The organism is Paenibacillus lacisoli, assembly GCF_030580655.1.
GTDB classification, from domain to species: domain Bacteria; phylum Bacillota; class Bacilli; order Paenibacillales; family Paenibacillaceae; genus Paenibacillus; species Paenibacillus lacisoli.
Window position 1 is genome coordinate 288,357 of sequence record NZ_JAUQTB010000002.1, and the last position, 363,514, is coordinate 651,870.

At 49.9% G+C, this 363,514-nt stretch carries 362 protein-coding genes, 3 tRNA genes, 1 other RNA gene and 1 riboswitch (1 of these 367 running past the window's edge); of the genes, 92 read left to right on the forward strand and 274 right to left on the reverse strand.

The genetic code is table 11. The features are described 5' to 3' along the window. The 60 genes from infB to Q5741_RS05405 form a co-directional block, all read right to left on the reverse strand. A protein-coding gene (infB, locus tag Q5741_RS05110) for a translation initiation factor IF-2 (RefSeq protein ID WP_305022985.1) crosses the window boundary here: on the reverse strand, positions 1-473 show its start. It extends 2,194 nt beyond the left edge of the window; only the first 473 of its 2,667 coding nucleotides appear in the window; its start codon is at positions 471-473; the stop codon falls past the left edge of the window. After that, the gene (locus tag Q5741_RS05115; protein WP_305022986.1) at positions 466-795 is read right to left on the reverse strand and encodes a YlxQ family RNA-binding protein; all 330 of its coding nucleotides are present in this window, start codon (positions 793-795) and stop codon (positions 466-468) included. The genes infB and Q5741_RS05115 overlap by 8 nt, the downstream gene beginning before the upstream one ends. Continuing rightward, a complete protein-coding gene (rnpM, locus tag Q5741_RS05120; protein ID WP_305022987.1) occupies positions 782-1,090 on the reverse strand; it encodes an RNase P modulator RnpM in 309 nt (102 codons plus the stop codon). Before rnpM ends, Q5741_RS05115 begins: the two co-directional genes overlap by 14 nt. 24 nt (positions 1,091-1,114) lie before the next feature. Then, positions 1,115-2,212 (reverse strand): transcription termination factor NusA, encoded by a 1,098-nt coding sequence (gene nusA, locus Q5741_RS05125; protein ID WP_305022988.1) that lies wholly within the window; start codon positions 2,210-2,212, stop codon positions 1,115-1,117. 183 nt (positions 2,213-2,395) lie between these two features. Continuing rightward, positions 2,396-2,857 carry a ribosome maturation factor RimP gene (gene rimP / locus Q5741_RS05130; protein ID WP_305022989.1) on the reverse strand — a complete coding sequence of 154 codons (462 nt, stop codon included), beginning with the start codon at positions 2,855-2,857 and terminating at the stop codon, positions 2,396-2,398. 255 nt (positions 2,858-3,112) lie between these two features. Next, positions 3,113-7,435, reverse strand: a complete 4,323-nt coding sequence (locus Q5741_RS05135) for a PolC-type DNA polymerase III (RefSeq protein WP_305022990.1) — start codon at positions 7,433-7,435, stop codon at positions 3,113-3,115. A gap of 147 nt (positions 7,436-7,582) precedes the next feature. Further along, positions 7,583-9,031 carry a proline--tRNA ligase gene (proS, locus tag Q5741_RS05140; protein ID WP_305022991.1) on the reverse strand — a complete coding sequence of 483 codons (1,449 nt, stop codon included), beginning with the start codon at positions 9,029-9,031 and terminating at the stop codon, positions 7,583-7,585. A gap of 51 nt (positions 9,032-9,082) precedes the next feature. Continuing rightward, positions 9,083-10,354: an RIP metalloprotease RseP gene (rseP, locus tag Q5741_RS05145; protein ID WP_305022992.1), complete on the reverse strand. Its 1,272-nt coding sequence runs from the start codon at positions 10,352-10,354 to the stop codon at positions 9,083-9,085. 109 nt (positions 10,355-10,463) lie between these two features. Next, positions 10,464-11,603 (reverse strand): 1-deoxy-D-xylulose-5-phosphate reductoisomerase, encoded by a 1,140-nt coding sequence (locus tag Q5741_RS05150; RefSeq protein WP_305022993.1) that lies wholly within the window; start codon positions 11,601-11,603, stop codon positions 10,464-10,466. 50 nt (positions 11,604-11,653) lie between these two features. After that, a complete protein-coding gene (locus Q5741_RS05155) occupies positions 11,654-12,448 on the reverse strand; it encodes a phosphatidate cytidylyltransferase (protein ID WP_305022994.1) in 795 nt (264 codons plus the stop codon). A 16-nt stretch (positions 12,449-12,464) separates the two neighbouring features. After that, positions 12,465-13,232 (reverse strand): isoprenyl transferase, encoded by a 768-nt coding sequence (locus Q5741_RS05160; protein ID WP_305022995.1) that lies wholly within the window; start codon positions 13,230-13,232, stop codon positions 12,465-12,467. A 131-nt stretch (positions 13,233-13,363) separates the two neighbouring features. Beyond that, positions 13,364-13,918 (reverse strand): ribosome recycling factor, encoded by a 555-nt coding sequence (gene frr / locus Q5741_RS05165; RefSeq protein ID WP_305022996.1) that lies wholly within the window; start codon positions 13,916-13,918, stop codon positions 13,364-13,366. After that, positions 13,918-14,646, reverse strand: coding sequence for a UMP kinase (pyrH, locus tag Q5741_RS05170; RefSeq protein WP_305022997.1), 729 nt, complete (start codon positions 14,644-14,646; stop codon positions 13,918-13,920). The genes frr and pyrH overlap by 1 nt, the downstream gene beginning before the upstream one ends. 263 nt (positions 14,647-14,909) lie before the next feature. Beyond that, a complete protein-coding gene (gene tsf / locus Q5741_RS05175) occupies positions 14,910-15,560 on the reverse strand; it encodes a translation elongation factor Ts (RefSeq protein ID WP_305022998.1) in 651 nt (216 codons plus the stop codon). 194 nt (positions 15,561-15,754) lie between these two features. Beyond that, positions 15,755-16,453: a 30S ribosomal protein S2 gene (rpsB, locus tag Q5741_RS05180; RefSeq protein WP_305022999.1), complete on the reverse strand. Its 699-nt coding sequence runs from the start codon at positions 16,451-16,453 to the stop codon at positions 15,755-15,757. A gap of 248 nt (positions 16,454-16,701) precedes the next feature. Beyond that, entirely contained in the window at positions 16,702-17,313 is a 612-nt protein-coding gene (locus Q5741_RS05185; RefSeq protein ID WP_305023000.1) for an MltG/YceG/YrrL family protein, read from the reverse strand. Beyond that, a complete protein-coding gene (locus Q5741_RS05190) occupies positions 17,310-17,870 on the reverse strand; it encodes a DUF6115 domain-containing protein (RefSeq protein WP_305023001.1) in 561 nt (186 codons plus the stop codon). The genes Q5741_RS05185 and Q5741_RS05190 overlap by 4 nt, the downstream gene beginning before the upstream one ends. A 43-nt stretch (positions 17,871-17,913) precedes the next feature. Continuing rightward, the gene (locus Q5741_RS05195) at positions 17,914-18,228 is read right to left on the reverse strand and encodes a hypothetical protein (protein WP_305023002.1); all 315 of its coding nucleotides are present in this window, start codon (positions 18,226-18,228) and stop codon (positions 17,914-17,916) included. A gap of 51 nt (positions 18,229-18,279) precedes the next feature. Then, entirely contained in the window at positions 18,280-19,689 is a 1,410-nt protein-coding gene (locus Q5741_RS05200; protein ID WP_305023003.1) for a DUF342 domain-containing protein, read from the reverse strand. Between the two features lie 30 nt (positions 19,690-19,719). After that, positions 19,720-20,508 (reverse strand): FliA/WhiG family RNA polymerase sigma factor, encoded by a 789-nt coding sequence (locus Q5741_RS05205; protein WP_305023004.1) that lies wholly within the window; start codon positions 20,506-20,508, stop codon positions 19,720-19,722. Between the two features lie 5 nt (positions 20,509-20,513). After that, a complete protein-coding gene (locus Q5741_RS05210; protein WP_305023005.1) occupies positions 20,514-20,945 on the reverse strand; it encodes a hypothetical protein in 432 nt (143 codons plus the stop codon). Between the two features lie 2 nt (positions 20,946-20,947). Then, positions 20,948-21,445 (reverse strand): chemotaxis protein CheD, encoded by a 498-nt coding sequence (locus Q5741_RS05215; protein ID WP_305023006.1) that lies wholly within the window; start codon positions 21,443-21,445, stop codon positions 20,948-20,950. After that, positions 21,438-22,064: a chemotaxis protein CheC gene (locus Q5741_RS05220; protein WP_305023007.1), complete on the reverse strand. Its 627-nt coding sequence runs from the start codon at positions 22,062-22,064 to the stop codon at positions 21,438-21,440. The genes Q5741_RS05215 and Q5741_RS05220 overlap by 8 nt, the downstream gene beginning before the upstream one ends. A 4-nt stretch (positions 22,065-22,068) precedes the next feature. Further along, positions 22,069-22,530: a chemotaxis protein CheW gene (locus Q5741_RS05225; RefSeq protein ID WP_305023008.1), complete on the reverse strand. Its 462-nt coding sequence runs from the start codon at positions 22,528-22,530 to the stop codon at positions 22,069-22,071. Between the two features lie 42 nt (positions 22,531-22,572). Continuing rightward, a complete protein-coding gene (locus tag Q5741_RS05230; RefSeq protein ID WP_305023009.1) occupies positions 22,573-24,669 on the reverse strand; it encodes a chemotaxis protein CheA in 2,097 nt (698 codons plus the stop codon). Between the two features lie 33 nt (positions 24,670-24,702). Beyond that, entirely contained in the window at positions 24,703-26,205 is a 1,503-nt protein-coding gene (locus tag Q5741_RS05235; RefSeq protein ID WP_305023010.1) for a chemotaxis protein CheB, read from the reverse strand. 29 nt (positions 26,206-26,234) lie between these two features. Next, positions 26,235-27,122 (reverse strand): MinD/ParA family protein, encoded by an 888-nt coding sequence (locus Q5741_RS05240; RefSeq protein WP_305023011.1) that lies wholly within the window; start codon positions 27,120-27,122, stop codon positions 26,235-26,237. After that, positions 27,119-28,480 (reverse strand): flagellar biosynthesis protein FlhF, encoded by a 1,362-nt coding sequence (gene flhF, locus Q5741_RS05245; RefSeq protein WP_305023012.1) that lies wholly within the window; start codon positions 28,478-28,480, stop codon positions 27,119-27,121. Before flhF ends, Q5741_RS05240 begins: the two co-directional genes overlap by 4 nt. Continuing rightward, on the reverse strand, positions 28,477-30,510 hold the full coding sequence (flhA, locus tag Q5741_RS05250) for a flagellar biosynthesis protein FlhA (protein WP_305023013.1): 2,034 nt from the start codon (positions 30,508-30,510) through the stop codon (positions 28,477-28,479). The genes flhF and flhA overlap by 4 nt, the downstream gene beginning before the upstream one ends. A gap of 27 nt (positions 30,511-30,537) precedes the next feature. After that, positions 30,538-31,623 carry a flagellar biosynthesis protein FlhB gene (gene flhB / locus Q5741_RS05255; protein ID WP_305023014.1) on the reverse strand — a complete coding sequence of 362 codons (1,086 nt, stop codon included), beginning with the start codon at positions 31,621-31,623 and terminating at the stop codon, positions 30,538-30,540. 22 nt (positions 31,624-31,645) lie between these two features. Beyond that, complete coding sequence (gene fliR, locus Q5741_RS05260; RefSeq protein ID WP_305023015.1) at positions 31,646-32,431, reverse strand: flagellar biosynthetic protein FliR; 786 nt, start codon at positions 32,429-32,431, stop codon at positions 31,646-31,648. A gap of 6 nt (positions 32,432-32,437) precedes the next feature. Continuing rightward, a complete protein-coding gene (gene fliQ / locus Q5741_RS05265; RefSeq protein WP_305023016.1) occupies positions 32,438-32,707 on the reverse strand; it encodes a flagellar biosynthesis protein FliQ in 270 nt (89 codons plus the stop codon). Positions 32,708-32,732: 25 nt separating this feature from the next. Beyond that, positions 32,733-33,488, reverse strand: a complete 756-nt coding sequence (gene fliP / locus Q5741_RS05270) for a flagellar type III secretion system pore protein FliP (RefSeq protein WP_305023017.1) — start codon at positions 33,486-33,488, stop codon at positions 32,733-32,735. Then, positions 33,485-33,991: a flagellar biosynthetic protein FliO gene (locus Q5741_RS05275; protein ID WP_305023018.1), complete on the reverse strand. Its 507-nt coding sequence runs from the start codon at positions 33,989-33,991 to the stop codon at positions 33,485-33,487. Before Q5741_RS05275 ends, fliP begins: the two co-directional genes overlap by 4 nt. 44 nt (positions 33,992-34,035) lie before the next feature. Next, positions 34,036-34,401: a response regulator gene (locus Q5741_RS05280; RefSeq protein WP_305023019.1), complete on the reverse strand. Its 366-nt coding sequence runs from the start codon at positions 34,399-34,401 to the stop codon at positions 34,036-34,038. Positions 34,402-34,429: 28 nt separating this feature from the next. Beyond that, on the reverse strand, positions 34,430-35,698 hold the full coding sequence (gene fliY, locus Q5741_RS05285; RefSeq protein ID WP_305023020.1) for a flagellar motor switch phosphatase FliY: 1,269 nt from the start codon (positions 35,696-35,698) through the stop codon (positions 34,430-34,432). After that, complete coding sequence (gene fliM, locus Q5741_RS05290) at positions 35,688-36,686, reverse strand: flagellar motor switch protein FliM (RefSeq protein WP_305023336.1); 999 nt, start codon at positions 36,684-36,686, stop codon at positions 35,688-35,690. Before fliM ends, fliY begins: the two co-directional genes overlap by 11 nt. A 37-nt stretch (positions 36,687-36,723) precedes the next feature. Continuing rightward, the gene (locus Q5741_RS05295; RefSeq protein WP_305023021.1) at positions 36,724-37,185 is read right to left on the reverse strand and encodes a flagellar basal body-associated FliL family protein; all 462 of its coding nucleotides are present in this window, start codon (positions 37,183-37,185) and stop codon (positions 36,724-36,726) included. After that, positions 37,182-37,406: a flagellar FlbD family protein gene (locus tag Q5741_RS05300; RefSeq protein ID WP_305023022.1), complete on the reverse strand. Its 225-nt coding sequence runs from the start codon at positions 37,404-37,406 to the stop codon at positions 37,182-37,184. Before Q5741_RS05300 ends, Q5741_RS05295 begins: the two co-directional genes overlap by 4 nt. Positions 37,407-37,462: 56 nt before the next feature. Beyond that, positions 37,463-38,281, reverse strand: coding sequence for a flagellar basal body rod protein FlgG (gene flgG / locus Q5741_RS05305; protein ID WP_305023023.1), 819 nt, complete (start codon positions 38,279-38,281; stop codon positions 37,463-37,465). A 75-nt stretch (positions 38,282-38,356) separates the two neighbouring features. Then, a complete protein-coding gene (locus Q5741_RS05310; protein ID WP_305023024.1) occupies positions 38,357-38,737 on the reverse strand; it encodes a TIGR02530 family flagellar biosynthesis protein in 381 nt (126 codons plus the stop codon). Positions 38,738-38,779: 42 nt separating this feature from the next. After that, the gene (locus Q5741_RS05315) at positions 38,780-39,265 is read right to left on the reverse strand and encodes a flagellar hook capping FlgD N-terminal domain-containing protein (protein WP_305023025.1); all 486 of its coding nucleotides are present in this window, start codon (positions 39,263-39,265) and stop codon (positions 38,780-38,782) included. A gap of 19 nt (positions 39,266-39,284) precedes the next feature. Next, on the reverse strand, positions 39,285-40,790 hold the full coding sequence (locus tag Q5741_RS05320) for a flagellar hook-length control protein FliK (RefSeq protein WP_305023026.1): 1,506 nt from the start codon (positions 40,788-40,790) through the stop codon (positions 39,285-39,287). 20 nt (positions 40,791-40,810) lie between these two features. Then, positions 40,811-41,746 (reverse strand): magnesium transporter MgtE N-terminal domain-containing protein, encoded by a 936-nt coding sequence (locus Q5741_RS05325; protein ID WP_305023027.1) that lies wholly within the window; start codon positions 41,744-41,746, stop codon positions 40,811-40,813. A 51-nt stretch (positions 41,747-41,797) separates the two neighbouring features. Continuing rightward, positions 41,798-42,241 (reverse strand): flagellar export protein FliJ, encoded by a 444-nt coding sequence (gene fliJ, locus Q5741_RS05330; protein ID WP_305023028.1) that lies wholly within the window; start codon positions 42,239-42,241, stop codon positions 41,798-41,800. Positions 42,242-42,251: 10 nt separating this feature from the next. Beyond that, positions 42,252-43,571, reverse strand: a complete 1,320-nt coding sequence (gene fliI / locus Q5741_RS05335) for a flagellar protein export ATPase FliI (RefSeq protein WP_305023029.1) — start codon at positions 43,569-43,571, stop codon at positions 42,252-42,254. Continuing rightward, positions 43,558-44,400, reverse strand: a complete 843-nt coding sequence (locus Q5741_RS05340; RefSeq protein ID WP_305023030.1) for a FliH/SctL family protein — start codon at positions 44,398-44,400, stop codon at positions 43,558-43,560. The genes fliI and Q5741_RS05340 overlap by 14 nt, the downstream gene beginning before the upstream one ends. Then, positions 44,393-45,409, reverse strand: coding sequence for a flagellar motor switch protein FliG (fliG, locus tag Q5741_RS05345; RefSeq protein WP_305023031.1), 1,017 nt, complete (start codon positions 45,407-45,409; stop codon positions 44,393-44,395). Before fliG ends, Q5741_RS05340 begins: the two co-directional genes overlap by 8 nt. Positions 45,410-45,423: 14 nt before the next feature. Beyond that, positions 45,424-47,013, reverse strand: a complete 1,590-nt coding sequence (gene fliF / locus Q5741_RS05350; RefSeq protein WP_305023032.1) for a flagellar basal-body MS-ring/collar protein FliF — start codon at positions 47,011-47,013, stop codon at positions 45,424-45,426. 33 nt (positions 47,014-47,046) lie between these two features. Continuing rightward, positions 47,047-47,358 carry a flagellar hook-basal body complex protein FliE gene (gene fliE / locus Q5741_RS05355; RefSeq protein WP_305023033.1) on the reverse strand — a complete coding sequence of 104 codons (312 nt, stop codon included), beginning with the start codon at positions 47,356-47,358 and terminating at the stop codon, positions 47,047-47,049. Positions 47,359-47,413: 55 nt separating this feature from the next. Then, positions 47,414-47,866 (reverse strand): flagellar basal body rod protein FlgC, encoded by a 453-nt coding sequence (flgC, locus tag Q5741_RS05360; protein WP_305023034.1) that lies wholly within the window; start codon positions 47,864-47,866, stop codon positions 47,414-47,416. A 5-nt stretch (positions 47,867-47,871) separates the two neighbouring features. Then, on the reverse strand, positions 47,872-48,282 hold the full coding sequence (gene flgB / locus Q5741_RS05365) for a flagellar basal body rod protein FlgB (protein WP_305023035.1): 411 nt from the start codon (positions 48,280-48,282) through the stop codon (positions 47,872-47,874). A 601-nt stretch (positions 48,283-48,883) separates the two neighbouring features. Beyond that, positions 48,884-50,281 (reverse strand): ATP-dependent protease ATPase subunit HslU, encoded by a 1,398-nt coding sequence (hslU, locus tag Q5741_RS05370; RefSeq protein WP_305023036.1) that lies wholly within the window; start codon positions 50,279-50,281, stop codon positions 48,884-48,886. A 32-nt stretch (positions 50,282-50,313) separates the two neighbouring features. Further along, positions 50,314-50,856 carry an ATP-dependent protease subunit HslV gene (gene hslV, locus Q5741_RS05375; RefSeq protein ID WP_305023037.1) on the reverse strand — a complete coding sequence of 181 codons (543 nt, stop codon included), beginning with the start codon at positions 50,854-50,856 and terminating at the stop codon, positions 50,314-50,316. Positions 50,857-50,882: 26 nt separating this feature from the next. Continuing rightward, positions 50,883-52,226, reverse strand: a complete 1,344-nt coding sequence (trmFO, locus tag Q5741_RS05380) for an FADH(2)-oxidizing methylenetetrahydrofolate--tRNA-(uracil(54)-C(5))-methyltransferase TrmFO (protein ID WP_305023038.1) — start codon at positions 52,224-52,226, stop codon at positions 50,883-50,885. 18 nt (positions 52,227-52,244) lie between these two features. Beyond that, on the reverse strand, positions 52,245-54,356 hold the full coding sequence (gene topA, locus Q5741_RS05385; protein ID WP_305023039.1) for a type I DNA topoisomerase: 2,112 nt from the start codon (positions 54,354-54,356) through the stop codon (positions 52,245-52,247). An 83-nt stretch (positions 54,357-54,439) separates the two neighbouring features. Next, the gene (gene dprA, locus Q5741_RS05390) at positions 54,440-55,558 is read right to left on the reverse strand and encodes a DNA-processing protein DprA (protein WP_305023040.1); all 1,119 of its coding nucleotides are present in this window, start codon (positions 55,556-55,558) and stop codon (positions 54,440-54,442) included. Between the two features lie 202 nt (positions 55,559-55,760). Then, entirely contained in the window at positions 55,761-56,690 is a 930-nt protein-coding gene (gene sucD, locus Q5741_RS05395; RefSeq protein WP_305023041.1) for a succinate--CoA ligase subunit alpha, read from the reverse strand. Between the two features lie 46 nt (positions 56,691-56,736). Then, a complete protein-coding gene (gene sucC, locus Q5741_RS05400; protein WP_305023042.1) occupies positions 56,737-57,897 on the reverse strand; it encodes an ADP-forming succinate--CoA ligase subunit beta in 1,161 nt (386 codons plus the stop codon). A 239-nt stretch (positions 57,898-58,136) separates the two neighbouring features. Continuing rightward, a complete protein-coding gene (locus tag Q5741_RS05405) occupies positions 58,137-58,604 on the reverse strand; it encodes a MarR family winged helix-turn-helix transcriptional regulator (protein ID WP_305023043.1) in 468 nt (155 codons plus the stop codon). Positions 58,605-58,830: 226 nt separating this feature from the next. Here Q5741_RS05405 and Q5741_RS05410 point away from each other — a divergent pair, with 226 nt between their 5' ends. Continuing rightward, positions 58,831-59,259: an organic hydroperoxide resistance protein gene (locus Q5741_RS05410; protein ID WP_305023044.1), complete on the forward strand. Its 429-nt coding sequence runs from the start codon at positions 58,831-58,833 to the stop codon at positions 59,257-59,259. 212 nt (positions 59,260-59,471) lie between these two features. Further along, complete coding sequence (locus Q5741_RS05415; RefSeq protein WP_305023045.1) at positions 59,472-61,058, forward strand: YifB family Mg chelatase-like AAA ATPase; 1,587 nt, start codon at positions 59,472-59,474, stop codon at positions 61,056-61,058. 109 nt (positions 61,059-61,167) lie between these two features. On the opposite strand, the gene Q5741_RS05420 is transcribed toward Q5741_RS05415, so the two are convergent. From Q5741_RS05420 to rplS, 8 genes are all read right to left on the reverse strand, one after another. Further along, entirely contained in the window at positions 61,168-61,719 is a 552-nt protein-coding gene (locus Q5741_RS05420; protein ID WP_305023046.1) for a nitroreductase family protein, read from the reverse strand. Positions 61,720-62,052: 333 nt separating this feature from the next. Beyond that, entirely contained in the window at positions 62,053-62,427 is a 375-nt protein-coding gene (locus Q5741_RS05425) for a YraN family protein (protein WP_305023047.1), read from the reverse strand. Beyond that, positions 62,421-62,726, reverse strand: a complete 306-nt coding sequence (locus Q5741_RS05430) for an EscU/YscU/HrcU family type III secretion system export apparatus switch protein (protein WP_305023048.1) — start codon at positions 62,724-62,726, stop codon at positions 62,421-62,423. The genes Q5741_RS05425 and Q5741_RS05430 overlap by 7 nt, the downstream gene beginning before the upstream one ends. Continuing rightward, positions 62,723-64,762, reverse strand: a complete 2,040-nt coding sequence (locus Q5741_RS05435) for a DNA ligase (RefSeq protein ID WP_305023049.1) — start codon at positions 64,760-64,762, stop codon at positions 62,723-62,725. The genes Q5741_RS05430 and Q5741_RS05435 overlap by 4 nt, the downstream gene beginning before the upstream one ends. Positions 64,763-64,995: 233 nt before the next feature. Further along, on the reverse strand, positions 64,996-65,622 hold the full coding sequence (locus Q5741_RS05440; protein ID WP_305023050.1) for a ribonuclease HII: 627 nt from the start codon (positions 65,620-65,622) through the stop codon (positions 64,996-64,998). A 213-nt stretch (positions 65,623-65,835) separates the two neighbouring features. Then, complete coding sequence (ylqF, locus tag Q5741_RS05445) at positions 65,836-66,702, reverse strand: ribosome biogenesis GTPase YlqF (RefSeq protein ID WP_305023051.1); 867 nt, start codon at positions 66,700-66,702, stop codon at positions 65,836-65,838. A gap of 41 nt (positions 66,703-66,743) precedes the next feature. Continuing rightward, positions 66,744-67,418 (reverse strand): signal peptidase I, encoded by a 675-nt coding sequence (gene lepB / locus Q5741_RS05450; RefSeq protein ID WP_305023052.1) that lies wholly within the window; start codon positions 67,416-67,418, stop codon positions 66,744-66,746. Between the two features lie 194 nt (positions 67,419-67,612). Then, the gene (gene rplS / locus Q5741_RS05455) at positions 67,613-67,957 is read right to left on the reverse strand and encodes a 50S ribosomal protein L19 (protein ID WP_305023053.1); all 345 of its coding nucleotides are present in this window, start codon (positions 67,955-67,957) and stop codon (positions 67,613-67,615) included. A gap of 341 nt (positions 67,958-68,298) precedes the next feature. Here rplS and Q5741_RS05460 point away from each other — a divergent pair, with 341 nt between their 5' ends. After that, positions 68,299-68,505: a hypothetical protein gene (locus Q5741_RS05460; protein ID WP_305023054.1), complete on the forward strand. Its 207-nt coding sequence runs from the start codon at positions 68,299-68,301 to the stop codon at positions 68,503-68,505. Positions 68,506-68,584: 79 nt separating this feature from the next. Here Q5741_RS05460 and trmD read toward each other — a convergent pair whose 3' ends face one another. The 20 genes from trmD to Q5741_RS05560 all read right to left on the reverse strand — a co-directional run bounded on the left by trmD (position 68,585) and on the right by Q5741_RS05560 (position 86,007). Next, entirely contained in the window at positions 68,585-69,340 is a 756-nt protein-coding gene (trmD, locus tag Q5741_RS05465; protein ID WP_305023055.1) for a tRNA (guanosine(37)-N1)-methyltransferase TrmD, read from the reverse strand. A gap of 1 nt (position 69,341) precedes the next feature. Further along, a complete protein-coding gene (gene rimM, locus Q5741_RS05470) occupies positions 69,342-69,854 on the reverse strand; it encodes a ribosome maturation factor RimM (RefSeq protein WP_305023056.1) in 513 nt (170 codons plus the stop codon). Positions 69,855-70,060: 206 nt separating this feature from the next. Beyond that, positions 70,061-70,291: a KH domain-containing protein gene (locus tag Q5741_RS05475; RefSeq protein WP_305023057.1), complete on the reverse strand. Its 231-nt coding sequence runs from the start codon at positions 70,289-70,291 to the stop codon at positions 70,061-70,063. Positions 70,292-70,316: 25 nt separating this feature from the next. Then, positions 70,317-70,589, reverse strand: a complete 273-nt coding sequence (gene rpsP / locus Q5741_RS05480; protein WP_305023058.1) for a 30S ribosomal protein S16 — start codon at positions 70,587-70,589, stop codon at positions 70,317-70,319. Positions 70,590-70,635: 46 nt separating this feature from the next. Continuing rightward, complete coding sequence (gene ffh, locus Q5741_RS05485; RefSeq protein ID WP_305023059.1) at positions 70,636-72,012, reverse strand: signal recognition particle protein; 1,377 nt, start codon at positions 72,010-72,012, stop codon at positions 70,636-70,638. A gap of 40 nt (positions 72,013-72,052) precedes the next feature. Then, positions 72,053-72,406, reverse strand: coding sequence for a putative DNA-binding protein (locus Q5741_RS05490; protein WP_305023060.1), 354 nt, complete (start codon positions 72,404-72,406; stop codon positions 72,053-72,055). A gap of 120 nt (positions 72,407-72,526) precedes the next feature. Beyond that, a complete protein-coding gene (gene trhA / locus Q5741_RS05495; RefSeq protein ID WP_305023061.1) occupies positions 72,527-73,174 on the reverse strand; it encodes a PAQR family membrane homeostasis protein TrhA in 648 nt (215 codons plus the stop codon). A gap of 139 nt (positions 73,175-73,313) precedes the next feature. Then, complete coding sequence (gene ftsY / locus Q5741_RS05500) at positions 73,314-74,318, reverse strand: signal recognition particle-docking protein FtsY (protein WP_305023062.1); 1,005 nt, start codon at positions 74,316-74,318, stop codon at positions 73,314-73,316. Between the two features lie 27 nt (positions 74,319-74,345). Then, positions 74,346-77,915: a chromosome segregation protein SMC gene (gene smc / locus Q5741_RS05505; protein ID WP_305023063.1), complete on the reverse strand. Its 3,570-nt coding sequence runs from the start codon at positions 77,913-77,915 to the stop codon at positions 74,346-74,348. Continuing rightward, the gene (locus tag Q5741_RS05510) at positions 77,896-78,066 is read right to left on the reverse strand and encodes a hypothetical protein (protein WP_305023064.1); all 171 of its coding nucleotides are present in this window, start codon (positions 78,064-78,066) and stop codon (positions 77,896-77,898) included. The genes smc and Q5741_RS05510 overlap by 20 nt, the downstream gene beginning before the upstream one ends. Before the next feature lie 167 nt (positions 78,067-78,233). Further along, entirely contained in the window at positions 78,234-78,932 is a 699-nt protein-coding gene (rnc, locus tag Q5741_RS05515) for a ribonuclease III (RefSeq protein WP_305023065.1), read from the reverse strand. Positions 78,933-78,944: 12 nt separating this feature from the next. Then, complete coding sequence (gene fabF / locus Q5741_RS05520) at positions 78,945-80,183, reverse strand: beta-ketoacyl-ACP synthase II (RefSeq protein WP_305023066.1); 1,239 nt, start codon at positions 80,181-80,183, stop codon at positions 78,945-78,947. A gap of 97 nt (positions 80,184-80,280) precedes the next feature. Next, the gene (gene acpP / locus Q5741_RS05525) at positions 80,281-80,514 is read right to left on the reverse strand and encodes an acyl carrier protein (protein WP_305023067.1); all 234 of its coding nucleotides are present in this window, start codon (positions 80,512-80,514) and stop codon (positions 80,281-80,283) included. Between the two features lie 103 nt (positions 80,515-80,617). Continuing rightward, on the reverse strand, positions 80,618-81,367 hold the full coding sequence (gene fabG / locus Q5741_RS05530; RefSeq protein WP_305023068.1) for a 3-oxoacyl-[acyl-carrier-protein] reductase: 750 nt from the start codon (positions 81,365-81,367) through the stop codon (positions 80,618-80,620). 50 nt (positions 81,368-81,417) lie between these two features. After that, positions 81,418-82,353 (reverse strand): ACP S-malonyltransferase, encoded by a 936-nt coding sequence (gene fabD / locus Q5741_RS05535; protein ID WP_305023069.1) that lies wholly within the window; start codon positions 82,351-82,353, stop codon positions 81,418-81,420. 86 nt (positions 82,354-82,439) lie between these two features. Beyond that, positions 82,440-83,429, reverse strand: a complete 990-nt coding sequence (locus Q5741_RS05540) for a beta-ketoacyl-ACP synthase III (RefSeq protein WP_305023070.1) — start codon at positions 83,427-83,429, stop codon at positions 82,440-82,442. 8 nt (positions 83,430-83,437) lie between these two features. Beyond that, the gene (gene plsX / locus Q5741_RS05545; RefSeq protein WP_305023071.1) at positions 83,438-84,427 is read right to left on the reverse strand and encodes a phosphate acyltransferase PlsX; all 990 of its coding nucleotides are present in this window, start codon (positions 84,425-84,427) and stop codon (positions 83,438-83,440) included. Beyond that, entirely contained in the window at positions 84,411-85,007 is a 597-nt protein-coding gene (gene fapR, locus Q5741_RS05550) for a transcription factor FapR (RefSeq protein WP_305023337.1), read from the reverse strand. Before fapR ends, plsX begins: the two co-directional genes overlap by 17 nt. A 273-nt stretch (positions 85,008-85,280) precedes the next feature. Continuing rightward, complete coding sequence (gene rpmF, locus Q5741_RS05555) at positions 85,281-85,454, reverse strand: 50S ribosomal protein L32 (RefSeq protein WP_305023072.1); 174 nt, start codon at positions 85,452-85,454, stop codon at positions 85,281-85,283. A gap of 46 nt (positions 85,455-85,500) precedes the next feature. Then, positions 85,501-86,007 carry a YceD family protein gene (locus Q5741_RS05560; protein WP_305023073.1) on the reverse strand — a complete coding sequence of 169 codons (507 nt, stop codon included), beginning with the start codon at positions 86,005-86,007 and terminating at the stop codon, positions 85,501-85,503. Positions 86,008-86,339: 332 nt separating this feature from the next. Here Q5741_RS05560 and Q5741_RS05565 point away from each other — a divergent pair, with 332 nt between their 5' ends. Beyond that, positions 86,340-87,569: a nucleotidyltransferase gene (locus Q5741_RS05565; RefSeq protein ID WP_305023074.1), complete on the forward strand. Its 1,230-nt coding sequence runs from the start codon at positions 86,340-86,342 to the stop codon at positions 87,567-87,569. Here the strand turns inward: Q5741_RS05565 and Q5741_RS05570 are convergent. Continuing rightward, positions 87,559-88,593: a YlbL family protein gene (locus tag Q5741_RS05570; protein ID WP_305023075.1), complete on the reverse strand. Its 1,035-nt coding sequence runs from the start codon at positions 88,591-88,593 to the stop codon at positions 87,559-87,561. The two genes, Q5741_RS05565 and Q5741_RS05570, sit on opposite strands and share 11 nt — an antisense overlap. A 199-nt stretch (positions 88,594-88,792) precedes the next feature. Between Q5741_RS05570 and Q5741_RS05575 the strand changes: the two genes are divergently transcribed. Further along, the gene (locus Q5741_RS05575; protein WP_305023076.1) at positions 88,793-90,001 is read left to right on the forward strand and encodes a nucleoside recognition domain-containing protein; all 1,209 of its coding nucleotides are present in this window, start codon (positions 88,793-88,795) and stop codon (positions 89,999-90,001) included. On the opposite strand, the gene coaD is transcribed toward Q5741_RS05575, so the two are convergent. Next, the gene (gene coaD / locus Q5741_RS05580) at positions 89,979-90,494 is read right to left on the reverse strand and encodes a pantetheine-phosphate adenylyltransferase (protein WP_305023077.1); all 516 of its coding nucleotides are present in this window, start codon (positions 90,492-90,494) and stop codon (positions 89,979-89,981) included. The genes Q5741_RS05575 and coaD overlap by 23 nt on opposite strands. Further along, entirely contained in the window at positions 90,487-91,140 is a 654-nt protein-coding gene (rsmD, locus tag Q5741_RS05585) for a 16S rRNA (guanine(966)-N(2))-methyltransferase RsmD (protein WP_305023338.1), read from the reverse strand. Before rsmD ends, coaD begins: the two co-directional genes overlap by 8 nt. Positions 91,141-91,989: 849 nt before the next feature. On the opposite strand from rsmD, the gene Q5741_RS05590 reads away from it, so the two are divergent. Then, positions 91,990-92,640, forward strand: coding sequence for a Crp/Fnr family transcriptional regulator (locus Q5741_RS05590; protein WP_305023078.1), 651 nt, complete (start codon positions 91,990-91,992; stop codon positions 92,638-92,640). Positions 92,641-92,736: 96 nt separating this feature from the next. On the opposite strand, the gene Q5741_RS05595 is transcribed toward Q5741_RS05590, so the two are convergent. Both Q5741_RS05595 and Q5741_RS05600 read right to left on the reverse strand, forming a co-directional pair. Then, positions 92,737-92,940, reverse strand: coding sequence for a zinc ribbon domain-containing protein (locus Q5741_RS05595; protein ID WP_305023079.1), 204 nt, complete (start codon positions 92,938-92,940; stop codon positions 92,737-92,739). Between the two features lie 73 nt (positions 92,941-93,013). Continuing rightward, positions 93,014-93,910, reverse strand: coding sequence for a GNAT family N-acetyltransferase (locus Q5741_RS05600; RefSeq protein WP_305023080.1), 897 nt, complete (start codon positions 93,908-93,910; stop codon positions 93,014-93,016). Between the two features lie 346 nt (positions 93,911-94,256). Here Q5741_RS05600 and lepB (Q5741_RS05605) point away from each other — a divergent pair, with 346 nt between their 5' ends. Continuing rightward, positions 94,257-94,808 carry a signal peptidase I gene (gene lepB, locus Q5741_RS05605; RefSeq protein WP_305023081.1) on the forward strand — a complete coding sequence of 184 codons (552 nt, stop codon included), beginning with the start codon at positions 94,257-94,259 and terminating at the stop codon, positions 94,806-94,808. A 70-nt stretch (positions 94,809-94,878) separates the two neighbouring features. Here lepB (Q5741_RS05605) and Q5741_RS05610 read toward each other — a convergent pair whose 3' ends face one another. Further along, positions 94,879-95,553 (reverse strand): CPBP family intramembrane glutamic endopeptidase, encoded by a 675-nt coding sequence (locus Q5741_RS05610; RefSeq protein ID WP_305023082.1) that lies wholly within the window; start codon positions 95,551-95,553, stop codon positions 94,879-94,881. A 119-nt stretch (positions 95,554-95,672) separates the two neighbouring features. On the opposite strand from Q5741_RS05610, the gene Q5741_RS05615 reads away from it, so the two are divergent. Continuing rightward, positions 95,673-96,416 carry a MerR family transcriptional regulator gene (locus Q5741_RS05615; RefSeq protein WP_305023083.1) on the forward strand — a complete coding sequence of 248 codons (744 nt, stop codon included), beginning with the start codon at positions 95,673-95,675 and terminating at the stop codon, positions 96,414-96,416. Between the two features lie 46 nt (positions 96,417-96,462). Here Q5741_RS05615 and Q5741_RS05620 read toward each other — a convergent pair whose 3' ends face one another. The 6 genes from Q5741_RS05620 to Q5741_RS05645 all read right to left on the reverse strand — a co-directional run bounded on the left by Q5741_RS05620 (position 96,463) and on the right by Q5741_RS05645 (position 100,276). Further along, positions 96,463-96,810 carry a DsbA family protein gene (locus Q5741_RS05620; protein WP_305023084.1) on the reverse strand — a complete coding sequence of 116 codons (348 nt, stop codon included), beginning with the start codon at positions 96,808-96,810 and terminating at the stop codon, positions 96,463-96,465. Beyond that, positions 96,791-97,183 carry a thioredoxin domain-containing protein gene (locus Q5741_RS05625; protein WP_305023085.1) on the reverse strand — a complete coding sequence of 131 codons (393 nt, stop codon included), beginning with the start codon at positions 97,181-97,183 and terminating at the stop codon, positions 96,791-96,793. Before Q5741_RS05625 ends, Q5741_RS05620 begins: the two co-directional genes overlap by 20 nt. A 362-nt stretch (positions 97,184-97,545) precedes the next feature. Further along, complete coding sequence (locus Q5741_RS05630) at positions 97,546-97,938, reverse strand: hypothetical protein (protein ID WP_305023086.1); 393 nt, start codon at positions 97,936-97,938, stop codon at positions 97,546-97,548. A 252-nt stretch (positions 97,939-98,190) separates the two neighbouring features. Further along, positions 98,191-98,298 (reverse strand): YjcZ family sporulation protein, encoded by a 108-nt coding sequence (locus Q5741_RS05635; protein ID WP_305023087.1) that lies wholly within the window; start codon positions 98,296-98,298, stop codon positions 98,191-98,193. A gap of 94 nt (positions 98,299-98,392) precedes the next feature. After that, the gene (locus Q5741_RS05640) at positions 98,393-99,313 is read right to left on the reverse strand and encodes an SMP-30/gluconolactonase/LRE family protein (RefSeq protein WP_345784150.1); all 921 of its coding nucleotides are present in this window, start codon (positions 99,311-99,313) and stop codon (positions 98,393-98,395) included. Between the two features lie 90 nt (positions 99,314-99,403). Beyond that, entirely contained in the window at positions 99,404-100,276 is an 873-nt protein-coding gene (locus tag Q5741_RS05645) for a helix-turn-helix transcriptional regulator (protein ID WP_305023088.1), read from the reverse strand. Positions 100,277-100,364: 88 nt separating this feature from the next. Between Q5741_RS05645 and Q5741_RS05650 the strand changes: the two genes are divergently transcribed. From Q5741_RS05650 to Q5741_RS05665, 4 genes are all read left to right on the forward strand, one after another. After that, positions 100,365-102,398 carry a beta-galactosidase gene (locus Q5741_RS05650; RefSeq protein ID WP_305023089.1) on the forward strand — a complete coding sequence of 678 codons (2,034 nt, stop codon included), beginning with the start codon at positions 100,365-100,367 and terminating at the stop codon, positions 102,396-102,398. Positions 102,399-102,569: 171 nt separating this feature from the next. After that, a complete protein-coding gene (locus tag Q5741_RS05655) occupies positions 102,570-103,562 on the forward strand; it encodes a helix-turn-helix transcriptional regulator (protein ID WP_305023340.1) in 993 nt (330 codons plus the stop codon). A gap of 22 nt (positions 103,563-103,584) precedes the next feature. Next, a complete protein-coding gene (locus Q5741_RS05660) occupies positions 103,585-104,271 on the forward strand; it encodes an AlkZ-related protein (protein ID WP_305023090.1) in 687 nt (228 codons plus the stop codon). A 38-nt stretch (positions 104,272-104,309) separates the two neighbouring features. Next, the gene (locus Q5741_RS05665) at positions 104,310-105,197 is read left to right on the forward strand and encodes a prenyltransferase/squalene oxidase repeat-containing protein (protein WP_305023091.1); all 888 of its coding nucleotides are present in this window, start codon (positions 104,310-104,312) and stop codon (positions 105,195-105,197) included. 74 nt (positions 105,198-105,271) lie between these two features. Here Q5741_RS05665 and Q5741_RS05670 read toward each other — a convergent pair whose 3' ends face one another. Then, a complete protein-coding gene (locus tag Q5741_RS05670) occupies positions 105,272-106,945 on the reverse strand; it encodes a glycoside hydrolase family 13 protein (protein WP_305023092.1) in 1,674 nt (557 codons plus the stop codon). 166 nt (positions 106,946-107,111) lie between these two features. Here Q5741_RS05670 and Q5741_RS05675 point away from each other — a divergent pair, with 166 nt between their 5' ends. Together Q5741_RS05675 and Q5741_RS05680 are read left to right on the forward strand one after the other, a co-directional pair. After that, entirely contained in the window at positions 107,112-107,555 is a 444-nt protein-coding gene (locus tag Q5741_RS05675) for a hypothetical protein (protein ID WP_305023093.1), read from the forward strand. A gap of 96 nt (positions 107,556-107,651) precedes the next feature. Further along, entirely contained in the window at positions 107,652-108,329 is a 678-nt protein-coding gene (locus Q5741_RS05680) for a tetratricopeptide repeat protein (protein ID WP_305023094.1), read from the forward strand. 64 nt (positions 108,330-108,393) lie between these two features. On the opposite strand, the gene Q5741_RS05685 is transcribed toward Q5741_RS05680, so the two are convergent. The 18 genes from Q5741_RS05685 to rpiA all read right to left on the reverse strand — a co-directional run bounded on the left by Q5741_RS05685 (position 108,394) and on the right by rpiA (position 126,767). Next, positions 108,394-109,509: a phosphotransferase enzyme family protein gene (locus Q5741_RS05685; protein ID WP_305023095.1), complete on the reverse strand. Its 1,116-nt coding sequence runs from the start codon at positions 109,507-109,509 to the stop codon at positions 108,394-108,396. Between the two features lie 200 nt (positions 109,510-109,709). Next, on the reverse strand, positions 109,710-110,339 hold the full coding sequence (locus tag Q5741_RS05690; protein WP_305023096.1) for a GDSL-type esterase/lipase family protein: 630 nt from the start codon (positions 110,337-110,339) through the stop codon (positions 109,710-109,712). A gap of 212 nt (positions 110,340-110,551) precedes the next feature. Beyond that, on the reverse strand, positions 110,552-113,719 hold the full coding sequence (locus Q5741_RS05695; protein WP_305023097.1) for an MMPL family transporter: 3,168 nt from the start codon (positions 113,717-113,719) through the stop codon (positions 110,552-110,554). Next, positions 113,716-114,177, reverse strand: a complete 462-nt coding sequence (locus Q5741_RS05700; protein WP_305023098.1) for a MarR family winged helix-turn-helix transcriptional regulator — start codon at positions 114,175-114,177, stop codon at positions 113,716-113,718. The genes Q5741_RS05695 and Q5741_RS05700 overlap by 4 nt, the downstream gene beginning before the upstream one ends. A gap of 172 nt (positions 114,178-114,349) precedes the next feature. Continuing rightward, complete coding sequence (locus tag Q5741_RS05705) at positions 114,350-115,447, reverse strand: DUF1648 domain-containing protein (protein ID WP_305023099.1); 1,098 nt, start codon at positions 115,445-115,447, stop codon at positions 114,350-114,352. Further along, positions 115,444-115,845, reverse strand: coding sequence for a GntR family transcriptional regulator (locus Q5741_RS05710; RefSeq protein ID WP_305023100.1), 402 nt, complete (start codon positions 115,843-115,845; stop codon positions 115,444-115,446). The genes Q5741_RS05705 and Q5741_RS05710 overlap by 4 nt, the downstream gene beginning before the upstream one ends. Positions 115,846-116,019: 174 nt before the next feature. Next, on the reverse strand, positions 116,020-116,457 hold the full coding sequence (locus Q5741_RS05715; protein WP_305023101.1) for a GNAT family N-acetyltransferase: 438 nt from the start codon (positions 116,455-116,457) through the stop codon (positions 116,020-116,022). 45 nt (positions 116,458-116,502) lie between these two features. Then, the gene (locus Q5741_RS05720; protein ID WP_305023341.1) at positions 116,503-117,048 is read right to left on the reverse strand and encodes a nucleotidyltransferase family protein; all 546 of its coding nucleotides are present in this window, start codon (positions 117,046-117,048) and stop codon (positions 116,503-116,505) included. 107 nt (positions 117,049-117,155) lie between these two features. Then, positions 117,156-117,617, reverse strand: coding sequence for an NUDIX domain-containing protein (locus tag Q5741_RS05725; protein WP_305023102.1), 462 nt, complete (start codon positions 117,615-117,617; stop codon positions 117,156-117,158). Between the two features lie 45 nt (positions 117,618-117,662). Next, complete coding sequence (locus Q5741_RS05730) at positions 117,663-118,460, reverse strand: ABC transporter permease (protein ID WP_305023103.1); 798 nt, start codon at positions 118,458-118,460, stop codon at positions 117,663-117,665. A gap of 36 nt (positions 118,461-118,496) precedes the next feature. Beyond that, positions 118,497-119,297 carry an ABC transporter permease gene (locus Q5741_RS05735; RefSeq protein ID WP_305023104.1) on the reverse strand — a complete coding sequence of 267 codons (801 nt, stop codon included), beginning with the start codon at positions 119,295-119,297 and terminating at the stop codon, positions 118,497-118,499. A gap of 10 nt (positions 119,298-119,307) precedes the next feature. Beyond that, positions 119,308-120,342 carry an ABC transporter ATP-binding protein gene (locus Q5741_RS05740; protein WP_305023105.1) on the reverse strand — a complete coding sequence of 345 codons (1,035 nt, stop codon included), beginning with the start codon at positions 120,340-120,342 and terminating at the stop codon, positions 119,308-119,310. A 175-nt stretch (positions 120,343-120,517) separates the two neighbouring features. Continuing rightward, positions 120,518-121,786: an MDR family MFS transporter gene (locus tag Q5741_RS05745; RefSeq protein ID WP_305023106.1), complete on the reverse strand. Its 1,269-nt coding sequence runs from the start codon at positions 121,784-121,786 to the stop codon at positions 120,518-120,520. A 112-nt stretch (positions 121,787-121,898) separates the two neighbouring features. After that, a complete protein-coding gene (locus Q5741_RS05750; protein ID WP_305023107.1) occupies positions 121,899-123,629 on the reverse strand; it encodes an ATP-binding protein in 1,731 nt (576 codons plus the stop codon). Between the two features lie 23 nt (positions 123,630-123,652). After that, entirely contained in the window at positions 123,653-124,723 is a 1,071-nt protein-coding gene (locus tag Q5741_RS05755) for a cobalamin-dependent protein (protein WP_305023108.1), read from the reverse strand. 211 nt (positions 124,724-124,934) lie between these two features. Continuing rightward, positions 124,935-125,396 carry a MarR family winged helix-turn-helix transcriptional regulator gene (locus Q5741_RS05760; protein ID WP_305023109.1) on the reverse strand — a complete coding sequence of 154 codons (462 nt, stop codon included), beginning with the start codon at positions 125,394-125,396 and terminating at the stop codon, positions 124,935-124,937. A gap of 250 nt (positions 125,397-125,646) precedes the next feature. Continuing rightward, positions 125,647-126,051 carry a VanZ family protein gene (locus tag Q5741_RS05765; protein ID WP_305023110.1) on the reverse strand — a complete coding sequence of 135 codons (405 nt, stop codon included), beginning with the start codon at positions 126,049-126,051 and terminating at the stop codon, positions 125,647-125,649. 41 nt (positions 126,052-126,092) lie between these two features. Next, a complete protein-coding gene (rpiA, locus tag Q5741_RS05770) occupies positions 126,093-126,767 on the reverse strand; it encodes a ribose-5-phosphate isomerase RpiA (RefSeq protein ID WP_305023111.1) in 675 nt (224 codons plus the stop codon). A 103-nt stretch (positions 126,768-126,870) separates the two neighbouring features. Between rpiA and Q5741_RS05775 the strand changes: the two genes are divergently transcribed. Next, on the forward strand, positions 126,871-127,068 hold the full coding sequence (locus Q5741_RS05775; RefSeq protein WP_305023112.1) for a hypothetical protein: 198 nt from the start codon (positions 126,871-126,873) through the stop codon (positions 127,066-127,068). 49 nt (positions 127,069-127,117) lie between these two features. On the opposite strand, the gene Q5741_RS05780 is transcribed toward Q5741_RS05775, so the two are convergent. From Q5741_RS05780 to Q5741_RS05800, 5 genes are all read right to left on the reverse strand, one after another. Continuing rightward, the gene (locus Q5741_RS05780; RefSeq protein WP_305023113.1) at positions 127,118-127,576 is read right to left on the reverse strand and encodes a GNAT family N-acetyltransferase; all 459 of its coding nucleotides are present in this window, start codon (positions 127,574-127,576) and stop codon (positions 127,118-127,120) included. Positions 127,577-127,711: 135 nt separating this feature from the next. Beyond that, the gene (locus Q5741_RS05785) at positions 127,712-128,161 is read right to left on the reverse strand and encodes a hypothetical protein (protein WP_305023342.1); all 450 of its coding nucleotides are present in this window, start codon (positions 128,159-128,161) and stop codon (positions 127,712-127,714) included. Between the two features lie 118 nt (positions 128,162-128,279). Beyond that, a complete protein-coding gene (locus tag Q5741_RS05790; protein ID WP_305023114.1) occupies positions 128,280-128,843 on the reverse strand; it encodes an O-acetyl-ADP-ribose deacetylase in 564 nt (187 codons plus the stop codon). 46 nt (positions 128,844-128,889) lie between these two features. After that, on the reverse strand, positions 128,890-129,528 hold the full coding sequence (locus Q5741_RS05795; RefSeq protein WP_305023115.1) for a TraX family protein: 639 nt from the start codon (positions 129,526-129,528) through the stop codon (positions 128,890-128,892). A gap of 105 nt (positions 129,529-129,633) precedes the next feature. After that, positions 129,634-130,287 (reverse strand): helix-turn-helix transcriptional regulator, encoded by a 654-nt coding sequence (locus tag Q5741_RS05800; protein WP_305023116.1) that lies wholly within the window; start codon positions 130,285-130,287, stop codon positions 129,634-129,636. Positions 130,288-130,477: 190 nt separating this feature from the next. On the opposite strand from Q5741_RS05800, the gene fsa reads away from it, so the two are divergent. The 3 genes from fsa (at position 130,478) to Q5741_RS05815 (ending at position 132,910) form a co-directional block, all read left to right on the forward strand. After that, on the forward strand, positions 130,478-131,137 hold the full coding sequence (fsa, locus tag Q5741_RS05805; RefSeq protein ID WP_305023117.1) for a fructose-6-phosphate aldolase: 660 nt from the start codon (positions 130,478-130,480) through the stop codon (positions 131,135-131,137). Positions 131,138-131,251: 114 nt separating this feature from the next. Continuing rightward, positions 131,252-131,707 (forward strand): MarR family winged helix-turn-helix transcriptional regulator, encoded by a 456-nt coding sequence (locus Q5741_RS05810; RefSeq protein ID WP_305023118.1) that lies wholly within the window; start codon positions 131,252-131,254, stop codon positions 131,705-131,707. A 6-nt stretch (positions 131,708-131,713) separates the two neighbouring features. Continuing rightward, a complete protein-coding gene (locus Q5741_RS05815; protein ID WP_305023343.1) occupies positions 131,714-132,910 on the forward strand; it encodes an MFS transporter in 1,197 nt (398 codons plus the stop codon). Between the two features lie 91 nt (positions 132,911-133,001). Here Q5741_RS05815 and Q5741_RS05820 read toward each other — a convergent pair whose 3' ends face one another. From Q5741_RS05820 to Q5741_RS05835, 4 genes are all read right to left on the reverse strand, one after another. Beyond that, on the reverse strand, positions 133,002-134,324 hold the full coding sequence (locus Q5741_RS05820) for an MFS transporter (protein WP_305023119.1): 1,323 nt from the start codon (positions 134,322-134,324) through the stop codon (positions 133,002-133,004). Positions 134,325-134,442: 118 nt separating this feature from the next. Continuing rightward, positions 134,443-136,152: a methyl-accepting chemotaxis protein gene (locus tag Q5741_RS05825; protein ID WP_305023120.1), complete on the reverse strand. Its 1,710-nt coding sequence runs from the start codon at positions 136,150-136,152 to the stop codon at positions 134,443-134,445. A gap of 230 nt (positions 136,153-136,382) precedes the next feature. Continuing rightward, positions 136,383-138,701, reverse strand: a complete 2,319-nt coding sequence (gene yicI, locus Q5741_RS05830; RefSeq protein ID WP_305023121.1) for an alpha-xylosidase — start codon at positions 138,699-138,701, stop codon at positions 136,383-136,385. A 204-nt stretch (positions 138,702-138,905) separates the two neighbouring features. Continuing rightward, positions 138,906-139,643, reverse strand: coding sequence for an NADPH-dependent oxidoreductase (locus tag Q5741_RS05835; protein ID WP_305023122.1), 738 nt, complete (start codon positions 139,641-139,643; stop codon positions 138,906-138,908). A gap of 71 nt (positions 139,644-139,714) precedes the next feature. Here Q5741_RS05835 and Q5741_RS05840 point away from each other — a divergent pair, with 71 nt between their 5' ends. Further along, complete coding sequence (locus Q5741_RS05840; protein ID WP_305023123.1) at positions 139,715-140,629, forward strand: AraC family transcriptional regulator; 915 nt, start codon at positions 139,715-139,717, stop codon at positions 140,627-140,629. A 77-nt stretch (positions 140,630-140,706) separates the two neighbouring features. Here Q5741_RS05840 and helD read toward each other — a convergent pair whose 3' ends face one another. From helD to Q5741_RS05860, 4 genes are all read right to left on the reverse strand, one after another. Further along, entirely contained in the window at positions 140,707-143,067 is a 2,361-nt protein-coding gene (gene helD / locus Q5741_RS05845) for an RNA polymerase recycling motor HelD (RefSeq protein ID WP_305023124.1), read from the reverse strand. A gap of 275 nt (positions 143,068-143,342) precedes the next feature. Next, positions 143,343-144,074, reverse strand: coding sequence for an NADPH-dependent oxidoreductase (locus Q5741_RS05850; RefSeq protein ID WP_305023125.1), 732 nt, complete (start codon positions 144,072-144,074; stop codon positions 143,343-143,345). 155 nt (positions 144,075-144,229) lie between these two features. Further along, positions 144,230-145,288: an FUSC family protein gene (locus tag Q5741_RS05855; RefSeq protein WP_305023126.1), complete on the reverse strand. Its 1,059-nt coding sequence runs from the start codon at positions 145,286-145,288 to the stop codon at positions 144,230-144,232. A gap of 247 nt (positions 145,289-145,535) precedes the next feature. Continuing rightward, positions 145,536-146,963, reverse strand: coding sequence for an NAD-dependent malic enzyme (locus Q5741_RS05860; RefSeq protein ID WP_305023127.1), 1,428 nt, complete (start codon positions 146,961-146,963; stop codon positions 145,536-145,538). Positions 146,964-147,240: 277 nt separating this feature from the next. Between Q5741_RS05860 and Q5741_RS05865 the strand changes: the two genes are divergently transcribed. Next, a complete protein-coding gene (locus tag Q5741_RS05865; RefSeq protein ID WP_305023128.1) occupies positions 147,241-148,410 on the forward strand; it encodes a glycosyltransferase family 4 protein in 1,170 nt (389 codons plus the stop codon). Positions 148,411-148,615: 205 nt separating this feature from the next. Here the strand turns inward: Q5741_RS05865 and Q5741_RS05870 are convergent, their stop codons facing one another. From Q5741_RS05870 to Q5741_RS05880, 3 genes are read right to left on the reverse strand one after another with little or no spacing between them, the layout of a single operon-like run. Then, a complete protein-coding gene (locus Q5741_RS05870) occupies positions 148,616-148,819 on the reverse strand; it encodes a hypothetical protein (RefSeq protein WP_305023129.1) in 204 nt (67 codons plus the stop codon). 11 nt (positions 148,820-148,830) lie between these two features. After that, positions 148,831-149,043 (reverse strand): YwbE family protein, encoded by a 213-nt coding sequence (locus Q5741_RS05875; RefSeq protein ID WP_305023130.1) that lies wholly within the window; start codon positions 149,041-149,043, stop codon positions 148,831-148,833. 33 nt (positions 149,044-149,076) lie between these two features. Continuing rightward, entirely contained in the window at positions 149,077-149,538 is a 462-nt protein-coding gene (locus Q5741_RS05880) for a MarR family winged helix-turn-helix transcriptional regulator (protein ID WP_305023131.1), read from the reverse strand. A 292-nt stretch (positions 149,539-149,830) separates the two neighbouring features. Here Q5741_RS05880 and Q5741_RS05885 point away from each other — a divergent pair, with 292 nt between their 5' ends. The 5 genes from Q5741_RS05885 (at position 149,831) to Q5741_RS05905 (ending at position 156,577) form a co-directional block, all read left to right on the forward strand. Continuing rightward, the gene (locus Q5741_RS05885) at positions 149,831-150,466 is read left to right on the forward strand and encodes an HlyD family secretion protein (RefSeq protein WP_305023132.1); all 636 of its coding nucleotides are present in this window, start codon (positions 149,831-149,833) and stop codon (positions 150,464-150,466) included. Between the two features lie 45 nt (positions 150,467-150,511). Further along, complete coding sequence (locus tag Q5741_RS05890; protein WP_305023133.1) at positions 150,512-152,158, forward strand: DHA2 family efflux MFS transporter permease subunit; 1,647 nt, start codon at positions 150,512-150,514, stop codon at positions 152,156-152,158. A 12-nt stretch (positions 152,159-152,170) separates the two neighbouring features. Beyond that, the gene (locus tag Q5741_RS05895) at positions 152,171-152,695 is read left to right on the forward strand and encodes an NAD(P)H-dependent oxidoreductase (RefSeq protein WP_305023134.1); all 525 of its coding nucleotides are present in this window, start codon (positions 152,171-152,173) and stop codon (positions 152,693-152,695) included. Positions 152,696-152,717: 22 nt separating this feature from the next. Next, positions 152,718-153,203: a hypothetical protein gene (locus Q5741_RS05900; protein ID WP_305023135.1), complete on the forward strand. Its 486-nt coding sequence runs from the start codon at positions 152,718-152,720 to the stop codon at positions 153,201-153,203. Positions 153,204-153,391: 188 nt separating this feature from the next. Then, on the forward strand, positions 153,392-156,577 hold the full coding sequence (locus tag Q5741_RS05905; RefSeq protein ID WP_305023136.1) for a bifunctional cytochrome P450/NADPH--P450 reductase: 3,186 nt from the start codon (positions 153,392-153,394) through the stop codon (positions 156,575-156,577). A gap of 89 nt (positions 156,578-156,666) precedes the next feature. On the opposite strand, the gene Q5741_RS05910 is transcribed toward Q5741_RS05905, so the two are convergent. Then, entirely contained in the window at positions 156,667-159,222 is a 2,556-nt protein-coding gene (locus Q5741_RS05910; RefSeq protein WP_305023137.1) for a beta-mannosidase, read from the reverse strand. Between the two features lie 298 nt (positions 159,223-159,520). Then, positions 159,521-160,564: a LacI family DNA-binding transcriptional regulator gene (locus tag Q5741_RS05915; protein WP_305023138.1), complete on the reverse strand. Its 1,044-nt coding sequence runs from the start codon at positions 160,562-160,564 to the stop codon at positions 159,521-159,523. 329 nt (positions 160,565-160,893) lie between these two features. Between Q5741_RS05915 and Q5741_RS05920 the strand changes: the two genes are divergently transcribed. Next, positions 160,894-162,582 carry an ABC transporter substrate-binding protein gene (locus Q5741_RS05920; RefSeq protein ID WP_407074317.1) on the forward strand — a complete coding sequence of 563 codons (1,689 nt, stop codon included), beginning with the start codon at positions 160,894-160,896 and terminating at the stop codon, positions 162,580-162,582. 129 nt (positions 162,583-162,711) lie between these two features. Here the strand turns inward: Q5741_RS05920 and Q5741_RS05925 are convergent, their stop codons facing one another. Beyond that, complete coding sequence (locus Q5741_RS05925) at positions 162,712-163,074, reverse strand: hypothetical protein (RefSeq protein WP_305023139.1); 363 nt, start codon at positions 163,072-163,074, stop codon at positions 162,712-162,714. 182 nt (positions 163,075-163,256) lie between these two features. Here Q5741_RS05925 and Q5741_RS05930 point away from each other — a divergent pair, with 182 nt between their 5' ends. Both Q5741_RS05930 and Q5741_RS05935 read left to right on the forward strand, forming a co-directional pair. Continuing rightward, entirely contained in the window at positions 163,257-164,543 is a 1,287-nt protein-coding gene (locus Q5741_RS05930) for an MFS transporter (protein ID WP_305023140.1), read from the forward strand. 86 nt (positions 164,544-164,629) lie between these two features. After that, entirely contained in the window at positions 164,630-165,295 is a 666-nt protein-coding gene (locus Q5741_RS05935) for an S-layer homology domain-containing protein (RefSeq protein WP_305023141.1), read from the forward strand. 131 nt (positions 165,296-165,426) lie between these two features. On the opposite strand, the gene Q5741_RS05940 is transcribed toward Q5741_RS05935, so the two are convergent. Beyond that, complete coding sequence (locus Q5741_RS05940; RefSeq protein ID WP_305023142.1) at positions 165,427-167,988, reverse strand: PAS domain S-box protein; 2,562 nt, start codon at positions 167,986-167,988, stop codon at positions 165,427-165,429. 195 nt (positions 167,989-168,183) lie between these two features. Between Q5741_RS05940 and Q5741_RS05945 the strand changes: the two genes are divergently transcribed. From Q5741_RS05945 to Q5741_RS05955, 3 genes are read left to right on the forward strand one after another with little or no spacing between them, the layout of a single operon-like run. Further along, entirely contained in the window at positions 168,184-168,576 is a 393-nt protein-coding gene (locus Q5741_RS05945; RefSeq protein ID WP_305023143.1) for a hypothetical protein, read from the forward strand. A gap of 20 nt (positions 168,577-168,596) precedes the next feature. Further along, positions 168,597-169,541 carry an FAD:protein FMN transferase gene (locus Q5741_RS05950; RefSeq protein ID WP_305023144.1) on the forward strand — a complete coding sequence of 315 codons (945 nt, stop codon included), beginning with the start codon at positions 168,597-168,599 and terminating at the stop codon, positions 169,539-169,541. Further along, entirely contained in the window at positions 169,525-170,100 is a 576-nt protein-coding gene (locus Q5741_RS05955) for a ferric reductase-like transmembrane domain-containing protein (protein ID WP_305023145.1), read from the forward strand. Before Q5741_RS05950 ends, Q5741_RS05955 begins: the two co-directional genes overlap by 17 nt. Before the next feature lie 101 nt (positions 170,101-170,201). On the opposite strand, the gene Q5741_RS05960 is transcribed toward Q5741_RS05955, so the two are convergent. The 10 genes from Q5741_RS05960 to Q5741_RS06005 all read right to left on the reverse strand — a co-directional run bounded on the left by Q5741_RS05960 (position 170,202) and on the right by Q5741_RS06005 (position 179,617). Next, complete coding sequence (locus Q5741_RS05960; protein WP_305023146.1) at positions 170,202-171,308, reverse strand: Gfo/Idh/MocA family protein; 1,107 nt, start codon at positions 171,306-171,308, stop codon at positions 170,202-170,204. A gap of 18 nt (positions 171,309-171,326) precedes the next feature. After that, the gene (locus tag Q5741_RS05965; RefSeq protein WP_305023147.1) at positions 171,327-172,052 is read right to left on the reverse strand and encodes a ThuA domain-containing protein; all 726 of its coding nucleotides are present in this window, start codon (positions 172,050-172,052) and stop codon (positions 171,327-171,329) included. A 66-nt stretch (positions 172,053-172,118) separates the two neighbouring features. After that, entirely contained in the window at positions 172,119-173,279 is a 1,161-nt protein-coding gene (locus tag Q5741_RS05970) for a Gfo/Idh/MocA family protein (RefSeq protein ID WP_305023148.1), read from the reverse strand. A 119-nt stretch (positions 173,280-173,398) separates the two neighbouring features. Next, entirely contained in the window at positions 173,399-174,487 is a 1,089-nt protein-coding gene (locus Q5741_RS05975; RefSeq protein WP_305023149.1) for a LacI family DNA-binding transcriptional regulator, read from the reverse strand. A gap of 128 nt (positions 174,488-174,615) precedes the next feature. Then, positions 174,616-175,572, reverse strand: a complete 957-nt coding sequence (locus Q5741_RS05980; protein ID WP_305023150.1) for a diacylglycerol kinase catalytic domain-containing protein — start codon at positions 175,570-175,572, stop codon at positions 174,616-174,618. Beyond that, positions 175,569-176,612 (reverse strand): SPFH domain-containing protein, encoded by a 1,044-nt coding sequence (locus Q5741_RS05985; RefSeq protein ID WP_305023151.1) that lies wholly within the window; start codon positions 176,610-176,612, stop codon positions 175,569-175,571. Before Q5741_RS05985 ends, Q5741_RS05980 begins: the two co-directional genes overlap by 4 nt. Positions 176,613-176,768: 156 nt before the next feature. Then, a complete protein-coding gene (locus tag Q5741_RS05990) occupies positions 176,769-177,299 on the reverse strand; it encodes a hypothetical protein (protein ID WP_305023152.1) in 531 nt (176 codons plus the stop codon). Positions 177,300-177,317: 18 nt separating this feature from the next. Then, a complete protein-coding gene (locus tag Q5741_RS05995; RefSeq protein ID WP_305023153.1) occupies positions 177,318-178,112 on the reverse strand; it encodes an aminoglycoside adenylyltransferase domain-containing protein in 795 nt (264 codons plus the stop codon). A 130-nt stretch (positions 178,113-178,242) separates the two neighbouring features. Next, complete coding sequence (locus tag Q5741_RS06000; RefSeq protein ID WP_305023154.1) at positions 178,243-178,512, reverse strand: CD3324 family protein; 270 nt, start codon at positions 178,510-178,512, stop codon at positions 178,243-178,245. Positions 178,513-178,711: 199 nt separating this feature from the next. Continuing rightward, positions 178,712-179,617 (reverse strand): LysR family transcriptional regulator, encoded by a 906-nt coding sequence (locus Q5741_RS06005; protein ID WP_305023155.1) that lies wholly within the window; start codon positions 179,615-179,617, stop codon positions 178,712-178,714. 139 nt (positions 179,618-179,756) lie between these two features. Here Q5741_RS06005 and Q5741_RS06010 point away from each other — a divergent pair, with 139 nt between their 5' ends. From Q5741_RS06010 to Q5741_RS06020, 3 genes are all read left to right on the forward strand, one after another. After that, positions 179,757-180,497, forward strand: coding sequence for an SDR family NAD(P)-dependent oxidoreductase (locus Q5741_RS06010; RefSeq protein ID WP_305023156.1), 741 nt, complete (start codon positions 179,757-179,759; stop codon positions 180,495-180,497). Between the two features lie 143 nt (positions 180,498-180,640). Beyond that, positions 180,641-182,185: an MDR family MFS transporter gene (locus Q5741_RS06015; protein ID WP_305023157.1), complete on the forward strand. Its 1,545-nt coding sequence runs from the start codon at positions 180,641-180,643 to the stop codon at positions 182,183-182,185. A 301-nt stretch (positions 182,186-182,486) separates the two neighbouring features. Continuing rightward, a riboswitch (cyclic di-AMP (ydaO/yuaA leader) is annotated at positions 182,487-182,618 on the forward strand. 4 nt (positions 182,619-182,622) lie between these two features. After that, positions 182,623-183,090 carry a C40 family peptidase gene (locus Q5741_RS06020; protein ID WP_305023158.1) on the forward strand — a complete coding sequence of 156 codons (468 nt, stop codon included), beginning with the start codon at positions 182,623-182,625 and terminating at the stop codon, positions 183,088-183,090. 52 nt (positions 183,091-183,142) lie between these two features. On the opposite strand, the gene Q5741_RS06025 is transcribed toward Q5741_RS06020, so the two are convergent. Continuing rightward, positions 183,143-183,940: a Nif3-like dinuclear metal center hexameric protein gene (locus tag Q5741_RS06025; RefSeq protein ID WP_305023159.1), complete on the reverse strand. Its 798-nt coding sequence runs from the start codon at positions 183,938-183,940 to the stop codon at positions 183,143-183,145. A 362-nt stretch (positions 183,941-184,302) separates the two neighbouring features. On the opposite strand from Q5741_RS06025, the gene Q5741_RS06030 reads away from it, so the two are divergent. The 3 genes from Q5741_RS06030 to Q5741_RS06040 all read left to right on the forward strand — a co-directional run bounded on the left by Q5741_RS06030 (position 184,303) and on the right by Q5741_RS06040 (position 188,148). Then, positions 184,303-186,042 (forward strand): DEAD/DEAH box helicase, encoded by a 1,740-nt coding sequence (locus tag Q5741_RS06030; protein WP_305023160.1) that lies wholly within the window; start codon positions 184,303-184,305, stop codon positions 186,040-186,042. A 2-nt stretch (positions 186,043-186,044) separates the two neighbouring features. Continuing rightward, a complete protein-coding gene (locus Q5741_RS06035) occupies positions 186,045-187,046 on the forward strand; it encodes a YqhG family protein (RefSeq protein ID WP_305023161.1) in 1,002 nt (333 codons plus the stop codon). A gap of 115 nt (positions 187,047-187,161) precedes the next feature. After that, positions 187,162-188,148, forward strand: a complete 987-nt coding sequence (locus Q5741_RS06040; protein WP_305023162.1) for a hypothetical protein — start codon at positions 187,162-187,164, stop codon at positions 188,146-188,148. A gap of 52 nt (positions 188,149-188,200) precedes the next feature. On the opposite strand, the gene Q5741_RS06045 is transcribed toward Q5741_RS06040, so the two are convergent. Beyond that, the gene (locus tag Q5741_RS06045) at positions 188,201-188,389 is read right to left on the reverse strand and encodes a YqzE family protein (protein ID WP_305023163.1); all 189 of its coding nucleotides are present in this window, start codon (positions 188,387-188,389) and stop codon (positions 188,201-188,203) included. 188 nt (positions 188,390-188,577) lie between these two features. Here Q5741_RS06045 and Q5741_RS06050 point away from each other — a divergent pair, with 188 nt between their 5' ends. Further along, on the forward strand, positions 188,578-189,351 hold the full coding sequence (locus Q5741_RS06050; protein ID WP_305023164.1) for an N-acetylmuramoyl-L-alanine amidase family protein: 774 nt from the start codon (positions 188,578-188,580) through the stop codon (positions 189,349-189,351). Here Q5741_RS06050 and Q5741_RS06055 read toward each other — a convergent pair. Further along, positions 189,296-190,156 carry a divergent polysaccharide deacetylase family protein gene (locus Q5741_RS06055; RefSeq protein ID WP_305023165.1) on the reverse strand — a complete coding sequence of 287 codons (861 nt, stop codon included), beginning with the start codon at positions 190,154-190,156 and terminating at the stop codon, positions 189,296-189,298. The two genes, Q5741_RS06050 and Q5741_RS06055, sit on opposite strands and share 56 nt — an antisense overlap. A gap of 111 nt (positions 190,157-190,267) precedes the next feature. Continuing rightward, a tRNA-Leu gene (locus Q5741_RS06060) sits at positions 190,268-190,352 on the reverse strand. A gap of 232 nt (positions 190,353-190,584) precedes the next feature. Here Q5741_RS06060 and Q5741_RS06065 point away from each other — a divergent pair. Beyond that, on the forward strand, positions 190,585-191,109 hold the full coding sequence (locus tag Q5741_RS06065) for a hypothetical protein (protein ID WP_305023166.1): 525 nt from the start codon (positions 190,585-190,587) through the stop codon (positions 191,107-191,109). A 45-nt stretch (positions 191,110-191,154) separates the two neighbouring features. Here Q5741_RS06065 and Q5741_RS06070 read toward each other — a convergent pair whose 3' ends face one another. The 5 genes from Q5741_RS06070 to Q5741_RS06090 form a co-directional block, all read right to left on the reverse strand. Then, complete coding sequence (locus tag Q5741_RS06070; protein WP_305023167.1) at positions 191,155-191,484, reverse strand: carboxymuconolactone decarboxylase family protein; 330 nt, start codon at positions 191,482-191,484, stop codon at positions 191,155-191,157. A 92-nt stretch (positions 191,485-191,576) separates the two neighbouring features. Next, positions 191,577-191,819 (reverse strand): hypothetical protein, encoded by a 243-nt coding sequence (locus Q5741_RS06075; protein ID WP_305023345.1) that lies wholly within the window; start codon positions 191,817-191,819, stop codon positions 191,577-191,579. Positions 191,820-191,959: 140 nt separating this feature from the next. Then, positions 191,960-192,289 carry a hypothetical protein gene (locus Q5741_RS06080; RefSeq protein ID WP_305023168.1) on the reverse strand — a complete coding sequence of 110 codons (330 nt, stop codon included), beginning with the start codon at positions 192,287-192,289 and terminating at the stop codon, positions 191,960-191,962. 102 nt (positions 192,290-192,391) lie between these two features. Then, on the reverse strand, positions 192,392-192,964 hold the full coding sequence (locus Q5741_RS06085; protein ID WP_305023169.1) for a xanthine phosphoribosyltransferase: 573 nt from the start codon (positions 192,962-192,964) through the stop codon (positions 192,392-192,394). 90 nt (positions 192,965-193,054) lie between these two features. After that, the gene (locus tag Q5741_RS06090; RefSeq protein ID WP_305023170.1) at positions 193,055-193,657 is read right to left on the reverse strand and encodes a DedA family protein; all 603 of its coding nucleotides are present in this window, start codon (positions 193,655-193,657) and stop codon (positions 193,055-193,057) included. Positions 193,658-193,802: 145 nt separating this feature from the next. Here Q5741_RS06090 and Q5741_RS06095 point away from each other — a divergent pair, with 145 nt between their 5' ends. After that, the gene (locus Q5741_RS06095; RefSeq protein ID WP_305023171.1) at positions 193,803-194,840 is read left to right on the forward strand and encodes a YkvI family membrane protein; all 1,038 of its coding nucleotides are present in this window, start codon (positions 193,803-193,805) and stop codon (positions 194,838-194,840) included. Positions 194,841-194,941: 101 nt separating this feature from the next. On the opposite strand, the gene Q5741_RS06100 is transcribed toward Q5741_RS06095, so the two are convergent. Continuing rightward, a complete protein-coding gene (locus Q5741_RS06100) occupies positions 194,942-196,066 on the reverse strand; it encodes a glycosyltransferase family 4 protein (RefSeq protein WP_305023172.1) in 1,125 nt (374 codons plus the stop codon). A 213-nt stretch (positions 196,067-196,279) separates the two neighbouring features. Between Q5741_RS06100 and Q5741_RS06105 the strand changes: the two genes are divergently transcribed. Then, on the forward strand, positions 196,280-197,641 hold the full coding sequence (locus Q5741_RS06105; RefSeq protein ID WP_305023173.1) for an RsmB/NOP family class I SAM-dependent RNA methyltransferase: 1,362 nt from the start codon (positions 196,280-196,282) through the stop codon (positions 197,639-197,641). 6 nt (positions 197,642-197,647) lie between these two features. Here Q5741_RS06105 and Q5741_RS06110 read toward each other — a convergent pair whose 3' ends face one another. The 4 genes from Q5741_RS06110 to Q5741_RS06125 all read right to left on the reverse strand — a co-directional run bounded on the left by Q5741_RS06110 (position 197,648) and on the right by Q5741_RS06125 (position 202,043). Continuing rightward, the gene (locus Q5741_RS06110; RefSeq protein ID WP_305023174.1) at positions 197,648-198,688 is read right to left on the reverse strand and encodes a hypothetical protein; all 1,041 of its coding nucleotides are present in this window, start codon (positions 198,686-198,688) and stop codon (positions 197,648-197,650) included. A gap of 135 nt (positions 198,689-198,823) precedes the next feature. Further along, positions 198,824-199,627 carry a Cof-type HAD-IIB family hydrolase gene (locus Q5741_RS06115; protein WP_305023175.1) on the reverse strand — a complete coding sequence of 268 codons (804 nt, stop codon included), beginning with the start codon at positions 199,625-199,627 and terminating at the stop codon, positions 198,824-198,826. A gap of 50 nt (positions 199,628-199,677) precedes the next feature. Next, positions 199,678-200,421, reverse strand: a complete 744-nt coding sequence (locus Q5741_RS06120) for a pseudouridine synthase (RefSeq protein WP_305023176.1) — start codon at positions 200,419-200,421, stop codon at positions 199,678-199,680. After that, positions 200,418-202,043: an RsmB/NOP family class I SAM-dependent RNA methyltransferase gene (locus Q5741_RS06125; RefSeq protein WP_305023177.1), complete on the reverse strand. Its 1,626-nt coding sequence runs from the start codon at positions 202,041-202,043 to the stop codon at positions 200,418-200,420. The genes Q5741_RS06120 and Q5741_RS06125 overlap by 4 nt, the downstream gene beginning before the upstream one ends. A 211-nt stretch (positions 202,044-202,254) precedes the next feature. On the opposite strand from Q5741_RS06125, the gene Q5741_RS06130 reads away from it, so the two are divergent. Together Q5741_RS06130 and Q5741_RS06135 are read left to right on the forward strand one after the other, a co-directional pair. Next, positions 202,255-202,800 (forward strand): thioredoxin family protein, encoded by a 546-nt coding sequence (locus tag Q5741_RS06130; RefSeq protein ID WP_407074323.1) that lies wholly within the window; start codon positions 202,255-202,257, stop codon positions 202,798-202,800. After that, on the forward strand, positions 202,797-203,315 hold the full coding sequence (locus Q5741_RS06135) for a PCYCGC motif-containing (lipo)protein (RefSeq protein ID WP_305023178.1): 519 nt from the start codon (positions 202,797-202,799) through the stop codon (positions 203,313-203,315). Before Q5741_RS06130 ends, Q5741_RS06135 begins: the two co-directional genes overlap by 4 nt. A gap of 60 nt (positions 203,316-203,375) precedes the next feature. On the opposite strand, the gene Q5741_RS06140 is transcribed toward Q5741_RS06135, so the two are convergent. From Q5741_RS06140 to Q5741_RS06150, 3 genes are read right to left on the reverse strand one after another with little or no spacing between them, the layout of a single operon-like run. Continuing rightward, positions 203,376-203,876 carry a DUF309 domain-containing protein gene (locus Q5741_RS06140; protein ID WP_305023179.1) on the reverse strand — a complete coding sequence of 167 codons (501 nt, stop codon included), beginning with the start codon at positions 203,874-203,876 and terminating at the stop codon, positions 203,376-203,378. After that, positions 203,860-204,672 (reverse strand): GTP pyrophosphokinase, encoded by an 813-nt coding sequence (locus tag Q5741_RS06145; protein ID WP_305023180.1) that lies wholly within the window; start codon positions 204,670-204,672, stop codon positions 203,860-203,862. The genes Q5741_RS06140 and Q5741_RS06145 overlap by 17 nt, the downstream gene beginning before the upstream one ends. A 29-nt stretch (positions 204,673-204,701) precedes the next feature. Then, positions 204,702-205,799 (reverse strand): quinone-dependent dihydroorotate dehydrogenase, encoded by a 1,098-nt coding sequence (locus Q5741_RS06150; RefSeq protein WP_305023181.1) that lies wholly within the window; start codon positions 205,797-205,799, stop codon positions 204,702-204,704. Positions 205,800-206,020: 221 nt separating this feature from the next. On the opposite strand from Q5741_RS06150, the gene Q5741_RS06155 reads away from it, so the two are divergent. Next, on the forward strand, positions 206,021-206,158 hold the full coding sequence (locus Q5741_RS06155) for a hypothetical protein (RefSeq protein WP_305023182.1): 138 nt from the start codon (positions 206,021-206,023) through the stop codon (positions 206,156-206,158). Here Q5741_RS06155 and Q5741_RS06160 read toward each other — a convergent pair whose 3' ends face one another. The 3 genes from Q5741_RS06160 to Q5741_RS06170 form a co-directional block, all read right to left on the reverse strand. Continuing rightward, positions 206,159-207,562, reverse strand: coding sequence for a L,D-transpeptidase (locus Q5741_RS06160; RefSeq protein WP_305023183.1), 1,404 nt, complete (start codon positions 207,560-207,562; stop codon positions 206,159-206,161). Between the two features lie 118 nt (positions 207,563-207,680). Beyond that, positions 207,681-207,917, reverse strand: a complete 237-nt coding sequence (locus tag Q5741_RS06165; protein WP_305023184.1) for a ferredoxin — start codon at positions 207,915-207,917, stop codon at positions 207,681-207,683. Between the two features lie 136 nt (positions 207,918-208,053). Then, positions 208,054-209,334 (reverse strand): DNA polymerase IV, encoded by a 1,281-nt coding sequence (locus Q5741_RS06170; RefSeq protein ID WP_305023347.1) that lies wholly within the window; start codon positions 209,332-209,334, stop codon positions 208,054-208,056. 230 nt (positions 209,335-209,564) lie between these two features. On the opposite strand from Q5741_RS06170, the gene cimA reads away from it, so the two are divergent. Further along, entirely contained in the window at positions 209,565-211,184 is a 1,620-nt protein-coding gene (gene cimA, locus Q5741_RS06175; protein WP_305023185.1) for a citramalate synthase, read from the forward strand. 2 nt (positions 211,185-211,186) lie between these two features. On the opposite strand, the gene Q5741_RS06180 is transcribed toward cimA, so the two are convergent. Then, positions 211,187-211,819, reverse strand: coding sequence for a TlpA family protein disulfide reductase (locus Q5741_RS06180; RefSeq protein ID WP_305023186.1), 633 nt, complete (start codon positions 211,817-211,819; stop codon positions 211,187-211,189). Between the two features lie 140 nt (positions 211,820-211,959). Here Q5741_RS06180 and Q5741_RS06185 point away from each other — a divergent pair, with 140 nt between their 5' ends. Further along, positions 211,960-212,418 (forward strand): Mov34/MPN/PAD-1 family protein, encoded by a 459-nt coding sequence (locus tag Q5741_RS06185; protein ID WP_305023187.1) that lies wholly within the window; start codon positions 211,960-211,962, stop codon positions 212,416-212,418. On the opposite strand, the gene Q5741_RS06190 is transcribed toward Q5741_RS06185, so the two are convergent. The 3 genes from Q5741_RS06190 to Q5741_RS06200 are packed head-to-tail and all read right to left on the reverse strand — an operon-like array spanning position 212,407 to position 215,681. Continuing rightward, a complete protein-coding gene (locus Q5741_RS06190; protein WP_305023188.1) occupies positions 212,407-213,141 on the reverse strand; it encodes an exonuclease domain-containing protein in 735 nt (244 codons plus the stop codon). The genes Q5741_RS06185 and Q5741_RS06190 overlap by 12 nt on opposite strands. Next, positions 213,138-214,223, reverse strand: coding sequence for a DUF294 nucleotidyltransferase-like domain-containing protein (locus Q5741_RS06195; protein WP_305023189.1), 1,086 nt, complete (start codon positions 214,221-214,223; stop codon positions 213,138-213,140). The genes Q5741_RS06190 and Q5741_RS06195 overlap by 4 nt, the downstream gene beginning before the upstream one ends. A gap of 48 nt (positions 214,224-214,271) precedes the next feature. Continuing rightward, entirely contained in the window at positions 214,272-215,681 is a 1,410-nt protein-coding gene (locus Q5741_RS06200) for an ammonium transporter (RefSeq protein ID WP_305023190.1), read from the reverse strand. A 340-nt stretch (positions 215,682-216,021) separates the two neighbouring features. On the opposite strand from Q5741_RS06200, the gene Q5741_RS06205 reads away from it, so the two are divergent. Both Q5741_RS06205 and Q5741_RS06210 read left to right on the forward strand, forming a co-directional pair. After that, the gene (locus Q5741_RS06205; protein WP_305023348.1) at positions 216,022-216,450 is read left to right on the forward strand and encodes a MerR family transcriptional regulator; all 429 of its coding nucleotides are present in this window, start codon (positions 216,022-216,024) and stop codon (positions 216,448-216,450) included. A 39-nt stretch (positions 216,451-216,489) separates the two neighbouring features. Then, entirely contained in the window at positions 216,490-217,170 is a 681-nt protein-coding gene (locus Q5741_RS06210) for a zinc metallopeptidase (protein ID WP_305023191.1), read from the forward strand. A gap of 34 nt (positions 217,171-217,204) precedes the next feature. Here the strand turns inward: Q5741_RS06210 and Q5741_RS06215 are convergent, their stop codons facing one another. Continuing rightward, entirely contained in the window at positions 217,205-218,119 is a 915-nt protein-coding gene (locus tag Q5741_RS06215; RefSeq protein WP_305023349.1) for a LysR family transcriptional regulator, read from the reverse strand. Between the two features lie 50 nt (positions 218,120-218,169). Next, a complete protein-coding gene (locus Q5741_RS06220) occupies positions 218,170-218,808 on the reverse strand; it encodes a rhomboid family intramembrane serine protease (RefSeq protein WP_305023192.1) in 639 nt (212 codons plus the stop codon). 117 nt (positions 218,809-218,925) lie between these two features. Between Q5741_RS06220 and tpx the strand changes: the two genes are divergently transcribed. After that, positions 218,926-219,444, forward strand: a complete 519-nt coding sequence (gene tpx / locus Q5741_RS06225; RefSeq protein WP_305023193.1) for a thiol peroxidase — start codon at positions 218,926-218,928, stop codon at positions 219,442-219,444. Between the two features lie 59 nt (positions 219,445-219,503). Here the strand turns inward: tpx and Q5741_RS06230 are convergent, their stop codons facing one another. From Q5741_RS06230 to Q5741_RS06240, 3 genes are all read right to left on the reverse strand, one after another. Further along, positions 219,504-219,896: a DUF1499 domain-containing protein gene (locus Q5741_RS06230; protein WP_305023194.1), complete on the reverse strand. Its 393-nt coding sequence runs from the start codon at positions 219,894-219,896 to the stop codon at positions 219,504-219,506. Positions 219,897-220,054: 158 nt separating this feature from the next. Then, positions 220,055-220,245, reverse strand: a non-coding RNA gene (gene ssrS / locus Q5741_RS06235) — 6S RNA. Between the two features lie 51 nt (positions 220,246-220,296). Then, complete coding sequence (locus Q5741_RS06240) at positions 220,297-221,070, reverse strand: YesL family protein (protein ID WP_305023350.1); 774 nt, start codon at positions 221,068-221,070, stop codon at positions 220,297-220,299. 268 nt (positions 221,071-221,338) lie between these two features. Between Q5741_RS06240 and Q5741_RS06245 the strand changes: the two genes are divergently transcribed. Further along, on the forward strand, positions 221,339-221,443 hold the full coding sequence (locus tag Q5741_RS06245) for a sporulation protein YjcZ (RefSeq protein ID WP_305023195.1): 105 nt from the start codon (positions 221,339-221,341) through the stop codon (positions 221,441-221,443). Between the two features lie 67 nt (positions 221,444-221,510). Here the strand turns inward: Q5741_RS06245 and Q5741_RS06250 are convergent, their stop codons facing one another. Beyond that, complete coding sequence (locus Q5741_RS06250; protein WP_305023196.1) at positions 221,511-223,070, reverse strand: DEAD/DEAH box helicase; 1,560 nt, start codon at positions 223,068-223,070, stop codon at positions 221,511-221,513. A 337-nt stretch (positions 223,071-223,407) separates the two neighbouring features. Here Q5741_RS06250 and Q5741_RS06255 point away from each other — a divergent pair, with 337 nt between their 5' ends. The 4 genes from Q5741_RS06255 to Q5741_RS06270 all read left to right on the forward strand — a co-directional run bounded on the left by Q5741_RS06255 (position 223,408) and on the right by Q5741_RS06270 (position 227,643). After that, complete coding sequence (locus Q5741_RS06255) at positions 223,408-224,235, forward strand: YitT family protein (protein ID WP_407074318.1); 828 nt, start codon at positions 223,408-223,410, stop codon at positions 224,233-224,235. 150 nt (positions 224,236-224,385) lie between these two features. Beyond that, complete coding sequence (locus Q5741_RS06260; RefSeq protein ID WP_305023197.1) at positions 224,386-224,580, forward strand: hypothetical protein; 195 nt, start codon at positions 224,386-224,388, stop codon at positions 224,578-224,580. Positions 224,581-224,863: 283 nt separating this feature from the next. After that, positions 224,864-226,066 carry a putative glycoside hydrolase gene (locus tag Q5741_RS06265; RefSeq protein ID WP_305023198.1) on the forward strand — a complete coding sequence of 401 codons (1,203 nt, stop codon included), beginning with the start codon at positions 224,864-224,866 and terminating at the stop codon, positions 226,064-226,066. Positions 226,067-226,272: 206 nt separating this feature from the next. After that, a complete protein-coding gene (locus Q5741_RS06270) occupies positions 226,273-227,643 on the forward strand; it encodes an MATE family efflux transporter (RefSeq protein ID WP_305023199.1) in 1,371 nt (456 codons plus the stop codon). An 80-nt stretch (positions 227,644-227,723) separates the two neighbouring features. On the opposite strand, the gene pfkA is transcribed toward Q5741_RS06270, so the two are convergent. Further along, entirely contained in the window at positions 227,724-228,695 is a 972-nt protein-coding gene (gene pfkA / locus Q5741_RS06275) for a 6-phosphofructokinase (RefSeq protein WP_305023200.1), read from the reverse strand. Beyond that, positions 228,692-229,744: a tetraprenyl-beta-curcumene synthase family protein gene (locus Q5741_RS06280; RefSeq protein WP_305023352.1), complete on the reverse strand. Its 1,053-nt coding sequence runs from the start codon at positions 229,742-229,744 to the stop codon at positions 228,692-228,694. The genes pfkA and Q5741_RS06280 overlap by 4 nt, the downstream gene beginning before the upstream one ends. Before the next feature lie 289 nt (positions 229,745-230,033). Here Q5741_RS06280 and Q5741_RS06285 point away from each other — a divergent pair, with 289 nt between their 5' ends. Then, the gene (locus Q5741_RS06285; RefSeq protein WP_305023201.1) at positions 230,034-231,230 is read left to right on the forward strand and encodes an MFS transporter; all 1,197 of its coding nucleotides are present in this window, start codon (positions 230,034-230,036) and stop codon (positions 231,228-231,230) included. Positions 231,231-231,447: 217 nt separating this feature from the next. On the opposite strand, the gene Q5741_RS06290 is transcribed toward Q5741_RS06285, so the two are convergent. Beyond that, on the reverse strand, positions 231,448-231,645 hold the full coding sequence (locus Q5741_RS06290) for a cold-shock protein (RefSeq protein ID WP_305023202.1): 198 nt from the start codon (positions 231,643-231,645) through the stop codon (positions 231,448-231,450). Between the two features lie 165 nt (positions 231,646-231,810). Between Q5741_RS06290 and Q5741_RS06295 the strand changes: the two genes are divergently transcribed. The 5 genes from Q5741_RS06295 to Q5741_RS06315 all read left to right on the forward strand — a co-directional run bounded on the left by Q5741_RS06295 (position 231,811) and on the right by Q5741_RS06315 (position 235,809). Then, positions 231,811-232,044 carry a hypothetical protein gene (locus Q5741_RS06295; RefSeq protein WP_305023203.1) on the forward strand — a complete coding sequence of 78 codons (234 nt, stop codon included), beginning with the start codon at positions 231,811-231,813 and terminating at the stop codon, positions 232,042-232,044. Positions 232,045-232,052: 8 nt separating this feature from the next. Further along, a complete protein-coding gene (locus tag Q5741_RS06300) occupies positions 232,053-232,232 on the forward strand; it encodes a hypothetical protein (protein ID WP_305023204.1) in 180 nt (59 codons plus the stop codon). A gap of 202 nt (positions 232,233-232,434) precedes the next feature. Next, a complete protein-coding gene (gene pepF, locus Q5741_RS06305) occupies positions 232,435-234,225 on the forward strand; it encodes an oligoendopeptidase F (protein WP_305023205.1) in 1,791 nt (596 codons plus the stop codon). A gap of 118 nt (positions 234,226-234,343) precedes the next feature. Beyond that, the gene (locus tag Q5741_RS06310) at positions 234,344-234,751 is read left to right on the forward strand and encodes a LapA family protein (protein WP_305023206.1); all 408 of its coding nucleotides are present in this window, start codon (positions 234,344-234,346) and stop codon (positions 234,749-234,751) included. Positions 234,752-234,771: 20 nt separating this feature from the next. Continuing rightward, the gene (locus tag Q5741_RS06315; protein WP_305023207.1) at positions 234,772-235,809 is read left to right on the forward strand and encodes a M42 family metallopeptidase; all 1,038 of its coding nucleotides are present in this window, start codon (positions 234,772-234,774) and stop codon (positions 235,807-235,809) included. Between the two features lie 114 nt (positions 235,810-235,923). Here the strand turns inward: Q5741_RS06315 and Q5741_RS06320 are convergent, their stop codons facing one another. From Q5741_RS06320 to hemE, 8 genes are all read right to left on the reverse strand, one after another. After that, positions 235,924-237,852 (reverse strand): ABC-F family ATP-binding cassette domain-containing protein, encoded by a 1,929-nt coding sequence (locus Q5741_RS06320; protein ID WP_305023208.1) that lies wholly within the window; start codon positions 237,850-237,852, stop codon positions 235,924-235,926. A 20-nt stretch (positions 237,853-237,872) separates the two neighbouring features. Further along, entirely contained in the window at positions 237,873-238,484 is a 612-nt protein-coding gene (locus tag Q5741_RS06325; RefSeq protein ID WP_305023209.1) for a TetR/AcrR family transcriptional regulator, read from the reverse strand. Positions 238,485-238,510: 26 nt separating this feature from the next. Beyond that, complete coding sequence (locus Q5741_RS06330; RefSeq protein ID WP_305023353.1) at positions 238,511-239,317, reverse strand: DUF92 domain-containing protein; 807 nt, start codon at positions 239,315-239,317, stop codon at positions 238,511-238,513. 146 nt (positions 239,318-239,463) lie between these two features. Next, positions 239,464-240,087, reverse strand: coding sequence for a fumarylacetoacetate hydrolase family protein (locus Q5741_RS06335; RefSeq protein ID WP_305023210.1), 624 nt, complete (start codon positions 240,085-240,087; stop codon positions 239,464-239,466). A gap of 50 nt (positions 240,088-240,137) precedes the next feature. Next, a complete protein-coding gene (locus Q5741_RS06340; protein ID WP_305023211.1) occupies positions 240,138-240,890 on the reverse strand; it encodes a glycerophosphodiester phosphodiesterase in 753 nt (250 codons plus the stop codon). Positions 240,891-240,922: 32 nt separating this feature from the next. Then, positions 240,923-242,386, reverse strand: coding sequence for a CapA family protein (locus Q5741_RS06345; protein WP_305023212.1), 1,464 nt, complete (start codon positions 242,384-242,386; stop codon positions 240,923-240,925). A 180-nt stretch (positions 242,387-242,566) separates the two neighbouring features. Beyond that, positions 242,567-243,517, reverse strand: a complete 951-nt coding sequence (gene hemH / locus Q5741_RS06350) for a ferrochelatase (RefSeq protein WP_305023213.1) — start codon at positions 243,515-243,517, stop codon at positions 242,567-242,569. A gap of 29 nt (positions 243,518-243,546) precedes the next feature. Continuing rightward, the gene (gene hemE, locus Q5741_RS06355) at positions 243,547-244,602 is read right to left on the reverse strand and encodes a uroporphyrinogen decarboxylase (RefSeq protein ID WP_305023214.1); all 1,056 of its coding nucleotides are present in this window, start codon (positions 244,600-244,602) and stop codon (positions 243,547-243,549) included. Between the two features lie 243 nt (positions 244,603-244,845). On the opposite strand from hemE, the gene Q5741_RS06360 reads away from it, so the two are divergent. Continuing rightward, positions 244,846-246,057 (forward strand): MFS transporter, encoded by a 1,212-nt coding sequence (locus Q5741_RS06360; protein WP_305023215.1) that lies wholly within the window; start codon positions 244,846-244,848, stop codon positions 246,055-246,057. 161 nt (positions 246,058-246,218) lie between these two features. Here the strand turns inward: Q5741_RS06360 and Q5741_RS06365 are convergent, their stop codons facing one another. After that, entirely contained in the window at positions 246,219-246,851 is a 633-nt protein-coding gene (locus tag Q5741_RS06365) for an O-methyltransferase (protein WP_305023216.1), read from the reverse strand. Between the two features lie 352 nt (positions 246,852-247,203). Between Q5741_RS06365 and Q5741_RS06370 the strand changes: the two genes are divergently transcribed. Next, the gene (locus tag Q5741_RS06370) at positions 247,204-248,364 is read left to right on the forward strand and encodes a THUMP domain-containing class I SAM-dependent RNA methyltransferase (protein ID WP_305023354.1); all 1,161 of its coding nucleotides are present in this window, start codon (positions 247,204-247,206) and stop codon (positions 248,362-248,364) included. 126 nt (positions 248,365-248,490) lie between these two features. Here the strand turns inward: Q5741_RS06370 and Q5741_RS06375 are convergent, their stop codons facing one another. The 11 genes from Q5741_RS06375 to Q5741_RS06425 form a co-directional block, all read right to left on the reverse strand. Next, complete coding sequence (locus Q5741_RS06375) at positions 248,491-248,760, reverse strand: hypothetical protein (protein ID WP_305023217.1); 270 nt, start codon at positions 248,758-248,760, stop codon at positions 248,491-248,493. A gap of 101 nt (positions 248,761-248,861) precedes the next feature. Beyond that, on the reverse strand, positions 248,862-249,098 hold the full coding sequence (locus Q5741_RS06380; RefSeq protein WP_305023218.1) for a DUF1450 domain-containing protein: 237 nt from the start codon (positions 249,096-249,098) through the stop codon (positions 248,862-248,864). A gap of 26 nt (positions 249,099-249,124) precedes the next feature. Beyond that, entirely contained in the window at positions 249,125-249,427 is a 303-nt protein-coding gene (locus Q5741_RS06385; RefSeq protein ID WP_305023219.1) for an iron-sulfur cluster assembly accessory protein, read from the reverse strand. An 85-nt stretch (positions 249,428-249,512) separates the two neighbouring features. Beyond that, positions 249,513-249,770 carry a hypothetical protein gene (locus Q5741_RS06390; RefSeq protein ID WP_305023220.1) on the reverse strand — a complete coding sequence of 86 codons (258 nt, stop codon included), beginning with the start codon at positions 249,768-249,770 and terminating at the stop codon, positions 249,513-249,515. Between the two features lie 97 nt (positions 249,771-249,867). Next, positions 249,868-251,085 carry a M14 family metallopeptidase gene (locus Q5741_RS06395; protein ID WP_305023221.1) on the reverse strand — a complete coding sequence of 406 codons (1,218 nt, stop codon included), beginning with the start codon at positions 251,083-251,085 and terminating at the stop codon, positions 249,868-249,870. A gap of 164 nt (positions 251,086-251,249) precedes the next feature. Beyond that, positions 251,250-252,059, reverse strand: coding sequence for a glutamate racemase (gene racE / locus Q5741_RS06400; protein ID WP_305023222.1), 810 nt, complete (start codon positions 252,057-252,059; stop codon positions 251,250-251,252). A gap of 206 nt (positions 252,060-252,265) precedes the next feature. Then, a complete protein-coding gene (locus Q5741_RS06405; protein WP_305023223.1) occupies positions 252,266-252,613 on the reverse strand; it encodes a YtxH domain-containing protein in 348 nt (115 codons plus the stop codon). Between the two features lie 101 nt (positions 252,614-252,714). Next, the gene (locus tag Q5741_RS06410; protein WP_305023224.1) at positions 252,715-253,356 is read right to left on the reverse strand and encodes a helix-turn-helix transcriptional regulator; all 642 of its coding nucleotides are present in this window, start codon (positions 253,354-253,356) and stop codon (positions 252,715-252,717) included. Positions 253,357-253,383: 27 nt separating this feature from the next. Beyond that, entirely contained in the window at positions 253,384-254,313 is a 930-nt protein-coding gene (locus Q5741_RS06415; RefSeq protein ID WP_305023225.1) for a DUF4261 domain-containing protein, read from the reverse strand. A 39-nt stretch (positions 254,314-254,352) separates the two neighbouring features. Further along, positions 254,353-254,799 carry a DUF86 domain-containing protein gene (locus Q5741_RS06420; RefSeq protein WP_305023226.1) on the reverse strand — a complete coding sequence of 149 codons (447 nt, stop codon included), beginning with the start codon at positions 254,797-254,799 and terminating at the stop codon, positions 254,353-254,355. A gap of 22 nt (positions 254,800-254,821) precedes the next feature. After that, complete coding sequence (locus Q5741_RS06425; RefSeq protein WP_305023227.1) at positions 254,822-255,109, reverse strand: Dabb family protein; 288 nt, start codon at positions 255,107-255,109, stop codon at positions 254,822-254,824. A gap of 454 nt (positions 255,110-255,563) precedes the next feature. Between Q5741_RS06425 and Q5741_RS06430 the strand changes: the two genes are divergently transcribed. Further along, the gene (locus Q5741_RS06430; RefSeq protein ID WP_305023228.1) at positions 255,564-256,154 is read left to right on the forward strand and encodes an XRE family transcriptional regulator; all 591 of its coding nucleotides are present in this window, start codon (positions 255,564-255,566) and stop codon (positions 256,152-256,154) included. Between the two features lie 181 nt (positions 256,155-256,335). Next, positions 256,336-256,539, forward strand: a complete 204-nt coding sequence (locus tag Q5741_RS06435) for a hypothetical protein (protein ID WP_305023229.1) — start codon at positions 256,336-256,338, stop codon at positions 256,537-256,539. Between the two features lie 129 nt (positions 256,540-256,668). Here the strand turns inward: Q5741_RS06435 and Q5741_RS06440 are convergent. The 8 genes from Q5741_RS06440 to Q5741_RS06475 form a co-directional block, all read right to left on the reverse strand. Continuing rightward, positions 256,669-256,753, reverse strand: a tRNA-Leu gene (locus Q5741_RS06440). Between the two features lie 370 nt (positions 256,754-257,123). After that, on the reverse strand, positions 257,124-257,567 hold the full coding sequence (locus Q5741_RS06445) for a hypothetical protein (RefSeq protein ID WP_305023230.1): 444 nt from the start codon (positions 257,565-257,567) through the stop codon (positions 257,124-257,126). 230 nt (positions 257,568-257,797) lie between these two features. Beyond that, positions 257,798-258,937: a carboxynorspermidine decarboxylase gene (gene nspC / locus Q5741_RS06450; RefSeq protein ID WP_407074324.1), complete on the reverse strand. Its 1,140-nt coding sequence runs from the start codon at positions 258,935-258,937 to the stop codon at positions 257,798-257,800. A 17-nt stretch (positions 258,938-258,954) separates the two neighbouring features. Then, complete coding sequence (locus Q5741_RS06455) at positions 258,955-260,154, reverse strand: saccharopine dehydrogenase family protein (RefSeq protein WP_305023232.1); 1,200 nt, start codon at positions 260,152-260,154, stop codon at positions 258,955-258,957. Between the two features lie 621 nt (positions 260,155-260,775). Continuing rightward, a complete protein-coding gene (locus Q5741_RS06460; RefSeq protein ID WP_305023233.1) occupies positions 260,776-261,942 on the reverse strand; it encodes an alanyl-tRNA editing protein in 1,167 nt (388 codons plus the stop codon). Between the two features lie 166 nt (positions 261,943-262,108). Further along, positions 262,109-264,241 (reverse strand): hypothetical protein, encoded by a 2,133-nt coding sequence (locus Q5741_RS06465; RefSeq protein ID WP_305023234.1) that lies wholly within the window; start codon positions 264,239-264,241, stop codon positions 262,109-262,111. Between the two features lie 216 nt (positions 264,242-264,457). Next, a complete protein-coding gene (gene dhaK / locus Q5741_RS06470; protein ID WP_305023235.1) occupies positions 264,458-266,215 on the reverse strand; it encodes a dihydroxyacetone kinase subunit DhaK in 1,758 nt (585 codons plus the stop codon). A 5-nt stretch (positions 266,216-266,220) separates the two neighbouring features. Continuing rightward, the gene (locus Q5741_RS06475) at positions 266,221-267,360 is read right to left on the reverse strand and encodes a glycerol dehydrogenase (RefSeq protein WP_305023236.1); all 1,140 of its coding nucleotides are present in this window, start codon (positions 267,358-267,360) and stop codon (positions 266,221-266,223) included. Between the two features lie 214 nt (positions 267,361-267,574). Here Q5741_RS06475 and Q5741_RS06480 point away from each other — a divergent pair, with 214 nt between their 5' ends. Then, positions 267,575-268,606 carry a PocR ligand-binding domain-containing protein gene (locus tag Q5741_RS06480; RefSeq protein WP_305023237.1) on the forward strand — a complete coding sequence of 344 codons (1,032 nt, stop codon included), beginning with the start codon at positions 267,575-267,577 and terminating at the stop codon, positions 268,604-268,606. Between the two features lie 93 nt (positions 268,607-268,699). On the opposite strand, the gene Q5741_RS06485 is transcribed toward Q5741_RS06480, so the two are convergent. The 6 genes from Q5741_RS06485 to Q5741_RS06510 all read right to left on the reverse strand — a co-directional run bounded on the left by Q5741_RS06485 (position 268,700) and on the right by Q5741_RS06510 (position 278,165). Continuing rightward, positions 268,700-269,788, reverse strand: coding sequence for a Ger(x)C family spore germination protein (locus Q5741_RS06485; protein WP_305023238.1), 1,089 nt, complete (start codon positions 269,786-269,788; stop codon positions 268,700-268,702). Positions 269,789-269,814: 26 nt separating this feature from the next. Further along, a complete protein-coding gene (locus Q5741_RS06490) occupies positions 269,815-270,921 on the reverse strand; it encodes a GerAB/ArcD/ProY family transporter (protein ID WP_305023239.1) in 1,107 nt (368 codons plus the stop codon). Continuing rightward, on the reverse strand, positions 270,914-272,290 hold the full coding sequence (locus tag Q5741_RS06495; protein ID WP_305023240.1) for a spore germination protein: 1,377 nt from the start codon (positions 272,288-272,290) through the stop codon (positions 270,914-270,916). The genes Q5741_RS06490 and Q5741_RS06495 overlap by 8 nt, the downstream gene beginning before the upstream one ends. A 146-nt stretch (positions 272,291-272,436) precedes the next feature. After that, entirely contained in the window at positions 272,437-275,052 is a 2,616-nt protein-coding gene (locus Q5741_RS06500) for an S-layer homology domain-containing protein (RefSeq protein WP_305023241.1), read from the reverse strand. Between the two features lie 194 nt (positions 275,053-275,246). Continuing rightward, positions 275,247-276,689, reverse strand: coding sequence for an FAD/NAD(P)-binding protein (locus tag Q5741_RS06505; RefSeq protein ID WP_305023242.1), 1,443 nt, complete (start codon positions 276,687-276,689; stop codon positions 275,247-275,249). A 177-nt stretch (positions 276,690-276,866) separates the two neighbouring features. Next, positions 276,867-278,165, reverse strand: coding sequence for an MFS transporter (locus Q5741_RS06510; RefSeq protein ID WP_305023243.1), 1,299 nt, complete (start codon positions 278,163-278,165; stop codon positions 276,867-276,869). A gap of 285 nt (positions 278,166-278,450) precedes the next feature. On the opposite strand from Q5741_RS06510, the gene Q5741_RS06515 reads away from it, so the two are divergent. From Q5741_RS06515 to Q5741_RS06535, 5 genes are all read left to right on the forward strand, one after another. Then, the gene (locus tag Q5741_RS06515; RefSeq protein WP_305023244.1) at positions 278,451-278,885 is read left to right on the forward strand and encodes a MarR family winged helix-turn-helix transcriptional regulator; all 435 of its coding nucleotides are present in this window, start codon (positions 278,451-278,453) and stop codon (positions 278,883-278,885) included. A gap of 28 nt (positions 278,886-278,913) precedes the next feature. Beyond that, positions 278,914-279,552 carry a nitroreductase family protein gene (locus tag Q5741_RS06520; protein ID WP_305023245.1) on the forward strand — a complete coding sequence of 213 codons (639 nt, stop codon included), beginning with the start codon at positions 278,914-278,916 and terminating at the stop codon, positions 279,550-279,552. 59 nt (positions 279,553-279,611) lie between these two features. Continuing rightward, positions 279,612-279,908, forward strand: a complete 297-nt coding sequence (locus Q5741_RS06525) for a putative quinol monooxygenase (protein ID WP_305023246.1) — start codon at positions 279,612-279,614, stop codon at positions 279,906-279,908. 291 nt (positions 279,909-280,199) lie between these two features. Next, positions 280,200-281,084, forward strand: coding sequence for a class I SAM-dependent methyltransferase (locus Q5741_RS06530; RefSeq protein WP_305023247.1), 885 nt, complete (start codon positions 280,200-280,202; stop codon positions 281,082-281,084). Beyond that, positions 281,081-284,860 carry a hypothetical protein gene (locus tag Q5741_RS06535; protein ID WP_305023248.1) on the forward strand — a complete coding sequence of 1,260 codons (3,780 nt, stop codon included), beginning with the start codon at positions 281,081-281,083 and terminating at the stop codon, positions 284,858-284,860. Before Q5741_RS06530 ends, Q5741_RS06535 begins: the two co-directional genes overlap by 4 nt. A 109-nt stretch (positions 284,861-284,969) precedes the next feature. Here the strand turns inward: Q5741_RS06535 and Q5741_RS06540 are convergent, their stop codons facing one another. The 10 genes from Q5741_RS06540 to Q5741_RS06580 form a co-directional block, all read right to left on the reverse strand. Further along, positions 284,970-285,617 (reverse strand): hypothetical protein, encoded by a 648-nt coding sequence (locus tag Q5741_RS06540; RefSeq protein ID WP_305023249.1) that lies wholly within the window; start codon positions 285,615-285,617, stop codon positions 284,970-284,972. Positions 285,618-285,656: 39 nt separating this feature from the next. Beyond that, a complete protein-coding gene (locus tag Q5741_RS06545) occupies positions 285,657-286,631 on the reverse strand; it encodes a beta propeller repeat protein (RefSeq protein WP_305023250.1) in 975 nt (324 codons plus the stop codon). 414 nt (positions 286,632-287,045) lie between these two features. Further along, on the reverse strand, positions 287,046-287,900 hold the full coding sequence (locus Q5741_RS06550; protein WP_305023251.1) for a hypothetical protein: 855 nt from the start codon (positions 287,898-287,900) through the stop codon (positions 287,046-287,048). 133 nt (positions 287,901-288,033) lie between these two features. Continuing rightward, complete coding sequence (locus tag Q5741_RS06555) at positions 288,034-288,987, reverse strand: hypothetical protein (protein ID WP_305023252.1); 954 nt, start codon at positions 288,985-288,987, stop codon at positions 288,034-288,036. Positions 288,988-288,992: 5 nt separating this feature from the next. Then, on the reverse strand, positions 288,993-290,846 hold the full coding sequence (locus tag Q5741_RS06560; protein WP_305023253.1) for a DUF3732 domain-containing protein: 1,854 nt from the start codon (positions 290,844-290,846) through the stop codon (positions 288,993-288,995). Positions 290,847-290,869: 23 nt separating this feature from the next. Next, a complete protein-coding gene (locus Q5741_RS06565; RefSeq protein WP_113053394.1) occupies positions 290,870-291,328 on the reverse strand; it encodes a three component ABC system middle component in 459 nt (152 codons plus the stop codon). Further along, positions 291,325-292,596 (reverse strand): hypothetical protein, encoded by a 1,272-nt coding sequence (locus tag Q5741_RS06570; RefSeq protein ID WP_113053393.1) that lies wholly within the window; start codon positions 292,594-292,596, stop codon positions 291,325-291,327. The genes Q5741_RS06565 and Q5741_RS06570 overlap by 4 nt, the downstream gene beginning before the upstream one ends. A gap of 159 nt (positions 292,597-292,755) precedes the next feature. Further along, positions 292,756-292,917, reverse strand: a complete 162-nt coding sequence (locus Q5741_RS21660; protein ID WP_113053413.1) for an S-layer homology domain-containing protein — start codon at positions 292,915-292,917, stop codon at positions 292,756-292,758. Positions 292,918-293,261: 344 nt separating this feature from the next. After that, positions 293,262-294,491, reverse strand: coding sequence for a hypothetical protein (locus Q5741_RS06575; RefSeq protein ID WP_113053392.1), 1,230 nt, complete (start codon positions 294,489-294,491; stop codon positions 293,262-293,264). Positions 294,492-294,609: 118 nt separating this feature from the next. Next, on the reverse strand, positions 294,610-295,362 hold the full coding sequence (locus Q5741_RS06580) for a stalk domain-containing protein (RefSeq protein WP_181586573.1): 753 nt from the start codon (positions 295,360-295,362) through the stop codon (positions 294,610-294,612). 158 nt (positions 295,363-295,520) lie between these two features. Between Q5741_RS06580 and Q5741_RS06585 the strand changes: the two genes are divergently transcribed. Next, a complete protein-coding gene (locus Q5741_RS06585; protein WP_305023254.1) occupies positions 295,521-295,724 on the forward strand; it encodes a helix-turn-helix domain-containing protein in 204 nt (67 codons plus the stop codon). A gap of 76 nt (positions 295,725-295,800) precedes the next feature. On the opposite strand, the gene Q5741_RS06590 is transcribed toward Q5741_RS06585, so the two are convergent. The 3 genes from Q5741_RS06590 to Q5741_RS06600 all read right to left on the reverse strand — a co-directional run bounded on the left by Q5741_RS06590 (position 295,801) and on the right by Q5741_RS06600 (position 298,496). Next, entirely contained in the window at positions 295,801-297,366 is a 1,566-nt protein-coding gene (locus Q5741_RS06590; RefSeq protein ID WP_305023255.1) for an alpha/beta hydrolase, read from the reverse strand. A gap of 294 nt (positions 297,367-297,660) precedes the next feature. After that, positions 297,661-297,897 carry a hypothetical protein gene (locus Q5741_RS06595; protein ID WP_305023256.1) on the reverse strand — a complete coding sequence of 79 codons (237 nt, stop codon included), beginning with the start codon at positions 297,895-297,897 and terminating at the stop codon, positions 297,661-297,663. Between the two features lie 62 nt (positions 297,898-297,959). Further along, positions 297,960-298,496: a hypothetical protein gene (locus Q5741_RS06600; RefSeq protein ID WP_305023257.1), complete on the reverse strand. Its 537-nt coding sequence runs from the start codon at positions 298,494-298,496 to the stop codon at positions 297,960-297,962. A 234-nt stretch (positions 298,497-298,730) separates the two neighbouring features. On the opposite strand from Q5741_RS06600, the gene Q5741_RS06605 reads away from it, so the two are divergent. The 3 genes from Q5741_RS06605 to Q5741_RS06615 all read left to right on the forward strand — a co-directional run bounded on the left by Q5741_RS06605 (position 298,731) and on the right by Q5741_RS06615 (position 301,030). Then, positions 298,731-298,937 carry an MPN domain-containing protein gene (locus tag Q5741_RS06605; protein WP_305023258.1) on the forward strand — a complete coding sequence of 69 codons (207 nt, stop codon included), beginning with the start codon at positions 298,731-298,733 and terminating at the stop codon, positions 298,935-298,937. Further along, positions 298,934-299,203 (forward strand): JAB domain-containing protein, encoded by a 270-nt coding sequence (locus Q5741_RS06610; RefSeq protein WP_305023259.1) that lies wholly within the window; start codon positions 298,934-298,936, stop codon positions 299,201-299,203. The genes Q5741_RS06605 and Q5741_RS06610 overlap by 4 nt, the downstream gene beginning before the upstream one ends. Positions 299,204-300,193: 990 nt before the next feature. Then, entirely contained in the window at positions 300,194-301,030 is an 837-nt protein-coding gene (locus Q5741_RS06615) for a site-specific integrase (RefSeq protein WP_305023260.1), read from the forward strand. 214 nt (positions 301,031-301,244) lie between these two features. On the opposite strand, the gene Q5741_RS06620 is transcribed toward Q5741_RS06615, so the two are convergent. Next, positions 301,245-302,300 (reverse strand): hypothetical protein, encoded by a 1,056-nt coding sequence (locus tag Q5741_RS06620; RefSeq protein ID WP_305023261.1) that lies wholly within the window; start codon positions 302,298-302,300, stop codon positions 301,245-301,247. Positions 302,301-302,570: 270 nt separating this feature from the next. Between Q5741_RS06620 and Q5741_RS06625 the strand changes: the two genes are divergently transcribed. Both Q5741_RS06625 and Q5741_RS06630 read left to right on the forward strand, forming a co-directional pair. Continuing rightward, on the forward strand, positions 302,571-302,786 hold the full coding sequence (locus tag Q5741_RS06625) for a helix-turn-helix domain-containing protein (protein ID WP_305023262.1): 216 nt from the start codon (positions 302,571-302,573) through the stop codon (positions 302,784-302,786). A 145-nt stretch (positions 302,787-302,931) separates the two neighbouring features. Then, entirely contained in the window at positions 302,932-304,119 is a 1,188-nt protein-coding gene (locus tag Q5741_RS06630; RefSeq protein ID WP_305023263.1) for a tyrosine-type recombinase/integrase, read from the forward strand. 184 nt (positions 304,120-304,303) lie between these two features. Here Q5741_RS06630 and Q5741_RS06635 read toward each other — a convergent pair. Further along, positions 304,304-304,376 (reverse strand) — tRNA-Ala (locus Q5741_RS06635). A 105-nt stretch (positions 304,377-304,481) separates the two neighbouring features. Beyond that, positions 304,482-304,949, reverse strand: a complete 468-nt coding sequence (nrdR, locus tag Q5741_RS06640) for a transcriptional regulator NrdR (protein WP_305023264.1) — start codon at positions 304,947-304,949, stop codon at positions 304,482-304,484. 103 nt (positions 304,950-305,052) lie between these two features. On the opposite strand from nrdR, the gene Q5741_RS06645 reads away from it, so the two are divergent. Next, positions 305,053-305,277 carry an alpha/beta-type small acid-soluble spore protein gene (locus Q5741_RS06645; protein WP_305023265.1) on the forward strand — a complete coding sequence of 75 codons (225 nt, stop codon included), beginning with the start codon at positions 305,053-305,055 and terminating at the stop codon, positions 305,275-305,277. Positions 305,278-305,355: 78 nt separating this feature from the next. Here Q5741_RS06645 and Q5741_RS06650 read toward each other — a convergent pair whose 3' ends face one another. The 15 genes from Q5741_RS06650 to citZ form a co-directional block, all read right to left on the reverse strand. Further along, entirely contained in the window at positions 305,356-305,919 is a 564-nt protein-coding gene (locus Q5741_RS06650; protein ID WP_305023266.1) for a lytic transglycosylase domain-containing protein, read from the reverse strand. Continuing rightward, positions 305,916-306,512, reverse strand: coding sequence for a dephospho-CoA kinase (gene coaE / locus Q5741_RS06655; protein WP_305023267.1), 597 nt, complete (start codon positions 306,510-306,512; stop codon positions 305,916-305,918). The genes Q5741_RS06650 and coaE overlap by 4 nt, the downstream gene beginning before the upstream one ends. Before the next feature lie 10 nt (positions 306,513-306,522). Next, positions 306,523-307,242 carry an MntP/YtaF family protein gene (locus tag Q5741_RS06660; RefSeq protein WP_305023268.1) on the reverse strand — a complete coding sequence of 240 codons (720 nt, stop codon included), beginning with the start codon at positions 307,240-307,242 and terminating at the stop codon, positions 306,523-306,525. 104 nt (positions 307,243-307,346) lie between these two features. After that, positions 307,347-308,180: a DNA-formamidopyrimidine glycosylase gene (gene mutM / locus Q5741_RS06665; protein ID WP_305023269.1), complete on the reverse strand. Its 834-nt coding sequence runs from the start codon at positions 308,178-308,180 to the stop codon at positions 307,347-307,349. 35 nt (positions 308,181-308,215) lie between these two features. Then, positions 308,216-310,873, reverse strand: coding sequence for a DNA polymerase I (gene polA, locus Q5741_RS06670; protein WP_305023270.1), 2,658 nt, complete (start codon positions 310,871-310,873; stop codon positions 308,216-308,218). A gap of 155 nt (positions 310,874-311,028) precedes the next feature. Then, on the reverse strand, positions 311,029-311,688 hold the full coding sequence (phoU, locus tag Q5741_RS06675; RefSeq protein ID WP_305023271.1) for a phosphate signaling complex protein PhoU: 660 nt from the start codon (positions 311,686-311,688) through the stop codon (positions 311,029-311,031). Positions 311,689-311,713: 25 nt separating this feature from the next. After that, the gene (pstB, locus tag Q5741_RS06680; protein ID WP_305023272.1) at positions 311,714-312,472 is read right to left on the reverse strand and encodes a phosphate ABC transporter ATP-binding protein PstB; all 759 of its coding nucleotides are present in this window, start codon (positions 312,470-312,472) and stop codon (positions 311,714-311,716) included. 136 nt (positions 312,473-312,608) lie between these two features. Next, positions 312,609-313,853, reverse strand: a complete 1,245-nt coding sequence (locus Q5741_RS06685; protein ID WP_305023273.1) for a methyl-accepting chemotaxis protein — start codon at positions 313,851-313,853, stop codon at positions 312,609-312,611. Between the two features lie 131 nt (positions 313,854-313,984). After that, entirely contained in the window at positions 313,985-314,716 is a 732-nt protein-coding gene (locus tag Q5741_RS06690; protein WP_305023274.1) for a response regulator transcription factor, read from the reverse strand. Between the two features lie 112 nt (positions 314,717-314,828). Then, positions 314,829-316,631, reverse strand: coding sequence for a two-component system histidine kinase PnpS (gene pnpS / locus Q5741_RS06695; protein ID WP_305023275.1), 1,803 nt, complete (start codon positions 316,629-316,631; stop codon positions 314,829-314,831). Between the two features lie 206 nt (positions 316,632-316,837). Beyond that, positions 316,838-317,707 (reverse strand): SDR family oxidoreductase, encoded by an 870-nt coding sequence (locus Q5741_RS06700; protein ID WP_305023276.1) that lies wholly within the window; start codon positions 317,705-317,707, stop codon positions 316,838-316,840. 302 nt (positions 317,708-318,009) lie between these two features. Further along, complete coding sequence (locus Q5741_RS06705; protein WP_305023277.1) at positions 318,010-318,438, reverse strand: hypothetical protein; 429 nt, start codon at positions 318,436-318,438, stop codon at positions 318,010-318,012. A gap of 127 nt (positions 318,439-318,565) precedes the next feature. Beyond that, positions 318,566-319,507, reverse strand: coding sequence for a malate dehydrogenase (mdh, locus tag Q5741_RS06710; RefSeq protein WP_305023278.1), 942 nt, complete (start codon positions 319,505-319,507; stop codon positions 318,566-318,568). Between the two features lie 13 nt (positions 319,508-319,520). Next, positions 319,521-320,816, reverse strand: a complete 1,296-nt coding sequence (icd, locus tag Q5741_RS06715; protein WP_305023279.1) for an NADP-dependent isocitrate dehydrogenase — start codon at positions 320,814-320,816, stop codon at positions 319,521-319,523. Positions 320,817-320,935: 119 nt separating this feature from the next. Further along, a complete protein-coding gene (gene citZ / locus Q5741_RS06720; protein WP_305023280.1) occupies positions 320,936-322,048 on the reverse strand; it encodes a citrate synthase in 1,113 nt (370 codons plus the stop codon). Between the two features lie 563 nt (positions 322,049-322,611). Between citZ and ytvI the strand changes: the two genes are divergently transcribed. Further along, on the forward strand, positions 322,612-323,727 hold the full coding sequence (gene ytvI, locus Q5741_RS06725; RefSeq protein WP_305023281.1) for a sporulation integral membrane protein YtvI: 1,116 nt from the start codon (positions 322,612-322,614) through the stop codon (positions 323,725-323,727). 41 nt (positions 323,728-323,768) lie between these two features. On the opposite strand, the gene Q5741_RS06730 is transcribed toward ytvI, so the two are convergent. From Q5741_RS06730 to Q5741_RS06755, 6 genes are all read right to left on the reverse strand, one after another. Further along, entirely contained in the window at positions 323,769-324,164 is a 396-nt protein-coding gene (locus Q5741_RS06730) for an FxsA family protein (RefSeq protein WP_305023282.1), read from the reverse strand. A 5-nt stretch (positions 324,165-324,169) separates the two neighbouring features. After that, complete coding sequence (locus Q5741_RS06735) at positions 324,170-324,685, reverse strand: acyl-CoA thioesterase (RefSeq protein WP_305023283.1); 516 nt, start codon at positions 324,683-324,685, stop codon at positions 324,170-324,172. Between the two features lie 138 nt (positions 324,686-324,823). Then, the gene (pstB, locus tag Q5741_RS06740) at positions 324,824-325,579 is read right to left on the reverse strand and encodes a phosphate ABC transporter ATP-binding protein PstB (RefSeq protein WP_305023284.1); all 756 of its coding nucleotides are present in this window, start codon (positions 325,577-325,579) and stop codon (positions 324,824-324,826) included. Between the two features lie 19 nt (positions 325,580-325,598). Further along, on the reverse strand, positions 325,599-326,498 hold the full coding sequence (gene pstA, locus Q5741_RS06745) for a phosphate ABC transporter permease PstA (RefSeq protein ID WP_305023285.1): 900 nt from the start codon (positions 326,496-326,498) through the stop codon (positions 325,599-325,601). Further along, the gene (pstC, locus tag Q5741_RS06750) at positions 326,495-327,430 is read right to left on the reverse strand and encodes a phosphate ABC transporter permease subunit PstC (protein ID WP_305023286.1); all 936 of its coding nucleotides are present in this window, start codon (positions 327,428-327,430) and stop codon (positions 326,495-326,497) included. Before pstC ends, pstA begins: the two co-directional genes overlap by 4 nt. An 89-nt stretch (positions 327,431-327,519) precedes the next feature. Continuing rightward, on the reverse strand, positions 327,520-328,455 hold the full coding sequence (locus tag Q5741_RS06755) for a phosphate ABC transporter substrate-binding protein PstS family protein (RefSeq protein ID WP_305023287.1): 936 nt from the start codon (positions 328,453-328,455) through the stop codon (positions 327,520-327,522). A gap of 212 nt (positions 328,456-328,667) precedes the next feature. Between Q5741_RS06755 and Q5741_RS06760 the strand changes: the two genes are divergently transcribed. Beyond that, a complete protein-coding gene (locus Q5741_RS06760; protein ID WP_305023288.1) occupies positions 328,668-329,585 on the forward strand; it encodes a LysR family transcriptional regulator in 918 nt (305 codons plus the stop codon). 79 nt (positions 329,586-329,664) lie between these two features. On the opposite strand, the gene pyk is transcribed toward Q5741_RS06760, so the two are convergent. The 6 genes from pyk to Q5741_RS06790 all read right to left on the reverse strand — a co-directional run bounded on the left by pyk (position 329,665) and on the right by Q5741_RS06790 (position 338,051). Continuing rightward, the gene (gene pyk, locus Q5741_RS06765) at positions 329,665-331,095 is read right to left on the reverse strand and encodes a pyruvate kinase (protein ID WP_305023289.1); all 1,431 of its coding nucleotides are present in this window, start codon (positions 331,093-331,095) and stop codon (positions 329,665-329,667) included. Positions 331,096-331,335: 240 nt separating this feature from the next. Next, on the reverse strand, positions 331,336-332,322 hold the full coding sequence (locus tag Q5741_RS06770; protein ID WP_305023290.1) for an acetyl-CoA carboxylase carboxyltransferase subunit alpha: 987 nt from the start codon (positions 332,320-332,322) through the stop codon (positions 331,336-331,338). Then, positions 332,323-333,216 (reverse strand): acetyl-CoA carboxylase, carboxyltransferase subunit beta, encoded by an 894-nt coding sequence (gene accD, locus Q5741_RS06775; protein WP_305023291.1) that lies wholly within the window; start codon positions 333,214-333,216, stop codon positions 332,323-332,325. It lies immediately after the preceding gene. A 134-nt stretch (positions 333,217-333,350) separates the two neighbouring features. Then, the gene (locus tag Q5741_RS06780; RefSeq protein ID WP_305023292.1) at positions 333,351-333,539 is read right to left on the reverse strand and encodes a glutamate decarboxylase; all 189 of its coding nucleotides are present in this window, start codon (positions 333,537-333,539) and stop codon (positions 333,351-333,353) included. A 174-nt stretch (positions 333,540-333,713) separates the two neighbouring features. Next, positions 333,714-334,205, reverse strand: a complete 492-nt coding sequence (locus Q5741_RS06785; RefSeq protein ID WP_305023293.1) for a phosphatidylglycerophosphatase A family protein — start codon at positions 334,203-334,205, stop codon at positions 333,714-333,716. 162 nt (positions 334,206-334,367) lie between these two features. After that, entirely contained in the window at positions 334,368-338,051 is a 3,684-nt protein-coding gene (locus tag Q5741_RS06790; protein WP_305023294.1) for a DNA polymerase III subunit alpha, read from the reverse strand. A 134-nt stretch (positions 338,052-338,185) separates the two neighbouring features. Here Q5741_RS06790 and Q5741_RS06795 point away from each other — a divergent pair, with 134 nt between their 5' ends. Together Q5741_RS06795 and Q5741_RS06800 are read left to right on the forward strand one after the other, a co-directional pair. Further along, a complete protein-coding gene (locus Q5741_RS06795; protein ID WP_305023295.1) occupies positions 338,186-338,512 on the forward strand; it encodes a YtrH family sporulation protein in 327 nt (108 codons plus the stop codon). 9 nt (positions 338,513-338,521) lie between these two features. After that, positions 338,522-339,013, forward strand: a complete 492-nt coding sequence (locus Q5741_RS06800; protein WP_305023296.1) for a hypothetical protein — start codon at positions 338,522-338,524, stop codon at positions 339,011-339,013. Positions 339,014-339,124: 111 nt separating this feature from the next. On the opposite strand, the gene Q5741_RS06805 is transcribed toward Q5741_RS06800, so the two are convergent. From Q5741_RS06805 to Q5741_RS06815, 3 genes are all read right to left on the reverse strand, one after another. Then, the gene (locus tag Q5741_RS06805; protein ID WP_305023297.1) at positions 339,125-340,459 is read right to left on the reverse strand and encodes a DRTGG domain-containing protein; all 1,335 of its coding nucleotides are present in this window, start codon (positions 340,457-340,459) and stop codon (positions 339,125-339,127) included. 160 nt (positions 340,460-340,619) lie between these two features. Then, positions 340,620-340,931: a hypothetical protein gene (locus Q5741_RS06810; RefSeq protein ID WP_305023298.1), complete on the reverse strand. Its 312-nt coding sequence runs from the start codon at positions 340,929-340,931 to the stop codon at positions 340,620-340,622. A gap of 139 nt (positions 340,932-341,070) precedes the next feature. Further along, entirely contained in the window at positions 341,071-341,415 is a 345-nt protein-coding gene (locus tag Q5741_RS06815) for a YlbF family regulator (protein ID WP_305023299.1), read from the reverse strand. A gap of 221 nt (positions 341,416-341,636) precedes the next feature. Between Q5741_RS06815 and Q5741_RS06820 the strand changes: the two genes are divergently transcribed. From Q5741_RS06820 to Q5741_RS06845, 6 genes are all read left to right on the forward strand, one after another. Then, positions 341,637-343,004, forward strand: coding sequence for a YheC/YheD family endospore coat-associated protein (locus Q5741_RS06820; RefSeq protein WP_305023300.1), 1,368 nt, complete (start codon positions 341,637-341,639; stop codon positions 343,002-343,004). A 13-nt stretch (positions 343,005-343,017) separates the two neighbouring features. Then, positions 343,018-344,166 carry a YheC/YheD family endospore coat-associated protein gene (locus tag Q5741_RS06825; protein ID WP_305023301.1) on the forward strand — a complete coding sequence of 383 codons (1,149 nt, stop codon included), beginning with the start codon at positions 343,018-343,020 and terminating at the stop codon, positions 344,164-344,166. A gap of 109 nt (positions 344,167-344,275) precedes the next feature. Then, a complete protein-coding gene (locus tag Q5741_RS06830) occupies positions 344,276-345,652 on the forward strand; it encodes a YheC/YheD family endospore coat-associated protein (RefSeq protein ID WP_305023302.1) in 1,377 nt (458 codons plus the stop codon). Between the two features lie 29 nt (positions 345,653-345,681). Further along, positions 345,682-346,752 carry a YheC/YheD family endospore coat-associated protein gene (locus Q5741_RS06835; RefSeq protein WP_305023303.1) on the forward strand — a complete coding sequence of 357 codons (1,071 nt, stop codon included), beginning with the start codon at positions 345,682-345,684 and terminating at the stop codon, positions 346,750-346,752. Positions 346,753-346,772: 20 nt separating this feature from the next. Then, entirely contained in the window at positions 346,773-347,303 is a 531-nt protein-coding gene (locus tag Q5741_RS06840) for a GNAT family N-acetyltransferase (protein ID WP_305023304.1), read from the forward strand. Then, a complete protein-coding gene (locus Q5741_RS06845) occupies positions 347,285-348,574 on the forward strand; it encodes a YheC/YheD family endospore coat-associated protein (RefSeq protein ID WP_305023305.1) in 1,290 nt (429 codons plus the stop codon). The genes Q5741_RS06840 and Q5741_RS06845 overlap by 19 nt, the downstream gene beginning before the upstream one ends. Positions 348,575-348,627: 53 nt before the next feature. Here Q5741_RS06845 and Q5741_RS06850 read toward each other — a convergent pair whose 3' ends face one another. Both Q5741_RS06850 and Q5741_RS06855 read right to left on the reverse strand, forming a co-directional pair. Beyond that, positions 348,628-349,314, reverse strand: coding sequence for an HAD family hydrolase (locus Q5741_RS06850; protein ID WP_305023306.1), 687 nt, complete (start codon positions 349,312-349,314; stop codon positions 348,628-348,630). Positions 349,315-349,473: 159 nt separating this feature from the next. Then, complete coding sequence (locus tag Q5741_RS06855; protein ID WP_305023307.1) at positions 349,474-349,743, reverse strand: WGxxGxxG family protein; 270 nt, start codon at positions 349,741-349,743, stop codon at positions 349,474-349,476. Positions 349,744-349,959: 216 nt separating this feature from the next. Here Q5741_RS06855 and Q5741_RS06860 point away from each other — a divergent pair, with 216 nt between their 5' ends. Continuing rightward, complete coding sequence (locus Q5741_RS06860) at positions 349,960-351,078, forward strand: amidase domain-containing protein (protein WP_305023308.1); 1,119 nt, start codon at positions 349,960-349,962, stop codon at positions 351,076-351,078. Positions 351,079-351,168: 90 nt separating this feature from the next. After that, the gene (locus tag Q5741_RS06865; RefSeq protein ID WP_305023309.1) at positions 351,169-352,653 is read left to right on the forward strand and encodes an oligosaccharide flippase family protein; all 1,485 of its coding nucleotides are present in this window, start codon (positions 351,169-351,171) and stop codon (positions 352,651-352,653) included. Positions 352,654-352,741: 88 nt separating this feature from the next. On the opposite strand, the gene Q5741_RS06870 is transcribed toward Q5741_RS06865, so the two are convergent. The 6 genes from Q5741_RS06870 to Q5741_RS06895 form a co-directional block, all read right to left on the reverse strand. Further along, on the reverse strand, positions 352,742-353,632 hold the full coding sequence (locus Q5741_RS06870) for an NAD(P)-dependent oxidoreductase (RefSeq protein ID WP_305023310.1): 891 nt from the start codon (positions 353,630-353,632) through the stop codon (positions 352,742-352,744). Positions 353,633-354,063: 431 nt separating this feature from the next. Further along, positions 354,064-354,603, reverse strand: coding sequence for a GNAT family N-acetyltransferase (locus Q5741_RS06875; RefSeq protein WP_305023311.1), 540 nt, complete (start codon positions 354,601-354,603; stop codon positions 354,064-354,066). A gap of 106 nt (positions 354,604-354,709) precedes the next feature. Continuing rightward, entirely contained in the window at positions 354,710-355,627 is a 918-nt protein-coding gene (locus Q5741_RS06880; RefSeq protein ID WP_305023312.1) for an NAD(P)/FAD-dependent oxidoreductase, read from the reverse strand. 120 nt (positions 355,628-355,747) lie between these two features. After that, positions 355,748-356,161: an Rrf2 family transcriptional regulator gene (locus Q5741_RS06885; RefSeq protein ID WP_305023313.1), complete on the reverse strand. Its 414-nt coding sequence runs from the start codon at positions 356,159-356,161 to the stop codon at positions 355,748-355,750. 172 nt (positions 356,162-356,333) lie between these two features. Next, positions 356,334-356,987 (reverse strand): FusB/FusC family EF-G-binding protein, encoded by a 654-nt coding sequence (locus Q5741_RS06890; RefSeq protein ID WP_305023314.1) that lies wholly within the window; start codon positions 356,985-356,987, stop codon positions 356,334-356,336. 498 nt (positions 356,988-357,485) lie between these two features. Further along, the gene (locus Q5741_RS06895; RefSeq protein WP_305023315.1) at positions 357,486-358,088 is read right to left on the reverse strand and encodes a DUF1349 domain-containing protein; all 603 of its coding nucleotides are present in this window, start codon (positions 358,086-358,088) and stop codon (positions 357,486-357,488) included. A 269-nt stretch (positions 358,089-358,357) separates the two neighbouring features. On the opposite strand from Q5741_RS06895, the gene Q5741_RS06900 reads away from it, so the two are divergent. Continuing rightward, entirely contained in the window at positions 358,358-358,939 is a 582-nt protein-coding gene (locus Q5741_RS06900; RefSeq protein WP_305023316.1) for a DapH/DapD/GlmU-related protein, read from the forward strand. Between the two features lie 102 nt (positions 358,940-359,041). Here Q5741_RS06900 and Q5741_RS06905 read toward each other — a convergent pair whose 3' ends face one another. Then, a complete protein-coding gene (locus Q5741_RS06905) occupies positions 359,042-359,455 on the reverse strand; it encodes an Lrp/AsnC family transcriptional regulator (RefSeq protein ID WP_305023355.1) in 414 nt (137 codons plus the stop codon). A 159-nt stretch (positions 359,456-359,614) separates the two neighbouring features. Between Q5741_RS06905 and Q5741_RS06910 the strand changes: the two genes are divergently transcribed. Continuing rightward, positions 359,615-360,376, forward strand: coding sequence for an MBL fold metallo-hydrolase (locus Q5741_RS06910; protein ID WP_305023317.1), 762 nt, complete (start codon positions 359,615-359,617; stop codon positions 360,374-360,376). A gap of 109 nt (positions 360,377-360,485) precedes the next feature. Here Q5741_RS06910 and Q5741_RS06915 read toward each other — a convergent pair whose 3' ends face one another. Together Q5741_RS06915 and Q5741_RS06920 are read right to left on the reverse strand one after the other, a co-directional pair. Then, the gene (locus Q5741_RS06915; protein ID WP_345784151.1) at positions 360,486-360,869 is read right to left on the reverse strand and encodes a DUF1259 domain-containing protein; all 384 of its coding nucleotides are present in this window, start codon (positions 360,867-360,869) and stop codon (positions 360,486-360,488) included. 295 nt (positions 360,870-361,164) lie between these two features. Next, positions 361,165-362,058 carry an AraC family transcriptional regulator gene (locus Q5741_RS06920; protein ID WP_305023318.1) on the reverse strand — a complete coding sequence of 298 codons (894 nt, stop codon included), beginning with the start codon at positions 362,056-362,058 and terminating at the stop codon, positions 361,165-361,167. 160 nt (positions 362,059-362,218) lie between these two features. Here Q5741_RS06920 and Q5741_RS06925 point away from each other — a divergent pair, with 160 nt between their 5' ends. After that, positions 362,219-362,977, forward strand: a complete 759-nt coding sequence (locus Q5741_RS06925; RefSeq protein ID WP_305023319.1) for an SDR family oxidoreductase — start codon at positions 362,219-362,221, stop codon at positions 362,975-362,977. Between the two features lie 336 nt (positions 362,978-363,313). Here the strand turns inward: Q5741_RS06925 and Q5741_RS06930 are convergent. Further along, a partial coding sequence (locus Q5741_RS06930) for an IS3 family transposase (RefSeq protein ID WP_305023320.1) occupies positions 363,314-363,514 on the reverse strand: 201 nt, incomplete at its 5' end.

Below are 363,514 nucleotides of genomic sequence, written 5' to 3' on the forward strand. Positions count from 1 at the left end.
TGATCCTGTCCGCCCTGCGAACGAGTGTTGCCAGCGCTGCCATTACTGCTGCCGCCATTGTTATTGTTGTGATTTGGTCTATTATTCATACCTACCTGCTTTTCCTGTTGTTTTTTTGATTGTTCCGATCCAATTGTGCTCTCGTGATTTCCTTTTTCACTGGAATCACGGCCGCCCTCCCGCGGGTCGGCCCCCTCTTTGGTGCTCTCCTTCTGCACGGACGAGATACTCGCCGTCTGTGGTGCAGAAGCCGGAGCGGAACTGTCGCCGCCGCGTTTGGCAGCGGCATTGGACTTAATATCTTTAAAGAACTTCTCCACCTTAGCTACGGAGTCATTCTCCATTACACTCATATGATTGTTAACCGGTACATCCAGCCTTTTGAGAATCGTGATGATTTCCTTGCTACTCATGTTCAGTGATTTGGCGTATTCATAAACTCGCAGTTTGTCTTTGCTTTCTTGTTTACTCAATATACTCCACCTCCGACATTATCCCCACATGCTTCAAGATCAATTTCGCGAATCCCTGATCTGTAACGGCCAGCACCACCCTTTCCGGTTTGCCGACACTAGCGCCAAGCTCTTCACGGTTGAATCCTATAACGAGAGGGATTTTGTACGATCCGCATTTATCGCGGAATTTCTTCTGAGTATTCGCCGAAGCATCTTTTGCAATGATAACAAGCTGTGCTTCGGAGGACCGGACGGCTTTGAGAACAATCTCATCGCCGGATACCACTTTTCCTGCCCGCATGGCCAGACCGAGGCCGGACAATGCTTTATTGTTCGTCATCCGTACTCATTGCGGACTGGAATTCATCTTCCACGGATACAAAATCCCGTGCCAGCTGTTCATAGATCTCAGGTGCTATTGGATGCTTGAGCGCCCGGTCAAGCGCCTTTGTCTTTTGAGCCAGTTTAAAGCAGTTTACACTGCCGCACAAGTAAGCCCCGCGTCCGGACTTTTTGCCGGTTAAGTCGATCTGGACTTCACCCTCAGGTGTTCTTACAACCCGGATCAGCTGTTTTTTCGGCATCATTTCCTGACACGCCACACATTTGCGCAGCGGTACTTTTCTCTGTTTCATGACTTCAACCCCCAGTCATTCCTCTTAATCTACGGAGACGGAGTCCTGATGCATTTCGCCAGTAGAGGTTTTAGGTCTGCCAAACTCTTCCTCAGCCTGTGTCTCGCTCTTGATATCAATCTTCCAGCCAGTCAGCTTCGCTGCCAGACGAGCGTTCTGGCCCTTGATACCGATCGCAAGGGACAGCTGATAATCAGGCACGATAACACGAGCCATTTTCTCAGCCTCATGCACCTGGACTTCAAGAACTTTGGAAGGGCTGAGTGCATTTGCCACATATTCCTCGATGCTCTCGGAGAAGCGAACGATGTCAATCTTCTCGCCGCGCAGCTCGTTGACAATCGTCTGGACGCGAGTTCCCTTCGGCCCTACGCAGGACCCGACCGGATCTACTTCCGTATTGCGGGAGAAGACTGCAATTTTGGAACGGAAACCAGCTTCTCGGGCTACAGATCGAATTTCAACCACACCATCAAAAATCTCCGGAACTTCAAGCTCGAAAAGACGCTTCAACAAGCCGGGATGTGTACGGGACAGCATAATCTGTGGCCCTTTAGTTGTGTTCTCCACCTTGGTAATGTAAGCCTTAATGCGGTCCCCGTGACCGAACTTCTCATTCGGCATCAGTTCGCCGAGCGGCAGCACCGCCTCGATTTTGCCCAAATCAATGTAGATATTGCGAAGATCCTGACGCTGCACAGTACCTGTCACGATGTCTTCTTCTTTGTCTACAAATGCATTGTAAATCAGGCCGCGTTCCGCTTCACGGATACGCTGGGTTACCACCTGCTTCGCCGTCTGTGCTGCGATACGTCCGAAATCACGTGGTGTTACTTCAATCTCCGCAATATCCTCGAGCTGGAAGTGAGGGTTAATCTCACGTGCAGCCGGCAGGGAAATCTCAGTGCGCGGATCGAGGACTTCTTCCACAATCAATTTGCGGGCATAGACTTTAATTGCGCCTGTATTGCGGTTCATATCGACCCGTACGTTCTGCGCGGTGTTAAAATTTCGTTTGTAGCTGGAAATAAGTGCTGCTTCAATGGCTTCAAACAGAATATCCTTGCTGATACCCTTCTCTCTTTCCAGCTCATTCATCGCTTCAATAAAATCCATACTCATTGCTAATGCTCCCCCTTTCAAATCATGGCGTCTCATAGAGAAACGGCTAACGTTCCTTTTGTTAGAGAACAAAGGGCGCCGGCCGTTTCTTTCAGACGAATAGGTCAGTTAATGTCGGTAAATAGCATGCAAGACTTCTGACTCCTCTAGACGGCTCAGACAATGCTCCGGCGAATCATTTTCCTAGAAAATAATCGCAAGCCGCGCGCTTGCCACTTTGTCATACGGAACTTCAACCTTTTTTTTGCCTGCGGCAATGACCAGCGTGTCATTGTCAAAGGATTGCAATTCACCTTCGAATTCCTTCAGGCCCTGAATCGGTTCGTATGTAGTGACAAACACATTTTTGCCTACCGCCTTGGCAACGTCTTCAGCCTTCTTCAGCGGACGTTCGGCGCCAGGGGAAGATACCTCAAGGAAATAGGCGTCGGATACCGGATCGTTCTCATCCAGTCTCTGACTGAGGTATTCGCTGATCATACTGCAATCGTCAAGATCAATACCGCCTTCTTTGTCCACGAAGACACGCAGGAAGTAGTTGCTGCCTTCCTTGACATATTCGACATCGACCAACTCGAAGCCATGCTCATTCAGATAGGGCTGGACCATTTCTTCCACGATTGATTTGATCTTTGGTGTACTCAAAGATTATAACCTCCAACAATATCGTTTCCTGCAATTCCTGTTTGGCTGCGGGCTGTAGCCCTTCGGACTGCCGCTGCCAGCCAGCTTCTTGAACGCATTGAGCATTCAAAATGTATATACCAAAGAGTAAAGAGTGGGTTTCCCCACTCTTTAAACAACGGTTTTATCCCCATGATTACCATAAAAATTATAACATAATCCATTTCCAGTGACAAGTATGACCACTTGACTGCCGATGTCCTTCACAGACCCGAATCAGAACAACGACAGCTGGTTACTCTCAGGCAAACCGCGGAAGCAGCCGAGCTGGGACAACAGCTCAACTGCCGTTTTACTCGCTTTCGACTTTTGCTGGAAATCTTCAATAGACAAGAACTCTCCGTGTTCACGGGCAGCCGCAATATTGCGGGCAGCATTGTCGCCAATGCCCTGCAGGGCAGAGAATGGCGGAATCAGGGAATCGCCGTCGACGGTAAAGCGTGTCGCATCAGAACGATAGAGATCAATGCTCTTGAAGGAGAATCCGCGTGCAGTCATCTCCAGCGCCATCTCCAGGATTGGCAGCATGTTTTTCTCTTTTGGTGGAGCCTGGAATCCCATCTGCTCAATCTCTTCTATTTTGCGGTAAATGGCCTCGTAACCCTGACAGCACAGCTCAATATCAAAATCATCGCAGCGGACGGAAAAATAAGTCGCATAATACTCGATTGGATAATACAGCTTGAAGTAAGCGGTACGCACCGCCGAGATGACATAGGCAGCAGCATGGGCTTTCGGGAACATGTATTGAATCTTCAGACAGGAATCAATATACCACTGCGGCACTTTACACCGCTTCATCTCGTCGATCCAATCTTGAGACAGGCCTTTACCTTTACGAACACTCTCTGTAATTTTAAACGCCAGACTCGCATCCATGCCAGCCTTGTAGATCAGGAAGAGCATAATATCATCACGGCAGCCAATAACCGTCTTGATATTGCAGGTATTGTTCTTGATCAGTTCCTGGGCGTTACCAAGCCATACTCCAGTACCGTGCGACAGACCTGAAATTTGCAGCAAATCGGCAAATGAAGATGGCTGGGATTCTACCAGCATCTGGCGTACAAATTTGGTTCCCATCTCCGGCACCCCGTAGGTGGCTACTGGCGTACGGATCTGCTGCGGCGATACACCCAGTGCTTCCGTGGAGTTGAACATGCTCATCACTTTGGGATCATTCATCGGGATGGTCGTTGGATCGACACCTGTCAAATCCTGCAGCATCCGCATCATTGTCGGATCATCGTGCCCCAGAATATCGAGCTTCAGCAGGTTTGCATCAAAGGCGTGATAATCAAAGTGTGTCGTTTTCCACTCCGAACTGGTGTCATCCGCTGGATATTGAACAGGTGTGATATCTTCCACTTCAATGTAATCCGGTACGACGACAATACCGCCTGGATGCTGTCCTGTACTACGCTTAACGCCCGTGCAGCCGGCGGCCAGCCGGTTCAATTCGGCACCGCGCCATTTTTTCATATGATGCTCTTCGTATTTCTTTGCAAAACCAAACGCCGTCTTCTCCGCAACCGTACCAATGGTCCCGGCCCGGAATACGCTTTTCTCACCGAACAGCACCTTCGTATAGTTATGGGCATGCGGCTGGTATTCACCGGAGAAGTTCAAATCGATATCGGGAACCTTATCACCTTTGAAACCGAGGAAGGTCTCGAACGGAATATCCTGGCCTTCTCCCTTCAGCTTGCCCCCGCAATCCGGACACACTTTATCCGGAAGGTCAAATCCACTTGGAACACTGCCGTCCAGGAACCACTCGCTGTGCTTGCAGTCCGAATTAAGACAGATATAATGGGCAGGAAGCGGGTTTACCTCGGATATGCCGAGGAAGGTGGCGACGACCGATGAACCTACGGAACCCCGGGAGCCTACAAGGTAGCCATCTTGATTTGATTTCTTAACCAGACGTTCCGAGATCAAATAGTTGGCAGAGAAACCGTACTTAATAATAGGCTCAAGCTCTTTCTCCAGGCGGGCAACGACCACTTCAGGCAGCGGCTCTCCATAGATGGATTTGGCTGTCTCATAGCAGGTGTTACGGATTTCCTCATCTGCACCCTCGAGAATAGGGGTGAACAGCTTGTCCGGAAACAGCTCCAGCTCTTCAAAACGGTCAGCCAGCTCATTGGTATTCGTAATTACGACCTCTCTGGCCTTCTCCGCGCCGAGGAATTCGAACTCTTCCAGCATTTCATCTGTGGTACGCAGATGGGCATCCGGCTTGCGGATATCTTTGAGCGGACTGAAGCCTGTAATCCCGTGAATGGTAATATCCCGGTAGAGCTTATCTTTAGGCTCAAGGTAATGAACGTTCCCTGTTGCGATGACCGGCTTGCCGAGCTTCTCCCCGATCTCACATACTTTACGGACAGCCGTTTTGAGGGCATCCGGTGCTGCAACCAGCTGCTTTTCTACCAGATGCATATACATGGTCAGCGGCTGAATCTCCAGCACATCATAGAACTGGGCGACCTCCTCGGCTTCTTCCACCGATTTGTTCAATACAGCCTCAAAAAATTCGCCCTTCTCGCAGCCGGATACGATCAGCAGCCCCTCACGCATCTCAGCCAGCTTGGACTTGGGAATACAGGGAACACGTTTGAAATACTCGGTATGCGACAAGGAAACCAGCTTATACAGGTTTTTTTTGCCCACCGGGTTCAAAGCATAAATACAGCAGTGGAAAGGCCTCGTATTCGAAAGGTCTACACCAACATAATCATTCAGCCGGTCCAGCATGGTAATTCCTTTTAACTGTGCCGCATCATTCAGCAGTCCATTCAGGATGCCTCCGAGTGCAATCGTATCATCAATGGCACGGTGATGGCTTTCCAGTGAGACCTTGTATTTATCAGACAGCGTATTAAGACGGTGGTTCTTCATGCTCGGGAACAGCAGACGCGCAAGCTCCAGCGTATCCAGCACCGGATTGTCCATTTCCGGAAGACCCATGCCGCGCAGTGTCGCCTGAATAAAGCCAACGTCAAACCGCGCATTGTGGGCAACGAGAACCGCATCACCTGCAAACGCAATAAATTCTTTCATAACAGGTTCGACGTCCGGCGCATCCTTCACCATATCGTCGTTAATGTTGGTCAACTGCTGGATGTTATACGGAATACGTTCATGTGGATTAACAAAAGTTGCATAACGGTCGATTTCCTTGCCATCCTCCATTTTGACAGCCGCAATCTCAATAATCTTGTTCTGGGTTACTGATAGACCCGTAGTCTCGATATCGAACACCACATAAGTAGCTGTTCTCAGGTCAAGCGGCTTCGGCTGCAGGACGACAGCAACAGAGTCGTTAACGACATTCGCTTCGACACCGTAGATCATTTTGATCCCGTTCTTCTTGGCGGCTTTAGCTGCCTCAGGGTAACACTGGACACCACCATGATCGGTAACCGCGATTGCCTTGTGCCCCCATTTGGCCGCCTGCTTGATATATTGATCCACGGAAGCTACTGCATCCATGGTACTCATCGTAGTGTGCAGGTGGAATTCCACCCGTTTCTCTGCTGCGTTATCTTTACGCCCCGGTGGTGCCTGTACCTCCACCAGATCGGAAGGGATCATCGCCAGTTCAGGGATTTGCATAAAGCGGTCATATTCAACCCGCCCTCTGACCTTCACCCATTTGCCATTGGCGAGCAGGCTCATAATCTTGAGATCTTCCTTCGTCTTCGCAAACATTTTCATCTGCATCGAGTCCGTGAAGTCGGTCAGATAGTACGTAAAAAGCGTATTGCCATTACGCAGCTCTTTGCTCTCCAGGCCGAAAATTGCCCCCTGCATCGTAATCTTCTTCTCTTCATCCTGGATCTCCTGGATCGGTACCGGCGGTTCCTTGATGTCATAACCAATCTGCAGACGAACATCCCCTTGGTCTTCATCCACAGGGACCTGCTCAGCTACAATGCTCTCCATCATCTTCCGGATAACTTCGCGTTCCTCTTCCATCTTCTTCTGCTGGAACTGCTCGAGCGCTTCGTGATTGCTTGCGGCTGCGCCAACTTGAATTTTGACACGCAGGTCCAGCGCAAAATACTGCTGATAGAACCGGATGATAGCCTGGTCAATCTGTTTCTTGCGGGCAAGCTCCAGCGACATGGCATCGGTCATGTTCACGACGAGCAGATCCTGCTCGAGCTCATGCCCCGCGCGGGCCATCCAGCCGTTAACCGACGGGATCTCACGATGGGCCCATTCCAGGAACAATCCCCAATATTCTTCAACAATTTCAGCAGGAGTAACCCGGGACGAATAATGGATACCGAACGAGATCTTGGCGATATGGCTCATCTTGTCCCGCACATGAAGACAAAATGTACGATAAATTGGCGCAGGGACAAGTGTCTCCTTGGCAATGATAATCTTCCAGTCCTTGTTGCTGCGGCTGATCTCCACCTTCTCAATCCAGCCTTCTATAAAATGCGGATCGACCAACCCTGCCGGTACATCCGCCTGCTTCAGCAGCAGTTCGAACCGTTTCCTCTTTTCCACCTGTTCTGTCATGATTTCTCTTGTTCCCCCCTTGCAAAACATGAAAAGCTTCTGCGTCCAAAAATGCCTTCGATCGCGGGACGCACCGACATTTTTTTAACAGAAGCTTTCATCTATAACGATGAACCCGGAAGCCGGATTCCAGTGCAGCACTTCTTCTTAATAAGCTCTAGCAAATACAACGGTATGTTTGGCTTCCTGGCCGCAGCAGAGACAGGTCTTCTTCTCAACCTCCGGCTTGAATGGAATATTACGGCTTGTTGCACCCGTTACTTCCTTTACCTTGTCTTCACATTCATTGGAACCGCACCAGCCCGCAAGGGTAAACCCGCGTTTTTGGTCCATCAGTGTTTTCATTTCGTCCAGTGTATCGACATCATAGAAATGATCCTCCATGAACTGCTGCGCACGGCTGAACATCTCGTTGTGAACCTGATCCAGCATCTGCTGAACTTCTTCCACCAGGTTGTCCTGCTGAACGACCTTCTTCTCGCCTGTAATACGGGATACCAGCACACAAACGCCATTCTCCATATCACGAGGGCCAATTTCCAGGCGGACAGGAACCCCACGCATTTCATATTCATTAAATTTCCAGCCTGGGCGGACATCTGCACGATCATCCACCTTAACACGGATCCCGGCCTTCTTCAATTCAGCATACAATTCATCCGTACGTCCAACTACAGCATCACGTGTTTTGGGCGGCCCGATAGGGATCATAATTACCTGTGTCGGCGCTACCTTAGGCGGAAGTGCAAGACCGCGGTCATCACCATGCACCATGATCATCGCGCCAATCAAACGTGTGCTTGTTCCCCATGATGTCGTGTGAACATACTCCTGCACATTATCACGGTTCAAATACTTAATATCAAACGCTACCGCAAAATTGGTGCCCATATAGTGGGAGGTCCCTGCCTGCACGGCACGGCCGTCTTTCATCATTGCTTCAATCGAGAATGTATCGACCGCGCCCGCAAACTTCTCGGAAGGTGTCTTCTGACCTGTAATAACTGGTATTGCAAGAACGCCTTCAACGACTTCGCGGTAGACCTGAAGCATTTTCATCGTCTCTTCACGTGCTTCTGTCTCATTCTCATGAGCAGTATGACCTTCCTGCCACAGGAATTCACTCGTACGCAGGAACGGCAGCGTCCGCTTCTCCCAGCGAACAACGTTCGCCCACTGGTTGATCAGTACTGGAAGATCGCGGTAAGACTGAATCCATTTCGAGTACATATGACCGAAGATGGTCTCCGATGTAGGACGTACAGCCAGACGTTCCTCCAGCTTCTCACCGCCTGCTTCGGTTACCCAAGGCAGCTCAGGGTTGAATCCTTCAACGTGTTCCTTCTCTTTCTGGAAAAAGCTTTCTGGAATAAACATTGGGAAGTAAGCGTTACGATGTCCTGTTTCCTTGAAACGGGCATCCATCGCGCTCTGAATATGCTCCCAAATTTCAAATCCGTCCGGGCGGAACACGATGCAGCCGCGCACCGGTGAGTAGTCCATTAGATCCGCTTTCTTAATTACATCAATATACCAGCGGGAGAAGTCTTCTCCCTGCGGGGTGATCTCCGTCACAAATTGTTTTTCGTTCGACATAAAGCTAATTGTCCTCCCACTCAGACCGCTCTCGGGAGCGGCCCGGATCTATTATCCATTAATTAAACGCAGTATATCATTATACGTGACCGCAATCATCAGCAGGAAGAGCATGGCAAACCCGATAAAATGGACCATGCCCTCTCTGTTGGGATCAATCGGTTTGCCGCGCAGCGCTTCAACACCAAGGAACACTAGTCTGCTGCCATCCAGCGCAGGGATCGGAAGCAGGTTGAAAATACCAAGATACAGACTGAGAACAGCCGCCCAGCGGGTCAGTTGATCAATGCCCTGTTTGGCAATCTGGCCTGTCATCTCAAATGTGCGCACCGGACCACCCAGATCATCCATAGAGAACTTGTTGATCAGCTGTTTAAAGCCCATAAAGATATTCCCGGTCCACTCCACCATCGATTGGCCTGCAATCTTCACGGATTCGCCGACACCGACACTGCGTGTAGGCGTCACTGGCACAACACCGACTTTACCGCCGACCTGTCCCTCCATCGCTACAGGTGTAATGGTCAGATCAAACACCTGGTCTCCGCGGCGGACCTTCCACTTCATCGGCTTGTCTTTGGAGTCTGAGATCAGGGCAACCATCTTCTGGGGATCCGCGCCAATCTGCTGTCCATTAATCGTCTCAATAATATCGCCTTCCTGCAGGTTTGCTTTGTCCGCAGGCATTCCTTTTGTAATACTGCCAATCTCAAGGTACGTCGGATTCTCCACCGGCACACCTGCCATTAGAGCATGGGCGCCAAACAGTACAAACGCCAGAATAAAGTTCATCAGGGGACCTGCGAAAATCGCCAATGCCCGCTGCCCTACCGTCTTGCTTCCGTACTGACGGTTTCTGGGTGCAATCTGTATGCTCTTCGAACGGCTGACCGTTGAGGCCTGCGGATGAATACGGAACTGCTGCTCTTCACCGTCCACATCCAGACGCAGGGTTAAGGCCTCTTCCATATCGATATCAAGCACTTCACCGCGTATTACATTTTTGCGGTTGTCCAGTTGATCCAGATAGATGATTTTTACCTCGCCGTCATTCTCACGAACAGCAATGGTCTGTCCCTTCTGAATCTCGACCAGTTCAGGATCCTCACCAGCCATTCGGGCATATCCCCCGAATGGAAGCAGGCGAAGGGTAAACTGGGTTTCGTTGTGCTTATAAGAAAACAGCTTTGGGCCAAAACCGATTGCAAACTCACGCACCAGAATGCCGGCACGTTTGGCAAAATAGTAATGCCCCCACTCATGCACCGTTACAAGAACAAAAAACATGAGCACCGTTAAAAATACGATCTGAATCATTTCCAATGGCTTCTATCCCCCTAAGTGATCGCAGTTTGTCCTTCTAGATTATCATTATTCTCTGATCACACACAAGAGAATCACAATTGCTGCTGATCACCTGTACAGAACATGGTCAGAGGCGGGAAGCCAGCTCGCGCACCTCTCGGTCACACTGCTCAATTGTCCCCAGATCCGGAAGGGCAATACTGCTGTGACGTTCGATCACCTGCTCGATGATCCTGTCAATATGAAGGAAGGAAATTTCCCCCTGCAAAAAACGTGCGACTGCAACCTCATTGGCTGCATTAAACGCCGTCGTAGCCGTACCACCCATTTTACCACATTCAAATGCCAGTCTTAAACTAGGGTAACGATCATAATCCATTTCCTTAAAATGGAGCGAACCGATTTGTGCGAGCGAGAGCCGCTGTGCCGGGGAAGGCAGGCGGTCCGGATAGGTCAGCGCATATTGAATCGGCACCCGCATATCCGGATTCCCTAATTGGGCAACAATACTCGTATCTACAAATTCGACATAGGAATGGATAATGCTCTCCGGGTGAAGAAGCACATCAATCTGATCATATTCCAGATCGAACAGCCAACGCGCTTCAATGACTTCCAATCCTTTATTAACCATCGTAGCGGAATCAATTGTAATTTTGGCTCCCATGGACCAGTTCGGATGCTTTAAGGCATCTTCTACCGTAACATCTGACAACTGTTCGCGGGTCAGATTCCTGAAGGAACCGCCGGAAGCTGTCAATGTAATCCGGGATACATTTCGTTCAGGTTCACCGTTCATGCACTGCAGAATGGCTGAATGCTCGCTGTCGATCGGCAGCAGGCTGAGCCTTCTCTTTTTGGCAAGTGAAGTCACCAGGTGACCTGCGGTGACAAGCGTTTCTTTGTTCGCCAGGCCAATATGCTTGCCAGCTTCCAGCGCAGCCAGCGTAGAACGAAGTCCTACACTCCCCATTACAGCAGTAACCACTGTATCCGCATCGGTATTAGCTGCAACTTCAATCAGACCTTCACTGCCGTAATACAGCTGGGTGCCAGCCGGCAGGTCATTGGCAATACGGTCTGCCAGTTCTTTGGTCCCCACCGAAACTTTGCGGGGACGAAATTGACGGGCTTGTTCCACCAGCAAATCAACATTCGCCCCGGCGGACAGGCCTTCCACCTGAAACTGGTCCGGGTGCATCGCAACGACGTCCAGAGTCTGGGTGCCGATGGAACCTGTGGAGCCCAAGATTGAAATTTTCTTCATGATGCAACGCCTCTCTATCCTCTAGCTACTAATTTCCACGCATGATGAGCCTAATAGGGCAGCAGCATCAGCATATGTACAAACGGAAATACCGCAATCCAGCTGTCACAGCGATCCAGAATGCCGCCATGACCCGGTAGCAGATTACCAGAATCCTTAATCCCGTAAACTCGCTTGTAAGCCGACTGAACAAGATCTCCCAGCTGGCCGATCACCGCGCAAGCTATACCAATGAACAACGCACGGCCAAAAGTCAGTATACCGCCAGAGCTCAGCGCGAAAACAACCGCCACGACGATTGACAACACAACTCCGCCCAGTGCACCTTCAACCGTCTTGTTAGGACTAATCGACGGCCACAGCTTGATTTTCCCTATCATTTTACCGACAAAGTAGGCACCCGCATCACTGGCCCAGATGCAGCAGAACAAAAGGAACGTCCAAAAAATGCCGTGCGGGAGCAGCCTGGATTCCGCTATGTACGCAAAACCGATTCCCACGTAGAGGCTGCCCAAAAACATCATGGCCGCTGTACCTATAGGAATCTGATTTTTGGTTACTACCGTTACAACCATAAATACAAACATAAGCAGCCAAATTCCGCTCTGCAGCGGCAGCCACGGCTCTATTCCCAGCGAATCGTAAGGAAAAACAAACATAATGATGCCCAGATAGCCGACCAGTGAGGTTCCGCCGAATGGGTTAACTTTAGTCATACGTACAAACTCATAATACCCGATGAGAGCCATCGCGAGAATCAGCAGCTGATACCACAGGCCCCCCAGCAAACATAAACCCAAAAATAAAGCACCTGCTATGATTCCGGTAATTAATCGCTGCTTCAACGCTACCATCCTCCATCTATTTCAATCCGCCATACCGTCTGGTTCTGCGTTGGTACTCTGCCACAGCCTGCAGGAGATGATCCTTCGTGAACTCAGGCCAGAAGATGTCCGTAAACCAGAGCTCGCTGTAAGCAATCTGCCACAGCATAAAGTTACTGATACGCAGCTCACCACTCGTACGGATCAGCAGATCGGGATCCGGCATACCCGCAGACAGCAGGTTCTGATCAATGAGCTCGGGGGTAATCTCTTCAGCCTTCAACTCGCCGGCTTCGATCCTCGCTCCCAGCCGTTTCATGGCTTCGGTCATTTCCAGACGACTGCCGTAATTCAATGCAAAGTTAAGAACAAGACCCGTGTTATGCTTGGTCCGTTCTATCCCTTCTTCAAGCGCCTGCCGGGTGTGGGAAGGTAAAAGTTCACCATGGCCCATCATACGAATTTGTACATTTTTCTCGATCAGCTCATCAAGCTCAATGGACAGAAACTCCTGCGGCAAACGCATTAGAAAGTCTACTTCTTCCTTTGGACGAGTCCAGTTTTCAGTCGAAAATGCATACATCGTCAAATATTTGATCCCCAGATCGTCAGCCGCAATGGTCGCTCTTTTGACAGCCTTCATTCCGTTCTGATGACCCATAATGCGAGGCATGCCCAGGCGTTTGGCCCAGCGGCCGTTGCCGTCCATGATGATAGCCACATGTTCAGGGATATTATCCGGTGCTATGTCAGGTTCTGCCTGTTTGGCTTGCCCGCCCCACCACGATCGAACGCGTTTGATCATTACGTTTCCTCCAACATTCTCTGGAAAATACCTTTGATAAACAAGCATTTGCTCAGAAAGGCTAAATAATAAGATGGTGCAAATGCTGAAAAGAGACAAAACCCCACCGAAACGGAGGGGCCGCAAGTCTCTTACACTTCCATAATCTCTTTTTCTTTGGCAGCGAGCACTTTATCGACTTCCGCGATAAATTTGTCCGTTGTTTTCTGTACATCTTCCTGATGACGACGGGACTCGTCTTCAGAAATGTCCGTTTTTTCCATCTTCTTGATATCATCGTTAGCATCACGACGGATATTGCGGATGGCTACCTTGGCTTCTTCACCGAATTTCTTCGACTGCTTCACCAGATCACTTCTTCTCTCTTCAGTCAAAGGAGGAATGCTCAGACGAATTGCTGTTCCGTCATTAGCAGGTGTCAGCCCCAGATCCGATTTCATAATGGCACGTTCAATATCGTTCAGAGAGGATTTGTCCCATGGCTGAATCATCAGTGTACGGGAATCCGGTGTATTGATGTTCGCAAGCTGATTAATTGGTGTTGGTGCACCATAATATTCAACCTGTACACGATCCAGCAGCGACGGAGTCGCACGGCCGGCACGCAGTGTAGCCAGGTCACGTTTCAGAGCAAGGATTGCTTTCTCCATACGTTCTTCTGCATGTTTTTTTACCGTTTGTGGCATTAATCTACACTCCCTTTAACGATGGTCCCGATCTTTTCACCAAGCACAACACGTTTGATATTCCCTTGTTCCGTAATAGCAAAAACAATCAGAGGAATATTGTTATCCATACACAGCGAGGAAGCCGTTGAGTCCATAACACCCAAGTTCTTGTTCAGTACTTCAAGGTACGTCAGCTGCTCATATTTCTCAGCAGTATCGTCCTTGAAAGGATCCGCCGAATATACGCCGTCTACTTTGTTCTTGGCCATTAGGATGACTTCTGCTTCAATTTCCGCAGCCCGCAGCGCAGCCGTTGTGTCTGTGGAAAAGAACGGGTTCCCTGTTCCAGCAGCAAAAATAACAACCCGGCCTTTTTCAAGATGGCGAATCGCTCTGCGGCGGATGTACGGCTCAGCAATTTGCTGCATCGCAATGGAAGTCTGTACGCGTGTCGGCACTTCAATCTGCTCCAATGCGTCCTGCAAAGCGAGCGAATTCATGACGGTGGCAAGCATCCCCATATAATCGGCGGTTGCACGGTCGATTCCGTTGGCGCTGCCTGCGATCCCTCTCCAGATGTTTCCGCCGCCGCACACGATGGCCACTTCAACTCCGAGTTCCACAACTTCCTTCACTTGTTCGGCGATCGATGCAATTGTATCAGCATCAATGCCATATCCGTTTTGACCGGCCAGAGATTCACCGCTCACCTTTAAGACTACACGTTTAAATACAGGCTGTTTCAACTGTTCACCCTCCACTTTGACATGGCGATTTACGCCAGGTTAATAACTCACATCTTTTCTGCAGTTCAATTCCGATCATCTGCGGGATATAGAGGCAGTTATCTAATTCTCTTCATTGTGCAAGAAAAGCTCCTACCGGAGCCCCTTGTCCCAAACGCTGCGGCTGTGCGCAGTATCATGAAGTTTTGAGAAGAAAGGAACACCTGCGTGTTCCTTTCTGAATGACTGTCTATATAATAACATTCCTTATCCAGGAGAAGTTATTATTGTTTTACTTGAGACATAACTTCTTCATAGAAGTTGTCTTCTTTTTTCTCCATGCCTTCACCCAGCTCAAAGCGGGCAAAACGACGGATGGAGATGTTCTCGCCGATTGTGCTGATTTTTTCGTTAACCAGCGTAGCCACTGTTTTGTCCGGATCTTTTACGAAAGCTTGCTCAAGCAGGCAGAACTCTTCGTAATATTTACCGATACGGCCTTCAACCATTTTCTCAACGATTTTCTCAGGCTTGCCTTCGTTGAGGGCTTGAGCTTTCAGAATTTCCTTCTCTTTTTCCACGTCTTCAGCCGGAACTTCTTCACGACGAACATAACGTGGGCTCACTGCTGCGATGTGCATAGCGATATCGCGTGCAAATTCTTTAAACTGGTCTGTTTTTGCTACGAAGTCAGTTTCGCAGTTGATTTCAACCAGAACGCCGATACGTCCGCCAGCGTGGATATAAGATTCAACCACACCTTCAGTCGCGATACGGCCTGCTTTGTTTGCTGCTGCTGCAAGGCCTTTCTCACGAAGAATTTCGGATGCTTTTGTCAGATCGCCATTTGCCTCTTCCAGCGCTTTTTTGCAATCGAGCATACCGGCGCCAGTTTTTTCGCGAAGCTCTTTTACTGCTGCTGCATTAACTGCCATTATAAATTCCCTCCACAGGTTGGTTTATGTTATCCAGCACTTACATGAGCTGAATCCGAACGTCCTCCGGACTATGATGAACGGAGCACTCTCTTCAAACTTATGTAAAATGCTCATATCCTTAAAAAAAGGGCAGTGAGAGGTTATCCACCTACCAACCACCCTTTTCATTTAATTTCATCGGATCAACTGAATTAAGCTGTAGTTTCTTCGCCTTGGTGAGCTTCGATTACAGCATCAGCCATTTTACCAGTCAGCAATTTAACAGCGCGGATCGCGTCATCATTGCCTGGAATTACGTAGTCGATTTCGTCCGGATCACAGTTCGTATCAACGATACCAACAATTGGGATACCCAGTTTACGAGCTTCCGCTACTGCGATACGCTCTTTGCGAGGATCGATAACGAACAGGGCACTTGGAAGACCCTTCATGTTCTTGATACCGCCCAGGAATTTCTCAAGACGATCTTTCTCTTTACGGAGAAGGATAACTTCTTTTTTAGGAAGAACTGCGAAAGTGCCGTCCTCTTCCCAGGATTCCAGTTGTTTCAGACGGTCAATACGCTTTTGAATAGTTTGGAAGTTCGTCAGCGTACCACCCAACCAACGTTGGTTGATGTAAAATTGTCCAGCGCGCTCAGCTTCTTCTTTCACAGAATCTTGAGCTTGTTTTTTAGTACCAACGAAAAGAATTGTTCCATTCTCGCCAGCCAGACCTTTAACAAAGTTGTAAGCTTCTTCAACCTTCTTAACTGTCTTTTGCAGGTCGATAATGTAAATTCCGTTTCTTTCAGTGAAGATATAACGATCCATTTTTGGGTTCCAACGACGAGTCTGGTGACCGAAGTGTACCCCAGCTTCCAAAAGCTGCTTCATGGAGATTACTGCCATCTTCACGCACCTCCTAATATGGTTTTTTTGTGTGTCCTCCGCCGACATCATCTCCTATGAAGACTTCCAAAAAGAAGCACCCTTCACAAGATTAACCGACGTGTGTTTTTAACACCGTCAATTAATATACCATAAGACCCATTCGGTTGCAAGACAACTCCCTAACAAAGTTGGTATATGTCGAAGAAGAGTTTTCTGCGATGGGCACCGCCGGTCTTCACCAAAAAATGAAAGCCATCCTGCTCTCATCAGCTGGACGGCTTTATGGTAATTTTATTAATGATGGAGTCAAAGCTCTCGCCTTTGTTAAAGGTAAACGTACCCGACTGGATCTTGCGGTTGATCTTGAGTTCAGATGCACGGCTGCGGAAAGCAGCAGCATCACGAATCACACCTGCCTCCTTCAGTCCTTGAGCGACACTGTTCAGGTTGCTGCCTGAAGAAATTTTGTAATTGACCTGCGGCGTCTCCGGCTGGGTCGTAACCGGCTTGCTTGGATTCTGAGGCGCTGCCGTTTGGGCCTGGGTCGAGGATTTGGCCTCTGGAGTCTTGGGAGCTGCAGGTTCAGCAGGCTTCTCAGCAGCTGCAGGCGCCTTCGAAGACTGCACTGCGGCTTTCTTGTTGTCACTGATCACCTTTTCGCGCCACTGCTCCTCGGTCATGAGCTGCTCCGAGCTGTCTGTAACCTTCAGATTCAGCTGCTTGGCAGCAGCTTCAAGCTCTTCGCGGGTCAACTCTCCTGTACTGCTTGAGGCAGGCGTTGCCTCTTCCCCTTTGCCAATGATCGCAAGCTGAAGCAGCAGCGCGCCCAGAATCAGGCCAATACCGATACCCAATATAAATGTACGGTTCTTGATCACAACGCTTCCTCCTGTTTGGCCAACTGGAGAATCAGCTGAATCTCTCCGCGCTGCAGGCCAATTTGCTTGCCAATAGCATCCAGCGATTTGCCCTGTTCATACAGCTGGAACAATTCCGGATAACGCTCCCGCACCTTCGGAGACAAAGGTGGCTCTTCTTCTGCTTGTTGAGGTTCATCCGCGCGACCGCCAGACTCCATACCGTAAGCCAGCTCCAGCAGAGACTGCCGGGCAGCTGCATGGTCCTCACGGAGCTGACTCAGTACGCTATCCTGACCGGCAGCCTGCTGTTCCAGCTGAACCACACGCTGTCTCATCTCTGCCACCTGCTCCTGCAATGCCGCCTGCTTAGCCGCATGGTCCTGTTTCAAATCTGCGACAAGCGCGATGATCTCATCGTTGTCACGTTCTATTTCGGCCAAATATTGCTCCAGCGTAGCTTCCACATTTTTGACGATCTGTTCGCCTGCCGCCGGCTCTTTCGCCCGTTTAGGCAGCAGTAGTGCGTATACCACTGCCACCGCCCCAAGAAGAACGATAATCTGCCAAGGTTCCAATCCGCTGCTCTCCTTTGTATTCCAATAGAATAATTTCGCTGATTTACAATGTTAAATCAATATGATGCCCTTTGTATGGATGTTCTGCCGGATGAGCCGCTGCCGCTTCCTCTTCGTGCCGGGCAGCATGAGTTTCCGGATCATGCCTGTGCTGTTCGCCGTCTCCATCCCGGATGGTGGCCGAAGAGGAAGAATCCACTTCTGCACTTCGCTGGCGCTGTGCAAGACTTTCTTTATGGGTTTGCTGTCCGAGCAGTGCCTGTTCATGGGAAGGCCGCTGCATGTAGTCATTCTGATGCCTGCCTACTTCACTGACACGAGGTATCGCAATTTGAAGCTCAATATTTTTTAAGCTCATCGTTATTCCCTCCGTCTGCTGTCGGATCGGCTTTCACCGGACTGCTAATTTTTATACTCGAGGGGTCATGGTTATATCGCCTTCGAAATAATAAAAGGACATACGCGATACAGGGTCCTTAATAAATTTGGTGTATCTTCCGATAACTATTTTGGAGCCGCCGTAAATGATGCTCTCCACATTAACCCGGGCAAGACTGGTATCTTCCAGTGTGCTCTCAATCTCCAGGATGCGTTCGCGTGCATCGGCCTGTTCCTTCTGGTGAGATTTCTGGGTGGCTTTAAGCTTGACCCGCATCCCTACCTTGTCTGGAGACAGCTGCCCGGCAGCTGCCAGCTGATCGAGAATATGAAGCGCTTTAATTGTTTTATCCAGGTTTTCATTTAGAAGACGCATTTTGGCACGCAGTTCCGTAAGCTCGTTGCGCAGCTCAGGCAGCACACCCACTTCAATGGAAGTTGGTGTAGACATCGTATTACCAACTGTACGTGCGGTTACCTTCTGGCCTGCCTGAATGTTACCGCCAACGATCAGCCCCTTGGCACCGCTGCAGATCACGTCATGACCTGCGCGTATCTCGGAATGCATAATACTCTGGGAGACTATAACATCGGCACCTGCGCTGACATTGGCATCCTGAATGAAGGAACTCTTCACATTCTGCACCGCTTTGACATGTCCTTTATGGTAACCGATAATGCCGCCTGTAATCTCAATGGAGCCGCCGGCTTCGAGCTCAGCGCCTTCCACACCGCCAATGACACGAATATCGCCATGAGCCCGGATGCGGAAGCCGGTCAGCACGTTCCCCCTGACAATGACTGTTCCGACAAAATCGATATTGCCGACAGAATAGTCGATATCACCATTAATCTCATAGATGGGGAATACGTTAACCTTTTGTTTATCTGTGAACGTGACGATCCCGTCTATAGCCGCATACATGGCATTGCCTTCCGGGTTCACCACTACATTTTTGCCAATTTTAAAACGCGCTTCCTTCACGGGACGAGGCGGCACTTCCTCACCAGTCACTGAGATCCCCGGCAAGCCCGGTTCTGCAGGAATCAGCTCTGCCAGAATTTGTCCTGCTTTCACGTTATTCAGCTTTGTTACTTCTTTATAATCTACTGTGCCTTTACTATCTTCACGCGGACGAAGCTCTTTTTCACTTTCCTGTTCAAAAGCATAACGAATGCTTCCATTCTTTCCGTCAGTTGGACGGGTACCTGCTGCAATTAATAGTTTTTCGCCATAGAAAAAATCGGGTTTTTGCGCAAAGCGTTGAAGAGCTTCCGGCTTAAGGCCGTGAACAATCTGATTTTCCTTAAGGAATTGTTCCAAATCGAGTACCGTGCACTCAAATCCTTCCTCACTTTTGGAACACTCCAGATAAGCTTCCACCTTGCTCTCCGCATAGGAGATGCTCAAATGGTGCTCCAACGCAAACTGCTTCTCCAAGAAGTCCTTCCCCCTTTTCAATGTTCAGCTTTAATCCTTCTGCATCAGCAGGTTCCGCTGCTTGTCCAGCGTCCCTCTGAGTCTTAATATAGCCTTGGAATGAAGTTGAGATATTCTGGATGGGGAAAGTGACATCACCTCTGCTATTTCGCTTAATGACAAGTCCTCGTAATACAACAAGGAAATCACGATCCGTTCTTTCTCGGTCAGCTTCTCAATGCCTTGAACCAAGGCTTCTCTAAGGTAAAATTCATTGACTTTGTAATCCGGATTCTTGGCTTTCTCATCAACGAGCAGGGACAGCCTGGTTTCCTGTTCTTCTTCACGAATCGGATCTTCCAGAGATACAATCGACATCACCGATACTTCCTGCAGCATATTCTGAAAATCCCTCTCCGATATATCCAGATAGCTGCTGATTTCAGTATCGCTGACGGTTCGCATATACTTCTGCTCTAGGTACTGGTATGCATCTTCAATTCGTTTGGCCTTCTCCCTTACTGAACGCGGTACCCAGTCTCCCTGACGCAAACCGTCAAGAATCGCGCCGCGCACACGCCAAGAAGCATAGGTTTCGAACTGCAGTCCACGGCTGTAATCGAACTTCTCGATCGCATCAATCAGTCCCATGACGCCGTTGCTGGCCAAATCGTCCTTGGATACGTTTTTGGGAAGCCCGATCGCGAGCCTCCCGGCAACATAATCCACAATACTTAAGTAATTTTCAATCAGCTTTTTTTTCGCTTCCAGGTCCCCGTGTTCCTTCCATTGTTCCCAGAGCTCCGAGTAGTTTAGGTGCGATGCTTTTCGCTCGTTCAATGGCTTCACCCTCCTTGTTTGTCTGTCAGGTGACGAACGGCTTTCGCCAGTTCTTCAGGGTCTTTCGTCGAAACCAGTTTTGGCGGATTCAGCGGCGCAAAGCCGTTCTGATCCCCTTCCAGTACTTCAGGCTTCTGTTTTAACAATTCATTCAAGTCTTCGCTCTCATCCGGTGTTGTTAAATTCAGCTTCGTACCGACCTGTTCATCTCGGGAAGACGCATTCCCATCCATTGCGGCTGAGGCATCAGCCTCTTCATTCATTGTCATGGCAAGCACCCATCGAAGTGCAAAAGCGAGCACAAACCATATCGCAAAAGCGATTAAACCGCGGATCAGGCTTGTGGTCAAAAGGTTGCTTGCAGCAGACACCAGAAAGGTCAGTACAAAGCCGATCAGGCCGGACCAAAAGTTGATGCGTAAGCTTCCTTTTAACATACTTATAATTCCTTTACACCCATTTGTACGCTTCGAATACTCAAAACGCCGGTTTCACAGTCCAATTCAATCGTCCGTCCATGATTGCCGCCTGTATCTTCCCCGATGAGGGGAATGCGGAGTTCATCCAGCTGCAGCTTACAGGATTCAACATTACGGGGACCGATTCGCATGGTGTCCCCGCTTCCTGCAAAGGCAAACATCTGGGCTCCGCCGGCCATTTTGGCAACAAGTCTGGATTGGGATACACCCAGCCTCAGCAGCTTGTTCAGCAGCTCAGGCAGGGCCGTATCCGCATATTTAGCAATGTTGAGTTGTCCCTCACGGGCAATATCGGCAGTCGGCAGCATGACATGAGCCATGCCGGCCAGCTTCAGCTGAGGGTCATACAGTGTTACGCCAACACATGAACCCAATCCGATCGTGCGGATAACACCAGGGTTACCCGCTACGTTCAAATCGGCCATTCCTACTTTGATAATGCTTTTTTCCTCAATCATCCTGCAGCGGGACTCCCAGTGCCGTAAAAATTTTACCGAAAGATTCAGGGTCCGGAATAAGGAAGAATTGCCCCTCTACCTTATTCTCACCCTCCAGGAACGTGGTATCTATCAGGAGCGCGTCATCTCCCATCTGGCCGAACTGCAGCAGTCCGTAACTGAGGATCGCACCAGCCATATCCATGGCCAAAGCTGGCACGGTAGGATACATAGACAGCTTGGTGAAGTCGGCCAGCGAGGAAAGATAGGAGCCCGCAAGGATATTACCGATCTCTGAAAGAGCGGACTGCTCCATTTCATTAAACTGTTCCTCCTCCGCCGTCTCCATTCCGGCCAAGCGGGACAGCAGGCTCTTCGCTGCATTCGGCGTAACGATGAAGAACAGGTTACCTGGCGCTTCTCCTTCTACCCTGAAGAAGATAGCGATCACAATCCGCTCCGCTCCGCCGACACTTTCGGCGATTTCCTCAAACGGAAGCATCTGTACCTTGGGAACACCCATATCAATCGGCTTGTCCAGCAGTCTGGAGAGAGCTGTAGCTGCATTGCCAGCTCCAATATTCCCTACCTCTTTCAGAATATCAAGCTTGAACTCTTCGAGATGATTAAAGGCCCCCATCGCATTATTCCTCTACGCTTTCCAGCTGAACGACCTCGCTTTTATTGAGCACTTCAGACAGGTTCAGCATAATCAGAAGACGATCATCACTGATTTTGGCTACACCGCGCAGATATTTCGCACGAACACCACCCACCACTTCCGGCGGTGTATCAATGCTGCTGGAATTCAGATCGATAACATCATTGGCAGCGTCGACAATAAAGCCTACCTGCATGTCGTGAACTGCAACAATGATAATACGGGTCTGATCTGTGTACTCTGCTTCAGGAAGACCAAAACGTCCACGCAGATCAATAACCGGAATGACGATGCCGCGCATGTTGAATACACCTTTGATGAAAGAGTACGTCTTCGGAACGCGTGTGATCGGCACCATCCGTTCGATGGATTGGACTTTGTCCACCTCCACCCCATATTCCTCATTGCCCAGTTTAAAGACGATTACTTTTATTTCTTCTCCCATGTCGAAAAACCCTCCTTTTAATCGAAACAAAAAGAATGCTGCCTATTTAATGAACACGTTTGGATCAAGAATGAGCGCTACCTGTCCGTCACCAAGAATTGTCGCACCTGACACGCCCTGAATGGCTGGCAGATATTTGCCCAGGTTTTTGATAACAATTTCGCTTTGGCCCAGGAAGTCCTGCACTGCAATCGCGGCCAGACGGTCGCCTTTGCGGATTACGACAATTTCCGTCTCATCTTCCTCTTCCTCGTTGAAATCAGGCACTTCAAAGACCCGGCTCAAAGAGATCAGCGGAATATGGAATTCACGGAAAGGAACCATTTTACTGCTGTGAACAGTCTTGATCTGTTCTTTTCTGACGATGCCGGTTTCTACGATGGAGGACAGTGGAATCGCATATTTCTCCGATCCGACCTGAATCATCATGGCGGCAATAATGGACAGGGTCAGCGGCAGCTGTACCGAGAAGTTGGTGCCTTTGCCTGGCGTGGAGTAAATGGTGACGTTACCGCCAAGGGAAGTGATTTTGGATTTAACCACATCAAGACCCACACCGCGTCCGGAAATATCCGAAATCTTCTCCGCTGTACTGAAGCCCGGGGCAAAGAGCAGCTGATATGCCTGATCATCGGTCATAGCCGCAGCCTGATCTTCGGTCACAACACCTTTTTTAATGGCACTCTGCAGCACCTTATCCCGATAAATTCCGCGGCCGTCGTCTTCAATCTCAATAAAGACGTGGTTACCGCTGTGGAAGGCGCGCAGGTGCACAGTCCCTGTCTCCGGCTTGCCAGCTTCAATACGGTCTGCAACCGGTTCAACACCATGGTCAACAGAGTTGCGCAGCAGATGGACCAGCGGATCGCCAATCTCGTCAATGACGGTACGGTCGAGCTCGGTTTCAGCACCGGTAATGACCAGATCAAGCTTTTTATCAAGCGATTTGGCTAAGTCACGGATCATTCGAGGGAAACGGTTAAACACCGTATCTACAGGTACCATTCGCAGCTTCAAAACAATGTTTTGCAGATCGGAGCTGACACGGCTCATATGTTCTACGGTCTCTGTCAACGCTGTATTGCCAACCTCGCTGGCCAGCTGCTCGAGACGCACCCGGTCAATCAACAGCTCGCTGAACAGATTCATCAGAACGTCCAGGCGTTCAATATCAACACGGATTGTACGCGACGGCGTTGCACCGCCGGCTGCCGGTTTTGCTGGTGTTTTGGCTGCTGCAGGTGTTTTGGCTGCTTCAGGAGCAGCTGGGTTGGACGCTGCTGGAGCTGCTGGTTCGGCCTGTGGCTGTGCTTCCGGTTGAGCAGGAGCTTCAACTGCTGCTGCGCTCTGCTGAACCATTTGTTGAAGCGATTCCTGATCCAGTTGAACTACTTTGGCTTCAGCAATTTCGGAAATACCGAGGATGGCGGCCTGAAGTTCCACGGATTCCTTTTGAGAGATAAAGTAGAGAGAGAATGAACGCTCAAATTTGTCCTGCTCGATGTCCTGGGCCGATGGATAAGATTTAACAATCTCGCCGGAGCGCTCCAGCAAATCAAATACCATATAGGCACGTACCGCTTTAAGCTGACAGTCGGGCGCAATGGTTACCTCAATATAGTGAACCAAATGGCCTTCCTGAATGGATTGCTCCAGAACAGAGAATTGGAACTGATCGAGCTCAAGCCCTGCCTGAACATTACTCTGTGTGCCAGCTGCCGCAGCCTGAGGAGCTTCCGGTGCGGAAGCGGAAGGGATTTCACCCCGGACGATAGCCTGGAGTGAAGCGACGATGGACGATACATCCGCTTTGCCTTCTCCGCCAGCTGTAATGTCCTGAACCATGGATTCGAGAGCATCCAGACTTTTAAATAACGTATCAAATATAAATTCCTGCATTACCAGCTTCTCGTTACGCACCAGATCAAGCACGTTCTCCATCTGGTGAGTCAGTGAAGCCAAATCTTCAAAGCCCATCGTGGCAGCCATCCCTTTTAGGGTATGCGCGGATCGGAAAATAACCTGGACAATGCTAATGTCCGTAGGGTTGCTCTCCAGTTGCAGCATATTTTCGTTCAGTGACTGCAGATGATCATTCGACTCATCAATAAACATGGATAAATATTGATTCATGTCCATTGTGAGACACCTCCTCCATGAGTTACACTCCGTTTATTTCACCACTTGTACAAGCTTGGGGGCGATCTCCTGCAAAGGCAAAAGGTATCGCACACAATTCAGTTCGACCGCCGATCTTGGCATGCCGTAGACGACACAGGTATCTTCACTTTCAGCAAAAGTGGAAGTAACCCCTTCGTCATACAATTTTTTCATCATTTTGGCACCATCGCTGCCCATTCCAGTCAGCAGAACCAAATGACGTTCCAGCGATGTCAACGGCATCAAGGATTCGAACATCGTGTCCACAGACGGCCGGTGACCGTTACGCGGCTCTTCATTGCTGAGGTTGAAAACATACCGTCCGCCGGAGAACAGCACCTTCAGCTGAAGTCCGCCCGGCGCTATGTATGCGGTACCTGCTTCGAGCGCCATGCCGTCTGCTGCCTCCAGGACACGCAGCGGGCTAATGGAGTTCAAACGCTGGGCCAGGGAATGGGTAAAATTAGGAGGCATATGCTGCACAATGACTACTGGAGCCGAGATATGCGCAGGGATATGTTCCAGCAGCGTCTTCAGCGCCCGTGGTCCACCGGTTGAGCATCCAACAGCAACCAGCTTCGTAAAAGAAGTCGAACCCGCCGATTTAACTGGACTGGGTTCCCGGCCGGCCGGAACAGCATGAGCCGAAGCTGAAGATGGTATCGTCCTCGCTGCCTGCCCCTTCTCATTCCGGGCTGCTGCCGACGGCTGCCCGGCAGATTTAAAGGTCTTGCTATAAGCAGGCGGCTCTTTGACCGGCCTTGCCGGTTCGGTTGGCAGCGACCGCTTCACAGCAGGACGAGCTGCTGCTGAAGATGAATTCGTGAGCGGCTTCGAACCTTCCGGGCGCATCGAAGGCTGTACGAAGGGCTTGCTCTCAGCCGGTTTGGATGCTTTCACCCCGCCGTCAGGCTTGTCCTCCGCACGGACAGTGCGAGAAGCAGCCGCCGGCTGGTCCGCTGCAGGCTCTTCCCGCTGTGAATTACGATCCGCGGAGTCAGCCAGCCGTTCATTTCGGGGAGTGATGGTCTCCTTGGGCTGCTGCTCCGCAGCTTCAGCCACAGCATTCACCGACTGCTGCTCTTCAGCGAGCTTCCGTTCCTTCAGCCTCTTTACGCTGTGCATGGCGGTGTTCATTTTCTCCAGCAGAGCGGCCCCTACCTGTTCAATATCCTGTGAATTGACCAGGGAAGGCTTCTTGATAAAGTCAAAGGCACCTGCTTCGAGCGCCATGATGGTCTCTTTGATCCCCTGTTCATTGATTCCTGACAGCATAATGACAGGCAGCGGCTTGGTCCCCATAATGATCGTCAAGGCTTCCAGCCCGTTCATCTCAGGCATTTCAAAATCCATCGTCACCAGATCCGGATGAAGCTCCTCCATTTTCTGAAGCGCCTCTTTACCGTTGCCTGCTGTCCCTATAACTTTAAAGGACGGATCTTTTTCAATTAAATCAGAAATAATTTTTCGCATAAAAGCGGAGTCGTCAACGACCAATACTTTAAAATCCGCCATGATCATGCACCTCAGTTTCCTTTACAGAATCATTTTGCTGTCCTTTTCATCCACTTCTGCATAAATCCTTTGATTCCTGTCAAGGCTCCCCGCCCTGTTTCTGCAGGGATTGAAGCATATTGGCCGGCCATTCTGCGGAGATCACGGGCAGCCTGACTTCCGGGAAAGGCTAATGAAAAAGGAGTTTGTTTCTTAACTGCCTGCACCACATGCCGGTCATCGCTCATATATCCCAGCATCGGGATGTCCAACTGCAAGAAACGGCGGGTCGTCAGCTGAATACTGTTTGCTACATGAGTCGCTTCCGCTTCATTCTCCACCCGGTTTACAATCAATTTGAACTTCGTGTCGTTGTCCGTACCATGTACTACCTTGATCAGCGCATAAGCATCAGTCATGGATGTAGGTTCCGGGGTCGTCACGACGAGGCACTCATCTGCAGACATAATGAATTTCATATTTTCCTTGGACAGACCAGCGCCTGTGTCAAAAAAGATGTAATCCATATCCCCAGAAATCTCATTCACCTGATCCGCAAAATAATTCAGATCTTCTTCTGACAATCGGAAGAGTTCTGCCATCCCGGACCCTCCTGCTATATAAGGCAGCGCCCCGGCTCCCTTCTGCACGATCTCTGAAATGGTTTTCTCACGACGCAGGAGATGGATCAGATTGTAAGGCGCACTGGTTCCCATAAGAACGTCAATGTTGGCCATCCCGATATCCGCATCGAATACCAGGACTCTGCGCCCGAGTGACTGCAAGGCCAGAGCAAAATTCAGAGTAAAGTTGGACTTGCCCACGCCGCCCTTGCCGCTGGCCACTGTAACAATTTTGGCTGCATGTGATCCGGAAGGCTTGGCCTGCTGATGAATCGCTGAAACGATCTGTCTTAATGTCTGGGCCTGATCACTCATGCCGAATCTCCAAGAAGCCAGTCAGCCAGAAGCTGGGCATCCGGAATCAGCAGATCATCCGGCACGTTCTGGCCGTTAGTCATATAAGAAACGGCTAGAGGATACTCCTCCAGCAGGTTGAACAGCGCCCCGCAGCTGCCGGTTTCGTCCATTTTGGTGAAAATGACCTGGGTCAGTCCATACTTGCTGAAATGCTCTGTGATCGTCTTCATGTCTCTGGCTTTGGATGTCAGGCTCAGCACAAGGAAAGTCTCGCTCTTCTCGACAGGTGCTAATAGACTCTGCAGTTCCGATACGAGCAGCTCATTCCGGTAATTACGTCCGGCCGTATCCATTAAAATCAGGTCACAATCGGCCAGTCGCTGCATGGCCCGCTGAAGATCTCCAGGCGACTGCACAACCTCCAGCGGCACATTCAGAATGGAGGCATAGGTCCGCAGCTGCTCCACTGCTGATATACGGTAGGTATCAGAGGTGATAAAACCGACTTTGCGCCGGTTGCTGAACATTTGCTCTGCCGCCAATTTCGCAATTGTCGTGGTTTTGCCCACCCCTGTAGGCCCTGCGACATAGACTACTCGCGTATCACGGCTGATTCCGCTGCCCATGCGCCCTGACAAAAACTCAAGCACCTGCTCCCTTAGTGCATCCTTCCACATGGAATCCTTTACTTCATTGCCGGTTTCAGCAATTCGTTCCTGAGCACCATCTATCCAGTGAGCCGCCAAACCTGGGGAAACCTCCTGATCCAGAAGCCGGTCAAGTACCCGCTGAAGAGATTCAGGCAATGCCGGTTCCTGTACAGCCTGTCTCGACATCCTTGCCATCATGGCCTTCATTTCTCTTATTTCGTTCAAAAGGTGGCTGTCGTTAGCAGATTCCTGCGATTGAAGGATCGGACCTGATGCTGCAGCGGCTTCACGATAACGCTCCATAGAACCGTCCATTTTCGCAGCAGGCACCTTCTCTTCTTGGAAAGGAATAAGCTGTTCTGGCTCTGCCGGCTGATCCGGAGCTTTACCGGATAGCAGGTCCTGGGTACGCCGATAGGCTTCAGGCGCAGCCTTTCTCGGCATCTGGGGCAAAGAAGGTCGATCAGCAGCCGGTTCAGGCATTTTAACAGCCTCATTATTTATATCGGTCGGAAGTACTAATTTTGTTCGTGGTTGCGAGGCAGGTTCAATGTTTTCTTTCTCAACAGCCGCAATAACCTCAATCCGCCGCTTTCGGAACAGGCCCATGAATCCGCCGACTTTCATTTCTTTGGTACTCAGGATGACAGCATCCTTGCCCAGATCACCGCGGATTTGATGCATGGCCTCCGGCATCGTTTCGACAATATAGCGTTTTACTCTCACAGATTCACCACCCCGACACTTTGAATTTCCACGTTAGGTTCAAGCTCACTGTAAGACAGGACCGGAATGTCCTGCATCGTCCGTTCGATCACCTGGCGGAGGTACATGCGAATTGTCGGAGATGTCAGCACGATCGGCTGCTGTCCAGACTGGATCAAACGGTTGATCTGCTCCATGAGCTTCTGATATACGGTTTGAGTAGATACCGGATCAAGAGCCAGGTAGCTTCCCTGGTCCGACTGCTGAACACTCTCTGCAATTTTCTTCTCCAGCGCCGGGCCTACCGTAATTACCTGCAGCGTCTCTCCCTTATTGGAGAATTGCTGCGTAATCTGACGGGACAGCGACTGCCGTACATATTCGGTCAGAATATCCGGGTCTTTCGTATAAGTACCATAGTCAGCTAACGTTTCAAAAATGGTAACCATGTCACGGATCGAAATTTTCTCCCTCAGCAAATTGGCAAGCACTTTCTGTACGTCACCAATGGCAAGAACCGAAGGAATAAGCTCGTCCACCAGAACTGGATAGTTTTCCTTAAGGTTATCCACCAGTGCCTTGGTCTCTTGTCTGCCCAGCAATTCGTGAGCATGTTTCTTGATCAGCTCTGTCAGATGCGTGGCGACGACAGAGGGAGGATCAACCACCGTGTATCCTGACAGCTCGGCCAGATCCTTGGAACTTTCATCAATCCACAGAGCGGGAAGGCCAAACGCCGGTTCCATCGTTTCAATACCGGTTATGGAATCGTCATCATAACCCGGGCTCATCGCAAGATAATGATTCAAAAGCAGCTCGCCGCCGCCTACATTGTTGCCCTTGATCTTGATCACGTACTCATTCGGCTTCAATTGAATGTTATCCCGAATCCGGATAACCGGTACAACCAGTCCCAGTTCGAGTGCACATTGACGGCGAATCATAATAATCCGGTCCAGCAGGTCACCGCCCTGCTGGGTATCTGCAAGCGGGATCAGGCCATAACCGAATTCGAACTCAATCGGATCAACCTGCAGCAGATTGATTACGCTCTCCGGACTGCGCACCTCCTCAATCTGCTGTTCTTCCTCAAGCTGCTCATCTTCAATCTGCTTGTTGTTCAGATTACGCTGCATTCTTCTCGCAGCAATGAACAGAAGTATGGCTAGAGGAAGCGTCGTCAACGGACCGATCGGTGTGAATAGACCCAGAAGCGTTATCGTAACGGAAACGATGTAGATCAGCTTAGGATAAGAGAACAGCTGGGACGTCAAGTCAGAAGCGAGATTGCCTTCCGATGAAGCTCTGGTGACGATCAGACCAGCCGCCGTGGAGATCAGCAGTGCCGGAATCTGGCTGACGAGACCATCACCAATCGTCAAGATGGAATACGTCGATAAGGAATCCTGAAAGCTGTATCCATGCACGGTCATCCCTATAATAAAACCACCGATAAGGTTAATTAAGAGGATAATGATGCTGGCAATAGCATCACCTTTTACAAATTTACTCGCACCGTCCATCGCGCCGTAGAAATCGGCTTCCTGTTCGATTTTACTGCGCCGTTCTTTGGCCTGCTGTTCATTAATCAGACCGGCATTCAGATCAGCATCAATACTCATCTGTTTACCGGGCATGGCATCGAGTGTAAAGCGTGCGCCTACTTCTGCCACCCGTTCAGAACCCTTGGTAATAACGATAAACTGCACAACAACCAGAATAAGAAAGACCACAAATCCGACAGCAATCTGTCCGCCGGCCACCCAGCTGCCGAAGGTCGCAACGACCTTACCCGCATGGCCTTGACCCAGAATGAGCTTGGTTGTCGATACATTCAGTGCCAGCCGGAATAAGGTTGTTATCAGCAGCAGCGCTGGAAATATCGAAAACTGGAGTGCTTCTTTTGTATTCATGGCAACGAGCAGAATCATCATTGCAATGGAGATGTTGATAACTAGCAGGACATCAAGCAGCCATTCCGGGATCGGAAGGATCATCATCAGCACGATGCCGATAATTCCTGCAAGTACGGTAATATCTTTAATCTTCAATGGACTCCTGGCCTCCGATCCCTTTTGTTATTTCACTTTGCCTTTGAGCTTATATACATAAGCCAGCACTTCTGCGACGGCCTGGAACAAATCCGGCGGGATGGAATCCCCGATTTCAGCCCTTTGGAACAACGCGCGTGCCAGCGGCTTATTTTCCATCGTTATGACGCCATTCTGCTTGGCGATTTCCTTAATTCGCAGGGCCACAAAATCTTGACCCTTCGCAATAATCTGCGGCGCTTCCATCTTGCTGTTGTCATATTTGAGTGCAACCGCAAAGTGAGTCGGGTTCGTGATAATAACGTCGGCCTTGGGCACTTCCTGCATCATTCTCTGCATGGCCATGCGGCGCTGACGCTCACGGATCTTACCTTTAATGAGGGGATCGCCCTCCATCTTCTTATATTCATCTTTGATGTCCTGTTTGGACATGCGGAGATTTTTTTCATGTTCAAAACGTTGATACATGTAATCCAGTACTGCGAGCACAAGCAGCGCAGCTGCAATTTTAACGCCCAGGCTTATGGTTAAGCCCGCTGTATAGCTCATGATCTGGTCACCTGTCATCTCAGAAAGCCTCGCTAGATTGCCGCGTGCCCCCCACAGCGTGGAGTATACCAGGTAGCCAATGATCGTCATTTTAAAAATGGACTTCAAAAATTCAACCAGCGATCTCATCGAGAAAATATTTTTAAATCCCTTGATCGGGTTAATCTTGCTGAATTTGGGCTTCAGACCCTCGCCTACCAGAAGAAATCCAACCTGCATATAATTGGTTACGATGGCGATAAGAAATGCCCCTGCAAAAACCGGTGCCAGCAGGAGAAGAATGTTGATGACGTAATCCCTGAGCATGGTCAGCACATTGTAGGGCGTCACATCCATCGTCAGCCTGTTGATAAAAATATCTGTAAACAGACGGACTATGTGTTCTTTGTAATATCCGCCAAACATCAGAAGACAGAGAAGAGCAACCAGGAGAACGGCCGCGCCGGGAAATTCCGCGCTTTTGGCGATCTGTCCTTTTTTACGCGCATCCTGCCGTTTCTTAGGTGTTGCCTTCTCTGTCTTCTCGCCGGCGAAAAGCTGCAAATTGATTGAATATTTGTACATATATGCTGGACCTCCCATGCTGCTACCGCCGATGACCGATAATCCCCAGCAGATCCTGCATCGATTGGAACATGATGGCGAACAGCCGTTCAAAAATATAAGCAAAGCTTGGGAACAGCAGCATCAGCATGGCCAGTCCCACAATAATTTTGAGCGGTACACCGATAACAAAAATATTAAACTGCGGAGCGGTCTTAGCCAGAAAGCCAAGGCCTACATCTGTCAAAAACATCGCAACCACAATGGGTGCCGACATCTGGAAAGCGAGCATAAATGAATCGGCAAAGGTGCGGATCAGAAAACTGGAAATACTGCCGCCATACAACTTTGTAAAAAAGTCGTTCTGAAGCGGTACCCAGTCGTAGCTGTACACAATTGCGTCCAGCAGATAATGATGCCCGTTCATCGTCAGGAAGAGCAGAATCGCAATGGCGAACTTGAAATTACCTGTCACTGGAACAGAAGCGCCTGTCATCGGGTCATACACGGTCGCCATAGCAAATCCTACCTGAAAATCAATGAGTGCCCCCGCTGTCTGGATGGCCGTGAATATCAGATATGCCACAAAACCGAGCAGCAGTCCAATCAGCACCTCTCTGGCCACCAGAAGAACATAACTGACGTCTGTAGGAACTTTCTGATTGATGCCATAGATTAAGGTGATCATGATCGACAGCATAGCCGAGATGCCCACTTTGAAAATATTCGGGACACCCCTTGTTGAAAAAATCGGCGCAACTACAAAAAACGATGTAATTCGACAAAAAATCAGCAAAAAAACAGGGAAGTTCTGTAAAACTATATTCATAGGCCGCTAACCTATATATCTGTACAGATTGTTCAAGATGTTATAGGTGAAGTCGACCAGTGTCGTCAAAATCCATGGTCCGAACAAGAGTACCGCCAACAGTACCGCTACAATCTTTGGCACGAAGGCCAGGGTCTGTTCCTGAATTTGAGTTGTTGCCTGGAAGATACTGATGATCAAACCGACAACCAATCCCAAAATCAGCATTGGCGCACTGACGATCAGTGTGGTGTACACGGCTCGTCCGGCCAGCGCAATAACGAATTCTGATGTCATGCCGCCCTCCTCATCTTCCCATTCGTCAAGTATTAAAACTCAGCAGCAGTGATTTCACAACCAGATACCATCCATCCACCAGTACAAACAGGAGAATTTTGAACGGTAACGATATCATGACAGGCGGCAGCATCATCATCCCCATGGCCATGAGCGTACTGGCTACAACCATGTCAATAATTAAAAAAGGGATAAAGATCATAAAACCCATTTGAAAGGCCGTTTTCAGTTCACTGATGGCAAAAGCAGGCACCATGACAGTCAAAGGGATATCCTGATAAGTTTTAGGCTTTTCTTCCTTCGTATACTTCATAAAAAGGAGCAGGTCTTTTTCCCTGGTCTGGGCAAACATAAATTTTTTAATTGGCTCCGATGCTTTATTCAAAGCCTGTGTCTGGGTGAGATCCCCTTTGAGATAAGGCTGCAGGGCAACCTGATTGACCTGCGAAATCGTTGGGGACATTACGAACAAAGTCAAAAACAGCGCCAGACCGACCAGCACCTGGTTGGGCGGCATCTGCTGCGTTCCCAGAGAGGTCCGGATAAATCCCAGTACAATAACAATCCTTGTAAAACTGGTCATCAGTACCAGCAGAGCTGGAGCAATGCTGATGACTGTAATCAATAAAATAATGGATAGTGATGTCGTACTTGGCTGCCCACCATCCGAGTTCCCAACATTTATGTCAATGTTGGGGATCGGATCCGCAAATGCTGCCGTCATCGACAGCATACTGAGCAAGGCCAGCAGCAAGCAGGCTGTAATGATCTTTTTTTTCATGAATCCCTCGACCGATCCGTAGTATTGTCTTCCTTCCGCAGCTGCTCCAGTTTCTCTCTCCGGTCTGGCATCCTTTTCAGCTTCGATTCGAACATTTCGTGGAAAGACGAGCTGTCTTCAAGCTCTATGTCCTGAGCCGGCTGCTCCTTGCGGAGCCTGGAAGCCAGCTTGGCGACCAAAGGCGGCAATGCACCACGCTGTGAGGCTGCCTCCTGTTCCAGAAGGGAAACAATGAGCTGCACTTCTTCAGGATCAGACACTTTATCAACCAGGTTAATGTCTTCCCCTACCCCTACCAGATAGATGCTGCTGCCAATTTCAATAATCTGAAGCGATTTATTCGGTCCTAGACCCACGCCTCCAAGAATGCGGACAGACCGGTTACTGAACCAGGAGTTATTCTTGCGGCTTAGAAATCGAATCAAATAAACGATGAGTACAATAATAACAGCCAGGACGATAATGACGGTGATGATGTTCCAGACGATACTTGACGTATCCATAGCTCCTGGCTGACCAAGCGAATCACCATTTGTGGGCATCTGCTTTAGTTACCGAGCGTTTTGTTAATCGCTTCGATTACACGGTCAGATTGGAATGGTTTTACGATAAAGTCTTTAGCGCCCGCCTGAATGGCGTCAATAACCATCGCTTGTTGTCCCATCGCAGAACACATAATTACTTTCGCATTCGCATCCAGCTTCTTGATTTCTTTCAGGGCGGCAATACCGTCCATCTCTGGCATTGTGATGTCCATGGTAACCAGATCCGGGCGAAGCTCTTTAAACTTCTCGATAGCCTGTGCACCATCGGATGCCTCGCCTACTACTTCAAATCCGTTTTTGGACAAAATGTCCCGAATCATCATTCTCATAAATGCTGCGTCGTCTACAATCAAAATTCGGTTTGCCATTAGAATTAAATCCTCCCTGAATATGTGCTTATTGTATTTTTTGAATTCGGTCCCATTGGCTGACGATATCCGTCACACGAACCCCGAAGTTCTCGTCAATAACGACCACTTCGCCTTTGGCAATCAGCTTGTTATTGACCAGTATATCGACAGGTTCACCTGCAAGCTTGTCCAGCTCGATAATCGAACCTTGAGAAAGTTCCAGGATATCCTTAATTTGCTTCTGGGTCCTTCCTAATTCTACGGTGACTTTGAGTGGAATGTCCATTAATAAATTCAAATTATTTTCGTCCATCTGACCGAATGCATTAGATTGAAGATTAGCAAACTGAACAGGCTGAACATTGACATTCCGGTTAGGCATTGAACCGTAGTGCTGCGGGGCTCCATAAGGTGCCTGAGGTGGCATTCCAGCGTAAGCTCCAGGCATCGGCGGCTGCTGATACATCGGCTGCTCATACATTGGCTGCTGCATCGGCGGCTGCTGGTACATCGGCTGTTCCTGAACCGGCTGCTGTGGAGCTTGCGGTGCCTGAGCTGGAGCTTGCTGCACTGGCGGCTGAGCCGGAGCTTCCACCGCTGCTGCCGTCTCGCTGGCAGCAGGTTCATCAGTACCATGTATCAGCATACGAACCATTTCCTTCGCGAAGTCAACCGGAAGGAGCTGCATGATTGTGGAGTCGATCAGATCTCCGATAATCAGCCGGAATGAAATCCGGATCAGCGTCTCATCTTCAGGAAGACTGGATACCCCATCCCCTGTTGCGGGATCAAGAATATCGATACCCGGCGGAGAAATATTAACAAACCGGTTAAAGATCGTCGACATGGAAGTCGCTGATGAACCCATCATCTGGTTCATTGCTTCCTGTACCGCGCTGATATGAATCTCGTTCAGCTCCGCATCCTCCGGATTTCCTTCCCCGCCCAGCATCAGATCTGCAATGACCTGAGCGTCTCTTGTTTTGATAACCAAAGAGTTAATGCCCTGGAATCCATCCACATAGTTGACGTGAACTGCAACATGAGGTTTAGGAAATGTAGACTCAAATTCAGTTCGGTTAATAATGGATACTTTTGGTGTGGTAATGTCAACTTTTTTGCCCAGCAGTGTGGAAAGTGCCGTAGCTGCACTACCGAAAGTGATATTTCCGATCTCACCCAGTGCATCCTGCTCCAGTGGAGTCAGAAAATCGTCCACGGACAAGCCTGCAGCCGGTGTGTCACTGGAAGAAACCTCTGACTGCTTCAGCAGGGCATCAATCTCTTCCTGTGATAAATAATCTTTACTCGTCAAATTCCTCAACTCCTTCACTGACAATTTCGTCAATTTGCACAGCTACACGGTCTTTAATCGTACCCGGACTGCCTATAAATTTCAGCTTTTCGCCTATTTTGATCGATAATCCGTTGTTAACCGGCTTGTTTAATGAGATGACATCGCCCACCTGAAGTCCCAGAAATTCAGCAATGGATAACTGGGAGTCGCCTAATTCGGCTACGATCGGAAGCTCAGCCTTATTGACACGCTGACGCAGGGCATCAAGCTCTTCGGGTGCTCTCATTTTCTTCTCAGAAACGAACCACTGGTGGGTCGACAGCCTTGCCATAATAGGCTCCAGCACCACGTGCGGAATACATAAGTTGATCATGCCTGTGGTATCCCCGATCTTAGTACTCAAGGATATCAGGGCGATGGTTTCATTCGGTGACACAATCTGCATGAACTGCGGGTTGGTCTCCATGGCCTCAAGTCGAGGAGAAATATCAAGCACGGTTTTCCAGGCCTCTTGAAGACTATCAAAAGCTCTGCTGAAAATACGCTCCATAATTGTCGTCTCAATCTCCGTAAGAGAATTGATCTTCGCAGGTGCGTTACCGGTTCCGCCCAGCATACGGTCAAGCATCGCATATGCCACATTCGGATGAACCTCCAGCACCATTCTGCCTTCCAGCGGTTCCGCCTCAAATATATTGAGAATCGTCATTTTCGGGATCGAACGGATGAATTCATCATATGGAAGCTGCTCGACCTGAACAACACTGATTTGTACGAATGTTCTAAGCTGTGCTGAAAAATAAGTAGTTAGAAAACGCGCAAAATTCTCGTGAATTCGTGTCAGGCTTCGGATATGATCTTTGGAAAAACGGACTGCTCTTTTGAAATCATAGGCCCTGATTTTCTTCTGTGTTTCCTCTTTCTTCAACTCCTCGGCATCCATCTCGCCGGAAGACAGCGCAGCTAGCAGCGCATCAATCTCATTCTGTGATAATACATCCACTATATTTCTCACCCCCTTGCAGGCTTGCGTTTAAGACTTATCAGATTGGAACAACCAGAATGTTAGTTACATCCGTTTTGCTAACCTTACCTTCTGGAAGAGCCTGATTAATCAGATTGGTCAGCTTGTTGAAGAACATGGTGCGCCCTTTAGGTGTGTTGAGTTCCTCAGCCTTAGTTCCTGCCAGGGTCTGGATAATGATTGGTTTGATGCTGATGTCCTTGATCTTCTCAAAAGATGCCTTTGCACTCTTGTCACTTAATTGAAAAGCGAAGTTCGCAGTCACAATCTGATCGGTATCTGCCAAATTCGTTTTGATGTCCGTGATCTCGGATGTGAGCTCAACGATTTCGTCGGCTGATTTCTTCTCGACCTGCTTTTCTTCCGCTGCAGATGCAGTTGTATCTCCGCTACCGCTATGTTGGAGTAGCAGAAACGCGGCCAGAACGATCAGGGTAATGGACAGCAGGATGGTAACCAGCCAGGGTAACATTTTTTTCATGAATCTTCCTCCGTTTGTTGCACTTTAATAGTAGCTGCGTGAATTCCCAGCTCCTGACCGTATGCCTTGATCATGGCAATAACCTCATCCGCCTTCTCCAGCACGATCATTCGTTTACCTGTCACCAGGGTGACATACGTATCCGGTGACTCTTCTACGGTTTCGACCAGCAGAGCGTTCAACCACATTTTGGATCCGTTCAGCCGCGTTACCGAAATCATTTCGCATCAACCTCCCGATTAGAATGGGGAAGCCTCAGCTCCCCCGCCGGTACCTATTAACGTTTCAGGTTAACAACTTCCTGAAGCACTTCATCCGAAGTGGTAATAATCCGTGAATTGGCCTGGAAACCGCGCTGTGCCACGATCATTTCCGTAAATTCACCTGTCAAGTCGACATTGGACATTTCCAGCTGTCCTGCAATGATTGCTCCTGTACCGTCTGTAGCATTGTTGGCTGTTGTTGGAGTAATCGTTCCTCCTTCAATTGCGTTCAATGTCACCCGGTACAAGTTGCCTCCCATCTTTTCCAGACCTTCTGGGTTTGTCACCTTGGCAACACCGATGGACTGATCCGTGTTAATTGTGCCGTCATCCAGCTTCTGGCTGATTACGCCATTTTGACCGATGGAGAAAGAAACTGCATTGTCCTCCAGACGGATAGGATCTCCATCTACATTCGTTACATAAAGACCATCCGAGGTAACGAGGTTGCGCAGGGCATCCACATGGAAATCCCCGGCACGTGTCAGGAAAGCCGGATCCTGAGCCGGATCAAGCTTGACCAGGAAGAAACCATCCCCGTCAATACGAAGGTCAGTAGGCACGTTCGTCGTCTGCGCGCTGCCCGCCAAGTGCAAGGTATCGATCGAGCCTACAGAAACGCCCAGACCGATCTGCTTGGCGTTAATACCGCCATTCTCACCATCTACTGGTGCGGTTACACCTGCAGTCGTTTGGCTCAAAATGTCTTTAAACATAACCCGGCTGGATTTGAAGCCTGTCGTATTCACGTTTGCAATGTTGTTGCCGATTACGTCCAATTTTGTCTGAAAGCCTTTCATGCCGGATACACCAGAGTACATAGATCTTAACATTGATAAATCCTCCTCAAAGTTCGTGTACCGCTTCATTCGGTCGGCGGTAGATCGGCTTCCTTTCGGGCCAGCCGATTAAGAGATAATTACGGCGCTGTCGATTTGGGTGAAAATATTATTCTGCATAGAATCACCATCCATGGCTGTAACAATCGTACGTTTGGGTACATTGACGATCAAAGCCATGTTATTCATTAGAAACAAGGACTCTTTGGCCCCTTTTGCAGCCGCCTGGTCTAAGGCACTGCCTATCTTGGCCATATGTTCGTCTTTCAGTTCCAACCCCCGCTGCTCCAATCGCTTGGCAGCATGATTACTGACTTTAACAACCTGATCCTGCAGCATTTGATCAAACGACTGCTGCACTTTCCCCGCGTTCTCGCTGCGGGTTCGCTTTAAATCTGCGGGAGTGACTCTTCCAGGGAACAACTGGCCAACCGTTATCCGGTTGCTCATTATGATCACCTTTCCCCGCCCTGTCTGGATTAATGGAAAGTTTTAGCTGCCTGAAGCTGATGCCGTATCCGAAACCGTCTGCGTATTCGTCGCTGCCGAAGCATTCTCAATACGCATAATGCTGCTGATCGGCACTTCTTCAGTGCCCACTTTCGCATACTGGGCATTGTCTTTAATCAGAATGGAATTAACAGTTCCGCTTCTGACTTCACTTGTCGAACCGTCATCGCTCAAACGAGTCCAGCTTATGTTTTTGCCAATCAGTCCGGATACCTGCCCGAGCGACTGGTTCATCGCTGTCAGCTGGGTTGATATATTCATCAGCTGTTCAACGGATGAGAACTGCGCCATTTGGGCGATGAACTCCTTATCTTCCAGGGGCTGGGTCGGATCCTGGTTCTGAAGCTGTGTGATCAGAATTTTGAAAAACTGATCTTTACCCATGGTTTGTGTTTTCGTACTGGCACTGGCTACGTTCTGTGCTGAGTAATTTGGCCATACATTCGAAGTTCCGATTATATCTGGCATGCTCTCGTTCTCCTTCTGTTTAAGCTCTGGCTGTAAAGCCGTTAACCCGGCCGTTCTCTTCCTGCCGCTGCTCGGCATTCCAGCTTCGAAGCTCTTCTCCCAGTTCAGCGACGGTCAGGGAATCCTCAATCATTTCCTCACGGCTTCTGGACCGCTTGTCAGACTGCTGCTGCTGACCACTTCCTGAATTCCGCCCATCCTGATACATATGCGAGCTAAGCGAAGCATTGGAGGTTACCTCAACCTTCTCGACCTGGATACCTTGACTCTGCAGTGAAGCACGAAGCTGAGCCATCTGCTGTTCGATCAATTCCTTAGCACCATGGTTATCTGTCATAAACTGTGCAATCAAATGCCCGTTTTGCATGGACAGTCTAACGTCGACCTGACCAAGCTGCTCCGGCCGCAGGGAGATAATTGCTTCGGTAAATCCGTTCTGTTTCACGATTTCAAGCTTGTTCACCATAAAACCAGACATCTCTTTGGTAAATTGGGAAGCCTGGACAACAGCCTCAGCAGCCGGTTTAACCGGAGCTCCACTTCCATTCTTCATTTGAAGATGACCCGCAGTGGTAACCAGATTTTCCGGACGATTAGATTCTGAATTGCTGCTGTTCTGTTGTTCACCTGCTGTTCCAGCGGAATCGGAAGGCTGCTCTGCTGTCCTGACCGTCAAATCTCCATCAGCTGCAGCGGGATCAGCAGCTGTAGTGACGTTGGCAGCCTGAACGGCTGTAGAATCACCTTTTGTATTCACTAGCGCCTTCAGCACATCAGTATGATTCTCAAAAAAGTTAACCGTATTGAGCAGCGTCTTAAGGTTATCCGAGAAGGAGCTGACGTTACTGCTTCCTGCACTGCTAACGCTGTTCACCTGAATCTGCTCCAGAGACTGCAGCAGATGCTTGAACTGCGCAAGCGATTCCTTGGACTGCTGCTGGCCTTGTAAGCCCTGCGCGAGCTGGGTAAGTCCGTCCTGTAAGGCAAACTTCAAAGTTTCCGGCTGCTGTGCAAGAATGATAAGCATTTGCTGACCTTCTTCATTAGGGCCGGCCTCCGTATTTATTGCATCTGAAGACGACTTGTCCTGCATTTGGTTCAGCAGAGATTGAAGCTGTGCAACCCATTGCTGAAGAGCCTGCAGCAGCGCAGGATCGTTTGCAGCTAAATCCTCGAGCTTGTCTGTATCCTTCATCAGGCCTTCCAATAATTCCGGCAGCTTGTCCAGCAGTGCTTGACCCTCAGTTACATCAGATGCTGTACTGGCTCCCAGTTGGGCTGACAGAAGATTCGCTGCAGAAGATTCTGTGTTCAAAGCTTGTGCAGGCAGTTGGTTTTCTTCATTAGAAGCAGACAGTCCTGCACTTAACAGCTGTACCAGTGTGCTGTTGAAAGCCGCCCCGCCTTTCGCGGACAGACCTGTCATTCCGGCTGTCCCCGCTGCCGCAGTACTTGAGCTGCCCGAAGCTGATGGCTTGGATGCTGAAGGAGTACCTGTTAGCAATTGACCTGTAATTAGTGACATTTCGTTTTCACCTCCCTTCGTTATTTGCCTCCCATGAGCTTGTTAAGAATCTTGGCACTGAGCGCCGCGTCCTGAGAGGACATACTTTCAAGAAGCTTGGAGCGTGTTGCATCATCCACCGAGTTCAGAATCGTGATGGCCTTGTCCGGACTGATGCTGAATGTCTTGAGGATCAGGTCTGCCCCGCTTTTCGGCGTCATGGTGCTGAACATCTGGCTGATTTGGCTTTTGTCCAGGTTTTTGGAGTTCGTCGTCGGCTTGGCAGCCGTACCCGAGCTCTGGGTCTGATTCAGCCGGGACTGCAGAGCAGCGATGGCCAGATCACTGGACGGTTTTGCATTCTGCAAGGCTACGGTAATATCAGCCGCCGTCTTCGGGTCCATCTTCGCCAGAATGGCAGCCCGGCTCTCCTGATTCATCTGGCTTAGCAGCTGTACAATTTCTTCTGTAGTCATGTTTTGCAGGATCGGAGCCGCTTTACCGGCGCTCATTGTAGAGTACATTTTTGCCAAATCCTTTATCTGCTTGGTGTAAGCATCCTGCTGAGTCTGTGCTGCTGAAGTGTCCGCTGCGGCCTGCAGATCCTGTACCTGCTTTTCCAGCTCCTCGACCTTGGACTGCTGCTCGCTTTTATCTGTCTGTGCCTGCTGAATTTGTTGATCCTGCTTAGCTACCTGGCTTTTTAGCTCTTTAATAGTAGCTTCTGCACTTTTAGCCTGATCCTTAGCGGTTTCAATTTCACTTTTTTTCGGGTCATCCTTGCTCTCCGGAACCCAGTTTTTCACAACCGGCACTTCGCGCGCCACATTCAGCATCGTGTTCCGAAAATCGATATTGAACATGGTCAGCAGAACGCCAACCAGTACCACTGTAAACACAATAGGAATCAGGAAAAATAAAAACCGTTCAATTCCCCCACTTGATTCTTTCTCTATATCCAAATCCTTGTTTGCCATGATCTTTCCTCCCACCGTGCAGGTACTGCTCCACTCACGCTTGACAGGTCGCTATCTGGCTCTCATGGCGTACCGAATCGTTGCCATTTCATCCAGCTCGTTCTGTTCCCTAAGAAGCAATTCCTGTTGAAAACTAATCCGTGCTTTTTCTCTGGCCTTCAGCCAGACTTTTTCGTCTACTATTTTATCGGTCAGATGATCCTTATTTTTTTGCACATTTAACTCCGCACGCTGCACATCACTGTATTTTTGCGAAATACATTGGTTCAAGTGTTCGATATACGCCTGCATTTCCTGAAGTTTCAACAGGGATACACATCCCGTCGCAGCCTGCTGGATCATATGCTCCATCCGTGATTTCTCTGACATCAACTGCTGCAGGGTCTGCTCCTCGAGCTGAAGTTGTCCAACCGCCGTTGACAGCATCCATTCCGCCTGTGCCTTTTCGTTCGTCTTTAAGTCAACGACCTTTTGAAAAGAATAATGAAATCTCATCTCTCAATCTTCAGCTCCCTGCAAATTCAGAAATCAAACGCTCCTGCACTTCTTCCAGCGTAACCTTCTCATCGACCTTCTGACGGGTGAAATTCCATATCTGTTGAATCATATCCATCGCTTCATCAATTTCAGGGTTCGAACCGCGCTGATAGGCGCCAATGTTAATCAGATCTTCTGAATCTTTATACACCGCCATCAGACGCTTGATGTTCTCAGCTGCACCAATCTGATCCTTAGGCGAAATATCCTTCATCACCCGGCTGATACTGGCCAAAACATCAATAGCAGGGAAATGCCCTTTGTTTGCAATGCCGCGGTTCAGCACAATATGGCCATCCAAGATCCCGCGTACCGTATCGGCTATAGGCTCATTCATGTCGTCACCGTCAACCAAAACCGTATAGAAAGCCGTAATGGAGCCGGTCGGTCCGGTACCTGCACGTTCGAGCAGCTTGGGCAGACTTGCAAATACGGAAGGCGTATAGCCTCTCATTGCCGGCGGCTCGCCGACAGCCAGACCGACTTCCCGCTGTGCCATAGCGTAACGGGTCACGGAATCCATCATCAGCATGACGTTCATTCCCCGATCTCGGAAATACTCGGCAATGGTTGTAGCGATCAACGCACCTTTGATCCGGATGAGCGCCGGCTGATCCGAGGTAGCCACAATAACTACCGATCGTTCCAGTCCCTCGGGGCCCAAATCGCGTTCGATAAAATCAAGTACCTCGCGTCCCCGTTCACCGATGAGAGCGATGACATTGACATCCGCTGCCGTATTACGTGCAATCATACCCATGAGCGTACTCTTCCCAACCCCTGAGCCGGCGAAGATACCGACACGCTGACCTTTACCGATCGTAAGCAGACCATCGATGGCACGGACGCCGATACTGATTGGCTCCAGCACTCTCGGCCGGTTCAGCGGGTTGATCGGCGGGTTAAAGGTAGAATATCGCTGCATGCGTGAAGGAATTAACGAGCCGTCCAGCGGCTGGCCCAGACCATCCAGCACCTTGCCCAGCAGCTCAGAGCCTACTTGGACATTCAGCGGTTTACCTGTGCCTACTACATCACAGCCGGGACCGATAGAGTGAAGCTCACCCAGCGGCATCAGCAGCACCTTGTTATCGCGGAATCCCACCACTTCAGCTTGTAAAGGCTTGGAAGACTTGGTCGGATAGATGTAACATACGTCTCCGATACTGGCGTCCGGTCCCTCGGACTCGACCATCAGTCCAATGACCTGTGTCACTTTGCCGTTAATTCTGACGGGATCCAGGTTCTTCAAATGCTCGATGTAACGCTGAGAACTAAGCACCTTCATCTTGATTTCTCCGCTCCTCATCATCTAATGCAACACGGATGAGTTCTTTTTTAATTTCCGTCAGCTGTGTATCAATTCTCGCATCCACACTTCCGAATGAAGAGCGAATGACGCAGCCGCGGTCTTTGACCGTTGCATCCGGCAAAATTTGCAAGTCAGCCTGGGAATCAATAGCCAGTGTCAATTCCTCTCTTGCTGCATGAACAAAAGAGAAATGAGCTGGAGATACACACAGCACGATGGTACCCTGCTCTCGCTTGCGGGCGAGACTCTTACGAATAAGTTCAATCATGTAATCTTCTTCAATACTAAGCTGTTTCTCGATGACTTTCTCGGCGATGCTGCAGCTCAGCTCTACCAGAAAAGGCTCGGCTTCCTGAATGAGCTGCTCTTTTGCTTCATACGACTGCTGCAAAACCTGCTGAGCTTCTCCCATCACTTGTTCCAGCTGCTGCTGCATTTCCTGCTCAGCCATCTGGCGTCCTTCTTCATAACCTTGCTGATACCCTTCGGCTTTCAACGCTTCCTGCAGATGCTCATCCTGCTCTCTTCGTTCCTGCCACCATTGTTCGATCTGCTGTCTTGCCTCTTCCAGCATCTGTTCAGCCTGCTCCGAAGCACTGCGCACCTGCTGCTCGGCAAATGCCTTGGCGTCATTAAGCATTTCACTGCGCAGACGCTCTGCCTCTTCATCCTGTCTGGAATGCAGCTCGGCTGTTTCTGAAGGTTCATCAACACTCTCTTCTTCCACGAGATAATGATGGTTCAGTTCCAGCTGCTTCAAGGCTTCTACAGGGACATATTGGAAAGACTTGATCAACCTAGACAATGATGTCATCTCCTCCACCGCGGGCAATTATAATTTCTCCCGATTCTTCCAGTCTGCGGATCGTCGCTACGATACGAGTCTGGGCTTCTTCCACATCACGCAGCCGCACAGGACCCATGTATTCCATTTCTTCCTTGAAGGTATCCGCCATCCGTTTGGACATGTTGCGGAAAATAGCATCCCGTACCTCTTCGCTGGATACTTTGAGTGCCAGCTGCAGATCGGCATTGTCGATATCGCGGATAATCCGCTGAATCGAACGGTTGTCCACATTGACAATATCTTCGAAGACAAACATGCGCTTCTTGATCTCTTCAGCCAACTCCGGATCCTGTACTTCCAGAGAATCCAGAATGGTCCGTTCTGTACCGCGGTCCACACCGTTCAGAATCTGTACAATGGACTCGATACCACCGGCATTCGTGTAATCCTGCGTAACCGTTGCAGACAATTTTTGCTCCAGCACACGTTCTACCTGTGCAATAACCTCAGGAGAAGTGCTGTCCATGACGGCTACGCGTCTTGCGACATCTGCCTGCTTCTCTTGAGGAAGCGAGGAGAGAATGACGGCCGCCTGCTCAAACTGCAGGTAAGACAACACGAGGGCAATCGTCTGCGGATTTTCGTTTTGAATAAAATTCAAAATCTGGTTTGGATCTGCTTTGCGTGCAAAGTCAAAAGGTCTCACCTGCAGCGTAGCGGTTAATCTGTTGATAACCTCCAGCGCTTTTTGGGAACCCAGTGCCTTTTCCAGGATTTCCTTAGCGTAGTTGATACCACCCTGTGAAATGTATTCCTGTGCCAGACAGATCTGATGAAACTCCGACATAATCATTTCTTTTTCGGCTGAATCTACCTTGCGCACATTGGCGATTTCCAGGGTTAATTGCTCAATCTCTTCATCTCTTAGATGTTTGAATATTTGTGCCGATACTTCCGGGCCTAATGTAATCAGTAGAATAGCCGCCTTCTGACGTCCTGTCAGCCCGGCACTGTTCGCTTTTGCCAATGTCAATTCACCTCTTATTCGTCAGCGAGCCATGTACGCAGCAGATTGACGAAATCATCCGGTTTTTTCTTCGCCAGACTTTCGAGCTGTTTGCGGACCTGACTTTCATTCGTCACACTATCCAATGTAATGGACGGGAATTCTGCGGCTGCCGGCAGCGGCAGCTCCTCTGTTTCTTCCAACTCTTCGCGCTGCTGGCGGCGGCGTCTGACAATCAGGAAAATGACACCAGCGAGCAATGCAGCAACACCCGCTCCAATGCCCCATACCAGCGGACTGTTCAGCTGAATACCCGTACTGGAAGTATCTGCTGTTTCGAAAGGCTGGCCTAAAACCGAAACTTTCTTGTCCAGATCAGCGTCTGTATAGGTAACACCCGAATCTGCAAGAGATGCGCGAACGATGTTTACCAGAATAGTCTGAATTGCTTTGGTCGTATTTGCATCCAAAGTTTTTTGCCCGGAAGGTGGTTCAACAGCAACATTTATGGTTAAATCCTTTACAGTATACGGACTTGAAATGATGTCCTTGGTAATATGGTTTACCTCGTAGTTAATCGTGCTAGAGTTTTTCTCGGAAGACGAAGTCCCAGATGTATCTGTTCCTGGATAGCCTGGTACCTCTTGTTGACCTGTACCAGCAACCCCTCCGGTTTGACTGCTTCCGCCTGTATAACTCTCCTGAATCTGCTGAACGCTGATCTCAATTCCTTTCATATTTTCCGTATCCACTGGAGTTACGAGTTTCTGGTTTTGAGTCACTTTATCGAAGTTCAGCTTGGAGGCCACAAGCACATCTACTTTTCCATCTCCCATGAACTGGGATAGAAACTGTTTTACATTGGCTTTCACTTCTGCTTCAAATTTCTTTTGCAGTGCCATGTTTTCCTGCACATCAGAAGAGAGACCACCTGAACCTCCACGAGCTGTTGGCGTGAGATCCGCTTCATTATTAGTAATGGTGATATTCTCAATGGGCAGATTGGGTACTGCTGTTTTTACGAGATTAAAGTAGCCATCAATGGAGCTTTGACTTGGCCGGAATCCCGGCTGAAATTCCATTTGCACAGAAGCCGAAGCTTTATCCTGCTCTTCCAGGCCTGCAAAGATGTTCTCTTTGGGTAGATTAATGAGCACCTTCGCGCTCTTCACACCATCCATACGCTCAAGCAGGCTTTCTACCTCACCGTTCATCGCGGAATTGTATTTCACATCAAATTCATGCTCGGTCATCCCGATCGCCGATGAAGATTGTGAGAAAGCTTCTTCCATGCCCATGGTTCCCTTTTGAATCAATCCCTGCGAACCTACATCCACCTTGACTTTGGCAGCATCTGCGCTGGGAATGGATATTTGGGTACCATCTGCACTTAATTTATATGGAACACCTGACGAATCCAGATAGCTGATAACCCCTGCGGCGTCATTGGAATTCAAGTCCCTAAAAGCAACTTCGTATTCCGTTTTCGAGAATTGCATCGTCAGGACAACAATGGCAATAATTAGAAATGCAAAGGTTGAAGCTAATAATATTTTCTGTTTTTTGCTGAAATTGTTCCAATACTGGGTGAATCTATCCCTGTATTGGGCTATTCTCTCATTCACTCTGTCACCCCATCCGAAACTGTGCTGGATCTATCAAATTTGTGTACGCATGATTTCCTGATAAGCTTCTACTGCTTTATTTCGGATTTGTGAGGTCAGCTGTAAACTTAGCAAAGCTTGTTCAGAAGTAATCATTACTTGGTCGACATCGACTTGTCCTGCCATAAATTTGTTATTCATTGTATGTGAGGCTTGCTCTTGCTGGGAGACTTGCTGTAAAGCATCTTCGAGGTAAGCGCCGAATTGTTTCATAGACTCCGACGGTGTTGAGGTTTTTGCTGCTTCTGTCGTTTGGAGCTGCAGCGGCTGCACTGTTGGCAGGTTCAGCATGGTATTTTGAATCATGTATTTCCCTCCGTATGAATATTACGTCGCTTTTCCAACTCTTAACTTCCTGGGTTTAACGTCCAATTTCTAGAGCTTTCGTTACCATCGCTTTGGAAGCGTTCAGAGCGGTTACGTTAGCTTCATAAGATCTTGATGCCGAGATCATATCGACCATTTCTTTGGTGATATCTACATTGGGCATATACACATATCCATTTTTATCAGCATCCGGATGCGAAGGGTTATAGACAGGCTTCAACGGTGAAACATCCTCTTTAATCTGACTTACCTTAACGCCCTCACCCGCAAGCCCCTGTCCCGATGACTGAGCCTGCAAAACCTGTGCAAAGGAGGGCTGATTCGGCTCAAGGACAACCATTTTTCTGCGATAAGGTACCGCTTGTCCATTCACTACGCTGGCCCGAGTCGTCTCGGCATTAGCGATGTTGCTTGAGATGACGTCCATCCGAAGCCGCTGTGCCGTAAGGGCCGAAGAACTGATGTCAAAACTGTTGTTAATTTTCATTTATTCTAGTTCCCTCCGACTGCGACTTTCATCATTTTGATTTGTTCGTTCACCTGCTGTATGTAAGCATTGTAACGAAGCTGGTTTTGTGCAAGATTGCTCATTTCCTTGTCAACGTCGACGTTATTCATGTTGTTATTCATGGCTGTTGACTGATCTGTTGTAATGACTGGATCCGGTATAGAACTGTTTGGCCCGATGGCAAAATGTCTGGGATCCGTGGTCACTCCCCGCAGCGTCCGCATGTTACTATCATCCATCTGCTGCTGCAGCATATCTTCAAAAGAAACGCTGCTGCTCTTATAGTAAGGTGTGTCAACATTCGCCACATTGTTGGCGATGGTCCGCTGCCGAATGTTTGCTGCCTGCAGCCCTGCCTGCAATCTCTGGAAACTCATATCATTCAGTAGATTCATCCCGTTTCAACCTCCTTTCATTCCAACATGCCCCAGGTAATTAGGAAACGCGTCACAACTATCCACTTTTTTCGACAAAATCAAAGGCGATCTCTGACGGATAAAGGTACTTAAGTAGAAATTAGTCCTTCGATGTCGTATATCCTAAGTTTCTTCGGTTTGGGACCTAATTACAATGAGAAAAAAGCCCTATCTTTCCAATAAAACTGGGCTTTTTGTCCATTTTAATCCATTTTTAACTTATAGTTTCATATATCAGTCCTATGCAGCTTGCACAAATGTAAATGCGAGATTATAACTTATGGTGAATGAACATGCAACTTTTTTACTCGTTTTACTTCTGTATTCTTGTGAAAAGCGACATTTAGAACGGAATGTCTTCCATAAGGCGACATAATGACATCTTGAAAGGAAAAGATTCAAGAAAATACGACTCTATTCTATATCCATATAATTGCACAATTATGAACATTTATGAATATTTTTTTACAATATAAGGATTAAAAATCAGATATACCCTCGGTTTTCTCCAATAATTCCCTTCAGCAAAAAAATCAGGAAACAAAAAAAGAGTCTGCTTCCGCAGACTCTCTTGATCACCCTATAGGATATATTGACTTAGATCACGATCTTGGGCAATATCGCCCAGTTTCTCACGTACATATTCAGGTGTAACGATCATACGATCCAGGGTAAGCTCAGGCGCTTCAAATGACAAATCCTCAAGCAGCTTCTCAAGAATTGTATGAAGTCGTCTTGCTCCGATGTTCTCTGTGTTCTTGTTTACCGTCTCTGCTATACTTGCAATCTCACGGATTGCATCTTCCGAGAACTCAATCTCGATATCCTCAGTCCGAAGCAGCTCTGTGTACTGTTTGGTCAACGCATTCTTAGGCTCAGTCAATATGGAGACAAAGTCGTCCAAGGTCAAACTGCTGAGCTCCACCCGGATGGGAAACCGTCCCTGAAGCTCCGGAATCAGATCTGAAGGCTTGCTCACATGAAAAGCGCCTGCGGCAATGAACAAAATATAATCCGTTTTGACCGGTCCATACTTGGTCATTACTGTTGAGCCTTCCACAATCGGCAGAATGTCCCTCTGAACGCCTTCTCTGGATACATCCGGACCCGAGCCTTTGCCTTGAGTAGCAATCTTATCAATTTCATCAATGAAAATGATCCCTGACTGCTCTGCACGGCTGACGGATTCCTGAATAACATCATCCATGTCGATCAGTTTCGTTGCTTCCTCTTGAATCAGCACCTTGCGGGCTTCACGAACAGGGAGCTTTCTCTTTTTGGTTCGCTTGGGAAGCAGGTTACCGAACATCTCCTGCATGTTCATCCCCATTTGATCATTGCCCTGACCCGCGAACATGTCCATCATTGTCGGTGTCGTATCTTCTACGTCAATTTCAATGACCTCATTCTCCAGGTTCCCTGCAAGCAGATCAAATTTGGCTTTACGTCGTTTCTCGGACAGTCCCGGATCCGGCTGCGGCTCTTCTTCGGCCTGAGCAGCATTATTATTACCAAAGATCATCTCAAATGGATTGCGTTGATTTTTAGTTTTGGCTGCCGAGGGAACAAGCAGATTCACAATGCGCTCATTCGCCAGTTCCTCTGCACGGTCACGAACCTTCTCTGTACGTTCCAGCTTCACCATACGAATGGCGGTCTCGATCAGGTCGCGGATCATCGACTCCACATCACGGCCGACATAACCGACTTCGGTAAATTTAGTAGCTTCCAGCTTGATAAAAGGAGCACCTACCAATTTAGCCAGACGACGTGCAATCTCTGTTTTGCCGACCCCCGTCGGTCCAATCATCAAAATATTTTTGGGAACGATCTCATCCCGCATGTCCTCCGGAAGCCGGCTGCGGCGATAACGATTACGAAGTGCAACAGCGACTGACTTTTTGGCCTGCTTTTGACCAATGATGTATTTATCCAGCTCCAGGACGATTTGTCTGGGCGTTAATGCTTGCTCACTCATCTTATTCCCTCCACCCATCATGGAATACAAGATTACAGTTCTTCGACCACAATATTACTGTTTGTATACACGCAGATTTCAGAAGCAACCTGTAGCGCTTCACGAGCCATGTCGCCAGCTTCCAGACCGGAAGCATGACGTTTGAGAGCACGTCCAGCCGCCAGGGCAAAATTCCCCCCGGAACCGATCGCAAGGACATCGTCGTCAGGTTCAATGATTTCACCGCCGCCCGAAATCAGCAGCATCCCGGATTTGTCCATAACGATCATCAGGGCCTCGAGCTTACGCAGTACACGATCCTGGCGCCAATCCTTTGCCAGCTCCACCGCAGCACGCTGCAGGTTTCCGTGATGCTCCTCCAGCTTGCCTTCGAATTTCTCGAACAGGGTAATCGCATCCGCAACGGAACCGGCAAAGCCTGCAACCACTTGTCCACGGTACAGTCTTCTTACCTTCTTGGCGGTATTCTTCATCACTACGCTGTTACCGAAGGTTACCTGACCGTCACCGGCGATCGCTGCCTTACCATTGTGACGGACAGCACAGATCGTTGTCGCATGAAAACTCATATCCATGACCATTCCTCCTCATCCCTACCACGTTATGACTTGGCTTCCACCTGCATGACATCTTTATCCGTAATGTAGCCCCGCAGATTGTCCAATGCCCGCTGTGCCAATGCCTCATTTTTTTCCTTTTTGTTGCGAATTTTCTGAGCAAGCTTCGGAAGAAGCCCGAAGTTCGCGTTCATCGGCTGAAAATGCTTGAAATCGGCTGTAGTAATATAGTGGGCCATGCTGCCCAGCGTACAATCTTCAGGGAAAACCAGCAGTTCCTCTCCCAATGCCGCTCTCGCCGCATTAATGCCTGCAATGAGGCCGGAGGCGGCAGATTCTACATAACCTTCAACCCCTGTCATCTGACCGGCAAAAAACAGGTTTTCGCGGCCTTTGAACTGGTAGGTCGGCTGAAGCAGCTTCGGTGAGTTAATAAACGTATTGCGGTGCATAACACCAAAACGTACGAACTCCGCGTTCTCCAGCCCAGGAATCAGCGAGAATACCCTTTTCTGTTCTCCCCACTTCAGATGTGTCTGGAAACCTACGAGATTGTATAGTGTACCCGCTGCATTATCCTGGCGAAGCTGAACAACCGCATAAGGCAGTTCGCCAGTATGAGGATTTACTAATCCGACCGGTTTCATCGGCCCGAATAAGGCCGTCTGCTTGCCTCGCTTCATCATGACCTCGATCGGCATGCAGCCCTCAAAATAAATTTCCTTCTCGAAATCTTTGAGCTGGGCAACTTCAGCAGAAATCAGCGCATCGTAGAAGGTATTAAATTCTTCTTCATTCATTGGACAGTTCAAATAAGCCGCTTCGCCTTTGTCATAACGGGAAGCAAGATACACTTTGCTCATGTCAATGGAGTCCTTCTCTACAATCGGTGCTGCCGCATCATAGAAATAAAAATACTCCTCACCCATTAATTCTTTAATCTGCGCCGATAATGCAGGGGATGTAAGCGGGCCGGTTGCTATCACAACAATGCCGTCCTGCGGAATCTCCTGGATCTCTTCATTCACCACCTCAATAAGCGGATGGTTATGCAGCGTGCTGGTGATCTCACCGGAGAACCCATCCCGGTCTACGGCCAGTGCGCCGCCTGCAGGTACCGCATGCTTATCGGCAGAAGACAGCACCAGCGAATTCAGCATTCGCATCTCTTCCTTCAACACACCGACAGCATTGGTCAAACCGTTGGCGCGAAGCGAGTTACTGCATACAAGCTCCGCAAATTTATCCGTATGGTGAGCCGGCGTTTTGACAACCGGCCGCATTTCATATAATTTCACAGGCACACCGCGGCTGGCGATTTGCCAGGCAGCTTCGGTGCCGGCCAAGCCGGCACCAATTACGGTGACCTTCTGTATTTCTTGTGTCAAGGTTAATTCCTCCAGTACTTATTCTCCTGCTGTATCCAGAGCGTCGTCCTGATCCTCCAGCATTTCTGTGTGATCACAGGATGTACACTGCAGTTTAGTGCCCTGTTTGGTCCGTTTTTCGACCATCAATGAACTGCAGTTCGGACACGGCTTCGGTGACGGTTTATCCCAGGATACATAATCACATTCTGGATAACGGTCACAGCCGTAGAACACTCTGCCTTTTTTGCTGCGGCGTTCCACCACATGTCCTTCTTTACATTTGGGGCAGGTTACGCCTGTATCCTTAATGATCGGCTTCGTATTGCGGCAGTCTGGGAAGCCGGAGCAGGCCAGGAATTTACCAAAGCGTCCCAGCTTGTAGACCATCGGTTTTCCGCACTTCTCGCATACCTCATCCGAAACTTCATCTTCAATCTCAATTTCCTTCATTTCCTCTTCAGCAACCTCCAGGCGCTTCTCGAAGGAGGAATAGAAATCATTCAGTACCTTAACCCAGTCCTCTGTACCTTCCTCAACATGGTCCAGGTCTTCCTCCATATTGGCGGTAAACTCCACATTCAGGATCTCCGGGAAAAATTGTTCCATCTGCTCGATAACCAGTTCTCCGAGCTCCGTAGGCATAAATTTCTTCTCTTCAATCGCCACGTAACCGCGCTTCTGGATCGTTTCCAGCGTAGGCGCAAAGGTACTTGGGCGGCCGATCCCCAGTTCCTCGAGCGTTTTGACCAGACGGGCCTCTGTGTAACGAGGCGGAGGCTGTGTGAAGTGCTGCTTGGGTTCGATATCTTCTTTCGTCAGCGTATCCCCCGGCTGCAGCGGCGGCAACAGCTTATCTTCTTCAGTTGTACCGTCATCGTTTCCTTCCACATAGACCTTCATAAAGCCTGCAAAACGCACTTTGGACCCCGCTGCACGGAAAATAGCCGGACCTGAAGCAATGTCGACCGACAGCGTATCCATTATGGCTGATGACATCTGGCTTGCCATAAAGCGTTCCCATATCAGCTTGTATAGTCTGAACTGATCCCGGCTCATGAAAGCTTTCACCGAGTCCGGATCCCTCAGAGCAGAGGTAGGACGAATGGCTTCGTGAGCATCCTGAGCATTTGCTGCTTTTTTGGAATATTGACGGGGAGTCTCGGGCGCATACTCTTTCCCATACTTCTCCAGAATCAATTCTTTGGCTTCCTCCTGTGCAGAAGCCGCAATCCGGGTGGAGTCGGTACGCATATAGGTGATCAGACCGACGGTGCCCTCTTTGCCAAGATCAACGCCCTCATACAGCTGCTGGGCCACCGACATGGTCTTGGCAGCACGAAAGTTCAGCTTGCGTGCGGCCTCCTGCTGGAGCGAGCTTGTTGTAAAAGGCGGGGAAGGATTCCGGAGACGTTCCTTTTCTTTGACTTCCTTCACCACGAAGGAGTTGTCTTCAATAGCAGCCAGCACTTCATGAACATCGTTCTCACTGGACAGCTCCTTCTTGTCCCCATGAATCTTATGGAATTTAGCCTCAAAATGGCTATTCTTGATACCTAGACGAGCTGTAATGCTCCAATACTCTTCCGGCTTGAATTCGCTGATCTCGTTCTCGCGGTCCAGAATGATCTTGACTGCGACCGATTGAACACGGCCTGCGGACAGCCCCTTTTTAACCTTCTTCCACAGCAGCGGACTGATTTTGTAACCAACCAAACGGTCCAGAATCCGGCGTGCCTGCTGGGCATTGACCAGATCCATATTGATTTTGCGCGGTGTCTTAAATGCATCCTTGACGGCCTGCTTCGTAATTTCGTTGAACACCACACGGCAGCTTTCGGTGTTGGGGTCGAGATCCAGAGCGTGGGCCAAATGCCACGCAATCGCTTCCCCTTCACGGTCCGGGTCAGCCGCAAGATAGATTTTTTTCACCTTCTTGCTCGCATCTTTAAGTTCTTTCAGGACAGAACCCTTACCGCGGATCGTAATATATTTTGGATTGAATTCGTTTTCCACTTCAACCCCAATTTGACTCTTGGGCAGATCACGAATGTGACCCATCGAGGCTTTTACGATAAATTTGCTGCCCAAGTACTTGCCTATTGTCTTCGCCTTGGAGGGTGATTCGACAATAACCAGAGTATCCGCCATAGGTTCTTCCTCCTCTCCGTCTTTAACTGCGTCATCTATTAGATAAACTCCTGATTTGGAAGTTCATTCTCAGAATTGCTTCATTAGATAAGTTCATATTTTGCTCCTGGAAGCTGAGCGATCTGTTTTTTTATGATTAAAGATAACAGAACTGAATGTAAAAGTCCAAAATGCCATCCAGTAGCCTCCAGCAGCTCATCGAGCAGCAAAGGGCCCTGTTCAAGCAAATTATGGATCTTCCTTTCTTCTGAACCCAGCCCTTCTTCGTTTCTTCCACTCTCAACCTGTGAAAGGGAACGTTTCCTATTGTAATGACATTCAGGCGTATTTTGCAACCATGCCACATATTCTTCAAGGATATCCTCAATGTTTGTTACCGTTTTGGCTCCCTGCTTGATGAGGTTGAGACAACCTTGGCTTTTGGGAGATGTAATGGGGCCTGGCACGGCAAACACATCACGGCCGCTCTCCAAGGCAGCATCTGCTGTAATCAGCGAGCCGCTGCGGAGATCTGCCTCAACGACGACTGTACCTTTGGATAACCCTGCAATAATACGGTTGCGCAGGGGAAACAATCCCGGATGCGGTTTCGTGCCCAGCGGATACTCGGTCACAATTAAACCCTCTTCGGCAATCCGGTGATACAGACCTGTATGTTCCGGAGGATAAATCCTGTCCAAGCCGGTTCCGAGCACAGCGATAGTCTGCCCATGATGCTCAAGAGCTGCCTGATGACATACACTGTCAATGCCTCTAGCCATTCCGCTGACGACGGTGATGCCCGCTCTGCTCAATCCCTCCGCCAGCATCTCCCCTACCTTGCGCCCGTAAGCGGTAGGAACCCTTGTCCCTACCATAGCCACAGATAAGCTGTGCAGCAGTTCTGCCTTTCCTTTGAGGTACAGCACCCAAGGGGGCTCAACCGTTTCCTTCATTAAATAGGGATAATCATCATCAAGCGCGGTGACATAGGAAATGCCTCCTTGCTGGAGAAGACTGGCACGCTCTTCAATCCAATTATGGTTCAACTTCAAAGCTGTCTCTCTGGCCTTATGGGCAGGAAGCCCGAGCCGTATCCATTCCTCTGCCGTAAGATCTGCGCAATCCTGCCAGCGGTATCCCGCCTGCTGATAGCGGCGTATCGTCTTCTTGCCGATTCCTTCCATTTCATGCAGTCCTAACAATGCCAGTCGTTCTTCCATTCTCTGATCCTCCATCATGGACGGAAGGTGACACCTTCCTCCTATTTTGTGGGAAACTCTTAAAATATGCAAGCGTTTACTCGCTATCTATGTATTGTGCAGCCTTCCAGGTTGTCACGCTGTACACAAAAAAAGCAACCTTTCCATTCCCGTTCGGGAACAAAAAGGTTGCTTACCTTACTCATAGTATATATAAGACCGATTAGTGTGTCGTGCACAAATTCAGAATACCGCGTTCTTCCAGCACACTCACCAGCGTAGAGCCCATTTCAGATGGCGTCGGCGCAACTTTAATACCGCACTCTTCAAGTTTTGCCATTTTCTCCTTGGCCGTTCCTTTACCGCCAGAAATAATGGCGCCGGCATGTCCCATACGTTTGCCTGGAGGCGCAGTCACACCACCGATAAAGCCTACAACCGGCTTCGTCATGTTGTCACGAATCCATTCAGCCGCTTCTTCCTCTGCCGTTCCACCGATCTCACCAATCATAATCACGGCATGCGTTTGCGGATCCTCATTGAAGCGTTTCAGGATATCAATAAACTCAGAGCCCTTCACCGGGTCACCGCCGATACCAACCGCAGAGGATTGACCGATTCCGCGTGTGGTCAGCTGATGAACCGCTTCGTAGGTCAACGTTCCGCTGCGGGATACGACGCCGACATGACCAGGCAGATGAATGTAACCCGGCATGATGCCGATTTTGCACTCACCCGGTGTAATAACGCCCGGACAGTTCGGTCCGATCAGTGTAGTCTGCTTGCCTTCCAGGTAACGGGCTACTTTGACCATATCAAGCACCGGAATGCCTTCCGTGATACAGATAACCAGTTCCATCTCGGCATCTATAGCTTCCAGGATAGAATCTGCCGCGAATGCAGGCGGTACATAAATAACACTTGCGGTTGCGCCGGTCGCTTCTTTGGCTTCCTGAACCGTGTTGTACACAGGCAGTTGAACCGTGCTTCCGTTCTCCAAAGCAATATCTACGGTTGTGCCGCCTTTACCAGGCGAGGTGCCGCCCACCATTTGGGTTCCGTAATCCAATGCGCCTTTGGCATGGAAAAGAGCCGTTTTGCCCGTGATCCCCTGGGTAATGACCTTTGTATTTTTATCAACCAAAATACTCACGTTCTTCACATCCCCTATTCATTAGTCAATGCTGAGGTTCACCAAGTTATTTCACCAGGGCAACGATCTTCTGGGCACCATCTGCCATGGAATCGGCTGCAGTGATATTAAGTCCGGATTCCGCCAGAATCTGCTTGCCAAGATCAACATTTGTTCCTTCCAGCCTCACAACCAGCGGGCGGGTAAGCCCCAGCTGTTTCGCTGCTTCTACTACACCGTTGGCAATAATGTCACAGCGCATGATGCCGCCGAAAATGTTGACGAAAATGCCTTCAACCTTCTCGTCCGACAAAATAATCTTAAACGCTTCTGTGACCTTCTCGGTCGTTGCACCGCCCCCTACGTCCAGGAAGTTGGCAGGGTCGCCGCCATAATATTTGATGATATCCATTGTTGCCATAGCCAGTCCGGCTCCGTTAACCATGCACCCGATGTTGCCATCCAGCGCTATGTAACTGAGATCAAACTTGGATGCTTCGATTTCCTTCTCGTCTTCTTCATCCAGATCACGAAGTTCCAGAATGTCCTTGTGACGGAAGAGCGCATTGGAATCAAAATTCAGTTTGGCGTCCAGCGCCATTACCTTGCCGTCTCCAGTAACGACCAGCGGGTTGATCTCTGCAATAGAGCAGTCTTTCTCGATAAATGCGTTATACAACGAGAGCATAAACTGGACGGCTTTATTTACCAATTCATTAGGAATATTAATGCTGTAAGCCAATTTACGGGCTTGGAATACCTGCAGGCCGATAGCCGGATCGATGACTTCTTTGAAGATTTTCTCCGGAGTGGCTGCCGCTACCTCTTCGATCTCCGTGCCGCCCTCTTCGGACGCCATCAGAACAACGCGGCCTGTACCGCGGTCCACAACGAGCCCAATGTAATATTCTTTGAGAATATCGCAGCCTTCCTCAATCAACAGGCGTTTAACTTCCTTGCCTTCCGGGCCTGTCTGATGGGTAACAAGCACCTTGCCCAAAATTTCGGAAGCATAGCTACGTACTTCGTCCAAATTTTTGGCTACTTTAACCCCACCGGCCTTGCCGCGTCCACCAGCATGAATCTGGGCTTTGACGACGGTAACCGCAGTTCCGAGCGATTCGGCTGCTGCAACCGCTTCATCCACCGTGTAAGCAACCTTTCCGTTCGGAACGGCCACCCCATACTGCTTCAAAACTTCTTTTCCTTGATATTCATGGATATTCATTCTTGAATCCTCCTATCAACATGACTGCAACAAGGCGGGTTCTCCTCAGGAAATAGACTTGCTCTTTATTAAACCCACATCATTGTAACATGTTTTTAAAACGCTTTCCTTAATAAAAATGGCAGTAATACACAGCTTTTTGATATTGATATCATCCCGGATCGCGAATATTTGGATAAAAATGTAAAAAACCACCCTTCATATTGAATGGATGGTTTGTTGGCCGGTCAGCATATTTCTTATGCTTTGGCAGAAGATGTATTGCGCTCATGCACCAGCTGAAGCAGATCATTAAACTGTCCTAGCAGCTGCTGAAAATCCTGCTTGGATATGGAGGTTTCGTCCTGAAGCGCCTGAGGGATACATACTGCATTTTGCTGCAGTCCCTTCCCCTGATCGGTCAGTGAGATCATAACCTTACGTTCATCCTGGGAGGAACGCTCCCGGTTAATGAGACCTGCCGATTGCAGACGCTTGAGCAGCGGAGTCAGTGTACCCGAGTCCAGAAAAAGGGCTTCCCCAAGCTCCTTTACCGTGCAAACTTTTCTCTCCCACAGCACAAGCATGACGAGATATTGGGAATAAGTCAAACCAAGCTGCTCCAGATAAGGCTGATACATTTTGGTTATCTCTCTTGAGCAAGCATATATGGTAAAGCAAAGCTGGTTCTCCAGCTTCAAAGATGGATATATTTCAGAGTTTGTCATGTTGGTATCCTCGCTTTCTATCGTATTTTATCACAATATAATTTTGAAACAATATAGAAATACAGGATTTTAACGTTATGGCGGTGGTTTTGCTGCTTTTGCGGGGCTTTAACACAATAAATGATTAAAAAAATGCAAATACCCTTTACATTCAAATTAATTAATGTTAAATTAAATTGTGTAAAATACAATTTATAAAAACATAAATTAAAAGGTGGTAATTCATATGATGACAATTCAACAGAAAATGTATGAGACAACGGTAAAAGCGGTAGGTGGACGTAACGGTTATATCGAATCCGCAAACCCTGAGATGCGTCTTGAAATCAGTACTCCTAAAGAAATGGGCGGCGCAGGCGGCGCAGGTACGAATCCCGAGCAGCTGTTCGCAGCCGGTTACTCCGCATGTTTTGACAGTGCCCTGAACATGGTGGCCCGTATGCAGCGCATCAAACATGAAGGAACCGAAGTAACTGCCACCGTTCATTTTGGCAAAGTGGAAGACGGCGGGTTCGGCATCGGCGTGTCTATGGATGTTCTTGTTAAAGGCGTCGATCATGAGACAGCAGTTAAACTTGTTGAAGGTGCTCATCAGGCTTGTCCATATTCCCGCGCAACCCGCGGTAACATCCAGGTTGACCTGAACGTTCTGTAAATTCAGACGTTCGTTGATATAGATCCAGAAGACCCGCCTTCAGGCAGGTCTTCTTGTGCTTTACACGCGTGTATGATCTATTGACTTCCTCAACCCATGAAATGTACAATACGTTCTAAGATGATCTGTAAAAATCAGGAAGCACCTGTTCCCATCCGCATGTTTGGCTGCCGCTGAGCATGGACTATTATGGTGAACGAGGTGTTTTTGTTATGTACGGTAGATTGAACAGCGCCTGCCTGTATGGCATTGACGGCGTACAAATTGAGGTTGAGACCGATCTGTCCAACGGGCTTCCGATTACTCATATCATCGGCCTTCCCGATTCGGCCATTCGTGAAGCCGTCGAACGGGTCCGGGCGGCGATTAAGAATTGCGGTTATCAGTATCCATCACAGCGCGTAACGATTAATCTGGCCCCGGCCGACCTGCGTAAAGAGGGATCGGCATTCGATCTGGCCATCGCTCTCGGCCTGCTGACCACCAGCGGCCAATTGACTCTTCCCTCTCCAGACAGGACTCTTTTCATCGGAGAGCTGGCACTGGACGGAGCTGTCCGCCCCGTTGAAGGCGTTCTGTCCATGGTTGATTTGGCTAGGCGCCAAGGCTTTCACTCTGTTCTGCTGCCGGCAGCCAATACCTCCGAAGCCGGACTGATCTCCGGAATTAATATATACGCCTTGTCTCACCTGCGCGAATTAGTTCCTCCAGGCTGCAATAGGACGGAATTCAAGCAGGGTGAAACGAAGGAGCCTCTGGTTCTGCCGGATTATAATCACCTGGCTGTGAGGAATTCAACCGAATCAGGTTCTCTAACTATTCATCCTGATTCTATCCTATCAGATTCACCCGAAGACTACAGTGATGTAATCGGCCAGCAGCATGTGAAGCGAGCCATGACTATTGCCGCTGCAGGCATGCACAATATTATGCTCGTTGGACCGCCAGGCACTGGTAAAACCATGCTGATCCGGCGGCTCCCCACCATTCTCCCTCCTCTGACCGAGGACGAGGCGCTGGAGGTTACCAAAATATTAAGTGCTGCCGGTAAATTAAAAGAAACGGCTGCACTCACACGGCTTCGTCCCTTCCGTTCACCGCATCATACCATCTCGGCCGGCGGACTCATCGGAGGCGGGTCTGTTCCCAAGCCGGGCGAAGTCAGTCTGGCACATCGAGGTATTCTATTCCTGGATGAGCTTCCGGAGTTCAGCCGCTCTGTGCTTGAAGTTCTCCGCCAGCCTCTTGAGGATCGACAGGTGACAATCAGCCGTTCCCGCGCGGTCTTCACATTTCCCGCTCATTTCATGCTGGCGGCTTCGATGAATCCCTGTCACTGCGGGTATTTAGGCTCCAGCCGCTGTACCTGTTCTCCAGCCCGCCTGGCACAGTATCGTTCCCGTCTGTCAGGACCGCTGCTGGATCGGATCGACCTGCAGGTGGATGTGCCTCGTCCGGAGGAATGGCGCTCTGTAGCTCCGGGTATGTCTTCAGCAGAGATGCGGGCAGCCGTGATGTCTGCCCGCAGCATTCAGGCTCAGCGGTTTCGCGGGCTGCCTTTGTCCTGGAACAGCGAGCTGTCCGGCCGCCTGCTGCGCCGTTATACATTATTGGGAAGCGATGCCGAGCAGTTCCTGCAGGGAACGATGGAAGCCCTGGGACTCAGCATGAGGGCTTACGACAGAGTGCTGAAGCTGGCCCGGACGATAGCTGATCTGGACCATTCGGCTGCCATCAGCAGAGCACATGTTGCTGAAGCGATCCAATACCGGAACCTGGATATGAAGCTGGTTCATTGAGCCATGTCCGGTGCTGTCAAGCCCTTGGAAGCAGGGAGAAGCCAGCAGGTGATTGAATATATAAAAATCCCCGGTCTAAAGACCGGGGACTCACAACAATTCATAAGTTTTATGAATCAAACACCGTCATTTTCTCAGAAGCCGGCGTACGCTGCTGCGGTTTAGGTACAACGTCCGGATATCCCGCATAAATCATGCCCACCACTCGCTCGCCCGGCTTGATCCCTAGATACTCGCGGAACTTCGGAGCATAAAGGAACGGCTTCGTAACCCAGAAGGTCCCAACGCCTTCACTCCAGGCCGCCAGCATAAAGTTCTGAATCAGCGCACTGACTGCCGCATAATCTTCATCCCAAATGACTTGACGAGGGTCTTCTTTCATAACGAATAGAATTTCGGCCGGAATCTCCTTCACGCCAGCAAATTTATGATCCTCTCCCAGCTCTGCCGAAATGGCATCATACAGTTTGCTCCGTCCCTCTCCAGAGAAAACGATAAAACGCCAGGGCTCACGCAGCTTGTGATTAGGCGCCCACACGGCCGTATCCAGCAGCTCAGTAATCTTCTCCACCGTTAACGGCTGATCAGTAAATTTCTTAACAGTCCTGCGTCCGCGTATCACTTCCTGCACCGTTTCTGTATGTAAATGCGAATCCTTCATGTTACTTCCCCTTTCCAGGATCATGACCTGCACACGTTTGGTGCACATCGTCCATAACTAATTGAAAATCATTATCAATGGCTACATCTACATGCTACTATATGTTTCAAATTAAAGTCAAATTCCTGTGACCGTTATCATCCTCTTCGGCCCGCTTCCCTCTCCATAACCCCATCTACTCAAAGCAATGGTTCACTCTCCGCTTTCCTATAAGGATCTATGTACTTCCCAGCAGCCTCCGTCTGTCTCTGTCTGCCATTTTATCGGTCGTCCCCATGCACAAAAAAAATGCCCTCCGGTTACACGGAAAGGCATCTGTATCAATATCCCGCCTTAAAAGGCGCTGATAATATGCTGAATTTCAAACTCCAAGGGAAATCTGCCGAATTGAACGGTGATGACATCGAAGCGAAGCGATCTGTCCTGGTTATGGAATCCTGTCTGGTGTACATATATGGCGGCCGTAGAGCGAACCTGATTGATCTTGCGGGCATCAATAGACTCGGCGGCTGTACCAAAGCCGGAGCCTGTCCGGCTGCGAACTTCAATCATAACCAGTGAATGGTCTGCTTCAGCAATCAGGTCAAGCTCACCGCTGCGGCAGCGCCAGTTGCGCTCCAGAATGCGGTATCCCCGCTTCTCCAGGTACAGGGCCGCCTGCTGTTCCCCTGTTTTCCCCACTTCCTGGCGGCTGGGTCTCTTCACCATGACGATGTATCCCCTCTGGCCTTCTGGTCCGCCCGGTAAATATAGGTCAGCACCTCCGCCACCAGCTGATACAGCTCAACAGGAATCTGCTCATCCAGATCCAGCTTGGACAGGACCTCTACCAGCGCAGCATCCTCCTGGACCGGAATGCCATGATCCATGGCTTTCTCCAGAATTTTATCTGCGACACGCCCAGATCCTTTGGCCACAACGACTGGCGCCTCCATCTGACCGGGCGTATACTTGAGTGCGACTGCCCGCTTCACAGCAGGCGGAGTTTTGGAATCCGGTTCGCTCATATTTTGACATCGACCCCTTTGTATGTGTCCGGGATGTAGGCCTGAGCCGCAGATTGCGCTGTCTCCTGAACCCGGGTCCGCTCAGGAAGAGGCAGTGATTTCAGAGACAGCAGCTGATAACCCATGCCTGACAAAGCGCGGCCAATCTCTTCTTTGCCGTTCTGGAGCAGCGCTTCCGCCCATTCCTGATCATTATGGACCTTGAGGGTTACGATCCGGTCAACGACATGGACATCCACCAGAGTAGGGCCCAGCGCCTTCATATCCAGATCAAACCACAGGCGGCAGTTTGAAGCATCGAGCTCCCCCCGTTTACCGCGGCGGGATTGAACCTGAACCGATGCGGTGACCTCCCCATCCGGGCCAACAAACGGCACAAAGAGATGCATCTGGGCAAAGGGAGCTGCTTTATCGTTATTTAACAGCAGCTGCTGACCGGTCAGGCTTTGAACGACCTGCTGCACGGTTTCCTTCAGCTGGGGCGGCACGTCGTCACTGCCCAGCAGCTGCAGCAGCGTTCCCTTCAGGCTGTCCGGTGCGGCTGGCTGTGCAGCCGCCTCCACCGGGCCGTCCCCAAGCGGGGACGCTGCCAGAGCAGCCGCTTCACCTGCGGCTGCTCGCTGCGGCGGCGCGGGCACAGCCGCCGCCTGCGGATGCTGCGCGGCTACTGCCGCCGCGCGCAGCGACTGCTGCTCGTGCTCCGCGCCGAGCAGCTTAAGCACCCGGCCCACCCACGGCTCTGCCGGTGGGGCGGGTGCCGCTGCTGCCCTGCCGGAGGCGGCAGCAGTTGGTTCAGCCGCCGGCTCGGGCGGCTGGGCGGCGCTGCGCAGCTCCTGCAGCAGCGCCAGCACCTTTTGTGCCAGCGTCCCGGCGGCTGGCACTGCTGCCGCAGCGGCTGGCTGCGGCGCGCGGTTCCCGGCGGACGGTTCCGCCGGAAGGTGCGGTTCGGCGGTGTCCACGGGCACCGCCGCCGATGCGCCCGCTGAAGCGGAGCCAGCGGGCTTCCCGGCCGGCTGCGGGACAGCAGCCGGTTGACCGTCAGGCACGGACGTCGTCGTGCCTGCAGTGCGCGCAGGTATATTCTCCTGCGCCGCGGTGGCTGCCGGTTGTTGCGGTAGCGGCACAGCTTCCGCTTCCTCCACGGCAGCGGCACCGGTGGAAGAGCCTGCAGGAAGGTTCGGCTTTCCGTCTGGAGCGCCTGCCGGTGTGCGGACTTTCCCATCCGGGAAGCCTGCAGGAGCGGGCATGTGTCCACCTAAAGGTGCAGGCTCTGCTGCATCTGCTGATACAGAGGCAGCAGGCAGTGGCGTGGAGGCGGCTGCTGGTACAGCGGCGGCCTTAGCTGCATTGGGCGCGGCTGCAGCAGATGCCGTGCCGCTCGGCTGCGGTTGAGACATGCCGGCAGCAGATGCCATATTCTTCCCCGGTGGTGCTGATAACTCGGAATTCAGGGTCTGCAGCTGTTCTTCCAAGGCCGCCAGCAGCTGATGAAGCGGAGGACCGAAGATGGTCTGCTGCAGCCCTTTAATGCTCTCTCCCGTTACAGGAAGTCCCCGCTGAAGGGCAACTGAAGCCGACTGAACCCACTCATCCAGCGGTACCGATGGCGGTTTAAACTGAAGCGTCCCACGCAGCAGTTCCGCGTTCTCCTTCGTCAGGGGAATACCGCTTTGGTTCATGGCCAGAATCAATTCCTGATTGGGTTTAGTATTCGGCAGTTCCAGGGCTTCCATGACCTCCCCCAGTGTCTGGGCCGGAATTACAACATTAGATGCATTCGACAAAGGCTTAAGGGTTGGCAAATTGCTATCTCCCTGCGGCTCAACCTGAAGCAGGGTCGTCTGCCCTTCCTGCAGGGGTGTTTCCAGCTTCGCCTTCACCTGTACTCCCTGGATCTGCAGCACCGCTTCATTCCCCTCTTCATTCACCTTAAGCACAGTGCCCCGAACAACCTGGCCGCTCTGCAGTTCCAATTGTCTGGGTTCTCCAGGCTTGCTGTCCCCCAGCAGGCCTCTGATGACGGAACCGATATTCATCTCACCCCTCCTTATTTACCAAGTCCCGAGGATATAGTGTTACAGCTGTACAACTCATCTCCGAAATGGACTGATACATTCGTTTTTAACTAATTTGCTCTATGAAGAATATATCGGCTGAAGCCTCCGCTTTGATTTGCTAACCCGAGAGCAGCACATACAGCACACTGTCCGGACCTGGGAAAATGCCCTTTTTTGCATTTGCATCCTTTTACGATGCCATCCTCTTACATCTACAGATCAAATAAGGTTGGCTGCTCCAGCAGCAAATTACCCAGGAAGCTGCGGCGGTGCAGCGGCGTCGGTCCCAGTGCGAGAATCTGTTCCCGGTGCAGCTTCGTCGCATAACCTTTATGTACAGCAATGCCGTATTCTGGATAGCGGGCTTCCCACTCTCCCTTGCACAGCCGGTCCCTCGTGACTTTAGCTATGATTGAGGCGGCACCAATCGATTGGCTGTTTGCATCCCCTTTAATAATCGCCAGCTGGGGCAGCGGAAGATCGACCTTCTCCGCATCGACGAGCAGATAATCCGGAACAGGATCCAGTGCCTCAACCGCACGCTTCATCGCCAACCTGGCGGCCTGTTTGATATTAATCCGGTCTATAGTCTCCACGTCGACATGGCCGACACCTACAGACAGCGCTTCTTTCATAATCTGATCATACAGAAGCTCCCGTTTTTTCTCGGACAGCTTCTTGGAGTCATCGACCCCCTCCAGAACCAGTCCTTCCGGGAGAATAACCGCAGCGGCAACGACATCGCCAAACAAGCACCCTCGTCCAACTTCGTCTACACCCGCCACACGGTGATACTGCTGGTTCCAGCACTCTTTCTCATATTGCAGCAAATCTGTCATCTCTTAACCCACCTGCTTCTTTCACGGTTAGAACCTGTTTGTCTTTCAGCTTACCACAGCCTGTAAATCGGGGGTAGCCTCCTGCAAAAATGCAGTTTTCCCACTGCTTCACAAATACTGTTCATGCATTCCAATAAAAAATCCCGCACTCCATCAGGAGTGCGGGAGGTGCTTCCTTCCCTGGCTTGTCAGCCGGTTACCACACATTCGGAATTAATAAGGGGCCTCCATAGAGTAACGCCCCATTTTGCCGGCACGAAGCTCGCGCAGGATTGTACGTGATGCTTTCTCCAGATCGACACGGCCTCCGCCCATCAGGCAGCCGCGTTTACGGCCGACCGCCTCCATGACAGCGACTATCTGATCCGGCTCCTCCAGCTCCTCCGGCTTCTCTTTCAGTTCAAAGCGGTCGGCAAAAGGCTCCCAGTAATATTGCACGAGATATTTTACCGCATAGAAGGCAACTTCTTCGACGTTCAAGATCTCTTCCTTGATCGCACCGGTAACGGCCAGGCGATAGCCGACATTCTGATCCTCAAACTTCGGCCACAGTATACCTGGGGTATCCAGCAGTTCCATTTCCGTTCCGACTTTGATCCACTGCTGGCCTTTCGTTACGCCCGGACGGTCACCGGTTGCCGCGATGTTTCGGCCTGCCAGCCGGTTAATCAAGGTTGATTTACCCACGTTAGGAATTCCGACAATCAATGCTCGGATCGGACGCGGATTTTTGATCCCCTTGGCCAGCTGCTTATCAATTTTGTCCTTCATCAAGAGACGTGCCTGTACCGGCAGGTCCTTCACACCGGTACCCGTTGCTGCATCCAGCGGCAGTGCCGTCAGTCCCTGTTCCTTGAATTCGGCTATCCACTGTTTGGTTACTTCTGGATCTGCCAGATCCGCTTTATTCATGACTACTATACGCGGCTTGCCCTGCAAAATCTCATCAATCATCGGATTGCGGCTTGACTGGGGCAGCCGGGCATCAATCAGTTCGATCACCAGATCGATCAGCTTCAGCTTCTCTTGAATCTGGCGGCGCGCTTTGGTCATATGGCCGGGAAACCATTGTATCGTCACGGTCATCACCTCGCTGTCTGTCCTAGTACAATTCTAATACATTAATATTTGTGTTTGATCCACTGAATATCCTTGACTGGCCAGAAAATCACATCTGCGCGGCCAATCACTTCCTTCAGTGAGATATAGCCGATCATACGGCTGTCATTGCTGTTTGGACGGTTGTCACCCATCACGAAGATATGTCCTTCCGGTACTACACCTTCCGGGAAATCCTTATCGTTATAAGTGGTACCATTCGCCTTCGCCTGATCAATACGACCCTGGATGTAAGGCTCGGAAATTTTCTTGCCGTTAACCAGAACCTCGTCGCCCTCAACCTCAACTTTGTCACCTGCAACAGCGATAACACGCTTGATGAAGTCTCTGCCTTCTTCCGGCACATGGAACACCACGACCTCGCCGCGCTGCGGTGCCCGGAAATCATACAGGATCTCATTCACGATAATTCGCTCGCCTGTCTCAAAGTTTGGATTCATGGAAGGTCCGTCTACAATAAACGGCTTGAATAACAGCCATCGAATCAATATAACCAGTACGACTGCGATAATGATGGCTTTTAACCATTCTACAGCTTCATTCTTCGGCTTCTTGGCTCGTTTGCCTGCAGGTGCTTCCACAAGTTGGTCCTGCGTGCTGACTGTTCCCTCCGGCTGCTCAGGACCTTCATAATCATCCGTTCTTCCCGAAGTTCCTTGTTGAATATCACGATCCATGATTCACCGTCCTTCCCGGGTTTCATTCCCCGTCTAATCTGTACAGGATGCATTCGTCCTATGTTAGAAGCTACATACATATTTAGCAGCTATGTCATATCATACTATCCGAAGATATCCAATTACAAATAAGCAAAAAAAATATGTAGAAAAACGAAAAGGGCTTGTAAACAAGCCCTTCCGTTATCGCCATATTAGCGGCGAATCTCTTTAATTCTCGCTGCTTTACCGCGCAGTTCACGAAGATAATAAAGCTTCGCACGACGCACTTTACCACGGCGAGCCACTTCGATTTTATCGATTTTCGGGGAATGAAGCGGGAAAGTTCTTTCCACACCTACACCGTAAGAAATTTTACGAACTGTAAAAGTCTCACTGATTCCGCCGCCACGACGTTTAATAACTACACCTTCAAACAGCTGAACGCGTTCACGAGTTCCCTCGATAACCTTAACGTGCACTTTCAAAGTGTCACCAGGACGAAAGCTCGGAAGATCTTTGCGCAGTTGTTCTTCAGTAATCGCTTGTACGATATTCATCTAGGACTCCCTCCTTCCGTACAGGTGTTCATACTTCTTCCGGAAACTCTGGTTTCCATCATCATCTGTAGAGGACCACCGTATTCCACACAACAGACTTATTGTATCATGTGGTAAATGCCTTTGCAACTGAAATCTTTTAATCCTATGATGCTTATTCGGATGTTCTTTCTGTTTATTTAACGGATGCCTTCTCAGACAACCGCAAGATTAAAAATGAATGAAATCCTATGCATGCGCCAGCCATCTGCCGATATACTATCCTTATAACCATAAATACGGCGTAGGCACAGTTGTTTCCAAGCAGCCAATGAAACTTTAGAGAAATCCGGGTGACAAAGATGAAAATTGAAGATTTGATGGTCCTGCAGGAATACGGGATTTCCCTGAACAGCAAAGACGGAGAAACGCTAAACTCAACCGATCTGAATATCCACAGGCATGTTCTTGATGCCTATATTGAAGCGCTGCATGTACTGGAACAGTATCAGCAGCAGTTTGATCAGCTGTCGAAGCTCTACGGCTTTGATTTTAAAATCCCGGTATAGACTTTTAATTCCCCGCTAAAAAGACCGCAGCAGCTGAATCCAGCGCTTCGCGGTCTTTTACTTTTACTACTGAACTAGGCTAATCCGTGACTCGTTGAGCAGACTGTTCTTCGAGACTTTTAAGCCACTGCCGCTCTTTCACGGTAAGGTCTGCATGCTTCAGAAGATCAGGACGGCGCTCAAAGGTCCGCCGCAGGGACTCCTGTCGTCTCCAGGCTTCAATATTGCTGTGATGGCCGGAGAGCAGCACGTCTGGAACCTGATGTCCACGGAAATCAGCCGGACGCGTATAGTGAGGATATTCGAGTAAGCCTGTACTGAAGGAATCCGTGACTGCGCTGGTCTCATTACCGAGCACTCCCGGCAGCAGCCTCACCACACTATCAATAGCCACCATGGCAGGAAGCTCCCCTCCGGTCAGGACATAATCCCCAATAGAAAGTTCATCTGTGACGAGGTGCTGGCGAATCCGCTCGTCATATCCCTCATAATGACCGCAGATGAAAATGAGATGCTCTTCTCGGGACAGCTCCTCTGCCTTTTTCTGTGTGAATGTCTCTCCCTGCGGGCACATTAGAATAACACGGGGGCGTACTGCCGTATCATTTTCAAGTAAATCCTCGACCGCAGCAAAAATCGGATCCGGCTTTAGCACCATACCGCCTCCGCCGCCATATGGCGTATCATCCACCTGACCATGCTTGTTGCCTGCGTAATTGCGGAAGTTAACAGCCTGAAGTGCAACGATACCTTTTTCTCTGGCTTTACCTAAAATACTTGTACCGAACACACCTTCAAACATTTCAGGGAACAGGGTTAATACGTCCACCTTCATGTCAGATTAATCCTTCCATCAGCTTCACCGTAATTCGTTTGTTATGCTTGTCCACATGGAGGACGACATCCTCAATATAAGGAATCAGCAGTTCTTTGCGTGCAGGTGTCTGGACTACCCATACATCATTTGCTCCTGGAGTAAGAATTTCCTTGATGGTTCCGAGTTCTTCCCCTTCGTCTGTCAGTACCGTGCAGCCGACAATTTCATGGAAATAAAACTCGTCTTCGTCCAGTTCCTCCATGTATTCGGCAGATACCTTCAGTGTGCTTCCCTTATATTTCTCTACCTCATTGATGTTGCCATAATCTTTGAATTTGACGACCGCCATGTTTTTTTGAAAACGGCTGCTCTCTACCGTAACATCAATCCGTTTGGCATCCGGTGTTTCAATCAAAAGCTTGCTGTTCTTGGCAAAACGCTGCTCCGGAAAATCAGTCAACAGCAGAATTTTGAGCTCGCCCCGAATGCCGTGAGTATTAACAATTTTGCCTACATTAAATAATTGCTGCATGCGCTCCTCCTGTGCAGGTGCATTTTACGTTTCGGGATACCTGTCTTCCCAGCAGCCTATTTAGCCTGTGAGCTTAACGTTACAAATTAAAACCTCAGAAGCTTAATCCATGACCATCTATCTTGAGGTTTCCCTAAGAGATGTCACAGCATGCCGGGATGTACGAAAAAGGGCTAGGACAAGTATCCTAACCCCCAATCGTATATTTAAGATATGATATCCACGGTAACCCGTTTATCTATCTTAACTGCTGCTGATGTGACGACTGTGCGAAGCGCCTTGGCAATCCGTCCCTGCTTACCGATCACTTTCCCTACATCATCAGGATGCACGGTCAGTTCATAGACAATAAGCCGGTCCTTCTCCACGGTGTTCACGGCCACATCCTCCGGATGATCGACTAAAGCCTTAGCAATAACAACCACTAATTCTTCCATAGATGACCCTCCGAATCAGCACCAATTATTTCTGTTGTTTAAGCTCATGGAACTTCTTCATAACACCAGCTTTGCTAAGCAGGTTACGAACGGTGTCGGATGCTTGCGCACCGTTTTGAAGCCATTTGATTGCTTTATCTTCGTCGATTTTTACATCAGCTGGTTGAGCAACTGGATTGTAGTAACCGATTTCCTCGATAAAACGGCCGTCACGCGGGGAACGGGAATCCGATACCACTAGACGGTAGAATGGCGCTTTATGAGCACCCATACGTTTCAGACGAATACGAACTGCCACGAAAATTCACCTCCTTCAAGAAATCAAAATGATATTTGGAATCTGCTTAACGGAATGGAAATTTCATTCCCTTGCCCAGACTTTTCAGCTGTTTCATTGCTTTGTTCTTGCCGCCTTTAGGACCCATCATATCCGAGAACTGCTTCATCATCCGGCGCATTTCATCAAACTGCTTGATCAGACGGTTCACCTCGGCAAGCGAGGTACCACTTCCCAGTGCAATCCGCTTGCGGCGGTTGTGATTAATGATCTCCGGGCTCTGCTTCTCATCGGTAGTCATGGATTGAACGATAGCTTCAATCCGTCCCATCTGCTTATCGTCCACCTTAATGTCCTTCATCTGCTTCATCTTGCCCATACCCGGGAGCATGTCCAGAATCTGGTCTATTGGCCCAAGCTTCTTCACCTGGTCCATCTGCTCCAGGAAGTCATCGAACGTAAATTCAGCATTTCGCATCTTACGTTCCATTTCTTTGGCTTTCTCGGTATCGATGTTCGACTGGGCCTTCTCAATCAGAGAGAGCATGTCGCCCATACCAAGAATCCGTGAAGCCATCCGTTCCGGATGGAAAGGTTCCAGGGCATCCAGCTTCTCACCAAGCGTCGCAAACTTGATCGGACAGCCTGTCACCGCTTTGACAGACAAGGCTGCACCGCCGCGGGTATCTCCATCCAGCTTGGTCAGCACCACACCTGTCAGTTCAAGCTGCTTGTTAAAGTGATCCGCCACATTAACTGCGTCCTGACCCGTCATACTGTCGACGACGAGGAGCACTTCATCAGGATTCACATGACTGTGGATCTGACGGAGCTCTTCCATCAGTTCCTCGTCGACATGCAGGCGGCCGGCGGTATCGATGATCACATAATCGTGACCATTGTCCTTACCGTGCTGCAGACCGGCTTTGGCGATTTCGACCGGGCTGGTCTGGTCACCGAGGCTGAATACCGGAACCTTGATCTGTTCACCCAGCACCTGGAGCTGCTTGATCGCAGCCGGACGGTAGATATCGCCCGCCACGAGAAGTGGACGGTGATTCTGCTTCTGGAGCATTTTGGCCAGCTTGCCGGACGTCGTCGTCTTACCCGCGCCTTGCAGACCCACCATCATAATAACGGTTGGCGGCTTCGTTGCACGAGCCAGCTTCGACTGGCTTCCTCCCATCAGGTCGGTCAGTTCCTTGTTTACAATATCAATGATGACCATGCCTGGCGTAAAGCTGTCCATAACTTCTTTACCGACAGCCTTTTCTTTGACCTTGGCGATAAAATCCTTCACGACCTTGAAGTTAACGTCGGCTTCCAGCAGAGCCAGCCTTACTTCGCGCATCGCTTCGCTTACATCGTCCTCCGATACCTTGCCTTTGCCACGCAGCTTGCTGAACACGTTCTGCAGCCGGCTTGATAATCCTTCAAATGCCATATAGATCCACCCCCTTGTCTGATCATGATCTCTGTTTTAGTTAAAATGCCAGCAGCCGTTCCAGAATGCCGTTCAGCGATTGCTTCTCCCCGGCTTCCAGGCCGGACTGCTCCAGCATGTTTCTTATCGTCTCAATATCCTGCGCACGCTGTTCATATTTGGCGAGAAGACCAAGCTTCTCTTCATACATGTCCAGCACAACCTCAGCGCGTTTGATATGTTCATACACAGCCTGACGGCTAATCTCGAATTCAGCGGCAATCTCTCCCAGGGAGAAATCATCGTGAAAATAATATTTAAGGAAAGTCTGCTGCTTCTCCGTCAGCAGTGGTTCATAGAAGTCGAATAGCAGGTTAATGCGGTTCGTCTTCTCGAGTCGGTTCTCCTGACTCATCATTGGGCACCCCCATCGTCAAGGAAAAACACTTTACAGTTCTTCAACGTTCCTTATAATACCGAAAACAAAAGAAGATGTCAAGCTATTTTGCTTGTCATCTTCAAATTGCCCAAATCCTTATCGCAGAGGCGTTAAAAACAGCAGCACCGCAAAGAAATGCAGCACGCTTCCTCCCAGTACAAACAGATGCCAAATTGCATGATGGAACGGAAAGCCGCGCCATACATAAAAGACCGTCCCTAATGTGTAGAGGACGCCCCCGGCCATTAGCAGGAACATACCGCCTGAAGGAACTACGGCCGAAAGCGGGTGCCATGCAATAATGATCAGCCACCCCATCGCAAGGTAGAACAAGGTGGACATGAAGAGAAATTTTTTGGTAAAAAAAGCTTTGAAGATGACGCCGAACAATGCAATCCCCCATACGATGCCAAAAAGACTCCAGCCAAGCTCACTGCGCAGGGCCACGAGCAGAAACGGCGTATAGGTGCCTGCTATAAACAGATAGATGGACGAATGGTCGAATATCTCGAACAGATCCTTAAGCTTGCCCTCACGCAAACTGTGTACCATCGTTGAGTTCAAGTACAGGATCAGCATCGAGACCCCATAGATCGTGAAGCTTACAATATGCCAGCCTGTGCCCTTGATCGAGGAAAAAACAATCAGCAGCACTAATGCCGCAACGCTGAGTGCAGCGCCGATACCATGAGTGATCGCATTCGCGACCTCCTCCCTGCGGGAATAGGTATGGGTATTGGCCATAGAAAAACTCCTTTCCATACTACAGTTTATGCAGGCTTACCCGCATTGGGCAGCGGTCCTGTAAACAAGGACGGGCTGCTGCCCGTCCCCCCATCATCGTTCTTAAATGAACTATGGAAAATCAAAGTGTATGCCGGATTTAAGCCTGATCGGCCGACTCTTCTTCCTCGACCTGCTGGATCAGTCCTGCGAAAAGCGCATGCACAAACTGCTCAGAATCAAAAGGCTGCAGATCGTCTATTTTCTCACCCAGACCTACAAGCTTCACCGGCAAATTCAGCTCCTGACGGATGGCTACAACGATGCCGCCCTTAGCCGTACCGTCCAGCTTCGTCAGAACAAGTCCTGTTACCCCGCTCTTCTCGCCGAAAAGTTTGGCCTGCTGGAGGGCGTTTTGCCCTGTTGTCGCATCCAGCACCATCAGCACCTCATGCGGCGCACCCGGAATCTCACGCTGGATGACACGGAAAATTTTGTTCAGCTCCTCCATCAGGTTCGTTTTGTTCTGCAGGCGTCCCGCCGTATCACAGAGCAGGACATCCACGCCTCGCTGCTTGGCAGCCTGTACTGCGTCAAACATAACCGCCGCAGGGTCTGAGCCCGCCTGCTGTTTGATGACCTCGACACCTGCACGCTCACCCCAGACTTCAAGCTGCTCTATCGCCCCGGCGCGGAAGGTATCTCCTGCAGCCATCATCACTTTTTTGCCCTGCTGCTTGAAACGGTGGGCCAGCTTGCCGATCGTTGTGGTTTTGCCGACACCGTTAACGCCGACGAACAGAATAACTGTAATTCCGTCCGGATTCATGCGCAGCTCATTATTCTCATCCCCGCGCAAAAGTTCGGTCAGCTTCTCGGACAGAACCGGCTGAAGCTCAGCCGCATCTTCAATCCGGCGTTTCTTCACTTCAACACGCAGATCCTCAATCAGGTTCATTACAGTGCTGACTCCTACGTCCGCGCCAATCAAAATTTCTTCGAGCTCCTCGTAGAACTCCTCGTCGATCTTTTTACGGCGGATCACCAGGTCAGACACCTTCTCGACCAGACCTTTGCGGGTTTTCTCCAGTCCGTCCTTAAACTGCTTCGTTACCGCCTCTGTTTTGTTAGAAATGCTCTCTTTCAGCCTTTTGAAAAAGCTCATATGGTCCCTCCGTCATGTCATATAGAATCAGGCGATCTCCGCCTCTTCATCTTCCAGTCTTACCGATACCAGCTTGGATACGCCGCCTTCCTCCATCGTTACGCCATAGAGGACATCGGCTTCCTCCATTGTTCCCTTACGGTGGGTGACAACAATAAACTGGGTCTGCTCCGAAAATTCCCGCAAATATTGTGCGAAACGTACTACATTCGCTTCATCCAGCGCGGCTTCCACTTCATCCAGGACACAGAATGGGACCGGTTTGACCTGCAGAATAGCGAACAGCAGAGCCATCGCGGTCAACGCGCGCTCGCCTCCTGAGAGGAGCTGCAGGTTCTGCAGTTTCTTGCCTGGAGGCTGGGCTACGATATCGATCCCTGTCTCCAGGAGCCGCTCTGGATCCAGCAGTACCAGATCGGCACGCCCGCCGCCGAACAGCTTCGAGAAGACGGTTCCGAATTCGCGCCGGATGGCATCGAATGTCGCCTTGAAGCGCTTGGACATCTCCTCGTCCATCTCACGAATGACCTGATACAGTGTCGTCTTCGCTTCAACCAGGTCACTCTTCTGCTCACTGAGAAATTCATAGCGCTCATTTACCCGCTGGAATTCCTCAATCGCTCCGAGATTCACTTCCCCCAGTGCCGAGATGCTGCGTTTCAGTTTCTGCACCTCAGCCTGGGTTGTTTCTACGTCTTCAGGCAGCGGATAGCGCTGCTGCGCCATTTCGTAGCTCATCTCGTAGTCATCAGCCAGCTTCCGCAGGATATTATCCAGCTCCACATCGAGCCGGTTCACACCAATCTCGGTCTGACGCAGCTGATCCTCAACTGCCTTCAGCTGGGTCCTCTGCTCTCTCGTCTCGTTCTCTTCGAGCTCCAGCTTCTTCGACAGCTGGGAACGTGCCGCACGCTTGAAGTCCAGCTGCTGCGCAGCTTCTTCCTTCTTCATCCGGTAGCGGTTGACGTCTTCAGTCTGCTGGACGGTCTCCGCCTCATTCTTGCGCAGGTCTGCCTCAATCGACGCCAGTATCTGACGATTCTGCTTCACTTCGCGGCCCAGTCCGTCATAGTCGCTTTGCAGCCGGCGCAGCTGATCCTCCAATGAGAACCGCTCCTGATCCAGCTTTCCTTCACGGACCTTGAGGTCGGTCAATTGGGTCTGAAGCTCTTCCTTGGCCGACTCATTCGCTTTTCGGGCAAATTCTGCGGCCTGAATCGCCAGATGGGTCGCCTTCTCTTCCTCTTCCAGCTTAACCAGCTTGGCGGCCGCTTCAGCCCTGGCTTTCTCCAGCTCTTTCATTTCCTGCACGAATGCGCTTTTCTCCACGCTCGTCGCAGCCACCTGCTCCTGAACATGACGCAGCTCATGTTCCATCTGCTTCAGCTCAAGCGCCGCCTGCTGTTCATTCCCGCGTTTGGTATCACCATCATGGCGCAGCTGCTCGAGCAGATTCTGTGTTTCCTCCATCTGCCGCTTGATATCCGCCACTCCCTGCTGCAGCTTGGAAATTTGCTGCTCGGTTTCGCGGATGTCCTGATCCAGCTGATCCAGCTGACGTTTACGTCCAAGAAGATTGTTGTTCTTCTTGTGCTGACTGCCGCCCGTCATTGAACCGCCAGCATTGACCACATCACCCTCCAGGGTAACGACCCTGTAACGGTATTGGCAGCGTGCCGCGATCCGGTTCGCATCTTCCAGCGTCTGGGCAATGACCACATTGCCCAGCAGGCTGCCAATAATGCTGCTGTAACGGTCCTCGTAACCGACCAGATCCGCACCAATACCGACAAAGCCTTCGGCTCCCTCGACCATCTTTCTTTCGCCCGCTCCAATTTGCCGCGGACGAATAACGTCCAATGGCAGGAATGTCGCTCGGCCCAGCTGGCGCTGCTTCAGGAAGCCGATTGCCTGACGGGAGACTGCTTCATTCTCCATGACAATATGCTGCACCGATGCGCCCAGTGCCGTTTCCATGGCCAGCTCCAGCTTCTCCGGAACACGAATCAGCTCAGCGACTGCTCCGTGGACGCCATGGAGCGTTCCTTTGCGGGAAGCCTTAAGCACTTCCTTGACACCCAGCATGAAACCGTCAAAATCATCCTGCATTTCTTTCATCGTATCCCGGCGGGAAATCTGCGCCTCGCGCTTCTGCTCCCACTTCCGGATAGCCGACTGACTCTCGTCATGCAGCTTCTGCTGAGCGTGATACCGTTCACTCTCGGTAATATATCCACTGCGAAGCTGGCTGATTTCTTTACCCAGCTTCTGGATCGCACCCTCAAGTGATGACTTGCGCTTAACCAGATCATCACGCTGCTGTTCCCATTTGCCTGATTCGCCGGCCGCCCGGCTCATACGGCGCTCCAGATTCTCCTTCTGCTGGTCACTGTAACGAATCTCATTACGGGCCTGAGCCATCTGATTCATCAGCTCCAACAGATTGCCTTTCAGACTCTCTTCCTGCTGCTGGCTGATGCCCCCCGTGACCCCGACCAGCTTCGCTTCCTCTGCCGTCAGCTGTTCACGCAGGGCTTCAAGCTCCTGGATAATCCCTGTCAGCTTGTCCTGCAGCTGCTGATGCTCCGCTTCGCGGTCCTGAAAACGTCCTTCATTCGATTCAAGGGACTGGAGCAGCTGCTCCCGGTTGTTCTTCAGGTTGCGTGCACGTTCCTTCAGAAGTTCACCGTAACCTTCCGTTTTCTCCGTCGCTTCGCTGTACTGCAGCAGCTCATTCTGCAGCAGCTCCACATCCTCTTCCAACTGACGCAGTGCAAGGCGGTCATGCTCCAGCTTTGCATCATGGCTGGAAACAACGGTCGACAGCTGCAGTTCCTCTTCCTTGAGCACTTCGAGTCTGGCATTGGCCTCACTCCAGGCAGCATGAATCTGCTGGATCTGGTACACATACATCGAGATCTCCTGCGACTTCAGCTGACTGCGCAGATCCTTGTAATGCAGGGCCTTCTCCGACTGCTCCTTTAAAGGGCCAATCTGGTCTTCCAGCTCGGATACCAGATCATGGATACGAAGAAGATTCTGCTCGGTCTCATCCAGCTTGCGGACCGCGTCTTTTTTGCGCGACTTATATTTAACAATCCCTGATGCTTCTTCGAAGATACCGCGCCGGTCCTCCGAACGGGTGCTCAGAATCTCTTCGATCCGGCCCTGTCCGATAATGGAATAGGCCTCCTTGCCGATACCGGTGTCCATGAACAGCTCCGTAATATCCTTCAGACGGCAGGACTGCCGATTGATAAAATATTCGCTGTCCCCGCTGCGGTGAACCCGTCGGGTTACGGTAACCTCATTGAAGTCCAGCGGAAGCGTGTGGCTTTCATTGTCCAGCGTCAGCGATACTTCGCCATAATTAACAGCCTTGCGCGCATCACTGCCGGCGAAGATAATATCTTCCATCTTCCCGCCGCGCAGGGACTTTGCGCTCTGCTCACCAAGCACCCAGCGAATACCGTCAGAGATATTACTCTTGCCGCTCCCATTGGGGCCGACGACAGCCGTAATTCCCTGCACAAATTCCATTTCAGTCTTATCGGCGAAGGACTTAAAACCCGCCAATTCAATGCGTTTCAAAAACATTGGATTTCCTCACCTCTAACTTTCGGCATTCTGCACACTTCGATTCCAGCACTGGCATCTTCACCGAATTCAGCACTTGATACAGAATGCTCACCTGCACAATCCATGCGTGTACCTCACGCTCCAGATCCTTGCTGCTTTCCATTTCCACTCGAAGTCATTACTCCTATTGTACCATAATGACAGGTCTGAAAAAGCACGAACCTCCTGCCGCTGTGAAAACGAAAAAAGAGCAAAAAGCAGTCCGTACCCATCTAACGCCGGGACAAGCCCGCGGGCTGCTCTTTGCTCTTGCTTTGTCCTGAACATCCAGACAAACTACCTTTCCGACAGCTTCAAGTGCTGCAGCGCCAGCGCTGCCGCCTGCTGCTCTGCTTCTTTTTTGGAACGACCCACACCGTGCCCCAGACGTTCTACACCCATGTGGACCTCCGCAACGAATTCCCGCTCATGAGCTGGCCCCCGCTCTTCCACAATCCGGTACTCTAAGGTACCCATACTGTGATGCTGAATAAGCTCCTGCAGTTCTGTCTTAAAGTCACTCATCTGCAGTTTGCCGTTCAAGACAACCTGGTCGAAGACAAAACGGTCCAAAAATGTACGGACTGCGTCCAGACCCTGGTCCAAATACAGCGCTCCGATAAACGATTCAAATACATCTGCCAACAGGGCAGGACGAGTCCTGCCTCCTGTCAGCTCCTCACCTTTGCCCAGAAGAACGTATTTGCCAAAAGACAACGCTTCTGCAAATTTCACAAGTGACGGCTCGCATACGATCGCTGCACGCAGCTTGGTCAATTCGCCTTCCGGACGGTCAGGATAAAGATTGTAGAGATACTCGGATACCGTAAGCTCCAGGACAGCATCACCAAGAAATTCGAGACGCTCGTTGTCCTGGTGCTGACTGAACCGGTGCTCATTCACATAAGAAGCGTGGGTGAAAGCCTGCTTCAGGAGCTGCCTGTTGTTAAATTGAATATGAAGTTGCTGCTGCAGTTGCTTCAAGTCTCCACTCAATTAACTGACCCCTTACGCATCAAATTTTTTCAAGATTACGGTTGCGTTGTGACCGCCAAATCCGAAGGAGTTGGACATAACCACATTCAATTCAGCCTGACGAGGCGTATTCGGCACATAATCCAGATCACATGCCGGATCCTGATCCTCCAGGTTAATGGTCGGAGCGATGGTCTGGTTCTTCAATGACAGCCCCAGAATAACCGCTTCCACACCGCCAGCTGCTCCAAGCAGATGACCTGTCATCGATTTGGTCGAGCTGACTGCCACTTTGTAGGCATGATCGCCCAGTGCCTTTTTGATCGCTTCCGTCTCGGATTTATCACCAACCGGTGTCGATGTCCCGTGCGCATTAATGTAGTCGATCTCAGAAGGATCGATACCCGCGTCGCGGATAGCCATCTTCATGCAGCGCGCTGCACCGTCCGGATCCGGCTCAGTCATATGGTGGGCATCGCCCGACAAACCATAACCGATCACTTCTCCGTAGATTTTCGCACCACGCTTCTGCGCATGCTCCAGAGATTCCAGAATCAGAATGCCTGCACCTTCGCCCATAACGAACCCATCGCGTCCTGTATCAAACGGCCGGCTAGCCTTTTCCGGCTCCTCATTGCGTGTTGACATCGCACGCATGGAACAGAACCCGGCCATACCTGTAGGACGAATGGTTGCTTCGGCACCGCCGCACACCATCACGTCGGCATCGCCGCGCTGGATCATTTTGAAGGAATCACCGATGGAATGGCTTCCTGTTGCACAGGCCGTCACCGGCGTCGTATTTGGTCCTTTTGCTCCAAGCATGATCGACAGTTGGCCTGAGCCCATATTCGCAATCATCATCGGAATAAAGAATGGGCTGACCCGCTTGGGTCCTTTCTCCAGCAGCACATTGTGCTGATCTTCCCATGTTCCGAGACCGCCGATACCTGATCCGATCGATACGCCGACACGTTCTGCTTCAGCGTTCTTGCCAATTTCAATCCCGCTGTCCTTCATCGCCGACATTCCTGCTGCTACAGCAAGCTGTACGAAGCGGTCCATTTTGCGGGCATCCTTGCGGTCCATGAATTCCTCAGGATTAAAATCCTTGATGGAAGCCGCAATCTTGGTTGGATATTCACTGACGTCAAAGGCTTCAATCAGGGAAACCCCCGACTTGCCTGCCATCAGGCTATCCCAAAATGAATTTAAATCCTTACCGAGGGATGTCATCACACCCATACCGGTTACAACCACTCTTTGTTTCAAGCCTACTCACCTCTATATCGGCTGCATTATTTGCATGTTTTTCACTACATGAATGAGGAGAAAGTCCCGCCTGAAACAGGAACGGGACTTCATTGACTTAGGTATGAGATTGTATGTAGTTTACAACTTCACCTACGGTCGTAATTTTCTCTGCATCTTCATCAGAGATTTCCATATCAAATTCATCTTCCAATTCCATGACCAATTCAACTACATCAAGAGAATCAGCGCCCAAATCTTCTTTGAAAGATGCTTCAAGTGTAACTTCGGCTTCGTCGGCTCCCAAACGGTCAACGACAATGCGTTTTACACGCTCCAATACATCGGACATCCGGCTCACCTCCTCCTAGGTATTATACGAGAATTGAATTCAAAATGCCATAGACGAGACAGGCACAGCCTGCTCTTCTTTCGGACATGCTGGAAAGCGGCAGTTACATGTACATACCGCCATCGACATGAAGCGTCTGGCCCGTCATGTATGAGGATGCAGAAGATGCCAGGAACAGAACGACATCTGCAATTTCCTCAGGACGTCCCAAGCGGGCCAGGGGAATATCACCCAGGAGCTTATCACGAAGCTCATCAGGCAGAACCTGTGTCATCTCCGTATCAATAAATCCAGGGGCCACACAGTTTACAGTAATTCCGCGGGAGGCCAGCTCACGGGCGGCGGACTTCGTCAGTCCGATCACTCCGGCTTTGGCTGCAACATAGTTAGCCTGTCCGGCGTTTCCGAGCACACCCACCACAGATGAAATATTAATGATTCTTCCGGAACGCTGCTTCATCATCGGACGGGTGACAGCCTTCAGGCAGTTGAATACGCCTTTCAGGTTGGTCTCAATAACCTGATCGAACTCGTCTTCTTTCATACGCATAATCAGGTTATCTCTAGTAATACCCGCATTGTTGACCAAAATATCAATCTGGCCCCAAGTTTCTGCAGCTTCCTTCACGAGTCGTTCACTTTCAGCCAGAATGCCGACGTTCGCCTGGATGGCTACCGCTTCAACACCCTTCGCGCGGATCGCTTCCACCACTTCGGCGGCGGCAGCTTCACTTCCCGCATAGTTAACGGCTACATTCGCTCCGGCTTCCGCCAGGGCCAGCGCAATACTGCGGCCAATCCCGCGGGATGCACCGGTTACAAGCGCATTTTGGCCTTGCAGAGGTTTGGACATTCTAATTCCTCCCTTATTAAAAGTCAATACCGATCCTTCACCAGGAGGGATCAGGCAAGTGCCTCTACGGCTTCCTGCAGGCTGGAAAGGCTGTTCACATTCAGCAGGCGCACGGATTTGTCGATTTTCTTCACAAGGCCGGTCAGAACACTGCCAGGGCCGAATTCAACGAACGTATCGACACCCTGTTCAATCAGCCAGTTAACCGTATCTTCCCATAATACCGGGGAGTATACCTGTTCCACAAGCAGACTGCGGAACGCCTCACCATGCTCGGCCGGCCGGGCTGTTACGTTCGCTACGACTGGCACCGACGGCTCGGAGAACGTTACACCGGCTAGATGTTCACCCAGCTTCTCAGCAGCTCCGCGCATCAGGGAAGAGTGGAACGGGCCACTCACTTCCAGCGTGATCGCGCGTTTGCCGCCAGCTTCCTTCACGCGTTCGGCTACAGCTGCTACACCTTCAACGGTACCGGAAACGACAATCTGTCCCGGACAATTTACGTTAGCCAGCTCTACAGCGTGCCCGTTCGTAGTAATTTCGGCACAGAGTCCGGCCAGCTGGGCACGGTCTGCACCCAGTACAGCGGCCATGCCGCCTTGACCGCCGGGAACCGCCTGCTCCATCAATTGACCGCGCGTACGGACGATGGATACTGCATCCTCAAAGCGAAGTACACCCGCAGCGACAAGAGCACTGTATTCACCGAGACTGTGGCCTGCGACGAAATCAGGAGCAATGCCATGCTCTCGGAATGCTTCGAGCAGAGCCATGCTCGCTGTCAGCAGTGCTGGCTGCGTATTGGAGGTCTGCTTCAAGTCATTGTCAGGACCTTCAAAGATCAGCGAGCTGAGTGAAAAGCCGAGCTTCTCATCCGCCGCTTCAATTACGGCGCGTCCCGCCGCGTTATGTTCGTACACATCCCGGGCCATGCCCACGGACTGGGATCCCTGGCCAGGGAAAATGAAAGCTGTTTTTGCCATCTATAACACTCCTCTTATCATACCTTTGCTGGCAGCAGCAACTATTAATGAAAGATAAGTTCGTCTATTTCGAATACGTCGGAGGCTTACCAGACGAGAACCGAAGCTCCCCAGGTCAGTCCCCCGCCGAAGCCAACCATTAATACCCGGTCACCTTCCTTGATGCGTCCGTCTTCGGCAGCCTCAACCAGTGCAAGCGGAATGGAAGCCGCCGATGTGTTGGCATACTTGTCCACGTTAATAACGACTTTCTCCGGTGGAAGATCCAGCCGCTGCATGGCGGATTGGATAATGCGGATATTGGCCTGATGCGGCACGAAGATATCGATCTCTTCCTTCGTCAGATCCGCTTTTTTCAACACTTCATCTGTTGCAGTCCCCATGACACGCACTGCAAATTTAAATACCTCACGGCCGTTCATGTAGATATAATGCTTCTTGTTCTCTACCGTCTCATGGCTGGACGGCTGGCGGGAACCGCCGGCTTCCAGGGTCAGCAGGCTGCCCCCGGCGCCTTCAGCACCGAGATCAAAGGACTGGAAGCCGCGGCCTTCCGGTACTTCCCCCAAGATAACTGCACCCGCACCGTCCCCGAACAGGACACACGTGTTGCGGTCTGTATAATCCGTAATACGGGACAGGCAGTCTGCACCAATAACAAGCGCATTATTGTACATGCCGGTTTTGATAAAATTCGAAGCCGTCGCCAGCCCGTACACAAACCCAGAACATGCAGCGGACAGGTCAAATGCAGCAGCACGCTTGGCACCCAGTTTATCCTGCAGGATGCAGGCTGTCGAAGGAAAAGACGTATCCGGTGTAATCGTCGCTACGATAATCAGATCCAGCTGATCCGCAGTCATACCGGCAGATTTCAGCGCATTCTGAGCCGCCTCATAGGCCAGGTCAGACGTAGCCTGTTCCGGAGCTGCAATATGCCGTTCACGGATGCCTGTACGGCTGACGATCCATTCGTCACTGGTTTCTACGATTTTCTCCAAGTCGCTGTTCGTCAAAATTTTCTCTGGCACATATTTGCCAGTCCCGATGATTCCCACCGGACGCAAATTACTCATAATGTCACTCACTTCCCGCTGATTTCCTTAGATATACTCTCTACCAACCGGCTCTGCAGTGCCGTTCTGGCCTGCCGCACCGCATTTTTGATCGCATTGGCATCCGCTGAGCCATGGCTCTTGACCACAAGTCCGCTCAGCCCGAGCAGCGGAGCACCGCCATGCTCGGTATAGTCCAGCTTTCCCTTCAACCCGCGCAGCTCCGGCATCATTACGGCACCGGCCAGCTTCGTCTTAAGTGACTTGCTGAACTGCTCCTTCAGCAGCTTGAACACCGCGCCGGCAGTCCCCTCCAGGGACTTCAGCATGATGTTGCCTGCGAATCCATCACAGACCAGTACATCACAGCTGCCTGTCAGCACATCACGCGCCTCGACATTGCCTACAAAATGAATCGGCAGCTGCTCCAGCAGCGGGTACGCATGCTTCGTCAGTTCGTTGCCCTTCCCCGGCTCTGTTCCGACATTCAACAACCCTACCCGCGGCTTTGCAATGCCATGCACCTTCTGACGATAGACACTGCCCATAACCGCATATTGAGCCAGATGCTCCGGCTTCGCATCCATATTAGCGCCCAAATCAAGAGCAAGCACTCCCGTATCATCCAGGGTCGGGATCATCGGAGCCAGCGCCGGGCGTTCAATCCCTTCCATGCGTCCGACAACCAGCAGACCTGTCGTCATAAGCGCTCCGGTATTGCCAGCCGAAATCATCGCGTCCGCTTCCTTTTCGCGTACCATGCGACCTGCAACGACCATGGACGAGTCCTTCTTGCGTCGAACCGCTTTGACTGGTTCATCTTCGGCTCCGATCACTTCAGCTGCATGTCTGATCTCCAGATTGGCTGGCAGGGCGCCTCCCAGCAGGGGATGGATTGCTTCCTCATTGCCCACAAGAATCAGATGTGTATCCTTCCACTCCGCGGCTGCGGCCAGAGCCCCCTCCACGGTTACCTGCGGCGCGTGGTCGCCGCCCATCGCATCAATGACGATCCGCATGATGGCTGCCTCCTTCGGTATAATCTTCTCCGGTCGACCGGTAGATCAGGAAGTTCCCCTGAAACACCATCTCTTCACCCACGTAGGCAAACACTTCGACCTTCGCTTTGCCGCTTCTGGACGGATTGGAGCGCACATAGGCTTTCGCAATACATTTCTCGCCCAGATGTACCGGCCGCACAAACCGGATATCCGCCGAGGCCGTCAGTGCAATCTCATCATTGATGACAGCGACCGCCAGCGAGTTGGCCTGTGCGAATACATAGTGTCCCCGGGCGATGCCCGTACGGGAGAACACATGCTCTTCGCGTATTTCAAAAATAGAGATGCCGCTCTTGTCCAGCTGGAGATCAACGATATCCCCGATAATCTCATGCAGGGGCAGCGACCGCACCTGATCGTAAGAGCTTTCGGCCATCAGCTTCATCCGTTCCCGCAGCTCCGGGATTCCCAGTTCCATCCGGTCCAGACGAATCGTCTGAATGCTGACCTTCAGCTGCCGGGTCAGCTCCTGATCGGTGACGAAAGGATTCTCGTCTATTATTCTCGTCAGCTGCTGCTGACGCTGCTTCTTCGGCAGACGTTCGATGGCGGCCACCTCCTCGTTGTCCATTACTCCGGCCTGACTGCAGCCGTCTCTATCATTCTATTTATGTAGGCGCCACTTCCGCCTGGTATAACTCAATCCAGTCCGTTCTTTTTCAGAAAATAAAAGGTCCGCACAATACGGTTATTATGGGGCAGACCTTAGAACCTGGTACTAAGCAAGTATATAGCATGGCGTATCAAAAAGAAAGCTTGGGTCAAAAAAAAGTAGCACTCCATCGAAATGAAGTGCTACTTTTCATCAACATTATTGAGAGATAATCTCTCTCGTTTTGTACGTTCCGCACACTTTGCATACGTGGTGAGCAAGCTTCAATTCTCCGCATTGTTCACATTTTACCATACCCGGTACAGCCAATTTAAAGTGAGTACGACGCTTGTCACGACGTGTTTTGGACGTTCTCCGTTGAGGTACTGCCATGATTCCCACCTCCTTATTCAAATCAACCCGTTCACAGTGCCTTAGCTCATTTATTGAAAAAATCCTTAAGGCCCGCAAGCCGGGGGTCAATCACTTGGTTGTCACAGCCGCAATCGCCCTCGTTCAAATCATGCCCGCAAGTTGGACAAAGGCCTTTGCAGTCCTCGTCACACAGCGGCACAAAGGGAACGTGCATGAGAAAAGATTCTTCGCAATAAGGCGCCAGATCAAAGCTCTCGCCTTCGACGAGAATCGCATCGTCTTCCTGATCTTCATCAGAATTGGCCGATTGCTTAAACTGTTCCTGGAATTCAATATTGAGATGCTCATGCATCGGCTTCAGACAGCGGGAACATAACATGTCCAGCTCTGCCTTCAGCGACCCCTGAACATCAATCACACCTTCAGTATGACTGATTGCAGACAAATCCGCGACCAGCGGACTGATGGCAGTGATATCCTTGCGGTTGTTGACGAGCGCACTAACATCAAGCGATTCATGCAGGCTGATCTGCCCGCCGCTTGAGGCCATTTTACGAAAATGCAACTGCATAAACTATCACTCCAAACAAACAAAAATTATTATACCGATATTTCAAGACTTTTGTCAACAACTTTTACTTTACACCCTTAAAAAAAGCAGGCGTGGCGCGGAATCCATACTCTTGGCTATAACTGACACCGGATGTGGACAGCCTTGTCTTAACAAGCAGAAAGCTGCTCCTGCAGCATCTTCACAAAACCAAGCGAGTGCGTCGACGGAATCTGAATAACCCAGCCTGTACGAAAACGTTAGTCGATTATACCTGAAGCTCGTGTAAAATAACAGTAGGTTACTCTATATCCTGCCCAAAATCAAGCCTTCTTAAGGGAGTTGTTCCAAAGTTGAAAACGGTTGGTGTCATCGTTGAATATAATCCTCTGCATAACGGTCATGTCTATCATCTGAATGAAGCCAAGGCCTTAACCGGTGCTGACCGCATAATCGCTGTGATGAGCGGCCCGTTCCTGCAGCGCGGCGAGCCCGCTATTCTCAGCAAATCAGCCCGGGCTGAGATGGCCCTGCTGGCAGGCGCGGACCTTGTACTCGAGCTGCCGGCTGCTTACGCGGTCCAGCCTGCCGAATGGTTCGCTTACGGTGCCGTGGCGCTTTTGCACGCAACCGGTGCGGTGGACGCGCTGTGCTTCGGCAGCGAGTCCGGCGAGATCGCGCCGCTGCGGCAGCTGGCGGCGCTCCTCGCAGCCGAGCCGCCGGCGCTCAAGGACGGCATCGCCGTCCAGTTAGCTGCCGGCGCGAGCTACCCGGCTGCCTACGCGGCAGCGGCGGCCGGCTTGACAGGCGCGGACGAGCCCGGCACGTCCGCGCTGCTGTCGCAGCCCAACAATACTTTGGGGCTGCACTACCTCATCGCGCTCGAGCGGCTGCGCAGCCCGATCGAAGCGCATACGATAGCCCGCACCGGCGCGGGCTATCATGACGAGGCGGCGCCGGCTGAAGGCGCGATCGCCAGTGCCACGGCGGTCCGCCGCCTGCTGCTGCAGGGCGGACCGGAGGCGGCGGCCCCGTATGTCCCGGCGGCCGCCTTGGGGATTCTCCGGCGCGAATGGGCCGCAGGCCGTGCGCCGGTGCAGTGGGAAGCGTTCAGCCAGCCTCTGCTGAACGCGCTCGTCACGCGCAGCCCGCAGGAGCTGGCTGCGCTGCAGGAAGTCACGGAAGGGCTGGAGCACCGGGTGCGGCGGAGCCTGCACCAGCTGCCTGAGCCTTCCGTGGAGGCCCTGCTCGCAGCGCTGAAGACCAGGCGCTACACGCGGACAAAGCTGCAGCGGATGCTGTGCCACATCCTGCTGAACCACCGCAAGGCCGATCTGGCACCGGATCGGCTGCGTAAAGGACCCGGCTATCTGCGGGTCCTCGGAAGCAGCGCTGCAGGCCGTGAACTCCTGAAGCGCATGAAAAAGACGGCTTCACTCCCTATCATCGTGAAGCCATCCTCCTTCGAGCACCCTCAGCTCGAACTGGACCTGGCCGCCGCCATCGTGCATGCAGGCGGGATGCCGGAGCCGCGGACAGCCGAGCTGTACCGCGACTACCTGCAGCCGCCGGTTATGATTTGACCGGCAGCTGTTCCATATAATGCAAAGCGTCGTTCAGCGTACTCACCGAAACCACCTTCATGCTGCTGCCAATCGCCTTGGCCTTGGCGGCAGCATCTTTATAGTTTCCTTTGGGTGCGAAGAAGATCTCCGCATGTTCCCGGTCGGCTGCCACAATCTTGTGGACGATGCCGCCAATCTCACCGACCTTGCCGTCCTCATCAATCGTTCCGGTGCCTGCCACGCGGTATCCTTTGGTCAGATCACCCGGGGTCAGCTGATTATAAATCTCCATCGTAAACATCAGGCCGGCTGACGGACCGCCCACCTGCGTGTCCGCAAACTTGATTTCATGCACCGGATCCTTGGGCTCGACCTTTTGAACTGTTGCAATGCTGACACCGAACCCCACCCGGGTTTCGCCGGTTTTCGGATCTTTAATCGTAACCAGCTTTGCCGTTTGGGTCATCTTCGCCCCGTTCCGCTTCAGCTCCACACTGACGGTATCTCCTGCCTGTTCCCCCTGCAGAAGGGTACGGATCGTATTGTTGTCCTCCACCGCTTTGCCGTTAATGCTCAGCAGCTCGTCTCCAGGCCGGAATACGGTTTGCTCCCCCTCAGCCTTAAATACATATACATAATCCGGATTAATGCTGTAAGGGATTCCCGCCTGTTTGTAGGCCGCTTCCATTGCCGAGGACTGGGAATCACTCATATACCATACCTGCTGTGCATTATACTCGGCCACCGAGTTTCCTTGCAGACGTTTCGATTTTTTGTCCAATTCGGAATTTGAGTCAAAATACGAAGTTGCCAGCATCAGCACGTTCGGGTAACTGGCGGATACGGTAGTCATCATGAAGGTGCCTTTCTCGTCTTTGTCACCATTTTGCACGGTCACCATCGGCTTCACTTCCTCTGCACTGCCCGGACGGTACAAAATGTAAGGTGTCGGCATATAGACCAGCACATACACCACGGCGACGAGCAGGGCTGCAAACAATACCGATCGCAGTCTGCCCCCATTTCTTACCGGTTCTTTCATCTTGCCGCTCGCTCCTCCCGTTATGTTAGACCGCTTGTTGAACAGGGCCGGACCCGCTGCCTTCAGGTCTTGTCGGACAAAACCCCGCATACACTGGCAGTGACAGCAGTCAGGCAGCGCAGCTCTTCGGCTCGTGCCCCTTTAATCTGATATGTCATTCATGTTGATTAATCATCCCTAGGAGGCGAATCCCACATCCATGCAGGCTTATAAAATGTCACCGGTCCGCCGCCAGCAAGCCATGACGCTTCTGCTTGGTGCCGGCTCCCTGCTCCTGGTAGCAGCCATTGTCGCATCGCCCGACGACGTCTTCCAAGCCTCTTTGCAGGGCCTTACCATCTGGTGGAAAATCGTATTCCCGGCCATGCTGCCGTTCCTTATGCTGTCTGAAATGCTGCTGGCGTTCGGTGCCGTTCATGCGCTGGGACATCTCCTGCAGCCGGTGATGCAGCGGTGGTTCAGGCTTCCCGGCGCTTCCGCCTGGGTGCTGGTGCTGGGTATGTCTTCCGGGTTCCCGGCAGGTGCCCGGGCCGCACGCCAGCTGGAGGAACGGGGAGAACTAACCTCAAGGCAGAGCTCGATTCTCGGAACAGCCTCACATTTTTGCAATCCGCTCAGCATCCTGATTGTTATCGGGACCGGATTTATCGGCAAACCGGAAATCGGTTATATCCTGATAGCGGTGCATGTCCTGTCAGGCCTGCTGTCCGCATGGATCATGGCCCGGTGGGTTCTGCACAAGCCTGTGACTGCAGCCGCATCTGCATCGACCGTCATACCACAGCCGGGCTGGCTTGAAGCTATGCACTCGGCGCGTCTGGGGGACGGCCGAAGCTTCGGCCGTCTGCTGGGAGAGACGGTCAAGAATGCCGTACAGTCTCTGCTGATGACAGGCGGTTATATGATTCTATTCTCTGTTGTCATTCTCATTCTTATGAAATATATAACGCCCGGCGCACCCGCCGTACTGTGGCCTGCTATCATGGAAGTCCATATCGGGTCGTATGCCTTCAGCCAGACGGACGGTACGATGCTGTGGCAGGCCGCATGGATCAGCGCTATTCTTGGAGCAGGCGGACTCTGCGGCTGGTTCCAAGCCGTCTCCATGCTGAAGCCGGCAGACGGAGGTGCGGTCTTCGGCATCGGCAGGCTGCTGCACGGCGGGCTGGCTTTCGCCATGTTGTGGCTGCTGTGGCCGCCTGTTCAGCGGTGGGCAGCGTCAGCGGAGCCCGCACTTGCATTCTTAACCGGTTCCGGCACATCAGGTTCTATGCCTGTTCATCCGTTTACGCTGTGGGGACAGTGGGAGATTCTGCTGCTGCCCGCCGGCCTCATGGCCACCTGCCTGTCTGTATTGGCGCTGGCCTCTTGGTTGACGAGGCTGCTCAGCCGCGCTGCTTCTCGCTGACCTTGCGGCGCAGCGCATCTTCAACTTCAGGGCTGACCAGATCCGTCACATTCCCGTTAAAATGGGCAATTTCCTTAACCACACTGGAGCTGAGGTAGGAGTATTTGGGATTGGTCATCATAAATACTGTCTCGGCATCCGGGTTGAGCTTATGATTCGTGGAAGCCAGCTGCAGCTCATACTCGAAATCTGTGACGGACCGGATGCCGCGGACAATTGTCTGAGCCCCTTTATGACGAACATAATTCGCGGTCAAATCGCGAAAAGAATCCACTTCCACATTCGGAAGATGCGCTGTAACGGTTCTCATCAGATCCATTCGCTCCTCCACCGTGAACAGCGGATGTTTGCTGATATTATTCAGGACAGCCACAATCAGGCGGTCAAACTGCTTGGCAGCCCGTTCGATAATGTCCATATGTCCCATCGTTACCGGGTCAAAGGTGCCGGGGTATACCCCTACGCGGACCCGGTGTGTATGCTGCTCAGTCATGCTGCTCCTCCCCGCCGTTCCGGCTGCCGCCCTGCGGCTCTGTTTCTGATGTTGTTATCACATGCCCCTGATCGGCTGCAGCTTCCGGGCCGGCTGCTATGTATTCGTAGATCGACACAGCTGTCTCCCCGTATACCGCTTTCCGCAGATGACGGAACGGTCCGAAATCGGCGGGGTACTCGTACCCCGATTCATATTCAAGCACCATTGTTGCCCCGTCTGCCAGCAGTCCCCGCTCATGCATCTCGGTCATCAGCTTGTCGCCGAATTTCAGCCGGTAGGGCGGGTCCAGGAAGACCATATCGAATCGGGCCTCTTTTTTAGCAAGCACCTTGATGGCCCGCTGGGCATCATTACGGTATACTTCGCTTTGCTCCGCCAAACCTGTCTTCTTCAGGTTTTCCCGGATCACTTCAATACTCTTCGGTTCCATATCAATAAACACAGCATGGCTCATCCCCCGGCTCAGGGCCTCAATCCCCAGCCCTCCGCTTCCTGCAAACAAATCCAATGCCTGTCCACCGTCAAAATAAGGTCCAATCATGCTGAACAGCGCCTCCTTCACCTTATCGGTGGTGGGACGCGTACCGCTGCCGGGTACAGCCTTGAGCGGCCTCCCTTTAGCTGTTCCTGATACTACTCTCACTTCCAGATTCACCTGTCTCTCTATCATGGCCCGAACCGCGCTAAACGGTCCAAACCTGCATTCTGCCTAGCTCTTTCGCTATCGTACCACATTGGATGGGGATTGAAAAATTTCTCTTACTCCCCGGCCCCGACCCGCATTTCGGGTAGAGCAGCCCGTGTGATCAAAGCTTTCTGCAGAAATCATTAGCAGACAGGTATAGATTTCCCGGAAACGGGCATTCTAGAGATATCGGCATTCACGAATGTCGTAGACAACCGCGGAGAAAGCTTACGTTTCCCCATAAGCTCTTCGTCCGGTTTCTCCTCTCCCATGAAAGGGTGTCCCGAAAGGGGCACCCGATTTTTTATTTTGTACAGCTATAACAAATATGAACACGCCATAGAATGCATGTCAGGTCTTCACACCTCATTCACTAGCTGATCCATGATCTCCCCGCTGCCTGTTATTACTTCGTATCTATTTTTGGTCTACTGTGACATGGCCAGCTTCTGCCCATACAGCCATCAGATTTGATTATTCGAGCAATACTCCTTTTATCATCAGACACAGCATGTAATGAGATACAACATCATCTGCATACATTATCACTAGTCCGCTGTATCCACCCTTATTGATTGTTCCCGGCATTCAACTTCAGCATCAGCATCGGAAGAGAGGTTTGCATCAGCAAACATTGGGTAGATAAGTTAATATATGGAATAATCCAGCAAAGACGCTATCTGCCATTTTATGGACTGTGAGGTGAAGCATGTTGGGAATATAATTTTCACTGAAACCGTTACAGGAAGAGAAACGGAACATCGTGGAATTTGCAAATACCTGACCCCGGAACAGGAGTGTCTGCTGATGGATATCATGCAGCACAGGAAGGTTCGAGCTGGAGCTACTATTTTAAGAGAAGGTGAGAGGGCCGGAGAACTGTACCTTATTCAATCAGGCAACATCCAGCTGCGAAAGACAACGGAAGACGGCAAGGAAATGATTCTGTTTATCCATCAAAAGGGTGATCTTATTGGTGACTTCAGTGAACTGGACGGAGTGGGCAGTTTGTATACAGCAGAAGTGCTGACGAACGGATCTCTTGGAGTTATTCGCGTCACGGATCTCCAGAACTTGCTCTCCCGGGAGGGTCAGATGGCTGTGCAGTTAATGAAGTGGATGGGAGATCAGCAACGAATTCAGCAATCGCGTCTTTTGGATCTGCTCCTGCAGGATAAAACGGGCGCGCTTGCATCGACCCTGATCCGTGCAAGCAACAGTTTTGGCATCCCGCTCGAGCAGGGAATCATGATCAATATGAAGTTAAATCACACCATACTGGGAGAACTGATCGGAGCAACCAGGGAATGCGTATGCCGAATGCTCGTGAATTTGAGGGAGCAAGGCACCATAGAAGTTGCAGATGGCAGACTGATTATTTGTGACTTGGAGAAGCTCCGGCATTTGTGCGGATACCCTGGGGCCGAAGAGGATTCTGCAGGCGTTTGCAGGCTCTGATAAGTCACTTTCTATCGCCGAGTTAAAGGTTGTCCAGTCGAAGCAAAAGCAGCCTGATCCAAGGCTGCTTTTGGGTTTATTGCTCTAGTAAAGAGATCATCCGAAAAAGAAATCCAACACATTGGAAGCACCGGATGATTTTTTATTGTAAAACTCCGAATACCCGCAATTTTCACAATACACGACGATAAACTGATTATGCTGAATGTCGAACATTTTGGATAACCCTGTACCGGTCATAGCTACTTCCTTCGTCGCTGCATGATGACTACCGCATTTGATACAGCCTTTCTCACTCACTGTAATCGCCTCCTGTCTATATAGACATATATACGAATGACAGGAAAAACGGTTGCACGAACTCTGATCTAACTCACCCGATATCCTTAACCATCAGCACGTGCAAGTCAATCAGCTCATAACCTAACGATTTATACAGATTCAGTGCAGCCGGGTTGGAACCGACCACTCCGAGTGCAGCTTCTGTTTTATGCTTCTTGTCTCTCAGAAATTTCAAAGCCTCTACGATTACAAGCTGGGCTATTCCTCTTCGTCTCCATTCTGGAATGGTAAAAATCTGCTCTGTTGCGCTCCGTTCCGGGGAAATTCCCCAAGTCATACAGCTGCTTACAGGCTCACCCTGATAAAATGCCGTAAAGGTGTCCCATTCCGATCCGTGTTGAAACCAGTTCAGCCTTTCCCTGCTCCAGGATTCTCCATCAAAGCCCTTCTTCTCCGCCTGCAGATAACGGTTCTGTTCCTCTTCCGTTTCCATAGCCCAGCGTTTGACTTCGATTCCGGCTGGAATGATCATCTCCGGCAGAGGTTGGGTTAGATCACGTTTCAGAATAAAGTAATTCAGCTCATGGTAAAAGCCTTTTGCTAACAAAAAGTCAATGTAGGCAAAGTCTTGATGGCTGCAGGTATGCCCGACTTGAATCCGTTTGTCGGGATACAGCTGCTTGATCTCTGCTGCTCTATCCATCATCCGCTCCATAATCTCAGCTTCCAGCTGATCCTGATCCAAAGAATCCGTGTCAAACAAAAATCGCCGCGGATAAGCTGCGTCCTTTCCTTCCGCTTCCAGGTATTCACATGATTCTGTTGGTTCCAGATGACCGGCTGCAACCACTTTTCCTTCAAGCTCAGCACAAAAGATATTAGCAGGGACATAATCTCCGTTATATTGATAGGCTAAATTCAGCATAAAATTGATTTCTGCGATATCATTCGCGTCTGCAGCCTTATAATTCCGAATGTTTACTTCCATCAGTCTGCTCCTTCACTAAAAAGTGTATATTGCAACTGCGTATGATCTCATCCTAAGTGCTGAGGGTGTAGCCAGCGTCTCATTGATGCTAAAGCTAAAAATATCCTCTATTTACAATAACAAACTATCGAAATAATGTATGTGTAATAAACGGCTTAATGCAAATGATCCTGCTTGAAAACCCCACACATCCTGTTTTATTCAACTAAATATTAGATGTTTTTCAATAGATAGGGATACATGATATAATCGATTTATGCTTTTCAAGCAAGACTGTCCATGCGGACCGCTATATGCACTAGCCATACATATGAACTATAGAAGAACGAGAATAGGAGGAATTAGCATGAAAGTGTGGGGTTTCATTCGGGGCTGGGTAGCGCCGATTGTTGTGGCATTTGTAATCAGTTTTGTCGTAGGCATTTTCGTTATGCGGCCCTATCAGGTATCAGGACATTCAATGGACCCGACCCTGGATGACAGTCAGCGAATTTATGCCCAAAAATGGTCGAAAACCTTGGGCAAGCTTCCCGACTACGGGGATATCATCATCATCGACAGCCGTGTGGACCGCCCGCGTACCTGGATGGACGATCTCACCGAGAGCCCGATGATCGGCTGGGCAACCGGCAAATCCAAAGAAAAGATTTTCTATGTTAAACGATTAATCGGGAAACCGGGAGATACCATTGAGATCAAGGAAGGCAAGGTCTACCGGAACGGCAAGCTCCTGGATGAGCCTTATATCAAGGAACCGATGAATCCCGTTCCCGATCAGGCGTGGCATATTCCAGAAGATCATGTGTTTGTCATGGGAGACAACCGGAATAACAGCAATGACAGCCGGTCCATTGGATTCATACCGGTAGATCATGTCATGGGGATTAAAGAATTCTAAAAAATAAAAAGGGTGGCCGGATTCCTTCTGGATCTGGCCACCCTCTCTTCATACAGTCACCATTGTTCAACTAACTCACCGTAGTTAAGAACACGGCAATCGTATTAAATACACCGTGAACGATCATACCAGGCACGACCGATCCTGTACGTTCATAGGCCCACGCAAACACAATTCCACTGACAAAATTCACGGGCATGGCGTTTGTAGTGGGGAAATGTGCCAAAGTAAAGATGAGCGAACTAATGACAATCGCCAATCCAGTACTAACACGAACCCGCAGCCAACGATATATAAATCCTCGGTAAAATATCTCCTCATAAAAGGGTGACACGATCCCTGCCGATACAACACCAATAGCTATAGTAAATAGAGTGACATTTTGTTTCAGACTCTCTGTTTTGCTGTTATCTACTGTATTCCCGAGAAAACTGGTGAGATAGAGAGTCGCCACACTGAGGACGATAAGAATGAGTGTCCACACTGCAATCCTCCACCAGAGCTTCGCATTAAATCCTTTTACTCCTACTTCTGTCCAGGATACTTTCTTCGGTCGCAGAGCAATAAAATATAACCCTGACAAAAGTACAATTGCGATGGTAAGCCCTGTTAGAGTCCCTGAGTATAGAGAATTCCCCAACCATCGCTCATATATGGACTGCACTTCATATTTGATTACAAATATAACGAATACAAATTCTAACGCAAGTAAAGCAATAAACTCACGCCATGTCCACCTATCCATCTTTCTCCATATCCCCGTACTCGTCATCCGCAATCCCTCAATCCTCTGTGATATAATTTTATGATATTAGGTGACGTTACGTCACCTTCAAGCATTATTTTTGGAAGGGAAGAAGAAACATGAACCGATGGACAACAGGACAAGTATCCAAACAGCGGAGCATTTCCGTTCGAACCCTACGTTATTATGATCAGATTGGTCTTCTTACACCTAGTTTCAAGGAGGATAACGGCCGCCGTTTTTATTCAGAGGAGGATTTATTCACTCTCGAAAAAATAACCTTGCTCAAATCACTATCCCTGCCGCTCGAGGACATTCAACAAGTAATGGATAAGCTATCTTTTCGTCATATTCTAATCGCACACTATAATCATCTTCAGGAGCAGCTCGCTTCTCTTCAGGGGAGTATTGCAAATACGACGTCTTTGATCAATATGATTGATCTAGAAGGTACACTATCCTGGGACCGGGTTTCTCATCTGGTCGATCATGTTCAACCTATTTCTAAACAGTGGATGGATTACTTCAACGAAGATGAAAGTACATTCCTACAGAATGCACTTCCCAATCTCAACAGCAATGACCGGACCTCTCAGCAATTCGCTTCATTGCTGCGGAGGATTGAGTGGTGCGTACAGCAATCTATCCAACCTGAATCCGATGAAGGTTATAACATTGCCTGCGAATTAATGAAGCTGTCACACGAAACCTTTAATGGAGACGAGGAATTGATGGAGAAATTTTGGCAAGTGAGGAAGCTCCCTGCCTCAGAGTCAGGGCTGTACACTGTATCTGCCGAAGTGCTGAGCTTTGTGGAGATTAGCATTGCCCATGCTCTAGAAAAAGGAGAGGATCAGGGATAGGCAGCAAGGAATGATTACGAGATCACATTCTGGTGTTTATCTTTAATTAGGAAAAGACTTCTGAAGTCTGCTTTTGATTACATATTCCACTGTTGGGAAGACAGCCCTTATATTTCTGATTCAGTCCCCGCTCAATCTCTGCTGCTATTCCTTCATACGATAAATCCTCCTGCTTCCTGAAGTTAACCAGAAGGTAAGGCACCTCATTCACGCCCCGTTCATCCAGAATCAGATTGTTCCTCTGCAGCACGCTAAAATAAGCACCGCTTTCCATGTCCCGGTCAAACCTGCTGCCGTCCAGCCCCGTTACCTGCCTTTTCACCAAATTTACAATATGGGATAAGCTCACCCACTCTTCATCTTCGTACTGAGCATCATAGGTTGATTGCAGCATAGTACTTCCAAAAAGCTTCTGTACTCTGGGACGCAATCGCTTGTCCCGCCAATGCGGCCTCATAGCCATCACCAATTAGATATTCAGTGTTGATAAAATAGAATTGAACCCTGCCTGTATCGATATAATCCGTTTTAAGGCGGGGCAGCACCGCAGTAGCCCAATATTGACAGTCTGGACAGTCAAAAGCCCCGAACATGACAATCTTCACCTTGGCATCCGGGCTTCCCAGTGACGGCTGCCGTTCCAGCTCAAGGCCCTTCAGCTTATAACCGGCCTGACTTTTGTGGCTGAACAGAATAACCAAAACAACCATAACTAATAAAAGGATGACAATACCTGATGCAGCTACCATGCGTCCCTTGCTTTTCACCGTATACCTTCTTTCTCCGCCTGTAAAAAATAAATCAGAATGGAATAACTGCAAGCCCTATCAGACTATGGATAATATAACCATAAAAAAAACCTGCAAACCAAAGGTCTGCAGGCCATTCAGGAGAGTAAATCACGGTTATAGACTAGTATGGTCCTAATGTTCTACTTTTATACTTTAATTGTCCCGCTTTTTTGCCGATCTGATTAAGTAAAAAATGATACTCAAGAAGACAACGAGAACGGCAAGTGTCCATAGAATAGATTCCATTTGAAAATGCAATGCACTCACCTCATGCTTTACATTAAAATAAAAAGCCTGCGTCCAGCGCAGGCCCTAACTCTTAACCGGTATATGATCCTCTAAAGGGCAAGCTTCACATAGATGGATTGCTGCAGCACAAGTTCACGCTTCACAAATTTATACACATCTTCAACTGAGGACAGCAGCAGCGGTCCTTCCTGTCTGATACACTGCTTAACCTGATTCGCGCTGTGCGTAAATTCATTCAAAAGCTTCAAGTCGACCTGCGACAGCTGTTCCAGCACGGACAGCACAAGCGACGTGTAGTCGTCGTAAATCCGGGACTGCATTGCCTGTTCGGCTTGCTGCAGTTCAGCCCATACATATCTGCTCGTTACCGAACCGCCTGCCGTCTGCTCAAGAAACAAGATTCCCGAATACTCACAGAAAAAAGATTGTAAAGCCTCGTCTATCCCTTTATACCGGCCTTTGATTTCGTCAAAGTTAGCCATGGGACAACTCCCTTCCAACTTATATACATGAGAAGGAGTTTTGTTAGGCAGAAATCTGATCCAACTGTAGAATGACATACATAAGTTATCCCAAGTATAGTCTTATTCCGAGCGCTTGTATAGGGTTGAACTATATTCAAAGGATAAGACAGCCTTACCCTCAATTACTAGATACAACAAAAAAACCTCTGCAGATCTGCAGAGGTTTGTTCGGCATACCGTCTGAATGGCGATGGATCGCTCTAGTATTCCTTACAGAATAAAGGAACGAGTGATGATAACCAGCAGGATGTACAATACCAGGATTGCACCAGTGGAACCCCATACACCTACGCCGCCAACTCCGCCAACATAACCCATTTGAATTCCTCCTTCGAGTTAAGGTACATCACATCTTATGAGGAAATACCCAAACGGACCGGGCGAAACGGAAACAAAGACGGCACTCCCCCGCCTATTTCTGGAGGTCTGTCCCAGGGGCATAACCATACGGTGTGGATAGCAATCCTTTTACACCCGGCTTCACACGGAACAGTGCTCCAGCCAGCGGTGTCTCTTCCAGCCGCTCAGCGCTGAGGCCGCTTCTTGCCGTCGTAATGTACAGCTCATCCAGCTCAGCTCCGCCAAAACAGCATGAAGTGACTTGATCTGCTGGCAGCTCAATCACACTCATTAACTGGCCTGTCGAAGGATTCCAGCGTCCTACACGTCCACCGCCCCATTCAGCAATCCACAGCATCCCCTCAGCATCCATGGTCATCCCGTCCGGGTACCCCATTTCCTCTGTCAGACGGATAACCGGACGCCGATGAGCCAGGTTTCCCTTGTCCAGGTTGTAATCAAATTGATCTACACGGCGGGTAGGGGTATCTATGTAATACATGGTAGCCGCATCCAGGCTCCATCCCAAGCCATTCGAGGTTGATACGCCGTCCAGCATCATACGCAGCCGCCCGTCAGGTTCAAGACAATAGAGCGCACCTTCACCCTGTACCCCGTCCAGACTCATAGTCCCTGCCCAGAAACGGCCGGCAGGGTCACATTTGCCATCGTTGAAGCGGTTACGTGGTTTCTTCTGCTCCGGATCCACCAGCTTGATCAGCTCCCCGTTCGCCAGATTAAGCCGGTGGAAGCCTTCCGCGAGAGTAACCAGCACCTCATCTCCCTGATAAGGAACTACCGCACTCACATACTGTCCAATATGATACGTATCATTCCGCCCGGTCTCCGGGTCGAACACATGCAGGTTAAAGCCTTCGATATCGACCCACAGCAGGCGGCCTCTCTCCGCATCCCAGCAGGGGCCTTCCCCAAGCTCTGCCTTGGCGTCAATCATAATCTCAATCCGGTTCGCTTTATCGGCCAATGTTCTCAACCTCTCTATCTTTTAATCATTCTAATCATATTGCTTATGATACCGACTTTCAGTACCCCTGTTCAAGTCATAGATGCGCAGTGGGCCCTGTTAATATAAGGTCCGAAACTGCTCCGGAGTTACCCCTTCCAGCCGCCGGAAGGTTGCAACAAAATGGCTGACATCCCTGAAGCCAACCAAAGATGCCGTCTCCTTGATCGATAATTTACGGTGGGCGGTCATCAGCTCCTTCGCCTTTCGCATTCTCAGCATGATGAGATAGGCATAGGCTGTCATGCCAAACGACTGCTTGAACAGAATATTCAGGTAACGCTGGCTGATGCCAAGCGCGGCTGCCATTTCCTGAAGGCCGATGCCCGGGTCCCCGTAATGATTCTCCATAAAGGCCAGCAGAGGCGCAAGACGTTCAACGTTGTGCGAAATGGAAGCGAGTCCGCCGCTGCGGCCATGCTTTTTGATGAGGGTAAGAAACCGGTATAAATGCGCCGATGCATCCAGACCAGAACGATCCGGATCACCTGCAATAAAATCAAGCAAATGCATCCCGCAGTTGTCCAGCTCGCAGTCCGGATCCCACTCCACCGACAATACCCCGCTTATCCCGAGGGAAGACTGGATATCTGCTGCCTGGGGGCCGCTGAATGTGATATACAAGGTTTCCCACTCCGAGCCTTCCTTTCCGTACTGATGTGGTTGTCCAGGCGGAAGCAGCAGCCCGGTATGTTCCGGGAGCTCGTAAGCCACACCCTCCGACTGCAGCCAACCTCTCCCCTTTACGGTCTGCAGCCAATGATAACAGGGGTAGCCGCCAGGCCGTTCTACATTCTCTTGTCGCCCGTTCCAACCAATGCTCTCGATGAACAAAGGCAGTCGAAGCTCTTTGGAATACAAAAAATATCTGCGGTGCCCCGGGGGCAGATGCCATTCTTCCAGCCCGGAAATTAGATGCGAATCCTGTTCCATATTGTTATATCTCCTTTTCTTTTATTATATTTCAAAAAGAAGATTCATGATATAACATAAAATTATTCTTATATACGAGGTGAAACCCATGATTAGCAGCAAACTGCCTAAAATGTTCTATGGTGGTGACTACAACCCTGAGCAGTGGGATGAGGCTACACACCAGGAAGACTTGAGAATGTTCAAGCTCGCCGGTATTGATATTGCCACCCTGAATGTGTTTTCCTGGGCGCTGATTCAGCCGGATGAGGTTACTTATAATTTTGAGCAGCTGGATCAGCTGATTAACAATCTATATGAAAGCGGTATCTATACTTGCCTTGCAACGAGTACAGCTGCCCATCCAGCCTGGATGGCGAAGAAGTATCCGGATGTGCTGCGCGTAGATGCGGATGGACGCAAGCGCAAATTCGGCGGACGTCACAACTCCTGTCCGAATAGCCCTACCTACCGGAAATACTCGGAAGCGATCGCCGATAAGCTGGCCGAGCGGTACAAGGACCATCCCGGTATTCTCGTATGGCACGTCTCTAATGAATACGGCGGCGACTGCTACTGTGAGAACTGCGAGGCCGCCTTCCGTGTATGGCTGAAGAAGCGTTACGGCACGATTGATCAAGTCAACAAAGCCTGGAACACCAATTTCTGGGGACACACTTTCTATGACTGGGATGAAATTGTATTGCCAAGCAATCTGAGTGAGCATTGGGGAGATAACAATTCAACCTTCCAGGGTATTTCACTGGATTACTCCCGCTTTAATTCGGACAGCATCCTTGACTGCTATCTGCTCGAATACAACGCGATCAAGAAGCATATTCCGAATTCAGTAGTTACGACCAATCTGATGGGCTTCTTCAAGCAGCTGGATTATTTCAAATGGGCGAAACACATGGATATCGTATCCTGGGACAGCTATCCTGGACTTACTACACCGGTCAGCTTCACCGCCATGGCGCATGATCTGATGCGCGGTCTGAAAGATGGACAGCCGTTCATGCTGATGGAGCAGACACCAAGCCAGCAGAACTGGCAGGCCTATAACTCCCTGAAGCGTCCGAATGTGATGCGTCTCTGGAGCTATCAGTCTGTTGCGCATGGTGCAGATACCGTTATGTTCTTCCAGCTGCGCCGCTCTGTGGGTGCCTGCGAGAAGTTCCACGGCGCGGTCATTGAACATGTCGGGCATGAGAATACACGCGTCTTCCGCGAAGTATCCCAGCTCGGTCAAGAATTGCAGCAGCTTGGCGACCGCACACTGGATGCCACGGTAGAATCCAAGGTAGCTATTCTGTTCGATTGGGAGAACTGGTGGGCAGTTGAGAAATCCAGCGGTCCAACCGTATCACTGAATTATGTAGAACAGGTTCACAAATACTACGCATCCTTCTTCCGCCGCAACGTGCAGGTGGATATCATCAGTGTGGACAGCGACCTGAGCAAGTATGATCTCGTCGTGGCACCGGTACTGTACATGGTCAAGCCGGGTTACGCCGCCAAGCTGGAGGAATTCGTGCAGAACGGGGGTACGTTCGTCACTACCTTCTTCAGCGGCATCGTGAATGAGACCGATCTCGTAACGCTCGGCGGATATCCTGGCGAGCTGCGCAAGCTGCTGGGCATCTGGGCAGAAGAGATCGACGCTCTTCATCCGGAGCACCGTAACAAGATTGTCATGAAGGACAGCCTGGGTAAACTTAACGGTTCGTACGAATGCGGCATGCTCTGCGATCTGCTGCACAGTGAGGGTGCCGATGTCATCGCCGAATACGGAGAAGATTTCTATCAGGGAATGCCTGTCATCACACGCAATACATTCGGCAAGGGTGAAGCCTGGTATATCGGCTCCGATCCGGAAGACAGCTTCATTGACGGTTTGCTGGAACAGATCACGGCCGATAAAGGCATCCAGCCCGTTCTGGATACACCAGCCGGTGTGGAAGCGAGTGCCCGTTACAAAGACGGCAAGCAGTTCATCTTCGTTATGAATCACAACGCAGAGACTGAATCTTATGATCTGAAAGGTCTGGAAGCCCATGATCTCCTGACCGACACCCGGTTGAGCGGATCGGTTGATATCGAAGGCCGCGGGGTTCAGATCCTCGAGGTCAACAAGGCTTAATTTTCAATAAAATACTCAAGGACCGCCCCAAGCAATTATGGTGTCGGTCCTTTTGGTATGCGAAAGTTTATTAACGGCCCATGAATCAGTGACATACAAGCTGTCACCGAACAGCATGTATAATAAAGTGACTACGAGATCAGTATTGGGAGGAGGATCCCTGTGAACAAGATGGATCGTATGACTGCTATTGTCATGGCGCTTCAAGTGCGTTCAGAGACGGCTGCTTCGCTGGCCGCGAAGTTCGAGGTATCAAGGCGTACCATTCTCCGAGACGTTCAAGCTCTCAGCGAGATGGACATCCCGATTGTGGCGCTGCCGGGTGCCGGAGGCGGATACCGCCTGCCAGAAGATTATACACTTCCCCCGCTGCAGCTGGACAAGCTGGAGGCCGTTTCCCTGCTCTTTGCGCTGCGCAGTCTGGAATCTTATCCGGATACCCCTTTCCATGCCCAGCGCTGGACAGTCTTGGACAAAATTCACGCTCTGCTGCCTGCCGGCACCCTGGAGGCGCTAGATCCTCTTCTCTCCCAGCTGGAACACCGGGTGCCCAAACGCAGCTACGCTATCCCGGATATGGAGCCTCTATTTAATGCACTTACTTCAGAGTCATTACTCCGCGTCTGGTATCGATCAGCATCCAGAGAACGCTGGTTAACACTGACTCCGCGTAAGATCTATGCCTCTGCTGGCTTCTGGTATTGTGAGGCCTTCACGCTGGAACATGGCGAAGAACGTTTGCTGCGAATCGACCGGATGACCCGAATGGAACAAATTACGCAGGACCAGGGGAAATCTACAGAAGCTGCCTGCTCCGGTGAAATCCCCTTCATCTCCATTCCCGATGCTGGTGCTGTCTCATCGTCCAGTCCTTTACCCAGGCCATCCTTCCACAACATTCGTGCGGAGCCGTTCCGGGTCCGGGCACGTCTGACCTATCGGGGAATGATCCGAGTAGAACAGGACGAGCATATTGGGGAGAAAATATGCCAGCATGGTGATGACTACTGGGAAGTGGATTTTTTGTGTCCTTCAGGCGAGCGTGATTGGGCGATTCGTTTTTTCTATGAACTGGGACCCGAAGCAGAAGTTCTGGAACCAGCTGAGTTCCGGAGCCGGATTGCCGAGCGGGCACAGGCTGTGCTGAATCAATATCAAAGCTAAGTTGGACAGGAGACGGGCTGGAATGAATCGAATTATAAAATCATGGGAAGCTGACACCTATCAGGACGCTGAGCGGATGATTCGGCAGCTTGGCATTTTACCACTTGCGAGGCTTTTTCCAGAGCATCCATCGCTGGATCAAATTACCCCCAAGAAAAATTGGTTTACCGGTTCGGAGCTGGATCCCTGGCAGTGGCGGACGCGTTTCAGCCTAGAGGGAAAAGCAGCCTACGGCAAAATCATCAAGAAGAAAGCTCTCCTGATCTCTCCACAGCTGTATGCGCCGCTGCACTGCCTGATCGGTGGACATCTGCATCCGGAAGAGCTGTTTGATCAGGGCCGGATGTCCCAGACTGCGGTTGACCTGTATGAATGGATTGTTCACGAGGAAGGCATAGACAGCCGCAAGCTGCGCAAAGAAAGTAGAATGTCGGCCAAAGAGTCCAAAAAAGCGTTCGACCAGGCTCTCTTGGAGCTGCAGGCTCATGGCTCCATCGTCATTGCAGGCGTGCGTCCCCAGATCAATCGTGAAGGTGAGGCATACGGCTGGAACAGCTCCTCCTATGAGAGCGCCGATCACTGGATGAAGCGGCATGGTATCCCTCCGTTTCGTAGTCATGCCGAGGAGGCGAGAGCTGCTATTACTGCGCAGCTTCAGCCGGTGTGGACGGCGAAAGCCTTGGACACTTTGCTGAAATGGCTGCCCTAGAATTTAATAAAAAATCAATGAACCAAGGAGCTGATCCCATGACATTAACGCCTTCCTCCAAGGCACGTGCAACCGATTTTATCTACCGTCATGCCCGCCTGCTGGACAGGCTGCGTTATGAGTATCATTTTGAAGGCCGTTCTGCTAATGATGTCATAGCTGCCCTGCGGGCATATCAGAATGAAGACGGCGGGTTCGGTCATGGTCTTGAGCCTGATATCCGCGCCCCATTCAGTCAGCCTGTCACCACCGAGTTCGCTTTTGGCATCATGGATGAGATTCAGCGGCTGGACGAGGACATGCTGCGCGCTGCCGGCCGTTATCTGGGTTCCATTGCCGCTGAGGACGGCGGGTTTCCACGAGCCCTGGATTCGCTAAATACCTATCCTCATGCACCATGGTGGGAGGTGACCGCATCTGGAAGCGGTTCACTGAATCCGACAGGAACGATCCTTGGCCTGCTGTACAAATGGGAAGACTCCCATTCGTTGATGAAAGAGCCCTGGTTCGAGTCAGCGGCCAGCTTCGTCTGGAGCCGCCTCCCACATACAGACCGGAACGATTACCATGATCTGATTAATGCCATTACGTTTCTGGTCCATGCGCCCGAGCGGCCGGAGACAGCAGCTATGCTGGACATGATCGACGGATGGCTGGAACAGCCGGGTGTTATTGAGACAGATCCCAACAAGGAAGGTTACGCTCACAAGGTACTGGATTGGGCTCCGCACCCTGACAGCTATGCCTCCAAGTATATTTCGGCTGAGCTGCTGGAACAGCATCTCGCTTGGCTGACAGCCACCCAGCTGGAGGACGGCGGCTGGCCGATCTCCTGGGAGGCGCCTAGTATCGCTGCCGAGCTGGAATGGCGAGGCAGCCTGACAGTCAGCCGGCTGCTGACTCTACGGAGCTACGGCTGGCTGTAATCGATAAACAGATCTATACACGGGAAAAGCCATGGAAAGCTTGACGTTTCCCATGGCTTTTACAATTTAGCTGCTTATTTGCTGAGCCTGCAGACCCGAGCCTCATAAGGACGCAGGAAGTGGGGCTCCATCCCTGCCTCAGAATAGTTGCCGATCACCCGTTCCTTATGCGCGGACTCATAAGGCTCCGGCAGCTCCAGGAAGGCAGGCGCTCCGCTGAAATTAAGCGTAATCAGCCACTGTTCCTGATCCAGTGTACGGGTATACGCGTATATAAATTCATGATCCGGAAGCAGCAGCTCATAGTCGCCATAGACCATAACCAGATGCTGTTTGCGCAGGGCAATCAGCTGCTTGTAGTAGTGAAAGACCGAATCCGGATCCTGAACGGCCTGTGCTGCATTAATCTCCTTATAGTTCGGATTGATGCTGATCCATGGCGTACCTGATGTGAAGCCTGCCTGCGGGCCGTCATTCCACTGCATCGGCGTACGGGCATTGTCACGGCCTTTGGCATAAATGGATTCCATAATCTCTTTCTGGTCGCCGCCCAGACGATCCATCCGGTCCTTGTACATATTCAGCGTCTCGATATCCTTGTATTCCTCAATGGAACCGAATTTGACGTTGGTCATCCCCAGCTCTTCCCCTTGATAAATATAAGGCGTACCTTTCAGTGTATGCAGCAGGGTGGCCAGCATTTTGGCTGACTGAACGCGGTACTCACCATCGTTACCAAATCGGGATACCATCCGCGGCTGATCATGGTTGTTCAGATAAAGGCTGTTCCAGCCATGATGCTGCAGGCCCATCTGCCACTTGTGCAGGATATCGCGCAGCTTGTGCAGCGTCCACGGAGCCAGCTCCCATTTACCCTGCTCACCGGCATCTACATGCATGTGCTCAAACTGAAATACCATCTGAAGCTCCTCGCGGGCTGCATCGGTATATTTGACAGCCTCTTCGATGGTGACACCCGGCATCTCTCCCACCGTCATTACATCGTACTTCGATAAAACCTCTTGGTTCATCTCATGCAGATATTCATGGACATGCGGACCATTCATATAATGTGGACTTCCGTCCCCCAGCTCACCTTCACCGGTACCATCTGGCAGCCCCTCGACCTTCGAAATAAGGTTGATGACATCCATCCGGAACCCGTCCACGCCTTTGTCGAGCCAGAATTTCATCATATCGTAAATACTTGTGCGCAGCTTCGGATTGTCCCAGTTCAGGTCCGGCTGTTTGGTCGAGAATAAGTGAAGATAATATTCACCGGCAGCTTCATCCTTCTTCCAGGCCGGTCCGCTGAAGAAGGATCCCCAATTGTTCGGCGGGCGCCCATCCTCTTTTCCGGGTCTCCATATGTAATAATCCCTGTACGGGTTCTCCTTGGATGAACGGGATTCCACGAACCAGGCATGCTCATCCGAAGTATGGTTCACAACCAGATCCATCATCAGCTTGATGCCCCTGCGGTGCATGCCCTCCAGCATTTCCTCCCAGTCCGCCATCGTGCCGAATTCGTTCATAATATTGTAGTAATCACTGATATCATAACCGTTATCATCATTAGGCGATTGGTATACCGGAGAAAGCCAGACCACGTCCACACCAAGCTCCTGCAAATAATCCAGCTTGGAGATGATGCCGCGAAGATCCCCGATTCCGTCTCCATTGCTATCCATGAAGCTGCGCGGGTAAATCTGATAGACAACAGCTTCTTTCCAAAATGCTCGTTCCATTGTAAGAACCTCCTGTCGTTAAGCTTCAATTTTTCTACTAACACACTAGTAAAATGCTATATAGTGATTTACAGTAGATACATGGGGATAATTGGAAGCGGCTGCTTACCTGCCCAGCGGTTCCCCTATAACATTAACCATATTTTGATTGAAAGAAGGTTATCTCATGCAAAACTTGTGGAAAAAAAGCGCCGCGACCTTTGCTGCTGCTGTCTTAATGTTGTCTATAGGACATGGAGCTCCGGCATCCGCCAAAGCCAAAACAGCCACCAGTTCCTATACGGTCTCCCTTGTCAGCGAAACGCTGGAATCGAACGACCATGTCGGTAACGAATGGTATACGGAAGCTTCGGCTGGCGGCCGCTTGTTGGAAGAAGGAGACACCGTGACCCTGAATGTCAAAGCAGGTGGGGCAATCGAACTCAAGGCAGCCGCGATTGAACAGGATAAAATACCGGATGAGGGCACAGCCAGTAAATCGGTGAAGGTATCCAGCATCAGCAAAACCGGCAGTGTCATCAAACTGAAGGTGGTCGTAACGGAAAACCGCGGCCGTTATTCAGGAAACCAGGCGGTATGGGTATTTACATACAGCGTCAAGGCAAAGTAACTGCAGCCGCAATCACTTTATTATCCTCCTAGACTCTTCCCAACCGCTCTCGTTTGTCTGACTATACTGTTAACCCATATAGGAGGTTCTCGTTACATGATGAGCAAGTTTATTTTATTCACCCTGCTGCTATGGCTGGTCGGCAATCCCATTGTCGCCCTGGTCATCCTGCTGGTCATTCTGTATGTGCTTGACCGGAGGTATGTGGGGGTGTTTCCGAGTTTAACCCGTCCATTACAGAGAAGGCGCCAGGCCGCCAGGCTGCGGCAGTTGATTGCAGCTAACCCAAACGATGTGGGCGCCAAAATGGATCTGGCCCGCAACCTGATCGATCGCGGTCAATTCGAACAGGCGCTGCGCTGGCTTGGGGAAATTGGCGACCGGTATGAGCACTCCGCCGAATACTGGGACGCACTTGGCACGGCTGAGTTGATGACGGGACGTCTCCCGGAGGGTGAAGCCCATTTGCTTCAAGCTCTGGAGATCAATCCGCGTGTCAAATACGGACAGCCCTATCTGACGCTCTCTGAGGCGTTAAAAACCGCAGCTCGTGACAAATCGGTGTACTATCTGGAGCAATTCCAGGATATCCAATCTTCCTCCTGTGAGGCCTACTACAAGCTGGGGCTTGCTTATCGTGCATTAGGCCGAACAGAAGATGCGAAGCGCGCCTTCGAGCAGACGCTGGAAGTGTACCGCTCCCTGCCTAAATATAATAAGCGCCGGGAGCGCCGCTGGGCTGTTCGCGGCTGGTTCCGCAAGACGTTCAACTAAAACCCCTTGTTACATCCGGCGGGCCCGCAGCATCCTGTGATGGCGGCGGGCCGCTTGTGTATCATCAGCTGTCCAGGGCAGTCTGACGGTCCAGCCATTTGCTTTTACGATACAGCTCTTCCATCTGCCCGATAACGACCTCAGCTGAATCAATTCCTTCCCAATAGCGGGACAGAAAATGCATGACTACATCCAGACCGCGAAGGATCAGCAGCTGAGGAACCGCTTCCAGCTCTTTGGCTGTCAGCTCAACACGGGAAGTAAAACCTCTGATCAGAGCCTCCATCCATTGCTTAACCTCCTGCTCGCCCACCTTCATACCCAGCAGATCCGATAAGGGGACTATCAGTTCCATAACACGCAAATCCTCGGTTGCAAATTCGAAATCCAGCACAGCTGTTATGAAAACGTCCGTATCTCCCTTCCGGTTATCGTTCTGCGAGACCTTTTTGACGGAAGTTGGATCACCGGAAGCATATGTATCGGAAATCCGTTTATCGGAAGTCAAAACATTCGATGCATTCAGATCCCCGTGAACCAGCTGGTGCGGCAGTCTCTCGAGCGTCTTCAGCCAGGATAGCCATACCGGCAGCTTCACTCCAAGCTCCTTCATGACGGCAGTGCAGCTCTCAAATCCGGTCTCAGGCTGATTCAGAAATTGCTGCAGCCGTTCAGGCGGACAAAGCGGATAGGCTGTATCCAGTGCATAATATGGCGGATACAGCGGCTGCAGCGGGATATCCAGTGATTGAAGCGCCTGGCTCAGCTCTCCTGCGGTAAGCCCCAGCTGGTACAGCTGCTCTTCAGACTGCCACACCGGATTACGGCCAGCCAAATAAGGAAACATGACGAAGATGCGTCCGTCCTCATGAATATAGTAAGGGCGATCTCCAGTCCCCCGCAGCGGCGAGGGCACAGCAAATGACAGCATCTTGGACTGCAGGCCGGTCAGCACGGCATGCTCAAAGTTTACTTTGGCGCGATCCTGATGCCCCTGATAGATTCGAAGGATGTAGCCCGGTGCCTCCGAGTCTGGCGCCTGTACTCTATAGGTCGCATTGTTCATCCCGCCGGACAGCCGCTGGAACCGCAGTTCTTCAGCGGACCCTCTGTATTCGGGCAGATAAAACTCCACCGCCGCACGCAGCTCTTCAGCTGTAGAAGCTTGTCCGCACGACATGCAGTCCTCTTTTTGTACCATAAATAAAATTTCACTCCCCGAAATATAGTTTCAGACCTGTTATATTCCTCTATCATAGTATATCTTTTGCTTCAGGAACCCAAATGCCTTTTTATCACCTTCACATACAAAAGCGCCGGTATCGCATGACCAGCGATTCCCGGCGCTTGCAAGTCTTCATTCGTACGGGTATCCCCTCCCTATCCAAGGCTTCCGTAACCAAGTCGGTTCAGTTCAAAAGCGATCACCCGGTATCCCCTGGCATTCGGATGAATCCGGTCCAGCGACAGCAGTTCACGCTCCCGTCCCGAGAAAGCCGGATACAGGTCGGCCGCCGCAAAACCTGGACTGTTCAGTCCTTGCAGAAACAAGTTATACCTTTCAACCCAGTAGCCTGCTTCCGGAACAGACGGCAGCGGGTTATATAACCCGACAGCCCGGATCATGAAGCGCCCGCTCTCTTTTTTCTTCAGGGTGTAAATTTCCCTTATAATCCCTTCCACATTACGCTGCACCTGCGGGAGCACCGCTGAATACGATGGCTGTGAACCATAACGCACACCGCGAAAAGCCCGAAGCAGATCATTCCCTCCAATAGATACGGTAATAATTTGGGCATCGGCAAGTGAACTGCGGATTGCCGGGTTGCCCCGGACCAGATCCAGCAATTGACCTGAAGTCAGTCCGTTTATGCCCCAATTGCTTCGGACAACATGGGCGTGAAGTGAGACCGATGCCAGCTTGCGGTATACCGCAACAAAGCCGTTTCCGGGCAGTGTGCCGGTCCCGACGGTTAACGAATCTCCTATTGCTGCATATCCATACACCATCCGCATCTCCTCCCTTCTTGATATCTTCCGGAGGGAAGACATCTAAACGGATGTCTGCTTGTTACACAGTATGAAGCAGCCGCTGTGCCTGTCACGGCAGACGTGTGGGAGGAAGGCGGAACGACAGGAGCGGACATTGGAGCCGCAGCATGCATATACCAAAAAGCACCCTTCAACCGATTAGGCTGGAGGGTGCTTTTGTAGCTGATAAATTATGCCTTAAACGTTGAATCGTGATTCTGCTGTTGGCTGTCGGAACGAGGTGTAAAAGGCCACCAGTTCGCTCGGCCAAAGGTGCGTACCATGACCGGAATGAAGAACGGCAGGAACAGCAGGGCATAAAGTACCAATCCGCTGAGCACTACAGTTGCAATCTGCATCATGGACAGCACGCCTGAAGGATACATGGCCGCGAACGTTCCGCTGAGGATAATCGCTGCAGACAAGATCACACCGCCCATATTTTTCATGGCATGGATAAGGGCATCCTTGGTATCCCACTCCTTGTTCTCATTGAACCGGTCCATAAGGAAGATGCTGTAATCGACCCCGAGGGCAATCAGCATAACAAAGCCGAAAAACGGTGTTACCCATGTAATACCGGAGTATCCCATAAGATCTACGAACAGCCACTCGGTTACACCCATGGCCGTGAAATAGGTCAGTACCAAAGACAGAATTAGATAAAGCGGCATGACGATGGAACGAAGCAGCAGCACCAGCACGATAAAGGTACCCAGCAGCATCAGAGCTACAGTCTTCGTATAGTCCTTATTGGAAATATTCTGAAGATCGGAGAACGTACTCGTTACACCGCTGATCGCAATATCAGCCTGTTCGAGTGCCGTACCCTTCACAGCACGCTCCACTGCAGCCTGGATGGCCGGAACCTGATCCATCGCCTCCGTACTGTAGGGATTATAATCGAATACAACATCCATTGTCATGACCTTGCGGTCTGCAGACAGATAGTTGTCAAACACCTTTTGGAAGTCCTTGTTATCCAGCGCTTCCTGCGGCACATAGAATCCGCCAAGCTCGCTGTCGGAGCTGGACTGCAGGCCGTTCAGGTAGTCCTGGGCGGAACCGATGCCGTCCGATACTTTCTTCAGGCCGTTCACGCTCTTGTTCAGACCCGTTGTCAGCTGGGAGATCTGGCCGGACAGCTGTCCGAAGCCTTCCTGGATCTGGCGCTGCCCGCCTGCCAGCTGGCCCAGCCCCTGCTCAATCGCAGGAATTTTATCTACAATCTGTCCCTGGCCGGAAGCTGCCTGCTCCAGGCCTTTCTCCAGACTGCCAATCCCGTTAACGATCTGCTGCAGGCCAGCCGTCAGCTGCTGCTGGCCTGCAGCCGCTTTCGCATAACCCGCGTTAGCTTGAGCCATTCCGCTGGCCGCCTGGTTAACCTGACTCTGCATCTGCTTCAGACCTCCAGCCAGCTGAGTCAGGCCTTGACCGGTCTGAGTAACGGTGCCTTTAATCGTGGCATAGTCACGATCCTCCGCAAGACCCGGATAACGTCCTTCGAGATTTGTGAAGGAACCGTCCAGCTTCGTCAGTGCACCGGCAGCACCATTCAGCTGCTGCTGCACCTGACCAACAGCAGGTCCCAGAGCATTGAGCCCCTTGCCAATCTGCTGATAGGCTGCGAGCAGCTTCTGGTTAGCCGCTGCAAGCTGGGACGCACTGTCCTTGGCCTGCTGCAGGCCTTTTCTAAGCTCACCGGCACCGGATGCTCCGCTGCGGATCCCCTTCTCAATCTGCTCGAGGCCGCTGCCCAGCTGGGTGACCCCGTTCTGCAGCTCCGTAGTGCCTGCTGTCAGCTTACCGGCACTCTCGGCCGCTTCATTCAGCTTCGGCGTATTGGCGCTCAGCTGACTGCTGGCCTGGTACAGCCCGCTGGCAATCTGATCAAGGCCGTCCGTCCCTTCGCCAAGACCTTTGGACAACTGCTCCGCCTGCTGGGATACCTTGAAGTCCTCAATTCCCGTGCCGGTAGGACGTGTCATACTGCGTACACTGGCGACACCGTCCACCTTGGCCACTTCACGGCTGATCTTCTCCGCAAGCCCCATATATTGGCTGTTATCCATCTTCTCATCATTTTTGATGACGATTTTACCTGGAAGAGATTCGCCCGGTCCAAAGTTGTCTGAGATCAGGTTAAATGCTTTGACCGAATCATAGTTATCTCCAATTTCATCCAGACTGTTGAAGGATAGCTTACCGTCATAAGTCACGAGGAACGGTACGGTGATCACAGCAACAATGACCAATGCAATCACTGGGCGCTTGAAGGAAAAGGCCCCTGCCGCGCCCCAGGTGCGGCTTTCTTTGTGCTCTAGCGAACCACGTGCCGGCCAGAACAGCTTTTTACCCAGAACAGCCATGAAGAATGGCACGATCGTTAACAGCGCAACGACCATGACTGCAATCCCGACCGCAACGGCGACGGCCGAACGGTAAAGAATAAACTGCGAGAACCCGATAGCTACAAAGCCGACCAGCACAGCCAGCGAGGAGAAGAACACAGTCTTTCCCGCGGTGCGGTACGTCTCGATAATAGCCTCCCAGGTATCTTCCCGGCGGCTCAGTTCTTCCTTAAAGCGGCTGATCAGCAGAATACAATAATCCGTACCGATTCCGAACATGACCGCCACCATAAAGATCTGTGTGAAATTGGACAGCGGAAAATCAAACCGGTCTACCAGGAAAGCTACAATCTGCTGGGACACAATATAACTGATGCCCACGGTCAGCAGCGGCACGAATGGTGCCACGAACGACCTGAACACAACAAACAGAATAATGAGGATAAAAGCAACCGTAATATATTCGGATTTCTTCAGACCGGCCTCCGAACTGGCTACCGTGTCTTCCTCGATCAGCTGTTGGCCTGTCAGGTAATGCTCTACCTTAATATCGCCAAGGGCCTGATCCAGGTCTGTCCGCATCTCCTTAACCGAACGGTCTCCTTTCAGAATTGTGACCGAGGTCAGAATGGTTTTGCCATTCTCCGAAATCATTTTATCCTTTAGCTCAGGCTGGCTGAACGGGTCAAGAATCGATTCGATGCCAAGGCTCTCTTTTTTGCCTTCCAGCGATTGAACCGCCTTCTTCGCTTCTTCCTTGTCAGCTGTGGTCAACCCGTTCCCATTATAGAAGACAAGCGCAACGGTACTCCCTTCCTTCTTGCCTTCTGCCTTCGCCACTTCATCCAATATGGCCGCAGCCCGGGTTGACGAATATCCCTCCGGAACACTGGTCTGGCCCTTCTCTCGTACCAGATTACTCATGGCTGGGGCGGTCAGCATTAACACAACGGCCACCACAATCCACAGCGCCATGATCCCCCATCTGGCTTTCAGTATGGTTCTCATTCTTTATGTTCTCCTCCTGCATCCTGCATTAACGTGGCCAGTCTTTCGAACGAATTAATGAAGGTCTCTACCTCATGCTGTTCAAAATGCTCAAGGTAAGGGGTCAAAATCCCCTGCACCTTCTCGTCCGCAATCTGAAAAATTTTCTCTCCTTCAGGTGTTACACTCAAATAAATGACACGTCGATCCTTGGCATCCCCGGTGCGCTCAATAAGTCCTCTTGTCACCAATCTTGAGATCATCGCCGTGATTGTGCTCTTGCCGACGCAAAACGCATCAGCCAGCTCGGTCGGTGTGCACTTTCCCCTCGTGCGGATTAATCTCATAGCGCCGAACTGCTCCGCTGTCAGCTCTTCTTCAATATGTTCTCTCAGTTCAGTTGAGAACCGTTTGCCTACGATAAAAGACGCGTTCAAGTAACGGTCGATCAACTCTTTCGCTTCCTGATTCCCGCTCAATCTGTCACCTCCTGGTACTACCTATGTATTTTGGGTCTTATATAGTTCAATGTTCGAACTATTCTATTATTGAACTATATAGAAGGCGTGCATTGTTGTCAATACCTCCTCCGTCGACGTCAAAAAGCGCCCGATTCCGTTAACCGGAGGGCGCCTTTCGTTCGCTTGTCGTTCAGGTCAAAATGATGGATATCACAACAATGATCGCAATAGGCAGCAGAAAAAATAACCAAGCCGCAGGTCTCGCCATATTGACCGTCCACCCGATCCCCATACGTTTCTCTACGAACAAGGAGGGGTCCGAAGGATTGTAATAGAACGCCCCCAGCTTCCACTGGGAATCGTCATTGACTGGATAAGCAGGGTGGTTCCCGCGTTCCCTCATTCGGCTGCCCCCTTGTCCTGTTGAGAAAGAAAGATACAAGGCGCCGATGACTACCAGAATGGGTACCATCATACTGACCACCATGCTCGTCTGCGGTGCGATGTGATACACCATTGTTACCTGCATGAACGAGAAAAGGAGAACTAGGGCGATACCCGTCAGCAGATTAAACAGAGACCAGCGGTAACGGAATACCGCATTCGTTCTGGAGGATTGCTCCGGATCTGATGGGGAGAGCTGCTGCTTGCTTCTGCGGATCATGACATTGATGAGCAGCAGCAGCAGCGTAAATCCGATCTGCATGATATTGGGAAGCAGTACATTCAGAACATTCTTGTCTGCCCATCGGGTGACTTGACCCTCCAGATCATATTGCATCGGAATGCGGGCTGGGATCTCGCTGTATTGGGACCAGGTGAATACAGCGCTGGCCGCTGCCAGCAGAAGGGGAACAAGATACCAGGCATTAGATAAGGTAAGACGCTGCTTGCGAAAGCGGGTATCCATGCTCCATTTGGCCTGTTGTACGGGCTGCTCCTGCTGTACGGAAGACTTCAGAGATTTCATCTGCTTATAAAAAGAATAATAGATCAGGCCATTAGCAGCGAGCATGACCACAACGGCCGCCGGGAATGCCACGCTGAGCAGCCGAGTATCCGCCGCAACCGCTAGAACAGTGAAACTTATAATCAGGATGCCGTATACAGCGCTGCTGATGACCGTGTATCTTTGGCGCATAGCAGCTACAGGCTGGCTGCGGTAAACCTCTTCACTCACAGACACGCCGAAGCTTACAGTCTCCCGGGTCAGATAAGGCAGAGCTACCTGCAGCACAGCTACAGGTATTAACAACAGAATGATCAGGATTACTGGCAAAATGGTCATAGCTCTCTCTCCTTGGTGCCGGATACGATATTCCGGTAAATAGATTGAACGGCATGTATCAACTCAGCTTCCTTCATCCCGCGGCAGATGGCCTCGGCAATGATCGGGCGCAGCTGCTGCTGCTGCCTAGCCCGGTCCGAGTCTGTGGCTGCCGGAACACCGTCCGGGTCCACGACTACACCGCGCTGGCGGTGAATCTGGATAAAGCCGCCCTGCTTCAGCAGATTATAAGCTTTATTCACTGTGTGCAGATTAACCCCGATATCGGACGCCATACTGCGAACCGACGGCAGTGGTTCTCCCGGCTGCAGCTGTCCGCTGGCGATCCCTTCAATCACCTGATGGATCAGTTGGGTATATATGGGCTCTTCAGATTGCATATTAAGCTCGATAATCACCGTAATATCTCCTTTCTTAACAATTTTTATCTAACTGTTATACAACTAATATAACAGTTAGAACCAATAACGTAAAGGACAATTTATTCTGTTATGGAGCACAGGCAGCACAAAAAGGCATTTCCACTAGGGAAATGCCTTTAATCCTGCTCTTTTCTGACTCGAATGGGGCAGTTACTGTTCCTCTTCATCCGCCTGCTCTACCTCGTATTCACAACGGAAACGTTCTACACCAGGATAGACTTCACCCATACTAAACACCATAAATCCAATGCTGCGGTAGAAATCCACGCCTTCTTCATCGGTCTCGGCAATAATCAGCTCCGGATTTCGTTCCAGCATCAATTCCAGAATCATGCCTCGTCCGTAGCCTTTACGGCGGTTCTCCGGCAGAACTGAAATATGACGTATGTACAGCCCTTCCCCCCGGTCTTCAAAACCAATCAGCCCCACCAGCAGTTCTTTGTCGTCATAAGCATACAGCTCATATTCATCGTGGCTCTCATAGGACTGCACTGCAGTCTCAACCTGTTCAGGCTCCGGGAACACAGCGTATTCCAGCAGCTCCATCACTTCCGGTTCGCGAATCTGCGCTTTAACATTCATAAACATGTTAACGTCCTCCTCTCTTCCCTGTTCCTGACTATCATTCTCTCCTTAACTCATCATCAGCAGCGGCCAGTTGTCGAGCCATTCCTTTTCGAACACCCGCTGCCGATATGCCACAGTATTGCGGTATCTCGGACTCTGTCTGACCTGCATGGCGAACAGATCATCCAGGCCGTACGGACAGAGTATCTCCATTTGGTCCTGCTCGTTCAGGCGGATACCTACAGCTGTCGCTGTCTCCGGCCAATAGCTCATGGCATCTTCCACCGAAGTATAAGGGGCATTCCCGCTGAACTCATGCATTCTTGCCTGATTACGAACCTGCCATCCCCGGCCGGGGTCATGTTCTTCCAGCCTCACATCCAGCTGCCAGTCCCGCTCTTCATCCGTATCCGCCAGATCGTAATAGATCACATCCACATCATGGAGCGGGGTAGCGTCCAGATAACCATGGAGGTGGTCCCATACTTTATTGCGTACATAACCGGCAGCGATGCAGGCCTGCGGAAGTCCCAATTTCCGGACAAGACGGAGATCCTTCCATACCTGCGGCTGATCAAGTATGCTTCGCAGCTGATCTTCATATCCGCCCATTGCAGCCCCTCTTTCCTCTGCAGCCTGTTCATCCTGCTCTTTTCTCAAGATTTCTATTTAAGGATTCTATTCTACCCGAACCTGAAGCCGGATGCCAGTCACGGCATTTAATAGACATCTCCCAGATAGACTGGTCCCTGCTCACCCGCAGCCAGCATTTCAGCCATCCTGCGCGGATAGACCGTTAATCCGCTCAGACGGTCAAGCTCCACCCATTCCACACCAATCTGGGTATCATCCGGGATCAAGCCGTTGTCCAATGGAGCCTCATTCCCTTCCACGAGACGGCAGGCAAAATAAAACTCTACCTGATGAATGTCACCATAAAGGTCACCGTGCGGGTGATTACCTCCGATATACTCTCTCACATGCAGCAGTCGTTCTACTTCAACCTTCTGTCCGATCTCTTCCATACACTCCCGCACAACCGTATGTTCCAGCGGCTCGCCTTTCTCCTGGCCGCCGCCTGGAAACTGATAGAACTCTCCAACCTGATTCCGGTTGCGGGTCAAAAGTACAGCGTTTTCTTGTAGTATCACAGCCTTGGCTGAGTTACGAATGGGTTTCATCTCCCCAGCTCCTCTCCTGCTCTCTAACTTCCTCCGACACAATCACTAATTCCCGGTACTCTCATACTGCCGCAGCCCAATCCGGAATACCCTGTAGGCAGCCAGCCAGAACAGCACGGCCACCAGAGGTCCAAGCAGCCAGTAACCGCCCCAGGACGTTTTGCCGAATACGTAGGTCGCCGGAAAAAAGCTGATAAAAGCGTACGGCACAACAACCGAGATAAACACCTGAATACCGGTATGAAAAAGGGTCAGCGGGTACTTGGCCAGGTCCGATAAACTGTGCACCATCAGCGGAAAGGCGTTACCTGCATTTTTGATCCAGAAGGCCGCCGAATTACCGGCAAAATTGATCGCCACCCGGATCGCCATGGCAGTCAGCACCAGCAGCAAGGTCACAGCCAGCTTGCCCGGCGTCCAGATCATTCCCGCATGGAGCAGGGACTGCCATACCAGAATGCCTCCGATCACCAGATTACCCAGCCCGTTAATCCCAATGCCTGTGCAGAAAATCTGCAGCACGACCGGAACCGGACGGAGCAGGTAACGGTCCAGTTCTCCGCGGTTCACGAGTCCGCCCATCCGCCAGGTCCCTTCAAAGAACAGTGATCCTATACCTTCGGTCAGAAAAATCATAGCATACATAAATACAACTTCCCAGAATGTCCAGCCCTGGATATCTGGAATTCGATCATAAATGACCCATAGAAATACCAGGCCCAGCACTTGGGTTAACGCCGCAGAAATCATTAATATAATGACGTCTGCCTTGTATTCAAGAATAGCTTTTAACTGCCCGGCATACATTCTGCGATACAGAAAAAACATCCGTTTAAGCGGCATTTTCGCACCTCCACGTTTGCCATATTTTCATGACACTCATCCTCCATGAATCGTCACCTGCCGGACCGCCCAGCTCCACAGCAGCCGGCCGGCGAACCAGAGGACCGCCGCCCAGAAGAACTGCATCAGTACGAGTCCTGCCAGCTCGCCTGCCCCTGCTTTACCTAGAAAAATCATAGTAGGCGTATAAATAATACTCTGAAAAGGAAGCAGCAGCGCGATCCGCTCCAGCCAGCCCGGAAAAAATGATAGCGGTACCAGCGCACCGGATAGAAGATTGGTTACAGCAATCCGCGTCCATACGATTCCAAGAGATCCTGTAGACCAGAAGCACAGCAGTGCAGCGAGATAAACTACACCAAACTTCACCAGAATGGAGCCGATCAGACTGAGGATGAACAGAAACCATTGCAGCAGCGAATCAGGTAGCTGAATCCCTGCTGTGAATATAATAAAAGCGCCGATCATGACGCCCGATATTCCCCCTTCCAGCAGGACAGAACCCGCACTTTCAGCCAGTCTTGCCTTCTGAAAATTAATGGGCTTCAGCAGGTCGACCGCAACGCTGCCGTCCAGAATTTTCGTTGAGATGGCCGTCTCCGAATACCATGAGAGCATGGAATTGGCAAAAAACGTGACGAGCAGATACGCCTTCATCTCTTCCCACGAGTAGGCCCCCAGTTCAGGTCTTCCGCCGTAGATACCGTTCCACAGGAAAAACAGCGTAATCAGACTCACCAAATTGGAGGCAAAAGTAATCACATAGGAGACCCTGTAGGACAGCACATTTTGCAGGGAGCGATTGGATATGGCTATATATTTGCGAACTGCAGACATGGTTTTCCTCCTATGCCGTACCCGGCTGGCTCATGTCCAGCTCGCGTTCGTAGACTGCTTTGATGACCTGTTCGATATCAGGTTCTTCGATCCGAAAATCGATAATTTCCCCGTGCTGCATGACCCGGCTGGTCACCTCACTGGCACTGATTGTGAAGCGGTCAAAGGAAACACATAACTGGCGCCCGTCGGAATCTTTATCCGGCGTTTGAATAATATGTATACTTGTATCGCGTTCCAGATTATCCATCAGAACAGCGTTTGGTTCAGCAAGCTGAAAATGGATGCGCCGCTCCTTGGCAAAACGGTCTTTGACGCTCTGCAGACTACCGTCATAAATGATAGAACCCCTATCAATAATAACCAGACGCCGGCACAGATTCTCAATGTCCCCAAGGTCATGAGTGGTCAGCATCATCGTCGTTTTTTGGGTTTGATTCATATGCAGGATGAATTCCCGGATCTTTAATTTGACGGCAATGTCCAGTCCGATTGTAGGCTCGTCCAGATAAACAATATCCGGGTTGTGCAGCAGGGCTGCCGCCAGATCGGCCCGCATACGCTGCCCCAGTGAGAGCTTTCGTGCTGACAAGTGGAGGAATTCTTCCATTCCCAGCAGCTCCGTAAAGGTATCCAGGTTGCTTTTATATTGCTGGGCCGGAATTTCATAGATATCCTTTAACAGGGAGAATGATTCCTGAATCGGAATGTCCCACCAGAGCTGTGTTCGCTGGCCGAAAACGGCACCGATCCTTCTCGCGTTCTCAACCCGCTGCCGGTGAGGATCCAGGCCATTCACACGCACTTCACCAGATGAAGGAACGAGAATGCCGGTAAGCATTTTGAGCGTTGTCGATTTACCGGCTCCGTTCGGTCCGACATAAGCGACCGCTTCCCCCGCCTGAACAGTCAGATCAATCCGGTTAACAGCAGCCTTGGTGACATGATGCGGCTTAAACAAATGCTTGACTGCCCCGCGTAACCCCGGTTCCTTAATCGCATGCTTAAACGTTTTCGACAATCCCCTAGCTTCAATAATATTCATGACTTTCCCCCGTTTCTGTTGACGTCCGAAAGAACCTGAACAATATAACACAAAGCCATTGTCGAAAGCGCTCACATTTTGCCGAACCGTAATAAAATATAAAACCGCCACTCCTCTTATCGGAATGACGGTTGGTGAACATTTATGTAAGACGCTCTGGCACAGGGCCGACAGGTTAAGTCAGCGTTTCGGCGCTTGGTGATTCTGTCCGTACGGTTCCCGCCGCCTCTGCCTCATGCTCCCGTTTGAAGAGGAGACGCTTCGCCAGCAGCAGGAACGGTATGCCAAGCGCGGCTGACACAGCGACCGGCAGGAATACGGACAAAGGCCGCGCTGTGCCGAACGAATCGATCAGGAATCCCCCCAGCACAGGAGCTAGTACATTTCCCAGATTATTTAGACCCATGGTGCCAAAGTAAGTCCCTTTCATATCCGGCTGGGCTATGCGGTCAATGAGGACGTCCATCATCGTAAAGAGCAGGACCTCGCCGATGGTGAACAGAACAACTGCACCAAGCCAAGACCAGCCGGGAGTCAGCAAACCGAAGAGCAGCAGACTGCAGGAGACGCAGGCGTTACCGAGAATTAGCGGGACCATTGGCGAGAAGCGGGAGGCCATGCGGACCAGCGGATACTGAACGATCAAAACGACTACGGCGTTCAGCGAAAGCATGTAAGCGAACAGTGTAGCTCCGTCAGGCACCTCCGGCGACAGCGCCAGAAACTGTGTCAGTGTCGAGCTGAAGTGCCCATATCCGAGCACGCTGAAGATCGATCCCAGCAAAATCAGCATGAATACACTGTCTCTTCCCGTCGTCCGCAGCGCCTCACTAAGCCGCAGTGTCTCTCCATGGGCCTGCTTCCGGAGAAAAAGTGCCGCGTACTTCATGAACTGGATGATCAGCACCGCTCCATATAAGGCATACACAACGCCCGACAACAGAAAGGGCGTGCCGGAGTTGGATAATCCAAGCTGCAATCCCAGGAGAGGCCCTGCTACTACACCGATATTGATGGCCGCATACCGCAGATTAAAGACCAGCAGTTTGTCCTTTGTTTCCGTCAAATCGGAGAGCAGTGCCCGGGAGGTCGGCTCGAACAGCGCACGGCAGAGTCCGTTTAATGCATTAAGTATAAAAAAGGCCCACACCGCCGAGGCCGAGGCAAAGCCGATGAATACTGCCGCCCAGCCAAACACGGAGATCAGCATCACTTTCTTGCGGCCAATTCGGTCAGAGATGTAACCACCGTAAAAGCTGGCAAAGATCCCTACTAATGAACTGACAGCTACGATCACGCCAGTAGCAGATGCCGTTACTCCCATTTGCTTGGTCAGATAAATGGACAAAAACGGAATACTCATGGACGTTGCCATGCGCCCGAAGATGGTACCTACAATAATGGTCCAGGCCAAAGGATGCACCCGTTTTAGAGCTTCATGCATATGTATTTTCCCCCTGATACACAAAAACTTGCAGTCCCGCCTCAGGCGAGCTGCAAGCTTGTTTCTATTGCTATATGTTTTGCGCTTATACTACCTCGCATCTATAGAAAACTTACTTAAAATAACCTCGAAGCGAATTACAGGCCTCTTCATAGGCTGGCATGACCTCAGTGAGCAGTTGTACCGCTTCTTCCAGACGGTTTGCATTTGCTGCATTCTCAATACTGCCGAACAGCTTGGACAATCGGTTGATTCCTAGGCTCAAGCTGCTGGACTTCAGATCATGAGCGCTTCGCAGCACTTCGGTCATATTCCCGGCATTCAGGTACTGTTCAAGCATTTGAACTTTTTCCGGAGTATCCTCAATGTACATATCCAGCAGGGATTCCAGCAGTTCGGTCGACCCGTCTTCACTAAGTTCCAGAATCTCCTGGACAATCTCTTCATCCAGCACAGCCTCTAGCACGGGAACCTCAGGCAGCCAACGCTTGAGAACCTGCCCTAATGAAGCAATGGTCAAAGGTTTGGCCAGGTAGTCGTCCATGCCTGCAGCCAGACACTTCTCCCGGTCCATGTCGGAAGCATTACCGGTCATCGCGATAATTGGCGTTCTCGGAGCTCCCTGAAGCTGTTCATAGCTGCGGATTTCACCAGCAGCCGTAAAGCCGTCCATCACTGGCATGACATGATCCATCAGAATACAGACATACTCGCTCTGCTGGAATGCCTCCAGCGCTTCCTTGCCGTTCGTTGCCACATCCACATGCTTGATGCCCAGCCTTTGCAGCTGCATAAGCACGACTTTACGGTTGATCGGATTGTCCTCTGCTACAAGGACTTTCAGTTCCCGATCATGGCCGTCCAGCAGTCTCTCTTCAGGAAGCGATTCATCCTTCACCTGCCGCTGCTCACTTGAACCGAGACGTGTATTTGTCAATGTGCCGCCGCCTTTCTCCAGCTCAATCTCGAACCAGAAGCGTGATCCGCTTCCCGGCTTGCTGCTGACACCAATACTGCCGTCCATCAACTCGACGAAGGATTTACAGATTGATAACCCTAGTCCTGTCCCTCCATAATGAGCAGCTCTGCCTTCTACCGTCTGCATATAAGGCCTGAATAATTTATCCTGATCCTCTTGTGAGATCCCAATCCCCGTATCCCTCATCTCGAACCGGATACGCTGATACTGATCATGCTCCTCAATCAGCTTGAACGACAGGTCCAGCTGACCATCGCGGGTGAATTTGTTGGCATTGCTGAACAGGTTCAGAATGATCTGGGTTAACCTGGCACTGTCACCCGCAAGCTCACTCTGGATTCTCGGGTCCATCTCAACCCGTACGATATTGTTGTTGGCCTTGACCTTTGCATCGAGCAGCTGCGTGACGCGTCTGGCGATATCATTCAAATTTAAGGGTCCGTTCTCCAGCATCATCTGGCCTGCTTCAATCTTGGAGAGATCCAGCAGGTCATTCATCATCGTGAGCAGCAGAGAAGCTGAATCCTGAATGACCAGCAGCGCTTCCCGCTGATCTTCGCTCAGACCTTGATGAGACAGCAGCTCACTCATACCAATAATACCGTTCATTGGGGTTCGAATCTCATGGCTGACCATGGCCAGGAAGTTACTCTTGGCTTCGTTAGCCGTCTCTGCCGATTCACGGGCATGCTTCAGCTCCGCATTCGACTTGGCCAATGCGCGCTGCAGCGTGACCAGCTCATTATTCATAGAAGAGAATTCGCTGAGAACCTGCTCTTCTTGAGCCTTCTGCCGAATCAGCTGATCGGACAGCATCTCGATCGTCTTCAGCAGCATTTCCGCTTCGTTCGATGTTTCTTGCATATTTAAGCCCCCTTCCAGTCCGCCTAAGCGAACTCCGGATCCAATAAGAGTTCCGCCACTCTTACCGCTTCATCAGGACCTGCAGCACTGCCATCCGCACCGACTTCTTTCCATAAATGCGGATCGATACTGAATGGAAATCCGCCAACCAAAATTTTGACGTGACTCGTGGCTGGGTAAGCTCTAAGCTTCGAAATCAGTTCCTTGACAAGATGGATGTGAAACGTCATCGTCGCAGAAATCGCGACAACATCCGGCTGGTGCTGTGCGACTGTGGTTACCAGACTGCTATCCGGCACATTGGCACCCAGATAATACGTGTCCCATCCTTCCAGTTCGAAGATGTCTGTCAGCATCCGCAGGCCGATCTCATGCTGCTCTTTGCCCACACAAGCAGCAACAAGCCTGTATCCCGTACCGCCTGCGGCCATCCACCGGGGATACAACCGGGATATAATTGCCTGGGTGGCTGCCGTACAGTAATGCTCCTGGGCTACATTAATCCTGCCCTGCTGCCACAGACGTCCAATCTCATATTGCGTCATTTGAAAAATATATTGATACACCTGCTTGATAGGTGTTCCTTGATCCAGCAGATGATCTACGATCATGAATGCGCCGCTGCGGTCCCCTTCCAGCAGCAAGTTAAGGTAATTCAGGGCATCCACACGCAGTGGATTGCTCTCGTTAATATAAGAAGGAAATCCATCATGGTCCACCATGATCTGGTGCAGGCCCATGTCCATATAGTCCAGGACAATATCATGATTCGGATCATCAAAATGAGCGCACAGCGCTTCCCGCATCAGTTCAAAATTAATCCGCAGATCCTCCTGAGTTACCCGGTACTGCCTTAGAAGATCTTTCAGCCAGGATACATAATGGGTGAATAGTCCGGGGCTGTTCACCAGAACACTCTCTGCCAAGTAATTGAGAGTATACAGCGTATCCTGCTTTGTCTTCTCCCAGCCCGTTTGCCCGAATCGCTCCATCAAATCCGGCTGACGTTCATATTGTCTCTCTGTAATATCAAGTGCAAGGTCTTCTGCCTTCCGAAGTAGAAGCTCCCCAACTGTACTGTATTGTACACTCATGTGCAGCCCTCCTTCGCCCAAACACGGTGACCTTTCAAATCCGAAAAACATAAAATAAAAGCTTACTAGAATTGTCCCATAACTAGTACGTTTCTTCAAGCGATTTAAACAGCATTACCATTTATGGCAATAAGCTTACAGAAAAATAACCTGCGATTCTGTGTAGAAAACGCAGGTTTTATTTATACAAAAAGTCCTATGCAATAACAACCTAAGATTGAACAGCCGTCTTAGTCTCGGCCGATAATCCAAGCTTCTTCAGCAGCTCTACGGCCTGCTCTTTCTCTTCACGGCTTAAGCCATCTACCGTATCCATGATCACCCGATGGTGCTGCGGATAAATCTGTTCAAAAAAGTGCCGACCTTCTTCCGTAAGCTCTGCAAAAATAACACGCCGATCATCCTGGGAAGCCCTCCGGACGAGCAAATTCTTCTTTTGCAGCTTATCAACCACATACGTGATATTACCACTGGAGATCAGCACCTTCTCCCCAATCTTCTGCAGCGGCTGCGGTCCGCGGTAGTACAGCAGGTCCAGCACGCCGAATTCGGTCGTGTTCAGTCCATGGCTCTGAATATCACGATTCGTGCGGCTGGTCACCGAATTATAGGCACGTGCCAATACGACAAATAAATTAAGTGAAAGTTCACGTTCATCAAGTACTCTGGACATCTTCTGTTCCTCCATCACATCCGTTATCTTCATTCAAAGATATCGCAATTGAAGTGAAGTGTCAAGAAGCTGACATCATAACAGCCTTGGAACCGATCCATTCCTAATTAAACGTAAAGAAAAAGCAGTCTGACGGACATTCTAACATGTTCATCAGACTGCTTGGATTCCCGTTCTTCACAGAGCACTCCCACACGGATGGATTCTTAGTATTTGTCCTCATACAAACAGCACTTGCACGTCCGTCCTTTTAAGAACGCCTCCTCATGAATTTCCGACCTGCCGTTAAACTCCAGAATCCGAGACCTGCACCGAGCAGATTCAAGATCACATCATCTACATCCATCGTCCCGCGATACAGCAGCATCTGGGAGATTTCCAGCAGCAGCAAGGCGGATAAGCATACCAGAAAAAAAGAACCGCCCTTCTTCAACCGTTGATATGATCCTGGCAGCAGAATACCGAAAGGAATAAAAACAACGATATTTCCAAGCAAATTAATCATCATCGTTTGCAGAGTATGCGGCCCTCTTACGTTCATCCAATAACTTTTGATCGTGTCAAACGGAATCAGATTGTAAGAATAATGAGAGCCTGGATTATAGGAACGCCCAAACCCGAAGAACATCATGTAAATCAGAAGCAGCGTATACACGAACAGGCTCAGACGTAAAATCGTCCTGCTGCTCCTTCCAGTCACTTGCGGTTTCTCACATCAATCGTACCGTCGCTGCAAGCAACGATGACGATGGAAGCCATATCAATGAAAAGCCCGTTGTCCACTACTCCTGGGATCCGGTTGAGCTGCTGTTCCAATAAAGGAGCATCTTCAATACGTTCGATCCGGCAGTCCGCTATGTAGTTCCCGTTATCCGTCACAAATTGTTCTCCGTCCTTCACCCGCCACTCCGGCTTGCAGCCCAGACGTTCCAGGGCAGCCAGCGTCCACTCACAGGCAAAAGGTACAACCTCAACCGGCAAAGCAAACGCCCCCAGCGTCTCAACGGATTTGCTCTCATCCACAATAATGATTAATTTATCACTATTTGAAGCTACTATTTTCTCGCGCAGCAAGGCGCCGCCGCCGCCTTTAATCAGGTTCAGCTGCGGGTCTACCTCATCCGCGCCGTCAATCGTCAGGTCGAGATGGGGAATCTCACTGAAAGGCAGAATCGGGATCTCCAGTTCACGTGCGAGATCTTCTGATGCCTGCGATGTGGCAACTGTCTCGATACGGAGCCCCTCTTCCTTAACGCGTCGTCCGATCTCCTGGATAGCCCAGTAGGCAGTGGAACCGGTTCCTAGACCGACCTTCATCCCGTCTTCAATCATTTCCACCGCTTTAATTGCGGCCAGCTGTTTTAAGTTCATTGCTTTCCTTCCTGCCTTCCGTCTTGAGTTTGAGTTCTAACCTTGATATGATGACTTGCGCGGCTGATCAGCCGTCTTTTATTCACCGAAGGAGCGATGAACCATGCGTACAGCGAATCAGATTCAGGCCAAAATTAATGAATTTACCGTTCAGAGAAACAAACTCCAAGCATCTCTTCAATCAGATGATATAAGCACTGAAGAGAACGAGCGCCTGTCACGCCAAATGGCTGTACTTGATGAGAAGATCATGCTGCTGGAATGGGTTATTTTCTCACCTGACGGCAAATATCATCTGTAACAGCTGCAGCGAAGCAAAGGACCCCGGCTCCTGCCGGGATCCTTTGGGCTCAGAGCGGCTTCGCATAACATAGACTGTTTTCATCCTCGCTGTATTCTCCGAATCTTTCAACAGCACGAAACCCGTGTTTACTATAAAAAGCTATCGCATCCGGCTGCTGAGCCCCGGTCTCCAGCTTGATCAGCGGACACTCCCACTGCCTGGCCTCATCTTCCAGATGCTTCAGCATGCCCTCGGCAACACCCATTCTTCGATGTGAGGGTATGACAAAAAACCGTTTCAGCTCCACGTCGCCATCCTCCAGCCTGCGGATACCGCCGCATCCAACCGGAAGCTCCTGATCAAAGGCTACAGCAAAAACCATCGAGCTCACTTTGGGGTCGGTGAAATCCACCCGGTAGATCGTCTCTGTAGGATAACGCTGCAGAAGCTCTTCATCCAGTTGAGAGATCAGACTATGAAGTTCTTTATCGTGAACAGATACATTACGAATGATGATTGGATGCATGGCCGAATCCTTTCCTGAAACATTATCTATTCACTTATTATATAAATGACCGTGCCCCGTCGACAATAGGACGGTTTATTTTAAATACATGATCCAGCATTTTCTGTTCGGGGTCCACATCAAACAGCCAACCGTCTACACCCCGGTTGGCTCACGATCCACATAATATTTGTTAGTCATGTAGTAGGCAGGGCCTCTAGATGTTTCTACCATGCCTTTTTTGGCATCCAGGAACACAATCTCCCTGCATTTGGAGCAATACCATTTGGTTCGTTTATAAGGGGAATCGGTGATGTAGGCCGTCCCGCATTTGCAGTCAATCTTGATGATAATCTCATTTTGCTTGTAGGCATCGTAAAGATTGCCGAAGGTTTCAGGCTGCAGAGGTTCAATGACTTCTTGGTGGCTGGAGAATTCATTGTGGACCTTGAAGTCGGCAACCAGATTCGGGTTCAGGCCGAAAAACTCGCTCCCAATAGAAGTTACATACCGGACACCATTCTTGTAGCATTCGATCCAGTTCTGTATTTGCTTGGTAGACAACGGCACTGTGCCTTTGATACCGCTATTTAATGTGTAGGTCATGATGTATAAAGTATCGTCTTGTCTATTCAATTTGAATGCAGCCTCCTTTAACTCTAACGCTAATGTACTACAAAGGAGGAAAAACATCAATTTGCAGCTCTTGGGTGCTGGAACGTCACTATGATGGAAGCTGTTCACTCATCAGTTTTTCATATATATCGGCGTTATCACGATCAAAACATACAAAGATGATCTCTTTCGGTCCCTTCTCACTGCCGCGAAGCAGATCATCCACAGCAGATTGCCAGGCAATAGAAGCTGCCTCCTGCTTCGGATAACCATAGACTCCTGTACTGATATTGGGGAAAGCAATAGACGCTGCTTCGTGCGCTTCTGCCAGCTTCAGACTGTTCTCATAGCAGCAGCGCAGCAGCCTCGCTTCCTCACGATGCCCCCCCTGCCAGACGGGGCCTACGGTGTGGATGACGAACCGGGCCGCCAGCTGGCCGGCGGTAGTGATTACTGCTTCACCTGTCTGGCAGCCGCCCTGCCGTCGGACAATGGTCCGGCATTCCTCCAGGATGGCAGGCCCCCCGGCACGGTGGATAGCACCGTCTACCCCTCCGCCGCCCATCAGGCTTGAATTGGCTGCGTTGACGATTATATCTGCATGCAGCCGGGTAATGTCCCCTTGTATGATGGTTATTTTACCGCTGCCGATCGCTCTGCTGTTTCCGGTCATGTGCAGCACCTCCTGTCCATTCTTAACCTGAACAGGAAGAACTGCATCAATACGGAGCCGTCCCTTCCGCTGTCCAGCGAATCAGTGCAATGATGCTCAAGTGGAGCGGATAGAAGCTGCGCCACAGCCAGCGCGGTGCCTGCAGGCGAAATACTGAGGGGGTCTGCTGGAAGCAGGCGATCAGGACCGTTGAAAGCAGACTGAAATGCTGCAGCCACGAACCCACCGTCCCTGCATACAGTACGTTTAATCCAAGGTGACCCGCAATCAGCGTATAACCTGGCAGATAACGGTAGATGAGCACCAGCAGCAAACCGTACATGCCGTAATCCATACGGAGCCACTCCATGATCAGACCGGAGATCAGGACGAATATCATTTGGGCAGACCAGTGCTTAAGCTTCGGAAGCGCATACAGCACCAGCAGCGAGAACAGCAGTGTAAATACAACGTTCGGTGCATAAATGCCCAAACCGGCCGTGTACGGAACCTGAGAGATGACGGCGATCCACAGCAGTCTCCGCATATATCCGGATGGACTGCGGGTATGCCTGTAACCAAGATACAGAAGATAGGCATAGATAGGAAAAGCAATTCTTCCTACAATCCGCCAGCTGAGCTCCTGCGGGAAGAAAACCAGCCCCACATGATCCAGCAGCATGGTGATCATGGCCAGCCAGTGCATACCTTCCACCTCCTGGAATGGTCTTCTGCGCCCGTATTGAGACCTCTGACGGATAAACTTATGTATCTCTTATAAAGGATTCTGTGCTTCGCTTCAAGGAAGATGTTATGCGTCTTCATTACCGCTCATCATTTCCATCAGGACGCTCATAATATCCGTTTTGGTGACACATCCTATGACCTGTAATCCGTCCTCTCCCGCCTCCTGCTGTGTTGAACAGATAACAGGCAGGCAGTTGACCTGGTGGCGAACCAGCTTCTGGGCCGCCGATAATACCGGTTCATCCGGTGTTAAGGTCACAATGCGGGCCAGACGGGTCATCGCCAGCCTGACAGGAATAGAGCGAAGGTCTGCATGTCCGAGTGTGAACTTCAGCAGATCCTTGCGGGTGACAATGCCTGTAAGACTCTTCCGGGCATCAACCACCATAATACTGCCGGTGTTCTCATGAAACAGAGCGACAACCGCATCATAGGCGGTAGCTTCATCCGAGATGAGCACAGGTTCACTCTGAACGTCACTCACCACCAGTTTGCGCAGCCGTGCGCCGAGCTGACTCTCATGACGAAGTGAACGGCCGGGAAAATAACCGACCTTGGGCTTGGCGTCCAGCAGCCCCAGCATAACCAGAATGGACAGGTCTGACCGGATGGTTGGCCTGCTGAGACCCAGCATTTCGGCGATCTGCTCTCCGGTAACCGGGGCATGAAGCCTTACGATTTCAATAATTTCCTGATGTCGTGTTGTTAACTCAATCACCAATCCCCCCGATCCAGCATGCTAATGACGAAAAGTTTCGACAAATAAGCAGATTTTTAAATTTTTCAGTATAGAATACTTGTTTTTTTGATAAATGTTGTGTCATAATTGTAAATATGGTACATACTAATTATAGATTTATTTTGATCAATATGCTACCTTTTATTACATTTCGAGGAGGAAACAAAAAATGAAGTTTTTCTTGGATACTGGTAATGTGGAAGAAATCAAACGTATTGTAAGTCTTGGTCTGGTTGATGGTGTTACAACAAACCCATCCCTGATCGCCAAAGAAGGCCGTGTATTTAAAGAAGTTATTCAAGAGATCTGTTCCGTTGTTAGCGGTCCGGTAAGTGCTGAAGTTATCAGCCTGAAAGCCGACGAAATGGTTCAGGAAGCTCTGGAAATCGTTGAATGGGCTCCTAACGTTGTCATCAAGCTGCCTTTGACTGAAGACGGTCTGAAAGCTTGTCACGAGCTGAGCAAAAAAGGCATCAAAACAAACGTAACCCTGATCTTCTCCGCAGCTCAAGGTTTGATGGCTGCCAAAGCAGGCGCTACTTACATCAGCCCATTCGTTGGTCGTCTGGACGACATCGCTGTTGACGGCATGAAGCTGATCAGCGACCTGAGAGCGATCCTGGATATCCATGGTCTGAAAGCCGAAATTATCGCAGCTAGTATCCGTAACGTTGGACACGTTGAAGCAGCAGCTCTGGCTGGTGCCCACATTGCTACAATCCCAGGTTCCCTGGTACCAACACTGTGGAAACACCCTCTGACTGATGCGGGTATCGAGCGCTTCCTGAAAGACTGGGAGTCTGTTCCACAAACTCCAGGTCATAAATAAGAACGAACTTTACCTGATCGGAAACGGCCTGCCCGTTTCCGATCTTTTATGCCTATATACTTGTCATACTTATTATTGTTATAACAACATAAAAATTCTAAGGAGCTGTCGCGAATGGAATCTTCTCCTTTATTCGAGCAATCCCTGGGATTCCGGATGGGCAATCTTTACCGCAGAATGTCACATCAGGTAGCCCTCCGTCTTAAGCCGCATGGTATTACGCCGGAACAATGGTCGATTCTGTTTCAAATTCATCAAGGAGAAGGTGTCAATCAGAAGCAGATTGCCCAGCGAGCAGCCAAGGATCAGCCGACAACGGCCCGGCTCGTGGACATGCTTTCTGCCAAAAACCTGGTCCGCCGGGTACCCAGCCCGGATGACCGGAGAGCATACCTTCTCTATTTGACAGATGCAGGCAAACAGCTGATTGAAGAAACCATGCCGACAGAGCTGGAGGCCAACGCAGATTTTGTTCGTCATATCCCGGAGCAGGACATCCGGCAATTCTGGCAGACCCTGATAAGGATCGAAGCCAATCTTACCAACATGGAACAACAAGGAGAGAAGTAATACATGATTCAGGATAACAACCAGAAATTGTGGACACAGCCTTTCATCATCTTGACCCTCTGCAACCTGCTGCTGTTTCTGCAGCTGCAGATGATCCTGTCCTCCATACCCGTCTATGCCAAAAGCGAGTTCCATGCCAACGCGCTGGAGGTCAGCCTGATTACCTCCCTATTCGCACTCAGCGCGATCGCAGCACGTCTGTTTTCAGGCCGTATGCTGGAGAAAGGGCATCGCAGTGTTCTGATCTTCGTCGGGCTGCTCCTGGCTCTATGCGGTACTCTTGGTTACCAGTGGGCTGCAGGTATTGTTACGCTTATACTGATGCGCATGGTGTTTGGTATCGGCTTTGGCATGAGCAGCACCGCCTTTCCGACTATGGCCTCTGATGTGCTGCCGCTGAAACGGATTGGTGAAGGAATGGGCTATTTTGGCCTCTCCACCAGTCTCGCTATGTCCATCGGTCCAACGATTGGACTAACGATGCTTAAAAGCTACGGCTTCAGCTCGCTAGTCTATTCGACAGCAGCGGTAATTATCGTCATCGTTCCGCTCGCTTTTTACCTGATACGCCGCCTCCCCAAAAATCATATTGAGCCGCCTGCCGTTGAACCGGCCGAAGGCAAGAAGCCTGCCTTTAACCGGAAGCTGATCCTTCCGGCTGCGCTGAACGGGTTAATGTCATTAACGTACGGCGGTCTGCTCGGCTTCATTGCTCTTTTCGGTGAAGAAGCCCATCTATCTAATCCGGCGTTCTTCTTCCTGTTTAACGCTGCCGCCGTGTTGATTGTGCGTCCGATCTCCGGCCGTATCTATGACCGGAGCGGGCATAAGATGCTGCTAATTCCGGGTTCTATTTTAATGATTGTCTCGCTTGTGATGCTGTCTTTTGCTCATACGAACTGGTGGCTGTACACAACGGCTTTTATTTATGGACTCGGATTCGGTGTCATGCAGCCTTCACTGCAGGCTTGGATGATCCAAGTCGTATCGCCGAAGCAGCGCGGGATGGCCAACGGGATGTTCCTGAACTCCCTCGATTTTGGCGTTGCCATCGGGGCGCTTGTACTGGGTGCTGTTGCGAAGGCAACAAGCTATATGGCGATGTATCGTTACTCTGCAATTGCCATCGTGCTGTTCCTGGTAATCTATCTGATCCAGATGCGCACGTCGTCTGCGAACAAAACCAGTGTCAAACCGTCTTGACTCGTCAGCTTATCATCCACTAAACCCAAAAAGCAGGCCTATCCCATGGAAAGGCCTGCTTTTCTTTGAGCTACAATCTTGTTCGTTCATGTCAGGTTTTCCCCTTACGCCTCATCCCCCGCAGCCCCAGACGTCCGTGCATCTGCTCTGCATCGGAATGGAAGCGGTGAATCCGGCTGCTGTCAAATCCTTGCTCCGCAGATTCAGGCTCTCCGCTCTGGTCTTCCTTAGGCCGAACCCCGACTAGCATAAGAATACTGCCGAGTACGCCAACCCCCGCGAACACCCCAAACAGAAGCCCCTGGCCGCTGTTGACGAGCAGGGACACGACGGGCGGCCCTAGCGACACCCCTATAAACCGCATGCTGCTGTACAGCGAGGTAATTGTTCCGCGCTGCTTCTTCTCTATTCCTTCGGCAATCAGAGCGTCCAGACACGGAAGCGTCAGGCCAATACCTGCACCACCTAAGGAGAAGAGCCCAAGGACAATATAAATCTGTTTCACAAAGATGATAGCTGCGACACTTACAACTGTTAGGACTAAGCCGATAAATCCAACCCATTTCATCCTTCTCTTATGTTTACCGATCACTTTGCCACCAGCATAAGAGGCCAGGCAAAGAGCTACCAAAGGTATCGCAATCACCAGACCTTTGATAATACCATGAAGACCGTATCGCGACTCCAGGTTCTCTGATAAGTAAAACTGAACACCAAACAGGATGAACATACTGATGCAGCCCATAGCAAAGATGGAGTAAAGCCAGCGTCCTTTCTTACCGAGGACATCCTTGATTTGTCCGATAAATTCCTTGATAGTGGGTACTTTCTCTTTTCGCTTAGGCGCTTTGACCATGAAGAGGACCATCACCAGAGAGATCAGACAGAGTATCGGAATCGCCAGAAAAGGGGAATACCACAGCCAGGCTCCGAGGGCAGCACCAACAATCGGGCTTAGCACTTTACCGAACGTATTGGAGGTCTCAATGATCCCAAGGCTTTTACTAACCTGCTCTTCATCCTTGAACATATCACTCACCAAAGGAATGACGATAGGAAAAGCACCGGCCGCCCCGATGCCCTGCAGGAAACGCCCTGCCATAATCGTCCAATACGCTGCGCCATCCGTCAGGAACCAGGCACCTGCTCCGGATACAGCTCCTCCCGCTGCAGCGATGATGAGGCACGGGATAATAACAGCTTTCCGTCCAAACCGGTCAGACAGGTACCCCGCCAACGGAATCAGTAGAATGGCTACGACAGCATAAACCGTAATCAGCAGGCTGATTCGGAACGAGCTGACCCCTAGCCTCCGTGAAATATCCGGAAGAATCGGAATCAGCATCGAATTACCAAGAGTCATTATGAGCGGAATCGTGGACAAGGCCAATAAATCCTTCATTTTCGATTGCATCCGATAACTAACCACCTTATAGGAAGTGTCAGCGGCACCGTGCAGTTAAGCAAAATGCGATACTGCAGAACATAATGGTTAGTGTGGTCCAGAATGAAGGAATTATGCGCCTGAACGCTTAGACTTTGAAGCCGCCGACCAAGCTGCTGAGATTACCAGACATTTCAGACAGTGACTCTGTAGAAGCCGTGACTTCTTCCATAGAAGCAAGCTGCTGCTCCGCTGTTGCACTGACACTTTGGGTAGCACCTGCAGCCTGATCGGTAACGGCCAATATCCGGTTCGCGGCTTCCATAATTTCGCCGGAACCGGCTGTCATCTCTTTTACTGCGGCAGTTACCCCGTGAATCTGATCATTGACCTGTCCCACCGAATGTTCGATGCTGCGGAAAGAGGATTCAGCCTGCTGCATCACGATAATGCCGTTCTCGACCTCATTAGTACCGTCCTGCATTGTAACCGACACGGTCTCAATACTGTTTTGGATCTCACGCACAAACTCAGCAATTTCATGAGCGGATGCTGAAGACTGCTCGGCCAGATTACGAACTTCCGTGGCCACAACTGCAAAACCACGACCGTGCTCTCCAGCGCGGGCTGCTTCAATAGATGCATTCAAAGCGAGCATGCCTGTCTGCTTCGCCAGTTGGGTGATGACCTGTCCCATATGGCCAATCTTGTCCGTATATCCACTGAGATCCAGGACGGCCTGAGCAGACATTCCCACCTTCTCGCTGATAATTTCCATCTGATGCAGCGCTTGTGTAATGGATTCCATGCCCTCTGCTGCGCCCTGGGAAGCATCGCCGGATCGCGAGGATACATGCTGGGAGAGCTCCGAGATCTGATCCAGCCCTTTTACCAGCTCTTGAATGATGACATTCATGCGCTGTACATCATTTAGTTGGCCTTCCATACCCGATGCCAGCTCCTCCATGACTTCTGTCGTATGCTGGGAAGCCTGACGGATCTCTTCCGCGCTTGAATTCAGCTGGGAAGACGTCCCTGCTACATGGGCGGAGGCTGTCTGGGTCTGCACGATAATAGCTCGAATGCCTTCAATCAAACGGTTATAAGCACCTGCTGCCTCTCCGACTTCGTCCTTCGTCTTCACTTCCAGGCGGGATACCAGGTCACCGCCGCCATCTGCAATACTGGATAACTGGCTGCTCATCCGGTTGAGCGGTCGAAGTGAGCGAATCAGAATCAGGGACTGAATGATGCTGTACACTATCGCCGCACCGGTAATGCCCATAACGATATAATTTGTTATTTCGCGCTCAGAACGCACCTCGTTAATACTGTTAAGGATGTCCTGATCCTTTTCCAGTACGAACGCTTCGATCGCAGTATTAAAACTTTTCCGCACTTCCCGCTCCTGTGCATAAACGTCGGTCAGTTCGGAGAACGGCGGATAATCCCCGTTTACACTGTTGTAGCCTGCACGATTTAGCAAAGTACCGGTGAAAGAATTGTAATTGGACATTTCTTCGATGAACTTTTCTACCTGCTCCTTGTCGTCCGTATCATCCGGGTCCAGCAGAGGCAGGATTTCTTGCGCAAGCTTGTTCAGCTCGTCCTGCTTTTTATGAATGTTATCCACATATGTATCGTCACGGTTTAGGAGGAATCCCCGCTCATCGTTCGCAATGCCAACCATAAGATACTGCATTGAACGCAAATCATAGGCAATTTTCTGCTGTTGGGTAATAATTTCACGGTATTCATTCTCACTCGTCATGCTGAAATACTGGTTCACAAACTCCGAGAGGAAGATAGCAGCTGGAATCAACACAGCGCTGAGAATCATTTTTGTTTTAATCTTCATTCCTTCATACTCCTTTGAATGTTAGATCTTGTTGTGTGATCAAGTAGATATTAAGACCTATTTTCATGATGTGGTTTTTAAAGCGGCTTTATTATTATCGTCTTAAGATGAATATTACTTTATAGGCCATAACAACCATTTTTCCTTCCACTATGCAGAAACAAAAACGAAAGCACTGTCCATTGAATAAGGACAGTGCTTTCGTTTTATACATCCGGCTTTATATCATTCTACAGCTGAATGGTGACAGAGGAAGCTCCGGAAGCCGGTGTAATGACAACACCCTGTTCACCCGCTGCGGAAGTACCGCCTTCCACATTCGATACTGTTTGAATACCACGAAGTACGAGGGTCCAAGGCTTGCCGGCACCCTCAGCGGATACCTGGATGGACGAACCGCTGCGGACGGCTTTGACCGTCAATTCGGTCTCGGCTGCCTTGTTCACAACAACGGCTTCAGCGGTGCGGCCTTCACCCAGCTCGAACAGGTGCAGTGCCACTTGGTCAGCAAAGTCATAATCCGGGCGCCCGTTCTCGCTGCCCACTGCAATAATGCTGTTCGGCTTCACCATCACCGGCAGTGTTCTGAAGTTATGATTCTCGCTGATCCAGCGTCCACCTTCTATCTGATCGCCCGTCAGGAAGTTCGTCCATGTGCCTGTCGGCAGGTAGTATTGAACGTCACCCTCGTTATTGAAAATTGGAGCTACGAGGATGGAATCCCCGAACATGTACTGCAAATCAAGGGTAGCGCATGTTGGATCCTGCGGATATTCCAGCACCATCGGTCTCATCATCGGCAGACCTCTAACCGAGGATTCGACGGCAGAGTTATAAATGTAAGGCATCAGGCTGCATTTCAGCTTCGTAAAGTCACGAACCACATCTACGGCCTCTTCATCAAACAGCCAAGGCACACGGTAGGATTCATTACCATGCAGACGACTGTGGGAAGAGAGCAGACCGAACTGTACCCAGCGCTTGTATACTTCAGGCGGAGCTGTCATTTCGAAACCGCTGATGTCATGGCTCCAGAAGCCAAAGCCGGACAGACCAAGGGACAGACCGCCGCGCAGCGATTCTGCCATCGACTCGAACGTGGACGAACAGTCCCCGCCCCAGTGTACAGGGAATTGCTGTCCACCAACCGTTGCGGAGCGGGCAAACAGAGCCGCTTCATTTTTACCCAGGTTTTCTTCCAGCACTTCAAATACGGCCTTGTTGTACAAGAAAGTATAATAGTTGTGCATTTTCTGCGGATCGGAACCATCATAATATACGACGTTGGTTGGAATTCTTTCGCCGAAGTCCGTCTTGAAGCAGTCCACACCTTGGTCAATCAGCACTTTCAGCTTGCCTTTGTACCAGTCTACAGCTGCCGGATTCGTGAAATCGACCAGCGCCATGCCGGCCTGCCACAAATCCCACTGCCATACACTGCCGTCAGCCGTTTTAACCAGATAGCCATTCTCCATACCTTCGTCAAAGAGATAAGACTTTTCAGCAATATAAGGGTTAATCCAGGCACAGATTTTGAGTCCCTTATCCTTGAGTCTTCTCAGCATGCCTTCCGGATCCGGGAACATGTCTTTGTCCCATTCAAAGTCACACCATTGGTATTCCTTCATCCAGAAGCAGTCAAAATGGAATACGGAGAGCGGCAGATCACGCTCAGCCATACCGTCGACAAAATGGTTCACGGTTGCTTCATCATAATCTGTTGTAAAAGATGTCGTCAGCCACAGACCGAAGGTCCATGCCGGCGGAAGTGCAGGCTTGCCTGTCAGTTTCGTATAGTTATCAAGAACTTCCTTCGGATCGGCACCGCCGATGATGAAGTATTCCAGGGATTCGCCTTCCACACTGAACTGAACCTTGGATACGTTCTCGGAAGCGATCTCGTAGGACACTTTCTCCGGATGGTTGACGAACACACCATAACCTTTGTTGGAGAGATAGAACGGGATATTTTTGTAGGCCTGTTCACTGCTGGTGCCGCCATCCTCGTTCCATACGTCCACCACTTGGCCGTTCTTGACGAATGGGGTGAAGCGCTCACCGAGACCGTACACATACTCACCGATTCCCAGCTCAAGCTGTTCACGGTAGAAACTGGTGTCGTTAGGTCCCGTAATATAGCCTGCTCCCTTGTAAGCGGAGCCTGTCATACGTTTGCTGCCGTAATAAAAGCCTACATCCCAGCCCTTGCTGCCATCCACGCGAACCTGCAGATCACCGCTTTGCAGAACAGCATTTTTCCCTTCATTCGTGATCTGCACATCGGTCTGCAGGGTATTGAGCTCGAATTCAGGACCTTGTTTCACTTTACCTTTATGATGATTCAGCTGCACCCGGATTACGTTTGGCATCGGCGAGCTGTAAGTAGCTTTCAGAAGTGTTCCGTTCAGAGTATCTCCCTTTTTCTCAATACGCTTCGTTGCAGCGTACACCGTGATGGAGTCCCCGTTTTGTACGATATCACGGATATCCACCGGATTTTGCAGCTCATATCCTTTGCGGACCATCCAGTAGCCATCTGTAAATTTCATGTTCCCTTACCCCCTTCAGTTATACTATAATGATATTGATAATTGAAAAGGTTTTCTTACGATATTTTGATCATTTATATCAGTATTTTGATCGAAAGAAGCAAAACCATCTAGTTTTCTCTTTACCATGGAAGCGTTTGCTTTCCATAGCATATTATGGCATATCAAAAAAGCCGGGACATGCCCGGCTCCTGAAGCTGCTCTTCACTTATAATCAAATTTCTGGCGGCGAAGCGTATCCGCTGTTCCGGCCAGCCCTGGTCCGCTGTAATACGCAGCCATCGTATCAGACCAATTCTTCTGCTGCTGTCCCTCACTCCGTTCTTCCACATATGCCGCGTAATCCAGCTCATACTGCTCGATCAGTCCGTGCTGCTGGCGGTTGTATGTTTCCGAATGATAGAAGGCCTGCAGCGGCAGACGCGGTTTTTTCGCCGAAGCCTCTGCCGGATGACCGACCACCAGGCCGGACACCGGGAAGACGTATTCCGGCAGATCCAGCAGTTCAATCAGCTTTTGCGTGTCCCGGCGTACTCCGCCGATAGGCACAATGCCCAGACCCAGCGATTGAGCTGCGGTAATAGCAAATCCCATCGAGAGACCGACATCCGTCGAACCGATGAGGAGTGTATCTACGTTATTTGCTGCTCCGAGCGGCACATGCCTGCTGTCCATCACCTGCTTGATCCGGTAATAGTCCATGCAGAACATAAGAAACAAAGGTGCCTGTGCAATCCATGGCTGTCCTCCTGCAATTTGCGCAATGATCTCGCGCTTCTCGGGGTCCTGCACCCCGATGATACTGACCTGCTGACCGTTAGCCCAGGTTGGCGCAGCTTGCGCAGCAGTCACAATAGCCTGGATCTGCTCGTCGGTAACAGGCTGATCTGTATAGTGACGGATGGAGCGGTGATCGTTAAGCTGGTTCAAGGTATTATTCATAACTAGAGCACTACCTTTCTATATAAAGTATGCAAATTCAATTATATCACTTTCCGAAAGAAGGAACCCTCATGAATCGCGACATGCTCAAGGAAGACCGGATTCATGGCAACCCTATGTATCCAGTGAGTGTATACCCGGATGTCGAGCAATTGAACGGCCAGAGCATTCTCGACTGCCACTGGCACGACGAAATGGAATTCATTCTGGTAACCCGGGGAAGTGCCGTATTTCAGATCGACATGGACTATATTGAAGTCCATGCAGGCGAAGCCTTGTTCGTGAACAGCGGTGAAATCCATGCCGGTTATCTGAAGGATGATCCGGCCTGCATCTTCTCAGCGGTTGTATTCAGTCCCGGATTTCTCTCAAGCCATACCTTTGACAGCATGCAGGAAAAGTATCTTGATCCGCTGTTTAAGAAAAAGCTGCTGCCCCCGATGCATATTACGGGTAAACAGCCATGGGAACAGCTGGTGCTGAACGGACTGCATACCATTATTGCTGTGAATGAGCAGGAATCACCTGCATTCGAGCTGATCACCAAAGCGCAGCTGTATGCCATTTTTGCCGCAATGTACCCCTTCATGCAGCCTGCCGCCAAAAACAATACCCGTGCATCCGCCAGTCACGATAAGGTAAAACGCCTCAAGAAAGCACTGGAATATATTCACGAGCATTATAGCGAAGCCATCAAGCTGCGGGACCTGGCTGCAGAAGTGAACATGAGTGAAGGGCATTTCTGCCGCTTCTTCAAGCATCTTGTTCAGAAGAGCCCGGTCGAGTATATGAATCATTATCGTATCCTGAAGGCCAGCAAGCTGCTGGAGAACAGCGACATGAAGATCGTGGATGTTGCGCTGGAGGTGGGTTTTGACCATCTGAGCTATTTTATAACTATCTTCAAAAAAGTGAACGGAATTACCCCCTCACAATACCGGAAGCAGTTTGAGGAAGAGGTCGTAACCGAGGTTCTTCATGCCTGAAGACTAGAGGTTACACATACCGAAAAGCCCTGCTCCATCGCTCGATGGAGATCAGGGCTTTTGTTATAGGCGATGAATTACACTTCAACCGCGCTCTGCTCGTACAGCTCCGGCTGCAGCTTCGCGATAAACGGACTTAACGCCCCTACTGAATAAATGTGAAGCAGATGCATGGCACGGGTACATGCTGTGTAAAACAGCTTGCGTTCACTCTCCCTGCTGTAGCTTGCGGAGGAGCCATTATAGATTATCACCGCATCGAACTCTACACCTTTGGCTAAGTATGCCGGAATAATATGGACACCCTTCTCAAAAGCCAGCGTCGTTTTCTTAATCAGCCGCGGCGCCGTCTCCAGCATCCCCCCCAGCGCCTGATGCACCTCGGCACTCTCGTCGGCGGTTTTACAGATAACGGCTATAGATTCATAACCTTCCTTCTGAAGTGCCTGAAGATCGGCGGCTATGGAACGCTGAAGCGCTTCTGTATCACGAACCTCCAGAACCCGCGGCTTCTCCCCGCTGCGGTTGAAAGGCACGATCTCCTCTCCGCCCTCAACCATTCCCCGGGTAAAATCGACAATTTCACAGGTCGAACGATAGCTGCGGGTCAACGAGATCAGCTCCGTCTGTTCAGGGCCGTAAAGATTGGCAAGCGGGCCTGATTTCTGCAGTGCAGATGAATGGGCATAGATCGCCTGGTTAAAATCGCCCAGCGCCGTAATTTTGGCACGCGGGAACAGCCGCTTGAAGAAGACCAGCTGAAATGGTGAGTAGTCCTGAGCTTCATCTATGATGACATGGCGAATGTTGGTATTGGTACGGAACCCGAGCATAATTTCCTTCAAATATAAGAAGGGTGTTGTATCCTCGTAGGCCATTTCGCCCTGCTCCAGGCGTGCCAGGGTCTGGCGTGACATTTCTCCCCACCATGCCGGCAGCTGCTCCTGACCGGACAGCTTCCGAAAGAGCGCATCGCTGCGGAACAGCTCCCCGTAAAGCTTTGTGATATTCACAAAACGCTGGGCTTTGATCCATTTACGAAGAGGCTTCAGCCGGTCACTGACAACCATGCGGGCAAGAATCTCCCGTTCCTGCTGGAAGTCGTCGAACGTCTCGGCTTTGCCTTTCTTCTTCCGGCGAAGCCGGTTATAGGCACGCTGGTAGTCTTCTGTATCCATCACATCAATGGTGCGGTCCACCCATTCGGCGTCGACTTCCCCTTTACCGAAGCGGGACAGTTCCTTCAGCATCCATTCTTTCAGCAGCTCCAATCGATTTGCCAGTCGGATAGACGAATCATAAGAATAAAACTCTGTCTTCATTTCCTCGGCGGACACAACCACTTTACCCTGAAAGCGGACCGGTTTAAAAATCATGCCTTCACTCTCGAGCAGTGTTTTGTACGCGTTGATGACAGAGACGAATGCTTCGGAAGATTTGTACCGGATGCCCCCCATTCGGGACTCATATCCCGGCTCCTCGTTCTTCGACAATACATATTCGATCTGAACAAAAGGATCCTCAATAGCAAACTCCCTGCCCAATCGGCGTTCGAGATACTCCTGATACGTCGTCTGCAGCATATTTTCTTCCCCGAGTTCAGGCAGTACAGTGGATACGTAGCTGTTAAACATGGGGTTCGGCGAGAACAGCACCATCTGATCAGCCTTCAACTGATCGCGGTACTTGTATAGAAGATAGGCAACACGCTGCAGTGCTGCTGATGTTTTCCCGCTGCCGGCCGCACCCTGTACAATCAGCATGCGTGTACGGTCATTACGGATAATCCGGTTCTGTTCCTTCTGAATAGTCGCTACAATGCTTTTCATCTGGGCATCCGAGCTCCGGCTCAAGACAGCCTGCAGCAGCTCATCGCCGATCGTGACGCCGGTGTCGAACATGAAGCGGATTTTGGCATCACGGATGACGTACTGTCTTTTCAGCGTTATATCCCCGCTGATCTCCCCCGAAGGCGTTTCGTACGAGGCAGGCCCCGGGGTACTGTCATAGTACAGATTAGAGATCGGAGCCCTCCAGTCATAGACCAGGAACGTCTGTTCATCCTCATCCAGGAATGAGGCAATTCCCAGATAGATTGCTTCCGCCGGCTCTCCATCCTCGGCAAAATCAATCCGGCCAAAATACGGCGACTGCCGAAGTCTGCGCATTCGTCCCAGCGACTCGGCCGCCATCCGGTGGCTGTGCTCCCTTTCGTTCAGAACCTGGGATTGCTGACGCATACTGGTGGAGGTCTCCCCTACGTCATCCGCTTCACTGAAGTTCATGGTAACTTCTTCCCAAAATTCCTTCCTCATTTCAACGACATCGCCGCGCACGGAGCCCACCTGGGCTTCCAGACCGGAAATGCGGCGGTTCAGCTTGGTAGTCACATCATCTACCCGCTGCTGCTCCTGCTGCCATTCTTTGTCCGTACTCATTCTATCGCCCCTCTTCCATGAGAACTGAAGTTTATTATGAACCAATCGCTCATATCGAAATCCATAAATCCGCAGGTTGACTCATGCGTGATTATATGATATAATCAACCTTGGAAATAACATAATAACTTATACACAATTGAAGACTTAAAGACCATTTTCCATTTTACCAAGAACAGCTTCCCAATTCAACTGGGGGGCTTTTTATATTTCATGATTATCACCAAAACGCCCTCCTGCTACGTACAGGGGGCGTTTTTGTTGTACAAATTCTTTTATTTGAAATCAAATCCTTGCTGTTCGAGCATGGAACGTACTTGCGGGTAATACACCCGATTGTATATACCCGCTATGCTTGAAGTCCATGTGCGATCCTGTGCACCGCGCTGCTGCAGGTAATTACGATACGTTTCATCATATTGATCGATCAACGTCTGCTGATCTGTAGAATAACGGTTACCGTGATAAACCGCTTCGCGGGGAAGGCGCGGTTTTTTGGCTGAACGGTCAGCAGGATGTCCAATAACAAGACCGCATACCGGGAAAACATACTTCGGCAGATTCAACAGCTCAATGACTTCCAGAGGCATACGGCGAATCCCTCCGATAGGAACGGTCCCCAATCCCATTGACTCTGCTGCAGCAATGGCATAGCCCATCGACAGACCTACATCTGTAGCACCTACGAGCGAAGCTTCGATTCCCTCCGTGATAACCAAATTTTCATTATTCTTTTCGGCTGCGATCGCTGCACGATGGTAATCCGCGCAAAAGACAAGAAACAAGGGTGCTTCGTCCACCCATTTCTGATTACCTGTCAGCTCGGCCAGCTTACGCTTCAGGCCTGCTTCATCCACGCCAACAATAGATACCTGTTGACCGTTAATGGAGGAAGGAGCTGCCTGAGCTGCATCAATAATCGCTTCAAGCTGTTCCCGGGAAATGGGCTCTTCAGTATATTGACGGATAGAGCGATGTTCTAGCAGTGATTGGACAACTTCATTCATAATTTCCACCTCTGTTTAAATAATTGATTTGTTGCGGGAAGTAAAAAACCATGGTACAGTAACTAAGGTCTTTTAAGCCACAGTCTATACAAATCTGCCTCATAAATCAATAAGAGGCCCCCGCAGGTGCCTCTACATTAATAATTACCAACCATTCAACGCCTCAGCCAGGCAGCCAGCCCCTCGCCCTCTTTGGACGCATCTCCCCGGTGTATGTGATCTGCCAACCGGCTTAACCTCCCAAGCTGATGCCCGTAATCATAGATGGCAGACACGACGATGGCCAGGCGCAGAACACCTTCGCGGTCCTTATCATAACGGCTGATGGCCTCCTGCATAAAGCGGTCATTTTCAGCCTCCATCATTTCCGTCTCATCATCATTAGGCTTCAGCTTATCCTCAAATTTCAGAAGCACATGCTCATGGAATTTAATTAGCCGCTCCATATGCTGGTCAAAGAACCGGTCGGTTCCTAATGGCCTTTCCGCCTGGAAATAATGACGCTCTACCGCATCAAGAACTTCATAGCCCTTTTGCAGACTGCTGAGCATCTGTTTATAAACAACCATCTGCCGGGTTTCACTAAAGCGCGGACGCTTCAACTTCTTCTGCTCTTCCTCGAACAGATTGTACTTGTCGCCAAGTCCCTTGATGGAGCTTCCCAGGCCGCTTTTCTCATCACGGAACACACTTTCCTTGATCTCATCCGAGATAGCGGTCCGCAGCAGCAGTGACATCCGGTTAAACACCGTCTGGATTTGCTTCACGAACTGAACTTTCGGTTTCGGAGGGAATACCGTAACATTAATAATAAATGCAGATACAATACCAATTAACGTCAGCAAAAATCGAGTCACCGCAAACTGCCAATCGCCCGCTGCCTCCATAATTGAAACTACCGTTACGAGTGTCAGTCCGACCGTATCTCCCATCTTCAGGCGCAGACACAGCATCAGCACCAGCACACAGACCAGACCGACGGCGATCGGCTGATTACCGAAAACCATGCCTCCAAGCAGTGCCATGATCGCTCCCAGCGTACTCGTCTGCAGCTGGTCCAAAAAATATCTCCATGACCTGTAAATCGAAGGCTGCAGCGCAAAAATAGCTGCGATTGCGGCCCCTACAGGCGATTTTGTGTCGAGCAGCATGCTCAGAAATAGTGCCAGCGTGACAGCAATTCCCGTTTTTAGCACCCGAGCTCCAAAAGCCAAAATAATCCCCTCCATACAAACGACATTCCCGTAATTACCAATTACATTTCAAGGTACATTTCATTCTATTCCAAAAAGTCACACCGAATTAATATATACGAAAACGGGTGGTAAAGTCCATTCCCTTATTATTACCCACGATCCTGATTTTGCTTCGGACAGCAAGAAGGCACTCTGCGGCGGCTGGCAGCCGGCAGAGTGCCTCAATGAAAGAACATTATATGCTTAATACCCTGCTGTCATGAAGTTATTCAAAATCCTTCTCTTTCGGAATTCTTCGTGCCACTCCTGTGGCGATCGCCGCCTGAATAACCTGCTTGCGGATGGAAGAGACGATACGCTCGTTAAACACACTCGGAATAATGTAGAATTTGTTGCGTTCCTCATCACTAATGACCGATGCAATCGCATTCGCAGCAGCCAGCTTCATCGGCTCATTAATTTCGGTAGCCCGGCAGTCCAGCACCGCACGGAACATTCCCGGAAAGCAGAGCACGTTATTGATCTGGTTCGGATAGTCAGAACGCCCTGTCGCCATCACGGCTACCAGATCTTCGACTTCAGCCGGCATAATCTCCGGCACCGGATTTGCCATTGCGAATACGATCGGGTCCTTGGCCATCTTCTCCACATCGCTGCGCTTAAGAACCCCGCCCTTGGATACGCCGATGAAAACGTCTGCGCCGGCGATGACATCCTGCAGGGAACCTGTCTCCATATTCGGATTCGTCATAGCTGCATACTGCTGCCAGACCGGGTTATCATAGAGGTTGGTCCGAACCAGGGCTCCCTCTCTATCAACACCGATTACGTTCCGTGCACCGGCAGAAAGCAGGATCCGGCTGCAGGCCACACCTGCCGCGCCGATTCCGCAGACCACAATTTTGAGGTCCTCAATCTGCTTATCCACCAGCTTCAAAGCGCTGATCAGACTCGCGTACAGTACAACAGCAGTTCCGTGCTGATCATCGTGAAAGACGGGGATATCCAGCTCTTCATTCAGCCTGCGCTCAATCTCAAAACAGCGCGGAGAAGAGATATCCTCCAGATTAATGCCGCCGAAGGCAGGTGCGATCGCTTTGACCGTGCGGATAATCTCTTCCGTGTCCTGTGTCTCAAGACAGATCGGAAAAGCGTCCACTTCAGCGAACTGTTTGAACAGCATCGCTTTTCCCTCCATGACCGGCATGGCTGCATGCGGCCCGATATTACCAAGGCCAAGCACAGCCGAGCCATCGGACACGACAGCTACAGTGTTCCGCTTGATCGTCAATGAATAGGCCTTCTGCGGCTCCTCCGCAATAGCATGACATACGCGGGCCACATCAGGTGTATAGACACGGGACAGATCCTCCCGGTTGGAGATACGTGTCTTGGGAGTTACTTCAATCTTGCCGCCGAGGTGCAGCAGGAACGTACGGTCCGATACATTAATGACCGTGACACCTGGCAGCTCGGTCACTGCTTCCACGATACGGCGGTTATCCGCTGCATCCGTCATGGCTACCGTCAAGTCGCGAGTACTTGATTCCCGGCTCGCAGAAATAACGTCAATGGCTACAATGTCGCCTCCAGCTTCCGCTATGGCTCCTGCCACATCTCCAAAATGCACCTCGGTCGTTCTCATTTCCAAACGCAATATAATGCTGTTACCTTCCATCTGTCTCTGGCCCATATCCTAGCGCCTCCCTGAACAATGGTGATGAGTTACGGCAGTCCATCTTTTTGATTCGCCCCGAAGTAAGCGGTTTCCTTTTTTCCTGACAAAAAAACCGAACATCGCGATCTATGTAAAAACTGACCCTTACATGCATAGCCCGCACTTCATACTGCTACATATGATAAAGAAACCGCCACTGAACTGCCTATTTTTACATAACACTTGAAATGGGAGAACAGAGGGCTGTCATACTGATCATAATAGATCATGGCAGCAGAAGGAGGAGAAGCTGATGCTGAGAGTGGCACTGTTTACCGATACCTATACACCCGATGTGAACGGGGCAGCCTTGACTTTGGAACGCTGGGTTAACTATTTGAAGGATGCCGGCATTCCCTGCATCGTTTTTGCGCCGGAAGGCGATCGGCATGAACCACGCAGACCGGATATCGAACGCTTCTTCAGTATTCCCTTTATCTTTTATAAAGAATGCAAGCTGGCCATTCCGAATATCCGCCATATCAATGAGCGGCTGAAGGAATTTGGTCCGACACTGATTCATGTGGCTACCCCTTTTAACCTCGGTCTGTATGGGGCCTCGTATGCAAGCAAAAATCACCTTCCGCTGGTTGCATCTTATCACACCCATTTTGACCGTTACCTGAATTATTATCATTTAAAATGGATGACGCCAACGCTGTGGAAATATATGCTGTGGTTTCACCGCAAGTGTGAGCGGATCTATGTCCCTTCACGCTCTACTCTGGAGTCCCTTCGTGCCAGGGGATTTCGTTCACTGGAAATCTGGGGACGCGGCATGGATACGGACCAGTTTCATCCGGGAGCAGACCGGCATGAAATATGGGAACGCTGGGGAGTGGATGCAAAACAATTCATTATCCTGTATGTGGGAAGATTAGCTCCGGAGAAAGGTATCGACTTACTGCTGGAGACCTACCACCATCTGCCCGATCCCATCAGGGACCACTGCCATCTTGTGGTTGCCGGTGCCGGTCCCCTGTATCGGACAATCGCAAGTGCTGACGCCGACGGCCGGATTCGCAGGATCACGTGGACGGGTTTCGTTCAGGGCGACGCCCTTCAGGAGCTGTATGCGGCAGCCGATGTATTTTTATTCCCGTCGGCAACGGAGACCTTCGGGAATGTCGTTCTGGAGGCGATGGCCAGCGGTACAGCTGTCATTGGTGCCAGCGAGGGCGGAGTTGGAGACATGATTGAACATGGCCGGACCGGCTGGCTGTGTCCGGCCGGAGACCGCGAAGCCTTCGTGGACGCCGTCGTCAAGCTTTATGAGGATGAAGAACTGCGCCGGCAGCTGGCTGAAGCCGGCCATGAATACAGCAGACAGCAATCCTGGGATGCCATTTTCGGCAGGCTGCTGGACAGCTACTATGAAGTCATAGGCCTGAATCAGGACCAGTACCATACAAACTATAAATAATGAAGAAATTCACGATCTTCGCTAGCTAATAACAACAATATTTACTTCGCCAGACCAGTTCATAAACTGCACTTAGGGCAAGACAGACCGACAAGGTAACTGCCTACAATTAACACTACCGCATGAAAAGCCATCAACGTGTACACGAGGTTCACGGCAGGATAAGCTGAACTTTCCTGCCGTTTTCTCTTTATCATTATCATGCTTAAGTCTGCAGCCTAAGCCTTCTTAGCTTGGCCAACTGTGTTTCTATCTTTTGCAGCCGGGTACGAGCCGCCAGCTTGTCACGTGTGAAGAGTGCGGCCAGCCTGAAGCAGAACCATTTGACCTGTGTCGAGAACGACAACAATTCTTCACTATAATAGAAAGATAATCTGCCGTTCCCAGGGGCACCTGCTTCCTTTGACATGGCGTCCTCCCTCATTCGTCCCCTCCTTCTGGTCTTACGATTTGTTTGACCCGGCCGACTTGGCCATTGGTCAGACGTACCTTGATTCCATGAGGATGACGCGGCGAATTCGTCAAAATATCCTTCACAATGCCACGGGTCAGCTTGCCTGTCAGCTGGTCCTGTTTCAACACAATGTTCACCTCAAGACCTGCACGGATCTCCGAACGGTTTTGTCCATTCATAGGATTTCCCTCCTTTTTGTCCTATTTTACAGTTTACTCCTTCATTTCACTACCAAGGCGGGTCTCAATTTTGCCCAGCAGCTGAAAAAAGATCTGCTGCTCTTCCTTGGTCAGCGAATCCAGCATATCTGCATTAAGCTGATTACGGATGCCAATAATAATCTGGGCCTTCTCCACCCCTTCCTCGGTCAGCGAAATCCATACCATTCGGCGGTCTTTATCGCTTCGTTCCCGGGATATGAGTCCATCCGCCTCTAACTGGTTAAGCATTATAGTAGTCGCACCGGTTGTCAGGCTCAGCTGCCTAGCAATATCTACAGCCATGCACTTTCCTGAGCGGTAGATCATAACAAGCATATGAATCTTGGTACTGTTCAGCTTAAAACTTCTTTCCTTATAGTAGTGGTCGATCAACTTATTTTTGTAACGAAAAAAAACTTCCATTAAATGATCCATTTTCTCAAGCTGCTGGCTTTGCTCTTTATCAAGAGTCATTCAAATCCTCCTAGGGCAGAATTTTTGTATCTTTGAGCCTGTGCTAACACAAACTAGAGGAGTAAAAGGTAATGAGGAAAGCTTCTGTATGATCCCCTAAGGGAATTAAAACCTGTACAGCCTTTATTTTGAGCCATCTGTCACAAACTTTCCACAACTTTAAAGGCGTGTCACAAAATGGCCTTAAAGCAACATTGTCACCTCTTTAGTTATATGTTAAATTAAACATATTTGAAAATTACTTTATTATAAAGTAATTAAATTATAAAACATTTTGGAGGGAGTTTGAACTATGAAGGGTCGTTTGATTCTTACAAACTTGATTGGCATTTTGGTAATTCTGGCGTTAATCGCCGGGGGAGCTTATTACTATTATCAAAATGTAACTTACATTAAAACGGATGATGCTCGCGTTGCGGCTGACATCGTTCCGATCTATGCCACACAGGGCGGCACCTTAAACAGCTGGACTGTAAAAGAAGGTCAAATCCTGTCCAAGAGCGCAGTCATGGGTAAAATCAACAATGGTACAACTGCCTTTAACGTAGCTGCACCTACTCAAGGTACATTGATTAAGAACCAGGCAAAAGAAGGCCAAATGGTACAACCCGGCACAGCTCTGGGTCAAATTGCAGATATGAAGGATCTCTATATCATCGCTAACGTGGATGAAGACCAGATCAAAGATATCGAAGTAGGTTCGAATGTAGACGTGACAGTAGATGGTGATCCTAACACGACTATTCAAGGTAATGTCGAAGAAATCGGATATGCAACCAACTCGGTCTTCTCCCTGATGCCTGCATCCAACACCAGCGGCAGCTACACAAAAGTAACTCAGAAGGTTCAGGTTAAAATCGGTATCAGCAACTATTCGAAAAATGTACTTCCAGGCATGAATGCCTCGATCGTAATTACTAAAAAATAAATGAATCACGCAGATGGCAATTAGATCTGCAGAAAGGACGGAAAGATGGCTTCCAACACGGTTTCGGGACAAGCTCCCGGCAACTCTTCTTCCGGAGTCAAGCAGCATCTTCCGCTTCTGATTGTGTTAATGGTCGGTTTGTTCCTGGCCATTTTGAACCAGACGCTGCTGAATGTGGCTCTGCCCCATATTACGAATGAGTTTAATATTACAACCAATACAGCGCAGTGGCTGTTAACCGGATATATGCTGGTCAACGGAATTCTGATTCCGCTGTCCGCGTTCCTGATTGACCGGTTTGGCGTACGTCTGCTGTTCCTGGCCGCCATGTTCTGCTTTACGCTGGGTGCTCTCGTCTGCAGTCTGGCCGACAACTTCTCGGTCATGCTCATCGGACGACTGATCCAGGCTGTGGGCGGCGGCGTACTGTCACCGCTTGTCATGAGCGTCATCCTCTTCATCTTCCCGCCGGAAATGCGGGGTAAAGGGATGGGGATCTTCGGTCTTGCCATGATGTTCGCTCCTGCTGTCGGTCCTACCCTGTCCGGCTGGGTCGTTCAAAATTATGACTGGCATCTGCTGTTTACCGGCATGATTCCCCCGGGCATTATCGTCTTCATTGTAGCTCTCTTCAAACTACGCAATATTGAGGAAGCCAAGAAGATTCAGCTGGACTATCTCGGCACGATCTCTTCCCTTGCCGGTGTCGGCCTGCTGCTGTACGGTCTAAGTGAAGCCGGAACAAAGGGCTGGGGAGATATCACGGTATCCGGCTGCATTGTTGTGGGTGTTGTGATTATTGCGTTTTTTGTAATCTGGGAGATCCGCTCGCGCAATCCGCTGCTGAATATGGGCGTATTCCGTTTCGGTATCTTCTCACTCTCAAATGTCATTAACGCACTGGTTACGGCCAGCATGTACGCAGGGATGCTCCTGCTCCCGCTGTACCTGCAGAACCTGCGCGGCTTTACGCCGCTGGAATCCGGTCTGCTGATGCTGCCGGGCGCTCTCGTAATGCTGATTATGTCACCGATTTCGGGGATTTTGTTTGACAAGATTGGTCCCCGGCCGCTCGCTATTATCGGCATGCTGATCACAACAGTGACGACGTATTACTTCACGAAGCTCACGATGGATTCAACGTATTCCTACATTCTCGTTCTGTACATGGTCCGTTTCTTCGGGATGTCATTCCTGATGATGCCGATTATGACAGCAGGTATGAACCAGCTTCCTCGTGATCTCAACAAGCACGGTACCGCAATGTCCAATACTTTAAGACAGGTCAGCGGCTCGATTGGTACCAGTGTGATCACCACCATCTTCACCAACCGGACCACCTTCCATGCCGCGGCCTACAGTGACCGGCTGAATACGACCGACCCGCAATTTATGCAGTCCTTCACGGACCTGGTCAATCGTATTGTACAGACGACTCACCTGCCTCTGGCTCAAGCCCAGACACAGGCTGCGACCCTGCTGGGAACACAGGTGAAGATGGAGGCAACCGTCCAGGGGATTAACGATGCCTTCTTCTGGGCGACCATTATCTCGATCTTCGGTCTTGTGCTCAGCTTCTTTCTGCGGGATGTCCGTAAAGACAAGCCCAAAGCAGCTGCCGTTCAAGAGACAGTCAATGAACCTGAAATACTGATGCTGCCTGCTCCCCGCGAGACAGCACAGAACCACTAAGGAGGAGCGATTATGAACATCTATATCGTGTATGACAGTGAAGGCGGCCACACGGCTGCTTTGGCCGAAGCGATTGCCCAGGGTGCTTCAGCCGTACCCGAGGCCAACGTATTCCTGCGTTCTGTTGAAGAAGCTGACGTTTATGAGCTTCCGAAAATGGACGCCATCATCTGGGGCTGTCCGGGTCATTTTGGCACCGTAAGCTCCGGCCTCAAGCAGTGGATTGATAAGCTCGGTTATCTGTGGGCTCAAGGCCGGCTGATTGACAAAATCGGAGCCGTCTTCTGCACCACCGCTACGGAACACGGTGGTCTGGAATCCACGCTGCTGAATCTGATTACTCCCATGCTGCATCAGGGTATGATCATCGTAGGGCTGCCGGGCAACCTTCCGGACAATGCCACCTACGGCTCCTATTATGGCGTTGGTGTGACGTGCCCGATTGACAGTACCGAGCCGATCAGTGAACAGGGCCGCCGCCTGGGCACCGCGCTCGGCGAACGTGTGGCATCTGTTACCGGAGGTTTTCTGAAATAAGATTAGACAGGAGGGCCCAGCTATGACGATTATCATTGCATGTGCTGTCGTCGTGGTGCTGATCATCATTGGTCTTATCATCTTCAACTCGCGCAGCACTTCGGCAGCCAAAGAGACAGCCTCTACAGTGAAAGCACAGCCGGAAGAACGTGAACTGTCGGCAGAAGCCAGTGCTGAAGCCCGCAAGGATGCGTCCGTTCCGGCTGCTGCACCCGTTCGTAACGAGCCTGAGCCGGAACCTGAACCGGTTCCAGAGCCTGCTGCAGATATCCAGCCGGCAGCAAGCATGCCGACCCGTACAGCAAGCCAGACCGCGCGGGACAAACAGCGTCCGAATGTTATGAACGATACCGATTATCGCAATGCCCTCAAAAATATGGGGCAGCACGCGCAGCACGCTGAGCCGCATGACCCGGCGTCTACGGAAGCTGAAACCAAGATGGCTGATGACCAATTCCGTCAGGCATTGAAGTCCTTTTATAAAACCAATCATGGAGACCGTTCTTAATGATCGGCTTCTCCTGATCCAGACAGCGTCCCTATGGCGCTGTCTTTTTTTGTATTCCCCCGCTTCGGTGACAGATTTGATTCCAGGCCAGCGCGGGAATAGACTATAAAAGGGAATATGTTCCATGAGCAAGAAGCTTTATATAAGACAACCTGAAGTTAACGATCCTGGAAAGGTAGGTAAATGTGATGACACTACTTAACGATGGCATCCCTCAGCCCAAAACTTACGGGCCGCTGGGCAATCTTCCTCAGATCAATGTCAATGAACCTGTTCAATCAATGGTGAAATTATCTTACGAGTATGGACCTATTTTCCGCATGGACCTTCCGGGCAGGTCGGATCTGTACGTCTCGGGACACGAACTTGTAAAGGATGCTTGTGACGAGAAACGTTTTGACAAAAGAGTCTGGGCTCCTCTTCAGAAGGTCCGTGCCTTTGCCGGAGACGGACTGTTCACCAGCTGGACCGATGAACCCAACTGGCGCAAAGCCCATCATATTCTGCTTCCAAGCTTTAGTCAGCGGGCGATGAAGGGCTACCATGACATGATGGCCGATCTTGCCATTCAGCTTGTTCAGAAATGGTCTCGTCTGAATCCGGATGAGAGTGTGAATGTCCCAGATGATATGACCCGTCTGACTCTGGATACGATCGGATTATGCGGTTTTAACTACCGCTTCAACAGCTTCTACCGTGACCAGCCCCATCCGTTTATCACCAGTATGGTTCGGGCATTGGACGAAGCGATGGGTCAGCTGCAGCGGCTGGGCATTCAGGACAAGCTGATGATCAGCAAAAAACGGCAGTTCAAGCATGACATTCAGAATATGTTCGCCCTGGTGGATAAAATCATTGCCGAACGCAGAGAGCACGGAGGCCAGGATGAGAAAGACCTTCTCTCCCACATGCTGAACGGCAAGGATCCGGAAACCGGAGAAAAGCTGGACGACGAGAATATCCGTTATCAGATTATTACCTTTTTGATTGCAGGTCATGAAACGACGAGCGGGCTTCTCTCCTTCGCCATCTATTATCTTCTGAAGCATCCGGACAAGCTGCAGAAGGCCTATGATGAGGTTGACCGTGTCATCAAAGGAGCCGTACCGGAGTACAATCAGGTCCGCGAACTGCATTATATCCGCATGGTGCTGAACGAGTCTCTCCGCTTATGGCCGACAGCTCCAGCTTTTTCGTTATACGCCAAGGAGGACACCCTGCTGGGCGGCAAATATCCGCTCAAGCAAGGGGATTCCGTCAACGTCCTGATTCCGAAGCTGCACCGGGACACGGATGCCTGGGGTCCTGACGCCGAGGCTTTCCGTCCGGAACGATTTGAAGATCCGAATAAAGTTCCCCAGCATGCGTACAAGCCATTCGGCAACGGGCAGCGCGCCTGCATCGGGCAGCAGTTTGCCCTGCAGGAGGCTACCCTCGTGCTCGGCATGGTACTGAAGCATTTTGAGCTGATTGATCATACCAACTACCAGCTTAAGGTCAAGGAGACCTTGACCCTGAAGCCAGAGGATTTCACCATCCAGGTTCGTCCGCGGACGGCCATGCCTTCCATGATCTCGTATGGGAACAGCGGCTCAGGTGAAGCGGCCGAACGCAAGGAACCACTGCCGAAGATGGAGCCTGGCGTGGAAGGACATGATACTCCCCTGCTGGTGCTGTACGGCTCCAACATGGGTACGGCCGAAGGTATCGCCCGGGAGTGGGCCGAAGCCGCCAGGTACCAAGGCTTCCGGACGACAATTGCTTCCCTCGACGACCGTGTCGGAAAGCTGCCGGACGAAGGAGCCGTGCTGATCGTGACCGCGTCCTACAACGGTCATCCCCCGGATAACGCGCGCGCCTTCGTTCACTGGCTGAACGAGAGCGCCAGCGGCGACCTTCAGGGCGTTCGTTATGCCGTCTTCGGCTGCGGCGATCGCAGTTGGGCCAGCACCTATCAGCGCGTACCGCGGCTGATCGACGAGCAGCTCGCTGCCATGGGCGCCGAGCGGATGCTTCCCCGCGGCGAGGGCGATGCGAGCGGCGATTTCGAGAAGGAGCTGGAGGACTGGGCCGGCCAGATGTGGCCGGTCCTGCTGAACAGCTTCGGGCTGAAGTCGGCGGAGAAGGAACGCGAACGCAGCACCTTGACCGTCGAGTTCGTCAGCGGGCTGATCGGCACTCCGATCGCCGAAACTTACGATGCGTATCACTCGACGGTATTGGCCAACCGGGAGCTGCACGAGGCAGGCAGTGAACGCAGCACCCGCCACCTTGAAATTGTTCTTCCAGAGGGTGTGACCTACCAAGAAGGGGATCATCTCGGGGTGCTCCCGCAGAATCCGCCTGAACTGGTCGAACGGGTCATGAACCGGTTCGGGCTCAGCATCAACGATCATCTGATTCTCAAGGGTACCGGCCGCAGCGCTGCACATCTGCCGCTGGACCGGCCGATCAGCGTGTACGACCTGCTGAGCCACAGTATGGAAATGCAGGAAGCCGCCACACGCGCCCAGCTCCGCGAGCTTGCGGCGTATACGGTATGCCCTCCGCACAAGAAAGAGCTGGAGGCCCTGCTTGAAGAGGAAGCTTACCGTGCAGAAGTTCTGAACAAGCGGGTATCCATGCTCTATTTCTTGGAGCAATACGAAGCTTGCGAGCTGCCGTTCGAACGCTTCCTGGAGCTGCTTCCGCCGCTGAAGGCACGATACTATTCCATCAGCAGCTCACCGGCCATGACGCCCGAAGCACTAAGCATCACTGTTTCCGTCGTTCGCGGACCTGCCTGGAGCGGCCAGGGGGAATACCGCGGGATAGCGTCCAACTATCTGGCCGAGCGGCATACCGGCGATTCCATTGTCATGTTTATCCGCAAACCCCAGAACGGATTTGCTCTTCCGGCCGACCCGGAAACACCGATCATCATGGTTGGCCCGGGCACCGGCGTCGCTCCTTTCCGCGGCTTTATCCAGCGGCGCAGCGTGCTGAAGAAGCTAGGGCAGCCTCTTGGTGAGGCTCATCTCTACTTCGGCTGCCGTAATCCTGAACATGATTATCTATACCGCGAAGAATTCGAACAAGCAGAACACGAAGGACTGGTCAAGCTGCACACCGCATTTTCCCGGGTTACAGGTCAGGATAAATGTTATGTCCAGCACCGGATAAAGGAGGATTCCGCTGTGCTGATCGGTCTGCTGGACCATGGAGCTCATCTCTATATCTGTGGAGACGGTGCACGTATGGCTCCAGATGTCGAAGCGGCACTCATCCAGGCCTATCAGGACATCCACAAGACCTCCAATGAAGAAGCCCGTCAGTGGCTGGAGCAGCTGCAGGAGCAGGGTATTATCGCCAAAGACGTTTGGGCAGGCATCTGATCAACAGACCTTTTATACGAAGAAGAGAAGGGTGGTACCCGCCATACGGCCGGGCACCACCCTTCTTGATTTATAAGATTAAACGGTTGTTACACGCTTGCTGCCGATGCAGCAATATAGTCCGCCATGGAGGTGATTACCAGCGGACCCGGATCTGCAGGTACAAATGGCTGATCTCCATTGGAGCGGGCCTTGAATTCCAGTATTTTGACCTCTCCTGGCAGCAGATCAAAGAAGTTATCCGAGAAATACCCCTCCTGCTCGGAAGATACCCACACCTGGCGTGCCAAAAGGTCGGTTGTTACTTCATAACGGGTACCTCCGCTGCCTTCAACCGGCCGCAGCGACAGCTGTGGAACCGGAAGCTCCATCTCCTTGGCCGGAACCATATAGTGCTCTTTACGATCCAGCACTCCCCCCTCAGCTTCAAGCGAGGCGGTCAGCACAATCTCCTGCGGTCGTGCCCCGTTCAGCAGCTCGTCGTCTTGGACGACCGTCACCAGAATTGCTGAATTCGCGGGCGACTGCACCGGATAAGCCGTCTCCTGCTTTATCTTCCCGTCATATCCGGTAACCTGCAGCCGTAAAATCCCATTCAACTCGGTTAGCGTGTCGTTCATGACATGAATACGCACTGAGCCGCTGGAAGAGCCATCAATGGATACCGAAATGTCCTGGAAGCTTCGCTTGGCGGTGTACTGCAGAGCTTTCCAGCGTCCATAGTAATCCATACCTGCCCAAGATGCTACCGGCCAGCAGTCGTTCATCTGCCAATAGAGCGTACCCATGCAATGCGGCTTATTCCGGCGGTGTGCCTCGATTGCCATCTTCATCGCCTCCGCCTGAAGCACCTGACTCATATACAGAAACGCGGGAAAATCCTTCGGCTCTGGCAGGTACATCTTCATGTACTCGCGGATCAGGCGGTTGCCCTCCCCATTTTTCTGATGGGCACGCATCACATCCGACAGCAGCTCCATATCCTCCTCCTCGGCATAAGTACGTACCGATTTGTATTCCGGGAAGGACTGGAATCCATACTCACTCATGAAGCGTCCGACGTGGAGGTTGTAGTTCTCGAATGGCTCAACCGCATGCCACACTCCCCAGTAATGAATATCTCCTTCAGCGGTCGAAGGATGGGCATGCTGCTCGGCATTTTCACTTAGGGACACCAGTGGAGAAGAAGGCCAGTAATCCGCTCCCGGGGCGTGCTGTTCCACGGCCTTGGGCAGGATCTCATGAAAAACCGCCTGGTAATCCGCCCAAATGGTCTCTCTTTGTTCTGCTGTAAAGTCTCTTTTCCAACCCCAGCCGCCATTCTCAATATAATGCGCCCAAGCGGAATCAATCTCGTTATTGCCGCACCACAGCACAATACTTGGATGATTACGCAGTCTGCGGACATTATCCGCCGCTTCTGCACGAACATTGTTTAGAAACGTTTCGTCTCCGGGATACATACTGCAGGCGAACATAAAATCCTGCCAGACCATGATGCCGTACTCATCACAAAGCTCATAAAAATCGTCCTCTTCATAAATCCCGCCGCCCCAAACCCGCAGCATATTCATATTGGCTTCCGCCGCACTGGCAATCTCATGCCGGTACCGTTCCCGGGTGACTTCCGTCGTAAAGCTGTCATTCGGAATATGATTGGCCCCTTTGGCAAAGACAGGCACGCCGTTCAGCTCAATGTAGAAGGATGCTCCAGCTTGATCCTTTTGCCGAATGAGCCGTGCCGAACGAAGACCTGTCGTTCTCTCGAATAAAGAAGTGGAGGAGCCGGTTTGCAGTTCAGCACGGAATTGATACAGATGAGCTTCACCCAGACCACGGCTCCACCAGAGGCGCGGCTCTTCAATACGCAGAGCGACCTCCACTTCCTGAACGCCTGCCTGCAGCTGAACGACCTTCGTCCATTCCAAGCCGTCTGCTGACACTTTCAATTCAGCTTCGCCTGCTGCATCAGCCGCAACCTCGGCAATCGCCGTAAGTTCAGCAGACGCTGCCGTTACGGAATCCTGACGGATGAACAGATCCGTAATCTGAACGCCGCTTCTTCCTTCCAGCCGGGCTTCACGCCAGACCCCGCTGGTTACGAACCGGGGACCCCAGTCCCAGCCGTAATGATAAGGGGCCTTGCGTGCAAATATACTGACCTTCTTGTCACCGAGTCCCCCAACTTCGGACTGATCATTCGTTGCCGGCAGTTGATAACCCAGCTGCTCCAGTTTGGGCAGATCCTCCTGGATCGGTGAACGGAAGAGAATCACCAGTTCATTAGCACCCTTTTGCAGATAAGGCTTGGCATCGACTTTCCAGATACGGAACATATTGTCTGCCGCGAGGATCTGCTCCCCGTTCAGTGATACATCCGCATACGTGTCCAGACCGTCAAACACCAGCTCGATCCGCTGGGGGCTCAGCTGCTGCTCTTCCAGCTGGAATGAAGTCCGGTAGATCCAGTTTTTCTTATCTACCCATTGGATTTCCTTCTCATTGGTCCCGTAGAACGGATCCGGAATTCTACCGCTGCGCAGCAGATCTGTATGGACACAGCCCGGAACCTGCGCGGGAAGCCATTCGTTCTCATCTTCTGCTCTAAACTGCCAGTCACCGAGTTGCAACGTAAAGTGATTCATTGTATCTCCTCCATTTGGTAGCGCTTTCTATATTTCCGGGACGCTGCTTTCCTTTTTGGGGCTACGTACCTTGCTCGTATACCTGAATAATCATCCAGAAACAGAACCTAACAAATTATCCGAATAATTATTTTTGTTAGGTTATACAAAACCAAGATAACACCATTTTACACTGAGGTCAATTCAGTTATTTGATATTTATGATGATAATTCGTTAGGTTACATAAAACGGTTTCGTTTTGTATATAATTAAAAGCTGCGGCTCCAGGTAAAATCCGGCAGACCACAGCTTTTCTATTCAAATGCCAGGCAGGATCTTGGTTGCAGCAGGTTCGGAAGCATAAGCTTCACGCAGCAGCAGATCCGCGTAGATCAGCTTCTTCTCCACCGGAGACCCCGGATTCAGAATACGCCAGAGCAGCTGGTCCACGGCACGGATGCCGAGCATCTCTTTGTTGACCCTCGCAGTAGCTGCCAGAGGAAGCTCCTGGTGAGTATCATCGAAGCCTGTAACGGTACAGCGGTCAGGCACATAAATTCCGCGGCGTGCTAAAGCTTCGACGGTAATTTTGGCTGTCGTATCATTCGCGCATACGAACACCTCCGGCAGCTCTTCTTCCGTCATTTGAAGAATAGCCTCCTCCATCTGCTCGCCTGTCGGGCCAAACAGCTTCACATTCTGCCCGGCCGGGATCTGCAGCCTCTCCAGCGCCGCCCTGTAAGCATTCCAGCGCTCGTAAAAGCTGTAAGCATCGTCCCGGTTCCCGACAAACTGGAACGAACGGTAACCTTTCGCAGCCATGGAAGACACGATCTCGCCCATCACCGTCCAGTTATCGCTAAACACGGTATCACAGTGAAAGGCCTGATCCTGATGATCCACCATGACAACGGGAATGGCCAGCCTGTGGATCTCCATGAGGATCGTGGTGGACACGGTCCCCACTGTTACGATACCCTGTATGGCCTCCGGGTTGAGGAGGGTGAATAAGGAATCGCTCGACGGCTCGGTCAAGGTGAGAATGTCGATCCCCTTCATATTGAGCCTTGAAGATATTCCTTCAAAAATCGGACCCCAATACAGCGATTCCCTGTTCTGGAAGCGAATATTCGGAAATAAAATCAGCACCGTGCCTGACCAGGATTGTACGTTCTCATCCCTGATCTCACCACCGCTCCGTACGGCTTCGCTTTTAAAATATCCCAGTTGTCCCGCTAGTTTAACAATCATCTCTCGCGTCTGGGCACTGACACCAGGCTTGCCTGACAGCGCACGGGAAACAGCGAATTTAGATACTCCCGCCGCATCCGCAATCTCCTGTATCGTCACTTTACTTTTCATGAAATCACCACATGTGTCAAATTTTCTCCAATCATCGTAACATGTTTGGGTTAGGAAGACAAAAGGCAAACTCCCGTTACCTGCTCATAACAACTTAATGACTTTTGTTTCGAAATATCGGAATGTAAGCAGATCTCCAGCCCTCACTAACTTAAATATCCTTCCTAACAATTTAATGATTATTTCAATAATTTATTATTTTTGTTAGCCAAAAAGTTCTTGACGTCACCCTCTCCAGTTACATACAATGCAGATATTAAAACGCTTACATTGTAACTGCTAGGTTGTGATTCACTTTTATGTTCTCAAACACAAAGGGGGATGTACTGATGAAAAGTAAAACACCTAAAACGATTACGATGATGCTGCTTGCCAGCCTGATGCTGGTATCTGCAGGCTGCAGTAAAGAGTCTGCCAGCGGAACGGATGACGGAACAGCCACTTCAGATGACAACACGCCGATAAGCTTCAGCTTCTTCGGCGGAGACGGCAGTCCCAACTGGAATAATATGAAAGATGATGTCGGCCAGGAGATTACCAAGGCAACCGGTGTCAGCATCAATGCGGAGTATGCCGTCAGCAACGGCGGTGAAGACAAGATGGCATTAATGATTGCCAGCGGAGATTTTCCGGACCTGATTTATCCAAAAGGCGAAGTCGGTAAATTTGTCGATGCCGGTGCTTTAATAGACCTCACTGAACTCATTGACAAGTATGGCCCTAATATTAAAAAAGTGTATGGCGATTACTTCAACCGCATTAAATACAGTCTCGATGACCCCGCCATCTATACCATTCCTACAAACATGGGGGTAGACAACACTGCTTTTGATGCAACAGCAGGTTTCGAAATCCAGCATCAGGCTCTGAAGGAACTGGGCTATCCGAAAATTCGGACGGTCAAGGACTATGAGAAAGCTCTGCAGGACTATGTCAAAAAGCATCCGACCACGAACGGCCAGCCAACCATTCCTTTAACGCTGGATGCAGATGACTGGAAGATCATGATCACCGTGACGAATCCGGCAGTTACAGCAACAGGCGGACCGGACGACGGCGAATATTACATTGACCCGAAGACCCATGAAGCTAAATTCCATTTTACTCGTCCTGAAGAACGTGAATATTTCCGCTGGCTGAACCATATGAACGATATCGGCCTGCTCGATAAGGATGCCTTTGTCCAGAAGAGTGATCAATACAAATCCAAGATTGCCAGCGGCCGTGTTATTGGTCTGATCGATCAGGAATGGAACTATTCTGAAGCTGAGAACGCGCTGCGTCAGTCAGGCAAGGATGAGAACACGTATGCCCACTTCCCTGTTACGCTGACTGAGGAATATGAGAACCATGATTTACAACCGATCGGTTTCGACACCGCTTATGGTATTGGAATTACAACATCCTGCAAGGATCCGGTCCGTGCCATCAAATTCCTTGATTTCCTGGCTTCCGAGAAGGGACAAATTCTGCGCAACTGGGGCATTGAGGGCAAGCACTACAATCTGGTAGACGGCAAACGAGTTGTTCCGGAGGAGATCCAGGACCGCAAGAATAACGATAACGCTGCGTTCACCAAAGAATCGGGGATTGGTCTTTATTGGATCTGGGGCCCTCACTACGGCGATGGTGTAAAGGATTCAACCGGCAACTATTACACGACCAGCTACCCGGAACAGATTACAGCCAATTATAGTGATGCCGAGAAGGCGTCCCTCAAAGCTTATAATGCAACGACCTGGAAAGACATCTTCCCTCACGACTTCCCTGTCAAAGAGTGGGGAGCTGCCTACAACATGCCGGTTCCGACGGACGGTAACTATCAGGTTATCTATCAGAAAATGGAGGACATTGTCCGCAAACGGATTCCGGAAGCTATTCTCGCTTCACCGGATAAATTTGACAGCATCTATGATACGATGTTAAAAGATCTTGAAACAGCCGGTCTGAAAGAGGCGGAGGAGACCTATACCGGACTGATCAAAAATCGTCTGGAGCTGTGGAACGGGGAAAAATAATTTGTATCCCTGAGACTGAAGCTTCCATCATTTAAGCAGAAAAAAGACCCTTACGGGTCTTTTTTGTTCTCTGTTTTTCTGCTTTTGCCGGCCGGATCCCCCACCGAATCCTTGATAGCCCAAATAAAGCTATAGACGAAGGAGGGCTTTCATCTTCTGTTCCACCTCACTGCCGAGATGCTCTTCCGACGTTGTCAGCATCATCTCCTTGTCCTGGCTATCCACCCAAAGCCTGAGCTGCTTGCTGTCCGGAATACGTTCATAATGGATAATATCCTCTTTGGGAATCCATCTCATCCCGAGCTGCAGTCCTTCACTGCCCATACCGAAGCGGTTCAGGCGGAAAAATGAATAAAACAACGATCCCCAAACAGCTGCATAACAGTACCATTCATGGATGGAAACCAGCATAAATAAAGCAGAACCCAGCATAAGCATTAGTCCCTGCCAGCCGCCAGACGTATGGACTCCGTTAAACAGAGGTTTTCCCATCCTGCGGCGGGCCTGATAAAGGGCATGTTCACATCGGAATAAAATGAAAATAACAAATAAAACAATAACAAACCGTACAATAACAACCGACAAGCAAGCCATCCTCCTATTTAGCATGATTGTGGTACTTTTACCCTCTATTGGAACCTGTTAGAATAGTGAAGGCTGATAGGGGGAAGCATATGTTTTTTATGAAGCAAATTATAACAGATTTTACCACATGGTCCCGTAATATCCGATTATTTTTTATCGCAAATATGCTCTACCAGATTGGTACAGGCATGTTCTCTGTTCTCTACAATTTATACATACAAGGGCTTGGGTATACGGATGCCGTCAACGGCCAGGTCGTCAGTATTCAGTCTCTGGCTACAGCGCTGATGTTCATTCCGATCGGGCTGCTGAGCGACCGTTCCAGCCGCAAGAAGATGCTCATCCTCGGTGCCTTGTTCAGCGGCGCTGCGCTGATCAGCCGCTCTTTGCTTGAAGCCAAGTTCGGGCTGCTGTCGCTCGCCGTGTTTACCGGCCTCTTCGCCTCGTTCTTCCAGGTCATTGCAGTTCCCTTCCTCGCCGAGAGTGTCAGCAAGACCGATCGGCTGCGAATGTTCAGTTATCATGCAGCGGTCAGCCTTGCTGCTCAGGTTATAGGCAGTATGGGCGGCGGATCCCTGGCCGATCTGCTGCAGCATGCGGGAATGGCTCATCTGCTCAGCTTGCGTACCGTTCTGATCATTGGAGGCGCCGCTACACTGGCCTCTTTTATCCCGCTTCTGTTCGTCTCGGAACCGCCCAAAAAGACGGAGACTGCACCCTTGGAACCGGAAATTCTCGACCCGACGAAAGCAGCTCATCCGGGGAAGCTGGAAGCACGCGCAGATTTCAAAGTGATTGCACAATTTACGGTCGCCCAGCTGCTGGTCGGTTTGGGTTCCGGGCTGGTCATCCCTTACTTGAACTTGTACTTCACCAACAGGTTCAGTGTATCCCTGACTTCGGTGGGGCTGTTAATTTCCCTGGGACAAATCATGACGATCGTCTCCATGCTGATCGGTCCATCGCTTGCTGCCCGTTATGGCCAAGTGAAAGCAGTGCTGATCTTTCAAATGCTCTCACTTCCGTTTCTGTTGGTTACAGGCTTTACGCATCTGATCGTCATAGCCTCCATCGGTTTTCTCTTCCGACAGGCCCTGATGAATGCGGCCAACCCGATCCAATCCGCAATCATGATTGACCGTGTGCCTGACCGGCGGCGCGGGATTGCCAATTCCATGACGCAGACCGCGTTCATGCTCGGCTGGGCAACGATGGGACCGGTTCAGGCTCATCTCGTTACAACTTACGGCAGCTACTGGGGGTATGCGATTACCTTTTCAGTAACAGGACTGCTGTATGTCGCTTCATCCATACTCTATTATTGGATGTTTCGGGAGCCCCGCAGTTCAAGTACGATCTCGGGGAGTTCCGTGTAATCTCACAAGACCTATGCAACCTTTTCCTCTTCCCCCCCGTCCGTAGCAGTGAAGGCCATGCCTTACAATGGATTGGGGGTTTTCTTATGACTAACCGATTGATTAGAAGCGGACTATCATTCGTCGCTGCTTCACTGCTTGCCCTGCCGCTGGCGGGCCTGTCCTCCGCTGACGCTGCTTCGTTCCGTGATATTTCTGACAGCTCTGCCAAAACCCAAATTGAAGCTCTGTACCAGAAGGGTTTGATTAAAGGGGTTACTTCCAGCGAGTTTCAACCGAACCAGCAGCTCACTGCGGCTCAAGGGATCTCGCTGATTGTGCAATCGTTCAACCTGAACCTGGATGCCGTAAGGTTCATTAAGGCGCCCAAAGCAAGCGACTATTTCGCCAAAGTGAAGGACTCGGATTGGTCTGCCCAGGCTTTTGTAATTGCTCAAATTTTTGATTTTGACGTACCGTCTGACATTGATCCCGGAGCCGCTCTTACGAAAGAGCAGTTCACCTACTATCTGGTTAAAGGGATGGAGCGTTCTTCAGGTCTTCCCTTAATCAATATCAAACCTGTCGAGCTTAAAGATGACGCCAAAATAACCGCTGTCTACCAAGGGGCAATCCAGCGTTCCTTCCATTACGGTATTCAATCACCAGGCGCTGACAACAGCTTCCATCCGCAGGACCCGGTGACTCGTGCCGAGGCTGCCGTAATGGTCTATAATGCGCTCGAGTATCTTAAGAGTCATCCGGCACCTTAAGTGAAGTTCCGTACCACGCATTCAGCTCTTCTGACAAGCGTGGAACATCAAACAAGGCATTCCCGGGCGCCTGTTCAGCGCGGGAATGCCTTGTTTGTTATATTTTAGGTTAAGATACATAACGAATCCCGCTAGGCGTGACGGCGATCCAGCCTGCTCATCAGCTGATTCAATTCATGACGGTCAATCGGCTTGCTGATATAATCGTCCATACCTGCCGCTTTACACATCTCCCGGTCCCCGATTAACGCATTGGCAGTCACTCCAATAATATAGGGCTGACGCCGAAGCTGCTTTTGCCGAATCAAACGTGTCGCTTCCAACCCATCCATAACGGGCATTCGCACATCCATGAAGATGACATCATACCCTTCCTGCTCTACCGCCTGCAGCGCCTGTTTGCCATCATCAACAACCCCCGCATCCCAACCTAATCGTTCCAGCATTTTCTTTAATACAAGCTGGTTCACCTGATGATCTTCTACGATCAATATACGCAGATCCTGATTTTCAGGCTCCTGCTCCATCCCGGATTCCACTGGTATTGCATTGTTGTTCATCCCTAATTCGCCAAGACATACCGTAAATACAAATGTACTGCCTGATGCGCTTCCCGTTTCCAGCCAGATCTCCCCGTCCATCAGTTCGACGAGCTTTTTGGTTATAGCCAGCCCTAGACCCGTCCCTTCCGTGCTGCGGGTCATAAAATGGTCGATGCGCTCAAAAGGCTCGAACAGCTGGCTGCGCTGCTCTTCCGGAATCCCAATGCCGGTATCTCGTATTGTGTATCTCAGCTTGTACCGGCCGTCTTCTTTCCCTACATTCTCTACCTGAATCCGGATACCGCCTTCAAAAGTGAACTTAACCGCATTCCCGATTAAATTCATAAGAATCTGTCTCATCCGCAGCGCATCCCCAACCAGCAGATCCGGAATGTCCGGTGCTACGGAGGCCGTCACTTCCAGTCCCTTCTCTTTGGCCATGACAAGCAGCAGATCCAGCGTCTCTCCCAGATTCTCCCGCACTGGAAACGGCTGCGGGTTCAGTTTGGTCCTGCCGGATTCAATCCGGGAGAAATCCAGTATATCGTTAATAATCTCCAGCAGGGAGCTTCCGCTCTTACGGATAACCTCCACATATCCGGACTGTTCGGGCGTCAGATCGGTAGTTTCCAGGAGCTGAGTCATACCGATAACCCCATTCATCGGGGTGCGGATCTCATGGCTCATCATCGCCAGAAACTCACTCTTAGCTCTGTTCGTATTCTCGGCCGCTTCCTTCTCAATGAGCAGCCGTTTCTGTTCGGTCATGTCTTTTGCAATGATATAGTAGCCGACGGTCTCCTGGTTAATAATGATCGGCGCAATCGAGGCTATGACCTCGACCAGATGACCGTCCAAATGCTGAATCCGGTCCAGTGTCCGCTCAGCGACTCCGTCCTTAACCGCCTGCCCCAGAATCTGCTTGAAATTACGGACATTCACCAGCCGGGCAAAATCCATACCGACCATATCCTCCGTCGATCTGCCCGTCAGCTGCTGAGCAACCTTATTCGTATTGATGATCTTGCCGTCCAGATCGAGGGAGAACACAGCGTCATGATTATATTTTTTGAGTGAGGTGTACCGCTGTATGGTTTCTTCCAGCTTCAGACTGGCCATCCGGCGCTCAGTGATATCATGCAGAATCATTGCCCAGCCTGTAATCTGCTGGCAGCGATTCAGCGTCGGAAAACTCGTCACTCTAATGTAAATACTCGATCCATCCCGACGTTGGGCCTGCGTCTCGTAACCTTCCCGCCGTTCGCTGAGCCATGCCACATTTTCTTTGCCCCCGCATTCGTGCTTTCCAGGAAGTATTCTTCTCTGCATATCATCCACACCGCAGCCCAGCACTTCCTCCATGCTCCAGCCGAACAACTTCTCAAAAGCATGATTAACCTGGATGAGTCGAAACTGTTCGTCAAAGATCAGTACAGGGTCCAGATGATGGGTTAGAAAAGACTCAAGCTGATCCTGCGTTGCCTGCAGCTGATTCAGGGTTTCTTCCTTGGCCGCTGCCTCTTCCTGAATCTGATTCTGCAGTTCCTGCTGTACCGACAGCGAAGGAAACTCCACAGGCCGATGCTTACTCGTATACAAGCAGGATCTGACCAATTCATGATCTGTCATAAAATAATCATGATTGCGGAACAGGCGGTTCTGTAGTGAAGCTGTAATCGTGCTGCCGTCATAAGCGCAGACCGAAACCAATCCCTGCAAATGCACTTCAAGGTCGGCCAGACCCTCCATCTCCAGGATTTTGCAAGTAATTTCGTTCTGTTCCCGCCACACAACATTGCACCAGGTACGCACCGACAGCCCTTTATCCTGCAGGAGCGAGACCTGTTCCTTAAAATGACCAAGGATCCTATCGAATTTAAAATCACCATGAGCGCTGTAATAAGCATAATGATCGACATAATGAATACCGGACAGCTGGTCCTCCGTGAGCATGCCCCGCAGCAGAGCCAGAATTCCGGCATAATGCTCTTCACTATCTACGAGCAACACCTGCTGTCCTTGACGGATCCCTTGCGCTGCATACGATACAGCATTGGCAATGTAGTGATCCTGGGTGTCGTAGATATATAATATATGGCCGCCATTGGATATTTTCATCAGATCATTCAGATCGATCGTTTTCGCTTCCATCCCTCGCACCTCATGACAAATTATACATTTTCTCTATTATACCTAAATTTCTTTCAACAAACATTCAGTTTATTTTCAAGTTGGCTTAAGGTAGAGCCTGCATAATGAACGGATAGAACAGACCAATCCACAACCAGCCGCAACGAAAATGAATTCAAATATGAGTAGGTTTGAAAAGTCACGGAGGAGATTTTAATGTCGAATAATAACAAGTGGACGAAATGGATAGTTGGCTTGTCAAGCGTAGCAGTTTTCTCAGGAATTGTAGGTTGGGCGTCCAAAGATCAGGAGGCTCAGAACACAACAGCCCTGAACGAAACTACAAACGGCAGCGAAACGGCGGACAGCAATAACGGAAGTAACGGCGGCAGCGGCCGCAATGGTCACGGCCGGCTGCACAGCGATTTTGACGATTCTGTCGGCAGCAGCGGTGAAGACACAGGCAGCTCCCGCGACCCGTTCAGTTCCGGGTCTTCCTCCCCGGACAGCAGCTTCGGAGGCAGTTCGAACGGAAGCTCGGATAGCGGATCAGATTTAGGACAAGGCGATCCATTCTCGTCAGGCTCCATGCGGACCCACGGCTCTTAACCTTAAGGAGGAAGAAAATCATGCATACATTTGAGGCTATGAATACAACGGTGGTTACCTTGGGCCTGTCACCGCTTCACCAAAACAAAGCGGAAAAATGGTTTGCTTTTGCGGAGCAGACGTTCAGCCGTTTCCGCCCCAATAGTGAATTATCCTGGCTGAACCGGATGGCTGGACGCAGCTTCCTCGCCTCCCCATTGATGTATGAACTCTTGAGCGAAGCGGACCGCTGTTATCACAAGACAGGCGGACTTTTTAACCCTTATATGGGCAAAATCATTGCACAAATCGGCTATCGTGAAAGCTTTGATAGGCTCCCTTCCCCCAATGCGGTCCGGGCACAGGTGACCGCCCCTAAACTGCCCAAAAATCCAGCATGTTTTCAACCTGACAACAGCAGCATTACGCTGCATCAGGACGCAGAAGTCGATCTGGGCGGCATTGCCAAAGGCTGGAGTGCTCACCGTCTGGCCGAGATGCTGCAGCGGGAAGGCGTCAGCCGCGGAGCGGTTAATGCAGGCGGGGATATTGCCGTATGGGGAAAAGAGAATGAACACCTGCAAGTGGAGGTTGATGATCCTTTTCATCCCGGCCAAACACGGTTGACGCTGCGGATCAATGGCTCAGCCGGCGTTGCCACCAGCAGTGTGATGAAGCGGCGCTGGACGAATCAGCATGGACAGGAATACAACCATATCATCAACCCTTGGTCTGGTACATCCTCTCGATCCGACCTGGCACAAGTCACAGTAACGGCCCCGGATCTGGTACAAGCTGAGGTGTATGCCAAGTCCGTGCTCATGCTCGGTGCCAAAGCTGGCCTGGATTGGCTGTCTGACGTTCAGCCGGGCTTCGGCGTCGCAGGAATTACAACCGAGGGCAGGCTTGTCACAAACGGTGTGTTGCAGACAATCTCCGTATTATCGGACCAGAATGGAGGAGTAGACCATGAATGCGCTTCTTGACACATTAACGGTGTGGGCTACCACCCGGGCGGCAGGGATGACCTCTTACCTGCTCCTCTTTTTCTCCACGGCGGCAGGAATTATGATGAGTCTGAAGATGCTGAACGGACGTGCCAAAAGCATCCTGCTGACCGTACATCAATCATCAGGGTGGTTCGGCTTGTTGTTCGGGATGGTTCACGGAACGGTGCTGCTCTTCGATCAATATGTCGGCTACCCTGCGGCCGAGCTGCTGATTCCGTTCGCCTCACACTCTCATCGCTGGCTAAACGGCATCGGAACGTTAAGCCTGTATGCCATGCTGATCCTGGTCGCGTCCTCTGACCTGATGAAGAAGCTCGGCCGCAAAGTATGGCGTACGATTCATTTCTTTGCATTTCCTGCTTATTTTATGGCCCTTGTACACGGCTTCATGCTGGGGAGCGACAGCCATTATTCCTGGGCAAGACTGATGTATTTCAGCACTGGATGTCTGATCGTGCTCTTCACCGCCTTCCGTATTGCGGCTGTGAAATTCGAACATTCTGCCGCTTCAGGCAAAGCGAAAAATTTAAGTTAATGAGATATAGTGAAATCATTCTAGATATCGATAAAAAGGGCGCCCGCCATAAACATGGCTGCGGCACCCTTTTGTTATTCTGGAAAAGTTGTACTAGTGAATTATAAATCCAGTGTATACGGAGGGAGGCCAACCGGAAGTGCGGCGGGACGCCGGCAGTCAGACGTCATCCGGTATACTGAACCGCTGTCTGCCGAGTCATGAAACGCCCACATCGCTTCCAGAACATGGTAGGCCAGCTGCCCGTCGGCACGGTGCGGCCGTCCTCCAGCCAATGCATACGCCATGTCCGCAGGTCCGATTCCGCGCGTATTCTCACTGTAGCCTTCCAGCAGCGGCTGTTCGCGCCACTCCGTCTCCCCCGTGAGCCGGTAACGGACCGGTCCGCCGAATGTATTGGGATCCGGTACCTGTAAGGTTCCGAGCGTTCCATAGATTTCGATCGGCGGCAGAGAACTGCCTCCGAAGATATCGAAGCTGGTTGTCATCGTCGCAACCGCTCCTTCCCGGAACTGCAGCAGTCCGGTGACATGGGTAGGAATTTCAACCTTCACCTGCTGTCCGCGTTTCTTCTCACTGGTTATGGTTCGCTCCTCAAGAGCCATGGAAGTCATGCCGGAGATACTGGAGATCGGGCCCAGCAGCTGAACCAGTGCAGTCAGATAGTAGGGACCCATATCGAACATAGGTCCGCCGCCAGCCTGGTAATAGAATTCCGGATCCGGATGCCAATGTTCATGACCGCGTGCCATCATAAAAGCGGATGCAGCGGCTGGACGCCCAATGATGCCATCCTGGATCAGCTTGAGCGATGTCTGAATACCGGCACCGAAGAAGGTTTCGGGAGCACAACCGACCAGCAGTCCGCGCTCCTGTGCAGCCTGAAGCACCTGCTGTCCTTCATCTCTTGTAACAGCCAGCGGCTTCTCCACATATACATGCTTACCTGCCTCCAGAATCTGCAGGCAGACCTCTGCATGTGCGGCCGGAATAGTAAGATTAATGACGAGCTGGATGTCCGGATCGGCCAGCAGCTCTTCGGCGGTACAGGCTCTGGGAATCTGATAGCGTTCTGCCTGTGATTGTGCTCTGGCAAGATCCATGTCGGCACAAGCCACAAGCTCCAGAATATCGAATTTCTGACAGTTCTCCATGTAAATGCTGCTGATTTTCCCGCAGCCGATAATACCCACTTTAACCCGGTCCATGAGATGAGTTCCCCTTCCTTATTGACTGTCGCCCATGCCGGTATAGGCAGGGACTGCATGTTGTCCGGCTGCTTGAGCCGCTTTTGTTTTGCCGTCAGCTGCCCAGAGCAGGCCCCGGCGCATCATTTCTTTCACCGGCGGCATATCCACGATGTCGGCATGGTGGCCTAGCGAATTATAGTATACTCTTCCGCGCCCCCATCGTTTGGTCCAGGCGACCGGCATATCTACACTGCCGTTCGTGCTGTGCGGTCCCTCAACAATCGGAAACCGTGTCGTTGCCAGCACTTCAACAGCAGGGTCTATATGCAGATAATACTGCTCTGATACAACCTTGAAGTTCTCCATGCCTTCTACAAGAGGGCTTGAGCTCTGCTTAATCTCCACTTGATACTCCACACCGTCATTTCCCGGGTGCGCTACCCATTGGCCTCCGGTCATGAACTGCCAGTCAACATTATTGCGGAATGAATCACACATGCCGCCGTGACAGCCGGCCAGCCCTGTTCCGTTCTGAACTGCCGCCGAGACATTACTCACCAATTCCTTGGAAATCTCCCCCATGGTCCAGACAGGTACAATCAGATCAAGCCCCAGCAGCTTCTCCCCGTCACTGTAAGCTTCCAGCGTATCCGATACTTCAACCTCGAACTGCTCCTGGCGAAGCAGATCCGCCATAATACCGGCTACCTGCTCGGGTTCATGGCCGTCCCAACCGCCCCACACGATCAATGCTTTTTTCATCCCTGTCAGCACTCCTTTGAATTATGGATATGTTCCTCATTCCTTACGGCTTGCCTGCTGCTGTTACTACATTTCCGAAATAGCTACCCAGCGCCGTTCATCAACGGACTGTTCAACGGCTTCCAGCACCGCCTGGCACTTTACACCGTCCCTGAAGTTGGGTTCCGGCTGTCTTCCTTCAGCTACCGCTGTGGACAGCTCCAGCATTTCGTGAATAAATGTGTGCTCGAACCCAATGGTATGTCCTGGCGGCCACCAGGCATCAGCATAGTCGTGAGCCGGATCCGTGGCCAATACTCTGCGGAAGCCCTGAACATCCTCATCATCCGAGGTAAAATAAACCTCCAGCTCATTCATACGTTCGAAATCAAACCGGACGCTGCCCAGACTGCCGTTAATCTCAAATGAATTCGTCGAGCGGTGCCCGGCCGCAAAGCGGGTTGCCTCAAAGCTTCCAATGCAACCGCTCTCAAAACGCGCCAAGAACAAGGTCGCGTCATCTACCGTTACCGGACCCTTAGGTCCGTTACTGCTGCCTTTGGCGCTTAGACCCGTCATCTCTGAAGCAAGCGGCCGCTCTTTGATGAAGGTCTCACTCATCCCGATGACCTCACGGATATCGCCAACCAGGTAGTGCGCCAGATCAATCAAATGTGCTCCGAGGTCTCCATGGGATCCCGAACCGGCTACCTCTTTCTGCAGACGCCATACAAGCGGGAAATCCGGATCCAGAATCCAGTCCTGCAGGAAAAATGCCCGGAAATGATACAGCTTGCCGAGCCTTCCGCTCTCAATCAGCCTCTTCGCCAGCCGGACAGCCGGGGAGAACCGATAGTTAAAGCCGACCATATGTACAACGCCGGCCTCCTCGGCCGCCTGAAGCATTTCCCGTGCATCCTGCAGGGTAAGAGCCAGCGGTTTCTCGCAGAAAACATGCTTCCCGGCACGGACAGCTTCGAGAGCAATCTCCTTGTGCGCATCACTCGGCGCGTTAATATCAATCAGATCAATATCTTCCCGGTTGATCAGCGTCCGCCAATCGCTTACACTTTCCTGCCAGCCCAGTTGGGCTGCTGCCTGCTGTACGGCATTCCCGTCTCTTCCGCAGATGACAGACATCTCCGGCTTGAGAGCATTCGGGAAGAACATAGGCAGGCTCCGATATGCATTGCTATGAGCTTTCCCCATAAATTTATAGCCAATCATTCCAACTCTCAGCTGCGGCATAAACTTCTCCTCCTCATAACATCATCTCAGGTCAGCCAACGGCTTCCCTCTTAGCAACTCAATCATCCCGCTGCAATCCAATCTTCAATTCAGAACGCTGCCCGGCGGTTCAGCATACGTCATTCAAGCCGTCGGCTTAAGGAACAGCAATGCTCCTGTCGAGCGCTCCCCAGGGAGGAGGCCCGCACAACCAGCTTCGTGGGCAGCAGGATACGGCCCGCTAATTCCTGCACGCCTGCACGGTTTGACAGCACCTGTCCGGCAGCTGTCTCCCCGATCTCAAAGAAAGGCACACGCACGCTGGTAAGCGCAGGAGTCACCATCTCGGCCGCGTCGCTGTCGTCATATCCCACGATGGCCGGAAATTCAGCAGCCGTTGTGCCGATTGCTTCCAGACCCTGAATCAGACCGATGGCCATCCGGTCGTTGGCAGCAAAGACGGCATCCATCTCCTGAAGACGGGCTGCAATGTCCCGTGCTGCCGCCAGCCCGCTCTTGCGGCTGAAATTGCCTTCATACTGCAGCTGCAGCTCAGGAATCATACCGTAGTCGGCAAGCGCTCGCTCGTAGCCGGCGCGCCGGTCAACACTGTTCGAGTAGCTGACAGGACCGTTAAGAAAAGCAATCCGCCGGTACCCTTCCGCGAGAAGATGCCCCGCCGCTGCGTAGCTTCCTTCAACATGATCAGCGTCTACTTCAGGAAAATCTTCTCCGTCAAAATGCTGGTTAACGACACAGAATGGACGCTGATTTTGCTTCAGTGCACGCAGTGCCTCCCGTTCCCCGAGCTCATCCTTGGCCCCCAGAATAACAAGCCCATCTACCTTGTGCATCCGGAACAGCTCTTCATAGTCTGTCGGCTCTTCCGCATTCCGGAAGATCATCAGCAGATCATACCCTTCCTGCTGGGCCTTACTTCCGATTCCATTAAGAATCTCCGAGAAATAGTAGGCTGAGAACAGGCGTGCCTTAGGCAGGTATGGCATGATTACGCCAAGATTGCCACTTCGCTTCAGCGCCAGATTACGCGCAAGCGAGTTCGGGGTATAACCAAGCTCCCTGGCAGCACTGAGTACTTTCTCTCTGGTCTGCTTGCGAATCGGACCCACACCGTTTAACACCCTTGATACTGTAGCCTCCGACACACCAGCCAGCTCTGCTACTTCCTTGCGGGTTGCCATGACACCATTCCTTTTCACTGCAATCATTGAATGTATTCACTTGCTCATCTTCTTGTTGACACAAACTTTTAGTTAAAATGTACGCGCGTACATTTTCTCATGCCCTTGCCCTGTTGTCAATCGCTTTCATATGCTTTGGTAAATGTTTTTTCGTATTAATGGACGAGCCGGCCTTTCCGCTCAGCCGGACCGATCACGGCCTCGACTCCGGCATTGAACTCCAGGTAATCACTCTCTACCCCATCGCTGAAAATCACACCGTCTTCCGGCATCTGCGACGTAATCCGCAGCGGCCGGCCGTCTGTGATCTCCCCGAACACCAGCTCTGCCGATGTCGTCCGACTCGGGAAAGGCTCACGGACACTAAATCGTAAGGAAGGTGCATCCCAGACTGGAGCCAGACGTTCGTCCTGCCTGTCCAGGTGAGCCCCCGTTTCCTTACAAGTGACCGCACGCATAATACCAGCTGCGCCGGCCATGATGCTGCGCAGCCAGCCGGTAGAGCCAAGACCGGTCGAAACGATAATGCCGCTGGAGGAATGCTGTTCGGTATAACTTTCGAGCTTCAGCTGGTACCGGGCAGAGACATGCGTTTTGCGTCCTATGAACAGATCATTCACTCCGTACATAACCTGACCGTCATTCAGCTGCGCCTTGGCCAGAGTCACTTCCTTGATCGGCCGGCGTCTGCGCAGCACATCGGGGACCACGAGCTTCAAATCCCCGACCGTGAACGGGAGCAGCACGCCGTCCCAGCGGAGAGGATCGGGGTTCACCCCGATCAGCGGCTGATGCTCCACATATTTCAGCGTGTTCGCCACAAGTCCGTCCTGCCCCAGCACGACAACTACATCCTGCTCGCCGAAGATGAAATTCGGCACATGCTCACGGTCTAAGAGCTGTACGCGGCCGATGACCTCCAGCTCATTCAATGTCCGGCTGATAGCCTGGCGGTACTGGGCGTCTTCCTGCAGATAATCACTGAAGTCCGCACCCAGACGTTCGATATAGAACTGCGCCTGTTGAATCGTGTTATACCGGACAATCAGCTCCTCCAATCTTGTACGGCGTTTGATCAGAATGATTTTATTCTCTGTCAGCCTTCCACTCATCGGGTTCTGCCTCCTTGTGCCTGGGAATTACCGCCTGCCATCAAACCCTGCAGAAGATCGGGCGTAATATTCAGCTGTCCAATCTTCTCTGCCTTCTCAGCGAGTTCCTGGAAGGCAATTGCGATCAGCTTATCCGGCTTCATATCCAGGTTGGTCATCGACTGCAGCACACTTGGCTCCACACCCTGCAGTGACCGCATAACTGCAGCGAGCTCATAGGCTTTGGCATCCGCTTCGGCTTTTTTGTTCGCCACAGCCAGCTCGATAAGCTCACGCTTTTTCTCTTCCAGCGCCGTATCGAACTGCAGCTGTTCTTCCTTCATTTCGCTCTGCTTCTGCTGTACGGCCCGTTCCGCCTCCAGCTGCTTCTCCCGAATTTGCTTTTTCTTCGTTTCCACGGCAATTTCCGTATTCAGCTCATTTTCTTTTACCCGCCGCTCCTGCTCAATAGATGCATTACGGCGTTCATACAACGCGTCATCCGCACTGCGCAGAATCTGTTCCCGTGCCTGAGCTTCGAGCGCCCGCATGGTCTCCTTATTTGGCTGCACCGCCAGAATCGACAGGCCCAGCAGCTCAATGCCCAGCTTGGCGATTTCAGGATTCTTTCCGATCTCGGTGCGGATTCCTTCGGCCAGATGTTCACTGGATTGAACCGCCGTTTTAAGCGGCAGCTGTTCGAGCTGTTTCCTGGTGAGCACTTTAGTGATATTAATGACACGCTGGGCCAGCTTGCTGGGATCATCCGAAATGTAGCGTCCTGTTTTGAGATCGTAAGTATAGTTCAGAATCTGGGTCGTCGTGAGATAGTCAACAATCCGGTAGGTCAGCTGACCCTGAACGGTAACGGTCTGATAATCGTGAGTCATCTCTTCAAACATAAACGGGACATCAATGGAGGATACCGGAACTACAACCACCGAAGTAGTCGGAACATAGTAATAAAAGGATAAGCCGAGTCCTTCCTTGACCACCTTACCGTTCTTGATCTTCATCACATATTCGCTGGGTTGAAATTTTACAAAACGAAATCCGAACATCGTTATCCCCTGCCTTCTTTTGTTATTATCATTTTGATATTAACAAAAGAATAACACGATTCTTTGATATTATCAATATGATAATATCAATAGGTGAAAAAAATCTGTCCATGCATTTATTATCACAGACAGACTGAAAGTTTTACTGGTTTCATTCTATTGGTCAAAAAGATCCGCAAAATCTCCACACGACCCGGTACAGAACTGCTGAACTTCAACCTGCTGACCATCTTCCGTTGCCGTATACCTGTTAACGTGCAGATCCAAACGCTGGTATAATGTGCTCCAAAAGGTGACAGCCGGGCCGTTTGACTTCAGCTGTGCGACTTTATATGAACCCGGAAATTTCGAAAACAGTACCTCGCAAGCCTGCATAGCCCACCCCCGGCGCCGCTCGCTTTGGAGAATAAAGAGCGAATTCACTTCGTAGTCATGGTCCGGCCCGCTGTATCCGCCGCTCGTCAGCAGCAGTAATCCCACAATACGTTCACTGGCCATAATCAGCAGCGGCTTAAGCTCCTTTTCCCGGAATAACAGCTCGAAACCATTAAAGTCGAACATTCCGGTATCCTGGTTCATCTGTAAATCGTCACTGTACCGGGACAAATCATGCAGAAACAGGCTTAACATATTTTTGTATATATTTTCATGCTCTTTGTCGGCTTCCAGCAGTCTTACTTCTGTCATCGTTCATCTCTTCCCTTCCTATTCCTGGTCCGTGATAGTACAGTTATTCAGGTCCGCAGCGGCATGTTGGATCTGAGCTAACATGAACCTCGCGTACCGCTTTAACCGTTCCGGTTCAGGAACCCTCCGATCCAGCACACCATAGGTATAAGCCGCCAGGTACAGACGGACGATCTCCCGCTGCTCGCCTTTCAGGTAAGACAATCCCCATTCCCCGCTCTCTCTTTTACTCGTAATCCTTCCTTCCAAAAGGTAGCATAACACCCGGCACAAATTCAGGCAGTAGTACATGGGGTTTTGAACAATATCGTGATCAGCCGAGGCAATGTCATGCATAATAGATGACCGATAAGCCGCAGCAGGCACGGGCGGATACTGTTCCCGCAAGGGCAGCCCGTACAAGACCTGACCCCGTTCATAGGCCACTGCAATCTGGGATGCCAGGTCATGATCTTGGTAGCCGCCGCATAGGTACGCCGGATCTGAAAGGTAGGCATGTTTATGGGCCGTTGAATAATGAAGCTCACACCATGTCGGATAAACGACCGAAATCAGACTCGATTCCTGGACTGCGCTGAACTCCAGATGAATCCGCTCCTCCTTAAGTCTGCTTAGGATCAGGTCGATCAGCTGCCTTTTGCGACCTTTCGTCATCGGAGTATAGGTTACAATCAGCAGATCCATGTCACTCCACGCCGGTTGAAAGCAGCCCATTGCCAGAGATCCATGAAGGTAGATGCCAGCCACCGTCTCCTGCCAGCATTCCAATATGATGCCAAGAATGTCGCTAAGCAAAGCCTGGACGTCATCCATGCTCTTTTCCCCTTTATGTATGTTCTGCTTCTATGATAGAAGCGGGGCGGGTTCCACACCAGACCTTAAACTTTTCACAACCGAAAATGACATACAAAAATCCGCATGCACCCATGCGGATTCGACCGGTTTATAAATGGCGTGAATAGACAATTTTCCTGATCCTGTCCAGTGATAATCCGAATGTATCTGCCAGGGCGTCCATGCTCTGCCCCTCATGATACTGCCTTCGGATCTCATCATTGCGTTCATGCAGCTGTTTACGGTAACCTGTTGTATCGCCCCAGCGTTTGCGTGTTCCTGCCGCAACAGGGATATAGATGGTCCTGCCCTGTACATATTTTTGAATTTCCTGCAGCAGCTCTTTGGGGAGAAGACCGCTCGCCGTTTCATATCTCATACTCTTCGCTCCTTGAATGGGATCCTTCTTTCTCAAGGCAGCAAAGTCTATAATCCTGTTTTATACCAGCGGTTTGGATAAACTACTCCATGCAAGCAACCGCTGCTGCAAGTCATATAGACTTTGCATGAAGCTGATCCCACGACTGTTCAAGCACCTAAGATCATAAGCCATCCCTGTCCCTCCTTTTTAATCCTGCTTACCCGTATAGCATACCATTATTTACCTGACCAGCAAGCTTGTTCTGCAGATAACGGTACAGCCGTGTCACCGCCTGACTAAGCGGTCTGTCCGGGGCACGAAGAAGCCCGCATTCCATTCCGATCAAAGCTCCCTCTAAGGAAAGGGCAGCGGTCCCGGCCGGAACCGGACTAACCATAATCTCCGGGACAAGCGCGATACCATGTCCTGCCTGCACATAATGCGGCAGCGCCGCCATGCTCCCAACCTCTATCATATCGACTGCAGCAACTCCTGCTTCCTGCAGGACCAGCTCGAGCTTGCGCCGATAAGGACAGGTCGAGCTGGTCACCAGCAGACGATGGGAAGCAAGATCAGCAGGAACAGCAACGTTGCGGCTCGACAGCGTATGCCCTTCAGGGATCAGAAGGATAAACCGCTCCTGAAACAGGATGTCAAAATCCAGCCGATCCGTAAACCCTGGGGCCGAGCATAAAGCTAGATCGATCTCACCCTGGAGCATTCTTTCGGCCAGCTGCGGTGTACTCCCGAACTCCAGCGATAGAATGATGCCAGGGGCCTCTTCACGAAACTCCTGCAGCAGAGCTGGCAGACGAAGACTTCCTGTAGGCTCGGTCACGCCCAATCTAACCGATCCGGCAGAACCCGTCCCAATTTCACCCATATACAGCTGCAGCTTCTCTATCTGTTGAACAATTCCCCGGATCTGTTCATGAAACAAGCGCCCGGCCTCAGTCAGCTCCAGCTGCCTGCCCCGTTCCAGGAGACTGACCCCCAATTCGGCTTCCAGCCGCTGAATCTGCATGGTAACCGTAGACTGCGCATAGTTCATCGCTTCAGCTGCACGCGCAAAACTCCCATTTTCGACGATCGCTTGAAAGGTTTTTAACGTTTTGAGATCCATCTTCCTGTCCCTCTTTCATGTCTGTGTAACATCGCATTTGATTCAAAAATTTTGAACAAATCATTCATATAATTCAATTATACAAATACCACGGATTATTTTACACTTTATTTATAGAAAGATGAAAGGGCGATGAGGAATGAAAATACAGAACAAAGTAGCATTAGTTACAGGCGGAGGAACAGGTATTGGCAGGGCGGTCTGTTTGGCGCTGGCGGACCGGGGTGTCACGGTTGCCGTAAATTATTCCAAATCCCGAGAGGAGGCCGGAGAAACGGTCCGTCTGATCCAGGAGCAGGGCGGCAGGGCGGCTGCATTCTGCGCCAACGTGTCTGACGATAGTCAGGTCCGGCAAATGACGGAGGACATTGTACATCAATTCGGAGGATTGGATCTATTAGTCAATAACGCCAGTATCACTGCCCACATTCCTTATTCCGACCTGGAGGCTTGTACGGATGAAGTGTGGGACGAACTGTTAGGTGTAAATGTCAAAGGCATGTTCCACACAGCTCGTGCGGCTTACCCATATATGCGGCAGAGCGGGCATGGTGCGATTATCAATCTAGGCAGCATTGCGGGTACAACCGGACGGGGTTCCTCTCTCCCCTATGCGGTATCCAAAGCCGCCGTTCACGGACTGACCAAATCACTTGCTCACGCCCTCGCACCCGCTGTCCGTGTCAATGCCATTATTCCGGGTGCAGTACCTACACGCTGGTGGCAGGGTCAGGAGGAACGAATGCAGCAGCTGGCTCCCAACCTGCTGCTGCAGCAGATCGCTTCTGTCGAAGACATCGCTGCTGCCGTCTGCGGTGCACTGGAACAGGAAGCCATGACCGGTCAGCTGATTACGATTGATAGCGGGCAAACGCTCTGATATATGCAGTTCCAAGGAATAATTGATTTTTATTATTCTTCTCGCCGGTCATCCGTCTGTGGACTGATGTTTATTGACACCATTTCGTTATAATAATTGAGGTTATTACAACAAATACATATCTCGATTGGAGAGTGACCTCGGTGTCTGCAAAACAAAATAATCTCAGCCTTGTGCTGGCAGGTCTGCTGCTGGGCATCCTGATGGCTTCGATGGATAATACCATTGTAGCCACGGCGATGGGCGATATCGTCGGCAAGCTGGGAGGTCTGGACAAGTTCGTGTGGGTGACCTCTGCCTACATGGTAGCCGAGATGGCCGGTATGCCGATCTTCGGCAAGCTGTCCGATATGTACGGACGCAAGCGATTTTTCGTGTTTGGAATTATCGTCTTTATGATTGGCTCCGCCCTGTGCGGTACAGCCAATTCCATTGTGGAACTGAGCCTGTATCGGGCGATCCAGGGAATCGGTGGCGGCGCGCTGGTTCCGATCGCCTTTACCATCATGTTCGATGCTGTACCGCCTGAAGCCCGCGGCAAGCTGGGCGGCTTGTTTGGGGCAGTCTTCGGTTTGTCCAGCATATTCGGCCCGCTGCTTGGAGCTTATCTGACAGAATATGCGCGATGGGAATGGATTTTTTACATTAACCTGCCGCTGGGGCTGATCGCTTTTATCTTTATCGCCTTCTTCTATAAGGAATCACGCCAGCATCAGCGCCAGCAAATCGACTGGGGCGGAGCGGTCACACTGATCGGCGCGGTCGTCTGCCTGATGTTCGGTCTGGAACTCGGCGGCAAGAAGTTTCCTTGGGATTCCTGGCAGATTCTCGGTCTCTTTGGCGGGTTTGTTGTGCTTGGTCTGGCCTTCATTCTTTTCGAACGAAGCGCCAGGGAGCCGATCATTTCCTTCAAGATGTTCAAGGACCGTATCTACTGGTCAAGCAACGTGATGGGAATGCTCAGCGGGGCTGCATTCGTTACTGCCTCGGTCTACATCCCCATCTTCATTCAGGGTGTGCTGGGCGGAAAACCGACCAACTCGGGCCTTGTCCTGCTTCCGATGATGCTCGGCTCTGTCGTCACTGCCAGCATGGGCGGCTTTCTGATGACCAAAGTCAAATACCGCTCCATCATGATTCCGACCCTTCTGCTGCTTGTCATTGGCCTGGGGCTGCTTACCACACTGGGTGAGCACTCCTCCCTGTGGACACTGCGCGGGTATATGATCCTGGTTGGTCTTGGAATCGGCGCTTCTTTCTCGGTGCTTAGTAATGCAGCCATTCATTCGGTGCCTCCGCAGCAGCGCGGATCTGCCAGTTCAACCCTGAACTTCCTCCGTTCGCTCGGGATGACGCTGGGCATCACGATTTTTGGTATCGTACAGAGTCATCTGTTTACCCGCAAGCTGGATGATGCGATAACTGCAGGTAATGGCCAGGGATCAGAAGGCAGCCTGCCTCCAGGAGTGGATCTGAGCGATCCCCATGCGCTTCTGTCACCCGAGCTGCGCAAGCTGTTTCCGCCGCAGCTCCTGGAAATCATCAGCCATGCCATGTCTTCGTCAATCGTTCAGACTTTCGCATGGGCTGTCATTCCGGCCGTTCTTGCTCTAGCCGCCTCGTTCTTCATGGGCAAAGAGCGAATGAGACCCGAGAAGGAACAAGCCGTATACAATTCTTCACATTAAAATTCAATTAAAAATGCCTGTACCAATTACTGGTACAGGCATTTTTTGTCATTTTATATCTATTTCCGAGCAATTTCACTTGAAACTTCATCTGCACAGTCGTTAACGCACGCCCAACTACAATATTTATCCATTTTTCAACACCTTGAATCATTCGTAACTATTTTGTAACGATATTAAATGGCTGTTATTTTCTCAAAAGGCTTAAAATATTCAGGTTTCTCATAACATTGGCTGTACATGAACGATTTGACAAACCCCCCAGTCATACAATATAGTAACCAAAGGTTACAAAATATTAATTAATTAATTGCCGAGTTTCAAGATTGAAAACGGGGGAACCACCTTGGGTGAATTATTCTTATACATAGGAATTATAGGGAACCTTCTACCGAACCCTTAGCTAACTCCGTAGGCATCGAAGGGAGAATATTGTTTTGAAAAAGTTGATTATGTCGATTATGGGGGCAGCTGTCCTCTTTACTGCGGGAACCGCAACTACTACACATGCAAGCAGCCTGAACACGGTTGTTAATGCCGTTGAGGGCACACCCTACAAATGGGGCGGCACAACCATTGCCGGTTTCGACTGTTCTGGATTCATGAGATATGTATTTAACAAATACAGCATTAATCTGCCTCGTACATCCCAGCAGCAAGCTCATGCCGGTGTTGCCGTATCCAAGGCAGGCCTCCGGACAGGCGATCTCGTGTTCTTCAACACGATGGGCAGCGGTGTGTCTCATACAGGTGTCTACATGGGCGGCGGCAAATTCGCGCATGCGTCCAGCAGCAAAGGGGTAAGCATTACAAGCCTCTCCAACTACTACTTCAGTTCCCGTTATGTAACAGCGCGCCGTGTTACCGGCCAGTTCATGTACGATCGAATGCTCGGACGTATCTAATTTTATAAGTAAAGGCACCAGCTGAGCTGGTGCCTTTACTTTTTACCCGGAATCAAATGAGTCGAAACACCGGCTTTTCCGCTACAAAAGAAACCTCGACATCCGGAGCCTTCTCCTGCAGCCATGGTACAAGCCTTTGCATCCCGGGCACCTCACTCTCTGCATGACCGATCATAATCAGCGCTTTGGCCAGTCCCTGCTGGGCGGCATCCCTTACATATTCCGGTGTCTCCCACTCCGGTCCTTCTCCAGCAATAATCACATCCAACTGCTCCTCATGAAACAGCGGAATGGCCGAAGCCCCGCCCCCGCGGTAACCGACCAGGATCCCAATACGCCGGCACATGGTGCCAGGATCTCCCCCTAGTCTCACATAGTTCAGCTCCAGCTTGCTCTTCACCTCGGCTGCCAGCTCAGCAGCGGTAAGCTCAGAGATTTCGAGAATGGCCGCAGTCGGAAGATGTTTTTCCACGTATTGCTCCCACCCCAGTGCTTCTACCAGCCCTGCCGTAATTGCATCCGGATGGTAGCGGTGAATATGGTCATGCAGACGAAAAACAGCCAGCCCTGTATCACGTAGATATGCAAGCTTATCCGCATAGACGGGGTCATTCTCCAGAAATTCCACCCCTCCCTGATGGCGGAAGAACATAGGTTCATGCACAATCAGCAGATTGGCCCCCCGTCTCACCGCCTCTTCCAATACGTACCGCGTAGGCATAAAAGCCACAGCGATCCCCTGGACTACCATATCCCTGCTTCCAGTAATCAACAAATCCACCGTATCTTCCACAGACACACCGGAACGTCCAATCAGCGCATCCATCATTTCACCAACGGTTACGGTCATCGTTATCACTCCAGTCCTTTTGGTAACGTTATCTCAAGAGCATTCTTTCTACTTCCATACCGAAGACACAAAGTCCTTCCCTTATACCACTCCACTCTGCATCTGACCCTTTCAACAGCCGGAGTTATGAAGCTAGTTCATTTCGTCCATACTAGCTGAAAGATAGGCCTTGGCTAATATCGTGGATCGATTGAACTTCGTCTCAGCAGATGGAACTTTACCTCTATATTCTTTGTATCCTGCACTGGAAAATGAAATGATCACTTATCACACTCTGCCGGGAGGTTAGCATTTTGACATATCATCCTTACTCAGATCAACCTGCAGGGTCCAGCCCACTGCCTGTACCATTACAATTCGACATGACCTGGTCCGAAGAACTGGAGAACCGGCTGGATAAAGGCGGACCTTGGGGAGACTGGCGTCTGTTCCAGCTGGCACTGGAAGCCGAGAAGAATAAAATGATCCGCAGCTTTGATGAAATCCAATGCATGGAGCACCTGCAGGACCTTGAGCCGCTGCCGCACCAGATGGATACCGCCCGCAAGGTGCTTTTTGAAATGTCGGGAAGAGCTATTCTCGCAGATGAAGTGGGACTCGGGAAGACCATTGAAGCAGGTCTCATCCTCAAAGAGTATCTGGTACGCGGCCTGGTGTCCAAAGTGCTGATTCTTGTTCCTGCCTCCCTGGTGCTGCAGTGGGTGCGGGAATTGAACGCCAAATTCGGCATTCCCGCCGTTGCCCAGAAGAAGGCGCACAGCTGGTATAACGACGTTGTTGTTGCATCCATTGATACGGCCAAACGGGATCCCCATCAGGAGATCCTGCTGAATACCGACTATGACATGCTGATCGTTGATGAAGCACATAAACTGAAGAACAAGAAGACTTCCAACTACCAATTCATGCTGAAGCTGCGCAAAAAATACTGTCTCCTTTTAACAGCCACACCGGTCCAGAATGACTTGTCTGAGCTGTTCAACCTCATTACCCTGCTGAAGCCGGGACAGCTGGGCAGGCAGGGGGATTTTGCAGCTAATTTTGTTGTAGATAAACGCATTGCCAAAAATGAAGAGCAGCTCAAGGAAGAGCTCTCCAAGGTCATGATCCGCAACCGCCGCGGCGAAGGTCCAGTACAGTTCACGAAGCGGATCGTCTCCAATATTAATCTGGCCCTCTCCCCTGAAGAACAGGCGCTGTACGACGGTGTGACTGCTTTTGTCAAGGATCAGTACCATGAAGCGGGCGGCAACCTGACGAGCATGCTGTCCCTGGTTACCCTGCAGCGCGAAGTTTGCAGCAGCCGGGATGCCGTGTTCGTGACTCTGGTCAACCTGTCCAAAAAGCTGGCGCCTGATTCCCCGCTGCGCGACCGCATCTGGGATCTTGTCGGCCATATCAAGGCCATCAAGGAGAATACCAAGGCCGAGAAAGCGATGGAGCTGATCCGCGGCATGAACGACAAGGTCATCATCTTCACCGAATATCGGGCTACCCAGGAATATTTGCTGAATTACTTCCGCGACCGGGGATTGACAGCCGTCCCGTACCGGGGCGGTATGAACCGGGGCAAGAAGGATTGGATGATGGATCTTTTCCGCGGACGGGTACAGGTCATGATTGCTACTGAAGCCGGCGGTGAGGGCATTAATCTGCAGTTCTGCCACCAGATGATTAACTTCGACCTGCCCTGGAACCCGATGAGGGTGGAGCAGCGGATTGGCCGTGTACACCGGCTTGGACAGCAGAATGATGTAAAAATCTTCAATCTGGCCACGCAGGGGACAATTGAAGAGCATATTCTCAATCTGCTGCATGAGAAGATCAACATGTTCGAGTCCGTCATCGGCGGGCTGGATGTAATTCTGGAGCGGTTCGAGAAGCAGGAATCCATTGAGAAGAGCTTGTACAAAATTCTGCTGGAGTCGCAAAACGAGGACGAAATCAAACGAAAAATGGATACGCTCAGCCAGTCACTGGAACATATCAAGCAGGAGGTTCAGTCTTCCCCACCTGCACCAGCGGTGAATCCTTTGCTCGATTCCATCGACCAGCTGAACGCCCCGCTTCCCCCTATGGTCTCCAGGAAAGGAGTACGCTGACTATGCCCATGAATAAGGAAACCATCCAGCATTATGTAACGACCTATCTCGAAGCGACGGAATGTGCCATTATTGAACGTTCCCCAGCGCATGTCACGGTCAAGCTTTCTCCTGCTGCGGACAAAGCATTAACAAACAGACCTTATTATTGGGGTTTCGTTGAACGTACAGGTGCGCCGCCGGAAACCATGTCTTTCACCTTTGTGTTCGATCCGGAAGCATACAGCAGGCAGGGGGAACAGCCGCCCCCCGCCCCGCCCCTGCTCCCTGCTGACAGCAGGAATACACCCGCTCCTGCGGGTGGTACCCTGCCTGCCGGCAGCTCAACGGCTCCTGCTGGTCCCCAGGACGGTCTGCTTGCCCGCTATTTCGGAACCGCGCCGGCATTGCCTGTACTGGGGCCCGGCCGGGTTCTCTCTGAGAATATGACCTATGGCAGCCGGAGGCTGCAGGCCATCTTCGAGGCAGCCAAGGAAGGCGGTTCCTATGTACAGCTGTTCCAGCAGCCGCTTGAGGAGCAGCGGTCAAGCCGCCGGCCGGCCGCCTATGAACCTTGGCTTGGTGTTTGCTTCAAAGTGGAGTTTGCTTGTGATATGAAGAAGGAAGAGATGTATTTTCCGGGAATATCGTTGGTAACCGGACAAATTGTTGAGCATTTTGATGAGGTGCTGGCCGGCAGAGACCTGACCCCGAGGCTGCCTGAGAACATTCATACCAAACCTGCGAGACTGGGGATCTCTGCCGCGGCCCAAGGACTGCACACATATGTAACCGGTAAGCTGCAGCCTTTGGATTACAGTTGGTCGGTTCAGGCACAGGAAAGATTGGAAGAAGAGCTGGCTGTAGTCGATCATTATTATGACGACCTGCTGAAGGAGCAGCCGGAGGACAAAAAAGAAGCCGTTCAGCAGCAGCATGAAACCCGCCGCAGTGAAATGAGGTGGCAGTACGAGCCCAAAGTGATCGTATCCGCCATAAACTGCGGTATTTTTCACCTTCAGTAACCTCTGCCCCCGACAGATTGCAGCACCCTTCTCACCCGGGCTCGGTTATGCTGATTTCTATACCAGCCCCGTTGTGGAACAAGCTGATCTTCATACGGGGAGAGAGGCGCTGAAGATGCTAATGAGAAAAGCTTTATCTGTCCTGCTGCTGTCAACCGCCATGATGCTGACTCCCTGCATGTTCCCGCAGATGCAGGCAGCCACTTCTGCTGAGCCTGTGCGGCCTGATGCTGTTGTTCTTACCGCAAATCCAATTGATCTGGGCAGTGCTTCTTCCGAGATCGCCGCTCCCCAGACCGTCAGACAGCTGGCAGAACGCATGATTAGAACCCTTGTTGATCAGCCTGATTTTGCATGCTGGAAAGAGGCCTCTGCGGCCTATTATCCACTTGGTCCAGGACTTCACAGCTGGCTCGTTCTTTTGAACTGCCAGGAAGCCCCTTCGGGATACCTGATTATCACTGCGGTTCCGGACGGTGGTTACGTAGTCAGCCAATACGGGACAGGTCCTGAAGTGCCTTACAGCCAGGCTGTTCTCAGGCGCTCATTAGCTGCTTTTCCTGCGTTCAACCGTGCTTCTGACAAGCTTCTGTCCCTCCATATTACAGCGGTTTATGCTGATCCCCTGCTGCCCTACTGGGAAGTCCGCAATGCCGAGGGAGAGCGCTTATTCTTGGATGCCATGGACGGAAGTATGCTTCCAGACCAGAAGAACTGGCCGGCCTCTCCTCCAACGCCAACTGTCTCACATATGCTGGGCAGTCGGAACTTTGGCAACAAGATGGAAGCGGTATCGAGAAATTATCAGTCCTTTGCAGATCCCTACAGTGATCTGACCTGGATGCATTCCAAGCCTATCCCTGCATCCGGAACCTCTCCTGCAGTGCTTCAACGCCTATTGGACCATCATCCATCTCTGGTCTTTCAGGTTTCCGGTGCCAATCTCCGCTATCAGGCTCCTTTTGCAGTCCAAGGCTATCACAAGTATACACTTGATACCAATTTAACCCCTGCAGTTTACCTCGATATTGGCCGCAAAACCTTTGTGCCGCTGGCCGTTCTTCAAGCTTCTCAAGGCAGCTGGCAGTATAAGCCGAACTAAAGACAGCGTCCCCCACTACTCCGGTGAGGGGACGCTGTTGATTTACCGCATACTATTCTTTTTTGCGACCGAACGGACGGGACTGCTTGGCCCAAAGTGACATGCTGAATGGAATCATTCCAAACCATTTAACCGTCCAGGGCTCCTTATTTCTGGTGTTTTTCCGTTCCTCGCGCGGCATTTCCATATAGGTGACTACACGCTGCGTAATGTATTTAACCAAATCATCACTGCTGGCCATGAATGATCCCTCCAACCGGATTACGATTTGCTGCTGTATTCCTAGCCTGCTCAGATTAAGCTGTTGATAAACACGTTAAAAGCAACCATTTCGCGAAAAAAAACGGATTAAAATGTATGCTAAACAGCTCGCCTGCACAGCCTATAACCAGGGTCTCGACCATCAATTGGAATAGAAGGTGTTCATTGATGAAACATCCAGCACTTGTCTTCAGCCTGCTGCTTGGCCTCTTCGTTTCACCGGCAGCCGTCCATGGCGATTCCTCCGCAGCCCATTCGGGCGGCGCAGCAGCCGCTTCATCCTCACAGCCTGATCATCCTGCCGGAGGCAGCTCACCCCATCACCCGTTTACAGAGCCTGTCATCCATATTGACGCAGGTCACGGCGGAATTGACGGCGGAACCAGCCACGGTGAACTGCTGGAGAAGGATATCAATCTGGCTATTGCCTGCAGGCTGTATACTATTCTGCGCAGCCAGCATTTCGCTGTTCTTCTGAACCGTGACGGCGACTATGCCTTAAGCGAAGATAACCACTGGCACAAAAGCCGATCCAGACACCAGAAGGATCTGACCCAGCGGGAGAGACTGACCGAAGAACTTCCGACTGCGATGGTCATCAGCCTGCATGTGAACTGGAGCAAAAATGCGTCCAGAAGCGGACCGGTCGTGCTGTATCAAAACGAAGGCCGGAGCGTGCTCCTGGCTTCCGCCATTCAAGATTCGTTGAACTCTCTCTACGGAACGAACCGGCTTCCTGTCTGGGGCAAGCCCTTTTATCTGCTCAATCAGATTGAAGAGCCTGCCGTCATTGTGGAGACCGGATTTATCAGCAGCAGTCAGGACCGCGAACGGCTGACCAGTCCTGCATTTCAGACGCAGATCGCTGAAGCGATTGCCGGAGCTGTTACCTTTTATCTGTCGGCTGTACAGCATGAGGATCCCAACCCCACACATTCCTGACAAAATCGCTGATGCCCAGTAATCGGACCTGACCTTGCAGTCTGGGCAGCGAAGATTTGAGTACAGATGCAGTATACAAACCCGGTACACCAACATGTCCAATCGTGACACAGTCTTGTCCCTGTTTCAGACGGTCTTCGACGCTCCGCATTTGCTTGGAAATATGGGTCAGATTATATTGGTCATCCAGAAAAATATCATTGCCGACCGGCGGCATCCCTTTCTCTTTGGCAAGCTGAGCAGCGACGGAACGAAAGTTGGTACGGCTGTCAACAAAGAACAAGCCCTGTTCCCTGCATACATCCAGCACCACCGACATGATACGCCGATCCGAAGTAATCTTGGATCCCATATGATTATTGACACCAACCGCATGCGGGACATCGGCGATCGCATTCAGGACAGCCTGCCTGACCTCCTCATCTGTCATACCGGAAGTTATGGCTCCCGGGCCCAGCCACTCCTTTTTCCCCTTATTGGGTTCCATAGGCAGATGGACCAGCACATCATGTCCAAGGCTGTGAGCCCGTTCAGCATCCGTCTTGGTTGTCGGCAGGAACGGCATGACCGCAACCGAGATAGGTGCCGGCAGACTGAGCACCTGCTCAGTCCCTTTCATGCCATTGCCCAGATCATCAATGATAATCGCCAGGCTGGGCTTTCCCTGATCAGGAGCCGGATGCCCCGGATGAACTCCAGCACTAGCCAGGCCTGGGCCATTTAAGACTAGACCTAGCATTCCGGCAGTTAGAACGATACTCCTGAGCCAGGTCATATATTTATGCTTGCAGCGGATGTATAACATGGTGTTCCCTCCTCATCTGTGCTTACATTGTTTGAGGAAGCTGTGTGGAATATGTATGATACACAAAAAAAGAAGCTTCCGGCAACATACCGGAAGCTTCTTGATATAGGATGCGGTCGAGAGGACTCGAACCTCCACGGGGGGTTAGCCCACACGGACCTGAACCGTGCGCGTCTGCCAATTCCGCCACGACCGCATATCGTTGTCGTCGTATTATTATCGCGGCGACAAGATATATCTTAGCATGTTAGTTAGCATATCGTCAATCGATTTTGTGAATGTAAAAAATTCCATTATCGTATATCCGCGTAGTTATGCGTTTTTTTAATCAAAATTTATACAATAGAAGTTGATTATCTGCTGCCGTTCGGGTAAAATAAGAACATAAGTTCTCCACTGTACAATTCCTGCAAAGGCGGTGTATAGAAATGAAATCATTAACCTTATCCCACGAGGAATTTTCGCTGATTAAGAGCTGCATGCTCCTCATGTTCATCCAACGCGTATTCGAACGGGACAGTCATATATTGGAAGACAGCGGTGTTCTGCGGACACCTGATTTATATGTAGAGCTGGTGAATACGGGAATGGACCGTACCAGTATCCTGATGTCGGAGGTCAAGCATGAATTCAAGAAGCGCGGTCTTGTCATTCATCATATCTATCAGGACAATGAAGGTGTTTATGCCGATTTCGAGTGCAGGGGAACCAGGGACCAGCTGGCCATTCCCTGGAGCCCGTTCCGCAGCGAAATGCTGGAGAGAATGCGTGCCTACCTTGGCTTGAGTACTGCACTTACGGTGACTGCTGACCAGGTGCCTCATCAGGAGGAGCAGCCCTCCTCTGGCTCCGCACCACGTAACCTGTACGGCCGCCATGGCCGCAAACGCCTTGTCTCCTCACGGCAAAAGCCGTTCAGATCCCCTGCCTATGCGGCAGGAGGAAAAGTCTGAACGGCTTTTCTTATCTTTAGTCTTTTATCCTGGATCAAGCCTGAATCAAGATAATACTTTCTGTACCCGGGTAACCCCTTGAGAGAGAGCATGCCCGCCGCCAACAGCAGCAGCTACCGCTACCGTCTCCATAATTTCCTGGTCGCTTGCTCCTTTGGATCGCGCTTCCTGCACATGGTAAAATGTGCATACTTCATTGTTGGCGAACAGACCAATCCCCAGCGCAATCAGCTGCTTGGTTTTCTCATCCAGCTGCCCTGCCTGAAAGCACTCCCCCGTGAACTGATGATACGACTGCACGACACTAGGGAGATAGTTCTCCATCTGGCTAATCTGGTCCTTATAGGCATGAACCTTGTCATTCATTAACGTCAATGTGGGCACTTCCTCTCGCATATTCTCATCCCTGCAACACTACTTTGTCCCATATGATGAGAAATATGCCCCCTGTTTCAACCTATATAATGTCAGTCCGCATCAGGTAATACCTGATCTTCTCCGAACGGATTCCATCTCGGTTCACCAAAAGGCTGAAAGTGATAGCTGCGGTCAAGCTTGACCACCCTGCGATTCTGCCGGCGGATCAGCACATTCTGATCATCCCAGGCTACTACAATCCCGGTAACGTCATTGGTCTGGAGACCGTCGCGAACCACTCTTATTTTCTCTCCGGATAACCGGTAGGCATCCAGCTGTTCATCACTGATCATAAGCTTGTTCATCCCCTTTCCTTACTCAGTATAGCTCCAACAACCAGAAAAGACACGCAAAAAAAGACCTAAATGAATACATTTAGGTCTTCGATACTCCTATAAATAATGCCGGGTATAATTGCTTCTGACCTGATCTCTTAGCGCTGCGCGTGCTCTTTGCTGTCGTTCTTCTCGAACCAGAAATCGAGCACCTTCGCCGACATCACTCGTTGTTCAACATATTCCACTTGTTGAGGTGTGAATTGTTCCTTCCAGTTAAAGGACAGGTCTTCGCACAAACCTACAATGGTCAACAGTTCGGACCAGGCTACATAACGTTTGTACCAAAAGAACTGAGGATGTTCAATCATATAGGGATAAAGGTCATCAAACTCCGTATGTTTACAATCCAGAGCACGTTCAAAATGGACTTTGGATGCGGCCAACTTGTCAACGAAAAACTGTTCTGTTACAGGTTCTTTCCCCATGGTTGTTGCCTCCTCTCCCTACTCTCTATATTATAAGCCAAAAAAAAGTTGGTGCAAAGGCATTCCGCAAAAAAACACGATTAATTTCCTGTCAGCTTTGCGTTAATCTGCAAACTGAACAGTACCATTCTCCAGGGAACTGATCTTCACAAGGGATTCTACTTCTACTCCCAGCTCGCGGATCGAATCCGCCCCGCTCTGGAAGCACTTCTCCACGATGACACCGAATCCAACCAGCTCTGCTCCGGCACGCTGAATAATCTTGATTACAGCACGGGCCGCATCGCCATTGGCAATAATATCATCAATAAACAGAATACGATCATCTTCCTTAATAAACTCTCTGGAGATCATAATGTCTGTGACAATCCCCTTCGTGAAGGAGGGCACCCGCTCACAATATGCGTCCGGATCAGCCAGCAGCGTCTTCTTGCGGCGGGCAAATACAAGCGGAACCTTCAATTCATAGGCAGCTGCAAAAGCAACCGCAATTCCCGAAGATTCAACAGTCACGATCCGGGTCACTCCCCGCTCCCGGTAACGTTCTGCAAACTCGCGTCCCATTTCCATGGTCAGCTCCGGATCCACCTGATGATTAATCAACCCATCCAGCTTCAGGACCTGATTGTTCACCACAACGCCTTCTTGTATAATCCGCTGTTTTAACTGCTCCATCCCATGACCTCCATGCCAATATCTATGACGTAAAAGTAACATATATGCGGCTTGAAATTCAACACCTCAGATTGAACTGCCACAAATATGTCAACGTACCTTCCACCATTTTTTTCTTAAAGCGATGATCCCCGCAATTACCAATACAATCAGAAGTGTAATCACTCCGAGACGTTTCGTCACGGGTTCCAGCAGCACGACAACCTGATCCCAGTGCATTCCGCAGGCATGTCCGATCCACAAGAAGGTGGTACACCATAGCGCGGCACCGAGCGAGGCGAACGACACATAACGGCTGATTGGCAGAGCGGTTGTTCCCGCCAAATAGGAGCAGAGATGACGTAAACCTGGCACGAAATAGCCGAACAGCAAACCCCAGGGTCCATACTTGCCAAACCACTTCTCGGAAGCCTGAATACGGGCCGGCGTCAGACGGATCCATTTCCCGTATTTATGAAGAGCAGGTTTGCCCGCCAACCGGCCGATTCCGTAACTCAGCATCATTCCCGTCATACTTCCCAAAAAGGTCACACTAAGTGCTCCCAAGAAGTGATATTTTCCTTGAGCCGCCAGTCCGCCGAACGCGAGCATCAGCAGCTCGTCCGGCACGGGCAGGCCCACCATCCCCAGCGCAAGCAGCCCGAACATCGCCGCATAGCCATACTGCAGCAGCAGCGCTACGACTTCCCCCATGTTACACCACCTTCATCTGTTAGCCTTTCGGCAAGTCATGTCCACCCGGCCGGCAGCATAACCTTGTACTATGGCTTAGGATTCAGCGACTACATCAACTGATTTTCACTAAACAATATGAAATCTATCCTCAAGGAGGATCTCCATGAAACGAATCGTTAATATCCTGCAGATTGCTTTCACGTATATCGGAACTATCGTGGGGGCAGGTTTCGCCACCGGTCAGGAAATACTGCAGTTCTTCACCCAGTACGGTCGCTGGGCAACACTAACCATTGTCTTCTCTGCCTTGTTATTCATATGGCTAGGCACCAAAATGATGATGACCGCCTATCGGATTAAAGCACGCTCCTACGAGGATCTGAATCAAAAGCTGTTTGGAGCAAGCGCAGGAAAATGGATTACCTGGTTCACGCTCATTATAATGATTGGTGTTAACAGTGTCATGCTGGCCGGAGCGGGATCGGTGTTCGTTGAACACCTGAACCTTCATTATCAGACAGGCCTTCTGCTTACCCTGCTGGGCACCTACCTGCTGCTGGGACGAGGTATCCGTTCTATCCTGCAGCTGAACAGCATCGTTGTTCCCTGTATGATTTTGCTGTCCATTATTATTATCTCCAGCACATTCATGATGCCGACAGCAGGCAATTTCATAACCTTAACCACGGATCATTCCAGTCTGCGAGCCTGGTTCTCTCCGCTGCTGTATACCGCCTTTAATCTCAGCATGGCACAGGCCGTGCTGGTACCGATCGGCAGCCAGTCTTACAGTGAAGGTGTCATACGCTGGGGCGGCATCCTTGGCGGTGCAGGCGTAGGCTTTCTGCTGCTGGCTGCACATTTTGCCATGTCCGCCCATATGCCCGGCATTCAGCAGTTTGAGATTCCGATGGGCCATCTCGCTTTTCAATTGGGCCGCCTTGTACAAATGATTTATGTCGCCGTTATTTTCCTGGAAATCTTCAGTACGTTCGTTGCTGATATTTACGGGATGTCTCTGCAGCTGAAGCAGCATTTCCGCGTCCCGCAGCGCCTACTGACTCTGCTTATCATGGGAACCTGCTACTCGATCAGCCAGTTTGGCTTCAGCTCACTTCTCTCTGTACTCTATCCCCTCTTCGGCTGCTTCAGCCTGCTCTGGCTGATCCGGCTGATGACGATCGGCAGATCACATCGATAGATCAGTACGTAAAAAGGGGAAACGGCCACCAATGGATATTATGCCATATTTTTGTAACCGGTGATATGACAAATAGATAGATTTCATAATTTTACAATCGTTTAAACTGAAAATTTCAGATAAAGTCTCTTCAATTCATTAACAGACCGGCTTAGCGAATAGTTGGCCTTCGCCCTGTCACAAGCGGATCGGGCCAGCTCATAACGGAAAGAAGGGTCCGCAATGACTTTTTCCAGTGCCTCGGCAAGTTCATGCTCATGATCCGGGGGCACCAGCAGTCCATTAACGCCATCTTCGATCTGCTCGGGAATCCCGCCCACCGTGGTGCCGACCAGAGCCAGACCGCTGAGAGCCGCCTCTGCAAAGACAGATCCAAATGCCTCTGCCCGGGAAGGGAGTACAAAGATATCGAAGAACGGAATGAACTCTTCTGGATGCAGCGTGTAACCATAAAATATGGTTTCCTGATAGATGCCCAGCTCCTTGGCCAAGCTCTCCAGCTCTAAACGACTAGGACCGTCCCCAATAATGTGAAGCACATAATCGTATCCTTTTTGCTTCAATTCTGCACATGCCTTCAGCAGCACATCCAGACCTTTGGCTGGAACAAGACGACAGACCGTGATCAGCTGGGGGACCTCATTCTCATGAGGAATCGGCTTGAAGCGCCTTTCATCGAATCCATTAGGGATAATGCTGATGGATTGAGGCTCATTCACATAAGGGGCCAGGTAGCTGCGGAACGACTGCGATACAGTTAACAGGGAATCTACCTTGGATTCCAGTTCACGGTACAAGGAGGTCAGAAAACGGTGCTCCAGCCCATTCTCTTCAATCTTGCCATTCAGGAGCAGTTCCTTCTCATACGAGGAGTGAACGGTCTGGATTAACGGTATTTCCGGGAATATGTGCTTCATAGCAAGGCCCGCGATTGGGTGGTGTGCATGGATCAGATCGCCGGGCTTTTTCATACGCAAACGGGTCCACCAGATGTAATCCCGGTAGGTCTGCATGTACTTCTGAACGATGGGGCTGTCCAGGTAAGGCGTAACGTCAAAGGTATCGAACCGGACATCCTCCTGCCCCTTATTGCGGATCCGCTTCGGAAGCGAGAACAGCTCCATTTCCCATCGCGGGGAAGTGAATCTCTCCTGCATGTACGGGATCATGGAAGACACGCCTCCGGGCTGTTCCGGCGGAAAAAACAAAGCCTGCAGCAATTTCATATGATGTTCCCCCCTCCAGGCATGACTCATGCAAGGAATTCATGATATATTTTATAAATGGATTTTGCTTAATCGCATCAATTCTGCTTCATTTATTCTAAACAGTACGCTAATTTTCGTAAAGGCAGATTCTATTCATCATACCATTATATGCATCGTTATGTATCAAGTGATTGTCTATGAAATCGTTATCTCATGCAAAAGGAGTACCCTATGTCTACCATTCAACTTCCGGCTGATTATATTAAACAAATGGAATCCATGCTGGGCGATCAAGTCCAGCTGTTTCTGGACAGCTATCAGGCACCACGGGTGCAGGGACTGCGCCTGAATCCATCCAAGCTGACCCCTCAGCTGATGGAAAAGACCTCTGCGCTCTTTCAGCTTACGCCTGTCCCCTGGTGCAGCACGGGGTACTATTATGGGCGCAGCACACAGCCTGGTAAGCATCCTTTTCATGCAGCCGGGCTCTACTATATTCAGGAACCGTCAGCGATGTCGGCGGTGGAGCTGCTTGATCCCCGGCCCGGCGAAACGGTGCTGGATCTTGCAGCCGCGCCGGGCGGCAAGTCGACACATATTGCAGCTAAGCTTGCTGGAGAAGGGCTGCTGATCTCGAATGAGATCCACCCCGGCCGGGTCAAAATTCTGGCCGAGAATATCGAGCGGATGGGAATAACCAATGCTGTTGTTACATCAAGTGATCCGGCAGGATTATCCCGCCGCTTTCCGGATACCTTTGATCGCATCATGCTGGATGCCCCTTGTTCGGGTGAAGGGATGTTCCGCAAGGACGAGAATGCCGCAGCTGAATGGTCGGAGGATCTGGTAGAGCTGTGCGCGGCGAGACAATGGGATATCCTGCAGGATGCCTATATTATGCTGAAACCGGGCGGTACGATGGCCTATTCGACCTGTACTTTTAATCTTCGTGAGAATGAAGAAATGATGGCCAGGTTCGTGGAGGCTTACCCTGCGATGCAGCTGCTTCGCACTGAGCGGATCTGGCCGCACCAGGAACAGGGCGAGGGACATTTCGTGGCCGTGTTATCTAAAAATCCGGAAGCACAGCTGCATTCCAAACCGCGTAAGGATAAAAAAGCTTCCAATCGGAATAACCTGAAGAAAGAAACCGACACGGCCTGGAGAGGATTCCAGGCCTGGGCCGCTGAATTCATGCCAGACTTTGCTGTGGGTCCCGGCAGACCTGTCCTGTTCGGCGAGTCCTTATACTACCTGCCAGCCAGCGCAAGCCTGACCATTCCGGATACCGCTCTGCTTGGGCTCAAGCTTCCACGGGCCGGACTGCATCTCGGTGATTGGAAAAAAAACCGGTTCGAACCAGCTCATGCTTTAGCCATGGCTGTCCGAACCGATCTGGTTGCAATTCATTATGATACCTCTGCAGACGGTGCTGAGGTACAAGCTTATTTGCGCGGAGAAACGCTGACCGTTGACCCTTCAATGAAGGGCTGGGTCCTGATTACTGTCGACGGCCTTCCGCTGGGCTGGGCCAAAGCCACCCAGGGACAGCTAAAAAACCATTATCCCAAAGGGCTGCGCCAACTGCATTAGACTGAACTAATCCCGGCTGAGCAGAAGCTCATCAATGACATGATTGTGGTAAATGATCGTAAGATGAACCGATTGATACGAAGTCAGGGTATCCAGCTCCCTCATCAAGGCGTGTGCCAGTTCCAGGCGCTGCTCACCCGTACCAGGGATCTGAAATTCGAAATATCCTGAAATCTGATTATCTCCACTAATATCCACGGTTGCCGTACCGACGGGCAGGCCGCCGCGTTCGGGAATATAAGCATCATATGTGAGCATGTCTCCATCATCCCGAATCAGACTGACATAACAGCCCTCTTCAGCGTCCTCTTCCTCATCTTGCATGTGGGAGAGGACGTTTTGTCTATGAGACCATCCGTCATCCTCCAGATCCATATCGTCATCTGCCGTAACCTCGTGATGATCTGCAAGTTCCCGGTGAACCAGCTCGACACGCTCAATCGTCTTATTCTGATACAGCATGTCCAACGTAAAGGTATCGATCTCATCCTCATCCAGTTCCAGAACGAGCAGCTCCACCGCAGCATCCATTTCGTCTTCATCCGGATACCGCTGCCAGCGCAGCTCTCCGCTGATATCAGCCCCGTATTGTTTGAGTACAGCAGCAGCTGCCGTCCTGCCTTCGGCATCATTCAGCTCGTAGTGGGACACGCTGCGTCCGGCACTGATTAATTCTAGCTCTAAAGAGGCTTCTTCGTCCTCGTAGCGGAACAAATGTGAGGAATCGTTGTCGGGAAGCTCGGCTGAACGCGGCTCTTCCCCTTTCTCCAGGATGGAGTCCACCTCGCCGTGAGATAGGAATACCTCATAGTAGCGGACGTCCAAAGCCTCGGCAAGCTCAAATACATATTCTTTGACCCAGGCAACGACATGCTCCTTGGCATCATCAGGCAAACTTTGTTCATCCAGCTGGACGCTGCCGCTGAGCCGATCGCCGTCCCGGAAAACAAGAAACATGGAGCCTGCATAATATCCATCTACCAATAGGTCATGCACTTCACCAGTCGAGGTGCGCAGATCCGGCCTGCTTTTGATATCAAAAGACATCTCCTGTCCCTCCTTTGTTAAGGTTCCAGTATTAGCCTGCCCTGCCGCCCTGCTGTCTATGAATGATTCCGCCAAATGAAAAGAAGCCCTGGTCACAAGACCGGGACTTCTGGTTTGTTCGAAGCAATGCTGCTTTTAGCCCTGCAGCACATGCTTGAGAATAGCCTGATGCACACCATCCTCGTTATTTGATCCGGTTACTTCATCGGCCGCAGCCTTTACTTCTTCCGGGGAGTTGCTCATGGCAATGCCTTTGCCGGCGAAGGTGATCATGGATAGATCATTATAGTAGTTACCGATGGCCAGCACTTCCTCCTGCTTGAATCCCCGGCGTTCTGCCAGCTGCTTCAAGGCAGCTCCTTTGGACGCTTCCTTATGCATCAGATCGATGAAAAAATCACCGCTGCGCAGCATATTCACGCTCTGGGTCCATAGACTCCAATCTGCGTAGACACGGTCCAGCTCGTCCATGCTGCCGAAGGCGGTGAATTTCACCACAGGTTCTTCAAAATCCAGCCATCCCGGGAGCTGAAGCGGCTCCATCAGGAAAGCTTCATACATGCTGCGCACTTCCAGTTTCAGGCCTTGCGGCTGGTCAACGTACAAGCCAAAGGCTGTATTCACATCAAAATGAATGCCGTGTTCACGGCAGTATTCCGTATAAGGATCCAGAGCCAGCGGATCTAGAGGAAACTGGTGCACAATCTCACGGGTGACCACGTCGACGGTAGCCGCTCCATTATGTGAGATCACGTACCCTTTTAACCCAAGCTCCTCCATGAAAGGAATGGAGTTGCCCGGCCCGCGGCCGGTACACAGTACAATCTCAGCCCCCTGCTTGGCGGCTTCCAGAATCGTATTCCGGTTCTGCTCAGACAGCTGATGTTCATCATTCAGCAGTGTTCCATCCACATCCAGGGCAATCAGTCGGTATGTCATATCCTATCCATCCTTTGTATATCTGTCTATTGTTCGTTGATTTCAGCCGTCTAACGTCCGATCACAGCCAGTTCCTCTGCGGTAAGCTCGCGGTATGTCCCTATCTCCAGCTCCTCTTCAAGCACAAGCGGACCCATCGCTACCCGTTTCAGATACTCTACTTTTTTGCCTACCGCCTCGAACATCCGCTTAACCTGATGAAACTTGCCTTCATGGATAATCAGCGAAATAAAAGAGACCGGTCCTCCGTCCGTATCCGTCTTGGACAGAATCGTCAACTGCGCAGGAAGTGTAGCGTAGCCGTCATCCAGTGTAACGCCTTCTGCAAAATGCCGGATATCCTCTTCATTCACATCTCCGGCCACTCTCGCTTCATAGGTTTTGGGAACATGCTTCTTCGGAGACAGCAGCTCATGAGCCAGCTGCCCGTCATTCGTCAGCAGCAGCAGCCCCTCGGTATCCTTGTCCAGTCTGCCCACGGGAAACGGTTCGAAGTGCCGGTCCTCCGGGCTCAGCAGGTCAAGCACCGTGCGGTCACGCAAGTCCTCGGTGGCAGAAACCACGCCCGGCGGCTTGTGCAGGAGCAGATAGATAAACTCACGGTAGACGATGCGTTCGCCATCCACTTCAACTCTGTCGTCTAATGGATGAACCTGCATCCCGCTGTCCTTGACTCTTTTATCATTAACCGTAATGATACCCTGCTTCGCCATGCGCTTGATATCGCTGCGTGAACCGCAGCCCATATGCACCAACATTTTGTCGAGGCGCAGAGTTTGCCTGCCTTTACTCATACTGAAGTCCATCTCCATCCTGCGGGATATTCATTTCTCAACATGCCGTCAAGCCATTTGCCCCAGCCAGCGGCATAGCCGTCAATACAGACGAGAACATAACCCTTCGGCGAAACGTTACCCTTGCATTGAACTGAATCAGCCGTAACAGCCAGGGTCTCCCCTTTCAAGTAACGCACGGCCTCTCCATTCCCGGAAAGGAGATTCACCGTACGCACCGCTTCCTCTGGGTGAAGAGCAGCTGCCAGGGGATGGGAAGGCACAAACCGTCCATTTTTGATATTACCGGTGAACCAGCCTGGTCTGACTACCTTAAGGCCGTCGAGCCGGCGTGGGTCTACAGGACATTGATAAATACGATCCCCGTACATCACCGTCTCCCCAGGCAGGGTCAGCCGCAGCTCTACCGAGACAAACTGGCGGTACACCTCCAGTGGATCTGCGGCAGGAGGCTGTCCCCTGCGTCCCCCCTCTTTACTTTTGTGACGATGTCCATGGTCAGCAGTACGTCCGCCCGGTTCCCGTTTCAGTCGCTCACTGCGCCGGGATGACTTCCGCTCCCTGTTTCCTGGTTCCGTCTGGACTGCCAATGAGGAATCCATAATTGATACACTTTCTTCGAATGCACTCTCGGAGGTTAAAAGGCTGGCGTTGACATCAGCCGCAGTATCCGGGTCTATGACCTGCTGCAGAACGGCTGCATAATGGCCCTCGCCCTCAATGACATGCGGCCATAATCTTCCGGTGCCAGTCAGCTGCTCCTTCACCTGGTCTGAGAGGTCGTCTGTTCCAGCCATTCCTTGAAGCCAATCCGGTCGTCCAGGACGAAAGCCAAGCTCGGGTCCAACAGGAATCACTCGGAAATCAGGATGTGCCTGGAGAAATTCACCGATCATGGACTCGTTCTCTTCCGGTGCAAATGTACACGTGGAATATACGATCGTGCCGCCGGGAGCCAGCAGCGAAGCGGCTGTCTGCAGAATATCCCTTTGCATCAGCACACAGCGCTCTACCGAATGGGTCTCCCACTGCTTGATCATATCTTCGTCTTTGCGGAACATCCCTTCACCCGAGCATGGAGCATCAATGAGGATTTTATCAAAATAATTCGGGAAAGCATCTGCAATCTTCTGTGGTGTCTCGTTGAGCACAACAGCATTCCGGACACCATATAGCTCGATGTTTTTGGCCAGCGCCTTGGTACGGTCTGCACTGATGTCATTCGTTACCAGCACCCCTTGACCTTCCAGCTTGGCTGCAATCTGTGTAGACTTGCCGCCAGGTGCTGCGCACAGATCCAGCACCCGGTCTCCAGGCTTAACGCCGAGCAGTTCGGCTGGTGCCATCGCACTCGGCTCCTGGATGTAATAAATACCAGCATGGTAATAAGGGTGAAGTCCCGGTTTCGTACCGTAAGGGACGTAAAAACCGCTCGGACACCATGGGATGGCCGTAAGCTCAAAAGGGGTCAGACGCTGGAATTCCTTCACCGAAGCCTTCAGCGTATTCACCCGGATCCCGGCATGAGGCGCAGAATCATAGGATTTCATAAAAGAGTCAAACTCGTCACCAAGTAAGTGTTGCATGCGTTCCACGAACGCTGCGGGCAATCGTACTGCCATGTGTGCCATCATCCTGTTCTATTTCGTAATCCATTGAAACCTATTTTAGCATATTGGTCCAAGTCTTGCGTCCTGTTTCACTACAGGCTGTAATGATGTATAATGGAACTCATCTGGGAGGGAATTTATTTTAGTTAAAGACAGGGGAGATATTGTGAGTACCAACAAATCCTATGCCAAGCAGCGCCGCAGCGCCAAGCGCGGCCGCAGCATGATGATCCCGATGATCAGTTTTTTTGTTGTGCTGGTTATTCTGATGGGCACTTTAGCGTATCTGAACACGAGATCGTCAGACACTACGAACACCGCAGCCAATGTCGACCCTAATGCGGTCAGCCAATTGTATGGCGGTGTCAAGGTTGCCTCTTTAGCACCTTCAACACAAGAAATTCTGGATGATCCGAACTATCAGAACATTATACTGCCGGACGAGCTGAAGCAGAAGATTGCGAACAAGGAGAACTTTTACGTCTATTTCTTTGCGTCAGACTGCCCTCATTGCCGGGCTACGACCCCGCAGCTGATGCCGCAGGCACAAAAGCAGAACGTCGAGCTTCACCAATTTAATCTCAAAGAATTCGAGGATGGCTGGCGTGATTACAATATTGAATTCACCCCCACTCTCGTATACTTCGAGAAAGGCGTAGAGAAAGAGCGGATCGTCGGAGGCCTGAAAGAGACCGGTACCGACAATGGACATACTCTGGCTGAATTTGAGCAGCTGTTTAATAAACACAAAGGAAACGACCTGTCATGAAGCGCAGAACCTACGGCTTCATGATCACTGGCGTACTGGCAGCAAGTCTTGCCTTAGCCGCCTGCAGCCAAGGCGGCGGCGATGTCAGCAAAACAGCGGCTTTATCCCAGGATCACTACGGTATGCACGGCAAAGACAGCGAGCAGTACGAGACAACAGCTTCAGCAGCACAGATGCCAGCATTCCTGGCCCATTATACGGACCGGACCCAAGCCTCCTATAAAACGGTAGACAGTCTGAAAGAGGTTCTGAAATACATCAACTGCTACTGTGGATGCATGGATTATGAAGATCACGCTCATGACTCGCTCTACCGCTGCTTCGTCGCTGAGAATACCAACGGTGAAATCAAATGGACCGATCACGGTGCACAGTGCGGGATCTGCCTGGAAGAGCTGAACGAAGTTAACCAGCTGCATGCCGAAGGCAAGAGCGTCCAGGAAATCCAGAAAGCGATCGACGCCAAATTTAAAGGCGAAGGCAAAAAGTCTTCATCCGAGGTCCATCCCATCTGATCTCAAATTAAGCCAGCAAAACCCGCATGCTGATCAGCATGCGGGTTTTGCTGTTCTTCTTTATTCAGACACTTCCTGCTGTGACTTTAATGAGGCCATTCGCTGCTCATAGATTTTGCCGCGCGTCGGGCTTCGCCGCTGAGGAATGTTCGGCTTGATCTGCCTGCCGGCCTCTTCAACAGCAGCCAGCAGCTTCTCATCCACAATCTCGATATCCAGATCATAATAGGCAATGGGGTTCTCTGGATAGGTCCGAAGCTGATCACGATAGGCTTCCGTTTCCCGGACGAGCTTCCCCAGATGTATGCCCATAGCCTGCTCTGGATACGGCTTCAGGAGCTCCACAGCACTCTCCAGCATCATTTTGGCTCCGCGCACATTGCCGTTGCGGAAATGGTAGAGCCCTACTGCAATTTGCAACAGCCCCTTATAGATCGGCGCATGCTCTTTCTCAATCCACAGTTCCTCCAGCACTTCATGACATTCAAAGTAATCCCTGTCCCGGTTGAAGTAGACCAGATAGGCGAGATAGAGCTGATGGTAATCAGCTCTCATCGACATCCCCAGACTTCTTCGCCTGGCTGAGCAGCTCCTTGACGTCGTCCAGCAGATGCTTTAACCCTTCCATGTCATGCTGCTCCCATAGTTCATTGAATCTCTGCTGGGCTTCAATGGCTTCCGAGACCAAATGGTAGAAATACAGCTGATGTGTCGCCGCCAACACCTTGGACACGATATTAGACTCGTCTTCGAAGGTCTTTTGTGCCCGCAGAATTTCAACTCGAATAGCTGACATTTCATTATCCAGTACGAAAGCCGCTTCAGCTGTTTTCTTGAGGCGCTCCCTCATCTCATCCGGGAGACCCTCTTTATATTTATAACTTAGCGAATGCTCGATGGTTGCCCAGAAGTTCATCGCAAGTGTACGGATTTGTATCTCGGCCAGCACCATTTTCTGACCCAGCGCGGTCTGCACTGGATACTCCACGATCATATGAAAACTACGGTAGCCGCTTTCCTTGTAATTTGTAATGTAATCCTTCTCCACCAGCACCTTCAGGTCATGGCGTCTGCGGATGTACTCGGCCACACGCCGAATATCGTCCACGAATTGGCACATAATACGAATGCCTGCAATATCCTCAATTCCCGTCTCCAGCTGGTCCATCGGCACTTGAAGACGTTTAGCTTTATCCAGAATGCTGGATATTTTCTTCACACGTCCGGTTACAAATTCGATCGGCGCGTATTCCTCGCGCTTCTTCAGTTCAGCTCTCATGGTCTTAAATTTGACCTTCAGTTCTTCTACCGCCTGTTCGTATGGAAGCAAAAATGTTCCCCAGTCTCTTCCGTCCATCTTCATGCCTCCTGTCTGTCTCCGCACGGTTACTTGTGGTCTTTGCCCACCGCCTGTGATATATGGTTGAAGCCATCCTGGCGCAGCAGCTGTCTGAGCCCGCGGTGCAGCTTCCGGTTCACTTCAGGTCCTTCATAGATTAATGCCGTATAAATTTCGACCAGGCTCGCACCTGCCGTTATTTTCTCATATGCATCACGAGCACTGAATACGCCTCCGGAGCCGATAATCGGCAGCTTGCCGCCGGTCTGTCTGTAGATGCTCCGGATCACTTCGGTAGAACGCCCACGGAGCGGTCTGCCGCTGAGTCCGCCGGTTTCACCGGCGCGGGCATGACTCAGATTCTCACGTGAAATGGTCGTATTGGTAGCGATAATACCGGATATGCCGCTTGCTGCAATAACATCCACCATAAACTCCAGTTCAGCGTCGCTGACATCCGGAGCTATTTTTACCAATACATGTTTCTTACTATTACCCTGTTTAGCCCCCTGCGCCCTCATTTCAGCCATCACCGCATTCAGCAGCGATTTTAATTCACTGCCATGCTGGAGATTACGAAGATCCGGTGTATTGGGAGAGCTGATATTGACTACAAAAAAGTCTGCATGCGGATACAGCATACGGATGCATTTTTCATAATCGGTATAAGCTTCTTCATTCGGAGTAACCTTATTTTTACCAATGTTGATCGCAACCGGGATCTCCCGCCGACGCTGCAACGAGAGCCGAGCAGCCATATCTTTGGCCCCAAGATTGTTGAATCCCATACGGTTAATCAGCGCTTCATCCGAAGGCAGTCTGAACAGCCGCGGCTGCTCATTCCCGGGCTGCGGCAGCGGAGTGACCGTACCTACTTCCATAAAACCGAAGCCGATGGCTGAAAAGCCCGGCACCGCTTCTGCATTTTTGTCGAGCCCTGCAGCCAGTCCGATAGGTGATTTGAAATGAAGACCAAACAGATCGACAGCCAGATCCGGGGTTTCAGCCACCCCATACATGCCGCGCAGCGCCATCGTTCCGCCCGGTACCGAGCCCGCCTGTTTCAAGCCGTCAATGACGACATGGTGTGCCTTCTCGGGATCCATTTTGAAAAAAATAGGTTTGGCAACCGTACGATACAGCAACTCTCATCCACTCCGTTCCAGATCTCTTTTTTCCATATCCAGCGAAAATTTTACTATCCTATAGTTTAGCCTTTTCCGCTTCAAAAATAAAGTTAAATAGGTCACAATCAAAAGGGACGCTATCCACAAAAGGGACATGGTATTTCTGGGCTGAAGCGATTACAATATGGATGAAGAATTACATTGCCAAGCCATTCCTGATCAGAAAGAAGGGTTTATGAATGTCAACCAAACGCAAACCGCCTACACTGCAGCAGAAAAAAGAAGAAGTTAACCGCAAAGCGATCATCTGGACTGGGGTTACCGTTGTGCTCCTGATCCTGATTGTCATCGCCCTGATTATACTGACGAACGGCTGATCAGCCGAGCCAGTGATAGGTTTTACGGGGATTGGTCTGATCTGACAGCGGCTTACTGACGAATCTTTTGTCGGGTACGACGATCTCATCAGGCAATCCTCCGGCCTGTATAAGCACGGGGGTGCCTGAAGGGACAAGCGCAAACAGCTCCTCTAAGTCCTCCCTCGCCATTCGTACACAGCCCTTCGAGCTGTCCTGTCCGATGCTGTCAGGCTCATCTGTTCCATGTATGGCATAATTGCTGTCAGATAGCTGCATACCGCGGCTGCCGAACTCCCCGTTCGATTTCCCGTTGGGATTAACCACCTTGTCCGTAATGACGTATTTCCCTTCCGGCGTACGTTCTCCTCCCAGGCCGACTTCATAATTCCGCATGATCAGGCTGCCACTGACCAGCGCCAGCCGATGATTACTTTTATCTACGATGATCCGCATTGGTTGAATCAGCGGGGGCCTGCCGTCCAGAGTCGTCGGGAACAGGGCAGCCGCCTGCTTCGGAGCATCGTTGTCCCGTTCTTCCATACTGCCTGCAGCGGATGCAGCAGCATGATAAGACATGATTCGTTGGAAGAGATCTTCTCCAGCGGGAGGAATACCATACATTATATTATTAGGAAAGGGCTGAAGAAGTTCGGTCAGGCTGCCTGGCAGCCTGCCTTTCTTCTTGCGGAAAACCTCCATGGCGCTGCTCAGTGAAGCAATGCTTTCCTGCTCTGCTGCCCAACGGGCGGTCAGAGCCGTTAACCTGCCATTCTCTGGCGGCTGGCAATGGCAGTCTGCAGCATTTAACAGCTGCGCATTGACTTTGCCGGCTTCATCCTTATGCAGGGTAAAGGCAGGATGAGCCTCCTTGCTCCACAGCAGCCAAGGCTTACGGGGTGTAAGGCCAATCACAGCCACCTGCCCATCGGTATGCGGCTGATGCAGCATCAATTGGGCCAACGAAGCAGATGTGCTTGCGCCTCCGGACGGCATGGCAGTGAACAAGAACGCCGGGGCACCTGCAGCCGGTTTGCCTTCATCTTTGCGGTTGACTTTGCCGCCGGAATCCGACGAAGACGCTGCCGCCTCTTCGCTCAGCTTATCCCAATCGGATGGAGCATAAGCGGAAGGCAGACCAGCCAGCAGCAGAACAGCAAGCGCCAGCAGAGCCATTCGTTTGCGCTTGGCACGCTGATCCTTTTGTTTGGCCATCTGCATCAGCTTGGCTTCATATTCCATCCAGACATCTGCCGGCATACGCTTGCTCTCAAAAGCTTCAAACACTTCACCCGCCTGGTTAAAGCAGTAATTCGCTTTACCTTCCTGGCCGTTTTTCTGATACTCCTTGCCCAGCAGATACCAGCCCATTTTGTTATCAGGGTGCTGCCGGACATAAGCTTTGAGGTGAGTCGAATTTCGCATCGAAACCTCCATATGTATATCTTTTACCTATCTTATCTTATATCGGCAGTTCGCTGTATGTATTAAAGAAGCACCTCCAACCACCAAAGCGGTCAGAAGTGCTTCTTCACTGCATGAATCAGTTGTTGAAAGGCTCATCCGCAACTTTGATGGAATCGGTAGGGCAGCCGTCACAAGCATCCTGCATATCTTCGTACATATCTTCCGGAATCTCGGTGTTGCCTTTGTTAGCATCGCCGTTAAAGATGACTTCTGCAAGACCTTCATCATCATAATCATAAATGTCGGGAGCCGTAGCGCCGCATGCACCACATGCAATGCAAGTATCTTTCTCTACCCAAGTATATTTAGCCATGGTCTCTTCTTCCTCCTATGCAATAAAAAAAGAACTTCTTCTTATATATAAAACATATATCAGAATTTCACGTATAAAAACATATTAATACAACCTATCTCTAATTTCAAATTATTTTCGCCTGCTGTACGGTCCCTTACTCCGGCCGCTGCAGGTTATCCTTTTGCAGGGAAGTGCCCCGCAGACGATCGTTTCGCAGCAGGACGGAAGGATCATCCCCCAGCATCCCCGCCGTAACCACCGCATTCTCGCCAAACTTATCCCGCAGAAGATCCATCGTCCGTGTCAGATTCTCTTTCCGGGGCGCCTGCTCATATTCAAACAGGTCGAGCTGGACGGCGGCCTCCTCCTTGGGCGTAAGAGATTGGAGTGTTATGCCAAGCAGACGAACCGGCTTGTCCCAGCTCCAATGGCGTTCATACAGCGAGCACGCTTCCTGGTAGATCACCAGCATCTCTTCCGTGGGGGTGTTCAGCGTGACGGACCTGTTAAACGTCTTCATTTCCGGTGTGCGGATCGTAATCTGCACGGTTGATGCGAGCATGTGCTGCCTGCGAAGACGACGGGATACCTGGTCACTGACATTCAGCAGCACCCGGTGTACATCCTCCCTGCTCGTAATGTCCTGCGGGAGGGTCGTCGTATGGCCAATTGACTTGTTCGCTTCGCGCTCCGACTGCACTGGAGAGGCGTCCAGACCGTTCGCCGCCTGCTTCAGCCATGCTCCGACCACACCGAAGCTGTCTATCAGGAGCCTCTCATCTGCCGCGGCCAGCTGACCAATGGTTTCGATATTCAGTTTGCGCAGCTTCTCAGCCGTTTTGCTGCCAACCCCGAACAGCTGATTACACGGTCTGTGCCACAGCACTGTCGGCATATCCCGGATACGCAGAATGGAAATCCCGTTCGGTTTCTTCATATCGGAGGCCATCTTGGCCAACAGCTTGTTGGGAGCAATTCCTATGGAACACGGAAGCCCCAGCTCCCGCAGCACCCGCTGCTGGATCTGTTCCGCGATCTCCATCGGGGTTCCGAACTGCTTGGAGCCGGTAATATCCAGGTAGCACTCATCGATGGAGGTGGCCTCAAGAAGAGGGGTGTAGGAATAGGCAATACTCATAAAAGCTTTGGAATAACGGCGGTATAAATGGAAATCCGGCTGAATCACAATCAGATCAGGACAGATTCGTCTTGCTTGTTGAACCACCATGCCGGTCTTGATTCCCAGCCTTCTGGCCTCATAAGAACAGGTTACAATGACACCTCGGCGCAGCTCGCTGCTCCCCGCAACTGCCGTCGGCCTGCCCTGGTATTGGTCCGGGTCTTCAGCCGCATGCACCGAGCAATAAAAAGCATTCATATCGACGTGAAGGATCACGCGGCCTTCCGTCGGATAATAAGAGCTGACATCTTTCACAGGGGTTACCTCGCTTGCATCATCCCCGCTGTATTTTGGCAGGAATGGATCTGATACTTTTATTTTACATGATTCCATCCCCCTCTGGGTAGAACCGACAGGATCCTGTATCGGAAATATACACAATCCCCGCATTAATAGGTTCCATAACACGTAAGAACTGCTATAATAACTAATTAAAAGTTGAATTTGAGATTGTAAGCAAACTTCATACCTGAAGGGGGATCTTCATGTCCAAGGCCATTTCCATCTTCGATACCACACTGCGTGATGGCACGCAGGGAGAAGGCATCAGCTTGTCCGCAGACGATAAACTTAAGATTGCTCAGAAATTGGACTACCTCGGTGTTCATTATATCGAAGGCGGGATTCCGGGCAGTAACAGCAAGGATATCGAATTTTTCAAAAGAGTGCAGACCCTTGGTCTCTCTGCCAAGATTACCGCCTTTGGCAGCACCCGCCGCAAGGACAGCGCAGCCCATACTGACGCCAACCTGCAGCGGATTATTGAATCAGGTGCCGCCGCCGCCACCCTTGTGGGTAAATCCTGGGACTTTCATGTTCATACTGCCCTGCAGACAAGTCTGGAAGAGAACCTTGCCATGATTTATGACTCTGTCGCGTTTCTGAAGCAAAGCGGCCTGGAAGTCATCTTCGACGCGGAACACTTTTTCGACGGCTACAAGCATAATCCTGAATACGCTGTCTCAGTTATGCAGAAAGCAGCTGAAGCGGGCGCAGATTGGCTCGTCATGTGTGATACGAACGGCGGCACTATGCCCCACGAAGTTCACGGCATTATTACCGCATTATCGTCCAATTTGACGAATGTACAGCTCGGAATTCATACGCATAATGACTGTGAACTTGCGGTCGCGAATACCCTCAGTGCCATCCAGGCCGGTGCCCGTCAGGTTCAGGGAACGATGAACGGGTACGGAGAACGCTGCGGTAATGCCAACCTATGTTCCGTCATCCCGAACCTTCAGCTCAAGCTAGGCTTTGAATGCCTTGAGGAGAAAGCACTGGCACAGCTGTCCAATGTAGCCCGCTACGTCAGTGAGGTCGCTAATGTGAACATGCCGGTTAACCAGCCTTACGTCGGGAGCGCCGCTTTTGCCCACAAGGGCGGTATTCATGTTTCTGCCATTCTGCGCGACTCGCGAACGTATGAACATATCCAGCCTGAGCTGGTCGGGAACAAACAGCGGGTTCTGGTGTCCGATCTGGCTGGACAGAGCAATATCGTCTCCAAAGCGCAGGAAATGGGCATTGATTTTGACGCTACCAGCCCTCCGGCCCGTGAGGTGATTGACAAAATCAAAAACCTTGAACACCAGGGCTATCAGTTCGAAGGGGCCGATGCTTCCCTGGAACTTCTGATCCGTGAGGCCAACGGTCAGGTCCGGGAACTGTTCACGTTCGAATCCTTTAAGATACTGGTGGAGAAAACGGCGGGACGATCCGTTGTATCTGAAGCCTTCGTTAAAATCAACATTGCCGGCACGAGCCTTTATACAGCCGCCGAAGGCAACGGTCCCGTTAACGCACTGGATAACGCGCTGCGCAAAACACTTGTTCAACATTTTCCTTCATTAAAAGATATGCACCTGTCCGACTATAAGGTACGCGTACTGGATGAAAAAGACGCCACAGCAGCCAAAGTCAGAGTACTGATTGAATCCAAGAACTATGAGGATTCCTGGAGCACGGTCGGCGTATCCGAGAACGTGATTGAAGCAAGTTGGGAAGCGCTGGTGGACAGCTTCCGTTATGCTTTACTGGAAGCCTCACCGGACGAACAGATACTTACCCCGTCTATTGCCAATCCCGGATTGCACAACCATTAAATTTAATCATCTTCCCCTGCCAGGTCCAGCCAGGTCAGGGGATTGTTATGTTCCGCCTTCTCCGGTTCCTCAATCAATGGTGTTAGCTTGCTCATCAGCCGGGCTTCCGAGACGGACCCGATCATAACGGAGACGACAATGCCGTTACGATCTACCAGAATGGTAGTAGGAAATGCAGCACCTTGATACTGTCCGAACACGTCCCCCTTGGTATCGAGCAGAACCGGCATAGTATATCCAAAGGATCGGGTGAAATCGGCCGCATCTTGAATCTGGTCATACTGGGTAACATTAACGGCATAAACATCCAGCTGATTATGGTAAGTTTTTGCCAGTTTCTGAAGAAGCGGCGCTTCCTGCCGGCAGGGACCGCACCATGAAGCCCAGAAGTTAATGATCAGAGGTTTGTCTCGGCGCCCCCCTACAGAATACGGCTTAGAATCAAGTCCTTTTAGTGTAAAAGACGGCGCCGGCAGCCCTTCCCCCATTGCATTCTGTAGCGCAGGCACATCGGCCGCCGCTGCAGACACTTCTGCGGTGAACATCAAAGCACAGCTGAGCAGCGCTGTTGTCCTCAGCACCTTACCGAGGAGCTGCTTGAAACCCTTTGGTTCATCGTGTTTGCAGACAGACATCTAGATTTCCTTCCCTTCCAGACCTGGCGGTCTTCGTGCTTCTTTTCCATTGTGTCCAGTTTGAAGCCATTCATTACAACAAAAAAGGAGCCCCCGCACAAGGCAGGGGCCCAAGGGAAAAAAGAGAGGGGTGAATACGGGTGGCAGAACCTCGTCAGCACGAGCATACAGTGTACATATCCCGGATGACCCTGCGGGACATCAAGGAACATTTTCACCACACTTCGCCTTACGAGGCCTGCGGAATCTTACTGGGTGAAGCTGCAGCGGGCGGCATGCACATCCGCTCCTTCGAGCCTATGCGCAACGTAGCGCCTGACCCGCTGCATCATTTTTCGGCCGATCCCGGTCAATGGGTACATCATGTGCTGCATTCCCGCAACATGATCGGAATTATCCATTCCCATCCCTCCGGCGGCTTGAATCCTTCATCAGAAGACCTCGCTGCCCTGCAGCATATCGGAGAACTGCTCAAGCTGTATGGCATCGGATGTGTCCATCCGGACAGCGGGCATCTGGACTGCTCATTATTTCGTATTGACCGCGAGTCCCGCTCTGCACCCTTCAAGCTAACGCCAGTCTCTCTGTCACTGACTTAAACGGGCGTACATATCACCAAGTGTGGCTACCTTATCATTCATCATTTCCTGAACATATTCAGCCCACAGGCAAGCCGTCATCATGGAATCATTCAAGGCATGGTGTCTTCCTGCAATTGGAATGTCATGATCCTGAAGCAGTTCGTCCAGCCCGTAATGCTCCCGGTTGGGTTCCAACCATTTGGCGATCATCATCGTATCAATGACCCGGTGATGTAGCTGTACCTTCGAGGTTTTCCAGAGTGCTGCATTCAGAAAAGCCTTATCATGAGCGCTGGCATGGGCGACCAATACACGGTTTCCCACAAAAGACATAAAGTCGTGAAGCCCTTCGATCAATCTTGGCGCCTCATCATTCATTTCCTGGGTAATACCCGTTAGTTCCGTTATATGAGGGGGCACCGGTTTGCGGGAGTTGACTAGTGTATAGAATTGTTCATCTTCCATAATCCGCTCTCCAACTACTTTTACCGCTCCAAAAGATATAATCTCATCGCCTCGCTGAGCGTTAAAACCGGTCGTTTCCAGATCGAACACGATAACCTCCAGTTCCTGCAGAGGAATCCGCAGTGTCTCCGGTCTGCGCTGTTCCCTCATAACGGACCGGATAAAGGCCATCTGTTGAGCGGTCGGGGCACCAAAAACGGACGCAATGGCAGACGGTACTCCGCCCTGCCTTAACGCACTCCAAAAACCATTGTTTCCCCTGACCGGCTCTCTCATGTTCGTCTCCTTTCCGCAAACCGCAGCTGGCGCTGCAATACCCGATGAATCCGGCGGACAATCCCCAGGCTCTCACGCAGTTCATACCCCTGCTCCCTGCTCTTCAGCATGTTCATAGGCATGTAACCACTGCTGACAAGCAGACCATCCTGCTGCCGCTCTGTCGGTGTGCTGTTCCTCAATTTTAAAGATGTTAAAAAAGCTCTCGTACAAGCTTCCAAAAACGGAAGCGGCGCCGCTTCCAGCATAGACAGCTTCTCCAGCCGCTTGAGCGTAGAAGATTCTGTTATTCCATGCTGCAGAGCCAAATACCTTACAGCATTAACAAGCGGAATATACGCACCATACTTGACATCAAATGCTCCAGCATGTTCTCCGAATCGTTCCGTCACGACCCTGCCGAGAATATTCAGCGTTGCCTTATGCCTTACCGTATTGCGCAATACGGCGTAGGCGAGGTCGGAACGCAATTCAAAGCAGTAATGGAAGGTTTGCTTCCAAGATGTCGAAAGCTGGGTATCTCCTGCAATATGCCTCATATCCGAAGCGATAATGAGATAACGGATCGGTTCCCAGGCATCGTCACTGCACCACTCTTCGATTTGTCTTTTCCAGGAAGAAATCGTCTGCCTCCATAATGGCTCCGAACACATTACCTTACCTTCACAATAGGGATAACCTAATGAATGAAGCATGGTGGACAGCCTGGTGCCAAATTCGTTAAAGTATCCCTCCTTACCTTCTGCCTCTTCATCTGAAATAATCAAGCCGTTATCCTGATCACTCCACAGGGTCGATTCCTTTCGTCCTGCACTGCCAAAGACAATAAAGGCATAAGGGACGGGAGGAGGGCCGAAGCCTTCCTCTTCCATCCCTATTTCACACAGCACCACAGCTCTGGAAGCGATATGGTCGTGAACCTCATTCATCTTGGATATCCACTGCTGAATCGGCACCGTTCCCATGGATTGAATCAGCCTGTTTTGCAGCTGTATCCGTTCCTGTCTAAGATTTTCCGGCGTATCCGCCAACCTGATATCATCGTAATTCATTTCAATTCGGTCTGTTCTGAGGGGTTCCATCGTCTCGCCTCCCGCTGCCGCGCACAACTTGCAGTTCCTTATTTCAAATTAGGAGAAAGAACCACTTTTGGGAGCACGCGCTTCAGCATCAGTAACCAGCTTCATTTGCTCCGGATACCCGTAAGTACCATGCTCGCTGATATCCAGCCCCATAGTCTCTTCTTCTTCTGTAACCCGGATGCCCATAATCGCTTTCATACCGCCAAGGATAATGAAGGAGATAACAAGTACGAATACAAAGGTACCAACCATACCAAGCAGCTGAACACCCAATTGATGGAATCCGCCGCCGTAGAACAAGCCCGCTTGGCCTACTGAAGCCAGTTCCGGTGTAGCGAAGAAACCTGTGGAGATCGCACCCCACATCCCCGCAATACCGTGTACAGAGAATGCATAAACCGGATCATCCAGCCCTGCACGCTCAAACCACTGTGCTGTGAAGAAAGTGATAATACCTGCAACTGCACCGATCACCAGAGCGGCCCACGGAGCAACAAATGCACAGGAGCCCGTAATGGCAACCAGGGCTGCCAGAACACCGTTCAGCATGCTTGGAATGTCAGCTTTCCCAAATACCATCCAGGATACCAGCAGAGCGAATACGCCGCCTGCAGCTGCAGCAATATTTGTAGTCAGTGCAACATAACCGAAGAACCCGTCACCCATGGCCGATACGGCGCTGCCCGGGTTGAATCCGAACCAGCCGAACCACAGAATGATTACACCAATAATGGAGTAAACCTGGTTGTGACCAGGAATTGCATTAGGCTTGCCGTCTTTATTGAACTTGCCGAGTCGTGGTTTCAACAGGAAGGTTGCTACCAGTGCCGCTGTCGCACCTGTCAGGTGGACCACCGTGGAACCGGCATAGTCCTGCATACCGAGCTTGCTCAACCAGCCGCCGCCCCATACCCAGTGAGCAACGACCGGATAAATAATAATGGAGAACAAAATTCCAAATACAATGTATACACTCAGTTTCGCGCGTTCAGCCATACCGCCACATGCGATAGACAGAGACACCGCTGCGAAAGCGAAATGGAACAGGAACATAATCGTCACCGGTACATCCAGACTGGAGAGGGAATCAAAAGAAGTGATAGCATCCGCTCCGCTAAGGAAAAATCCGGTCAGTCCCATAAATCCGTTGCCGCCATCATTACCAAAGCCAAGTCCGAATCCCAATGCCCAGAAGGCCAAGGCTGCAACGCCTGTAGTTAGGATTGTCTTACCTGCTACGTGGCCGGCGTTCTTCATCCGTGTTGAACCGGCTTCCAGCAGTGCAAATCCGGCTTGCATAAAGAATACAAGAATAAAAGCCAAGAACGTAAAGGCAGAGTTAAGCCCAGCCTGCAGTTGAACGTTGGTTGGACCGTCCGCCGCTGCAGCAAATGCACCTACTGGAAACGCCAGTAAAGTCAGCATTGCTAACAGCACCATCATCATTTTCTTTCTCATGTACCCCACTCCCTCTAATGTCAACTTACTTCACACAATGTGAAATTGTTAATGTCATTATAAGCAGAGAGCAACAAACTTGACAAGAGAAATTTTATGAAAATAAAAAATATACTTTTGGAGTTAGGAATGCCATCTTCCTTACCGCACCTTCATATAACTAATAGAGAGCTGTCCAAAGCATAACGTTTGACTGTATGGTTAACTTTCATGTATCATATTTCGTAGGTCCAACCCTTGTTATGCAGGCTTGGGCCTGTGCCTGCAGCCTGTTTGCTGCAATGATGCACACTAGAAGTTTCATTATGATCATTGTCGCGAGGTGATTAACATTGGGGATATGAAATTGTACCGAATCGGTGAGTTGGCCAAGACGGCCGGCGTCAGCGAACGTACCATCGATTATTATACCAAGCTGGGTTTAATCTCCCCGGAGGAACGTACTCTGAAGAATTACCGGCTGTATAATAGTGAAACCATCATTCGCTTGGAACGTATTAATAAGATGAAACAAGAGAAGTATACGTTGGAAGAAATCAAGAACAGTCTGCAGAAGTGGAACATGGTATCCGAAGAGGAGAAGGTTACAGAGAAGCTGACCAGTCTGGAAATGCAGATGGCGCGGCTGGAGCGAGAGGTAAGCGAACTGAAGCCACTTCTCGATCAGGCTAAAGCCCCACAGGACCGCAAGCCGCTGTTGAATTTGCTGGCACGCAGCGCTGCGAGCCTGGAAGCTCTGAAGATTCTGCTTGAACAGAGCATACTTTGATCCATTTTAATGACACATTTTCGACTTGGAGGATGAGCTATGTATTTTGATGGCATGTACATTTTGATTATTATTGCATTTATATTTTCCCTTTGGGCTCAATTCCGGGTCAAAGGAACTTTTAACAAATGGGCTCAAGTCGGTAATGAGAGCGGCATGACCGGTTACGATGCAGCCCGTCACATGCTCGACAGCAATGGACTGGACGATGTACCGATTGAACCGGTACCCGGCGCTCTATCCGATCACTACGATCCAATTCACCGCGTTGTCCGCCTTTCGGAACCGGTATATTACGAACGTTCGATCTCAGCTATCTCGGTTGCCTGCCACGAAGTGGGCCATGCCATTCAGCATAAGGAGCACTATCCGATGCTGACATTGCGTCACCGCATCTTCCCGATCGTGAACATTGCTTCCGGGATTGCCCCCTTCCTGCTGATTGCAGGCTTATTGTTCCAGGCATTTAACCTGATCGGCTTAGGTATCATCTTCTTCTCGGCAACCGTATTTTTCCAGCTGATTACGCTGCCGGTTGAATTCAACGCATCTAACCGCGCACGCCGCGTTATGGTCGAGGAAGGCTATATCCGCAACAATGAGGAACGCGGGGTTGCCAAGGTGCTTAACGCAGCTGCTCTGACTTATGTAGCAGCCGCTCTGATCTCTCTGCTGGAACTGATTCGTTACATCGGTATCTTCAACAGCCGGGACGAATAACAGAATATCGCTTATAACAAAATACCCCAATCGGTTATTTACCGATTGGGGTATTTTCATTAGATAGTCCAAAATAGCGCAGCAGGAAGTTACGAAACGATTCGGCTACCAGCGGCAGCTTGTCATCAGCCCTGTGAATCAAACCGATGGTGCGTGTCACTTTGGGCTCCGCAATGGGCACTCGCGCCGGCTGCAGCGGATTTGTCTGAAAGAGCGCCATTTCTGGCAGCAGACTGACTCCCATTCCTGCAGCCACCAGGCCGCGAATCGCATCTGTCTCCTCACTCTCAAAAGCGATGGAAGGCGTAAATCCGGCTTGAAGACAAGCATCCCAGACGATAGGACGGAGTGAGTACCCGCTGCTGAAGAGAATAAATTTGTCATCCTTCAGCTGTTCCAGAGAAATACTCTCCTCTTGTGCCAGCGGATGGTTCGGCGGAAGGATCGCAAAGAGCTCCTCTGTCAGTACAATATCCCCTGCCACCTGATCATGGCTCTCGGGAAATGGCGAAACAAAAGCAAGATCTACTTCACCCGACATCAGATCCTTAATCAAGGACGGGAATTTCCCCTGCTTGAACCGAAATTTAACATTAGGATAACGATGCTTGAATTCAGCAACCACTGATGGAATCAGATGGATACCCAGACTGTGCGGAAAGCCAATGCGGATCTCCCCCTGTTCGGGGTCCAGAAACTCATGCACCTCTGTTACAGCTCGCTCCAGATCCTTCATAATCCCTTCGACCCGCTTGCAGAAAAGCTGTCCCACAGCGGTCAGCTGCAGGTTCCGTCCTTTTTGCATAAACAAATTAACTCCCAGTTCTTCTTCCAGCTGATGAATTTGTCGGCTGACGGCTGACTGTGCAACATGGAGTTCTTCGGCAGCCTGGGTTACATGCTCTTTCTGTGCTACCTTCATAAAATACTGCAGCTGTCTTAATTCCACTTCCTTAATCGCTCCATTCCTTTGATCCGCATTCACTCAATTGTTTTTACTTAATCCCGCTTATGCTGCCGGATGATGCGCCGTTTCAGCAGCCGAAGCATCAGACCATAAATAAAGAAACCGCCGATAAGGCCTCCGAAATGCGCCATCCAGTTCACATTCGCTACCGCAAAGGAGAAAATAATCCCGAAGCCTAACAGCGTGTAAAGCGTTTTGCGTGAAGCCTCATCCATCATCTGCCGCTGGAACAGGGCAATATACAAAAACGCTCCGTAGACCCCATAAATCGCTCCGGATGCCCCGATCATAACCGTCGCCTCTGCGGCCGCATTGTAATGGGCAATCGAGATAATATTCCCGAGCAGCCCGCTTCCCAGATACAGCAACGCATAACGCCACGAGCCGAGCAAACGTTCCAGCGGCGGGGCGAACACCAGCAGGGCAAAGCAGTTGAACAGCAGATGGTCAAATCCCGCATGCAAAAACATGGACGTCAGATAGCGCCAGAGCTGTGCATCAAAGGGAGAATCATTCAATAAAGCCCCAAACCGAACGAGCGTCATCACATTCGTTGAACCGCCGTTAAAGGTAAGGACGAAGAACATAATAAGGTTGATCAGCAAAATAAGTGAGGTGACCGGATAATAACGCAGATAACTTCTCCAGTTCTCATACCTGATAAAAATCATTCCATATCAATTCCTTCAAGATTAAGTTGGTCCTGAATTGGACTTTATTCCTTACTAAAGATTATAATGGATTTCATATGGAAAGACCAAACATTCACCACATGGAGGTTTTACATAATGACTGAACAACGTACGGGTGTCGCTACATTCAAAGGCAGCCCCATCACGCTGCTGGGTCCGCAGCTGCAACCAGGCGACAAAGCGCCTGATTTTACTCTCAACAAAAATTTGCTTGAAGAAGTATCTCTCAAGGACTTTGCTGGCAAAATTAAACTGATCAGCGTTGCCCCTTCACTGGATACCGGTGTGTGTGACGCGCAGACCCGCCGTTTCAATACGGAAGCCGCAGAGCTGGGTGATCAGGTAGCGGTTCTTACCGTAAGCGTTGATCTGCCATTCGCCCAAGCCCGTTGGTGTGGTGCAGCCGGCATTGACCGGGTACTGACACTCTCTGATTACAAGCAGCGCAGCTTTGGTCAATCCTATGGTGTGCTGATTCAGGAGCTGCAGCTGGACATGCGTTCTATTTTTGTTCTGGATCAGAATGACAAGATTGTTTATGTTGAGTACCTCAAAGAAATGTCCGAGCATCCGGATTATGATTCAGCTATCCAGGCGGTCAAACATCTTCTCTAGAAGGCAGACATGGAAAAAGCGAGCGAAGGATCCCCTTCCTCGCTTTTTTACTGTCAGACTTAACTGTGTACTTTATATTGTGCCAGCTTCTTGTCCAGAATACTGAACAGTTGAATAATAATCCGGTAATTAGCCCCCATGTCGCCAAGTGAACCGCGGGAAGCCGAATAAATATCAACCGCACTTCGGACCGGAGTAACCGAGAGAATCGAAACTGTAATATCAATCGTCCGGCCGAATCCGGTTCGTTTCTCCATCGTAATCTCTCCTACCGACGGCACTTCATGAAGCACTTTGAAGCCAGGAACTTTCTTTAGCGTCGAGGATACCTCTTCCCATGCTTTATCTCTAGAAAGATTATAATAGCGAGTTTTCATCTTCGGATCCTTCGCGCGGTCGCTTGTGCCTTCATGGCTGCGTACTACACCAACCAAGGTTCTCTTTAACGACAAGACGTTTCCCCCTTTTTCTGTATCAAGGCTTATATAGACCTAGTGTACCATTGTTGAAGCGATAACAAAAGAGAAGAGTGTAAACGGTTTATTATAGGTATATAAAAAGAGCTCAGCTTATCCTGTATCAGGAATTAGCCAAGCTCTGTCATGAATCATATAGACCCGCAATGCCGTCCGATTATAGTGTCTTCTGAACCTGCTTCAGCAGGTGGGTGACTGCAGGAAACGCTTACGAAGTCCCCTTGTCATATAGACAGGGCTGGTCGGCCGCGTACCGTGTTAATCTCCCTAGACAATGTCATTGGTTCAAAACAACGAATAACCGAGGCGTACACCGCAGGATGTATAAGTATTATAACCCCATTAGAGCTAAAAGTAAACGCTGCGTTAACTCCAATTATTTGGTTTTCGTTTCGTTGTCGATGACAGGGTTTGTCTCTTCACCTTCTTCTTCTGCAGCCGCCTGCATCTTCTCCATCTGCGTCTGCATCTTGAGGAATGTGCCATAGAAGTTGAAGAAAGCCAGCCAAGCAATAAGAGCACCAATAAAGAAAGCGAACAGTACCGGATACAACACGCCGATGTAGACCAGCACACCGCTGCCGATCAGCGTCGAGAACACCCGGAACGGACGGATCAGGGTGAGCAAAATTGCATTTTTGATAATAAGTCCAATAGACATATGGTAATGAGCAACCATTGAGAAGAAATTAAACAGGGAGACAAAGAGCAGCAGCAGCAGAATCAGCATGACTATACCCACCAGCTGCAGGTTCGGGAACTGAGCCATATACACTTTGTAATCCACATACATAACTACAAAAAGAAGTGTATAGAAAATACCGCCAATCAAGCTTTGCAGATAATTTTCCTTGAACCCTCTAAAAAACGTTTTAAAAATTTTGATATCACTATCGCCCATCACCCATTTACGGACTACCGTAAACATAGCAGCCGTCGCCGGGAATAATGTAAGCGGTGCCACAATACCCATAGCCCAGTTCATTTGCAGTGATTCATTCGTAAAGTTCTGGTTCATTAGCAGCAGCTTCATAACAAAGCAGAATACGAACGGCGAAGAACATAAAATCCACAGCAGGTTGGTCGCTGCAAAACGGGTGATCCACTCCGTCAGTCGGTAAATACCGCCCATCGCGCCTTTAAATTCCAAAAAACTCTCCTCCTCCGCAGCAGGTGCGTCTACCATCTCACCGGGAAATACGGACACTCCACAGCTTCCTCCGGCACAAATGATCAGCTTATTCAACTGCGCTCCAATATGCTTTACTACTAATATAACGCATGTTTACCCCTAAAAGCCAGTACCCGGCTGATGCCCATTTTATCGGGACCGGGTCATTCGTCTAGTCAATCCCCTGACATTTGCCATACAATGCTTACGTATAAACGATGAATTGAAGACTTAAGGAGGTTATCATATGTCTCATGTTGCAGGTTATCCAGGCGGTGTCTGGACATCAACAGGTGCAATTCTGGTGCTTTTCATTCTTTTGGTCATCATCAGCAAAACTTTTATCCTGTAGTTCGCTCAACTTAATCCTTTACAAAAAAAACCGAAGCGCACGCGCTTCGGTTTGAGTTCATTGATAATTATTCGTTGCTGTCTTCACGCTTCGCTGGACGACGGTTCTCACCGCTGTAGCTTGGACGAGGCTTACGGTCCCCGCGGTTATTGTCACGGCTGTAGCCGCCCTCTTTGCCGCGGGAAGAATAGCCGCCTCTTCCGCCGCCGCCGCCACTGCGGTTGTTGTCACGACTGTAGCCGCCTTTACCGCCGTAGTTGGATGGCTTACGTCCGCTTGAGCGCACATCTGGTCTGCGGCGCTTAGCACGGATCGGATCCTCAGGAGTCAACTCAATGTTGGAGTCCTTCTTCTCGCCAGTCATCAGTTTCAATGCTGCAGACAAAAGCTGTACCGAATCATATTGTTCCAGCAATTGGATTGCCAGACCTTTGTATTCATTCAGCTCACCGCTCTGCACAGTTTCAAGCATACGCTCAGCAGTGATACGCTGTTTGCCTTCAATCGCCTCAGCCAATGTAGGCAGCGGCTTGCGAGGAATGCGGTGACGTGTCACACGCTCGATGAAGTGCAAGTGATCCATCTCACGAGGCGTTACGAAGGACCAAGCTGCACCCTCTTTACCCGCACGGCCTGTACGGCCGATACGGTGTACATAGCTCTCGGGATCCTGTGGAAGGTCAAAGTTCACAACATGAGTTACACCGGAAACGTCGAGACCGCGTGCAGCTACGTCAGTTGCTACCAGAACGTCAATGCTGCCGTCACGGAATTTGCGCATAACGGTATCACGCTGGTTCTGGGACAAGTCACCATGCAGACCGTCAGCGGAGTAACCGCGCTTCTGCAGTGCTTCGGACAGCTCGTCTACCCGGCGCTTCGTACGACCGAACACGATCGCCAGTTCAGGAGATTCCATATCAAGCAAACGGCTCAGCGCTTCGAACTTCTGACGTTCAGGAACTTCAATGTAAGCCTGATCGATCGACGGTGCACTTACCTGCTTAGGAATAACCGATACGTGCTCAGGATCTCTGAGGAACTGTTGAGCCAGCTTTTGGATGTTGGAAGGCATCGTTGCCGAGAACAGCAGCGTCTGGCGCTCGTCCGGTACCTGCTTTAGGATCGACTGAATGTCTTCCATGAAGCCCATATCCAGCATTTCGTCCGCTTCGTCAAGAACGACGGTCTGAACATCTTCCAGCTTGATCGTTTTGCGGTTGATATGGTCAAGTAAACGACCTGGTGTGCCGATAATAACTTGAGGCTTTCTTTTCAGTGCACGGATCTGGCGAACGATGTCTTGACCGCCGTAGATCGGAAGGGTACGGATGCCCTTGAAGCGGGACAGTTTCTCGATCTCTTCGGACACCTGGATCGCCAATTCGCGGGTAGGAGCCATAATCAGGGCTCTGATCTTCTCGTCCGTCTTAGGGATTTTGTTAATAAGGGGAATACCAAAAGCTGCTGTCTTACCTGTACCTGTCTGGGCTTGGCCGATCATGTCTCTGCCTGACAGCGCAATAGGAATTGACTTTGCCTGGATTGGAGTTGCCTCCTCAAATCCCAGCTCGGTAATGGCCTGCAATACCTTCGGTTCTAAATCAAAATCTGCAAATGTCGTCAAATTTATTCATACTCCTTCTATATAGTGGACATGGTGGACATTCCACGATCTTGTCTGTATTCTTAAGTAGCGGCAATGTTTATAGGCTATCCCGTAAGGCGCAAATGTTTGCATGTACCCAAATAAAACCAGATATTTAGGACGGGTATTTACACCCCGAATCTAACAAAAACTACACAAAGGCAGTTGTTAACCATTAAAAATTGAAGCTTTATTTTCAAATAGATTCCTACTCAAGAATATCCAATCAATAGTATACCATAAATCAATTCACAAATACCAGCAGACTGCAAATAAGCTGACTACTCTGGATTTGAATTAAGTTCAATGAGGTGAAATGAATTTGTTAAAAGTGCTATGGAACAGTCTGGTCATTGTGATTGGTGCAGCCTTTATCGCCTGCGGCTTTAATCTGTTCCTTATCCCCCATCATCAGCTGAGCGGCGGCGTATCCGGCCTCTCCATGCTGATTGGCTATTTTACCAGCTTTGACATCAGCGTCATGTATTTTGTATTGAACATCCCGATTCTCGCTGCGGGCTGGTTTATTCTCGGCAAAAGATTTATCAGCTTCAGTATGCTGTCCGTCGTCGCGACAACCTGGTTGATTGCCGTCGTTCCCGTCAAGGCCGTGGCGACTGATGCCTTTCTGGCCGCTGTTGTCGGCGGTGTGCTTGTCGGTATCGGGGCAGGCATTTCATTCAGGGTAGGCGGATCCTCGGGCGGTTTCGATATTGTAGGCTCTATCGTTACCCGATACCGTGATTTCCCTGTCGGTATGGTACTGGTGGGCCTGAACGGTCTCGTCATTCTGGCTGCTGGATATTTGAATAATGATTGGAATATCGCGCTGGCTTCCATGGTCTCAATTTACATTACAGGTAAAGTTGTGGATTTGATCCATATCAGCCATACGAAGGTCACTCTGTTCATCATTACCAGCCATACCGAAGAGCTGCTGGCCAGTCTGCTGGCACTCCCGCGGGGTGTGACCAAGATCAAATCCGAAGGTGCTTTTTCCCATACGGAGAAGGATATGCTGATGACGGTTACCACCCGGTATGAGTTGGCTGAACTGAAACGGATTATCAAGCAAACTGACCCCGGCGCTTTCGTCAATATCGTGGAAACCGTCGGCGTGATGGGTTCATTTCGAAGAAGATAATCAGAAGATGGTGCAAATGTAAAGTGTAATTTTACTCAATTCGGTGTTATACTAGTAGTGCGCGGTTCCTAAGATTCATGAACTTCAGATTTACCCGATTGTTACACAGGCATTCTGCTTTTCCAATTCGAACTGGGAAAGGGTGATTTTGTGGAAACAGAAACGGTAACACTGTCTGAAATCGTCATGAGATGGTTCCCAGAGATGCTTCCCTTCCTGAAGCAGAACGAACTGAATTCACTAATCGTCCTGCGCGACGGCATTAGTATCCTGGAGCCAGAGGATGCCATGGAAATCATTCAATACAGCATTTGCGAACACCAGATTAACCTGTTTCTGCATTAAGCAGCACACCTGCCGTTTCGTTCGGAAGTTCATTCCGGATGGAACGGCATTATTTTTTTTGCCCACGTCCATAATTCCGCTCATCCCTTATCCCTTCTGACTTCCCATGCCATATTCTCCCTGATTCGTGTCCTTTGTCCGATTCAAAAGCACAAAAGCTCGTGTATAATCTACAAAGATACTTGTCGGAAAGGCTCGAGAATTGTTACAATGCTGTTCCTTTCTGTTATACGCTTTTGGCTATAATAGCCTTGGAATGCAAATCAAGGGAGAGATTCGGATCATGAACTTATTTTGGACCATATTGGCGCTTACGTTGGGAAGCATGAACAGCACGCCGGCTGCAGGAGGTCCTCAGACAGCCGCTTCCTGGGAAACATCGATCAATCAGGCCGTCATCCAGGGGATCACACATCAAGGCACAGGCACCCAGGGGCAAACAGCAAACCCGGATGGAACTGGCAGCTCTTCTGCCAAAGTTGATCCACAGCCCGACGCTCCTGAGGTTAGAGGCATTTACGTCACGGCATACAGTGCAGGCGGCTCTCGTATGACACAGCTGCTTGATCTGATTGATTCAACGGATTTGAATTCGATGGTTATTGACCTTAAAGATGATGCTGGTTACATTACATACCCCACCCAGAACGCCAAGCTGCAAGAGATGGGGAAACCACAGAAATTTATTAAAGACATGAATCAGTTGATGGCACGGCTGCAGAAACACAACGTATATCCGATTGCTCGTATTGTTGTATTCAAAGATACGATCCTGGCTAACAAGCATCCAGAGCTCTCTTATGTCAATCCGGACGGAACCATCTGGAAAAACGGGAAAGGCGACAGCTTCGTCAACCCTTATAATAAAGAAGTCTGGGATTACAACGTTGAACTTGCCAAAGAGGCCGCTCAGCTAGGGTTCAAGGAAATTCAGTTTGATTATGTACGATTCCCTGAAGGATTCGAAAAACGTGCAGACAAGCTGAAATATACAAAGTCAGACAAATCGCGTGTTGACGTGGTTTCGGACTTTGTTCAGTATGCGAAGCAGCAGCTGGAGCCGCTGGGTGTCCGGGTCTCGGTAGATATCTTCGGGTACGCAGCTTCCGTCCCGGCCGCTGAAGGGATCGGGCAGGATTTTGTGAAAATCTCGAAAAATGTGGATGTCATCTCACCGATGATTTACCCCAGCCATTACACAACGGGTTGGTTCGGTGTCAAAGATCCGGATAAAAATCCGTATCAGACCATCAAGGGTTCCATTTTAGATACTCACAAAAAATTAGATCCTATCGGCAGTTATAAGCCGGTCATTCGCCCATGGATCCAGGATTTCACAGCAAGCTGGCTGGGCAGCGGCCACTACGAAAAATACGGCAAACAGCAGGTGGAGGATCAGATCCGGGCTTTGCATGACATGAATGTAAATGAATATTTGCTCTGGAACGCAACCAACCGGTATACACAAGGAGTTAATTATAAATAAAAAAGTGTCCTGCGGGACTCCTGGCGCCTGCCGAAATCATAACGATACTATACATTATCCCATCTGCACATCATTCCTTACGAACATCATCTAATCCGCCTCTATGGCGGATTTTTTTGTGTTTCTTTACTCTGGTCAACCTGACACGGTTCCGCTACAATTAGTGATTGAACTGTTCTCTATATCACAGCAAAGTAGGTCATTTTATGAAACCAACTGCTTCTCTCGGCGAAAAATGGCGCCAATTCGCTGTTATCCTTCTTCCTATTCTGGTGACCCAGGTAGCATTGTCAGCCATGACCTTCTTCGATACAAACATGTCGGGGCGCTACAGTCCTGCTGATCTGGCGGGTGTCGCCATCGGCGTCAGCTTATGGAATCCGATTCAGACAGGACTCAGCGGTATTTTGATTGCCATTACACCGATGGTTGCGCAGATGCTGGGTCGAGGACGCAAGGATCAGATCGGTTACCAAGTGATTCAGGGTCTATGGCTGGCCCTGCTGATTGCCGGGCTTGTGATCGGTGTCGGCGCTCTAAGCCTCCAACCGATCTTGGACAGCCTTGGACTGGAGAGCCGGGTTCGCAGCGTTGCTCTGTACTATCTATCGGCCATGGCCTTTGGCGTTATACCGCTGTTCGGGTATACGGTTCTGCGCAGCTTCATGGATGCGCTGGGACAGACACGCGTTACCATGCTGATCACGCTGATCTCCCTGCCCGTAAATATTTTCATTAACTATCTCTTTATTTATGGAAACTGGGGATTCCCGCGTCTCGGCGGCGTAGGTTCAGGTGTAGGATCGGCGGTTACCTACTGGATTATCTTCCTCATCGCTATCGTATTCGCCCATAAAATGCAGCCGTTCGCCGGCTACAGCATCTTCCGCCGATGGTATGGGGTCTCATTAGCCAAATGGAAAGAACTCCTGAAGATTGGCGTACCGATTGGATTCGCAACCTTCTTCGAAACCGCCGTCTTCGCGGCTGTAACGCTCATGATGAGCCGGTATGACACCATGACGATTGCAGCACATCAGGCAGCTATCAACTTTGCTTCTACCCTGTACATGATCCCGGTGAGTATCTGTATGGCCCTGACCATTCTGGTCGGTTATGAGGTTGGTGCCAAGCGGACGAAGGATGCAGGGCAGTACAGCATACTCGGTATCGGATCTGCTGTGGTCCTCTCCCTCCTCGCCGCAGTCATTCTCGTGGTCTTCGGACAGCAGGTAGCCGGGCTGTATTCAAAGGATTTACATGTGATTGAACTGACGCAGCAATTTTTGATCTATGCGATTTTTTTTCAAATTTCAGATGCGATTGCCACACCTACCCAGGGTGCGCTGCGGGGTTACAAGGACGTGAATCCAGCCTTCTTTCTCACTTTTGTGTCTTACTGGCTGATTGCTTTGCCCGTCGGCTATATCACGGCCAATTATTCAGGCTTTGGTGCATTCGGATACTGGATTGGTCTGATCACCGGTCTTGCTGTAGGGGCCATCACCTTATTATGGCGGCTTGTCGTGGTTCAGCGTAAACATGCAAAGGGCATTCTTCCATTAAATCCAAAATAAATGGCTTTAATCACAAAAGCCTGAATCCTTAGTAATAGGATTCAGGCTTTTTGTACTGTTGGGATATAGAAACTCAGCAATTATTGCGACAGGCGCAGTGCCAGTTCGTAAAGCTCCATGTTGAATGGCTTTTTGGTATTTACGACTTTGTCGATATCAGTTGTCACCAGCTCGCCTTTGATGATCCCGCAGGCTTTGTCAGATTCACCTTCAATCAACTTGCGTACGGCGAAATCACCGAGGCGGCTGGCAAGGTTGCGGTCGAATGCGGTTGGCGTTCCGCCGCGCTGAATATGGCCAAGAACGGTTACACGAGGCTCATAGCTTGGACAGCTCTTCAGCACTTCCTGAGCTACAAGATCGCCGCTGCCTGCACCTTCAGCAACAATGATGATACTGTGGCGTTTGCCATGGGCGAAATTCTGCTTCATCCGCTCGGATACTTCCTCGAGGCTGTACTCCACTTCAGGAACCAAAATCGTCTCCGCCCCGGAGGCTAGACCGGCATGAAGAGCGATATCCCCGCAGTGACGGCCCATAACCTCTACAATTGAAGAACGTTCATGGGAAGACATCGTATCCCGAAGCTTGTTGATCGCGTCCACTACAATGCTGACAGCGGTGTCAAAGCCAATCGTGTAATCCGTATAAGAGATGTCATTATCGATCGTGCCCGGCAGGCCCATCGTCTTGATCCCCAGCTTGCTCAGCTTGTTCGCGCCTTGGTAGGATCCGTCTCCGCCAATAACCACCAGGCCATCAATGCCGTGGTCGCGGAGGATCTGGGCCCCCTTCTGCTGGCCTTCAGGTGTCATGAATTCCTTACAGCGTGCAGATTGAAGCACCGTACCCCCGCGCTGAATAATGTCTCCTACACTGCGTAGATCCATCGGGAAAATATCGCTGTTAAGCAGGCCTTGATAACCGCGCTGAATACCATAAACCTCAAGTCCGAAATACAGGGCACTGCGCACAACCGCACGCACTGCTGCGTTCATCCCCTGTGAGTCTCCGCCACTTGTCAGTACTGCAATCTTTTTAACTGCTGTCATGAATGTTTCCCCCTCATATTTCTCATAAAACGCCTGCGGATCCATTGGCTGTTGACCAGGAAGAACAGTCGCATCAACGGGCTCTTCTTCATCAATCGCTTGGACACAGTGCGGACTTCCTGCTGCTCACTTACTTTAGGATCGGATAAATATAATGCAAGCAATCCCTCGATAATCATCTTGTGGAATGAACTTGAGGGAATGTTCATTACATCTTCCCGCGCGCGTTCCACAATAAATGCGATTCGGTCCAGCATCTCTTCAGCGTTCTGATAGTAATTGCAAAAATTCAGATCGCCGCCCAGCCGGTCTTCATCCTGATCGATCAGATAATCCAGCATAATATGCAGACAGCATACATGAGGAAAATAGGAAGCGTGGATGACAGCCGCCTGTTCGCTGGTCAGCCGTCTGTCGCTTGCCGCCAGAAACAGCATGAATACACCCAGGGTGGAGCCTGTTGCAGCCGCAAACTCATTCCAGTATAATTCAGGCGTCCGGTTCTTGTGCAGCTGCCACCAATCCAGCAGCGCCTGCTCGCGAAGCTCAGGTTTGATGTGCTTGTAAACCTGAAGATCGGTATACAGTCTGGCCAGATCCTGAATATACGGCTTGGCCGCCTCATACCCAGGCAGCTGCCGGACACGATTCTGACAGCTTGTAACCAGGCTCTGGAGGTAACCCCCATCCTGATCCTCCTGGTGCAGGGCATAATAATCAACCGGCACCGCCTCGGGATCAACGGCGTCCAGCATGGATTGATGAAGCAGCCTGAAGTCTTCAGGATCCATAGAGGTACTTCGGTCGCATAAATTATCCAGATAATCACTGATGGTCTGGTAGGACACAATCAACGGAATGAGTGTGTGCCTCTCTGGCATATTGCCAGCCGCATAAACTGCGCCGCCCAAGCAGTGGAATTCTTTACTTTCAATACTCGCAAGCGCCTGTTTCCTTAACTCAGGATCAGGAATCTCATCCGCCGCCTTGCGCCAAATGTCGAGATTCTGCTGCGTTTCGGGCAGTACATGCTTATAAATCCGGCCCATCAAACCTATGGGACCGCGTGGAACCTGATAGGGTCTCAGTACATGATCACTCAATGACGGTTCCTCCACATTGTTGTCTACGTTTTTTATATCTATCCTTAACCTTCAATGTAATTATAATATGATCCAACCTTTTGTACAAATGATCTAAGTCATGGTAAGGCCTGAGAACAGCTAAAATTGAATATTTTTTAAAGTCGTTTTCCGCTTGACATCCCGTGATATAATGGCAATATTTTATAATCGGTCTACGCTTACACGCAAATCGACAGAACGGAGTCCTTCAATTATGAAATCTAGTTTAGTTAAGCGGCCTGATCAGGCCTGGCTGCGCGCCTTCCTGTTCACCGTATTCGGAGCGATGGTTCTGCTGGTGTCTTATTTCCCGCTTTATTACAGGCATCTCGGCTTCAGCAGCACCCAGATTGGTTATTTGTACGCCATCGGCCCCATGATCTCTATTTTCTCTAATATGTTCTGGAGCATGGCCAGTGACCGATACGGCACAATTAAGAAGGTGCTTTTGGTACTGCTGGCAGGACAAATGCTGCTCGCCCTTTGCCTTGCAGCAACCTCTTCATTCGGGATGGTTCTGTTCATTATTACTTGCTTCTACTTCTTCTATTATCCGATTTATCCGCTTGCGGATACGATGTCCATCTCGACGGCAGCCAAATACGGCAAAAATTTCACTACCATCCGCGTATTCGGCTCTCTTGGTTATGCTTTCTTCGCCATTGTGATCGGCTATATTCTGACCTCGGCCGGTTCGTCCTGGGCTATATGGGTTGCAATCGGATTAGCACTGATCTCTCTGGTCATCGGGTTTCGGCTCCATGATCAAAGCAGCGGTGCACCCGGTAAAATGAATGTATCTGGTATCCTTGATATCCTGCGCAGCCGGGAAATGCTGTGGTTTTTCGCATGTGTGTTCCTTCTGGCGATCGGACATCGCATGAACGAAGCATTCCTGACAATATCCCTGCAGGATCTGGGGGCTGATCAAGGCCTGATTGGCTGGGCTCTGCTCGTCTCATCGATCAGTGAAATTCCGATGTTCTTCCTGCTCAGTCTGTACGGAGACCGGTTCCGGGAGCTGCCCTTGCTGATTATCGCCAGCCTGATGTATGTACTCCGGTTCTTCCTCATGGGAATTGTAGATACGCCCGTCGGCATGATGGCTGTTCAGGCCATGCACAGTGTCACTTTCGGTATCTTCTATGTAACCTCTCTCCGATATCTGACACGGCTGGTGCCTTCTCAATTCCGTGCTACTGGCATGGCCCTGTTTACCATCGTGTGGTCCAGCGCCTCGGGTCTGCTCAGCGGCGCCTTTGGCGGCATCATATTTGAGGAGGCGGGACGAACAGCCTTTTATTACACGGCGATGGCATTTTCACTTGCGGCTTTCGCTGGTCTGATCCTGAAACCCCTTCTCGTAAGGTCCACTGATTCGGTAACCGCTGATTCACCAACTGAATTTTGATTTTTCACCAATCCAGCATAATTGAACCCATTCAGTAGAACAAATCAATTAAGTTATGAAAAAAAGACCTCGGGCAGCCGTTCTGCGACGGAACCCGGGGTCTTTAGTGTGATTACATCTATGAGAGCGAAAAAGACGCAATCTTCTTGTCGAACAATTGCGTCTTTCATTAGTCAATTCATCCGTGCTTTTATAAGAGTTCCGTGAGGAACCAATCTTACAATTTGATTACGTTAGCTGCTTGGGCGCCACGGTTGCCTTCAGTGATTTCGAATTCTACCGCTTGACCTTCTTCCAACGTTTTGAAGCCATCGCCTTGGATTGCGGAGAAGTGTACGAATACGTCTTCGCCACCTTCAACTTGGATGAAGCCATAGCCTTTTTCTGCGTTAAACCATTTAACTGTACCTTTCAAGTGAACAACCTCCTAAAAATATCGCCATCTAGGGCGAATGTCTACATTATACTTCATCGTTTCTTACATTGCAATTCACATTTGGCCTCTGAGGAATGCCATTTGCTTTGCAGCGGGGTGTGCGGTATCATTGACCCAAAACCTCAAAAAACGGAGAAATTGCCAATGATTAAAAAACATGAAATATATAAAAAAGACAAGTGGAACATGATGACCGTCGAAGTCCAGGGGCGTTACATCGTGCTGCGTGAAATCTCGGATGACTGGGGCGAAGAAACCCATACCTTCCTCAGCCGTCCTGCGTTAATGAATTGGGCGGAAAACCGCTTTAATAAGGAATCATTCCAGGGTAACGAGGAAGAATGGCGCCAGATCATGGACGCTTTCAAAAAGGTGTAGTCTGCCGGATGAATACAGGGAATATACTGATTTTTATTATACTGGCTTTCACCTTATCCATTGTCCTCATCCTCAAGCGCGATTCCATTGCTCCGCCTTTTAAGCGCTGGATGGCCCTGTTCGCCGTCATCATGATGTGTGTTGCCTTTTTCCTCATTATATTCAGTCTGCTGGGCATGGGTGCCTGATTCCATCGTTTAGCAATAAACTTCTTCCGAAGCGGTCATACTACATGTACATTGAACGCTTTGGGGAGGATAACCCATGAAATTAACCGCCTGTCTTGCCGCCCTTCTGGCCGGCTGCATGCTGGCTCCCGCTGCAGCGGATTCCGCTGAGCCGGGGGCCGCACCTCAGCAATTATCTGTAACCAATCAAAGGAGGCTCCCCATGAGTAAAGTGTTGAAACGATCTGAAGTTGCTGCTGAAAACAGCTGGAAACTGGAAGATTTGTTCCCTGACCAGCAGTCCTGGAACCGGGAATACGACGAAGTCAAAGCTCTGGCCAGCAAGGCCGCTGAATTCCAAGGCAAACTGGACACCGCTCAAGGCATCAAAGCCTGCTTCGAGCTGGAAGACGAGCTGTCCCTGAAGACCGAGCGCGTGTATGTCTATGCCCATCTGCATCATGACGAGGACACTGCGAATCCTACATATCAGGCGTTATCCCAAAAAGCAAAAAAGCTGAGCGTTGAAGTCCGGGAAGCTCTTTCCTTTATCGTTCCGGAAATTTTGGCACTGCCGGAGGATCAGCTGGATGCTCTCATTAAAGATCCTGCACTAAAGCCTTATGCATTCACGCTGACCGAGTTCAAACGTGAGAAGGCTCACATCCTCGGCAAGAATGAAGAAGCCCTGCTGGCACAGGTAGGCAACCTGTCACAGGCGCCGCAGACTATCTTCGGTATGCTGAACAATGCGGATCTGAAGTTTCCCAAGATCAAGGATGAGCATGGCAACGAAGTAGAACTTACCCATGGCAGCTATATTCAATTCCTGGAGAATCCGAACCGTGAAGTCCGCGAGCGGGCTTTCAAGGCCGTATATGAGACTTATGCCGCAAACAAAAACACGATTGCTGCTACACTGAGTGCTAACGTAACCAAGAACATTTTTTACTCCCGTGTGCGCAAGTATCCTTCTGTACTGGAAATGTCGCTCTATGGGGACAACATTCCTAAGGAAGTGTATACAAACCTGATCGACACGATTCATGAGAGCCTTCCTTTGCTGCATCGTTATATGAAGCTGCGCAAGAAGCTCCTCGGCGTTGATGAACTTCATATGTACGATCTCTTTGCTCCTTTGGTTGAAGAATACAAAATGGATATCACGTATGATGAAGCCAAGAAGACAACCATCGAGGGACTCAAACCGTTGGGCGAAGATTACCTGAAGTCTCTGCAAAAAGGTTATAACGAGCGCTGGATTGATGTTTATGAGAATGAAAACAAACGTACCGGCGCATACAGCTGGGGTGCCTATGGCACACACCCGTATGTGCTGCTGAACCATAAAGACAACCTGAACAGCATGTTTACCCTTGCGCATGAGATGGGTCACGCCTTACATTCCTACTACTCGGACACGACACTTCCTTACCGGGATGCCCAATACACGATTTTCCTGGCAGAAGTCGCTTCGACTACCAATGAGGCTCTGCTGATGGATTATCTGCTGAAAAAGTCGACCGATCCAAAGGAAAAGCTGTATTTGCTGACCTACTATGCGGACCAGTTCCGCACAACGGTGTTCCGTCAGACGATGTTCGCCGAGTTCGAGAAGCTCGTGCACGAACGTGCAGAAGCCGGCGAATCCCTGACACCGCAGCTGCTGTCCGAGATTTATTATGATCTTAACGTCAAGTATCATGGCAACGATATGGCCGTTGACAAAGACATTGAAATGGAGTGGGCAAGAATCCCCCACTTTTACAACAGTTTCTATGTATACAAATACGCCACGGGCTTCTCGGCTGCAACCAGCTTCTCCAAACAGATTCTGGAGGAAGGCCAGCCGGCGGTTGACCGGTACCTCAGCTTCCTGAAAAGCGGCGGAAGTGATTATTCCATCGAAATTCTCAAAAAGGCCGGCGTAGACATGTCCACACCGGAGCCCGTCCGCGAAGCAATGAGCGTATTCGAGGATGTTATATCCCAGCTGGAGAAGCTGACTTCCTGATAGCTTTTGAGCTATCCGTTTCGTTTTACACAGGCGCACCGCCTATATGGTGCAATAAAATCCCTTGCCCGCTGTGACAAGGGATTTTATACTTGTTGTCAAAGGAGGTGGCTTCGTTATGAAAATGCAATGGTCTCTGATCGCCGCACTTATATTCGCTCTTCTGATCGCAGTCTTTGCAGTCATCAACGTCGACCCTGTACAGGTAAACTTCATGTTCAGCACCGTATCCGTTCCTCTGATTCTGCTCATCCTCAGCTGTGCCCTTATCGGAGGATTGGTCGTTGGAGCCTTCGGGATCTATCGTCAGTATCGTCTGCAGCGCCAGATCAAACAGTTACGAACTCAACTCCAACAAATTCAGGAAGCCACCGGATATGAACCGAATCATGCTGCTCCTTCTGCCGGAACGGCACCGGTCGTTGATGACCGTTCAGTGGAATGGAATTCCCTCGAATCACAGGAGAGTGAACAGCCGCTGCTTCAGGACACGGCCATGCCGAACAAGAACCGCGGCGAACAATAAAAGGAGGATTTGCAATCATTATGTCATCCCAATTAAACGAAAAATATATGCTTCAACTGCTGGAAGAGCTGCTGAATACACCCAGCCCCAGCGGCTATACCCATCACATCATGGAACGGATCCAATCCGAAGCGGACAAGCTCGGTGTGCCTGTGAGCTGGAACGCCAAAGGCGGTGCCATCCTGGAACTCGCTGGTGAAGATGACAGCCGTACTCTAGCACTTAGCGCCCATGTGGATACACTGGGTGCCATGGTGCGCTCCATCACACCTCACGGCACATTGAAGCTGACGTCCGTCGGCGGCTTTACGATGCACAGTATCGAGAATGAGTATTGCAAAATTCATACCCGCTCCGGGCAAACCTATACCGGGACCATCTTGTCCCTGCATCCGTCTGTTCATGTCTATCCGGATGCCAGAACCTTCGAACGCAAAGAAAATCATATGGAGGTTCGCATCGATGAGCTGGTGGAGAATAAAGACGACGTACAGAAGCTGGGCATCGCAGTCGGCGACTTTATCTCCTTCGACGCACGTGCAGTTGTCACATCCAGCGGCTACATCAAATCCCGCCATCTCGATGACAAGGCCAGTGTGGCAGCGTTATTCGGCCTGCTGGAGTCAGCCAAGCGAGACGGCTGGAAGCCCCATTACAATGTGAAGCTCCTCATCTCCAACTATGAAGAAGTTGGACATGGTACGTCTTATATCCCGGCAGACATCGATGAAATGATCGCCGTGGATATGGGAGCGATGGGAGATGACCTCAGCTGCAAGGAGACCGATGTTTCCATCTGTGCCAAAGACTCATCGGGACCATATGATTATCATATGACTTCCAAGCTCATTGAGCTTGCACAAGCAGAGAACATTGCTTACGCAGTGGATATCTATCCCCAATATGGATCTGACGCTTCAGCCGCTCTGCGCGGGGGCAGCAACATCCGGGCTGCCCTGATCGGGCCGGGTGTTCATGCATCGCACTCTATGGAGCGTACACACAAGCAGGCGGTAGTGAATACGGCCAAGCTGCTGATCGCTTATATCCGCGCTTAGGAATAACGGCCGTGGAGTGAATTCAAGTCATTATATACAAATTAAGGCTGCTGCCGGGAAGTAATCCTTCCTGGCAGCAGCCTTTCATGTTATTTATGATAGTCTTTACGGGTCTTATTTACTTTGTTCTATCTTCTCCGCCAGCTCATTGAGATACGTCCAGCGTTCCATCAGATGCTCCAGTTTTTGTTCAGCAGCTGCCTGCTCGGCCAGCAGCTCCTGCAGCCGGGCTGAATCACTGAACGCCTTCTCCATCTCTTGACCGATTTTCTCCAGCTTCGTTTCTGCTGCAGCAATCGTGTCATCGATCATATCAAATTCACGCTGCTCTTTATAGCTGAATTTCAGCTTCTCTTTGGGCTTAGGTGCAGGAGCAGCCGTTTGTGGATGCTCGGTTTGCTTACCGCCTCCAGCTTCGCCCGCATTCGCTTCACGTTTCGGTCCATTCTTGTCCATCCACTCCATGTATTCGCTGTAGTTGCCCACATGAACACGTACATGCCCTTCGCCTTCAAAAGCCATGATCTTCTCCACTGTACGATCGAGGAAGTATCGGTCATGTGATACTGTAAAGACGACACCAGGAAAATCATCCAAATAATCCTCAAGCACTGCCAGCGTCTGGATATCCAGATCATTCGTCGGTTCGTCCAACAGAAGCACGTTCGGCGAAGACATAAGCACTCGCAGCAGATACAATCGGCGCTTCTCTCCGCCCGACAGACGATTAATGAACGTCCACTGCATGGCTGGCGGGAACAGGAAACGTTCCAGCATCTGCCCGGCCGTTATTTTGCTCCCATCCGCGGTCGTGATCACTTCAGCCTCTTCCTTAATGTATTCCATCACACGCAGGCTGCCGTCCATCTCTTGATGTTCTTGTGTAAAATAGCCAAACTTGACGGTCGTTCCAACCGTTACCTGTCCTGAATCCGGCTGAATCCGGTCGGCAATCATGTTCAGGAGTGTGGATTTGCCGCTTCCGTTCGGGCCGATGATTCCAACACGATCTTCCGGAACTGCCGTATAGCTGAGGTCCTTCACTAAAGTCCGGCCTTCCACGGCCTTGCCGATGTGCTCCAGTTCAATAATCTTACGTCCCAGCCGGGTGGAAGCTACCGAAATATCAACAGCTCCACTGCGGCTCTCCGGCTGCTGCTCCTTCAGCTTCTCGAAACGTTCAATCCGCGCCTTCTGCTTCGTCGAACGGGCTTTGGCTCCACGCCGGATCCAGGCCAGTTCATTACGAAGCAGATTCTGCCGCTTCTGCTCGGACGCTGCCTCCCGTTCCTCTCGTTCCGCCTTCAGCTCCAGAAAACGCGAGTAATTGGCTTCGTAGCGGAACAGGTGTCCCTGATCGAGCTCAATCATCACACTTGCAACGCGATCCAGAAAATAACGGTCATGCGTAATCATCAGAAGCGCGCCGCGTCTCTTCTGTAAATACTGCTCCAGCCACGCTACAGATTCATTATCAATATGGTTCGTCGGCTCATCCAGAATCAACAGCTCACAGGGCTGAATCAGAACAGCAGCCAGAGCCACACGCTTGCGCTGTCCTCCCGAAAGTGTTCCCATATGCGCATCAAACCGGGTAATGCCCAGCTTCGACAAAATGGTTTTGGCATCACTCTCCAGCTGCCAGGCCTGCAGGGAGTCCATTTGCTGATTCAGTTTGATCAGTCTCTGCTGCAGCTCGGGACTTGAAGGATTCAGCTCGATCAGTTCCATCGTCTCTGAATATTCACGCACCACTTTCATCTCCGGAAGATCACCTTCGAAGATGTGCTGCAGTACGGTATGATCCGGATTGTAGCTCGGATTCTGTGATAGATATTGCACCCTGACTCCGCTGCCGATGGAGATTTGGCCGCTGTCTGCGGGCTCCAAGCCGGCAATGACTTTGAGAAAAGTCGACTTGCCTGTTCCATTCACACCGACAATACCAATCTTATCCTGATCGTCCATGCCGAAAGAGGCATCGCGAAACAGTACCTTGTCCCCGTATGTCTTGGTTATATGTTCTACTGTCATCATATTCATGGTCAGATACCTGCTTTTTCTTATTGTTGTTGAGAGCGATTCACGAGGACGGGCCTTCCGCTTTCCTCAGCCGCCATGCAGCCGTGTAGGAACAGCGAGGCTACAAAGTAAGATCTCTTCTCCAGTTCCTGCTCGTTAAATGACGGATTCATCATGATGTCCATTTTATGACGGTCCATCATACCAATGAACGATTCTGCATGCAGTCCGGGTTCGGCAATACCGCCCTCTTCAAGGACGTCCTGCACCAGCTTGGTATACTCACGGAAAAATTGGTGCATGAACTCCATCAAATCCGGATCATTGTTAGGTGTGCGAAAGAACAGCTTCGTGTGCTCCTTCCGCTCATAATAATAACGAAGGTGACGGTCTGCCAGCACCTGCAGCCGTTCTTCAAAGCCGACAATCTTCAGCGCTGCCCGCATACTGTCCAGAAACTGCCCGCAGTCCCGCCGGGTTACAGCCGTAAACAGCTCTTCCTTACTCTTGAAATATAAGTAGATGGTTCCCTTGGCTATACCGGCTATTTCCGCAATGTCTGACATCTTGGTCTCGTAAAAGCCTTTGGAACCGAAGAGTGAATAGGCTGCGTCAAGGATTGCCTCATGCTTCTCCCCCTGTACTATACTCAACGGTTCTCCCTCCTTCTCGCTTTGTCTTATTGCACCGTGTATCCAATCAGGACAGCAGCTGCTCCTCCTGCCAAGGAACTGATCAGATTAACTGCATCGTTACTCATCCATAACCAGCCTCTGGCATGAACGGTCGGATGCCCGCAGTGCTCCTGTACTTCCACCCATTTCCCGCATACTGTACAGCGGTACATATCCTGGACTGTAGCGCCCAGGTATGAATCTGTAAAAGCGCCTGCCCATCCGCCAAGCAGTCCCATCAGCACCCATCCCGGCAAAGACAAAGCCGGGGTTCCCATTAGGTCGAGGAAAAGCCAGGCACCCAGTCCGATCAGCAGACCACCTGCTGCGGCAGCTCCAGAACCTAACCAGGATACGCCGCCCGAAGCTCCCGGTTCCAAAACCTTTCCGTTCAAGACGGAGCGCGGGGCCCTGCGGCTGAGACTGCCAATCTCGGTTGCCCAGGTATCCGCAGTGACCGTCGCCATAACGCCTATAAATGCATACCCCCAGAGCGGACTCGGCCAAACAGCATTTAGAAGACAAAGCACCATACCAATGCCCCCGTTCGCAAACACCTGTCCGGCATCACGTTCTCCTGTCTTGGCATACGATTGTTCCAGATCCCTCTTCCGTTCCTGCTTGTATTTCGACAAAGCGGTAGAAGTAACAAAGAACAGCAGCAGCGTTCCGAACCAGAACACATTGCCTGCTCCGTAGTAGACTGCCCCCATAACTACAGCCGCCAGAAATCCCGAGAGCGTAAGTGATTTTTTGGCAAAAGCAGCACCGCCTACAGCTACAGCACAGACAGCACCTATTATCCAGTCCAGCATACAACGGCTCCCTTGTCCGGCATTCAGCCGTTAGTATGATTATTATAACATGAGTTCTTCATGAGCAGCGAAAAGAGCCTGCTCCTCCCGAAGGCAGAAGGCAGACTCTTATGACATCAGACATGACCAGATCAACCGGAAATTTACCCGATTCGGCAGCTTCCTAGTTTTTCATCCTTCCATGCCAGCTCGAAGGTATCACCTTTTACGGCTGGCCCCACTCCTGCAGGTGTTCCGGTGAAGATGATATCGCCTTCACCCAGACCGTAATGCTCAGCCACGTAGTCCACAATCTCCTGCAGGGAAAAGATCATGTCTCTGATATTACCACGCTGCAGCTCCTCCCCGTTTTTGGCTAGCGTAAACTCATACTTCTCCAGCTCGGCTGTACCTGGAAACGGCTGAAATGCCGATACAGGTGCCGAGTTCTTGAAGCCCTTTGCTGCTGTCCATGGGTGGCCCTTCTGCTTGAGTACACTCTGCACATCGCGGAGGGTAAAATCGATCCCCAGTGCAAAACCGTCAATCAGTTCATCCACCTTCATACCCGGTTCATAGGTACGGCCGACCGAAAGAACCAGTTCTCCTTCAAAATGAACCTCACCCCGGTCAGCGGGGAGCGGCAGCTCACGGCCATCCAGTGCGGCTACCGCATGGGAAGGCTTGAGAAAGATCATGGGCTCATCCGGTACGGCATTGCCCAGTTCGGCAGCGTGCAGCCGGTAGTTGCGTCCAACACAGTACACATTCTGAATGCTTCGGTTCATGAGAGATCATTCCTTTTCCATAAGATATATCAGACATCCGGACAGGCAGTCTAGCGGCGGAATAAGGCCCAGCGCTTCAATGCCATCGCGTGCTCCCAGATGTCCGGCCGGTTCGTACAAATCATGAGCCCCGGATAGCGGAAAGCCATTCTGCGCATCATGCGGCGGCTGTCCACCGTCCATACCATCACCTTGATGCCCGCATCGTTCATCTCTTTCATCAGACGCGAATCGATCCACGGGTATCCAATGGACAGAAAGCTGCAGCCAAGACGCAGCACCCTTTGGAGCAGATCCGCCGGCCGGGCATCCATAATAAGACCCGTCTGGATTCCGGGGGCAATCTCCTTCATTCGGGTTAAGGCACCATGATCGAAGGAGGTAATAACCACGTCCTGCTCCATCTCATGTTCGCGCAGGTCTTCCAGAACTGCCTGCTCCAGTCCCGGGTACATTTGACCTGATGTCTTCAGTTCAATGTTAAGCTTCATACGTCCCTTGCACAGCTTAAGCACTTCATTTAATGAGGGGATTTTCTCGCCGCTATACGCACGGTCCTTCCAGCCCCCGGCATCCAGCCTGCGAAGCTCCTCCCAGGTCAAGTCCGCGACACGTCCCTGACCGTTCGTCGTCCTCTCCAGCTTGAAGTCATGGATGACAACGGGAATGCCGTCCTTCGACAGCTGCACATCCAGCTCCATCCAGGATACATGGGCCAGCTCAACAGCCCGGCGGAAAGCCGCCATCGTATTCTCCGGCGCAATCCGGGAATGACCGCGATGCGCCACACATAGATTTGCCATAGTTTCACTCCTCCCGGTCTTCTGTCTGCACGCTAGCTGCCGGAGGTCACCTGTCCATCTTGGCCAATCCGCACGTTTCCGATCGATAAGTTCTGAATCTGGTTCAGAATCGCCTGGGCCTCCTGTCCCTGTACAGGAACAGGCTGACCCAGCTCGGTCCGGAACGGGATCAGCTTCATACCGCATTGTCCATCTGCCCTGCATGACGCTTGGAAGACTGCTGTATTCCACGTGGCTGCATTGGATGATTTGGTAAATATAAAGTTGCCGGTACTGTATGCGATCCACTTGCCCTTATATTTCTCCATCCCCTGCAGGACATGCGGGTGTCCTCCGATCACCAGGTCGGCACCGGCGTCAATGAAACCATGCGCCAGCCGGGTCTGATTCTGATCCGGCGTCAGTACTCTTTCTTTACCCCAATGTGCCACCACCACTACCAGAGCCGCATGCTTGCGTGCTTCCTTGATGGCTGCATTGGCGGCTGCTGCATCATAAGCGGCAGCGACACCCGGTGTAGATACTCCCGCGTTCCAGCTGCTCTCCGGAATGACCCGGGTGAAGCCCAGCAGTGCCACCTTGATGCCCTGCTTCTCCAGGTAAGCAGGAGCGAATGCCTCCTGACTGCTGCGGCCGGCACCGGCATGGGCAATTCCATTGCGGTCCAGATGCTGAAGAGTATCCAGCAGGCCGCTGACACCCTGATCCAGTATATGATTGTTCGCCAGATTGACAGCATCGACATGGGCTTTGGCCATAGCCTCCAGAGCTTGGGGTGAAGACTTGAACACATACTGCTTGTTCTTTGCCCCAGCCCCCCCGGTAGTCACCGGTGTCTCCAGATTGACGATATTTAATGATTTGGATGTAAAGGTATTACCAAGATATTGATAAGGGTATTGATATCCCTTCTGCTCCAGCAGACTCTCTACCTTGCCGGCAAACTGGACATCACCGCCAAAATTGAGTGTTAGAGCTGCACTGGCAGGGGAGGCGGGATTATTGGCAGGGGCAGCTGGAGAATTCTGCCCGGCAGGCTTCTGCTGTTCCGTCTGTCGGACATTTTGCTCCTTGCCATCCGTCTGGGCGGAAGTACGCTTGTCTTCCGCTGAATGATCCGGATTCGTTGTCTTTTGTGACTGCTTCTTTGCAGAAGAAGCGCTTTCGCTTTTCGTATCATATGATGACGAATCCGCTGTAGATTCATCACGCTTAGGGTTCACGGTTTTCTGCGTTGGTTTCCCATCATCCTCCGATGCTGCAGAAGGCTGTTCTTCCTGTGCTGTCGTGGAAGATTTCTGGCCTCCTGAAGCCGCTTCCGGCTGCCCTTCTGCCGGATGACTGCTTCCTGAGTTAAACACCTGGTCATTCAGGCTTAATAAAATCACGACGAGTGCAATCATAAGCACAAGCACAGTGTTGGTCATTATCCATAATTTTCGGGATTTGCGCTTACGGTGATTGTTTTGTTTCTTATCAGATCTGGGTGGGTACATGGTTCACTCCTTCTACTAGACTGGAAAACATACCATTATATTATACCAGTAATAGATTCCAGTTCCCATATGAAAGAGATTGCAGTCACAAAAAAACACCCTTCAGGCAGCGCGTCCGTCCAAACCCGCGGGTTCTCCGGCGCCCTGCAGAAGGGTGTCTTGATGATACAAGGCCTGCTATTATGCGTGCTGCTGCTTCCACAGTGTAATAATCGTGTCGCTCAGCGTCTCCATATACAGCGGATCCGAATTCAGCGAATCAATCCGCTGCAAACGCATATCCAGCTCCCCGGCAACAGCCTGGGCTTCAATATCCAGGTCATACAACACTTCAAGGTGATCTGACACAAAACCAACCGGAGCCACTAGAACGTATTTCACCTGTTCTTCCTCACTCAGCTTGTGCATGGTGTCCAGCACATCCGGACCCAACCAAGGCTCGGAGGTCCGGCCGGCGCTCTGCCAAGTAAACTGCCAGTTCGTCACACCGGATTTCTCGGCAACTGCACGGGAGGTCTCCATGAGCTGATCTACATAAGGATCACCCATAGCAAGAATTCGCTCCGGCAGGCTGTGGGCGCTGAAGAGTACACGTACGTCATCCCGCTTGGCACCCGCTTCGATAAAGAGGTCTAGTTTGGCGTTCACTCGATCGGACAGCGCCTCGATCAGCTTCGGATGCAGGTGATAGCTCTCGATGAATTCCATCGAGACGCCAGCTTCCTCGGCTTTGGCCTGCGCCCGTTTGATGTAGCTGCCTACACTCATTACAGAATAATGGGGAGCCAGAACAATGCCGATCCCCTGCTTAATCCCATCGCGCGCCATCTGCTCCACACCATCTTCGATAAACGGATAGGCATGCTTCAATCCTTGATAGCAGATAAACTCAACATCCTGGTTCCGGCTGGCCTCGTCTAGAGCAGCCTGAAGCTCTTCTACCTGATGGTCCGTATTCTGACGGAGCGGGAACACCCCGCCGACGATAGCTTCATAGCGGTCAACCAGTTCTTTGAGCTGTTCCGGTGAGGGCGGGTTACCGCGGCGAATATGTGTGTAATAGGCTTCTACGTCTTCCAGACTTTCCGGTGTGCCGTAGGACATTACCAAAATTCCGACTTTGGTGGTCATTGATCTCACTCCTTGAATATTAGGTCCGTTTAAGTATGCTGCTTTTGCTTAAGAGCACTGCTTGAATAATCGTGAATGTAGTCTGTCAGCTCTTTGAGCTTATCAATGGAAGCTTCGGGGAACAGTCCGTGACCAAGGTTAAAAATATACCCGGGCTCTATCATACCTTCATCGATAATCTGCTTCGCATGCTGCTTGATGACATCAATCGGGGCGGTCAGCACATAAGGGTCCAGGTTCCCCTGAACCGCAAAGGCGCTGCCCACTCTCCGCCGGCCTTCCTCAATGGATACTCGCCAGTCCAGACCAATCACATCCGCCTGCAGGCCTTCCATGAATGGAAGAAGCTCTCCCGAGCTGACGCCGGGGAAATAAATTTTGGGCACATTCAAATCCGATAATTCGGCAAAAATACGCTTAATGGTCGGCAGGACAAAGGTTTTAAAATCTTGCGGAGCTAATGCTCCTACCCAGCTGTCGAACAGTTGGAATGCCTTGCCTCCGTTAGCCACATGGGCGCGAAGATAGGTGATCACCATATCCCCCAGCTTGTTCATCAGACGGTGCCAGAGTTCAGGTTCACTATACATCATCGTTTTGGTCCGGATGTAGCCCTTGGAAGGACGGCCTTCGATCAGATAGCTGGCAATTGTAAACGGCGCCCCCGCGAACGTAATGAGCGGACGGTCCAGTTCACGGTCCAGAATGCGGATGGTCTCCATAATGTGGGACAGATCACGATCTACATCAATGGGACGCAGCCGGTCAATGTCCGCCGCCGTGCGGATCGGATTATGGATGACCGGCCCTATATTTTTGACAATATCAAAGTCAATTCCCAGCGAAGCGACCGGATTCATAATGTCAGAATAGAGAATAGCCGCATCTACACCCAATTTATGTACGGGCATCAGTGTTACTTCTGCAGCCAGTTCCGGCTGTTTGCAAATTTCGAGCAGCGTGTAATTTTCTTTGATTTTCCGATAATCGGGGTCGTAACGTCCTGCCTGCCTCATGTACCAGACGGGAATATGGTTCACATCCTGCTTTAGGCAAGCGCGGATAAATGTATCATTATAAGTCATAGTGAGCCTCCAGTTTCAGAACTTACCTCATAGTTTTCATTATGCCCTTTTTGATTGAGGGTAACAACTGGCATCGTTCGACTTGAAATGACAAAACCATGACATTTGGGTAAAGTTTCAATGAAGTATGATATACTGGAAAAACGCGATTTTTTTAGAGTCTGCATTTGGCGTTACGTGCGAAGCTGTTTTCGAATAACGCAAAATGCTCAGGCATGTGCTTTGGAAAGGATGTGACGGCACATGAAAGCATGGAAACTTAACCTGATCGTGCTGTGGTTCGGTCAATTTCTGGTTAATGCCGGGATGACCATGATTACACCGTTCCTCTCGCTTTATCTGGCGATGGATCTGCACGTTCAAGGCGAACACCGGATTGCACTATGGGCCGGTTTTATTTTTGCGGCCAACTTTTTGACCTCTTTCATTTTCCAGCCGATTTGGGGGAAAATGGCTGACCGCTTCGGACGCAAGGTCATGCTGCTCCGATCCGGATTCGGTATGGCGATCGTGATCGGATGCATGGGCTTTGCCACAACACCGTGGCATCTTCTCGGCCTGCGCCTGTTAAATGGTACGATATCCGGATTTAACCCGGCGTCGATCTCTCTGGTGTCCAGCACAACGCCAAAAGAACGGATGGGCTTCTCCATGGGCATCATGCAGTCCGGTCAAATGGCAGGAACCATTCTGGGACCGCTGATCGGCGGTCTGCTGGCAGGTGTCGTGGGCTTCCGGCCGATTTTCTACATTACCGGTACCCTGATCTTCGCTGCATCACTGCTCGCTCTGTTCTTCGTCAAGGAAAATTTCGACCGGAAAGAAGCATCACACACACCTCAGGCTTCTGTTATCGGCGGCTTAAAAGAGCTCAGCCATGCACCCCAGCTGCCTGCGCTGTTCGCGGTGACATTCCTGCTTCAATTCGCGATGATGAGCCCGATGTCCCTGCTGCCGCTTTATGTCGGAGAAATGCCGGGAACATCGAACAACCTGACCTTCTGGGCCGGCTTCGTTACCGCCGTAACCGGACTCTCCAACATGGCGGCTGCACCGCTGCTTGGGAGGCTCAGCGACAAGCTGGGGGCACACCGGGTGCTCACCTTCTCACTGATCGGAACCGGGCTGCTGCTCATCCCCCAGGCCTTTGTCCATACCGTCTGGCAGCTGATGATTATCCGCTTTTTTATGGGGATTTTTATGGGCGGACTGCTGCCAAGCGTCAATGCCCTTATCCGCTCCTACACACCGGAGGGCATGGAGAGCCGGGCATTCGGATTCAACACAAGCTCGCTTGCACTCGGCAATATGCTGGGCGCTATCATCGGCGGTTTTATGGCAGGCTACATCGGGATCGAAGGCTTGTTCATCGTATCCGGCTGTCTGCTGCTTCTGAACATGTTCTGGGTGCGCATGAAGCTGTATTCCCGCAAGCGTGCGCCAAATTTCCGGTAATCAGCGGAAACAGACAAACCACAAACAGCAGGTTCCCCCCAAGGAGAGCCTGCTGTTTTTTATTTCAGCGTTCCTGGATTTAATAAAACACCTGTTAACCTAAAAAGCATCCCGGTATGTAAAAAAGCCTCCTAAATGGAAGGCTTACTGTCTTCCACCCTTTAGCGGATACGCGCCAGGGCTAATCCGTCATACGATGGCAGCAGTGTACTCTCCAACCGTTCATCTTCTGCAATAAGCTGGTTAAAACGTCTGACCGCCTGTACGGAAGGACCGTTCTTGTCCCAATTCAGTGTCCTGCCGCGCAGAAAGCAGTTGTCCCCGGCAATCATAGCTCCCGGATTGCCCAGTTCGATGGCGTATTCAAGATAGGCGGGATAATTCTCCTTATCCGCGTCAATGAAGAAGAAATCGAACTTGCGCCCTTCCTGCTTCAACTGCTCCAGACTGTCGGCTGCCGGTCCGATCCGGTACTCGACACGATCGCCGTAACCAGCTTCGGCCAGATGCTGCCCGGCAAGTGCCGCATACTCTTCTTTTAGCTCAAGTGATGTCAGCCTGCCCTCATCTCCCATGCCTCGAGCGAGACAGATGCCGCTGTAACCGCCCAGAGCGCCAATCTCCAGAATGTGACGGGCCCCAGAAATACGGATCAGCATCGTCAACAATCGGCCATAAGCAGCAGCGACCGACACTTCAGGCATCCCTTTCTGGCGGATGGTTTCCTTTACTTTTAACAAAAGCTCGTCCTCTTGGAACAGCTGGTCAATATAATCTTCTGGTGTGGTGTTCAAAATATATTCCTCCTTCAATAAATAGCCGTCTTTATCTTACGCGGCGCTGCCCGGTTCAGCAGTCAGGGTATCTGTGATATTACGGTTTGTCACCCGAAACACAATCGCCTATACTATACAAGAGAACCCCTGAACAAAAAAACTAAACAAAGAAACCGTAGACAAAGAACCCTTAGACAAATGAACCTTTGCTGCAAATCAATCTAAGGATAACCCCTGGATCGATGTAGGCAATGAAACGTTGTTCCGAATCTATAATATAGATTGTATTGTTTTTAAGGAATCGCTACAAGGTATTTGACAAGGCGGCTTTCTTCAAGGCCGAACAACAAGATGGAGTTGAATGAATAACATGGCTCAATTGCAGCTGATTGCGACTGCACCGATGGGACTGGAAGCGGTCGTAGCACGTGAATTAAAAGAACTTGGATATGAAGAGATGACTGTCGAGAACGGCCGGGTAACTTTTGCCGGAGATTTGAAAGATATCGCGCGCTGCAACCTGTGGCTGCGTACGACGGACCGGATTCTGATCAAAATGGGTGAGTTTCCGGCCAGGACCTTTGATGAACTGTTCGAAGGCACCAAAGCACTTCCATGGGAGAACTGGATCCCGCAGAACGGCGAATTCCCGGTCGAGGGCCGTTCCCACAAATCACAGCTAAGCAGCGTTCCCGCCTCTCAGGGAATTGTGAAGAAAGCGATCGTGGAGAAGCTGAAGCAGACCTATCATAATGAATGGTTCCCTGAAAATGGCCCTCGTTATGTAATCGAGGTGATCCTGCTCAACGACGTAGCGCTGCTTACACTCGATACGACAGGGGCCGGTCTGCATAAGCGCGGATACCGTCGTCTCGTCACAGAAGCACCGCTCAAAGAAACCATGGCCGCTGCGCTGGTTCAACTGAGCAGATGGACACCGGAGCGTCCGTTCTATGATCCATTCTGCGGCTCCGGCACTTTGCTGATTGAAGCCGCCATGATCGGCTGGAACATCGCACCAGGACTGCGGCGCTCGTTTAACTCCGAGCACTGGCCTGTCATCGGACCGCAGATCTGGGAAGAAGCACGGGAAGAAGCCTTTGACGCTGTGAAAGACGACATTCCGCTGCAGATTGCCGGCAGTGATATCGACCCAGCGGTTATCGAGATTGCCCAGGCTGCCGTGAAGAGCGCCGGGTTCGCCAAAGACATCAAGCTGGACGTGCTCCCGGTGCATAAGGCGAGACCCGAGGGTGACTATGGCGTGCTGATCACGAATCCTCCTTACGGGGAGCGGCTGAGCGAGAGTGAAGAAGTAGAGAAAATGATCCGCCAGTTCGGACGCAGCGCACTTGAGCTGCCAACCTGGTCCTTTTTCGCAATCAGCCCGACCAAGCAGTTCGAGCATTACTTTGGCCGCAAAGCGGACAAGCGCCGCAAGCTGTTCAATGGCCGGATCGAATGCCAATTTTATCAGTTCTTCGGACCGCTGCCGCCGCGCCGGCGCAATGAGGAATCCGCCTCGGAATAAGGACTGTCACACCGTCTATGTGGCAGACTCAACCCAAAAAGGACCAGCCGCCCCATAATCATGGGAGCGGCTGGTCCTTTTTGGAGAATAAAACTTCATCAAATGTTAATCCCACCGGCAGTTCTTCTAGGACTCATTCCCTTTCAGCTTAGCCAGTCGTTCCTTCTCTTCGCCAAGCATGTCCTCAGCCAGCTCAACAGCCTGTCCTCCCAAGCGGAGACGCGCCTGCTCAACTGCGTTCTCAGTATGGGCCAATGAGTTCTCAGCCTGCTCAATCAGCTGTGAGGTCGGATGGGACAAGGCCGAAGAGACGGACCGGTGTGCAGTCTCTACGGCATTCTGCGCCTGAGAAATCACACTCGGCTCCTGCATACTCGGTTGTTCTTTGCGGGTCATAGGTCGGTTACGCTCCCTTCTCAGTGCAGCAAGTTCTCTGCGTTTCCTTCCTAGGATGGATAATAACAGATTGAACTATGCAGCGAGCAGAGAGGCTTCTTTTATTTTGAGACAGGTTGTTTGATAAACGCCGATGCTTTGGCCAGCACTTCTTCTTCGGAAGGTGCTGAGACATAACGGCCGTTCACATATACAAATGCCCGTTTACCGCAAGGTCCGCAATACGATTTGCAGCCGATCTTGATCTCGGCATCCGGTGCCATTTTCTCCAGCTTCGGCACAATCGACTTCAATCGGATATGATTGCATTTATCGCATACTCGGATATCGTTAGCCATAATCTATCCCTTCTCTATCCAGACGATTAGTGGTCGCCGTGATTACCCTGAGACGGATTTGTAATGACAAAACCTTCCTCAGGCAGGTACAAATAATCAATCTTTACGCCATCCAGCAGCGGTTGATTCGCTTCAAGAATAACGTCAATCTCCTTGTCGGTCGATACAACTACGTCGTTCTCGCCTGCTGTATCCAAATCCAGACCGTAATGGGCATGGTCACCATGTGCATGAGTGATCACTACACGCAGTGCTTTGCCTTGGTTTTCTTCTTTATCCAGCTCGCGCTTAATGACCTTCGCGGCGTTACGGGTAATTTTGGCTTTCATAGAAAAGACATCTCCTTTAATGAAGTTCAATATTCCTATTGTAAAGAATTCTATCGTTCAGCGCAATACGCCCTTTTATGACAAATCAATGCGTGCCAGCCCCTCCCAGAGCCGGATATTTCCGCTCGACGCGCGATACAAACCAGTTCATCAGCAGCATCGTAACTCCAATATCATCAATGGGCATGAACGGCATGACGTCCGGCAGTACCCAGTAGAGAACAACAGGAATGAAAAAGAGCAGCTTGTCCGCAGTCGCCACCTGAGGCGACATCAAGAACCGGGGAACCCGGCGGAATATATGCGACCATTGCCGCAGGGACAGCAGTTTTTTCATTTTCATATCGGCGATTCATTCCTTTCGTATTACAGCATATAGGAACGGCTTTCTAGTTCGAAAGCCGCTCTTTGTATTATATCATTCGCAAAGACGAAGGGTTTCATTTTTTTATCGTTAACTCAGACATCGCCGCTCCCAGCAGGCAGGCTACCTCCCGCCGGATGGCGGGATAGTCGGACAAAGGCAGCGGATTGCGGCCTGAGCCGACCTCAATCGTAAAACCCGGCTTCCGAAAATGGTAAATAAACCAGTCCTTATAACCGGCATCGCTGCCGCTCAGCTTTACCGGCCGGTAACCGGAGGCAGCCCCCAGCCGAATTGCCCACTGCAGGCTCTCCTTCGGCTCAAAATCCCGGTAGTTCCAATATATCTCCTCCCCCTGGCTGTGCAGCGACAAAACCGCGTCGAAATTCCGTTCGATCGTCCAGTCCGCAAGGGCCCTGGATTCAGGCTCGGAGAGCGGGCTCTCTCCGCCATAATCCCGGCGACCCGGTCCCTTCTGCAGCCGGCGTCTGGCTTCTTCTTCCCAGTAAGCAGGAAACTGGTCATTCAAGTCCACCCCGCGAATGTTGGCCTTCCAACTGCGGAAATCAGGCAAACCGCCATTCCATTCCATTAGTTTTCCGTACCAAGGATGAGATGGTCCTGCGCCTTCCAGCACAAGTTCCACTCCGTCCGGGTTCACCATGGGAACGACCCATAATGTCGTCTGCTCCAGCCAGCGGGTGGGATCTGTGCCGTGGAGAGGCCCTCCGTGCTCGACAGCTTCAGCCAAGTCTTCTACAAACCGCAGCAGTACAGGTGTCGTCAGCCATTCATTCGCATGTACTGCGGCATTCACATGCAGCTGGAACGGCCCATGCCCAATCCGGACGTAGGGAATCGGCTTTCCAAGTACAGAATGACCGATCATCCCGGTCTCCAGCCTGTCATATCTGTTTTTCAATGAAGCCAGATCGTCCATCAGCGTATCGTACCCGTATTCTCCGCGCAGATGAACAACAGCTTCTTCGGTAACTCGGGGAATGACAATTTCAACTCCCGGCTGGCATGGACCTGGCTCCAAGGATGGATTCGCCGCAACCAGTGCTTCTGCTGTTCGTTGAAACTGTATGGCAATCTGGTCGACCGTATCCCCCTGCTGCAGCTGGTACCGGGGGACAGGAGGCGGATCGGGCAGGCTGATAATCTGGCCGGGAATCAGATACGGCTGGCGTACAAGCCAGGGATTGGCGGCCGTCAGCACGCCGGATGGGTAACCCGCACGCCAGGCGAGCCGCTCCAGGGTGTCTCCTTTTTCGACAATGTATGAATTCACGGTACTTAAATACCTCCTCTGGTAACGCTGTCTACCCTATACTATATGTATGACTTCCTGTCCGTCATGTTTCTGCAGTACCCTTCTTACGCCAGAGAGCCGAACCTCCGCTAACGGAAATCCGGCTCTCTCGCTGTCTTATTTTAACTTCATCCCTTGATATGCTAATCCAGTGTAGAAACCTGCCATACGACCGGGGTATTACGAATCTGCTCGCCCAGCCACTGCTTGGCAATACGCTGGAACATTTCCGGATCTCCGGAACAGAAAAATTGGTGCACCGGAGTCTCCTCTCCGCTTGCCAGCTTGCCCTTGTCGTACAGGATAGTGCTGGTCTCACGCGCCGTCTCATCCGCAGAGCTGATCAGCTTCACCTGGGGCCCCATAACTTCCTGGATACCTTCCGTGAGGAACGGATAATGGGTACACCCCAGAATCAGACAATCGATCGGCTGCTGCTTGATCGGCTCCAGCGAAGCCTTGATTGTACGTGTCGTCTCTTCGGAACGGAATTCTCCACGCTCTACAAGCGGCACGAAATCCGGGCAGGCCAAGCTGTACACACCTACGTAGGGCGACAGCTGCTTCAGCGCAGACGCATAGGCATTGCTCCCGATCGTACCTACCGTACCGATGACACCGATTCTTCCGGTTTTCGTCGCGGTAATCGCTGCTCTTGCCCCGGGATGGATCACCCCGATCACCGGAATGGATACCTTGCGGCTAATATAATCCAGCGCTGCCGCTGTTGCCGTATTACATGCGATAATGATGACTTTAGGATCAAACTGGATCAGGTAATCTACGATCTGTTCCGTGAACTTTCTTACTTCTTCGGACTTACGGGGTCCGTAAGGCGTTCGGGCGGTGTCCCCGAAATAGATGACTTTCTCCCGCGGCAGCTGCCTCATCACCTCTTTGGCGACGGTCAGCCCCCCTACACCGGAATCTAGTATTGCAATTGCCTGCTGCACGAACACACCGCTTCCTTCTTTATCAAATAAACATTCCTCATACCTTATGTAGACGCACTGCAAAAGGTACCTTCAAAATCTTACCCGAAAAGTAAACAGGCAGCAACCCGGCTCCAGAGCAGGGCGTTATACGAACCCATTCTGTTTGCTATCTGCATAGATAAAGACCGCTCCTTGTCGGAGCGGCCTGTTTTAACCATAACAGCTTACTGCAGTTCCGTTTCATCCTGCCGTTCTTCCTCAACGGCTTCCTCGCTGCTGTCTAACGAAGAGGTGGTCGCAAGCTCCTGCTCTTCGTCTTTGCAGGCACGAAGGCTCTGCAGATCCTCGATGACCAGGCCAGCCGTTGTTTTGATTTTATCCACCAGCACAATACGCTGTTCATTCACCTTGCTAACAAGCTCCTGGCTCTTGTCCCCGACCAGACGCGCTCCATCCGCAATATCATGCCGAAGCTCCTTGCCCGATTTTGGCGCAAGCAGCAGCGCTGTGACCCCGCCTGCAACACTCCCTGCCAACAATCCCCACAGCAGACCTTTGTTCTTCTCGTTCATGCTACATCTCTCCTTATGTCGAACATACCGGGCGAATGCCCATTGGTTGATTCATTATAAGCAGGAGCAGCCTGTCAGGATACAAAGCGGGACTAAAAAATTCAGGCACTTGGCCCAGGCGGCTGGATACGGTATTTGCAGCATGAACCGCCCAAAGCCAGGCATTCTGTGCGTGTAACTTCAGCCTGCAGCAGCTCCTGAAACAGAGACTGCTCACAGGCACAAGCATGCTGGTAACGGCGGGCGACTTCATTGATGGGACAGTTGTACTCGTACAGCGTATAACTGCCGTCTTTTTCCTGTTCCCAGTGTGCCATATATCCGCCTGCATGCTGTATGGACGTAAGCTCTGCCACCCGCTCGCTCAAATCCCGGCCTTCCATTTTGGGTCCATACCGGTCCAGCATCTTGTGTTTGCGTCCATCGAACAGCTGGTGTACCGCTTGAGATCCCTGGCTGTCATCAAGTTCCTCCAGCAGCTCCAGCAGCAGGTGGCTGTAATTCCGCGGAAACTGCTCATGCCCGTGCTCAGTTAATGCATACAGGAAGGTTGGCCTTCCCATCGCCTGGCGGACTACAGTCGTCTCGATATAGCCGTCTTTCTCCATCTGGTTGAGATGGCGGCGGACGCCCATTTCTGTAATACCCAGCTCGGCAGCGAGGCGGCTTACAGCGATGGGCCCTTTGGTCTTGAGGAGCGTCATTAGCAGCTGCCTGGTTGACATCTCAGGCTGAATCTTCATACCATGACCTCCCGCTGTCTGTCCATGTTATTGTTCACTCCCGCCGGCTGGTCCGCGACCTGCATTATGCGGCGCTCCGGGGTCCAGATCCAGCACGAACCGCTGCGGCTTCGCCAGCGCATGCTGATGCTCACAGCGCCACTGCTGTCCACCTGCAGAGCCGATGCTCTGTCCATTCTCGATGATGTCACCGTTGTGGAACACATAATACGCTGCGCCATAGACGGATTCAGCGACCTTGTCCGGATCCAGGCCGTTAAAGTGGCATTGGATATCCGGTATCCCCACAGCCGACAGCCCCAGGGTATCCATGATGATGTCATTCTCTCCAGCACCCCGATCAACCTGATACATCCGGACATTCATAGCCCCGTACAATATGTCTTCCTGCTTCAGGGCCTCCAGGTACGCTTGCGGCTGTACCAGCTTGTCACTGGTATACCAATAGACTGCCTCACAGGGCAGGACGTCCAGCAGGGCTCGCAGTGCAGACTGCATCAGCTCAAGACGCTCGCTGTATGGCAGACCTGCACCGAACATGTCCTGCAGAGTCACACTGTATTTTACCTTGGATACCGTACTGCGCGCCTCCGGCCAATGCCAGGCCTGCTGCAGCGACTTCTCCCAGCGCTCCGGCTCTTTCACTTCTACAGGCCCCGTAATCAGCGTCTGAACCGGAATGTCCGCGTCCTTCATCTTAGCCGTATAGCGGGTGTGCACATAAATCAACGGCAGTTCTTCTCCCAGTCCTTCCGGCTGACGCTCCTTGAAAGCTTTCCGAAAAGCCTCAAGCATATGGGCCGGCAGCGGAACACCCCCGCTGTAGCGGGTCATAGCTTCCTGCAGAGAAGACTCCGAGATAACCGGACGCTCATGAAACAGTAATTCAATGCGGTATACAGGCTGAAAGCCTGAAGTCTGATCGTCAACTTCCTGTTGCTGATTGGATTGTTCCATCTTGCTCCTCCTAACGAATAGCGGCGTTCGTATGCTGCCCTATTCCTGTTCTACAGGCGCCGCAGCGCCTAACTCCTGATCCAGATACGCATGTACAGCTCCGGCAAATTGCTCCAGCACAGCAGGCAGCACAGGTGTCAGGTCGTGGAGTGCACTGCGCTCCCATACGTAATAATCCTGGACCAGCGGCTTGCGAAGCCCTACAAGCTTCATCAGTACCTCGTATATTTCACGGCTGAAGACGCCTTCATTAAAATTGATCTCAATGATATCCTCGTAACTGCTAGCATCCCGCATAATAAAACCGTCGATCAGATAGCTGCCGACATCCGTAACCGTCTCGATTCCGAGATGCAGCGCTCTTTCCTGCACCATTCCGTACAGCAGGCCTCCGTCCCAGTCTTCGGCAGCCTGCCGTAGTGCGGATGCAATCGCCGGTACTGCGTTCAGCCTCAGCTCGATCTGTTCCCTGTTCACATAATACATGGCTGACTAAGCACCTCCGATGCTAAAACTCATAATCTACAGCGATGGATACCTCTTTAACTTCGTTGATATGCTGGATTACAGCCTGGTGGGCGGGATGAACCTGGTACGCTTTCAAATCATCCAGGCTGTCCACCTCCGCAATCAGCGATATATCGTAAGAACGCTCAGAGCGGATCACATCGATTCCAATTTCAAGCGAACGAAGAAACGGAATTTTACCGTCCATATTGCGCAGCACCGCTGCAGTTACATTCACACTCTCGGGTGAACTGTCTTTCAATTTGAAGAGAACAATATGCTTAATCATGGATCATTGCTCCTTGTCTGTGAATTCATCAGCCCAGCATCTTGTATCCATCCTAAACCGCGATCTTCATCCGGAGCCAAGCCGAGGAAAACCATTCCTTCTGTCCAAAAGGACGAATAGGTAAGCGGGAGATGTTCGTGATACAATGTACTCAACTCAAAATATAACATAACCGACCTTCTTTCGGGAAGGAAGACCGCATATCCTGTGCCTGCCTTCCCGGTTCAGTAAGAATTTATGCCTATCTGGAGAACTTTCGACGCTTACGGTTGCACAAAGACTGCATAACGCGAATAAAACCACGACCTTTTGCGCTTTTACGTAATAAACATGTCATGTTATAATGACAACACGTACCGAGCCTGGCTGCCTATTCCGGTCTCCGAGATGGACGGTCACTTGCCAACCAGGCCGCACGTAGCGTAGTATAATTTTTAAAAAAATCGGAGGAAATATGCCTAAACAACAAGAACAACACTCCATCCAGGCGTGGTCTCTGATCAACCGCAAATATTTGGGAAAAGGCGTTCGGGTAAAACGATTCCGCAAACCGACACGCTGTCAGGTCCGTAATCGCGTCCTGCTCGCCGTATTAATGGCCAATGACATCAAACTATCGCAGCTTGCCGAAGAATTGTCCATCTCTTCCCGCAGCGTCAGCGCTTGGGTATATGAAGGGCGTATTCCCGGCAATACCAATCTGGACAAAACTTGCAGCCTGCTCGGCTATCCTCGTCACATCCTTTTCAATGAAGAGGTTATCCGCAGCAGCCCGTTAATCTGTCAGCCCGGTCCTTCGCGCTTTATGAAGCGTACGGTGACACGTTCACCCGTGAGCAACCGGATTTTGGCAGGATTGTGTATGGTTCATGATTTGTCCGTAACCGATGTCAGCCATTGGATCGGCGTTCATCCAGGTACGTTTCGGAAGTGGCTGCACCAAGGTACCGTTCCTTCCCAAGCGTTCCAGGATCAAGCTGCAGAATTTTTCCGCATCCCGAAGAGCATCCTCTTCGCAGATACGGTGCTGGCCAAACAATCTTAACCTATGTGAGATGCAACGCACAAAAGGCACCCCGGCCGCTCGGCCTGAGGGTGCCTTTTTGAGTTGAGTCCGCCTCTGTGATCATACAAGCTTTGGGATAAATGGACCGGTTCTGATGCACAATACTGGATAGATATCCTTTCATGTACAGTATTAGGGATGTCCCGAAAGGAGCTACACGATGAGAATGGGCAAAGACATTGGAGCCGCCCTGGGGCTGCTGGCAGGAACAACCTTCGGCAGCGGCATCTCCTTCCTGATGCGTATGGAGCATACGTCCACCATGCTTGCTGTAACCCTGTGTGGTCTGCTGGGTGCGGCTGCAGGGATCACGGTGAGCCTTCGGCTCAACCGGCGGCAGCCTGAGACCCACCCTTCCAAATAGCCTCACACGACGAAAGGCCGTCTCCTGTGCAGGTCTGCATTAAGAGGCGGCTCCGTGGAAGGCCGGTGATGGCTAAAAAAACCGAAAACAAAGAAGACTTCCGACAAAATCGGAAGTCTTCTTAAAGGATGCGGTCGAGAGGACTCGAACCTCCACGGGGGGTTAGCCCACACGGACCTGAACCGTGCGCGTCTGCCAATTCCGCCACGACCGCATATATTATAGGGCAATCTACTCTCTTGCTGAACATGTATGTACAGAAGTTAATCAATCACCGTAATTAAGAGTATACTCGTATTCATTCTTATTTGCAAGTGTTTTTTTCGAATGTTATTAATAATGGCGTGCCAACGTCCTTCCTACTTTAAACAGCAGCGGGATCAAACCCAGCAGGCTCCCACCTATAAGCAGCATCACACGTTGATCTCCACAGCCGTTAATCTATCCTCATGTGCAATGCTCCCTGCTTGAAGCACAAACACAAAGAGGCTTGAATTCAAGCCTCTGCATGCTGAACCTATTTTACTTACTTGTTTACTTACTTAAAACTTCACTATTGGATTCGAGCTTCCGCTTGCCTCTGCTTATTCAACAGGTGTACTCGCCGGCTGCTGGGATTGACGGCTTTTTGCATACTTTGCAGGCAGCTGCCATGCCGTAAGCACAGCCAGAATGACAAATACGATATCCATAGCTCCAAAGAACTCGGAAATGTTCTCCTGAAACATCGTAATGATATCACTGTCAAACATCCCTTCCATTCCATCGTTCAGCACATAGCTGAAGATAAAATACTTGCCCAGCACAATACCGATCAAACTTGCAACAACTGCGATCAGCTGGTGAGCTGCGGTCGTACGTTTACCGGACAGCAGGACGACAGCATAACCCGTCAGACCGCCGATCGCCCAAGCAACCAGTCCCAGTTCATAATCGGTCATGATGGCAATTGCTGCCCACAGAATTCCGCCGACCACTGCTGCGGCAAGAGCACCCAGTGCAGCCAATATAATGTTGCTTCGTTGCATTTTTCATTCCCCTTATGTATGTATTTACTTCCAGACTTTAACTATAAAACCACAAAAATAGACTTTTTTCAATAATAAATACAAATTTTCATACGATTCAAGTATTTTGACCATAATTTCCGCATGTCTATGTGTCTATGGAATTAATTCCCTTACACTTCCTTTGCACAAAAACGGATAAAAAAGATCCTCTGCCTTCTCAGCAGAGGATCTTTAGTTACAGACAAAGATTAAGACAAACGGTTGGCATAATCCTCGTAATTGAATTGACGCACTACTTTGATGCCTTCTTCCTCGTTGTATGTGGCAATCGAAGGAAGGTTCACGCCGTTAAACATATGGTTTTTGACCATCGTATAATGAGCCATGTCAGTAAAGACCAGCTTGTCCCCGGCCTGCAACGGTTTCTCGAAGGAGTAGTCGCCGATTACATCGCCAGCCAGACAGGTCATGCCACCAAGGCGGTACGTATGAGCTTTCTCGCCAGACTGTCCTGCCCCGATGATCTGCGGACGGTAAGGCATAGCCAGGACGTCCGGCATGTGGCATTCCGCCGAAGTATCCAGTATAGCAATATCCATGCCATTATTCACGATATCCAGTACAGTTGCTACCAGATACCCTGTATTGAGGGCAATGGCTTCGCCAGGCTCCAGATAAACTTCCACATTGTACGTTTCTTTCAAATGATTAATGACACGAACGAGTGTCTCGATATCATAATCCGGTCTGGTAATATGATGACCGCCGCCCAGGTTCAGCCACTTCATCTTGTGAATGTACTCACCGAACTTCTCTTCGACGACTTTAATCGTACGTTCCAGCGTATCGGAATTCTGTTCACACATGCTGTGGAAATGAATACCGTCTACACCTTCCAGCTCTTCCGGCTTGAAGTTCGCGAGCGTAATACCAAGACGGGAATGCGCGTAGCAAGGGTCGTACAGCGGCGTCTCAATCTCGGAATACTCCGGATTTACCCGCAGGCCGATTTCAATGTTCTTGCCCTCGACGTTTTTCACTTTGTCCTTGAACTTCTTCAACTGGTCGAAGGAGTTAAAAACAATGTGATCCACATAGCCCAGCAGCTCATCGATCTCATAATCGCTGTAAGCCGGTGCGTAGGCATGAACTTCCTTGCCCATCTTCTCATAGCCGAGGCGGGCCTCAAACAGGGAACTGGAAGTCACCCCTTTGAGATACTTCCCAACCAGCGGGAAAGTAGACCACATCGAGTACCCCTTGAGAGCGAGCAGGATGTTAGCTCCGGTGCGCTGTTGCACCGAATCCAGCACTTCCAGATTGCGCTTCAGCAGTCTCTCATCAACGATGTAACTGGGTGAAGGAAGCTGGGTGATGTCGAAATCTATTTTAGTCATATCACACCTCAATCAAGCAGCGTTGGCGAAAAATCCTCCTGCCAAGGCAAACCGTATTTATTCAATGCGTCCATGAATGGATCCGGGTCAAACTCTTCAATATTGTGTACGCCCGGTTTGTTCCAGATGCCTTTGATAATCATCATAGCACCGATCATGGCCGGAACGCCTGTTGTATAAGAGATCGCCTGGGAGCCTACTTCACGGTAGCACTCTTCATGATCACAAACGTTGTATACATAATATGTTTTTGGCTGTCCATCTTTCACGCCCTGGATAATGCAGCCGATGTTTGTTTTGCCCTTAGTTCTTGGTCCCAGGGAAGCCGGGTCCGGAAGAACAGCTTTCAGGAACTGCAGGGGCGCGATTTGTTTGCCTTCAAATTCAATCGGTTCGATGGAAGTCATACCGACATTCTCCAGCACTCGCAGGTGATTCAGGTAATTATCCGAGAACGTCATCCAGAAACGGATACGCTTCAGACCTTTAATATTGATTGCCAGAGATTCCAGCTCTTCATGGTACAACAGATAGATATTCTTCGGACCAATTTCCGGAAGATCATAAGTCTTCTTCTCGGAAAGCGGCTCGGTCTCAATCCATTCGCCATTTTCCCAGTAGCGGCCTTTGGCTGTAATTTCACGGATATTAATCTCAGGATTGAAGTTGGTAGCAAAAGGATAACCGTGGTCGCCAGCGTTGGCGTCCACAATATCGATGGAATGAATCTCATCGAAATAGTGTTTCGCTGCATAAGCAGAGAATACACCGGTCACACCCGGATCAAAGCCGCTGCCCAGCAGCGCTGTGATGCCAGCTTTCTCGAACTTCTCTCTATATGCCCACTGCCATTTGTATTCGAATTTAGGCGTATCGGGTGGTTCATAATTCGCGGTATCGACATAGTGAACACCTGTAGCAAGGCAGGCATCCATAATGGTCAAGTCCTGATAAGGGAGAGCGACATTAATGACTACATCCGGCCCAAAACTCTTGATCAATTCAATAACCGCTTCGGTATTATCAGCGTCCAGCTGAGCGGTTTGAATTTTCGTTTGACCTCCGGCCAGTTTATTTTTGAGAGCGTCACATTTTTCAACGGTTCTGCTCGCGATGCAAATCTCTTCGAAAACGTCCGGATTCTGACAGCATTTGTGTACGACTACACTAGCAACGCCGCCAGCGCCAATAATTAGAGCTTTTCCCAAAGTCAATAACCTCCTAATTCAATCACAATAAAAATCAAACAAAAATGATTATACAGATTGTGCAGCAAATAATCAAGAAAAACGACAAAAAACAAGGGTTGTCCAGTAAAAACACTCATTTTCCAGATGATATCTTGTATATTCACCGAAATTCTCTAATTTTCACCTGTTTTTGGCACGAAGCCGTTCCAACCCTCTGCCTTTGACATAGCTTCTTTTCACATTTTAAAGGTTTAGCCGACAAACGCAAGCAGACCTCCCGGACGCTCATTCAGTTTAATCTATGAATATACATTTTTACTTATTCGGACTGAACCAAGCACAGGCTGCGCCTAGTATTCCCTTAACCAATCCATTCATGACCAATCACTGAAGATGCTCTTCGCTGGGTGCTGAATCGGACCATAAATCTGATTTCAGGTGATAAATCCAGCATTTATACATAAGATCAGCGGGCAAAGACATCTTTTTTTACATTGCCTTAATCAACTTTCTTCTATTTAAATAGAAGAAAGTTGTAAGCATCTCATAATGGATGTGGATTTTTATTCAAAAAAATACATAAACGCAGCAAACAAACGTTGTGCTTGTACAACATCCGTCTTATTAGTAACGTTGCGATTAGGCAAAAGATTGTGCAGCAAAATCGTAAAACGCCATCATATCTTCCGCGCTTGCAAACCCGGCTTGTGCCATCCTGTCACTGCCGCCGCCTTTACCCCGATATTCAGCCAAATGCTGTTTAAAGAATGCGCCGCAGGATTCATCGTTTCCGTTATGCGCGAGCAGCACCTTATTCTCCCCGGTCGAGGCGAAAAGCACCACCACATCCGCCTGTTCAGTCAGCTTGGATGCGAGGCTTTGCAAATCCTTCAGCGCCTTGTCTGTGAACACATGCTTGATCAGGCTGCCCTGCCGCTTCGCCATCAGCTTCTCCGCGAAGTAGGCATCATTCTCTGCCCTCAGGGCATTCAGTTCAGCCTGCAGCTGCTTCTGCTCCTGATCCCACTTGGCCACCCGGTCGAGGATCTCTTCCTTCGCCGTATTAAATCGGGCCGACAGGCTTCCTAGGATCTCCATCCCCGCGTTAAATTCATTCAGAGCACGGTAGCCGCATTTGAAATAGATTCGCACATGCCCCTTTTGCTTCTCCGCCTTCAGCAGCTTGATCATGCCGAGCTCGCCGGTTGCGGCCACATGTGTTCCTCCGCAGGCATTGTATTCAATGCCCTCCATTTCAACGATTCGAATATTCTCTGTCACCTTCGGCTGCTTCACCAGCGGCAGCGCGGCTGCCTCCTCCTGACTGACCATATAGCTTGTCACCTTACGGTTCATATAGATCTGGTCATTAACTTCAAGCTCCAGCATCATCAGCAGGTCCGCAGGAAGCGTAGAACAGGCCACATCGATCGTTGCATAATCATGCCCCAGATGGAAGCTGAGTGTCTCGGCTCCGCACACTTCCAGGCACATGGCCGACAGCAGGTGCTGACCGCTGTGCTGCTGCATATGATCGAATCTACGGTCCCAATCCAAACGGCATGCAACCTCATCCTTTTCAGGCAGGCGCTCGACCTTATGCAGAACCTCCCCCTCTTCACTTAAAACATCCAGAACTGGAATCAGTTCGATCCACCCCAGGTCACAAGGCTGGCCGCCGCCATGAGGATAAAAGGCTGTCTCCTCCAGGACAAGGTAAACTCCGTCCTCCCGTTCCACCTTCCGTGTAATCCGTGTCTCCCATTCTTTTGTGTAAGCAGATTCGTAATACAGCTTCTTTGTCATCATCATGTCCTCTCTCTTCCCAGACTCATTGCAACTTAGTATCAGCTTACTATAAGTGCTGCATGGTCACAAATCCACTTCCTCGCCCTTTATGCCCTCTCTCCATCAGTGAGAAAAGACCGCTCTGTCAGCAGAACTGACAGAGCGGTCTTAAAGAGAACAAGTATTATACCAGGTTCCAGAACAGTACAGTGTTCGCAACGGTAATCATTGTGAACAGGAACGTATTCAGGAACGCTGCCAGCCAAACGTTGTTCGTTTTCTCGAACAGTTTGCGTGCATATACAGCAGCGATTACAAGACAAGGAATCAGCGCGAACAGCAGGATGCCGTTCAGAGCCTGCCCCGGATACAGGGCAACACCTGTCATAAAGTCTTTTCCGTATTGAGCGATGACCCATAGGATCAATCCGCCTACGTTCAGGACGATGGAGAGCAGATAGCCGCCTTTTTGGCCGCGGGTATTCGCATTCAGTGCAACTGCGCTCACGAAGTAGTACACCAGGAAGAACGGTACATAACGGAGTGTAGTTACAAAATGTTCCGATTCAAACGTGCGTACCGCGAAGGTCCAGATCCGGAAGTCGGTTCCGAAAATTGCCTGCACTGCGAACAAAATCAGATAACCAATGACTACCGCAATCAGGGCAGTCAGCAGACTCGCTACAATGGTACCGATATTCAGGCTGATACCGTACTGGCTGAATTTCGTGCCCGCATCCTTCTTGGAGAAGTAATGGAACGCAAAGGTAACCATAGCTGTAATGGCCGCAGACACAAGAGCCCAGTATACAATCTGGTTCGTGGTCGGTTCATTAAAGAACGAGTTCAGCGGCACAATGTGATTGGCATACTTGAAGAGCAGCCACAGAATGAGTGACACGACAGCAAGCAGAGCGCTGCCAATTCCGATGTTGGTCATTCTTCTGTTCTGTCCGGATTTCGCCATGACAAAACCGAATACTGCACCTACAGCCGACAGAATGAACAGAATCATCGCAATGATACTCAGTACATTCAGACCGCCTTCTGCTTTGTCCATCAGGGTCGGGAACAGGATAGCAGGAATCAGAGTGCTGAAGACAATTGCAATCCAATAGATCGATTTCTGGCGTCCGCTGACAGCGGCCGATACGGTTGCAATCGGTCCTGTTGCCGCTCTGTTCAGGAACGGAATCCGCAGCAGCAGTGTTACCAGCGGCACGATCATCAGGAAGAAGCCGATCATGGCAATAAAGTTGCTCGCTTCCTTCATCCACCAGATCTGATTGCCGGAACTCAGACTAACATTTTTCTGGTTCGGCGAAGTAACGCCGTCAAACGCATGAGCATAGAAATCAATCAAATGGCCCGTCGTTGTAGGCGAGAAGTGATTCCATGGATGTGTCTGATTTGGTGTGAAAATAATATGTTCGCCAGTCTGTCCCGGACGAACCACTTTGTCTTCCAGCTTCAAGTCACCGGAAGGAACCTGATAGAATTTGCCGGCTTCACCAGCATCAACATCAGCTCCTAGTCCGAGGAATGCTTTGCCAGACAATGTAGCTGCAAAATTCTTGCTTGTCACTGTACCCTGAACTTTCTTCTCATCCGCATTTTTTTCCTCATCGGATTTGTTGAAGAAGAATTCATCATATTTGCCGGCAATCATGCCGACGGTACGGCTGCCGTAAGCAGCCTGCAGTTGATCCTGCGGTGCAACCGCAGCTGCATAGGAATAGTCAGCTCCTACAGAAATACCGGTATAGATCATACGGTAGCCGGTCTGCAGCGAGTTCATTTCATCCATGTACATGGACAGCAGCGTCGAGAAGCCGCCCATGGAGTGGCCGCTTACTGCGATATAAGCATTGCCTTTGTCATCTTTTTTCGTAAAGTCCTGCTGATAAATATACTTGGCGGCGTCGAACTGGGAGTAAATCCAGAACGTACCGAACTGTTCGCCAACCTTGATGTCACCGCTCCAGCGGGAATCACCGTGGTCATACATATCCAGTGCGAGCACGATGTATCCGCGCCGGGACATTTCGATTGCAGGCGCATCCTGCATTTCCTTGGTATTCAAGTAACCATGCGTTGTAATAATGACTGGCCGCTTGTCGTCCGGCCCTGCACCATCCGGCATGTAGAGCAGACCGCTCAGCGTACCGTGATCAGCCTTGAATTTGATTTCCTTCACCTTGACCGAATAGAAAGAGGTGTTGAACATACCGGCGAGGAGGCTGCCGAGCAGGATCAGCACAAGCGACAGGGCAAGCAAACCATGCGGCTTTTTGAAAAATGAGAAAAACTTGGACATAAGGGCTCCTTTACGAGCATATTGACATATTCCGGAATCAGTACTTGTAGAAAGTGCTATGTAGGGTTATGTTTATGCCAAATGCTGCTGATAGTTGATAAATGGTGATGCGAAATAAGGCGACAGACCGGCGGACAGCGCCGCCGGACCTGCCGGATTGCTCATTACTAACTTCTTGGATTAACTGCTATTCTGATTGAATATACCTGCAGCTGCTCATTTCATGGCTTGAGCAAGTTCTGTGAAAATAACCCCCAAGGCATAAGCACCTGCATCCGGATATCCGAGACTGCGGTCGCCAACGGTTCCTGCGCGTCCCATACGTGCGACAATATCTTCCGTCTTCTTGGCACCTTCCACCGCAGCTTCTGCCGCTTTGGCAAATGCTGTACCAAAGAGATCGCCGGCTGCAGCACTTGCCGACCAGGCATCCGCACAAGGAACAAGCGCATCGATCAGTGTTTTGTCACCAACGACCGCTCCGCGTCCGAAGGAGCGCTCCCCTGTAGCCTGGATACCCTGAACGGCTGCCTGCATCATATCTGCAAATTCAGCTACGGTCAGCTTCTCTTTGCTGCCAACGGCTTTAGCCGCTGAGCGGAAAGCTGAACCCCAGATCGGACCGGATGCTCCTCCGCAGTGCTCCATAATCACCAGAGATGAAGCATCCAGGAAAGCTCCGATATCGCCGACATGGTCCGCCAGGATCTGTTTCCACTCGCGCTTCAACTGGCGGAAGCCTTTGGCCACACTCATTCCAAAGTCGCCGTCACCGGCATGAGAATCCAGTTCGCAGAAAGGTACTTCATTCCGGATAATAACCTCGCTCATTTTATCGACCAGATAGACCATATTGTGAAGAGACAGCTCATTATTGTTAATGACCGCTGCCGTCTCCGGCGTCTCCATCGTGAACGAAGCGGTATCGGCCTTGCCTTGGGCCGGGTCTTCTTCCTCATAGCGGACCGGTTCGGATGGACCGGATACCTGGAAGGAAGGGGCTGCACTTTCCTTGAACAGCAGCGTCTTCAACTCATCATCCAGCTTCATGATGGTTACCGAGGCACCTGCCATATCAATACTCGTCATATAGTTGCCGACGAAGGACTTGGCAATGGTGATTCCCTTCTTGGCAGCCAGCTCCCGTGTCACGGAATGGTTGAGCAGATACAGTTCCTGGAGCGGTGTTGCACCGAAGCCGTTGATCAGCAGGGCAATCTCCTGCTCACCTTCAATGCCCATATCCTTGAGAAGTGCATCTACCATACGCTGTGCCAGTTCATCAGCAGGAACCAGTTTCTCCCGGCGGATTCCCGGCTCGCCGTGAATACCTACGCCGTATTCCATCTCGTCTTCAGCAATGTCAAAAGTCGGTGTGCCTTTGGCCGGAACGGTGCAGGAAGTATATCCAAAGCCGATACTGCGTACGTTCGCAGCAGCTTTCTCGGCAGCGGCTTTAACCTGTGGCAGCTCCCAGCCCTCCTCGGCAGCGGCACCGGCAATTTTGTGAACGAGTACGGTACCGGCTACACCACGGCGGCCTACGGTATACAAACTGTCCTGTACGGCAATATCGTCCTCTACCCGCACATAATCCACCTGGATGCCGTCTTCCTCCGCCAGGAATGCGGCATTCTTGAAGTTCATCATATCGCCGCTGTAGTTTTTGATAATCATAAGCGTACCCTTGCTGCTAGCCGTAGCTTTAAGCGCTTGGTACACCTGGATCTGGGATGGTGAAGCGAATACGTCGCCGCAGACTGCAGCATCCAGCATGCCTTTACCGACATAACCTGCGTGAGCCGGTTCGTGACCGCTTCCCCCGCCGCTGATCAGGCTGACTTTATTTTCGTTCAGCTGCTTGCGTTTAATGATTTTGTATTTACTTAGAAACTCAAGCTCCGGATGCGCCAGCGCAATACCGCGGCACATTTCCATAACTACATTTTCAGGTTTATTAATAATTTTCTTCATAGCGATTACTTGGCCTCCCGGCGTGCTTTGTACTCACTGGCAATACGGTCTGCGGCAATAATCGCTCCTGCCACTTCATCAACCGTAATCGGGAATGGCATGGAGTGAATGGATTCCTCAGGGATGCAGGCCTTCTCGGCTACCTGCAGCAGCTCTTCACGGGTGATGCTGTCTACACCGATATCAGCCAGGCAGACCGGCAGTCCAACTTCAAGACAGAAGTCAAGCACTTCATGAAGCTCTTCAGTTGGTGCATTCTCCAGCACGAGCTGGGCGATGGTTCCGAATGCCACTTTCTCGCCATGGAAGAAATGGTGTGTGCCTTCCAGAATGGTCAGACCGTCATGGATGGCGTGGGCTGCACCCAGACCGCCGCTCTCGAAGCCCAGTCCGGACAGCAGGATATTCGTTTCAATAATGTTCTCGAATGCTTGGGTCACCATATTGCTGTCGCTTGCTGCTTTGGCTTTGGCGCCATCTTTCAGCAGAGTTTCATAACACAGCTTCGCCAGCGCCAGTGCAGCATTCGTACCAACCGCAGGTGCAGTCAACCCTTCTCTGGAACCCATCGGAAGGCTTGCATTAACACGGGAATAAGAAGCCGCTGTCGCTCTTGCTTCAAAATAGGTGGAGAGTGCGTCACCCATACCGGATACGAGAAAACGGGTTGGCGCATTGGCAATAACCGTTGTATCTACCAGCACCACACTCGGGCTCTGTTTGAAATAAGCGTAGTCATCAAAAGCACCTTCAGGTGTATACAGAACAGCGGAATGGCTGGTTGGAGCATCCGTAGCAGCAATAGTAGGAACAATAATCAGCGCTTCGCCTTGAGCTACACATTTGGCAGCATCGATGGCTTTACCACCGCCGAGGCCAATCGTGCAGTGACAACCCTTCTCTTCGGCAATCGCCTGCAGACGGGCAACCTCCTGACGGGAGCACTCTCCTTTAAAACCGCTTTCAACAAAAGTAATTCCGAACTTCTCAGCCGTAGCATCCAATTTGTCTTTGACACGATTCACGTCATCCGGATGACCGATCAGCAGTGCGGATGTTCCGAAAGATTGTACAAAGTAACCCAAGTTCAGAATTTCATTCTCACCTTGCACATATTTAGTTGGACTGATAAATGCTTTTCTCATGTTTATATCCCCCTATGTCATAAAATTGAATTATCTAACATTTAACTAAAGTTTATAGAATTTTAAAAGCGTTTGCAGTGGAATTTGATAACAAATAATTATAATTTCTAATCGTAAATATTTGCACTCTGAATGAAACATGGTATCTTATTGTTATAAGAAAGTCCAAATTTGTACTATTTCTGCATTCGTAACGAAAGGGGCTGGATGCACCTTGATCAAAGAATATCTCCATATTGATAAAATCCTCGATTTGAATAAATGGAAGCGTCTTCAGGATTCTCTTGCAACTGTCACCAAACTGGCTATCCTTACGGTAGACTACAAAGGAATCCCGGTCACCTCGCACAGCAGCTGCCAATCCTTCTGCCAGAGTGTGCGCAAGGATCCGGAACTGCTTCCCTACTGTCAGAAATGTGATTCGCGCGGCGGGCTGGAGGCAGTTCGACTGAATGCGCCTTACGTTTATCTCTGCCATTTTCATATCGTTGATATTGCTATTCCCATTACGATCGACGGCAAATATATCGGGGCAGTTATGGCTGGGCAGGTTAAGCTGGCAGATCCGTGGAACGCGACGGATCTGGAACAGATCGCAACGACCAAGAATGAAAGCCAGCATCAGATCAAGCTAGGCGAGCTGCAGGCAGAATACGATGAGCTGCCTGTCATGTCGTATGAGGAAGTCGTAAAGATCTCTAACATGCTGTTTTTGCTCTGTAATTACATCGTCGAAGAAGCCCTGAACAAAAATCTGTTAGTAGAAATGTTCGAGAAAGCTTCAGGCAAAGATGAGACCGTCAATCTTTCCAGCATTCTGCCAGGGTATACAATCCGCAATATTGAGAGCATCAAAAAAGAAATGACCAATGCGATTGCAGATGCTTATCTGAACAACAGCAAGGCGGAGTCGCAATGCTCCAACCCGGTGCTGCAGCCAGCCTTTGAATACATTCACGCCCATAAGAGCGAGAACATCTCCCTGAAGCAGATGGCCGAGCTGTGCCATATCAGTCCGAGCTATTTCAGCCGCCTGTTCGCCAAAGAGACCGGCGAGAATTTCTCGGCCTATCTCGCCCGCCTGAAGATTCAATGGGCCAAACAGCTGTTAGAGGTCACCGACATGCCTGTGTCCCAGATCAGTGATGAGCTCGGCTTTAACGAATCGGGTTACTTTATCAAAATCTTCAAAAAATTCGAGAATATTACGCCAGCGTTATACCGCAAGTATTACAAGGCGAACTGACCCCGCTGCTGTCCAAAATGCACAAAAGCCAGTCGGCCCCATACGGTTCCAACTGGTTTTTGATACTGGCACTTTGGATTATACTCCTGAGATCTAGCGGATCATCCCCGTATATTTAATCCTAACATCGCTATGAACTTTGAATGTTAATGTTTTCTCAATTTCCTGCCACTGCTGCCATTCGGTTTCATTGTTCCAATGGTGGGCTGTATACCTCAGCCCCCAGCAGAGCGGGTCTGTCTTGCTCTTGTGAATTTTGTTTAGCACTTTCTCCACCTGTTCGTCCAGCTGTTCTCCGGCCGCCTGCGAAACTTTGTGCAGCTCCTGCTCTGTCACGACAGCCCCTTCCTCATTCTCCTCCATAACTCCCCTGATTTTAAGATGATAGTTGAGAGAAGAAGCTTCGTCTTTGCTTCGTTTAAGATTGTACGAGGCCTGCGACCGCTCGATCATATACGAGAAGTTCGTGCCGTTCACCTTGGCCTCCAGACTGGTTTTCAAGTTTTTATTATTTAGGAGATTGTAGATTCGGGTTTCCGAAGGATTCAGTTCTTCTACGGCACGTTCCTTGTTGAACAGATAGGATTTATCAATTTCGAGCTGATCCTTGCCCCTGGCTTCGACTATGGACATAATGGGATCACTTCCGCGCTCCATCAAGGTCCGCTCTAACCTGTAGGAAAACATGGGCGGCACGATATAAGGGGACTCCGTGCCATCCATGCTCAGCGCCAGCAGCAGCGAATTGCCCGGCAGTCGTTCTGTCACAGGCTGAACCTTTAATACTTCCTTGGCCGTTGGCCGGGCTACTGCATTATATATAAGAAGCTGTATGTCTCTTCGCCGCAGCATCCAGTCCGAGGTCTGCAGGATCCCCTGACGCGCATAACTTTCCCCGTACAGCATGACCTTGCAGTGGCCGAAGTCCAGTTCCTTGTCTGTGCGTGATTTCATAATCCGGATCGCTTCACCGATCGTATCGGACTCTTCGGTCAGAATCAGTATCTTTTCCTCAGCCTGCTTCGGATCCCCAAGCGGTACTGCCGCTTTGACCGTGACACTCACACGGGTCGGACTCCCCTCCACCTTGTCCACTCCCATCGCAACAACGAACAGACGCAGATCAAGATCCTTGAATTTACACCCCGACAGGGGTATAACGAGGGCAATGATTGTAAGCATACACCAGACTGCTCTCCTGGCTCTTCTCATGATGCGCGAGGCCTCCGCCGTCTGAACAGCCGATAGGCCGTAAATACACAGGTGATGAGGATGGCCTCAGCGCAGAAACGAATATCCATAAACCACAAACCGATCCGGTCCATAGAATACTGATCTAGGTTCTGGGCGTATAATGCGCCAACAGCAAACAAAACAAGCAGCACCATTTCCAGTCTGAATCTGGACTTGCCCGTTCTCATCGCGGGCAGCGCCCCTTTGAAGAACACCATCGCACAGTGCCAATGCACAATGCAGCTGATCAACGCCAGCGAGAGGTAAGTGAAATAGAACATAAACAGCACCCGTTCAACAATAAAATTTTTGGTCCTCAGCACATCCGCCGTAGAGAACCATGGGTAGACATGCCGGGTCACCCCCATCGTTCCATGCATACCGACCGGAACCAGAAAGGTAATCAATAAGACGACCAATCCGGAAAGACCGAGAAACCAGTAATGTCTAACTTTAATTGCTTTGAATGCCTTGTTGAAGATAACCAGATTCAGGTACCCGGAGAAAATAAATGTACCTGTTGCGATCCCCTGAAAGGAGGGGGCCTCCCAGCTGTAGGTAATAATTTGCATTACTGCATCCCAGCTGAAGGAAGGGTTAAGCAGCGCTTTGGCCAGCACGTATATAATGATCGGTACATTGAGGATAATAAGCACCTCCAGGCCGTATAGAATGGATTCCGCAGTCGCCCGGATGCACAGACCGACCAGAACCAGGAAACCCAGCATAATAAAGAAAGGCTGGACATCAGAGCTGATATACCGCAGCGTAACATCGACAAAGGACAACAGCGTGACCAAGCCTGCAGAATACCACAGCAAACCGTGCAGGATGAGCAGAAAGCTTGCAATGCTTCTTTTGAAATTGGCATTGAATATTTGCGGCAGGTCCTCGCCAGGGAACTTGCTCATCAGCTTGACCAGCATAAAGGTAAAGGCGACCCCAATCGGAATGGACGCCAGGATCGCCATGATAGCACCGCTGAACCGCTCATTAATTAAGCCCCGCGGAACGAAATTGATAATATTGATCAAGGCGTTAATGAGAAACAGGTAATAGAAATAGTAATTATGTTTAACCATTCCGCTTTCCTCCCCGCGATGCCTTCGGCAGAAATAAGCTGTCCAGCGCAAAGATCCGGAAGTAGGGCTTGCCGAAGCTGCGGAGGCTGGAAAGAAACATAATCAGCCCCACCAGGCCGCCGACGACCCCAAGCAATCCATAGATCGCTGCCAGGAAAACGAGAACATATTTCAGAATCCGTACCGTGAAGCCCATCATGTTGAGCGGAATGACAAAATTTGAAATGGCGACCACCGAGACGAGAATGATCATAATATTGCTGACCAGACCCGCTTCCGTTGCTGCCGTACCGAGAATCAGGCCGCCGACCGTCGTTGCAGTGGAGCCGATCGCCTTGGGAAGCCTTAAGCTCGCTTCGGTCAGACATTCCATCATAAAGAGCATGAACAGCACTTCAACATAGGAAGGATACGGAACCGTTGCACGGCTGCCCGCTACCAGCAGGGCAATCTGGATTTTCCAAACTTCCGAATTATATGAGGTAAAGGCTACATAAATGGAGGGCAGCATCACTGTCAACATCAGTCCAATGTATCGGATGGTTTTCAGAAACCAGCCTACCGGCTTCACCTGCAGCTTATCGTCCATCGCCGTAAAGAAGTCACTAAATATGACCGGGAGAATAACGGCATACCCTGCCGTATCCACCAGCACGATCACTTTGCCTTCAGATAGGTTAAAGACCGCGCGGTCAGGACGTTCGGTTACTATCGTTGTTGGAAAAATACGCAGATCATTGCTGGCTAAATATTTGTCCAGCTCCGCTGCGGATTGAATAAGGTCAACCGAAATTTGATCCAGACGCTCGGCAAGCTCTTGCAGTACGCCATGGTCTACCCGTTTCTCATCATATAGAATAGCCATTTGAGTCTTCGACTTGGCTCCAATCGTTTTAAGCTCACTTTTGAGGTCCGCCGACTTGTAGCGGCGGCGAATCAGATTGATATTCACCTCGATACTTTCTGTAAAGGAGTCTGACGGACCCTGTACAATGACTTCCGTCTCTGATGCTGCAACCGGACTTGCTTCGACACGGGCTGCCTCGAACAGGAAGATACGCCCGTCATGAAACCGCAGTCCAACATTACCCAGCAGCATCTGTGCCACAGCCTCCTCGGCTTCCTTGACTTCAACTGTACCAGGGAACGAGACAATGTACTCTTCATAGAGATGCATATCCTGTTTGGCGAAGAAAGGGCTCACGATGAAACGGTTGATGATAGCAGAATCACAGAGACTCTTGATATAGATCAAGCTGACCTGCTGATCGTCCAACTCCAGGTTACGCTGCTCCAGATCGCTCATATCGGACAGCTGGCCCTTGACTTCTTCCAGGAGGTCGCCGGACGGAGACGAATGTTCTGACATGAGCTTCACTCCTTTAGCTTTTCAAGATTTCTTTATTTTGGTCTTGGAGTCAGATTCTATTCATATAGGATGAGCATAAAAAAAGACGCCTTTAGCGATTATGCTTAAGGCGTCCTGGTCTTCCTACAGGAGTGTTCAATAAGAACTCAGTCTATGAAACCAGAGATTGTCATCATTCTATAGATTAGAACTGCTGTTTCAGCGCGGCTTACAGCATCTTGAGGTCTCGCGAAACTGCTGCTGCCATTCATCAACCCTTCTTTGACTGCAAAACCGGCAGCCTGCCTTCCCCACGGAGAGAACGATGCTGAATCTTTAAATGGACTCAATATAGCATTTAACTCGGCTTCTGGCATCTCGCCGGGAACCTGGCCTGCAATGAGCATTGCCTTTTGAAGAATGACTAAGGCTTCTTGGCGTGAGATGTAACGCGCAGGTTCAAAATAGCTTCCGTCTCGCTGGTTATATCCATGAACAAGTCCATATGCGTTAGCTATAGATACTGATTTGGAGAACCAGTCTGTCGCTTTGACGTCCTGGAAGGAGGTCTCTCCATCCGCTTCCATGAGTCCCAATGCACGTACGGTCATCATCACAAACTCAGCTCTTGAAATCGCAGCATCTGGCGCAAAACGATCTGAAGTAACGCCGGTTACAATTCTTTTAGCCTTCATTTCAGAGATGGTTTCTTTTGCCCAATGCTGTTCCGTATCAAGGAATGTTGAATTTTCGTCGTCTGTTACAACCGTGTAAATACTGTTCGTCATACTTTGAATCACAGCCATGACCTGGCCGTTCTCCTGGATAAACCGGGTAGGAACAGGTTCGATTGTACCGTCAGGTAGAATGACAACCCCCGTTGCTTTGGAAGCTGTCATTGGGCCGGTCGATACAGGAAGCGTCCGGACGATATACTGACCAAACTTTTTTAACTCAACCGACTGCTTCCCATCCGTTAATGCAACATGGAATTGAACAATCGGCGCAATTACTGCAGCTTGACGCGCAGGCAAACTCGACAGCTTGCTCAAACGTATACTCAGAGTGGCATCATTCAAAGTGCCACCGAGTTCCTGTAAGGATGGACCGAGATCCAGCTGTTGTAAAGGTAATGTGTAAGCCGCAAAGGGGGTCTCCAAGTGGATAACCGCTGACTGGTCCTGCAGTAACCGGAGTCCCTCACCGCTCAAACGGACAGACACTGCAGGTATTTCGCCCTTAAGCGTCATGGAGATCCGCTTGGCATCCTTGCTCAGCAATCCTGCAAGTTCCGTACTATCTAATGTAATAACCTGTACCGCTTGTCCGTTGGAATATTCAATAGTACTGAAAAAGTATTTGCTGGTAATGGCCTTCCCCTTGATTTCTAATGTAACATTCTCATTCACTGCATCATTAACTTTATCAGCATTACTGCCGGAAACGTCTGATGTCACAGGCTTATCTGGAGAAGGCCCCGGTGTAACGGGTACTTCGTTTACATCCAGCACCTGAATGGTTAGAGTCTGCTCGTACCTCTGATTCCACTGATCAGCTGCCTGTACACGAATCGTGTACGTTTTTTTCTGCTCATAGTCGAAAACTGCTGCAGCGAAGAGCTCATTTCCTTCTATACGGAAGCTGTCATTGTCTTCACCACCAGGGCCGCTCACAAGCTGGTAAGTGTATACGCCATCCACTTCACCGCCAGAGGCTGACAATTCACCAATGAGCGATTGAGCCGGTTCATTTTCTTTTAGCTTGTCATTGGTTAATGTAATCCTGGTCGGAACTGACCTTACCACCTGCTTAACCTGAAAAGTCTGCGGGGGAAGTTGATCAGCAGAGATTGTAATCGTATCCGTATATGTGCCGGAGGGCAGGTTATCCCTGGATCGGACAGTTAAATCAGCCGTGTTGTGATTGTCATCCAGAGAAGTGATCGACGGCTGGGATATGATAAATGGACTGTCATCGCCCAGAGAAAGACTTGCTGCAAGCTTAGATATGGCCCCCGTCCCTGTCCGGGTTATCGCAATATGCTTCAACTCCTGGGAACCCCTTGGATACGAGACAGAAACCGGACTAAGCGTCTGATTATCGATAGTCTCAATAGTATATGTGGGTGCTGCGCGTTGAACATTGATAGTGTATACCTCTGTTTGCGTTAAATCTTTTGAAGTCACCTTGATCGGGATGGACGTGACTTTCCCCGCCTCAAGTGGATAAGGACCACGTATTTTGTTTTTATCGGCGTCTATGACAGATTCCTGATTGACTTCAATCGAAGAATCTCCGTCCAGCAGCGACGGTCTGAAGCTTAAGGAAGAAGTGCTGTATGGAACCTGAACCGTATATTCCTTGGTCTGAGGCGAAAACGCCGGAGACAGCGTACCTTCCTGAATACTCAGGCTGCTTAACTGAGCATCACTTGGAGAGGGGCGGTACACATGAAGGGTGTACACGTTTACAGGCAAACCTCCGGCGGCAGTAACCTGGATATCAATTTGGTTCTCGCCAGGCAGCATATTGAGCCATCCGCTCGAAACCCAGTTTTCAATTCCCACCCAATCCCCGCCATTCAACCGGTATTTCAGAGCGGCTGCGTTCTCGCCATCAAGACCTTGATAGTTGTCTTCCGTCTTGGCTGCAAAATAGAATTGGGTGTTGCTGCTGCGTCCGAGACTAACCTGGTAGTCAAGTTGAGAAGGGCTGAAAGAAGGACTTAAAGGGTAATCTCCAGTCACAATCGTGTTGAGGTCTGCACTACTTTCAGCAGCCATAACACGACCAGCTCCAGTGAAGGGCATAAGCAGAATAAAGCATAGAACTAGTATCAAGCTTCGTTTCATAATTTCTCCTCTTTAATTCAAAATGAAAGTAATGGATTTATTATATGTGCCTACCCAGACAATTGTATAGACAAAAAAACGCCTCATAATTATGAGGCGTTTGAGTTTGTAAAGTGTTTGCGCGCTTAACCGGTTCTGCCCACCTTCTCCTGCAGCGGCCATCTACCGGTAAATTCCTCTTCATCATAGGCATAGAACTGGTTCAAAATATTCTCCTGATCATCCTTGAACAACTGATCTGCTACCGCTGTCACCAGCTTCGGGACAGCATTCTTGGTGCCCGAAATTGCTGAAGCAGACAGTCCGCAGCTGGCCAGTGCAGAATAGTTAAACACGAATAATCCGTGTACAAGCTCCTTCCCCTCTTCGGTGCGGCTTGTCACCGCGAATCCCGGACTCAGATAAGGATGGGAATCCAGCAGAGGATTCACCTTCCCTTCCGGAGGAGTGTAACAATCCCGCCAGCGTGCGATATGCGGCTCAATCAGACTAAACTCAGGCCGAAGGGCCGGATCACTGAGCAGCCCCGTGCTGAAAATCAGGAAGTCATACGTGAATTTACCTTTGGGCGTAGTCACCACAACCCCGCCCCCTCCTCCTACAACCTCTGTATCCAGCCACGGAGAACCAAGATGCAGGGCAAAGCCGGGCCAGGCCGCCGCGCGTCCAAATGTATCGTTCGTCGGCGGCTGATTAAATTTGAAGAAATGGGAGATGACTGCATATTTGTCCGCATCCGACAGGACGTGGAACCGCTCGATCATCCCGGAGATTTCCATCTGCCGAATCGGATTCACACTCGGGAGCCGCTCTCGGCGGACGAATACATGTGCCTCGGCAGCACCTGCGCCAAGCGCATGATTGGCATTGTCAAAAGCGGAAGCCCCTCCTCCAAGAATGGCAATACGGTGCCCTCGGAGCTGATCAAAATCAATCGCTTCCGACGTATGGGCATACAGATGACGAGGCAGCCGCTCGGTGATAGCCGGCGGGATATGCCACTCGCCCCCTCCCTGGATCCCGGTGGCAAGCACGACTTTACGGGCAAGCAGTGCAGGAGATGACGTTCCCTCCCCTTCAACATGCAGTCGATGAACCCCCCCGCCAAGCGGCTCTATCAGCTTCAGCTTGACCTGATTCATCACCGGGAGCTTCAGAATCTGCCGATACCACCGCAGGTACTTCATCCATTCTCCTCGCGGGATTTTGTCCAGCTGCTCCCACCCTTCGCGTCCATGCTGGGCTTCCCACCAGGAACGGAATGTCAAGGAGGGAATTCCCATATCAATGGAGATCAGATGCTTGGGGGTACGCAGAGTAACCATCCGGGCATACGTTTCCCATGGCCCTTCCAGCCCCGCCGGATTCTCATCCAGCACCACGATATTGGATATACGTTCACGGAGCAGACCAAAAGCAGCACCAAGCCCGCTCTGTCCACCGCCTATAATGACAACGTCATACACATGGCCCTCTTTATGCTCCCGAGGCGCAATCCAGTTCTTTCCGCCATAAGCAAGATAGGCAAGATCCTCCTGCACTCGTTCATGTAACATCTCCAGTGTCATGATCCTCAATCCTTTCAGCTAAGCTTACATAGATGCGGCCCTTTATTCCGATGTTTTATTGGCTTTACTATAGCTTATAAAGGATCGTTTTTAACAGCCACCGGCAAGTTTATTGTTATCATATATAAAATGAACCTGACATCTTGTTTATCATAACGAAATCATGTACGGTCATCACTATATTGAACGTAATGCTCCTGCTTTTACGGCTAGATAAACCGCTAAACCAATCACTGCCACCCCGCCGGTCACAAGCATTGGTTGAATTCCGACTTTTAATGTGAGTAAGAATGACACTAAACCATAAGATATCGGAATTAATCCCATGGACACCATCGTATTCAAACTAACAATGCGGCCCAGCATATGGGCGGGAGCAGATTCCTGCACAAGACTGATTACCGGAATATTGATAAAAGATACGCAGCTCCCTAGCAGAGCCAATAGTGCAGCAGAGAGAGGCAGCCTATCCGATAGGCTGTACAGGATGAGCAGCACTCCTTCCAGCGCAATACAGCCGGTCACCCATATTCCCCTGCGCGTTAAACGGACCAGTCCCATGACTGCAGCCCCTGCTAATGATCCCATGGCGAAAGCCCCCTGCATTACACTGAGGCTCACTGCACTGCCTCCCATTCGTGCGTTAGCCAGTAAAGGAATACTGATCATAAGCGGCCCTACAAAAAATAGATTCACGACGGTAAAAGTCCCCATAATAGTCCGCAGCAGAGATGAGGAGGCCACATACCGGAATCCTTCCTGAAGCTGCCGGAATATCCCCGCGCCAGGGTGGTCTGCTGTATATACCGGCCGCTTTTGCTTATCTTGTATACGATAGACACAAAACCCGGCTGTAATCAGCATAAATGCCAGGATCAAGACGATAGTTATGTAGGAGAACGCAGATAGTAATACTGCCGAGAGCAGCGGCCCCAGCATCGTGGAGATTTGATTACTGGTCTGCATCATGGCATTGGCGGACGCAAGCCGATCCGGATTAACCAGCTGTGGGATCAGGGAATCTCTAGCAGGCCAGAAGAAAGCATCACTAATGCCGAATAAAGCGGCACATGCGCACAGGATTACCAGATGAAGCTGATCGACTGCCAGTAGTCCGGCCATAGTGAACAGTACAAAGCAGCGCCCGCTCAGTGACAGCAGAATCATCATCGTGCGACTCTGTCGATCCGCAGCCGCTCCGCCCATCATCATAAACAAAACCCGTGGAAGCGAGGTTGCCATGAGTACCCAACCCACGGCCTGACTCATTCCCAGCTCATGAACCACGTACCACTGCTCAACAGTCAGGTACATGGAGATGGACAGGCTGGAGAAAATGCTGCTAAATAATAACAGTCCAAAATTTCGCCCCCCGAGTCTTCCATCACGAAGTTTTGTTATTCCGAAAGTCTTGATCTCTGAGTACAGTTGGCTCTTATTTTTTGAGGTTTTACCCCAACCTACCAATGAATTCACCCCCTTAATTAATTTGCCATTTAGTTAGATATAAATCTAATTAGATGTTAATCTAATTATAGGCGGATGTCTATCTGTTTTTTAGTAATTAGAAAAAAACTCCATTCCGATTGTGCGCAATTAAATTTGTATATTGCATTATGATCGACCTCGTGATATATTAATTGAGCCGTCAATGATTGATGGGTCAACGATTAGAAAACAGGCATCTGTATCGTCTTGTAATATTACAGACTGTGCGGCATGCTAAGGTGCATGATCCAGATTCACCCGGGAGGTCTGAGCATGACACGGATAAGTAATAAGGAAGAGCAAATCCTAAGTCTGCTGAACGGGCTTGGCAACAAGATCAGCCCCCGCTTTGAGCGATGTACAGGGATCAGCTCCACTCGCTTTGAGATCCTGCATCAATTATGTCAGGTCGATGAGTTGAACCAGTCCATGCTGCAAAAGGTCCTGCAGATCGACGGTGCAGCTATTACCCGGCATTTGAAGCAGCTGGAAGCGGACGGTATGGTGACCCGGCGCAGAAATCCGGAGGATAATCGTGTGACCTTCGTCCGCCTTACGGAGGAAGGTCAAGCCCGAATTGCCGGATACCGGGCTGAGAAAGAGATCCTGATTCAGCAGATCCTGCAGCATTTCAGCGAAGAGGAAATTAACCAGCTTGCCGGTTATCTGGAACGCATGCAGAACAATATGGGCGAGCATTTTGCCTGAATTATTTAACAGAAGGAGAATGAATTACATGACACAAGTTCAAAGATCTAATGATTTTAATGAGATTACATTCGGACGCCGTTCCGTTAAGGCCTATGATCCTGAAGTGAAAATCAGCCGCGAAGAAATGACTGAAATCCTGGCGGAGGCTTCCCGCGCGCCATCTTCCGTCAACCTGCAGCCATGGCGTTTCCTCGTCATTGACAGCGAAGAAGGCAAAGCCAAGCTGGCACCGCTGGCTCGTTTCAATCAGACACAGGTTACCACAGCATCGGCTGTTATTGCGGTATTCATGGATATGAACAACAAGGAGTACCTCGACGAAATCTATAACAAGGCTGTCGAGCTCGGCTATATGCCGCAGGATATTAAGGATTATCAGTTAAATGCAATTAAAGGCTTCTATAACGTAATGTCCGAAAGCGACCTGCGTGACGTCAACCTGATTGACTCCGGCCTTGCTTCGATGCAGCTGATGCTGGTAGCTCGCGCTCACGGTTATGACACCAATCCAATCGGCGGTTATGAGAAAGACAAGATTGCTGAAGCCTTCGATATGGACAAGGATCGTTACCAACCGATCATGCTGATCTCTATTGGTAAAGCAGCCAAAGAAGGTTACCCGTCCTACCGTCTGCCCGTTGAAACGATTACCACCTGGAAATAAACATTCAGCACTGCATCTGCCGCACCCTATAATCCAATTACAGAAAGGTTGTTAAATTCATGATTATTATTCATGCCCATTTGCAAGTAAAACCTGAACAAGAGCAAGCATTCCTGGAAGCAGCACAAACACTGATCCCTGCTACTCGCAGCGAAGAAGGCAATATCAGCTATGATTTGACCAAAAGCACGGAAAAGGAACATCATTACACCATGATCGAACTTTGGAAAGATGAAGCGGCTACTGCTGCACACAACACAAGCGCTCATTTCCAGGCTTTCGTTCAGCAGGCGGCTAACTTCATGGCTGCGCCTATGGATCTGGCTGTATTCAGCGGAGAAGCTGTTCAGCGCTAATCCCCTTCTCACACGGTAATAAAAGCAAAAGCAGAATGGCACCTTCCCGCGGGTGCTATTCTGCTTTTGCTGTTTTATGAAAGGGTTAGAAAGCGGGTTTTCTTGAAGATTGCGATTCAGAGAATGTCCAGAATATGACTAAATGGAAAGGCAGATTTAGCTTCTTATTCGCTTTGTTCCTAAGAAATGTCCAGTTAGCATGATCAATTCCCCCAATACATATAATGGAATCGAAGCTTCCGGAATAGGCACACCCCTGTGTCCGGCACAGCCTGCGAAGGGGGAGACCATATGAATATTCGACTTACCACGCGAAACGATAAAATGCCTGGTTACTATGGCATTGGTAACGGCAGTCAGACGGAAGCCGATGAACAATGGGACCTGCTGAGTCCTCTGTCTCTTGCGGACGATACTGTCGATACCGTGCTGGCGATCCGTTACCTGCAGTATTCTCCAGATTTGATTCAAACGATGAAGGAGATATACCGGATATGCCGGCATAAGGCAGTCGTTACCATCCTAGCTCCCTATGCCCACAACTTCAGAAATATAGAAAATCCACACTATCGCAGTCTTTTCAGCGAACTTACACCGCTCTATCTCACACCTTCCAGAGAACTGTATGTCAAGGAACTGGAGGAGGTCTTTCGATATGAACCGCCATTAACGAACACATGGTTACCTCAACAGGGAATGGATATGGATTTCCGATTGGTTAAAATTCATTATTTCTATACGAGCAATTATGACCCCGCTGATTTTGATCTGGAGGAACGAGTCCTGTTTCGAAGAACCTGTATGAACGTGGTGGATGAAATCTACCTTCATCTGATAGTGGTCAAAAAAGATATTACTCGAGAAGAGCTGCAGGATCTGGCTTATCATCACGTAGACGAAGGTTGGGCCAACGAACTGCCTAAGCGTCATCGGTCTGATAATTCGCAAGACCTTATTGTGAAACGGGAGGCCGAACACACATTAGAAGAAGCCGATTTCCCATATAAACAGATATCCCCAAGTCAAGCGGAAGCCAAAACTATCGAGAAGAAATCCGCAATTTCCCGTCCACGCAGAACATCCCGCCATACCAGAGCATCTTCACGACAAAAAAACCAGCGTCTGCGGCGAAGAAGCCGCTGGATATCGAAAAACAAGGAGAGAAAAAAACGATGACTTTTGTAAACCGCTTCTTCCTCAATGTCAATGGTGCGCTTACTTTTACCGGCAACACGCTCGGCTTAAGCCGTTCCGAACGGGTTGGGGTGCCAGGTACCGTGGATAGTATTGGTGCCTTTATTACAACCAGTACCTCTTCACAATTCGGTACGTATCCGCCGGGAACAACCTCCTTGTTCCAGAGCAACTCGGCAGCGGCGGTGTTAAGCCTTCCTGCAGGGAGCAGCGTCCTGTATGCCGAACTGATTTGGGGTGGGATGTACATTAACAATGGTGTCGACCTTAGCGGTTTTATCGATCAGCCGGTGACGTTCACAACACCAGCCGGCACCTACCGTGTGGCACCTACCCCTGCTACTTCGTTTAATGTTCTGCTTGCGGTAAGCAGCGGGTTCCCGAACGGATTTGCCTATACTCGTTCAGCGGACGTTACGGACCTGGTTGTTCTGGGTGGTGCCGGGAATTATACGACTGGAAATGTAGTAGGTACACTTGTTATCCCGGATCCAACCTCTAATCACGCCGGATGGACACTGGCAGTGGCTTACCAGAATCCAGCGCTGCCACTGCGCAATTTATCTTTGAGGGTGGGCGCCACAGTCATTCAGGCAGCTTCCGGACCGGTCGATACGGTCATCACCGGTTTTGCCACACCCGTTAGCGGCTCGATCAAAGGACGGATCCTGCTTAGCGCTCAAGAAGGTGATGCCAACAAGACTGGGGATCAGGCGCTGTTTGGACGCACACTCAACTCACTCCAAGTGTTGTCTGGGCCAAATAACTTTGCGAACAATTTCTTCGCATCGCAAATTAACAAAGATGATGGCAGCCTCGATACCTCAGGCACCTTTGGTAACCGTAATCAGGTGAATGGAGCACCAGGCAGCAATATTGTGGGAGGTCGTCAAGGCTACGATATCACGAATGTGGATGGATCAGCTGCTTTGGAACGTAATCAGACTTCTGCATATCTGAGACTTACGACTTCAGGAGATGGTTACCTTGTCAATGCTAACGGCATTCAGATTGACATCGATCAACCGCTTGTGCAAGTATCCAAAACAGCAAGTCAAAACGACGCCGTCGTCGGCGATATTATTACTTATACAATCAGAGTTGTTAACACCGGGAAAGTTCCTGCTCAGAATGCAGTGCTTTTCGACAACCAGACATCATCTGGAACCACCTTTGAAGCTAACAGTGTAATTATTAACGGCACGGCTCAACCGGGTGAAAACCCCTTCCTTGGCATCTCAGTAGGAGATATTCCGCCGGGAGGTTCTGTAACATTAATATATCGGCTCAAAGTTACTTCCATCCCAGAACCCGCGGTTCTTGTTGATCAAGGCCGGGTTTCCTATTCCTTCCAGCCTAATCCTTCAAGCCCTGTACTTGACGTATGGGTACCTTCGAATATTGTTAAAATACCGGTGTATGAGCCGATAGTGGTCGCAGAGAAAAGCGCTGATCAAAGTCAAGTTAATGTCGGTGACACGATTACGTACACAATAAAGGTACAGGATACCGGAAATATCCCGGTTAATGTCATAGTGGAAGATATTATTCCTCTCGGGACTTCATTTGTACCTGATAGTGTCAGTGTGAATGGCAGCAATGTCCCCTTTGCGAATCCCGTGTCAGGCATAGCAGCTGGCATTATTCAGCCGGGCCAGCTATCGACGGTTACGTTCCAGGTTCTGGTGACCTCTTCTCCTCCCGATGGTATACTGCGGAATACAGCAGATATTTCATTTATCTATAAACTGCCAGACGGACGTGAACTCACAGGTACTGCCGTTTCCAATGAGCTGACTATTCCGGTATCTTCTCCGCTGGTCAATGTCGTTAAAAGCGTAACTCCTGCAGCTGTTATCGTTGGAGAAACGCTCACTTATTCAGTATTCATCGAGAATCAGAGCACAGGGACGGTCACTAATGTCGTCGTCAACGATCCCCTTCCTCAGGGCTCAACCTTTGTCTCCGGCAGTGTTACCGTTAATGGAACACCAACACCAGGTGTAAATCCCGCGAATGGTATAAACGTTGGAACGATATCTGGTTCCGGAAGCGCCCTGGTCACATTCCAGGTTATTGCCGATTCACTACCTTCTCCGCCGGAACTGATTAATCAGGCAACAGCTACTTTTACATTTGGAACAACGACAGGCAGCAGCACTTCTGATGAAGTCACAGTCCCGGTATTTGAAGCACTGCTTGTGATCGGCAAATCAGCTGACCCTCAATCTGTGACTCTTGGTGAAACCATTAACTATAACGTATTTTTAAGAAACATTGGAAATATTGCAGTCTCACCGGTTGTCCTGGATCCGCTATCACCATTCGTAACCTTCATCCCGGGTACAGCTGCTGTAGACGCAGTAAGCGATCCAACGGAGAGCCCTCTTACCGGCATCACGGTCCCGCTGCTGCAACCCGGGGAATCAGCTGTTGTATCCTTCCAGGTTTCCTTTACTTCTGCACCGCCCGATCAGCTCATCCTCAATACTTCCACAGCCAACTTTAGTTATGAGCTGCCGGACGGCCGGACGTTGACTAATAGTGTTGTGTCCAATACTAATATCGTTCAGGATCCAATCACGAATATTGAAGTCATCAAAACGGCAAATATTTTAACAGCCGTTATTGGGGACATTATTACGTATTCTGTTGAGGTTATCAATACCACGGGAACACCAATAACAAGCGCACGGTTACTGGATATTAATTCGGACGGAGTCCGTTTTGTGGCAGGCAGTGTTCAGATTAATAGCAACCCGGCTCCTAGCGCCGTACCTTCTGAAGGATTCGATATTGGTCCAATCCCGGCAGGGGGCAGTACGATCGTTACCTTCCAAGAAACCGTGACCTCCGGTATTCCTATCGACGTTATCAGAGATCAATCGAGGATCGACTACACTATTGGTGCACAGCAGCTTGCAGGATACTCAAATCCTGTATCCGTACAGGTTCAGCAGCCGATTATTACAGCTAGCAAACGGGCGGCTCAACAGTGGGTGACGATTGGCGATGTGATTCATTACACCATTACCGTCAGCAATACAGGAAATACTAACTTTGAGGCTATTGTATCAGATGTACTTCCGGAAGGAACCGTCTTTGCAGAGAACAGTGTCCTTATGGAGGAAATGCCCATGCCCGGCGACACGCCAATCAGCGGAATATCTATCGGTTCATTAAGCCCTGAAGAAACAGCCGATATTGTCTTTCACGTACGTGTAATTGCTATTCCACCGAGCGGTTTCATCATTAACCAAGGAAAAATTTTATTCACCTATTCTCTGCCAGACGGCAGGACATTCAGCGGATATCAGCAAACCAATCAAGTACAAGTAAGAGCAATAGGCCCAGGTACGCCGAGCCTTACCAAGAGCGCCAATAAATCTGCAGCCGTCTTAGGTGATAAAATCAAGTATACCGTCAGGGTGAACAACTCCACACCTTTTCCAATAGAGAACCTCCATCTGATCGACCCAGCACCGCTTGGACTGGAATGGATAGCAGGCAGCGTAATGGTTCAACATACAGTCCGTCCGCTGGCTACTCCCGAAACCGGTATTGAATTGGAGCCTCTTCCACCAGGGGAGTCCCTCGTTGTTACCTATCGGGCTATCGTTTGCTTCGAACCACCTAAATCGGTGGCTGTCAACACAGCCGAATTGCAATTTGTATCGGTGCTGCCAGACGGCCGGCGTATTCCTGGAAACGTCCGTTCCAATGCAGTAACTGTTGAAATTGAGGAAAATGAGGAATAAACCTCCGATAAAGGGCAGTGTTACATTTCCTTTTACTATCCGCCAAACAAGGAAAAACCCGCTAACGAGTTAGCGGGTTTTTCGCAAGATGCCTGTGAAAGTGGCTTCATTAAAATTGGAGCTCATTCGTGTACATAATCTGACCGTAAGCTCCAACAAAAATGTATTTTCCGTACGCTTTGATACCATCCAGCATCATTTCATCGCCATTCAGGTCAAAATCATATTTGTTCTGAACGGCGACTTCCTTCCACTTTACACCGTCTCTTGAAGTGTAGTAAGCATTATAAGTGACATAATCCCCATCCACCTCTTTGATCGAATCATTGAAAGCAAAGAAGTTTCCACCGAATGACGTCACAAATTCAAAGTTGTCATTGTAGTCCAGGTTAGCGGCAGATCTCGACCACTGCCTCGCATTCTTGGATATCCACATTTTCGAAGGGTCGTACGGGTACACTGCCATGTACTGCTGCCCGTTCCAGGCCAGCTGCACTTCATTAATACCTATCGTAGCCAGTGCTGTCCATGTCGTCCCGTTCGTCGATTGCATGATTTTGGTATATTGATTGCCATTATTATAGATCTGGAAGGCAGCGACTACCCTTTTCCCGTCTGACACCATGGAAGTAAGCCAATAATCGGATTTGCTGACACTGCTCACCTTGGTCCAGGACAGTCCGTCTTTGGAGATATATACACCATACACCTGATCGGAGGCGACAAAAAACTTGCCGGTCCACAATATTTGGCTCAAATCACCAAACTGGTCTTTGAACGTCACCTTCGCCTGTTTTCAGCTGACACCATCGGAAGACACATAAACCCCGCCATTGCCGACTGCGACAAACTTATTGGCTCCATAGGCAACATCGAATAAACTCGCTCTTCCCAGCCTTTCTTTATAAGAAAAAGGAGTCGCACTCTTCCACTGTGTACCATTATCGGTGTAAATAATACTGCCCTCATGCCCTACAGCTACGGTTCTTCTGCCATTGGTCGCTAATGCGGTAAAGTCTCCGCTAAAAGATGTACCTGCCAGCTTGTAACTCCATTTCACCCCATCACCTGTATAGATGGAATAAGTGCCGTCAGGGTGACTCTCCTGGTTGTAAGAACCCAAACCGGCGAACCCGCCGTTAACAGGATACATCGTATATACCGTAACATGCAGACTGGATAAATCATGCTGCTTCCAGTTCACGCTATCGCTGGATGTATAGGACACTTGTCGGCTTGAGCCATTAACCTGGACCTGTCCGACAGCGATATATGTTTTACCATTAGTAAAGACGGATTGGAGACTGACACCGCTTGGCGATTTATTTTGTTTGCTCCAATGCAGTCCGTTCTTGGATGTGTAAATTCCATTGCCGACACCCAGATAATGATCCTTCAACCATACCAAATCATGGATATTGGCTTTCGTATCGAGGGTACTTGTTGTCCATTGCGAGCCATTCTTCGACGTGTAAACCTTCTTTTCTTCATAGCCATAAATAAAATAGGTATCTTTGACGTATCGAACCGGGTGCGAACCATAGTTGTTCCCCAGCTTAAGTGTTTTTCTCCAGTTCTTCCCGTCAGTGGATGTGAAGACATTTTCCCGGCCTACCGCAACAAAACCGCTGGTTCCCCAAGCCAGGTCCTGGATCGCCTCTCCCGGTTTAAAGTCAATTTTCTTCCAGTGCATTGCATCCGTCGAGACAAATGCCTCCGAAGGTACGTAAGCAGCTTCCAGCGCATACTCCGTGTTAGCCCCAAACATCATATACTGATGTCCATCCTATTCTTTTAATAGTCTTAAAGACCTGTATCGGAAATGGGCTAATTCTGGTTCATGCCTTCCATCTTCCTATTCCCCAGACGATCAAAGGTGCTGGAGTTATTTTAATCAACTTACTCTTCTCAGATACTAAAAAAGAAAAACAAAAAAACCTTGCTATGCAAGGTTTTTTAATATGGAGCCTAGGGGGATCGAACCCCTGACCTCATCGCTGCCAGTGTCCGCCGTTCGTTATTTCTGGTTATTAGAATGTCCCAAAAGCGTCGTCTAGTAAGGCTTCTGGGACATCATTGTTATCTCTGGTTATCGAAGATTATCGGGGTATATCGGCTGTTTGTTACCGAATTGTTACCACATAGTTACCATAAGAAATAGATTTGAAGTCCGCCAATATGCTTCTTATATATTGGGGAGCTGTTTAATCATAAGATGAGCTTTTTGAATAAAGAACTGATAATTGCCAAACATCGTATTTAAATCTTCAGGCGATATTTTCTTACCAGTTGGATGTCCCGACGCATTTCTTACTTGTCTAATAATATCAAGGAAATTAAAATTAAGTTTAGGATTTTCAAACCCAAATCTCTTAAATAACTCAATTTTACTTTCAACCCTTTTTTCAAACTCATCTAAGCGTGTATATGCACTTTTCGCATTAATAACATTCCTTTTGAAATTATCAATTTCATTCTGAGTTCCATTTCCACATTCTAAATACTCTTGGTAAGCATCACATAACTGCAACAACAAATACTCTGCTGCACAACCTAACATGGTTGCAGCGGCAATCCGATTATTTCTCATAGCACATTCACAAGCTTCAAAAATATATGCTTTTTCTATTTCGCTCATTTCAGAATTCAAGGTCAAATGAATTAGATTCTCATAATTATTATGCTTCTCTAAATGTGTCGATTCACCTGAGAGATCTCGTCTTACAACGACTTTATTCATCGTTGTCCCAAGTTTAATTCCTACAAATCCATGAGCATCATCATCAACGTAAATATCAGAACAGTAATTACTTAATTTATCTCTAGCATCATACGTAGCGACGATTTTTTTAAACTTTACTGGTACTTTCAATTCTACATACGCACTTCTTTGATTCGACTTTTTCCCAGAATACTTCCAATCGTGATGAATAACAATTTCAGATTGATTAATAATATTATATAACTCAGTTTCATCATCTACTTCAAGACAATCTAATAATGTAGAAAGAAACCTTTCTTCATAAGAAACCTCAGTCATATATAATTCCCCCATTTAAATTTAAAACTAATTATAGTCAAAATTAATGTTTAACGATTTTTCGCTTAAACATCTAATCGCTATGTAACACAACTAAAACAAAAAAGTAATAAGGAACATTGGCAATACTTTTTCAATATAGTATTGAACGAGCACTAAAAAAAGGCTCTGATTCAATGTTAAATTTAGCTATTTTCCTTTGCAAGATATTAATAAGAGATATCTCCTGAGTTAGTACCATTCTCAAATCAAAACCATCCATCAGGAAAATTGATTTGTCTGGATGTTGTTTCATCAAAGGAACCACATGTGAAGACCATCCACCAATCGAAAGAAATAAACCCATAGTTTGTTTTCCCGAACGAGCAATTTTGCCATATAATGAATCTAACTGTTTCATATCCGTGAGTTGACTTGTCCACTTCATCTCAACCAGGTAATGCCATCCATCTAGTTTGAATGCTCCATCAATTTGTTCTCCACCCTCATTACGTCGAAAACTTTGCATAAGGGCAATATCATAGACATTAAAAAGCATATTTACCAATTGTTCTAACATTAAACCTCTTTTGTGAGGATTATTTTTCATCAGAACAAGTTCATCATACATCATTAAGAGAAGTTTTGATTGATTTTGAATCTCACTTTCCCACTCAACTTTGGCTTTTCGTCTTTCCTCTTCTAATCTTTTTCTTTCCTTCTCCCTTTCTTCTGCTAGGTATTCCTTCTCCTTTTCTGCCATTATATCTATAACATTCATAACTTCTCTAGCTTTTTGAACTGTAGCTCTTGCAAGCATCTCATTATCTGTTAAGTGAAACTGGTTCCAGTTCGCTGCTATTTTTATAATTGAGTTGATATTTTTTCGAAATTCAGGTTTCTTTTCCAACTCATTAACAATAATCACTCCCATATCTCTTTTTGTAAGGAGCTTTCCATCTACATTACGTTTTTTCATAAGACTCCCGAAGAACTTATCACTAATTCCTGCTGGTCTAAGTATAAGCTCATACATTTGTGTCTTTTTGTAAACTAAAGATGCTATAATCTCTATTGTTAGTTTTTTAATTTCAAATTCGTTGGGCATCAACTTTACTCCTGACTAGGGGGATGGTTATGATTAATATCTTCGTTACGTATTAGCTTATTACCATCTCTAAATTCTTCTACTAAATAAAAATTGTTCATACTGTTTTCAGTCCAAATCTCAGATGGAATATGCTCTAAAACAATAAACTGAAACTCTCTTTTTAATTCATCGTTAACTCTAGTAACAAAATCGTTCAACAATTGCATTGCAATTGTTATTTTAGCTCTATCAGAATCACTTTTGGCTTTTTCCGCTTTATTATCGTAGTAAGGTCTACTTGGTTGGTCCAGAAACAAAAAAGGAGCAACAAATGGTACTTCTTGTCGCATAATGAGTTCATGAAGCCCCAAAAACAAGCATAAATGTAAGAACAAATGATTTGAACTACTGCCAATAACGTTTTCAACAACAGTAGAGAACGGTTTTTGAAGTCTTAATTTTTTGTCTCGATGGTCAAAGACCGCTTTAAATCCTGCGTAATTTGCCAAAGCATTTTCTGATTTATCGAGATAGACTTGAATAATTTCTTGCAGTAACCTAATTACAGCTTCTTTTTTATCTTCACGATTACCTAGTTGTTTTTTTAATTCATCTATTTCCTTCGAAAGTAACTGGATTTGTGTGTCATAATTCTCTTCTTCCCAATCTTTTTCATAAATTTGCATCCTAGTTTTAATTTCACCAATCAATACATACTTCTGCTTATGGTTATCGAATTGTTTGTAGTTTTGAGGCAATAGATTGATAGCAGTATTTATTTTGTACAGTTCTGTTTGTAAAGAATTAAGTTGAGACTTCACGTCAATTTTAACAGGCGATTTTTTCTTGATGGAACGTTTTATTTCATTTAATTCTACTTTCAATTGAGAAACAAACTCTTTAACAAGTGGTGTCTCAATAATTTCTGAATAATTATTATGAATGTATTCTATTGGCTGTAAACTGTCGATGTTGTTATCTATAAGTGACTTATATGAATTGTATTCATTTTCAAATCTTTTTAACTTTTTTATCTTTTTAATTAGTTCCCAGCGCTGTTTGTCTAATTTATCAAAATCATTAATTTCTGTAGAGGGAATGCTTTCATTCTCTTGTAAGATTACATGCTTTATTTCATTTAATTCCTCTTCGAAACTTTTCGACAAGTCACTGATAAGCTGATATTCTTTTGCTTTAAGTAATAAATCTCTCATGTTTTTTTCAAACAATTTATTTTCTTTCTCTAGAGCAATAGATTTTTTCGACATTTTCTTTCTTTCATTTTCTAAACTGATAAGTTTCTCCTTGATTAGAGTCTCTCTTACAGTATCAATCCCGATAGACAAATCAAAAATACGTTCAAGTGCTTCCTTATATTTCAGTTGAGTTTGTTTATCGAAAAAGGTATCACTATTTACGATAGTATTTTCCCCTTGAGTATTGAACAATAAAAAATACCTCAACGATATTTTAGATCCTTGTCTTATTTCCTTGCCTCCATAAGGGATTACTACTTTATCATTAATTTCAAACTGTGCTTCCATATACTTTTTTATTTCGTCTTCGTTAATGTTTTTTTCGGGCTTTTCAGGAATTTCACCACTTCCTGAAAAATAATACTCTGTTGAGGGGGTACCAAATAGATTAATCCCCTCTCGAGCAATGGTATATACTTCATCATTGATATTAAAATTGATGCCATACCAATCAACATTTTCATTAATTATGTCCTCAGGGATTTGAGGCTCACTTGAAAATAGGCAATAATCAATAATTGCCCAAATCACTGTTTTCCCAGTATTACTCTCACCTGTCACAATATTAACCTTATTGGGCTTAAAAAATAGTTTTCGCACATTACCATTTTTCATCCACATAATAAGTTCATTTATATGAAATTTCATAATTGCACCCTCAATTGCAAATATAAATCATTTGCATTTTTTTGTAGTAAGACCGTAATTTTAGAGGAAGCTTGCACGATGGCTCTTGCACGCCCCCCTAAACTTGGTTCACTAAAATTAAATTTAGACTCATCCAGTAATGATAAATGCTCATCAACGAACTTAACATACTTCATCTCACACAATATATTAATTGAGTTAATCGAAACTGGAAGTAATGATTGAAATCTACTGTTGAAATTCGTAACTAAATTACCTTTCTTAATAATTAATTGCTCAATACTTTTCACATCACTATTTGCTCTTTTTAAATAATTTAAAGTTTCTTTATGTGCAACAGTTGGAAGTATTAATAAGGCTTTCGATAATGGAAGAGTTTTTGAATATTTAAGTACCGATGCAATTGCTACAATACCAAATGCCTCGTTATTATAAAAATATTTAGATTGGTTCATATTTTGTACTTTACCTCCCAATCAAGAAGCCACCCTATAGAAGGATTATCAGAAAGGTGATAAAACTGTCCGTTACTCATTTTAATGTTAAGTTCTTCGTCATCAATCTTCACTGATTGGTCTCTGATGTTATCTAGACAATTCAAAGCGTTCATTTTGATTAATTCAGGGATTGGTTCATTATCTCTGATTAAACCTCGGCTTGTTCGATGGGCTGCTCGATGTAGGTTCTTCCATATTGCGACGCATTCTTCGTTAAAATCATCTAATTCATCTTCAGTAATATAACCAGCCTGTTTCCAGGATTCTAAATGTTTCAAGATATTTAATTTATATGTGGTGTATTCTGCCATTTGGACGAAATCTAAAGGATCTATATCATTAATATCTACCAATTGTTTTATAAAAATTTGAGACTCCAAATCATTTGGTAAATCAAACTGAAATTTTCTTTTAGGAAGTTTATTATTTCTAGCAACTAAAAAGCATTTGTGAAGTTTTGTCTCTACTTCTTCATAATCTATATATATCTTTTCACCTTTTTTTACATTTTCATATTTCCAAATACTCAAATTACTGAATATGCAATCAAGCGCATTATTGATCCTATATTCATCCACCTCAAAAAGCTTCACGCGAATTGTATTTTTGATTTTTTGTATCAAGTCATCTTGATTCAATTGAAATTCAATTTTGGATAAGAACTTCTTTAGCCATTCGTCATTTTGTGATACAAGTTCTCGCATATAATTTTTCAACTTATTTCCAGTTCCATCAGCTTTTTTAGTGCTTGTTTCGGAAATCAGCTTACTTAAATAACTTTGGAAATTTAAGATACTTAAGGTATCTTTCTGTACGGCATCTATCTTTTTAAGTAGTTGATTATTGGTGCTACTAGCTTTATTTGAGATCAACACAAATTTTGTTTGATTCATAAACTGAATTTGTTCCGAGATAAATTCTCTTTTTTCATCCTTATCATTAATCACTTTTATCCAGTTATGTATTGTCTTCCATAAATCACCATCCCGTTCAGTCAAATTTACAGTTTGACCTTGTGCATTAGTTTTTAAAGTATGCTTTGTCTGCATTAATATATGGTTTTTCGAATCTAATTCTATATGAATATCATCTTTTACTTCGTAACCTATCTTTTGATCAATCTTCATATTTAATAACAAATCTATAAAATAGAAAAATTGATAATCAAATCCGATTGATGTTTTATCTGCGCTTGTTCTATCTTGGAAATTTGAACTATCAGCCATTTCTTGACTCCTTTCTTGGAAACTGAACCCATGTCTTTATGTTTAAATTCACTTTACATATGACATGATCTCTATTAATTCGACCAAGCTCTTCCAAAACCCTGCTTTCAATAGGAAAAAAGCCCCGAATTATCGAGGCTAACTAGTCTATTGGAGTATTTACTTTTTATTAAATTTCTTTGGAATCCAAACCATCGCTACTACAGCACGTGACAAGTAAGCTTTCGGTTTATAGCTTCCATCTTGATATACACCGATTATTCCGTTTGTTGCAGCAGTAAGTACCAGTTCAGGATAGTCAGTGATGTCTTCAGCATCAATAAAGCTCTATAGGTTTTCGGATAAGGGGAGCTTAAGAGTTCTTACTACATAAACTGCCATTTGTTCACACGTAACTGACAATGTTGGGTTGAATTTCTGCCCTTCTTCAAGGGCACTAAAGATGCCGGAAAAGCTGCTTTTTGAATAAGACCACGTTAACGTAGGAACATCCGAGAAGGAATTACTGACGACTGTATTTGATGCTATTGACTTTGCAGTCAATAGCAAATTTATAAACTCTTCCTTCGTTACAGTTGCATCCGACGAAATGTCCCATCTGGATAACCTGATACGACGCTAGGTATGTCAAGGCAGTCGATAACACCGTGCCCAACTAACATCACTCATTTGATAAGCTCAGATAAATTCTTTATTTTGAATTTGTAATAAACAGTTTCTAAGTTACTAGGTGAGAATGTTCCATCTGAAAGTCTCTTTCCAACCCCGCCCCTCGCGTAGAAATTTCCTTCTGTATCCATCCAATACAATACACCTATAATATTCTGGAAATCAAAATTAAAATCAGCAAGTTTCTCCCCGGTTATTGATGAAAGAATTACTTTGTCCCAGAATATCAGTCCACTATCATTGAAATAAATAGTAGGTACTAATGGATCATATTTTTCATTCTCATAGTAATCGTACTTCCATTTCTCAACTCCTGTTTTATCTATTAAGTGAAGTTCAGAACCATCAAGCAAATATATACCTTGCTTTTCATTAAAAAAGATATTACCTTCACCAGCATGAATCCTATATGTTTTCTTCCATTTCAGCTTATTCGTTTTCCCATCAATTGCGAATACTCCAGTAAAGGTTCCTGGGTAGTACTTTTGAGACTCTTCTATACTCCTACTATAATCAGGACCCGTCACTAAATATACGGTACCATCTGATCCTTGAAAAATATCATCAACTTGCCCTTCGCCCTTTTTTAATTGGTATTTAAACTTATATATCTGTGATGTGACCAAATAGCCTGAAGGATTTTGGGTTTGGCTGTAACCGAACTCCCATTCCATAAAAGGATATTTCTGTGTTGTGATTGTATTTCCGCTATTTGGATTGAGATAATAAATCACATCCTCATGATCATTAGCAAGAAGACGTTTTAACAACAATTTGTTATTTGCGACATCTCGAAGTTCAACACTAAATCCTTTGAACTCACGTTTCCAGATTAACTTAAAAGTTTTTTCATCATAGGCGTATAATCGGGAATACGATGTGTTATATATTGAACTGATTTCTACAAAAATCATCCCGTTCCAGTACATATAACTGATCTGTTCGTTATTACCACCAGTAATTTTATATTTCAGATTGTTGCCCTTGTCATAGAAGCTCAAATAGCTTACTTGTATTTGAGGGTTGATTGTCAAAAGAACGGATTTACCTGAAGGCAAAAAATCAAAACTTTTCACAGCATCATATTTGGTATCAGTATGCTTTGTAATTCTCTCTACCTTTATATTTGCTTTTTTGATATCTGCTGCGTCTGTGGTCGAAGGGAAAATACTTACAAGCAACGAAAATGCGAGACCAACCATAATTATCAAATATCTATTATTCATCTCTGTCTCCTTTACAAAAGTTATTAATACTACAGAACGAGCATTTTGCTTTTGCAAAGTGCTCGTTCTTTTTAAATTACTTGTTAGTATGATTCAAATTTATTAATCACCTTAATATCTATTGGAAAAACTTCGCTTCAACTAAACCAAATCCGCCAGTTGCGGCATGATATGTGCCGTCTCCTTTGAAAGCTATTTTAACTTTGTTAGCTCCTGTCAGGTCAACGTTCACTTTGATTGGTTCTGTTATATTAGAAGCTATCTTTCCACTTTTATAAACAGATACATCATCAACATATACTTCTAAGCTTCCACTAAAATCAGTTTGTGATGGCGCCGTGCCCCATTCCTCACTTGGAACTAGTAGAGCTTGGAATTCCTTATATTGACTATTCAAAAGATATTCTTTAGTAAATCCCCAACCAGTCTCTTCATCCGAACTACCACCAGTTTCGCCATTAAAAAACGGCAGTTCATATCCATGAAGATATTGGTCTCCAGTGTTTGAAGTAAAAGTTTCGATTATTCTTTCACCGATTTTAGACTGGTTTGAGTAAGCTTTCATTTGTTCCATATATGAAAAGCTACCTTCTTTTTGTTTACCCACATATATGGAAGAAGTCTTCCCATCATACCCAACTTTCTTTCCCAATGCCTCCGACACGAAGCGAAGCGGCACATAAGTTGTTCCCTTATAAACAAAACCTTGCTGGTCTGATGGCGCTGTTTTCTCTACACCGTCAAAGAAGTATTTCAATGGTTGGAAACTTACATCAATGCTCGTGGAAGCTGCATATGATACCCCCGAGAATAATACTCCACCAAGAATTACTCCAACTGTCACATCTTTAATTCTTTTAAGTTTAGTCATTTTCATTACTCTCCTTTTGTTTAATTATTTTTCCTTAAATTCATAACACCTAACAAACTCATTATAATACACGTATTATAATTCGCCAATTATATTATGTTATTAAAAGTTTGCGAATTGTCTACGATTAGGGAAATAGATCAAGGAGTTGTTTCCCTATGAAAATCAGCGCCGCGCGAAATGCTAAAAACCTGACCCAAGAAAAGCTAAGCCGCGCCATTAATGTTTCCTTGAAACATTATCAAAATATTGAACATGGGCTTACAATGCCTACAGTAAACATCGCTTTGCATATATGCGAAATTCTAGATGTTGATCCAAGAGAAATTGACGAATGGAAAGATAGAAGAGCAGTTGACTAATTTTATACAATCCATCGTTACACCAGGGTTACAGCATTCATTACAATTTGATATTGATAAAAAATGGGAAGGTCTGTTAAGACCCTCCCATTTTTTCTTTCCTTATTCTATTTCCCTTTTGTCGTTCAACTCCGTTTTTCAATTGCTCATATAATAAAATTGTCTCATCATATAGCCATTCATCCTCTGGATGGTATCTTAGCGCTACATTATAAAAATAGATGCTGCTTTGCAAATTCCCCCTATCTCTTTCAATCTCAGCCACTTCCTTTGCTAAATCAACAATCTGGTTCTCCAACTTATCCCTGTATAGATTTATCCAATCATCATAAAGTCCAGGGAGTAAGGTTTCTGGCAGCGAATTAAAGATTTCTTTACATAAATTCAATTTGAAATCATTACTCTTCTCAATCTGAGCTTTTTGCAAGTCACTGATGAGTTTTAATACATCGGATCGTAAACTCCCACGAATAGCAACATGCTCTTTATCAGTCATCAATATAGAGTTATTGGACTCATCAATTTCAATTAGTTTCCTCAAGTAGTTTAAATATACTTTGAGATTATTTAATGCCTGCTTTAAAGGGACTTCAGGAAATAAGGAATCACAAATCTGCTCACGCGTAGTAGTTTGGTTAAATGTAAGAAAAAGCAATAAACTTTTGGCGTAACGCTGATTCCAACCATCCCATATGTATTCGTTATTTATACTTACACGAAATGCAGTTAAGAAATCGACCTGTATAATCGTTTGCTTACCTAGTTTATTGATTCCAATTTCATAGACTTCATGAAAATAATCCATGACACTTACAGCTCCATTACTCTCAAATGAGCCGTAGTTGCTCCTGACCAAAATGGGTTTTTGTATAAAATCATGAATCCATTCAGCCGTTAATTTGGGCTGGTCTATAAATACGGCATTCGAAGAATGAGGTACAACTAATAATCTCGTTTGAATCAATAATTTTGAAGATAACGTATACGAAGTCAAATATATCGGATCATGAACGCCCACTAACGATAAGGTAGGGTGTGTAATACACTCAAAATCTCCATTTGGCGGTGTATCCAAGTACAAATCAAAAATCTGAAAATAGGTTTCAGGTGTCACCATTGAATACGCGTTTACTATCTTCTGAAAAATACTGCTATCTGACGGCTCCATCGTAATTCCTTTTGCCATGTTCTGAGCGAGGGGCAGCATGGAACCACTACATGACAGTACCTTCCGACTTTCAATCAATGCATCAATAGATTTTCTTGGAAAAAAAGCTGGAACAGCTAGGAGGATGATACTTTTTACTTTTTCTTTATACTTCTGGCTATACTTCATCGTTAAAGTTGCACCGAATCCGTGTCCAATTAGATGAAAGAATTCTAAGTGCAGAAATTCCATCAATTTATTTATATCGTCTACAAACAATTCCCAACTAAAATCGGACATCCCTCTTTCGGTTTCCCCATGCCCTCGTAAATCAAAGATAACTACATGATAATTATGAAGGAAGTAGGGAAGTATAGGTTCCCACAATTCCATACTCAACCCTACACCATGAATGAGAACTAGTGTATCCATTGCATACTGAGATTTGTAAATTTGATAATGTATTTTGATATCCTTCACTTGAACAAACGACATATGATCCTCCCAGTAATGAAAATATATTAGGTATAAAGTACCATAATAAGGGGATTCATGTAATCCTTTTTTTAATTCGTATGATGCCGAAATCAAGGGCGAGCAAGGCGAGTTCATCTCGACCCTTGATTTCTTTTCAAGCCCCAAATCCTTCGAATTGGTGGTCTAAGTATAGACCACCTGCTTCCGGCGAGGATGGGTGTGGGGCAAAGCCCCAGTACATGTCTTTATTTCTTAATTGACCTTTCAACGAAAAAGAGACTCATTTCTCGAGCACTCTTTTTTTGCATTTTTTTATTTATTAACATAATAAATGCAGTAATCAAAAATGGATGTTACTTGACTAGCCCCTTTAACCGCAAATGCTTGTTGAGCACTCGCAATCATTTTTTCTTTTTGAATACGAAGTTCATTTCGACTACTAAACTTTTTGGTTGGTTGCAATCTTTCATAAATTTCTCCAACGTTTGGATATTGATTTCCTTCAAGTGGGTGAACGAAATAAGCAGGCTTAAATACATGCTCTATCATGCTGTGTAGGAGAGCGACAGGCTTGCCATGTTGTTTGTCATCTAAAGAGTCCCATATATGAGTTAATTCTTTTCGGTGCAAATAAAGTCGCGCATCCAGAATTCTTCGTAGAAATCATAGAAGCACCAAATCAGGTTATGTATGTACGGTTGTTCTTTAATTTGATTTATTTCATCCAGCCTACTTTTCCAGCGTTCCTCATTATTCTCATGCTTGTAACGTCCCTCTTCTTTATCATAATAGAACCAGAAAAAACGGGGCTTAGATGAGTCAATTGTCGCCTTTGTATACCGCGTGTCTTGTGGATTAACCTCCAGTTTCCCGTATTCCTGAACGATTTCTAGTAAACCGCCGCCATGGTCTTTGACACGATAATCACAATATTTAGCTCCATAACCTAATGGGAGCATTCGCGCATCTCGATATACCGGAAAAACAACATAATCTTGTTCTAAAAACTCTTTACCATATTCAGGTCTTATATCCGATTCCTCTAAATAAAGCTTCTTCCGAAAATTACTATCTTTTGAAAGCTCACGTTCTTTTATATTGAGGATTGGACATTTTAAGGACTCCAAGTCCTTCACAAACTGATACATAATTAATCACCTTCTTTTCATAATCAGCATTGTAAATTAAAAAAAAACGCTGTCAACAAAAAGAATTGACAAGCTTAATTTAGCCACTATAATATCCTCAGATTTAAGCTTAATTTATCCAGCAGAAATGTTCGGATAAGCTTCGTCCGTTTTATAGCGAGGAAGTGCGCCACGAATATTATATTTGTGGGATTTATCTAAGATAATCAAAAATTTGAAAAGGAGACTTGTCCCATGCAGCCGATGAAAAAAATTCCGAGAGAAGCACGCATGAAAAGATTGAACGTCATCTCTTTGCGTGTGGTGAGGGAACGCACCTTGCCGTATCAAACAAATAGTATCCAAAAGCCTCAAGATGCGTTCGAGTTGGCAAAAGCATTCATTGGAGAAGAGGATCGCGAGCATTGTATCCTCATTTGTTTGGATACGAAAACAAGGTGACAGCTATTCAAACGATTGCCATCGGCAGCTTGAATGCAGCTATTGTCCATCCTCGTGAGGTGTATAAAGCAGCTATTCTTTCAAATAGCGCCAGCATTCTTTTCTGCCATAACCATCCCAGTGGAGATGTAACTGCTTCATCCGAGGACTTGGAGATAAGCCAACGCATAAAAAAAGCCGGAGAGCTTATCGGCATTGAATTGCTTGATTCTGTTATTGTTTCTTCATCTCATTATTATAGTATGAAGGAGCACGAACTTATTTAGTAAAACCTTCTTTATAAAGGGAACTGTCGAGGTTCCTTCTTGCTTGAACATATATTTTGGTCACCACGCCACGTTAGCCTTCGAATGTGAAGGCATTGTAACTATGGGAGGACGTTTCCTCTTGCTTTAGGGAGACATGTTCAGGCAGATCGACAGCGTGTAGCACTAATGAGGCTAGATGTTTTTTTTCGTTGGATAAGGCTGTCTCAGGGTAATGTCGTGAAACGACAGAACCATTATATCCCCCTTTATCTGACGTTGAAGAATCGTCGCTGCAAGCGATGATTTTCATAAGGCAGGTAGAGGGGGAGTTTGTATTTATACTTTTTGGAAAAGTACTGTATATAAGGTTTCACAGAGATATGAAATATTTCATCTGGTCGGCGTTTAATTATTGATAAAGGAAAAGATTTGTGGGATTTATTGTTTTGAATCGCTTTAAGCATCTGGCTTCGAATTTTGGATGAATAAAGTTTGTCAAAAAAATTTTTTTTCGTAGACCAAACTGCCATTTATTTTATCACTGCAAGAAACTCCAATGCTATGCACAGATAAGCCGATTTCAAAAACTACTCTCTCTATTTCCCCTACAACAGAATATATTGTGTATACTATCACCCGAAGGAGGTGATAGTATTATAGATTTACAGAACAGTTCATACTTAAACTCAGTTAAATTAAATAGAACATCAAAAATTAGTAACAAACAACGAAAAATCGACCATTTGACTAAAAAAGAACGGAAAGAACTTATAAGATTGCACGCTGATATGGATAACGTGCTGATCGCTAATTCCAAGGTGACGCGATATTCAGAGGGAAAGAGTACGAAAAAAGATGCCAAGAAAGGGAACCAAGGGAAACTTGGGGTCGACGGCATTTGGTCCTCGCTTACGTTCACACGTTATAAAAAAAGTTGTCGCACCTTTCTTTAAATATTGCTACGAAAACTTCGACAAGGTACATTCTCTCCGAGACATTAAGCCAAGGATGGTGGGAAGTTTTGTTCAATCGTTACTGGACAAAGGGCGTTCAGCGAAAACCATATCAGCCTATGTCAGTGCCATTAACAAGCTTGCCGAATCATCCGTAAAAGCCGGTATTAAAGGTCATGCTAAGCTAGTAAATGACAAACATCGTAGCATGATTCCTATTGCTCGTAAAGCGGAACGTCGACGTGGGAGTATAGGAGGCGTAGGATACACCCTCCGTGAAGCTCAGATTATTGCAAGACAAGCTGCCAAGCATTACAGTCTATATGAAGAGACTCTGGTTGACGTTTTGTTGTACGCAGGTCCTCGTATTTCCGAGGTGCTTAAAATTAGCTTTGAACAAGTGGATTTTGATAAGCAGTGCATTTATCTTAACAAAAAAAATCAGAACAAAAATAATCGTCCTCGTGTGCTCCCGCTCCCTCCCTTTGTTATAGAAAAGCTCAAAGTCCTCGAGCCATTTATCCCTAATAAACACACCAATATCTGGGGTCATAAAATGACGGAGAAACAAATAAGAGCCCTGGTAAAGCATTGTGCTGCACTTGGGAAAGTAAAATACTGCGGTGTACATGATTTCAGAAAATCATGTTTAATCTGGCATACCCGAAAAATCAAGAACTGGAGTAAAGAGCAGCTCACCGCTGCTATCATGCAATTTGTAAGCACAGACACGAGGCTTAACCCTGATAGATTACAGGATGGGATAGAACTGCCCAAATATAGCCCAGAACAATTATTGCAACGGCAAAAACGTTGGCTAATGAATCAATATTTGACTCAGTTGCTAGGTCACTCACGCAATGATGCAACCGCACCTTATAAACGTACTTGAACGTCTCTTTAACTCTAAAATTTAGATCTTTAGATTCCTACAATGACATATAAAGTAGAGTTTCGTCGTCTTCTCCTGTGGCAGTAATATCCAGCCAAATTTTGTTGTACAAAATTATACGTAGTTTTGTCGGTTACTGTACAGGAATGTACGTAGTTTCGTTGATGTAAAAAACAACATGGAAGCAACAAGAGGGTTGCTTCCATGTTGTTTTTTAGTTTTCTGCAAGATTAAATAAGCTTTCGATAAATGAATACCAATGATTATCACATTTGATATGCGGTGAAACATAAATTAAAAAAGGATTTACAATGTAGTATGGTCTTGTTCCAGTATCCCAAACCCCCAAAGCCTTTACACGTTTTAACACATACAAACATGCGTTTAACTCCATCTTTTGCTTTCCCGACAATTTATTTGACTTGGCTTTTGAGTACAAATTCCACATCTGATAAACTTTCAAAAATTTGAACCTTCTGCTTTTAAAGGTTGAATTCAACACTTCAAGAACAGTCTCATCCGACTTTACAATAACGTCTCCTGGAGAATTATTGAGGAGGAAATAGGATTTATAATCTGTCTTTATTAAAATTGCTCCTAGTAAAGCAATAGGATGAAATGAAGTAAGTTGTTTGGAATACTCTCGTTCTTCCTTGTTATATGGGTGATTAATAATACGTGCTCTTTCTCTGTCAGCCTTGTCTATAATGTCTTTAAGTTTTACCAGAACAATCTTTTTGGTAAATGGGGCTTTTTTGTTTTTGGCTCCTCTTAGAAATACTTCTTTCTCAAATCGATAGGCATTTCCAGTTAAACCTTCTGGTTTCTTTCTTCCCCAAATCCCATCCAGAACAAACTGTTTAATGTATTTTGTTGCAGTGCTTCTGGATACTCCCCACAGCTGGGCTAACGTCGTATCATTCAATGGAATACCGTTCATTTTAATCAATTTGTCGGAATTGGTGTCTTTGTCACTATTATAGTTCATATAAGGCAAGGTTCTGAATAAGCACTCCAACATTTCTGGTGAATATTTCCCTACGACCTTATTCTCGTAGGCAGGCATGGTTTGTGTAAATGGTTCTGTTCTTCTGCCTTTTTCCCGATAAGCTTGCACTTTCAAATATCTTCTACGAGCTTGAATTTCTTTAGCGCTTTCGACGTTGATAACTGTATCGTCATCAGTAGGTATCTTAGCGTACTCCTGATTCTCTCCCGTTATCGGATTCGTTTCGGTTTCATAAGTAATTCGCCACTTCGTTAATTTCACGACAAATAACCTCCTTATAATTGGAGGGAGATATCATCCTTATAGTATCATTTTGCCATCGTTTTTGAATCTTCCCTTAAATAAATGCAATTCACTTGACATTTTTAGCATAAAAAATTTGAAATAGCAAGGTAGTTACATGTACAAAAAAATATATTTTTCCAAGCTCAAACTCTCTTGCGGTTTGCTTCTTTTTTTTGCTAAAGTAATCAGACTCAGCTCAAAAACATAATTGAGCAAATTTACCAGCAGAAAAAGGGGAATACGATTATGACAAAAAAAACAGAGACATATATAAACAAAGAAGATTTGCCTAAAGCCATGACAGTAAAAGATGTTGCAAATTTCCTACGCATTGGCAGAGTACAAGCATATCAACAACTGAAACGAAACGAGTTTCACTATGTGAAAATTGGTAATAGCTATCGGATTTGCAGAGATTCATTCCTGCGCTGGTTTGAGGGAGAGGATTACTCAACAGCATAAATCAGTTGACACGATTAAAAATTACGCTATTATTTATCAAATTTTCTATCTCGTTGTTTGTACAGCGAGCTAATCTTTTACTTCTCAAAGAAAAGCCGAACAATCATTGTTCGAATAATTATTACGGAGGGAGAGTAATTTCAACATGGCACGAACTAAAAAATACCCAGGCGTATACGAACGCAAGGATACCAAAACGAAAACATATTACTTTATAATTTCAACGAACGACCCCAAAACAAATAAAAGAAAACAGGTTAAATCTAAAAGTTATTCAAACCCCGAAGAAGCCTATAAGGATTTAATTGATACGAAAAACAAACAAATGAAAGGAAAATATATTAAACCCACAAAGATTACGTTGAAAGAATGGATTGAAAAGTGGCTTAGCGATAAAGAAATTCGCCTGAAGAAGAAGACACTTGAATCTTACAAAAATCGAGCTAGGCACATAATCGAAGAAATCGGACATATTGAGCTTTTTAATCTAACAAAAGATGATGTTACAGACTTTTACAAGACGCTCAAAAAGAAGAATAAAGTGATTTTCAATGGTAAAGAAAAAGTCACTACTAATACTAAATTATCTAGCCGAACTGTCCATGATACGCATAAAGTGTTAAAGATGGCATTGATTCAAGCCTACCGAGATGAGAGAATTCCGCGCGATATTGCTTCTAAAATCGAATCTCCCAAGGCAAAACAAGCTAACCACAAAATTCTAAAACCAGATGAAGTTAACTTATTCCTAAGCACTGCTAAAGGCGACCCGACTTATTGTGCAATTTATCTCGGCATATTCTGCGGCTTGAGGCAGGCAGAAACGCTTGGACTAACTTGGGATAATGTTGACTTGGATAATCAAGTCATCTACATTGTTCGGACACTTGACCATGAGGATGACGATTGCGCAATAAGTGACGGAACGAAAACAAATGCCGGAAATCGCCCAGTGGAAATTGATGAAGAAATTGTTGAAGTCCTTAGAGCCCAAAAGCGGCGCATTAAAAAAGACAAAGAAATTTCCGGTACTCTTTATCAAGACATGAATTTGGTCTGTCCAAGCAATATTGGAACGCCAATGAATCCGAGTAATCTAAGGCGCAGCTTATATCGAATCATAGATAAAGCTGGAGTAACACGGGTTACATATCATGAACTTCGCCACAGTCATGCAAGTTTAAGTGTCAAATCAGGAGCAGATATTAAATCCTTGTCATTCCGATTAGGTCACAGCTCGACACGAGTAACGTTGGATATTTATTCTCATTTGTTACCCGGTATGCAAAGAGCATTACTGAAGAAATTCAGAGACGAAATAACCGATAAATAATTTAGAACAGGCTTCCATGCTTGTTCTTTTTTTATTATCCCTTTGTTATATTTTTCGTTTTCAAGAGTATTATTTTTCTTATGTTACCGGATTGTTACCAGATAGCTAATTTCGATTTATACTCGCATTCTTAAAAAACAAGAAAACGCTTGAAATCTCAAGCGTTACAAGGTTTATTTACGTATGGAGCCTAGGGGGATCGAACCCCTGACCTCATCGCTGCCAGCGATGCGCTCTCCCAGCTGAGCTAAGGCCCCGTATGCAGTTGTCTGTTTATTCCGACTTGATTAATATACCATAAACGTCAGCAAGTTGGCAAGCTTTTTTTAAAAAAAGCTAATTATACAAAAACCCGACCAACGTTATTCGTCGGCCGGATTTTTGGACAGCAGCGTCTTCAGCTCTTTCATGAACATATTGATATCCTTGAACTGACGGTAGACCGATGCGAAGCGGACATAGGCCACTTCATCCACCGGATACAGCTGTTCCATCACCAGCTCTCCGATCTCCTGGCTTTCGACCTCGGCAGCAGCAGTATTGCGCAGCGAATTCTCCACCTCAGAGACGATCATCTCCAGCTGCTCTACCGACACCGGACGCTTCTCGCAAGCACGAATAAGACCACGGAGCGTCTTGTCCCGGCTGAACTCTTCACGGCTTCCATCCTTCTTAATGACCATTAGCGGCGTAACTTCCACCATCTCAAAGGTCGTAAAACGTCGGCTGCACTTCTCGCATTCTCTGCGGCGGCGAATAGAACGGTTCTCGTTCGCAGGCCTGGAGTCCAGCACTTTGGTCCCGTTATAACTGCAGTACGGGCATCTCAAGCAGCATCACTTCCTTTTTCCATAAAATACCCTTATTTTTTGTGATGAAAATGGAGTCTAGGTGACATAATACTTTTACCAACAAGCGAGGAGGTGAACAGCAATGGCACAAGGTAGCAGCGGAAATTCCAACAACCTGGTGGTTAGCCGTGCATCAGGCGCTCTGGAGCAAATGAAATATGAAGTTGCTCAAGAACTGGGAATCAGCATTCCTCAAGACGGATACCAAGGTAACATGACTTCCTACGAGAACGGTTCGATCGGGGGTTTCATCACGAAACGCCTGGTAACGATCGCTGAGCAACAACTGGCTGGTCAATACCGTTAATCTTCGTATCATAAAGATGTCGGGCAGGCTCACAAGCTTGTCCGGCATTTTTATATTTTGAGCCCTGCACATCCATTCTTAAAACTCGTCGTAAATATCTCTATACTGATTATAATAATAAATCACACGCTGTACATAGTGACGCGTCTCACCAATCGGAATGTTCTTGACCGTTCCGGACTGTCCGTCCCATATCCCCCGCTTGATCCAGCCGTCCACGTTGCCAGGCCCCGCATTATAGGCCGCGATTACCGCAGTCTGATTTCCTCCGAACTGCTTGCTCAGCTTCCGCAAATACCATGTCCCCAGCTCAATGTTCATTTCCGGTTCATGCTTGATGTTATCCAGCGGAACTCTCGGCAGCTTGGCACTCTCCATGATCCATTCAGCCGTATCCGGCATCAGCTGCATCAAGCCGAGTGCGCCGCGCCGGGATTCCTTGCTGACCTTATAATTCGTCTCCACCCGGATAATCGATGCGACCAGGAAAGGATCCACCTCGTATTTCTCGGCCGATTGACGAATTTCTTCTTTATAATGAATGGGATAAAACCATGACATCCAGTTGGTACTCAAGAACAGCAGCAGTACGATAGCAACAAACACGGGAAGCAGAATTCTTTTTTTGCGGAGCACCTTCATGAACGTACCTTCCGCTTCCAGAACGCCTCCAGCTGCCGCTGTGTCAAATCTAAATCTCTGCTGTTATCAATGATGATGTCTGCCCTGCTTTTCTTCTGTTCAATATCCATCTGAGCATTCAATCTGGCCTGTGCCTGTTCTTCTGTAATCTGATCCCGGTTCATGAGGCGCTGCAGCTGCAGCTCCCGGGGAACATAGACCAGCAGCACTTCTTCAAACTGGGATTCCAGCCCGGACTCATACAAGAGCGGAATATCAACCACAACCAGCTTCTGGGGGTGGTCAACCTCATAACGAGCCATCCGGTCCCACATCTCCTGCCGAATGGCCGGATGCGTTAATCCGTTAAGAACCTCTCTGGCGCCGGGATCCTGAAACACAATTTCTCCCAGCTTCTTGCGGTTCAGTGTACCATCTTCCAACAGGACAGCTTGTCCAAAATGCTGTACCACCTGCTGAAGTACCGGGTGGCCCGGAAGCATAACTTCGCGGGCGATGACGTCGGCATCAATCAGCAGCGCTCCCATACGGACAAGGAGGGACGATACGGTGCTCTTCCCCGTCGCGATCCCTCCGGTTAACCCGATATTCATTGTATTCACCTCATAACAGCTTCATTATTCCCATGATAATTAACAGTAATGCTGGCACAACCCCGAACATTCGCATGGACCGCAGTGCCGAGAACCGGAAACCGGTCTTCATCCCCATGACGAGGAACACGCCGCCGAACAGGGTAATGCAGAGCGAGGTTAACACCGGCGAGTAACCCAGCATAGCCGCTCCAAGTCCTGCGCCAAAGGCATCGAGAGACAACGCAATGCCCAGCCACATCGCTTCCATCGCCGAGATGCTGCCGGAATCATCCATATCTGCCGCTGAAGGGCTGCGCAGGATTTGGATCACAATTCCCCATTTACGGATTTCCAGCGAATACACCTGACGCGGTTCCATCTCCTGCACCTGTTCGCGGGCACCCTTTCCATCTGATTCCATCAGCTGGACTTCCGCCGCACTGTCATTTCTTGCAGATTCACTTTCATGATGACCCTGCCGCAGCAGCGGCTGAATCAGGGACCAGCAGCCAATGCCGATCAGAATAAATGCGCCTATCCAGGACGTATACTCCGGTGATATGAAGCGGGTCATAAGTTTGCCCACCTGCATGGATATACCGATCACAAGGCCTGAGCATAATGAAATGATAATGATCGACATCAGCGGTATTTTCAGCTTACGAAGCCCATATGTAACTCCTACGCCAAAACTGTCAAGACTCAGCGCAAAAGCCAATACCAGCAAGGATACCCAATGAAACGACATCTCCCAGTCCCTCCCCGAACCTCACCCAGATCTGGGCTTGGTACATCTGTTGTTCCCTATAATGTATGTTCAGGGAAGACTGAGGTGCCTATTTCACCATGTTGTCAATGATCCGAGGGCTGGCAGACCCGGCAATAGTGTGTGCCTCTTCCTCCAACCACGCTTTTCTCGATCATGCTGCCGCATACCACACAAGGCTCACCCTTGCGGCCGTAAATCTTCAGCTGATGCTGGAACATGCCCATTTCTCCCTGGCCGTTCACATAGGATTTGATGGAAGATCCGCCGACGGCAACCGATTCCTGGAGTGTATCCACAATGGCCCGGTGCAGGCGCACAAACTGTTCTTCGGTCAGCGTCTTGGCGACCTGTTCCGGATGGATCCCAGCCCGAAACAAGGACTCATCCACATAAATATTCCCGATCCCCACTACATATGCCTGGTTCAGCAGGGCTGCTTTCACGCTCGTATTGCGTGTTCCGATGGCCGTCCGCAGCACTTCAGGGGTGAAAGCTTCGTCCAGCGGCTCCACACCGAGCTTCATCAGTGGAGGCAGTGTGAATTCTTCGCCGGGTGCGAAGAGATGCATTGTGCCAAATTGGCGTACATCCTTATATCTTAACTCAGTTCCATCGGTAAAATGAAAAATAACATGGGTATGCTTCTCCACAGGCTCATCCTGCTTGTACAGTCCATAGCGGCCCTCCATCCGCAGATGGGAGACGAGAACAAGCCCATCCAGCAGGATCCGTAGAAACTTGCCCCGGCGCTCCACGGACTGCACCGTATGTCCTGCAAGCGCCAGCGCGAACGCATGAATATCATCCGGGCGCTGAATAATCCGCGGCAGCCTTACGGTTACGGAATCAATGGTTTTTCCAACAATCAGTTGATTTAATGTTCGTCTGACGGTCTCTACTTCCGGCAATTCCGGCATCGTCTGTCACCTCTCTCGTTGTTCCGGAATGAGTCTTATTTCGCTTCGTACCAGTTGCTGCCGTAGCTGACCTCCGCTTTCAGCGGAACAGACAGCTGCAGCGCGGCCTCCATCGTCGCAGGCACCAGTTTCTTCATCGTTTCCAGCTCATCCTCCGGTACTTCAAATACAAGTTCGTCATGTACCTGCAGCAGCATTCGGCTGCGCAGGTTATGGGTCCGCAGCGCTTCATCCATCTGGACCATGGCCAGCTTGATAATATCGGCAGCCGTGCCCTGAATCGGCGTATTCATCGCGGTACGCTCGGCAAAAGAGCGCAGGTTAAAGTTGCTGGCATTGATCTCAGGCAAGTAGCGGCGGCGCTCCAGCAGTGTGGTAACATATCCGTCCCGCTTGGCCTCCTGGACGATATCATCCATATATTTGCGAACCCCTTGGAATACCTCAAAGTATTGATCAATAAACTTCGCAGCTTCCTTGCGGGTAATGTTCAGATTCTGGGACAAGCCGTAATCACTGATTCCGTAGACGATGCCGAAGTTAACCGCCTTTGCAGAACGGCGCATATCCGAATCCACCGCCTCTGCGGGCACACCGAACACGTCGGAGGCCGTTTTCGTATGAATGTCCATGTCATGGACGAAAGCTTCTTTCAAACGGGCATCGTCCGAAATATGAGCGAGCACGCGCAGTTCAATCTGCGAGTAGTCGGCCGCCAGAATGGACCAGCCCTCTTCGGAAGGGACAAACACCTTACGAATCTTGCGCCCTTCTTCCAGCCGGATCGGAATATTCTGCAGGTTCGGGAACTGGCTGCTCAGACGTCCTGTAGCGGCAATGGTCTGGCGGAAATACGTATGCACCTTGCCGGTCTGCGCGGAAATTTCCTTCAGCAGGCCCTCTACATACGTCGACTGCAGCTTCGCGAGCTGACGGTACTGCAGGATATGCTGGACGATCTCATGATAAGGAGCCAGCTTCTCCAGTACCTCTGCATCAGTGGAGTACCCGGTCTTCGTCTTTTTGATCACCGGCAGGCCCAGCTTATCGAACAGAATCTCACCCAGCTGCTTCGTAGAATTGATATTAAACTCCGTACCGGCGATGCTGTAGATCTCCAATACCAGCTTGCTGATCTGCTGTTCAAATTCCTGGCCCAGCGCCTTCAAATCGTCCGTATTCACTTTGATGCCCTGCTTCTCCATATCTGCAAGAATTCGCGAGAGCGGCATCTCCAGCTCATGGAACAGCTTCTGCATCTCGTTACGCTCCAGCTCTTCCTCCTGGGCGGGAATCAGTGCCGCAATTACCTGTGCCTTGCGGGCGAGATGGGCCGCAAGCACATCCTCTGCAGGAAGCTTATATTTTGCGCCTTTGCCAAAGATCTCCTCATCCGGCTGAATAGAGGGCAGCTGGTATTTGGCAGCCAGCGCCGTCAGCGTCTGATTGCTGTCGGTAGGGTCCAGCAGATAGCCAGCCAGTTGAACGTCAAAAGCAGCGCCCTGGAAGGCGATACCGTGCCAATGCAGAGCCAGATCAACACGATGCAGATCATAACCGCGCTTGACCGCTTCATGATTGCCCAGCCAATCTTTCAGCGGAGAAGCAGCCTTCTCCTGCAGCAGCTCGAATGGAACATAATATTGAGTATCTCCGACCGTTAGTGCCATACCGATAACAGAAGCCCGATGTGGGTTCTCTCCATAGGTCTCTACATGAAGTGCCTCCACCTTCGGCATGAGCTCCTCGAGCTCTGCCAACATCTCCGCCTTAATGATCACTACGTTAATTTCGGCTTCCGCTGCAGCCGGAACTGCTCCGCTGCCCCCGCCCGCCGAGAAGGACAGCCGCTCCAGCAGTGACTTAAATTCCAGCTTTGCCAGTGCCGGTCCAGCCGTCTCTTCTTTTAAGCCTGACCAGGCGATACTCTCCCAAGTCTTGTCCAGCGGTACCTCCCGGTAGATGGTTGCCAGTTTTTTGCTCATCCGCGCATCTTCGGCATGGGTTTCAATCTTTTCCTTCATTTTGCCTTTAAGTTCACCGGTATTGTCCAGAACGTCTTCCACAGAACCAAATTGATGCAGCAGCTTCAGCGCCGTCTTCTCGCCTACACCCGGGATACCCGGGATATTATCGGATGCATCGCCCATTAGGCCCTTCAAATCAATAATCTGAAGCGGAGTCAGTCCATATTTTTCCTGAATATGTGCCGGATCATACAGCTCAATCTCGGTAACTCCTTTACGCGTGAGCCCCACTTGAACCTGTTCGGAAGCCAGCTGCAGCATGTCCTTATCCCCGGTGATGACCAGCACCTTCCTCGACTCTTCATCCGCCATACGCGTCAAGGTGCCGATGATATCATCCGCTTCGTAACCCTCGAGCTCAAACTGTGCGATTCCGAGACCGGTGAGAAGCTCCTTCAGCAGCGGAAACTGTTCGGACAGCTCAGGCGGTGTCTTTTGGCGTCCCCCCTTATACTCCTGATAACCTTCGTGCCGGAAGGTGATCTTGCCCGCGTCAAATGCGACCATCACATGGGTCGGCTTGTGTTCCTCCAGCAGTCTGAGCAGCATCGTTGTAAATCCGTATACCGCATTGGTATGAAGCCCGCTTGAATTCGTCAGGGGCGGCATTGCAAAAAAAGCTCTATATATAATACTGTTACCGTCGATTAACATGAGTTTGTCCATTCAGCATCTCACCCGTTTCACATCAAAATGATATCTCCTCTTATCTTAACATAGACCTGTCCATGATAAAAAAAACTTCTTATTATAATGTCCTAAAACAAATAGCAGACCCCTCTTCAGGAGTCTGCCATTGTTCGTAGTCCCATTCAATTGATTTATTGATTCAAATCCGGCCGTTTGCCTGTCACCAGGTATACGGTGCTCTCGCCGATATTCGTCGCATGGTCCCCAATTCGCTCAATATAACGGCCGACAAGAGTCAGCAGCATGGCCTGTGATGCTTTGGCCGGATTCTCCACCATAAAAGAGTACAGATCACTGATCATACGGCTGTACAGGGAGTCAACCTTGTCGTCATCCTGAGCCATCTTGAACGCCAGATCTGTGTTCTCGTCCAGATAGGACGTAATAGACTCCTCAATCATCGTCTTGACAATATCCGCCATCTGCGGAATGTCCACCAGCGGTTTAATCAGCGTCTGACCTTCCATACGCAGTGTGACTTTGGCAATGTCGACAGCGAGATCGCCCATCCGTTCCAGATCACTGGAAATTTTAAATGCTACAATAATTCTTCTTAAATCCTTGGCAACCGGCTGCTGAGTGATGATCAGGCGCGAACCCATGTCCATAATCTTCTCTTCCATGGCATTCAGTTCGGCATCCTTTTTCACGACCTCCTGGGATAACTCCGCATCCTTGTTCTGCAGAGACGTAATGGCCTGATCCATTGAGGTTCCTACATGCTCTCCCATTTCGCGCAGCAGCGCCCTCAGCTCATTCAGTTCCTGGTCAAATTCTTTTCTGCGTATCATGGTCTGCCTTCCTCCTTATGCTTGTTCAGCCAAACCGGCCTGAAATATAATCTTCCGTACGGGAATCCTGAGGTGTGGAGAACAGCTCTTCTGTATCCGCGGCTTCCACCACAATTCCATTCAGGAAAAATACCGTCCGGCCGGATACTCTGGCCGCCTGATGCATGTTATGCGTGACCATGACAATCGTATACCTGTCGCGAAGATCCTGAACCAGCTCCTCGATTTTCTGTGTTGAGATTGGATCCAAGGCTGACGTTGCTTCGTCCATCAGCAGAATGTCCGGCTGAACCGCCAAGGCTCTGGCAATACAGAGCCGCTGCTGCTGGCCTCCAGAGAGGCTGAGCGCTGATTTCTTCAAATAGTCCTTCACTTCATCCCATAATGCGGACTGGCGCAGGCTTTGCTCCACCAAATGATCCAGCTCGTCCTTCCGGCGTACACCATGCAGACGCGGACCGTAAGCTACATTATCATAAATGGACTTCGGAAAAGGGTTCGGCTGCTGAAACACCATACCCACCTGCTTGCGCAGGGTTTCTACATCGAGGTGCTCTCCGTATATATCTGAACCGCCGATTTCTACTTTCCCTTCGATTCGGGTACCCGAAATCATGTCGTTCATCCGGTTCAACGTTCTGAGCAGTGTGGACTTGCCGCATCCGGAAGGGCCGATGAAAGCCGTGACTGTCTTCTCCGGCAGATCCATCGATATATCTTTTAACGCGTGAAAAGACTCGTAATATAAGTTCAGGTGTTCAATGTGAATGATACTATCGTTCATGTAGTCTTCTACCCCTTTGTATGCAAGACTTCCAAGTCAGCGGCACAGCAAGTGACGCTATGCTAGATTGTAACTTTTTTATGTAAATTCCATGCACGCCATGTGTAAACGCAATGTAAAAAGAAAAGCCGGTTTCTCAGGAAACCAGCTCTTGCAGTACTTGTTCTTCGATGGAATACACCTTTACCTGACGCCCGATCTCATTCTCTTCAATAATAGGATCGTGAATCTCTTTCAGCATGGAGGCCAGTTCGGCAGCAGCCTGATGCGCAGCTGATTCAGCTTCGGCCGCCGTCGAGGCCGTCTGCCTGCCCCGCTCTTCCACATCCAGCACAGCGCTGAGCAGCTCCGCAAAAGTCCCGGTTCCTTCTTCCAGCTCTTGTGAGCTTTGCCCGATCGTATTCACGCTGGCAGAGCTGAGCTCCACGGTATGCCCGATATGTTCTCCAATCTGTTCCAGGAGACCGGATATGCTCACCGAAAATTCCTTCGTCTGTCCGGCCAAACTGCGGACTTCTCCGGCAACAATCTGAAATCCCCTTCCATGTTCGCCGGCATGTGCAGCCTCGATTGAGGCATTAATTGCCAGAAGTGCGCTCTGATCAGCCAGCTCCTTGATCCGGACCGTCGTCTCTGAGACGGAACGTACATACTCCTCGAGCAGCTCCACATGTTGATGCTGATCATGAAGCAGCTTCATAGCCTGCTCGAAAGCATCCAGCAGCTGCTTCAGCTTGTCCCTGCCTGTCACCGCCAGCTCACCCATGCGCTGCGCGGTTCCGGCCGCTGAATCTGTATCCCGGGTCACTTCGGCAGCCGATTGGCGGATGGATTTCAGATGCTCATAGCTGTGCCGGATCGCAAGATGGCGCTCTTGTTCAGCATACTGCTGGATATGCAGTGACATCTGCATGAGTTCCCGGATTGTAACGACTCCATACAGCTGACCTTGATCCAGGACAATCACAGCATCATAGAACCGCTTGTCCTCCCTCTGCAGAGCAGCATCAATCATTCGGGAGGGATCATCTGCAGCATCCACAATGAGCGGCGTCATATCGGCGAACAGGGCCGCCTTCTTTTCATAGAACAAGTCAGCTGCAAATCGTCCGGCGAAATGCCGGTAGTATGTATCTTTCATGATCAGCCCATATCTGTTCTCACTCGCCTGATGAATCACAACACAAGGAATATCCCCTTCACTGCGGAACAAATTCAGCAGTTCCCTGCAGGTCAGCTCCTGTTCAAGGCAGGGTATCTTTGTGCAATAAGATACGATCTGAATCTCTTCAGGTCCGGTTTCAGGCACCGTCGATGTTTCTGCTTCTGTTGATTGTTCCACTGAAGTTTGCTTCTTTAGCTCCGGTTTGCTGCTGCTCACAGTTTCCATTCCCCTTTACACGATAAGTTTACATGTGATGGAATAAGCATTTCGACCTATTCATCCTACTACAGACAGGCATAATGAATCTGCAGAAATATGTAAAATCTCATCAAAAAACTCCCTATCATTTATACTAAATGATGGGAGCCTTTTTTCTTGTTGACGACCAGCTTGTACCCTACCCCGCGGATAGAATCAATATGCACCGAGTCCGGATCGAGCTCCAGCTTTTTGCGCAGAGAGCTGACATGCACATCTACAGTACGCTGCCCTCCGATATAATCAAATCCCCAAACTGCATTCATCAGATCATCTCGGGTCAGGACGACCCCTGGTTTGCGTGCCAGGTAGAGCAGCACTTCAAATTCTTTGGGGCGCAGATTAATTTGATGGCCACCCAGTATCACTTCGTATTTCTCCGGATAAATCTCAAGCTCACCCAGAATGATCTTGTTTCCGTCTTCTGCAGGAACGGGAACAGTCTCCTCCCCGCCTGATGTGCGGCGCAGGACTGCATCCACCCGGGCCAGCAGTTCGGATACGCCGAACGGTTTCGTTATATAGTCGTCTGCACCGGATTTGAGTCCCTGTACAACTTCTTCTTCTCCATTCTTCGCTGTCAAAATGATCGTTGGTGTCGTAATCCCCTGACTTCTCAGCTTACCGAGAATCTCCAGTCCGTTCATGCCTGGCAGCATCAAATCCAGCAGAATCAGGTCAAAACTCTGTGAAATAGCACGGTCGTAACCGGCTCCTCCATGGTCCTCTGCCGTTACTTCATACCCTTCCTGCGTGAGATTGTACGTAAGAAGTCTCGCCAATGTCGGTTCATCTTCGATTACGAGCAGTCGTTGTACCATTTGAATCCCCTCTCCTGTTCCACATGGCATTGTAAACGCTACAGCCATAGATTACTATATCATCCCAATGTTAACGGTGTGTAAATACTTATAATTTATCAGCATTTTACTATTAATATTCTTGCTCTTGAATGACCGGCAGCTCAATCGTAAAGGTTGTACCGATTCCCAGTTCACTCTCTACCGAAAGTGTTCCATGATGGAGTTCCACCAGATGCTTGACGATGGACAGTCCCAATCCGGTACCGCCTGAGTTGCGTGAACGGCCCTTGTCCACCCGGTAAAAGCGCTCAAATATGCGCGGAAGATCTTTCTTAGGAATACCGATGCCCGTATCACTTACTGCAAAGACGATCTTCTCTTCTTCATTCTCCCGCTGCAGTGTATACGCCTGCACACGGACCCGCCCTCCCTCCTGGGTGTAGCTAATCCCATTAGACAGGAGGTTGATGAAGATCTGCCTCAGCTTGTCTTCATCGCCTTCGATGAACAGCTCGTCCGGCACCATCATTTCCAGGCTGATCTGCTTCTTCTCAGCCACCTTCTCCAGCGTTTCGCACAGCATCTCGAAGAACGACGAGAGATGCACTGGCGAACAATCTAATGGAGCGCGTTTGGATTCAATCTTGGAGAGCTCCAGAATATCGCCGATTAGGCGGTTCAGTCGGTCGCTTTCATCATAAATGATTTTGAGAAATGAACGCTCTGTTTCCTTATCATCCACACCGCCTCCAAGCAAGGTTTCCGCAAATCCCTTGACTGCTGCAATCGGTGTCTTCAGTTCATGGGACACATTGGCCACAAATTCACTGCGCATGGATTCCAGCCGGCGAATAGCCGTAACATCCTGCAGCAGGAAAAGCATTCCCCGGTACCTGCCGTCACTCTCGAACATCGGTACGCCATCCAGACGCAGCAGACGTTCCTCCGGCTGATAGACTTTGACCTCTTCATGGATGTGCTCACGGCTGCGGATACTCTCTTCCACTCTTTTAGTCAACTCGTAATGCCGTTTAAGCTCATGGTAGGGCTTGCCTGTAACACGCTGACTGCTGATGCTCAGCATACGCTCCGTTTCACGGTTGACCAACCCGATACACTCCTGCGCATCAATCATCAGAATCCCGCCCGTCATATTGGCCATGACGCTTTCCAGGAGATCCTCATTCTCCCGAATGGTCTTCATCTGTCCCTGCAGACTGTCTGCCATACCGTTAATGGCGTGTCCCAGCTGTCCCACTTCATCAGAACGCTGAAACTCAACCCGGGCATCATAATCCAGCTTCGAGATCCGGTTAGCTACCTTCGTAATATGCTCAAGCGGCAGCGTCATTCCGCGTGCAATACGGTAGCTGATCAGGGATGCGATGACGAAGAGCAGCAGCAGTCCGACGAACATGGCAAGCCAGCCGCGCTCTACTCCTGCCTGAACAGCATCCAGACTCATGGACAATCGGACATAACCGTCAAATCCTTCAACATGCACAGGGAGAGCAACATACAGCATATTGGTACCCAAAGTCGCACTGTGGCGTATTGACCTTCCGATTCCTTCAGCAGCCGCTGAACGTATTTCTTCCCGGTCAGCATGATTATCCATATGGCTCTGATCACTTTCCGAATCACCGATTACGTCACCATTCTTCAGGATAAACGTTACCCGTGAGTCAATCTGGGCAGCGATCTCGCGAGCTTTGGATGAATAATAGGCGTCGACAGTGCGTGAATCAGGCTCCGAAGCGGGCTGGAAATGAAACGTATTCTCCAGCAGCTTGATTTCCCGGGCCATATTTTCCTCCAGGGCATCAATGTGAGATTCCTTGTACAAATACCCCATGATCATCGCTGCTGCCAGCACAGACAGGCCGATCAGCAGCAGCATGGTGGCGGTTAAACGGACACGAAAAGGCTTCATCAATCTCTTCCTTCGTAATTTACTGGGTTCATTGGTACATTAAGTCTATAACCGAAGCATACGACACCCTGCAGCAGGATTCAAGACATATCCCTACTCCTGTCGTTATCCGAGATCTTTCAGGGCATGTCAAAAAGCCGTACATCCCCCATTGCTGGGGAGATGTACGGCTTTAACTTGTACTGTGACAAGACGGTTCACCTAACTTAACCGTTTACGACTTCGCCGCCGTTAATATGGATAACCTGACCCGATACGTAGGAGGAGTCTTCGCTTGCCAGGTAAACATAGGCAGGCGCAAGCTCTTCCGGCTGACCCGGACGTTTCATCGGCTGAGTTGCCCCAAACTCACTGACCTTCTTCTCATCAAATGTAGATGGAATCAGCGGTGTCCAGATCGGACCCGGCGCAACCGCGTTCACGCGGATCCCTTTCTCAGCCAGGTTCATGGACAGCGAACGCGTGAACGCAGTGATGGCCCCCTTGGTCGATGAGTAATCCAGCAGTTGCGGGCTGCCTCTATAAGCAGTGATAGATGTCGTATTAATAATCGTGCTGCCCTTCTGAAGGAGCGGCAGTGCTGCCTTGGTCAGGAAGAACATACCGAAAATATTCGTCCGGAATGTACGCTCCAGCTGCTCCTCGGTAATATCTTCAATGCTTTCCTGCGGATGCTGCTCAGCTGCGTTATTTACAACAATATCCAGCTTCCCGAGGTTCTCGGCCGTCTGGCGGACCGCATCTTTAGCAAAGGATTCCTGACCGATATCACCGGGGATCAGGATACATTTGCGGCCTTCCTGCTCAACCTGACGCTGGGTCTCCTTTGCATCCTCATGTTCATTCAGGTATACAATGGCAACGTCTGCACCCTCTTTGGCGAAAGTGACGGCCACGGCGCGGCCAATCCCGCTGTCGCCTCCTGTAATGAGAGCAACCTTGCCCAGCAGCTTGCCTGCTGCTTTGTAGACCGGTGATTCAAACTCTGGCAGCGGATTCATCTGGGACTCAATACCCGGCTGCTTGTCCTGCTGTTGTGGTGGTAATGTCTGCTTGCTTTCTCCATTTGAAGACATGATTCATTTCTCCTTTCAGGGATCATGGGTCATCGTCCATTCCTTGGTTAGGATGGCTTCAGCAAGGCGCAATTAACCCCGCATTTTGCATCAGTTTCCAAACTTGATGTCTGCCGAGACAAAATACTTACCAATCAGCTGTTAAGGCTGTGCGCCTTCTCGATAAGTTCATTACCACAATTCAGGACCATCCAAACGATAATCCCGAAAAGCAGGGCATTGAATCTCTCCGCTCGTCAAGTACAGCAAAAAAGCCGCAGTCCCAGAAGGAACCGCCGCTTCTCTGCATCGAAATATGAAACTTAAATAATGTGCCGGTACACCATGAAAAACAGAATTAAAAGCAGGCAGATTGCGAGCAGACTGCTCATACCGCGAAGGCGGCCTACCTCAGCTGCTGCACTGCCGCTGCGAATTGCAGTGATAGCTGTGCGCAGAGGCTTACCCATCATGCCGCCAATAGCCGCAATCGCCAGAAACAGAATAAACACGACGATCATCCAGGCTACCGAATAATTTCCTTCACTGATCAGATAGCCGCCCGTCAGCAGCTGGATCACCAGCCCGATTTGAGCATAGCGATTCAAAGTGCCGATCGCAGACAAAGTTCCTTCCTTTGCACCGTTAGACAAACTTCCGATTTTGCCTACCACGAAAGGTACTACCAAATAGAATCCCATTGCTACCGCACCAATGATATGAAGAAATAACACAAGTCTTGCCACGTCCATGGTTGTCAGCGCCTCCTTATTCCAGGTTATGTACAAGTCTATTATAGTCAGCAGCAGCTAGAATTAAAAGGAATCCCGGGCCTAAGCCCGGGATTCTTTTTAATTTCTCGTATGAATAGATCAATAATTACACATTAACGACCTTGGTCACATGACGGACAGATTCTGCAGACTTGTCGAGAGCCGCTTTTTCCTCTGCCGTCAGTTCCAGTTCGAATATCTTCTCAATTCCATCGCCGCCCAGCAGCGCCGGTACGCCGAGGAACAGGTCGTCATAGCCGTACTCGCCTTCCAGATAGGCGATCACCGGAATGATACGTTTCTTATCCTTCAGGATCGCCTCCGTCATCTGAACCAGAGATGCAGCCGGAGCATAATAAGCGCTGCCATTGCCAAGCAGGTTGACGATTTCGCCGCCGCCGACCCGTGTACGTTGAACAATGGATTCAATACGCTCGGCCGGGATCAAGGTTTCAATCGGAATGCCTCCCACACTGGAATAGCGCACAAGCGGTACCATATCGTCACCATGTCCACCCAGCACGAAGCCGCGAACATCCTCCACCGATACATTCAGCTCTTCTGCAATGAATGCACAGTAACGGGCCGTATCCAGCACACCGGATTGACCGATGACACGATTTTTAGGAAAACCGAGACTCTGGAATGCCGCGTACGTCATAGCATCCACCGGGTTGGAGAGAATGATTACGATGGAATCCGGACAATACCGGACGATATTCTCGCATACGGACTTTACGATCCCCGCATTCGTATTCACCAGATCATCCCGGCTCATTCCCGGTTTGCGGGCAATGCCTGCGGTAATGATCACGATGTCTGAACCTGCTGCCTCTTCATAGTTCGATGTACCGATAATTTTGCTGTCAAAGCCTTGTACCGGACTTGCCTCGAACATGTCGAGCGCCTTCCCCTTGGTCGGGTTCTCCAGCTGCGGAATATCAAGCAAAACGACGTCACCAAGCTCTTTTTGCGCCAGCATCAGGGCCGTTGTAGCACCGGTAAAACCGGCACCCACGACGGTAATTTTTCTGCGTTTGATCGTCACGATAGTCCTCCTTTTACAGGTTGCGGATGATTTCGTCAGCAAACTCAGAGCACTTCACTTGGGTAGCGCCTTCCATCAGACGAGCAAAGTCGTAGGTTACCGTTTTGTTGTTGATCGACGTCTCCATGCCTTTGTAGATCAGGTCAGCCGCTTCCTGCCAGCCCAGGTGCTCCAGCAGCATTACGCCGGACAGGATCACAGATCCCGGGTTAACAACGTCCTTGTCTGCATACTTAGGAGCTGTACCGTGTGTTGCCTCGAAGATCGCATGACCCGTTACATAGTTGATATTTGCACCAGGTGCAATACCGATACCGCCAACCTGTGCAGCCAGGGCATCAGACAGGTAGTCACCGTTCAGGTTCAGTGTAGCGATCACATCAAACTCAGCCGGACGCGTCAGAACCTGCTGCAGAGCGATGTCCGCAATCGCATCCTTGATGATGATTTTGCCAGCATCTTCCGCCGCTTTTTGAGCCGCGTTTGCAGCATCTGTGCCTTCTTTTTCTTTGATAACATCGTATTGTGCCCACGTGAACACTTTGTCGCCGAATTCCTGTTCAGCCACTTCGTAACCCCAGTTTTTGAACGCGCCTTCCGTGAACTTCATGATGTTGCCTTTGTGTACCAGGGTAACGCTCTTACGTTCATGCTTGATCGCATACTCCACGGCTGCGCGTACCAGACGCTTGGATCCTTCGGAGGATACTGGCTTGATACCGATACCCGAAGTTTCAGGGAAACGGATTTTGTTTGCACCCATTTCATCTTGAAGGAATTTGATTACTTTCTTAACCGCTTCGGAACCTTCCTGGTATTCAATACCAGCGTAGATATCTTCCGTATTCTCACGGAAAATAACCATGTCCACGAGATCCGGACGTTTAACCGGGGATGGCACGCCGTCAAAATAACGCACAGGACGCAGGCAGACGTACAGGTCCAGCTCTTGACGCAGAGCCACGTTCAAGGAACGGATCCCGCCGCCGATAGGTGTTGTCAGTGGTCCTTTAATGGCTACGATATACTCACGGATGGCTTCCAGTGTATCGTTCGGCAGCCACTCTCCATATGTATCGAAAGCTTTTTCACCGGCAAATACTTCATACCAGGCAATCTTCTTGGAACCGCCGTAAGCTTTTTCTACTGCTGCATCCAGCACACGCTTGGAAGCTTTCCAGATATCACGGCCGGTACCGTCGCCTTCAATAAAAGGAATTACCGGATGGTCAGGCACCTGCAGTTTGCCGTTGTCGATTGTAATTTTGTCGCCCTCTGTAGGTAGTGCATATTTTTCCAATTTGAACATAATGATTGTTTCCTCCTCGTCAAAATATGATTCGTCCTGCCAAGCTCTCTTCTTGCCGGGGAGTCACTGATCCTATATCAGGCTCCCCCTATTCTATTGTAACTTATTTTATCTATCTGTCACCGCAGATCGACAGGAATATATCTTTGGTTGGCTGGACCTGTATATTCAGCACGCGGGCGAATGATCCGGTTATTCTCGTATTGCTCCAGAATATGGGCCGTCCAGCCGGATACGCGGCTGATGGCAAAAATCGGGGTGAAAACCTCACGCTCGATGCCCAGCTGGGTGTAAACAGAAGCGGAATAGAAGTCCACGTTCGGCTTCAGACCCTTCTGGCCAGTGACAAGCTCTTCGATCCGTACGGACATATCATACATGCTCGTATCATTATTCAGCTCACACAGCTCGCGGGACATCTTCTGCAGATGTTTGGCACGCGGGTCGCCGTTTTTGTATACCCGGTGGCCGAAGCCCATAATTTTATCACGGTTATCCAGCTTCTTCTGAATATAGCCGTCAGTCTCATCCAGGGAACCAATCTCATAAAGCATATTGGCAACCGCCTCGTTGGCTCCGCCATGCAGCGGTCCTTTAAGGGCGCCGATGGCTGATGTGACGCCTGAATAAATATCAGATAATGTAGCAACCGTTACGCGTGCGGCGAATGTAGAGGCATTCAGCTCGTGGTCTGCATGCAGCACCAGGGCTTGGTTAAACGCTTTCACAGCAATCTCTTCAGGAGCCTCGCCAGTCAACATGTACAGGAAATTCTCAGCGATGGATACGCCTTCTTTGGGTGCAACCGGTTCCTGCCCTGACTTGATGCGGGCAATCGCCGCTACAATGCTCGGGAGCTGTGCCTGCAGCAGGACAGCCTTGCGCTCGTTGGCTTCGCGGGACATATCATCCGCCTCCGGATCATACAGGGCCAGACTGGAGACAGCGGAACGCAGAGCCGCCATCGTGTTCATTTCCTTCGGATACAGTTTCATTTGGGAAATTAATCCATCCGGCAGTTTGGCACTGTCCGACAGCTGCTTGTGAAGCTGATCCAGCTGTTCCCGGTTCGGGAGGCTTCCGTGCCAGAGCAGATAAGCTACTTCTTCAAATTCCGCCTGTTCGGCAAGATCGTCGATGTTATAGCCGCGATATGTAAGAACGCCGTCGATGATGGAACTGATGGAAGATTCGGCTGCAACAATGCCTTCAAGACCTTTCGTTGCTGTCATAGTTACATCTCTCCTTTAAAAGTCAATGGGTACGGACTAGCAATGTAAACCGTTTCAATAGCGCCAATATAAAAAGAGAAATCTGGACAAGCTAACGTATGATGTCAATAGTAAAGCCTTCTCTCACTATACTGGATTTTGTCGTTTATGTGAACAATGACAGGCCCTTCTCAACATTCAAATGATTTATCAAACCGATAAACAAATTTTTGAAAGCTCTTACATAATTTTAGGTTTCAAATGCTTTTCGACGAAATATGACACCTAAGCAGAGGTCAGCGGCAGCCTGAAGGAATTTGCACTAGCCCTTCCGATTCCGGCATACTATAGAATGAATGCAGATTGAAATTTCTGATTAACAGTGATAACAGCTGTCTATGCGGTCCCATTTGCCGCTGTTCAGCTGCCAAGAGAGCAGACATTGAAAGTTACCGCCGGTTGAATTCAAGTCCCGCTTGGTTTGGGTACATAATAGTTAGAGACTCTTTCCTGTCTGCTGCAGTTCCAAGCCGCAAGTCTGGATGAGATGCTTGGCTTAATACATATAAAAGGAGAATGAGAGCTTGGACAGACTGATCATAAAACGCATTCTGCGGGCACTGTGGGTCGTTGTAGCCACGGTCGCCATCATCCTCGCCATGTACTGGCTGTTTCCATTAATCTACCCCTTCCTGATTGCATGGCTCATTGCCTATGCGATGAACCCGCTGGTCCGTCTGCTTCAGCGCAGGGCGAGAATGCCCCGCTGGCTTGCCGTCACCCTGTCTCTGTTAATCTATATCGGCGGCCTGCTGCTTGTACTGTCTGCAGCGGTTACCCGGATTGTAAAAGAAATTATCAATCTGTCTCAGTCCTTCGATGTGTATGTTCAGAATTTCCGTGACCTCTTCGTCAGCATGACCCAGAGCGAGTCCATTCAGAATATCATTTCGCAGATTAACAATTTTATTAAGGAAAACCCGGATTATCAGAAAACGATCAATAACAATATCGACAAGACCACACAGACGGTCAGCTCCGCGGTTACAGATATCGTAACCGGATTCTTCAACTGGCTGCTCAATCTTCTGAGTTCCCTGCCCAATATGGGAGCAGTCCTGATTGTGGTCATCCTGGCAACCTTCTTTATCAGCAAAAAATGGACTCTGCTCGGTCAGAGTTCAGCCAACTGGGTACCTGCCGTCGTACGTAAACCGGTCTCGACCATCTGGCGTGATCTGCAGAAGGCCCTGTTCGGCTATCTAAGAGCACAGCTGATTCTGATCTCCATTACGGCGGTCGTCGTCATTATCGGTCTCCTCGTCCTGCGGGTGCCGTCTGCGTTTACCATTGGTCTGATGATTGGCCTGGTCGATCTGCTGCCCTACCTTGGTGTGGGCCTTGTAATGATTCCCTGGCTGATCTATGCTTTTATGTCCCATGATATTCCGCTGGGCATCGGGTTGTCCGTACTCTACGGCATTATTCTGATTGCCCGTCAGATTATCGAGCCGAAAGTACTGGCCAGCAGTGTCGGCCTGGATCCGCTCGCAACCCTGATCGCCATGTTCATTGGACTCAAGCTGTTCGGCGTCCTCGGTCTGATCATCGGGCCCGTCAGCCTGGTCATTCTGGACGCATTCAACCGTGCTAATGTTTTCCGGGACCTGCGCACGTATGTCCTGTCAGGCAGACGCTAGCCCGTCATTATTCCCACGAAGAAAAAACGGCCCGATTACGCTCAGAACCTGCGGGAGAACGTAAACGTGCCGTTTTTCATTTTCTTCTCAATCCATTTAAGCAGCGCATACCGGTAAACCGGCCGCGTCACTGGAAATAACAGAGTAAACCCGACAATGTCGGTGATAAATCCCGGTGTTACGAGCATGATGCCTCCGACGAATACACATAAGCCATCCAGCAGTTTCCGGCCGGGAACCTGGCCGCTGTTCATCTCCTTACGGGCATCAATAATGACCTTCCGTCCTTCAAACTGCATCATCACCGCACCAATAATTGATGTGAAGATAATCAACAGTATCGTCTTGCCGGCTCCAATTCTGCTGCTCATCCAGATAAATCCATAAAGCTCAAGTGCAGGTATCAGCAGCAGTAATCCCCACATCCATTTACGCATTCATCTTACCTCTTCCCGTCCCCTGTGAATAGAGAACTTAATGTATCGTACAGCTCAGGAAGCACACGATCCAGACGAACCGGCTTCCAGTCCTTCGACAGCCACACATGTGATGTCTCTCCTGTCACGAGCAGTTCTCCCGGCAGCACTTCGCCCATTCGCCATACCTTCATCGGATCTCGATTGGCAGAAGCATCAGCATCCCAGCGCCGAATTTCATAAGTGTAGCTGAGCCGGAGTTTTGTGAAGACGGTCATTCGTGTGAAAACGACAATCTTGTCATCATAATTGGCAGGTTGTCTGAAGTTCACATTCAGATCCGTCACAGGCAGCAGCACCCCTGCATCCTCCATGCTCCGATACGTGTGACCGGACTCGCGGATCATCTCCGTGCGGCCAACCTCGAACCAGTTCAGGTAGTTGCCGTGGTACACGACACCCATCTGATCACATTCCGAATAACGTACCCGAAGCTCTGCCGCAAACCAGCGGTTCATTCCATCGTGAAGATTATGATTCATATGCTGACAATCTCCTATTCATTCAATACCAGGGTTCCTAACTTTTGTTCACCTGACTTCTATTAAAACATATTTGCCGTCCCTATAACAAGAAAGCAAGAAAGACCCTCCCAAAGGGAAGGTCTGTTCGTGGCCGCCTCATCCGAAGCGGCCCATGATATACTCCTGGGTCAGCTGATTCTCGGGGTTGGTGAAGATATTCTTCGTCTCCCCATGCTCCACCAGATTACCTACATAAAAATAGGCCGTGTAATCGGAAATCCGGGCAGCCTGCTGCATGTTATGGGTCACGATAACGATGCGCAGTTCCTCCTTCAGCTCCGAGATCAGCTCTTCAATTTTGCCTGTCGATACGGGATCAAGCGCGGACGCCGGCTCATCCAACAGCAAAATCTGCGGATTCACGGATAAGGCACGGGCAATACACAGACGCTGCTGCTGTCCGCCGGATAAGGCAAGTGCCGAATCATGAAGGCGATCTTTCACTTCATCCCACAGCGCCGCCTTGCGCAGACTGCTCTCTACAATCTCATCCAGTTTCTTTTTATTTTTGATCCCGCGGTATCTCGGACCAAAAGCAATATTGTTATAAATCGATTTGTAAAATGGGTTCGGACGCTGCCAGACCATACCAATCTGTTGGCGCAGCTTGATCACATCGGTATCCGGATCGTTCAGATCTTGTCCGTCCATCCAGATATGTCCTTTAGTGCTGGAGCCTGCAATCTCATCATTCATGCGGTTCAGGGAACGCAGGAAGGTCGATTTCCCGCAGCCTGAAGGACCGATCAGGGCCGTCACCGTCTGGGCGGGGAAGGCCAGATTTATTTTCTTCACGGCTTCAAATTCACCATAGTAAATACTCAGGTTTTCTGTGCTAAACGGCTGTGCCATTTGGTTATTCCTCCTCGATCTAGTTCATCCGTTTGGCAGCCGTGAGGCGGCGGTACACGATTTTGCCGATCCAGCGGGACAACAAGTTAAATGCAAGTACCATGATAACCAGTACAGCGGATGCTCCGGCAGCAATCTGAGCCGAATCCGGTGCGATGCCCTCGCTGTTCACCTTCCAGATATGCACGGCCAGTGTCTCGGCCGGACGCATCGGATTCAGTGGGGAACGGTCATGGAACGGATTCCAATCTGTAAAGTCCAGCGGCGGTGTACTCATGCCTGCTGTGAACAGCAGCGCAGCGGCTTCACCGAAGATCCGTCCGGAAGCCAGAATCGTACCTGTAATCAAGCTCGGCAGAGCTACAGGCAGCAGAATGGAAGTGATAATTTTCCATTTCGACAGCCCCAGCGCCAGCCCGGCTTCCTTTTGTTCCTTCGGAACTGCACGCAGCGCCTGCTCTGTCGTACGTACCATCAGCGGCAGGTTAAACACCGCAAGCGCAATGGCCCCGGACAGGAGCGAGAAGCCGAAATCGAATGTATTTACAATCAACAGCAAACCAAACAAACCGATTACGATAGACGGGAAAGAGGACAATACTTCCACAGTTAAACGGATAAAGTCCGTGACCCTGCCCGGCTTAGCGTAATGGGCCATATAGATGCCGGCCCCCCAGCCGAGAGGTATGGTAATAATAAGTGTCAGAATAAGCAAAAATACAGAGTTAAACAGCTGCGGTCCGATACCGCCGCCAATTCGCATCGTCTGCGGCTTGCTCGTCAGGAAATGCCAGCTGATATGGCTTAGGCCGCGGAACATGATGAAACCGATCAGGCCCACTAAAACGGCAACGATGAGGAGCGCAAAGAAGCAAATGACGAATGTTGCAATCTTGTCAGCACGTTTTGTCTTTTTCAAATCCGGTTTCTCCTTTCAAGCAGACGCACCAGCAGTACGAATACAAAAGTCATCAGCAGCAGTACAAGCGCCATACTCCAGAGAGCGTTGTTCTGTGCAGAACCCATAGCTGTGTTGCCCATACTCAAAGTAATCACACTCGTTAATGTCGAAGCCGACTCCAGCAGCGAATGCGGCACATGCGGTGCATTACCGATGACCATCTGAACAGCAAGGGCTTCACCAAAAGCTCTTGCCATACCGAGAACTACACCGGTCAGCAGGGAAGGCAGCACCGTCGGGATTACGACCCGATAGATCGTCTGCCAGCGCGTTGCGCCCAGGGCGTAGGAGGATTCGCGAAGTCCGCCTGGCAGGGAAGACAGCGCGTCAGCCATGATGCTGGTGATCGTCGGCAGGATCATTACAGACAGCACCAGACACCCTGCGAGGATCCCGATGCCCTGTCCGCCAAACATACTGCGCAGCAGTGGGACAATGACGGTCAGTCCTACAAAACCGTAAATAACAGACGGAATACCGGAGAGCAGTTCAATCGCCGGCTGCAGCAGACGTTTACCGAACTTGGGTACAATCTCCGTCATAAATAAGGCAGCACACAAGGCAAGCGGACTCGCAATCAATGCAGCGAGAATCGTCGTGGCAAAAGAGCCTGTTATAAACGGCAGGGCACCAAACTTGGCAGGTGATCCGTCAGGACTCCAGGTTGTACCGAAGAAAAACTCGCTCAGGCTAACGCCGTCTTTGGCAAAAGTCATTACGCCTTTGGATGCTACAAAATAAACAATGGACAAAATGACGACAATCAGGAAGACGACACAAACCGATGTAAAGACGCGGCCTGTCCATTCTTCCCAAAAATGCTTCTCCTTCATAAGGGCACGCCGGCGATCCTTACTGTGCTGAGCGGCCTTCCTGCTAGTTGTTTCCATTACAAACCTTCCTTCTAACCGAAGAATAGAGGCCGGATACTGAAATCCGCCTCTTGTCCTTCGAATGTATTGTTTCCGTGCTGTTTATACTATTTTGTAATGTTGCCTTCCGCGTCGCGTTTCACCTGCATGCCGGATACCGGGATGTAGCCCAGTTCAGTTACATCAGCCTGCTGAACTTCATCGGACAGGATGTAGTCCAGGAACGCTTTAACGTGTTCTTTCGGCTCACCTTTGGTATACATATGCTCGTAAGCCCATACCGGATATTTGCCTTGCTCTACGTTCTCAACCGAAGCTTCGACACCATCGTATTTCAGAGCTTTTACACTATCGTCCAGGTAGGACAGAGCCAGGTAACCAATAGCACCAGGTGTTTCAGCTACCAGTTTCTTAACAGTACCGGAGGAGTCTTCCTGAATGGATCCTGGAAGGTCTTCCGTTTTTTGACCCAGAGCGAATTTCTCGAACGTTGCACGAGTACCGGAGCTGCTTGGACGGTTAACAATCACGATCTTCTGATCTGCACCGCCAACGTCTTTCCAGTTGGTTACTTTGCCTGTGAAGATCGACAGAAGCTGATCTTTCGTCAGGTTGTCTACGCCTGCTTTAGGGTTAGCTACCGCAGTCATTGCTACAACCGCTACCTGATGGTCAATCAGTTCGCCTGCTGGGCCTGCGTCCAATTTCTCTTCTGCGAATACATCAGAGTTACCGATATCTGCTTGGCCGCCGGAAACCTGAGTCAGACCTGTACCGCTGCCACCGCCTTGTACTTGTACGGAAATATCTTTATATTTGTCATCTGTCATGAATTTTTCGCCAACTTGTTGTACCAGCGGCTGAAGTGCCGTCGAACCTACTGCAAGAATCTGTCCGCTAAGAGCTGCTGTATCACTGTTGCCTGCATTAGATGAACTGTCTCCCCCTGTGCTTCCTTGGGATGAATCATTTTTGGATCCACACGCTGCGAGTGCAAATACCAGCGTAAGAGTCATCAGCATGAACGGCAATTTTTTCAACATTTTTGTTTGTCCTCCCCTGATTTAAGTGATGGCCTGTTGTTTGTTGTTGTTCACCATCGACTTTTACATTGTAGAATTTGTGTGTTATTTGTAAGTTTGTGTTGTGTAAAATGGGCATTAAATATACCAATACTAATTTGATGATTTGATAGATAAATTCTATAATATAAACATCACAACTTATTTCCAGATACCAGGAGAACTATATTGATATGAATTTATTAAAATACGAAATACTTCTGCTCATTGACCGTTACCGTAAAGTGACCGATGCTGCAGCTGCTCTTAATATGAAGCAGCCGACGGTATCCTTTCACATGAAAAGCCTGGAACAGGAGCTTGGCATCCCTCTATTCGCCTCCCAGCGCGGCCGTATTCATTTGACGCCGGCTGGTATGGCGCTGCTCCCCTATGCCAGACAGATGCTGAGGCTGCAGGAGGATGCCCTGCAGGTCATCCGTGATCTGACCCTTCAAGCTTCGGAAACTCTGGTAGCTGTCAGTGACTCGCTCCCTGGTGCAGCCATAGTTCCGCGCCTGCTCTCCGGCTTCGCCTCCCATCTGGGACGCAAGCTGCATATTCAGCTGCAGACCTCCAGCCATGAACAGATGCTTGCATCGCTGCAGGAAGGACTAGTACAGTTTGCGTTTACCGCTTCGGACGAGGAGCTTCCCGGCTATCTTAATGCCCTGCCGATTGCGAGTGACCGGATTCTCCTGATATGCGGAGCCAGCCATCCCCTGGCTGACAAAGAATCGGTACCGGCTGATATGGACTGGACTGCAAATCCACTGCTGAAGCTGCCCTCCTCCGCCTATCTGGCTCAGTACGCCGAGCAGTGGCTTGCAGAACAGGGTCTGGAACCCGCCCTCACGCTGGAGCTGCCGGACCTGCAAAGTATTCACACCGTGCTGCTGGGCAGCAAAGCAGCCGCCTTTCTGCCAGAATCTCTGATCCAGAGCCTTCCTCTGCCGGACGGCTTCGTTACCCGTCTGGTAAGCAGCGGGCATGGCAGACTGGCATCAGCCCTGCAGTACCGCTGCCTATACCGCAGCGATATTGAACTCTGCCCGCTGCAGCAGGAGTTTATTGCATTTGTTCAATCCTCTCAGGATAAAGAGCAGCTATAACGACAAAAAAGACGATTTCAAGGTCACAGGACCTGAAATCGTCTTTTTACTTGCTATATAAAATCTATGAAATCTCTTCTTATGCTTGGGAAGAAGGGATTGTGCTAACTTTAACCAAGTTCGTGGAACCGGAACGTCCCAGCGGCACACCTGCTGTAATCACAACAAGGTCGCCTTCTTTAACCAGACCGGATTTTTGACCACCTTCGATGGCGTTGTCGAACAGCTCGTCAGTCGTTTGAACCGAACGGCCGGAGACAGGGGTTACGCCCCAAGTCAGAGCCAGACGGCGTTTCGTACGATCTTGAGTTGTAACCGCAATGATCGGAGCCTGTGGACGGTATTTGGAGATCATGCGAGCAGTTGTACCAGACTCTGTGGATGTGATAATTGCTTTCGCGTTCAGATCCAGTGCAGAGATGGCTACCGATTGGCTGATTGCTTCTGTAACCGTTGTTTCCTGGGCAATTCTTTGCTTCAGGAACAGCTCACGGTAATGCAGTGCGGACTCCGCTTTCTCCGCAATACGGGACATGGTCAATACGGACTCAACCGGATATTTACCCGCAGCTGTTTCGCCGGACAGCATGATGGCATCTGTACCGTCGAAGATCGCATTCGCCACGTCACTTGCTTCCGCGCGGGTCGGACGAGGGTTGCGCTGCATGGAATCCAGCATTTGAGTTGCTGTGATCACCGGTTTGCCGGCTACATTACATTTCTCGATCATGCGTTTTTGTACCAGAGGTACTTCTTCTGCAGGAATTTCAACACCCAAGTCACCACGGGCAACCATCAGGCCGTCAGAAACTTCCAGGATCTCGTCCAGGTTGTCTACACCTTCCTGGTTCTCGATTTTGGAGATAATCTGAATGTGGGAAGCATTGTGTTTCTCAAGCAGTTCACGAATTTCCAATACGTCACTGGCCTTACGAACGAAGGAAGCTGCGATAAAATCGATGCCTTGCTCGATCCCGAAGATGATGTCGTTAGCGTCTTTTTCGGTGATACCTGGAAGGGAAATACGAACTCCAGGAACGTTAACACCTTTCTTGCTCTTGATCGTACCGCCGTTTACAATGCGGCATTTGATCTCAGTGCCTTCAACCGCTACAACAGTCAGACCAATCAGGCCGTCGTCAATCAGGATGGTAGAACCTGGTTCAACATCGCGAGGAAGATCGGCATAAGTGATGGAGAGGCGGTCTTTGTTGCCAAGGATCTCCTCTGTAGTCAGCGTGATGTACTCGTCTTGAACCAATTCAATCGGTTCCACTTCCAGCTTGCCAGTACGGATCTCAGGGCCTTTCGTATCCAGCAGGATCGCAACAGTCTTGCCCAGCTCTTCACTTGCTTTGCGGATGTTGATGATACGGCCACCATGCTCCTCAAAGTCACCGTGCGAGAAGTTCAGACGGGCCACGTTCATTCCTGCAAGAATCAGTTTCTTCGTATTGTCCAACGATTCGCTGGATGGACCGATCGTACATACAATTTTAGTTTTACGCATTTTGGGTTTCCTCCGTTATTCAAGGTCTATCTTCTGTTTATCTTTTTCCAACAATTAAATCTACTACATATTTGTCTATTTGTATAGGAACTTTGTCATAATTTATCATTGCCCAAAAAATCCCAATTGAATCAAACCTTACATCCAAAGCCCTAATCTCAATGAGAAAGTACATATAGACGGGCCTTCGGGCCCGGAGCTACATGTACTTTCACCTCTTGGACAGACTATGAAATTGATCTATTCTGCAGGGTTCACGTCACTCTGTTCCTGATAAAACGTAAACTCTCCGATCTTCCGGAATTTCCGGTAACGATCTGCCTTCAGGGCTGGGCCATCCAGCTTCTGAAGCTCCTCGAGATGCTGCTCAATCGCAGCCTTGATTGCGGAGGCGGTTGCCTCATAATCCCGGTGGGCACCGCCGCGCGGTTCCGGCACAATCCCTTCGATCACTTCCATCTTCAGCAAGTCCTGTGCTGTAATCTTCATCGCTTCTGCAGCCTGGTCAGCCTTGGAGGCATCCTTCCACAGAATAGAGGCTGCACCATTCGGTGAAATCGCGGAATAAATGGCATGCTCCAGCATCAGCACCCGGTTGCCGACAGCAAGTGCCAGCGCACCGCCGCTTCCGCCTTCCCCGATAACCACACAAATAATAGGCACCGAAAGCTTCGCCATCTCCCTAAGGTTGCGGGCGATCGCTTCCGATTGACCTCTCTCTTCAGCCGTATTGCCCGGATAAGCACCCTTTGTATCGATAAAGGTGATGATTGGACGACCGAACTTGTTCGCCTGCTGCATCAAGCGCAGTCCTTTGCGGAAGCCTTCCGGATGCGCACTGCCGAAGAAACGGGCAATGTTATCCTTCGTATCCTTACCGCGCTGCTGACCGATGACGGTTACCGGCGTGTCATTCAGACGGGCAAGTCCGCCTACAACCGCCAGATCATCCCCGAATAACCGGTCCCCATGCAGCTCAATAAAGTCCGTAAAGATCAGCTGGATGAGATCCAGTGAAGTCGGACGCTGATTGAGACGGGCCAGATGCATCTTCTGAGAAGGTGAAATGTTACTGTACAATTCATCTTCCAGCTTCTTATAACGTTCTTCCAGACGGGCGATCTCCTCGGTAAAATCAATCCCCTTCTCACTGCCAAACTGCTGCAGCTCGGCAATCTTCTGGCGCATCTCGGTGAGAGGCTTCTCAAAAGGCAACTCTCCTGCCATCTAGTTCACCCCTCTTCCGCTGTGTAGCTCCAGCAGCTTGGCCAGCATGCTCCGCAGTTCCTTGCGGTGCACCACTTTGTCCAGCTGACCGTGTTGGAGGTTAAATTCGGCTGTCTGGAAATCCTCCGGCAGCTTCTGGCGAATCGTCTGCTCGATAACAATCCGTCCCGCAAATCCGAAGACGGCGCCCGGCTCGGCAATATTGATATCTCCCAGACTGGCAAAGCTTGCCGATACGCCGCCTGTCGTCGGGTCCGTGATAACCGAAATATAGAGTCCTCCCTCTTCGTCCAGGCGTGCAAGCGCTGCGCTTGTCTTCGCCATCTGCATGAGGCTGAGGATACTTTCCTGCATGCGGGCCCCGCCGGACGTGGAGAAAATAATCAATGGCATCTTTTTGTCTGTCGCCTGCTCAATGGCACGGGTAATTTTCTCGCCGACCACCGATCCCATACTGCCTGTGAAGAAGTCAAAACTCATGACAGCAACGACAACCGGATTGCCGTCGATCGTTCCTTCACCGGTAATTACAGCTTCCCGAAGACCCGATTTCATGGTCTGCTGCTCCAGCTTCACGGCATAACCCGGAAACTGCAGCGGGTCCACAGAAATCATGTCAGCGTCGTATTCCACAAAGCTCTGCTCGTCCATCAGCATGGCGACCCGCTCCATCGCGTTCAGCCGCATATGGTATCCGCAGGCCGGACATACCTTCAGGTTCTTCTCCAGCTCTTTGCTGTACTGAATGGTTCCGCATTTGCTGCACTTGCTCATCAAACCTTCCGGTATTTCCCGTCTTGGCCGTTCAGCGGCATCAGGGCCGTCGCTGCGAAGCGAACGTTCTGAAGGAATGGTCGCGTACTTTCGTTTTTTCTGAAATAAATCTTTAAACACAACTACACCTCTCAGCCGTTAATTTGTTGGCCGCAACTGTACATCATGAGTAACGCCGCTGCTGCGGCGTCCAGGGTATGCGCATAAATTGATCGCCTCAGACGGCGACAACGATGTTCCTGTCTCAAACAGGCTTAAGGGTGCAATATGGAATTCAGGACTTCCTGCACTTCTTCAACCTCACCGGAAGGGACCAGAATCTCATATTGCTGCTTGGATAAGCTGATGGAACGGGCTTTAACCAAAAATCCTTCTTCCGACAGCTTGTTCGTAATCATGTCGGCCAACCTGGCCGTCGGTGCAATATAAATCACCGTCCACATGCGCCTCTTCCAACCCCCTAGGCCTACATTTTGAGCCCGTATAATGGAATAATGATAACATAACTTACTTTTTTCCCGCAACAAAAGGCCTCTTGCGAGGCCAAGAACGGTTCTGGCACGCCTCCTCCCGGAATCCGGGATGTAAACGCTCGCTCTACGGGAACCCGGCCATCTCTAGACTTTATCCGGGTATTGGGCGGCATCCACATTGTCATGAGCGATCCGGGCCGAAGCGGCTGCGGCCAGCCCTGCCACGAGGTCATCCAGAAACACATGAATGCCGTTTCCTTTATGATTAAGCTGGTCAATAATGCCCATCTTTTTCTTATCCAGATAACCGAAACTGGTCAATCCGATCATACCGTAGACACTGGTGATGCCCAGAGCCAGAGTCTCGTCCACTCCATATAAGGGCTCATCTGCCTCCATAATCGCCTGCAGCGGCTGCGGCAGCTGCCTTTTCTCAGCAAGTTCATCCAGCGCAATTCCGGTATACAAAGTGTACTGCACCTCACGTTTGCGCAGAACTGCCCTCACGCTGGCAATACATTCATCCATTTGGAGCAGAGGGTGGTACACCTTCTGAAGCTGATACACGATGTCTGCAATTTGTTCAATGGTGACTCCCCTGTGTTTCAACAAGGCTTCGGCGATTTCGTATGACATGTTCTCCCTCCCGCATCGGAATCTACATCAGCAGCTTGCCAGCCTTGCTGCCTGTGTTGTCCGTTCGTGTTCCTAAGTGTATGCGGCAGGAGTCCAAAACGTTCTCATTTCCAACAATTTGAATCAAAACACAAGGCATATAGTTCCGTCAGGCGAACACCGCTACCGCACCCGTACCGTTTCCGGTCCGAGCATCGCTTCCATTTCGGCGAAGAGCTGCGGCGACGGCTTGATGCGGTAGGCTTCGCTGAGCGCAAGCAGCTTCTGGCTGCTCTCATAGAAGAGCACGGTCGCAACCGGCCCCGGATGCTGCTGCAGCAAGGCCTGCAGCCGTGTCAGCAGCTCGGGGTGCGACTCCGCCTGGCGGGTGATCTTGACGAACACCCGCTGCTGCGAGGCAGCGCCGACGGCTGCTGCCCCCTGGGCAGCAGGCCGTGCGGCCTGCTCCTGCGGCACGCGGGCAGACGGCCCCGCGGCGGCGGGCTGTGCAGCGGACGACGTACCGCTGCGCACAGGCTGGCGGCGTGAGGCCGCGCCAGCTGCTGGACCTGCGCCGCTGCTGCGGGCACGGCGGCGCTGCGCCAGCTGCTGCAGCATGCCGGCAGACAGCGGCGCGACTTCTTCGGCGAGGAGCTTGAAGCCCTCGTCCTGCTGCTGCACCTTCGCGCGCACAGCGAGAAGCGCGCCCTTCTCGATATGCTGCTGGCTCTTGCGCCATACCTCGGGGAAGAGCACCACCTCACAGCGCTCGATCTGATCCTCCAGCTCCATGAAGGCCATCGCCTTGCCCTGCTTGGTCGTAATCGTCTTCAGCGAGACGACCATGCCGGCTGTAACTGCAGCGGCTTCATCCGGAGCCTCCGCCAGATCGGCCAGCCGGTCGGCTGCACTCTCTTCGATGACAGGCTCAAAATCGTCCAGCGGGTGGCCGGACAGATACAGTCCCAGCAGCTCGCGTTCCTGCTCAAGCTGCTGGGCAGCCGGAAACGGATGAATATTCGGATATTCAATCTCCCAGTTCGGCGTCTCCACGAAGTCGAACATCTGGATCTGCAGGTCATCGCGCTCCTTACGCCATTTCAGTGCCGCCTCGACGGTCTCATCCAGCATGGCAAGCAGCTGGGCCCGATGACCGGGCAGTGAGTCAAAGGCACCGCCCTGGATGAGGGATTCAATAACGCGCTTGTTGCACACCCTCAGATCCACCCGGCGGCAGAAATCGAGCAGGCTCTCGAACGGCTTCTCCTTGCGCACTTCCAGAATACTCTCCATTGCCTGGGTACCGACATTCTTAATCGCAGCAAGGCCGAAACGGATTCGCCCCCCAGCTGATGCTTCTTGACCTTCATTTTGCAAAGGCAGGACATCGTCTGGCTCCAGTGTGACAGTCTGTACCGGCGTGAACAGCACGCCGCTCTCATTGACATCCGGCGGCAGCACGTCGATTCCCATCTTGCGGCATTCGACGACATACTCCGCGATTTTGCGGTGGCTGCCCATGACCGCTGTCAGCATGGAGGACATGAACTGCACCGGATAATGGGCCTTCAGGTAAGCAGTCTGGAAGGCGAGTACGCCGTAAGCTGCTGCATGGGCGCGTGGAAATCCGTAATCCGCAAACCGCACGATCATATCATACACACGGTCGGCCTCCGGCTCCGTATAGCCCTGCTTCACGCTGCCCTGGACGAAATGGCTGCGTTCCCGGTCCAGCACATCTCGCTTTTTCTTCGAAACCGCTCTTCGGAGCAAGTCCGCTTCACCCAGGGAGAAGCCGGCCATCCGCGAAGCAATCTGCATGATCTGCTCCTGGTATACGATAATACCGTACGTATCCTGCAGAATCGGCTTCAAATCCTCATGCGGATAATCCACCTCGATACGGCCATGTTTGCCCTGAATATACTTGGGGATAAACTCCATTGGACCTGGACGGTACAAGGCCAGAATTGAGATAATATCCTCGAACACACTCGGCTTCATCTCTTTCAGCACACGCCGCATCCCGGCCGATTCCAGCTGGAAGATCCCGGTTGTATCGCCGCGGCCCAGCATCTGGTATGTCAGCGGATCATCATCAGGAATGGTCTTGAAATCCGGCATATTTCCTTGCTCTTCCGCGATCCACGACATGCAGCGGTCAATAATCGAGAGTGTCCGCAGGCCGAGGAAGTCCATTTTGAGCAGACCGATCGATTCCAGATTCTCCATCGAATATTGGGTCAGCGCTGTTTTTACCCCGCCTTCCTGCAGGGGGACAGCATCTGTGAGCGGCAGCTTCGAAATCACGACGCCCGCGGCGTGGGTGGAAGCATGCCGCGGCATTCCCTCCACCTTCATCGCCATATCCAGCAGTTCCTTCGTCTTCGAGCGTGACTGATACAGCTCGTTCAGCTCAGAGCTGACCTCCAGTGCGTGACGGATATTCATTCCGACCTGTCCGGGAATCAGCTTCGCTGCTTTGTCAACCTCACCATAGGGCACATTCAGCACGCGCCCTACGTCACGCACAGCTGCTCGTGCAGCCAGCGTACCGAACGTAATAATCTGTGCCACGTGCTCACGGCCGTATTTGGATGCTACATAATCAATGACCTCGTCACGCCGTTCGTCACTAAAGTCGATATCGATATCAGGCATCGTCACCCGTTCAGGATTCAGGAAACGTTCGAAAAGCAGATTGTATTTCATCGGATCCACATCGGTAATCTGCAGCACATAAGCAACGAGACTGCCTGCCGATGATCCCCGTCCCGGTCCGGTGGAGATCCCCTGCTGATGCGCATGGGCAATAAAATCCCAGACAATGAGGAAATAGTCACTGAACCCCATACTGTTGATGACGTCTAATTCATAGTCCAGCCGCTGGTCCAGTTCCTGCCGCAGCTCCGGATGATCCCAGCGTTCACTGCCTTCATAACGGACCTTCAGCCCTTCCAGGCACAGCTGGCGCAGATATTCCGCAGGTGTGCCGCCTTCCGGAAGCGGGCGGTATTCCGGCAGGATCGAGACCCCAAATTCCAGCTCCAGCTCGCAGCTGTCGGCAATGACCCTTGTGTTTTCAACCGCCTCCGGCACATGCGGGAACAGGCGGGCCATGTCCTCGCCGTTTTTGAAAAAAAGCTCCTGGGTAGGAATCCGGAAACGGGTCTCATCCTCCACCGTCTTGCCTGTCCCGATACAGATCAGGACATCCTGGACTTCAGCATCCGGTCTTGTCAGATAGTGGACATCATTCGTTGCAACGAGCGGGATCTCATTCTCTCTCGCCAGCGAGATCAGCTGCGGATTCACACGCTTCTGTTCGGGAAGACCATGATCCTGAAGTTCCAGATAAAAATGTTCGCCAAAGATCTGCTTATAGCGAAGCGCTGCCCGAAGCGCCTCTTCCTGACGGCCGTGAAGCAAATGCTGCGGGACTTCGCCGCCGAGACAAGCACTGAGGCAGGTGATGCCTTCGCTGTAGGCTGCCAGGCTCTCCATATCGATCCTCGGCTTGTAGTGAAAGCCTTCCAGATGACCGATGGAACAAAGCTTCATCAGGTTCCGGTAACCCGTCATATTGCGGGCCAGCAGGATCAGATGATAGATAGGCTGGTCCTTGCGGCTGCCTCGCTCCTTGCGCGAACCAGCGGTCAGATAGGCCTCTAAGCCAATAATCGGTTTAATTCCATGCTCCTTGCATGCTTTATAAAAAGGAACGGCGCCATACATCACACCGTGGTCTGTGAGGGCAAGCGCCTCCATTCCGTTAGCGGCTGCCTGCTTGACCAAATCGGTGATTCGTGCGGCACCGTCCAGCAGACTGTACTCACTGTGGACGTGCAAATGCACAAATGAACCCATGCTTGTTCTTCCTTTCAACGCTGATGTTTTCTATCTTTATATTTTATCATATCTGGCAAGGGACAGCCCATAGAATGAAAGTGGAAGGGACAGGCAAGCGGGTCCCGGGCATTTACAGGAAAGGGGTACGCCACATGAGCGCATTTATCTCCAAAGTTATTCTCGATTTTTTCATCGCCTTTGGCATCGTTCTCGGGGGGGCCATGCTGGGAGGCATCGGTGCGGTCATGTCCCTGCAGCCGCCGACGCAGACCATGCTCGATATTGCAGGGCGCATCAAAATATGGGCATTGGCTGCCGCAGTTGGCGGAACCATCGACCCTATGCGGGTCATTGAGAGCAACATGATCGACGGCAATCTCTCTCCTGCGATCAAGCAGGTACTGTATCTGATCTTCGCCTTTCTCGGGGCCCATATGGGGACGGAACTCGTCAAATGGGTCTGCAGCGGAAGAACGTGACGGCCGCTTATGCGAGTACCTCCCTTCAGCCGTTTCCGTCCCTTTATGCAGCTCTCTGCCGTCTTTGTGCTCGGTATGATCATCGGGGGTGTCGTCTATAATGCGGTCTGGCATATCAGCTATAACAAGCTGTGGATCGAGAATCAGGACCTGAAAGTGCAGCTGCAGCAGTCCGAGGAGGATATCAAAACCTTGAGGAAATACAGCAAACGGCAGACTGTCATCAAGGAAATCAAAATCCGGGCAGAAGAGAAATCCTCGGAGGATAAGGATCCGGTAGCGATCAAGGAAATTGCGCAGCAGATGGTCAAAGAGCTCCAGGTCCTGCGCGGCCGCGATATGTTCGAGATTGATACGGACAGCAAGCTGGTCCGCATGCTGCTCGACCGCAAAATTTATACGGTCCGCCAGAAAGAATTCAGTATCCAGGTCAAGACGATGCTCGTCATGGAAGGGGTACTGCAAATATGGGTTGATGTTCGTCCCTATCTGAGAAGCTGAATGCTTCCGCCTAAATTGCTGAAAATAAACATGCATAAAAGCCCGGTCCGGAAGCGGCACGCCCCGGACCGGGCTTGTTGAAACTCTTCTAATCAGGTTCGCAGGAACCCGTTACAAATGATCAATAGAGTGAAAAGTCATGACTGCCTTGCAAACCAGGCTGCCTTCGCGTGATATGGCAATCTCCAGCTTGCAGGTTCTGCGACTGTATTCCAATACAAGCGGCCGGATCACCACCGCTTCTTCAATCTGGACCGGCGAGATAAAATAGGTCGTCATGTTATCCAGCACGTGATCATGACCCATGACGTCCTTGGCGGTACGGTAACCCGCCTGGGTCATAATATTCATCAGTACTCCTTCCGAGATCGTCCCCAGATCGGTCGCCATCTGCGGTATGATAAACCCCCGGAAAATCAGTGTGCCGTCATCCTCCCGCTCCTCGGCAAAACCGCTCCACATTAAATGGTCAAACGTTTCGCCCAGCTGCGGCTGCTTCTGCGCATCCCTCAGCGCCTGCAGCACTTCCCTGCGGGTAACCGCTGCAATCAGCTTGCGGTTGCGATCCACGATGGGCAGGAATTCGATTCCCTCCCATGTCATAATCTGCGCGGCCGATGCTAGGGATGTCTGCAGCGACGCGGTTACCGGATTGCGTACCAGGCAGCGGTCGATCGTCTGATCATCCCGCAGCTGCTCCGTATCCTTGCGGCTCACGATACCGATCAGCCGGTTCCATTCATCTACTACCGGGAAGCGCTGCTGCCCGGTAGCTGCGGACAATGTCTGAAAATCTTCAAGGGTGCTGTTGCTCTTCAGTACATTCGGCTTCTCCTTGCCAAAGGCGATATCCTCAACAAGCATGATCTTCTTCTTAATCAGCCGGTCAAAGATAGCACGGTTGATCATCGACGCAACGGTAAAGGTATCATGCCTTGACGAAATAATCGGTAACTCCAGTTCATCCGCCAGCTGCTTCACTTCCTTGCTGGTGCCGAATCCGCCGGTCACCAGCACCCCGGCACCGTGCTCCAGCGCAAGGGAATGAGCATCGTCCCGGTTGCCGACGATCAGAAGACTTCCCGCGTCAATATAACGGGCCATTGCCTCTACCTTCATTGCACCAATCACATATTTGTGAAGCGGCTTGGCCAGACCGTGAGTCCCTCCCATCACATGTCCTTCCACGATATCTACCACATCTGCAAAGGTCAGCTGCTCATTCAGGCCGCGCGGCCGCTTCTCCACCCGGACAGTGCCAATTCTCTCCTTGGTAATCACAACGCCCAGATTCTCCGCTTCCTTCACAGCCCGGTAGGCGGTACCCTCACTGACACCCAGTTCCTTGGCCAGACGACGCACTGAAATTTTGGTTCCTACCTTCAGCTGCTCAATGTACTGGAGCAGCTGCTCGTGTTTGGTAATACTTTCTTCATGCCCCTCCACAACTGTTACACCCCCAACACTCTATCTGTACTACTCTGTATTATTATACCCATTGTAGCATGTTCCTTCCCCCCTGCCCATGGAGTTATATACAAAAAAAGCGAAATCCCTGTGGATTTCGCTTGCTCTATATTGACGTTACCATATTAGTCCTGATCTATTAGTCCTGATCATGGCCGTGCTTCGCCTGCACACGGATGCCAGGTGCCGGTTCGCCTGACCACTGACGCTGCCACGCCAGCAGCTTTGCCTTGCGCACCCGTTCAAGGGCCCGGCTTTTCTCATCATCTACACCGAGCAGAAAATGCAGATTCGCTGCAATCACGAGCAGCGTCAGCCCAGCCCAGGCTGCGCTAAAGCCGGTCGCCCAGTTCCAGCCGCCAGCGAAAGACAACCGCGGCAGAGCTGCGACCAGCATGCCTAAAGCAACTGTCAGATACAACCCATGCTTCCATTTTTTGTTGATTCCCATTACGCCATCCCCTTCTCCTCATTCTATATTTCTACTCTATGAGGACAAGACCGATTCTATGATTACATTTTTCAAAAGATAGCGGCACGGTACTGAAAGCGATCATACAAGTTCGTCCGAATTTCGGCAGTATCGCTCTTTAAGCGTTGGAGCCGTACAGATGCTGCAGGCTGTCCGCAATGATCTTGTTCACATCTTCGATGATGACGCTCAGACGGCGCTCCGCATCAAACAGACGGCGGATGTTCAGGTTCATGCTCAGCACTTCAAACAGCTTCTCCATCTGTTCCATTTCTTCCGGTGCCGGCATGTCGCCGGTCATCATACGCTGCTGTACCTCCATCTGACGCTCACGGAAGTTGTCGAGCATCTGCTTCGCATCCGGGTCAGCGTCAATCATTTTCAATGCGCTCGTGATCTCTTCGACTTCATTACTTTCCTTCAGGGATTTGGCCAATTCGTGTGCTTTGTCATAAATAATCATGTGTTGTTTCCTCCTCAAATCGTATAAGTGCCAATCTTCTCGAATATTTCCTGTATCTGCATCCTTCTATCCGAAAACTGCTGAGGGATTTATGCAAATTGCTGGAATAGGTCAATCACCAAGGTATTTACACCCTCATATGATGCATTACACGCCATGTGCTGAACCACTTTCTATCCTATCTCAGACATCAAGTTGCTGCCCGGAAGGAGACCCACAAGATGCCCAAAAAGAAAGTAACGGTCCAGGTCAGCGGCTCAGGCATTCTACAGGACGATGTCCTGATGCTGGGCGCCAGCTTGCTAAAGCAGTGGAAAATACCGGCCGGTCATCCGCTGCAGCTTGCCTTCGGTGCCTTCAGACAGGAAGTGACCGTTATCTCCGTCCCCAAATATGACGGAATGCGCATCGGTCAGGTGCTGTCACGCAAAACAGGCATCTCCTCGGGATCGGTCCTGCGCATCAAGTACAGTCCGCGCAGCCGTATCCTGCATATCGGTCCGCTCATCAGCGTGATGATCAGCAGGGATTACCCTGATCAGCCCGACAGACCGTTCGGCTCCATCACGCTCTTCTGCCGTGAGCTTGTAAGTGCCTGTCGGCAGCAGGGCGGAGCCGTCTATTTCTTCACGCCCGATGATATTGAGAATGCCCAGGACCGTGTACAAGGCTGGGTCTACGATAACGGCTGGAAGAAAAGAGTCATGCCTGTTGCCGATGTAGTCAATAACCGTCTTACCTCCCGTAAACTGGAGAACAAACCTAGCGTACAGCATTTCTTAAGAGAAGTAAAATCCCGTCATGGCACGGCTGTCTTTAACGAGAAGTTCCTGGATAAGAATGAAGTCTTCGACGCACTGCGTTCCAAAACCTCACTGCTGCGGTTCATGCCGGATTCTCATCTGCTGAAGAATCTCAGCCAATTTAAGAAGATGTGCAGCGCTCATCCGGTGCTGTTCCTGAAGCCTGTTCGCGGCAGCCTGGGTAAAGGAATTATCCGTGTGACAAGGAATCCGGACGGCAGTTATCAGACTCTCGCGACGAATGTCGGCGGCACGCGCAAGCAGGTATATCCGAATGTCACCAAGCTGTTCGAAGGCATCTCCGGCAAAATGAAATCTACCCGCTACCAGATCCAGCAGGGGGTTAACCTGATCGAGAACGGTCAACGACCTGTTGATTTCAGGGCCCTGGTACAAAAGAATAGCACAGGCAAATGGAGTGTAACCTCAATCGTTGCCAGAATCGCCGGAGGCTCGCATTATGTCTCCAATCTGGCAAGAGGCGGCTCGCTCAGCACGGTGCGCGAGGCTGTGGCCAAAAGCAGTCTGTCTCCTGCGGCCAAATCAGCCGCCCCGGGTAAACTGCAAACGGCCGCTCTAGAGATTGCCGCAGGCATCGAAGAAGCGATTCCCGCCCACTTCGGTGAACTGGGAATCGATCTTGCCATCGATACGACCGGCCATGTCTGGCTGATTGAAGTGAATTCCAAGCCGTCCAAGAACGACAATACCCCCCTGAATGACAGCAAAACCCGGCCATCGGTCAAAAAAATGCTCGATTACTCCGGCTTTCTGGCCGGATTCTGAAGGAGTTACCGAAATGAACAGGATGCCGCTTTCCCGGATTGGGATGCTGGGTGTGCTGACGGGAGCTGGCAGGAACGATGAACCGGCAGCAGAGCCTCACTTCTGCGGTAAGCTGCTGGAATACGGGCCGCGGTATGGACTTCAGGTTGTCATCCTGACGCCGGCGGGAATAGCTTCTCCATCCGGCGGTATTACAGGCTGGCAGCTGGTAAACAGGGAGTGGCAATCCATAAGCTGCGAACTGCCGGATCTCATCTACGACCGCTGTCTCGTACCAGGCGGCGCGGAAGCACGCCGCCAGCTCGCACGGCTCTTCAGCCTGCAGGCAAAGCCGCTGCGCTATTGGGGGCAGCCGCTTCCCGGCAAATGGCTGGTCCATACGGCGCTGCAGCAGGATTCCCGGCTCAGGCCGCACCTGCCCCCTACTGTGCTGTACGGCGGTCCGGATCAGCTGCAGTCCCGGCTGCTTCCCTCCAGGAACGGTATCATCCTGAAGCCTGTCGGCGGGATGCAGGGCAAAGGTGTCCTGCACATTCGCCCCGAGTCCTCCGGATCCTCATTTGCCATCCGCGGACGCACACGCTTGAACGAACCCTTCAGCCGTACCTTTCCAGCCGTTGAGGCTGCCACTGCCTGGCTTCACCGCTGGATCGGCCGGCGTCCCTATCTGGTTCAGCCTTACCTGCAGCTGACAACATCCGGCGGGCAGCCCTACGATATTCGCGCCCTGCTGCAGAAGAACGGCCGCGGCCGCTGGACTGTCACTGGCCTGGCAGCACGCGAAGGTTCTGCCGAGGGACTGACTTCCAACCTGCATGGCGGCGGCCGCGCCTCCCCTGCACATGCCTATCTTCAGGCTCAACATGGCCTTGCTCATGCCGAAGAAGCCTGCCGGCAGATCGAGCAGCTCGCCCTGGAAGCAGCTGCCCGTCTGGAAGCACAGTTTGGCCGGCTTGGTGAGCTGGGCGTAGATTTTGGCGTGGGGCTTGCCGACAGGCATCTGTGGATACTGGAAGTAAATTCGAAGCCGGGCCGCACCTCGTTCTATACCGCAGGTACGCCCGCCCAGGCAGAACAATCGATCACCCGTCCGCTAGCCTATGCACGCTATTTGCTGCTGCGCAGTCCTGGCCGGATCTGGCATGACAGGACTGCCCTTTGAATTCTTTAACCTACGGATTCCTCAATAGATACGAGAGCTAAGCTGGCCCGCATACGTCCGCACTGTATCAGAACAGTTACGGACCAAAGCGGAATAGGAGGATAATTACATGAGCTTGACCTTTGGTAACGTTCATTTTACACAGCAGCCCGAGAAGGTGGTCTACGTCTCCAATGCCTTAATGCGCAGCCTGAAATTATCTGGCAGGAAATCGATTCAGCTGCGTCTTGGCCGGGACTCCATTCCGGCCGCAGTCAAACCGATCAAGAAGGCCGGCAAGCATCTGTACCTGGCCTCAGGAGTCCGCAACGCCATTAAGATTCCGAAGGCCGGTGGTGTCTATCTGCGCAACCTGGAAGGAACCGAACTGCAGCTCGGGCCTTTGATCGGGGTATTGTCCGACGGGGACAGCTCCTCCAGCTCCAGACCCTTCGGCTCCAGAACCGGCTTCATTAAGCAGCTGCTGCGGGAAGGCAGCCGGAAAAGCTATATTTTTGCCTTCATGCCGCGTGATATTAACTGGCAGCAGGAGACCGTTAACGGTTATTTTCTTAATGAAAACGGGAGCTTCATGCGCAAGACAGTCCCGCTGCCCGATGTGGTCTACAACCGCCTGCCCAGCAGACAGGCGGACTTCTCCCCGGCTACCAATCAGCTCCGGGAACGCTTCGTCCGCCGCAAGATTCCGTTCTTCAACTGGAGCTTTTTTAATAAATCCGATATCTATAACCTGCTCGAAGGGGATGCCCAGGCAAGCCAGTATGTGCCGGAATCCTACAACAACCCCAGCACAGAGCAGATCAAGGATATGCTGGAACGGCACCAATTTGTCTACTTCAAGCCCAGCGCAGGCAGTCTCGGCAAAGGCATTTACCGTTTGACCTACCTGCCCAATAAAGGTTACTTCGCGCGCTATCGCAAGGATAAGGGCAATGTGCTGCTGCGCTTCAAAACATTCAACAGCCTGATGCGCATGCTGCATGGCCGGCATAGCAGCTCGCTGAAGGGATATGTCATTCAGCAGGGCATCCGTCTGATCGAGATTGACGGTTGTCCGATCGATTTTCGCTTCCATATGCATAAGAACGGGAGTAACGAATGGGTTGTTGTCGGGATCGGGGCTAAAAAGGCCGGCCGCGGCAGCGTAACTACCCACATCAAAAATGGCGGCTCTCTGATGACACCGGAGCATGCGCTCCGTCAGACCTTCGGGGATCGGTCCGGCGAGGTACTTAAGAAGATGAAGGATGTTGCCATATCGCTGGCTAAAGCAATCGAATTCCACCATCGTCATCTGCTCGGTGAGATCGGTTTTGACTTTGGCATAGATCAGGAGGAACATGTATGGATGTTCGAAGCGAACGCCAAGCCTGGACGGTCGATTTTCCGCCACCCTTCCCTGAAGGCGGAAGGGAAAGCGTCAATCGAACATATCCTGGAGCACTGCCTGTACTTAAGCAGATTCCGGCAGAGGGAAGACGCGTGAAACCCGGTGTCCCCGAGGAGCATAAACCGGTGGTGGCAATCCTGACCACCACCGATGCCTCGGGTGAATTCCGCGGGAACAGGCGCAATTTTAAAGCCATTCTCAAAAAAGGCAAAGAGCTGGGCCATGTCGCCTATGTCGCCGCCATCCAGGACCTGGAGTCTGCTACCCGTACAGTTAAGGGATATGTATATCAGGAAGACCTGAAGGATTGGGTTCGTAAAACACTTCCCCAGCCGGAGGTCATCTATAACCGGATCCCTACACGAAAGGAAGAACTCAAGGTCAGGAAACAGATAGAGGAACTGCTCGCAAGGCCTGAGCTCCATTTGTATAATCCTTATTTTTTCAACAAGTGGGAACTGTTCGAGTGGCTGAAGAAGTCCAAATCAACGGTACAATTTATCCCGGCCACCCGCAGACTCAAGTCGCCTGCCTCTCTGGGTTCGCTGCTTAAGCAGCATAACTATCTCTACCTGAAGCCCGAGAGTGGCAAGGCGGGCAAAGGCATCATGATACTCAAGTACGTTCCCGGTCACAGCCATCCATACCATCTCACTCTGCAAAAGGGCAGGCGGCGGCTTACCCGCAGAACAGCTACACTGCGTGACTGCTGGAAGGCCATCCGGCGCAAGGCGGGTACATCGCCCTATATCGTCCAGCAGGGAATTGAACTGGCTGCTCTGGATGAACGGCCTTTTGACTTGCGGGTACTTGTACAGAAGAACGGCAAAGGCAGCTGGAGCGTCACAGGGGTAGGTGCGCGCCTTGCCGGCCCCAAAAGCATTACCACCCATGTTCCGCGCGGCGGTTCGGTCGAAGATCCCGAAGAACTGCTGTCGGCCATGTTCGGTATAGAACATGCTTCCGTACTCCTGTCGCGGGTGAAGACAACGGCATTGATCATTGCCAGACAAATTGAACGCGGCGCAGAGCACGTGCTTGGTGAGATGTCGATGGATCTGGGTGTAGACCAGAACGGCGGAATCTGGTTCTTTGAAGCCAACTCCAGACCTATGAAATTTGATGAACCGCATATCCGCAAACGTTCCCTGGAACGGATATTCCATTACGCGTCACACCTTGTCCAAGGAAAATGACGCCATCAGGGGAGGTACCCATGGTTCAGATGATTAAAATTAACCGTGCCTCTGCCGGCAGCTGGCCCCTGCGCCGCCGGCAGCTGCTGGCATTCACCCGGCTGTGCGGAGGTAGACGGATCACCCGGGAGGAGCTGTGCAGACTCGCGGGTCTGACACTGGAGGATCTGGAGCAGCCCGGGTCCTCCCTCCTCTATGCCTGTGTCAGAACGGAACGCGGCACTCAGACTGCCGGTCTGTGTCTGACGCTGGGTTATGGTGAAGATACCTGCCTCGTTGTCGTACGGCCGTTGTACCGGGATGCCGGTCTTGGCACACGGCTGGTTACAGCCCAGCTGCAGCAGCTTGGCAAATTAAGCTGCAGAGTTCCGTATGACCATATTCCCTGCCTCAAGATCTGCCTGCATGCCGGCTTGACAGCAACAAGAATCATCCAAACCCCTGGCGGAAAGGCGTCCCTTGTATTTCAGGGAACCTCAACAGCTTTGAACGGTTCCGATGCGGGGGATGACAGAGACAAGGAGGATTGGTTATGTCTCAACCTGTCTTAGGCATCATGACGCTCTACCTGAACGACCGCAAACAGCTTGAGGAACGCCCCATCTATGCCCGTATGATAACAGAAGGCAGGAAGCTCGGTCTGGACGTATATGTATTTACCCCCTCCGAGGTGAATCATGAACGCAGACTGCTGCTGGCCCAGCGCTATGATCCGGCAACACATAAGTGGACCCGAAAGTGGGAAGCCTTCCCAGACATGATATTTGACCGATGCCGGATCCAGCGCAGTGCCCGCTTCGAGGAATTGAAGCAGTTCCGCATCCGGTACAGCCATCTCGTCTATCTGAACCGGCCGATCACCAACAAATGGGGTGTCTATCAGCTGTTATCCAAGAGGGCGGAGTTCCAGCCCCATCTGCCCGAAACGATCCTGTACGAGAAGGTCTCCGACGTTCTGGGCATGCTGAAGCGAAGACCACTTGTCTATCTGAAGCCCATCAACGGCACCGGCGGAAGAGGCATCCTTCGTCTGGAACACAGCGGTAAAAATGCCTCGACTTTCAAAGTGCAGGGCCGTAACCAGCGAAGAGTGATTATCCGTCCACGGATGATCAAGTCTTCGCAGCTGGGAGGGCTGCTGAAGGAATGGAACCTCGACCATCGTTATCTGGTTCAGGAAGGCATTCAGCTCAAACTTCCTAATGGACGCGTCCATGACTACCGTATGCTGGTTCAGAAAAACGCCCAGGGCCGCTGGGAAAAAACAGGCTGTGCCGGACGTATAGGCGCTCAGAGAAGTGTTACCTCCAACCTGCATGGCGGCGGACGTGCGGCTTCCATGGATTCGCTGCTCCAGCAGTGGATCCCGGATGAGAAACTCCGGCAGAACGTTCATAAGACCGCGGAAAAGCTCAGTCTGTCCATTGCTGCCTATCTGGAGGAAACCTTCGGTACCTTGTGTGAACTGGCACTGGATCTCGCTATTGACCGGAAAGGTAAAATCTATGTACTTGAAGTGAACCCCAAGCCGGCCCGGGAGGTCTTCTCACAGATTGGCGAGAAAGAAATCTACCGCCAGGCGGTCGCCAGGCCGCTGGAGTATGCATTATGGGTATACCGGAACAAATTAAACAAAACTACAGATAAAAAAAGCGCTCTGCCTCAGAAAGAGCTGGAAAAGGAAAAAACTACCGCAAATGCAGAGCTGCCGCCGCCTTTGATGAATACCAAAGCATTTATCGCTGAATTCGCTGCACCCGTCGAGGATATTGAAGCTGCCGAAACAGCCAATGACAAAGAAGCCACCGCCTACGAGCGGTAAGCTTCTTTGTCGTTGTATCATTAATAATTTGCTATTATTCAGAAGGCATCTAGTTACTGGGCATCCTTATACAATTCAAGCAGCTGGGTAAAGTCTGAGATGAGGACATCCGCCCCCTCCAGCTCCTCATCATGTCCGAACCCGGCATAGGCGCAGCCAATAACCGTCTGTCCGTTCTTCTTGCCTGCTTCCACATCGGACGAGCGGTCACCGACCATCCATACCGAACGGAGGTCAAAATCCTGCATCAGCTTTTCCAGCAGATTCACCTTGGAGGGCGTCTGAAATTCCCCTGCGCTATACAGCCCTTCAAACAGGGGCATAATTTCATGCGCTGCCGCAACGCCCTTCACATAATCCTCCAGCCCGTTACTGGCTACAAACAGTCTCACGCCTTGTTCGTGAAGCGCCTGCAGCGTCTGCGCTACCTCCGGGTACAGCTTCGTATCCCCGCCCTGCAGTCCTTCAATCTCATATTGCAGCAGCAGCTCATCTGCTCTCTTGCGCGCCTCATCCGAAGCATCAGGCATTACATTACGCCAGATATCATCCAGCAGCATGCCGAGACAGCGGAGAATCTTCTCCTCAGGCGGTGTACTGCCTGTATACAGCCCTTCTTCTCTCAGCGTATCAAACAGCTTATGGTAAGCGGGCAATAAGACAGATTCCGTTTGGAACAGCGTTCCATCCATATCAAACACCATAGCTTCCGGCTTCTTTAGTGCAATCATTTTCCCCATTGTTACTTCCCTGCCTCTCCACAACTCATATTTCTATCAAGCCAACAGCTCTTATATTAACATACCGGAGTCCGAATATCGCTTGGCTGCCCATGTATTTGGTCAGAAAAAAACCGCCTCGAAGAGACGGTTCGTCGTGATGAGCTGCAGCTGCGGCTTTTATTTATGCGCTTCGTGGTTACGGTTACGCAAACCGGCGAGTCCGATTAGACCAAGCAGTCCGAGCCAGCCCCAGTCAGTGCGGTTATCATTGTTCCCTGCCGTGGAATACGGGGTAACCGTATTATCGTTAGTATACGCTGTATTGTGAGTCGCGGTGTTGCGGTTGGCTCCAGATGCTTCTTGAGCGGGATCAGCGAATGCAGCAGATGCTGCGATGCTGGATACAATCAACATCGCGGCTCCAAGAGCCTTTACTTTTGCGATCATTGAAAGAACAGCTCCTTGTAATGGAATTGGGTCTTGGATCGACCTTTCGCTTAGAATGCTCTGTCAGGAGAGTAATTATGCTGTAGGTTTATGCAAATATATCCTGTCCATCAGGCCGTTTGCTGTAAAAATAAAATCCATCTAATCAGGCCATTCTAGGTCTGTGTCGAAATTCGGGACCATCAAACCATCCAAGATTAAGGAGAGAACTCTATTGTGCGTGTGACGTTTCTTACAACCATTCTGAAATTCACGCTGGTCCTCACTTTCTTCCTGCCATTTACGGACGCGGCTTATGCCGGTCCAGCGGATGAGCCAGCAGTGAATGACTATCTGAAGGAACTGTTCGAGAATCGGGCACAGCTGCTGCTGGATGGCAATCCTGCACATCTTCAGACCCACTATGTCATGGGGCAGAGGGCAAGCAAATACGCATTTGACCATGAAATGCGCAGAGCCAGGTATTTGGAGTATTGGAGCAAATACCGTCACCTGAAATTGAAAGATGCTCAGACTTCCATCAAGGTAGTGCGCGTCAGGCAGACGGAGCATAACACCAAAGTATCTCTGGTGCAGTCCATGAAGCTCACTTACCAATATGAAAACGATCAGGCTGAACACAGCTTTGGCGTAGGAACCCGGCATTTTCTGACCTTGAAAAAGACGCAAGAGAACCACTGGTATGTCGACCGCGAGTGGTACTCCGATCCGCTGGAAGAGAATCCTGAACTGATTGAGAAAAGTACAAGCACGTTTGCTGAACCGGTCCATGGCAGAATTCCAGCTTCCCGCGGCAAGGGGAAGACGGGCTATAGACGCGAGCGTGCGGTCGCCTATGCCAATAAATACGCAGGCCTGGCATGGGGAGCGGGAAATAACCATCGTTATAACTCAAAATATCTGGACTACACGCCCAAAGGCGGAGACTGCACCAATTTCTCTTCCCAAGCGCTTGGTGACCCTGCTGAAGGAGGCGGGTTGCGGATGACGGGTGAATGGCGATACCGTGGCGGGGGGAGCAAGGCATGGGTTCACACGGACAGCTTCAAAGGCTTCCTCATGTATTCCGGTTACGGGCGGCTGCTAGCACAGGGCAGCTACCACGATATGGTGCAGTACACCCGCAGCCCCAAAGGGGCTGAGCACCCGCTGGAAGCCGGGGATCTCATTGCATATGTGCTTAACGGGGATATCGATCATTTCTGTGTTGTCGTCGGTTTTGATCCCAAAGGATATCCTCTGGTCAATTCCCATACTGCAGACCGTTATGCGGTTCCCTTCGATCTCGGCTGGGACAAGAAGACCCTATACCAGTGGATCCATATCCGCGATTGATAACTTCTCTTCATAACCCTCACCCTGCAGTCATACACTGAATGGACAGCAGCCTAGGGGAGGGAGCCTGATTTGAAATACCCGTTGTTATTGAAACAAACGCTAATCCGGGCAAGTGCGATACTGATCGTGAAGATCATCGGCTTGTCCGGTAAAATATACCTGATCCGCTCCGTCGGCATGGAGGGCGTAGGACTGTACCAACTGGCGTACTCCTTTTACGGCCTGGTCATCATGTGCATTACCGGAGGACTGCCAACAGCCCTTGCTATGTATTCATCCCACTCGCCTGTCAAAGGACAAGCTATCCTCAAGAAGCTTGGCCTCTTTTTAATGCCCTTAAGTCTCCTGATATCCTTCATTACTTATAGTTGTGCCCCTAGGATCGCTGCATGGATGGGTTATCCATCATTAGAAGTGCTGCTTCGGATATTGTCTCCTGCCATATTTCTCGTTCCTCTGCTGGCCTTGCTGCGCGGTTACCTGCAGGGAACACAACATTACGGTTCCATTGCACTGTCTGAAATTATAGAACAGGCGCTGAGAATCGGTCTTCTCATTCTTTTGGTCGGGTTATGCCTGCCGTATGGCCAAATTCCGGCTTTAGGCGGGGCAGCTGCCGGCACCTTTGCCGGTGCGCTTGGTGCCTTCCTGCTGCTTCTGCTTTACAGCCGCAGCATCCTGAACACAGGACAGGCTCTCATCCCTTCCAAAACTGAAGGTTATTCCATGAGGTCGGATCTTGCTGTGCTGCTCCAGATGTCTGTCACCATTGCCTTGACCCGGCTGCTTATTCCGTTTTCGGATTTTATGGACTCTCTTATTATCCCCTACCGTCTGCAGGCAGCAGGAGTATCCTCCACAGAAGCTGTAGAAGTGTTAGGCATGATTACGGGTGTTGCCCTTGTTGTTGCCTATACTCCTACACTGATTACGGGTGCCCTCAGCCACACCTTGACTATGCAGATCACCTCGTACTGGAAATCAGGATTGCATCAGGAATTCTACAAAAGAAGCAAACAAGCGGTCGAATTGGCCTGGATCTGGGGCATTGCCTCAGGCTGCTTTATCTTCAGTTACCATGAGGAAATTGCCAGACTCGTCTTCAACACCCCTGCTGCTGCTCCGGCCATTCAGGCTTTATCTGCCCTTCCTCTTATTGTTGGCGTCCGTGAGATTACGACCAGTATCCTCTGGGCCCGGGACCAGAAGAGGATTCCGTTCACCGGCACCGTCTGGGGCGTCGCGCTCTGTATAATCACGCTATATGTACTGGTCGGTGTCCCCGGATTCAGTTTCATGGGTATTTATCTCGGTTTCACAATTCTGGAACTGGTATCTGTGATATGGAATATCAGAGCTCTTCGGCCGATGCGGTATATCCGTTCAAAGCTGGTCATCCTGCTGGTCGACCTTTTGTATTTTGAAATCATCAGCCTGTTTACCGTCCATATCCTGCGCTCACATACCGGACAATGGCCAGCCCTGGTGACCAGTCTATGCATCTACGGATTAGGCACTTTAATCTATTTGCTTTTCCGTATCCAGAGACTGATACAAAGAAAGACCGAATAATGCGGCTCAGGATTCTGGATCTCTTGTTCTGTACGAAAAATAAAAAAAGACAGTATCCCGTCCGGACCGGGATACCACCTTTGATAACTTAGCCTTTTCTCTTCATTCCGGACAGCTCTTCGATCTGCAGCAGGATGGACGCCATATCCATTTCACCACGCCCGTTAGCCTTGGCGGACGTATAGGTAGAGGTCACTGCTGATGCCAACGGCAGGCTAGCCTCCAGTTTACGTGCCAGGTCCACGGCATAACCAAGATCCTTTTCCATCCATTTCAATGCAAACGCGGCAGGGAAATCACCGCTCAACAGAGATTGCGTTTTGCCTGCCAATAATGGCGTATGAACCGCAGAGGCGCCGACCATTTTCAAGACAAGCTCCCGGTCCAGCCCAGCTTTATCTGCCAGTACCAATGCTTCCGAAATTCCCTGCATGGTAATTCCAAGCAGCAAATTAATGACCAGTTTAGCCCGGCTGCCTGTTCCTACCTCGCCAAAATGCAGGGTTTGCTTGCCTAGTACGTCGAAAATGGGCATACAATGCTCTACCGCCTCAGCTTGACCGCCAGCCAGGATAACCAGCTGTCCATCTTCAGCAGGCTTGACCGAACCTGAGACCGGGGCTTCCACGAATCTCGCCTTATATCCTGTAAGCAGCTGGCCTGCCGCTATCATCTCATCAGGACTGATCGTACTCATATTCACGACGATGGATTGCTCGTCCAAACCGGACAGCAGCCCGTCTTCTCCGTGCAGCACCGCTTCTACCGCCTGGTTATTGCTCAGCATCAGGACGATGATGTCGCTCTGCTGCGCCACTTCACGCGGGGTACTGCACAAAACAGCACCCTCTTCCACCAATGGATCAGCCTTACTTGCTGTCCTGTTGTTTACCCGCAGCGGATAACCCGCCCGAATTATATTTTGCGCCATGGGCAGCCCCATATTGCCAAGTCCGATCCAGCCTATTGTCGGTTTCACTTCTCTTCCTCCTCCATGGTTACTCTAAGAGAATTATACCCGTTATACTGTGATGCTAAAATATTGGATGAGCCCGATTCAGCTCAACACACAGGCTGCAATAATGCCTGCCGCAGCCACTATGGTTAACAGGCGGTGGCTGCTTCGGGACCAGGCTTGCCGGTAAGAACCCTTATATAAACGCCGATGAATTATATGGAGCAGAAGGAGATTGGACCCGAAAAACAGCAGCAGATGAAATAGACTTGGGTTCATGTGAATGGAGAGGGGCGCTTCCAGAATACCCAATAAGATAAGGCCCAAGGTAAGAAATATAACATTTCTGCTCAGCATTAACAGCGATTTCCCCATTGCCGTCACCTCCCTATGGCTAATTCAATTCTCTGCAAATACATTGGTTCTGCCACTTTTCACTACCCGCCCATACGGAATCAGTATAAGTAGCCGAGCATGTCCAATTCTCCTTCGTTCCACTCTGTATTTCTTACTCTCTTGATCATCAGCTCATTCATGGCCTCGGCGCCGATTCCTCTCATGGTCAATGCCTTATGATCAATCTTCAACCACTTACACATATTCTTATATGGGCTGTACCCGTTATTCAAATATAAATTCATTTGATCTGCAAAAAGGAGTATAAAATCAATGGAACGTCCTGCAGCGAACCGATCGATTTCCTTAAGCAGTGCTGAACCTATACCTTGCGATCGGATCTTGGAGGAAACACACAGATCGATGATCCCTAATATCCTCACAGGTCTCCCACTTAAATTCATAACCCTGTAATCCAATCCCACTTGACCTGCGAGTTGATGAGTTTTGTCAAAAGCAATGAATCGGAAATGCGGCAGTTGTTTAAAGTAAATCCTATGCTTGGGATATACTTCCGGGAAACTCTCCATTAATAATTCGTAAATACTGGTCCTCAGCTCTTCGTCAATGTCGTATTCATGTACTTGTTCTATTTGCACAGTACCTCTCCAATACCTTATTATTCTAATTTTAGATTATTCTATTTATAGACTACCATACCTGCCGACAAAAGCCTTTCAGAAAAGCTGAATTTTAATGAATACCCTATACGAGAGGACGCTGCCAGTCTTCTTCCAGCAAGTCCGCCACAACCCCCATGGCTGCTTTGCTGCCAGAGGCTGCCGCGTAGATCAGTTGAGACGGCATAACATAGGATGAATCTCCAGCAGCATAGATACCGGCTGCCGTCGTTCTGCCCATGGCATCGGTGACGATGCCGCCATTTTCAGCCGTTTCATAACCCAGCACTTGATCAAACCGGCGATGAGGAACCAGCTTGGGGTCGATAAACCCTCCGCTTCGCTCCATATATGTACCATCTTCAAAATGCACGCCTTGCAGCATTCCGCTGTTACCGGACAGGGACGCTATGGGGGTCTTCACGATTCTTATGCCTCTGGACATAAGCATTTCCTCCTGCTCAGCACTCAGTATATCATGACCATTTGTGAACAAGACCAGATCCCGGCTCCAGTTATACAGCAGCTTGGCTTTGTGAACTGCCGCACTGGCGTTATCTGATATAATCATCAGCGGTTGATCCCGCAGCTCCCATCCATCACAGAATGGGCAGTTGAATAAACTTTTCCCGTACAAATCGCGGAGCCCTTTAATCTCGGGCAGCTCTTCCTTCAGGCCGCCAGACAGGATCAGCTTACGCGCCAGGACACGCTCTCCGGACGAGGTATCCAGAATGAAACCGGAATCGGTTCGCTGGATCTCCGTCACTTCCGTCTGCCAGTGGCGGACGGAAGGATAACCTAGCACTTCATCATAAGCAATACGGCGAAACTCCTCTGGCTTGACGCCATCCCGGGTAATGAACCCGTGTGAGGCATGAGTCACAGCATTTCTTGGCTGGCTGTTATCGAATAGTGCAACCTGTTTCCGGGCTCTGCCCAAAACCAAAGCTGCATTTAATCCCGCCGGCCCGCCGCCGACGATCGCACAATCAACATTCATAACACAACCTCCGTTTTCTAATATAGATTTTATAGATATTTTATGTCTGTAATTAGGGTGAAGTATGGCATCGTCTCTATACAAAATAAAGACAATGCACCTTCTTCGTTCTTTATCTGGCTATTGAGGAATTTCTGTGCCCTCCAGCCGCTTCTTCGCCAGGTCTATCATTTTGGTTTCCCGGAGGTACTGTTCCATCCCTTCCTCAGCCTCCATCATGACCTGGTGGATCACACAGCGGGAATCATGGCTGCCACAGCATTCAAACAATGAGGTGGTACCCTCTACTGCATGAATGATATCCAGTACAGAGATGTCATCAATTTTACCTCTTAAACGGTATCCCCCATGGGCTCCTGAAGCAGATTCAATTAATCCTGCCTTGACCAGCTTCGTGAGAATCTTAGAGAGATACGTGGGAGACACGCTCTGACTGTCTGCCAGCTGCTGGACGCCCACAGGCTTATCCGGCTCAATAGCTATCAAATAAAGAACCGTATGGAGGGCGTAATTCGTCGCTTTGGAATATTTCATGGTGCCCCTCCTCCTTTATCACAGACTTAATGTATCCATAATAACTTTTAATCTGAACAGCTGTCAAGGCTGTATGATGTCAGGCTGATTTCAGAGTCTCACCCCATTTATCAGTCGATGTTAAAATATCATGCAAAAAAGGCTGTCTTTGAAGACAGCCTTCTTTCCACTCTCAGCGCTCATTGCGAACAGAGCGAATAAACTTTTCCAGTGCTTCTGTATTGGTAATGCTCTGATTACACGTCTGATTATCCATACATATATATTGTCCGACAGCCGCAACATTATCAGGTGAAGCAACCGCTGGCTTGGTCTTTACCAGGAAGAAGGCCAGCTCATGGTGCCGATTACAGAACAGGCAGTATCCCTTCTTGTGGGTCGGCGTCAGTCTTCCTTCTAGCCCTACAAACTGTCCTTCGAACGGATACACCACAAACAAACGGTTTGTAGAAATATCCATCCACCCCAAGTAGGTGATAAAGCGAAAATCAATCGATTGCAGATCCGGCACCTTCAGCTTCTTGCTCTTTGGAAACAGCTTTTCAATCTGTTTTGGCGTGATCGTCGGATAAGGCTCGAGGTATGCTTCCAACTCACTTAGATAACTTGAGAAATCGTCCGCTGTTTCGAGCAGCGATATAGACTCAAGCCGCTGCTGCTGTTCCGGTGTCAGCGATGAGAAGGCCTCAACGATTTTCATTGTACAATCATGTCTCACCGTCTCCAGGACACGACGATCTGCGACCGTCCGCAGCGTATGAAGAAGGTGCTTGGATTGTTTTTTAATGACATTATATTGATTATTTTTGATAAATGGTGTACTCATAGCTCTTCAGCCCCTTATTGTTTTTAAATAGTAATAAGGTGCAAAGCCTGCTATAGACACGATAAAGTGAAGCATGGGCGATTCAACTATATCATGATCGCACCCTACGCAAAGTATCGCCCTGTATCAGGCTTTGCATAAGGCCTTCCTAGCTAACGAGCAACTCTGCATTGCCAACAGTATAACCCCCAATTCAATAACATGAGACAATTATACCTCTATTATCCATCAAGCACCATTTGTTCTCTGCGGAAAATTTAAATTAAGATAAAAATTATGGCTGGACTTCGGATGAAAAGGACTATATCACTTCTTTGCCGATGACGCTGCCTATTCCCATGAACGTCACTGTAAATGTAATGGCTGTATCACTCCCGTTAGGGTACCTTCTGGCAATAAAGGCCCTCACTGTCGGGTCTTTACGTTACCGTTCCTCCTTGCTCATATACATAAATAAAAAAAGCAGCTCTACCCGCAAGCCGCTTGAAACCGCCTATATTAAAACCGTTCTTCTGCTTCTGGCCAAGACAAAATTAATGATTTAAACCGGACCTCGCAGCCTGACCCCGTTGGTGATTGTGCTACTACCCCAGCTGTATATGGACCTTGCGATCGAAGTCCGAAGTAACGGATTAATTTCCAGGCCTCGCCATCCGGTGAATAGTAAAATGAAACAACCTGCTCGCTCTTCGTGATCCTTAAATACGGATTCTCTACAGAGACACGTTCAGAATTACAGTCATCGGATGACCCATCCTGAGTCACGACAGATACAATCGTTGGATATTCCCCGTCAAACTCAAAGCATATTTTCGCCCAGTTATTATCATCTGCCATGAGCATCAGACACCCGGAATCATATTTGTGATGCATATCGACCTGAAGCTGCGTTGTAAGCTGAAATGAAGAATCAACCTGCAGCTGAAGAAACGGCGCGGAGCTCGCTGTATGTTTTCCAGCAGGGTCTTTGAAGAAGTCCGCCTTTGGCGGCGCTTCTATGAGCAACTCATGCTCCGCCGTATAAGTCCAGTGTTGGGGTTCATTCATCCATGCCAGCTTCTCCCGTTCCTGTTTACTGAATAAGTTTTGGACCGTTGTCATAATAACCTCCGTACGTGTAATGACATCCCGTGTGCAAGACATCTTTGTCTCTACACCATCCATCAAGCTCGTTCGTTCAGGGGTGAGTTGGATATAAACTTATTATAGTCCGTCAAATTTTGTTAATAAATATAATATAAAGGTATCCGTATATAATAAAATGAACTTATGTCTCCCCCTTGACTTAGAGTTAACTATAAAGATTAACATTCAAGTACCGAGGGAAAAACCTTCGGCTTGTTAACACTATAAAGGCGGGTGATTTACTAATGGATATGAATGAGTTTATTGATTTCTGCAGACAAGGCAATCCTATCTCGGCAGAGGATACAGAATTACACGGCCTATTGATCCAGTGCAGTTATGAAGCTCAGAAAATAACGATGAAGCTGAATACCTCCTATCATTCAAGAGAAGAAATTGTAGATCTGTTCAGCGAGTTGACAGGTAATGCCGTCGATTCGTCTTTTATGTGCTTCCCACCCTTTTACACCGACTTCGGCAAACATATAACGATTGGTAAAAACGTGTTTTTTAATACCGGATGTTCATTTCAGGACCGGGGCGGAATTACGGTTGGCAGCGGTTCGATGCTGGGGATGAACGTGACGATTGCTACCCTTAATCATGGCCTGCCCTTACAAACCAGAAATACAACTTATCCTTCTCCGGTAGTCATTGGCGAGAATGTGTGGATCGGGTCAAATGCAACGCTGCTGCCCGGTGTAACGATTGGTGACCATGCTGTTGTAGCTGCAGGCGCCGTCGTGACCAGAGATGTACCGGCAAATACAGTGGTAGCAGGAGTTCCGGCAAGGTTCATCAAAGAAATCGACCATAACCCGGAATAATTAGGGGTGACTTGTACGTCCACTGGCTGGAAGAGCCTGATCTTTATGGTTCATGCAGGATGCATCCATGGAGACCAGGCTCTCCTGTCCCAAGTACAGCCTTTATAATTTGTTGATCACAATGGATAGTTTGTAGTTGGCATACTGATTAAGTTCAACCAGAAACTCATCAAGCACCGGGTTGGAGGGGAAGCGGCATTCTAGTAAGTAACAGCCATCTCCGCTTATTTTATAATGATGTAGTACATAACCTTCCTTTCTTTCGACAAAAGATAAGTAAGGAGCATGCTTAATATTTTTCGTATAAATCGTAATCAGCGCATGCACCTGACACAATAATTTAGCCTGGTTCAGCTTGATCGTGTACCCCTCAATCACTCCATGACCCTCTAATTTAGCCACTCTGGCTGCAACCGCCTGTCCTGTCATGTGGATCTTCTCGCCTGATTGCTTCATCGTGATCCGGCTGTTTTTGGACAACTCATCAATAATTCGTTTGTCTGTTTCATCCATCATTCGTTCATCATCCTTCACTTGATCCATTTAATATATTCATACCGAGCAACACTTTCATAAATCAACCGATATTACCGAAACACTTGATTTGTAGTATGTATGCCGCATATGAAACGACTTAGAATAAAGTATATCTTATTCCAAGGAGTTGTTTCATTCATGAAAGTAACCCATATTCGTAATGCAACCCTTATCGTTGATTATGCAGATAAGAAGTTTTTAATTGATCCTTTTCTTGCGCCTAAAGGAACATATCCCCCATTCCCAAACGCTGCGCGGCAGGACCAAAACAATCCGCTGGTAGAGCTGCCCATGACGGTTGAGGCAATTACGCAATATGTGGATGCCGTTATTTTAACCCACCTGCATTTGGATCACTTCGATGATGCAGCAAAAAACGTCCTGCCTAAACATATTAAGATGTTTGTACAAAATCACGCAGATGCAGACCATGTTGAAAAAGCCGGTTTTACCAATGTAGAAGTGCTGCAGCAGGATACCATATTGGATGGCATTCGGATGATCAAGACTCCTGGCGAGCATGGACGTGGAGAGATTTTAGAAAGGATGGGCCAGGTTTGCGGTGTTATCCTGCAGCACTCCACGGAGCCCTCCCTTTATGTTGCTGGAGATACGGTATGGTATGAAGCGGTTAAGAGAACCCTCGCAGCCCACAAACCGGATATTATTGTAGTTAACGGTGGGGATAATCAATTGAATGAAGGCGGGTCCCTGGTCATGGGAAAGGAGGATATTGCACAGGTCTATCAGGCCACTACTGACTCGACCCTGGTTGTTGTTCATATGGAGGCCGTAAATCACTGGGTACTTTCCAGGGAGGAATTAAGACACTTCTTAAAAAGCAGCGGCATGATAACAAGGGTTCTCGTCCCGGACGACGGGGAATGCTATACATTTTGACATGATAATAAACCACCAAAAAGCGGCCCGCATATGCGAGCCGCCTTTTGATTGAAGATACCTCCGCCGTTCTTGCTTTTATTAAGCCATGCCGGCTCCAACCCTTTTTTTATTTTTTAGGAGGAAGTATTCCTACTGCTCTAGCAGCAGCTGCGCTTTTTTCTACAAAAGACACTGGATTATCAATAGATTCCCAGTGGATATATTTGAATGGATTGCTTTGGAAGAGCCAGTGGTTATGAATAGCCGTAATTTTTATTCCCCGCTTACGCAGCTCTGAAACAAAGGGATTGATTTCCTTCTCTAAAATCACTGTTTCCCCCAGGTTTAATGTGCGGCCACGGGAATCGCGAGATTCTACCAATAAAGCAAACGGTAATGTTAGAGGGGATTTACTGCGTCTACCTAGAATTTTAACGTTTAATTTACGTAAAGTTTGGACAACGCAAGCTGGTTTATTCGTTACCACCTGTCCGCCAATAATTTTAGTTATACTAACAAAAAAGCGGCCCGCTTATGCGAGCCGTTTCTCCAATCAAATTTCAGGTGGCTAACTTTTGTAAATCCCAAACTAAAAGTTAAATATTGTTCAAGTGTCATCAGAAAATAAAGTATTAGACTGATCCTAGTAATTGGAACAGCGACAGCCAAGGACGAGAAAATATAGTCCTTAGCCAAGAGTAATGAGGACACAATGTCACTGTCCAATTTTGCAAAAAGGATTAAGAGTTGCCAGCTAACACATTTGCGTGAAGTGACTAAAAAGAGTTTACTACGAAATAAACAATTCACTGAAGTTCAAATAAAGAATCGCGCAGGTGATTGATATCTCTCATCGGCGGGCGTCCGAATAGGCGGGTATATTCCCTGTTAAACTGGGAAGGGCTTTCGTAACCGACTCGAAATCCTGCCGTTGCAGCATCCAAGCCTTCCGTAAGCATCAATCGGCGTGCAGATTGTAACCGAATGATCTTCTGATACTGCAGCGGGCTCATTCCCGTTACTCTTTTGAAATGCTTGTGCAAGGATGTTGGGCTCATACTTACTTTTTTCGCTAGCTCTTCAATAACGAGCAACTGAAAATAATCACGGTTGATCAAATGTATTGCATCTGAAATGCCTTGTGCATAGCTACCGATCACGGCAAACTGCCTGATCAACGCCCCTTGCTCGCCCTGCATCACCCTGTAAAATATTTCTCTGATGATGAGCGGAGCTAGCATCTCGATATCGGTGGGGGTATCTAAAAGATTGACGAGGCGCAGAATCGCATCTAGAAAAGGAGGAGTGGATGGATTGACCAAAATGCCACGTCCCGTCTCTCCCCTTTTCTGCGGGTTAGTTTTCTTGTTTAAGTCCATAAGGACATCTGGGCTAAGCGTTAATCCTAAGCTTAAGTACGGCATCTGCGGCGATGCATGAGTTATTTTCCCGATAACCGGCAGATGAACGGAGGCAACCATATACGTACCCGGATCGAACCGGAAGCTTTCCCCGGCTAATGTGGCAGTCTTTGAGCCTTGGGCAATTACGTAAAGAGATGGCATGCTAAGGGTATGCGTCGGTTCTGATTCCTCGGATGCACGCCTGAAACAAAGTTCCGGAATCGCTGTTATGTGCATACCGTCCATAGGCGTATAACGTGCAATTTGCCGAGCTAACTCGGAAACGAGTTGGTTCAAGCTTAATCACAATCCTTTTTCATACAATCTGATAATGATATTGTAACAAAACCGGACAGGAATGGGCAAGGAACGCGCAGGAATCGTCTACCTGGTTCAATAGGATATTTCTTATAATTCAAAGTGTAAGACAATATTCAGATGAAAGAAGGACTCGGCTATGACAACGAACGAAAATGTAATCATGTCAGGAATCAAAGATAAAGTGATCGTCATTACAGGCGCAAGTAGCGGAATTGGTGAGGCGACTGCACTTCTGCTCGCTGAGCGAGGTGCGAAAGTCGTGCTCGGGGCGCGCCGATTGGATCGCCTTGAGGCTCTGGCGGACCGCATCGCGAATGTAGGCGGTGAAGCCGCCTATGCAGCCACAGACGTGAGACGGCGCGACGACTTATCCGACCTCGTTAAGTTGGCATGTGAGCGGTTCGGCAAGCTTGATGTTCTGGTCAACAATGCCGGCATTATGCCAATTTCCCCGCTCGATGAACTGCGTGTCGAGGATTGGGAGGCGATGATTGACATCAACATTAAAGGCGTTCTGTACGGCATTGCGGCAGCGCTGCCTCTCTTCCGCAAGCAAGGCTCCGGGCATTTCGTCAACATCGCTTCTACGGCAGCCTATCGCATTGTACCGAACATGGCGGTCTATGCCGGCACGAAGTTTGCCGTGCGCGCCATCTCCGAGGGTTTGCGCCAGGAGGCCGGCGATAAGCTACGCGTGACAATTATTTCGCCTGGCTCAACGCGGACGAATGCCGCGGAAACAATGACAAATCTAGAGATAAAAGCCAAGCTCGAAGAGTACCGTGAATTCGCGATGCCACCGGAAGCTATCGCCCGAGCTATTGCGTTTGCGATCGAACAGCCGGCCGGTGTTGATGTGGGCGAGCTTGTTGTCCGTCCCACTGCGCAGGGGTAAGGTAAACAGGTATGGGGTAAAGAAAGTCGAAACTGCGATAACGGGTACCGATGAAGCGAGCATTCATCGGTACTATTTTCATTTCCACTTACAAACTCTTCTGAGCCATATTTCCCGTCTCAGTCGAATCACTACTTCGGGACTTATCAGCGAGCGCACTTCGACCAGGCTATTCAGTCCTGTTGAGTACCCGATAAACTACCTCCTAATACCAAAGTTGTTATCCTGGTTCGTCCCCTTCCAACCAACAACCGAGCCTTTTGAAAACAACAAAAAAAGCGGCCCGCATATTGAAGTTACCCCCGTCAAGTAGACAGATATAAAATAGCTCTGTGACTAAGCAGCCTTAGTTCGGTATTCCACCGGGCTAAGGTTGTTCAGCTTTTCCTGAAAACGTTCGTTGTTGTAAAAATGAATATAGCGTTCAACAGCTCCCACGAGTTGCTCCTCGGAGGTGAAGGTGTGGAGGTGGAGGCATTCCGACTTGAGATGCCCGAAGAAACTTTCGATGCAGGCGTTATCCCAGCAGTTTCCCTT

What these genes read in the sequence shown, in the direction of transcription:
- Q5741_RS05435 (WP_305023049.1), bottom strand. Translation starts at nt 64,762, where the DNA reads ATGAATATCGGTTCCGTCATCAGAGGCCTGCTGGGGGACAGCAAGCCT.
- Q5741_RS05960 (WP_305023146.1), bottom strand. Translation starts at nt 171,308, where the DNA reads ATGGACCGGGTTAAAGTGGGTATTATCGGCTGCGGGAAAATCAGCAGC.
- Q5741_RS05780 (WP_305023113.1), bottom strand. Translation starts at nt 127,576, where the DNA reads ATGCATCCAATCATCATTCGTAATGTATCTGTTCACGATAAAGAACTT.
- Q5741_RS06535 (WP_305023248.1), top strand. Translation starts at nt 281,081, where the DNA reads ATGACTTTTGTAAACCGCTTCTTCCTCAATGTCAATGGTGCGCTTACT.
- lepB (WP_305023052.1), bottom strand. Translation starts at nt 67,418, where the DNA reads ATGGATCGTGATATTCAACAAGGAACTTCGGGAAGAACGGATGATTAT.
- Q5741_RS06035 (WP_305023161.1), top strand. Translation starts at nt 186,045, where the DNA reads ATGCCCATGAATAAGGAAACCATCCAGCATTATGTAACGACCTATCTC.
- Q5741_RS05670 (WP_305023092.1), bottom strand. Translation starts at nt 106,945, where the DNA reads ATGGAACGAGCATTTTGGAAAGAAGCTGTTGTCTATCAGATTTACCCG.
- Q5741_RS06135 (WP_305023178.1), top strand. Translation starts at nt 202,797, where the DNA reads ATGAAGCGCAGAACCTACGGCTTCATGATCACTGGCGTACTGGCAGCA.
- Q5741_RS06065 (WP_305023166.1), top strand. Translation starts at nt 190,585, where the DNA reads ATGAAATCATTAACCTTATCCCACGAGGAATTTTCGCTGATTAAGAGC.
- Q5741_RS06030 (WP_305023160.1), top strand. Translation starts at nt 184,303, where the DNA reads ATGACCTGGTCCGAAGAACTGGAGAACCGGCTGGATAAAGGCGGACCT.
- Q5741_RS06160 (WP_305023183.1), bottom strand. Translation starts at nt 207,562, where the DNA reads ATGCGAAATTCGACTCACCTCAAAGCTTATGTCCGGCAGCACCCTGAT.
- Q5741_RS06590 (WP_305023255.1), bottom strand. Translation starts at nt 297,366, where the DNA reads ATGTCGTTTGTTCAAGTGAAGGATATCAAAATACATTATCAAATTTAC.
- Q5741_RS06115 (WP_305023175.1), bottom strand. Translation starts at nt 199,627, where the DNA reads ATGACATACCGACTGATTGCCCTGGATGTGGATGGAACACTGCTGAAT.
- Q5741_RS06460 (WP_305023233.1), bottom strand. Translation starts at nt 261,942, where the DNA reads ATGACAAAGAAGCTGTATTACGAATCTGCTTACACAAAAGAATGGGAG.
- Q5741_RS06490 (WP_305023239.1), bottom strand. Translation starts at nt 270,921, where the DNA reads ATGGTTAAACATAATTACTATTTCTATTACCTGTTTCTCATTAACGCC.
- Q5741_RS06425 (WP_305023227.1), bottom strand. Translation starts at nt 255,109, where the DNA reads ATGATTAAGCATATTGTTCTCTTCAAATTGAAAGACAGTTCACCCGAG.
- Q5741_RS05720 (WP_305023341.1), bottom strand. Translation starts at nt 117,048, where the DNA reads ATGGGCGGATATGAAGATCAGCTGCGAAGCATACTTGATCAGCCGCAG.
- Q5741_RS06190 (WP_305023188.1), bottom strand. Translation starts at nt 213,141, where the DNA reads ATGAGAGAGCCGGTCAGGGGAAACAATGGTTTTTGGAGTGCGTTAAGG.
- pstB (WP_305023284.1), bottom strand. Translation starts at nt 325,579, where the DNA reads ATGGCACAGCCGTTTAGCACAGAAAACCTGAGTATTTACTATGGTGAA.
- Q5741_RS06570 (WP_113053393.1), bottom strand. Translation starts at nt 292,596, where the DNA reads ATGGCTGATAGTTCAAATTTCCAAGATAGAACAAGCGCAGATAAAACA.
- Q5741_RS06825 (WP_305023301.1), top strand. Translation starts at nt 343,018, where the DNA reads ATGAACAGGATGCCGCTTTCCCGGATTGGGATGCTGGGTGTGCTGACG.
- Q5741_RS06885 (WP_305023313.1), bottom strand. Translation starts at nt 356,161, where the DNA reads ATGAAATATTCCAAAGCGACGAATTACGCCCTCCATACGGTTCTTTAT.
- Q5741_RS05680 (WP_305023094.1), top strand. Translation starts at nt 107,652, where the DNA reads ATGATGAGCAAGTTTATTTTATTCACCCTGCTGCTATGGCTGGTCGGC.
- Q5741_RS05760 (WP_305023109.1), bottom strand. Translation starts at nt 125,396, where the DNA reads ATGTCCAGAGTACTTGATGAACGTGAACTTTCACTTAATTTATTTGTC.
- Q5741_RS05650 (WP_305023089.1), top strand. Translation starts at nt 100,365, where the DNA reads ATGATTAGCAGCAAACTGCCTAAAATGTTCTATGGTGGTGACTACAAC.
- Q5741_RS06795 (WP_305023295.1), top strand. Translation starts at nt 338,186, where the DNA reads ATGAGCGCATTTATCTCCAAAGTTATTCTCGATTTTTTCATCGCCTTT.
- Q5741_RS05240 (WP_305023011.1), bottom strand. Translation starts at nt 27,122, where the DNA reads ATGAGTGATCAGGCCCAGACATTAAGACAGATCGTTTCAGCGATTCAT.
- Q5741_RS05915 (WP_305023138.1), bottom strand. Translation starts at nt 160,564, where the DNA reads ATGAAAAGTAAAGTGACGATACAGGAGATTGCGGATGCGGCGGGAGTA.
- fabG (WP_305023068.1), bottom strand. Translation starts at nt 81,367, where the DNA reads ATGTCCAAACCTCTGCAAGGCCAAAATGCGCTTGTAACCGGTGCATCC.
- dprA (WP_305023040.1), bottom strand. Translation starts at nt 55,558, where the DNA reads ATGGAAGAACGACTGGCATTGTTAGGACTGCATGAAATGGAAGGAATC.
- Q5741_RS05645 (WP_305023088.1), bottom strand. Translation starts at nt 100,276, where the DNA reads ATGGAACAGGATTCGCATCTAATTTCCGGGCTGGAAGAATGGCATCTG.
- Q5741_RS05225 (WP_305023008.1), bottom strand. Translation starts at nt 22,530, where the DNA reads ATGGGAGAAGAAATAAAAGTAATCGTCTTTAAACTGGGCAATGAGGAA.
- fliE (WP_305023033.1), bottom strand. Translation starts at nt 47,358, where the DNA reads ATGATTCAAAATACCATGCTGAACCTGCCAACAGTGCAGCCGCTGCAG.
- Q5741_RS05945 (WP_305023143.1), top strand. Translation starts at nt 168,184, where the DNA reads ATGTCGAATAATAACAAGTGGACGAAATGGATAGTTGGCTTGTCAAGC.
- Q5741_RS06755 (WP_305023287.1), bottom strand. Translation starts at nt 328,455, where the DNA reads ATGTTGAAAAAATTGCCGTTCATGCTGATGACTCTTACGCTGGTATTT.
- Q5741_RS06420 (WP_305023226.1), bottom strand. Translation starts at nt 254,799, where the DNA reads ATGTATTATGTGAACAGGGAACAGATCGAGCTGAGGCTGAACGCAGTA.
- Q5741_RS06595 (WP_305023256.1), bottom strand. Translation starts at nt 297,897, where the DNA reads ATGATAGAGCATGTATTTAAGCCTGCTTATTTCGTTCACCCACTTGAA.
- Q5741_RS05310 (WP_305023024.1), bottom strand. Translation starts at nt 38,737, where the DNA reads ATGAGCAACCGGATAACGGTTGGCCAGTTGTTCCCTGGAAGAGTCACT.
- ftsY (WP_305023062.1), bottom strand. Translation starts at nt 74,318, where the DNA reads ATGAGCTTTTTCAAAAGGCTGAAAGAGAGCATTTCTAACAAAACAGAG.
- coaE (WP_305023267.1), bottom strand. Translation starts at nt 306,512, where the DNA reads ATGAATATCGGGTTAACCGGAGGGATCGCGACGGGGAAGAGCACCGTA.
- Q5741_RS05575 (WP_305023076.1), top strand. Translation starts at nt 88,793, where the DNA reads ATGCAGGCTTATAAAATGTCACCGGTCCGCCGCCAGCAAGCCATGACG.
- Q5741_RS05715 (WP_305023101.1), bottom strand. Translation starts at nt 116,457, where the DNA reads ATGTTTATGAATGTTAAAGCGCAGATTCGCGAACCGGAAGTGATGGAG.
- Q5741_RS05900 (WP_305023135.1), top strand. Translation starts at nt 152,718, where the DNA reads ATGACGATTATCATTGCATGTGCTGTCGTCGTGGTGCTGATCATCATT.
- Q5741_RS05665 (WP_305023091.1), top strand. Translation starts at nt 104,310, where the DNA reads ATGACATTAACGCCTTCCTCCAAGGCACGTGCAACCGATTTTATCTAC.
- Q5741_RS06040 (WP_305023162.1), top strand. Translation starts at nt 187,162, where the DNA reads ATGCTAATGAGAAAAGCTTTATCTGTCCTGCTGCTGTCAACCGCCATG.
- Q5741_RS06205 (WP_305023348.1), top strand. Translation starts at nt 216,022, where the DNA reads ATGAAATTGTACCGAATCGGTGAGTTGGCCAAGACGGCCGGCGTCAGC.
- Q5741_RS05690 (WP_305023096.1), bottom strand. Translation starts at nt 110,339, where the DNA reads ATGGTGTATGGATATGCAGCAATAGGAGATTCGTTAACCGTCGGGACC.
- rimM (WP_305023056.1), bottom strand. Translation starts at nt 69,854, where the DNA reads ATGCAGCAATTATTTAATGTAGGCAAAATTGTTAATACTCACGGCATT.
- Q5741_RS05740 (WP_305023105.1), bottom strand. Translation starts at nt 120,342, where the DNA reads ATGAATATTATTGAAGCTAGGGGATTGTCGAAAACGTTTAAGCATGCG.
- Q5741_RS05825 (WP_305023120.1), bottom strand. Translation starts at nt 136,152, where the DNA reads ATGAAGATTAAAACAAAAATGATTCTCAGCGCTGTGTTGATTCCAGCT.
- Q5741_RS06465 (WP_305023234.1), bottom strand. Translation starts at nt 264,241, where the DNA reads ATGTCCAAGTTTTTCTCATTTTTCAAAAAGCCGCATGGTTTGCTTGCC.
- Q5741_RS06255 (WP_407074318.1), top strand. Translation starts at nt 223,408, where the DNA reads ATGAATTTGTTAAAAGTGCTATGGAACAGTCTGGTCATTGTGATTGGT.
- Q5741_RS06770 (WP_305023290.1), bottom strand. Translation starts at nt 332,322, where the DNA reads ATGGCAGGAGAGTTGCCTTTTGAGAAGCCTCTCACCGAGATGCGCCAG.
- Q5741_RS06880 (WP_305023312.1), bottom strand. Translation starts at nt 355,627, where the DNA reads ATGAATGTTGATTGTGCGATCGTCGGCGGCGGGCCGGCGGGATTAAAT.
- Q5741_RS06545 (WP_305023250.1), bottom strand. Translation starts at nt 286,631, where the DNA reads ATGATGTTTGGGGCTAACACGGAGTATGCGCTGGAAGCTGCTTACGTA.
- hemE (WP_305023214.1), bottom strand. Translation starts at nt 244,602, where the DNA reads ATGACTTATAATGATACATTTATCCGCGCTTGCCTAAAGCAGGATGTG.
- Q5741_RS05905 (WP_305023136.1), top strand. Translation starts at nt 153,392, where the DNA reads ATGACACTACTTAACGATGGCATCCCTCAGCCCAAAACTTACGGGCCG.
- Q5741_RS05775 (WP_305023112.1), top strand. Translation starts at nt 126,871, where the DNA reads ATGCGTACAGCGAATCAGATTCAGGCCAAAATTAATGAATTTACCGTT.
- Q5741_RS06000 (WP_305023154.1), bottom strand. Translation starts at nt 178,512, where the DNA reads ATGAGATATGAAACGGCGAGCGGTCTTCTCCCCAAAGAGCTGCTGCAG.
- Q5741_RS05405 (WP_305023043.1), bottom strand. Translation starts at nt 58,604, where the DNA reads ATGACAAACTCTGAAATATATCCATCTTTGAAGCTGGAGAACCAGCTT.
- coaD (WP_305023077.1), bottom strand. Translation starts at nt 90,494, where the DNA reads ATGACTGAGCAGCATACACACCGGGTCCGCGTAGGGGTATACCCCGGC.
- fliQ (WP_305023016.1), bottom strand. Translation starts at nt 32,707, where the DNA reads ATGACATCAGAATTCGTTATTGCGCTGGCCGGACGAGCCGTGTACACC.
- hslV (WP_305023037.1), bottom strand. Translation starts at nt 50,856, where the DNA reads ATGGATATGAGTTTTCATGCGACAACGATCTGTGCTGTCCGTCACAAT.
- Q5741_RS06900 (WP_305023316.1), top strand. Translation starts at nt 358,358, where the DNA reads ATGGATATGAATGAGTTTATTGATTTCTGCAGACAAGGCAATCCTATC.
- Q5741_RS06530 (WP_305023247.1), top strand. Translation starts at nt 280,200, where the DNA reads ATGAATATTCGACTTACCACGCGAAACGATAAAATGCCTGGTTACTAT.
- Q5741_RS06320 (WP_305023208.1), bottom strand. Translation starts at nt 237,852, where the DNA reads ATGAATATGATGACAGTAGAACATATAACCAAGACATACGGGGACAAG.
- Q5741_RS06345 (WP_305023212.1), bottom strand. Translation starts at nt 242,386, where the DNA reads ATGTACCCACCCAGATCTGATAAGAAACAAAACAATCACCGTAAGCGC.
- Q5741_RS05300 (WP_305023022.1), bottom strand. Translation starts at nt 37,406, where the DNA reads ATGATTTCGGTAACGCGGCTGAACGGATCCAAAATGTGGTTGAACGCT.
- tsf (WP_305022998.1), bottom strand. Translation starts at nt 15,560, where the DNA reads ATGGCAGTTAATGCAGCAGCAGTAAAAGAGCTTCGCGAAAAAACTGGC.
- Q5741_RS06145 (WP_305023180.1), bottom strand. Translation starts at nt 204,672, where the DNA reads ATGGACGGAAGAGACTGGGGAACATTTTTGCTTCCATACGAACAGGCG.
- Q5741_RS05865 (WP_305023128.1), top strand. Translation starts at nt 147,241, where the DNA reads ATGCTGAGAGTGGCACTGTTTACCGATACCTATACACCCGATGTGAAC.
- Q5741_RS06630 (WP_305023263.1), top strand. Translation starts at nt 302,932, where the DNA reads ATGGCACGAACTAAAAAATACCCAGGCGTATACGAACGCAAGGATACC.
- Q5741_RS05965 (WP_305023147.1), bottom strand. Translation starts at nt 172,052, where the DNA reads ATGAAAAAAGCATTGATCGTGTGGGGCGGTTGGGACGGCCATGAACCC.
- Q5741_RS06100 (WP_305023172.1), bottom strand. Translation starts at nt 196,066, where the DNA reads ATGAAATTGCTGCAGGCTTTGTTTTTTCCGCCGGAACAGCCCGGAGGC.
- Q5741_RS05985 (WP_305023151.1), bottom strand. Translation starts at nt 176,612, where the DNA reads ATGTTCGGATTTCGTTTTGTAAAATTTCAACCCAGCGAATATGTGATG.
- Q5741_RS05870 (WP_305023129.1), bottom strand. Translation starts at nt 148,819, where the DNA reads ATGTCAAAGGAAGCAGGTGCCCCTGGGAACGGCAGATTATCTTTCTAT.
- acpP (WP_305023067.1), bottom strand. Translation starts at nt 80,514, where the DNA reads ATGTCCGATGTATTGGAGCGTGTAAAACGCATTGTCGTTGACCGTTTG.
- Q5741_RS05235 (WP_305023010.1), bottom strand. Translation starts at nt 26,205, where the DNA reads ATGGCGGATTTTAAAGTATTGGTCGTTGACGACTCCGCTTTTATGCGA.
- Q5741_RS06335 (WP_305023210.1), bottom strand. Translation starts at nt 240,087, where the DNA reads ATGAACCGAAGCATTCAGAATGTGTACTGTGTTGGACGCAACTACCGG.
- pfkA (WP_305023200.1), bottom strand. Translation starts at nt 228,695, where the DNA reads ATGACAGCAGTTAAAAAGATTGCAGTACTGACAAGTGGCGGAGACTCA.
- fliP (WP_305023017.1), bottom strand. Translation starts at nt 33,488, where the DNA reads ATGAAAAAAAAGATCATTACAGCCTGCTTGCTGCTGGCCTTGCTCAGT.
- Q5741_RS06075 (WP_305023345.1), bottom strand. Translation starts at nt 191,819, where the DNA reads ATGATCAGTGATGAACAGCTGGATGCCTACCGGTTATCCGGAGAGAAA.
- Q5741_RS05935 (WP_305023141.1), top strand. Translation starts at nt 164,630, where the DNA reads ATGACTAACCGATTGATTAGAAGCGGACTATCATTCGTCGCTGCTTCA.
- Q5741_RS05675 (WP_305023093.1), top strand. Translation starts at nt 107,112, where the DNA reads ATGCAAAACTTGTGGAAAAAAAGCGCCGCGACCTTTGCTGCTGCTGTC.
- Q5741_RS05980 (WP_305023150.1), bottom strand. Translation starts at nt 175,572, where the DNA reads ATGAGTGGAAGGCTGACAGAGAATAAAATCATTCTGATCAAACGCCGT.
- Q5741_RS05195 (WP_305023002.1), bottom strand. Translation starts at nt 18,228, where the DNA reads ATGAGCTTAAAAAATATTGAGCTTCAAATTGCGATACCTCGTGTCAGT.
- Q5741_RS05410 (WP_305023044.1), top strand. Translation starts at nt 58,831, where the DNA reads ATGATGACAATTCAACAGAAAATGTATGAGACAACGGTAAAAGCGGTA.
- Q5741_RS06845 (WP_305023305.1), top strand. Translation starts at nt 347,285, where the DNA reads ATGTCTCAACCTGTCTTAGGCATCATGACGCTCTACCTGAACGACCGC.
- Q5741_RS05600 (WP_305023080.1), bottom strand. Translation starts at nt 93,910, where the DNA reads ATGGAAGTAAACATTCGGAATTATAAGGCTGCAGACGCGAATGATATC.
- Q5741_RS06210 (WP_305023191.1), top strand. Translation starts at nt 216,490, where the DNA reads ATGTATTTTGATGGCATGTACATTTTGATTATTATTGCATTTATATTT.
- Q5741_RS05940 (WP_305023142.1), bottom strand. Translation starts at nt 167,988, where the DNA reads ATGGAAGCGAAAACGATCGATCTGAATGATCTGATGAAAATATCCAAT.
- Q5741_RS05990 (WP_305023152.1), bottom strand. Translation starts at nt 177,299, where the DNA reads ATGACAGAAGTAAGACTGCTGGAAGCCGACAAAGAGCATGAAAATATA.
- hemH (WP_305023213.1), bottom strand. Translation starts at nt 243,517, where the DNA reads ATGACCACCAAAGTCGGAATTTTGGTAATGTCCTACGGCACACCGGAA.
- Q5741_RS06180 (WP_305023186.1), bottom strand. Translation starts at nt 211,819, where the DNA reads ATGTCTGTCTGCAAACACGATGAACCAAAGGGTTTCAAGCAGCTCCTC.
- Q5741_RS06155 (WP_305023182.1), top strand. Translation starts at nt 206,021, where the DNA reads ATGTCAACCAAACGCAAACCGCCTACACTGCAGCAGAAAAAAGAAGAA.
- Q5741_RS06110 (WP_305023174.1), bottom strand. Translation starts at nt 198,688, where the DNA reads ATGTCTTTTGATATCAAAAGCAGGCCGGATCTGCGCACCTCGACTGGT.
- Q5741_RS06580 (WP_181586573.1), bottom strand. Translation starts at nt 295,362, where the DNA reads ATGACTAAACTTAAAAGAATTAAAGATGTGACAGTTGGAGTAATTCTT.
- yicI (WP_305023121.1), bottom strand. Translation starts at nt 138,701, where the DNA reads ATGAAATTTACAGATGGCTACTGGATGGTCCGCAAAGGATATGAGCTG.
- Q5741_RS05875 (WP_305023130.1), bottom strand. Translation starts at nt 149,043, where the DNA reads ATGAATGGACAAAACCGTTCGGAGATCCGTGCAGGTCTTGAGGTGAAC.
- Q5741_RS06055 (WP_305023165.1), bottom strand. Translation starts at nt 190,156, where the DNA reads ATGTTATACATCCGCTGCAAGCATAAATATATGACCTGGCTCAGGAGT.
- Q5741_RS05755 (WP_305023108.1), bottom strand. Translation starts at nt 124,723, where the DNA reads ATGAGTGTACAATACAGTACAGTTGGGGAGCTTCTACTTCGGAAGGCA.
- Q5741_RS06525 (WP_305023246.1), top strand. Translation starts at nt 279,612, where the DNA reads ATGATTATTATTCATGCCCATTTGCAAGTAAAACCTGAACAAGAGCAA.
- Q5741_RS06340 (WP_305023211.1), bottom strand. Translation starts at nt 240,890, where the DNA reads ATGGCAAATCTATGTGTGGCGCATCGCGGTCATTCCCGGATTGCGCCG.
- Q5741_RS06285 (WP_305023201.1), top strand. Translation starts at nt 230,034, where the DNA reads ATGAAATCTAGTTTAGTTAAGCGGCCTGATCAGGCCTGGCTGCGCGCC.
- Q5741_RS05955 (WP_305023145.1), top strand. Translation starts at nt 169,525, where the DNA reads ATGAATGCGCTTCTTGACACATTAACGGTGTGGGCTACCACCCGGGCG.
- Q5741_RS05220 (WP_305023007.1), bottom strand. Translation starts at nt 22,064, where the DNA reads ATGGGGGCCTTTAATCATCTCGAAGAGTTCAAGCTTGATATTCTGAAA.
- Q5741_RS05660 (WP_305023090.1), top strand. Translation starts at nt 103,585, where the DNA reads ATGAATCGAATTATAAAATCATGGGAAGCTGACACCTATCAGGACGCT.
- rplS (WP_305023053.1), bottom strand. Translation starts at nt 67,957, where the DNA reads ATGAATATCGTACAAGCGATTACTGAAGAACAACTGCGCAAAGATCTT.
- trhA (WP_305023061.1), bottom strand. Translation starts at nt 73,174, where the DNA reads ATGGCCAATACCCATACCTATTCCCGCAGGGAGGAGGTCGCGAATGCG.
- Q5741_RS05325 (WP_305023027.1), bottom strand. Translation starts at nt 41,746, where the DNA reads ATGGCAAACAAGGATTTGGATATAGAGAAAGAATCAAGTGGGGGAATT.
- Q5741_RS06790 (WP_305023294.1), bottom strand. Translation starts at nt 338,051, where the DNA reads ATGGGTTCATTTGTGCATTTGCACGTCCACAGTGAGTACAGTCTGCTG.
- dhaK (WP_305023235.1), bottom strand. Translation starts at nt 266,215, where the DNA reads ATGAAGAAAATTATTAATAAACCTGAAAATGTAGTTATGGAAATGTGC.
- rpiA (WP_305023111.1), bottom strand. Translation starts at nt 126,767, where the DNA reads ATGAACTTAAAACAGCTGGCCGCAATTAAAGCGGTGGAAATGATTGAA.
- Q5741_RS06085 (WP_305023169.1), bottom strand. Translation starts at nt 192,964, where the DNA reads ATGGAGCAGTTAAAACAGCGGATTATACAAGAAGGCGTTGTGGTGAAC.
- pstC (WP_305023286.1), bottom strand. Translation starts at nt 327,430, where the DNA reads ATGGAAACAACTAGCAGGAAGGCCGCTCAGCACAGTAAGGATCGCCGG.
- Q5741_RS05785 (WP_305023342.1), bottom strand. Translation starts at nt 128,161, where the DNA reads ATGACCTACACATTAAATAGCGGTATCAAAGGCACAGTGCCGTTGTCT.
- Q5741_RS05160 (WP_305022995.1), bottom strand. Translation starts at nt 13,232, where the DNA reads ATGATCAAACGCGTTCGATCGTGGTGGGGCGGGCAAGCCAAACAGGCA.
- pyk (WP_305023289.1), bottom strand. Translation starts at nt 331,095, where the DNA reads ATGCGTAAAACTAAAATTGTATGTACGATCGGTCCATCCAGCGAATCG.
- Q5741_RS06905 (WP_305023355.1), bottom strand. Translation starts at nt 359,455, where the DNA reads ATGATGGATGAAACAGACAAACGAATTATTGATGAGTTGTCCAAAAAC.
- Q5741_RS06370 (WP_305023354.1), top strand. Translation starts at nt 247,204, where the DNA reads ATGGCTCAATTGCAGCTGATTGCGACTGCACCGATGGGACTGGAAGCG.
- Q5741_RS06130 (WP_407074323.1), top strand. Translation starts at nt 202,255, where the DNA reads ATGATGATCCCGATGATCAGTTTTTTTGTTGTGCTGGTTATTCTGATG.
- Q5741_RS05295 (WP_305023021.1), bottom strand. Translation starts at nt 37,185, where the DNA reads ATGAAAAAAATGTTACCCTGGCTGGTTACCATCCTGCTGTCCATTACC.
- citZ (WP_305023280.1), bottom strand. Translation starts at nt 322,048, where the DNA reads ATGACAGCAACGAAAGGTCTTGAAGGCATTGTTGCAGCCGAATCTTCC.
- Q5741_RS05910 (WP_305023137.1), bottom strand. Translation starts at nt 159,222, where the DNA reads ATGAATCACTTTACGTTGCAACTCGGTGACTGGCAGTTTAGAGCAGAA.
- Q5741_RS06700 (WP_305023276.1), bottom strand. Translation starts at nt 317,707, where the DNA reads ATGTCTTCAAATGGAGAAAGCAAGCAGACATTACCACCACAACAGCAG.
- Q5741_RS05420 (WP_305023046.1), bottom strand. Translation starts at nt 61,719, where the DNA reads ATGAAGGATTCGCATTTACATACAGAAACGGTGCAGGAAGTGATACGC.
- Q5741_RS06625 (WP_305023262.1), top strand. Translation starts at nt 302,571, where the DNA reads ATGACAAAAAAAACAGAGACATATATAAACAAAGAAGATTTGCCTAAA.
- Q5741_RS06195 (WP_305023189.1), bottom strand. Translation starts at nt 214,223, where the DNA reads ATGGAACCCCTCAGAACAGACCGAATTGAAATGAATTACGATGATATC.
- helD (WP_305023124.1), bottom strand. Translation starts at nt 143,067, where the DNA reads ATGAGTACGGACAAAGAATGGCAGCAGGAGCAGCAGCGGGTAGATGAT.
- Q5741_RS06120 (WP_305023176.1), bottom strand. Translation starts at nt 200,421, where the DNA reads ATGAGTAAAGGCAGGCAAACTCTGCGCCTCGACAAAATGTTGGTGCAT.
- pepF (WP_305023205.1), top strand. Translation starts at nt 232,435, where the DNA reads ATGAGTAAAGTGTTGAAACGATCTGAAGTTGCTGCTGAAAACAGCTGG.
- proS (WP_305022991.1), bottom strand. Translation starts at nt 9,031, where the DNA reads ATGTCGAACGAAAAACAATTTGTGACGGAGATCACCCCGCAGGGAGAA.
- Q5741_RS06810 (WP_305023298.1), bottom strand. Translation starts at nt 340,931, where the DNA reads ATGGGAATCAACAAAAAATGGAAGCATGGGTTGTATCTGACAGTTGCT.
- Q5741_RS06515 (WP_305023244.1), top strand. Translation starts at nt 278,451, where the DNA reads ATGACACGGATAAGTAATAAGGAAGAGCAAATCCTAAGTCTGCTGAAC.
- Q5741_RS06045 (WP_305023163.1), bottom strand. Translation starts at nt 188,389, where the DNA reads ATGGCCAGCAGTGATGATTTGGTTAAATACATTACGCAGCGTGTAGTC.
- Q5741_RS05795 (WP_305023115.1), bottom strand. Translation starts at nt 129,528, where the DNA reads ATGCACTGGCTGGCCATGATCACCATGCTGCTGGATCATGTGGGGCTG.
- Q5741_RS06435 (WP_305023229.1), top strand. Translation starts at nt 256,336, where the DNA reads ATGAGAATGGGCAAAGACATTGGAGCCGCCCTGGGGCTGCTGGCAGGA.
- Q5741_RS05820 (WP_305023119.1), bottom strand. Translation starts at nt 134,324, where the DNA reads ATGCAATCGAAAATGAAGGATTTATTGGCCTTGTCCACGATTCCGCTC.
- Q5741_RS05975 (WP_305023149.1), bottom strand. Translation starts at nt 174,487, where the DNA reads ATGATTGCAGTGAAAAGGAATGGTGTCATGGCAACCCGCAAGGAAGTA.
- Q5741_RS05835 (WP_305023122.1), bottom strand. Translation starts at nt 139,643, where the DNA reads ATGAATAATACCTTGAACCAGCTTAACGATCACCGCTCCATCCGTCAC.
- Q5741_RS05950 (WP_305023144.1), top strand. Translation starts at nt 168,597, where the DNA reads ATGCATACATTTGAGGCTATGAATACAACGGTGGTTACCTTGGGCCTG.
- fsa (WP_305023117.1), top strand. Translation starts at nt 130,478, where the DNA reads ATGAAGTTTTTCTTGGATACTGGTAATGTGGAAGAAATCAAACGTATT.
- Q5741_RS05895 (WP_305023134.1), top strand. Translation starts at nt 152,171, where the DNA reads ATGAACATCTATATCGTGTATGACAGTGAAGGCGGCCACACGGCTGCT.
- Q5741_RS06925 (WP_305023319.1), top strand. Translation starts at nt 362,219, where the DNA reads ATGACAACGAACGAAAATGTAATCATGTCAGGAATCAAAGATAAAGTG.
- Q5741_RS05730 (WP_305023103.1), bottom strand. Translation starts at nt 118,460, where the DNA reads ATGCCGCTTAAACGGATGTTTTTTCTGTATCGCAGAATGTATGCCGGG.
- sucC (WP_305023042.1), bottom strand. Translation starts at nt 57,897, where the DNA reads ATGAATATCCATGAATATCAAGGAAAAGAAGTTTTGAAGCAGTATGGG.
- Q5741_RS06475 (WP_305023236.1), bottom strand. Translation starts at nt 267,360, where the DNA reads ATGAGAAAAGCATTTATCAGTCCAACTAAATATGTGCAAGGTGAGAAT.
- Q5741_RS05705 (WP_305023099.1), bottom strand. Translation starts at nt 115,447, where the DNA reads ATGACCATTTTGCCAGTAATCCTGATCATTCTGTTGTTAATACCTGTA.
- plsX (WP_305023071.1), bottom strand. Translation starts at nt 84,427, where the DNA reads ATGCGGATCGTCATTGATGCGATGGGCGGCGACCACGCGCCGCAGGTA.
- hslU (WP_305023036.1), bottom strand. Translation starts at nt 50,281, where the DNA reads ATGAGTGAGCAAGCATTAACGCCCAGACAAATCGTCCTGGAGCTGGAT.
- topA (WP_305023039.1), bottom strand. Translation starts at nt 54,356, where the DNA reads ATGGCGGATACTCTGGTTATTGTCGAATCACCCTCCAAGGCGAAGACA.
- Q5741_RS06080 (WP_305023168.1), bottom strand. Translation starts at nt 192,289, where the DNA reads ATGGGGAAAGAACCTGTAACAGAACAGTTTTTCGTTGACAAGTTGGCC.
- Q5741_RS05460 (WP_305023054.1), top strand. Translation starts at nt 68,299, where the DNA reads ATGAAAATTGAAGATTTGATGGTCCTGCAGGAATACGGGATTTCCCTG.
- Q5741_RS06010 (WP_305023156.1), top strand. Translation starts at nt 179,757, where the DNA reads ATGAAAATACAGAACAAAGTAGCATTAGTTACAGGCGGAGGAACAGGT.
- Q5741_RS05615 (WP_305023083.1), top strand. Translation starts at nt 95,673, where the DNA reads ATGAACCGATGGACAACAGGACAAGTATCCAAACAGCGGAGCATTTCC.
- Q5741_RS06140 (WP_305023179.1), bottom strand. Translation starts at nt 203,876, where the DNA reads ATGTCGATGAGAGCTGATTACCATCAGCTCTATCTCGCCTATCTGGTC.
- Q5741_RS05230 (WP_305023009.1), bottom strand. Translation starts at nt 24,669, where the DNA reads ATGGACATGAATCAATATTTATCCATGTTTATTGATGAGTCGAATGAT.
- Q5741_RS05475 (WP_305023057.1), bottom strand. Translation starts at nt 70,291, where the DNA reads ATGGAAGAATTAGTGGTTGTTATTGCTAAGGCTTTAGTCGATCATCCG.
- Q5741_RS05925 (WP_305023139.1), bottom strand. Translation starts at nt 163,074, where the DNA reads ATGGGAAAACCTCTGTTTAACGGAGTCCATACGTCTGGCGGCTGGCAG.
- Q5741_RS06105 (WP_305023173.1), top strand. Translation starts at nt 196,280, where the DNA reads ATGTCTACCATTCAACTTCCGGCTGATTATATTAAACAAATGGAATCC.
- Q5741_RS05135 (WP_305022990.1), bottom strand. Translation starts at nt 7,435, where the DNA reads ATGACAGAACAGGTGGAAAAGAGGAAACGGTTCGAACTGCTGCTGAAG.
- Q5741_RS05490 (WP_305023060.1), bottom strand. Translation starts at nt 72,406, where the DNA reads ATGAGTCAGGAGAACCGACTCGAGAAGACGAACCGCATTAACCTGCTA.
- Q5741_RS06660 (WP_305023268.1), bottom strand. Translation starts at nt 307,242, where the DNA reads ATGTCGTTTCATTGGGTATCCTTGCTGGTATTGGCTTTTGCGCTGAGT.
- Q5741_RS05280 (WP_305023019.1), bottom strand. Translation starts at nt 34,401, where the DNA reads ATGGCAAACCGAATTTTGATTGTAGACGACGCAGCATTTATGAGAATG.
- Q5741_RS06095 (WP_305023171.1), top strand. Translation starts at nt 193,803, where the DNA reads ATGAAACGAATCGTTAATATCCTGCAGATTGCTTTCACGTATATCGGA.
- Q5741_RS05840 (WP_305023123.1), top strand. Translation starts at nt 139,715, where the DNA reads ATGAATCGCGACATGCTCAAGGAAGACCGGATTCATGGCAACCCTATG.
- Q5741_RS06650 (WP_305023266.1), bottom strand. Translation starts at nt 305,919, where the DNA reads ATGAAGGTGCTCCGCAAAAAAAGAATTCTGCTTCCCGTGTTTGTTGCT.
- Q5741_RS06495 (WP_305023240.1), bottom strand. Translation starts at nt 272,290, where the DNA reads ATGTCAGAACATTCGTCTCCGTCCGGCGACCTCCTGGAAGAAGTCAAG.
- Q5741_RS06430 (WP_305023228.1), top strand. Translation starts at nt 255,564, where the DNA reads ATGCCTAAACAACAAGAACAACACTCCATCCAGGCGTGGTCTCTGATC.
- Q5741_RS05570 (WP_305023075.1), bottom strand. Translation starts at nt 88,593, where the DNA reads ATGAAAGAACCGGTAAGAAATGGGGGCAGACTGCGATCGGTATTGTTT.
- Q5741_RS06895 (WP_305023315.1), bottom strand. Translation starts at nt 358,088, where the DNA reads ATGACAACGGTCCAAAACTTATTCAGTAAACAGGAACGGGAGAAGCTG.
- Q5741_RS05745 (WP_305023106.1), bottom strand. Translation starts at nt 121,786, where the DNA reads ATGCATGAAGCTCTAAAACGGGTGCATCCTTTGGCCTGGACCATTATT.
- Q5741_RS06005 (WP_305023155.1), bottom strand. Translation starts at nt 179,617, where the DNA reads ATGGATCTCAAAACGTTAAAAACCTTTCAAGCGATCGTCGAAAATGGG.
- Q5741_RS05275 (WP_305023018.1), bottom strand. Translation starts at nt 33,991, where the DNA reads ATGGATACGTCAAGTATCGTCTGGAACATCATCACCGTCATTATCGTC.
- Q5741_RS06730 (WP_305023282.1), bottom strand. Translation starts at nt 324,164, where the DNA reads ATGCGTAAATGGATGTGGGGATTACTGCTGCTGATACCTGCACTTGAG.
- Q5741_RS06220 (WP_305023192.1), bottom strand. Translation starts at nt 218,808, where the DNA reads ATGATTTTTATCAGGTATGAGAACTGGAGAAGTTATCTGCGTTATTAT.
- Q5741_RS06300 (WP_305023204.1), top strand. Translation starts at nt 232,053, where the DNA reads ATGAATACAGGGAATATACTGATTTTTATTATACTGGCTTTCACCTTA.
- frr (WP_305022996.1), bottom strand. Translation starts at nt 13,918, where the DNA reads ATGCCACAAACGGTAAAAAAACATGCAGAAGAACGTATGGAGAAAGCA.
- rpsB (WP_305022999.1), bottom strand. Translation starts at nt 16,453, where the DNA reads ATGGCAGTAATCTCCATGAAGCAGCTTTTGGAAGCTGGGGTACACTTC.
- rpmF (WP_305023072.1), bottom strand. Translation starts at nt 85,454, where the DNA reads ATGGCAGTACCTCAACGGAGAACGTCCAAAACACGTCGTGACAAGCGT.
- Q5741_RS06265 (WP_305023198.1), top strand. Translation starts at nt 224,864, where the DNA reads ATGAACTTATTTTGGACCATATTGGCGCTTACGTTGGGAAGCATGAAC.
- Q5741_RS06090 (WP_305023170.1), bottom strand. Translation starts at nt 193,657, where the DNA reads ATGGGGGAAGTCGTAGCGCTGCTGCTGCAGTATGGCTATGCGGCGATG.
- Q5741_RS06280 (WP_305023352.1), bottom strand. Translation starts at nt 229,744, where the DNA reads ATGGGCCGGATTTATAAGCATGTACTGCCCGAAACGCAGCAGAATCTC.
- Q5741_RS06785 (WP_305023293.1), bottom strand. Translation starts at nt 334,205, where the DNA reads ATGTCATACGAAATCGCCGAAGCCTTGTTGAAACACAGGGGAGTCACC.
- Q5741_RS05630 (WP_305023086.1), bottom strand. Translation starts at nt 97,938, where the DNA reads ATGGCTAACTTTGACGAAATCAAAGGCCGGTATAAAGGGATAGACGAG.
- Q5741_RS05560 (WP_305023073.1), bottom strand. Translation starts at nt 86,007, where the DNA reads ATGCAGTTGCATTTTCGTAAAATGGCCTCAAGCGGCGGGCAGATCAGC.
- Q5741_RS06445 (WP_305023230.1), bottom strand. Translation starts at nt 257,567, where the DNA reads ATGCAACGAAGCAACATTATATTGGCTGCACTGGGTGCTCTTGCCGCA.
- Q5741_RS05540 (WP_305023070.1), bottom strand. Translation starts at nt 83,429, where the DNA reads ATGAGTAATTTGCGTCCGGTGGGAATCATCGGGACTGGCAAATATGTG.
- Q5741_RS05810 (WP_305023118.1), top strand. Translation starts at nt 131,252, where the DNA reads ATGGAATCTTCTCCTTTATTCGAGCAATCCCTGGGATTCCGGATGGGC.
- Q5741_RS06645 (WP_305023265.1), top strand. Translation starts at nt 305,053, where the DNA reads ATGGCACAAGGTAGCAGCGGAAATTCCAACAACCTGGTGGTTAGCCGT.
- Q5741_RS06705 (WP_305023277.1), bottom strand. Translation starts at nt 318,438, where the DNA reads ATGGACGTGGCAAGACTTGTGTTATTTCTTCATATCATTGGTGCGGTA.
- Q5741_RS06405 (WP_305023223.1), bottom strand. Translation starts at nt 252,613, where the DNA reads ATGAACGAGAAGAACAAAGGTCTGCTGTGGGGATTGTTGGCAGGGAGT.
- pstB (WP_305023272.1), bottom strand. Translation starts at nt 312,472, where the DNA reads ATGAACGATAGTATCATTCACATTGAACACCTGAACTTATATTACGAG.
- Q5741_RS06560 (WP_305023253.1), bottom strand. Translation starts at nt 290,846, where the DNA reads ATGTGGATGAAAAATGGTAATGTGCGAAAACTATTTTTTAAGCCCAAT.
- flhB (WP_305023014.1), bottom strand. Translation starts at nt 31,623, where the DNA reads ATGTACAAATATTCAATCAATTTGCAGCTTTTCGCCGGCGAGAAGACA.
- flgB (WP_305023035.1), bottom strand. Translation starts at nt 48,282, where the DNA reads ATGAATCTACTGAATGATATGAGTTTCCAGAGATTGCAGGCAGGGCTG.
- Q5741_RS05790 (WP_305023114.1), bottom strand. Translation starts at nt 128,843, where the DNA reads ATGACCGGAAACAGCAGAGCGATCGGCAGCGGTAAAATAACCATCATA.
- Q5741_RS05210 (WP_305023005.1), bottom strand. Translation starts at nt 20,945, where the DNA reads ATGTTAAAAGGAAGCTTACGCATCAACTTTTGGTCCGGCCTGATCGGC.
- Q5741_RS05620 (WP_305023084.1), bottom strand. Translation starts at nt 96,810, where the DNA reads ATGCTGCAATCAACCTATGATGCTCAGTACGAAGATGAAGAGTGGGTG.
- Q5741_RS05320 (WP_305023026.1), bottom strand. Translation starts at nt 40,790, where the DNA reads ATGTCACTAATTACAGGTCAATTGCTAACAGGTACTCCTTCAGCATCC.
- Q5741_RS06125 (WP_305023177.1), bottom strand. Translation starts at nt 202,043, where the DNA reads ATGGCAGTACGATTGCCCGCAGCGTTCGTGGAACGCATGCAACACTTA.
- phoU (WP_305023271.1), bottom strand. Translation starts at nt 311,688, where the DNA reads ATGATACGCAGAAAAGAATTTGACCAGGAACTGAATGAGCTGAGGGCG.
- cimA (WP_305023185.1), top strand. Translation starts at nt 209,565, where the DNA reads ATGTCCAAGGCCATTTCCATCTTCGATACCACACTGCGTGATGGCACG.
- Q5741_RS06385 (WP_305023219.1), bottom strand. Translation starts at nt 249,427, where the DNA reads ATGAAAGCCAAAATTACCCGTAACGCCGCGAAGGTCATTAAGCGCGAG.
- Q5741_RS06310 (WP_305023206.1), top strand. Translation starts at nt 234,344, where the DNA reads ATGAAAATGCAATGGTCTCTGATCGCCGCACTTATATTCGCTCTTCTG.
- lepB (WP_305023081.1), top strand. Translation starts at nt 94,257, where the DNA reads ATGAAAGTGTGGGGTTTCATTCGGGGCTGGGTAGCGCCGATTGTTGTG.
- trmD (WP_305023055.1), bottom strand. Translation starts at nt 69,340, where the DNA reads ATGAAGGTGGACGTATTAACCCTGTTCCCTGAAATGTTTGAAGGTGTG.
- Q5741_RS06390 (WP_305023220.1), bottom strand. Translation starts at nt 249,770, where the DNA reads ATGAAAATGAAAAAACTGCTGTCCCTGCGGCAATGGTCGCATATATTC.
- Q5741_RS06415 (WP_305023225.1), bottom strand. Translation starts at nt 254,313, where the DNA reads ATGGAACAATCCAATCAGCAACAGGAAGTTGACGATCAGACTTCAGGC.
- Q5741_RS05430 (WP_305023048.1), bottom strand. Translation starts at nt 62,726, where the DNA reads ATGAGCGAACCGGATTCCAAAACTCCGCCTGCTGTGAAGCGGGCAGTC.
- Q5741_RS05115 (WP_305022986.1), bottom strand. Translation starts at nt 795, where the DNA reads ATGACGAACAATAAAGCATTGTCCGGCCTCGGTCTGGCCATGCGGGCA.
- flgC (WP_305023034.1), bottom strand. Translation starts at nt 47,866, where the DNA reads ATGAAAATTAACAACAGTTTTGACATCAGTTCTTCGGCCCTTACGGCA.
- nusA (WP_305022988.1), bottom strand. Translation starts at nt 2,212, where the DNA reads ATGAGTATGGATTTTATTGAAGCGATGAATGAGCTGGAAAGAGAGAAG.
- rnpM (WP_305022987.1), bottom strand. Translation starts at nt 1,090, where the DNA reads ATGAAACAGAGAAAAGTACCGCTGCGCAAATGTGTGGCGTGTCAGGAA.
- Q5741_RS05415 (WP_305023045.1), top strand. Translation starts at nt 59,472, where the DNA reads ATGTACGGTAGATTGAACAGCGCCTGCCTGTATGGCATTGACGGCGTA.
- Q5741_RS06910 (WP_305023317.1), top strand. Translation starts at nt 359,615, where the DNA reads ATGAAAGTAACCCATATTCGTAATGCAACCCTTATCGTTGATTATGCA.
- fliI (WP_305023029.1), bottom strand. Translation starts at nt 43,571, where the DNA reads ATGAAGGTGCTTAGTTCTCAGCGTTACATCGAGCATTTGAAGAACCTG.
- Q5741_RS06245 (WP_305023195.1), top strand. Translation starts at nt 221,339, where the DNA reads ATGTCTCATGTTGCAGGTTATCCAGGCGGTGTCTGGACATCAACAGGT.
- Q5741_RS05880 (WP_305023131.1), bottom strand. Translation starts at nt 149,538, where the DNA reads ATGACTCTTGATAAAGAGCAAAGCCAGCAGCTTGAGAAAATGGATCAT.
- Q5741_RS06200 (WP_305023190.1), bottom strand. Translation starts at nt 215,681, where the DNA reads ATGAGAAAGAAAATGATGATGGTGCTGTTAGCAATGCTGACTTTACTG.
- Q5741_RS05635 (WP_305023087.1), bottom strand. Translation starts at nt 98,298, where the DNA reads ATGGGTTATGTTGGCGGAGTTGGCGGCGTAGGTGTATGGGGTTCCACT.
- smc (WP_305023063.1), bottom strand. Translation starts at nt 77,915, where the DNA reads ATGTTTTTGAAACGCATTGAATTGGCGGGTTTTAAGTCCTTCGCCGAT.
- Q5741_RS06840 (WP_305023304.1), top strand. Translation starts at nt 346,773, where the DNA reads ATGGTTCAGATGATTAAAATTAACCGTGCCTCTGCCGGCAGCTGGCCC.
- Q5741_RS06315 (WP_305023207.1), top strand. Translation starts at nt 234,772, where the DNA reads ATGTCATCCCAATTAAACGAAAAATATATGCTTCAACTGCTGGAAGAG.
- Q5741_RS05970 (WP_305023148.1), bottom strand. Translation starts at nt 173,279, where the DNA reads ATGCCGCAGCTGAGAGTTGGAATGATTGGCTATAAATTTATGGGGAAA.
- ffh (WP_305023059.1), bottom strand. Translation starts at nt 72,012, where the DNA reads ATGGCATTTGAAGGATTATCAAGCCGGCTGCAGAACGTGTTCAGCAAG.
- Q5741_RS06380 (WP_305023218.1), bottom strand. Translation starts at nt 249,098, where the DNA reads ATGGCTAACGATATCCGAGTATGCGATAAATGCAATCATATCCGATTG.
- Q5741_RS05850 (WP_305023125.1), bottom strand. Translation starts at nt 144,074, where the DNA reads ATGAATGAAGTTGTCCAATCACTGCTAGAACATCGCTCTATCCGTCAA.
- Q5741_RS06295 (WP_305023203.1), top strand. Translation starts at nt 231,811, where the DNA reads ATGATTAAAAAACATGAAATATATAAAAAAGACAAGTGGAACATGATG.
- icd (WP_305023279.1), bottom strand. Translation starts at nt 320,816, where the DNA reads ATGTTCAAATTGGAAAAATATGCACTACCTACAGAGGGCGACAAAATT.
- Q5741_RS06600 (WP_305023257.1), bottom strand. Translation starts at nt 298,496, where the DNA reads ATGTATCAGTTTGTGAAGGACTTGGAGTCCTTAAAATGTCCAATCCTC.
- fliJ (WP_305023028.1), bottom strand. Translation starts at nt 42,241, where the DNA reads ATGAGATTTCATTATTCTTTTCAAAAGGTCGTTGACTTAAAGACGAAC.
- Q5741_RS06850 (WP_305023306.1), bottom strand. Translation starts at nt 349,314, where the DNA reads ATGGGGAAAATGATTGCACTAAAGAAGCCGGAAGCTATGGTGTTTGAT.
- Q5741_RS06615 (WP_305023260.1), top strand. Translation starts at nt 300,194, where the DNA reads ATGGTGGGAAGTTTTGTTCAATCGTTACTGGACAAAGGGCGTTCAGCG.
- Q5741_RS05150 (WP_305022993.1), bottom strand. Translation starts at nt 11,603, where the DNA reads ATGAAGAAAATTTCAATCTTGGGCTCCACAGGTTCCATCGGCACCCAG.
- Q5741_RS06575 (WP_113053392.1), bottom strand. Translation starts at nt 294,491, where the DNA reads ATGAATAATAGATATTTGATAATTATGGTTGGTCTCGCATTTTCGTTG.
- tpx (WP_305023193.1), top strand. Translation starts at nt 218,926, where the DNA reads ATGACTGAACAACGTACGGGTGTCGCTACATTCAAAGGCAGCCCCATC.
- Q5741_RS05695 (WP_305023097.1), bottom strand. Translation starts at nt 113,719, where the DNA reads ATGAGAACCATACTGAAAGCCAGATGGGGGATCATGGCGCTGTGGATT.
- Q5741_RS06800 (WP_305023296.1), top strand. Translation starts at nt 338,522, where the DNA reads ATGCGAGTACCTCCCTTCAGCCGTTTCCGTCCCTTTATGCAGCTCTCT.
- Q5741_RS05920 (WP_407074317.1), top strand. Translation starts at nt 160,894, where the DNA reads ATGAAAAGTAAAACACCTAAAACGATTACGATGATGCTGCTTGCCAGC.
- Q5741_RS06500 (WP_305023241.1), bottom strand. Translation starts at nt 275,052, where the DNA reads ATGGCTGCTGAAAGTAGTGCAGACCTCAACACGATTGTGACTGGAGAT.
- polA (WP_305023270.1), bottom strand. Translation starts at nt 310,873, where the DNA reads ATGGACAAACTCATGTTAATCGACGGTAACAGTATTATATATAGAGCT.
- Q5741_RS06485 (WP_305023238.1), bottom strand. Translation starts at nt 269,788, where the DNA reads ATGCTTACAATCATTGCCCTCGTTATACCCCTGTCGGGGTGTAAATTC.
- Q5741_RS06505 (WP_305023242.1), bottom strand. Translation starts at nt 276,689, where the DNA reads ATGACACTGGAGATGTTACATGAACGAGTGCAGGAGGATCTTGCCTAT.
- Q5741_RS06520 (WP_305023245.1), top strand. Translation starts at nt 278,914, where the DNA reads ATGACACAAGTTCAAAGATCTAATGATTTTAATGAGATTACATTCGGA.
- mutM (WP_305023269.1), bottom strand. Translation starts at nt 308,180, where the DNA reads ATGCCGGAATTGCCGGAAGTAGAGACCGTCAGACGAACATTAAATCAA.
- Q5741_RS05425 (WP_305023047.1), bottom strand. Translation starts at nt 62,427, where the DNA reads ATGGTGAAGAGACCCAGCCGCCAGGAAGTGGGGAAAACAGGGGAACAG.
- Q5741_RS06270 (WP_305023199.1), top strand. Translation starts at nt 226,273, where the DNA reads ATGAAACCAACTGCTTCTCTCGGCGAAAAATGGCGCCAATTCGCTGTT.
- Q5741_RS05995 (WP_305023153.1), bottom strand. Translation starts at nt 178,112, where the DNA reads ATGGATGACGTCCAGGCTTTGCTTAGCGACATTCTTGGCATCATATTG.
- Q5741_RS05590 (WP_305023078.1), top strand. Translation starts at nt 91,990, where the DNA reads ATGGATATCATGCAGCACAGGAAGGTTCGAGCTGGAGCTACTATTTTA.
- Q5741_RS06735 (WP_305023283.1), bottom strand. Translation starts at nt 324,685, where the DNA reads ATGAATCATAATCTTCACGATGGAATGAACCGCTGGTTTGCGGCAGAG.
- Q5741_RS06550 (WP_305023251.1), bottom strand. Translation starts at nt 287,900, where the DNA reads ATGACTGAGGTTTCTTATGAAGAAAGGTTTCTTTCTACATTATTAGAT.
- Q5741_RS06855 (WP_305023307.1), bottom strand. Translation starts at nt 349,743, where the DNA reads ATGATCGCAAAAGTAAAGGCTCTTGGAGCCGCGATGTTGATTGTATCC.
- Q5741_RS06890 (WP_305023314.1), bottom strand. Translation starts at nt 356,987, where the DNA reads ATGAGTACACCATTTATCAAAAATAATCAATATAATGTCATTAAAAAA.
- Q5741_RS05315 (WP_305023025.1), bottom strand. Translation starts at nt 39,265, where the DNA reads ATGCCAGATATAATCGGAACTTCGAATGTATGGCCAAATTACTCAGCA.
- Q5741_RS06605 (WP_305023258.1), top strand. Translation starts at nt 298,731, where the DNA reads ATGCAGCCGATGAAAAAAATTCCGAGAGAAGCACGCATGAAAAGATTG.
- flgG (WP_305023023.1), bottom strand. Translation starts at nt 38,281, where the DNA reads ATGTTAAGATCTATGTACTCTGGTGTATCCGGCATGAAAGGCTTTCAG.
- Q5741_RS06585 (WP_305023254.1), top strand. Translation starts at nt 295,521, where the DNA reads ATGAAAATCAGCGCCGCGCGAAATGCTAAAAACCTGACCCAAGAAAAG.
- Q5741_RS05655 (WP_305023340.1), top strand. Translation starts at nt 102,570, where the DNA reads ATGGATCGTATGACTGCTATTGTCATGGCGCTTCAAGTGCGTTCAGAG.
- Q5741_RS06815 (WP_305023299.1), bottom strand. Translation starts at nt 341,415, where the DNA reads ATGATTATTTATGACAAAGCACACGAATTGGCCAAATCCCTGAAGGAA.
- Q5741_RS06565 (WP_113053394.1), bottom strand. Translation starts at nt 291,328, where the DNA reads ATGAACCAATCTAAATATTTTTATAATAACGAGGCATTTGGTATTGTA.
- Q5741_RS05750 (WP_305023107.1), bottom strand. Translation starts at nt 123,629, where the DNA reads ATGCAAGAAACATCGAACGAAGCGGAAATGCTGCTGAAGACGATCGAG.
- Q5741_RS05440 (WP_305023050.1), bottom strand. Translation starts at nt 65,622, where the DNA reads ATGACAGATTTGCTGCAATATGAGAAAGAGTGCTGGAACCAGCAGTAT.
- Q5741_RS05885 (WP_305023132.1), top strand. Translation starts at nt 149,831, where the DNA reads ATGAAGGGTCGTTTGATTCTTACAAACTTGATTGGCATTTTGGTAATT.
- Q5741_RS06760 (WP_305023288.1), top strand. Translation starts at nt 328,668, where the DNA reads ATGAATTTATTAAAATACGAAATACTTCTGCTCATTGACCGTTACCGT.
- Q5741_RS05725 (WP_305023102.1), bottom strand. Translation starts at nt 117,617, where the DNA reads ATGAAACCCATTCGTAACTCAGCCAAGGCTGTGATACTACAAGAAAAC.
- Q5741_RS06555 (WP_305023252.1), bottom strand. Translation starts at nt 288,987, where the DNA reads ATGCCCAACGAATTTGAAATTAAAAAACTAACAATAGAGATTATAGCA.
- Q5741_RS06165 (WP_305023184.1), bottom strand. Translation starts at nt 207,917, where the DNA reads ATGGCTAAATATACTTGGGTAGAGAAAGATACTTGCATTGCATGTGGT.
- fabD (WP_305023069.1), bottom strand. Translation starts at nt 82,353, where the DNA reads ATGGCAAAAACAGCTTTCATTTTCCCTGGCCAGGGATCCCAGTCCGTG.
- Q5741_RS06830 (WP_305023302.1), top strand. Translation starts at nt 344,276, where the DNA reads ATGAGCTTGACCTTTGGTAACGTTCATTTTACACAGCAGCCCGAGAAG.
- Q5741_RS05215 (WP_305023006.1), bottom strand. Translation starts at nt 21,445, where the DNA reads ATGATTGAGGAAAAAAGCATTATCAAAGTAGGAATGGCCGATTTGAAC.
- Q5741_RS06375 (WP_305023217.1), bottom strand. Translation starts at nt 248,760, where the DNA reads ATGACCCGCAAAGAACAACCGAGTATGCAGGAGCCGAGTGTGATTTCT.
- Q5741_RS05685 (WP_305023095.1), bottom strand. Translation starts at nt 109,509, where the DNA reads ATGTCGTGCGGACAAGCTTCTACAGCTGAAGAGCTGCGTGCGGCGGTG.
- Q5741_RS05610 (WP_305023082.1), bottom strand. Translation starts at nt 95,553, where the DNA reads ATGGATAGGTGGACATGGCGTGAGTTTATTGCTTTACTTGCGTTAGAA.
- Q5741_RS05860 (WP_305023127.1), bottom strand. Translation starts at nt 146,963, where the DNA reads ATGGGCCAGAGACAGATGGAAGGTAACAGCATTATATTGCGTTTGGAA.
- Q5741_RS05890 (WP_305023133.1), top strand. Translation starts at nt 150,512, where the DNA reads ATGGCTTCCAACACGGTTTCGGGACAAGCTCCCGGCAACTCTTCTTCC.
- Q5741_RS06360 (WP_305023215.1), top strand. Translation starts at nt 244,846, where the DNA reads ATGAAAGCATGGAAACTTAACCTGATCGTGCTGTGGTTCGGTCAATTT.
- fliR (WP_305023015.1), bottom strand. Translation starts at nt 32,431, where the DNA reads ATGAATATAGTTTTACAGAACTTCCCTGTTTTTTTGCTGATTTTTTGT.
- Q5741_RS06050 (WP_305023164.1), top strand. Translation starts at nt 188,578, where the DNA reads ATGAAACATCCAGCACTTGTCTTCAGCCTGCTGCTTGGCCTCTTCGTT.
- pnpS (WP_305023275.1), bottom strand. Translation starts at nt 316,631, where the DNA reads ATGAAGCCTTTTCGTGTCCGTTTAACCGCCACCATGCTGCTGCTGATC.
- Q5741_RS05735 (WP_305023104.1), bottom strand. Translation starts at nt 119,297, where the DNA reads ATGTCTGCAGTTCGCAAATATATAGCCATATCCAATCGCTCCCTGCAA.
- Q5741_RS06025 (WP_305023159.1), bottom strand. Translation starts at nt 183,940, where the DNA reads ATGACCGTAACCGTTGGTGAAATGATGGATGCGCTGATTGGACGTTCC.
- Q5741_RS06690 (WP_305023274.1), bottom strand. Translation starts at nt 314,716, where the DNA reads ATGGTACAACGACTGCTCGTAATCGAAGATGAACCGACATTGGCGAGA.
- Q5741_RS06820 (WP_305023300.1), top strand. Translation starts at nt 341,637, where the DNA reads ATGCCCAAAAAGAAAGTAACGGTCCAGGTCAGCGGCTCAGGCATTCTA.
- Q5741_RS05930 (WP_305023140.1), top strand. Translation starts at nt 163,257, where the DNA reads ATGTTTTTTATGAAGCAAATTATAACAGATTTTACCACATGGTCCCGT.
- Q5741_RS06780 (WP_305023292.1), bottom strand. Translation starts at nt 333,539, where the DNA reads ATGTGGACGGTGATTTATATTGCACCGACGGCCAGGTTGGCCGACATG.
- Q5741_RS06410 (WP_305023224.1), bottom strand. Translation starts at nt 253,356, where the DNA reads ATGAAGATTCAGCCTGAGATGTCAACCAGGCAGCTGCTAATGACGCTC.